Genomic DNA, 337,036 nt, shown 5'->3' with positions numbered 1-337,036 from the left:
GCATCCAGGACAGTGGCGAACCCGGCTTAGCCGGAGTAGTGGCCACTCTGTATGTCAACGGAGCGGCCTCGCTGACCACGACGACCAACGCCAGTGGCTTCTACAGCTTCACGGGCCTGACGCCGGGCAGCAGTCTGAGCTACGTGGTGGGCTTCAGCGCCCCGGTGGGCTACACGGCCACCCTGGCTAACGTAGGGGACGACACCAAGGACAGCGACGCCGATCCGATCACGGGCAAGACCCAGTCGGTGACGCTGGCCCCGGGGGAGAACAACCCCACGCTGGACGCGGGCTTCTACATTCCAAGTGCCTCGTTGGGTGACTTCGTCTTCGTGGACACCAACAAGAACGGGGTTCAGGACGCAGGCGAGCCGGGCATCCCGGGCGTGGTGGTGACACTGGTCAGCAATGGCACGGTGGTGGCTACCACGACGACCAATGCCTCGGGCGTTTACTCCTTCACGGGCTTGACGCCGGGCGTACCTTACTCGCTGAGCTTCACCACACCGGTGGGCTACACGGCCACGCTGGCTCAGCAAGGCGGTGACGACACGAAGGATTCGGACATTAACCCGATCACGGGGGTGACCCGGTCGGTGACATTGGCACCGGGCGAGAACAATCCCAATCTGGATGCTGGCTTCTTCCCAGCTTGCCCAACTAACTTTAGTTTGGTGGTGTCAAATGATGCGACGATCTGTAACGGAGATGCAATTAACCTGGTTGCATCGACTCCAGTACCAAAATCTAAAATTTGCTGGTACCTGACACCGTTCGATGGAACGGCCTTCGCTACAGTAGATAACGGAGTACCCGTGAGCGTCAATCCAACGACAACGACGGTTTATTACGTTGAAGTAACGACTGAAGACGGTTGCCGCAGTGCTCGCAAGCCGGTAGTTATAACGGTTACGACCGTTCCGACTCCAATTTGTCTGGGCAACATTAAGAACACCTGTCCGTCGACAACGGTTGATCTGACCAAGATTCAGATTGAAAACCGCGAGACTGGCCTTGTATACGAATGGTATACGAGCATGGATCGTTCGATTGCCACACGAGTGACAAACCTGACGGCCGTTGGCGCGGGTAAACTCTATTTGTTCGCAAAATCGGGCAACTGCTACAGCAACCCAACTGTATTAACGGTTGAAATTGTTGATTGCAACTGTCAGAACGTAGCTGGTGTTGACGTGGGTCCGGGTGTAGCAGTCTGCGCCGGAGATGTGATTCCGCTCAAAGCGATTCTGTCCGGTTCAGCAACAAGCGTAACCTGGGCATCGAATGGTACGGGTACATTTAGTAACCCATCCAGTCTGACCACAACGTATACGCCGTCCAAGGCTGATATGAAAACGGGTAACGTAATGCTTACGGCAACAACCAACGATCCGGACGGTCCGGGTGGTATTTGTCAGTCGGCAACCAGCTCGTTGATTGCTCAGATCAATAAACGGCCAAAGGAACCTGTTAATGTAGCTTGTGATGACACTATTGTTTGTCAGGGCAGCAGCACGAAACTGGTAGGCTTCGCTCCGGGCAGCAAAATCAACTGGTATGACCAGGATGGCAAGCTGATTGGTACGACCCAGAGCGGTAGCAAACTGGTGGTAACGCCAGCAAAAACAGGTTCTGTTGTTTACTATGCAGAAGCCTTTAACGAAACCGGTTGTGTGAGTGATCGCTCGTCGATAACGCTGACCGTTGGTAATTGTCTGGCTGATCTGGCTGTGGTGAAACAGGTAGTTACAGCTGGTCCCTACAGTGTAGGCCAGAAAATTACCTACTCGATCACAGTCAATAACAACGGGCCTGTCACGGCCAATAGTGTCAGCGTAAACGATGTACTGCCAGCCACGCTGTCGTTTGTTAGCTCGACACCTGCCGGTCAGTATAACGCTGGAACGGGAATCTGGACAATCGGTACGATGACGGCAAATTCAAACCGTAATCTGCTGATTGAGGCTACGATTAATGCGTCTGGTTCCATTAAGAACACGGCCATTGTTAATAGCCCAGACAACGATCCGAAGTATGCACAGAACGATACGTCTGCTGTAATTATCGATGTTATCCCTTGTAATGTCCAGCCTCCGCTACTGGTTTGTGCCATCACGGAGATATGTAAGGGAGGAACCACGACACTGACAGCTAAGGGCTGTGAAGGTGGCACCATCATATGGTCTAACAATAAGACCGGTGAGACCATGTTTGCATCGCCATTCGTCACCACTACGTATACAGCAAGTTGTGTAGTTGGTAAGTGTACGAGTGCTGCATCGAACCCAATCACGGTAACTGTTGTCGAGCCGAAAGTGCCAACCATTTTGGCAAGTGCTTCTACTGTTTGCCCAGGTACATCGGTAACGCTGACCGCATCGGGTTGTGAAGGGGGTACGATCGTATGGTCTGATAAAACAAAGACCGGCGCGTCTATTGTGGTTACACCTTATGGCAAGACAACTTACACCGCACAGTGCGTGATCGGTAGCTGCCCAAGTAACCCTGCAACGAAAACGATCGATATCACGACGGATATCCCAACGCCGACGATCATATGCAGCACATCAACGGTTTGCCCAGGTGAAACCGTAACGCTGACCGTTCAGAACTGCGTGGGTACGCCCTACTGGAGTAGTACGACAGCAATAACCGGCAGCATCATTGTTACGCCAACTGTTGGTAACAATAGCTACTCGGTATACTGCAAAACAGAAGGTGGTTGCGTGAGCAAATCGTCGCCTGTCTACACAATCAATGTGGTGGCGCCAGTTACCCCAACGGTAACGGCCAGCACGGACACAGTTTGTGTGAAAGGTGCGGTTATCCTGACGGCTGCCAATTGTAACGGAACGGTTAAATGGAATGTGAAAGACCAGACTGGTCCGAGCATCACCGTGTATCCGACCACGAATATCAGCTACTTCGCATGGTGCGAATCACGCACCTGCCAGAGTCAGCCATCGAATACGGTGGATATCACGGTTGTGACACCAACGGCTCCGATTATCTCTGTCAGCAGCACAACGCTGTGTAGCGGAAATAAACTGACGCTGACAGCAAAAGGATGCGCTGGTACAGTAACATGGTATGGCATCGACGGGTTGAGCAGAACGGGTGCAAGCGTTGATATCTACCCAACGGCTACGGCTACCTACTACGCTACCTGTAAGATTGGTAAGTCGTGTGAAAGCGAAGCGTCGAACAAGGTTCGCGTAACCGTGAGCACATCAACGGCTCCGGCTCCGGTTGTAACAGCATCATCTATGTCGATCTGTAGTGGTGGCATCGTGTCACTGACAGCTACGGGTTGCGAGGGTGGTACGGTTAAATGGTCTGATGGCCAGACGGGCCCTGTTGCTTCGATGGTCGTGACGCCAAACTACAATGAGTTCTACGCGCTTTGTACACCAGCCGCAGGCGCTGGTTGTGGCACTGGTAAATCGAATGTTATTAAAATCAATGTAACATCGGCACCGAAGCCAACGGTAATCTGTAGCACGGATACAATTTGTCCGGGCGAAACAGTGACACTGACCGTTCAGAACTGTGTTGGAACACCCCATTGGAGCAGCACGACGGCTACCACCGGTAGTATCGTTGTCGCCCCAACGCAGACGACCTCTTATTCGGTCTTCTGCACAGATGGAACCTGTTCCAGCGAAACGTCTAAGCAGTATACCATCACTGTAATACCGGTGGCTATGCCAACCGTTACGGCATCGGCTACGACTGTTGAGCAGGGTGGTACAGTAACACTGACGGCATCGGGTTGCAATGGAGAGGTTATCTGGTCGGCTAACGACATAAACGGAAACAACAAAGGCGCGGTGATCGTGGTGCGGCCAGAAGGCACGCAAACGTACTACGCTCAGTGTAAGTACCGTACCTGTCTGAGCGATCCATCGGTAACGATCACCATCAACCCAGGCGATTGCGCAGCTAAAGCCGGCACGCTGGTGGCTGTAAACGGAAACGTTTGTGGCACATCGAGCGCGACGGTAGCGATTAGCGCTACACCGAACGGTGGACTGGTTCAGCCGACGGGATATTCAGTTCTCTATGTACTGACAAAAGGAGCCGGCAAAGTTGTTCAGCAGACCAGCGCAACGCCACAGTTCATCGTATCGTCTGAGGCTGCTGAATACACCATTCACACATTGGTCTACAACGCCAATGCTGCTGATAAGAACTACGTTGATCTGTCGGTAGTGAAACTGGGTATTACAACGGCTACGGATGTACTGCAGCTGATTGGTAAAAAATGTGCTGCTCTCGACGTGGCGGGTGCTAAAGTGAAGGTGAGTGCTGTTGCACCGCCGGTACTGTCTGCCTCATCGTTCACGGTTTGCAGTGGCAACACTGTATCGCTGACAGCTACGGGTTGTGAAGGTGGCAAAGTGATCTGGTCGGATGGTTCAGAAGGGGCAACCTATTCGAAAGCGGTCTACAGTGATATGTGGCTAACGGCTACCTGTACCGTTGATGGTTGCACCAGTGCACCATCGGCTAGTGCACACATCACATTAGGCACACCGGCCATCCCGATCATCGTGAGCAACAAACCGGCTGTCTGTGTCAGCGAAACCGTATCGCTGACAGCTACGGGTTGTGAAGGTGGTTCTTATATCTGGTCGAACAACACGACGGGCAGCTTGCTGACCATCACGCCAACGACCGATGTAAGCTTCCGTGTACGATGCAAAGTAGGCGAATGCCTGGGTGACTGGTCAGCCTACACGACCATCAAAGTAGGCGCTCCGGCGGCTCCGACGATCTCGGTCGTTGGCGCAACGGGTAGCACAACAGCCTGCTTCGGTGCACCGATAACGCTGGTAGCTGAAGGTTGTGGACCGAATAGCTACGTGACCTGGTCGAACAATCAGGTTGGTCAGTCGATCACCGTATCACTGGCTGGCTCGGCGAACTTCACGGCACAGTGCTGCAACTCGAACCAGTGTAAGAGCGCACCGTCGAATTCAATCGCGGTGACTATACTGCCGAAAGTACCGCAGCCAACGGTGGTCGATAAGACAAATGCCTGTCCGTTCGTAACGGTGGATCTGGCTACCGCTGTAACCAGCAAGGCCGCAACTGCCGGTGGTGTGTTTGAATACTATACCGATGCGTCGCTGAGCAGTGGTTCGAAAGTGGCTAATCCAGCCGCTGTAGGTACCGGAACGTACTACGTTGTTGAGAAAACCACCAACGGCTGTGTAAGCCTGCCCGTTGCGATTCATGTGCAGATCAACACCTGTAATGATCCAATGCCTTGCGATACACAGAATCCGGCTACGGCTAATGCCGGTGTAGATGCCAGTGTTTGTGCCGCGAAGACCTATCAACTGAGTGGTGTCATGGGTGGTGCGGGTAAAACCGCCCACTGGACCACCAGTGGTAGTGGGTCGTTCGATAACTCGTTTGCACTAAACGCTGTCTATACCGCCAGTGCTGAGGATATACTGTCAGGGAAAGTAACCCTGACCCTGACAGTAAAAACCGCGAACCCAAACTGCCCGGTTGCTACCGATAATATGTTGCTGACAATTGACGGCATCAAGTCGATCCCGGTAGTAACGGTGGCGGGTGGAACGAAGCTTTGCTTTGGCGACTCAGTAACGCTGAAAGCACCCGCAGGTGCTGCAGCTTACAAATGGAGCAACAACGCAACCACACAAAACATCGTCGTCAAGGCGAGTGGTGTGTATAGCGTTCAGTTGTTCGACGCCAAAGGCTGTAGCTCCGTTAAATCAGAGGGTGTGGTCGTCAATGTTGCTGAGCCTGTGATGCCGCCCCTGGTATCTAACCTGCGCAACACCTGCCCATCTAAAATTGTCGACCTGACAAAAGCCTTGTCGTCGCCTAATGCAGGTAGCTCGTACATCTACCGGATTTGTGAGTGCACCACGTCGAACATCGTGATGCGTCCGGATTCGGTTTGCGAAGGCACCTACTGGATTGTTGAGCGGAATAACGCATCGGGTTGTTTAAGTGCACCGGCTAAAGTGGTTGTAAAAGTCTTCAACTGCGCTGCCGATACACTCAACACAGATGTTAGTATCGCTAAGCTAGCCAGCACGGCCTTTGTGAAGAATGGTGCACCGGTAACGTATACCATTACGGTAACGAACAACGGTACACATACGGCTAAGAATATCGACGTTCGTGATGTACTGCCGAAAGGCCTGGAGTTACTGCCAGTCTCGACACCCGCTTACAAAGTGTCGAATGGGGTTATCACCAAACGGATTGATAGTTTGAAAGTGGGCGAATCGCAGCAGATTGTTTTTGCCGCTCGTATAACGGTTAAAGGCAAGGAAGTGGTCAATAAAGCCGAGATCACCTATCTCGATAATAACGACACTAACCTGGCCAACAACACCTCAAGCGTAACCGTGAAAGACACATCGTCTCACAAGGCAAGTCTGATCGGTTTGGCAAAAGCAGTTCTGGGTCAACCTACAACGGTAGGCGACTCGCTCATCAAGGTTTCGTATAGCTTCGTAGCGACGAACTTTGGCGACGATACGCTGCGTAAGGTTCGGGTTGCTGATGATCTGGCAGCCGCCTTTGCTCCTAACACGGTACAGTCGGCCAAGGTGATGTTCACGGCAGGGTCTACGCTCAAAGCAGATCCAGCTTTCACGGGCGCTACTAGCTATGTGCAGTTAATTGATTCGACCAGCTACATTCTGCCTGGGGCTTCCCAGACGTTTAAACTGGACGTGGTTGTTAAACGCACAGCTGGCGATACGACCCAAACGTTCAAAAACACGGCGTATGCATCGGCTATGAATAGCCAGGCGGGCGTATGGGACCAGTCGGTAAATGGTGGCGATACGGATCCGGATAACGACGGTAATCCAACCAATAACGCAGGTTTCTCCAGCTTCACGCTGAAACCCGCTCAGCCTCAGGGCCCGGCTATAGGTTTGGCACTCGCAGTTGTTAAGGTTGTACCACTGCCAGATAGTTCATATAACGTCACCTACAAAGCGACGATCAAGAACTATGGCGATGTAGCCTTGACAGGAGTCGTTCTGACAGATAGCCTGCTGAAAACGTTCGCATCACCAACCTCTTACAGTGTTGTGGGTGCACCGGTTGTCGGGGCAGGCAGTACGTTGGTTGCCAACGCTGCCTTCAATGGCGGTTCAGATTCGAATATTCTGACAAGCGCCAGCCAACTGGCCGTGGGTGCTCAGGATACGGTGCTGATAACGGTGAACATCAAGCCGAATGGCAACAATGGTCCGTTCTACTCCAGCGCAACTGTGGTTGCTCAAACTCCTGATTTGAGCCAGGTCGTTAAAGACATCTCGAACAATGGATTTGATCCGGCACCAGCTGGTTCGTTATCCACGACGGTTCGCTTTGATCTGCCAACTGGCTTGATAGGTGTTTCGAAATACGTAGGTACGCCAACAATGGTCTCCGATGGTATCTATGATATCCCGTACACCATTACGGTGAGCAACCTGGGTAGCGTTCCGCTGAAGAAAGTACAGGTTGTCGATAATCTTTCGGAAACCTTCGGTCACGGTGCACTTATTGTTAGTAACCAGATTTCTGTTACCAGCACAGGTAGTGTAGCGATCAATCCGGCTTATACCGGACAAGGCCTGGTAACGAAAATGCTGATCGATTCGCTGAGTACGCTGGAAGTAGGCGCCAAGAGTAACCTGAGCTTCACGGTTCGGGTAGACGTAAGGAATGCCGATTCGCTGACATTCTTTAACATGGCTGATGCAACGGCACTGACGCCAACTGGCCAGTTGGTACAGGATATGTCGACGGCCGGTACAAACAACGACCCCGACAATGACCTCGATCCACGGAATAACAGTACGCCAACGCCAGTTGCGTTGAACGGTCAGTCGACAACATCGTTCATCGGTGTGGCCATGACTGTGCGCGATACAGTTCGTCAGTCGGATGGTAGCTTCAACGTCACGTATCAGGTTGTGGTGAAAGCCTACGGTCCGGATGCGCTGAATAATGTGAGTGTAAGTGACACCCTGTCGAAGGTCTTCAATAGCCAGACAGGTGCTACCTACTCCCTTGTGAAGGCGCCGTTCACGACCTCAACGGGCAGTGCCCTGAAGCTGAATCCGGACTTTAACGGTGGCTCTGATCCGCTATTGGTTCTGGGCGACAGCACCAGTGTACTGGCCGCCGGTAAGGCTGACACGATTCGATTCGTCATTAATGTGGCCTCAAACGGCAGCACAACGACGTTCCTGAATACGGCTTACGCCTACGCTAAATCGAAAACCGGTACGGTAAGCGATGTGTCGACGAGTGGTGTGAATCCTGACCTCAATGGTAACGGAAACCCAACTGACTCGAACGAACGCGAAGCGACTCCGTTAAATCTGCCACAAACATTCCTGACGATCTTCATTCCGGAAGGCTTCTCGCCAAACGGTGATGGTATCAATGATCTGTTCGTGATACGGGGAGTTGCAGGATTGACGGTTAGTCTCGAAGTTTACAACCGTTGGGGTCATCTGGTCTACACGAACGATGATTACAAAAACGATTGGGATGGTAAGCCAAACACCGGCATCGCGATTGCTTCGGATGCAAACGGCGTACCCGACGGAACGTACTACTATGTGATTAACACCAGCGACGGACGCAAGTTTGTACGATACATGACGATTAACCGATAATACCGATGTCAAACAAGTTTTCAATGAAACATTCGGCAATCGTGCTGCTACTGATCCTCGGGATCGGTAGCAGCCAGGTCCGGGCTCAGCAGGACAAGATGTTCTCGCAATACATGTTCAACATGATGGCTCTTAACCCGGCCTATGCCGGTAGTCGGGATGTGTTGAGCATGTCGGCCCTCTACCGGAACCAGTGGACCGGCCTACAGGGTGCTCCGCAAACAGCAACGTTTACGGCCGATATGCCGCTCAATAACGAGCGGGTAGGGGTTGGGTTGCAGCTTTATGGCGATAAGGTTGGCGTTATTCAGGAAACGGGAGCATTTGCTTCTTACGCCTTCCGCATCAAAGTAGGCGCTAAAAGTACATTAGCGTTGGGCCTTCAGGCTGGCGCTTCGAGCTATCAGGCAAACCTGACCGATGTGAAAACATCGCCCGATGGACAGGTGGACCCGGCTTTTGCCAGCAACATCTCGAAGATGCTTCCAAACTTTGGTACGGGTATCTATCTAAGCAATGATCGTACGTATCTGAGCATTTCGGTACCTCGCCTGATTAAAAACAAGTTGAGCGAGTACAACGTAGGCGATTATCGGTCGGTACAGGCGCGTCAGGCATATCTGGCCGCTGGGTTTGTGGTTGGTATCAGCCCGGTGGTTAAAATGAAGCCATCCTTCCTGGTAAAATACGCCGAAGGGGCTCCGCTGGGATTTGATGGAAATATCAATTTCTGGTTCGCTGATCGCATCGCCATTGGGGCCTCTATTCGCCGGAACCAGTTCTCAACCTGGTCGAAATACACGACGGATGCTGTGGTTGGTATGCTGGAAGTGCAGCTGACCGACCAGTTCCGCTTTGGCTATGCCTACGATCGCACCATGAGCAATTTGCAGAGTGTTGCACCCAGTTCGCACGAGATCATGATTCGCTATGAACTTGGTTTTGGTAAGAATCGTATTCTGACACCTCGTTATTTTTAACGAACAGGTAATCGGGTAAGAAACTAGTGAAGTAAGTCGATGAGCGTTCAGGTAAATCCACTATGTAATGGATAGCCTGCACGCTCATCGACTTACTTTACTAGTTTGCTTTTTTTACCCCTTTACTATTTTCCGGCTTCACAGGTACTTCGGCTCAGTATTTGCATAGCGAAAGGTATACCCTCAGGTTCAGCCGGGAGGGTATACCTTTTATTTTGTGATGCTTCCAATCTTTATACCGTATGATACGTATTTCTTCTGTACTAATGCTCACCTGGCTGACAGTCAGTCAGCTACTGGCGCAGTCTCTCACAAAAAAAGCCAATCATCAATTTGATCAATTAGCGTATGTAAATGCCATTGAGCTTTATGAGCAGGCACTTGCAAACCCTGCAACCCTTTCGGAGGAAGAACGACGTGAAGCACGGGCTAAACTTGGTTACAGCTATCAGCAAACACGCGATATGCAAAATGCAGAGCGTGTGTATCGTGACTTGATTACCAGTGGTCCCCTGCCAGCCGATTATGTCAAATCGTACTTGTTTTACGCACAGGCGCTGGCTAGCAATGGGAAATACCGGGAAGCTCAGGAAGCTTACGATAAATATGGTAGTGCCCAAACGAGTGATAAGCGAAGCACATCGTTCTCGACACTATATAGTGATGTCAACGCGCTTACCCGCAACGCAGGCAGCTACAAAGTTGAATTCCTAACCATGAACACCCGAAATGCTGAATTTAGCCCCACACTTTACAAGGATGGCATGGTGTACGTATCGGCCGGCAAGGGGGGCGATGGGATCAAGCGGGTATTTAAATGGAATAACACGCCCTTTCTGGACTTGTATTACCTGCCCGATTTAAAAACCGTCCGGGCGTCGAAGGCATCAAGCCTGGGGGGAAGTGCCGCGTCCACAAAGCGTATACAAACGCGGTTGATCCGTCCCCTCGGAAGTGACGATTACACGGCCCCGACGGCTAACGATACCCGTACGGTTGGTTTTTACGGTGGAACTAACATTAGTAAGGGGTATGAAGATCAGCCCATCAGTGAGTCAGATCGGTTTAGCCGGACACTCAATACGAAGTATCATGAAGGACCTGCGACCTTTACCAAAAATGGTGAGCGGGTTATTTTTACGCGGAACAACTTCAACGATGGTGAATACCGCAAAAGCACTGATGGTGTCAATAAACTCAAACTCTTTACCGCCACCCAGATCAGTGGTATCTGGAGCAAAGCCGAAGAGCTGCCTTTCAATAGTGATGAGTATTCAACGGGTCATCCATCGTTATCGAAGGATGATCAGCTGCTATATTTTGCCTCTGACCGCCCGGGTGGACTGGGTGGTACGGATATTTACGTGTCCCGATGGACAAATGGTAAATGGGGAGAGCCGGTGAATCTTGGCAAAGAGGTTAATTCCAAAGGCAATGAATTGTTCCCCTTTGCGGATGAAAAAGGAAACATCTATTTCTCATCAGATGGCCGGGCTGGATTGGGTGATCTCGATATATTTTATGCACAGCTCACAACCGACGGCCAGCAGGCGCGGGTGGTTCGAAACTTAGGCGAGCCTATTAACTCATCGAAAGATGATTTCGGTATCGTAACGGACGGCGATCGGAATGCGGGTTATTTCAGCAGTAACCGGAAGCATGGCGGAGCCGATGACGATTTGTATAAGTTCACCCGGGAAGGGTCTCTATACCCTTGTCGTGAGTTGACCGTAAGTGTAGTGGATGCCAATTCCAGAGAGCCACTGGCCAACACATCGGTAGCTATGGATAATCCAGCCAGTAATAAGCAAAAGGATTTAAAAACCGATGCTGAAGGACTGGTGCGTATTTGTCTGGATGTGGATAGTGACTTTAAATTCCTGGCCACTCGGGAAGGGTATATCGATAATAAAGTTGGTTTCTCCACGAAAGATTTGTCCGACGACCAGCCATCCCGCCTGGAAATTCTGCTTGACAAGCCAAAAGAAGTGAGTAAGGCCGTCTCTACCTTGCGGGGAAAGGTAACGACTCAAACTGGCAAATTGCCCATTGATGGAGTAAAAGTGGTATTGGTGAACGGGTGCGATGGCAGCACGCAGGAAACAACCACTGGTCCCGATGGCAGCTATGAATTTACTGTTCAGCCGGGTTGCGATTACGCACTCGAAGCCATGAAAGACAATATGGGTACGATTGGCGGGCGTATTGCAAAGGATGGTACCGGTACCACAGAGCTTACCATGTTTAAGAAAGGCGATGTCATTCAAATTGATAACATCTATTACGACCTCAACAAGTCAGTTATTCGTCCTGATGCCGCTGCCGAACTGGACAAGGTCGTTGCGTTATTAACGAAGTACCCATCCATGACGATCGAAATGCGGTCGCATACGGATAGCCGCGCAACGGCTGCTTACAACAAAACCTTATCGTCGAACCGGGCTAAATCAGCGGTGGCCTATCTGAAGTCGAAAGGGATTCCCACCAAGCGGTTGGTAGCCAGAGGATACGGCGAGAGCGCCTTGCTGAATAAATGTAAAGATGGCGTGAATTGCCCGGAAGAAGACCATCAGCAAAACCGCCGGACGGAGATCAAAATTCTGAAACTTGAGTAACAGGTTTTAGACTTCCGGCCCTCAGCATTTGGGGTAGACACCTCTCTTTTTGTCAATGCTGAAGCGGCTTATACCTTTGTTGTACGTAAACGCCAAATGTCCTGTACCTAAACAGGCTATTTGGCGTTTACTAGTTTAAATCCTCCGATTGTAAATGGTTTCACTTCTATAGCCCTTATGCGTTCTATTTACTCTTATTTCTTTATTGTCCTGCTGGTTAGTTTGGGTTTGCTTACGAGTCAACAGGCTCAGGCCCAAAAAGAAGTTCTCTACTCGCAATACCTGTTAAATCCGTTAAGTATCAATCCTGCCTATGCGGGCAGTCGGGAGTCTTTTCAGTTATCCGCCTTTCTTCGCCGGAAGTGGATCAGCGTTCGTTATGCGCCTATTACCCAGAGCGTTTCAGCCGACGGGGCCATTGCTAACGGAAAAATTGGGCTGGGGTTTCAGGCCTTAAACGACCGGATGGGCCTGTTTGCCACAACGGGTATTTATGGAAGTTTTGCCTACCGATTCAACTTGCCCGCACTGGCTAAATTATCGATCGGTTTTCAGGGTGGGGTTAACGTTTTGCCAATATATGATGTAACGACGGCTGCCAGTGTGAACCGGGCAGTGGCCAGCCTGGGGGTAGGTATCTACTACCAATCCGACCGCCTTTTTGCGGGCGTATCTGCCCCTGAACTTGGGGGACAGGTAACGGATGCAACCGGACGATATTTATACAGGAGTGTACGGCCGGTCATGTTTCAGGTTGGAGTGCCCCTGGAGTTAGACGAAACGACCGTACTAATTCCGTCGATTCTGGTCTCGAAAATAGCTGACCGACCTTTGGGTGTCGACGTAAACGTGAGGGCCTGGTTCAATGAAGAAGTTGGTTTGGGTCTTTCTTATCGGCAAAACAGCCCCGGCCTCATTCAAACCAACTACATACAGGCGTTTGTAGAGTATCAGTTAACCAAAAGCATTCGGCTGGGATATACCTTCAATTCCCAAACACCCGAGAGTCCCAATGCCATGCAGTATGATCAGAAAAGCGTTCATGAGATCATGCTTCGATTTTCGCCCAACGAGCTTAAATTTACCTATTAGATTATCCGTAGGTGCCTCCTTGAATGCACTACGAAAAATTTCAATATCTTAGCTCCTGCTAAACGTAACTAAGCACCCATTTGAAATCATACGACGAGATTTCCGAGGCTGGTTTGTTGCGCAATCTGTCGGTCAACAGTGCTATGCCCAATCAAGCCATTATTCAAAATCTATATATACCCAGTGACCTCGACCGCGAGTTTCCACTGGCACCGCATTATGTGCAAACGTTTGGTAGCTATCCAAATTACCTGCACTTTAATGACGATTTCAAGCCGTCTGCCCAGGAATTGCTCGATAGTCGTGGTTTTATACTGATCAACAACTCAACGCGGGTGAATGACGAGGGGTGGCATGTTATTGAGCGGATTTATCAACACGAGGATGGCATGATCCTGAAAGCCGAGTACGTAGGTGACCGGTTCTTTCGGCTCTATGGCTATTACCGCGATGAAGCATCGGCCAAAAAACTGATGGATGGCCTGCAGGAGCATAAATACGTTCATGAAGATAATCAGACGCATATCTACCTGATTCAGAGTGGGCTGGGGGGGTTGCATACCGAGCGTGTTGAGATCCTGCCGCCCGACATTGACCTTGCCCTGCATTACAATGACGACTTTCCTGCCGTGCATGAGCGGTTGGTCGACCTGTTGGGTCAGAACCGAAGCAAGGGGCTGATTTTGCTGCATGGCGAACCCGGAACCGGTAAGACGACCTACATAAAGCACCTCAGCTCGCTGGTCAAAAAGGACATGCTTATTTTGCCGCCTTACATGACTAACTACCTGACGTCTCCCGAGATCATTCCGTTCTTGCTCGATAATAAGGAGTCGGTACTTATTATTGAAGATGCCGAGCGGATTCTGCAATCGCGCGAAGCCGGTGGCGATACCAACAGTGTGTCGAACATCCTGAACCTAACGGATGGGCTCCTGGCCGACTGCATGCACATTCAGGTCATTGCTACGTTCAATGCCAGTAAACACTTGCTGGATAAGGCGCTGCTGCGCAAAGGGCGCCTGATGGTGGACTACGCCTTTGGTAAGCTGGCCCCCGCGAAAGCCAACAGTTTGCTCAATCATCTGGGTATGACCTACCGCACCGATCAGCCCATGACTCTGGCCGATATTTTTAACCTCGACGAACAAACCGTTTCCGGTGAGCGGCAGGAGGTAAAAATGGGGTTCTAAACCAGCTTGCTGACTTTTCTAAACCTTCCCAAAATGAAACTTCTTTCCTGTGTACTGTCCTGTATATTGGCTTTACAGGTTCTCCACGGTCATGCCGGACCTAAACCCAACCGAGCTGTGAAAACAACGGCCGATATTGAAAAAACAGTTTTTGGCCAATTTCCGGATGGCCGTCAGGCTGACCTGTTCACGCTTCGCAATGCGTCGGGCATGACCGTGAAGATCACCAATTACGGCGGCTATGTCGTTTCCTGTACGGCTCCTGATAAAACCGGCAACTATGAGGATATTGTACTGGGCATGCCCACCTTTGCCGATTATCTGAAAGGAACGCCCAGCCTGGGGCCCATTATTGGCCGGTTCGGGAATCGGATCGGCAAGGCTAAGTTCTCGCTCGATGGCAAAGAATATGTGTTGGCCGCCAACAACCGGGCCAATCACATACACGGCGGACGCGTCGGGTTCGATAAAAAACTGTGGACGGCCACCCCAATTGCCGGCAAGGAACCCGCTCTACGCCTGACCTACACCTCTGCCGATGGGGAGGAGGGGTATCCGGGAAACTTGTCGGTAGAGGTTGTTTATACGCTGCAAAAAGACAATGCCCTGCGCATTACGTATCAGGCAACAACCGATAAGCCCACCGTTCTCAACCTGACCAACCATACGTACTTCAACCTGTCGGGAATGAAACGGGATGTGTTGGGGTATGCGTTGATGATTAAGGCCAATTCCTATTTACCAACCGATGCGGGCCAGATTCCAACGGGCGAGATTGCTCCGGTTGCCGGAACTCCCTTTGATTTCAGAAAGCCAGCGGTTGTAGGAGACAGGATAAACGATACAACCAACGTCCAGATTCGGTACGGCTCAGGATATGACCATTGTTGGGTCCTGACTGGTGCTGCGAATAAATTGAAACTGGGGGCTACTGTTCACGACCCCGAAACGGGACGCTTTATGGAGATGTACACCACCGAACCCGGTGTTCAGATCTACACCGCTAACCACCTGAACGGCCTTAAAGGAAAAGAGGGGATAAGCTACAAACGTCGCTATGGACTTTGCCTGGAAACCCAGCATTTTCCGGATTCACCCAATAAACCCAATTTCCCGTCGACCGTGCTGCGTCCTGGTGAGACGTATAAGAGCACGACGGTGTATAAGTTTTCAGCGAAGTAGGTAGTGAGTAGTGGACAAATCAGGTCAGTTACTCGACGAAACTGATAATTTGTCCACTAGTCGATTAGATATTACCCCAATCGATTCGCCTTCCACTTACTTTTCTGCGTGCTCACCGTAGCCGCACCAGTACTCTTTGGCTTATTATTTTCTAATAAATAAGCCGCCAGTACAGCCGCCAGTACCTCTTCGGTGGGGTTGGTGGGGGGCGTCAGCTTAGCGGGGGTGAAGTATTTAGTCACAAAACCCGTATCGAAATTACCGGAGCGGAAGGCGTCGTGCTCCATCACAAACCGGCAGAAGGGGAGCGTCGTTTGAACGCCTGAAATCTGATATTCATCAATCGCGCGGATCATTTTCCCGATGGCCTCTTCGCGTGTGTCGCCATACGTGATGAGTTTGGCAATCATCGGGTCATAGTAGATCGGAATGGCCATGCCCTGCTCAAATCCGTCGTCGACCCGAACGCCGTTGCCTTGTGGCCGGACATACGTTTCCAGAGTGCCTACATCGGGCAGGAAGTTATTGGCCGGGTCTTCGGCATAAACCCGCACTTCCATCGCGTGGCCCTTAATGGTTAAGTCTTCCTGTTTAATAGCCAGCGGTTTTCCTTCGGCCACGTAAATCATCTGCCGCACCAGATCGACGCCCGTTATCTGTTCTGTAACCGGGTGTTCAACCTGAAGGCGGGTGTTCATCTCCAGAAAATAAAAGTCGAGGTTGTCGTTGACGATAAACTCAACCGTTCCTGCGCCATAATATCCGCATGCCCTGGCCACATCGACCGCAGCCCGGCCCATAGCGTCGCGAATCTCGGGCGTAAGAATAGACGAAGGAGCCTCTTCAACTACTTTCTGGTGCCGGCGCTGTACCGAGCATTCGCGCTCAAACAGGTGAATAATGTTGCCATGCTGATCGCCCAGGACCTGAATCTCGACGTGCCGGGGTGAAGTGACGTACTTCTCAATAAACACCGACCCATCGCCAAAGGCGGAAATTGCTTCACTCACGGCCCGATCCATCTGCTCGTCGAAGTCAGCTTCGTTCTCGACGACCCGCATGCCTTTGCCGCCCCCGCCCGCACTGGCTTTGATCAGAATCGGGTAGCCGATTTTGGCCGAGATGACCTTGGCTTCGGCCCGGTCGGTAATAGCGGAGGGGGTACCCGGCACCATAGGAATGTTGTAATGCGCAACAGCCGCCTTTGCCGCCAGCTTACTCCCCATAACTTCTATACTCTCGGGCGAGGGGCCAACGAAAATCAAACCGGCCTCCCGTACCATACGCGAAAAGCTGGCGTTTTCCGAAAGGAAACCGTACCCAGGGTGAATAGCGTCGACCTGAAGTCGCTTGCAGACCTCGATAATGACATCGGCCCGCAAATACGATTCGGATGAAGGAGCCGGGCCCACGCATACGGCTTCGTCGGCGTAACGAACGTGCAGGGCATTCCTGTCGGCTTCTGAGTAGATGGCTACGGTTTGAATACCCATCTCGCGGGCTGTCCGCATGATCCGTAAGGCGATCTCACCCCGGTTAGCGATAAGAAGTTTTTTAATCGTTGGCATAGAGGGTACAAACACAGGCCGGAGAGGGCGCTTGGTAACGGCATTTAAACGAATTGGGAAGGCTATTGCGTACGCTTCCGATTATCAAAAGCTAAAGTAAGGCATTTGGTACAAACCAGATATAAAATGAATTTTCCCGGCTCGCATTTGTCCTACCGAAAGTTAACCGTATTTTTGCATTTACTCTGTAAAAAACGAAGGGTTTACCCTGATAAACAATAGCAATAAGTGGATTTATTTGAGAAACTACGAAACAACTTAGGCCCTATCGGTTCGCCAGCACGGGAGTTCAATGGCCACCATTATTTCGCATTTCCTAAGCTTGAAGGTGAGCTTGGCCCACACATGCGTTTCCGGGGAAAAGAGGTTTTGAACTGGAGCTTAAACAATTACCTGGGCTTGGGCAATCATCCGGAGATTCGCAAAGCTGATGCTGACGCATCGGCACAGTGGGGATTGGCCTATCCAATGGGTGCCCGGATGATGTCTGGTAACAGTGATCTGCATGAGCAGTTTGAAAAGGAACTGGCCGAGTTTGTGGGTAAAGAAGATTCATTCCTGCTAAACTACGGGTACCAGGGTGTTATGTCGGCCATTGAAGCCGTCGTTGATCACCGCGACGTAATTGTTTACGATGCCGAGTGTCATGCCTGCCTGATCGACGGTATTCGCTTGCACAAGGCGAAAATGGGCGAATACTACAAGTTCAACCACAACGACATGGAAAGCTTGGAGAAGAACCTCCAGCGGGCTACCAAGAAAGCCGCCGAGAAAAACGGAAGCATTCTGGTTATTACCGAAGGCGTTTTTGGTATGTCGGGTAAAGTAGGCAGCCTCGACAAAATTGTTGCTCTGAAAGAGAAATACGAATTCCGTCTGCTGGTCGACGACGCCCACGGGTTCGGAACCATGGGTGCTACCGGCGCGGGCGTTGGTGAAATGCTCGGTTGTCAGGACGGTATCGACCTGTACTTTTCCACGTTTGCCAAGTCAATGGCCGCAATTGGCGCCTTTATTGCCGCCGACCACGACATTATCATGTACCTCAAATACAACATGCGGTCGCAGACCTACGCCAAGGCGTTGCCCATGCCGTATGTAGTCGGTGGTCTGAAGCGACTGGACATGATTCGGAACTCGTCGGAGTTCCGGGATAAGCTCTGGGAGAACGTTCGGGCCCTGCAGAACGGATTGAAAGAGCGAGGCTTCGACATTGGCGATACGCAGTCGCCGGTAACGCCGGTATTGCTGCAAAATCTGACGGGTGGTATCCCTGAAGTGACGGCCCTGATACGGGATCTTCGCGAAAACCGGGGTATCTTCTGCTCGATTGTTGTTTATCCGGTTGTGCCTAAGGAAATCGTTATGTTGCGAATCATTCCAACGGCGGCTCACACCCTCGAAGATGTGCAGATTACGCTCGAAGCGTTCTCGGCTGTAGCCGAAAAACTGGCAAATGGAGACTACCGGCAAAAAACGACCGAAATTGCCGCAGAAACGGTCGAAGTATCTGCTGAAGCAGCCGCTGAGTAGTGTTTTTGTAAAAAAGTTGCATTTTTTGGCTATTTTTTTGTCTTAGCTATTGCGCTGTATGTGAGAATGACTAAATTTCAGCCGAAAACCGCGTTTTTAGCGGAATTTGGGCATTTTTTAAACACTTTAACCCATACATATCGCTATGGCACGCTTCGATGAAGTAAAGAATTTGGTTATGTCGCTGGAAGGTGATTTCGAAAAGTTTTACGAAAAAAATAACCAGGCTGCCGGAACTCGCGTTCGCAAAGGAATGCAAGATTTGAAGACGTTGGCACAAGAGATTCGCTCAGAAGTTCAAAATACAAAGAACGGTGCCGCGTAAGTAACCGGTCAACAAGACCACAGAAAAAAGCTCCCTCGTTTGGCGAATGTCCAGGCGAGGGAGTTCTTTTATAAAGGCATTGGCTGTAGTGAACACGACCTACATGATCTTCTCTTTATGCATCAGCGTGGCCATTCCTTTGGTGGTTACCTTGCCCGTTTGAGCATCCCGGATTTCGCCCAGAATCTGAGCCGTATGTTTGGCGGCATCAATCGATTGAACCGTGAAGGTGGCTTCATAATCGGTATCGACAAACATGGGTCTCAGAAATTCCAGCGTTTGCCCCAGGTACACAGAGCCATACCCCGGAAATTCCGTGCCCAATACTTTCGTGAATACACTGGCCCCCAGCATGCCGTGAATGATCGGACGCTTAAATGGGGTCTGAGCTGCGAAGTCAGCGTCGAGGTGAAGCGGATTGTTATCGCCCGTAACGCGGGCAAAGTCAGCTACGTCGGCTTGCGAGAACCGAAACGAATAACGGTGTACGGCCTGAAGACCAAAGTCAGGAGTCATAATGAGGAATCAATAATGAGTTAAGAACAAATAGCGGGTAAAGTTCTGCACGTCTTTTTGAATTATTCTTAATTCGTCATTCTTAATTCATCATTCTTAATTTAGGATTCAACCGTACCTTCGTAATCACTTATGCTTAGAGAACTTTTTTCGCTTGATACGGCGACAGCAAAGCGCGTTTTTGGGTTGGATGTCATGCGGGCGGCTGCTATTCTCATCGTAGTCGATTCGCATGCCACGATCGCCCTGAAGGAATATTACGATGGTTCGTTCATTCATTACCTGCTACCCGACGGCGTGGAGCTGTTTTTTGTACTGAGTGGTTTTCTGATTGGCGGCATCCTGATTCGATCCTACGAGAAAAAAGAAACCTTCGACCGGCAGCTTTTGCTGAATTTCTGGACCCGGCGCTGGTTTCGCACCTTACCCAACTATTACCTTGTTTTGGGCGGCCTGATAGCGCTTTCGTTGCTGCAGGCGTGGTGGAATAACCTGCACCATAACTTGCCCCCAGCTGGTACACTGCTTACCTACTTTTTCTTCGTACAAAACTTTACCCGATACATCCCCGACTTCTTTCCCGAAACGTGGAGTCTGGCCATCGAAGAATGGTCGTACATATCACTGCCCCTGATCTTATGGTTGATGCACGCCCTGTTCTCGAACAAATGGCCTCGTCAGCGAATTGTATTGGCAACCATTCTCTTCATTATACTCGGTACGAACCTGTATCGGCTTATCTCGGCGATTCAGATTCCCATCTCGAAAGGTGAACTGGGCTACCGGGGCATTGTTATTGCGCGGCTCGACGCCATTTCATACGGCGTGCTGGCCGCATATGTGAAAAACTACTTTCCAGCATTCTGGCGAAACGATACGGTGCGTCGCCGATTGGGGATGCTTGGGTTGGCGCTCACATTGATAGCCGCGTTTACGTCGTCTATCTTTATTATCAAATATTATTACTACGTGGGTTTATTTCCGGCCTATACGTTTTACAAGCGCACGTTTTACTTTCCGGCTATCGGCATCAGCATGGCCCTGCTGATGCCTTATATGGATGGCTGGCGAACGGCTACAGGCCTTTGGGGGAAGTTTGGCCTGGCCCGCGCGATTACTCACATCAGCTTGATCTCGTATTCGATGTATTTACTCAATCTGACACCCATCATGGGGATACTTATTGAGAAGATACCAACCACCTCGCTGGCTGTTGGCTGGTATAAGGTCGGCCTGTTCTGGGTGCTGGTTCTTGGCCTGTCGACATTGCTGTTTAAATTCTTTGAGAAACCCGTTACCCAGCTCCGCGAGCGGCTATCCGCCAAAGAGCCGACGCAACTTATAGGCGAAAGAGTGAAAGAGTGAATGGCGCATGCGAAGTTGTTCGTCCCGGCACCACTCTTTCGCTCTTTCATTCTTTCGCTCTTTTACTAACTCGTGTGGTCACTGACAATTACCCAGCGGTTTTTGATCTTGCGCCAGAGTAAGGTGAAATGACCCTCGGCATTGCCAATTTCGGGGCGGGTGAGGTGAAACTTGCCAATAACATAGGCCACCGTTGGGGTTACCAGATCCAGTTGCAGGATATCGAATTTAAGGCTTCCCATCGACGCCCGGTCGGGGTAACGTTTTCTATAATTGGCGAGCGTTGCCTGATACCCATATGTAATGCCGACTTTACTCACAAACGTCAGCGAGTCAGACTCCCAGTAGCTAACCATAAAACGATCAATCCGACCGGCATTCCAGTCGTCGGTTTGCCGTTTCAGCGTCTCCAGAATAAGTCGGCGGTCGCGACTGGCCGCTAATTTTTGAGATAGGGGCTGGCTGAATGATGGAAGGGCCAACACACTGAATAACATGGCAACAACGAGTTGTTTCATGGAGAATATATTTTACAGAACAAAGGTATGGAGTCAATACGCTATGGATCGTTGGCGATTCCTCCGGGTTTTACGTTATTCGTTCCGTAATACTAACGAACAGATTTGATTGTTGAGTTATGAGACTACAGGATAAAGTTGCCATCATTACCGGTGCGGCCCGGGGTATTGGAAAGGCTGCCGCAGAATTGTTCTGCCGCGAAGGCGCTGCCGTCGTTATCTGGGATGTACTGCCCGATGGAGAAACCACTGCTCAGACACTCCGAAGTGAAGGTTTTCGCTGCGATTTTATGCATGTGAGTACGACGGATGTCGATGGGATCGAAACGGCGGCCAAAGCGGTGCATGACCGTTACGGGCATATCGATATTTTGATCAACAACGCAGGTATCACACGGGACAAAACCCTACTGAAAATGTCATTTGACGAATGGCAACAGGTTATCGATGTGAACCTGACGGGCGTTTTTAACTGCACGAAGGTCATTGCGCCCTATATGGTCGAGCAGAAGTACGGCCGCATTATCTGTACATCGTCCATCAATGGTGTTCACGGGGCCTTCGGGCAAACCAATTATGCCGCTGCCAAAGCGGGTATTATCGGCATGGTACGCTCATGGTCCAAAGAGCTTGGGCCCAAAGGGATCACGGCAAACGCAGTAGCGCCGGGTTTTATTCAGACAGCTATGACCGATGCCATGCCCGATGAGGTGCGCAATCAGGCTGTAGCAACCATACCGGTCCGGCGAATCGGTAAACCGGAAGATATCGCCAATGCTTATTTGTTTCTAGCTTCCAGCGAAGCCTCCTTTGTGAATGGGCACGTGCTGGCCGTGAATGGCGGGCAGGCGCTATAGTGTAGGGAATCGGATTTGGGTTTGCAACGGGCGCACCTGCGGCACCCCCAAATTCCATAAACTCGCTATCTTTACAAAACCATTTGGTGTAGCTTGTATATGAAGAAGATTCGTGAATTCTACGAAGAATACAAACCGTATATCTTTTCTGACGGTTGGTATTACATATTTATTGTCGTGTTTATTCTAATCCTGTTTATTTTCTTTTCCTGAGTGTCTAATCGGTCGGCCGTTCTGGCCATTATCAATCCATTATCGGGTACAACGTCGGTTGCGCAGAAAGCGCTGCTTCAGGATGCGTTTATGCGCCGTGCCGAAGCACTTGGCTTTGCGCCCGAAGCCGTGTTCACTACTCATCCCGGACACGCAACTGAACTGGCACAAGCGGCTGTCGATCGCGGTGTTAACCGGGTGTTGGCGATTGGAGGGGATGGTACCATTAATGAAACAGCCCAGGCACTGCGCCGATCGGCTACGGCGCTCGGCATTGTGCCTATAGGTTCCGGCAACGGGCTGGCCCGGCATCTGGGTATACCCTTAAACCCAATGAAAGCCATCGAGCGGGCGTTAAATGGCCGTCCGGTGGTGATCGACAGCGGTGAGATCAATGAGTATCCTTTCTTCTGCACGGCCGGATTAGGCTTTGAAGCCTACGTAGCCCATGCTTTCGCCCGACAGGCTGTGCGGGGACTTCCAACCTATATTCGTACCGCGTTTCGGGCGTTTTGGGCCTACAAGCCGCTGGAATACACGATCAATGGACAGGAGCGGACCTTATTTTCGTTAACGTTTGCCAACGCCGGGCAATTTGGTAATAATGCCTGGATGGCTCCCACAGCCAACATCGCCGACGGCCGACTGGAACAGTGCGAAATTCACCCTTTTCCGGCACAGGCGGCAGGTATGCTAACCTGGCGTTTGTTCAACAAGACACTCAACCAATCGCCCTACTGGCGCGGGCAGTCGCTTACCCAGGCGACGGTGCTGGCCGACGGCCCCTTGCTGATCCATGCCGACGGTGAGCCTTTGCAGTTGCCGGATGGCCGGGCTCATGTGCGCATATTGCCGGGGAGTTTACTGGTGCTATTATAAAATTGCGGAGGTCCAGCGTAATAGAAAGAGACAGATAAAGGCGGCTTTACACGCTTATTGGCCTGTTCTATTATTCATTACCGTAAAAGTGTCAGTGTCCCTTTGGTAGTTTGTTTTAGCTGCGCAACAAACTTGAATTTTAGCAAATAGGAATAAACCCCTACAGGGCAGTCTGCGTGTCTATATTTCCCATCCCATTTATTATCCGGATTGGTCGTTTGGTAAATAACTTCACCCCATCGGTTGAAGATCAACAACTCATATTCTTCCAATAAACAGCTTCTACTTTTTACCGGAGAAAATAGATCATTAATCGCATCATTATTAGGCGAAAAAGCTTTTGGCATATAAAACAGGCAAGCCGAAGACGTTAGCGTGTCGCACGACGTAATAGTAATTGTTTTTTCTATAGTGCGAATACCACAATTAAAATTTACACTTGCTTTTATGGTGAATTGACCCGGATTTGAAAATTGATGCGACGGAGATGCGTTCGTTGATGTATTGTCCGTTGAGGAAGAAGGATCACCAAAATCCCAGTTAACTGAATTGACTGATGACGAAGTGACCAGGGTGAATGGAATTCGGTTTTGCAAACAGCTGTCCTGAGCTGATATAATGCCATTACAGCACAAGCCAACAGAAATGCGCCGGCAAACGGTGGCGATAGAGGAGCCTGGCTCCTGAAACGAAACACAAACGTTATAAACACCGGTACTGCTAAACGTATGCGAGGGAAATGGAAAAGGGCTGGCACCGGTTATCGTTATTGTGTTTCTGGTGCCGCTTGCCGGGTCGCCAAAGTTCCACGAAAAGTAGGGTGAACTACTTGTGCCTTCCGCCTGGAGCGAAAGTGTCTGGCTGGTACAGGTATCGCCACTTATTTTTATGCCTCTGATCTGGGCATTTGCTAACGTACACAAGGCTAAAAGTAAAGTTGGTATAGCCAAAAGGGTATACATGTCTCTTTAAGTTTAGGGTGAGTAGGTTCGGTGGCTCGTAACGGCTTCTCCGTTGTATCGTTGGACCAGCCTATCTTATTTTCTCATAGTGTAAATTTTATCGTAAATCTCACGCAAACAAGGAGGGGAAAATAGTCGAAACCATTGGCTTCTCTTCCTGTGTTTTCTAATGCCCGCTAAGTTAGTTGGCAGGGTGTGCGTTTATTAGATTAGTCAATCGGTAACTGTCAATATTTCAGGCAGTAAGTGGAGTACTCATTAATTTTCAAGGCTAGTCTATTTTCCAGATAGCTATTGCTGCCTTTCAGTTCCTGAGCGATTTGTAGTGCCTGTTTCTGGTAGACCTTTATTTTTTCAATCGACCAATGGGCAGGTGGAGCCTGTAAATTGGTAATTCTATCGGCCAGTTTAACAGCCCATACTTCTTTGGGGAGCTTTTTGATTCGGGTCAGGCTGTCGGCCATTTGCTCAACTTCAGGGATGTCTTCGTTTTTGGTCAATGCCAGTACTGCCTGGGCCACTTCACTACCGAAAGTTTCCTTTAACTCCTCAAACGTAGTATTCGTGTCTTCCAGGGTATCATGCAGTAAGGCAACCTGAACGGCATATCTTAGGTCAAAGTCATTCGTTTCCCGAGCCGCCATTAGGATTTCCATAGCAACATTGCTCAGGTGTACGACATACGGCAGGTTTGTTCCGGGAATAGTCTGACTTGTTTCGCCATGCTTTCGGGCAGCAAACTTTATTGTTTCCTGGTAGATGGATTGGAGATCCATGTTTTTTTGTAGGCTTAGTTATGAGTTGGTTTTCAGTGCTTATTTTTTGTTATATACGTGAAATCCTTTGTGAAGTACAGGTTAGTGCTGGAATCTAAGGTACTTTATTCAGGTCACATTGGGAAGTGATTTGCCCTGAGTAGCCCTGCATGGCCGGTACACTACACACCTAATAAACGAAAGGATACAATTTCAGTCGGGTTTTTCGTTAACAAGCCCGATATTTGCCCCGCCAAAACCATTCTGACAACAGGTGCGGAATCGCCTGGCGTCACTCTCTCTGATGTCTCAAAAAGTAGTTCTCGCCTTTAGTGGAGGTCTTGATACCTCCTTCTGTGTTAAATATTTGTCCGAAGACCGGGGCATGGATGTGTACTCGGTGCTGGTCGACACGGGCGGCTTCTCGGATGCCGAACTCAAAGCCATTGAGGAGCGGGCCTATTCACTGGGTGTCAAGTCGCACGTGACGATCTCGAAAACGGATGATTACTACCAGCAATGCCTGAAGTTTCTGGTGTTCGGTAATGTGTTGAAAAACAATACGTACCCGCTATCCGTAAGTGCCGAGCGGATTTTCCAGGCCATTGCTGCCGCCGAATATGCTCGCGAAATCGGCGCTTCTGCCATTGCGCACGGCAGCACCGGTGCCGGTAACGATCAGGTACGTTTCGATATGGCGTTCCGGATTATTGCGCCCGATGCCGAAGTCATTACGCCTATTCGTGACCTGCGCCTGTCGCGGGAGGCCGAAATTGAATACTTGAAGGCAAAAGGTGTCGATCAGGAGTGGCATAAAGCAGCTTACTCGATCAACAAAGGGCTGTGGGGTACGTCAGTGGGTGGAAAAGAAACGCTGACCTCCGATCAGTTTCTGCCCGAATCAGCCTGGCCAACCCAGGTGACGAAGACGGAGCCCGAAACCATTACGCTTGTGTTTGAACACGGTGAGATACGAGAAGTTGCCGGTGAGAAATTCCCGAATTCAGTCGATGCGATTCGTAAGATCACCGAGCTGGCTGGGCCGTTCGGCATTGGCCGCGACATTCACGTGGGCGATACGATCATTGGGATCAAAGGCCGCGTGGGCTTTGAAGCCCCCGCTCCCCTGATTTTAATAAAAGCGCACCACACGCTGGAGAAGCATGTACTGGGTAAATGGCAGTTGTACTGGAAAGAGCAACTGGCCAACTGGTACGGCACCATGCTGCACGAAGGGCAGTTCATGGACCCCGTCATGCGCAACATCGAAACGTTCCTGGCCGATTCGCAGGCACATGTGACAGGTAAAGTGCATGTTATGCTGGCACCGTATCGGTTCCAGGTGCTGGGTATCGAGTCCGATCACGATCTGATGTCGTCCAAGTTTGGTTCGTATGGCGAAATGAACAATGCCTGGACCGGCGACGATGTGCGGGGCTTCTCCAAAGTAGCCTCCAACCAGGTGATGATCTACGAGAAAATCAACAATCAGTGATCGGTAAGCCGAGAAAATACTGTGCTCCCCGCCGTATGGCGTATCCATTACAACTGCTCGATGTAGTTGTTGATGCCTACGCAACGGGAAGCTATGCGCGTAGGCAGGAGCGTTTACCCAATACCGATCAAATTGCCATTCTGTTGATGACAGCGGGGCACCTGGGCGATGCACTGATTCTGTCGTATACATTGCCGCTGATCCGGCATCAATATCCCAATGCTCAGATCGATATTGTGGCCGGTAGCTGGTGCGACCCGATCTGGAAGGATAACCCGTACATACGACGGGTTATCCACCTTAATCATATCGGAACAAGCCGTCGGCCGTTGTCCAAATGGCAGAAATGGCAGGATTTCTGGCAAACTACGAAAGCGGCCATCAAAACGCTCAACGACACGGTATACGCGTATTCGGTCGATATTCGGTTCTCGGATTCGCCCATGCACTTTATCCTGCCATACATACAGGTAAAGCGTAAAATAGGGTATGGAACGCGGGGATTTGGCGGATTGCTGGACGATGAACTCTTTCTGCCGGATGAGGAGGTTCACAACTTTGACTTAATACTCAATCTGCTAAAGCCCATGGGAATTAAGGCTAATCTCCAAACGGTTGAGCCTTACTTCGTTCATCCTGCCGAGTTGCCTGACCAGTTATGGGCCAAACTAAATTGCCCGGTTCCTGCCGATAAGCCCATTCTGATCTGTCCCGAGTCGGGCGATCCCGTTCGGATGCTGCCTGTTGATTACTGGTGTCAGTTGGCAACGCAGTTGTTACAGACCAGCCCCAATCCATTGGTGTTTAGCGGACAAAAAGCATTCACGACGGCCCTCTATGAACGCGTTCTGGAACGTAATCCAACTGCCGCTGATCGATTGATACTGGCCGTGAATAAGTTGACACTTCAGGACATGGCCAGTTTGAGCGAACACGCCCAGGCTGCGTTTACGCTCGATTCGCTCCCTATGCATTTGTGCTGCCTGGGATGTCCGACCTTGTCCTTTCAAAAAAACGGCATGGGAATCCAGTTCTTTCCCATTGCCAGCAAGCCAACGCTGGTGATACACAACCATGCGTTAAGTCGCTCGTTAACACTCGACCGGCCCGGATTCGAAAGCGAATACGTAACGACTTTTGATGAACAGGTGCTGAATCGGGCTATGACCTGGTTTGGGGCGATCAGCGAACAGCGTCGGGTATCATCAGCTGAATAATGTTAATTAAGTGTCGTTTGAGTGAGCTGTATCACGTTAAACGAAAGCATCATTGAATCAATAACCGAACGCGGTCGTTAAAAAAACATGGAAAAAATAAACGTTGGCATCATTGGGGGAGCAGGGTACACAGGGGGCGAATTGCTGCGAATTTTAATTAATCACCCATTTGTGAACGTAGCGTTTACGCACAGTAAAAGCCAGGCAGGCAAACCTGTTTGGGCAACCCATACCGACTTGCTGGGCGACACAGACCTGACTTTCTCGGGAGAAGAAACAACGGAACTGGTAGCGCAGGAAGGGCTGGACGCTATTTTTCTATGTTCCGGTCATGGCGCATCGGCTACGTTTATGGACGAGCACGATGTGTCGGATGATGTCGCTGTCATTGACCTTAGCGCCGATTTTCGCGATGAGCATGACGATTTTGTATATGGTCTGCCGGAGCTCAACCGCGAGCGTATTCAGGAAGCCATGAGGATTGCCAACCCCGGTTGTTTTGCCAGCAGCATACAATTAGCGCTGTTGCCTCTCGCAAAAGCGGGGAAGCTATCCGACGATGTTCACGTGAGTGCCATAACGGGCAGCACCGGGGCCGGACAGGCACTTGTGCCCACAACCGGCTTTACGTGGCGGAACAACAACGTGTCGATCTACAAAGCCTTTACGCACCAGCACCTGGCCGAAATCCGACAGAGCCTGACCCAGCTTGACCCTGATTTCAGTCACGCCATCAACTTCGTGCCGTACCGGGGTGACTTCACCCGGGGTATTATGGCCAATGTGTACACACCATTCACCGGAACCCTCGACGAAGCGAAGCAACTATACCGGAGCTATTACGAAGGACACCCGTTCACACATGTCAGCGATACACCGGTGGATGTGAAACAGGTGGTTAATACCAACAAATGCCTGCTGCATCTGGAAGTGCACGATGGCCAGTTACTAATTACGAGTGTCATCGACAACCTGACTAAAGGAGCCTCCGGACATGCCGTTCAGAATATGAATCTGGTATTCGGCTTACCCGAAGACACCGGTCTCCGATTAAAAGCGGTAGCGTTTTAAGGAACGCGGCTGGAAAGCTGCCACAATGCCTGATCTTCTTGTAAAGTCCGTACAGCCAAAAAATGATTGAAACGGAGCGTCTGCTGCTTACGAAGTTTTCTGTTGAGGATGCCGGTTTTATTCTGGAGCTGCTCAACACGCCTGCCTGGCTGCAGTTCATTGGCGATCGGGGTGTGCGGACGCTTCAGGATGCCGAACAGTACATTGTTGATGGACCGCTAAAAAGTTACGAACGGATGGGATTCGGGTCGTATCTGGTTTCGTTAAAAGCGACCGGACAGGCCATTGGCATGTGTGGCTTGTTCCAACGCGAAACCCTGGATGCGCCTGATATTGGGTTTGCCTTTTTGCCCGGTCATACAGGATGGGGGTACGGTTACGAGTCGGCTTCGGCTTTAATGACATACGCACAGGAACAGTTTGGCATAACCCGTATCCTTGGCTTTACCAGTCCGGCCAACCAGTCGTCCATTCATCTGCTCGAAAAGCTTGGCCTGCGCTTCGAGAAAAAAATAATGTATAAAGATGATGGCGAGGAAAGTCTGTTATTCGGCACTCCGGCTGCCGTCGTATAGTTTTTTCTGTGCTTCCTGCCATAGTTTGAATGCCTTCCGGTACATCGTATGCCGGTCCAGATCGGGCTGGAATGTCTTGCCAAAGGCTACCCGTTCGGCGGCTTCATCCAGCGTTTTGACTACTCCGGTTGCCTTCATTGTCAGCAAAATGGCACCCATAGAGCCACTCTCATTGCTGGCATTGAGCCGAACCGGAATACCCGCCATATCGGCCAGCATTTGAACCCAGAGGTCTGACTGGGCAAAGCCGCCGTTGGCATGAATGACACGCGCGGGGCCCGTTTGATGTATGAGCAGCTCATTAATACTCAGCAGATTGAAGAGAACGCCTTCCAGCGCGGCCCGGACAAAATGCGCTCGTGTATGCTGCCAGTCGACATGCAGGTAGGCTCCCCGCGCCGAAGCATCCCATAGCGGTGCCCGTTCGCCCTGAAGGTAAGGGAGAAATAGAAGGCCATCCGAACCGGGCGTTATAGTGGCCGCATCGGCCAAAACGGCGTCTGTATCCTGCAGCGTTAGTTTTTCAGTGACCCACTCCAGTACATTGCCGCCGTTGTTGGTTGGTCCGCCAACCACATAATAGCCTTCGTCCAGAAAATAGCAGAACAGCCGTACTTCAGCATCGCGGAGGGGCTTGTGAACCGTTTGTCGAATGGCTCCACTGGTCCCAATGGTGAGTGTTGCTGTGCCGGACTTGATCGCGCCCGCGCCGAGATTGGCCAGGCACCCATCCGATGCGCCGATGACCAGCGAAACGCCGGCGGGTATCCCCAAACCAGCCGTTTCGGGACGGGGTTGGTAGGGACGTTGGTAAGTCGTTGAAACAGGTGTTGACAGCTGATCGGCTCGAACACCGGCAAAATTCAGCGCCAGTTCACTCCATTGCCGTTTGCTTTCGTTAAATAAGCCTGTAGCGGTGGCAATGGAATAATCGATCTCGAACTGGCCGGTTAACTTATACCACAAAAACTCTTTGATGGAGCCAAAGTGAGCGGTACGGCGTAGGGTTCGGGGATCGTTTTCGCGCAGCCAGGCTAGCTTGCAAAGCGGAATCATGGGATGGAGGGGCGTCCCCGTTTCGGCATAGATTGCCTTGCCCAGATCGGCTTGTGTACTGCGCAAGGTTTTCGCCTGTTCCTCCGCCCGGTTATCGGACCAGAGAATGGCGTTGCCAATCGTATTGCCTTGTGCATCTATTGGCAGCAGACTATGCATGGCGGTGCAGAAAGCCACGTGCGTAATAACATGACCGCCCTCAGTAAGCTCCCGGCTAATTTCGGCAATAACCTGAACAAAGGCGTTCCAGATCTCGGCCGGGTCCTGCTCGGCATAACCGGACTCAGGGTTGAGGGTCGTCAGTGGAGCGGAGGCATGGGCCAGAATCTGACTTAAATCCGCTGGCATAGCCAGTGCTTTTACATTCGTAGTACCGACATCAATGCCAACGAAACAATTCATAAACGAAGGGGAAGGGGTGTGACACAGAGATACACAGCGAGTAAAAGAAATTCACGGAGGTCTATTACAAATTCCCTGTGTATCCCTGTGTTGTCTCTGCGAATCTCTGTATCACAACCTTTTATAACTTATAAAACGACACGGCGTTACCGCCAAAGACCTTTGCCCGAACCTCTTCACCCCAGTTGCTTACGTAGTCTTCGACCAGCGTTTTGACCTGGGTGTAATCGGCGGCTACCAAACATACGGGCCAATCGGAGCCGAACAGGATACGATCAGGGCCAAAATTTTCGAAGATGACATCCATATACGGGAAGAAATCTTTTTTGCTCCAGTTTTGCCAGTCGCCTTCCGTCACCATGCCCGAGAGTTTGCACGACACATGGCTGCTTTTGGCAATCTCCGCCATAAAATTCGACCAGCGACTGATTTCTCCCTTCCTGATGTAAGGTTTGGCGAGATGGTCGATGACAAAGGACACTTCGGGTACCGATCGGACCAGCTGAAGCGCGGCTTTTAACTGCGTTGGGTAGATCAGAATATCGTAGGTCAGTCCAAAATCAGCTAACTGCCGAATGCCATCCATGACGGCTGGCCGCGCCAAAAAATCGTCTGGTTCCGCCTGGGCCACGTGCCGGTAGCCTTTTATTTGGCCGTACTGCGACAGTGATTGTAATTGGTTGGGCAACTGCTCCGACTGCAAATCAACCCAGCCGACTACCCCTTTCACAATGTCGTACGTTTGCGCCATGCGAACCAGAAACATTGTCTCGTCTTCGGTCTGCGACGCCTGAACCGCCACGCAGCCATCGATACCGTTTTGTGCCAGAACCGGCTCCAGATCAGCGGGGAGGAAATCACGCTGAATGATGGCCATATCATCCGTAATCCAGCTATCCCGAACCGGATCGAAGTGCCAAAAATGTTGGTGGGCGTCAACTGTCATAACCGGGATTTATTTGATTAGTCTGACCGACTGTGATCGTATTATTGGGCTTTCACTGAAAGTGGAAATCAGTGTCAGCTATTTAAATCATAAAATCCAGGTTTAAACAAATGCGACGGCTGTCTGTTTCTGTTCGCCGAGCCCCTCTATACCCAATTCAACCACATCGCCGGGTTTGAGGTACCAGGGGGGAGTCATACCCAGGCCAACACCAGCCGGTGTGCCGGTCGAGATGACATCGCCGGGCAGCAACGTCATGAACTGGCTGATGTAGCTAACCAGCGTTGGGACGTTGAAGATCATGTCGTCAGTATTGGAATCCTGCAACATCTTGCCGTTGATGCTGAGCCACAGGTGTAGGTTGTTGGGTTCGGCTACCTCATCCGTCGTTACCAGATACGGTCCCAGTGGCGCAAAGGTATCGGCGCTTTTGCCCTTTACCCATTGGCCACCCCGCTCCAGTTGCCAGGCTCGCTCGCTGTAGTCGTTATGCAGGGCATAACCGGCAATGTAATCCATGGCCTCATCCAGCTCAACGTAACTGGCACGTTTGCCAATGATAATAGCCAGTTCAACCTCCCAGTCGGTCTTTTCGGAACGTTTTGGGATAACGACGTTATCATTTGGACCGCAAAGCGCCGTTGTTGACTTAAAGAATAAAATAGGTTCGGCAGGTGTCGCTGCACCTGTTTCGGCTGCGTGTTTGGCATAGTTGAGACCCACACAAACAATTTTGGACGGCCGCTTTATACAGGGGCCAAAGCGTTCATCGGCCGATACCTCCGGGCAGTTTTGTGCATGAGCCGTGAGCCAGTGGGTAAGCCGTTCGGGGCCATTGCTGGCAAAAAAAGATTCGTCGTAATCTTCACCAAAGTGCGTTACGTCAATATGTTGACCGGTTGGTAGTACAACACCCGGATGTTCGTGGTCGGGCGAGCCGAAGCGGAATAGTTTCATGCAGGAGAGAGATTCTTTAAACGAAAAGCACAACAGGGTGCAAGTTTAACCATAATACCGTAAATGCAGGCCTGCCGGAATAAAATGAAGGTGGGCCCATTATTGGCTTTCGGTTTGATAACGGGTAAGAAACTATCCGGGTTTTATTATATGTGCTTAGTCCCCAACGAGTAATCTGCAGTATGACCGCTCTTGACGAAATTAGTCAGTCGACCAATCTTCGCGAATTGCTGGTTAAGCTCGAAAGCAATGAGTTTTTGCTCGAAACAATCAGCCTTTCCACCACCTGTTTTTGTTGTCGAAAGTTTATCTGACAGCACGCTCGACCGGGGCTATGGTATCAAAATGACCGATTATGTACTTCATGGGGTTCAGGAATATTGGATCGTTGACACAAAACATGAAAGTGTTGAACAATATCTTTTGGAAGGAAATGTATTCGTATTGGCACAGAAGCTAAAAGACGGCACTTTAGCCGCTGAGGTCATTCCGGGTTTTCGGATAGACGAAAAGGTTGGATTTGCCGAGTAGTCAGGCTGCTCTAAAGGACACAGGGAGGGGGATGAAAACACTATAGCGCTATCATCCCCCTCCCTGTGTCAACATTTATTAATTATTCAGCCGCACAAACCCGCCGTCAATCGGATAGTCGCAGCCGGTAACGAAACCGGCTTCGTCGGAGCACAGGTACAACGCTAGTGCACCAACTTCCTGAGGTTCGGCCATACGGCCGATGGGTTGCGTTTTGGATAACTTTTCGAACATTTCAGCTTCCTGTCCCGGATAGGTTTTGGCGATAAAACCATCAACGAAAGGGGTATGCACCCGGGCGGGTGATATGCAGTTACACCGTATTTTATCGGCTAGGTAGTCTTTTGCTACCGAAAGTGTCATGGTAAGCACGGCACCTTTACTCATGGAATAGGCAAACCGATCGGGTATGCCCACGGAGGCTGCTACAGAGGCCATGTTCAGGATTACTCCGCCCCCGTTCGCCTTAAAATGCGGAATAGTGGCGTACAGACAGTTGTAAACCCCTTTAATGTTGATACGGAAAATGCGGTCGAAGTCGGCTTCTTCGGTGGTGTCAGCTCTACCAATATGGGCGACACCGGCGTTGTTGACCAGAATATGAATGGGCGAAGTGGCCGCAATCTGGCCAACCAATTCAACCACCTGCGCCTGATTCGATACATCAATGGTATGGGCCTGTGCCTGCCCGCCATTCGCCACAATATCGTCGGCTACGCGTTGCGCCAGTTCGCCATTGATTTCAAGAATATGAACATGGGCACCGGCCTGCGCAAAGGTCTGCGAAATGGCCAGTCCAATTCCGCTGGCCCCACCCGTAATCAGGGCAGTTTTGTTTTTTAGTGAGAACATAAAGAGCGAAAGAGCGAAAGAATGAAAGAGCAAAAGTTTATACGCAGATTACAGCGCTCTTTCGCTCTTTCATTCTTTCACCAATTTAAAGTGAAACACCCCGTTTCCAGGGAATGAAATCGTCTTGACCCAATCGTTCGGCCTGGGTAATTACCTCGCCCGACGCCAGCCGGATGATGTATTCGAGCATGGCATGGGCATTCTGGTCGATGCTTTGTTCGCCATCGATGATGGGACCGCTATCGAAGTCGATCACATCGGGCATCCGGTTTTTGAGAACCGTATTGGTCGATACCTTCACGACCGGGCAAATCGGGTTGCCGGTGGGGGTTCCCAGCCCTGTTGTAAACACAATGACATTGGTCCCTGAACCAGCCATGCCGGTTGTGGCTTCGACATCGTTGCCGGGTGTACAAAGCAGGTTAAGACCGGGGGTAGTGGCTGGTTCTGCATAGTCCAGCACATCGGCTACGGGGGATGTGCCTCCCTTTTTAGCCGCCCCTGCCGATTTGATGGCATCGGTAATCAGGCCATCTTTAATGTTGCCGGGCGATGGGTTCATGTCGAATCCTGAACCGGCCGCTTCGGCTTGTGCTGAGTAATCGCCCATCAGAGTGATAAACTTCTGCGCTTTGTCGGTATCGTCGGTCCGGTTGATCAGCTCCTGTTCAACGCCGTTCAACTCGGGGAACTCGGCCAGCACCGTTTTGCCGCCCAGCGTGACGATAATGTCGGATAGCTGCCCAAGGGCGGGGTTGGCAGATATGCCCGAAAAGCCATCAGAACCGCCACATTTTAAGCCAACGGTCAAGGCGCTGAGCGGAGCCGGCTGTCGCTCAAGTTTGTTCACCTCAACCAGACCCAGAAATGTTTCTTTTACCGCCTGAGACATCAGCGCGTATTCGGTGCCGGCCTGTTGTTCGAACAACAAAAGGGGTTTGTTGAATTTTGGATTCTGCCGCTTGATCTCGGCCGAGATCATATCGACCTGTAGATGCTGGCAGCCCAGACTAAGGATGGTGGCACCGGCTACATTGGGATTGTTGATAAAACCTGCCAGCAGCGAGCACAGATAGCCCGAATCTTGCCGGGTGCCGCCACAACCCATCTCGTGCGTCAGAAACTTAATGCCATCAATGTTTTTGAAGGGCCGGTTGGCCGGATGGTGGCTGATCGTCTGGTTCTGCGACTCATCCACGAAGGGCTGCATTTTTTTTACTACATCCATTTCGCCCGCTTTATACAGACTCAGCAACTCGTGTACCTGAGCCCGGTAAGTTTCGGGTTGCGCATAGCCCAGTTCGCGTTCAAAAGCATCTTTCAGGATAAGCACATTGCGGTTCTCGCAAAAGACCAGCGGCACAACAACCCAGTAGTTGCGCGTACCCACGCTGCCATCGGCTCGATGGTAGCCCATGAATGTCCGATTCTGCCAACTCGACACATCGGGAGGTTGCCAGGCATAAGGCTGTTTCTTGTCGAGGCCGTACCGGTCGGCGTCATGTTTGAGGTTAAACGTCGTGATGGGCTCTCCCCGGCGAATGGGTTGCGTGGCTTTACCAACCAATACGCCGTACATGGTAATCGGATCGCCGGGCTGTCTGTCTTCGGTTACGAATTTATGTTTGGCCCCAACAGCATAGGGGAGATCGTAAACGGTGTTATCGAATTCGATTTGTTCTCCGGCAGCCAGATTGCGCAAGGCAACAATTACATTATCGGCAGGATGAACTTTTAGCACACGGGCAGGCATCTGAAAAACGGATTATTTAGTAGTAAAGAGACATAATGGACCGAAATATACCACCGATAGTAAAAACTTTAACCAACTCCATTGTGAATGTGACCGGTGGTGCTAAGTTTAGACTCTTAAATTCCCACCGCCTGATCATGGCTTCAACTTTACCTACTCCCAAAACCGGTTTCGTCGATGGTCGCCTTATGTCTATGGATGCCTATCGGGGATTTGTGATGATGCTAATGGCGGCCGAAATGTTGCAATTCGACCGAATGCACGAGGCTTTCCCGAACAGTGTAATCTGGGCTTTTCTGGCACATCATCAAAGCCACGTAGCCTGGGCCGGGTGCTCCCTGCACGACCTGATCCAGCCGTCATTTTCGTTTCTGGTAGGTGTTGCACTGCCCTATTCCATGGCTAGCCGGACGGCGCAGGGGCAGTCCTTTCGGATGCAGTTTGGCCACGCCCTGCGCCGGTCGCTGATACTGGTCTTACTGGGCATCTTTTTACGTTCAACCCATTCAAACCAGACGAATTTCACGTTTGAAGATACACTGACCCAAATTGGCCTCGGGTATCCATTTTTGTTTCTATTAGGCAAAGAGAAATCCCGAACCGTATGGGTGGCGCTTGGTGTCGTTCTGATTGGCTATTGGCTGGCCTTTGTGCTGTATCCGGCACCGGAAACGATGAATTTTGCTTACGGCGATGTTGGTGTGCCGCCCGAATGGCCGGAGCATTATACCGGACTAATGGCTCATTTCAATAAGAACAGTAACCTTGCCTGGGCGTTTGATACCTGGTTTCTCAATCTGTTTCCCCGCGAAAAACCATTCCTCTTCAATGGGGGAGGGTACGCTACGCTTAGCTTTATTCCAACGCTGGGCACTATGCTGCTGGGTTTGCAGGCCGGAAGGTGGCTACGGTCGGGCACAACAGCCCGCGTGCTGTTGAAGCGGTTTCTGCTGGTAGGAGCCATTTGCCTGTTAACGGGCGCTTTGTTGCAGGCTGTGGGTATTTGTCCGGTTGTCAAACGAATCTGGACACCCGCCTGGGTGTTGTTCAGTGGAGGCTGGTGTTATTGGTTCCTTGCGTTTTTCTACGGTATAATTGATGTATCGAGAAAGAAGGACTGGGCATTTCCGCTTGTCGTTGTGGGTATGAACTCTATCGCTATTTACTGCCTGGTTCATCTGATCGACCACTTCATTGTTACCGCCTTGTATACACATCTGGGAAATGGCATCTTCCTGATCCTGGGTCCGGTTTATGAAAAACTACTGGTTGGCCTTGTCACACTAGGCATCTTTTATCTGATACTTCGGTGGATGTACTTCCGGAAAATCTTTATTCGAATTTAATACATGCTCACGGCTAATATCCTGAATCTGTTCGATCAAACTATTTTTTATGGTACCCTCGTGGTGGAAAATGGGCGCATTGTCCAGATCGACCGATTAGGACCCGAGCGCACCGGAGAGCCTTATGTATTACCCGGTTTTGTTGACGCTCACGTTCACGTTGAAAGTTCGTTGCTCACCCCCCCGCAGTTCGCGCGGCTGGCTGTTGTGCATGGTACCGTAGCCACCGTATCGGACCCGCACGAAATTGGTAATGTGCTGGGCGTTGCCGGTGTGAACTATATGATTGAGGAGGCCCGTCGGGTGCCGTTTAAATTTATGTTCGGTGCGCCATCCTGCGTACCGGCAACGACCTTCGAGACGGCCGGGGCGACGATCAGCGCACAGGATGTCAGACAGTTACTGGCCATGAAAGAAATTGGCTATCTGGCCGAAGTCATGAATTTTCCGGGTGTATTGCATGAAGACCCCGACATGATGGCGAAAATTCGTTTAGCCAAAGCGTTCAATAAACCCATTGACGGTCATGCCCCCGGATTGACGGGTGACGACGCCCAGCAGTATATCGATGCGGGTATCAGTACTGATCATGAGTGTTTTACCTATGATGAAGGGCTGGATAAAGCCCGGCGCGGAATGAATATTCTGATTCGGGAAGGCAGTGCGGCCCGAAACTTCGAAGCGCTCATTCCGCTGTTAGCCGAATTTCCGCACCAGGTCATGTTCTGTTCCGACGATAAGCACCCCGATACGCTGGCCGTAGGGCACATTAATCAGTTGGCGGTACGGGCACTCAGAAAAGGACATTCACTCTGGAACGTATTACGGGCGGCCTGCCTGAATCCCGTTCTTCATTATAGACTACCGGTTGGCTTGTTGCGCGAAGGTGATCCCGCCGACTACATCATTGTATCGGATCTGGAAAATCTACGGGTGCAACAAACGGTTATTAATGGCGAAGTGGTCGCTCAGGATGGTCAATCGAACATTCCTGATTGGCGAAGTGAGCATGTCAATCAGTTTAGCTGTTCGCCCAAAAAGCCGGGAGACTTTGTTGTAAACGCTGATGGGCCGGAGGAAGATGGATACATTCGGGTCATTGAAGCCCTCGATGGGCAGCTTATTACGAATGAATTACAACTACCTCCAGCCAGTAAAGATGGGGAGCTGGTCGCTGATGTGGCGCGTGATGTGCTGAAACTGGTTGTTGTCAATCGGTACAAGGATGCCCCTCCGGCAGTGGCTTTCATAAAAAACTTCGGTCTGACACACGGGGCCATTGCCTCATCGGTAGGGCACGATTCGCATAATATAACGGCCGTTGGCTGCGATGATGAAAGTATCTGTGAGGCAGTCAATCTGGTTATTAATGCCAAAGGTGGCTTGTCTGCGGTGAGTGGAAAGCCGATGACAGCCGGTTCAGGGACGAAAGGTGGACAGGATATGGCCCCCGATCCGCTGCCTTTGCTTCTTCCCCTGCCGGTTGCGGGGCTGATGACCGATGAGGATGGTTATGACGTAGCTGCCCGGTATGCGGCTTTGGACCAGTTAGCCAAACAAAATTTGGGAAGTACCTTATCGGCCCCATTTATGACCTTATCGTTTATGGCATTACTGGTAATTCCTTCGTTGAAGCTAAGTGATCGGGGGTTGTTTGATGGTAAAAACTTCATATTTTCCCCTCTCCAAATAGTGAAATAGCTCCATTAAAAAATTTTATTTAATAACTATTTTAAATTCTATTTTTTATGGGTACGTTTACACTTCCCAAGGCTATTCCTAACCTTTACCCTCTCACTTATCTATGGCTCGCTCACGCTCCCAAACCGGCCCCGACGACGAAACCCTCTGGAATCAGTTTCGCGGTGGCGATGAAAATGCGTTTGCCCGATTGTATCAAAATTATGTTCAAACCCTCTACCACTACTGCGCTCACTTTGCCACCGATCGTGCGCTGATTAAAGATTGCATTCACGACCTGTTTGTCGAACTCTGGAAGCACCGGACCACTATCGGGCCAACGACATCTGTTCGTTTTTACCTGATGGCTTCTATTAAACGGAAATTAGTTCGTCATCTAACGGCAGAGCAGAAACTGGTTAGTCAGGACGATATGATCAATGGCCGACGGGTAGGTGATACATTGCCGGGGGCCGATCCATCGCATGAGAACCTGCTGATTGCACACGAAGAAGATTCGTACATGACCGATTGCTTGCATCAGGCGCTTGATAAACTTCCCCGTCGTCAGCGGGAAGCCGTTCATCTTCGGTACTTTCAGAACATGAGTAATGAAGAAATTTCGTCGCTCATGGATATTAACATTCAATCCGTTTACAATTTGATATTTGGAGCTATGAGTAACCTCAAGCGGTATGTAACGCTTGAAAATGTGTCGCTTTGACGCTGTCTGTTCCTAAACCTTCCTCCAACCCGGCAATTTTCATAAAGTTGCCGGGTTTTTGTTTGCGAAACGAGCTTACGGGCTCCCCAGCCATTACGTCCTGGTTGTAAAGACTCGGGCATTGGGGTAACTTCGTTTTATGAATACAGACTCAACACCCTTGCCTGAACGGGTTCGTCCCCGCATACTGAACGATGTAATCGGGCAGCGTAAGCTTATCGGTCCCGCTGGCGCTCTCCGACGGGCGGTGGATGCCGGACGCTTGCCATCCATGATTTTATGGGGCCCGCCGGGTGTGGGAAAAACGACACTGGCGCTGCTATTGGCGGAGGCTGTCAAGCGTCCATTCATTGCATTGAGTGCTATTAATTCGGGTGTAAAGGAAATTCGGGAAGTGCTGAGCCGACCCGGTAGCAGCTCCATGTTGGGCATGTTTTCGCCCGTGGTGTTTATCGACGAAATCCACCGGTTCAACAAAAGCCAGCAGGATGCTTTGCTGGGAGCTGTCGAAAAAGGGCAGATCACGCTTATCGGTGCTACAACCGAAAATCCATCTTTTGAAGTGAACAGCGCCTTGCTATCGCGTTGTCAGGTTTATATTCTCGAAGTTCTCAGCCGCGATGAACTGATTCAGGTTGTTGACCGGGCCATTGCACAGGATGCCTTTTTACAATCTAAAAAGATTACAGTTGAATCCTACGATGCACTGCTTCGGTTATCGGGGGGCGACGGTCGTAAACTGTTAAACCTGCTGGAACTGGTCGCATCCGCCCATGTATCGGCCGACCCACTGGTGATTACTGACGAGGGCGTAACCTCCGTTGCCCAGCAGAACATTGCCCGGTACGATAAGTCGGGCGAGCAGCACTACGATATTATTTCTGCTTTTATCAAATCGCTGCGGGGTTCCGATCCTAATGCGGCTTTGTACTGGATGGCCCGGATGATCGTTGCGGGTGAAGATCCGGTTTTCATTGCCCGTCGTATGCTGATTATGGCATCAGAAGATATTGGTAATGCCAATCCCACCGCCATGATCATGGCTTCAGAAGCCGTTCAGGCTATTCGGGCTATCGGTATGCCCGAGGGCCGGATTATCCTGTCGCAGGTGGCTGTATATCTGGCCACATCGCCCAAGAGCAATGCCAGTTATGTGGCTATAGACGATGCGCTTGCACTGGCTGAACAAACGGCCCATTTGCCCGTTCCGCTCCACCTTCGAAATGCACCGACCAAACTGATGAAGCAGATTGGTTATGGCAAGGACTATCAATATGCCCATAGCCAGGAAGGGAACTTTGCCTTACAGAATTTTTTACCCGACGATCTAAAAGGGCGTAAGCTTTACGAGCCCGGCCATAATGCTCGGGAAGCCGAGATTCGCCGGAGTTTACAGAAATGGTGGGGAGAGTGGTATGGGTACTGATTGTAGCGGCTTAAACTGCAGCGTATCGACCTAGAATTCTCTATTAACGGATTGCGGCTTGAGCGGCTGGCCCAATAGCTGTTGCCATTCGTTTTCGAGTTCCTGCATGGGCGCTGAAACGGAGTCTCCATCAAACGCATCGACGGGTAGCGCAGTACGTTTCTCGTCGTCGATTAATGCTGCCTGGATAATGTGATTTCCCTTGGCAAAAACAGCGTTCAATGCCTCGAATGCCGCTTCGATGGTGTTGAACCACCAAGCACATTCCCGAATGTTCGCTTGTTCGTCAACTGATGTAAAAGAGAGTAGCATATGGTAAAAGATACAAGTTACGGTATTCAAAAGTATGGGGTTTTGTTAGCCTGACTACTGACGCAGGTCATTTAACGACATGAGTAAAATCATCTTGTTAAGTGTATCCGGGTTTTATCTTACATCCACATCATGAATGAACTTCCGACTCCTCAATTCCTGACCGGCGACGGCGAGATGGCAGCCCTGATCCGACAGAGAGATTGGTCGGATACGGCTTTAGGGCCCATCGATAAGTGGCCACAGAGTTTACGAACCATCATCAGTACCTGCATCAACTCCCGCTTTCCTATTTTGATCTGGTGGGGGCCTGAGTTGACCATGATTTACAATGATGCCTACATACCGCTGATCGGGACCAAGCACCCCATCGCGTTCGGTAGTCGGGGAAAGGATATCTGGCTGGAGATCTGGGATATCATCGGCCCAATGCTCGACGGTGTGCTGATGCGGGGCGAATCAACCTGGTCAGAAAACCAATTATTAATCATAAACCGCCACGGTTTTCCGGAAGAGTGCTATTTTACCTTTGCCTACAGCCCCATTTATGTGGAATCAGGTGGTATTGGCGGCATCTTTACCGCCGTAAACGAAACCACAACGCTTATCCTGGCCGAACGTCAGCTACTGGCACACCGGGATCATATTGAGCAACTAAACGCCGAATTGGAACAGAAAGTAGCTGAGCGAACACAGGTGTTGCTTGAAACGCTCGAAGAACTGGAGAAATCTAAAGACGGACTGGCGCGGGCATTGGCAACCGAACGGGAATTAGGCGATCTGAAGTCGAGGTTTGTTTCGATGGCTTCCCATGAGTTTCGTACGCCACTGACGACCGTGCTTAGCTCAGCTTCTTTGCTGGAGCGATATACCGAAGGTGACCAGCAGGACAAACGGCAGCGACACATTAGCCGAATTCAGACGGCAGTCAATAACCTCAATAACATCCTTGAAGAGTTTTTGTCGGTGGGTAAGCTGGAGGAAGGAAAAATAAAAGCCCGTTCTTCCGAAGTAGACGTAAATCAGCTGGTAAGTCAGGTAGTAGCCGATATACGGGATGGTCTTAAGCCAACACAGCGAATAGTTACTCAGCTTATGTGTACGGCCCCGGTCTGGATTGATCCCTCTTTGTTGAGTAAGATCCTGGTCAACCTACTGTCAAATGCCTTGAAGTACTCCAGGCCAGATTCCGTTGTGACGATACAGGGTGTTTACATGACCGGACAGTTGATCCTGACTGTGGAAGACGAGGGGATCGGTATCTCAAAAGAAGATCAGATACATTTGTTTGAGCGGTTTTTTCGGGCCAGAAACGTAACAAATATTGCCGGTACGGGCCTGGGACTGCACATTGTTGGCCACTACGTAAAACTAATGGGAGGTGAGGTATCGTTGCGAAGCGAGTTGAATAAAGGAACGACCGTTACGCTGACCTTACCGTGTTAGCGTAACGGTCGTTTACAAAATTACCAGCGCACTTGGCCGTCGCCAACGACTATCCACTTTTCAGTTACGAGCTTTTCGAGCGCAAAGGGCCCCCGGGCGTGAAGTTTCTGAGTCGAGATACCAATCTCGGCTCCCAGACCAAAAACGCCACCGTCTGTAAAACGCGTTGAGGCATTGGCGTACACAGCAGCGGCATCGACTTCAAACAGGAAGCGGTCGATAAGTGCCTGATTTTTTGATAAAATGGCTTCTGAATGCCGCGATGAGTACAACTGAAGGTGCGACAGGGCTTCATCCAATCCCGAAACAACTTTTACGGCGCATTTATAGTCCAGAAATTCCCGGCCAAAATCGGCCTGCCGGGCATGTTGAAGATTCGTATAGCCTGCCTTTTCAAAAATAGAATAAGCAGCTTCATCCGCGAAAACCTCCACATTCCATGTAGCGAAATCGGCTGTTAACATTGGCAGAAATTGACCGGCTATGGTTTCATCGACCAGCACACAGTCGAGCGAGTTACAGACCGATGGGCGGGAGACCCGGGCGTTAACAACAATAGCTACTGCTTTGTCCAGATCGGCGCTTTCTTCAACGTACGTATGGCAAACCCCAGCGCCTGTCTCAATGGTGGGGACCAGCGAGTTTTTACGCACAAACTGAATCAACGACTCTGAGCCGCGTGGAATGATGATATCCACATAGCGCGTAGCGGTTAAGAGTTCATTGACCACGGCCCCCCGGGAGGCTGGCCCGTCGGTTGGAAGCAGGGTGACGGCGGCTTTGGGCACGTCAAACTCCGCCAGTACCCCCTGAATGAGACTAACCAGATAGCGGTTCGAGAAATCAGCTTCTTTTCCTCCTTTCAGTACACAAGCATTCCCCGACCGAAGGCAGACCGATGCCACATCGACGGTCACATTGGGTCGCGCTTCATAAATAACACCGACTACACCCAAGGGTACCGCAATTTTCTTAAGTTGAAGGCCCTGTTCTATGGTACGCTCCAGGATCACCTCCCCCCCCGGATCGGGCAGGACCGCCACCTGACGCAGGCTCGTTGATAAGTCGGCCACGCGGGTTTCGGTTAGTTTCAAGCGGTCATATTTCGGGTCGGAAGTAGGCATCCGGTCGAGATCTTTCTGATTCTCGGCCAGAATTTCTGTCGTGTGATCAGCCAGCACATCGGCTAACCGATTGAGCAGATCCGTTTTATGAGCAGAACTAAGCCGACGAACAACGGCAGCGGCTTGTTGAGTCGCCTGGAGGAGAGGTGTAATGGGTGTCATGATTACAAAAGTACGATATCATTTGCATTGGCCACCTCAACGTTTTGTTGATTAAGCTGTTGCGATAAGCTCTCTGAGGAAATTCGGGCCCTGGCTACGGCCACGGTCGTCTGATCTTCGGCAGTTATCTCGATCATTTCGCCGGTGGTAAATTCGCCGGTGATGGTTCGCACACCTACCGCCAGCAAGCTCCGCCGTTGCTTCAGCGCGCGAACGGCCCCCGCATCGATCTGTATTTGTCCAACAGCCAGGCTGCCACTGGCGAGCCACCGGTTGCGGGCTGAGAGGGCTGTGGCGTGTGGTATAAATTCGGTTCCGATCTCACGTTTCAATGCCCGGCTGATACTATCCGGTTCGCTCATCCCAAAGATGACGACCCGTATGCCCATGCGTGTGGCTAGTTTGGCAAAAGTTAATTTTGAGGCCATACCGCCTAAGCCCATTGATGATTTATCCGTTCGTACCACGCCAAAAACGCGTTCGTCGAAATCGGTTACCTGCCGGATTATCTGATTATTTGTGTCCAGCAGCCCCCCAACGGATGTGCAGAGCATAAGGGCTTCGGCCCCGAACCCAACGGCAATGAGCGTAGCCAGTTCATCATTGTCAGAAAATTTAAGTTCGCGATTGCTTACAACGTCATTTTCGTTGGCGATAGGAATTATATCGTTGGCCCATAGTTCTTCATACGTCTGTTTAAGTTGCAGGAACTGGTCGCGGTTGGCAAAGTGGTGGCGTTCGCACAGGCTTTGTGCTATGGAAATGCCGTAGATAGAAAAAAAACGGGAGTATTGGTTGAGCAGCAGTAAGTTGCCAACAGCGGCAGCAGCTTTCCGTTGAGTTATGTCGCCCCGATAGTCGTGGATTAATGATTTACCAGCGCCTACAGCGCCCGATGAAACCAGAACGATGCGATAGTGGGGATGCAACACGGCTACCTGGCGGGCAATATCCACCATGACGGGTTCATTTGGCTCACCATTCGGTTTTGTGATGGAAGCCGTGCCGAATTTAAGTACAAGAACGGGCTTAGTCATGCGGCAAAGATACGCACCAATGCCGCAACACGGTTCTATTTGCTTGCCTGACTAGTTCGCAAAACCATTGGTTCTACAAAGCGGGCCTTCTGGCGAATAGCGGCTTTGAGCTGCTTTAAGTAATCGGCTTTAGGGATTTCAATAGCGCCATACCGGCGAACGTTGTCGTTAATGAACTGAGTATCGAGCAGGGTGAACTGTTGCTGGCGGAGAATAAGGATCAGATGATGAAAAGCTACTTTAGACGCATTACTCACCCGATTGAACATCGATTCGCCAAAAAAAGCGGCTCCGAGGGCAACCCCGTACAACCCGCCAACAAGCCTGTTATCTATATACGTTTCAACGCTGTGCGCAAGCCCCATATGGTGCAATTCGGTGTAGGCATTAATAATCTCGTCCGAAATCCAGACACTGTCATCCTCCGACCTGGGAATTGAACAATTGTGCATTACTTCATTAAACGCGGTGTTGATCCGGATCTCGAACTGATTACGGTTAAGCACTGGTCGAAGTGATTTCGCCGGTTTATAGGTGTCAAGCGGAATAATAGCACGTGGGTCAGGCGCGTACCAATAGAGCGTACCGTCCGCATCGGCCATTGGAAAAATGCCGTTGATGTAGCCGTAAACCAGGTCGTCGGCGGTTAACTTCTCCATTAAAGATGTGAGTGTGTCATGAGCAAAGATAAAACATTACAGGTCTTTTTAATAGCGCAAAGAGGACAATACACCGCAGTCGACATTACACGGGAATCATAAGTAAGTTAGTATTGTAGCCCGGAAAAGAATAAAGCAGGATATACCGTTGACGCTGTGAATGAGTGGATATACCCGCTATAGAGAAACCCTGGCAGAAGACAGGCCTGCGTCCGATTGAGTGACTATAATGCCTTCATTCGTCCTATAAATTCAAATTTCGGTTGCTAACGTTTATTGACTGGTTATAAATGGTGTATTAATGAAATTAAACCAAACCCTTTCCCACCTGTCGAACGTTTATAGAAAAACGATGAATATGTTCACCATGAGAAAAACCCTTGCGTGCCTGCTGCTGGCGCTGCCGTTTTTGTTTAGCCAGTGTAGTGTTAATAATCAGCTTTCACAGGCAAAGACCCTGGGCAATTGCCGTTATACCATCGCATCGGCCGACAGTATCTACCTGGCGGGTATTGATGTTCGGCAGCTTCGGCAGCTGGAAGACATCAATCCGGCCCGTTTTCCACGCTTGGCGGCAGGCTTGCTTACTCGCAATGTTCCGCTGGATGCGCGGCTGAATATTGATATTACCAATCCAACCAATAAGGTTGCGGGTATTAACCAGTTGGAATACCGAATTCTGTTGGCAGGCCAGGAGCTGTTTAATGGGTTTCTGAATCAGCGCATCGAAGTGCAACCCGGCGGTGGCCGTACGCGTGTTCCGGTTCGGCTGAATACCAATGCCTACCAACTGCTTACGGATAGCAAAACGCGCGATGCCTTCACACAACTCGTGCAAAACCTGTCGGGTGCCAGTGGCACACAGCCTTCTAAATTAACGATCCGCATTAAACCAACGCTGGATTTGCTGGGCAAGCAAGTCAATTACCCCGGATATATTACGATCGATCAGGACGTAACGAACAAAATCCTGTTGGGAAATTAGGGGCTGATTAGCTCCTGCTCAAGATCGGCGGACTTTTGCCGCTTTTTACTCAGTAGCATTTCGATCGCCCCGGCTTTTTTAAGTCGGGGCGATTTGTTTGCCTCTTCAGGAAATGCAGTTTAATAAGTTGACTAACTAACGATCCAATGCGCTATTTTTTTCTATCCTGTTTAGTCGTAGGCTCAATACTGACCGGTAGGGGACAATCGAACCAGATTCAACTGTCGCACAATGAAGCCCAGAAGAAAGTGACGGTTACGGTAGATGGGAAACCGTTTACGGCTTATATCTATCCAGGGCCAGCGGTGCTGAAAAAACCGGTTCTTTATCCAATTCTCTCGGCGGGTGGTAATTTTATTACGCGTGGCTGGCCGCTAGACCCACGTCCGGGCGAGCGTATCGATCACCCGCACCATGTGGGTATGTGGTTCAACTACGGCGATGTAAACGGGCACGACTTCTGGAACAACTCCACCGAAGTGGGACCTGAGCACAAAGGGCCATTTGGCACCATTGTGCATACGGGTGTGAAATCCATGAAAAACGGGAAAGGACGGGCTGAACTCGTCGTTACCGCCGACTGGCTCGATAAAGATGGTAAGGTTATGCTTCAGGAAACGACGACTTTTCAGTTTGGCGCTGGTGCCGACAAGCGTATGATCGACCGCACATCAACCCTGAAGGCGATGGATAAAGAGGTGATCTTTAAAGATAATAAAGAAGGTATGATCGCGCTGCGGCTGGCCCGTCAGCTCGAACAGCCATCAACCAAACCTGAGGTGTTCACCGATGCTCAGGGAGTAGCTACCAAAGTGCCCGTGTTAGATAATGCCGGTGTGACCGGACTGTACCGCACGAGCGAAGGCGTGGAGGGCGACGCGGTGTGGGGCACACGGGCCGCCTGGACAAAGCTTACCGGAACAGTTGGCAACGAAGCGGTGTCAGTTGTCCTGATGGACGACCCCAAAAACGTGGGTTATCCAACCTACTGGCACGCCAGGGGATATGGCCTGTTTGCCGCCAACCCATTAGGACCATCTGTTTTTACAAATGGTAAATTACCCGCTATGAACTACACATTGCCCGCCGGGAAATCCGTTATGTTTCATTACCGGTTGCTGGTTCAATCCGGAAATGTAACAGATGTCGCGCTGAAGCAATTGATCAAGTAAAGGGGCCTAACTCATGAGTTGGTTTTGGCATGCTATTTGTCTGAGGGTCATTAAGTGTACGAAAATGCACTTCTCATATGACTCGAACATCGTTTTGTCACTTTATTTCGATTTTAATACTATTTGCTGTTTTCTTTTTGTTAGAGTTGAGCCCAGTAAGTGCCCAACTTCGTATGTCTGTGCCTCAAGCTGCTAAGAGAGGTGCATCACTTCGGCCAGGGGCTGAAATAGTACAAACAATTGAAAATGGGCAGATTAAAGTTGGCGTTAACACCAGTTATGGTGGAGCCATAACTTATCTGGCGTTCCTCGATAGTCGTGGTGGCAAAGTTAGTACCGCTAATATGGTTAACAATTTTGATCGCGGCCGTCAGGTACAAATTGCCCTATATAGTGGTCCCATTGATTATCCCGGTATTGTGGGGCTTGGTTGGAATCCAGTTCAGGCTGGCGACGTCTACGGAAATTCATCTGAGGTGGTTGCCATAGATAAGCAACCGAACCTGATTTATGTAAAAACGATTCCTAAACAGTGGGGATTGAGAAATGAACCGGGCGAAGCAACCATCGAACATTGGATTCACCTGGAAGGGAATGTGGTGAAAGTACACGCCAAAGCCGTAATGCTTCGTGCAGATAAAACGCAGTACGAAGCTCGCCAACAAGAGTTTCCCTGCGCGTATCTTAATGCTGATTACCATAATATGTGGCTTTATAGAGGAAGTGAGCCCTACACAAATGGGTCACTGGCTCTTGAACGGTTGCAGCCTCCCAACAAAGCATTATTTGGCGACGTCTTCCCTACTGAGCCATGGATGGCTTCCACCAACGATAAAGGTTACGGAGTAGGTATGTATGTACAGAATAATTACGAATGGAAAAGGGGGTATTTCGGGACCGAATTTTCTGGTGATGAGTTCAGCGATCCCACGTCGTACATTGCTGCAACAAATCGTGTCGTACTGGATCATAATATGACCTACGAATGGGATTATGAATTAATTCTGGGCCATCTGGATGAGATTCGTTCGTATATCTATACAAAGCCCCGATTGGCTGCCGGCCCCAACTATCGTTTCGATAATGATCGTAAGGGCTGGTATTTTCGGGCCGCACGGGATACCGGCTGGCCTATTCAGGGAAAGTTACACGTCGATCTGAACGACCCCAGCAATAATATGGGTATCTCGTCACCTTTTGTCTTCTGGAAAGGGAAAGATAATCCTAAAATGTACTTGCGGGCAGCGTTCAAAACCCAGAACGACAAGCTACGGTTAAAGTGGCGCCGAAGTGACGATCAGACAATATATGGTACGGGTGATCGATTCATGGATTTCCCCATTACTAACGATGGACAGTTTCATACTTACGAAATAGACCTCAGCAATAATACTAACTGGCTAAATTATACTATTGGGCAAATTGAATTTAGCACTATTCCCGATGGACCAGCTATAAATGGCTGGGCAGAGTTTGAGTGGCTGTCAACATCACCAAAGGGGCCAGCGGATAACCCGTCCGTTACACCACCGCCCGCTACAACATCTCCAATCGCCGATATCCCACCACCACCCGCTACACCACCACCGCCTGCTACACCACCACCGCCTGCTACACCACCACCGCCTGCTACACCACCACCTGCTACACCACCACCACCCGCTACACCGCCACCACCTGCTACACCACCGCCACCTGCTACACCACCGCCTGTTACAGCAGCACCACTCGTTGATACCCCACCGCTTGTGCAACAGTCTCCTTCAGATCCCTGCATCCCAGGTTGTGCTAAGATTGCTGTTAAACGAATAAAGTATGTAATGGGTAATCGAAAGCGGTGAACAGAAGCTAAAGAAAAAGCCGACGAAGAAATCAATCTTTATCGGCTTTTTCTATGTCAGATGTATAGCAAAATTAGTTCAAATGGACTAAGGCTGATCGATAGACACGGCCCTCTAAAGATTCCAGCCATGAGCGTAGTATGGTATTCTCGGTTGTGGCACGACCAAGTTCATTATCAATCTGCCGTAACAGGAAGAACAATTGGTGAACATGCATCCATTGTATATGCAACTGATTATCCTGGGGTATTGTCTGTTTTTGCTGCCGAGCCTCCTGCGTGAGTTGGCGTAAGCTCATTTTTAGATGATAACGTAAGGTAATGAGTCGACTGGCCATGGGGAGTTCAGTTTGACTACGCTCCATGTGCGAGATACTTTTGGCCAGTACATTATTTCGTTGCTGTAATTGATCGGATACGATCATCCAGGCATGTTCTGCCTGTAATGAATTATACGTTATAGTTTTCATATAGATTAGTACAATACGGTTTACTAGCAAATATAAACAGTTAACAATTTATTTGCTTGTCTATTTTGTTGATGAGGCAAATTTTTTTCTGCCTACTGGATAATTAACCAACTTTTTGGTAGGTAAGAAGTCGATTGAGCTAATAAACTGGAAGGTATATCGCGAAATTCAGACGGGAAATGAAAATCGAGCGGATCTAGTTTACCCGTTGTGGTTTGAAGTTTGGTGTTAAAACTCGAACTTCAAACCCTTGAACGTCACCTTTCCTCATGGATCCAATTTACCGCACGCTTATCGTTTGCACGAACCATACTGATTACCCAACGAAGCCCCATAAGACAGGGTTATGGTTAAGTGAAGCCACGCATTTCTACGATGAGTTGGCCGGCCGTAGTTTGCCTTACGATATTGCCAGTCCGAGCGGAGGGCCCATTCCCATTGACGAAAGAAGTATTGACCGGCGTGATACGATTAACGAGAAGTGGTATAACGATCCGACCTTTCGTAGTAAACTGGAGAATTCCGTGCGCCTTGACGATGTAGATCCGGCCAATTATCAGATAATTTACTTTACTGGCGGCCATGGAACGATGTGGGACTTTCCCGATAATCCGGCGCTACAAACCATCACGCAGCAGATTTATGAAAAAGGGGGCATGGTGGCGGCCGTCTGCCACGGGGTGAGCGCACTGCTTAATGTGACCCTGTCGGATGGGTCGTTATTGATCGATAACCGGCAGATAACGGGGTTCTCGAATATTGAGGAAAAACTTGTTCGGCTGGATGAGGAAGTACCGTTCCTGCTCGAAGATGTGCTTCGGCAGAAGAAGGCGATCTATAGCAAAAGCCTGATACCATTTATGCCGTATATCGAAGTAGATGAACGGCTGATAACCGGACAGAATCCACTTTCGGCCCGAAAAGTGGGCCGAAAGGTCTTGGAAGAAATGTATGAGAAATAGGCGTATCCGGCCCATGGGGCAGTTCTTATCAATATGCCGGATACGCCGGTCTATTAAACGACTGCTTCCGGAAAAACTTCCCGCAGCATTTTTAACTCCTGATCTTTCTCGGAAACGATAGGATTGCGGATGCCCCAGTCAATATTCAGATCGGGGTCGTTCCAGATTATGCCTGATTCCGCTCCTTTGTTATAAACGTTCGTGCATTTGTAGCAGAAAATACTGTCTTCCAGAGCCACAAATCCATGCGCGAATCCTTCTGGAATATAGGCCATGTTCGCCAGCTTAGCATCCAGCAGAAAGGTCTCGTGTTGCCCGAATGTTGGCGAATCCGGCCGTAGATCAACCGCAATATCAAGGACCTGTCCACTAATTACCCGTACCAATTTGCCTTGTGCAAATGGTGAATTCTGCATGTGTAATCCGCGGAGAACACCCTTTACCGAAAAAGACTGATTGTCCTGAACGAAATCCATGGGTAAACCCAGAGACACGAAAAGTGGCTTGTTATACGACTCAAAAAAAAGACCGCGCTCGTCTTCAAAAACGCGTGGGATTAATTCTATTAGGCCCTCAATGGCTGTTTGCCGAACTTGCATAATGCAGGTGTATTACGTACACGTAGTGACTGTTGCCAACAAATTTATGAAACTGGTACCATAAGTTGTACTTTTGGGCCTAATCATTTAGCGTAGAGCTTTGAGCTTGAGCATGACATATTCGGAATTAAGAGACCAGATTTTTCGGAAACAGTCGTATTTGTGTGTTGGGTTAGATACCGATATTCGTAAGCTTCCCCGGCATATACTGACTGAGCAGGACCCTGTTTTTGCTTTTAATAAAGCCATTATCGACGCAACGGCTGAGTTTGCCGTTTCTTACAAGCCAAATATCGCGTTCTACGAAGCGCAGGGGCCTCGAGGATGGGAGAGTCTACAAAAAACAATAGACTATATTCCCAAAAATTGCTTCACGATTGCCGATGCCAAACGGGGCGATATCGGCAATACTTCAGACCTCTACGCCCGGGCTTTCTTCGATCCGGCAGCGGCCGGTATGTCCTTCGATTCGGTTACGGTAGCGCCTTACATGGGTCGTGACTCCGTACTGCCTTTTCTGGCGTACGATGGCAAATGGGTTATTTTGCTTGCCTTAACGTCAAATCCGGGTAGTGCCGATTTCCAGCGTCTTCAACTACAGGACGGCCCTTTTGGAGATCAGGCACTCTTTGAAACAGTTATCGAAACGGCTAAGACATGGGCCGGGCCCGACAAGCTGATGTTTGTAGTAGGGGCAACGCAGACCGCTGAATTAGCACGGATTCGGGAACTGGCTCCTGATAATTTCCTGCTGGTACCGGGTGTGGGTGCGCAGGGTGGAAGCCTGGCTGATGTATCTCGTTTAGGACTGACAAAGGCGGGCGGTTTGCTGGTGAATGCCTCCAGAAGTATTCTCTATGCCTCAGATGGGCCTGATTTTGCCGACCGGGCGAGAGCTGAAGCGCAGGCATTACAGGTAGAAATGTCCCGCTATCTGGCTGAATTCAGTCGATAGTAGAATATAAAGTGATATCGGATAGTTTATAAGTGTCTATTTTGGTTGATTGTGTTTATATTGTATGCACAACAACTGAACGCTTGTTCGCTATTCTCCTGTGCCCGAAGCCTTCTTATATTTCATTTGGCAGTACCAGTACTTCTCGAAAGATAACCTGACAACCACCGATGGTCACGATGTGCAGGTACTTCATACAGGCTTTCGGAATTATGATGCCGGCCCTGACTTTACAAACGCCCGGTTACTAATTGATAACGTGGAATGGGTTGGGACGGTAGAAATGCATACGCGAACGTCAGACTGGCTCGCGCACAATCATCAGCAGGATCGGGCTTATGACAACGTCATTCTACATGTCGTCTGGCAAGATGATCGTCTGACCACGGGCAAGCGGGTAGACAGGCCTGACGGCAAGCCACTGCCTACGCTTGCATTGAGTCAACGGACCGACGTTAACTTGTTGAATCGCTATCGGGAGCTATCCGAATCGCCGAATCTCATTCCCTGTGCCGGGCAATTCAAATCAGTCTCACCCTTGCGGGTAACGTCCATGCTGGACAAAGCCATGATGCAACGACTGGAACGTAAAGCCGCACTTATACAGGATATTGTGCGGCAAACAAACGGCGATTGGGAGGAAACGGCTTACCGGGTGTTAGCCATCAACATGGGGTTCAAAATAAATGCTGACCCAATGGCACAACTGAGCCGGGCATTACCGTTGAAAGCCATGCTGAAGCACCGGGATGTGTTGGTTCAAGTCGAAGCGATGCTGTTTGGTACCGCTGGATTATTGGCCATTGATGAGGCTGATGAGTATGTATCGACACTACAGCGGGAGTACCGCTTTTTATCGGCGAAGTATGGCCTGTCCGAAAAAGAGTTAATGCCGCATGCCTGGAAGTGGGGACGTTTGCGACCGGCCAACTTTCCAACGCTCCGGTTAGCCCAACTGGCTCGTTTGTTGACGCAACATGCCAGTTTGTTTTCGCTCTTCGTTGGGACAACTGATGCCGAAAGGCTCGTTAAGTCATTACAAGTTATGCCGTCAGACTACTGGCAGTCGCACTATCGGTTTGGGAAGAGTAGTGATAAGGGCGCACCCGCGCTAGGGCAAACCTCCGCTGAGAATATTATTATCAACACAATTGTGCCTTTACTGGCAACGTATGCCCACCACCGGGGGCAGCCCGCTTACATCGACCGGGCAATCTCTCTGCTCGAACAGCTACCCCCAGAAAAAAACCGCCTGACCGATACCTGGGATACCCTTGGATTAGGCATCCGTACAGCGTTCGATTCGCAGGCGGCTATTGAACTCTACAACGAATTCTGCTCCGTAAAAAAATGCTTAAGTTGCCAGATCGGCGCAGCTCTTTTAAAATGATATAGGATATAGAGTGTATGATGTATTTGAGTGAAGAATAGCGATACATCATACATCCTATATCATACATCTAGTCGCTAACTAATTACCATATCGTTCTTGACCGCATCCCAGGTCACGCGCTTGCCGGTGTGCAGGGCTGTAGTAGCCATGATGTTGGCAACGGAGTGATTGAATCCAACGCGTGCGGGTGCGTTTGGCTCTTTACGGCTACGAACACAACCCATCCAGTTCAGCATGTGCAGCGACGTCATAGGATCGCCACCGGTATTGGCGGAGGTTTCCATTTTAGCGGCTTCACCCAGCGACATGGTTGGCAGCTGGTTTGCCTGCATGTTCATGTCTTTAGCATATTTGGCTTCCAGACCACCCTCGGGCGAAATCTTGTTCGTGTCGAGGTTGATCATACCGCCGTTCGAGAAGTAGTACTCTTTAACGCCACCCGCTTCGTTATTCATGCGAGAGGAGTACAACACCTGGAAACCTTTCGATTTGTCGTTATCCGGGCCGTAATCAAATACCGCTGTAAATGTATCGGCGTTTACACGGCCATCTTTCCAGCTATACACACCACCGTTGGCAACAACCGAACGGGGATGATCCAAACCACTGAACCAGTGTACGGTATCAATCTGGTGCGACATCCATTGCCCCGGAATACCCGATGAGTAGGGGTAAAATAACCGGAACTCCAGATACTTGCGTGGATCCCAGGCTGTTTTGGGGCGGTTGAGTTGGTAGCGATCCCAGTCGGTATCTTCCTTGCGGATTTCAGATACCAGCTTAGGCCGACGCCAGCGACCAGGCTGGTTAACGTTCCAGGTCATTTCGACCATCGTAATATCGCCGAACTTGCCCGACTTAATGAAATCATTGGCCGAGTGATAGTTGGGAGCCGACCGGCGTTGGGAGCCCACTTGTACAATGCGCTTGGAGCTTTCAACGGCCTTAACCGCCTTGCGGGCATCGTCGAGTGATTCGGCAAAGGGTTTTTCGCAATAGGCATCGCGGCCCGATTCAACAGCGGCAACGCAGTGCAGCGCATGTTGAAAATCAGCAGTACTGATGATAACCGCATCCACGTCTTTGCGGTCGAGGAGTTCGTCGTTGTTGCGCGCTTTGAAAAACGAACTGTCGTTCCAGCCTTTGCCTTTCAAATACTCTTCGGCTTCGTCACGACGGCGGTTCCAGATGTCCGATACGCCAACGAACGCGAAATTCTGTGCTTTGGCATGTTCCATGAACGCTGGAGCCAGCGACTGCCGGAAGCGATCGGAGAAACCAATAATACCCACCCGAACGCGGTCGTTCGAGCCGAGGATGCGGGCGTAGCTACCGGCCGAAAAACTCATGCCGAGGCCAGCCAAAGCTGATTTTTTTATAAACTCACGACGATTTTCCATAGAATGCAAGTTGTTTAAGAACCAATGAGATGTGCTGAAAGGTATTGCCTGGAGACTGGCTCCTTTTATAATGCTTTTATTTTCATATTCCGGTAGAACACCCGGTTGCCGTGGTCCTGCAGCAGGATATGGCCCTTGGCGGCTTCGCCAAAACGACCATGGGCATTGTATTCGGGCGCTTTGTATTTGCTCATGGCAACCAATTCCCGGAACTGTTCGCTGCCCCGTTCGTACTCAACAACTTTTTTGCCGTTGAGCCAGTGCTCTACATGTTTGCCTTTCGATAAAACACGTCCTGTATTCCATTCACCAATGGCGTTTGCTTTTTTACCGCTGGCTGGAATCAGGTCATACAGTGAACCCACCGTGCGGTTGCCATTACGACCCATTTTCGCATCGGGATGTTTGTCATCATCCAGTACCTGAAATTCCAGACCAAAGGCTGATCCTTTTGGCTTTGGCGATTCTTCAACCACAAAATATTTAAGACCACTGTTAGCGCCTTCTGTTAGTTTGAAGTCGAATGTCAGGTCAAAATCACTGTATTCGCCATCGGTAACGATATCGCCAAAACTCTGCGATTCAGACCCATCTGACTGCTGGATAGTCAATTGTCCATCCGTAATGCTCCAGCCTTTTTCCGGAAACTTGTCCTTATAAGCCCCACGCCAGCCATTGGTCGTTTTGCCGTCGAAGAGTAGTTTCCATCCGTCTTTTTTCTCCTGCGCTGTGAGTGTGTTGGGTGCTTGTGGTTTTTCGGCAGCTATCAGGCTGAGTGCCAAAAGGCCGAAGATGAACGTTTTTTTCATAAAGTTATCGTTGCAATTCAGTTGTATCAGTGTGTTTTGTAAGGCCACTTTTGAGCCACACCCTACTCAAAGCGGGAAATTTAACGTTTTTGTGATGTAATCTTTATTGATTTGCGCACATTGTGCGGCTGTCTTGTCTTTTTCGGGAACACCGTCCAGCTCAATGATGCCCCAGCCCTTAAACTTGATTTCGTCCAGTGCTTTGAATACCGCCGGAACGTCGACGTTACCCCGGCCCAGTTCCACAAACTTGTATGCTTTTGGATTGTCGGGCTTGTCGGGTAGGGGCGACATAGTATCTTTCAGGTGAAGCGCGTAAATGATGTCTTTGTACTGCTTTACGGCTTTCTCCGGTTGCCCGCCACCTTGTTTATAGTGAGCAATGTCAAGTTCCAGCTTTACGAATTTGGGGTTCATAGCCTGCACAATCACCTCCACTTCTTCGGGTGTTTCGCCCAGTTGGTTCATGTGATTGTGGTAAGTTGCCTGCACGCCCAGATCGGCGGTTTGCTTGCCAATCTCGTTCATGACGGTAGCCAGCCGTTTCAACTCCTCCGTAGTGGGAAGTCGGTCTTTGGGACGGGCTGAGTTAGTCAACTGAATCGCCGAGCCACCCAACGCCTTTACGAAGCTCGCATGGGCCACGTGCATGTCGATGGTGCTTTGCTCCTTAGCCGGGTCAATCTCGACGTTGCCGCTCGAAAACATGGCCAGCGCCAGATGATGCTGATCGAGCAGTGCTTTTAATTCGGATGGTTTGGCTTTATAAGGGCCAAAGGCATTTGCACGCAGTTGAATACCCCGGTAGCCTAATGCAGACAGGTCAGCGATGGCCTGGGCATCGTTACCGCCCCAGGTGATAGCCGAATAGGCAATTTTCAGGCCGGAAGGTTTAGCTGTACCAGCAAAAAGTCGGTTTGTACCCGCCAGTAAAGTAAGGGCCGAAACGCCAGCCGTTGTCAGAAATTGCCGTCGGTTTACCGTCTCCAGCATAGTTGTAAAGCTAAATTATCAGTACTTCTTGAGGGATTACTGATAGATTGTGAACTGAATCATTTTACGTAAAAACTGCCGAAATAAGCGTCCTGGCACTTATTTCTACTGAGAAGAGAGAGAATGAAAGAGCGAAAGAAAAGAAAACTGACTTAGGCAATTTCCGCTCTTTCGCTCTTTCATTCTTTCACTCAATTAGTTGTTAGAATCCTGGGTTCTGTGCGAATCCTGCGTTCTCCGTCCGGTCAATCTGCGTTTGCGGAATTGGACGCAGATTGTGCGTTTCCTTCACGTTAACCGCTCCGTCTGGGTTATACTTCTTTACGCGCTCTACCAGAATACCCCAACGTTTTAGATCCATCCAACGGGTTTGCTCACCAGCCATTTCGCGGGCACGCTCTTCGTAGATCGTTTCCATGGTCATGTCACCCGCCTGAAGTTCCATCGCAGCCTCTTTGCCCGGAAAGGCGGCCCGGCGACGAACGGCATTAATAGCCGCAGCGGCCTCAGTCGTTTTGCCTAGTTTTAACTGAGCTTCTGCTAAAATCAAATACGTCTCGGCCAGGCGGAACGCTAGATAATCGCGGCTGCCCTGTTCGTAGGTCAAGTCAGGACGGAGCGGGTCAAGGAATTTTTGCAGCGTTGGGAAGAGCGCTGCTGTGTAGGCGCTAGGTACCAAAACCTGATAAGGTTTGGCGGCCCGCTGTGCCATTGTCCATTCAACACCCGGAATGTAAATAGCCGTATCGCCCGCTTTTAAGGTCATTTTGGCCTTACTGTTGTCGAACGAAGTATTCAGGTTCGTGCCGGGGTTGTTGCTCAGCCAGGTATCCTTGAAGGTTTTCTTATAGCGGGAGTCATTGACCCGATCTTTGAAAACAGTTTCAAGCAGGTAGGTTGTTGGGCGAAGCCGTTTAAAGGGGCGGTCGTTGGCGATATCCCGTTTCATACCCGGCTGCACGTCGTACTGCATCCCGAAGTATAAGTGCAGCTTGTTACCATCACCATTGTTGGTGTTGGCCGTGTTCATGTTGGTCAGCGGGTCCGATGTGTACTGAACCGAGAAGATAACCTCATCATTGATTTCGCCACTTCCCTGGGCAAATACACTCGCAAAGTCAGGCAGAAGTTTAAAGCCATAGTTGGCAATGACACTCTGTGCCAGGGTGGCGGCTTTCGCATAATCATCAGACGCTTTAGCCGATGAGGTTGCTTTGGTCAAATAAACGCGTGCCAGCAGATGTTCGGCAGCGGCTTTGGTAGCCCGGCCGTAGTCGGCTGACCGCATCTTTGGATCCAGGTCAGGGATAGCGGCTTCCAGATCAGCCGTGATTTGCTTGTACACATCCGCTTCGGATGCCCGGCTGGTCACTTTCGTAGGCCCGAGGGTTTCTTTCAGTCGTAGATCGACACCGCCAAACTGCTGCACCAGAATAAAGTAGTAGTGGGCACGTAAAAACTTCATCTCAGCTACTCGCAGTTTTTTCACGGCATCCGATACGGTAGCGGCCGGAGCCCGCTCAATAACGGCGTTGCAGGTGTTGATGCCCCGATATAACTCTTCCCAAACCTGCTGGATGATATCGACGAAGCTATTCATCTGGGTGTCGTAGAAGTGAAACCCTTTATAGCTACCATCCGCACCGGCCTGGTAAATATCCGTACCGTATTCGGTCATGGTCAGGCCACGCTCCGATGCGTAGAAGTTACGCAGGGATGAATAAGCCGCTTTGCTGGCATCTTCAAACCCTTTAGGTGTATTGATGTAATCGTTCGGAATCGCCGAGATTACAGTTTCCTTCAGCACATCCTTACAGGCCTGCCCGCTAACGAGCAGAGCGGCAAGCGCCAGGATGCGGAATGATTTATGTGTGAAATTTGATTTCATCTTTTTTAATCTTGGGATATTTATAAACACAAGGCTTATGACTATGTGCTTAGAATTTAACGTTCAAACCAAAGGTCACTACGCGGGTAGCGGGTGTAACCCCGTTGCTTACTGTGCCATCGCTTGTTTCAGGGTCAACGCCGTTGTATTTCGACCGGTAGGACGAGAAGATGAACGGCTGCTGAATGCTGCTGAACAGGCGTAGCGACTGCATACGCAGTTTTGACGTAATGCTCGACGGGAAGGTGTAACCAAAGTTGATGTTACGAACTTTCACAAACGAACCGTCGAAATAGATAATGGCCGCGTTATAGACCGGGAATTCCTGGCTTGAGTTAGGCCGTGGGAACTCGTTCGTTGGGTTGTTGGGTGTCCAGTAATCTACTTTGATCTGCTCATAACGACCAGCTAACTGGTTGTTGTCGCGGTGGAATCCGCTCAGGATGGTCTGGCCAATACGGGCATAGATAAAGAAGTTCAGGTCGAATCCTTTGTAGCTGAATCGGTTGGTGATACCACCGCTCCAGGTTGGAATGTCAGAGCCTAGGTACACGCGGTCGTCAGCCGTGATTTTACCGTCATTATTCGTGTCCTGCACTTTGATCTGGCCAACGGCACTCTGGTAGGCTTTAGCGGCATCAGCTTCGCTGGTCTGCCAAATGCCTGCTTTTTTGTAATCGTACATAGCCGTCAGAGGCTTTCCGATGAAGCGTTTGTTACCCACGTCATCAACGGGTCCGTTGAACAGGGAGATGATGGCTTCCGAGTTTTTAGAGAACACAATGTCGGATGTCCATTTGAATCCACTTTTTGAATTCACGTTCACCGTCGATACGCTCACTTCTATCCCTTTGTTCTGAGTTTCGCCAATGTTCCGGGTTACCGAGTTAAAGCCAATGGAGGTTGGCAGAAGGTCAGATAGCAGCAAGTCGGTGGTGCGGGTGTTATACAATTCGATAGCGCCCGAAACCCGACCCCGCCAAAGGCTAAAGTCAACACCAACGTTTGTCGTGGTTGAAGTCTCCCAGCGCAAATCGGGGTTGCCGATTGTGTTTGGACGATAGCCATAAGCAGGCGTATTACCAAAGGCATATACCGTACGGTCCAGCAAACCCTGCGTCTGGTAAGGGGCTACCCCCTGGTTACCTACCGAACCACGGCTGGCCCGGATTTTCAGCAGGTCGATCCAGCTAGACCCCTTCATGAAGTCTTCGTTGCTGATGTTCCAGCCTAAGGCGATACCGGGGAAGTTACCGTATTTAGTGTTCACCCCGAATCGGCTCGATCCATCGCGACGTATGGTGGCTGTTACCAGGTATTTATCTTTGTAATCGTAGTTGATACGACCCATGTAGGAGTTGATGGTCCATTGAGACAATCCGCTACCTACTCCTAATACAGCACTGGCATTGCCTACGTTGTAGAATTGTTGCGATTCGGCTGGCACACCCTGAACAGAGATGTTATTTTGCTCAAAATTATCCCGCTGAATGGATTGCAGGGCGGTAAAACCGAAGTTATGGTCGCCAAATTTTTTGTTGTACGTTACTACGTTCTCCAGTGTATAGTTGAATCCGAATGCACTGGCCGTTTGCGCCTGTGGGTCACCACCTTTCCGGGCGTTCGTTTGAGCCCCGATAAAGCGACCAAATCGGTTAATGGTAAAGTCTGGTCCGAAGTTAACCCGGTATTTTAAGCCGTCAAGAATATTGACTTCGGCGTAAACGCTGTTGAAAATGCGGTATTTCTTTCTATTCTCCACCTGCGCGCCGGGGACAACTTCAGCGAGCGGGTTGGTGAGCAACGCATCGTTCGTAGGGGAGAAGATCAGGTTTCCGTTATCGTCGTATGGACGACCGAGCGGGTTTTGCTGAAGGGTAAAGTTATATGGGTTCAGCGTCTCGCCATTCCGTACGCTGTACATCATATAGGAAGCAATCCCCACTTTAAGCGCTTTGTTGATCTGGTGATCAATATTGGCACGCAGCGAGTAGCGGGTGAAATCCAGACCTGGCATGATCCCTTTGTCCTGGAAATAGCCGGCCGAAATGTAAAACTGTGTTTTTTCATTACCCCCCTGAACACCCAGTGAGTGGTTCTGCTGAACACCCTGTTTCAAAATCAACGATTGCCAATCCGTATTCCGGTTGGCCGCCAGACCGGCAGCAACGTTCGGGTCACCACCTAATACCGCCACTTTGGAGTCGGCATAGGCATCAGCTACGCCCGTTGGAACGGGATTGCCGTTGGCGTCTTTGTAGTTGCCCGTAGTCCGGTAAGCTTCCCGAACGAATTCGGCAAACTCAGAACCACTGAACAGCTTCACTTTATCCAAAGCATCGGTAAAACCGACGTAGTTATCGTAGCTGATGGTTGTCTTACCAACTGGGTTGCCCCGCTTGGTCGTAACCAGTACAACACCGTTGGCACCTCTGGCACCATAAATGGCCGTTGCAGTAGCATCTTTCAGAATTTCCATCGAGCCAACATCGTTCGGGTTGATGTCTTCATAACCGGCCGAGAGGGGAATTCCATCCACGACATAAAGTGGGTCGTTACCAGCGTTGAACGAACGACGTCCACGAATTCGAATAGTTGGTACGGACCCTGGCCGGCTACCCGACTGGGCCACGTCGACACCGGCTACCCGTCCCTGCATGGCCTGACCGATGTTGGTAATGGGCTGTTCCGTAATTTGCTTTGGCGTCACTGACGAAATAGCGCCCGTGGTCTGACTCTTCTTCTGGCTACCATAACCAATAACGACAACTTCGTTCAGTGCACGTGTATCCGTGCTCAGGGTGAGATTGACAGTTGATTTGTTGCCGACCGTTACTTCCTGACTAACGAAACCTACTGCGGAGAAAACCAGCACCGCCCGATTGTTGGGTACGCTGATACGATACTCTCCGTTTGCATCGGTGGACGTACCACGGGTTGTGCCTTTAACGGCTACGCTTACGCCTGGTAACCCGGTATTATCATCTCCAGAAAGTATTTTACCGCTAACGGTAAGTTCCTGCGTAGGGTTGTCTGTAAGGGGGCGATTGGTTGGTGGCGCGCTGAACGCCGGTTGGCCTACCAGCGTAAGGGCTGCCAGACCAAGCAAAGGAAGCCACGCTTTCCGTGGCGGTTGGGTAATTGTTGTCTGCATTTTCAATTAGATTAGATTGGCGAAAACGTTAGTAGTTAAGGTGAAAATTTTGACGAGCTGCTGGCTATCTCAATGGAGTCGCCGGGTTTCAGCAGTATGGGCGTCTGATGTTTAAAGTGCAGGTTTATCTGGCCTGAAGTTGAGGCTACGCTGGTGCCGTTTGGTCGTTGCCGAACCCGGAATATAGTGCCTAAGGCTTCAATCGTCAGGCCCGCCGTATGAACCCTGAACAGGCGCGCCGACGAGGTATCATTGCGGTGAGTGATCGAAAAATCGGCCTCTCCCTTTAACCAAACGGCTCTGGGCGTTTCATCGCTCCATCGGCGGGCGTAGCGGACGCTGCTGTTGGGGTAAAGTGTCATGGTCGAATTATCGGGTAAATGAATGTGACGCGTTTGATCGGCTCTTGTGCTAATGCTCCAGATCGACTGATTGGGTCCGTACTGCATCCATAAGGCCCAGCCAATCAGCGAAATGACACCAACCATTGCCAGTGCAGTTCTGATAAAATACCACCACCCAACAACGGCCCGAACATCGGGTTGAAGCGGGCGAACGTCCTCCATTGTTTGAAGCGATTCGCGGATGCGCCCCCATACACTCGAAATATCATCCGATGATAACCCGGGTAGACTACTGGCACTCGCCGTACGAATGAGCTCCCGGGCTGCTTCGACCGTTTCTTCCTGATATGGATGATTCAGTAGCCATAGGTGCCAATACGAGGCCACCTCTTCGTCATTAGGATACTTTACCCAACGCACGAACAGGTCATCGAGAGCGAACTCCTCAGCACTGTAGGCAGAATATGACTTATAGGACACGGTGTATAACTGTTTCGTGTAAGTCAAAGCGTTGGGAATGGGGGTTTCTACTTATTCGGTAAATAGGATGTACATTGACACAAAACGTGCATTGAGATTTATTTAAATTATGGATTTTTCAATGAAAAGATTTTGGTTTTCACTGCTGACTTATCAAAAATTCTATTGTAATCTTGTGAATAAAAGTAGATAAAAGGAAGAAAAAACCTAACTTTTTTTATGCAAGCGTTGCCGGGAACGTTCCCGAACTGTAAGTCTGGAAGATTAAATTGTAAGAAAAGGCGTTTTTAAAAGTAGGAGAAAGACTCTTCTTGATCAGGTCAACTAAGTGTGAAAGTATAAAAATTGTATTATTCTAATATTTCGGTTGTTGTGTCATGATGCTTTATAAGCAAATAGCAGATCAAAATAGAACACTTTGTATTCATTTTTGTGTACTCCTGCTTTATATCTACAGGCTTACTGGTATGTTATCGGGAGTTGATCCGTTGATTGGGCAACTGTCATAACTGGCATTTCAACTATTATGCTCGTTATCAGTTATAGTCTTACAGCATGAGAAAGACTATATACCAAACTCGACGGGTGACAATACAAGGTTTTTTTGTACTACTATGTACGGTCTTTCTATCGACCTGTCTGTCCACAGAAGGAATCGGCAGGCCAGTAGATCAACCGCAACATCAGCAGGCAGATACAAACCAGACAAAGACGCAGGCAACCCAACCCAAGTCATTAACTTTTACCGCTTCGACCGATCAACGCTTCTTTTTCTTTAAGGATACGCGTACGGAAGATAATCGCCGGGTACCCGTTAGTGTTTATGGGGTCCGAGCGGGCTTCTTGTTTCCGGCAACGCACGATAGACCAGCTCTGCAGGGCGGTCGATCCGCTAGTTTTAAAGCTGGAGCGGGCTTTTATTTCGTGAATCAACGTCTCGACCGGCCGGGGCTGTTGCTCAATACGTCGGAGTCAGTTACCCGTCATTTACGGATTGCTACCGTTTACTATGAGCGGTACCTGCTTCGTCGAAGGTCTTTTGAAGTTAGTATGCCAATTGAATTCGGCTATGGGCACTCCCGGTATGAAATCAACGATGATCAGGCCGATCGACACGAAATAGCCAGGGGAGTGTTTCTGCCGTTGGGGGTAGGGGTATCGGCAGCCTATCAGTTCCCGAATGTGCGCTGGCTTAGACCACTGCACTGGTTCGGGATCAATATCCTGACAGGCTACCGATTTATTCTTAAACGGGATGTTCCTGAAAGTCAAATAAATTATACAGGATTCTATATATCGGCAGGTCCGTCATTTTTCCTGGAGAACCTAACCGCTGATATAAAGCACTGGCGACAAAAAAGAAAAAGAAATCGATAATCGCCCGTTTGCTCAATTTATTTTGACATCGGGACGCTTTCCTCCCAGCGGATGCTTACGGCCTGCTCAATATCGGGGTGCAAACTAATGGCTACGGGGCAGGTATGGGCAATTTTTTCGAGGCTGGCCCGCTTGGCCTCGTCCGGTAATGTTTCTGCCTGAAGGGTCAAATCAACCTCGATCCGGGCAATGCGACGGGGCGGTTGACTGGTCATTATTTTTGTTACATCCAGATGACTACCTCTTAGCTCAATACCATCGCGCCGGGCAAAAATGGCCATGGTTGTGATAATGCAGGTCCCTAGTGCATTGGCAACCAGATCAGTAGGAGAAAACGCTTCTCCCCGACCCTGGTTGTCGGTAGGAGCATCGGTGTTGATGTGGGTACCCGACTGTAAGTGAACGCACTCGGTACGCAGTTCGCCCAGATAATCAATGTGAATCGTTGCCATAGTTAGCCAAGTGGTAAATCAAAAAGTTAGTAAGTTAGTAAGTTAGTAAGTTAGTAAGTTAGTAAGTCGGTAAGTCAGTAAGTCAGTAAGTCAGTAAGTCAGTAAGTCAGTAAGTCAGTAAGTCAGTAAGTGGCTGACGCGAGTAATATGTATGCGTCAGCCACTTACTGACTTACCGACTTACTAACTTACCAACTATAGTTATTAAACATATAAATTAATGCTGTAGTTACGCTAATACTTTGGGGCTATTTTGTGAAGGAGTGCAAAAAAGAGTATTTTTAGTTCAGGATTCTACGACAATGAAAACTATATACGCAATACTCGGGCTTGGACTAAGCACCTGGCTCTTATCGGCGCAGCTGGCTGTAGCTCAAAAGGCTGATGTTGAAGACGATAATTATTCCACGGTAACGACATACGGTATCACGACCAATACGAACTCGGGTATTGTTGGCGGCTTTGTCTTCAGACAGTCCAAACTGTTATCCGGGTCGCTGTTTGGTATGCCTCAGTATCGGTACCTTAGTGTCGAATTGGTCAATGTAAAGCACCCCAAAGAACTTCGTTCCTCCATCAATAACGTTGGGTCCGGCTATCTGGACGGGAAAGAAAATTATTTGTTCGTTCTTCGACCTTCCTACGGGCGTGAAATCAAGCTGTTTCAGCGTAGTTCCGACGAAGGTATAGCCATCAGTGGTATTCTGGCAGCTGGTCCATCGGTGGGTATTATCAAGCCCTATTATCTCGAAGTGTCGTATGGCAACCAGACGCGTACCGTACCGGCCTCTCAGGTGAACGGGTTCGCAACGGCCACGGGGGAGACGGTTACCGGAGCGGGGGGCTTTTTTCAGGGTATCGGCGAGTCGAAGCTGACGCTGGGGCTGAACGTGAAAGCCGCTTTAAGTTTCGAACTCAGTGCTTTTCGGAATAACACCACAGGGATTGAGGTTGGGTTTCTGGCCGAGGCTTTCCCCAATAAAATCGTCATTATTCCAAACACCAATCCGGGCGGCAACCGCGAAGCGGGTAATCGGAGCTTTTTTACATCCGGCTATATTACCTTGTTTTTTGGTAGTAAGAAATAATTGGAAGGCGAAAAGGGAGGAAGGAGGAAAGGGAGAAACAGTTTATATGCTTTCTCCCTTTCCTCCTTCCTCCCTTTTCTACTTTTACTGAACTTTACGACCCAAAAACGAATTTTGGTGGAAAGGAATGGAGAAATGATTGAACTACCCGTAATACCCTCCGAACAACAACGTAACCGGGCGGGCGTTGATGCAGCACCCCGACCGAAACGTCCGGATTGGCTTCGTGTCAAACTGCCCATCGGCCCCGAATATGCTAAAGTCCGTAAGCTGGTCGATGAACATAAACTTCATACCATTTGCGAGAGCGGTAATTGTCCTAATATGGGCGAGTGCTGGGGAGCCGGAACGGCCACATTTATGATTCTGGGCAATGTGTGTACCCGAAGCTGCACCTTTTGTGCCGTGGCAACCGGGCGCCCAAATGAATATGATACCGACGAGCCCCGGCGCGTAGCCGAGGCCATTGTCCTGATGAAGGTGAAGCATGCTGTGCTGACATCGGTCAACCGAGATGAACTGAAAGATCGGGGTGCTGAAATCTGGTACCAAACCGTTCGGCTCATTAAAGAGGCCTCGCCCGCAACAACCATTGAAACCTTGATTCCCGATACAAAAGGTAACTGGGAAGCTCTGGAGCGGATGATTTCGGCTGGACAGGAGGTTGTTTCGCACAACATGGAAACCGTCGAACGGCTCTATCGCCGTGTTCGGCCGCAGGCTCGCTATGAGCGTAGTCTGGAGCAGATTCGTCGGACAAAGGAGTATGGGCAACGGACAAAGTCGGGTATCATGCTCGGCTTGGGTGAAACGTACGATGAAGTGGCAAAAGCAATGGATGATTTAGCCGCCAATGGGCTCGACATTCTGACGCTGGGCCAGTATCTGCAACCCACCAAGATGCACCATGAAGTAATCGAGTGGATTCATCCGGAAACGTTTGCCAGATACCGTGAAGAAGGCCTGAAACGCGGCTTGAAATACGTGGAGTCAGGACCCCTGGTCCGGTCAAGCTACCACGCCGAGAAACACGTGAATGTTTAAGTTAATAAGTTAGTAAGCGGCTTCGCCTAAGTCGGTAAGTGGCTGACGCCAGCGTATTGCTCTCGCGCTGGCTACTTACTGACTTACCGACTTAGGCGAAACCGCTTACCGACTCATTTATAAAACAATTCCCCTTATTCGTTATTTAGAGAAGAGAGTCCGGGCCCAGGGTGCGGACTTTTTCTTTACTGCATGAAAAAATACGACTTCATCATTGCCGGAGGGGGTATGGCTGGTTTGAGCCTCGCCTATTACCTAAGCCAGTCTCCGCTGCGGGATCGCAGCATTTTAATTATTGATCGGGAAACAAAAAACAGCAATGACCGAACCTGGTGCTTCTGGGAACGAGACAAAGCGGTAGCTACCCTCAGGTCGCCAGCTACGAGCGCGTTTAAGTCCATACTTTTTCGAACCTGGGAAACGGTTAGTTTTCATGGGACCACCCATGCCGGTCTGCTGGATATGGGGCCGTATAACTACAAAATGCTGCGGGGTATAGATTTCTACGAGTTTATTCAGCGCGAACTGGCTAATTGTCCGTCAATTGAGCGAAAGCAGGCGACCATCAATCGAATTAAAGATACACCACAAGGAGGATTTGTTATTGCCGATGATGAACCGTACATCGCCGATTATGTATTTGACAGCACTTTTTCCTTAAAACTCGACCAATCCGAAAACCATAATCTGCTTCAACATTTCAAGGGGTGGTTCATTACTACCGAGAAACCGTGCTTCAATCCGCATGAACCCGAAATAATGGATTTTCGGATTCAGCAGCATGGCGATTGCCGGTTTGTGTATGTGCTGCCTTTCACAGAAAAATCGGCGCTGGTGGAGTTTACGCTCTTCAATGACAAACTACTCACTGAACCCGAATACGACCTCGAAATCCGAAACTATATTGACCGCTTTCTGGACGCCGGCGTCTACGAAATAACTGAAACCGAGTATGGCGTTATTCCCATGTCGGATGAAGCAACGCAGGAAAATCCGTCGGAGCATATTGTTCGGATCGGCACGTCTGGTGGGTACACAAAAGCCTCCACGGGTTATACGTTTCAGCGTACTCAACGCTATCTGCAAAGCCTTGTTGATAATTTGGTACAAACCGGCAAGCCCCATCGTCCTGTGAGCAGGCTGAAAAAACGGTTTAAGATCTATGATAGTATTTTTTTGAATGTATTGGAAAAGCACCGTCACCCGGCCGATGATATTTTCACCAGAGTCTACACGAAGAATCCAGGTCGCGTATTTACCTTCCTGGACGAAGAGACCCGCTTTCGCGACGAACTTCGGCTATTTGCTACGATGCCGTTCATGCCGTTTCTCAAGGCTTTTTTTGACGTAATGCGTCGAAAGATAATCGGCTGATCATCCGAATAGGGGCTTTGCAACTTGCCACCTTCTTAGAAACTCTTAGCTTTGCAGTTTCTAACCAAGTCACCCCAAGATAGAGCAATGCCTTATCTCTTCACTTCTGAGTCTGTTTCCGAGGGACACCCCGATAAAGTCGCTGACCAAATCTCCGATGCACTGATTGATAACTTTCTGGCGTTTGATCCGTCCAGCAAGGTAGCCTGCGAAACGCTCGTTACAACTGGTCAGGTTGTGCTGGCGGGAGAAATTAAGACGGACACGTATCTGGACGTTCAGAAAATCACGCGCGAAGTCATCCGTAAAATCGGATACACTAAGAGCGAATACATGTTTGAGGCTAACTCCTGTGGTATCTTCTCTGCACTGCATGATCAGTCGGCCGATATTAATCAGGGCGTTGATCGTAAAGTTGACAACGCCGATTTCGAGACACTGGCCAATGCACAGGGTGCTGGTGACCAGGGTATGATGTTCGGATACGCTACCAACGAAACGGACAACTTCATGCCCTTGCCGCTCGATCTGGCGCACGCCATTCTGCGCGAGATGTCCCAGATCCGCAATAATGAACTTGACCTGATGCCTTATCTTCGTCCCGATGCCAAGTCGCAGGTGACGATTGAGTACTCAGATGATGATCAGCCTATTCGTATCGATACAATTGTTGTGTCGACCCAGCACGACGATTTCGCTGACGACGCTACGATGCTGGCTAAAATTAAGGAAGACATTATCAACATCGTGATTCCCCGCGTGAAGGCCGCTCAAAAAGCCGAACTGCACGGGTTGTTCACCGATAACATTACCTATTACATTAACCCAACCGGTAAGTTCGTGATCGGTGGTCCGCACGGCGATACCGGTCTGACAGGCCGCAAAATCATTGTGGATACCTACGGGGGTAAAGGGGCTCACGGTGGTGGTGCTTTCTCGGGTAAAGATCCTTCCAAAGTAGACCGGTCAGCCGCTTACGCTACCCGTCATATTGCCAAGAATCTGGTAGCCGCCGGTCTTTGCGACCAGGTGCTGGTACAGGTATCGTATGCCATTGGCGTAGCCAAGCCCTGCGGCCTGTACGTAAACACGTACGGCACATCTAAAATAGATATGCACGACGGCGCCATTGCGGAGAAAGTGGCTGAGATCTTCGATATGCGTCCGTATGCCATTGAGCAACGCCTGAAACTCCGCAATCCGATTTATTCCGAAACCGCTGCTTATGGACACATGGGCCGTAAGAACGAGATCGTGAAGAAAACGTTTGGCTCAAACGGAAACATGATAGAGCTTGAAGTCGAACTGTTTACCTGGGAGAAACTGGATTTCGTTGATCAGGTGAAAGCGGCATTTAGCTTGTAAAATAACGTGAATAATGGGTTGATTAGCTTAAAATCTAGCTAATAGGCAGTTATCACCCACGTTATACAGCGATTAGATCAAAAAGATATAACCACAGAGGCACAAAGAACACAGAGGTTGATCAGGAAACTTTATTCCCTGATCAACCTCTGTGTTCTTTGTGCCTCTGTGGTGAAATCTTTTTGATCTAGCCTGGATTCTGATCTTCAGTTAAACGAATGCTAACCAGCATTTAGCCATTATTCACGTTAAAATATAGTGCGGACCGTCCGCGTTACTTCAATAACACAAAAGGCCACTCCAAATTGGAGTGGCCTTTTGTGTTATTGAAGTAAGTTAGTTTATAACTCATCGGCCTCGTAGACCTCGTCTTCTTCATCTACTGGCCTTTGTGCTTCCACAATGGCCGGACTGGAGATATCGTTTCGCTTTTGTTTGAACCGGACAAGTTTGTCTTTCAGGACATCCATCACCCGGTCGGTGGCACTCTCGAAACTTTTATCATGTTCTTTTACGAACAACTCTTTTCCGGGCAGCATTAGCCTAACCTCCACAATCTTCTCTTTGACCTTATTGGAGTCTGCCCCCTCTAATCGTAGAAACACCTCTCCACCGATAATACGGTCATGGAAAGTGTCTAACTTATCAAGTTTAGCCTGGATAAAATCTAACAGGCTTTGATCGGCCGTGAACTTAACGGCATGCATTTGTAGTCTCATTGTGTCGCTTTTAAGGTGAATTGATCAGAACATCAATGGATTGTCTAAGTTTGACGATTAAGTGCAGAATGTCAATAGCATCTATGAAAGATGCAACCCTGTTTCACGCTTAGCTATGTTACTAAAAGTTAACAGGCTGTAACACGCTGTCTTTATTGCTGAACGTGGAACTGTTAGATGCGTAAATTCTTTAAAAAATACAATTCCAATATTAATTTAACGTTACGCAGATTGGCTTGTTCGGTCGCAACGTGATCAGTGGTTTAGGAATGATACGCTGATTGTCCACGGTTTTACTGTCGAACTGGCGTACAAACAGGCCCAATAAGATCTGCATTTCCATCAGGGCAAACTGATTGCCAATGCACAAACGCGGTCCTCCGCCAAAAGGCAGATAGGCGTAGGTATGCAAATTCTCTTTCGGCCCTCCCGGGGCGAATCGATCGGGGTCAAAGCGGGTCGGTTCAGGCCAATTCACGGGGTCACGGTGCAACAGATACGGACAGACTAAGGCTGTATCGCCGGCCGGAATCGTATATGGCCCTATGTGGTCGTCGTTAATGGCCCGGCGGCTCATGATCCAGGCGGGTGGATAAAGGCGCAGTGATTCCTGTACGACCTGCATGGTATAGGTTAGCGCCCGAAACGCTTCGGGTGAGGGCGTCCGTGCATCGCCCAATATGGATCGACACTCCGCTTTGAGCCTGGCCAGTACGTCGGGGTGTTGGGTGAGCAGGTGAATGGTCCAGGCCATCGACACCGCCGTCGTTTCATGACCGGCCGAAAAAATGGTTACACACTCATCCCTCAGTTGCTGGTCCGACATTTGTTCCCCCGTTTCTTCGTCCACGGCACTCAGCAACATGCCCAGCAAATCATCTTTATCCTCGTGCTTCTGCCGTCTTTGCTCAATTAGTCCGTAAATGAAGGTGTCGACCTGCCTCTGAGCACGCTTTGATCGCTGATTATCAGGCGTCGGCCAGGAATACGGAAATCGAAACGGCGACAGCATTCGCTGGTTCACCAGATAATTCAGCGTATCCAGCGCCGTCGACAGGCCGTCGAGCTTCCCGGTTGTATCTGAGCCAAACAGGGTTTTGCAAACGATGCGCATTGTTACGTCCATAAACGCCTGCGACACGTTGACCGGCCCCTTTCCCGCATAGGTTTTCAGTTCATCGATCCAGTTGGCGGTTTCGGCGATCATGGTTTGGGTTAACGCGGCTAGTTTTTGCCGGTGAAACGCCGGTTGTGCCAGTCGACGCTGCCGACGCCAGAAGTCACCATCGCTGGTGAGCAGGCCATTGCCCAGAAAAATCTTCAGCACCTCGAACGCCGGTGACCGACCATAATTCCGGTGGTTCTCCTGCAAAACGTGCTTGGTGTCTTCGGGTTTCAGCATCAGGTACTGGTTTCTGTTACCAATGCGTAAGTGAACGATACGGTCGTTGTTCTGCTGGATCGTATGCAACGTACCGAGCGGATTACGAAGAAACGCCAACGTGTTACCGAGGAAAGGTAAGCCAGGATGCAGCGGAACGGGCTGAGTAGGAGCGACGGTTGTTTCCATGCAAAAAAGTCGGCCCGCGTCTAAATCGGGCCGACAATAAAGATACGACTGATGGAACACAATCGCTATGAATTCACGACCTCGCCACCGTTTACGTGAATCACCTGTCCGGTAAAATAGGACGCATCTTCGGAAGCCAGAAAGACATAGGCCGGGGCTAGTTCGGCAGGTTGGCCGGGACGTTCCATGGGTACGTCTTTCCCGAATTTCTCCACCTCTTCGAGCGTTTTGGTTGCCACGATCAGGGGTGTCCAGATCGGGCCGGGTGCTACGGCGTTCACACGAATGTTTTTCTCAACCAGATTTTGAGACAATGATCGGGTGAAGGCCGTAACGGCCCCTTTCGTCGACGCATAATCGATCAGGGCTTCGCTACCCCGGTAAGAGACTACCGATGTGGTGTTGATGATGCAGTCATAAGCATTCATGTGCGGCAACAGACTTTTGGTTAGCCGAAACATAGCCAGAATGTTGAGCTCGAAGGTTTCCCGCATCTGCTGATCGGATATGTCGACAAACTCCTTCTGCTCAACGTGGTTGGCCGCGTTGTTGACCAGGATGTTCACATGGCTGTATTGGCTGATGATCGCGTCGACGGCTTCCTGAATAAACGTAAGCTCTTTTAAGTCACCGGGAATGAGCAGACACTGGCGTCCTTCGGCTTCTACGAGCGACTTGGTTTTCTGGGCATCTTCCTCCTCCCGCGGATGGTACATGACGGCTAGGTCGGCTCCTTCCCGGGCAAAGTGAATGGCTACCGCACGACCAATACCCGAATCGCCACCCGTAATAACGGCGATTTTTTCTTTCAACTTATCCGACCCCTGATAATCATCCCGAATGTAAATCGGTTGGGGGTCCATCTTATATTCCAGGCCCGGTTGCTCGTTCTGATGCTGGGGCTTGGTGGTAATTTCCATTTCTTCCATAATGGGTTGAGTCTATGAATTGTCTTTCCTTCCGCGATCGTCATTTACTGACGTATCGACAGGCTGACTAAATCTACGCATTCACAATAGTTCCGCCGTTGGGGTGCATGACCTGACCGGTGATATACGACGCATCTTCCGAAGCCAGAAACACGTAGGCCGGGGCTACTTCGCTGGGCTGACCCGGGCGTTTCATGGGTACGTCCTGCCCAAACTGAGCTACCTCTTTGGCGCTGACCGATGCGGGATTAAGGGGTGTCCAAATGGGGCCGGGAGCCACGGCATTTACACGAATGCCTTTGGTGATAAGGTTGCTCGATAAGGCCCGTGTGAAGGTCATAATCGCCCCTTTGGTCGACGAGTACTCCAGCAGGTCAGCGCGGCCCTGATAGGCGGTAATGGAGGTTGTATTAATGATGCAGTCGCCCTTATGTAAATGAGGCACGGCCGCTTTCGACACTCGGAAAAACGAATAGATATTGGTTTCGTACGTCGCCAGCAAGTCGTCGTCGGTAGCTTCTTCGAGGGTCTTATGCTGCAACTGTAACCCAGCGTTATTGACCAGAATATTTAGCTTGCCGAGTTGCTGAACGGTCGTCTCGACAATATAGGTGCAATAGGCTGGTTGACGAATGTCGCCGGGGAGCAGCAGGCACTTACGGCCTTCGGCTTCCACCAGTTCTTTGGTTCGTTGCGCATCGATTTCTTCGCGCGGTGTGTAAGAAATGGCGACATCGGCTCCTTCCCGGGCGAAGTGAACGGCTACTGCCTGCCCGATACCACTATCGCCCCCCGTAATAAGGGCAACTTTGTCTTTCAATTTGTTGGCCCCTTTATACAGGTACCGAATCACCTTTGGCTGCGGATCGAGTTCAGCCTGAATACCGGGTTGAATGTCCTGATGCTGCGGGGGAATTTTTGCTTCCATAACGTTGATGTTGGGTTGTACTACTCTATTTAAGCCAAAAGTGACGGAGGTTGTTTTGATAAATCTATTGAAATGGTAGATTTTGTCCCCGCGAGAGGAATTCGTAATATAGTAGCGTAAAATACCCTTACCACCATGAACATTACCGGCGACGCCACGAAAGCAACTACCTACGACGCCATTGTGATCGGCTCCGGCATTAGCGGGGGCTGGGCGGCTAAAGAACTGTGCGAAAAAGGGTTGAAGACCCTGGTCCTGGAGCGTGGGCGTGATGTAAAGCACATTGTCGATTACCCAACGGCAACGCTCAATCCGTGGGAGTTTCCGCATCGGAACCGCATGCCCGAAGCGTTTGATAAAGAAAACCCGATAGCCACCAAATGCTACGCGCTGGACGAAGGCACGGAGCAGTTCTTCGTGAAAGATGCCGAACACCCGTATGTGCAGGAAAAACCGTTCGACTGGATTCGGGGATATCAGGTAGGCGGAAAGTCATTGATCTGGGCGCGGCAGACGCAGCGGTGGAGCAAATTCGATTTTGAAGCCAACGCCCGCGACGGGGCCGCCGTCGACTGGCCCATTCGCTACGAAGACATTGCGCCCTGGTATAGCCACGTTGAGAAATTCGTGGGCATCAGTGGCAACAAAGACGGGCTGGAAACGCTGCCCGATGGTGAGTTTTTGAAACCCTGGCAACTGAACTGCGTGGAGAAACATATTCAGAAGCGCGTTGCCGAAAGCTATAAAGACCGTCATGTCATTATTGGCCGGTGCGCTCACCTGACCGAGCCTAAACAAATTCACTACGATCAGGGGCGGGCGCAGTGCCAGGCGCGGCATCTGTGCTACCGGGGCTGTCCGTATGGCGGCTATTTCAGCAGCAACTCGTCGACGATTCCCTGGGCGGCCAAAACCGGTAAGCTGACGCTCAGACCCGATTCGGTCGTGCATTCGATCATCTACGATGACGTTAAAAAGAAAGCGACCGGCGTTCGGGTTATTGACACCCATACAAAGCAAATGACGGAGTATTATGCCCGTATTATTTTCGTCAACGCTGCCTGTCTGAATACAAATCTGGTTCTGCTCAACTCAACGTCCCGCCGTTTTCCAAACGGGTTGGGTAACGATAGTGGCGTTCTTGGTCGCTATGTCGCGTTTCATAATTACCGGGGTAATATCGTGGCCGATTATGAAGGGTTTGAAGACGGCTATTACTATGGCCGTCGGCCCACAACGGCCTTTATGCCCAACTTTAGAAATGTTCGGAAGCAGGAAACTGACTTTCAGCGGGGGTATATGGTGGCGTTTAGTGCCGCTCGGGGAAACTGGCAGCGGGGGGCTGGGCAGGACGGTTTCGGGGCCGATTTTAAAGATAAGCTAAGCGATCCGGGGGCCTGGCATGTATTTATGATGATGCAGGCCGAAACCGTTCCCCGCTACGAGAACCAGGTGCGGCTCAGTACCGACCGGAAAGACCCCTGGGGCATTCCGCAGCTCGTTACGAACATCGACTATACCGACAACGATTTGAAAGTCATGAAGGATTTCCTGGAGCAGGGGGCCGAAATGCTGGAGAAAGCGGGCTGTAAGCATATCAACCCATACGACGATCACCGCAATCCAGGCCTCGATATTCACGAAATGGGGGGCGTTCGTATGGGCCGGGACCCTAAAACATCGCTGCTCAACGCGCATAATCAGCTTCATAGCGTTAAAAACGTATTTGTGACTGATGGCGCGGCCATGACCTCTACCGGTACGCAGAACCCATCGATTACGTTCATGGCTTTAACGGCACGGGCCGCCAGCTTTGCCGTAGGAGAAATGAAGAAGGGAAATTTGTAATCCCCCTGGAAACGTCGTTGCCCGGAGGAATGCCTCCGAAACTCAATCGGATTTCAGACGAAGTATGTTGGGGGGTACGGTAAAAATTGACTGATTTGACTTTTATGATCGTGGTGGCATGTGTCGCTACAATAGACATAACTCCTAAGTAACCCTTACTACCGATGTATAAGAAACCCATTCTGTATGTAATCATTGCCCTTTGCGGTGTCGTAACCCTGACAGGACGAGCACAAAGTAAAGAACAGGCCTCAGTAGAAAACGCTGTTAAGCAATTGCGCCTGCTGATGATCGACCCCGATCAGGCTAAATTAGCATCGCTTGTAACGGATGAATTGAGTTACGGCCATTCGAATGGAAAGATCGAAGATAAAAAGGAGTTCATCGAAGCCCTCACCAGTGGGTCGTCGGATTTTAAAACCATCGATCTGACAGAGCAATCGGTTTCCATTGTTGAGAATACCGCTATGGTTCGGCATAAATTAATGGCCGAAACAGCCAATGACGGCAAACCGGGAACGGCGAAACTGTCGGTGTTGCTGGTTTGGGTAAAGCAGAAGGGAAACTGGAAACTGCTGGCCCGGCAAGCCGTTAAGATTTAAGGATTACTATATCAATCGCATTATAACTAAATAAGCCCATCAGAAGTCTGGTGGGCTTATTTGATGATAACCTATGATAATTGAAACGTAAATAAAGGAGAATAAGCCGGGTTAACTGTCCTGAACATACCTGCCTGGTTACTAGTTGGTTTTTACTAATTCGAATTTTTGGTTTTTTGCGTGAGTTGCAGCGAGCTATCGTTGATTTCGAAGGTCTTGTTCTTAAGTAGCTTGATCACCTCGGCACCTGCCAGGAGCGTTGGCCCATAGCCGTGGGCCGCATAAGGATTGATGGGTCGGTGATAATAAAACGCCGGGTCGAACCCCATGCCGGTACCCACACAAACGCCTTCAACCTGCCCCGTCGCGTTAACTTTTGTCGATACGGCGTTCCAGCCGAGTAGTGTGGCCGGCGCATAGGCCAGCGGGTCGAGCCAGCCCTGATTGATGGCATGGGCAAAAGCATATACATAAATGGCCGTTGCCGATGTTTCCAGGTACGAATCGTGCCGGTCGAGTAACTGGTGCCAGAAACCGGACCCCGATTGCTGGGCCGCCAACCCCTTCGCGTGGGCTCTTAAGAGTTCCAGCATGGCGGGCCGTCCGGGGTGGTTGGCGGGTAACACATCCAGTAATTCAACGGCAGTCAGAATGCCCCAGCCATTGGCCCGCGCCCAATGGAACTCCGGGTGTACCGACATGCCCTCTACCCACCCGTGCATATACAGCCCTTTCTGCTGATTGAACATCCGTTTGGAGAACTGCGTCACCTGCTTCACGGCTTCGTTGTAATATTTCTGGTCGCCGGTGAGTTTGCCCATTTGCGCCAAGGCGGGCACGCTCATGAACAGGTCGTCGAGCCATAGCGTATTGGGTTGGGGACGATTTCGGGCCAGGGTACCATCGGCTAACCGGTATTCTTTGGTCTGGATATAGTCGATATAATTGTCGATCATGGGCCGCATGTTCGCTTTCAGGCCACCCGCCCGGCTGGCTTTTATCATGGCCGCACACATGGCGCCAGCATCGTCGAGGGCATGAGGGGCCATCACCGACCGCATGGGTGTATTCGCTTTCGGGTCTGCTTTTACCTGATCGCGAAAATAAGGCACCTGCTCGGCAATAAACTGAAGCCGTTTGTTGGTGTAATCGGCATAACGGCCGTCGCCGGTGGCTTCGCTGGCCAGCAGCATACCCGCGTAGGTAACGCCCCACTCGTAGCTGATCAGGCGAAAGTCACCGGGTTTGAAAATAGCATTGGGGTTAAACGGGCTGCCGGGGGCTAGTTCTTTTTTGGTTTCTTTGTCGATTAGCTGCGTTGGCGTATTGGCTTCCAGGTAATTATAGACACGACGCAGTACGCTTGTTACTTCTTCAATTTTAGGCTGTCCATAAGGCACCGGATAATCGGGTTGCAGCAAGTGAAGCGGAGTGGTGGAGTCGTTGGCTTTTGGGGCACCGGGTTGAGCCTGCAGCAGGCTGGTTGTGAGTAGCCCGGCCAGTAGCAAGCCTGCCGGACGGTATAACGAACTGGATTGAGGAAAGGAAATCAACATTAGGCTGGTAGTGATAAACAGGTAGTGAGCAAAACGTAAATGGCGTAGCCAGGCGTTACGTGTAATTTGTCGGGCAAATATGCCTAAACTCCATTCGGTTTCTATCATGTACACTCCTGCAAAAAGTAGTTTTCAGTCTTTTAAGCTCAATTGCCCGGCCAATACGGCCTTCTGTAGTTGGTGTTGATTGATGTATCAGGCCATCGTGGAGCAGCGAAAACTGGGTTCAGCAAAACTTTAGCGGGGTACATCGGGTTGTTTTTGCATACGATTTGGTTCAGTTAATCAATTTCAGCAGTCGTTTTTATTTATGGCAGACAACACAAAAACCGCACTCATCACAGGCGGCTCGAAAGGTATTGGATACGGCATTGCCGAAGTACTTATACAGGATGGTATCAAAGTAGCCATCACAAGCCGGTCGTCGGTAGCGGCTGAATTAGCGGCTGCCAAACTCAACGAAATCAAGCCGGGGTATGCCCTCGGTATTGCCGCCGACGTGCGCGATCTGGCTTCTCAGCAGAAAGCCGTTGAGACCATTCTGGAACAATGGGGCCAGCTGGATTATGTGATCGCCAACGCGGGGGTGGGGCACTTTGCTTCCATACAGGAACTTACACTCGAGCAATGGCAGGAGACCATCGACATTAACCTGACCGGTGTGTTCTTTACTGCCAAAGCGACGATCGAGGCATTGAAAAAGACAGAAGGATACTTTATTTCCATTGCGAGTCTGGCGGGTACGAACTTCTTTGAGAAAGGAGCCGCCTACAATGCCAGCAAATTTGGTCTGGTTGGTTTCTCACAGGCCATCATGCTCGACCTGCGCAGTGAAGGTATTAAAGTAACGACCATTATGCCCGGCTCGGTAGCCACTTATTTCAACGACCACCAGCCGAGTGAGAAAGATGCCTGGAAAATCCAGCCGGAAGACATTGGTCAGATCGTTGCCGACCTGATCCACATGCCCGCCCGAACGCTCCCCAGCAAAATAGAAGTACGACCCACACGACCCGGTGGCAAGTAAAAGCGTGATTAATTTGGCCAGGTCAGTGGCTTATTGGTTGGTTTTAATCGCCAGTTCCAGGGCCGCAGCACTGGCTCAAACACCGCCTGAAACCGGGGCGATGCTGCCGTTGAGCATTACCATCCTGTATTTTGATCAAAGCAGCCCGGTGCTGCGACCGAGGGTAAAAACAACGCTTGACTCGTTGGCCGGGCTATTAAAAAATCAACCAGCGTTGACGGCAACCATAACGGGCTATACCGACGATATAGGCAAGCGTGACTTGAATCTGGCTCTCGCCAAAAACCGGGCTAAAGTTGTTGAGAGTTACCTGAAACAGCAGGGGGTACAAGCCGGGCAGCTCATAGCGAGTTGGGAAGGCCCCGATCCAAAAGCGTCGGGAAGCGATGCGAAGGTCACCCAAACCATTGGCAGGCGAGTTGTTGTTCAATTGTTGCCCCGCTGATGTAGACACACCAATCAACGAAAATATAAAGCCGATTAGGCCCCGACAGATGAGGGGGCTAATCGGCTTTACGATTGGTAGACAGTTAAACTCAGTTTGGAATCAGGCCGTGGGGGTCGATGACGAATTTCTTGGCCGCCCCTTTATCAAAATCCTGATAGCCTTTGGGGGCTTTGTCCAGACTAATGACTTCCACATTGACAGCTTTGGCAATCTGGACTTTATCATACAGAATCGCATTCATCAACTGACGGTGGTACTTCATAACGGGCGTTTGTCCGGTGAAAAAGGAGTGCGACTTGGCCCAGCCCAGCCCAATACGGATGCTCAGGCTGCCTTCCTGAGCGGCTTTGTCGGCGGCTCCCGGATCTCCCGTAACATACAGGCCCGGAATACCGATGGCACCACCGGCCCGGGTGATGGTCATGGCCGCATTCAGCACGGTGGCGGGCTGCTCGGCACTGGCACCTGCGCCATGCCCTCTGGCTTCAAACCCTACGCAGTCAACGGCCGAATCGACTTCAGGCACGCCAACGATTTGGGCAATCTGATCGGCCAGCGGGGTTTCGCTGCGCAGGTCGATGGTTTCGCAGCCAAAGCTTCTGGCCTGTTCCAGTCGCTCGGGTATCATGTCGCCCACAATGACCACGGCGGCTCCCAGCAGATGGCAGGATACGGCACAGGCAAGTCCCACCGGCCCGGCCCCCGCCACATATACAATAGAACCCGGCCCTACACCCGCCATGACAGCACCGTGATAGCCTGTTGGGAAAATATCGGAGAGCAGCGTCAGATCGCGGATTTTGGCCATTGCCTGATCCTTATCCGGAAATTTGAGCAGGTTGAAGTCGGCATAAGGCACCATGACGTACTCGGCCTGTCCGCCAACCCAACCTCCCATATCCACGTAGCCATAAGCCGCCCCGGCCCGCCCCGGATTGACATTCAGGCAAATACCTGTTTGACCGGCTTTACAGTTCCGGCAGCGACCGCAGGCAATGTTAAACGGCACCGACACCAGATCTCCCTCTTTAATAAACTCAACATCCCGCCCGGCTTCAATGACCAGACCGGTAATTTCGTGGCCCAGTACCAGACCCGCCGGGGCCGTTGTGCGTCCCCGTACCATGTGCTGGTCGCTGCCGCAGATGTTGGTCGAAACGATTTGCAGAATAACGCCGTGCTCGCATTTTCGGTCGCCGAGGGCTAGTTTCGGATACTCGATTTGCTGTACTTCTACCACACCAGGGCTGATGTAGGCAACACCATGATTTTGACACATAATGGTAACGGGTTTGAGAGTTGAGAATTATGAGTTTATAGGGTGAGGACCATGACAGGAAAATAGTTTATGTAAGAATAGAGACGTTAAGCACGACCGTCTTTTCTAGCTGAGGGCATCAACACCCGCCTGGGCAACCGTATGGTCGTTTTCGACGCTGCTGCCCGACACCCCAATCGCACCAATGATCGTTCCGTCGCTGCTTTTAATCGGAATTCCACCCGGAAAGGTGATCAAACCTCCGTTGGAATGCTCGATGTTATAGAGCGACCCGCCGGGCTGCGAGAGTTTACCTATTTCGCCGGTTGGCATGTCGAAATAACGGGCCGTTCGGGCTTTGATCTGGGCAATATCGAGCGAGCCGAGCCATGCACCATCCATCCGGACAAAAGCCACCAGGTTAGCCCCGGCATCAACTACGGCAATATTCATTAACGTGTTAATAGCAACAGCTTTGGCTTTGGCGGCCTGGATAGCCGCTTCGGCTTGTTCTAAGGAAATTCCCATGATGTTAGCTAATAAATGTGAATATAATGTGAAGAAAATGAATTTGTTAGGGATTGGATTTATTTATTCCCGGTCAAAAGTAGTCGGTCGATTATCCGGCACAGTTACACGATAATGCCAATAAGTGAAACGATAATCTTCTTCTATTGACTGGTTCGCAACACAAAAGAGGGGAAGTTGGCGTTTCAACTAGGAAACGTCCTTTATAAACCATGCCCGGTAAATACGCCCTCGAACCTATTAACCTGTCGGATACCACCAGCCTGACCTCACTGGTCGAAAATCGCCGGGTTTTTACGCTTAATCAGTGTGAGCTAAACATCTTCGAGACCTACAAACAGTGTTCCGACGTGGTGTTGTCGTACGATGGGATGGTCATTACCAGTATGCTGCGCGGGCGTAAGGTGATGTATCTTCCGCAGAACCCCGGCTTTAATTTTCTGCCCGGCGAAACGGTGATTTTGCCCGAAGGGGTATCGATGAAAGTTGATTTTCCCGAAGCGGATGCCAAACACCCGGTTCAGTGTGCCACCATTGCGCTGAACTGGGATGTAGTGCAGCAGACACTGGCGTTCCTGAATGAACATTATCCTCGTAAAGACGACAACATCGAATGGAGTCTGAACTTTAGTCAGTACCATTTCTACAACAACCGGGAGTTGGCCAACGTGATGAACCGGCTCATCAGCATCAGTATGGAAGACGATCCGGCCAAAGATGCGCTGGCCGATCTCACGCTAAAGTCGCTGCTGATTCGGGTGATCCAAACGCAGAATATGGCAACGATAGCAGATGGTTTGCCGGTCAATAACCGGTTCGAGTCGGTCGTTAGTTACATTCGCGAGCACCTGACCAAGAAGATCAGTGTCGATGTTTTGTGTGAGAAAGCATGCATGAGCAAATCCAGCTTTTTTCGCTCATTTAAGGAGGTATTTGGTCTGTCGCCGGTCGAGTTCATCATTCGGGAACGCATCAGTCTGTCCCGGCGGCTGCTGTCCGATCCCGCTCTGACGGTCTCGGAGGTAAGTGATCTGGTTGGCTTTAATAACCCGCACTATTTTTCCCGGCTCTTCAAATTACTGGAAGGCATGCCGCCCAAATTATACCGGCAGCAGAGGATGGAACCCATCGAATAAGGTGTAGTGTCCGGGACCAACCCGGACACTATCGGCCTGTTGATAAATCACTGATCCTTCAGGAGCTGCCACGCTTCTTCGTTGCCCTGCTGGATGGCGAGATCGAGTGCGGTCAGTCCTCGTATGTCCCGAATGGTGGTATCGGCCCCATAGTCGAGAACGAGTCTGACCAACTGGTTGCGACCGAACAGGGTGGCGAACATAAGGGCCGTACCGCCGTTTCCGTTTTGGATGTTCAGATCGGCTCCGTTGTCGATCAACAGGCGGGCAATTTCGGGATAGCCTTTAAAGCAAACGCCCATCAGGGCCGTATTACCGCTAACATCTTGCACATTGACATCGGCTTTAGCGTCGATCAGCGCTTGGGCTGCGTCGAGGTGGCCATCGTAGGCAGCCAGAATCAGGGGTGTAAACCCTTTTCCATTTTGTACATTCACGTCAAGGCCGCTCTCAATCAGTTGATTGATCAGGGCTGTATCGCCCCGCCGGGCAGCATCGAACAATAGATCTTCGGGTCGCTCAGAATAAAAAGACATAAATAAAGGCAGTTGAGTGAATCGGAATTTGGGTATCCCCTCGGGTAAACAACCGAAAGTAGCCTGTTTCGTTTAAAAAACACAGTCTGGTTTCGGCCATTTGTTCACTCCGTATTACCGGCCAGTCAGGTTGTCGAACGTACGTTGCTGTACTCAGCTACCCGGGCGTTAACCAAGTACCCAGCTGAGAGCCATTACCCCGGCCAAACCCGATACCGACACCAGCGTTTCCATCACCGACCAGGTTTTCAGGGTGTCGGCCATCGAGAGTTGAAAGTACTCCCGAAACAGCCAGAAACCGGTGTCATTGACGTGAGAGAACATCATGCTGCCGGCTCCGATGCTCAGCACCATCAAATTAGGCTCCACACCCGGGGCCGTGAGCATGGGGGTTACAAACCCGGCGGTCGTAATTCCCGACACCGTCGAAGAACCTACACACACCCGAATGAGAGCCGCCATGCCCCAGGCCAGCACATAGGGGTGCAACGTCGAATCGCGCATGAGGTCGGCAACGGCCTGATTCACGCCACCATCGGTCAATACCTGTTTCAACGCCCCGGCTCCACCGAAAATCAGGAAAAGCAACGCGACATCTTTAATGGATTCGCCCAGCATGGCCGTAACGGTCGACATTGACTTTCCCCGCCAGATACCCAGCGTAACGGAAGCCACCACAACCGCACAAAACATACTCAACACGGGTTCGCCAATAAACAGCAGGACCTGCTGGCCGACCGAATCAGCGGGAAGCATCGGGCTTACCAGCGTACTCATTCCGATGAGCAGAATCGGCAGCAGAACCGTCAGAAAACTGATGGCTGTCGAGGGCATCTGGTCGTCGGGTAGGTCGGGGGCTATGAAGGCAGGGTTTGGTAAAGTCGTATACCGTTTCACCGTCGAGCCAAACAGGGCTCCTGAAATGAGAATGGCCGGAATAGAAACAAGGATGCCATAGAAGAGCGTCAGGCCCATGTCGGCGTTGAACTGTTTGAGAATGGCCAGGGGGGCGGGGTGGGGCGGCAGGTACCCCTGCGTCACGGACAGCGATGCCAGCATGGGCAGGCCGATGTGGAGGGCAGGTAATTTATAGCGGTAAGCGACCGTAATGACCAGAGGGGCCAGCAGCATGAACCCAACGGAATAAAAAAGGGGAAGCCCAACAATGAAGCCCGTTACCAGAAAGGCCCAGCGTGCGTGTTTAGTGCCTACCAGCGCCATAATGCTCACGGCAATTCGTTGGGCGGCTCCGCTCTGCGCCACCAGCTTGCCTAACATGGCTCCCAGAGCGATGATGGCCGTAATAGAGCCAAGCGTACCGCCAATGCCTTTCTGAATGGCGTCTGAAACAGCCAGCGGTTTCAGCCCTAAACACAGTCCGACGCCCAGAGAAACGGCCAGAAACGCCAGAAAGGCGTGTAACCGGACAACTGAAATAAGAGCAATCAGGGCCAGAATGCCGAGGAAGGTAATCGTTAGGGGCATAACAGAATGTATGGGGTGACTAACTAAATGCGACAAACACGTAGCTCATTAATTTATCAATGTTGTTTCCCGCCATTTCTACTTTCCCGACTAAGGGCAAACCCGTCCGGACCCGCAAAAATAGTGCTGGTCTATCCGTCAGTTGACGTGGGTGTGCCCCGATACCCGTCCCGTAACGAAATGTGTCTGAAGGTAACTCGTTTATCGGAGTGTTTATGGAGGATTTAGACCTATAGATTTTAAGTAATACATGTTAAATAGTTGATAGTTAAATACTTACCGTTTGATAAAGAGCGTTGGTAATGTTGGTGACTATTGTATTATTTTACTTCTAACTAGAACTCGAAGCGGAAGTGTCAACGCTAACGATTGTTAGAAGTACGTCGTAGTGGTGGGAAATGGCTTTTGCGCGAGGCCAGAACAGGACCTAGACGGTCTGGGTATACGCACGAGAATTAATAGATTATCGAGAACGCACTTCTTAACGTAATCGCCCCCTGAAGCTATCCGGCCGGTAGCTGCATCCATGGAAAAACGGGTGGTTGGTCGATTCGTCTCTAAAGCAGCTGTTTCAGTTAGTCAGGTGGTATGTGTTCTGCCTAAGGGTGGGGAGTAGCGACTGCTCGGCCTCAAGGCCACTGTGTGCCTTTTATTAAGGTTTCTGATGGCAGTTTCGGCCTCGCAACTGCCATGCACCCGATTTCTACAAGATTTCGCTCTGTCTACACCGAACGTTCATACGTGTCCGTTCATGCATATCAATTTCCTGTTCCAATCCATTCCTCTGTTTTATCACAGTTAAAAAAACAAAAACCATGGCTAAGAAAGATGCAAATAATGGCTCTAATGGAGGTGTTCCTAATCGGGCCTCTTCATCCGTCGACGAAATACTGCTCGCGGCTCTCGAACGGGATGATAACAGTTTCGAGACGGGTCGATATCTGGTCACCTTTAAAGAGGGGGCTAATGAAGAAGGGTATCAGTCGTTACAAGCGCAGGGTATGCGCATTGCCGATGCCCGTGACTTCGACGACCAGGCCGTTGTGATGGAAAGCACGGCCGATGCCGACGCCGTTATCTTTCCCGAAATTGGTGTTGCGCTGGTCGGGGGCGATGCCGCGCAGGAACGCAGCATGGATGCTTTTGCTGAGGTAGCTACGGACAGTCCGGTTCTGTCAATCGATCCGGAATACTTTGTATTTGCGGATAGTATGTATTCCGAACTCCTGCAGACCAGACCTGCTCAGAACACATCGAGCGAATTTTTGCGGGGTTTTCTGCAAGCAACGGAGGCCATTGCCAAAGAGATGGGGGCTAACGGGAACACACTGGTAGACATTGAGGAGGAAATACAGGTACTTGGTGCCACCTGGGGGTTAAATGCCTGCCGGGTTCCTGCCAGCATCCGCAGTGGGGCGGGTATCCGGGTTGCTATACTCGACACCGGCTTTGACCTGGGCCATCCTGATTTTGTGGGGCGCCCGATCGTTAGTCAGACCTTTGTGGGGCAGCCTGTGCAGGATATTAACGGGCACGGCACCCATACGGCCGGCACGGCCTGCGGGCCAAAGTCACCCGCGGGCACAACACCCCGGTATGGTATTGGCCATCGCTCATCCATCTTTGTTGGAAAGGTGTTGTCCAACTCCGGCGGCAGTGTTGGAGCCAGTGTACTGGCGGGTATGAACTGGGCCATTGCCAACCGCTGTGCCGTCATTTCCATGTCGCTCGGTGGTCAGGGTGGCGTACAGCCTTCCTACACAGCCGCCGGCCAGGCCGCGTTGAATAACGGTTGCCTGATTATCGCAGCCGCCGGAAATGCCAGTTCGTCAACGGGATTTCCGGCTAATTCGCCAACCATTATGTCGGTAGCTTCCCTGGACCCTTCCTTAACACCATCTTCTTTTTCTAATTTTGGTAAAATAGAAATTGCGGGTCCTGGTCGGGATGTGTTCTCGTCGTGGCCACGTCCTACCCGCTACAGGACCATTAGTGGCACCAGTATGGCTACGCCACATGTGGCTGGCTGTGCAGCACTCTGGGCTGAAACATCGCCCAATATGCGCGGACTAACGCTATGGCGTAAGCTGCAGGCATCGGCCAGACGCCTGCCCCTGCCCACAACCCGCGTAGGGGCCGGACTCGTTCAGGCTCCTTAATCGAACGTTCGCTGAGCCTGATGGTCGATAGAAATACCGGCCATCAGGCTTACTGAAAAGCACATGCCATACTATCGATGGGTCGTTATTTTGTTCATATTGATGGTGTCAAAAGCCGACAACCAACCCGTGAACTATTCCAGAAAGATCATGTCTGAAACAAAACGATGGGTTATTACCCTGTCTGCCGACCGGCCGTTGGATGAGGTATCCGAGAAGGTTCGTCAGTCGGGCTTTGCCGTTGACTTGGTGCTGGACCAGGTTGGATGCATTACGGGCTCTGGCAGCGACGATGTGGTGCGTCGGGTAAGGAAAATTCCCGGTGTTGCGGATGTATCGCCCGATGTGGATATACAAATTCCGCCACCCGGCGCATCCATAACCTGGTAGGTTCGGTCAAGCCGGGCTGCCCGTTTATCGACTGGTCACTAACCAGTGGAGTAGGGGACTATTGTGTGTACAAAAAGTCAGACGTTCACATAAGCGCCAAATCTCATTCATTGTCAGTATGTTGGAGGGAGTGTGTCATGGCAACAAATGATCCTAAAAATGACTCTCCGAATGGCTCCTCAGCCAGTCGGGTTTCTTCGTCTGTCGACGAGTTGTTACTGGCGGCATTAGACCGTGGCGATGATCACTTTCAGACGGGGCGCTTTCTGGTTACCTTCCGGGAAGGAACCGGGAAGGAGGGCCTGTCGCTGTTGGGCTTAAAGTCGGATAGGCGGGTAGCCGATGCCAGAGATTTTAGCGGGCAGGCCGTTACACTCGATCAGGTAGGCGATGCCGACGCCGTGTTTTTTCCTGAACTAAACATCGCTCTGATTGGTGGACATGTACTTCAGGAACACCCTTTACCTGTAAATCGGCGCTTTGGCGTTAAGGACCCGATTGCCTCCATCGATCCGGAGTATTTTGTGTTTGCGGATGGTGGAACAAGTGGGCGCATCGTAGATAGCCGCTTTGTTGAGCTAGCTCCCGATACCACATTTGAAAGCCTGCCGGGCTTCGCGGACTCCCTGCAACGTATATCGGAAGACGACCTGCAGGAGTACATGCAGGCTACGGAGACAATTGCCCGGGACGTCCGGGGTAGTGGCAACGGTCATTCACATCTGGAAATTGACGAAGACACGGCGGTAGCCAGCGCAACCTGGGGACTAAAATCATGCCGGGTACTAACGAGTACGAGCCGTGGCGCAGGAGTGACAGTTGCTTTGCTGACAAATGGCTTCGATCTCGGCCATCCTGACTTTGCGGGTCGCCCTGTGACTGGTGAAACGTTTGTTGGTCAGCCGGTGCTGGATCTCAATGGGCATGGCACGCACATGGTCGGTACCGCCTGCGGCCCTCAGGCTCCCAACGATCCAACTCCGCGCTATGGGATTAGCTACGGCTCCTCCATCTTTGTTGGGAAAGTGCTGACGAACTCAATGGCAGGTACGGTAGCCAGTGTATTGACGGGCATAAACTGGGGTATTGCCAACCGCTGCCCCGTGATTTGTGCCCCTGTAGCCATGTCGGGTGGACCCTCGTCTGTGTTTACTACCGCTGGGCAGGCAGCTTTGAACAGGGGGTGTCTGATCATTGCCGGATCGGGCAGTTCAGGATCTGCGGTCGGCGCACCGGCCAACTCGCCCACCATACTATCGGTGGCGGCCCTCAACCCAAACTTACAGCCGACGTCTTTCTCCCCCGTCGGTAAAGTTGATATTGCCGCTCCGGGCCAGGACACCTTCTCTTCCTGGACACGCCCCCGTCGGTACAATACCATCAGTGGAATCGCTTCGGCTACCGCCCATGTGGCCGGTTGTGCGGCACTCTGGGCCGAAACATCGCCGACGCTGCGCGGTATGCAGCTATGGCGAAAATTACTGGACACGGCCCGCGGGTTGCCTTTTCCGCCTACCCGCGTTGGAGCCGGGCTCGTTCAGGCTCCGTAACGTCAGCTTAACGGTGTTGTTTCTGGGTAAGCGGGACTCGAATTCGACTTCCTGCCTTCATGAGGGCGGATTTTCCGGGTAAATCGGCTTGAAAACAGGGGGCTCCCTGTAACTTGCACGCTGTACCGGCGACATCCAGACACATGACGTTCCATCACCCAACGACAAGTCTTATTTTTTTGATTGGTCTGCTTCTTTCCGTAGGCAGTCAGGCTCAGAAAGCAACCGAAATTCGGCGGTTTCAGCTAGCTCAGGTTCAGCAGGGCGTGGCCGTTGACCAGACTCATTTTTACGTGATCAACAACCACTCCCTGACAAAGCATACCAAAAAAGAGGGTAAACAGGTTGCGGCCTGGCAGGATACCACCGGTCTGCTGAAACATATGAATAGCGGGGTTGTGATCGGGCAGAAACTCTATTGCACACACTCCAATTACCCCGATGTTCCCATGGCCAGTTCCATCGAAATCTTCGATACCCAAACGCTTCGGCATGTGGGAACGCACAGCTTCGGGTTATTTCCCGGCTCGGTAACCTGGGCAGATTTTCATCAAGGCTACTGGTGGGTAGCCTTTGCCAATTACTCCAACAAAGCCTCGGCCGAAGGGCGCGATAATCGCTGGACAACCCTGGTCAAATATACCTCAACCTGGCAGCAACTTGACGCCTGGGCGTTCCCGGCCCATGTGTTACAGGCCTTCGCCCCCTACAGCACCTCGGGCGGAACCTGGGGCCCCGACGGGCTTATCTACTGCACCGGTCATGACAAACCCGAATTATATGTCCTGAAACTACCCGAACGGGGACACACGCTGCAGTACGTAAAAACCATTCCAACCATTAGCGAAGGGCAGGCGTTTGCGATTGACCGCAGCGCGAAAGGTAAGCAGGTGCTGTACGGAATTACCCGGAATGATAATTACGTGATCGTTTCGGTTGTGGAGTGAAGGATGTCCTACACACAGAACTTTCATTTGGAAATGAATTCACCTCATGTTCGCTAAAAATGGATCGCGGATGAGACGGATCAAACGGATATTCACGGATCAAACCTATGGTCAGCCATTTGATCCGTCTCATCCGCGATCCTATCTCTGGCACTACACACTACCGCTTGGCCAACTCCACAATATCCTTTACTTCCAGAATGGATTTCTCATAACCAATCGCAGCAGCCTTAATCATGGCCAGGGCCAGTTCCTGCAAGGTGGAAAAACCAGCCGGGTAGATGGCCCGGCCAATGGGGTACAGCCAGTTAATGTACTTGTAATAGACCAGCGTGTTCTTCAGGCCGGGCGTAGGTTTCATGAACCCCGGCCGGAACATATAAGCTTTTTTGAACGGTAACCGCATGAGGGCATTCTCAGTCGCTCCCTTTACCCTTGCCCACATGCTGCTCCCTTTCTCGGTGCTGTCCGTCCCCGCGCCGGAAATATAACCGAAGGTCATGTCGGAATTGAGCCTGGACAAGGTCTGAGCGACATGTAGGGTTAGGTCATAGGTCAGGTGCCGATACTCATCTTCTTTCATCCCCACCGACGATACGCCGAGGCAGAAAAAACAGGCGTTATATCCGCTCAACTGCGACTCGATGGCCGACAGATCGAAGAAATCTTTATGAATAATCTCCCTAACCTTTGGATGTGACACGCCACTAGGTTTCCGGTTAATGAGCAGAACGGCTTCCACATCGGGATGCTGCAAACATTCGTGCATGACGCCTTCGCCAACCATGCCCGTGGCACCTGTTATTATGGCTCTGATTTTCATGTAATGAATTGGTTTTAGGTGAGGTTGCTCCCCTCATTCGGGATGATGAATAAATGTACGAAGCCGCTTGTCTTTCCCAATTCGAACGGACTTAAATAGGTTCAATGGCTGTAGTCTGACCTTTGGGGCAGTGATTGAATTCTTCACTGAATGTAAGTTGATTGGTTATTCGATTAAACGGCCAAATAAACTTTTATCCATTGGTTAAGTAAGTTTATATAAATTCGGCTATTCAATCGTATCCACTTCTCCGATTTCGATTTCAAGTGATCGGTACCAAAGAGTGCACCATACTTCGCGAAGACTACCAGTACTGACAACCTGAATTTCTATCAATGAACATCTCCCCACTGTATCTGTTAAAACGTATTTCATTTCTTGTAGGCTGTTGGTGCTGGCTAATGGGCGTGCCCGCTCTGGCTCAGCAAAAGACGATTCCCAAACCTGAAGAAACCCTCGGCTTTCCCGTCGGTGCTGATTTTAAGCTCGCTACTTACGAACAATCGCTGGCCTATTTTAAAAAGCTCGACGAAGCCAGCGACCTGATCAAACTGGTGCATGTAGGCGAAACCTCCGAAGGAAGACCCTGGTATTTCGCCCTGATCTCGTCTAAAAAGAACCTCGATAACATCGACAAATACCGGGCTATCGCCCAACGGCTGGCGCATCCGGCCGAGCTGACGGATGAGGACGCCAAAAAGCTGTCGCTGGAAGGGAAGCCGCTGGTGCATATCGACGGTGGCCTGCACGCATCCGAGGTGGCCGGGGCACAGCATACCATTTCCCTGGCCTACGATATGCTCAGCAAAGCCGACGACCCCAAAATGAAGAACATTCTGGATAATGTCATTCTGCTGCTGTGGCCGTCGCTCAATCCCGACGGGCAAACGATGATTGGCGACTGGTATAAGTCGAACGTCGGGACGCCTTACGAAGTAGCTCCACCGCCGTTCCTGTATCAGAAATACGTAGGGCACGACAACAACCGCGATGCCTATATGCTCAACATGATCGAGTCGCGGGTGGTGGCGCGGACCTGGCGCGAGTGGGAGCCGAATATCATCTTCGTACATCACCAGACCTCACCGTTTCCCACGCGTATCTGGCTACCGCCCTTTGCTGAGCCCATTGCATCGCAAACGCCCCCGATCATTGCCCGCGAGGTAAACATGATTGGTATGGCCATGGCCCAGGCGCTGGAAAGTAACGGACAGAAAGGCGCTACGCACATGGGAACGGGCTTCGACGCCTGGTATCCGGGCTATATCGACTACATGCCGGTGCTGCAGAATATCCCGGCGTTCTGGACCGAAACGGCTCTGTACAACTACGCGACACCTCACTTTTACACCGTTCGTGATTTCCCGAAAGACAAGAACGAGTTTCGGGTCGAGTCGTTGTATTCCAGTCCGTGGCCCGGTGGCTGGTGGCGCATCAGCGATGCGATGGCATATATGGAAACGGCTTCACTGGCAACCCTCGATTATGCCGCCAAATACAGTGATGTGCTGCTATACAACCGTTACCAGTCGGGACGGAATACCATTAAAAAATACGAACAGGAGCCGCCTTACGCCTATTTCATCCCGCAAAAGCAGCGCGACCCGGCTCGCCCCGCCGAATTACTCCGCCGTCTGGCCTTCCACGGCATTCGCATCGGCCATCTGACTAAGGACGTAGCGTTTGACGGACGAAACTACCCGAAAGGCACCTGGGTCATTCCGATGAATCAGGAGTATGGTGAGTTGACCAAACAACTGCTCGATGTACAGGCTTATCCTGACCTGCGTGAGTTTCCGGGTGGACCGCCGGAGCAGCCCTACGATGCCGCTGGCTGGACACTGCCTTTGCAGTTTGAACTCCATGTCATTCCGGCCGTAACACCGCTGCCCGCCGAGGTTAAGTCGGCTATTCAGATGGTGGCCGGAACGCCGAAAGACTGGAAAACGGATGATAAAAAAGATGCTTATCCGGCTGATTTCGTGACGGGCATTGGCTTCGACACCAACCCCGTTTCGGCAGGTATCAAAGCACCCGAAGGACGGCTGACAGGAACCGGAACGGTAGCCCTCGTCAATCCGGCCGAGAACAATGCGTTTAAAGTAATCAGCCGGGCGATGAAAGCCGGTGGGTTGGTGAAGTACAGCAAAGACGCTCAGAAATATGCCATCAGCGGGGTCGGGAAGGTCACTTTAGAGGGTTGGATAAAGGATTTGGGCCTTACGGCAGAGCTGACCGCCAACACCGCCGGAGCCACTGTAAAGCCCCGCATTGCCGTCTACAAGCCCTGGACGGCCAGCATGGATGAAGGCTGGACGCACTGGGTACTGGAGCAGTTTGAGGTGCCGTTCGTCAACATCACCAATACCGATGTGCTGGCCGGCGATTTGTCCGACCGTTTTGATGTTATCCTGATTGCCTCCGACCGGCCCCGAAACATAAAAGACGGCTTCGCAAAAGGCCTGGTTCCTCCGGCCTACGAAGGCGGTTTAGGTGAATTGGGCGCCAGTAATCTGAGCAACTTCGTGAGCCAGGGCGGCACGCTCGTTTGCCTGAATACCAGCAGTGACTACGCCATTGAGGCACTTCACCTGCCCGTAAAAAATGTGGTAGCGGGGGTGAACAGCAAAGATTTCTTTACGGGCGGTTCGCTGCTGGAAATAGAAACCGACGCTACGCACCCGGTTATGGCCGGTATGCCTGTTAAAGCGGCTGTTTTTGTGGAGGGAAGCCCCGTCTTTGCTACGTTGGATGGTTTCAAAGGGCAGGCACTGGCTACGTTCGCATCGAGTGGGTCGCCCTTGCGGTCGGGGTATTTGCTGGGTGAGAAGTACCTGCATGGGTATGCGGCCTCGCTGGATGTACAGCACGGAAAGGGTCATGTCATTCTGCACGGTTTCCGGCCGCAGTGGCGTGGTCAACCGTTGGGTACGTATCGGGTGTTGCTCAACTCGGTGCTGTATGGTGGTGAAGTGGCTAGAGGGAAATATGGCTCACCGGAGTTCTGGAAATCGCCGGTGGTGTTGCCGGTGAAGTGATGAAGATGCTAGCGCGGGAATTTACCCGTGCTTTTTCATATAGCAAGCATTCGCTTGCGTCAGTGAATACTGACTTCATAAACTGGCACGAGCCAATGCTCGCGCCAGCCCTACACTGTCTCCACAAATCGTTGAAATTTCTCCGATGTCTGCTTCGTCTGTTCTGCTGACTGAGTCAGTTGGCTTTGTAGTTCGGTTATGGCGGTAGCCAGCTGATTTTCGATGGTCAGTGCCGCTTCTCTGGCCTTGTTGATGCGGGCTTGTACCGACCAGTCTGTGAAAATATTGTCGAAGAAAATGTCTACAAACCGGGTGAGGTTGTCGTCAAAGGTCCAGTCGGGCAGGAAGGCTTGATTAATGTCTTTATACTCCCTGCGAAACTGCTGTAAACTATGGGCTACTCGCTGGGACTGATCCCGAACCTCATCCAGTTTTCTGTATTTAATCATCGACGAAATTGCAGAGCCTCCCAGCATATCCCAGGTACCCCAGGTATGGGCTTCGTTGAGTAATTGACCTAATTGCCTTACTTCCTGAAGCGCCTGTATGCCCGCATGTTTAGCCTCCGTCAACTCTTGGGCGTAGTGGTTGCTGTGAATGAGTTCGGTCAGGTGTTGCTGGTACTGCTCCCGTATGGCATCCGAGCTAGCAAGCAGCGCTTTCCGTTTATTCTCGATGAGTTGCTCGTATGTAGTATCAACGTTGCCGAAGTCGGGCAGTTGTTTTTTCTGCTGCTCAGCTTGTTGTTGCAAGGCGTTCACCGTAGCACAAACAGCATCGTATCGAAGTCGGGCCTGTTGGGCTTCCGCTTCCTCCTTACTGAGTTGCTGGGCTTTCTGGTTCAGAAGATCATGGTACAAACTGGCCCAGCTCAGCCGGTTCAGCCGGTCTACATCGGCTTGTTCGTCTCGCCATTGATCGAGCAGAGATGCCTGTTCGTGCTGACGCTTTTCAAGTTCAGTCTGAGTTTGCACCAACTGATTTTTTAAGATATCGCGTTCATTACGGCGCTGAATAGCATTCAGCAAAGCGTCTTGTTGAGCCGTTGTCCAGTTCATTTGTTTGATTGTAAAGGTTGGGTCAAATGAACGGTTCTTTAGCTGATCGCCCAATGATTACCGGATAAGAGGGCTTTGGCCTTGTTAATCGAACGAAAAAGCGGATAGGGAGGAAGACTATTTAAACGAGGATATGGAACCCGATCACTTTCCTTTCCTTAAGCCATCCAGCAAATATTCCAGCCCGTTCAGCCGGATTTCGTACATCGTTTGCAGCAGCATGCCCAGCTTGCCTGCCGGGAAGCCTTTCTGCACGAACCACTCCAGATAGGAAATGGGCAGGGACCGAATCAGATGTCCTTTGTACTTGCCGAAGGGCATCTGGTAATGAAGTAGTTCTCTTAAAATATCGCTGTTGCCTTGTGCAGGTTCGTCGCCCATGTCCTTTACCATAAAGATCAAAATAAGAAAAAAATAGTTGAATTGACTACATGATAAATCAGTTTGGATTGCCTTCGTACTGGTAACATGAAAAAACGCATAGGCTTATTGATATTGCCGTTCGTGGCACTGGCAGGCATCCTGATATCGGCCGGTGTTGCCAAAAAACAGCCTGTATCATTACGGTACCGGGCAGCTGGCAAGCCCAACATCATTGTCATCATGGCCGACGATATGGGCTATTCGGATCTGGGCTGCTACGGGGGCGAAATCCATACGCCCAATATCGACTATCTGGCCAATAACGGCATCCGTTACACACAGTTTTATAACACCTCGCGCTGCTGCCCAACGCGGGCGTCGCTGCTCACCGGACTGTATAACCACCAGGCGGGTATCGGTAAAATGACTGACGCCGAAGATGAACCGGGCTATCGTGGGCATATGACAGAGAATACCGTCACGCTGGCCGAGGTACTGAAATCAGCAGGTTACCAAACGGGTATGACCGGCAAATGGCATGTCTCAAACACCAATGTGCAAACGAACCCCCAGGAACAGTTGGACTGGCTGAACCACAAAAAAGACTATGGTGATTTTGCGCCCATCAGCCAGTATCCGACCAGCCGGGGTTTCGATAAATACTTCGGCAACATCTGAGGCGTGGTCGATTTCTTCGATCCGTTCAGCTTAGTGAGCGGCACCAAACCTGTTAAAGAAGTCCCCAAAAACTATTACCATACCGATGCTATCAGCGATACGACGGTGGCCTACATTAAGTCTTTCGCCAAAACGTCGTCGCCATTCTTTATCTACGTTGCCGAAACGGCTCCCCACTGGCCGCTGATGGCCCTGCCGGAGGACATTGCCAAGTATAAAGACACGTATAAATTGGGTTGGGATGCCATTCGAAAAGCCCGGTATCAGAAAATGGCGACGTTAGGGCTGATTGACTCCACGAAAACCAAACTGTCTCAACGCTGGCAGAATGACGTAACGTGGGAGGCCAACCCGGATAAGGAATGGGATGCGCGGGCGATGGCCGTTCATGCCGCCATGATCGACCGGATGGACCAGGGCATTGGCCGCATGATCAACGCCCTGCGGGAAACCGGTCAACTGGACAATACACTAATCCTGTTTTTGTCGGATAACGGCGCGAGTCCTGAAAACTGCGCTGCCTATGGCCCCGGCTTCGACCGGCCGAACGAAACCCGCGATGGCCGCAAAATCGTGTATGATTTGAAAAAGCAGATACTGCCGGGTGCCGAAACGTCGTATGCGTCCATTGGGCAGCGATGGGCCAATGTGGCCAATACGCCCTATGGATTCTGGAAGGCAGAGTCGTATGAAGGGGGAATCCGTACTCCGCTGGTGGCGTTCTGGCCAAGAGGCATCACGGCCAGAAAAGGGAGCTATAGTGCCCAGGTTGGTCATGTAATGGACTTTATGAAAACGTTTCTTGACCTCACCGGCGCTGTCTATCCAAAGACGTATAAAGGACATGCCATCACACCCACAACGGGAGTCAGCCTGGCTCCGTCTTTCGCCGGGAAGCCCTCCGTTGGTCATGAGCTGTTATTCAACGAGCATTTTGGTGCCCGCTACGCCCGGTCGGGCAATTGGAAACTGGTGTCATCGAGCCGCGACAGTACCTGGCGTTTGTTCAATCTGGCGATCGATAAATCCGAAATACAGGATGTGGCTGCCAAGTACCCCGAAAAAGTCCGGCAGCTTCAGGGGCTTTGGCACCATTGGGCGAGCACACATGCGGTGTTTCCAAAACCCGGCAAGAAGAATTAAACAACGGCCGATTCCAGCAATCGAATGTTACCCGCTGTGGCGTCCATTTCGGCGTCGATTCCCACCGGAACGGTAAATTTATCTTTGATGTGGCCGATCATCGCTCCCGAATAGGCGGGCTTGTTCAGGGGTATAATGTATTCGGTTAGCACATCGTCCAGCGTTAAAGAGCCGTAGCCGCTGCCGGGCCCGCAGTCGGTGCATTTGCCGAATACGAAACCGGAAATTTGATCTAATATGCCCGCCAGTTTCAGGTGGTTGAACATCCGGTCCATTCGGTAAACATCTTCGTGGGTATCTTCCAGAAACAGGATCGCGTTTTTCCAGTCGGGGAGGTACATTGACCCGATCAGATGGCTCAATACCGTGAGGTTGCCCCCCATCAATCGACCTCGGGCCAGTCCTGGTCGAAGTGTAGCCACCCGATCCTGCACCTGCGTCAGATTATCGCCTTTGTCGGTGGGGTTCTTCATGGTCAGGGTTTCGCCCTGAACCAGTAACCGCCTGAACCAGTCGACCGTATAGGCGTTGAATGTAGCTGAGGCAACCGGACCGTGAAATGTGACCAGACCCGTTTTGGCATAGATACCCAGCAATAGAGCCGTCACATCGCTGTAACCGATCAGGATTTTGGGATTGCGCTGAATCAGGCTGTAATCCAGCAAGGGCAACAGCCGCGCACAGCCCCAGCCACCATGAATGGCCATGACCGCCTTCACGCTCCGGTTTTCGAAAAGGGCATGCAGGTCGGAGGCCCGGTCGGCGTCGCGTCCGGCCAGATAACCGTAGCGGTCGTAGGCATGGGGGCCAACGATGGTTTTGAAGCCTAGTGCCTGAAGGGATTCCTCGGCAATCTGCACGGTTTCGCGGGTAAAGGCCGGAGCTGCCGGACAAAACAGCCCGATGGTATCGCCCGGTTTCAGTCGTTCGGGTTTGATTGCTGTAAGGGGCGGCAGGTTGCCTGTCAGCGATAGGAGCGGGGCCAGGGTGGTGGCTTGCAGGAAGGAACGGCGAGAAGACATGGAGAAGACGAATGAAATCGATGCAGAAAGATAACCGAAAACGGGGGAGTTGACAAGCAAATGCAGTAGCTTGCTCATCGTACAAACTTTTATGTAAACAAACCCAAATCAATCACAAACCAATCACCCTCTTCGAATGATGACTAAACTACCTGTTCGTTTTATGCTGGCCTTTTTGGCCTTGCTTGGGGCTTTTTCGGCAAGCCGGGCCACCGCTCCCATGATATCGATAACGCAGTTAACGGCCGATTGGCAACGTGCGAAGGACTACACAAAAGAGTATTTGGATGTGATGCCGGAAGATGGCGTGAACTACAAGCCAACTCCCGAAATTCGCAGCTTCGCCGAGCAGATGCTGCACCTCACGGCGGCTAACTATAATTTTGCCGCCATGGCTAGCGGAAAGCCCAACCCGATGCAGGGCAAGAAGCTGGAAGAGATGAGTGAACTGAAAACGAAAGCCGCTCTGACAAAAGCCGTTATGGATAGCTACGATTTCATGATCGATGCGGTGAAAGGCATGACAGATGCTCAACTGGCCGAGAACGTAAAGATGGGGCAGCGGGAAATGACAAAAGAAGTTGTGCTGGCCAAGGCGTTTGAGCACCAGACCCACCATCGGGGTCAGTGCACGATCTATATCCGTATGAAAGGTGTTAAGCCACCGAATGAGAAGTTGTTCTAACTCATTTTAAGTAAAAGGGGTCAGGGAGCAATGCCACGATTTGAACCGTGGCATTGCTCCCTGACTTGTGTCGAGCCGACCAAGACGGTCGGTATGACAGAACAGCGGCATATTTTCTCATTTTGACGGGAGATTGGCACTCACTTAAACATCGGGAAATGAACGGTAGTTAATGAAAGATGCCGGTTCAACAACATCATATTGTCAGGATGTTGGCCGCTTCCACCATTCATGAGAACATCTCTTCGCTACCATCATGCCATTGGTCTTGGCCTGCTTTTGCTGTTGGCCCAATGTCAGAAAATAAAACCCAAGGCTCCCCAAGCCGAAGGTTTCGATCCGCCCATTCCCGCTACGTTGTCTTACCTGGCGGGGGACATCACCTTTCAGCTTCGGGAGCTGGAAGAGAAAATCAATAAGGAACTTGACCCGGTACTGGTTGGCAGGCAAATAAAAGATGGAAAGACCCAGGGCATTATCTCGTTTCGGGTCAAACGCCTGGGTCCCGTGCACGTAGAGTATGTCGATCAGCAGATAAAGTTATCGGCTCCCCTGCAAATGTGGCTGACAAAGCCATTTAGCCGGGATACTACCCCCCCTAAGAAGCCTTTCTGTGCGCTGGCCGTTAATTTCAAAAGCCCTGTCAGCGTAACGCCCAACTGGCGATTGGGAAGCCGCACAACGTTTACAGATTACAAATGGATCGTTCAGCCTAAAATCGCGGGAATCCCTCTGACGAACATCGTTCAGACTATTCTCGACAAACACAAAACGGACATTGAAATGGCTATTGACTCGGCCGTTCATACGCAGTTGCGGCTCGACGAGATGGTAAAACCCATCTGGCGGGATCTGCAAAGTCCGCTGCTGATCAACAAAGAATATGGCCTCTGGCTGACGCCCATACCCATTAGTGTAGCCGCCGGAACGATCACGGGCGATGCCCGACAGATAACGACCCACGTTCGGATTGCCGTTAAAACCGAAACAGAACTCAAACCAACGAAGCCCGTTCATCGCCCGACACCCTTGCCTCTATTGCAGAAGCGGGATACAGTCTCGGAAACCTCCGACCTGCATCTGATGAGCTACATTCCGTATGCCGACATCAACCGTATGCTGGCCATTACGACCAATAACAAGAACAAAAAACTGGCGCTTGGCTCGCTGACCATTCACGAAGTATCGGTCTATGGCGGTCAGCATGCATTGATTGTAAAAGCCGATGTGAGTGGCCTTATGGATGGAACGGTCTACTTACGGGGCCGCCCTACGTTCGATACCCTGACCAATACACTGCACATCGATAACCTGGATTTCGATGCCGAAACCTGGAAAGTGCTGCCCAAAGGCAGTGATACCGTTTGGCATAAGGGACTGCGAAAGTTGCTGGAAAGCCTGCTGACCATTCACCTGGGCGACGATATTGCCAAACTGCCGCAGGCTATCGACAAAGCCTTTGAAAAAGGAAGTCCCGGCAAAAAGACCGATTTAGCCATCCAATCGTTTCGTTTCGTCCCGCAGAAAATAGCCATCCGACCTGATGGCATTCAGGCCTTGATTCACGTTAAGTCGAAGGTTGGTATTAAAATAGACCAGTTGTGACGCTGTAGGTACGGGTGACCCTTTTTCATGAGCGCATTTTATAAAGGAAGGGGGCGGGAAACCTGCGTGTGAAGTTTGTGTACTCAATCCGGGAGTTGTAGGGGGCTTTGTATTATTCTGTCAATGAATAGTGTTTACTTTAGGTTGATTTATAGCACTATTCATTATGACTATCCAGATCCTAAAACAAAGTACCCTGTCATTACACTGGCATAAGGCCTGGGCGGTCATTTGTATAGCCAGTATCACGCTGACGGCCTGCTTTGGGCAGGGCATAGAAAAAGACGCACATCCGGCGCACATCAAACTGGCGTTGAATGCGTATTCGTTTAACGATATGCTCACGGGCAATCGTCAGAAGGACAACAAGCCAACGCTGACGTTACCGGAGCTTCTCGACTGGTGTGCCACGCAGAATATTGACGCGGTTGATCTCACCGGCTACTATTTTCCCGGTTATCCGGCTGTGCCTACCGACGAATACATTTACGACCTTAAACGCAAAGCCTTCAAACTGGGTATCGACATTAGTGGTACCGGTATCCGAAACAACTTCGCGTCGCCCGACCCGGCAGTGCGGGCGGCCGATGTGAAACGGGCGAAGGAGTGGATCGTGGTAGCGTCAAAACTAGGTGCGCCCGTACTTCGATTGTTTGCCGGCGAAATTTCCAAAGGCTACGAAAACAAGTGGGATGAAGTGGCGGGCTGGATGATTGACTGCTACAAAGAATGTGCGGCTTATGGTGCCCAGCATGGCGTGATCATCGGCATTCAGAACCACGGCGACATGCTGCAAACGGCCGATCAATGCATTAAAGTGGTGAAAGCGGTCAACTCCAAATGGGCGGGTCTCATTCTCGATACCGGCAATTTTAAGGTAAAAGACCCTTATGTCGATATTGAAGCGGTGATTCCATACACGGTAAACTGGCAGGTGAAAGAGAGTGTATTCGGTATTGGCAGCGATATAAATACCGATGTGCCCCGATTAATGAAAATCCTGAAAAAAAGCGGATACCGGGGTTACCTGCCCATCGAAACGCTGTATGTGAAAAACAAGCCCTACGACCCGTACGTACTGGTGCCGGCTCTGTTGCGCGAGTTGAAAGTAGCGCAGGAGGCCGAGTTTAAGTAAGCTTCCCGCTGTAGCTGATAACTGGCGTTATAACAGGCCGAGTTCACTGAAAAGGTGAGTTATATCCGCATCGGTTCAATAGGAGAGCCAATTGGGGGGTAAATTGTGCGTGGAAATTTAAAATACATTCCTGGTTTTTTTAGTTATACACCATAACGCCTTCATCAAGGGCATACCCTATACTGGCTGGCAGGTGTCCACATGTCAGGAATTGATGATCGCGTTACGCTGTGTTTTGCTAAACGAATAGACCATGATACTTTTTGTCAGCCTTGTTGGGCTGGTTGCCGGCTGGTTACTCTGGCGGTATATGAATCAGAAAAAAGAAGAGGTGCAGCCGCTGCCCGTTACTTATCCGCAACTTTTGGCAGAACACGTGGGGTACTATCAGGCGCTGAGTGACGAGAAAAAAGAACTGTTTAACACCCGGGTTAGCCAATTTCTGGATAAGGTTGCCATCGAAGGCGTAGGAACTACTATTAATGATGTCGACAAAATACTGGTAGCCAGCAGTGCCATCATTCCTATTTTTGGCTTCGACGACTGGTACTACCCGCTCACCAACGTGCTGCTCTACGAGGACCGTTTCAATACCGACTATCAAACTACGGGCGACGATCGGAATATTCTGGGTATGGTGGGCGAGGGGGGAGCCCTGCAAAGCACGATGGTACTCTCTAAACCTGCTTTGTATGAAGGTTTTGCCAACGAGACCAGTAAGGCCAATACCGGAATTCATGAGTTTGTTCATCTCCTCGATAAAGTCGACGGCTCGACCGATGGATTACCCGTCTATCTGCTTCAGAAAGAGCATATCAGGCCCTGGCTGCAACTTATTCATAAAAGTATTCACGACATAAAAGCCAATCAATCGGATATCGACCCGTATGGCATCACCAACGAAGCAGAGTTCTTTGCCGTTGTGTCCGAATACTTTTTTAAACGCCCGGATTTGCTGGAGAGGAAACATCCGGAACTCTTTGCCCGGCTGGAAGAAATTTTCCGACAGAACCCACTGGAACCCGACAAGGTAATTAGCGGGAGTGCGGAATGACGGTCAGGGCGGTAACGACGGCTCTGTTCAGGATAATGCATGAAGCCATAGGCTAAGTTGGTATAGGTAAATTTGGGTATAGACCGGCTTATGACACCGTATCGTCCATTCATAGTTCATCCAATGAAACGCTTTATTCGCCGATTACCCGCCTTCATTCCGGACCTGTTTGTTATTGTTGTCACCCTGGCTATGGTCCCATTGGCCAAAGAACCAATGGGCATAGGTGCCAAAGCACCAAAAGACGCCGAAGTGCTTTTCGATGGGTCGAAGAAGATGCTCGACGAGAAATGGCAATATTGGGAAGGTCCGCGTCTGAAAGCTACCATGCCCATTAAATGGCAGATTGAAAAAGACCCGGCGGGCAGCGGTACGGTTATGAACACCAACGACCCGGCAGCTGCGGGTGGCCTTTACGGAGCCGCCGATATTGTGACCAAAGAAACTTTCCGCGACTTCCGGCTGCATGTGGAATTTTACGTGAGCAAGCCGGGGGGCAACAGCGGGGTGTATCTGCAAAACCGCTACGAGATCCAGATATTTGACGGCGATACAACTTCGCACGGCCTTGGCGCGGTGATCAATGAGTCGCCATCGCCCTACAAACTATATAATGGTATCGGGAAATGGAATGCCTATGATATTCAGTTCCGGGCGGCCCGCTTCGCCAACGGCAAACGCACCGAACCGGCTATGGTGACCATGTATCTGAATGGTAAAAAAGCGCACACCAACCAGAAAATAAGCCAGGTCTGGGGTGGCCCTAATTCCGGTATCGACGGGGGTAACGAAGGCGGCAAAGGTGTTACCGATACTCCCGGAGGCATCAAATTGCAGGCTGAAGGCCACGATGTTCTCTACCGCAACATCTGGATAAAGCCACTGGATATAAAACAGGCCAATACCGATTTCTGATGTAACGCAAGTTGCCACTTGCCGTACATCAAAAACGGCATCGACTCTCGCTACGGAGAGTCGATGCCGTTTTTTTTACAAACTACACGTTCATTCGTTCGAGTATCCTCCATACGTCAATTCCTCCCAACCGTATACACAAAACTGTATGGCGGCATTGATGAAATCCTGTAGGTTTGATGCAGCATTATTTTCCTTGTAGCCAGCTGACCGACAGCTATGTATGAGGAAGGCCTCACTGCATATACACACGAAAAATGGACAATCAGGTAGATGTAAAAGGAAAGGCCGGTCTGCTTTTCCTGGGGGTATTTGCCCTTGTCGGCATAGGCTTGTTAGGTGGGTCGTATTATAGCTGGCAGTATACCCAACGGATCATGAAAGCCGGTGTTGAGGCAAAAGGTGTGGTCATCGACACTCGCTACAGTCGGGATAAAAACGGGCGTACAACCTCCGCACAGGCCCCGGTGGTGCAGTTCGTAACCGCCGAAGGAAAGCCTGTCACGTATTATTCTCAGACCTACACCACCCCGGCCAGCTTTGATGTGGGTGAAACCGTAACCCTGTGGTACATGCCCGAAAAACCGCAGGAAGACGTAATCCTCGACGGCATGACAACCTGGATTCTGCCCGCCGTACTCGGGGGGATGGGTGTCATTTTCTCTCTTATCGGGTTGCCGGGTCTGATCCGGTCATTGTTCCGGTAGATGCTTCGTCCGGCGGCTAAAGCGTTATCCAGCGCAGATAATCATTGAATTGTGACTACCCTTGCGTATACTTACCCATACACTTATCTTTAGCCCCTTTCCCCGTGAAATACCTTTCTCTACTACTTGTTTGCGCGACTTGTCTGCTTTGGTCCTGCCGGTCAGCCCAAACGGATACCACCCCGCTAAAAAGCTACTTTACCTCGGATACGAGTGGTGTGGCTGATGGCGGAGTTCGTATCATTCCCATCAAAACACTCAACCGTACGTTTAACGTCTGGACGAAACGCTTTGGTAACAACCCCAAAATTAAACTGTTGCTGCTCAATGGCGGACCCGGTGCCACGCACGAGTACTTTGAGGTGATGGAGAGCTTCCTGCCTGCCGAAGGCATCGAGTTCATCTATTACGACCAATTGGGCACCGGCAACTCCGACAATCCGAAGGACACAACGTTCTGGAGTTTGCCCCGCTATGTAGAAGAAGTTGAGCAGGTACGGGCAGCCCTGAATCTGACTCCCGATAACTTCTACCTGCTGGGGCATTCCTGGGGGGGTATTCTGGCTATGCAGTATGCCCTCAAGTACGGCAAGAACCTGAAGGGGCTGGTGATCTCCAACATGATGTCGAGCTGCCCCGACTATGGTAAATATGCGGATAATGTGCTGGCGAAACAGATGGACCCCGCCGTGGTAAAAGAAGTCAACGACATCGAAGCCAAAGGCGCGTATACAAGTCCCCGGTATATGGAGTTGCTCATGCCCAATTTCTACGCCAAGCATATCTGCCGTATCCCCATCAACCAGTGGCCCGAACCCATGACCCGCGCTCTGGGCAAGACAAACCAGTCGCTGTACGTAACCATGCAGGGCCCCAGCGAGTTTGGGATTGCCGGTAACCTGACCAACTGGGATGTAAAAGCGGAGCTGCCGAAGATCACCGTGCCCACACTGACGATTGGCGCGCAATATGACACCATGGACCCCGAGCATATGAAGTGGATGGCCACGCAATTGCCCAATGGCAGCCATCTCCATTGCCCCAACGGCAGCCACATGGCCATGTACGACGATCAGAAAACGTATATGAACGGGTTGATCAAATTCATAAAGGGCGTTGATGCCGGGGAGAAGAAGGTGAGCCTGTAAGAAGTAAAAACAAGCCTCATTTTTCTTCTATCGGCATAAATAAACGTTTTATGAAGTATTCATCCGTACAGTATACCCACGCCCTTCGCTCGTTTTCACTCCTGTGCCTGTTGGGCGTATTGGTCACCCTACAGGGGTATAGTCAGAATGACCCGATGAAGACCGGGCGTGTAGAGCGAATAAAAGTACACGGCAAGGGTCTGGAGGGAAATCTGGCCGGTGATTCGCCGGACCGCGACGTGTCTGTATACCTGCCGCCCAGCTACGGAACCGACAAAAAGCGGCATTACCCGGTCATCTATTTTCTGCACGGCTTCACCGATAGCGACGATAAGTGGTATGGCCTCACCAAACACTGGATCAACCTGCCCGCTGTGGTTGACAAGACGCTGGCCGACGGTAAAACGAAGGAGTTCATCATTGTGACTCCCAATGCATACAATCGCTTTTTCGGCAGTATGTATTCCAACTCGGTGACGATTGGCAACTGGGAGGATTATGTGGCCAAAGAGCTGGTGGCTTACATCGACAAGCAGTACCGTACCATCCCGCAAGCGGCTAGTCGTGGATTGGCGGGGCATTCGATGGGAGGCTACGGCACGATTCGTATTGGCCAGAAACACCCCGAAATTTTCTCCAGTCTGTACCTGCTCAGTCCCTGCTGCATGATGCCCAACGTTCCGGGTGGACAGATGGTGACCCGTATGGAAGCCGTGAAAACACAGGACGATCTGGAGAAAGCTGACTTTGGCACGAAAGCCATGTTCGCATCGGCAGCTTCGTGGTCGCCAAACCCGACGAAGGCCCCTTTCTTTCTGGACCTGCCCACGCACGAGGGCCAGCCGCAACCCATGGTTACCGCCAAGTGGACGGCCAATGCACCCCTGGCCACCCTCGATCAGAATATCGGGAATATCAAACAACTTCACGCGCTGGCATTCGACGCAGGGTCAAAAGACGCCACGATAGCGGCTACCAACAAAGTGCTGGACGCTATGCTCACTACCTACAGCATCCCGCACACGTACGAAGAATACGACGGCGACCACATCAACCGCATTGGTGAGCGCATCGAGCAGAAAATGCTGCCTTTCTTCACGGCGAATTTGTCGTTTGAGGAGGTGAAAGGGGGAAAGAAGAAGTGATTGGTTAAAGCGAGTTGAAAATCCCTGGTGTCTTTCCGAAAGAAGGATCGCTACACGGCCATTCTTCACATTAATCACGAATGGCGTCTGTATGGCATGGAGTAACGCTCCGTAGTCTACAGACGCCATCTGTATAATAAAAGCCTGCACTAACCGACCCGGTGCTCCTGCTCATTGGCGTTTTGTGACCGCATCAACTGAATCAGAACAATCAGCAACGCGCCAAGCCCGATCGGGAACAGACCCGACAGACGCATGGATTCATCAAAGCCAATGGCATAGGTCAGGATTACGTACGACATGCCCCCGGCAACCAGCACATTAACCGCGTGTACCAGCATACTGGCAACAGGTATGCCAGCGCCACCCCGCGCAGCTATGAACGAATACATAGCCTGCACCGATTGTAAAACGGCGTACATCAGCGCCCAAAAGGCAACTGTTTGCGTGATGTTGGTCGCGTCACCCAGTGAATACACAAAAACGGCAATGCCAAAGGCCAAATCGCTCAGACCATACATAATGCCCCAGATATTGGTCTCGTCCGTCCCTTTATTTTTGACCGAAAAACGGAGCTGAAGGACCCCGGCGACAAGAAACAAGCCACCCAGAATGTGGCCCGACAGTGCCGTAAATGACGTGGCGAAGACAAGAATAAATACGCCGATGATCACGTAGATGAGCGCCTTGGTTAGTAAAAGGCCCCAGGGCGTTTCGGGATGTTGAGTTTTCATACCGTTGCGTTCATTTTTGCTGTTCATATCCAGCCTCAACGTCCGGTATTTTGGTTTGTTTGCTACATATCGAAAAAGTAAGGGTCTGTCAGATAAATCCGACAGACCCTTGTTTTTTTTGTATATTGATCTGGTAAAGCCTGTTGTTCAGGCCGTTAGAATCGGCTGTTCATCTGGGCGAAAATGGCGTCGATCTGTTCCCGGGAGGCCTTTCGGTTAGTTTCGGAGGTGCCGTAGCCGATTTCGAGTTCGCCTGCGGTAATACCGGCCATCATGGCGTCGGCAAAATCGCCCACCGGTACCCCAAAGGTATGCAGGCCCGTACCACCCAGATCTGTGTTGACCGCCGGAGGAACCAGCTCGATCACCTCAATGGATGTTTTGGATAATTGGTATCGCAACGACATCGTAAACGAATGCAGGGCTGCCTTGGTCGCGCTATAAACAGGGGCGAAAGCTCCCGGTACAAAGGCCAGGCCAGACGTAACGTTCATGATAGCCGCTTTGGGTTGCTGAAGCAGATGCGGGATAAACAGCGTCGACAAATGAATGGGCGCTTCCAGGTTAATGGCTAACTCGGACTGCGTGTCGTTCCAGTCTTCCTGGCTGTTCGCCAGTTGCATCCGGCGTTGAATACCCGCGTTGTTGATCAGCACATTGACCTGCGGGAAATTGCTGCGAACCCAGTCGAGCAAGGCCATCCGGTCGGAGGCCAGCCCCACGTCGCACTGGCGGATGTGGAGTTGCGGGTATTGCTGTTGGGCTTCCTGTAGTTTATCGGCCCGGCGTCCGCAGATGATGACCTGGCTTCCTGCCTGAAGAAACCGTTCGGCAAGGGCCCAGCCAATGCCGGAGGCTCCGCCCGTAATCAGGACCGTGTTTGTTGTTATATCCATAGAGTGAGTTAGTCTTGGCTAAAAGACCAGCAAAGGGCAAATTTGTTCCATGAAGGAGTAAGATTTCGGGCGGGCCGATTAAAAAGAACAGGTACCCGGATATGGATGGGCCGGGGGGCAATTGAAAAAGTGCAGGGATGTGTCGGCCTGCAAGCCAACAATCCCTGCACTTTCATAAAGAAACAGTATGTCAAAACGTAGAGCTAAAAGTATGCTTAATAGTATGACTAGTTTTTGTACCGGTATATCATCTAGACTGTAGATTTAATAGGAGGTCACTAAAAAAATAAGTGGTACGGTGTAAATTGGTTTAACGGCTCAGGCCAAATGGAAGAAACAGTACAGCCTGCAGCATGTAGCCTTCCGATCAAACTGGTTTATGTAAGTAAACGTGAATAATGGGTTGACCAGATCAATATTTAGCTCATACGCCGTTCTTGTTAGTATTGTATACCTAATTGATTAAACACAAATTAACCACAGAGGCACAAAGCGCACAGAGGTTAATGGGGGAAGAATGTATCCTGTCAACCTCTGTGCGCTTTGTGCCTCTGTGGTTAATTTGTGTTTAATTAAGCGTGAATGACGAACCTGATCTAACCTGCGTGCTGCCCCGTTATTCACGTTAAGTAATGAAGTTAACATGGTGTAATGGGGGTAAAGTTGACTAGTTTGACGATAAGTTATTGTCTTCTATCATTCGGTAGTAACGCATTTCTGCATAACGAAAAATAGCCTGACACAGGTAGTATCAGGCTATTTTGACTAAACGTGCGACGAAATTAATAACCGGGATTCTGCTTTAATTGCGGAGACACGTTCAGCACATTTTGACCAATGGGGAAGATGGCCGTGTGGTTATCCGCATCCGGCTGCTTATCCCACCAGGTGCCTGTATTGAATACGCCCCAGCGAATCATGTCAGTACGCCGACGGCCTTCAACTAAAAATTCGCGGCCCCATTCATCCAGCATCTCCTGATCGGTCAGCTGGCTGCCATCGGGCTTGTACAGGCTGGGTGAGCCGGCCGGGTAGTTCCGGGCCCGAACCGTATTGAGCAGCACTGCGGCTCCGGCTTTATCGCCCGCCCGGTATTTACACTCGGCCAGCGAGTAATAAATTTCAGCTAACCGGATTTCAGCGTAGGCCGATGAAATTTTATTGAGGTCGCTGCTCGGATAATAGGGGTACTTCACCGGAGTAATCCCTGAATTCTGGTCGGCATTGTTCATGTTTGAGGTCTTATCGGCAATCTTCGTACCGGGCTTGGCCGCCAGGAACATACCAACCTGATCGCGGAAAAACAGCGGATAAGGCCCTTTAGTCGAGCGAACCGTATCGACTTTCCCGTTTGAATTGATGTAAGGTAGATAACCCTGCAAAAACATACCTTCCCGCTTGCTGTTGCCCAGGTTTTTGTAGGTCTTCAGCCGAACATCATCCGGGTATTTCTGAAATTTTACAAACGGCTTACCCAGCGCGAAGCTGTACTCGGTGCTGTCGACATCCCGGCCCGGCTGCAGGGCATATTTAGGATTGGCCGTACCGAAATCCGTGAATCCGAAGTAGAAGGTAGCATTGACCGGCAGCATCCAGAAATACATGCCGCCATCGTACTGCCAGTGAGTCAGACCAAAGCTGCCCGGAAAGCCGAAGACCGTTTCGCCCGATGTTGGGTTGGTGTAGTCGAAAGGGGCGTCCCAGCGGGTTTCCAGCGCGTACTGGCCATATTTGCCCGCCAGAATATCAGTACATACGGTAGCGCAATCCGTAAAATGATCGGTACCGGTATACACTTTGGCGTTCAGATACAAGCGAGCCAGCAGGGCCGCGGCTCCACCCTGGGTCCAGCGGCCGATGGCATTGGCACCCAGACTTTGCCGGGTTGGCAGGCTGGGGATCGACTCTTTCAACTCCTGCTCGATGTAGCTGAAGGCTTCCTGCGGAGATACCTGCGGCCCCCCCTGCGATTCACCTTTCACCTTCTTCACCAGTACAATGTTGCGATAGAAGTCTAACAGGCGCAGGTTGAGCCAGGCCCGCAGGGTCCGGACCTCGGCAATCATATCGTCGAGTTCAGCCTGCGTCATGTTGAACCTGGTCGGGTCCGTAATACCCTGCAAATCTTCCAGGGTGTTGGTGGCCAGCGTAACCCCGCCATAGAGTGCGTTCCAGGCATCATTCGTATACCCGTCGTTGGGTGTCCAGGTGTGGTTATGCACCCGCTGGTACTGCCCGCCGTCGAACCAGTCGCCCTGCCGGTTTGGCGTCATCAGTTCGTCGGAGCTGTCTTCCTGAAGCATAAACGTCGACCCGCCCTGAATGGTCCAGTAGCTATGTTCGAAGGGGCGCAGAAAGTCGCGGATGACATCATCTTTCGTCTGGAGGAAGTTGCCGGACGTGATCCGGTCAGAAAGCACCTCATCTAAATTGGTACAGCCGCCGGTCAGAACGAGCACCATGGCGACGGATGCACTGCGTATGGTATTGAACAATTGAGATCGTTTCATAAGTTGACTGAGTAATTAAAAGGTGACCTGAAGGCCCAGCAGGAGTTGGGTCGTTGAGGGGAAGTAATTCAAGGTGTTGTTGACGCCCGGATACAAGCCATTGATCTGGACCAGATCCGGATCGCCCCCTGTGTATTTGGTGAAGGTCTTCAGATTTCGGGTTGTCGCATAGATACGGGCCGAGCGAAGAAATTTGCTGGTAATTGGCTGCGTATAGCTCAGCGTTACGTTATCTATTTTGACAAAACTACCCGACTCCAGGAAGTAGTCGGACAGGGAAGAATACGTTGCGGTACTCGTTAACTTTGAATATTTGCCGCCATCGTAGGCCGAGGTAAGCGTATTGATATTCTGCTGGGTAGCGGGCGTTCCTAAATAGAACGCATAGGTGTTGAAAATCTGGTATCCAAACGTACCCCGCAGAAAGACCGTCAGATCCCATTTGCGGTATTTAAAATTATTGGTCAGGCCACCCGTGAATGTCGGCAGTCCATTTCCTACAAACTGTCTGTCGTCGTTATTGGCTTTGTTGGCCTGAATAACATCGCCCTTCTTATTATAAACCAGCAAAGCCCCCGTTTCATCGACCCCCGCCGACCGGAGCATATAGAAGCTGCCGATCCGGGTGTTTTCCTGAAGGCGCTGGGCGTTACCGGGGCTACCCGGCGCGGGCATGCCTACCACGTCGATAAAGGTTTGTCCTTTGTAGGCGTCACTGGAAAAGGAAACGAATTTGTTGCTGTTGGTGGCCCCGGCGAAGGTTACGTTATAACTGAAATCCTTGTTGCTCACCACATTCGCGTTCAGCTGGATTTCCAGACCCGAGTTCTGCATGGACCCCACATTGGCAAAAGTCGACCCCTGCACGTTGGGTGGGTTAGGTACGGAATACGAGCCCAGCAAATCTTTGTTGGTACGCACGTAGTAGTTCAGGCTACCCGTCAAGCGGCTGTTCTTGAACAGATCGAAGTCGACACCCACGTTGAAGTTGATGGCTTTTTCCCAGCGCAGATCGTAGTTGGTGTTCTGGCTGGGGCCCCAAACCTGATACGATGTGTTGTTGTACAAATAATACCCGTAGCCGCCATAGGTATCCAGCGAAAGGTAGTTGCCGAAATCCTGATTGCCCGTCACGCCGTAATCGGCCCGGAGTTTCAGCTCGTTTAACCAGGACATGCCCTGAGCGAACTTCTCCTGCGTGATGCGCCAGCCCACCGAGGCCGCCGGGAAATTACCCCATTTGTTATCGTAGCCGAATTTAGACGAGCCTTCCCGGCGCAGACTGGCCGACAGGTAGTACTTCTGGTCGTAGTCGTAGTTGACGCGTCCGAAGAAAGCCGCCAGCTTGGAGTTGTTGCGGTAGGAGCCTACGTTGTTGATACCCTGCTGCAAGTTCCAGAGGCCCGTACCCAGGCTATTGTACGTCAGTACATCGGACGGGAAGTTTTCGTTGGCCGCGTTGAAGCCGGAAGACGTAAAATACTGGTAGGAATAGCCACCCAGCAACTTGACGGCGTGTTTCTGAACGTCGAGCGCATAATTGCCGGTCCACTCAAAGCTTTTCTGATCATTTTCGTCCAGCGACTGAGAAGCCGTGTTCCGTTTCGAGCCATTAACCACCGTTGTCAGGGTCGATGGCGTGAAATTCTCATTCCGGAACGAAGAGCTTACTTCTCCCAGGGTAACCAGTGTGGATAGATTCGGAAGGATGTTGAGTTTAAACGAACTGTTGATGTCCAGGTACTTCACTTCCTGCCCCGATACTACACGCTTAGCCCGTTCGACCGGATTATTCGCAAAAAAACCGCTGGTTATGTACGCATACTTCCCCGCATTGTCGTAAAGTGACTGGGTTGGGTTGAGCGTCAGCGCGTAATTAAAGCCACTGTAATCGGCTAGGCTGGTCTTTGTATACCGGGGAGCTGCCGTGAAGGTAATGGCATACAGGTTGTTGGCCGACGTATGGTTGATGTTTACCCGACCGCCGTACTCCTGCTTGGCCGACCGTAAATCTATACCGGTAGCATTGCGGTAATCGAGCGAGGTGAAGTAGTTCGTTTGCCCGTTCCCACCCGAAAACTGCAAGGTATGTTTTTGCGAAAAAGCCGGATTGCGGCTTACTGCTTTCATCCAGTCGGTATTGCCGCCCAGATCAACCCCGCGTTTATTGGCCAGAAACTCGTCTTTGGACAACAACTGTAGCTTGTTGGTAATAAAATCAAACGAACTGTAGCCGTCGTAGAAGATGCGGGATTCCGACGACCCTTTTTTGGTTGTGATGACAATAACCCCATTGCTGCCCCGCGTGCCGTAGATCGCCGACGCGGCCCCGCCCTTCAACACATCAATGGACTCGATCTCGTTCTGGTTGATGTTATCCAGGTTACCACCGGGTATGCCGTTGATTACAAACAAAGGCCCCAGTCCGGCGCTTCTCGACGACACCCCACGCAGCTGAATACTGGGCGTGGAGTTGGGATCACCGGCGGCTGTATTGGTTACGGAAAGCCCCGCCACTTTGCCCTGGATAGCCATTAACGGACTGTTGCTGCCAACGCGCAGCAGGTCGGATGAGGACAAGTGGGTCACGGCGCTGGTCACTTCCTTGCGGTTCAGGGAGCCATAGCCCACCACGACAACCTCATTGATGGATTTGACGTCGGGTTTCAACTGAACCGACAGTGTTGACTGGTTGGTAACGGCAACCTCCTGCGAGCTATACCCCACAAAACTAAAAACCAGCGTTTGCGCGCCATCGGGAATGGTCAGTCGATACGTTCCGGATGCGTCGGTTACCGCCCCCCGGGGCGAGCCTTTCACGACCACGCTGACGCCGGGCAGCCCTTCGCCTTTTTCGTCGGACACCACGCCGGTAATGATTCGTTCTGCGGGCGCATCTGCAGCTTCAACGGCTTCTCCCGCCTGAATGCTGATGGACTGCTCAGCCGTACGGGCCAGAATAATCTGTTCGCCGGAGATGCTGAAATTTACATTCAAGGGAATAAGCAGCTTCTCCAGAACCTCCTTTAACGTGCTGTTCTGCACGCGCATGGAGACAAGCTGTCTGGAGCGAACAATTTGCGGACTGTATGAGAATTTGACATTAGCCGCTTTCTCAATACTTTGTAAGACAGTCTTTATGTTCTGATCCCGGATAATGAGGCTTATTCGCCGGTCGAGCAGTTCCTGGGCTGAGACATCATTTGCCCACGAAACACCCATAAAAAGCACCGCGATCAGGAGTTGCAGGCCGGTAAGTTGCATCAACCTTAGTAAGGTATAATTTACGTTTTTCATGCTGTTGATTAATTGGATTGGGTAAACGAATTGGGTAAGGATTTTTCTTTTGTTATCTAAATCCATAGAATAAAAAGAATAATATCGGATGAGTAGACTCCTCCGACCGGAGTGGAAGCAATCTGGATCAATGCATACGTTGATGGGTTAGATAGGTTAACGAATGAGTGTAATTGCCGTCAGCGGACGTGGCTATTGGGACTGACAGTTTCCTCCATTGATAATGACCTGCCCGTCGATGATCTCATACGTGGCTCCAACCGTAGCGCAAACGATGGTCAGCTTTTGCTCAAACGATTCGTTGGTCATGGACGAGTTCAACTGGCAATTGGCCAGTGCCTCTTTGTTGTAGCGGATATCGATGCCGTAAGCTTCCTGCAACTCCTGTAATACCTGAGGAATGGGCGTATCATTGTATACGAACGGGGGGGCTTTCTTTTGGCGAGTCGGTGCGAGGACGAGGGTAGGGGATTCAACCAGCATTTTATCGAACTGGTCCGTTTCCCGATTGAAAACGACCTGCTGATTGGGCAGCAACATCACCCCTTTCTGCCGGACTGACGATGCGGACGTCGGCTCGTTGCGATAGACCGATACCTGACCGGATTGTACCTCAACCTGAACCCGGTTTTCTCCGGCAAAGGCGCGCACGGTGAATCGCGTGCCCAGCACTTTCGTAACTACTTCATTGGCATGAACCAGAAAGGGTTTTGCCCCATTTCTGGTTACGTTGAAGGCCGCTTTGCCGGATAAATAAACATTCCGGTTTTGCTGGCCGAAATGGGTCGGGTAGCTAATCCGGCTCTCGGGAGCGAGCGAAACGACCGACTGATCGGGCAACTGAATGGTTTGAACTTGCGGGCTGGTATTTATTTTTTCGGTAAACGTATCGGGCAGTGTGGCCAATTGCTGCTCGTAGAGGGATGGACGCTGTTGGGCTGACCACCAGAAACCAACACCCAGGGCCAGAAATACAGCCGCTGCAGCCGCCCACCGCATCCAGCCCAACGAATGGCCGGTGGTTTGCAACGGTGAGGTCTGGGCGTTCGTTTGCTGAATTCGAATCAGCAGTTGCCGGATGGTCTCTTCTGGTATTCGCGTTTGTGCATACGCCGTCAGGCCTAACCGAATGGCATCGACCACGTCGACTGCCTGCTGGTGCTCGTTTTGCCGGTGCGGATGTTGAGCGAGCCACCCATGCCAAAATTCAGTTGACCGGGGCGTAGGGTCAAGCTGATGATGGACGAACGCATCGTCTGTTAAAAAATCGGCCGCCGAAAAGTTCTCGTAAACGTTTTCCACTAACTACTGGATTTGTCAGTAGATGACGGATTGTGAAAAACGTACTCACTAAGTCCTAAAAAAAGATGGAAAAAGTTAAAAAAGTAAGCGCAATCCAGCCACGGAGCTTCTCTACGGCCCGGAAAACCAGATTTTTAGCTGATTGCTGATTGACATCCAGCACTTCGCCAATCTGATTATAATTCATGTTTTCGACAAAGCGCAATTTCAGGGCTTCCTGCTGGCGGGGTGGAAGCTGGTCGATGAGCCGCTGAAGTCGCTGCTGACGCGTACTGGCCGCTTCCAGTTCTTCACGTATTTCCAGCTCGTTGGGTTCCGTCCAGAGGGCATCATAATCCGTTTCGTCCAATGACTTATTATACCGCTCTTTCCGTTCGAGCTGGTGCATGATTCGATTTTTAAGCGCTCGGAGCAGATAGTGGCGGATGTTGTCGGGAATGGTTAACCGGTTGCGTTTTGCCCATAATTCCGTAAAAACGTCATGGACGCAGTCCAGCACAAAGGCTTCTGAAGCGGCCACCAGGCTCATACCATAGCGATACATAGCCCGAATATGAAGTTGGTATAATTGTGTGTAAGCCTCCTCATCTCCCAATTGGAAAGCGGCCCAAAGCTGCTGTTCGTTCACCTGACGTTCTTAAGCAATAAATTGGATTCTCCGTTCTGTCATTGGCAGTCGACTGGCCATCACGGCTATTAGAACAACGACAGAAACGGGAAAAATGTAATGGATGGAAGTCAAACGAAGGCGTATTCATGCTCAGCAGTCAGAAAAAATGGGCCATTCGTTTGCAGTTGAAACGAATGGCATGGGGTGTTTCTACTTTATTTGCAGTACAATAATTTTTAAAGTTTCTGCGGTCAGATAATTGAGCAGGCTGAACGTGGTTGCTCAAATGTGGAACGGAAAAGTAGCCCGACCAAAGCGGGGATTTATTGTATAATGCCTCGTTGGGAGTGTCTGAGAGCTTTTTTTGCGTTCACCTGCTTTGGAATCAATTGTCTTCAACACCTGTATTAGTCCAGCCATAACTCGCGGATCAGGGCAATGGTGTTAATTAACTCCTCAAGCGTTTGTGCTTTTGCTATGAAGGCTTTACTGCCCAGCTTATAGCTTTGTGCCCGATGCTCATCCACCTCCGAGCCACTTAACACAACGACCGGGATGTGACGCCAGTCTTGATCGAGGTTCAATAATTCTAAAATCCGATTTCCGGACAAAATGGGCATACTCCAATCCAGAATGATCAGATCGGGTAACTGTTTATCTAATTGGTGAGTCAATTGGAAAATCAAATCTGCCCCGTCGCTGAAATAACGCACATGGCAATCGGCATGAAATCGCGTAAAAATGCGTTTGATTAGATCCAGTTGGTGTTCATCATCGTCCACCACATAAACAAGCGGGTTTTTTGCTCTTAACATTTCTTTCTGTTGAGTCCCAGATATGTAACCTGTTATATACACTATTCGATTGGCAATATATCTATTGTTCATATATAAACAAATGAATAAATATGGCTATATTGTTTGGCGTAACCAAAAAAGCATCGAACAACCGCAATCCAAAAGGTTGTCTGTTTAGGTACGTTGCCCGCGTTTTTGCTGCCGACACCCAGCGACTGGATGCGTTCGCCAACCGATAGTTAATTCACCCGTTAGCCCTCACAGAGGAGGTCTTATTTTTCTGATAATCAGTTTGCTGGGTCTGGTTCTAATCTGTATTTCCCTGAGTCGTCGCAGTAATCACGAAATACATCAAACATCGCCATTCCTATACAAAGACCCACTGTTGCCGATGGGCATGCTGGTCAGCTGACTGCAGCGATTTATCGGAAACGACTGTTTAGTAAAATATACATACTGCCGGAAAGAAGCCGCACCCCGTTTCATGGTAGCGGCAATCGACCGTAGAACCGACTCGCTGTTTACGAAATTTGGGCATACTAAACTATTGGTCAGGGAGGCTGACCAACTACGGACGCTTGTCAAATAACGGGTCGTTTACAATCTGTTGGAAGGCAAACGGGCGACCGATGGCGAGGGTTTTCTCTGCACGAACCTACTCTTCGAAAGGGGCCGTGGTGCAGAGTAACTTAACATTTCCCCGGATATCCATTAGAAAACCGTGGATGTTGATCGTTGCATGCTTCGAATCTGGTTCTTCCAGCTCTTTTTTAGAGCTTGTGCCGAGGGTTTTCAAATACTGCTGCAGTCGGTCTGAAAGCTGTTGTGCATAGCGTTGGTGATCGGCAAACTCGTTTTCGTACCCATTTTCACGTTCTTCGTAATCGCCCAGGCCACTTTTCAAAAAGGCCTTGTAAGCACCACAATTCCGGTGCTCCAGAATGTAAATATCTTTGATGTTATGGAGTTGAATAGCCAGTTCAACGTGCTGCAGCAGACCATCTTCCCAACCTTTATATTTGTCGATCCTGAGCAAACCGTCGGCCTCGTCGGCCGAGCCTACCAGCGCCCCAATGGAAGCACCGGCCATAATATACTGGTCGTAGCGGTTAATCAGGTTCTCATGCTCCATGAAGTGAATGATGTTGTCCAGCAGCCGTAAATCCATACAACTGATCAGCAATACATTGTGCAGGGGGACTTTGTAGCCCGTCGGGTAGTTTTTTCTAAGCATGGTCAAGCCGTTCTGATGTAAAATTTAACAGTTACGTTGTTTTATATATAGGATAGCGTGGCAATTGGGTGCCTGAAAATAGCGGGTACTGGCAATTTCCAGTAAAACTAATGTACAGTAAATCAATACGCTACGGGTAGCTTTGTTTGCAAAGCCAGTTTGGACTTCCGAAACCCCACCGTTTATCCCTGAAAAATTCCGCAAAAACTTTGTGTCTTCGGGGCCGCTGTTCAACTGACTAACTTGCCGACCTCTTTTTTATGTGATCATACTGTTTATGAAGATTATTCACCTTCTCCTGCTGGTTTCGGCTACGCTCCTCACCCAGATTTCGGTTGCCAAACCGACCATACCACTCGTTTATGAAGTAAATCTCAACGACCGCGCCGACGACCAGTTTAAAGTGACGCTGCGCGTGAATGGGCTGACCGCCGAAAATGCGGTTTACCAGTTTGCCTCAACGGCTCCCGGTACCTATCAGGTGATGGACATCGGCCGGTATGTGCGGTCGTTCAAAGCGTTTGACGCAAAAGGCCGCGAACTGAAAACGCAGCAGACATCAACGAACCAGTGGACGCTGGATCAGCCGCAAAACGTGAGAACCATTCAATACAGCATTGCCGAAACATGGGATACACCTGTGGATGTACACAAGCCTTACAACATGTGCGGCACATCCATCGAGAAAGATCATGTGCTTATCAACGGGCAGGGTGTGTTTGGTTTTCCAACGGGAATGCAGGCGGCTCCCATTGACGTAAAACTTGCTTATCCGGCAGAGTGGTCGGTTGGCACGGCACTGGAAAAAAATGCGAAAGGGTACTTTACCGCTGCCAATTACGATCGCATCGTCGATTCCCCCATTTTACTGGGCCGCCTGACCAAAGCCAGCACGACGGTGGCCGGCGCACAAATCGACGTGTATACCTATTCCAAAAGCGACAAGATCAAGTCAGATCAGCTGCTCACGAACATGCAGTCGATGCTGAATGCGGCCGGGCAGTTTCTGAAGCAGTTGCCCGTAAAACGATATACGTTTCTGTATCACTTCGAAGACCAGGACTGGGGTGCGTGGGAACATTCCTACAGCTCTGAGTACGTGATTAAAGAGGAGGAGTTTTCGAAAAAACTGGCCGATAACATGACCTCCATTGCAGCGCATGAGTTTTTTCACGTGGTCACTCCGCTCAATATTCACAGCGAAATTATTCAGCAGTTCAACTTCGTTACGCCAACTCCTTCCGAGCATTTGTGGCTTTATGAAGGCGTGACCGAATGGGCGAGTGATGCTATGCAGTTACGAGGTCAGATTATGGACCTGCCCACCTACCTGAACGAGCAAAGTCAGAAAATTGCCTACGACAAGAGCGTTGACACCACCTATAGTTTGAGCAAATTGGGACTTACCTGTTATACCGATGAAGGGCAGCGGCAGTACGGTAATATTTATGCCCGGGGAGCGCTGGTGGCGGGTTTACTTGATATTCGCCTGCTCGAACTGTCGAACGGTCAGCGTGGATTGCGTAAAGTGATCAACGAACTGGCAACGACTTACGGACCTGATAAGGCCTTCCCCGAAAAAGAGTTCTTTGCTATTTTTACCGCAAAGACGTATCCTGAAATCGCTGACTTCTTCAACCGATACATAAAAGCCGCTGAGCCACTTCCGTTTGCCGAGTATTATGGCAAGCTGGGTATCACGTATATACCCGCCGTGCACACCGGTCAGAAAACGCCCACGCTCGGTATGCGCCCTGCCTTTTCTGACAATAAATTCTACCTGACCCGGCTGGATGATGCGCTTGTGAAGGCTGGTTTGCAGGAAAACGATCAGTGGCTTGCCTACAATGGGCAGCCGGTTACGATGGAAGCGGTCGGTAAGATCCAGACTGAATTGATGGCCCTGAAGCCTGGTGATACATACGAGGTTACCGTTCGTCGGAATGGGCAGGACATACCGGTGAAAACGCCGGTTCTTGAGAAGGAACTCGTCCTGAAGTACCAATTCCAGGTGGACCCCCAGGCAACACCTCAGCAGGTACAATTGCGGGAGGTCTGGCAACGAAATCTGTAAGCTGCACCCTATACGACAATTGCCTGCGCGTGCGTGCAGGCAATTGTCAATCGTTTTTTAACGGGCAGAGAATACCATTTTGAGCCGAAACGAATTACCTAAAACGGCTTCCTGATGGTTCAGGCCGATATGATATGGATCTGATACGATTGTGGTTAATAACCCGTTGGCACCCGATCAAATCGTTGAGACAGGTCGTATACGATTAATTCATGCATAAAGGCATGAGGTGAGCCAGGCGATGCTGCGTTGCATTGGTAAGGAACGCTTCTGCAGTGCGCAGCGTGTCCATAAGAAAAACAACAACTTCCTTTTCATAAGCCTCCAGTACAGCAGCAACCGTAAAGTTGTCAGCCTGAAACGTTAGCATGGCGCGATCGACAGGCAAACTTTTTCGTAAGGGCGATTTTAAAACGACAACAATCGTTTGAGTATCCTTGTATGGATAAGCGTCAGCCACAAACGAAAGCTTGTTAACGGCAATTATTTCGTTATCTAATTTGGACATGGTACGGTAGATATTAGATTTTCTGGGGTAAATATATTTAAACTATAATTAATAATAAGTTAGTAAATTGACTTATTCGACACCTGGTTATTATCTATGTTAAGAAAGTGTAAATATAGAGAATTTGTAGTTTTTTAAATAATTAAATTTTAGACATATTCTGAATATAAGGATGTAGAAGAGTAAAAACGGTAGCATGATGGGGCAAAATTACTTTGCCTTTTTATCCGGGCTGCAATGAGCATCAGCTCAGTAACTGTAGTAGGTCCGCTTTCGACAACGATTTTAAAACGGAGTTATCCGTCCGTACAAGGTTGTGGGCCAGTTCTTTTTTTGTCTCCTGAAGTTCCAGGATCTTCTCCTCAATTGTATTCGGGCAAATTAGCCGAACGGCAATAACATTTTTTTTCTGACCAATTCGGTAACTCCGGTCGATAGCCTGATTTTCGACGGCCGGATTCCACCAGGGATCAACCAGATAAACGTAATCGGCCTGGGTTAGATTAAGACCGGTGCCCCCGGCTTTTAAACTGATCAGGAATACCCTGACCGTATCGTTATCCTGAAAGTTATTGACACTGGCAGCCCGGTTGTTTGTTTGTCCGGTCAGGTATTCAAACCCGATCTGTCGGGTCTCCAGTTCTTTTTTAATCAGGTCGAGCATGGTTACGAACTGAGAGAACACCAGAATTTTATGGTTAGGTGCTTTGCTCTCGATCTGCTCCATCAGCACGTCAATCTTTGCCGACGAATCACCATAGAATTCGTCGTCGTTGAGCAGGACCGGCGCGTTGCAGATCTGGCGCAACTTTGTAAGGCCCTGCAACACATGCAGGCGGGCCCTGGGAATATCCCCTTCTTTGGTCGTCAGGAGGTAGTTGCGAAACTCCCGCTCATAGGCGTCATAGACCCTTCGCTGCTCCGGTCCCATATCGCAGTGGAGCACCATTTCTGTTTTGTCAGGAAGTTCGGTGGCTACCTGTCGTTTGGTCCGGCGCAGAATAAACGGGCTGATCTTTTTCTGTAATTCGCGGGCACGCTGAAAATCATCAAACTTGTCGATGGGCGTTGAATAGTGCGCCTTGAAGTGGTTGTAACTACCCAGCAAGCCCGGGCAGGCAAACGATAACTGCCCGTATACATCGAAGGTATGGTTTTCGATGGGGGTTCCGGTCAGCACAATGCGGTTGCGTGACTGAAGTAGCCGAGCCGCCTGGTACCGCTGCGATTCGGGATTTTTGATCGCCTGCGACTCATCCAGAAAAATGTAGTTGAAGGGATATTCTTTTAAAAACTGAATCTCGGATAACAGGGTGCCGTACGATGTGAGGATGACATCGTATTGATCGAAATCCTTCTTTTTCAGCCCTCGGTTAGCCCCGTAAAAAGTGTGCATCCTCAGGCTGGGGGCAAACTTCGCCACTTCGGCCTGCCAGTTGAACAGCAGCGATTTAGGCACAACGACCAGATTAACGCCCGCCCGCTTTTTTGTTCGCTGGAGCAGGATAAACGCAATGATCTGAACCGTTTTGCCAAGCCCCATATCATCCGCCAGGCATCCGCCAAAACCAAGGTCATCGAGGAAGTTGAGCCAATTGAGCCCCTCTTTCTGATAGTCGCGGAGGGTCGTTTGCAGTTCACCGGGTACGGCCACGGATTGGATGGACGTGAAGTCGCCAAACCCTTTCGCGAACAGGGCCAGCCGGTCTTTCACGTCGTTCATTAACTCCTCTTCCGCGTACAGTTCGCGGATGGTCGAAAAATTGACATTGGGCGTTCGGATACGCTCGCCAACGACCTCACCCGCCTGGAAATAGGCCGAAAAACGATCGAGCCACTCGCTGGGCAACACCCCCTGTGTGCCGTCATCCAGGGTAACGAACCGGCTTCGGTTCTTAATGGCTTTGTGCAAATGCTTCAGCGATACGGTCTGCTTTCCGTAGGAGATACCCAACTCGGTGTCGAACCAGTTGAGGCCGCTGCTGACCGTAACGGCTACTTTTGCCTTGTTCGGGTTGAGCCGGTTCTTTGTCAGTGTGTTGAAGCCGAGGATATTAATATTCTGGTTTCGCCACGCATCGAAGGCCTCTAAAAACCAGCCCTCATCCAGCACGTGTTTTTTATGCAGATAGAAAAAGGTCTGATTCGGCTGATCGTAGAAATCGGGGTGCTGGCGCATGACGGCCATGGTAAACTGAATTTCGGCCGCTTCGTCCCGAGCTACTGAAAACGGCTTTCCTTTTCGATCAACCGAATGAATTTGCCGTTTAGAGAGCACAGGCACTTCGGCACTCCCATATTTCATGACCGGCGTCAGGAGCACGTAGTTCTCCGAGTCGGACAGGTAGATGATGCATTCGCGCTCCTGATCGAATCCGCTTTCGGTCAGTTGGGCAGGGGTAGCCGGTTTCAGGTAAGCATAGTCGATAAAGATCTGATCTTCGAGTTCGGCCAGCACCGTTTGCTGAAAGGCATCGTATTTGGATTGATGGACTGCAATTTTACTCTTCTTTTTGGCGAAGAACTGAATGACGCGCCGGTAAGCCGGATTGTCGATTAAATACAGGGTGTCATCCAGCAAGATGAAATAGTCGTACCGAAGGGGTAATGTGTGTATCCCATGCGTTGTACCGTTAATGGTCATGACGCCCGACACTTCATAAAAACTGTCGATTTGCTGAACCGTTAACCGAAGGTCGGCCGTTAGGCGGGTCAGTCTGATCGGGACCAGCGAATGAGCTGTGATGTTCTCCGATACGCTTCCGGAATGGTAATAGAATGCCAGTTTTGACGGATTTTCGGTTACCAGCCGTAAGCTGGCCAAGTCGGTATCTTCGTTTTTTGCCCGGTGGTGATTCTGAAACTGGGCAATGGCTGAATAAAACTTCGCGTCCTTCAGGTTGTCCACTTTTGTTAACACCTCAAATGGCTGGAGGGCTGTCAATGGGTTTTTGGGTTTCCCGTTTCGGGCAGTAGCGGACTCGAAAAGCTCCAGGCAAAAATTATCGTAAAAGCGGTGTTTGGTAAAGACCACGATCCGTTTTTGGGTTGGGACAGATTCCGCAAACATCGGCGCCTGCCGGGCCGGTTTCGGTAATAAACTATCTCTCAGTAAAGTACTGTCGGACTGCGAAAACGGAATAAGTTCGGAACGCTTCGGACGGATGTGAATGGATTTGTTCTCGAAAGTCAACTGAAAAAAGTCGTCGAGCCGGGGTTCGTTTTCCAGGCCATACGCTTTAGCCACCGGTTTTATAACCTCATAGCGCAGCGCCTGGTCGAAAAAGACACGCAACTCCCGGCGCCAGAGCAGGCTTGCTAATACCTGCGCCTGATGGCTGCACAGTTGGTCTTTAGGCGTATCGCAGGAACAGGAAACGAGCAGGGCATCAGCTGTCTGCCGAACGGAAACAAACGGGAAATACGCTACCCGGGATGCACTGGTAAACAAACCCTGATCGACCTCTATCGTCTCCGGCAGAATACCCGCATAGTCATCTGTAGTTGGCAGAAAACCGCCACTATGTCGGGCTATAGCACTATCCGTCAGCGTAGGAATGGTGACTCCGTCCAGGCGATAGTCGCAGGACTCATGGTCAGGATTCCGGTTATCTGGTGGAAGTGGCATAATGAATAATGATTCCGGTTGTCTACAGGCAAATAACGAATATTAGCGGGGCCGTTAGTCGCTGCTTTTTACTTTTTTTCGCACAGAGTGTGTTGAAAAAGCACGGATTTGGATCGGTCAAAACAGCGCCCAGAGGGCTTGTTTTCGTTTTTCCTGCCAGTCACAACCGGGCTTCGGCCATTGGCTCGTCTATATCTGTTGATTTCGACTGGTTGCGAATGACTCGCTGACCAATCAAGAGCACTAGTAAGCCACCAACGATGCAGAACGTCATGACACCCACCATGGGCATAGCCGTGTTGTTGTGCAGCAGACTAACGCAGGCCGAAACGATTGAGCCGAACCCCATGCGGAAGCTGCCCATCAGGGCGGCTGCACTGCCCGCATGACGCGAAAAGGGAGCCAGCGACAGAGCCGATGCATTGGGGTTGGTGATACCCTGTCCGCCCAGAAACAGGAATAGCATCAAGATCAGGCCATATTGACCATACCAGCCTGCCCAGGTACCCAGCACAAGGAAAAGGCCCACAACGGTTTGATAAATGAGCGTCGTAAAAATGATCTGTTCGTTACTGAACCGCTTCAGCAGAAATCGATTTAACTGGGTTGGCGCGATCAGGGAGATCGCCAAAAACGCAAAGATCCAGCCGTATTCCTGCGCACTGACATGGTAAATGTTCATGAACACGTCGGATGAACCCGCCAGATACGCAAATGGGGCCGAGGTGGCAATACCGCCCACCAGCGCATAGGTCAGAAATTGAGGCTGCTTCAGGACAGTGTAAAAACTGCCCATGACGGCTTTTGGCCGCAGCGATAAGCTGGTGTCGGCCGGTTTTCCGTTTGGCAAAACAAAGTAAATCCCAATCAGCATCAGGATGGTGATGATCGCCAGAATAACGAAGATCGAATGCCAGCCGAAAGCCACCGTTGCATAGCCCCCAACGGTGGGCGCCACCATGGGTGAAACGGCTACGACCAGCGATAACAGCGAAAAGACCTGCGCAATCTGACTAACCGGAAACAGGTCCCGTACCAGCGCCTGAGCGGCTACCAGGCCTACACAGCCACCCAGTGCCTGAAAAAGGCGCATCAGGATTAGCATATCGATGGAGGCACTCAACGCACAGCCAACGGAAGCGATACCATATACAACCAAGCCGGCATAAAGCGGTAGTTTTCGGCCAAATCGATCCAGTAACGGGCCATACAACAGCTGCCCCACCGAGATACCGATCAAATAAGCCGTTAGGGAAAGTTGAACCTGCGAAATGGAGGTGTGGAGATCGCTGGCAATAGCCGGAAAACCCGGCAAGTACATGTCAATGGAAAACGGACTGATCGTAGAAAGAGCCCCTAAGATCAGGATAATAATAAAATGCTGTCGGCGAGTCATAAACTCCTGGAAGAGATACAGTATTGAATACGCGGCAGCGTACATGTTTGTTCCCGCTGGCGAGCCAGTTGTTAGGGTAGGTACGCATTCAGTGGCCGCCGGCATCAGTGGCTGCAATAGTTCATAGTATACTCTTGTTTTATTTTCTTTATAAGAAATATAATAACTTGTAGTTTATAATATGTTATTTTTGTGCTATATAATAAGGTAGATTACTACTATCAGGTGTCTATGAGATTGCGATTTGTATTGTTGGTTTTGATGGTTGTGCATATGGGCGGGTGCATCAAACTTCCAGCTCCTACACCGCCTGATTTATTGACCAATATAGTGGGTAATTATAAAGTAACAGCATTTACCATCATTAGTACGCTGCCTTTCCCCACCGCCGGAATCAGTAGTGGCAGCGCTGTAATTACTCGAAATGGCAGTGCGATGAACACCGTAAAAATGGCAGTTTCTTACGTGATCAATAACGCAGGGGTAGAAACTAAACTGGCTCAAACGAAAACGATCGAACTCCGGCAATCGGGCAGTTCCTTCGATTTATATGATGGTACGACTAAAATCGGCACGCTGACGGGTGCTGTCATTACCGTCAGTCAGTATTCATTCAGTGGCTTTGTGGTTGATTTTACGGCAACGAAATAGCCACAGGCTGCTTGTTCGCCTGACGTTATTTCGCTTTCCAGGTATTGTTGCGCTCATCAGCGTCCATGAAAATGCCGCCCTGAAGGCTGATCGATTCTACCTTCTTCTTCGTAGGAATCTTCACAACTGCCAAACGCTGGTTGGCCTGCCAGATGGCCGGTGTCTGGTGGACTGTCTGGGAGGTGCCGTCGGTGAATTTCACAACCACATCCATTGGGGCTACATACCCGCCAATGTTCTGAATGGTAACGGTCGACAGCGTTGGGGTTGTCACGACTTTCTGAATGGCAAAGTCGATGTAGTTCGTGCTGAAGAACCAGTTGTTCCAGAACCAGTTCAGGTCTTTACCCGATGCGTTGTTGAAGCTGTAGAACATATCCCAGGGCGTGGGGTGTTTTCCGTGCCAGCGGCTCATAAATTCGTGGAGGCTCTTTTTGAAGTCGGCATCCCCCAATAATTCTTTCAGCGCCAGATAGCCCAAGGCAGCTTTCCCGTATTCATTATTGCCCATCGCTGCTCCGCTCAGCACATTGGCCGGGGTGACAATGGGCAGATCCTGTTCTGCCGATGGGTCCTTTATCCAGCCCCGAACCCGGAACATCTGGAAGTTCTGCGTGGCCTGTTCGTTCCCTAAATCGGCCTGGCTAATCAGGTACTCAAAGGCCGTAACCCAGCCTTCGTCCATGAACCCGTACCGTGTTTCGTTTATGCCCATGTAGAACGGAAACCAGGTGTGGGCAATCTCATGCTCAGCCACGAACCGGGAAAAATTCAGGTCGTTGGTGCTGCCATCGTTCACCATCATGGGATATTCCATGTCGGCAAATCCCTGAATGATCGTTGTTTTAGGGTAGGGGTAGGGTATACCGGGAAGGTTGTTGGAGAACCAGTCGAGGGCGTGCCGACCAAAGCCAACCATTTGGTGGAAATCCTGGGCCGTGTCCAGAAAAGCCGCCTGGACACTGGATCGGCGATTGGTTTTCTTGTCGACCACCACGCTCGACGCATCCCACACATAGTGGTTACTGATACAAAGAGCCATATCAGGAACGTAACTGGCCTTCCATTTCCAGGAGTTGACCGGCTGCTGCGTCGTTACGTTTTTGGCCATTAATTCGTTGAGGGTAGCCACGTGAACAAGGGCATCCGTTTGCATGGATTCGCTCAGGCGTTTGGCGTAGGTGGGTTGCAGGACTTCGCTGGCATTCTGTAAATCGCCGGTAGCCCAAACGATGTAATCTTTTGGCACGTTGACCGTGAGGGTGTACTCGTTGAAATCGCTGTAAAACTCCTGCGCTTCGGTAAACGTGGTGCGATCCCAGCCGTAATAATCATCCATGACGGCGATGCGAGGGTAGAAATAAGCCAGAAAGAAAGTGGTTGAATCCAGCACCCCTTCGCGCCCGCTTTCGACAGATACATCGTAGTGCCATTGGAACGCAAGCTTAACAGAGTCTCGGGGCATTAATGGCTGGGTGAGCGCCATTTGTCGTTGGGTCGCGTTCCCGGCATCACGCCAGATTTTATCGTTCCGGCCTTCCGTGTATTTGTCAATGTGAATACCCGAGGTTAAATAATCGGCCGACGCTGGCGACTGCCGCACCGCGCCAGGCTGGTGGCTGTTTAGGAACAACTTGAAAACGAGGGCACGCAGGGTGTCCGGGCTATTGTTTATATAGGTGATCTCTTCGGTACCGCGGATGGTACGGCTGGGTGGCGTGGCTGTAATGGTGATGTTGTAGCGGGCGGTATTCTGCCAGTAGTTCTTTCCGGGTCTCCCATCCATCGATCGGGTACCTTTCTGGTAGGCCTGCTTCACGTTTCGTGGCATGTACAATCCCTGAGCTGTGGCAGTTTCAGCAAAAATGGTCAGGCAAAAAGCGAAAATGAATAGTTTCATGGGCATACGATGCTGGAAGAGGTAGTACCGATCGGCGAAATGTCCAGCCGCCCCGATCGGTATTACAGGGTTGCAAGCTACAAAAAAGGAGGCAACCCGAGTGGTTGTTGATGAGTCTGGTTGTCAAAAAGCTTACACGATCACCATGGATACGCGCCCAATCAATATCCTGTTGATCGTGTCAAAAACGCGTTTAAAGGAATATGAAATTAGACTATTCTTGTTTGTGTGCATTTGTTTGGTAGAAAAGCGTAATATTAAACTGTAAACTCACTGTAACACCAGCAAGCTTATTGTTTATTCTGCTAAATGAAAAAACGCCTACTTGGTATTTGCCTTCTTTATACGGTTCTGGTCACGGTGGTTTGTGGTCAGTCATTCAATGCCAAAACCATTCCGGAAGCCACGGTCACTGGCTTACACGAGGCCATGCAGGCCGGAAAACTGACGGCTGTTCAACTCGTACAATTGTACCTTGACCGAATTGACGCCTATGATAAACAGGGGCCTTATCTAAACGCCATCATCATGGTGAACCCCAAAGCCATGACCGAAGCCCGGCATCTGGATTCGCTCTACAAGGCCACTGGTAAACTGGTGGGGCCGCTGCACGGTATCCCGGTTATCGTAAAAGACAATTACGATACCTACGACATGCCCACAACCAACGGCACGCTGGCCATGAAAAAGTCGATTCCGCCTGATGATGCCTTTGTGGTACGGAAAATCAGGGAGGCTGGTGCCATCATTATCGCCAAATCGAATCTGGCAGAATTTGCCTTTTCGGGGCAGTTTTCGGTAAGTTCAATTTTACCCGGCTACTCCCGAAACCCCTACGACACCAAACGGACTACGGCCGGGTCGAGTGGAGGGACGGCCGCTGCGGTGGCGGCTAACTTCGGGGCGATTGGGTTGGGAACGGATACCGGAAGTTCCATTCGCGGACCGGCTTCGCACCAGAGTCTGGTGGGTTTTCGGCCAACACTGGGTCTCGTTAGCCGGGATGGAATAGCGCCGTTGTCGATGACCAACGATACCGGCGGACCAATTTGCCGAACGGTAGAAGATGCCGTTCGGGTGCTGGATGTCATTGCCGGATACGACAAAGCCGATACGGTGACCAGGCGAAGTATAGGTAAAATTCCGCAGACCTACCGCCAGTTTCTGGACAAGGATGGCTTGAAAGGAGCGCGAATTGGCGTTTTTCGGCAGATGGTCATGTCAAAGAATTCAGACCCTCAAGTGTATGCCCTGTTCAACAAAGCCCTTGATGAACTTCGGGCTGCGGGCGCTATCGTCGTTGATTCGGTTCGGGTGCCGGAACTGGATACGATCAATAAATCGTTCGATACGATTCCGCAGTTACGACGCGACTTTAATTTGTATCTGGCCAGTCTGGGGCCCAATGCACCCCATAAAACACTGGAGTCCATCGTTAAATCGCGGCAGTTTCATCCTTATCTGGAAAAGGGCTTGATGGATGCTATCGCCGATACGCTGGCCCCGGAAGCGCATAAAGGCTGGGGGAAAAATCTGGCGTTGCGGGAGCGGCTTCGGCGGTTATTGCTTCGGGCCATGGACTCCACGCAGGTCGATGTGCTGGTCTATCCTTCGTTCAGCTACCCACCACGGCTCATCGGTGACCTGAACACACCCTCGGGAACCAACAACAACGCTCTGTCGCCCCCGACGGGCTTTCCGGCTTTCTCGGTACCGATGGGTTTTACCTATGGCGTGCTGCCCGCCGGTTTGCAGTTCTTCGGCCGGCCGTTCAGTGAGCCAACGCTGATTAAACTGGCCTATGCCTATGAGCAAGCCACGCACCACCGCGTGCCTCCGGCGAGCACACCGCCCTTACCGAAAAAAAAGCATAGAGTATTGGTGCAGTAGAAGACTACCGAGTGTCAAAATGCCGAACCGTCCGGGTCGGGTGTGAACTATTCAGCACACCCGACCCGGACGGTTCGGCATTTTGACACTCGGTACGAGAGAATTAAATCCCCAATGGGCCGCCCAGGGTAACGTCTGAGTCAGGGCTGTGGGCCGCATGACGACCTTCGTGGTGGCTACCGGGGTGTTTTTCCTCTTCTTCTTTAGAGCGCTTGTTCACAAAGGATTCGGCCAGAATAGTTAACCGGCGGTCTTCTTCCTTTTCTTCTTCCAGCGTTTGAGCGAGCAATTCTGCCGACTGGCTAAAGTCAAGTGTACGGGCCAACGTCAGGAGTGATCCATAGGCCGCAATTTCATAGTGCTCAATCTTTTGGGCCGCAATAATCAAACCGGCATCGCGGGTCAGCGATCCCTTTTCGGTTTCGGAAATAACCCGCCGGGAATCGCTAATCAGGCCGTCGATGGCATCTGAAAGATGATTGTCCGTTTTGATGCCGATAATCCGGAAGATGTCCTCAAGCCGGTCTACCTGAAGGCGACTCTGCTCCTGGTGCGTTAGTAACGCATTCCGTACTTCGTTGGTTGTGCTGGCTTCGGCTTGATCACCCAGCGCATCAACGGCCCGCTTCTCCGCGTAATAAACGCTCTTCAATTCACTGATAAACAAGTCCCGTAATCCTTCGTCGGTATTCGAATCATTGCCACTAAAAAAACTTGCTATACGATCTGTCAGGTTTGCCATTCCAGTAACTAATTAAATGTAATCTGATTTTTTGGTGTACGATCACTCAATAACGTACCAGATGTTGATCATCAGGTAGTTGTCAATTAATTTGTGTGAATTTAGTAAGGCGTTTTACGGCATTTGCCGTAGATGTTTAACCCTGTTTAACCCCGTACACTATACTATAAACGGTTAGTTACCCGGCAATTGTTATGAGTTACCCTTAAATATATTTATACCGGCTCCAGTCAATACCCGGCCGCCTGTCCATCTTTGCGCATCTCGGTTGCGCCCCGATAAATTCGGTTCAAAATGTCCCACTGAATAGCCTGATAACCGCCAAAAAAATCGGTTGATGCCAGGCGGTGCCCACGTTTCTCCAGTTCGGCTCTAACGCTGGCAGAAATACCGCTTTCCAACGCCAGTTTACCGCCGTCGTTCATCAGGGTACCAATGGGTTCACTGCTTCCCGAATGGCTGAACCGGGCTGCATCCCCCGCTTCCTGTACATTCATGCCAAAGTCGATGATGTTGCACAGTATCTGCAAGTGACCCTGGGGCTGCATGGCACCCCCCATCACGCCAAAACTTAGAAAGGGTTCTCCGTTCTTCATGACAAAACCCGGAATGATCGTATTGAACGGCCGTTTGCCCGGTGCGTACACATTGGCATGGGCGGGTTCCAGATTAAAACTGGTGCCCCGGTTATGGAAAACAAACCCCAGACCATCGGGTACGAGGCCACTGCCAAACTCCAGCATGTTACTCTGGATGAGCGAAACCATGTTGCCCTGTTCATCAGCCACGGTCAAATAAACGGTGTCGCCCGCACGGAGGGTGGGGTCCCCCGCATCCAGATGGTCAGACGCTTTCGTTATATCAATTTGTTTGCGCCGGGTGGCGGCATAGTCTTTAGAGAGGAGGGCACTAACGGGTACGTTGGAAAACGCGGGGTCGGCATAGTATCTGGCGCGATCTTCGAAGGCTAACTTCTTGGCTTCGACCAGCAGATGCAGGTAATCGGCACTGTTATGGCCCAGGCTCTTCAGGTCGTAGCCTTCCAGGATGTTGAGCATCTGCAAAACGGCAATGCCCTGTCCATTGGGCGGTAACTCAAAAACATCGTAGCCGCGGTAGTTCACCGAAACCGGGTCGACCCAAGTGCTCTTGTGAGCGGCCAGATCGGCTTTGCGCAGGTATGAGCCAACCCGACGGGCATACCGGTCCATAGCATCGGCCAGACTGCCTTTATAGAAAACATCACGCCCCCCGGCCGCTATTTTCTCGTAGGTCGTAGCCAGGTCCGGGTTTTTGAACAGCTGCCCTTCTACGGGGGCTTTGCCGTCGGTCAGGAAGGTATGCCGGAAGTTGCCGAACGCCTGAATAATTGATTCGCTGGCCGCTAAACGAGCGGCTGCCACCTGCCACGAGTAGGCGATCACCTGCGGCACCGGTACCCCTTCTCGTGCATACCGAATGCTTGGTGCGAGCAGGGAGCGCATGGGCAATTTGCCAAAACGCTGGTGTAGGGTGAACCAGCCATCAACCGTACCCGGAACGGATACCGAAAGCGGTCCATAGAGTGGTATCTGCGTTCGGTTTCCTAATACATTACGTAATTCCTTATACGTCAGGCCCATGGGCGAGCGGCCACTGGCGTTGAGACCATACAGCTTACGGTCCTTCGCCGACCAGACTAGGGCAAACAAATCGCCCCCGATACCACCATTGTTTGGTTCAACTACGCCGAGCGCTGCATTGGCCGCAATGGCTGCGTCTACCGCCGTTCCTCCCTGTTTCAACATGTCCAGAGCAATCTGCGTCGCCAGTGGATGACTGGTTGCCACCAGGCCATGCCGAGCCAGAATCGGGCTTCGGGTGGCGAAGTTAGGGCCCGTGATCCGGTCGCCTTTCCCCGTTGGTTGCCCGTGAAGCGGTGAAGTGAGGAGCCACAGGAACCCTAAACAATAAGCAATGGCGGTTTTCATGCCGAAACAGGACGATTGTGAAAAGAAACGCTCATTAAACGCGTCTGTCAGCGTTGAGCAACCCGTAACAATTAAGATGGCCGACGGGCCATATCTACTTGTCTTGTGCGTTTCTCCTGCTTTTTCATCCCGGATGCAGGCGTAAAAAGGACATCGTTTTTGAGCGGGGATCTACTTATCGGGATGAACCGCCCCGAGACCCCTAAAAATAGTGCCGTCGGCCAGTTGGACGCAGGCACTTTTAACGATATTCCCTTTCATGGAAAATGTCCATTTCTGTTTCCCGGTGTCAGCATCCAGCGCATACATGCGATTACCACCGCCCAGGTATATGATGTTATTGACAATGGTAGGTGTCGTAATTCGGGTAGCGAACAAATTAACTTTCCATTTTAGTCCGCCATTCGTGCAGTCCAATGCATAAAACGTACCCTCTTCAGAGCTGGTATAAAGCAGGCCATTCGCAATAGTAGATGCCGAAGCAATAAAACTGTTGGGGGAGAATTGCCACCGCCTTGAGCCATCGGCCGGGGAGTAGGCAACTAACGAAGCAGGTCCATCATAGGGTACAAATAAGAGTTTACGATCTGTCGAAATACCCGCATGAATAGTATAGGCGTCGTGAATTTTCCAATTTAGTTTCCCTGTCGAGTCGTCGATGGCCAGAAGTGAGCCATTGGCATCACCGGCATACACGGTTCCGTCAATCCAGACAGGACTTGAGTAAAAGGGAAAGCCGGATTGGTAGCTCCATTTCTTTGAACCGGATTGACTATCAACGGCATAAAGCTGGCCGTCATTGGCCCCGAAATAGACGGTTCCACCACAAACCAGCGGGCAATTTTCATCGGCATTGGACAACGCAGCCCTGTATATTTGGTCGCCTGCCTGAAACGACCATTTTAAGGTGCCTGTGCCCATATCCAATGCGTAAAGCGTCGTGTAATTTTTGCCGCTATGATCCCAGAACGCTTTGTGGCTGGCAAGAGCATAAACAGTCTTATTAGCTATTCGTGCGGAGAAGATAAGACCGTCCGGAAGACGTTGCTTCCACTTTAAAGCACCGGTCTGTTCATCGAACGCATAAACGCCGGCCTCGGAGGAAGTGCCTACAATCACAAGTCCATCTGAGGCAATGGGAGCGGCCTCAATTCGGGTTTTGTCAAATGTATACTGCCATTTCAACCGCCCATGGTTAGCATCCAGCGCATATAATACGCCATTGTCCGAACTGATGAATACAGATTGCCTGGACTGGGCGGAGCTTAGAATGGTACTACTGATCAGACTAATTAATCCCAGAGATATCCGTAGAAGTGGTATAATACACATTGCCATTGACTAAAACTGATTTCAGTTAAGACAATCAAGTGTATTAATGTAACTAAAAATTATTATAATTCGACAAAATTATAGGTATATTATTATTTTAAATTCACTAAGTCTAATTTTGGAGGATACTCAAGGCTCATGAAGGATGGAGAATTATGAATAAGAGTTTGCCTGCCCATACATGGCACGGCTGAAAAATAGATTTTATCTCAGCCGTGCCACAAGTCGAAATGGATTTCCCTGGAAGATTTTATGCCGTAAAGCAGATTGATCGGGCTTTGTAAAGCAGTATTCAATCGCTTACATGTGATGGAGCAGGAAATAATGACTAGACCACTAGGCTTTTCTGAGCAAGTCCAGCAGCTTTCTGTCCAGTTTATACCCGTGCCAATCCTCGTAAGCCACATCAGCACGTCCCGAGTTTAAAATACCAAAATCGCCGATGAACTCCCAGAGAGCGAAGCCAATGCCGTTTGTCGATAAAATATCGAGGACATCGCCAAACCAGACCAGGAATACGTCGTGCGGGGTTTTGTTCCAGCTGCCACACTCCCCGCAATGGACACCAACGCCTTTGTTGACCAGCTCAATCCAGGGTTGATAGAAAGTTTCGAGCATGGCCCGACTCAGGTATTTGTCTCCCACCTGGCCCGGCCATTTGGGTTCCGGCAAGTGCTCGGGATCTTTGTTGGCCCAGGGAGCTTTGTAGTGTGAAATGATTCCAGGCGTATAGCCCCGGCAGCTTTGGGCAATGTTCAGATCGGCGATGGATGGAATAACCGACGAGCCCGTATCGTTGCCGTCGGCAATAATCAGGTGGTTTTTGTTTTCTTTCCAGATGGCTTCCGAAGCAGCCAGCGCTACTCTTCGGTACACCTCACCTGGAACCGAGCTGCGTTTTGAATGCTGGTCATTCATATCGGCCCGCATGCCGGGCTCGTTCAGCAGGTCGAAGCTGATTTTCTTCGATGATACAGTTTTATACCGTTTGGCCCACATATTCCAGTGGAAGCAGAAGGCATCGAGGGCGGCCTGGTCAGTCCAGAGGTTATACGGCTCATAAAATCCCGCGTTGACGCAATAGCCGGGTGCCCGGTGCAGGTTGAGACTGACGTGCAGATTGTGCTTGTGCGCCATGGCTACAAACCGGTCGATCCGATCGACGGCCTGTTGATCAATTTGGTACACCTCGTCGGGAGTGATGTTGCGGCTCCGGTCAAATTTTAGGTAATAGGGATAGGCCATGGGAAGCCGAACAAAGTCGAACCCCCAGTCCTGTATCCATTTGAGGTGGTCTTCCTGGGTAGCTTTCCGACTCTTTGAGGGGTCGGGAGAAAAGAAGTCAAGCAGGTTAAAGCCCTTCCATTTGGGCAATTTGTTTTTTGCTGCGGCAGTAGCGTTTGCCCTGGCTAAAATCTCGGGACCCGTCGTGCCAAGGGCTGCTGTCAGCAAACCCGTGTTCTGAATAAACGTTCTTCGTTGCATGCCGAAAAGAGCATGTCAAATCTTTAATCTACTGGTTAGCTATGATGGATAATACAGTAAAAGAAATGGGCTTTGTGCCTTATAGACGGTGTGACCGCTTGTACCCGTCGCTACTGAACTTAAGGCCGCTTTGTGGGCTAAAGGCCAGGTAGATCGTAAGGACTTTTAAAAAGAAAACCGATAACCATGAAAAAAACCATTTTCTCGTTGTGTCTGGCAACGACAATTGCTTTGTGTGTGACCGAAGGATTTGCGCAAAAGGGCAAGCCCTTGTACACCTTCCCCCTTGGTGTGGAGTCGTATACCTACCGTGCCAGTTTCCCCAAGAGTGTTATAGCTACGCTGGATACCATCAAGGCACTAGGCATCACCGATATGGAAGGTGGTGCTCCTAAAGGACTCACCGAAGCCGAATTCAAGAAATTATGTGACGAGCGCGGTATCAAGATCTCGGCAACGGGGTCTGGCTACGAGCAGATCGTGAAAGATCCCATGGATGCCGTTAATAAAGCCAAAGCACTGGGTGCATCCTTTGTGATGGTCGCCTGGATTCCTCACGAAAAGGGAAAGTTCAACCTCGAAAATGCCAAAAAAGCCGTTGAGGATTTCAACCGGGTGGGAAAAGTGCTGAAAGAAAATGGCATTACGTTCTGCTACCACAACCACGGTTATGAATTCCACCCTTATGAGGATGGGACCTTATACGACTACATCGTAAAAAATACGGACCCTAAATATGTTTCGTTCGAGATGGACATTTTGTGGACGCAGCATGGTGGTGCAGACCCCGTTGCGTTACTGAAAAAGTACGGTAGCCGCTACAAACTGATGCACCTGAAAGACCTCAAAAAAGGTGTGAAAGGCGATTTGACGGGCGGCACACCTCCCGAAAACGATGTGACTCTCGGCGATGGTCAGGTGAATATTCCTGAGATCATTCGCCTGGCGAAAAAAGCAGGCGTGAAGCACTATTACATCGAAGATGAAAGCAACAAGGAATATGAGCAAATGCCCAAGAGTATTGCCTATCTGAAAAGCCTGAGAGAGTAAATGTCAATATAGCACGATTAAAAACGGCAGCGGGTCATTCAGGCCCGCTGCCGTTTTTAGTTTAGCCGTACCCCCATTCGTATATCAAATCCCTCTGCCACATTCAATCTGGCTTTTAATCCTATCCCCACCAGATAGCGGTCCTGTATCGTAAACAGCAGTTGGTACCGCTGAAAAAACGGTCCTTCGGGAAGGGCCCCCGGTTGGATGCTGTTCCAGCCCAGGTGTGTGGTGAACGTGTACCGTCCAAGCCAAAGTTCGTAGCCGCCCAGTAAGCCCAACTGGCGATGGTTAGCCAGCTTGTTATCCCGTCGAAGCTGCTCACGGATGTAGCCATCATCCGTAAACTCTATGCCACCCGTGAAGGCGTGAAACCGGCTGACACGGTACCCCGCCGTAATCATCGATCCCCATACCCAGCCAGCCGTTTCCGGAAAACCAGTTGACGCCGGGAGTGTGCGTACCGAGCCGAACGCCATAAGGCGTGTGGTAAACCGACGGGATAAGCCAGGCTGAATCCACTGTTCCGGATCCGGAAAGCGAATTGGCTCTGGTGTATACAACAGGCCTAATCCAAGAGTAGGAAAATTCATGCCCCGGTTAGGCTGACGGATGCCGCCATTGGAGATATGATTGTACCCGGCCGTTGCCGAAAGCTGAATATGGTTGCTTAGTCGATAGTGGGCATTGACCGATAGAGCCAGAAGCCCGCTCAGTGGTGAACTGAAAAATGTGTTCGCCGGGTTGGATTCGGCATCATACACCCGTGTGAGGTAGCTCAGGCCAGCGGTTGCCCGTAGTGAAAAATAAAGTGGTTTCCGGTAGCGAATCAGTGGTTCGAAATAGCCCCCCATACCAACCGTTCGGCCCAGTTCATCGGGATTGTTGAACGATATATAATTAAAGTAAGCACCAATGCGGGCGAAACAGTTGCACCGCGCATAAGCAGCTCGGCTAAAGGCCGTTCGGCTGTAGGTAAATTCCATTCCCACGGGCCGGCTTTGTGAAATAGCCCTCAGATCAGGTGCGTGAGGGATAATAAAGCCCCCATTGATCTGGCTGCCTACATGGTGCCGGACGGAGTCGGCTGGTATCGAATGCAGGGCCACCAAAAGTTCGCTTATTAGGAGTACTAAAGGCTTCATACTGAAGGATGCATAAGAAATTCCTTAAAAATAAATAATCTTTTCGCGCAAGTTGGGTTACAATAAAAATTAGTAAAACTAGTTTATGTAAAAGTAAGACATTTATTATTGATAGTATTACTATCATTTTTAAAATTAAATCTTACATTTGACAAAAAAACCACCATTCACTATGTCTTATTCGATTCCTGTAACTGTTGCTTATGGCGACGGTATCGGCCCCGAAATTATGGAGGCAACCCTTCGTATTCTCGAAGCCGCGAAAGCCCCTCTGGCGTATGAAACTATACAGATTGGGGAAAAGGTCTATCAAAGTGGCCAATCGGCGGGTATACGGCCCGAAGCCTGGGAGTCGCTGCGCCGAACGAAGGTTTTTTTGAAAGCGCCCATTACGACCCCACAGGGGGGTGGTTTCAAAAGTTTGAACGTTACTACGCGTAAGATGCTTGGGCTGTATGCCAACGTTCGTCCGTGTATTTCCTACGCGCCTTACGTGGCCACCAAGCACCCAACGATGGATGTAGTAATTATACGGGAAAACGAAGAAGACCTATATGCGGGAATCGAACACCAGCAAACGCCGGAGGTAGTGCAGTGCCTGAAGCTCATTTCCCGGCCCGGTTGCGAGAAAATCGTTCGCTATGCCTTCAACTACGCTCGCCAGTATGGCCGCTCGAAAGTGACCTGCTTCACGAAAGACAACATCATGAAGCAAACCGATGGCCTGTTTCACCAGGTATTTGATGAGGTAGCCAAAGAATACCCGGAAATCGAAGCCGAACACTGGATTGTCGATATCGGGGCGGCCAAGCTGGCCGACACCCCCGAAGCGTTCGATGTCATCGTGATGCCTAATCTGTATGGTGATATTCTCTCGGATGTAGCTGCTCAGATTGCCGGTTCGGTTGGCCTGGCGGGTAGCAGCAACATTGGCGAAGAAGTGGCCATGTTCGAAGCGATTCATGGGTCGGCTCCCCGGCGCGCGGGTCAGAATCTGGCCAATCCATCGGGCTTGCTGCTCGGCGCTGTCATGATGTTGGTGCATCTGGGCGAGGGCGAAGTGGCCGCCCGTGTGCATAATGCCTGGCTCAAAACGCTGGAAGACGGCATTCATACCTACGATATTTATAAAGAATCGGTCAGTAAAGAGCGCGTAGGAACAAAGCAGTTTGCCGACGCCGTGATTGCTCGTATCGGTCAACTGCCTACCCTCCTGAAACCGGTTCACTACGAAAGTGTAAAGGCAAAGCCCGTAAAAGACCAGCTGACGGCCCGAAAACCTGTTGTATCGGAAACGGTAGGCGTCGATATTTTCCTCTACCATGAAAACCGGGATGCGGCCTTACTGGGAGAGTCGTTGACGCAGTACAGCGCCGGGCCATTACATTTATCCATGATCACCAACCGGGGCGTAAAAGTATGGCCCGACGGCTTTGCCGAAACGTTTTGCACGGACCACTGGCGTTGCCGGTTCAAGGCAGGCGATGCGCAGTCAATTCAGTATGAGGAGATTATTCAGCTTCAGGAAAAGCTCACCCAGGCCGGTTACCGTATTATCAAAACCGAGAACCTCTGCACATTCGACGGAAAACCAGCTTTCTCGGCTGGTCAGGGCGCTTAAGTCATCACTCTTTTTTCTCTAAAACCATGTCTGAGCCAATTCAATTTTCACTGATTAACGGGCGTTTCAGTCCGGAAGAGGTCGTTCCTATTTTGACGGGTATGACCAATGCGAAACTACAGCATCACAGCCGGAAAATTGCTCTGCACAAAACAGAGGAAGACATTAAAGCTTCGGAAAAACGCCAGAAGCAACTTGAGGCCGATTTGCGACGGGTACTGACTTTTCTACACGAAGCAGTTCAACGAGGCAGCCGGGTCGACATCGAAGGGATGATCTCTATCGTAGAGGTGCCGGTTGACGTTCAGAAGCCGCTTGACCAATAAGCAGCCGCGGATGTGCAATCAGGTAACGGGTTCACCAATCCATTAGCTGCCTGATGTCAACTCCATCGGTACTTGAGTACGGGGCGAGTACGAAAAAGGACTGTTCCTTTTCGAAAAGTGAACAGTCCTTTTATCAACAAACTGTTAAAAATAAAGTCAGCTGTCATGGATACCAATGACGTAAACATAGGGCCCGGCGAGCCTGCCGATTTGTATTTGGGTTTAGGTAACCTGGTTTATGCGCTGGCTAAAGTAGACGGCCGCATTCAATCCGAAGAAACGCAGCTCGCCCGGCAACTGCTTGGCGAACAACCGCACGGTGACCTGGCGTTGCATGCGTTTTTCCTGCTGGAAGATTGTAATGTGCCTGTTGAGGATGCCTATGCATTTGCCATGCGTCGGTTTGTCAATAACAAAAAGGTATTGACGGCTCCAACCAAAAAGCAGTTTGTCGATATTCTGGTGCGTATCGCCGATGCCTATGAGGAGACCTCTCGCAAGGAGCAGGAATTCATTAAGCGATTCCGGCGCGACATCCGTCGTTTATAAGTGATACATGAATGGGTCATTGAGTCAGGCCGGGCCGGTTCGCTGGGTATCATTCGTTAATACATGAAACCTTCTACTTTTTATTAGCCCGACGTATAACCGTATGCGGCAGGTCATATGTGAAGCAGTTCTCCCAGCCCTTAAAATCGTAATGCCACCATTCCCAGGGAAAAATGGCAAAGCCCACCTGCTCCATTGCCAACCGTAAAATGGTGCGGTGCGCCAGTGACGCGCTGTCCGATTGTGTGTAGGACTGGAACGCACGGGGCGATGTTTCGTCATAATCAGACGGCATCGATAGGCGTTTTCCGGTCTTGCGGTCGTAGAGCGACAGGTCGATGGCCATGCCCCGGTTATGACGGGACCCCTTATGGGGGTCGGCTACAAAGGTGGTGTCTTTAATAACTTCGTAGAAAATCTCCGTTACGGCATAGGGGCGGTACCCATCGAAAAAAATAAAGCCAAATCCCTGCTTCTTCAAATTTTCATTCGCCTGTTGAAGCGCCTGAGCCGCTGGTTTTCGCATGAAGACGTCGGCAGTGGGGTACAATTTCCGCTTCACCAGATTGTTAGTCGTGGCATACGTAACATCGAACTGAGCATCGGGGATAAGTGTGCGCATATCGACCAGCTCATTGTCCGGATCGGTCGCCACAATCTTCCGGTAAATCTGCACATCGTTCACCACCGGGAGGCCATACTTGCTTTTGGGCAGGTTGTAAGTGGTGGGCGTTGGCTGTGCCAGAGCGGACGGCAGCCAGCCAATCGAAAGAAAGACGAGTACAACTCGACGCAGGCGGGTAAACAGGGGCATAGTCGTTTTTACAGCTTAGATTTTCGCAATTGGTCACTCGAATTGCATCGTTGGTCAGCGACGGGGCGGCTGTTTCACCAGACCTTTGTGATGTACTTTTAGACAGACAATCACATGAAAACGCTCCTCAAATCAGAAGAACTCATTCAGTTCCTAGCCGCTATTTACCTGTTCTCCCGCCTGACGTTTGCCTGGTGGTGGTTTCCTGCCCTTATTCTCGCTCCCGACATCAGCATGATTGGCTACCTCATCAATCCGGCCATTGGCGCTGTTCTATATAACCTCGCTCACCACAAAGGATTGGGTATTGTCGTTGGCCTGCTGGGCCTGATGATGGGTAGCCAGTTGCTCATGCTTGCCGGTATCATTCTTTTTGCCCACTCCAGCATGGACCGTATGATGGGCTATGGCCTCAAATATTTCGACAGCTTCAAGCACACGAGCCTGGATTCTCTATAAAGGAACCGGCTTGTTCGATCAGCTAATCTTGATTACCCAAACGGGCTGCCCGGCCAATTGCTGACGCACCTTTTCGGGAATGGCAATTGTTACGCTGTCTTTGGTTTTCACCATCTTCAGCGACGCCGAGGCTCCCAGAATTGCGGCTTTGGCAGTTGGAGCGATAGAAAGCGTAGGCAGTGACACACTCGCCGGGAGCTGCTGCTCCGAGTCTGTCGGTAAGTACGACGCGTATACCGACTTGCCATTCGACGTAAACGCCCATTGACCCTGGCGGTAAGGAGCCAGTGGCTTGGTACCATAAATCGACTCTCCATTGACGGCTATCCACTTGCCGATTTCCTGAAGGCGCTGATACGCTTCTTCGTGCCATTCGCCATCGGGACCGGGGGCAATGTTGAGCAACAGGTTCCCGTTTTTCGCCACAATGTCGACCAGCGTCTGGACCAGCTTGCGAGTTGGTTTGAAGTTCTCTTTGGGAATGTATGACCAACTGGCACCCATGGTGATGCAGCTTTCCCACGGAATGGGCATGTAGTGGTCTGGAATGGACTGTTCGGGCGTTGCGTAATTCTCGAACTCACCCGCCACGGTACGGTCGACAACCAACAATCCCGGCTGATGTTGGCGGGCCATGCCAGCGATGCGGGCCATGTTAATGTCCTGACTGTAGGGAATGGTGCGCTGCCAGCTAATGGTGGAGTCGATGGTATTGGCCGGACGAACCCAGCCGCCGTCGAGCCACAGAATGTCTACTTTCCCGTAGCCGGTCATTAGCTCTTCGATCTGGTTGTAGGTGAAGTCGCTGAATTTCTTCCAGTGGTCGGGGTATTTTTTTGGGTCATAGCTTACGTTCCGGTCTTTGGGCGGAAAGTAGGTCCACCAGTAATCTTCCGTATGCCAGTCGGGCTTGGAGAAGTACGTGCCGACCATGAAGTTCTGATTCCGGAAAGCGCCGAGGATCTCTTTCGTCACGTTAGCGCGCGGGTTCGACGAAAAAGGCGTTTTGGTATCGGTGATCTTGTAGTCGGTCAGTTTGGTGTCGAACATGCAGAAACCGTCGTGGTGCTTGGTCGTGAAGATCACGTATTTCATACCCGCATCCTTAGCCGCATTGGCCCAGCGCTCGGGATTGAATTTAACGGGGTTAAAGGTTGTCTGGAGGTTCTCGTAAGCCTTTTTGTATTCATACCAGTTGGCGGCATAAGGGCCTTTACGCTCGCACCAGCCTTCATCTTCCGGGCAAAGTGACCACGATTCCACAATGCCCCACTTGCTGTAGGTGCCCCAGTGCATGAGCAGGCCAAATTTTATATCCTGCCAGTTTTGCAGTTTCTGTTTGACGAGCTCATCTTTTGGCCAGATGTATTTATCGTGATTTTGTTCTGAATGTTGCTGGGCCAGAACGGATAGCGGGAACAGCAGGCTCAGGGCAAGGTAGGTAAACTTTTTTCTCATGGTTGACTTCGTTTAGTGGGTTGGTTAGGCCCGCGCCTGCCGATAAGCACCCGGCGTCTGGCCTGTCCATTTTTTAAAGGAACGGAAAAATACGCTCGGTTCGGCAAATCCCAGCAGATATGCAATATCGGTGGTGCTGAGGTTAAGTTCGCGCAGGTGACCAATAGCCAGTTCTTTACGGGTTTCGTCCAGCAACCGTTGGTAGGTTGTGCCAGCTTCTTTCAAATGGAGTTGCAGCGTTCGAACACCTATCGCCAGCCGGTCGGCAATAGTGGTCAGTGCCGGTTCTTCTCCTTTCATCATCAGCACAATCTCCGACTTCACCCGATGGCTGAGGGAGGGTGTTTGAAGACGGTTGAGTATATCGTTGGCATGCTTCTCGAAGAACGGGAACAGGTTGGGGTTGGCGTTCAGAATAGGCGTATCGAGCAGCGCTGCGTCCAGCACCATAGCTGTTTCAGGTGCGTCGAATGTGAGTTTTGCCGGACCAAAAACCCGTTCATGCGCGCGGGTGTCGGCCGGACGAGGATAGGCGAAATGAATTTCCTGAGCGACAATCTTCTGCCCGGTTAAGGCACGAATGGCCGATAAATACACCGATAGTTCAGAGTTAAGGGTATGGTCGGCATAAAGAATATCCGGGCTGGTAATCCGCAGCGATAGAACGAACTGCCCACCTGACGAGCCATCTCTCCGAACAAGCCGGCCGCTGGTACTGACCCCTTCACAAGCAATATCCTGATACTGGCAAAGTTTCTCAAAGGCCTTACCCAGCGTTGGGCTGTGCATCATGACATAGGCCAGCACACCCAAAGCCATGGGATTGACCTGTTCACCAAGCTTCAGGGCCATGTCCGGTTCGTCGGTCACCCGAACGACTTCCTGCCAGAGGGCCTGTACCTGTCGGATCATAACCCGGCCGTCGGGATCACGAAGCTGATCGGGGTCAATTCCCACCGCACGGGCCAGCGCATCCGCATCGGCTCCCTGTTGCCGGGCGGCAAACAGAATCAGGTTGATGGCCCCAATGGAAAGGGTATCGTGTGTGTTAGCTTGCGTCATGTAGGAAAAATCCGTTCGTAGCGAATCGTCAATTCAGGAAATGTCCGGCTAGGAATATCGCCCGATTCGTAAATATCGACCAACGCATATTCGCCATTTTTCAGCACATATACGTGAACGAGGTTTTCCTTTGGCACAACAATCCAATACGCCTTCACGCCCGATTGCTCATACAGGTTGTATTTCTCGTTGAAATTTTTCTTGAGGGTACGGGGCGATGTGATTTCAATGACCCAGTCTGGTGTGCCCAGGCACCCACTATCATCGAGTTTGGTTGGATCGCATATGACACAAAGATCGGGCTGAACAACGGTATGCAACTGGTCGGGCTTACGCTCATTCCGAATCGGCAACCACACATCGAAGGGAGCTGTATAGATTTGACAACCCTGATCGCCAAAGAAGTGGCTAATGTCTACTCGTAAATGACTTACGGCCAGTTGGTGCGCTCGTCGGGGAGCAGGTGACATCGGGTACAACTTGCCTTTGATGAGGTCAACGCTTTCGTCAAACTGCCATTTCAGGTAATCAGCGTAGGTGTAGATGCCGTTAGGGTCAAGTTGTGAGATGTCGGTAATCATGCAGAATGCCGGGCGATTTCGTTACGCAAGTTCCTAAAATAGTCGGACGCCCGCAACAACCGGCTTCCGTACCAGGAAAACATTTCACCATCTACCAGCAACACCCGCGCCGATGGGCAAATTGTTTGCCACTCGGCCATGTGCTTGGCTTTGAACGGGTAAGGCTCCGAGGATAAAAAGATCAGATCAGGCTGCGCTTTTTGCAGATCGTCGGGCGTGACTTCGGGGTAGCGGGTTCGGTTGGCGAATGCATTGCGGAAACCGGCTACGGTCAGCATGGCGTCGATAAACGTGCCGGTGCCCGCTGCCATGTACGGCTTTTGCCAGATCAGGTAGGCCACGGTTGGCCGGGATGTCGCGTATGCAGGGGTAAGATCCCGCTCAATTTGCGCGGCCATCGCTTCCGCTTCCTGACGTTTACCAACCAGCGTTCCAACTTCCCGGATCATTTGCAGGGCATCGGGTAGGGTTGCCATGTCGGTCACATGGACCGGATAGTGCTGTTGCAGTTCTTCAATCTGCTCACGAGTGTTTTCTTCTTTGTTCGCGATAATCAGGTCGGGTTTCAGCGCCCTGATCTTGTCCAGCCTAAGGGTCTTCGTTCCGCCTATAAGTACCTTATTTTTGACCTTCTCGGCTGGGTGGATACAGAACTTGGTGATGCCGACAATTTCGTCGTTCAGGCCCAAATCGAAGAGCAGTTCGGTTTGTGATGGAACCAGGGAAATAATGCGTTTGGGGAGCATAGGGCTAACATTCGGCGGCTAAAAAAGGTAACTCAGCAGGTATTTAACAGCTTTTAACAAACTTTTGATGGGTAGTCGTAAAATTTGTGCAACGTTTACTGTCGGAATCCTTCATTTATTCATTTCGAGAGAAGATTACATTTGCCTGACAATACGCATTCACCGCTCTTTTACTGCTTATACCCGATGAAACAATACCTGCTTTCCCTTGCTGCAACCGGACTTTGCGTCACGACGCTTTATGGTCAGGCCCCTACATCCGGCAAAATTACCTACGAAGGTATGCGCCAGATTGACCGCTCCCAAATGCGAATGGTTATCAACGGCCAGGAAGTTCGCCCCGGAAGTCCGGGTGCGCCCGATGCGCCTGAGGGTATGCCCGAAGTGATGTCGTTTACTCAAAAACTGGTGTTTTCAGGCAACATGGCCAAGGAAGAACGCGACCGGGGGCAGGGTGGCATGATGATTCGTCGAATGGAAGTGGGTCCGGATGGGGCCGGTGCCGGGGCTGGCGGAGGTCGTCCGCGGAATGTTAACTTTACGCCCCCATTTGAGCAGCAGACGTTTCTAGACCTGGCCAACCGCCAGCGCATTGATGTGCTGACGGTGAGAAAAGACTCCACTACGAAAGAGGTGTACCGCTCCGAAAAACCTATGCCCACAGCCGCCGACTGGACAGCGGTGGATAAGACCAAGAAAATAGCGGGTTATGTCTGCCATAAAGCGACCGCTACCCGGCGGAAAGAAACCTTTACGGTCTGGTACACCACCGATCTGCCGTTTACCTACTCGCCCGTTGCCGACCTGACCCCGCCCAAAGGTGTGGTGCTGCAAATTGAGTCGGACAGTGAATCATTCAAAGCAACTGGCGTCTCGACGGAAACCATTGCTGAAGCCGCCGTACAGCCACCCAAAGAGGCCAAAAGTATCTCGTCAGAAGAAATGGAGCAGATACGCCGGAAGGGTATGGCCGATTTCCGTCAGCGGATGATGCAGAACATGCCCATGCGGAGCCAGAACTAAGGTTTCAATTGAAAATGTCTAATGAAAAACGTATAATGAATAGTGTCTAATGAAAAACTTACTGACTGTGAAGCAATTGATCCGACTTTCGTTATTCGTTGTTCATTGTACATTATTCATTGGCTTTAACTCCTTTGGGCAGTCGCCGGGCACCCTTCGCGGTCAGGTGGTCGACTCGCTCACCCGGAAGCCGTTACTCGAAGCGTCGGTTTCGTTGATGCTGGCCCGCGACTCCTCGCTGGTATCGTTTGGTATTACCGATGGCGAGGGCCGGTTTACGTTTCCCAAAATTGCCGAAGGTCAATACCGGGTGCTTGTTTCGTATGTAGGGTACCGTAGCCGCGCCAAACGGATTTCGGTGTCCGGGGCAAACCCCACGACCGATGTTGGAGCTATTGATCTGGTGGCTCAGTCGCAAACCCTTACGGAGGTATCCGTTCAGGGCGAGCGGGCGCCCATTGCCGTAAAAGGCGATACCCTGGAATTCAATGCCGGGTCGTTCAAAACGCGGCCCAATGCCCAGGTCGAAGATTTACTCAAAAAGTTGCCCGGTGTGGAGGTTGACCGGGACGGTAACGTAAAAGCGCAGGGTCAGGCCATCACCAAAGTGCTTGTCGATGGAAAACCTTTCTTCGGAAATGATCCGAAAATGGCAACGCGAAATCTCCCTGCCGACATTATCGACAAAGTGCAACTTTTCGATCAGGCATCGGAACAGTCGACCTTTTCGGGGGTAGATGATGGCGACCGGGAGAAAACGATCAACATTACGACCAAGAAAGATAAACGGAAAGGTTCATTTGGGCAGCAGACCATCGGTGCCGGACCAAAACCGGGTGACGACGCTCGCTATTCGGGCCGGGTGAGTTTAAACCGGTTTAACAATGGCCGACAGATTTCCGTATTGGGTATGGCCAACAACGTGAACCAGCAAGGTTTTACGGCTTCGGATTTAGGTCTCGGTAATAACTTCGGAGGAGCCGGGCAGGGGCAGGGGGGTGGCGGAGGCAGCAACGTGGTTCGTGGTGGCCCCGGTGGTGGCAGCGGCAACGGAGCCGGTCAGGTGGGCAGCAATGCCATTACCCAATCGTGGGCGGCCGGTATCAACTACCGCGACGGCTGGGGCAAAAAGATTGATGTAGTCAGTAGCTACAACGCCAGCAATACCAACACCCTCACGAACCAGCAAAGTCACCGGGAAAACGTGATTCCCAGTGGCACTGCCGGTACCGTGATCACGCGCCCGGATGCTGGCTTTATCCGCGACCAGACCAACGGTTCCGACAACACAAATACCAACCACCGGGTCAATTTACGGCTCGATTATCGAATCGACTCGATGACAACAATCCGGGTAATCCCGAATTTGTCGTGGCAAAATTCGACGTATAGCAACCAGAGCCAGGCTCGAACAATTACCAACGAAGGCGTGCTGGCCAATTCGAGCCTGATCAATTATAACTCAACCGGTAGTGGCTTCACCGGCAATAATTCACTTTTACTCTTCCGTAAATTCCAGAAAAAAGGCCGGAATTTTTCAGTGAACTGGAACATCGCTCTTAACGATCAGGACAATGAAGGGATCAATAAGTCGGTCAACCAGTTTAACGGATCGTCGACCAGCCTGACGTCGGGTGTTATTACAAAAGATACCCTAACGGGCATTACGACGCAGACCATCAATCAGCGTAACAATCAGCAAACGAATTCGATGACCAACACCATCAACGTTAGCTACACGGAGCCGCTGTCGATGCGTCAAACACTCGAATTTCACTACAACCTGTCGAATAATCACAACACGTCGAATCGGGCGGTGAATGATTTCAATAGCCTGACGAACCAGTATGATCAGCTGAATACGTTTCTGAGTAACAATTTTGTAAACGACTACATAACCAATCGGGGTGGATTGACATGGCAAACCCGTCGGTTGAAGTATACGTATGCGTTCGGGCTGGATGCGCAACAGGCCAGCCTCAACTCCGATAATTTAAGTCGGGAAACGACCCTGAGCCGCACGTTTTCGAACCTGCTGCCCAATGCGTTGCTGACGTACAATTTTGCCAAAAGTCGGCGGCTCCGGTTCAACTACCGAACGCGTATCAATGCGCCGTCGGTAAACCAGCTGCAGCCGGTGGCTAACAATACCAATCCGCTGAATATTCAATTAGGCAATTCCGATCTGCAACCGGAGTATAGCCACACCTTGTCCCTGAACTACAACCAGTTCGATGCCGCTACGTTTCGGAACATGTTCGTCTTTGTGAACGCCAGCCGAACGGATAACAAAATCGTGAACTCAACGGTCTTCGACCGATCGGGCGCGCAGACGACCAGGCCCGTAAACACCGATGGGTATTACACGGTGAATGGATCGCTGGTTTTTGGTCGACCGCTCAAAATAGGTACGCAGAAAACGAATCTGAACTTATCGACCAACCTGACCTTTAACCAGGGGCAAAGTTTTATCAACAACCAGTCGAACCAGGCGAAAAACTGGCTGATCGGGCAGGGCATTGGCGTGAGTTCAAATTTTACGGAGAAGCTGGATTTGAATTTATCCGGGAATATCAACTGGCAGTCGGCAAAGTACTCGCTGCAGCCCCAGCAGAACACCACTTTCCTGAATCAGACGGTTACGCTCGATGTCTACTATCAACTACCGCTGAAATTTACTTTCTCCACGAACGTCTACTTCAATCATTATGGCGGTAGTTCAGCTAACTTTAACCAGTCGTATACGCTTTGGAACGCCACGCTGGCCCGCCAGTTGTTCAAGCAAAATCAGGGGGAAATACGCTTCCAGGCATTCGATTTGCTGAATCAGAACCAGAGCATCGTTCGGAACGTGACCGATACCTACACGGAAGAAGTTCGGAGCCGGGTGCTGAACCGTTATTTTATGATCAGTTTCGTCTACAACCTACGCCGATTCAGTGCGGGTGTTACGGCGCCACGAGACCCGTTTCAGGAGCGGAACGGAGGTGGTCAGCGCGGGCAGGGGGGAGGCTTCCGCCGGAACGGGTAGATTTGTTTGCGTTGCGAGCGATAAAGTGGGTGGCCCTGTCCGTTGTACAGCAAAACCATTAACGGCCCTTATAGCCAGTACTTCTCCAATTTAATCGTTTGCCTATTTTGTCTGGGCCAAGCAATGGCTTGGCCTTTGACTTCGCCACTCGACGGCCAAGCCAGAGCTTGGCCCAGACAAAATCCATCTTGTTTGAGATACACATAAAAAAGGGAGTTAGCACAAAGACTAACTCCCTTTTTTATGTGTATTCGCTTTACTTTATATATCGGAAATCTTCATTTCCCTTCAACGCCAATAACGTTTCGTACATGAGCTTGATGACGTTCTGTACGTCATCCATGTGTACCGTTTCGACGGTGGTGTGCATGTATTTGAGTGGCAGGGAGATCAGGGCTGATGCAATGCCTTCTGTTGCGTAGGCAAACGCATCTGTGTCGGTGCCTGTCGAGCGGCTGACGGCCTGACGCTGGAAAGCAATGTTCTGTTGCTCCGCTACGCTAATCAGGAAATCGAGCACATTATTCTGCACCGCCGGACCGTAACATAACACCGGGCCATCGCCACATTTCAAATCACCCTGTTCTTTTTTATCGTACTTCGGCGACTGCGTATCGTGCGTCACGTCGGTACAGATGGCCAGATCGGGTTTCAGCCGACGGGCAATCATTTCGGCACCCCGCAGACCGATCTCTTCCTGAACGGCGTTGACGATGTACAGCGTAAACGGCAGTGTAACATTGTTTTCTTTCAGGAGTCGTGCCACTTCGGCGATCATGAAACCACCCATGCGGTTGTCGAGGGCACGCCCAACGTAGTAACGATTATTCAACTCCATCAGCCCATCTGTAAACGTGCAGACCGTGCCGACATGAATACCCATGTCCAGTACTTCCTGTTTGGTAGCCGCGCCCACGTCGATGAACAGGTCCGTTACTTTGGGGGCTGTGTCTTTTGCCAGATCACGAACGTGAATGGCGGGCCAGCCGAAAACACCTTCGACCACGCCTTTTTTCGTGTGCAGGTTAACCCGCATCGACGGGGCAATGACCGCATCGGAACCCCCGTTTCGGCGAACGAAAAGGTAGCCATCGTCGGAGATAAAATTGACAAACCACGAAATCTCGTCGGAGTGGGCTTCGATCACGACTTTGTAATCCTTGCCAGGCCCTATAACCCCAACGGCGGTGCCATAGGTATCGACAATGTACTCGTCGGTATAGGGTTTGAGGTAGTCCAGCCAAATCTGCTGCCCCGACGATTCGAAGCCGGTGGGTGAGGCATTGTTAAGGTACTGATAGAGGAAACTTTTACTGTTTTCGTTCATCTGGTTAGAAATCTATAGGGAAATGCCAGCCTGGCCGTATTCCAATTCTGCAAAGTAGTTCAACAAAAATTAAAACCCAATCCGCTCCCGTTTTTGCTCAACGCCCATCGAGCGCAGGACTTCCATGGCGATCCGGTCGTCGTATTTGCGCTTCCAGTAGTCGGCTTCGAGCCGGAGCTTGTCCAGTTCGAGCTGTTGCTTTTCCAGGGTCAGGCGGAGCGTTTCGAGTTCATGGCTCACCAGTTCCTCGGATTTGGATTCGACAACCTGCGCCGGAATAGCCTCATCGGATAGTAGGCTGATTGGCGATATTCCCAAAACGTTTGCAATTTGGGCCAGTCGGGAAAGGGTCAGGTCGGTTTTGCCGCGTTCAATATCGCCATAAGCCGTTGTGGACAGATTTAATAAATCAGCCATGTTTTCCTGCGATAAACCGCGCTGAAGACGCTGTAAACGTATTTTTTCGGCCGGACCACGATTGATGAGAGTGCTCATATCAAGTAACAACGATAAAATCTAAACCAGAACTGACAGGGTTTTTCGGTATGATAACGCAATTTTGTAACGAAACAATTCTCGAACTTACACCAAGCGTTCTTGGTTTTCAAATCAAGAAGTAAACCCAATTATGAATTACGAAAAAGAATTCCGCAATTTCGCCGTACATCACATGGGTCTGAATGGCCTGACTGTGGACGGTTACGTGAAACACACCGTTGAGAATAATTCGGTTGAGAACATGACCCGCTCGGTCATTGAAGAACGCCCGATGAATTTCCGTGAAGTCGACGTGTTCTCACGCCTTATGGCCGACCGGATTATCTTCATGGGTCTGCCCGTTGACGACAACATCGCCAATATCATTGTCGCCCAGATGCTCTTTCTGGAGTCGGCCGATCCGAAAAAAGATATCCTGATGTACCTCAATAGCCCAGGCGGCTCGGTGTATGCCGGTTTGGGAATTTATGATACCATGCAGTATGTACGTCCCGACGTAGCCACGGTTTGTACCAGCCTGGCCGCTTCGATGGGAGCTGTGCTGCTGGCAGGTGGCGCGGCTGGCAAACGCACGGCCCTACCACACGCTCGTGTCATGATTCACCAGCCATCGGGTGGTGCGCAGGGAACGTCGAAAGACATGCAGGTGACGATGAAAGAGATGCTTGAGCTGGAGAAGGATCTGTACCACATTCTGGCCAGCCACTCCGGTCGTACGTACGAAGAAATCGAAAAAGCATCGGATCGTGATAAATGGTTCCGGGCCGACGAAGCCAAAGAGTATGGCTTGATCGACGAAGTTTTGCGCCGGGAGAAATAAGATTATCAAGCGATTTTAAAGAAACAGGAAACGCGGGTGTTATTGACGTAGCACCCGCGTTTCCTGTTTCTGGAGACCCATGACGGACGACCTCCCTTTGCTAATTTTCTGAACGGTTAACCATCAACCAGGCAAAGTTGGTCGTTTGACCACCAATTAATAAATTTGTTAATATTGAACGGCTCAGGCTCAGCTAAGTCATTTTTTTGTCGAAATTAGCCTAACAAAGTCTTTTCGTATACTGTTAAAAGAAACCTGGATAACAGATAGCTCTATTTCTATTATCTGATAAACCCCAGCCCATCTACTCTGCAACCGTTCATGCCACAAATCAGTTGCTCGTTCTGTGGACGACGCAAAAACGAAGTAATGATGCTCCTGTCGGGCATCGACGCACACATCTGTAACTACTGCATCGAGCAGGGACATCAGGTTGTGCTGGAAGAAATGCGCCCCAAAAAGAGCGAACCCACGGAGTTAAATATCAACCTGATCAAGCCGATTGATATGAAGCGTCACCTCGACCAATACGTTGTTGGTCAGAATGAAGCCAAAAAATCCATCACCGTTGCGGTCTATAATCACTACAAGCGCCTGATGCAGCCAAAGACCAATGATGACGTGACGATTGAAAAATCGAACATTATTATGGTCGGCGAAACCGGAACCGGCAAAACGTATCTGGCGCGTTCCATCGCTAAAATTCTTGAAGTTCCCTTCTGCATTGCCGATGCTACCGTCATTACCGAAGCGGGTTATGTTGGTGAAGATGTCGAAACGATTTTAACCCGATTATTACAGGCCGCCGACTATAATGTGGAAGCCGCTGAACGAGGTATCGTTTATATTGACGAGATTGATAAAATTGCCCGTAAGTCGGATAATCCGAGCATCACCCGCGACGTGAGTGGCGAAGGTGTTCAGCAGGCACTCTTAAAATTGCTGGAAGGATCGGTGGTCAACGTGCCGCCCCAGGGAGGCCGCAAGCACCCCGACCAGCGTCTGATTGCGCTCAATACGGAGAACATACTGTTTATCTGTGGGGGGGCTTTCGATGGCATTGAGCGACACATTACCAAGCGCATCAATACGCGGCCCATCGGCTTCTCCGGCGACCGGCGTCTGAATGACACCTTCGAGCGCGGGCACCTGATGCGGTATATTTCGGCCCTCGATCTGAAATCATTCGGATTGATTCCTGAGCTGATTGGTCGACTGCCGGTACTGACCCACCTCGAACCACTCGATCGGGCGGCCCTGATGCAAATTCTGACCGAACCGAAAAACGCCATCACCAAACAGTACGACAAGCTGTTTAAAATGGAGGGTATCACCCTGCATTGGGACCCCAGCGCGTTGAACTACATTGTCGACCAGGCTCTACAATACGGACTGGGTGCCCGTGGCTTGCGTTCCATCTGCGAGTCGATCATTAAAGACGCTATGTTCGAGATGCCTTCGCAAACATCGGTCAAAGAATTAACCGTTAGTCTGGAATATGCCCGCGAGAAATTCGGAAAATCCAGTACTTATCAGATGCGGTCCGTGGCGTAACGAGTAACTCACATTTATTCACAAGAAAGCCCGTTTTCATCTCGAAGACGGGCTTTCTTTATGATTATCGATAAATTTATTTTCTGGTACGTATCATAATATCCTATCATACCTACAGATTAATAATTAAAAAAACTGGCATTAAACGCTATCGCCCGATACATCGGTAATCGTATCGAGGGCCACAATTCATGTAGTTAGTAGTCAGTAGTTTACTCTTTTTTCTTCGCCTTGTCTCAGCGCTGTATGCAGCAGATAAGAGGACTACTGGCTTTGGTGCTCTTCACTGCTTTACGTACAAAGCCTTTTTGTTTATCCACTCTTTATTTGGTAGATGGGTGGTATTTTCTGACTACAGCCAAATTATTTTAAACCCTGCGCCAACAAATGAATAGGGTTATGGTTCATGAGGGTGATAACTCAAACGTTAACACTTAAAACCATACACTATGAGTCGGTTCTCCAAACACATTTTGACCGCTTTATTGGGTGCAGCAGTTCTTTCTTCCTGCAGCCGTCCAGTGGCCTATTTTCAACCCAGTGCCCGCGAACATTTTGCGAAAACACCAGCTTCCACAACACCTACAATTTCTACAGAAAGCGTAGCTTTGTCAACCGAATCAATGGCTACGGTTACTGTGGCTACGCCTGTTGAGCAAGTGGCTCAAACGGCTAAAGCAATGGACCAAATGGAGGCTATGGTTCGCAATGATAGCAAACTGGGCGCTGATAAAACCGTTCAAAAGCGTCTGAACAAGATTCGCTCGTTAGTTGCTTCGACGTCGGCGAAGGCAGTTGCGTCGCCAACCGAGGTGAGTGCTCCTAAAAAAATGAATATGATGGAGCGGTTGATGCTGAAAAAAATGAACAAAAAAATCAGCAAGCAGCTCGCTCCCGCTAATCCGGAGCAGACGATGTCCAGCCGCGGTACACTAGCCGCAGGTGCCGTGTTGGTGATCATTGGTTTATTGTTGCTCATCCTGACATCGGGTACAGCCTCTACAATTGGTCTGGTGGCCGTTCTGGTGGGTGCCGTTATTTTGCTCATTGGTCTGCTGTAGTCTCCGTGAGAGCGAAAAACCCGATGTTGAGCCAGCGCTTTTCAAGCATGGATTATACCCGGCTTTTGGCCATTGGCTCTGATTCAGGTGATTTTTTTTAAATGTCTCAACAAATGATAAACCTTCAAGTTGTTGATGATGATATTTCAATCGTTCAAATTTTAAACCATATATTATGAATCAGTTGTCTAAACACCTTTTTACCGCTTTTCTTGGTGCAGCCATCCTTTCTTCCTGCAGCCGTCCGGTAGCTTATTTTCAACCCAGCGCCCGGGAAAGTTTCAAAACGGTTCAACCCCAAACCGTAGCGACCGCTACACCGGTTGAGTCGACACAACCCACCATCGAAGCTGAGGTGGCAACTCCGGCAGCAGCTGCCCCTGTTGAACAGCAACTTGCTCAGACAAAAGAGGCTGTTAACCAGGTAGAGGCTTATGTTCGTAACGACAGCAAGCTGGCGTCGAACAAAAAGCTGGCTAAACGTATGGTTCGTTTGAACGAGATGCTGGCAACAGCAAGCCCAAAGGCAGCCGTATCGGCAAATGCAGCTTCGACCAAGAAAATGTCATTTATGGAGCGGACCATGCTCAAGAAAATCGACAAGAAAATCAAAAACCATGTTGCTCCTGATCAAACCAATGCCATGAATTCGAATGTGCGGTTGGGCGTTATCATCGGCATCATCGGTTTATTGCTGTTGATTCTGGGTGGTGGTGGTGCATTAGGCATTATCGGGGCTGTTGGCCTTGTTGTAGGTCTGGTGCTCATTCTGCTGGGTGTTATCAACTCCTAACTAAGTTGAATCTGACATGAGCCAGCCACAACGGTCTGGTTCATCCTCGGCGTAGATGCTTTCCCCTGGATGGCATTTACGCCGATTTTGTTTTAGATCGATCTGCTCGCGAACAGATCACTATTATCGGGGCGGGTGATGGCGTCTCTTGCGTAGTGACTCTGCGGTTTACGAAACCAGAAAATTTTGGCAGCTGATCCGGCTTCCTTTTTGCGTTTTAACCCCTTTTTACGCTGATTATCCGTAAACTTGCACCTCATTTATAGGAGAATGCCGAATGCAATACCGGTATTCAATATGTTAGATCGTTACAAAAATGGCTGAGCTGTTTAACGTTTACCCGCTTTACGACATTGAACCCACGCGAGCGGAGGGAAGTTACATTTGGGGTGCCGATGGCACTCGTTATCTCGACCTTTACGGTGGTCATGCGGTCATTTCAGTTGGCCACACGCATCCCCGGTATGTGAAGGCCCTGACTGATCAGTTGAACAAAATTTCATTCTACTCCAATTCCGTCCGGATTCCGCAGCAGCAGGAGTTGGCTGATAAACTGGGGGCTCTGTCAGATCATCCTGACTATGCCCTGTTCCTGTGTAACTCCGGTGCCGAAGCCAATGAAAATGCGTTGAAGCTGGCGTCGTTTCATAACGGACGGACTCAGGTTGTTGCGTTTACCAAATCGTTTCATGGCCGTACTGCCGGTGCCGTTGCCGCTACGGACAATCTGTCGATCGTTGCTCCCGTAAACTACAATAAACACGTCTCATTTTTGCCGTTCAACGACGCTGAAGCGGCTCTGGCCGGTATTACTACCGAGACCTGTGCCGTTATTGTTGAAGGTATACAGGGAGTGGGTGGCATACAGGTAGCCACCGACGCTTTTCTACAGACCCTCCGAAAGCGTTGTGACGAAACCGGTGCGGTGCTGATTCTCGATGGTGTGCAGTGTGGTTATGGTAGATCGGGTAAGTTTTTTTCACACCAGTTCAGCGGCATCGAAGCGGACATTATCTCGATGGCGAAAGGTATGGGCAATGGCTTTCCCATTGGTGGTATCCTGATTTCGCCCAAGTTCAAAGCCAGCTATGGCTTGCTGGGCACAACCTTTGGCGGCAATCACCTGGCCTGTACAGCCGGCATTGCCGTACTCGACATCATGAAAGACGAAGGTCTGATGGAAAACGCTATCCGAATGGGGGATTACTTCATGGATGGTATTCGCCAGATTGGCGGTTATAAAGAGTTGCGTGGTCGGGGGCTAATGATTGGTATTGAATATGACTTTCCGGTCGATACGCTCCGCAAAACGCTGTTGTTCGATCATAAACAGTTTACGGGTGTGGCTGGTAAAACGATCATACGCCTGCTGCCCTCGCTGGCGATCGGCGTCGACGAAGCCGATCAGTTCCTGGAAGCATTGGCGGTTTGTTTAAACACAGAGCGAATGGAGGTTGTCACGGAGAACACAAAGAAATGATAAAACAGGAGGTCACCGATGGAATAATTGGATGTGCTATAAAAGTCCATCGTGGCTTGGGACCCGGTCTTTTAGAATCAGCTTACGAGGAATGCCTGGCATATGAGATGACAAAGGCCGGCATTTTGTTTGAACGACAGAAAGCCATGCCTATCATCTATGATGACCTAAAACTGGAAAGCGGTTATCGTGTAGATTTATTTGTGGAAGGCAGAGTCATCGTAGAGCTCAAAGCTGTTGACGCCTTAAATAATGTGCATTTTGCACAAGTCATGACATACCTTCGTCTGGCAAACTGCCGTTTTGGATTGCTAATTAACTTTAACGTATCGCTGCTAAAGGATGGAATTAAACGCGTTGTTAATGGATATTGACCTCCATTGTCTCCGTGTTAAGCTCCGTTTTCTCTGTGTTTAAACTACATGACCAATTTTATCTCCCTCGCCGACGTCAGCAATATTGACGCCCTGATACAGTCCGGCCTTGCTGCCAAAGCCAACCCCTTTGCCGATCAGCACCTGGGTAAAAACAAAACCATTGGCCTGATTTTCTTCAACTCCAGCCTACGTACCCGGTTGAGCACGCAGAAAGCCGCTCAAAACCTGGGTATGAATGTCATGATCATGAACGTCGGTCAGGATAGCTGGGGACTGGAAATGGAGGAAGGCGTTCTGATGAATGGCGACAAAGCCGAACACGTTCGGGAAGCGGCTGCCGTAATGGGCCGCTACTGCGACATGATCGGTATTCGTGCCTTTGCCGAGCTTAAAGACCGCGACAAAGATTATCGGGAGCAGGTGATGCATCAGTTCGCGACCTATGCCGGGGTGCCCATCGTGAACCTCGAATCGGCTACACGGCACCCGCTGCAATCGCTGGCCGACTGTATTACAATTGACGAAGCCAAACGCGTTGACCGGCCAAAGGTGGTACTAACCTGGTTGCCTCATTTCAAACCTCTCCCGCAGGCGGTGGCCAATTCATTCTGCGAATGGATGAACGCCCGCGCCAGTGCCGGGAAGATCGACTTTGTTGTGACGCACCCGCATGGCTACGAGTTAGCGCCTGAGTTTGTCGGGAATGCCCCGGTTATTTATGATCAGAGCGAAGCCTTTGCCGGTGCCGATTTTATCTACGGCAAAAACTGGTCGTCGTATACGCAATATGGTCAGGTGCTGACGCAGGACCCATCCTGGGCGGTCACGATGGACGACATGAACCTGACCAACAACGGTAAGTTTATGCATTGCCTGCCTGTTCGGCGTAACCTGAAAGTGTCCGACGCAGTGCTGGATAGCCCCCAGTCGCTGGTGGTTGAGCAAGCGGCTAACCGCGAGTGGTCGGCTCAGGCAGTGCTGAAAGAAATTCTGATAAATCTGAAGTAGATATAATTGCCATCGGCTGTGCCGCTAGCCAGGCACCAAACGCTGGTTGGTATACAAGAACAAATGGATAACCTCACTGTAGTGAAGATTGGCGGGAATGTGATTGATGATCCTGCAGCCTTGAAACGATTTCTGATGACGTTTGCCAGCCTGCCCGGTGCTAAACTACTGGTTCACGGCGGTGGCAAAGTAGCTACGCAGGTGGCCGAAAAGCTCGGTATACAAACCACCATGGTGGAAGGCCGTCGCATTACCGACCAGCCCATGCTCGACGTGGTGACGATGGTATATGGTGGGTTGGTCAACAAGCAGATTGTCGCTCAGCTGCAGGCGTTGGACGTCAATGCGATTGGCATGACCGGAGCCGATGCCGGTACCGTGCTTGCCAGGAAGCGTCCGGTCAAAGATATAGACTATGGCATGGTAGGGGACATTGAGGAGGTAGACTCTGGACAGATTCAGTTTTTCCTGCGGCAGAGCCTGACCCCCGTTTTCGCTCCCCTTACCTACACGGAATCAGGGGAGTTACTGAATACAAACGCCGATACCATGGCGTCGGCCATTGCCGTCGATATGGCGCATCATAATACAGTTACCTTAATTTACTGCTTTGAGAAAAAAGGCGTTCTTCGGGATCCTGATGATAATGACAGTGTGATCAACGAACTCACGCCCGACATTTACGCAGCGAACAAAGCCGCTGGCTCAATTAACAAAGGTATGATTCCTAAGCTGGATAACGCCTTTAGAGCCCTGGAGAGCGGTGTTGCCAAAGTTATCATCTGCCATGCTGACGAATTGGCCATGGCTGTAAAGCAGGGAGCTGGAACTACGTTAAAAAAGTAAAGCGGCCGGAAAGCCGCTTCAGAGTACTACATAAAAAGCGGCTTTCCGGCCGCTTTACTTTTTTATTTTTCTGCGAGTAAATGCACAACGCGTCGAATGCCCATGAAGCGATTGTGATAATAACTGGCGCTCAGGTAGTCGTAGCGAACGCCCCCGTTCCAGGCTGAGTGGATGAACTTGATCCGGTCGCCAATCACTTCCGTAATCAGGCCCACATGGCCGATTCGGTTGCCGCCGGAACTATGCCCTTTGAACAGGATCAGGTCGCCGGGTTGAGCTGACTCTTTCTCGACGGCTGCTCCTACATTGCCTTGGGCAGCGCTGGAGTGAGGCAGCGTAATACCAAATTTATTGAAGCAGAACCGGGTGAAACCCGAACAGTCGAAACCTTTTGTGGTGGTGCCACCCGATCGATAGCGAACAGCAAGGTGTGCCTTCGCGAAGTCGATCACATTATGAACAAGCGGAATCTGATCATAGAAGTTGCTTTCGTTCGATGTTACATTGGGTACATCAGCTACTTTGCTTGTTGCGGTGGGTACGGTTTGTGCTTGAACGATGCCAAACGAGACAGAACAAATTACTGCCAGGAGCATTTTTCTCATCATAGAATTGAGGTCAAATCCACGTTACGTATCATAAAAGTATCGAATTGACTGCTTTATACCTACCCGTTGAGGAATTTTTTCCACAAGCGTTCAGATTTTTCTTGTGCCAGATTCTCTAAATCATTGACCTTAAAGTAATTGACCGACGAAAAAAAAGGTAAATTTTTTTTGCGGTAGGTCAGTGGGTTGATCTCTATATCCTACTTATCCTATAAGAAAGCTGCCGGTTCTTCGTCAAGGGCAACTATACCCTTGACGAAGAACCGGCAGCTTATATAAACTTTAAAAAAATTAAAACCAGTTGGCTCCCACGATGCGGAAGGGCCAGGGAATGGAAGCCAGAATAAGGATCAGGCCCAGACCGTAGAAAATGCCGATCAACCGTTGCTTAGCTACCGCATCCGTAGCCCGTTTTGACCGCGAATATCCGATAGTGACCAGAATAATGGCAATCAGCATACCAGCGGTGTGTTCGACACTGTAAAAGCGGTATATCTTTTCGCTGAGGAGTGAAAAATTCACTTTAGGGCTCATAAAGAATAGAACCAGTCCCAGTAGCAGCTGCGTATGCACGGCAATAAGGGTGAACAGGTATAATTTACGATTACCGTCGGTGTAACCGCTACGTCCCTGCCATTTGCTAATGGCTGTGACTACCGCTGCCAGCAGCAGAACAAGGGCTACCCAGCGGAGTCCTGAGTGGGCGTGTACTAATCCAGGATACATAAGTTGGTTGTTTTATTGGTCAAATTTAGTTGATTGGCAAAGAAACAACCAAATCAGGACTTTTTAGGGAAGCGGTGCTACGGTTTTAAGCTATAGTCAATATAACGCGGTCAGCGCTTCGATTAAAATTCCTGATATGACCAACTTGCATCTCCAATCCGTTGTTGATTCGTTATGATTCTTTACAACACAACCTACAGCGTTACCGAAGATGTGTCATCGGACTGGCTGCGCTGGATGAAGCGATTTTATCTGCCGGCGGCTATGGCAACTGAATTGCCAGTGAGCCACAAGATCTTACGACTACTCACCGAACTGGAAAATGGTGGAGTTACGTATTCCGTCCAACTGGATTTCAACACCATGGCCGACTACGCGGCATTTCAGCAATATCATGCCAATACGTTGCGTGAACGCATCCAACATCGCTTCGGCAACCAGTTTATTTCATTCGATACCCTGCTGGAAGAAGCTTGATTTTTAGTGAAGCGTTAAGAATGAAGCGCGATGAATACTAACAGAATGAGCTAGTTCTGCCTGTTTATTATTCATCACGCTTCATTCTTAACGCTTCACCTCTACTCTCTTTTGGCGTTTCTTATCGACGGTGAGCAGGAAGGCAGGGAGCAGAATCAGATTGGACGCCATGCCCATCAGTAAGGTGATCGACACCAGAATGCCGAGAGCCACCGTTCCCTGAAATGTAGAGGCTGCAAAAATGGCAAAGCCCGCAAACAGAATCATGGCCGTATAGAACATACTGATACCTGTGTACCGGATTGTTTCAGAAACGGCTTTGTTCAGGCTCAACTTCTGGTTCCGTAACTCATCGCGGTATTTGGTGATGAAGTAGATCGTACCATCGGATGAGATACCAAAGGCGATACTGAAAATAAGGATAGTCGATGGTTTTAAGTGAATACCACAAAAACCCATAATGCCGGCTGTAACAATCAGTGGCACGACGCTGGGCAGAATGGCAATCAGACTTAACCGAACGTCGCGCAGGAGAATGATCAGGATGATCGAGACCAGTAAAACGGCCAGCACCGTGCTTTCTGCCAGATTTTTCAGGAGGTAGTCGTTGCCTCGGGTAAACACAACGCTGTTGCCTGTAATATTCACCTCATACTGTTCATCGGCAGCAACGCGTTGCCCGGTCGCCCGGTCGATATTAAAAATGGAATCGGCTTTGGGCTGGAGTTCATTCAGCAGCTGTGTGGTCCGAACCGTACCCACGTCGGGCATCTGGAAGCTGATGCGTGTATAGCGGAAGGTGCTGTCCAGATATGCTTTGAAAGCCAGGCCCCCGCCGGCGTTTTTAGCCCCTTTGAGTTGTGGCGCATAATTGGCCAACTGGTTTAATTCCAGCGCGCCCGGCAAGGCGAAGTACTTCGGGTCGCCCCCACGGTAGGATTGATAAAAGAACTTGACGGCTTCTACCAGCGATAGGGGCCGGGTAAATTCACTATACTTACTGAATTCGCGTTCGAGCAACTTGATCTTCGTCAGCGTCTGGGGTGTTAGCACCCGTCCGGGGCGTTTGGCGTCGATACTCACCTCAAACGGCATGACCCCTTTGAACCGGCTTTCAATGAACTTCAGATCGGTATAGATCGGATCATTTTTTGGCAAGTCATCCACCACATAGCCAATCGGGTCAATTTGTAAGGCTCCAACGACGGAGATAGCCGTTAGTATACCAATGAACGTATAAATAGCCGTTCGGCGGGTATGCACCAGGTTATCGACCCAGCTAAGAAAACCGCTCACCTGCCGACGTTCCAGATGGCCACGTTCTTTTACCGAAGGTGTAGCGAGGTAGCTAAAAATAATGGGGATCAGCATGAGCGACACCACGTAGGTTGTCATAATGCCCAGGGCCGCTACCAGACCAAACTGCACCAGCAGCGGGCTTCCGGTAAAGTAAAACACGAAAAAACCGATACTCGTCGTGATGTTGGCAAAGAAGGTCGTTTCACCAACTTTGGCTGCTGCCGTCATCAAGGCGTCGTGCTGGCTGCGGTTTTTATTGAGTTCCTCGTGGTAGCGGTTCAGCAGGAAAATCGCATTCGGAACGCCTATCACGATAATCAGGGGCGGAATCAGGCCCGTTAGTAACGTAATGTCGTAGCCCAGCAGAACGATGTAGCCGGTTGCCCAGATCACGCCCACGCCTACCACGGCCAGCGCTGCGAGCACAACGGTAAACGAACGAAAGAAGTAGAGTAGAATCAGCGCCGTCACCAGGAAAGCCAGCCCCATAAACAGAAACATCTCTTTACTGACTTTTGCGGTGAACTCGGTACGGATATACGGCATCCCCGACATGTGCACCGTGTTGGCGGTGCCATCCGAAGAAGCAGCGATAGAACTGGTGAGTGTATGGCGACGGCCAAATGAGTCGGCAACGGCTTCGACCCTCCGAACCAGTGTAATCCGGTTTTTGGTGTTCACTACTTTCTGATCGAAGGTAATGGCCATCAGGTGCGCCTTGCCCGTGCTGTCGGTCACCAACCCCCGATAAAAGGGCAGGGACGCAATTCGTGCCTGAAGACTGTCGAGACTAGCCTGCGTCGTGAGCGGTTTGGGAACGAGGGGCTTTATGCGGAACGTATGGGCCGAGTCATCGCGCATGATGTTGTACAGGTTGGCATTCGATACAACATCCTTGATCCCCTCGATATGCTTTATCTGCTGCCCCAGGGCATACCAGTCGTTAAAGAACCCAAGCTGGTACATACTGTCTGTTTCGATGGCGAGTACCATCACGCTGCCATCCTGCCCAAAGCGACTTTTAAAGGCCTCGTAGCGCTGGTAGTCGGGATCGGTAACCGGTAAGATTTTTGCCAGTTCATAGGACAGCTTTACTTTACTGGCCTCATACCCCATAAAGGCCGTGCCAAGCAGGACGGCCAATACTAATGCAATTCTGTTTTTTAAAATAAAGGCTGCAATACGATGCCAAATCATACTCGATTAACGCAAAATAAGGCCGCAAGGTACGCAAAAAGGGGAGCTATTGGGCGTATAAGCGGCTATTTGGCTGAACGCAGTCGAACAAATATTTTTTATGCCGGATACTTATGTAAGAGAGCGGTATTGGTTAAATTTTTGCTTGAAGGATAACACGAGTACCCTGAATGTGAGGTTTCTACAAGAAAAGGGGGCATTCTATCGCATTGGCGGGGCTGCTGATAAATAGACCTGTTTAGTTTACTATTACTATAGATCTTATGATCTCCGTCATTCATGTATGCCATTTACATTTCCGTCTTCAATCGATCAGGTAATTATTGGCTCTATCTGTTGATCAGTCTATTCGTCAGCACCCCATTGGCCGCAGTAGCGCAACTGCTTAACCCTGCTGTGTTTCAATGTGCTACCCAGAGTCTGCCGCCTGCTGCGCAAAAAGCTCTGGAAGCCGAAGCGGTGCGGGCACTTCGTTTAAAACAGGCTTCTGCCCCGGCTTTCAGTTCGTTAACGTACGTGCCCATACGACCACACATTATCCGTAAGTCAGATGGTACCGGGGGCTATACTCTGGCCAGCCTCAACAACGTAATGGCCCTCACCAACAAATATTATCTCCAGCATGGAAACGGCATTCAGTTCTATTTCTCCGGCACCACGCCAGACTACATAGACAATGATGCGTTATATGCTCAATACCGACAAGCGGTTGATGATGCCACCATCGCTCCCCGCGATGTGACCAACGCATTGAACCAGTACTATGTCAATCGGTTTGATAATGCCGGTTTGGGAGGGTATGCTCAATTTCCCGCCAATACGGTTGCTTCTACCCGTACGATCATCCTGAACGAAAATTCTGATAATGACATGGGGAATCGGTTAGTCCCGCATGAGTTGGGCCACACGTTCAACCTGTTACATACCCATGAATCCTATTACGGCTATGAACGGGTTACGCGTGGCGTTGGGGCAAATTGCACTACCGCGGGAGACCTGGTTTGCGATACACCTGCCGACCCATATGGCCGATTCTCAGGAGCAAACACCAGCTGTATCTCCGGATGCCCACCCACCTATACATGTACGTTTGTCGACGATCAGAACAATGTGTTTACGCCCTCACCCACCAATATCATGTCGTACTATTTTCCATGCGTTCATGATTTTACGGCCGGGCAGTATGATCGTATTCAGGGAGGTTTAGCCATACGTCAAAGCCACACCGCCTATACGTTAAATGCACACCCGACCACGATGACGGCCCCATCCAATGTGGTAGCCAGTAGGGTTGGCAATGGTATACGGATTAGCTGGCAGGATAATTCCAGGACCGAAATGGGCTATTTTATCGAGCGATCTACATCGCCCATATCGGACTTTACCCCCATTGGTGGCGTATCGCCTAACACGACGTCGTTTACCGACTGGTCATTTGCCGCTTACACCCGATACTATTATCGTGTTAAAGCCTCCAATTCAACGACGGGTAGTACCAGCACAACCGCTACAATCGTCACATCGAATTGTATTCCTGTCTATTCGAACGATGGTTGCCCAAATGCTTTAAACATAACCGGGGTAACGGTCAATGGCACTCCTTTGAGCCAGAATTCGGGTTGCTCGTCTGGTGGGTATTATACATCCTTTACCGCTGTCAGTGGGACCGTCACCGCTGGGCAATCGGCGACCTTTGCTGTTACCAAAGGCACATCATTCAACATGGGGGGGAGCGTCTGGGTCGATCTGAACAACAACGGTATTTTTGACACCAGTGAACGACTCTATGAGATGCCGACAGCAAACAAGGCCAATACGTTCTCGGGTAGTCTGACGATCCCTGCCGGCACCACAGCAACTACCGTTGCTATGCGCGTTGTTGCTGCATATAACACGATTCCTACCGACCCATGTGGGATTTATGCATACGGGGAGACCGAAGATTATTCCCTGTTCATCAGGCCTTGTGTGCTTCCTGTAGCTACCCTAAGTGGAACCACCACCCTGACGGCTGGTCAAACGGCTACGCTCACGACCGACTTAACGGGCAGTGCCCCTTTTTCGTTAACAGTGAACGCCGGTACTGACTCGACCTTTAGCTTTACGGACATTGTTGCTTCGCCGTTTAGTTTCTCGGTGGCCCCCACTGTCAGTACAACGTACACACTCGGTCAGGTAGCCAATGCCTGTGGCACGGGTTCGGTAAGTGGTGCTGCTGTCGTGACGGTCAAACCCTGCATAAATGTGTACACCCTTAAAGTGGGTGACTGGAACGATCCCTCCGTTTGGTCCTGCAACCGTATACCTGCTCAGGCTGATTCTGTTCGTGTAGACCATGTGGTAACGATTCCGGCCAGCTACATCGCCAGAGCGTTGCAGGTCAGGTATAGTGACAGTGGACAATTGAGGTTTATCTCAACGGCACGATTGCTATTGGGTCAATAAGCTCTTTTCGATAAAGTTTACTATTTGAAGATAGGCTTAAAATAAGGTATTTTAGGACAATAGATTGTTGTTGTCATATAATAGTGTTTAGAGGGCTTAAAATCAGGGTTTCACTTAAACAAAAGACCCTACAAGTCGATTATAGTTACAGACTTTATAGTAGGTAACTATTCTTTTATTCAACATTATGACAACTCATACGAATCGAACCGCCACAAATTACTCCAGGCAATCTGATCATTCAGAAACGGACGTATCGGTGTGGGGCCATAATCCAAAGAATGTGGCCTTCGTTGGTGATTACCTGCCTCGTCAATGCGGGATTGCCACGTTTACGTCTGACTTATACCTTTCCTATAATTCATTTATCTCTGACTCTCAGGCCTTGGTTGTGTCGGTAAACGATACGCCCGATGGCTATGACTACCCCTCGGAGGTTCGGTACGATTTTTATCAGCACGACCAGAGTGCCTACCGAAAAGCGGCCGAATTCCTGAATTCTAAAGACGTCGATGTTGTATGTCTGCAACACGAATACGGCATCTATGGCGGTCCGGCGGGAAATTATATACTCACGCTGCTTCGGAACCTGACGATGCCCATCGTGACCACCTTCCACACAATTCTCAAAGACCCGAACGAAGATCAGTTGCTGGTGCTGAAGAGTATCGCTGACTTGTCGTCGCGGGTGGTGTGCATGTCGGAGAAGGGGCGTGATTTTCTGATCAACATTTACGAAATACCGGAAGAGAAAATAGATCTTATTCCGCACGGTATCCCCGATATGCCTTTCGTTGACCCCCACTTTTTTAAGGATAAGTTCGGGATGGAAGGCAAGCAAACGCTCTTGACATTTGGGTTGCTTTCGCCCAACAAAGGCATTGAGAACGTAATCCGGGCCTTACCGCGCATTGTGGAGCAATACCCGAATGTAGTATATATGGTGCTTGGTGCAACGCACCCGCATTTATTAAAGCACGAGGGAGAAGCCTACCGCGACAGCCTGAAAAAGCTGGCCCGTGATTGTGGTGTTCGCGATAATGTTCGGTTCTACAATCAGTTTGTGGAGCTGGACGGTCTGCTGGAATACCTGGGTGCGGCTGATATATACATTACGCCTTACCTGAACCCAGCTCAAATCACCTCTGGTACGTTATCCTATGCCTTCGGTTGCGGAAAAGCCGTGGTGTCGACGCCGTACTGGCACGCCGAAGAACTCTTGGCCGATGGCCGGGGCGTACTGGTGCCTTTTGGTGATTCGGAAGCCATTGCTACAGAAATTATAGAGCTGCTCAGCGATGAGTCGAAACGGCATCAGATGCGCAAGAAAGCCTACATGGCAGGCCGCGAGATGATCTGGGAACGGACCATCCAGGCTTATGCCGATTCTTTCGCGCATGCCCGCCAGGAACGAATGAGTACGGTCAACAACCAGGCTGTCTACTCAGTAGGAGCCCATACCAGTGCTGTTTTCAAGTTACCTGTGCTCCGGCTCGACCATCTGTTCCGCCTGACCGACTCCACCGGTATTATTCAGCACGCGAGGCATCATTTGCCGTTCTACGACGAAGGCTATTGCACCGACGATAACGCACGTGCGCTGATCCTCGCGCTGACGCTTCAGAACGCAGGGCTGGGGGACCAGAAACTGGCGAAGGCCGCGGATAATTACTGCGCCTTCATCAACCATGCCTATACCGACGATCACCGCCGTTTTCGGAACTTTATGAGTTACGACCGTCGCTGGCTCGAAGAGTTTGGCTCCGATGACAGCACCGGTCGTACTATCTGGGCGCTGGGTACCTGTATTGGCCGGTCGTCAGACCGAAACACCGTTACCTGGGCCATGAGCCTGTTTGAAAAGGTGCTGCCAACCGTCGTGCAAATGTCATCACCCCGTTCGTGGGCGTTTGCACTGCTGGGAATTTATGAATACCAGAAAAAATTCAACGACGACCGGCTGGCTAAGAATATAGAACGTCAGTTGCTCGATAAATTAACATTCCGATACACGGAAACAGCTACCGAGGAATGGCCCTGGTTTGAAAATACCCTGTCGTACGACAACGCTGTGTTGGCGCATGTGCTTATTCGCTCCAGCGACAAGCATCTGGTCGATATAGGCCTTAATTCGTTGCGGTGGCTGGTTGGGTTGCAAACGGCGTCGCATGGTCATTTTCAGCCAATTGGCTCAAATGGATTTTACACAAAAGGGCAGCTTCGTGCGTATTTCGATCAGCAGCCGCTGGAAGCTCAAAGTACGGTATCAGCCTGTCTGGCTGCGTATTCCCTAACGGGCGATGAAGAGTGGCACCGCACCGCCATCCGGATATTCAAGTGGTTCAATGGGTTCAATGATCTGGGCTTGCCGCTCTATGATCAGCAAACTGGCGGTTGCCGGGATGGACTGCACATCGATCGGGTCAATCAAAATCAGGGCGCTGAGTCTACATTGTCGTATCTGCTGGCATTAGCTGAATTATATTCCATTCAAAAACAACGGCCTGATGCCAAGCCAGTTAATGTGGCAATGCCTGCAATGATGAATGGATAATACTAATAGAGGATAATAAGTGAGTGAATGGTCAAGTTGTAAAAGAGTAAGTGATTTGTGAAACAGTATGTATCATTTAGCGCTTTAGTAAATACCCTTTTCCAATTGATCATTCACTAATTTATTGATACCAATGAGTATTAAAGCCATTCGAACGGGCATTGTTCTCCAGCCAGATCCAACCCGCGTTCTCTTTCGTCCTTTCGATTTAGGCAGTACTACCCGAACTCTGAAAATTGTGGCCAGGGTAGGGAGTATGACCGATGAGGAAGCCGATCAGAAACTGGACGAAGTTATTCGAGAGTTTGGTGGCCGCCATTACAAACTCGAACGGTTTCTGCTTAACCGGTTCGAGCAGATCAAAGCGCATTTGCTCACCGATGAGCCGCTCACCAACGACCGTAAGTTGTTACTGGGTGCTTATTTCACCATGGAATACTCCCTCGAATCGGCCGCGTTGTTCAACCCGTCCATGATCTGGCACCCCGACCAGACAAACGTGCCACCCGGTTATAAACGCTTCATTCTGAGTTTACGAGCCACGGGCGAGGGACATGTGTCCTCTATCTCGTTCCGGATGGGGTACATCGACGAGGCCGGTAAAATTGTTTTGCGCCAGCCCTCCCGTTATGTTACCTCACCCGAAATTGTACCCAATCACCGATTCAACCGGGCGCAGTTTGAGCGCAAGCTCTACGAACTGCGGTTAGAGAACAGCATTCAGGAAAAGATGATGCTGGGACTGGGAGAAGAGTTTAGCCTGTCGGAGCTGGACGCGCAGATCAAGCGGGTGTTGGCGCAGTTTCGCTACAATGCCGAGTATGACACCATTGCGAGCGGTCTGTTAGCCTTGGCCAAATCGAACTACGAAATTCACTTCGAGGATGACCAGAGTCTGGACGAACGCTGCATTTTTCCGACTTCACCCAACGAAACCAATGGTATCGAAGATGCTCGTTTCGTGCAATTTACGGACGACGATGGCGAGATAACGTATTATGCTACTTACACGGCATACAATGGTCGGGTAACGTTTCCACAACTACTCGAAACCAAAGACTTCACCCATTTCAGCGTGAGTACACTTAATGGAGCCGAAGTTTCCAACAAAGGGATGGCTTTGTTTCCGCGTAAGATTGGCGGTAAATATGCCATGATCTCGCGGCAGGATGGGGAGAATATCTACCTGATGTATTCCGATGATCTGTATTTCTGGCAGACGAAAGAACTAATTCTTAAGCCAACCTATCACTGGGAGTATGTTCAGTTGGGTAACTGTGGATCGCCGATCGAAACCGAAGCGGGCTGGCTAGTGCTGAGTCATGGCGTTGGGCCCATGCGTAAATACGCCATTGGTGCCTTCCTGCTCGACCTCAATGACCCTTCCAAAGTCATTGGCCGCACCAGCGAACCCATCCTGAGCCCCGACGAAAACGAACGGGAAGGCTATGTGCCAAACGTTGTATACAGTTGTGGCGGCCTCATCAACAATGGCGAACTGATCATTCCTTACGCCATGGCCGACTACGCCAGCAGCTTCGCCACCGTCAACGTAGCCGAGCTTTTGGCCGAACTGACTGGGCAGGAAAAAGCAGAGCGAGCTGATACCGTATCTGCTTCTTGAATAACGTGAATAATGGGTTGGCTCGATCAAAATTTAGCTTATACATAGAGTCAGTAGATCTTTTTTAACCACAGAGGCACAAAGCGCACAGAGGTAATGGGGAAAGAAAGTGCCCTAATAAACCTCTGTGCGCTTTGTGCCTCTGTGGTTAAAAATTATTGCATTAGGCGTGCAAAAGGATTTGATTTAACCTAGATACAGCCGTTATTCACGTTGAATAAACCAGCAGGCAAGGACTACAAAAAAAGCCTTCTACAAACGTAGAAGGCTTTTTTTGTAGCTGTTAGTGAGTATTATTGGCGGGTAATCACTTCGTTAATGACTCGGTCACCACCCGCCCCTGGGTATTTGTAGTTCAGGGTGAACTTATGGGTTGCCGGATCGTATGTGTTGGTGCCGAATTGCGATGAGGTAGCTGGTGTAGCACCCTTCGGGATGATCGTCACTGTATTGTCGGCATTGACGCGCAGCCACATTAAGTAATTACTCCCACCCAGATCAGCATATTCTGTCTGTACGGTAGTGCCATCGATGGTAGACAGCGTTTTGTCTTTGTCGATTTTTCGGCTGGATGTAGCCGTTGGGTGTGTAAAGTACCCTACCGAGTGATAATCGCCATCGTACGGGTTCTTGATCTTCAGAATGATGATCTTCGTACCATAGTTGCTGCTCACGGCTACGTTGTTCGATGCACTCGTGATCTTCAGCGGCAGGGCATATTCTGCATCATTGTAGGCCGTTGGATCAGGTACTTTGTCGGCACCCGAGAAGAACGAGAGCGTAATAGGAGCCAGACGACTGCCTGCTTTCACCGTGGCCGTTAACGACGACGCCTGATACAAGGTAGCAGGCAACAGCGTATAGGTCGTACTGTTTGCCTTGTTATACGCATCCAGCGTTGCCTGATCGACCGCCAGCGAAACCGTTACATCCTGAGATGGTGGATTTGGCGAGGCAATGTTGACATCGAAACTGTAATTAGTCGGGGCCGTCTGAATCTGCAAGCCCTGGTTATCTTCGACGCCGTAAAAAGCCGACGATGGAATTTCGGCCACTGCGCCTACATTCTGGAAATCGGTAAAGTGTTCATCGTCGTTCAGGCAACTGCTCAGGCTAATGGCCACAGCGCCCAGAACGAAGCTATACAAAAGTTTTTTCATGTTCATGACTGGTTTTAGCGGTCATACACCAGTCGGTGTATGACCGTTTTTTATGATTATCGTACCCAGAAGATCTTGGAGGTAAATTGATTGATATCGCCTTGCTGCTTCACCACGCCACTGTTGTAGTTGTACTCGCTTTGTGGGTAAAAGAGCCGAACCGGAATCTGCTTAACCGACGTACTGGGGTCCTGCGAAATAGGCACGGCGGGTACGCCAAGCCGCCGATAGTCTGACCAGGACTCGAACGGCGACCAGCCATTGAGCGACGCCCATTTCTGGGTGATAATAGCCTGAATTTTATCCGGCGATGAATCCCAGCCAACGTTTGTCAGCGTCTGCGAATAATACGTTGCCGCATCAGCTGCCGTCAGACCCACATTGACGAATGATTCCGTAATGGCTTGCTGATACAGCGTTTTTGGTGCCCCCTCGATCCAGCCGCGTTGAGCCGCTTCGGCCTGTAAGAAAAAGGCTTCGTGCGAGGTTAGAATATAAGCAGGCTGGTTAACATTGTTGAGCAGACCGGGACCAATACCCGAGGTAAGGTTGTTGGCCAGCGGATTGATCGTGCCAAAAAACGTACCGTTGAAAGTAGTGCCATTTGGCCCACCAACGGGCTCATAATACCGGGCCAGCCGGGGGTCGTTAGTCGACTGGTAAAAGTTGATACCGTATTTGTTACCCCGGTTGATGTTGAAGGCCTCAATGGGCTGACCGTTCACCTGATAGCCGTAGGTACCGTAGAACGGACTCTGCTGCCCCGACGAGTTGGCGTAACCGGGGTTGACAGCCGCGTTTTCACCGCTTTTCAGGAAACCATATCCCGACGCTTTGATAGCGGCCAGCTGGGTCTGAATAAACGCCTGCCGGTCGGCTTTTTCGGACTGCCGTAGTAACATCCGAAGTTTGAGCGTATTGGCAAACCGACGCCATTTGTTGATGTCACCCTTGAACAGGATGTCGTTAGCCCCCGGATTGAGCACCGTTCCACCCTGTGCCGCCAGTTTGTCCGCATCGCTGAAGAGGGTCAGGCCCGCGTCGATCTGTTTGAAGAGGTCTTCATACACGGCCGTTGCATTGTCGTACGTAGGTTGCGACGACGCCAGCCCCTGTAGTGCCTGTGTGTATGGTATGTTTCCGTACGTATCTACCAAAATCTGAAAGTGCAGTGCCTTCATGATCTTCGCCATACCCTGCAGCAGAGGCTGCTTCAGAGTTGCCGTCTGCGTATCGATGTAGTCGTAGTTTTTCAGGATGACATAGCCATTATCCCAGATACCCGTTCCGAAACCAGAGGTGAACTGGTAGTTTTTGTCTGAGGTCGCAATCGAGTAGTTGCCGCTCCAGTTCCAGTAGCCCATCCATAAGTTCAGAAACGTAAAACTGGTCGAGAAATAGGACCCGGACGAACTCAGGGCTGACGGTAGCACCAGCACAGGCGTGGCTGTAGTTACCTGGTTGGGGTTATTATTGATGTCGAGGTAATTCTTCTGGCAGCCCGATGCAATGGTCATCGTCACCGCCAATACCCCGATCGTAAGTTTCTTAAGGTTCATGATTCTTGTTGATTAGCGTATAACTTAAAACCCAACGCTCAGCCGGAAACCGTACTGGCGGGTTGGAGGGGTCTGGTATTCGTTCGTAACGCCCTGGGCATTACTGTTATCCAGAGAGAACTCAGGGTCCGTAAACACGTTCGTTTTTGGGCGGAGCATCAGCAGGTTACGGCCGGTTAAGCCCAGCGTGACCGACCGGATGAATTTGATGTTCGTGAACAACTGAGTCGGGAAATTGTAGCTTAACGCCACTTCGCGCAGCTTCCAGAAAGCCGCACTCGTTACATAGCTCGACACCGCATTGTGGTAACCTGAGTTGGTCCAGAACTCCAGGTTGCCATCCCGCGTCGATATGCTTGAGTTGGGGGTAAAAGTGGAGGTACCATCAGGATTGGTTGACGCCACAACGGAGTTTGGATAAATGAAATTCTGCCGACCATTATATGTCGAGCGAATACCAGCACCCGTAAATTCCAGCGCGTTGCCTAACTGGTTATAGATCACGTTGCCACCCCGGTATTCGACAAGAGCGTTCAGGGTCAGTCCTTTAAACGCAAACGTGTTGTTGATGCCAAACCGGTATTTAGGCTGCGTGTTGCCCAGATACTTGATGTTAGCGTCCAGAATCGGATAGCCCGTTGAGGGATTGATAACCGGACGGCCAACAAACTGACCCGTTGGATCGTAGTAAGCGGCATTGGCGTCCGTGTTCTGTACGCGGGCAATGTCGGTTCCGTACAGAGCCGGATACGCATACCCAACTGCTGCGTAGACGTTAGCCGATGAAGCACCATTAGCCTGAGTAATACCAATTCGGTCCAGGCCCGGATAAACAGACGTTACGGTGTTGTTGAGATACGTAAAATTTGTGCTGATATTCCACGTAAAACCACCCGTATTCACAATTGGGCGCAGTGTCTTTAATTCCACTTCAACACCATTGTTGTGCATGGTTCCCGTATTGATCAGCGCTGTGGTATAGCCCGTAGCCCGCGATACCTGAATAGGCACCGTTTGATTGGTGGTTTCCGTCGTGTAATAGACGATATCGGCATTCACCCGGTCGAACAACCCAAATTCAACGCCCACCTCTTTGTTCGTCGTGAACTCTGGTTTTAGGTTAGGGTCATTCTGGCGCGTGCTTAACGAAAAGCCCGGCTGGCTGCCATAGGGGAAGCCGCTACCCGGATTAAACACATTCTGAAGCTGGTAGGGGCCTACGCTGATGTTACCTGCTTTGGCAATACCTCCGCGTATTTTCAGATACGTCAGGGCATTGCTTCCTTTCAGAGCCGGTATGGCTTCTGTCAGGATAACCGACGCGTTGACACCCGGATAGAAATAAGACCGGTTATTGGCGGCCAGCAGGGAGGTATTGTCATAACGACCGGTAGCGTTGATAAATGCGAAATTGCGGAACCCCAGTGTAAAGTCATAGAAGTAACCCAGCAGTCGGCTTTGTCTTGAGTTTTCGCTGGCAACAACATTCCCCAAGCGGTTGTCGATGTTGTAGGTACCGGGCACTACCAGCGACGTGGCGGCCGTTGATATGTACCGGTAGTTATCGACACGCGCCTGCTGACCCAGAATTAATTTAGGTGTAAAGTCGCCAAAAGTAGGGGCAATCGTGACCAGTAGGTCACCCGTCAAACGCGAGGTTGTGAGGCCGTAATCACTAACATTACCATTCACCTGTTTCACCGACGAGGCAATGTTGCCGGCGCCCCAGGGGTCTCCCAATGCATAGCTGCTGAACGATACGGCCGCCAGATGGGATTTGAACTGCGTGTTGGATACCTGGCCACTAACACGATACGTAACATTGAGCCAATCCGTAAAGCGGTATCCAATGTCAGCCGTACCCTGAATCGAATACTTGTTGGTAACGGCACGCGAGTTGTCGCCCGTCACCTGCCACCAGGGGTTTGGATAATAGGCGTTGAAGTAGCCGTTCACATCACCGTAAGGCGATGTAATGTCCTTGATTCGCGGGTCCGTAAGGGGCGCATGCGCCGGCTGGTTCAGCAAGTTCCAGTAAACGGGGCGTCCCTGACCAAAATCACCGTTCTCCTGGTTCGTGTTTTCGTAGGTAAACTGCATCTTGGCATTGGCCGTGAAGCGATCGACCGCCCGGCCACCGTTTACAGTGAAGTTGGTGCGGCTGTACTTGTCATTGGGAACGATACCTTTCTGGTCGACGCGCTGTACACTCAGGCCAAAATAATTCTGCGCATCACCCACCCGATACGCCAGATCGTGCTGTTGCGTAACGCCCGTGTTAAAAAACGCCCGTCGTGGATCTTTGCCTGTTGATGAATAAGGCACTTTCAGGGTGTCGAGACGAATAGAGCCGTCAGAGTTTAAAATCTGTACGCCATAGCCAAGGGGTTGCAGCAGACCGTTATAAGCCGGTCCAAACTGCTGGTTTTCGTAGGGGACATAAAGCCGCTGTCCATTGGCATCCAGAAAAGGAGCCCCTTCACCACCGTTAGACCCGTAAAGGCGCTGTAGATCAGGCATGTAAGATACCGTTTCCAACTGCGTGTTGTTGGTGTAGGAAATTTGCGGCTTGTTGTTGGTTGTACCCCGGCGGGTAGTGATCACCAAAACACCGTTAGCCGCGTCGGAGCCATACAAGGCCGCAGCGCTGGGCCCTTTCAGGACCGAACTGTTCTCAATGTCATTAGGGTTAATAGACGACAGAAAGCTGACATCGGTCAGGGCACCGTCCACAACCAGCAAAGCCTGGTTATTTCCCAGAAAGGAACGGTTACCCCGAATCGTGATCCGTGGATTTGAGCCGACCCCGTTGTTCACAGCGTTTATCTGTAAGCCAGCTACTTTACCCGTCAATCCATTGGCAATGTTAACGGGAGCGGCCTGGTTGATGAGCGTATTGCTAATCTTGGTTACTGATGTCCCGATTTCCCGTTCATTACGCCGGATACCAAAACCCGTTACAACGACCTCATTCAGTGTGGAGGCATCGGCTGCCAGCACAACGTTTACGCTGGTGCGGTTCCCCACGGCTATGTCCTGAGGTTTGAACCCGACAAAGGAGAATGTGAGCGTCGAATTCGGGGCCGCGCTGAGCTGGTAATTACCATTCGCATCGGTTGTTGTGCCACGGGTAGTGCCTTTAATAACGACACTCACACCCGGTAATCCTGAGCCGTCGTCTGATGATGTCACACGACCTGTAACTGACGCGTCCTGCGCCAGCAGGGGCAGACAGAACAGGAGCGAAAGCAGCCAGCTTCCAATTAAAACTTTTCTCATAAGAGTTGATGAAAAAATGTTGAAATAGTTGAGTTAAGAAAATAATACATCTCCATGGATTGGAATAAACAACATGCAATTTCCTTGAGAAATATGGAAATAACATAACCTGAAATATCATAGAATGAGGTTTTAATTTGCCTTTAATGTGAGGCAATAATTTAAGTATAATTTTTATTACTAGTAAAATATACTCAATCAATAAATGGTATAAATACTTAAGGAATTTTTCTGTTTTTAAAGAAGTAAATTATGACAAATAGGCCACAGTAATTATTTAAGCTGTATTGTTAGTAATTATGACTAGTTCACTGTAAGGAAAAATTTCATTTTTTACAGGAGCAAATGTTAAAAATGCTTACTATATTTTTTGGTTGCATTTCTTTATTTTCTATATGCGAATCAAGGAGTTAGGTTTTTATAAAACCTTTTATTTTTATAGATATAGGTATAATTGTCTGATTATCAATTGAATATGTAGCTATGTAGTCAAATATAATCAATCAATTACTATGATTTTTTGGTCAGTTGTAAAGTAAAATTAAAATATTGTTAATGAAATTTAATGACCCCATTTTTAATTTGTAGGAGATATTATATTGAAACGATATGGTAAAGAGTATTTATGGGAAATTTTATTTCGTAAGTGAGAGAAATTGTCGTTTAATCATCTATGTATTATTAAAAGTCAATTCATTTGTTTTAACAGATTTTTAATAATTTTGGGGAAGTGTGATTTAAATTTTCACTTCTTAACTTAACTAATGTTCTATGCGCAAATTTTTATTAACACAGTTTTTGCTGTGTTTTTTCGCACTTCCATTGCTGGCTCAGGACATAGCCGTTAGTGGAAAGGTTACATCGTCGGAAGATGGCTCAACGCTTCCGGGTGTTAACATTACTGTAAAAGGAACGTCTCGGGGTACGAGTACGAATGCCGAGGGAACGTTTCAACTCAATGCGCCAGCCAACTCAACGCTGGTATTCAGTTTTATAGGCTTCACAACACAGGAAATTGCTCTCGGCAATCGCACAAACATCTCGGTTACTTTAGTCCCCGATGCATCACAGTTACAGGAAGTTGTCGTTACCGCTTTAGGTATTCCACGGGATAAGAAAGCGCTTAACTATGCTGTTCAGGATCTGAGAGCCGATAAGCTGAACTTTGCCCGTGACCAGAACGTAGGTAATGCCCTGGCCGGCAAAATTGCCGGTGTTCAGGTACTGGGTCAGTCGGGAGCCAAGTTCGGTAACCCCAACATCCGGATTCGGGGCGTCAACTCCCTGTCGGGGGGTGATCCGCTCTACGTTGTGGATGGTACGCCAACCGACATCAGCCAGGTGAACATGGACGATGTGGAGAACCTGACCGTGTTGAAAGGCCCGTCAGCCACAGCCTTGTATGGTAACCGTGCCTCGGCGGGCGTTATCGTGATTACGACCAAACGTGCCAAAGCCGGTGAAACCCGTCTGGACATCAACCATAGTACAACGCTCGATATGGTGGCTTTGCTGCCCAAGTATCAGAACGAGTATGGTGGCGGCTACTCGCAGGAGTGGGAGACGTTCCAGTTTGACCCATCCATTCACCCGGCGGCCTGGTCGTCGTTCAATGGACAGAAAATTCTGGATTACTCAGCCGATGAAAGCTGGGGCCCCCGTATGGATGGCTCACCCCACCGCTCGGCGTTCTCCTGGCAGCAGGGCCCTGAGTTTGGCCAGCTAACGCCGTTTTCGCCCCAGCCCAACAACGTGCGCGATTTCTTCGAGAAGCCCATCAGCAACAACACGAACATTGCTTTCTCGCGCGGAACGGAGGCTTTTCAAAGCCGTATCTCGTATACCCACATTATCAACAACGGGATCATTCCGAACTCGTCGCAAAGCCGGGATTACATCAGTGCGAAAAACGCGATCAAGTTTGCCGATAAACTGACGGCAAACCTGAATATTAACTACACGTCCACGAACACGAAAAACCAGCCCGCCGACCGCTATGGCTCATCGGGAGGAACGACACCACAAAATAGTCCGCTGGGTATTTCGAACTCAACCCTGAACGGCTATAACCAGACGATCGGGATGTTCAATCAGTGGTTTCAGCGTCAGTTGCGGATGGAAGACCTGCGGAATTATAAAAACCCGGACGGTACCTTCCGCAGCTGGAACATTGGTGGCCCACTGGAAGCGGCTCCAAAGTACTGGGACAGCCCATACACCCAGGCGTATGAGAATACCAATACGAACCGGAGCGATAGGTTATTCGGCGACATTGGCCTGACCTATCAGTTTACGCCAGCCCTGAAAGCTTCGGCAACGGTACGCCGTGACCAGAATGCGTATTACCAGCAGGGACGGGTTGCCATCGGAACACTGAACGAAGGACAGAAAGGTGGCTTTTCGACCTTAACGTCCAACAGCCGCGAAAACAACTATGAGTTGCTGGTGAACTACAATGAGAACTTCAAGGACTTATCGGTAGTAGCTAACGCAGGGGGCAACATTCGTTACAACCGAATCGACGGACTGTTCCAGGCTACAGTAGGGGGCTTGTCGGCACCCGGGTTTTATAATATCGCGGCCTCCATTGACCGGCCGTTAGCCAACAACTATCTGTATGAGCGCCAGGTGAACAGCGTATTCGGAAACGTGAGTCTTGGTTTCCGCGACTTTGTGTTCGTAGAAGCATCGATCCGGAATGACTGGTCGTCAACGCTGCCTAAAGCAAACAATGCCTACCTGTATCCATCGGTATCGGCCGGGGTTATCCTGACCGAGCTGTTGCCCAAGAGCCAGGTATTGTCCTATGCTAAAGTGCGGGCTGGTTATGCACAGGTGGGTACCGACGTAGGTCCTTACCAAACGACGCTGGCGTATTCGTCTGGTCAGCCTTATGGTAACAATGCAACGGCCTTTTTGCCTGGTACATTGCCTAATGCGAGCTTAAAGCCCGGTCTGTCCTCTTCCTACGAAGGCGGTATCGACCTGAAGTTCCTCAACAACCGCATCGGTCTGGAATTTACGGGTTATCAGAATGACAACAAGAACCAGATCATTCCGCTTCCGGTAGCGCCAACCAGCGGATACACAAACGCGGTTGTCAACGCGGGTCTGATTCGTACGTCGGGTCTGGAACTGCACATTTACGCCAACCCAATCCGGTCGTCGTCGGGCTTCAACTGGGAGTTCGATATCAATGCTGACCGGAACCGCTCACAGGTGGTTGAACTGGCCAATGGATTGACCAACTACCAGATTGATGGACCTCAGTGGCGGACACTAACGCTGAACGCCCGCACAGGTACCGATGGCTCACCCCGCGATTGGGGAACGCTGGTCGGTCAGGGAATTCAGAAAGACGCCAATGGTCGTAATATGGTGTATAGCAGTGGTGCCAACGCCGGTCTGTACATTAAACAGGATAACGTTGAGCTGGGATCAGTACTCCCCAAGTTCAAAGGCGGCTGGTTGAACACCTTTAGCTACAAAAACGTGACCCTGCGCGTAAACACCGACTTCGTGGTGGGGGGTAAGTTCTTCTCGACCACTAAGATGTTCAATGCTTACTCGGGTCTGGCGGCTGAAACGGCCGGTTTGAACGAATTAGGCAAACCGCTACGCGATGACCCTGCTACGGGTGGTGGTGTGTTGCTGGACGGTGTAACCGAAGATGGCAAGCAGAATACGACCCGTGTCGATGCTCAGAATCTCTACGAGAACTGGTTGTTTGCCCTTAATGAGCGCTGGATCTACGACAAAACGTACGTGAAACTGCGTGAGGTTTCATTTGGCTACAACCTGCCCAAGCAAATGCTGGGCAAATGGCTCAAGTCGGCAAACATATCGCTGATTGCCCGTAACCCAGTCCTGATCTACAGTGCTATTGGCGGTGGTATCGACATCTCTGAGTCAGAAACGGTTTGGTACGAAGGCGGTCAGTTACCGCCGGTTCGCTCGTTCGGTGTAAATCTTAGATTAGGTCTCTAGGTTGACAGACACAAGGTATTATTTCTCCCTGAATTTCGTTTTTAGAGATAGGGATATGATGTTGTGCTATTGACCTCACAAACGATATACTAAACAATGAAAGGATACAAATATTTGCTTTTTACGGGCCTGTTGACCTCAACACTTGCCTGTAATGATTTTGGGGATATGAACGTAAACCCCAACAGTGCCCTGTTTCCCAATACGGCCAGTTTGATCACGGGTGCGGAGCGGACCGTGGGGACTATAAACTCGCAGGTTGGACCGGGCGGATTTAACATCGCCCCGGCATTATACGTGCAGCAATTCTCAGACGTAACGTATATCGAGGATTCGCGCTATAAGACCATTAACTTCAGCTATAACGGGTTGTATTCGGGGCCACTGGTGAACCTTCAGGCGATCATTGACCAGAACTCCAATGAATCGACGCGTGGACTGGCAGCTGCCTACGGCTCTAATGGCAACCAGATTGCTATTGCCCGAATTCTGAAGGCTTATGTGTTTCAGTATATTACCGACCGCTGGGGCGATGTGCCGTATTCACAGGCTTTAAAAGCAGATCAGAATTTCTCGCCCGCTTTTGATAAGCAGCAGGATATTTATAACGATCTGTTTAAAGAGTGGAAGGAAGCAGCCGCGCAGTTTGATGGCGGTAAAGCCGTGAGTGGCGATATTCTGTTGGGCAGTAATGCCGACCGGTGGAAAAAATTTGCCGCTTCCCTGCGGTTGATTGCTGCACTGCGGTTGTCGAAGGCAGACCCTGCTAAAGGGAAGGCTGAGTTTGCTGCCGCCCTGACCGATGGTGTACTAGCGTCAAATGCTGACAACGTGCAGTATAAGTATCTGGCGGATGCTAACAACGAGAATCCACTGTATACAAATTACGTCCGGTCGAACCGTAAAGACTTTGCCTTGAGCAATACGTTCGTCGATTACTTGAAGCAATTGAACGATCCACGTTTGCCCGTATATGCGGCCAGGAACCTGAAGGGTGAGTTTGTTGGGGCTCCATATGGCGTTTTTCCGGCTCCGGGTAAAGCGCAGGATTACTCGCTGGCGGGTGCTGCCATTAGTGCACAAACGGCCCCTGTCAACATTATGACGTATGCGCAGGTGTTATTTGCACAAGCTGAAGCTGTTAAGTTGGGCTGGATTACAGGTGATGCCAAAGCCTTGTATGAGTCGGCAGTTAAAGCATCCATGCAGCAGTGGTTAGGTACTGCGTATACCGATGCTGCTTTTGCCGCTTACATTGCTCAGCCGTCGGTTGCCTACACAGATGCCAAAGCGATTGAACTCATTGGTAACCAGCGTTGGATCGCCTTGTTCTTCCAGGGGACGGAAGCCTGGAACGAATGGCGCCGGACAGGTTTCCCAACGCTGAAGCCCGCTCCAACTACCTTAAACGGTGGTACCGATATTCCGCGCCGGTTGGCTTACCCAACGACAGAAACGACGTTGAACGCCAAGAACTATGCTGAGGTCGTGGGTCGTCAGGGGAAAGATGATCAGTATACCCGGGTTTGGTGGGATAAATAAGCTTTAACTTTTTTAGTAATTGCGTCAAAGGGAGTCGATTAAGTCGACTCCCTTTTTTTGTTGGTTAACCGCTGATAAACGGTCATCAGGTAGAAGTTGTAAGGACTGTTTCATTAGAGCACTGTGTCTAGTTGATACGAGCAACAAGTTGTTGTACTGTAGGTCAGTATCTCAGAACACCAGCATTTTCTTGAGTATTTTTCCCATATAAATGCCTAGAAAGGGATAAAGGTTATGCTGGTCATACTACTATAATGACGAGAAAAATACAATTATGCGATATATCATATCGATCAAGTCTCATTTTGCAATATTTATTCTATAGTAGTAATTCAGTAAGCTATAGCATTATCACCGTAATGGAGGCTAATGCGTCAAGATGCCAGTTTAAAAAAGAGTTTTTTATGGCCTGAATTGTATAATACCTATACTGCTTCAACATAACATTAATTAGATACTGATTGAGAATTTAGTATAAATAGTCTATCTGTCAGGAATAAAATAAATTATTCAAAATAATATTTTACAAGTATCTCATTAGTTAACATTTTATACTTACTACTATATTAAGATATAAACATCAGATTTAATAATTATTTAATAACTTTGCCAAGTTTTAATACTTAAGTATCACTTCTTAACTTGAACGATGTTCTATGCGTAAATTTCTACTAACACAGTTCATATTGTGTTTATTCGCTCTTCCCATGCTTGCCCAGAATCGGGTAGTCACAGGGAAAGTAACCTCATCCGAAGACGGCTCTGTATTACCAGGTGTAACCGTATTAATTAAGGGAACAAGCCAGGGTACGACGACCAATTCTGATGGTACTTTCCAGATCAGCGCAGCCAAAGGTGCTATCTTACAAGTAAGTTTTATTGGCTTTGCTACGGAAAGCATCAAGCTGGAAAACCAGACCTCCGTAAACGTAGCCATGAAGCCGGATGCATCGCAGCTTCAGGAAATTGTGGTGACGGCGCAGGGTATTCGGAAAAGCCAGCGCGAGATCGGTTATGCCATTTCTAAAGTAGAAACGGAAGATGTAACCGTAGGCCGGTCGCCACAACTGGCGCAGGCGTTGTCGGGTAAAGTAACCGGTCTGGCCGTTTACAACGTCAACAACAGTGTTGACCCCGCCGTGAAAGTGGTCCTGCGGGGCTATCGTTCATTAACCGGTAATAACGAAGCACTGATCGTTCTGGACGGTATGCAAACGACCTCCAGCGTTCTGGCCATCATCAACCCCAACGATATTGAGAGTGTATCCATCCTGAAAGGTGGTCAGGCCGCTACCTTGTACGGGTCGGCTGGTATTAACGGAGCGCTGATCATCACGACCAAGAAAGGGAAGCAGGGTAAGCTGAAGGTATCGTACTCGAACAGCACAAACTTCGAGCAAATCAGCTTCATGCCTCAGCTACAGGATAAATATGGCTCGGGGTCGCACTATTACCAGTCGTTCGGTACCGCTGGTTACAGCAACGATTACCTGACCCGCATGGCAGCCAACTGGCGTTCCTACGAAAACCAGCAGTATGGCGATCAGTTCGATGGGTCAATTCGTATGCAGGGTCGTACGACGGAAGATGGCGGTCAGTACTTATTACCTTACTCAGCTATCCCTAACGCCCGCCGGAAAGCGTTTGACACGGGTGTGTCGATGAACAACCAGGCTAGCTTCCAGGGGGGCGATGAAACCGGTACCTTCTACATGTCGGTTGAAAATCAGAAAATTGCCGGTATCGTTCCTAATGATAAGAGCGAGCGGACGGGTACACGCCTGTCGGCAACCCGCGATTACGGTAAACTGACAGCCGCTTTCAACGCTGGTTATACGCAGGCAGCTTATGACCGTACGTCCTCTGATTTTTACAATAACATATTGAACCAGCCAGCCAACCTGCCGTTGAGTGAGCTGCGCGATTGGCAAAACAACAAGTTTGCCAACCCAAACGGCTTCTATAACGACTACTATAACAACCCCTATTTCGAGGCTGACAACAACCGGATGAAATATAAAGATGCCAACCTGAACGGAAACCTGAGCCTGACCTTCAAGCCAACGACCTGGTTAATGGTAACCGAACGGATTGGTATCCTGAACAACTCACGGACGGGCAAAAACACCACCGGTAAGTTCCTGTATTCGGACTGGGCGAAGAGCAAAGCATTTATTCCGGCTCCTTTCTTCCGGGAAGATGACGGCACAGGTATCTACCGCGCCATCACCGATAACCTGGGTGCTGTACTCGATTACTCAAGCACGGAAAACGTGATCAACAACGAATTTCAAGTTCATTTGACTAAAGATTTCGGTCCGTTCTCGAACAAGTTGATCCTGGGTAACAGCGTCTACCAACGGACGACCAAGAACATCGCGATTGGCTCAAGCTCGATTGTCGTGCCAGATGTGTACAACGTATCAAACCGCCAGGGTGAATTGGTGGGTGGTGAAGCCACCACGCAGGAGCGCCGGTATGGGTACTATGCTGACTTTACCTCGAACTATAAGAACTTCCTGATTTTTAACGCCACATTCCGGTATGATGCAACGTCTCGTTTCTATAAGCAGGAACGCCCGACGAACACATACATGTATCCGTACTATGGGGCAGCGCTCTCGTTTATTGCGACCGATGCTTTCCCGAGTATTCGCAGCCAGTTCCTGAATTACGCCAAGATCCGGGTGAATGCCAATAAAAATGCCAACGACAACATCCCATTATACGGGTTGGATCTGGCGTATAACAATGGTGCTAACTTCCCCTACGGCAACACGGTTGGTCTGACGGTTGGTAACGTATTGCCGGATCCGAACCTGAAGCCTGAAACGGTTTATTCGACAGAAATTGGGGGTGAATTCCAGTTGCTGAACAACCGTATCAACATCGACGTGTCAGCGTATACGCAAAGTTCGAAAGGGCAGGTAATTACGGTTAAAGTGCCTAACTCGACAGGTTTCAGCAACTTGCTGATTAACGTAGGCGAAACCAAAAACTGGGGTTACGAGGGTGAGTTCAAATATTTGATCGCCCGAGGTAGTAAATTCTCATGGGATGCCAGCGTTCGGTACTCGTATAACGACAACAAAGTTGTTGACCTGTATCCTGGCATCAACGAGTTCCAGTATGGTGGTTTCTCGTACGCCAACACAAACGTTATTAAAGACCAGCGTTTCCCGATCCTGAAAACAGACGGCTATCAGTATGCACCCGACGGTTCGGGTCGTGTGCTGGTTAACGCCACAACAGGTTACCCGCTTCGTCAGACAACCTTGTCGCCACGAGGTGGTGTGTTGCCCCGGCATATTGCCGGTCTGGGTTCGAAAATCGAATATGGCAACTTCGGCTTTACGTTTAACTTCGAATACCGGGGTGGTAACGTCATGTTCAGTGATCTTGGCCGCCAGATGACCTTCACCGGAACCGGCAAATGGACGGAAGACCGCGCTCCCCACATTTTCCCGAACTCCGCTTACCTGGGACCGGATGGAACGACGGTTGTACCCAACACGACGGTCAACGTTCGTGAGGCTGAATATGGTTTGTGGGTTGATAACTACCGCCTGATCTCGGAGAACTTCGTTACGCCGGCCTGGTTCATCAAACTCAGAGATGTCAACCTGGCTTACCGCCTGCCACAAAATCTGCTGTCGAAGACGAAATTCATCTCGGCCGCCAGCATTTCATTATATGGCCGGAATGTGTTTACTGTGGTTGATAAGCTCAATTACTATACCGACCCTGAGTTTAGCTATCAGGGTAACCAGGCGCCAGGCAGTACAGGTACGCCAACGACGAACTCGGCAATCGGTATCGGTATCAACACGACTGGCCAAACCCCGCCAGTACGTCAGTACGGTGTAAACATCAATCTTACATTTTAGTAAACACTGAAATTGACTAGACATGAAATTTAAATCACTAATATTAGTAGCTTTTCTCACCCTGGTTGGTAGCGCTTGTAACAAGTCTTACCTGGACATTAATACCAACCCCAATACGTTGCCGACGGCATCGCCGAGCTTTGTCTTTACCAATGCGTTGAACACAACCACGGCAAACGTTATCAATGCGAACGAAACGGGTTCTTATTGGTCAGGTCAATGGACGCAGGGTAATGGGTACATTATCAGCACGACCATTTTTGCCTACAACTTTACCAATGGCGATTTCAACTATTGGGATGGGTATTATGACAACCTGCAAGATTATCAGTTCGTTATCAACAATGCAGATACCTATACCCAGAAGTACCTGAAAGGACCGGCCAAGGTGATGAAAGCCATGTTGGTTCAACAACTGGTTGATATGTATGGTAACGTGCCTTATTCGGAAGCGTTGAAAGGGGGGGCTGTATTAGCCCCAAAGTTCGACGATCAAAAGGCTGTATACGAATCGTTGATTACGCTATTGGACGAAGCGATTGTCGACCTGAAAGCCAATCCGTTTGCCAGTGCCTTCACGGGATCAGACATTGTTTTCAAAGGAAATACGACAAAGTGGGCTCAGTTTGCCAATTCGCTGAAAATGCGCATTCTGATTCGCCAGTCTAGGATTTCGGGACGTGACTCATATATCAAAACGGAGATCAATAAGATCGTTACCGAAGGCTCAGGCTTTATTACGGGTGAAGAAGTTGGTGTAGGTGGTCCTTCGTTCTATCTGGCTACCGCCGGAAAATTGAACCCGATTTATGAGCGTTGGGGCTATTCGGCAAACGGCGCGAAGCAGGCATTGAACAACTACCCTCGCCTGACCAAGTTTCTCTTCGATGGCCTGAAAGCATCGGGCGACACCCTGCGGTTGAAGCGTATCGCCTATGCCAATGGTGGTGAAAGTACGGGTACACCCGGTGTGAGCACTCAGAAAGAGGTTGTGGCCAATTACAACGGTACACCATTCGGCGCCAGCTCGGGTTACTTGCCAGCTAATACCAGCTCGCTGGGGCCCAGCCTTCTGGTGAAGGGAGAGTATAACCGGCCATTTATTCTGATGACAGCCGCTGAGGTTCAGTTCCTGCTGGCCGAAGCGAAACAACGGTATACGGATGTGACGCTGCCAAATACGGCACAGGCGTACTTCGAGACGGGTATCACCCAGTCATTCCGCGCTTTGGGCGCAGGTACGGCAGGTGCAGCCGCTTTTATAGGTAGCAAGGTCAATAACTACGATTGGGAAGCATCGACCGACAAACTGGCGGCTATCGCCACGCAGAAGTGGATTGCTCTGACGAACTTCAGCGGTCTGGAAGCCTGGACGGAATACCGTCGGACAAATCTGCCTGCTATTCCACAAAGTATGCAGGTGCCGGATAACAAGCGGCCCGTTCGTTTCTTCTATCCGAATACAGAAGCTGGTTCGAACGCAGCCAATGTGAGCGCTCAGGGCGCAATCGATGCCTTTGGCACCCGGTTGTTCTGGGATGTTGACTAAGCAGCAGTTGCTCTTTATAACTGAAGAAAGGAGATCACTGAAAAGTGGTCTCCTTTTTTGTAGGCCATATACGTATATGTTTTATGCACCCGTAACATCACAAAAAAGCGGGCTGACAGTGTCATCCCGCTTTCTGCATTACGCTTTATCCAACTATTAAAAATTCGGGTTTCTGGCAAGAGCTTTGCCTTATGGCAGGCTTACGAAAAGTGCTGAGCCCTTCCTTCGGTTAACCAGGTTAATAAGCAGGCCTGGGTGATAATAAAGCTCCTGGAAATAACTTCTGAATATAGACGTAAATAGCTATAGAAGGCGTTTGAACGGGAAGGTTGTATATTAAACGGTAGCTTTATTAATTTTTCGGTAGATGTTTTTTGTGTCATTTGTAGATTGATTTTGATTGGCGAATAGGCTGACCCAAACACTTCGAGGTGGATAAACTTTTTGTCAGAAAAGAAGTTAATCTATGAAATAAGCCGACTCAATGACATGAAAGACGAAAAAGATGTAGATCGTGATGATGCCCAGATAAACGGCCGTACAGAAGGTCCACTTGGTTCAGACGATGCCGATATAGATCGTCAAATGACGGATAATAAGAATACTTACGAACAGGAAAACTCCGCTAACGGGCTCGATAGTGAGCAGGTACGCGGTGGTCAGGATGGACGGAATATTCGAGGCATGGGTAGCACCGATATGGATAGTAAAAATGGCGTTCTTCGTATGGGTGACATTACCAACAGCACCATGGAGGTAACTGAAGAGGGGATGGATTCTGCCGTCGCCGACAGTGCTAAAACCAATACAGCTATGGTTGATGTAACCACCCAGGGTCCCGACGATTACGCATCTGCTGATCAGGTTCCGGTGCCAAATGCACAAGAGGAAGCCAAAAAGCAGGATGATACGCAGGAGTCGGACAGTGAGCAGGAAGAACGGGAGGACGATGTGGCCGAAACCGGCACGGATCTGAACAACCAGCCGACGTATTAATCGTGCATTACCCGTAAATTTATTAATACTCAACACTTAACTAACCAACGTTATGAGCGTAAGCAGCAATTCCCGCAAAGAAAGCACTGAGTCCTATGCCGCTCAGGGCATGCATAACACGATGGGTATTCTCCCCGAGTTAGCCCAGCTAAACGATAAGAATCTGGACAACGAGCTGCCATCCAGAGTAGCCGACAGCAACGATACCAATGTTCCGGAAGATGTACTGGACACCGAGGCTACGGCTGCCGAATCAGACAACGCGAAAGGCGCTTCCGTAGAGGATATTGAAGAGTCCAAACGGGCATCGTGGGGGCAACCGCCGGTATCGGATGATGATCTGGAAGCTAACAAAGACTGGAAGTCCAACACCAGTGAAGAAACAATTCCGGCCACACGTGCCAACGAACCCGATCGTACATTAGGTATTTCCTAATCTGTTCGAAACAACCAGTTATAAGTAAGCCGCTTTGTCAGGTCTCAACCGCCACGACGAAGCGGCTTTTTTTATGTAGGCGTTATAGGCATTTAGCTTGTCAAAGGTAAGTTCCATCTTGGTTTAGCACGCGTTTTATGGCGGGGGCGGGGAGTAGCGAGCCCGTCCGGACCTGCTCCTCAATAATGGCGAGCCGGTTACGCACACCCGGCTGATCATAAAAACGATTCTCAAGGGCCTGGCGTAATAATGTCCGAAACCAGGTTAGCTGCTGCTCTTGCCGCCGAAGCGATCGGAAACTGTTCTGAATCGTAAGGTGCTGGTGTTCCTGAATCGTTTTCCAGACATCTTCTATGCCCTCTCCCGTAATGGCTGAGCAGGTCAGTACGGGTGGAAACCAGTTGGAGCCGGTTGGTGGAAAAAGATGCAGCGCATTCTGATACTCGATGCGGGCGCGTTTGGCATGCACCTGATTGTCGCCATCGGCTTTGGTAATGGCTAGCGCGTCGGCCAGTTCCATAATGCCCCGTTTCATGCCCTGTAATTCATCACCGGCACCCGCCAGCATCAGCAACAGGAAAAAATCGACCATACCGTGTACGACTGTTTCGGACTGGCCTACCCCAACGGTCTCGACAAGGATGATATCAAAGCCGGCCGCTTCGCACAGCAGCATCGTTTCGCGTGTTCGGTGACCGACGCCCCCCAGTGAATCACCGGCGGGGGAGGGACGAATGTAGGCGCCGGGATTCATCGACAGCGATTCCATCCGTGTTTTGTCGCCTAGTAAACTGCCTCGGGAACGCTGGCTGGTTGGGTCAACCGTTAGCACCGCCAGGCGGTGACCAAGGCTGGTTAAATAGGTACCAAAGGCTTCGATAAATGTACTTTTCCCCACGCCCGGCACACCCGTAATGCCAATTCGCACTGACTGCCCGGAGCGGGGTAGAACAGCATCCAGCACTTCCTGAGCAATGGCCTGATCATCGGCGCGTCGGCTCTCCACCAGCGTAATCGCCTGGCTTAACACCAGTCGATCACCAGCAAGGATACCAGTAACGTAGTGAGAGGCAGGGAAGCGCTGGCGCATAGGGAAGATGTGAGTAGTAAGTGGTAAAGTTGTAAGTGGTAGAGTTGTGTCCTGTCTTTACTTTAAATCGTCGGGGGTAGTGATTTTGATGTTTTCGTACGCTCCGTCAATCAACGTAATGGGGTAACCTGCATACTCCATCACGCTCGCGCAATCCGTGAAAAACGGCTGTTCTTCTGTTGCGAAGGCTTTTCTGAACAAGGCCAGTTGAAAGGTTTGGGGCGTTTGCACCAAGCGATATAACGTTCGGTCAACAGCCTGGCTAACCCCATCCGACCCAATGACGCGCACCGAATCTTTGACGGGAACACAGGTTACGGCCGAACCGGTACGAGCCGCCGTCTCGAAACTGTTTCGAATGATGTCTGGGCTAATAAACGGTCGAACACCATCGTGTACCGCCACCAGCCCATCAATAGCCTCAATAGCGTTCAGGCCGTTGCGCACCGACTGGAACCGGCTGCTTCCACCGTCAACCAGGTGAATGTCGGGGTGAAAGCTGTGTTGTTCGCAGAGCTTCTCCCACATAGATCGTTCGCGGGCCGGTAAAACAAGAATAATCTGGAGAGCAGAGCTGACGCTGCCGGGAAGCTCCGGAGAGGACCCCGTCCATAAATTAACCGCCAGGAACTGCTCGATGGTATGTTGAAGAATGGGTTTGCCACGCAGGAGCAGAAATTGTTTCGGGATGTCGGACTTCATTCGGCTACCGCTGCCACCGGCAACGATGATCGCGAAATTAGTTGAGTCGGAGCCACCCGGCGGTCGATCAGGAATAGTCATAAAAAAAGGGGCACAAGGCCCCAAAAATACTAAATGACAATCGACTATTCAGGTCAGCGGATTAAATAATCAGCATCGCATCGCCGTAGCTGAAGAAGCGGTATTTTTCTTTGATGGCTACCTGATAGGCCTCTTTGATGAGTTCATGACCACCAAATGCACTCGTCATCATAATGAGAATCGACTCGGGCAAGTGCAGGCTCGTCAGCAGCGAATTAGCAATTTTAAAGTCGTAGGGCGGGAAAATAAATTTATCCGTCCAGCCTTCAACGGGCTTCAGCCGACTGTTTGCCGATACCGACGATTCAATGGCTTTAAGTGATGTTGTGCCAACCGCGCAAACCCGCCGACCGCCATCAAGAGCCGTGTTGACGATCTGAGCCGAATCTTCGGGAATCCGGTAGTTTTCGGAATCTGTTTTGTGTTTGGTCAAGTCTTCAACATCTACCTGGCGGAACGTGCCGAGGCCAACGTGCAGGGTGACGGGGGCAAAGTGAATGCCTTTGATTTCCATGCGCTTCATCATGGCACGGGTAAAGTGCAGACCGGCTGTTGGAGCGGCTACGGCACCAACGTGCTGGGCAAAAACCGTCTGATAAGCATCCCGGTCGGCTTCTTCAGCTTCCCGGTTCATTTCGCGTGGAATAGGTGTTTCACCTAGTTCATCGACCGCTTTCATGAATTCTTCGTGGTTACCATCGAATAAAAAGCGAATGGTCCGTCCGCGCGAAGTCGTGTTGTCGATTACCTCGGCAACCAGATCACTATCCCCAAAATATAGCTTGTTTCCAACCCGAATTTTACGGGCGGGGTCTACCAATACATCCCAGAGTTTCATCTCGCGGTTCAGTTCCCGCAAGAGGAAAACTTCAATTTTGGCACCTGTCTTCTCTTTATTGCCATACAGCCGGGCCGGGAATACTTTCGTATTATTGATCACCATCACATCGCCATCGCTGAAATAGCTCAGCATATCCGAAAACTGCTTGTGTTCAATAGTTTTGGCTTTTCGGTCCACGACCATCAGCCGCGATTCACCTCGCTCAACCGGGTATTTGGCGATAAGACTTTCGGGTAAATCAAATTTGAATTCGGATAACTTCATATATGTATTAGCACCAAAAAAGAACGGCGTGTTTTTTGTAAAGGCCGCAAATATAGTGAAAAACCCGGAAAAATTTACATGTTCCGGGTGATTTTTCTTGCAAATATCGTTGAAATGACTTATTGACCGGCAGCCATCGTGTCGATTGGCTTAACCGCGCCATCGGTATTGACGTGAGCACGGTCCGAAACGTCGAATTTAGCCATCAACTCGGGAGATACTTCGTTGGAGTAGGTTCCCTGTGCCGAAACGAAAACACCTTTCATGCCATTCGACGCGGTGATGGCATATAAAGTCATTTCATCGCCAGGGTCTGAAGTACCCTCAAAACGGTGAAACTCATCAACAATAAATTCCTCTCGCTTTAATTTGGTCTCGGTGCTTTTCTCTTCCAGGAAATCGTTTTTTGGGCCAAATTCGTGGGTATAGCCCCGGCTCCGAAGGTCTTCCATGGCTTCGGTTAAGGTGGTGAAATGAGTCATAATCGTAGAGTAATGTTAGATGTGTATAAAACTAGAAATGTGACCCTATAGTTTAACTATGATTGAATACGGTCCAGCCAATGCGTTCCCGGGCAGATATAAACACTTGGGGCGCAACAACGATTTAGTAATATAAATTAAACCTGTAGACTTAGTATTCAATGTTTCAGATTCGTTCAGCCATAGTCTTTCTTGTTTTAGCTGCCGGTATTTCAGCCTGTAATACAGACGATCCCGTTTTTAATGCGCCCACAATTCCCGAACGTATTGATTTCTCCGCGGCCCGGCAATACCCGGAAGGAATAACCTATTCACCTGCGCTCGGCCGGTTTTTGATCAGTTCCATTACGCAGGGGAAAATCGGGACAGTCAGTGAAAAAGGCCAATACTCGGATTTTATTATTAACGATGCCCAACTGATTAGCGGTATCGGGATGAAAATACGGGGAAACCAGCTTTATGTCTGTAATGGAGACCAGGGTGTTTCGGATAAAAGCACCCCACAAACGGCCCTGAAAACGGCAGGCTTGTTTATTTATGATCTGGCTACGGGGCAAAATCGGCGTCGGGTCGATCTGGCGGCTTTACTCCCTAACGTCAACCACTTTGCCAACGATATTGCTCTTGACGATAAGGGAAACGCTTACGTGACCGATTCTTTTGCGCCGGTCATCTACTTCGTGCCTGCCGATACAGCACAGCCGAGAATACTGGTGAATTCGGACCGATTTAGCGGGGCGCAGGGGTTCAACCTGAATGGTATTGTTTACCATCCTGATAACTACCTGATTGTTGTGAAGTCGAATGAAGGGAAACTATTTAAAGTCGATCTGACGGAGGCCCATACCATCACCGATATAACCGGTGTGACACTACCGAACGGCGACGGGATGGTGCTCTATAATAATGACTTATATGTTGTCAATAATCGAAACCGGGTTTCCCAACTGCGGAGTACGGATGGGTGGAAAACCGCGACTGTCGTTAAAACGGACACGACGGGGTACAACCAGGCAACAACGAATGTGGAGGTGAACGGAAAAATTTATTCGCTCAATGCTCGAATTAACGAGGTAGGCGCGGCCGTAATGGCCCAAAATCCTGCTCTTCTTCAGGCCAGTGAATACAGTATTCAGCAGTTTAAATAGTCGGTAAGCGGCTTCGCCTAAGTCGGTAAGTCGGTAAGTGGCTTCGCCTAAGTCAGTAAGTCAGTAAGCGGCTTCGCCTAAGTCGGTAAGTGGCTGGCGCAAGAGTGTTGCTTTGATGGGCCAGCCACTTACCAACTCAGGCGAAGCCGCTTACTGACTTACTGACTTACTGACTACTTAATCCGGCAGCACTTTGATCATGATGTCCTTGTAGTATACTTTGCTTTTGGGGTCGTGGCCTTGTAAGGCGACTGTGCCGCTGCTCAGCTTTTTCATTGACTTGCCTGTGCTGATGCTGTCTGGCTCGGTGTAGTCATTGATAATTTTATCATTGATTTTTATAACTACTTTTTTGCCCTGCACAATGATGTGTTCGGTGTACCATTCGTCATCTTTCACAAATACTTCTTTCACATCTTGAAGGCCATAAACGCTGCCCGTTTTCCGCCAGTCGGTATGGGTCTGGTTTACCTGAATCTCGTATCCCTTCGACGGCCACCCCGATGGTTGATAGGCAGTATGGATAAACATGCCCGAGTTGGATCCCGGCATTGTTTTAACCTTTGCCTTCCATTCGAAATTCTTGAAATTATGGTCGTTCACGGGGCCTTCATAAAACAAGTGGGCCCGTGGTCCGGCTACAACAATGGCACCATCCTGAACACTGAAAGTGCCCGGACTTTCTTCCGTGAGTTTCCATCCGTTCAGGGTTTTTCCATCGAAAATACTAACCCAACCTTTGGCGGTTGGTCGGCTGATGAAACTAAGGCACAAACCAAGCAGCACAAAGGCGGCCAGCAGGTGGGTTGAGGGAGTACGCATAAAGAGAAATTGTGAGTCAAGATGATGTTTCGTGTATAAAGCATCCTTACTTCAGAAACTAATGGTGCAGGCGGGAACGGAGCTTATTAATTACCGTTGCATTCACTTGAGAAAAGGTGCATGATTACGTTCTTATGATCACCTGTCAGGATGGGGCAAAAGTAGACCGCTTTAGGAATAGTATAATGTAAAATTAAGTAACTTGCTCGGCAATTTTGCCGGTCCTCATGCCCAACAACGTTACTGATCAAATTCTCGCTACGTCATTCGGGAGCTTTTCTTTAGCCCAACTTTTTGATACCCTGCCCGATAACGTGTTGTGGGTGCGTGCCGTGCATGGCTCTCTCAAAGAAGCCGTTCATGAAGCGCATACGGCAGTGGAAACCAATGCGAATCAAATCGTCGATTTTGTCGTTGAGTACGCTAATCCAAAAGCTCTAAAGACCTTGTCGAGTGCTTATCAACTGGGGTACGGCACATCTATAAGGCATGGCAGCCCGTTTTATTCGGCCCAGGCCGAGCAGACGTTTCAGCAACTTTGCCGGGTCATTGAGCAGAATACAGCGATTGATTTTGAGTATTTTGACCAGACACTCCGTCAATGGCTTTGGGTAACGTTTTCGAAAGCGGGTGAGGGTGTTTTAATGAGCTCGCGTTTCGTTGCTGCGCCGAATGAATCAGCCATTGAAGCTGAACGGCAGCGGGCACTCCTGAACGAGGTGTTGAATGCCTCCCCAGACGCGGTTATCGCTCTCAATATCATTTGCGATGACCGGGATACGATTATCGACTTTCGGCCCACTCATGCCAATTCAAGGTTGACACAGCTAGTTGGGCAGCCAATTGATGCATTGCTGAAAACTACCATCCTGACGCTTTGCCCGGATTGGCAAGTCAACGGACTGTTCGGTCATTGTCTCGCGGTTGTACAGACAGGTGATCCCTACCAGGGTGAATTAGTTTATACCATAGATGATCTGGATAACTGGTATAGCGTTTCGGCGATTAAGCTGGGTGAAGGCCTGCTCTTGACATTTACCGACCTTACCCAGGCGCGGCTGGCCGAGCAGGTCAGGGACGAAGCGACCACTAATTTGCAGGCTGTCATTGATATAGCACAAACCGGCATCTTCGTGCTCAGCCCTGTATATGATGAACAGGGGCAGCAACTTGATTTTCGGCTTAAGATCGTAAACCGAACGCTGGCTGCACTGGTTGGGCAAACACCCGATGTCCTGCAGGGAACACTCTTCTCCGACTGGTTTACCAGCTACCGCGACACACCGGTTTACAAGTATTATAAACAGGTGCTGGAAACGGGTGAAGAAACCTACTTCGACATTCATTATGCTGTTGATGGTATTGACGAGTGGTTTGGGGTGAAAGCCGTTCGATTTAAAGATGATGTGCTGGTTACGTTTACCAACCATACGGCACTCAAGCAGGCTCAGCAAACACTGGAGCAAACGGCAGAGGTTGCCGAACGGCAGGCCGAACTGCTCAACAGTGTACTCAATAGCTCCAATAGCGGTGTAATTGCCTTTGGTGCTATCCGTGACGAAGCCAATCGCATTATCGACTTTAATTTTTTGGTCGCTAATCGGAGTTCCCTGACCATGCTCGATAAGAAAATAGAAGAAATGGTGGGAAATAAGCTTCTGACCATTTTTCCGGGCAATGTAGAATCCGGTTTGTTCGACCTCTATGTAAAAACAACAGAAACGGGCGAGCCCGGCCGTACTGAAGTGTATTACAATCTTGATGGACTGGATTTCTGGCTGGATATATCGAGCGAAAAATTAGGGGATGGGTTTGTTGTAACTTTCACCGACATATCGGAGGTCAAACGGACAGCCGCAGCCGTTGAGCAATCTGCCGATCAGCTGCGGACGGTCATTGATTCGGCACAGGTGGCCATCTTCCTCATTAGTCCGGTGTATAATGAGGATGGCAAGCTGGTCGACTTCCGGTTTCGAACGGCCAACCAAATGATTGCCGGTTATGTGGATCAGGAACCCGACGCGCTAACGGGTGAACTGGTTAGCCGATGGTTTCCGGAGTATCTGACCAATGGGTTGTTTCAGCGATATGTTGCCATTTTTGACACCGGCCGAACGCAGCATTTCACCTTTCACCTCGAAACCGCCACGATTGACTCCTGGGAGAATTATACGGTTGTGAAAGTTGGTCATGATATACTGGTAACATTCTCCGACTACACCGAACTCAAGAAGCTCCAGCAACGCATCGAAGCATCGGCTACGGAGTTACAAACGGTTATTGACACCTGTCAGACGGGTATCTTCCTGTTCAGCCCCGAACGAGATCAGGCGGGTGAAGTCATTGATTTTCGATTTAGACTGGCCAATCGCCAACTGGCTTCTTACGTTGGTCAGGACCCGGAGGTGGTGGTGGGTGCTTTGGGCAGTACCTGGTTTCCTGATTACAAGGTCAATGGCCTGTTCGAGAAATATTACGAGACGTATAGAACCGGCAAGCCGCTGCGGTTTGATTTTCATTACAATGCAAGTGGAATAGATGCCTGGCTTGATATCATGACTACTAAGTCCGGTCACGATGTGCTGGTTACGTTTGGCGATTATACACCCCTTAAACAGCTGCAGCAGCAACTGGAAAACTCAGTTGTCGAATTAAGGCGGTCAAATAAAAACCTGGAGCAGTTCGCCTATGTAGCGAGTCATGATCTTCAGGAGCCACTCCGGAAAATTCAGGCTTTTGGTGATCTCATTCAGTCGCAGTTTGCACCGGTTATTGGTGATAGCGGGGCCGATATGATTACCCGTATGCAATCGGCAGCCGCCCGGATGCAGGTGCTCATAAAAGATGTGCTGGCTTACTCCCGAATTGCAACGAAACGGGAAAATGCTGGGCCGGTTGATCTGATTCGCGTGGTCAGCGAGGTATTAAGCGACATTGAAACCGCTATTCAGGATAAACAGGCAACGGTTATTGTCGATCCTTTGCCAACGGTTCGGGGCGATGAAGCTCAGTTGCGGCAGCTTTTTCAAAACCTGATCAGCAATGCTCTGAAGTTCACAAAGATCGGTAAAGCGGTTGATCCACCCGTCATACGTCTTACGGCCCGTCGGCTGCTCGGTCGGGAGTTGCCGGTCAACTTTCTCCTGAACAAAGACGATGATCGGCATTTTTATTTGATTGATGTTATTGATAACGGGATAGGATTCGAACCCCACCAGGCCGAACGGATCTTTCAGGTATTTCAGCGACTGAATGGCCGGAGCGAATACCAGGGTACTGGCATCGGACTGGCTATTGTTCAGAAGGTTATTGACAACCACCAGGGGCGTATTCTGGCCGAAGGCCGACCGGGGCAGGGGTCAACCTTCCGGATTCTATTACCGGCGTAAGTATACGACAAGGGAGGGGATTGGGGCATTTTTCGGCGCATTCGGGTACCGCTTAGGCGAAACTGGGTTACCTGTTCATCATTTGTGCCTGTCAATTCGTTACTTTTGGCATCTGATTAAATTGAAAGCCTTCATGCGTAATTTCATTTTGCTGGTTTTAGGGATAGCTGCTACGGCGTGTAAACTTAGCGTACCAAGCGTTTACGATGCTAACTTTGCTTCCGAACCTACGGTTGCCCCTGTAGCGCCCGGTCAGATAGATGAAGCGTCGGGAATCGTCGATAGCCGAAGCCAGCCCGGTAATGTCTGGATTGAGCAGGATAGCGGCAGTCCGGCCGAACTAGCGCTGTTGGGGCATGATGGTAACGTGAAAGGGAAAATAACGATCCCGACGATTGCCAACCGTGACTGGGAAGAACTCTCCATCGGTCCGGGTCCTCAGTCTGGCGTGAACTACATCTATATCGGCGAAATTGGCGATAACAACGCTCAGTATCCTACCGTTCAGATTTACCGACTCCCCGAACCAGCTTCCCTGCAGGCACCCATTACGCAGATCGACCGAATCAATTTCCGGTACCCGAACGGGCCACGCGATGCCGAGGCTATGTTTGTAGACCCCAAAACCAGAGACATTTTTGTGATCTCAAAGCGGGAGGATAAAGTGCATCTCTACGGGCTTGCGTATCCCCAGAATACGAGCGATCTCATTACAGCCAATGATTTCGGTGAACTGCCTTCGTTTGGTGGTGGCCTGGCCAACTACGTAACGGGAGCGGCCATCTCGCCGGATGGCAACGAAATTCTGGTCAGAACCTACACGGCCGTGTACTACTGGCGACGCGACGCGGGGCAGTCGATTCCTGATGCCCTTCAGTTCGGCACCCGTCGTACGCTGGTAACCCGGCTGGAGCCACAGGGAGAGGCCATCTGTTTCGATAAAGACGCCAAAGGCTTTTTTACGATCAGCGAGAAAGCCAATGCGGCATCCGTAAATCTGTATTACTACGCCAAAAAATAAGCGTACGTCAAAAAAGTATTGGCCACTAACGATGGAATTACTTTTCTTCGTCAGTTCTACTGTCTACCCTGACTATATTGCCGGATGGATTCATCAATTCTGATCATAGTCCTGAGCTTGTCGGTATTGATTTCGTATGCATTCGACCTGTTCAGCAGCCGTTTCAAAACACCCTCTGTTTTGCTGCTGCTGCTGTTGGGTATGCTGACCCGGCAGGGTACGCAATATGCCGATGTGCAGGTGCCTTATGTCAACGCCATTCTACCCACCCTGGGCACACTGGGCCTTATCTTGATTGTGCTGGAAGGTGGTCTCGATCTCGAACTGCATGCTGATCGGCTGAGTGTGCTTCGGCGAACGTTACTGGCTTCATTACTTTCCATTATGGGCGGCACCCTGCTCATGGCCGGCATGCTCTATCTGTTACTGAACGATTCGTTTTACCATTGTTTGATTGCTGCGCTGCCGTTTTCCATTATCAGCAGTACGGTAACCGTTCAGCGGGTCGATCAGCTATCGGCTAATCAGAAGGAATATGGTGTTTATGAGTCGGCCTTTGCCAGTATACTGGGGATCATGGCCTATAATTTCTTGCTGCTGAGTCGAGGATCTGTGCTCAGTGCAGTCTGGCTCTTTACCCGCGATACGCTCCTGATGGCCCTCATATCGCTGGGCTGCTGTTTCCTGCTCCTGTATCTGATTGGTAGAATAAACCACCGCATAAAATTTCTTCCGATCATCTCGGTGCTTTTTTTGGTCTATGCTATTGCTGAGATCAACCACCTGTCGTCGTTGTTACTCATTCTGATTTTTGGCCTGTTTCTGAACAATACCGAACTGTTTATTCGCGGTCGGCTGAGCCTGATTCTGAAGAACGATCTATTTGAGAAAGAACTTGACCAACTTAAAAATCTGACCGCTGAGGGCTCATTTGTCGTTCGGACATTCTTTTACCTGATACTGGGCTATGCGGTTGTTCCTGGCAATTTGCTGGATGCCGATGCACTCATTGTCAGTGCCTTGTTTATGATCGTAATTATTGGCTGGCGCTGGGTTACCCTCCGGTTAACCTATTGGGGAACGCCGGGGCCTCTGTTATGGATTGCGCCGAGGGGCCTTATCACTATTCTGCTCTATTTAAATATTCCGGAAGATCTGCGTTTGCAGGGTTTTCGGGAGGGTATCCCCATCTTACTCGTCACGCTGTCGTATGTGGTGGTGATGATGGGTATATTGGGGAGCCGGAAAATGGTGAGTGATGCATAACGGAAGATTTAGTCGTCTTTCGTTATGTATTTCCAGAAGGACCACCATGGGCGCGACTGCAGATAAGCCAGATTATCCTCATGGGCGAAGGCTTCGCGCTCAAAGCTGATGTTGCGGTAGGCCCGGTAATGCTGCCGGTACTGTATCCGGCGGATCAGGTATTCGAGGATATACCAGACATAAAATAACGCAACACCCAGTTCGGCCTGCTGGCGCAGATGGATGCGCTCGTGGTTCAATAGGGTAGGACCCGGGTCTGGGCGTCGCACCAGAATAAACGGGAACAGGGCCATCCCATCGGGACCAAGCGAAGCAACGTGGATGACGAACATAGAGGTGGGTCGGTTCACAATTCGCTAACAAAAACTACGGACAAAATAGCTCATCTTTTCACAAAAAGCATTCATTGACTGAATGCCCAGTTATTATGACATTGCTGCTTGCCGGTTTCTTTATTATAGGTTATTTGCTGATTACGCTCGAACACTCCATCAATATCAACAAAACGGCCACGGCACTCATTACGGGGGTGGTTTGCTGGGCGGCCTATGCGCTGCTGGCTGCGGATTCCGAAGTCGTGGGGCATCAGCTTGGAGAGCATCTGACCGATACGGCGGAAATTCTGTTCTTCCTGATGGGTGCCATGACGGTTGTCGAATTGATCGACGTTCATGATGGTTTTACGCTTATAACCGACCGCATTGCCAGCCGCAATATCCGAACGCTCCTCTGGATTGTATGCCTGCTCACGTTTTTTCTATCGGCCCTTTTAGATAACCTGACCACGGCAATCGTCATGGTGTCGGTGGCCCGAAAGCTGATACGTAACACCGAAGATCGCCACATTGTGGCGGGGATGATTATCGTAGCAGCCAATGCCGGCGGTGCCTGGTCGCCCATTGGCGATGTAACGACCACAATGCTCTGGATTGGCGGACAGATTACCACGGGTCATATAATCAGCTCCCTGCTGTTGCCCAGTCTGGTATCCCTGCTGGTTCCTTTAACGGTACTGACCCGTCTCTACAAGTCGAAAAATCAGGAGAAAATTAGCTCCGTACAATCGGGCGCCAGTCGACCCTACGTAACGCCCACGGCCCGGCGAGAACGACGAACTATGCTCTCTATTGGGTTGGGAGGTATGCTGTTCGTACCCATTTTTAAGACCGTTACCCACTTACCGCCCTATATGGGTATGATGCTGGTACTGGGGGTTATCTGGGTAGCTTCCGAAATACTGCACAGTGACAAAGACGAAGCGGACCGTAAGAAGTACACGGCGGCCTATGCGCTGAGCCGGATCGACACGTCCAGTATTTTGTTTTTTCTGGGTATTCTGCTGGCGGTTGGATCACTGGAAGCAACGGGAGTGTTACGCTCGCTGGCCGGATCGATATCCCAGGCGGTCGGTAATCTGGATCTGATCGTTATGCTGATTGGTGTCGTTTCGGCGGTGGTCGACAACGTCCCCATCGTAGCCGCGGCCATGGGTATGTATGACCTGCAAACCTATGCTTCGGATGACAAAATCTGGACGTTTCTGGCGTACTGCGCCGGTACGGGCGGTAGCATGCTGTTGATCGGATCAGCGGCCGGGGTAGCGGTGATGGGTATGGAGAAACTGGCCTTCGGCTGGTATCTGCGTAAGATCAGCTGGCTGGCTATGCTCGGATACCTATCGGGTGCGCTGGTCTTTCTGGCTGAATTTGCTTTAACAGCTTAAGCAACAAATGATCCTATACCCGTTATTGCTGTTTCACCGTAAATACGTATCTTTAACCATAAACATTCACTGAAAAATTATGAAAAAACTAGTTTTACTCGTAAGTCTGGTTATTGTGTGTTTCCAATCGGCTATGGCTCAGACAACCCCAACGGCTGATGAGGTAATAGACAAATACATTGCGGCTATTGGCGGTAAAGACGCGCTGATGAAAGTGACAGATATGACGACCAGCATGTCCAGCGATGGGCAGATGGGGGCAGTTCTGATCACGCGTCGGCAGAAATTGCCAAACCTGTTTTCGATGGTCATCAACGCCAACGGTATGGAAGTGATGAGACAAACCGGCGATGGCTCCAAAGTAGCGATGGGGGGTATGCAGGGAAGTCGCACGCTGGATGGCCCGGCAGCTAAGCAAATGACGGTCATGAATACGATGTTCCCCGAACTGCACTACACCGAAAACGGAGTAAAATCAAGTCTCGTCGGCATGGAGAAGGTAGACGGCAAAGACACCTATAAGCTGAGCCACACAACCGAGGATGGGGCTATGACCTGGACCGACAATTTCGATGTGGCTACAGGACTGAAAGTACAGTCTGTCACGACCAATAAGTCTCCTCAGGGTGTCATGACGAACACCAGCGTTTATACCGACTATAAAGATGTGAGCGGCATCAAATTTCCCATGACCATTCAGCAGCAAACCGGTCGTGGCCCAATGACAATGACGGTCGATAATGTGAAGATCAATAAAGGTATCAAAGACTCAGAGTTTACGGTGAAGTAGGTAGAGTCCGTAAGTTGGTAAGTTAGTAAGTCAGTAAGTGGCTTCGCCTAAGTCGGTAAGTCCGTAAATCGGTAAGTTAGTAAGTGGCTTCGCCTAAGTCGGTAAGTAAATAAAGGGTGCCGCGGTTTGAACTGTGGCACCCTTTTCTCTTTCGTCAACATGAGCTATGCGCCTGGCCAAAGAGCTAGTTGACCGGTGGTGCTACGGTTGAGCGGACGCGGGCGCCCAGACCCAGCCGCAGGCCAACATACCAACCTGATAATTGAATAGCGGGGTTATTGGTACTGATGTCGTGATTCTGGTCGAGCGGGGCGTTTCCTGAAAACCGGTAGCCCGCATCCAGACCAATGACGAATGAACGCTCTATCGTTGAGCAATCCAGTTGCCGCTGGCTGTAGGGAAATCGCAGGGTACCCGTTAACCCCGCGTCGATACCCCCGGTACTGGTTCGAAGCGTTGCTTTTTGCGTACTGCCCGGATTTGTCAATACCGTGTTTAGTGACGGCGCAGTACTGGTTATCGGGTCAACAGTCAAGTGAAAAGGCAGGGAGACAATACTTATCTGCGGTCCCAGCTGAAATTTGTTTGACCGGATAACCGAATAAGAACCACCGAACTTTACGTAATAAAAACCGGCTCTTGCCTTGTAAGCGCCGTTCGTTACACTCGACCCAAGCGATATGCCGATTTCCGAATGAAAGGCAAGGGGTTTGTTCGGTCGCGAGAACTGTGATGCTACACTTAAGACGGGCACTTGCGACGACAGACTCCCATAGCCTGCCTGTTGCAAGGCCTGATTCAAGTCAGCAAGCTTAACACCCTGCATACCAAATCGGTAGGTCGTAACCGCGTCGTAGTTGCTCCAGCGCGAAGCAGAACGTTGGGCAAGCGTGGGCGTTATCAACGCAGATAGTAGTATAATTTTCCAAAAGGAAGTTCGTGTTTTCATAAGAAGTAGAAGCGTTTACATTATAAATGTAATCGTCTGACTCTGTGATTATACCTCACTTGAAAATTTTAATTCCTTATTGTTCCGGAAGTGACCTTCAATAATTTTAAATCAAGGTTTTATCATGCGTAAGAAATCATTTTCCTTTGATAACGTCACATTGACGAGCATAAACTGGCTTCGGTTCTGCAGCATTTGTTTGCGCATAATAAGCTGACTAATGGTCGTCGTTTCTCCATTACTGAACCACCAGGCTGTGTAAAGCACCCGGCTTTTTTTGCGTAACTCGCCAATATAGGCCGGGTGACCATCCAGGGTGGTTTCCCGCACGCGTCGAAGTTCGTAGCCGCTCCCCCGCCAGCAGGCCGTTGGGTTATGGTCTGCGCTGAACCAGTCATATTGGGGCTTCAGGTAGATGAGAACGCCCGGTTTGGACAGTTGAACGAGCCCATTGGCCAATGGTTTACAGGGGCAGCCAGCACCGTAGGCAGACCAGCCCGTTGGCGTATTCCGGATAGTTCGACAGGGGTCAGCAGGTGGTTCAACGGGTCGCGATGCCATAATCATGACGCCAACGCCAACCAGGAAGAACCCCAGGCCCCAAACGGGTGCTTTATACCTTGCCCATGAATAGTAGGTGAAGGTGTTTGTTCGTTTGGGTAAAGCCCACCCAACAGAACTGACCAGCCGCTTTGACAATGTCCAGATGGGTAGCCAGGCGTATGCCGCCACACACACCAGCCCGATCCATTCGTGCGCCCAGGTATTGGGCATTGCTCCAAGGGCTACCAGCAGTATGATCCGGAAGAGATTACAGACAATTGTCAGCCCAAAGGCCACTGCCGCAAATGCGATAACCCAGCCGAAAGGAACCACCTTTTTTACCTGCCGCTCCTGCCAGATGAGGAAAAATAACCCAATCAGTAAGGACAACCCCGTTAATTGAAGGCCCATACACGCCGGGTCGACTGCCATCTCAACCCCGTTTCGGATCAGTACATTACCCTCTGTCTGTACATCGAGTCCCGCCAGACGGAGTAAACTACCGGCCCAGCTGCTCAGTTGAAGCCGGATGGGGAAGGTGAACAGAGCTGAAAAATAACGCAAACCCGGTGATAGGAGTAATAAGCCCAGCAAACGGCTTCGCCAGGGACCACTGCCCGGCTCACCGGGCCAACCGGCGTAGAGAAGCAGGGCAACGGCAAGCAGGGTAGTGGCATCAGGCGTAAACATGGTATTTTTTCCAAAGTAGCCAGCCAAGTACACAAAGCCCCATCGCTATCAAAGCCCACTCGTGGGGTTCCGGTACGGCTCCCTCTTCTTTTAAGGTGGCATTATCCAGACCTAGTTTGTCTTTTTTGATGTCAAATCGCTCGTAGTCTTTGGCCGTTTCCAGAACAATCAGACTCGATAGGGGCGAGACAACATTGGCCCGCTGGGCTTGCTGAATCAGGGAATCTGTCTGGTAGTTTTTGGTGAAATAGTGCCGCCCTATGCGCTGGAGCAGCTGGTTATACAGGAAGAGTCGGGCAAGGTGATCAGGGGCGGCCGACGTTTTTACGGTTTGGGCCGGGGTTTGTTGAATAGCAATACCTGCCTCGGGAAGGACAATACGCAGGGGCGAATCGGGCTGGCGAGGAAACTGCTTCGTTTTGTCGAGCAGGGTGATCAGGTCGCTGGTGGTGACCGAAAGCACATTCAATACCCGAAGTTCGGTCAGTGTTTTCAGGTAGTCAGGCAATGCATCGATCCCCGGCTTCGGGGCCAGACAAACTGTGCGGATCGGAACGGTTTGCCCGGACAGCATGTCAAAATTTTCCGCAAACCGACTTTTCCGCAAATCGGCTAAAATGGGCGAAACCGGCGTGCCTTTTGTAATGAGCAGGGCCGTAGCCGGGTTCTTGATCCGATACACGGGAAACAGGCTGAATTGCTGCTGCGAAAGGTGTTCAAAGGTGTCATCCAGATTTTGATCCGTCAACTGTTTGAGTCCATCCTCAAACACCCATACCCGGCTGTGTCCATGCTTCGTTACCGTCTGAAAAACGTTCGTGACCTGCTCTTTATCCCAGGAAGCATTGAGATCAAGATAGATATCTGTGGGTGTAAACGGCTCATTGACTGGCTTATAAGCCTCCAGTCGGTAAGCTTGCCCATCTAGAACGAAAGCCTCTGTCGATGCGGTAGGAGCCAGGAACGTTAGCTGCCAGTCGGGCTCATAATGACCCCGGTGGGTGAGCTGATTACCCGTCAGGTTGTCAAATAGCCACGGTGTTTCGACCGCGTTGGGTGTCGAGGCAAAGTCAATGTGGACCAGCTCATTGGCTGAATGGGCGTTCGGGCCGTCGAAGGAAGGGTTTTGGTAGATAAGCTGTTCTCCGGCGAGTTGCAAGGGCGAAGTAATACCAATCTTTACGCGCCTGTCATCGCCCGCCCGGCATGGAAACACGCGTACCGTGATGCGGTTACCTTCCTGCCAGTATACCACTGATGGGTCACGGGCGAAATTCCGGGATTCTACCCCAACAATGGTTCGGTAGGCGGTATCGGCTTTGGCAACGGTTGTCAGGCGGGCCGCTTCTTCGCGCCCATTGACCCAAAGTGACATGGACGACACAACCGAACCCGCCGGTAAGTGAAACGTTAGTAATGCTTCTTCGGTGGCGAAACGGGCCTGATTTCGGATGCGGATAGTTTTTTCAGTATAGCTCAATCGGAATTGCGGCCAGATACGCACCTGAGAAACAACGTCTTCAACGGTTAAATGACGCCCCGTCCAGAACTTCTCCTCGGCCCCGTGCCGATCTGCCAGCAGGACTTTCACCAGCGACAGTTGATCGGCTTCTGACAGCACATCCGCCGGAAACAGCTGAGACGCAATAACCACCAGCGGGTCGTGTTGCCGAACAGCATCAAGCGCCGTTAACCCACTGAGCCCTGTATTGGCACCATTAAAAAACCGCCCCTGGGCATACACCTGTTTATTGAGCAACAGCCGGTTCGTGATCCATCCCGGTTGCAGAAAGTTAAAGGCATTGGGTTGAGTTTTAAGTTGCTGGGCGATCAGTATCCAGTCGGGCAGATCGCTGGTTTTGCGGATGGTGGCGTCCTGTTTTGTTTGTTCGATCAGTTTCAGATCGCTGCGCCAGCCGTAGAGAAAGAGCCCTGCGATTAGTAAGGGAAGAATAAGTCCAACCCTGATGCCAAAGCGTAGGTGTTCTTCCTGCTGCGCATCCTGCCAGAGCCGTTTCCCAATCACAATGGCGAAGGTGATAGGCACAAAGGTATGCGCCGAAAGGCCCAGGGCAATGAGTAGTGGAACGCTGACGGGATATAGCTCAACCACATAGAGACTCAGGTAAGTAAATAGCCACCAGCCTATCGCCAGTACGGCATACAGCCATTGCTGGGCCCGAATAGAGAACGATTCTTTCCAGGTATACAAGACCATTGCGAAGCCGATACCGGTCAATGCCCAGCATAACCAGGCTGTAGATTGCTGAAAGACAGCCATATCCCGGTTCAAAGCATAGGCACTGATGAGCCAGAGCAACATGCCCGTCCATCGGGTAGGCCGTTTGCTGGCGTGGTAAGGATCCGAAAACTTAAAATAGCCACCTGTCCACAAAATGATCGAAAAGGTAACCGCCAAACCGTAGTGAAGCATAAAGACCATTGTGTTGTTGTTACCGCGGGCTGTCGGTTCACCCCAATGATCGTAAGCCACATATACTGCGCCCGAAAGAACCAGGAACAGGAGACTAAGGCCAAAAAATCCATCACTAAAGGGCGCAAGAAAGCGTGAAGAGAGGGTGGCCGTGAGGTCGTTCTCGACTTTCTGCGGATCTGCGACATCAGGTCGCTCGGAGAGTTTAATTGAATTGTCGATCATGAAAGTACTTTGTGTTGCAAAGTTAAAAGGGTGAATTTTATCCATAGTTTTACCAGCCTTGAATAACAAGGGAAGATAAAAACCAGTGGGGTAACTAATCGAAAGCGGGTTTGGGTACGGTTACAGGTTTTTGATAAACTCTTCCAGAGAGTTTAGATGGTCGGTAAACGCCTGTTGCCCGGCCATGGTGGCCGAGTAGGTTGTGTTTGGTTTTCGCCCAACAAACTGCTTTTGCACAGCTACGTAACCCGATTCTTCCAGGGCACGCAGGTGCGTGGCGAGATTGCCGTCGGTTAAGCCAAGCAGCTCTTTAAGCGCGTTAAAACTCATTAACTCATTGACCATCAATACCGACATGATGCTTAGCCGCGCTTTGCTTTCAAAGGCTTTGTTAAATTGAGCCAGCAGGTCGTTCTTCATGCAGTCGTACGTTCGTATTTGTAATACATGGCCAGTCCATACAGAATATGCAATACGCCAAAGCCAATGGACCAGGTTAGTAAATTATAGCCCGGCCAGAAGAGCGACAGCAACCCAAGCCCTATTTCGCAATAAGCGAGTGATTCTACATCACGAAACGTGTACTTGCTGCCATTATACAAGGCCAGACCGTAAAAGATAAGGGTTGTGGGGAATGCCAGCCAGATCAGATTTGCGTACAGCAAGGCCAGGCAAAATATACCCCCCGTGCCCAAAGGTACAGCCATCGCCCAAATTAGGCGTTGCGACGAGGTATTCCAAACCGTTTGGCCCTGCCGCCGGGCTTTTCGAACCGTAAAATAGGTACCTGCGAGAAGAGACAGCACCAGCACAACGACGGCAACTGTTATTAAAAACTGGACGGCAGCCTGATTACCCGTCTGCATGTAAGCCTCCAGAGGTTCGTAATGACGCCTGGAGAAAATACCTTTTTGCAGGCGCATGGAAACGACAAAAGCTCCTGCCAGCGCAATCACGCCCGCCGATACGCCGGATAGCCCGCTCAGGGACAGGAATTTGGAAGAACGTTCCATCAGGCTACGGATTTCCGTTAGCGTTTGCAGATGTTCGCGCGATTCGTGCATAAGGAATGTTGAATGAGAGAAGGTTGACTAACTGTGGCTGATGTTCGGGTAATAGGTCAATGCCTTATTGAATGGTCATGAAGATGTCCAGTAAATGGCTGCCCAGTATGATAAGGCCAACCAGTACGGCGATTATGGTTAAGATCAGCACGGCTCCGGACGAAAGGTCTTTGATGGCTTTTATTTGGGGGTGAATACCGGGCGAAATGAAATCACATATCTTTTCGATGGCTGTGTTGAACGCTTCAGCTGCCCAAACCAGTCCCACCTGCGTCAGGATAATGGCCCATTCGACAAGACTAAGCCCCAGTATGAACCCGGCTAAAATCACCACAATGGCGACAAGCAGATGGACTCGGGCATTATTCTCGTACCGAAACAAATCGACAATACCCTGCCCGGCAAAACGAAAGCTACGCAGTACCTTACGAATATCAATCATGGGGCAAATCTATCGCTAAAAGAGATGCACTTGCGAATCGCCCCGAGAACACGCCAGGCTTCAGCTTTGCTATCTGGGTTTTCACTAAACAGATGGGTTTGTGAATGAACGGGTATAAATGTCGTCTGTTTCATGCTCGACATACCAGTAAAAAGCCACGTACATCAGAAACAGGACCAATCCATAAGCAATGGTCAGTTTAAGGCTGAGATGATCGTGGTAGGCATGGGCAATGGCCCGTGTCAAGGCTGAGGGATTGGTCAGTACATCCCAACTGTTCCACCGCCCGACGCGACCCAAATAAATCCCGAAGCCAGATAAAATCTGACTGCCGAACAACAGGAGCCACGCAAGCCCTTTGCCCGTAAAAGGGCGGACCATTCGGTGAACAAGCAGTATCGAATACAAGCCAATTAGTAAACCGGTCAGGGCAAACACAAACAACGACATTGTATCGAACCAGAGTAAAGGCTGGCTGATGTGCTGAATGTGAAACAAATCGGTGATGATGTAAGGAGCGTTTGGTAAAAAGGCCAGCCAGGTGGCTAAACCACCCATGAGCAGCCACCGGTTGTTAAAGCCCGACTGCCGCAAGTCGCGAAGAACCAGCACAACACCCAATGGAAACCAGGCCAGAAACAGATTCCAGGTTAGCATGATAAAGAACCACCAGTTATTGGTCAGTAAGCCCCGGGTTATAACCAGACTGAGGCCAATGCCGGTTAGCAGTGCCAACGCCCGAATGCCTTTGCCGGGGTGGGTATCGTGGGGAGAGATCATACCCTGGTGATAGGGAGAGCCAATGAATGTGTCCATTTCTAAAGTACTTTGTAGTGCAAAGTAAGTGAATAAAAAGATTGCCTGTCAAGGAAACAGGCAATTATATTTTTAGCGGTTAACGGTGCCGTCGATAGGCGGTCGGAGTCGGTTGGGGTAAGGTCATCAATGCCATGATAAATAATATGTCAATCACGTTCCTGTCAGCTTATACTTCCGCTACAGATGACTGTGCTATCATCTGGCTACATCCCTGCCGTGGATTAAATTTCACACAATCAGCGATAAACATGGCAAGAATTGCCAGATAATATAGTGTTCATAATGAGAAGTTTAGATAGATTTAAGTCACACTTTTCTCATTTTGTTATATATGTTAATGCCGGGTGCATTATCATAACGTAATTGTTTTTTACTTCTATTTTTTAGAAACATCAAGTAGCTTATGGTAGCCTGGAATGCTGATACCGCCCATCATCTACTTGCTCGTTGCCTCTTCGGTTATACTCGGGCTGATCTAGCTAAAGCCTTGTCTTTTCGATCGGTTGATGAATTCGTTCGTAAGGAACTCCTGGCGGAGCGGCCGCTTCCTGCTGCTCCCAACGGTTGGGTAAATGAAACGCCTGTTGCCAATAATGGTGGTGTAGATGGTGCCCGATACACCGAGTTGACAACCTGGTGGTTGAAGCAAATGCTGACCGAAGGCACATCCATGCGGGAGAAAATGGTGCTGTTTTGGCACAACCATTTTGTGTCTGACCGGCAAAAAGTAAACTACCCGCAGCACATGTACCAGCAGAACGCGCTGTTTCGCACATATGCGTTCGGCGACTTTCGGCAGTTTACGAAAGAGGTGACAATCAACCCGGCTATGCTCATTTATCTGGATGGCCGGCAGAATAACAAAAATGCACCCAACGAAAATTATGGCCGCGAGTTGATGGAGCTTTTCACGCTCGGAATCGGCAATTATACAGAACAGGATATTAAACAGGCAGCGTTGTCGCTAACCGGTTGGTCGGTATCAGGACTGAAAGCTGTTTTCAATAAGGCTAACTTCGCCGACACCACAAAGACGTTTCTCGGCAAGACCGGCAATTTTACTTATTCGGATGTTGTCGATATTATCCTGACCAAAGACGCTGCTGCCGAGTTCATTTGCCGGAAATTGTATAAAGAGTTTGTCTATTATACTCCCAATGAGCCGTTTATCAAGCAAATGGCAGCTGTGTTCCGGACGGCCAATTACAGTGTTCAGGCCGTTTTACAGTACCTGTTGACCTCTGATGAATTTTTCAAGCCCGAGTATCGGGGAACGAAAATTAAAAGTCCGGTCGAACTGGCAGTAGGAACACTCAAATTTCTGGACATTACCAATCCTGACTTGGGTTACGTTGCCGATACATCACGAACGCTCCAGCAATATTTGTTCTACCCGCCCAATGTAGCGGGCTGGCCGGGTCAGCGAGACTGGATAAGTTCAAATACCTATCCTGCCCGCGGGGGCTACTCCGATTCGCTGATCAACGGACGAAAAAGCAATGGCCAGACGCTGTCGTTCAACGTGGTACCCCTCAATTACGCCCGTAGTTTCAAAAGCGCCGAAGATGCCCCGCTTTTTGTAAAAGATGTGATTGGCCTGATGCTGCCCGTGGCCCCTACCGCGGCTAAAGAAAAGCTCCTGCTCGATACCCTTCTGGATGGAACCATTGTGGCCAACTGGTCCACGAATACACCCATGGCTGACCTGCGTATCCAGAAATTTCTGAAAGCTCTCATGCGGTTACCCGAATACCAGCTTACCTGATTTTAAGGGTTGACGCCTATTCCCGCCAGTTAGTTAATCAATCTGTTCTACCAGCCTTTAATCAGTGAAGCCATGAAGCGCAAAGATTTTTTACGACAACTAAGCTTGCTAACGGGCGGGGTTGCTTTTGGCGTGCAGGGTATGCCTGTTCGAGCCTATGCGCATAGTCCGTTCCGGCTTGACATGGCTGGTACGAACGGGAATATTCTGGTGCTGGTTCAACTGCAGGGAGGTAATGATGGTCTGAATACGGTTGTTCCTTTTGAAAACAGTATCTACTATCAGAAACGACCCAATATTGCCATTCCAAAAGCGAAAGTGCTGCCACTCACCAGTCAGCTTGGCCTGAATCCGGCCATGGGTGCCTTTCGGGAGCTTTACGACAATGCTCAACTTTCAATTGTCGAAAACGTGGGCTATCAGTCACCCAACCGATCTCACTTTCGATCGACCGATATCTGGTTGTCGGGTTCCGATGCGGACGCTTATCAATACGATGGTTGGGTTGGCCGGTATTTGACACATAAATTTCCGGCTTATCCGGTCACACTGCCCGAACAACCGCTGGCCATTCAGTTAGGATCGGTTGAGTCTATGCTCCTGCAAAGTCAGGTGGGTTCTATGGGTACTGTGTTCGATAGTCCTGATGCGTTCTACCAACTGGTTAAAGGGAGTAATGCAGATCCGGTATCTGCTTCGGAAAGCCTGGCCGGTGACGAACTTAAGTTTTTACAGCAGATTGCTACCCAGTCGATGCAGTATTCGGCCATCATCAAGAAAAAAGCAGATGCGGGGAGAAATGCCCTCACCTATCCGAACACGAGCCTTGGTAAACAGCTGGCTATTGTGGCTGATCTTATTGCCGGAGGGCTCACAACTCCCGTTTACTTAACGACCATCGGTGGATTTGACACGCATGCTAACCAGGTCGTCACCAGCGACGCAACAACCGGGCAGCATGCCAGCCTGCTCAAAATAGTTGCCGATGCCGTGGCGACGTTTACCAAAGACTTACAGAAGCAAAATCTGGCCAACCGCGTTACGGTGATGACCTTTTCGGAATTTGGCCGGCGGGTGAATCAGAATGGAACGACAGGAACGGATCATGGTACGGCGGCTCCACTTTTTGTGGTTGGTAATCCGGTGCGGGGCGGCATTGTGGGCTCGGCCCCCGACCTGAATGACCTCGATAGTAACGGCGATATAAAATTTAAGCATGATTTCCGGCAGGTGTATGCCAGCGTTCTCCGCGACCATCTCGGTGTCGATAACACAACGACCCAATCCATTCTGGGCCGACAGTTCGAGACGCTCCCCATTTTCCGGCAGGCCCCACCGCTGGAGGCTACCCAGGCTATGTTCGCCCTCGGGCAAAATACCCCTAATCCATTTGTTGACAGCACAGAAATCCAGTTTACCCTAAAGCAGGCCAGCAACGTTCGCCTAGTGATGTATACCCTGATGGGTCGCGAAGTGATGGTGTTGCGCGATGGGCGATTCGAAGCGGGCAACTACAACCTGTCGGTCAGCGGGACAGGTCTTGCAGCAGGTCATTATCTCTACAGTTTACAGACCGATAGTGGACAGCAGGTAAAGCGGATGGTCAGGGTGTAGACGCTCTTTTTTGTTATCTTTACTGGAAAACGAAAAGAGCAGGGGTAGCCGTCGAAAACCCGGCAGAATACCGTTCGCTCCAAACCTGTAAGCGGCTAAAAAGTGCACTTTTGCGCTGTCGATTTCGCTCGTAGGTTTTATACAAATGAAGCAATTTCAAGAATTAACCCCCCGTCGTCAGGAACAGCTGATGGCGTTTGATCGTCTCCTGACCATCATGGACGAGTTGCGCGAACAGTGCCCCTGGGATCGCAAACAAACTCTCGAAAGCCTTCGACACCTGACCATCGAAGAAACCTACGAACTCTCCGACGCAATCCTGGAAAAGGATCTACCCGAGATTCGCAAAGAGTTGGGTGATATTCAGCTGCATCTGGTTTTTTACGCCAAAATCGCATCGGAGGACCCTGGCTCGCCCGACCGGTTCGACATGGCTGATGTGTTGAATGGCGTTTGTGACAAACTGATAAGCCGCCATCCGCATATTTATCCGGATGCCAGTGGGAGCAAGGTCGTTGCCGATACGGAAGATCAGGTAAAAGCCAATTGGGAACAGCTCAAGCTTAAAGAAGGGAACAAGTCGGTGCTGGGTGGCGTACCTGGTTCATTACCTGCGCTGGTGAAAGCGATGCGGATTCAGGAAAAAGCACGCGGTGCCGGATTTGACTGGGATGAAAAAGAACAGGTTTGGCAGAAAGTGGAAGAAGAGATGCAGGAATTTAAAGCCGAATTCAACGCTGATTCTGACGTAATGATTGATCAGGAACGGGCCGAAGGAGAGTTTGGTGATCTACTGTTCTCGCTCGTTAACTACGCCCGTTTTATCGACCTCAACCCCGAGACAGCCCTCGAACGCACGAATAAAAAATTCATCAAACGTTTTCAATACATTGAACAACAAGCCCGCGCCAACGGGAAAACCCTTAGCGAGATGACGCTGGCCGAAATGGACATATACTGGAACGAAGCTAAGAAAGATGTATGATATAGGATGTATTTGCGTACATATTGCATCATGTGATATAATATGCATTCTATATTATAAATCATACATTATACACTAACTCATGCGTATTGCTTTTTTGACCGACATGCACATAGGTGCAGATGGTGAACTCGTACAGGGCGTCGACGTCCGGCAAAATTTCCTGAAGGCCCTCGATGCTGTAGCGGAATTAAAACCCAATTGCCTGGTGCTCGGCGGGGATTTATGCAATACGAAGAGTGACCCGGCCATTTATACCTGGATCAGGAAACAGATTGATCAGCTCCCGTTTCCGAACTACGTTATTGCCGGAAATCACGATGACCCGGTTATTATGGCAGAGGTATTTAATAAGCGCCACAACCTGGTCAGTGGAGAATTGTATTATGCGCTGCCATTAGAAGGTCGTCCGGCTCTGTTTTTGGATTCCTCGAAAGGTGCATTTTCGGACACCCAATGGGAATGGTTACGCGAGTATATGGTGGCCCTCCGCGATAATAATGTCGTTATCTTCATGCACCACCCGCCCCTGCCAGCCGATGTGCCGTTTATGGATCGGAAATTCGCGTTCCGGCAAAGCGACGAATTCCTGGACCTTATTCGCGATTTGCCGTGCCATGTAACGGTCGTTTGCGGTCATTACCACGTCGAGAAAACAGTTCAGCGAGGAAACTTGCTGGTGTTGTTGACGCCGTCTACCTTCTACCAACTGAAACAGGATACTCCCGAATTTGCAATAGACAATTATCAGATCGGCGTTCGGGAGGTCAACCTAACGACCCATGGAACCAACAGCACGGTAGTTTATCTGGATTCCGCTAATTGATTTCAACGGCTTGGTAGTCAGTGCTTTGAGTGAAATCTACTTGATGGGTAAGGTTTTTTTACTGTACTACAGCCGTAGTTGTACTTATCTGAATATCCGTCTTTTTACAAACGCTGAATCCGTACTTCTTCGCTAAAAAGAGCCATTGTGCAAGCCGACTTTTGATGAAGTTTTCACCTTTAATCAACTTCTCAAATGGAAGCACCTAAAGTGAGCAAAGGCAGTGAATTTCACGTTCTGCTGAGTGGTCTGAAACTGTCTGCCGAGATGGAAAAAAAGATAGAAGCGGGTATTCAGACGGTTGTTGCATCAGCGTTGGCGGGCTACCCGAATCCTGATGACCCGGATGGAAATGATGGCCCCGTTGGTGGTGGCAATGGCCCCAGGCCAGGGGGGAGTCTGGGCGTGCACGTCGTGATTCCATCCCTCCGCTGGAAAGGGTACTGGATCAAGACATTATCCAGGGATCTGGCAATCAGACCCGCCGAACTGGAGGCTCAGCAAAAACAGTTGCAGAAGGGCATTCAGGTAGGTTAGCAACGGTCATGGTAAGTTCCACCACAACACTCTGCCCCAGTGCGCGCTCCGAAGAAGGGGCGTTGCTGCTGGGGGCAGTCGGCCCCGACCAGGCTGTGCGGTTCCTGGCCGAGCCGGAGCCAATGACTGCCGAACTAACCAAAGCCATCAGTGCTGTTGATCAGCCCGAGCAGCATTTTCGTTTTGCCAATCGGTGCGTTAAGTCAGGTTGCAGTCAGTGGCAGTCCGGGCGGTGTGGCGTCATTGACCTAGTCATGTCGGTTAACCAGCACCTGACAGAGCCAGCGGCATTACCCCGTTGTGCCATACGGCCGCAATGCCGCTGGTACAAACAGACAGGTGCTTCGGCCTGTACCGTATGCCCGTTTATTATCACCGACTCGGAGTGATCCAGGATGTGTAAGTTGAGATGTAAGATGTATGATATATGATGTATTTGGTTAGATCATATATCATACATCTTATATCTTAACTTACCGTGATGAATAGTTCGGGGCTTCTTTCTGAATCGAAATATCGTGCGGATGGCTCTCCCGGACACCGGCGGATGTAATCTTGACAAACTTGGCCTGTTGCAACGTCGGAATGTCGATCGCGCCACAATAGCCCATACCGGCTTTCAGTCCGCCAACCATCTGATAAACGATCTCAGATAATTTGCCTTTGATAGGTACACGGCCAACGATACCCTCAGGTACCAGTTTCTTGATGTCATCTTCTGCATCCTGGAAGTAGCGATCTTTGGACCCTTCTTCCATGGCTTCCACAGAACCCATACCCCGATACGTTTTGAACCGGCGGCCTTCATACAGGACCACTTCGCCCGGTGCTTCTTCCGTACCGGCCAGTAATGAACCGATCATAACCGTACTGGCTCCACCGGCGAGGGCTTTGGTAACATCGCCCGAGAAACGAATACCACCATCGGCAATAATTGGAACACCACTTCCCTGTAAGGCTTTAGCGGCTTCGTAAACAGCCGTTAACTGCGGCATACCAATACCGGCAATGATGCGCGTAGTACAGATACTGCCGGGCCCAACACCTACTTTTACGGCATCAGCACCCGCGTCCGCCAGCGCCTTGGCACCTTCGCCCGTGGCTACGTTACCCGCTATGACCTGTAGCTTAGGAAACTGCTGTTTGATGTTCCGAACAGCATCCAGAACGCCTTTGGAGTGGCCATGGGCTGTATCAACGCTAATGACATCAACCCCAGCTTTTACAAGGGCCTCAATTCGGCGGGTCAAATCGGGGGTAACACCAACGGCTGCCCCCACCCGTAACCGACCCAGTTCGTCTTTACAGGCGTTGGGGTGGCTCTTTTTCTTCAGGATGTCTTTGTAAGTGATCAACCCTACCAGATGATAGTCGTTGTTGACGATGGGCAATTTTTCAATCCGATACTGTTGCAAAATGCTCTCGGCTTCTTCGAGAGTTAACCCTTCGCGGGCCGTAATGAGGTTTTCGCGGGTCATAATGCCCGTAACCGGCTGTGAAATGTCGTTCTGAAAACGCAGATCGCGGTTGGTTAAAATGCCAACCAGTTTGTTGTTCTCATCGACAACCGGGATACCGCCGATTTTAAACTCACGCATGATCTTGAGCGCGTCGGCGAGAGTAGCCGTTTCGAGAAGCGTGATCGGGTCAATGATCATCCCGCTTTCCGAGCGTTTTACTTTTCGAACCTGGTCAGCCTGAGCGTCGATGCTCATGTTTTTGTGGATAATACCGATACCACCTTCCTGCGCCATCGCAATAGCCAATGCCGATTCCGTGACGGTGTCCATAGCCGCCGAAATAAGTGGAATGTTAAGCCGGATGTTGCGGGTGAGTTGGGTAACGGTTTGCGTATCGCGTGGGAGTACCTCCGAATAGGCAGGCAGGAGCAGTACGTCGTCGTAGGTGAGAGCCTCGTAAAGAAACTTACTGGTATCTAAGCTCATAGCAAATAGACAGGTGATGTTATTTGCCGGACAAAATTATGGAAAAAATCTGAACCGACCAGCATTAACTACAGGATTAATGCCGATTTCGTGTTTTGTGGGTGTTTTTCCCGGAACTGTACTATTTCAGGGCTGTGCCATGCGTTCAAACCAGAGCACAGCCCCTATAAAAAGTGAATCAATCTTAGTCTAATTTGATTCGAACGGTTTTGCCGTTCTCACTCACGCTAAACCCACAGTCGCTAAATTTAGGTGCTGACATTTTAGGCCGGAAGTTATTACTGAATCCGTAGGGCTCTTTCGGAATACCAAACATGCGGGTATCCATTTTACCATTTCCATTTTCGTCATGGTAGACGGCAATGGCATACTCCCCCGGCTCAACGGAAAAAGTGGTTTGAACCCGTTCGTGTGTGGCATCTATCTTCTTTCCCTCCAGTGGTTTCCCTTCAGGAAAATCTTTTCCGGGCTTAAACAAGGCAACATAGACCGCTCCGTGCATAACACGAACGTTGTGTACCTCAATTGTTAAACTGGTTTTTGTCGGTGATTCCGACGGTGTAAAACTGGATAAAAGCAGATTGAAAAGAGAAAGCAAATACAGCATACATAGAGTGTTTTTGTAAAAACGGATTTATCTTGCAATTATGATAGCCCAATCGTCCCCCCCGTCAAAACGCTGGATCACTAAACCTTTCCCCAACTCGGCGGAACAGCAGGGGGCTATTGAAGCATTAACCAATTCGCTCGGTGTTAGTCCTTTTCTAGCGGCTCTGCTGGTACAGCGGGGCGTACAAACCTACGAAGAAGCGCGGAGCTTCTTCCGGCCAGAGATTGGCCATTTGCATAATCCCTTCGAGATGAAGGATATGGATCGGGCCATTACGCGCCTGCAAATGGCCATGCTGCCCGAACGACAGGAGAAAATTCTGATCTATGGCGACTACGATGTAGACGGAACAACATCCGTGGCACTCGTTTATAGTTTTCTGAAAAACTATCATGCGGCCATCGACTTTTATATTCCGGACCGCTATAAAGAAGGCTACGGTATCTCGCTGCAGGGCATACAATGGGCGGCCGAAAATGGCTTTACGCTGATCATTGCGCTCGACTGTGGCATAAAATCGGTTGAGCGTATAGCCGAAGCCAAAGCCCTCGGTGTTGATTTTATCATTTGCGATCACCACCGCCCCGGCGATACGCTTCCCGATGCGGCTGCTGTCCTTGACCCAAAACGAGACGATTGTTTGTATCCTTACAAAGAGTTGAGCGGTTGTGGCGTTGGCTTCAAATTGATGCACGCCTTCTGCCTGCATAAGGATATATCGTTGGAGCAGCTGTACCCCTTACTCGATCTGGTTGCGGTCAGCATTGCTTCCGACATTGTGCCGGTTACGGGCGAGAACCGGGTGCTGGCATACTATGGTCTCCGGCAAATCAATACCTCACCCCGTACCGGGTTAAAAGCATTGATGAAGATTGCCGGGTTTACAAGGGAACTCGACATTACGAACCTGGTATTTGGTCTGGGGCCGCGCATCAATGCTGCCGGCAGGATTCAGCATGCCAAAGCCGCCGTTCAACTTCTCCTGGCAGAATCGGAAGCGGAAGCCGATGAGTTTGCCATGGCCATTAATAAACACAACAATAGCCGCCGTGAATTCGACAGTAGCATGACAGAGCAGGCGCTCAACATGATCCGGGAAAACGAAGCCCTGATGCATGCGAAGAGTACCGTGCTGTACGATGCCACCTGGCATAAAGGGGTCATTGGTATTGTGGCCTCGCGCTGCATTGAACATTTTCATCGGCCAACCATTATCCTGACACAGTCGAACGATAAAGCGGCCGGGTCTGCACGGTCAGTGCCGGGTTTCGATGTCTACGAAGCCATTGAAGAGTGCGCCGACCTGCTGGAACAGTTTGGTGGTCACACCTTTGCGGCTGGCATGACCATGTCGGTCAAAAATATCGACGCCTTTCGCGTAAAGTTTGAAGAGGTCGTTGCCCGAACGATCAAAGAGGAGCATTTGACACCGCTGGTCGATATCGATTTACCACTTGACTTTAGTGAGATCAGTGAAAAACTATACCGTATTGTGAGGCAGATGGGCCCGTTTGGGCCGCATAATGTGCAACCTACCTTCATGACCGAAGATGTGTATCTGGTGAGTGAGCCCATCATCATGAAGGAGAAACACCTCAAACTCAATGTGCGGCAAGGGGGTATGGCCTCTGGCCGATCGGGACAAACATTTACGGCCGTCGGCTTTGGATTTGCTCACCTGGCCGACCAGCTTCGCCATGGTAAACCGTTCTCGATCTGTTATCAGATTGAACAGAACCATTACAACGGAAATACCACCCTGCAGTTGATGCTCAAAGATGTGAAGGTGTAATGAAGTACCAAACAGCCTCTGGCTGTTTGAGATGTAAGAAAACAGCCAGAGGCTGTTTGGTACTTCGCACAGTTTATCCATAAATTTTGTTAATAAACCGACGTTCCGACCTGCTGTTCTGAAAAACAGTTGGCAGTAGGCCGGAATACCGCGAACTTTGCGGCCGTCGCTAACAGCTCGGTCAGTTCCCTGCTGACCGTTTGAGGGTAACGCATTAGTATGATTCTACGAACAGAAAACCTGGTAAAAAAATACGGGTCCAGACTAGTTAACAATAACGTATCGTATCAGGTCGAAACGGGCGAAATCGTTGGCCTTTTGGGACCAAACGGAGCCGGGAAAACGACTTCTTTTTACATGGCCGTTGGTCTGGTGAAACCAAACAGTGGCAAGGTATTTATCGACGATACAGACGTAACCGATTTGCCCATGTACAAACGGGCGCGGCTTGGCCTGGGCTATCTGGCGCAGGAAGCGTCAGTTTTTCGGGATCTGTCAGTCGAGGAAAATGTGCTGGCCGTGCTGGAAATGAGTAATTTACCTAAAGCACAGCAAAAGCAAAAAGTAGAAGAACTGCTGGAAGAGTTTAGTCTGACGCACGTGCGCAAGAGCAAAGGTAAGGTACTCTCCGGGGGTGAACGCCGACGTACCGAGATTGCGCGTGCTCTGGCCGTTGATCCGAAATTTATTCTACTGGATGAACCCTTCGCCGGTGTCGACCCAATTGCCGTTGAAGATATTCAGAGCATTGTAGCCAAACTGAAGCACCGCAATATCGGTATCCTGATCACCGACCACAACGTAAACGAAACGCTGTCGATCACCGACCGAGCTTATTTACTGTTTGAGGGTAAAATTCTGAAACAGGGCACGGCCGAGGAGTTAGCCAACGACGAACAGGTACGTCGCGTGTACCTTGGGCAGCATTTTGAGTTGAAACGGAAGGTGTAACAATACGTACCTACGGGCTTTAGCCCGTGTTTTTGATATATAAATCATACGAGAAATACGGGCTTAAGCCCGTAGGTACGTCATCCTCACCCCAACACTTCCCGCAACACCGGCAGTGACTTAACCTCGCCCAACGAATCAATGTGAATGTGGTAGTAGGTGACCAGCGCATCGGCCAGTTCATTGCGGGCTGAGCGACTTAGTTTTATGGGCGTGCCAAAGGGCAGGCGAAGCATAATATTGAGAGCGGTGTCCATTTCCTCATCGGGTAGAAAAGGATAGGCGTTTTCGCGAAGTTGATTTTCCAGTTCACGGGCGTTTTCCGGTCCAAAACCCAGAAAGAACGAAAGCTTGAGCAGGAAAGTAAGGTGAAAGTTTTCGTAGTTCGCCTTGGCTTCTTCCAGAAACAGCACCGCATCGACCAGAAACCGAAACAGGATCGGGCTGCCCGCTTCTTCTTTCAGGACCTTATTCAGCATCTCCGTCACGAACATAGCAATGGTCGATTTGCCCACCTCAAACGGCAGACTCTGAAAGGGATAGCTCGTTTTAACTTCCGAGAGCCGGGTCAGATCGCGGTCGGGTTTAAAATAAACCACCATATCCAGCAAGGTCAAAGGCTGAAAAAGAGCAATCCGGTTATTTTTGCTTTTGGCCGTTCGTACACTGTTAACAATGTAGCTTTGCAGGCCGAATTCCTCGGTATATACGCGGGCAATAATGGAGGTTTCGCGGTAACGAATGTAGCTCAGGGCAATACCCCGTGTTTTTTGCAGCATCTCAAATTCACAGTAAACTATCTAATATAACACCTTTTACTGACAAATCGGTCTGTTTGTTGGCCAAATCCTGCTTAGTTCGTCGTCTATGAAACTTTACAAAACCCGTACCGGTATCGTCGTTGAATCGCAACAACAATTTTATTCCATTCCCGTCGATAATTGGGATGAATTGATCAACCGGGATGATCTACACGAATTTTTAAATACCCTGACTGCGGTGGCCGAGCCGTCGGACGAAAACCGGGCGGCTACGACATCCGGGCTGCTGGCCCCCATTGGTCGGCAGGAAGTTTGGGCATCAGGCGTTACTTACCTGAGAAGCCGTGATGCACGGATGGAAGAATCCAAAAAATCGGGTGGTGATAATTTCTATGACCGCGTGTACGATGCCGAACGCCCTGAACTCTTCTTCAAGTCAACCCCCGAGCGGGTGGTCAATCCCGGCGATAATGTCCGGATCCGGGCTGACTCGACCTGGAACGTACCCGAACCGGAGCTGACGCTCTTCATCACTTCGTCGGGTAAGATTGTGGCTTATACCTGCGGCAATGATATGAGTTCGCGGAGTATTGAAGGTGAGAATCCGCTCTATTTACCTCAGGCCAAAAGTTACGATGGTGCCGCGGCCCTTGGTCCATGCCTCTACGTGCCCGAAGCCCCTATTTCGCCCGACACGCAGATCAGACTGGAAATTATTCGAGATGAGCAGGCTGCATTTACCAACAGCATTGCCATCAATCAGATGAAGCGGCAGCATACGGAGTTAGTCTCGTTCCTCTACCGCGAATGCTCCTTCGCCTATGGTTGCTTCCTGATGACCGGCACTGGCATTGTCCCCCCCGATACGTTTACGCTTCGTTCGGGCGATGTGGTCAGAATAACGATCGATGAGATTGGCACGTTGGAAAACGTAGTGGCGTAAGATTAGCTTTTACCGCAAAGACGCAAGGGGTATTGCAAAGCGCGCTAAGTTTTTCTTTGCGTTCTTCGCGATACCCCTTGCGTCTTTGCGTTTAAGAAATTACTCGGATTCCTTTTTGTACCACGGCTACTTTTTCCCGTAAAGCTTCCAGCGAATCGTCCATGACGGTTACGTGGCCCATCTTACGGAAGGGTTTGGTAATGGCTTTCCCGTAAAAGAAGGGGAACACCCCCGGCATGGCCAGCAGCGTTTCGAGCCCTTCGTAAACCGCAGGTCCGGTATGGCCATCTTCGCCCAGTAGATTTACCATGGCGGCTGGCTGATAAGCGGATGTATCGCCCAGGGGGTAGTTCAGAATCGCCCGCCAGTGCTGTTCAAACTGCGAGGTCACGTTGGCACGCATAGTATGGTGACCGCTGTTGTGCGGGCGGGGGGCTACTTCATTAATCAGCACATTGCCCTGTTTATCCAAAAAAAGCTCAACCGCTAACAGACCAACAATACCAAACGCTTCGGTAGTGCGCCGGGCAATGTCCTGCGCCTGCTGGTTGATGGCGTCCGGAATCTCGGCTGGCGCAAACAAATACTCGACCAGATTCAGCTCGGGATGAAAAACCATCTCGACCGTTGGAAATGTCTGCATCTCACCCCGCTCATTCCGGGCTACGATAACGGCCAACTCCTTCTCGAAGTCAACCGCTTTTTCGAGCACACCCGGAGCGTCGAAAGCTTTCCCGACATCGGCAACGGTCGCAATCCGCTGCACTCCACGGCCATCGTATCCATCGCGGCCAAGCTTATGAAACGCTGGTAAAAAATCAGGGTTGTGAATTTCCAGCAACGCCACATCGGCCCGGTTTTCTGTCAGGATAAAATCGGCTGTGGGGAGGTTATGATCGCGGTAAAACTGTTTCTGAAGCCGTTTGTCCTGAATAATACGGATAACCGACGGCTGAGGGAACACTTTTTTGCCCTCGCGTTCGAGTGCCTCGAGGGCTTCGACATTAACCCGTTCTATTTCAATGGTCAACACGTCAACCGCCTGGCCAAACTGATAAACGGTATCATAGTCGGTCAGGGAGCCTTGCGTAAACTGGGTGCAAAGATGGCGACAGGGTGCTTCGGCATCGGCATCGAGTATATGAACGCGGAGGTTCCAGTCAATGGACGCTTGTAACAGCATCAGGCCAAGCTGACCTCCGCCGAGAATACCAATTGTAGGAATCAAAACAGTGAAAGAATGAAAGAGTGAAAGAGCGAAATCGTGCACAAAGTTACCGTTTCGCTCTTTCGCTCTTTCACTGTTTCGCTCTTTTTAATTTCTCCGCGTAATATCCGACCCGCCCGATTTACTGCTGGACAGCACTTTGGCTGAGCCGGAGTAATAAATATCCGACCCGCCGGAAGCTTTCATGGTCAGCTCTTTGCTGGCATTGACATACACGTCGGAGCCGCCGGATGAGTTGGCATTGCAGATTTGAACGGTCAGTCGGCGGGCATCAAGGTCGGAGCCCCCCGAACCACTGGCGTTGAGTGTCCGGGCTGATCCCTGTAAAATCGCATCGGCCCCGCCCGAGGCCGACACGTTCAGTTCGTTGGCCTTGAGGTCTAGTTTCACGTCGGAGCCGCCGGAGGCTTCCAGGTTCAGGTCATCAAACGTCAGTGTGCCCTGACCAAACACATCGGAGCCGCCCCCGGCCTGAAGGTTGTTGAGCTGCTTGAAGGTCAGATAGGCTTTGACGGAGTTACTCTTGCCAATGTTCCAGCCTAGTCCCTTTCTGTCGATGTACAGTTCCAGAACACCATTTTTAACGCGCGAAACTACCTGATCTTCGTCAAGACCTTTTACCTCAAGGGTTAATCTTTCTGAATTACCCTGAGCCAAGTAGAGGTCGATACCGCTGGATACACTTACGCCCGTAAAGCCGGAAACCGTCCGGTCTTTTTTCCAGTCGATGTTGGGGATAGTCAAGCCCGTTGTGAGAAGGAAAACGAGTAAAGCGATTGCTTTCATTGTGAGGATGGTTTTAGATTTATAACAGGATGAGTAAAAAAGGAAATTCGTTGCATGGATAACCGAAAAAGGTGTCCGTTTTCAACGGTATCTTTGTCCGTATGCGGACGATGTTAGTGGTAATCTGTGAGCAAGTTCTTGCTAATGAAAGACTTGTAATTCTGGCACGGCGCTTGACCAGTAAGCGGAAAGAACTTGACCCAAAAGTAATTACCGCCTAAAAAATTAAGTGTCATTCATAGCGAATGATATTAATATACATAAGAACCTTTTCAAAGTAACCGATTATGATTCAACTTAACAACGTTTCCAAGTACTACCCAGCGGGCTTTGGCCGGGTGTATGTGTTGCGAAACATTTCGCTCGATATTGCTAAAGGAGAGTTTGTGTCTATTATGGGGCCTTCGGGCTCCGGGAAGTCCACGTTGCTGCATATTCTGGGATTGCTGGAAGAACCTTCGGAAGGCGAATATCTGCTGGATGATCACCCGGTACAGAAACTGTCCGAAAAAAGGCGTACGGAACTGCACCGGACACAGATCGGCTTTGTGTTTCAGGCTTATCATCTGATCGATGAACTGACGGTGTATGAAAACATTGAAACGCCCCTGCTTTACAAAGGCCTGGGTGGTTCGGAGCGCAAAAGCCGCGTGGCCGAACTGCTCGACCGGTTCAACATCGTTGCCCGCAAAGACTTGTTTCCGGCCCAGTTATCGGGAGGTCAGCAGCAGCTGGTAGGTATTGCCAGAGCACTGGCGGCTTATCCGTCGGTTATTTTTGCCGATGAGCCAACCGGCAACCTGCATTCCGACCAGGCCCGTGACATCATGGAGATTTTCCGGGAGCTGAATCAGAAAGACGGCGTGACCATTGTGCAGGTAACTCACTCGGAAACGAACGCCGAATATGGTTCCCGCATCATACGCCTAAAAGATGGCTGGCTGGAGCCCTCAGCGGTGAAGGTGGCTGAATAATAAGGCAAGCTGTTGCTTTACTTTCACTGAAGGATATATGACGCTTTGGTCTACCTGATTCAGCCATTGAATACCCATCACATTAGCGCAGAAAACGGCTTCGGCTTTCAGGAGAACATCGGGTTTGTAGAGACCTTCCTTAATAGTTATGCCATGGTTTAAGGCCAGTCGTAGTAATTGCTGCCGGACAATGCCGTTGATGCATCCCGTTTGAAGGGAAGGGGTAAACAGTGTCTGGTTGATGTACCAGAACAGACTAGAGGCCAGGCACTCGGCCAGGTGCCCGTGGGTATCGAGCAGTATGACATCGTCTAAGTTGTGCTGGTTTTTATAGATACCGGCCAGCACATAAGGGAGGGCGTTGAGGGTCTTGAACGCCGAAACAGGGGAGGGCGACAGACGAAAATCATCGTAAACGGCTGTCCGCGCTTTGTCGGTTATTGAAAATGAATGGCCCGGCCGTACCGTGATCAGCATATGTGCCTGGTTAGTGGCAGGCGTATATAAGCCACCGGATTGACGCCAGACCTGAAGCTTGATGCGGGTGGATTGGTCAGTCAGTTCATTAGCTTCCAGAAGATGTAAAATAACCTCTTCCAGAGTCTCGGTTATGAAGTCATCCGGAAAGGCTAATTGCATGGCTGACATACCCGCCGAAAGCCGGGAGAAGTGGTCATGCCAGAACCAGATTCGGTTCGATTCGTATCGAATCGTCTCAAAAAGGCCGTCGCCATACTGAAAGGCACGGTCGTTTTCTGATAGGCGAAAATCGCTTTCAGGAAGTATATCCGAATTATAAACCAGAAACATGCTTAGTTTGCGCCGTTTATCCCAAAACGATAGCCGCGCCGAAGGTAAGTTTGTAACATTGAACCATCAAATAGAATGTGTATGCAAGTGGCGTGGAAACAGATAGGAGTTGTAGCAGCTCTGGTATTAACGACGAATGTGTCGGCAACATACGCACAGAGTGCTGTTTCGGCCGTATCGCCCGGAAGTGGTCAAACAGCCGCGACCAGACTAAATTTACAGCAGTGTATCGAAATTGCTCAACAAAATAATATTCAGATACGACAGGGGCGTTTGACAATCGCAAATAGCGATCTGCAATTGCGGCAATCCCGATTAAATCAATTACCAACCGCCGTATTTCAGGGCAATCAGTCCATAAATGGCGGCCGTAGTATCAACCCGCAATCCAACGAATTCGTCCAGCAAACCATTAACTCCAGCAGCTTCCAGCTAAATACATCGGCTACGCTCTACAATGGTGGTGTGCTTCGAAGTACGATCAAGCAAAACGAAGTAGCCCTTCAGGCAGGTCAGCAGGAGTTGACAGCTACTCAGAATAATGTCTCGCTGACCGTAGCCCAGAACTACCTGAACGTATTGACCGGTACTGAGCAACTGGCCGTTGCCCAACGCCAGGCTGATGTAACACGGGCGCAACTGGAGCGGACGCAGCGTTTGGTCACTGCCGGATCAGCGCCAGAGGGGAACCTGTATGAACTGCGGGCAACACTGGCCAGCAATGAAGTAGATATTGTTACGGCGCAAAATACCCTCGATCTGGCTAAGGTCGCGCTGTTGCAAGCCATGAACGTGCCTATTAATCAGGATTTCGATGTTGAACAGATTAGTGTGCCTGACCCGGGGTTAGATCCTTACACGGCAACCGTACAACAACTGTATGATGTTGCCTCCACAAATCTGCCGGAAGTAAAAGGGGCTGACCTGCGTGTGAAAAGTGCTACCTTGGGCGTGCAGGTAGCTAAAGGAGGCTTATATCCAACCTTGTCGCTGAATGGAAATTTGAGCACAATTTATTCCAGTGCCGCCAGTACAGCGGTACCGAATGGTCAATCTACCCCGCAAACAATTGGGTTTATCACAGACCCCGTAACCGGCACTCAAATTCCAATCACTACATCCGTGCCGGGGTATGACAGAAGCGGGATTTCATACGGTAATCAATTAAGTAATAACTTTAGCCAGTCGGTTTCATTATTTCTACGCGTACCCATTTTTCAGGGTAATTTGTCGCGTAACCGAATTACAACGGCCAAAATTCAGCAGCAAAATGCCGAATTGACCGCACTGAATACCCGCCTGACGTTGCGCCAGCAGATTGAAACGGCCTATACCCAGGTGAGAGCCGGAGCCAATCGCTACCGGGCTACGCAGGCGCAGGTGGCTTCGTTGGAACGAGCCTTTCAGATGGCCGAAAGCCGTTTGAATGCCGGTGCCATTAACGCTACGGATTATAGCATAGCCAAAACGAACCTTGACCGTGCTCGGGCAAGTCTGGTACAGGCCAAGTACGATTATGTGTTTCGGATCAAAATTTTAGATTATTATCAGAATAAACCGCTTAGTTTTAATTAAGTTAGTGAATTAGTGAATGGGTGAACAACCAGGATAAACTCATTCATTTACTCGTTCACTAATTCCCTAATCATGAAGAAGAAGTCAAGTCGAATTTGGTGGATTTTGGGTGGACTGCTTGTCCTGCTCGTAGGAGGATTAGTTGCCGCGAAACAGGCGGGTATGTTGGGCAAGCCGAAATCAACGGAAGTGGATTTCGCGTCGGTCAAACGGCTCGATATTACCGAACGCGTGAGTGCATCGGGGCGTGTTCAGCCCCAGGTAGAAGTAAAAATAAGCCCCGACGTGTCAGGGGAAATTATCGGTCTGTACGTCAACGAAGGTGATCCCGTAAAAGCTGGTCAGCTTCTTTGCCGCATTCGGCCTGATAACTACGAGTCATTACTGGCGCGGGCGCGGGCGGCCGTCAATCAGAGTCGGGCTCAGTTAGAGCAATCGAAAGCATCGGTGGCTCAGTCGAACGCACGATTGATACGAGCCAAAGCGGACTATGAGCGTAATCGCAAACTCTTTGCCGATAAAGTTGTATCGGCAGCTGATCTGGAAACCAGTGAAGCTAACTTCAATGTCGCCAAGCAGGAGGTAGAAGCCGCTAATGCTAATGTCAGAGCGGCTCAATTCAATATCCAGAGTGCCGAAGCCAGCCTACGTGATGCCAATGAGAATCTGCGTAAAACAACCATCTATTGCCCCGTAAATGGCACGGTATCCAAACTGAACATCGAGTTAGGTGAGCGCGTAGTGGGTACTTCGCAGATGGCCGGTACGGAAATCATGCGGATTGCGAACCTGCAAAACATGGAAGTACGGGTCAATGTGAACGAAAATGACATTGTGCGCGTCAACCTGGGCGACACGGCCGATATTGAAGTTGACTCTTATACGACTAGCGGACGGAAATTTAAAGGCGTTGTCTATGAGATTGCCAACACTGCCAACGGTCTAACCAGTTCGTCGGGCGCGGCTGCTTCGATATCGTCTGACGCCGTTACGGAGTTTGAGATAAAAATTAAGATTCTTAACAACTCATACGCCGACTTACTGGCCGAAAAAGACAAAAAAGGGTACCCCTTCAAGCCCGGTATGACGGCATCCGTCGAGATCATCACCGACCGGAAAGCGGGCGTATTGGCCGTGCCGATTGCCGCTGTAACTACCCGCGCTGCCGATTCCAGTGCCATCGACACGGCAGAAGTCAAAGACAGATCGAGTGGTACGGTTGATGAGAAACCAGCCGATGTCGTCGAGAAGAAAGATAAGCCCAAAGAGATCGTTTTCGTAAACGTAGGGGGCAAGGCCGTTCAGCGGGAAGTGAAAACGGGCATTAGCGACTTCGAAAATATAGAAATTCTATCGGGCCTAAAACCCGGCGAGGAGATCATTTCGGGCCCATTCATCGCCGTCTCGAAGAAGCTCAAGAACGGGGAACTGGTCATCAAGCGCGACCCGAACAAGAATAAAAAGAAGGAGGAAGAGAAGAGCGAGTAGCCGTGTACTCAAACCTATAAGGTTTCAAAAACCTTATAGATTTGGGGATTGGTTCATTGACCGAACTCCCAATCCTCACCAGGGGGAAGAGTACAAATCTGTTTGTGAAAGGCGATGAAGGGTTCAATGCCACCAAACCAGTCCAGCACCGTATTTCGCTCTAAACGAGTTGGTTTATTACTGGTGATAGAATGGAGTGATGAATAAGCCCACTCGCTGGCGTTGCGACAAAAACCATGATGTACGGGATTTCGATGAACATATGCCAGCAATGTTGTAAAGTAATCTTCAGACTCAATGGGCTTTCGCCGAAGGAAATCAAGAAATAGAGCCCCTTTCCTATTAAAACGACGGTTGAATGACTTCGCATAACTGTTACAGAAATTGCTGAACTGCTGCATCACAAATGACGAGTAATCCAGTGGCATTATTGTTTTTGGGCGTTGCTTGGCAAGGTAATTATGATACTGTAATAATTCATTCTCCTCTCTAATCTGTACGACCAAGTGAAAATGATTCGGCATCAGGCAATACGCGTATGTTCGGGCTATTGGGAAAATATAGTGCCCGTACCGTTCAAGAAAATATAGATAATTTGTTGCTTGCCGAAACAAATTTTCATCACCAACAGCATGATTGAAAATATGGTAGTATTGGCCGGGGAGCAAAGGTTCGTTGTACATTGGTACGATAGATAAACCTGCGATGTTTGTTTACCATTAGACTCAGTAGAAATCAAATCGTCTCAACATAGAGCTAAATAAACCTATAAGGTTTTTGAAACCTTATAGGTTTGGGGAAACATCCAAATACTCCTTCGTCAGCCGCTCCATTTCGTCGGCGAAGCCCCAGCCAAAATCGGCCGTTTGGTGGCGAATGCACTGACAACGGGTCGAAAAGTGCTCTTTTAGTAGTATTTATTTATCAGCTTGAGCGCGTCTTCGTACGCTTTTTAGGGCCAAGAATAGAAGGCTTCGTTAATGTCGCCGTAGGTCGTAGTGAACGCCACGGCTTGTTTTACCGGAATAGTAACGCAGTTGTTTGGGATCGCCCAACTCTATCTTAAAGAACGGTCAAACGTCCTTAAACCGCTTTCCCAGTTTCAGCACCTCCTCTACTAGTTTGTCGTGGGAGAAGTGGGCATGGTGGGAGCCTCAGACCTTTGCTTTTCCCATTTCTTTAATCATCCGATACGACATCGCCCCCAACACGACGAGGACCAATCCTAACGCAAGCCAGATAATCCGGCTATCCGCGAAAACAGATGACGGCGCTTCATCAGTTGTGCGGACTGAATTGACGACTCCCACCTGAAGAATTGGGGAATTAGCCGATAAGGCAGCATTGAAGGCTGTTTGGTCATAACTCGGTGCCATCGAGTTCTCCGCTGAGAAACGAAGCTGGTAGTTTGTATGAGCCGTCAGGTTTGCCAATAGATAGGTGGTTAGTTGATACCCCCGAACACGACTGATGGGTAATGGCTTATTATCGTCGTTGGTAATGATCAAATAAAGATCGTTCGCCTTTAGGCCGGGCAGATCAACTATTGTGCTGTCTGGTGAACTAAGTTCCAGCGAGCGTATCGGTTCAAACCACGTATCTATGCGTCCACGTTTTCGTTTGCGTGTGCGTAACTGACTGATGGTAGCGCGACGTCGGTATGGCGTAGGGGCGTTTATGAAAATGGTCAGGCGGTCCAGTCGGGCATCGTCTGGTTGAGTTAAACGGATATAGGTATTTCTGTCATTACTGTCGCGCTGTGAGATCGACAGGTTGGAAATCGACGTGTACCTGCCCACCGATGCTTTGGATGTAAAATAGCCGACCCGGAGAATGTTCAGGGGTGTGTTCAATGAGTCGTTTATGTCGAGCCGGTAGTATTCGTAGTCACTCAATGGGAAATTGATGGTCTGGCTGTCGGTTGTTTTTAGGTTATCCTGTGAAGGTTTCAGCCATATATCGTCGTCGATGGCATACCAGTTCTGAGCATCGGCGCTGCCGCTGAGTTTGGCTTTCCGGGCTGCATTGGTGTTCTTACTGAGTATAGTCAGTGAGCGAATTGGAGCCTTAACCCGGTTTCGGATCACCAGCGTTGTAGATACGTTTGGTTTAGAAACCCTGGTAACGATCTCGTAATCGGCAAAGGACACCGAACGGCCGGGTGTTTCCCGAATGAGCTTGTAGGGTATTTCCTGCTGGTGATCGTCATACAGACGAATGTCGGTCAGGCTTGGGTTCAGTCGGCCCAACACCGCCGGTGGAAGCAGAATCCGGTAAAACCCCGACTGTTGAGCGTGATCAATAGCAGCCTTGTACTGAAATGACTGGGCCTGGCCAACTCGCGTGGATAGTAAGCCCACTATCGTCAAAAAAGTGAATAAACGCATGAATCAGGCGATAGGTGTGGTTTCGTCATTCAGAAGTATCAGCCGTTTGATGCGCTGATACATAAACGAAATGATAAGCAACAGCGCACCGAGCGAAATGAACGCGGCAATACGTCCCCCTTCCGAAATACCCCGGAGGTCGTAGAAAAATAATTTGAACAGTGTCAGGGCAAACAGGCTCAGCGACATAATTCGGAATTGCCGGTTTCGACGACTTAGACCCACATACATGAATATAAAGGCACAAATACCCCACAGGATGGGAAGTCCTACTTTGTTCGTTTGTTCGAAGACGGCGTAGTACCGATCAGCTACGGCTTGCTTTTGCCAGGGCAATGTGGGCAGGCTGTCACCCGCAAAACTAAAGTAAGCGACATGGGTAAATAGCTCCGAACTAGCCGTGTAAACCAAGACAAAGCCAAGAAACCACGGCCATATCTTATGGGCAAGCGGGGGGACTGGCTCCAGAAATGGTTTAACTTTTGGCAGTAAAACCAACAAGCCAATCAGAAAGAACAGGCTCAGGTAGTGGACCGGAAAGCCAATTTTGCTGAGTTCGTTCCCTTGAAAATAACTACTCAGCAAATTAGGAACAGCCGGTGCGAACATCAGCACATAAAAAAACAGGATGATCAGGCAGGCGATGGTAGCCTGTAGCATCCACGAACGTACCGCATAACGTCGGGTGATAAACAGGGCAACAGCACCTAAAAAAAGATGGTATGTGCCGAGGAAAATGGTTCGATTAGGGCCAAAGCCATACGCAAGGCTAGCCTGATAATCCAGTTCCAAAAGACCACCAAAGTAAATGACAAGAACGGTTAAATACCCAATGAGCTGTTGGTAAGCCGCCACGCTCAACGGACCTATCCAGAACTGAAAGGGCGTTGGCTGACTGCGTAGCAGCCGATTGGTTAAGACTAAACTGACAATAGCGACCAAACTGGTTATAAAGGCTTTGTTAAGAAGGATGGGTAAAGCGAGTGGGGCAGGCACCGAGGTATTGAAATACAGTTGTGCCCAGTCCATGGTTAAACTGATTAGCATGAGCCCCATGACGAGCACTGCCGCACTAGCAAGTAGGGTTAACCCGGATCGCTGGGCCAGCCACAAGAGCAAAACGGCCTCCAGCGCCCAGAACATGGTGATAAAGTTGCCATCCAGTTGTACCGGAACGGTCAGACTAACGAACGTAATGACCAACCCGATCAGTAAATAGATTAAGGTTCGGTCGACAGATTGGCGTCGATAAAGCAACGTGGCGATGCCAAAATTCATGCCGGCGATGGCTGCCGTAAACAACCCCTGGTAGGCTCCTTTATCCACATTGGCCAGGATAGCCATACCCGCTGCGTAATAAAAAGCGGTATTACTTAGCAGCAGACTGATTTCAATAGCCGAGAATTTAGCCTGATTTTTAAGATTATAGATCAGGTTCATCACCATAAATACAACGTAAAATGAGGTAGCAAAAAGCAGGGCGCCGGTATAAGGCGCCTGTTTAACTCCGACTACCTCCGAACTTAACCAGCCGCCAAACAATAGGACGGTGAAGCCATATGCCACCCAGTGCACGATGTTCCACTTTTTGAAATAGGCCAGTACCAGCATACCGCCATCCAAAATAAGTATGTAGCTAAACAGAACAATATAGTTGCCCTGCCCGGTACTGACCATTAATGGTGTTGCGAAACCCCCAATGAGTGACATAACTGCCAACGCAGAACGGTTATACGCAATGGCCAGCAGAACCGAAAAACCCGTGATGATGACCATTACTATGAAGGCCACTGTCTGGCTAAAAATCTTGTAATCAGAAAAAGCAATGGCAATGGTGAAGTAAAGAACGGAAAGGCCACCCGCCACCAACACCGAACTAAAGGCATTGAATGTATTCCGAAGACGGTGCGCTAAGCCAATTAGGAGGCCACCCGCCAGAATACCGATCATGACCCGGCCAATTTCGTTGATCCACTGCTGGTCGATGGCAAATTTGACAAAGTAGCCGATACCCGCCACCAGAATAGCGATACCGATTTTGTTGATGAGATTTTCACCGATAAACTTCTCCAGGTCGGGATTCTCCAGGAGGAACCGCTGGATAAAAGAAGGTTTTGGCGGCTCTGGCACTACCGCTTGTGGAGCCGCCTGCGTCATCATAACCAGTTCGGGTTCCGGGGTTATGTCAACGGGGACAACGGTTTCAGGTATAAGCTCAGCAACAGAAGTGGGGATCTCTTCGGGAATAACAATTGCTGGCGACTCAGCTGGTGGCGTTATAGGCGCTTGCACGATAGGCGCCAATACCTCTTTCGAATTGAATTCTTCCCTAAAGGCAAGCAGCTCAGTGCGTAGCTGATTGATAACGGTGTGCTGTACGCCAATAGCGTCTCGTATGGCACCAAAACGGTTGTTGGCAATAATGGCCAGGATGAGTAAAATGACCAGTAAGAAAATCTCCATGGCGGGTATAAGTGTCAGGTAGTCAGAAGGGTTATCGAGGAGTAAGCGCTAAATATGCAAAAAAAGAATACCATTGGAGGAAAACACTTTTTGAGAGGTAAGACAACTTAGCATTCGGTAAGTACCAGTGATAGGGAAGTCTTCTAAACTTGTCATACATCGGCTTTCTTCCTTACTTTACCCCATGAAAGTAACTCAACCCATTCGACTCACCATGGTAGGTGGAGGCAGTTGGGCCACCGCTCTCGTTAAGATTCTCTCCGAAAATAACGTCAGTGTTAAATGGTGGCTTCGCAAAACGTCTGACGCCGATCATATTAAAAAATTTGGACACAACCCAAGCTACCTGAGCGACGTACAGATCAATACCCGAAAGGTGAAGGTCTGTACCAAAATTCGGGATTCATTCAAAGACAGCGATTACATTATTCTGGCCGTTCCGGCGGCTTTTGTCAGTGACGCGCTAACGGGACTCAAATCAGCACATTTTGAAGGAAAAACGGTGGTGTCGGCCATCAAGGGCATGATTCCGGGGGCTAATCAGTTAGTGACCGACTGGGTAAGCGAGCAGTATGGGGTTCCCGTAGATCGGATGTCGGTCATTGCCGGGCCGTGTCATGCTGAGGAAGTAGCTCTTGAAAAACACTCCTATTTGACCATTGCTTCCCAAAACGCTTTGTGTGCGCAGGAAGTGGCTTCCCTGCTCCGGTGTCGTTTCGTGCAGACAACGGCCGTCGATGATATTTATGGGATCGAGTACAGTGCCGTGATGAAAAACATTATCGCGCTGGCCAGTGGCATTACCCGTGGCCTGGGGTATGGCGACAATTTTCAGGCAGTGCTGGTGTCAAACGCCATGCAGGAGATCAAACGATTTGTCGATGCCGTATATCCCAAACATCGGGATTTAAGCGGGTCGGCTTACCTGGGTGATTTATTGGTAACGGCTTATTCACCCTTCAGCCGCAACCGAACATTTGGTACGCTCATTGGCCGGGGCTACACCATTCAGTCGGCACAGGCCGAAATGAACATGATTGCCGAGGGATACTATGCTGTGAAAAGTATCTATGAGATCAATCGGAAGTATGCCGTGAATATGCCGATCACCAACGCGGTGTATAATATTCTGTACGAAAAAGCCGCCCCTACGGGTGAAATGAATCTGCTGAAGGAATTGTTGATGTAATATCGATAGGGTGTAAAAAATAAAAGCCCTCTGACGAATCAGGGGGCTTTCAAACGTTTATAGCGGTGTCGGTAAGATGTACCGGCAGTTGTGCCTTAGCAAATATTACTTCGCGCTATCAGCAGACATCGTCGAAGCAGAATCCGTAGCCATCGTCGAGTCCGTAGCCATCGTCGAAGCGGAATCCGCCGTCGTGGTTGTGGTCGTTTCGGTGGTTTCGGTCTTCTTCGAGCTGCAAGACGTAGCCAGGGCGATCATAGCCATGAAAAAGAAGGCGGATTTCGTGATTGCTTTCATATTTTTGGGGATGTTTTTGTTTAGTGATTAATAATTAATGTCACTGTTAATACGGTATAGAGAGAAAGGTAACCCAACTTTTTTTTATTTTTTTTTGGGTTACGTCTTAGCCGTTTCTGTATTAAGTAATGACTCAACTCAATGAAGGAAAGTAGGTCGCCCATATTGACTGATGAAGAGTTGCTGATGGGTTTGGCCAATGGCTCCGACGACGCATTGACGCAATTATATCGTCGGTACTTCCCAATGGTGCTTCACTTTGTGACCAGCAATAGCGGTAATGAAGACGATGCCAAGGATATTTATCAGGAAGCCCTGATTGTCTTATATGAGAAAGTAAGGACTGGCTCGCTGGAACTTCACTGTCAGCTGAAAACCTACCTCTATTCGGTTGGTCGACGGTTGTGGCTGAAGCAGTTAGCACACAAAGGCCGTTACATGGTGCGCGATGTAGAACGGCCCGTTACCGACGAATTCGTTGCCGGGCAACTGGACGAAGATGTAACCGACCACGAAGAGCGAGACCGTCAGTTTACTTTAATGGCCGACTCGCTCGATCGACTTGGCGAACCCTGCCGCACCCTGCTGGACGATTTTTATATCCAGCATTTGAGCATGCAGGACATCACCGAAAAGTTTGGCTATACCAACGCCGACAATGCCAAAACGCAGAAGTACAAGTGCCTGATGCGGTTGAAGCGGCTGTTCTTTTCGGAATATAAATCATAGTGCCAACTCTCCAGAGTTGGTTTTGTCGTCAAGTATCCACCGACGCTGGAGAGTCGGTATTACTAAAATGGAAACGAACGAAGAACGAGATATCGAAAATGCCCTTCGGGCTTATGGCGAACGAATCCGGTTCAAAGAGCGGTTAGCCGCTGTTGAGGCACGTACCGATATGGACGTTATGCGTCAGCATGCCGAGGCATACCGCTTGGCCCCAACGGGTCAGATTCGGTCGCTCTGGCAAATGTACCGGACTACGCTGGCCGTAGCTGCATCGGCCGCGATCATCACCACGTTCGGCTCTATTTTTCTGTATCGGTCCTACCAGCAGAGCCACCAGCAAGAGCAGCAATATCGTCAGCTAAGCAAGGAAATTCAGGCTGTTAAATCGTCGCAGCGTCAGTTGCTGAATGACTACAATGGTCGGGGGAGGGGTTTAAGCGCCAATCCGGCACAGGTAGCCGGCTCGGGCTTTCTGCTCACGGGCGATGGCTATATGGTTACCAACAACCACATTGTACGCGAAGCTGATTCCGTATACGTCCAGAGTGCTAAAGGGGAAGTGTATAAAGCGCGTGTCGTTTATACCGATAAGGCGCACGATTTAGCCTTTCTGCAATTGTGCGATGATAATGCTTTCAGGACTATGCCGTCCGTTCCATATGGTTTCGAATCCCGTCCCTCCGATTTAGGCGAACGAGTCTATACACTGGGTTATCCCCGCGAAGAAATCGTTTATGGCGAAGGGTATCTCAGTTCCGGTACAGGCTTTCGGGGTGATTCGACCGCTTATCAGGTGGCCATTGGCGTGAACCCCGGAAACTCAGGTGGGCCGCTGCTGGATGAAAAAGGGAATGTTATTGGTATTATTAGCGGTAAGCAGACGACCTCTGAGGGCGTTAGTTTTGCGGTGAAAACAAATTACATTCTCGAAGCACTCAATAATATTCCAACCGATTCGCTCAAAGGGCAGCCACTCCGCCTGAATAAACGAAATACGCTGGCACACCTGCCCCGCAAACAGCAGATCAAGCGCATGCAGGATTACGTGTATCAGGTAAAAGTGTTTAAGCACAAAGATTAGCTGGCCAGGATCCGTTTTCGTCAGATGGCGGGTATAAAACCAATGAAGGAATAAACATTTCAGTAGGTTGTCGAGTTATTTCGTGCAGAAATCAACTCAACAATTATGAAAAAGATAATGATGCTGGCGACTGCTTTGCTTTTCTCCGTCGCCCTTGTATCTGCTCAGGATACGAAACAAAATGCCAAAGAAACAGCCCATCAGGCTAAAGAAACAACGAAGGCCGCTGGCCGGAAAGTAGGCCGCGAAGCCGATAAGGCGGGGGATAAAATCTCGACTGCCGCTAAAAATACAAAAGAAGACGTTAAAGACGGAACCAATAAAGCCCTCAACAAAGCAGATCGCAAAATGAAGAAGGCTGAACGGAAAATGGACAATTCGAAGTAAGTACCTGTCCAGTGAATAAAAGCGGTGTCACTTTCATCAGGAAGTGACACCGCTTTTTGTTGAGGGCTGGCGAACTTGAATAGCAGCTTACGGCGTTCTTTCGCTAAATTGCTCACTTTATCGTGTATTGTACCTGTTTATGAATTCGTCTGTTTCGGTGCTTTTATTTGGAATCACCCGCGACTTAACCGGTCAGTCGGCCGTATCTGTCCCACTCACGGAAGGAGCCAGCGTAGGTGATTTGCTCAGCCAGTTGCACGCATCCTACCCGGCCCTGGCGGGCATTCGTTCCTTGTTGGTTGCTGTGAATGGCGAATATGCCGAACCCGAGCAGTTGCTCACTCACCGCGATGAAATTGCCCTTATCCCACCGGTGAGCGGAGGTTAACTTTTGCCTATATCCTATGATTGCCCTTACTTCAGATCCTATTGACGTTTCTGCCGCTCTCCAGTTCCTCCAGTCGGAACAGGCTGGTGCAATTGATTTTTTTCTTGGCGTTGTTCGGGATAACACCCAGGAGCGCTCCGTCGACCGGCTCGAATACGAAGCCTATGACCGCATGGCCATCAGCGAAATGCAGAAAATAGCGGATGATGCTCAACAGCAGTGGCCTATTCTTCGCTACACAATCATCCACCGCAAGGGGACTCTGCAAATTGGTGATATTGCCGTATTGATTGGCGTATCTACGCCCCACCGGGCTGCCGCCTTTGAAGCCTGTCGTTACATCATTGACACCATCAAACAAACGGTACCCATCTGGAAAAAAGAAGTCTTCACGGATGGAGAGTCCTGGGTGAATGCCCATCCTTGAGGGCAGTATCAGAAGATAGCATTAGGAGTGAGGATGGCTGACGCGAAAGATAATGCTGGCGTCAGCCCTCCTCACTCCTAATACTATCTTCTGATACTACCTGATGAGATATGTCCCCACAATAGGATAGTGGTCTGAGTACTTGAGGTAATTAATCGTTTCGAAGTTCAGGACGGGTATTTTCGGATCATGAAACTGATGATCAATTCGGATGAAACCGGGCAGGCGATTGTAGGTAAACCCGAACCCGCGTCCTGCCTCTTCGAAGCTATTGGGCAAGGTTCGGCGCATGCGTTCGTACACAACACTATACGGTGTATCGTTATGGTCGCCGGTTACGATAACGGGGTGGGGGCTTTCCCGAATGTACTTTTGAACCTTTATCACCTCTTCCCGACGATCGATGAAACCGGAATGCAACGCGCTTAATACACCACGCGTTTCCCGCTGTACACCTTTCATTTCCTTCTGTTTCAGTACTTTTCCTACCCTAATGCCCATCGAATGTAGGTGTACATTGATGATACGCACTGTATCATTCCCTATTTTAATATCCGCCCACACGAGTCCATTGGGACCACCAAAGGCTTCCCGGTTTGATTGAAGTATGGGGTAACTGGAAAAAATAGCCACACCCACGTCACCATCCGACACCAGCGCCATCTTGGGAAATAAAAGCGCTGAATAGGGGTAACCTGCCTTATGAAATCGCTCAACAACATTATAACCGGGAACCGCGGTTGAATTGTAGAACTCCTGAAAACATTTGATTGGTGCGTCGTAGCGGAGCACATAATTCTCCAATCGGCGCACCTTTGGGGAGCTGTGGTATAAGGCCCAGGGTTCAGTCAGATTAAACGATTGAACGTTATAACTAAACACTTTTACGGGCGTCCCCTGGCCTTTAGGAGCGATGGGGGTGTTCCACACAAAGGTGCGGGAGCCAAACAAAATAAGGCCTACTATCAGAACAATGCCGGATAACCAGCTTCGCCACGGCCTGGCTACGAGCCATAAACAAACAACAATGAAGTTGAAGACCCAGGCTACCGGTAAGGTGATCATGACCATGCTGGCCGACCAATGCTCAATCGATAAACTGTATAGTAGCCAATAAACCAGACAGGTGTACAAAGCCAGCAACAAATTAATCGACCACAGCAAAGACCGAAAAAAATAGGCGATGAACTGTCCAACTCGCATTCTAAGCGCCATATCGTCGTTGTTGACTGGGACTAGTGTGTTTGTGGAACCCAAAAATAAGGCATAATGATTGGAAAGCCTTCTGTCGAACCCAATTGGACGCTTGCGACTCAAGTAGAAACGTATTATCTTTGTGGAACAAAAACCATATGGCATTGATCAAAAAAGGGAGTCGCACTCCCTTTTTTGTTAGCCTTACCTTATGGACGACAAAGCGAGAATTACCGAACTACTACAGCCATACCTGAATAACGGGGAGTTTTATATCGTTGATATTCAGGTAGCTGGCCGGCAAGGTGGCCGATTGAAGGTCACTATTTTACTGGATAGCGATGCAGGTATCAAGATCGATGACTGCGCTGACATCAGCCGTAGGCTGGGTGGGCAAATGGATGAGATGAATTTTTTTGGAGATTCGCCGTTTACGCTCGAGATTTCATCACCCGGTGTCGATTATCCATTGACATCGCCGAGGCAGTTTGTCCGGAACGTGGGACGTCAGTTAACCGTGACGCTGGTGGATGGAAAGCTCCGCAAAGGCTGGCTGGAATCTGTAGCCGACGATCATATCGTGCTGGATATAGAGGCCGAAAAGCAATCGAAGAGTAAAAAGAAAAAGGAAGCTGATTTGTCTGTTGAGGTCCCACCTGTTGGCCCGACATCGATTTTATTCGAACAGATTAAGAAAGCACAGGTAGAAGTATCATTTAAATAAGTTATTGGCGGTTAGCGAATAGAAAGTCACTGCTGCGGTTGTCAATACATAACGAACGCTCACCCGTCAACTAACCACTATCACTCTTGACGAACACTAAAATGACCAGTGGACTATTAATCGAATCGTTTGCTGATTTTGCCCGGTCAAAAAATATTGACCGGCCGACCATGATCACTATTCTGGAAGATGTCTTCCGAACAATGATTCGAAAGAAATACGGTACAGATGAGAACTTCGATGTGATCATTAACGCCGAAAGTGGCGATTTGGAAATGTGGCGGACACGCGAAATTGTGGACGACAACTCGGAGGATATCTGGGATTATGACAAAATACCCCTCGCCGAAGCCCGTAAAATTCAGGATGACTTTGAAGTGGGTGAGCAGGTTGCTGAAGAAGTAAAACTGGATGATTTCGGCCGTCGGGTCGTACAAACAGCTCGGCAGACGCTCATTCAGAAGATAAAGGACATGGAGAAAGAACTCCTTTATCAAAAATATAAAGATCAGGTGGGTGATTTGGTGGGTGCTGAAGTCTATCAGTTGCTCAAACACGAAATCATTCTGGTTGACAGTGAGAATAACGAACTGAGTTTACCCCGTACCGAGCAGATCCCGAAGGATCGGTATCGCAAAGGCGAAGCGGTGAAAGCCGTAATCAGCCGGGTCGATATGTTGAACGGTACACCCAAAATCATACTGTCGCGTACGTCGCCGGTTTTCCTGGAGCGTCTTTTTGAAATTGAAGTGCCGGAGATTTACGATGGCTTGATTTCAATTCGTAAAATTGTTCGGGAGCCGGGCGAGCGGGCAAAAGTTGCCGTTGAATCGTACGACGACCGGATCGATCCCGTTGGTGCCTGCGTGGGCATGAAAGGGTCACGAATACATGGTATCGTTCGGGAACTGGGCAACGAGAACATCGACGTTATCAACTACACCGAAAACCTGGAACTGCTTATCAGCCGGGCGCTTAGCCCTGCCAAGATCAGCTCGATGCAGATAGATCGGGAGACCAAACGGGTATCCGTGTTTCTGAAACCCGATCAGGTATCGCTCGCGATTGGTAAAGGGGGACAGAACATTAAGCTGGCCGGTCGGTTAGTCGACATGGAAATCGACGTATTCCGGGATAATGAAGGCCAGGAAGACGATGAAGACGTTGATCTGATGGAATTCTCTGATGAGATTGACGAGTGGATGATCCAGGAACTCCGAAAAGTGGGTCTCGATACCGCCAAGAGTGTACTGGCTCTGAATAAAGAAGAACTTGTTCGTCGAACGGACCTTGAAGAAGATACCGTCGAAGAAATCCTGAATATCCTCAAGCAGGAATTTGAATAAGATAGTTCATGAAGAGAGGGCACTTGTCTGATAAAAGTTAAGAATAAAGATCGAATTAGTAGTCTTCATGCTTAACTTTTCACTCTTCATTATCTGAATGAGGGATTTTTATTGCTGGAACTGGTGTTCATACCATACCAACAACTATTAAATTTGCCGAATATAAACCGAAGTATGGCAGAAGAAAAGTCAATGCGCCTGAGCCAAGTGGCAAAAATTCTCAACAAAGGACTATCCTCTGTTGCGAGTAGTCTGTCTGCCAAAGGGTTTAAGGTTGAAATTAATCCTAACACCAAAATCAACACAGAACAGTTGGAGGTGTTAGCGAAGGAGTATAAATCTACGGAACTCCTGAACGGAACTCGCCGGGCTGAACCGCCGGTTATAGCCGCCGAGCCACCGCGTCGTCAGGAGGAGGATGTCGTTTTGTACCGTCGTGATGATGCGAGACGTCCAATTGTCGAAAACAAACTAGAGTCAGCTCCAGCTGATCTACCTAAACCGGCTCTCGTTGAGTCGAAATCAGCTCCAGAAACCGCTCAGACCGGTTTGCCAGGCCTGAAAGTATTGGGTAAAATTGATTTGAACGCAAAACCTGCGTATTCACAACCAGCTCCGCAAGCGAAAGCGCCGGTAGCAGAGGATGTGAAGCCAACTGTTGTGGCACCTCCCGTTGCACCGCCGTCTGCTCCAGTAGCACCGCCGGTGGCCGTGGCACCGCCTGCACCAGTGGCTCCTCAGCCCGCTGCTGCACCAGCGCCGGCTCCTTCAGCACCGGCAGCGGTTGTCGAAGCGCCCAAACCAGCGCCAGCGTCGGTTGTTGAAGCCAAACCAGCGCCAGCCCCACCTGTAACAGCACCCGTTGCCGTCGAAGCACCGGTAACGCCAGTTGCAAAGGTAGACGCAGCGCCGAAAGAGGCTCCTAAGCCCGTTGTTGCTGAATCGCAGCCAGTGGCACCTGCTCCTCCAAAAGCAGTTGTCGAGCCGACTGTAGCTCCATCAGCTCCAGCTCAGCAGGAAACGCCTAAAGCACCGGTACAGGAACGGCCACGAGAAAATCGTCCGGCTAATAATCGTCTGGACAACCAGCCTAGACCAGATAATCAGCCAAAGGCAGAGGCACAAGCAGCGAAACCGGTATCAGCCGATGAGCCGGATGCAGCTACGGAGACTATACGTGCGGCTGGTAGCCATCAGTTGGGCGGTCTTAAAATTCTTGGTAAAATCGAGTTGCCTGTCAATAACCCGCGTCAGGGTGGTGGGGGCAACAACAATGCCGATAAGAAAGGAAAACGCAAACGCATTCGCGGTGGCCGCGAAGGGGGCAGCAACCCGAATCAGCCAAATCAGGGCGGTGGACAACCACAGGGACAAGGTGGTAACCGGCCGCCACGTGAAGGTGATCGGGGTCCGGTAAACCGCACGCAGGGCGATCGTCCACAGGGCGACCGCGCTCCCGCAACGGGTCAGCGCGATGCCGCTCCACGCGACGGTAACCGTTCACAAGGGCAAGGTCAGGGCGATCGTACGGCAGCACCTGCTAACCGTACGGGCGGCACGGGCCAGAACCAGGGAGGCAACAATAATGCGAACCGAACGGGTCAGGCCAACACGAATACAAATGCCAATGCCAACAACCGTTCAGGTGGTGGAAACAATGCCAATCGGGGTGGAACCGGTAATGCTAACCGCGGTGGAACAGGCAACAATGCCAACCGTGGCGGTGGTGGTCGTCGGGAAGCACCAACCCAGGCAGATGTTCAGAAGGCAATCCAGCAAACGAACGCCCGGATGCGTGGTAACACGCCAAACCGTGGTGCCGACCGTCGACGTGATCGCCGAAGCCAGCGCGAGGATGATCGTCGTTTGATGAACGAACAGGAGGAACTGGAAGCAAAAATCCTGAAAGTTACCGAGTTCGTATCAGCCAACGACCTGGCCTCACTGATGGACGTGTCGATTAACGAGGTTATCTCGGTTTGTTTGAACCTGGGTATGTTCGTATCGATCAACCAGCGGTTGGACGCCGAAGCGATTACAGTTATTGCCGATGAATTTGGCTACGATGTTCAGTTCATCTCGGCTGAAGATGAAACGGAAGCCAGTATCGACATCGAAGCTGATGTGCCCGAAGACTTACAGCCACGTGCGCCGATTGTGACCATTATGGGTCACGTTGACCATGGTAAAACGTCGTTACTTGACTACATCCGCCGTGCTAAAGTGGCGGCTGGTGAAGCAGGGGGTATCACCCAGCACATTGGTGCGTATAGTGTGAAACACAGCGATGACCGGATGATAACATTCCTGGATACACCGGGTCACGAAGCCTTTACGGCCATGCGTGCACGGGGTGCCAAAGTAACGGACGTCGTTATTATTGTCATTGCTGCGGATGACAGTATCATGCCTCAAACGCGTGAAGCCATCAACCACGCTCAGGTCGCCGGAGTACCCATCGTGTTTGCTTTCTCGAAAGTAGATAAGCCGGGTGCCGATTCTGAAAAGATTCGGACGGAACTTGCCGCTATGAATATGCTCGTCGAAGAATGGGGTGGTAAATACCAGGCACAGGAAATTTCGTCGAAATCAGGTATGGGTGTTGACGATCTGCTCGAAAAAGTTCTGCTTGAAGCTGAACTGCTCGAACTGAAAGCTAACCCCAAGCGCCGGGCATTAGGTACGGTGATTGAAGCTTCGCTCGACAAAGGTCGTGGCTATGTATCGACCGTACTGGTTGAAAACGGTACGCTGCATCAGGGTGACATCATGCTGGTGGGAGCGCATTACGGCCGCATCCGGGCTATGACAAATGACCGGGGCGAGCGAATCAAAGAAGCAGGACCATCAACACCAGTACAGATTTTAGGTCTGCCCGGTGCGCCACAGGCTGGTGATAAGTTCAACGTGATGGAAACGGATCGTGAGGCCCGCGAAATTGCGAACAAACGGGAGCAACTGCTGCGTGAGCAGACGCTGCGTACCCGCAAGCACATCACCCTCGAAGAGATCGGTCGCCGGAAAGCAATCGGTACGTTCAAAGAGCTGAATGTGATTGTGAAAGGTGACGTGGACGGTTCGGTAGAAGCCTTGTCGGATTCGCTCCTGCAACTTTCTACGGGCGAGGTTCAGGTGAACATCATTCACAAAGCCGTTGGTCAGATCTCCGAATCGGACGTTCTGCTGGCGTCGGCTTCTGATGCGGTTATCGTTGGTTTCCAGGTACGTCCTTCGGCAAGTGCCCGGAAGCTGGCCGAACAGGAACAAATTGAAATCCGTCTTTACTCCATCATCTACGATGCGATCAACGAAGTGAAAGATGCTATGGAAGGCCTGTTAGCGCCGACCGTAGAAGAAGTTATCGTTGGTAATATTGAAGTACGTGATGTGTTCAAGATAAGCAAGATTGGTACGGTAGCTGGTTGCTACGTAACCGAAGGCAATATCAAACGGAACAATAAAATCCGGATCATTCGTGATTTCATTGTCATTCACACTGGCGAAATCAGTGCGCTGAAACGCTTTAAAGAAGATGTTAGTGAAGTGAAGTTTGGCTACGAATGTGGCTTAAGCATCAAAAACTTCAACGATATTGAAGTGGGTGACGTCATTGAAAGCTTCGAATTGAAAGAAGTGAAACGGACACTTTAATCCGAACCGCTCCGGCGGCCCGGCAAGATTTATTTGGTTCTTCTGACAGACTGTGATTTTGTTTTCAGAGTAATCAGAAAAATCAACGAAATCCCGGTTCAGACATGAGCCCCGATAGGTTTTCCTATCGGGGCTTTTTTGTACCTTTTCCATCTGATCTTGATCCTATGAAAATTCTGGCGATTAGTGATTTGCACGGGCGAAGCGTTTGGCAAGAGGCAAATCTGGATGCATATGACCAGGTGGTTTTTCTTGGCGACTATACAGATAGCTACGTATTTGATGACGACACCATTTATTCGAATTTGAACACCGTTATTCAGCGTAAAATGGAGGCTCCCGATAAGTTTGTATTGTTAATCGGGAATCACGACGCACAGTACCTGCACTATCCCCTCTACCGTTGCTCGGGCTTTCGCCAGTGGTCACAACTCGAATTAAGCTCGTTGCTGATCAAGCACAAAGACCTGTTTCAGATAGCTCATCAGCAGAAGAACTTCCTGTTTACGCATGCAGGGGTGACGAACAAATGGCTGGCTCATTTTCTGGCAAAAACACATAATGACACATTTACTGGTATGGCTGAGTATGATCTGGCCGGATTATTGAATGAAGCTCATGGTCAGTCGGCAAAATATCGAAATCTGTTGTTCGAAATTGGGCCCAAACGGGGCGGCTACGATGCGTTTGGCGGGCCTGTCTGGGCAGATCGCTCCGAAACCCGCGTCGACTATTTAACTGGTTTTCATCAGGTGGTTGGTCATACACCGGTCGCTGATTTTAATAAAAGTGGCAACGAGGTAAGCTCCATAACCTATACCGATGTGTTACAAACGAAAATGGCGTTTTATGAAGTGATAATCCCTGATTAACTTAGGGACTGAAGAAACGAAAGGCCTATAGCCGGTCGTTAATAAGGAAATCCTGTTTGCCGAAATACCCTGAATGAATTTTCTCTATCCTTCCTTTCTGTTTGGTCTGCTGGCGGTATCGGTTCCGATAGCCATTCACCTGTTTAATTTTCGGCGAACCCGGCGGGTCTTTTTCACGAATGTCGCCCTGTTGCGCACGGTCCAAACCGAAACCAAGTCGTTTCGTCGGCTCAAGCATTGGCTGATACTGGCTTGCCGTTGTTTGTTTCTGGCGTTTCTGGCCCTGGCATTCGCCCAGCCATTTATTCCCAGCAAAAATAAACTGGGACTATCGAGGCAGGGCGTTACGAGTTTGTATGTTGATAATTCGTTTAGTATGCAGAACGAACGCAATACCAAACGGTACCTCGACATTGCCATTAGTAAGCTCGATGAACTGCTGACGCTGTTTCGCAATGCCACTTCGCTTCAACTATTGACGAATGATTTTTCGTCGGCCGAACAGCAGGCGGGTACGGCCGAGTCGGTGCGTGATCGGGTAACATCCATCCGGTTTGCCCATACACCCCGTGCCCTCGAAACCGTCTATCGTCGGCAGCGGAATTTACTGAGTTCCTTGAATCCTGGTGGTCGAAACCAGTTGTTCTGGTTTTCTGACTTTCAGAAAAGTACAGCGGGGGATTTATCGAAGCTTGCTATCGACACAACCGATCGGCTATTCATTGTGCCTCTCGACGCCCAATCTACCAAGAATGTATACGTCGATTCGGTATGGCTTACCACGCCCTTCATTCGTGAAATGCAGAATAACAGCCTGAACGTGAAGCTGAACAACGCAGGCCGTGAAAATGTCAAGAACCTTCCAATAAAGCTGTATTTAGACGATGCACAAACCTCGACGGCGTCAGCGACCATTGCCCCGGACGGTTCGGCAACGGTAGCGCTTAATTTTAACGTGACCTCGAAAGGATACCATCGGGGCCGGATTGTGTTTGAAGATTATCCCATAACGTTCGATAATCAGTACTTCTTTGTTATTGAGGCCTCACCGGCTGTTCGGGTACTGCATTTGTATGAACAGAAAGCATCTTCTGAAGGCCAGAAAGCCGATTATGTGGATGCCGTTTATGCCAACGACAGTCTGTTCGTCCGTCGTAGTTTTAACGTACAAAATTTCGACGTTGGCCAGTTGAAGGAAGCGGATCTGGTGGTGCTGGAAGGCGTTACGGATGTTAATGGCACCCTTCGTACGGAGTTGGAACGCTTTGTTCGGCAGGGGGGAAGCCTGACTATTATTCCGCCAACGAATCCCAACAGTAGTTCGTTCGGCCCTTTTCTGCTGGCCTTAGGGCTCGGAAATGTGCAAACTGTAATCACACCCGGAACGAACCCATCGCCCTTGCCCGTTGCCGACCCTGATCGTCGGAACCCCTTCTTCCGCGATGTATTTCAGCAAAGTTATCAGTCAGAACCCCTGAACATGCCAACAGCCGCACCCGTCTGGCGATGGAGTGCCGGTGAACGCTTGTTGAGTTTGCGTGATGGAAGTCCGTTATTGACGCAATCGAAAGTGATTGGCAGCACGGCGCAGGGTACGGTTTATTTGCTGGCTAATCCGCTGGGGTCGGCTTATGGAAATTTGGCAGAGCATGCCTTGTTTGTCCCCATCATGTATAAGATGGCCGCTTTAAGTGTTCGGCAGCAACGGACAGCTTACTCGTTTGATGATAATCTGGTTACTATTCCCGTAAGCAATCCGTCCGAGAAAGCTGTGTATAAACTAAAACACGATAAGCTGGAAATTATTCCGGTGCAACGCATTGTTGGTAATCAGCTGCAGCTCGAAATGCCGAAAAGTAACGAGTTAGCAGCTGGTCAGGAAGTAGAAGCGGGCTATTATGAGCTTCGGCTTAACGATAAAACAGAGCGTTTGCTGGCCCTCAATCACGGTAATCAGGAATCGTCCATGAATTTCTATTCTGCCGATGAACTGCGTAAAATCTTCGCCAACCAACCGAACGTCGAAGTATTCGATAGTATTCAGGACGGTGATTTTGTGCAGGTACTGGAGCAGGAAAATCTGGGTAAAAGCCTCTGGAAATACTTTCTGTTAGCTGCCCTCGGGTTCATGCTGCTCGAAGTTGTGCTTGTTCGTTTTATGAAAGGGTAAGCCAGTGCTTGTTATTTACCAAAGAAATAAGTCAAGCTTAAACGCGCAAAAAAGGGCGTTCCGGGCGTGAAATGAATTTCTTCAACGGGGGCGGCTTCGCTTTTCAACCGGCTCTCGGTATCGAACTGGGTTTCCTTCCAGCGGGTGTTCAAGAGGTTCTGTATCGATAGGCCTAATGCGTAATGGGGGCGGGCGTAATTAACCTGCAAGTCGGTCACGAAGTACCCTTTTGCTACAATGGAATTGTCATCATTGGCGGGCCTATTAGCCAGGTACCGGTAGCGCAACGAACCGCTAAAGCCCGAATTCGTTCGTAACGAAAGTCCGCCTGTTGAGGTAAAAACCGGAGCCAGGGGAAGGTAATTTTGGCCGGCTTCAGCATCAATAGCGCGGGGGCGGGCGGTATTCAGATCGATATCGGCAAAAAGCTGTTTGGTCAGTTGGTAACGCGCCGATAGATCGATACCCATCCGGCGCGATCGACCGCTAGGCTCCACGACGCCTTCATCGCCTACATAAACGAACTCCTGCTGCAACCACAAATACCAGGTAGCCGCATTGATGATCAGCTTCGGAAATGGCTTAATAATCATGCCCAGATCTGAACCGTAAGCTGCTGGTAAAATCTGGCGACCCTGTTGCGCTATAACCACTCGGGTGTCGTTGGAGTGAAACCCTTTGCCTGTATTCAGATAAAGCTGCAAGCTGGGATTCGCTGTATAATACAGATTGAGTTTAGGCGACACAACACCTTCCTGAGCGTGTGCCTTGGTGCTTGGGGTCGTTAGTAAGCTGGTATAGCGATTGTGAAAATAGTCGAACCGGACACCTGCTACGGCTGTAAGCCGTTCCGAAAACTGAATGGATTCATCGACATAAACGGCTGCATTAAGCTCGTTTATATTACCAAATTGTTTCTGTTCCAGCGTTTCAGCCCGATTCTTTGTGTGCGAAAGCTCTGTATGGTGCGTTACATCCTGTCGATATTGCACACCGGCAGTCGTGGTGAACCGGGTGGTGCCTATATAATCTGTATGGGCATAACTACCATTGTAGCCAAACAGATTTCGATGTTCTTTCTGCCGTATCTGGTCACCGTTCAGGGTGTCTTCCTTAAAAAAAGTAAAGTTGGAATACAGCTCGAAATTGTAATTGCTATAGAAAAACTGGTTTTTAATAAGGTGATTGCGGGGCGTTACCGTGGCAAACTGAACATTCGCATTCGTCCGGCTGGTTTCACCTCCTTCCGATGGGTCTATTGAGCCAAAAAAGCCAATCAGGCCCGAATCTACGGCCCGGTCGGGGATCTGGCCTGAATGATTCCATTTGCTCCAGAAGGTTGATCCGGTGACGGTCAGGTAGGTATTCGGGAAAATGTGACCGTGGTATTTTCCCATCACGTTGACCCGTTTAAAATGCTGCGGGTTTTCAAAATAGGCGTTAGTGTACGAATACTCTGAAGCCAGGTAAGCCGACTGATTCGTAGACTTGCCTTTTTTGGACGCCGGACTGTTCCCCAGTAGGTCCAGCCCGGCAACGGCGCGATAGGTATCATACTGGCCCGTTTCCAGCTTAACGAACGAATGATCGAGGGCCGTTCGGGTACGAAAGTCCACCCAGCCTGCTGTAGTAAAATTACCTTTATCTGTCTGATAAGGCCCTTTCTTAAAGTCGGCTCCTTCAACTAATTCGGGTATAACAAAATGTAAGTCGGCATAACCCTGACCGTGTGCATGCGATACCATGTTGACCGGCATACCGTCTACCGTCAGGCGAATGTCGGTGCCGTGGTCAAGGTCGAAGCCCCGCAGAAATATCTGTTCGGCTTTCCCACCCCCGGCATGTTGGCCAATGAACAGGCCGGGCACTAATCTGAGAATTTCCTGTGAGTTGGTAATCGACCGGAGTTTTATATCCAGACTGCTAATCAGCTGCTGATCGTGTGGGCGTTGGCCGGACACCTGGATTTGCTGTAGCTGAATAGGGGCGCTCACAAGAACGACTTTAACAAATACGGTCTGATCATCAGGCAGGTTTATATCCAGCGTCTGCGGTTGAAAGCCAACGTGCGAAAACTCTATCTTATAAGGTGCCTCCACCAGATTATCGAACCGAAACTGGCCCATTTCATTCGTCCATGTAGCTTTGCCTAAGCCTGTCAGTTGCACCGTAACGCCACGTAATGGTTGATTCGTTGCCTGATCGTATACCGTTCCGGTCAGGTTACCCAGATGGGCAAAAACCGGTAAGGTTATGAAAACAAGTACGGTTATGTAAATCAGTTGTCTCATACAAAAAGGCCCTCAAAGTATTACCAAGGGTAAAAGCCAGCCCACGCTCAGGTGATAAATTTAGTGAGGGCTTCAGGGCCGGAAAAATTATTTTTGTTTTAAAAAACCCTTTATCCGTTTAGTGAGGGTATTTTTTCACTTTATTTTGAAAAAATAGTGATAATTGATGTGAGGTAATAGAGTACAAACTTGTCTACCTTAAGTACTACCCGATTAACGGAAGTTTGTATGCAGCTATTACCGTTGCCTTTTATTCAGTCCAGAACCGAGGGCCCAATGTTGTCTCCGGACAATCAGCAGTCCGAGCCTTCCGTGAACATAACAGATGATGAATTGATACTTCGTCAGTTGTTTAGTGAGAATGCCATGAACGGTTGCGCTCTGTTATTCCGGCGTTACTATACAAATCTGGTTAATCACGCCGTTCGGTTTGTTTACTCGAAAGAAGTGGCCGAAGATATTGTAGCTGAAGTGTTTACAGTTTTCTGGCAGGACCGCACGTTTGAGCAAATCACCACCTCTTACCGGGCCTATCTCTACAAGGCCGTAAGGCACCGGGCCTATAACTACCTGCGCTGGGAACTGCGGGAGTCTGATTCTTTGGAACTGGTCGATAAACAGTCTATTCCGGCATCTCTCCAGCCTGACCAGGTGCTTCATTATAGTGAACTGCACCAGAAAATCGAGTCGATTATTCAAAACCTTCCTCCCCAATGTCAGCGTGCTTTTTTACTAAGCCGCATCGAAGGCAAGAAGTACACGGAGATAGCGCAGGATATGAAAATCACCAACAGCGCTGTCGAGAAATTACTCATCCGGGCCATTGGTAAGCTTCGGCAGGATTTAAAAGCAGACTGGTTTATCACGCTGATTTTATTGATCGGTACCGATTCCCTCTGCGTGCTGGGGTGAGGTAATGAGTACTCAACTTGTCTTGTAGGCAAATAAAGAATTAGCTATGAAGCCGTCGCTCACAAAACGTATAATCTTTGATTTTTTTGACGGGAAAGCCACGGCTATCCAGCGAAAATATATCGAAGCCTGGATAGCTGATGAAGTTAATCAGGAACTCTATTACCAATTCCTGGATGAGTGGGAAAGCCAGCGGCCCCAGTTTGCGGTCGATTCTGAAAAAGCTTTCGATGCCTTCCAGCAGATCCTGCAGGAAACTCAGCCTCGCCCTCCGCAACCTGTAATGGTCAAAAGTAACGCGGCTTTCTGGACAAACAGTCGGCTGGGATGGCGTATAGCCGCTTCGTTGCTGGTGGTGAGTTTGCTGGGCGCTTATCTGTTCCGGGTTCAGATTCAATTCAAAACCTACCAGACGGCTTACGGACAAACGGCAGTCTACAAACTATCGGATGGGACAACCGTAACACTCAATGCCAACTCCCAGCTGCGGGTGCCCCGGTTTGGATTTGGCAGCGATACTCGAGAGGTGTTTCTGGAAGGAGAGGGGGAATTCAACGTGACCCATATGGAAAACAACCAGCGGTTCGTCGTGCGTACCGCCGATAAGTTTCAGGTGGAAGTGCTGGGTACTGAATTTGTTGTGTATGCCCGCAAACGGGGAAAACGGGTGTTCCTGACCAAAGGTAAAGTAAAACTCGAACTTGCTCAGGGGCAGCAGGTATACATGAAGCCGGGCAACGTGGTCACGGTGGCCAACTCGGGCCAGTACCAGCTGCGGAAGGTAGCCCCCGCCCGCCCGTTTGTCGCCTGGAAAGAACACTGGTTTTATTTCGACAATACACCTGTGTCCGAAATTGCTATTCAGATTCAGGAGCGGTTCGGTGTCAGTGTTGTAGTACCTGAAACAGAACTTGCTCAACGACGGATTGCCGGCAATTTCAAAGCCGAAAAAGCCGACGACCTGCTGGAAATATTAGCTGAGCTTCTCAAGCTTAGCGTTGTCAAAACTCGCCACCATATCGAATTACGAACTATTAAACAAACCTAGTGCCAATGCCACGTATACGTCTACCTAAAATAAGTCTTGTCCTGCTTGGTTTGCTTTGTCAGCAACTCGCCACGGCACAGGCTGTCGTTTTTGCCCGTCAACAGCGGAAAGTAAACCACTTTTTGCAGACACCTCCCGCCGAGAGCCAAAAGCTCAAGGAAATTCTCACCGATTTAAGCCGGCAGTATCAGGTCAGTATTTTGTTTGAAGAAGCTACCGTGAAAGGTATTTCTGTGCCCCCTGATTTTCGGATGGGGACCGGAAAGCTTGAAAAGCAACTGCAATTGCTGCTTAAACCGTACGGACTGACCGCCCAGAAGATGAGTGGCCAAGCCTATTACGTGATCAAAACCCCGGTAAAGGAAAGTGCGACCTCGGTCAGAATGATCCAGTCCGAAAATGGAATGGTACCTGCTATTGACAACAGTGTATCGTCACTCCAACCCCTGTCGCCAACGTTGACCGAAAAAGCAACTGCTGACATTCGGGTGAATGGTCGGGTAACCAGCGAAAAAGGTGAAGGTCTGCCGGGTGTCAACGTTGTTATTAAAGGCGCCATTCGCGGAACCAATACTGACGCCGACGGACGCTTTCAACTGAACGTACCCGATGCCAATACGACGTTGGTGTTCAGCTTTGTAGGCTATGCTACGCAGGAAGCGCTGGTTGGTAATCGGACAACCCTCAACATTCAGCTACAGCCCGACAATAAATCCCTGAACGAAGTGGTAGTGGTGGGTTACGGTACGCAGTCGCGGAAAAACCTGACCAGCGCCGTGAGCACCATCAAACCCGAAGAATTGAACCGGGGAGCCATCAGCGATGTGGGGCAGTTGTTGCAGGGTAAAGTGCCGGGCCTGAACATATCGGCCAATGGTGACCCGAATGCCCCGGCCGCTGTAATTTTGCGTGGTGCCTCTACCATTAACAGTTCACAAGGTCCATTTTACGTTATTGACGGGGTGCCGGGGGCCGATATTTCGATCATTGCTCCCGACGATATTGCCTCGATCGACGTCCTGAAAGATGCGGCTGCCACGGCTATTTATGGTAACCGGGCGGCCAACGGCGTTATCATGGTGACGACGAAACGCGGCAAGAAAGGTCAGATGCAGATCACGTACAGCGGCTATGCCGGTATTGAAAAAGTATCGAGTAAGCTGAACATGATGGATGCTACCCAGCTGCGGGCGTTTCTGACCGCCAACGGACAATCGTTCTCTCCAAGAGATGACTTCAACGCCAATACCGATTGGCAGGCAGCCGTTCAGCGCAGTACTGCTGTTTCGCACAACCACAATATCTCCATCAGCGGAGGTACCGAACACAGTACGTACAGCGCCAGTATCAACTACCTCGACAAGCAGGGGATTTTGCAGAGCAGTTCGCTGAATCGGGTAATTGCCCGTCTGGCTGTTGAGCAAATGGCTTTTAACGACAAACTGAAGTTCGGCCTGAACGTGACCAACTCCAGCAGCAACGCCAATAATACGCCCCTGCGTAACAACGTTCTGAACCAGATGGTGAATCACCTCCCGGTTTCGCCAGTAACCAATCCGGACGGCAGCTATTTTGAGAACTTTCAGAATACGGGCTACTTCAACCCGGTGGCAATGATCAATTACGCCAAGGACAACACGAAATATAACAACCTGGTCGGTTCCCTGTTTGCGCAGGTGAAGCTGCCGTTTGGCCTCTCGTACGATCTCAACCTGTCCTACCAGAGCAATACGTCGCTACACGGAGAGTCATACGCCAGTTATTACACCCAGTACAACAGCGCCAACTTCTATAATTACCCCGACCCGCCCCTCGTACACAGCCTGCTCAATTTCGGCACGAACGGGTCGGCGCTGCGGAACACTTACCAGACCACCCGCAAGGTGCTGGAAACGTTTTTCACCTGGAACAAAGAACTTGGCGATCACGCTATTAACGCTGTCTTAGGGTATTCGTGGCAGGGCAATATTTCGGGCGATGGTTTCCAGACGTCGACAACCAACTTCCCGGTCGATAACATTGGCTACAATAACTTTGCGCTGAGTAACCCCTATGCCGTTTCGTCGTACCGGATCAATTTTGGCCCCGACGGTATCTACCAGGAAACCCGACTGATCTCTGATTTTGCCCGGTTGAACTACAATTACAAAAACAAATATCTGGTGCAGGGCTCGATCCGGCGCGACGGTAGCTCGGTATTCGGTAAAAATAACCAGTGGGGTTATTTTCCGGCAGCGGGTGTTGCGTGGCGTATCGACCAGGAGTCATTCATGCAAAATCAAAACCTGTTCAGCGACCTGAAATTCCGGGCCAGCTACGGGGTGACGGGTAACTCGTCGGGCTTCAATGCCTATACGGCGCAGTTTATTTCGGGTAGCCTGGGTACGTATTATTACAACGGTATCCAGACAGCCGCCTATGGTCCAACGCAAGCCGCCAACCCTGATTTGCGCTGGGAAAAAACGGCGACGGCAAACATCGGTATTGACTTCACTGTGCTGAAGGGTAAACTAAGCGGTACCGTTGAAGTGTACAATAAAGAAACCACTGGCATGATCTATGCCTACCGGGTCAATCCAGTGCTGGTACCCGCCGGTAGTATTATTGCCAACGGAGGCAGCATGAGCAACAAAGGTATTGAGGTTAGCCTGAACGCAACGCCTGTGCAAACGGGTAAATTCAGCTGGACAACCGGCCTGAACCTGGCGCATAACAGCAACATGATCAATAGCCTAACGAATCCGCTGTTTGTGGGGGGTGACTCCGTCAGGACTACGCAGCCAGAAGGAGCCGGACAAACGGGCAGCACCCTGCAAATTCTGAAAGCAGGCAGGCCCCTGGGTCAGTTCTTCTCACTTGAATATGCCGGTAAGAACGACAAAGGTGTTTCACAATACGTGAGCCGCAACGGTTCCCTAACCACAACCCCGGTCATTGGTACGGATTACAAATACCTGGGCAGCCCTCAGCCTAAGTTGCTGGTGGGCTGGACAAACACCCTGCGATACGGCAACGTCGATCTGAACGTATTCTTCCGGGGCGTTTTTGGCAACAAAATTTTCAACGCCACCCGCGCCGATCTGTTCCGCCCAAGTACGGCTCAGTTTACCAACATTCTGGTCGATGCCGCCGACGAAAAAGCAACCGACGTCAATTCGTTTAAATACTCAAGCCGCTACATTGAAGATGGCAGCTACGTTCGACTCGACAATGCCACGCTGGGCTATACCCTCAAAAATCTGGGCCAGTATATCCGCAACGTGCGCATCTACACATCGGTCAACAATGCCTTTGTGATCACGGGTTACAAAGGCATTGACCCTGAAATCAATCAGGGTGGATTGGCTCCGGGTATCGAAGCCTATAATTTTTACCCCAAAACCCGTACATTCCTTCTGGGTGTAAACGTGTCATTTTAACTTATTAGCCAGGAAAACTAATGAAAAAGCATATATCCTTCGGCGCGTTGCTCGTACTCATAACGTACCTGTTTTCGGCCTGTCACGATGTTAATGTACCCATTACAACCTCATTAACGCCCGATATTTTTCCGCAGAATACGTCGCAGTTCATTCAGGCATCGGGACCACCTTATGCCGCCCTGCGCGGTAACTTCTCGCTCGATTACTGGTTCATGCAATCGTTGAGCAGCGATGAGGCCATTCTGCCCGCCCGGGGCGGCAACTGGTATGACAACCAGGGTTATCGGATGCTCCATTACCACGACTGGACCAAAGATCACGGGACGACAAACAGTACCTGGAACTGGCTCTCGCTGGTCATTGGTACCACCAACCAGGCCATGTCGATTCTGAATACGACCATACCGGCCTCTACGCCCGGCAAAGCCATGAATCTGGCTGAGCTGAGAATGGTCCGCGCCCTGTCGTATTTTATGATGATGGATCTATACGGTAACGTGCCCATCGACACGACCTACGGCGACTTTGCGCCACGCCCGAACACGCCCAGAGCGCAGGTATTTTCGTTTATTGAGCGGGAGGTAAGAACGGCTCTGCCTAATCTGAGCCGGGCGTCGGGTCAGGCGATTTATGGACGGGCCAACAAATTCACGGGTTTTGCTTTGCTGGCCAAAATGTACCTGAACTCGGAGTATTACACCGGCACAAAGCGGTACAACGAAGCCATTGTTGCCTGCGACAGCGTGATCAATTCGGGCCTCTATGCCATTGAGCCCCGGTCGACATACCTGCAAATGTTCTACCCAAATAACGGTCCGCAAATGAAGGAGTTTATTTTCGCGATTCCTTATGACCCGGCTGCCGGTGGGTTGCCCGGTACGAACAGTAACATGTACCATGCCCGGTATGACGTACCACGTTCACATACCAAGCGATTTAGTCTGCCATTTACACCGAGTGCGCCAAGAAGCACGCTGCCTGAGTTTTATGCCCACTTTAAGGATCCGAACGATATTCGGAATAACCAATGGCTCACCGGGCTCCAGTTTCTGGCCGATGGCGTGACGCCCCTGACGGTGACGACCACCAAAAAAGGGTATGATCAGTTTTATACGGGCTCTGATGGGGCGGCACCCTACACGTACCAGGTGAACCTGACACCCGAGGTTACACTCCGCCAGGATGTAGCCACGTACGATTGCGGCAACGACGAAATTGCCTGGAACATGGGCTACCGGAACATCAAGTTCTTTCCCGATGCTTCATCGACCTCGCGTAACCAGAACAACGACGTCCCCTTGTTCCGATATTCTGATATCATCCTGATGAAAGCCGAAGCCATTCTGCGTGGCGGATCGCCGACAGGCGGACAAACGGCACTCTCATTGGTAAACCAGTTGCGGTCAAACCGGACAACATCCCCCGCTTTAACGAATGTGACACTTGAGGATATTTATAGTGAGCGGAGCCGCGAATTTACCTGGGAGACCTGGCACCGGAACGACATGATCCGGTTTGGTAAGTTTGAAGGCAAATGGGGCTTCAAAACGGATGCCGACGTAAACAAGCGTATTTTTCCAATTCCAACGGGCGCGTTTACGGTAAATCCATCGCTGGTACAAAATCCAGGGTATTAAGGTAATCCTAACTTATGTAATACCGACCGTCCCGGTCGGGCGAGCCTGACTAACTAGCTGCTGGTCAGGGCTGCCCGACCGGGACGGTCGGTATTACGAACTCAATCAAAAATGAAAGACATCACAAGAAAGACCTTCCTTCACCAACTGACCGGCTTAGGGGCTGCTGTTGCTTTGTCCCCGCTCATTGCCTGGAAAGGCGATGAACAGGTGGAGGAAGAGTTTTATCAGAAAGTAGTTCAGGCGAACACGAAGGAAGTTGGCAGATTACTTCAGATGTTCGCGTCGGACATTACCGAGCTTCGGCGCCGGCTGGGCTTTGATCTGGCGAATCTGGCGGCTGCCTTTAATGAACCCAGTTCGCCATATTACCGAAAGCCGGAATTGATTCCGGTCATGGAGAAGGTCATTCGATTTCTGGTAACAAAGCAGCAGGATGATGGTACCCTTGATCTCGGCAATCTGTCTTCACCACCCGATACCGCCTTTATACTGGAACCGCTTTGCACAGCGGCAACCATCCTGAAAATGACTGATCTGCCTTCACTTTCAGTAGTAAAGACGCAACTCAAACAATTCATTCTAAAAGCGGGTGAAGCTCTTCGAACCGGGGGCATTCACACGCCGAATCACCGCTGGGTAGTGTCGGCGGCACTGGCGAAGATAAATGAGCTGTTCCCGAATCCCGGTTATGTTCGGCGGATTGACGAGTGGCTTTCAGAAGGGGTTTTTATGGATAAAGAGGGCCATTACCTCGAACGGAGCATGATCTATTCGGAGGTGATAGACCGCTGTCTGATTACAATGGCACATCTTCTCAAACGCCCCAAACTGTTGGAGTCCGTTCGCCGGAATCTGCAAATGACCTACTTTTATCTGGAACCCAACGGCGATCTGGTCACCAATGATTCACGACGGCAGGATCAGTTCATGACGGTCAATTGCCTGCCCTATTACCACGATTATCGTTTTATGGCCATTCAGGATGCCAATCCGGAGTTTGCGGCTATTGCCCGGTACATTGAAACGGTAAAGGGCTTTGACGAACGGATCAGCAATGACCTGCTGGCCTACTTTCTGGAAACGCCCCTGTACAAACAACCGCTACCGACGCCAAAGGCACCGCCGATAAATTTTGAGAAGTTTTTCCGGGAAACGAATCTGGTCAGAATTCGGCAGCAAGATACCACCACGACGATCTTCGGCGGAACGGACTTCCCGTTTATCGTTGCCTCGGGGCGGTCGACCAGTCCTAACTTCTTTGCTTATCGGAAAGGAGAGGCCATTCTGAACTACATGCGGCTGTCAACCAGCTTTTTTAATACCGGATATTTCCATAGTCAGGGCATCACGTATGCCCAGGGCGAGTATGTGTTACATCAGAAAATCGAAGCGCCTTACTACCAGCCCTTGCCCGACAAGTACAAACTCGCATCGGGCAACTATAAGCATTCGCCCAGCACCGACGGGCGTTTCTGGAATAAAATGGATTTTGAACACCGGCCCCAGAGCAATATCAGAACGATTGAGACCCGTATTGGCATTCGGAAGGAGAACGGAGGTAATGAACTTCGGTTTTCGGTAAAAGGAGCGGCTGGTGTACTGGTTACGATCGAACTTTGCTTTAAAGCGGGTGGCGACGTAAGTGGGTTGAAAAAGATAGAGGGCACGGCCGATAGCTATTCGATCGAGGGCGAATCAGGGCAGTACACCTACGGAAAAGACACCATCCGGTTCGGGCCGGGCGTATTTACGCATAAGAAAATCAGTGGCCTTGAGGGAGAGGTTTATTCATCACATTTCGGTAGCCTGAAAACGGAAGGCGTTCATGTGTACCTGACAGCCGTTACGCCTTTTGAGCATACGTTTCGAATTAGCTAAAAAGATTTTTAACCACAGAGACACGGAGAGCACAGAGGGTTCAACGGGCGACTTCTGCCCCTATAAATCCTCTGTGCTTTCCGTGTCTCTGTGGTCAAAAATCTTTTGAATCGGTACTAACTGGGTTATCAGTTTAAATGTAAACCTCAAGGCAGCAACTTCCTGATCTGAGCGTCCAACTCGGCGGCTTTGGTCTGTGCTTCGGCAAGGGGTAGTCCCACGTTCATACCGGGGCGTTTGTGGCCGGTGGCGGTTAGCCAGGCATCTTTCATCAGGCTTTGCCGGGTAGCCACGAGTTTGATAACCTGACCGGAATTAGGAACCATAGCTACCGAAGCGGCCAGGTCCGGGGCGCTGGCTACGGCTTTTTCGCCCAAGCCCAACAGAATACTTTTCGCCATGATCCAGTGGCCTGCGTCGCCGGGATGAACGCCGTCATTGGCCAAAGCAAAACCATTTACGGCAAAGGTCGCATCGACTTTTCGATGAGCTTCTAGGTATTCTTTCATGGGATAATGCAAGTCGATGATCGACCACTTTGCCACCGATTTCTGGCTTAGTAACCAGTCGGAATAGCGGTCGAGGACGGCCGCGTAGCCTTTGCTGGTACCCCGCTGTTCGTCGTAAATGGGCGGTGTCAGGTGAACGATGGGCACGCCCAGTTTAACGACTTCGCTGTGGAGCCAGTTGATCCCATCCCTGAACTTCTGAAACCGGCTTTCGTCCAGTGGTAAATAGATGCCGTCATTCATGCCGTAGCAGGCAAACACGAAGTCTGGTTTGGTGAGTTTAAGGACGCGCTCCAGGCGTTCGTGCAGGTCGGGGCGGGGAAATTTTCCGTCGGCATGCCCTTCTTCCGACAACCCGGAAACCGTTTCGCTGGGGAGGCCAACGTTAATGAACTCAATAGGCTGGTTGGGGTAATGCAGGCGAAAGTAAGCGTCGATAGCCGTAACATAAGTACCCGTATAGGTAATGCTGTTGCCCAGAAACAGGACTCGATGCACGTGGGGCGGAAAAGGTGTTTGGGCCTGGCAAACCTGACTCCATGGCATCAGGATAAAGAGATAGGCAATGAGAAACAGTCCGGCAGCTTTCCCGTCACAAGCGGTTCGTTTTTTCATGGGTGGGTTTTTCTGAATAGAGAGTTTTCGCTCCATATTTTACCTATTTCTTGGAGAAGAAGCTCATTTGTCGAAGAATAGTGAGCCCGGGTGGCTAGCCATTACCGGTTACAAAAAACGTGAAAATTACGGTAAGCGTCGTGATAATGGATTGGTATTGAATCGGTTATATTTGAAGTATCCTTTTTTTACTATCAAGCACACACGACCATGCATAAGACTTCCTTCAAAAATGAACTTGTCATCAATGGTACCCAGCGAAGAGATGGAGCCAACAATGTAAAGAAAGACGTTCGTAAAATTCAATCGTGGCTCACTCTCTTTAGTATGTCGAATCCGGGTGCTGCCACCGCCACCGGCATTGATGGTGATTTTGGGAAGGCAACGGAACAGGCTGTCAAAAACTTTCAAAAAGCGAAAGGAGCAGAACCCACCGGAGTCGTAGATCAGCAAACCTTCGATCTGCTGGCATTACCCCTTCAAAATGCCTTTACAGCAAACGCTACAGGCCCTGACCTGCGGGAACTGATTGTCAATACTGCCAGAAACCACGTTTCAAACCATCCGTTAGAATTAGTCATCGATAAAGAGTCAAACTCAGGGCCATGGGTAAGGGCATACATGGATGGTAACGAAGGAGCCGAGTGGTTATGGTGCATGGGATTTGTACAGACGATCCTCGATCAGGCCGCTTCTTTACAGGGAAAGAGTTTTAAAAAACTCATGCCGTCCACCTTTAGTTGCGATGTGGTGGGTACGTTGGGTTTACAAAACGGAAACCTTTTCCGACATACGCACATTCGAAACAACCCGTCCTTAATAAAACCAGGTGACATCTTTCTACTACAAAAGGCCCCGTTTGACTGGATGCACACCGGTATCGTAGTGGCCGTGGAGGACGACATTATTGAAACTATAGAAGGCAACACCAATGATGGCGGGTCCAGCAACGGAAACGCCGTTTTGCACCGGATGAGAAACTTCAGAAAATCGAAGATTGACGTATTCTCAATTGAGAGTTTAGTGTAATCTGTTCATTGGCGTCAGAGTTACAGGGCCTAATAAACCAGAGGGCACAGCGTCCCAGCGTGTGGCGTCAAAAGGTTTATATTGGATGTCGACGATGTTGATGTCATAAAACTTTTTCCAACCCGGATGCTGCCGGTCATAAAGGCGCATGTAGTTGGCCGATAGATTGGTTACGTCGATCTCCAGCCGGTTGTCGCGTGGTTTGAGTTGATTGGCCGGAATGTTCAGCCGAAACGGGATGCACCAGGCCGTTCCCAGCGGCTGGCCGTTCAGGCGTACTTCCGCAACCTCACGCACATCGCCGAGGTCAAGTGTATAGGTGGAGGCTGTCACGCCGTCGGGTAAATCAAATGTGGTGGTGTAGCGAGCCGTACCGGAGAAATAGCTGGCCGAATCTGACAGCGTAGTCCAGGAAACAAGGGTGGGCAGGATAGCCGATTGGACGTTTGCCGGTTTCTGCTGAGTCGAGAATGCCTTGACAAATTGCAGATGCCAGGGATTTTTCAGGATGATGCCTTGTGTCACTGACGCCATCCGTTGCTGACTCGCTTCGTCGGTATAGGGAACTGCTCCGGAATGAACATCGAGAAAACACGATTGCCCGGGTTCCAGCTGTAAATACACCTCTGCTTTTCCATTCTTCCCTTTGCGGATGGGCAGTAATGCGCGCTGGTTTGACAAGGGATCATATCGGCTTACGCGCCCCGTTGCCGAGAGAGTAATCCAGTTCTGGCGAAAGCGATTGCCGAGGTTCGTGATAAAATACTGCGTGGTATCGCTGGCCGGGCCTCTCCGCTTCCGAATAAAGGAAAGCCCATCGGCTGCCCAGCTTTCCACCCGAATTCCCAGACGGTTCATCGTTTCGAAGACCGATACGCTAACCGATACATTCGGTAGTTTTTGAAGTGTTTTGCCTAACTGCTGTACGGCCAGCGTTCGGGACTCATGGGTATGGAAACCAGCCGCCTGTTCAGGCAATTGTCCGTCAAAAATGACTCGAACGCCCTGCTGCGCCAGTTTGGTCAACTGGCGTAGGGAGGCTTCGGGAATATAGGTCGTGTGAGGAACCAGAATCACCTGATAGGTAGCTCCGCCGGCGCTGCGAACGCCTTTTTTTGTGGCAGTCAGGCTGGTGAGCAGGGCGTCAGACACGTAATCAAATGAATAGCCTTGTGCGCCCAGTCGCTCACATAGCTTGCCGAAAGGCTGCAGGAGCAGCCAGCGCTCCACATGGTGAACCTCCAATTGGTGAATCCCCCCCGCCGATTTTGCCGGGGTTGTCCACAAGTCATGGATTGGAAAATACACCAGCACATCATTGTCGGGCTTGCTGCTTTGCAGCCGGGCCTGAGCGCGCTCAATGTATTGGTTCAGGAGGGGCAGATGGGGCCAGAAGTGGGAGGTGGGACCGTAGTTGATCGAGGCATAGAACAGCCAACCGGGCGAATCCACCCGGGGCCAGCCTTCCGATGGGGGTGAATAGGGAATGCCGTGGTAAAAAATATGGTTGATCCCCGATGCCAGCAACTCATCGACCTGCGGCTTAATTTGAGACAGAGATACCTGAAAATGGTTGGCCAGCCAGGTACCGGTTTCGGAACTGACCAGCGGTTTCCCCAACAAATGAGCCGCCGATGACGCAAACTTCATCGCCAGCGGGTTCGGCGTGCCAAACCGGTCGACTTCATAATTGGCATCGACGCGGAGGCCGGGAATGGGAAACCGGCTGGAACCGAACGACTCCGTTTCGGGAATGTCGGCCGCTGCGTAGAGGTCGATTAGATTTCCCGGCGAACCGTGCGCCTGATTTCGGGTTCGGTAGCCCGCCTTATGCGCCCAGTTAGACCAGGGCTTCGCAAACCCATCGAGCAGTAATTCGGACAGCGTCTGGTGGTAATCCTGATGCACCAGAATACTGGTCGGCGATTGTGTGGTGTCGAGCAGGGCGGCTACCTGGGTGTTGAGGTCGTAGCCACGTCGGGCTTTAAATTCAGCCAGGAAATTGTCGGTCCAGTTGGCTCCGTATACTTCGTAAGAGTCATTATAAACAGCCCGGGGCTTCATAGGCGACAGATTCAGCGTCGAGTCGAACCGGCGCAGATACTGATCGAGGGCCTGTTTGCTAAAGTAGTCGATAACCAGTCCCTGACTGCCCGGTGCGGGTCGCTTCACCTGCTGGTTGGTCAGCGTAGTCGTCAGTTTGCCGTTTTCCAAGCCCCATTTTTTAGCGGCCATGGCCGTCGATACTCCGGGTCCGCCAAACGGCCAGCCTGTGCCGATAGTCAGGTCGACACCGAGGCCCAGCCGCTTCCCTTCGCGGACGGTATGTGAAAAAACGGACAGCCAACGGTCGCTCAGGTACGGGATAAACTGTTTTTCGAAGCCTTTGACGCCGTAAATGGGAATGATATGAACGCCACCCAGACCGGCCTTTGAAAACTGTTCCAGCAGGTCGGTAATATCGGCTTCATTGACGGCATTGCCCATCCACCACCAGTATGTCCAGGGGCGGGCCGTTTTTCCCTGGGCTGAAGTGCGCTGGGTTGGCTGACTGGTGGTTCTGGAGGTCGACTGGGCAAAGGTTGGTGCAGACAAACAAAGCCACACCAGTAAGCCGATAAGAAAGGACGATTTCATGAAGTTTAGGGTCAGATGCTGAAAGCGAGCGGGTCTTTAGTCAACAGGAACGTTAACGAAAGACCCGCAAGGAACAGTTCATACTGGTAACCGCCGTACTGTACCCACCTATTTCGGAGTATTTTTTACTTCGAACAGCACCCGCTGGTTACCGGCCTGACCGTTTGGATCGAGACCATTTACTTCGGCCACATAGGTGCCCGGCTGATCGGAGGTATAGAATTGCACCCGGCCTTTGCCCTGTGCGTCGGTTTTCAGGGCTGGGTTCCAGTAGAGTAAAGTCCGGGCATCGGGTAAGCGGCTGCTGAGTTGTTTGGCCGTCTCGTAGCGGGGTGAATAAAACTCCCGTTGTAGTTGGAGTCCATCGTACGACAGAGTTACGGCCGCCGGGTTGATGGGAAAGCCAGCCAGATCGCCTTTGTACGATATAAAGCTGATAAGCCCCGGAAACATGGCCGGACCGATGAAATAGTGGTTCGTGATCACGTCGATCTGCTTAATCTTCAGCGGGCTGAATTCAATGACTTTGTCCATGTCGAAGATCGGTACGCCATCCATCAGCACCAGCGACGGGTCTTCGAACAGGGCTCGGTAAGGGGCATTCGGTACGTAGAGCCGGAAATGGCCCTGTTTTTTACGGGGCATAACACCCAGGACGTACTCGCGCAGCACCTCTTCCATGCGTGGGAAACGGGTGTAGACATCGAGTAAATACGACTCGCCGGGCTTGCCATAAAACGCGCTGCTGTCAACGGGCGGATATTGATACCGAATGGCCTGATCGCCCAGATACGTTGTCTGTACCTGCATGGACACACTCCGGTTCAGCAGTTGATCTGCCTGCGATTCGGCAACGGCCGGCTCGGGCAGGCGAGTGCTGGTGGATGAGCCTGCGAAGGGGTTGACAACCGTAAGTTTCAAGAGACTATCCTGTGGATTGGTTTGAAAAATAATGTTTCGGCCCCCGTAAAAATCCTGCATCTCGAAGCGAACCCGCCCTTCGGCGTCACTGCGCGAGACATACAGCCGGAGCGGTCTGCCCGGCGAGGACAGATAGGTCATAACACCTGGGACGGGCGCACCGGAAACGGGGTCGGTTACGGTGCCCTGGATCAGCATTCCGTTATGTTCCGGGATAAAGGGTTTTGTGGCTGGGCTGCTTAACACCTCTTCCCATTTGAACCGGCGCCAGCCGTGCGTGAGCATGAGGTTGTCGGTAGCTTCCTTAACTTCGGCCGTTTCCGGCTGCAGGTAATAGTCCGGCGATTCGATTTGCCCCTGCAAGTCGGAAGTCATCCAGAGGTAACTCAGAATATTGTTCGATCCACCATTTGCCAGCGAATCGAGCCGATAGACTGAAACGGATAAATTAGCCTGACTTGCTGTCGAGGCAGACGCCTGTACCTTCGTATCCAGCGTGACTTTGGTGCGGGGGGCATACTGGTTCTGGTCAGGTTTCAGATCAATGGTGAGCGGGTTCGCTGGTCGTTTGAAATACAGGCGTTCGCAAACGGGTTTCCGGTCGGCGTTGAAAATTGTCAGGTGGGAGATGCCTTCGCCCAATGTCTTTTTGTCGACCAGAAAGGTAGTTTCGCGCTGGAGAGGGCGGAGTTCGGCGGCCTTGATTTCGTTGCGGGTATGGGCAAAGAGGTAGACCGGCCCGGTCCTATCCAGATTGGTGTTCACCGTTACCCTGAGCTGGTTGTCAGCGCTTTCTTCGAGCCGCATGGTATAGCCCTGGGCATAAATGGTTGGGAGAGGACGAGTAACCAGGTGCCCTTTTTCGTCGGTTACTGTGACCCGGTAGCTGGTGTTAGCTGCGGGGGTAAATGAGAATCGGCCCATGCCGTATTTATGCGAAGCAAAGCGGGCCAGTGTGTCATTTTGACTGGTCAGCAGCCAGCCCCGCACCGGGACACCCCGCCCGGCCGCATCTACGACTTTAAACGCCACCTTACCAGGAAGACCCTGCACCAAATTGCCGCCTTCAGGAAAAAGCTGAACATCGTAATCGGGTGTTGGTTTCAGCAACGGAAGCCCCAGCGGCTTAAAGGGATTGACAAGGGTGAGGGTTTTTTCAAAGAAAAAGGCAGGGCTGAAATTCTTCATCCAACTGGTGTAGGCCCGCATCAGATAGGTACCCGAATTTAGCGATGCGGGCAGAAAAAGAGTGCCGTTGCCGCCCTCTGACGACAGCGCTACTTTGGTTTGCAATACGGATTTATTGTCTTTGTCTAACAGCTCCAGATAAGTTATCCTGCTGACATCGAGTGGTTTGTGCTGGGTGCCGTCGACATAATAGACCTTGAACCACATGGTTTCGCCCGTGACGTAAAAAGTCTGGTCGGTATGGACAAACAGTTTTTCCTGTAAGGCCTGCCGACGGTAAGCGTCAAAGGACTGCACCAGCGCAGACGCCGAAGGGGGTGCTTGGCCAAAGGTTGGTAACTGGCTCAGCAGGAGAAGGCTACAGACTATATAGTGGCGAATAGCGGGCATAGTGAAGGGCGTTCGGCGGGACATGGTTACCGCCAGAAGTCAGGTCGTTTTAAAATACCGCCCCCAAGGCGGCAATCCACACAGAATTCGGACGTCGTCAGGTAGCTTCCCCGATCGAACATGTTAATGATCGATGGCTTGTCTTTAATAATGTCGGACAGGCTTAGGGTATCAACCGGACAGTTTGAGTAAGGTGTCGCTGTGATGAAGTCAGGAATTTGCGAATGCGTAATGAAGATTCGTTTTGTTTCAACTGAACCAACCCGAAAGAAGCCCAGAACCAATTCACTGGTATTGGTGGTGCAACGGATGTTTCCCGTGATCTGCGAAGGTTGAGGATCGAAAATAGAGCCGATGTTCTGCGTTATCCTGGCCAGCTGATCGTAATAGTCGAAACCCGACTGACTCAGCGCGAACTGTCTGACCAGCATACTGTACTTCACCCCGAGCTTCATGGAACTACCTTCAATGAATGTCAACGGAAACTGACTTACCACATCTTTGCTGAGCCGGGTGGTCGAGGTGGTCATAATATTGGTCGAGCTGTTACTCCGCCAGCACTGGTTGATAGGGACCTCCCGGTTGACGATCTGGTTATTCTTCAACTCATAGACCGAATAATAAGGCGTGAAGTACTCCCAGGTTTCGTCAAATTCCCAGCGGTAATAGCGGGTGTTGTTGTTGGGGTCGTGGGTATTGACACTAAGCTGCACGCCATTGTTCTCAACGCGCCAGCTGACACTATCGATTGGGGGTGTCTTAATAACCGGCACATAGTCTGAATAGTAGTCAACGCCTTTCGTTTTGACATGCAGCCGGTAGTTTTCGCCGGGCACCGGTGTCACTCCCGAGAGCGTATACGTACCGCCGGTTCCTTCAACAAGGGTGTAAACCGCTTTATTCTGGCTCTCGATCGTCACAGCCGCTTTTGTCTCGGCGGTAGGGGCTTTGGTATCGGTCAATGCCTGCGTGCGCGACAGCTGGATCGTAGATGTCGTGCCGGGTGCGCTGTTGAAAAAGCCATTAACCACCAGGTAACTCCCCGGCGACGTAATTTCGGGGGGGCGGTAGGGGTCAACGCACCCGCCAACAACCAGGATCAGTAACCAGGAAAATATATGTCTCGACGTGTTCTTCATAGTAGAGTTAGGGCGGAGATGCACGGAGGTACACCGAGCTTATATACTTTTCGTTGTGCATCTCTGTGGCCCATCATTTCTTAAAATCTGAAATTATACGTAATCGATGGAATCGGGTTGCCAAAGATGGAGAGCTGATAGCCGTTGATCCGGCCATTCTCCGATTTGAAATAGACCGAGTAAGCGTTATGCCGACCTAGTAAATTGTAAATTGAGATCGTCCACGAGCTGTGTGCCAGCTTCTTCACTTTGTGGTTTCCTTCAATGTTCATGGCAAAGTCGGCCCGGTAATAATCCGGTATCCGGTACTGGTTGCGCTCTGAATACAGCAGCCGGGCGGCATTGTCGAGGATGTATTTCCCAACCGGCAATGTAATCGGCCGCCCCGTGCTGTAGGTAAAATTCAATGACAGGCTGAACCGACGGTTGATCTTGTAATTGCTGATCATAGTGAAATCATGCGGCTTGTCGTAGCTGCTTGGGTAGAAATTTCCCTGATTGATGGTCTCGCTGTTGCCGGGGCTGCTGGTACGCAGCAGCGTTCGGGCGTAGGTGTAGCTGAGCCAGCCATTGAGCTTGCCCGTCATTTTCTTCACCAGAAATTCAACACCATAAGCTTTTCCTTCGGCCTGCACCACGTCGGTTTCAATATGGTGATTCAGAATCAGGGAGGCACCACTCCTGTAATCGAGCATATTCTGCATCGTTTTGTAATACCCCTCCACCGACAGTTCGATGGTGTTGTTCCGGTTGTTTTTGTAGATACCCACGGCATACTGATCGCCCACCTGCGGTTTGATGTTCGGGTCGCTGAGTTTCCAGATGTCGGTCGGCGATATAACCGTTGTATTTGACAGCATTTGTATGTACTGCCGCGTACGGTTGAAACTCGCCTTGATCGACGCCGTATTGGAGAGACCATATCGGATGGCTACCCGATATTCTGGCCCGCTATAGGTCGATATCGCTTTATTTGTCCCATAAGCGAGCGTGTCAATAATGGTATTCAGCGTTTTAGGGGAGCCCGGCGCGTATTGAAATACCGAACCCGGCCCCAGGTAGGAGTATAACGAGTACCGCAATCCGCCACTGATTGACAATTTGGGGCTAATATCGAATCGATCACCTATGTAGACCGCGCTTTCCAGCCCCTGTTCGGTGGGCACCACATCGGGCAGAATCAGCGATTCGCTGCCCTGGGGACCGAACGTGCCCGGAGATATTTTGTAATGCGTGCTGCTGATGCCAAAATCTACCGCGTGCTGGTTGGTGGGGTAGTAGTTGAAGTCGGCTTTGAGCTGCGACTGCTTAATGAAAAAGGCCAGCTGATAGGCATTGACCGGATTCTTCTCGCTCGAAACGTCGTATTTATACCCGCTGTAACTGCCGGTAAAGACGCTGTACAGTTTGTTGGTGATAATATGTTTCCACTTCAGCGTCGCGGTCTGATTCTGGTACCGATAGGAGGTATCGCTGTTGAGCTTGAACTGGTCGCGGCTCAGGTAACCCGTTAGGTAGATCGTGTTCTTCTCGTTGAAATCATGGGTGATGTGCAGGTTCAGGTCGTAGAACCGGGCCTGACTTTTCTGAAACGAAGCATTCTGCAACTGCTTTAACAGCCAGTCGGAGTAAGACGACCGAACGCCCGCAATAAACGACGTTTTGTCTTTCAGGATCGGGCCTTCCAGCGTCAGACGGCCGGTGAGCAGGCCAATACCTCCCGAGCCGACAAATTTCTTCTTATTGCCGTCGCGCGTCTGCACATCCAGCACCGACGACAATCGACCCCCAAATCGGGATGGAATGGCACTTTTGTACAATTCAGCGCTCTTGATCATGTCGGGGTTGAAGGCCGAGAAAAAACCAAACAGGTGCGACGAGTTGTAAATCGTAGCGTCGTTATACAGAATCAGGTTCTGGTCGGTAGCTCCCCCGCGCACATTGAGGCCGGTGGAGCTTTCGCCTACCGTCTTTACACCCGGTAAGGTCTGGATAACCCGTAATAGATCGGCTTCGCCCAGGGCTGTGGGCACTTGTTTAATACTTTTTATGTCTACCCGCTCCTGACCCATCTGTAGTCCGGAAATATTCTTGTCCTTCTCGGCTTCGATCACCACTTCTTTCAGCGCAATAACGTCGTCTTCCATCTCTATGTCGAATTTCCCATCGGCATAGAGAATAATCCGGCGACGGGTATCTTTCAACCCAATGCTGCGCAGTTTCAGGTCGTGTCGCCCACGGGGAAGCGTGATGGAGTAATAGCCAAACTGGTCGGAAATGGTACCCACGCGGGGGTTATCCAGGTAAACGGCGGCTCCCACAATAGGCTCGCCGGAGGAGACATTCCGTACATAGCCCGAAATTGTTGACCGCCCCGGCCGGATGGGCGTTGTGCGCTTGCCAATTTCGTAGACCTTCGTTTCCGGCTCAATTCGTTTGGTCTGACTTTCGGTCAGATATGAATTCAGCGTCGAATCGTTGCGGGATTCGGAGCGGCCCCGGATAAAAAAGCCGATGGGTAACTCCGTACGAATGGGACGACTTGAGGTGATGTAAACCCGCTGCTGGTTATCAATGGCAAATGCGTATTTAGTGCCATTGAACAACTGCTGAAGCACCAGCCGGAGGGGCTGTTTGTCCACGCGCAAATCGACGGTAATACTGTCGGCATCAGATGAGTTATAAAAAAAGCGGTAAGGTGTCTGGGCTTCTATCCGCTGAACGAACTGCTCAAAGCGAAGCGATGAGAAGTCACCACTGATGGGCCTGTCGGCCGGGGTTTGTGCCGAGGCAGATCGCACGAGGAAAAAGAATCCCAGAAACAGAAAACAAACGCGGTACAGTTGGGCCATCATCACTTGGTTAATTCGTCATAGCGTTGCGTTACCCGCTTTACCGCTTCTTCGCGCTGGTTATCATTAAATTTTAACTCATTCGAACGAATGAATTTTCGCAGGGTTTTTGCCTGTTCAGGAAATAAGTTCAGCATTGAACGCTTACTTTTTATTTCATGATAGACACCACTTTTCAGGATATAGAAGCGGTCTTTTGGTACATATTCGGCCTGATACGAACCACTTGAAATATCTTCGTGTACCGTTTTCTGACGGTGTGACAGCGCTTTGGTGGGACCATTATAAAGGATCTCGTAAAAGTCGGTGGTTAAGCCGGTGGCACTGTCTCCCACAATTCGTGAGAACCGGTGGTCTCCCAGCGTGAAATCGGAAATATATTCATTTCGTACCCGGAGCCGATAGCCACCTCCCGGCGGCTTAATGGACAACTCACTTCGGACTATATCGTACAGCATTTCGACATGCTGGTAACGTACACCGTTATAGTGAATAGTACCCGCCTGCATGTTGTCGCTGATGTAATAGGGATGAACCTTTATGCGGGGGTCATGAGCAATGTATTCATTCCCCACGTAGATGTGCGCCTGTTCGTTTAGGGTTCGCTCATAAGCCGCAATGGCCTCACGGCTGGCCATGGGAATAAAAGCGCTGTCGGGCAGTGCCGATTGCCCAAAGCCGGGCGTTATGAAGCACAGGAGAAGGAGTAAAACGATAGGAGTAGGCATACTGGATAGATCGTCATGAACCCCGGCGGTTGATGGCTGCTTAAAAGTAGCGTAAACCTGTCATATATTGAAATATGTATTGCTCTATTAGAAATGTCGCCAAACCTATCCAGTCGTTTGATAGGAAGTCCACCAACTTAATGTACGAATGTTGTTCAAGACAGGACGATGCAACTTTTGTCGAGTTATTCGGCCTATAGTGAAGAAGTCTGGTGCCCGGATGGTAGAGAAATAATTAAATGCCTGGCTACGATAGCTACTAATATATTTGGCAGATAGAGGAAAAAATTATAACTATCCTTATATTTGCTTAGGTCTAAGTGCTATTTGTGGCTGAATAAATGGGCGTAAAGATAAATAATTTACACATATGTTTATTTGTTAGTATAAGGTATCAGCCAAGTTTTATAGATTTGTCTACTTGAAGTGCGTACACAGACTTGCTGTTAAGTGGGCTGTTTTGCTGGTTTATGATAGCTGCACACATAGTATTAGCAGAACAAGTACCATTGTGTGTGAATCCTGGTGAGACTGGCCAATTTTTGGATAGACCGTATAGCCTCAATTGATTTCGTATTTGTCAAAAAGAACCCTGTAAGTGGCTATGAATCGGACGAACTCGCCCTCAGCTAAGTTAGTACAGAACGTCATGATGGCATCACCAAACGGGGTGATGGTGCTTCAGGCTATTCGCAGCGCAGACGGCAGGCTTGTTGACTTATACATGACGTTGATTAATGGGGTTGCTGAACAAGAGCTGGATTGTCCGGCTGTTGAAGTACTAGGGCAGTCATTTTCGCTGTTTTTCCCGCATCTGGCCGAAAAAACTCTGCTGGAACGATACCGTCAGGTTTTAGATACCGGTAAATCCACTCAGTTCGACATTCAGTTCTTCCGTTCGGGTAGGTCAAAGCCTATTTGGTGGGATGTGTCTGTGGTCCAAATGGAAAAAAGTCTGTTGATAACCTATACCGACATTACTGAGTCAAAGACAGACGTCGACACTGAGCCGCTTGCGGATATTCTACAACTCGCTTTTGATGAATCCCCTTACGGTGTATCGGTTTTTGAGGCCCTTCAGGATGAACAGGGCCGGGTCAACGATTTTAAACTGGTCATGATCAACAAAGCCGGAATGGTCATGAGTGGGTTTCTCCACAATGGGCTTTTAGGGCGGACGATTTGGGAAATGTATCCCTCAACCGGTATAAACGGCTTGTTTGGTCAATATGTAAAAGTTTACGAAACGAGCCAGCCTATTTCTACCGAGCATTACTATCCGGAATACGATACGTGGCGCGATGTGAAGATCATGCGGGTAGATGAGGGTATTATGGTTACCTACAACGATATTACACGCTTAAAAAAAGCGGAGGCCAGAAACCGACATTACGATCATCTTTTAGCGGATGTATTGGAAAGCTATCCAGCAGCCATGGCAATCGTTGTCCCCGTCCGAACGGAAAAAGGAGCCAGTCATCGCATTGCTGATTTTCAGGTACTGAATGCCAACTCCGCCCTGGCAAACCTGTTGGGACGGTCTATTTCTCAAGTGGTTGGCCAGTCGATTACTCAGGTCTTTCAACATGCCAATTCGGTGGAGTTATTATGTCATTGTATGGCGGCAATGCTTGAGACTCAAAAACAGGCATTTATTATGCAGTTGAATGATACCGACGATTCAGCCCGGTATCAGGTTTCGGTAACTCCCAGCGGTGATCATCTTATTTTATCCGTTGATGTGATAGACTGATTGATGAATAGCTTTACCGGAAAAATACGGAACCGGCTTTGCTGATTGGGATTGTTTTAACAGTAGTAAGGGTTGATAAACCAGCACCTGCCTGGCTCATCAACCCTTTGCGATAACTCGATTAGTTGTGTTAGAGCTTAGCCGCTAAAAAGGCAGCTACTTCCGCCAGTCGGGTGGCGTACCCCCACTCATTATCGTACCAGGCCGCCACAGACAGTAATTCCCCCTGCTTGGCCGTCAGCGGTAAGTCTACAATCGACGAGTGCGGATCGGCTACAATTCGGGAAGAGGCCCATTCGCCGGCAAGTACATCCAAAACCCCCTTCAGAGGACCTTCAGCGGCTGCTTTAGTAAAGGCTTCATTCACTTCTTCAACCGTGCAGTCCTTCTCGGTAATCAGGTTCAGCTCGGCAATGCTGCCAGTCCGGGTTGGCACGCGGTATGCTTTCCCTGTAATTTTCAGGTCTTTCCAGATGAACTGCAACGCCCGTGCTGCGCCGGAGGAGGAGGGGATAATGTTCTCTGCCGCTGCCCACGAATCCCGCCGGTCTTTCATGGGCTGATCGGTTAACGACTGCGTGTTCGTGTAGGCGTGTACTGTTGAAAATAGTCCGTATTTAATGCCGAAGTTCTCCAGAACAACTTTCACAACGGCGGCCAGTGCATTGGTTGTACAACTGGCCATGCTAATGATTTTGTGCGTTTCCGGGTTGAAATCATCCAGATTGATGCCTTTCAACAGGACGGCATCACAGTCATCGAGGGTTTTGGGTGGAGCGCTGACGAGCACGTGTTTAGCCCCCCGATCCAGGTGGGCCTGGGCACCCGCTCGGGTGGTGGAGCGGCCCGTACAATCAACAACCAGGTCTACGCCCAGAGCCCCCCAATCCGGAACTTCTTTGGACGAGTTCAGATACGGGATGTCGCGCCCGCCAATGGTAAATTGATCTTCTTTTGCCGAAACGGGCTCGTGCCAGCGACCGTAGTTTGTATCGACGTCAAACAAAGCTGCGAGAGTCGTGGCCTCTTTAATGTCTGAAATAGATACGGGTTCAAAGAGATTGTTGCGTAACCCAATACGAAGAAACTGCCGCCCGATGCGACCAAACCCATACATTGCAATACGTCCCATAGTAATCAGTTGATGGCTGGTTTCTCCTGAAACAACCAGAAGGACATAGGGTTTTCAGAAGCCCTGCTAAATTTTGTATTTAACTATGAATGCGCTCAGCTAAATAAAATTTTTGTCCAGACGAAACAATACGCCCTCTAATGGATTATATATAAAACATATGTGAAATTATACCTTTGATGTGCCTGTGCGGCAATCCCACCCGGGCAGCCATGGGGAATGAAACGGGCTCCGTGCTGTACAATACTTACAATTTTGTTAGCGAACGGCCCAAAAAAATTTAACGGGTCAACACCAATTGACTGACAATTTCACAAAGGTAAAGGGCCTATAAAAAAGATAAGGTTCCCCGATCTATTGCGGAGAACCTTATACTGACTATTCCTAAACCCTTAACCTTTTCTACATGAAAAACTAACTTTTACTCTTTTCTGTTCCAAACACCGAATAAATCGGTAATTGTTTTATCTTACTGAACGTCAGTGGCTTCCGTAATGGGCTGATTGGCATTCCAAAGGAAATTAATCATCCGTACTGTGTGATCCGCCTGGTTCATCCAGTTACTGGCGTTTGCACCTTTGTGCTTGGCCAGGGTATTTGCTAACTGAGTGGCTGCTTCGTTGAACTTAGCGCGATCGGCGGGACTGATAGACAGCACAGCCGAGGGGCTTTGGTTATACAACGATACTACACTCATAAAGTTTTGCCAATTGGTAGTCTGCGCAAACTTGGCAACGTTTTGTCCGATAAAAGCAGCGAACTGCGTTTGCGAACCATTGACAAGCATAGCACTTGCCGGCTTGGTGGCTGCCGGGCTATCATCAGTGTTGGTGGTGGTAGCCGCGTCTGCCTGAGTGATCACTAATCCTAATCCAAGTACCAGTGATGCAAAGATAACACGCGATTTCATTGATTTGTTCTATTTTGTTTTCAATCAGATAACGCACAAATGTCTATAGAAAGTTTGAATGTACAAACCCTCTTTATGTCCTGTCCGGAATTTTGTTCCGAATTTTATGCGGTTAACTTTGTATTTTAAACAAATAGTCAATTATAAGTCGCTATAGTCAAAATAATATTTTGTTAATTTAGTTAGTTGCTAGTTGATTATACTATTCCGGAAAAGTGCAATTTTCTTTAAATAGTTATATCATTGGTTGTAATTATTCATGGCTGTCTGTATGCCCATAGTACAAAAAGCAAGGACAGCCTCCCCGGTACGATCTAAATAATCGGGAAGTTGAATCAATTCATCCTCCGGAAACTGGCCTAAAACGAAATCAACCTGTCGGCCTTTCGAGAAATTATTGCCAATGCCCATCCGCAATCGGGCGTATTCCTGGGTGTTAAGTGACTCATCGATACTGCGTAAGCCGTTGTGTCCGCCCGGTGATCCTTTGGGTTTCAACCGCAGTTTTCCAAAGGGCAGATCTTTGTCGTCGGTGATGATCAATACATTTTCAATCGGAATATTTTCCTGCTTCATGTAATACAAAACCGCTTTGCCACTCAAGTTCATGTAGGTGGTGGGTTTTATGAAGAATAACTGCTTTCCCTTGTACTGCCATTTGGCCGTGTAGGCCAGGCGGGTCATGGTAAATGAGAAGCCATGCTGGGCGGCCAGTCGGTCGAGTGCCATGAAGCCGGCATTATGACGGGTGAGTGCGTATTCAGGGCCAATGTTGCCCAGGCCAACGATAAGAAATTTCATAAAGATCAATATAATAAAGCAACCGGCTGGCGGTAGGTCATTGGGGTGCCATCCGGAAACAAACAGTCGAGCTGGCAGGCGTACATACCGGCTGGTGCCGTTTTTCCGTTGATTTGACCATCCCAGAGCGGTTCTCCGCTTGACAGGGCAAAATTAGCACGATTATACAGGACTGCACCCCATCGATCAAAAACAGTGAACGAGGTAATTGTCAGGGAGGCAAAACCGAAGTAAACGGTAAGGGCATCGTTCATCCGGTCCTGATTCGGCGAAAAAGCCGTCGGTAAAAAAAGCCGGTTCGCACAATCCTGCAGGACATTTACCGGCTGAGTAACCATACAGTTCTTATCATCCCGCAACGTCAATGTATAGGTTCCCGCTTTCAGCCCTGAAAATAAACTGCTTCGTTGAAACGACTGTCCATCGATCGAATAATCGGCAGCTGCTGTCGATGCCGATACACCGAGTTGAATCGCGCCGTTCTGTTCACCACAGGCTGAAGGTGTCGTTTGAATGGTGCCAATCTGTGGACCGGTGCTTCCGGCTATCGTAACCGATTGGCTGATTGTACAATTGGTGCTGTCTCTGGCTGTAAGGGTATAGGTACCCGCCTGCAAGTCGGTAAACTGGGAACTCGCCCGAAATGTCTGGTTGTCTATGCTGTACTGCATGGGCTTACGGCCACCCGAAATAAGCATGGTTACCTGGCCGTTTGGTAATCCGCATGATGTTGGTACGATAGCTGTGCTGAGTACCTCCATAGGTATAAAGGGTGGAAGCACGACCGCCCGGTTTACGTCGCAGCCGTTGGCATCCCGTACCCGGATGGTGTAGGCGCCACCGGCCAGTTTTGTGAAAACCGGGTCAGACTGAAACGTAAGGCCGTAGTCGATCGAGTAGGTGAGGGGGGCCTTGCCGCCAGCTGCCACCACGCTTACTTCTCCATTGGCCGTAGCACATTTGGGGGGCGTGGTTTGCATACCGGTAATAGTAGGGGGCGCGTCGTTCGTAATGGTTACGGACTGGTTGGCGCTACAGCCATTGCTATCGGTAGCGGTGATGGTGTAGGACGCCGGTTTAAGGCTCGTGAATAGCGGGCTCGACTGAGTAGCTCCCCCGTTCAGGCCATAACTCCACCCGGTTGCGCCCGTAGCGATGACTTCAATGGATCCATTGGCTTTATCACAGCCCGTGTTGGCCGCTACTGCTTTAAAAACAGGTTCGGTTATCGTTATGGTAATAGGAACCGCCGGACTTTCGTTCTGGTAGAGTGTTTGGGTAATGTAAAAAGTGGTTGTCTGAGAGATTTTAGGGCTGTAGGTATTGCCCGTTGCCAGTAAGTTGGTTTTAGTCGCAGAGGAGTACCATTTAATGTTTTTGCCCGTTACGACCAGATTAACGGGGCTGCCTTTGCAATACGCGGCCCCGGATTTAAGAACGATCCGGTACAACTCTACCTTCCCCCCCGACGCGCTGGTGCAGGTGGTGCCGTTTGCAATATTTTCGTACGTACCGATAAGGCTCTCATCAGCGGGATTATAGGTAAGAGTGCCGCGCCAGAAACAAACACTGGCCACAACCGTGCTGCCATTCTTGTCCGCTTCGTTGAATTGAACGGTCGAGCCATTAACTTGCCCCGAAATATAAGCAACTCCGCTAAAGGGTACATTGGGGTTGGCCGTTTGTGCTGTTCCCCCTAATGTGCTGCCCGCTTGCGTTAGGTTCATGATGTAATTATAAACCGCCTGATTCGGATTGGTAGGGTAGGTGACCCCCAGCCACGTACCCGCTATGTTCTGCGCAGGGCTGCACGTAGCACCCAGCATGGCCAATAAGAATAAGCAAGTAAAAGTCCGAATCCCCATACCCGACGAGCTTCATATGCGTCTACTAAAGATACAAAGAAACTTATGCTGGTAACACTACTATATTTATACCCGCTACAGAACGGTATCTGACCGACTGACCGTTATTTTTACCCTATGAATCAACAACGCCTAATTTTATCCAGTCCGTTGCTGGAAATTGTTGTGAGCCGACTGGCACAGCAGCTCATTGAGAATTATCAGGATTTTGCGGATACCGTCATTCTGGGTATGCAGCCAAGAGGCATTCACTTTGCTGACCGTGTGGCCCGTGAACTGAATCGCGCGCTCGGTCATGATGTGCCGCTGGGTTATTTAGATGCTACGTTTTATCGGGATGATTTCCGTCGAAGAGATACCCCACTACGGCCCAACACGACGCATGTGCCCTTTATTATTGAAAATAAACGGGTCATTCTGGTTGATGATGTGCTGGCAACGGGCCGGATGGTACGCGCGGCCCTCGACGCCATGACGGCCTTCGGACGCCCTCGTAAGGTGGAATTGCTGGTGCTCATCGACCGGCGCTACAACCGCGATCTGCCCATCAAACCGGATTATACCGGAAAGCGTGTCAATACCCTTGAATCACAACAGGTACTCGTTGAGTGGACCGAACAGGGCGCCGACGAGGATCGTATCTGGCTGGTTGGGTAGCGCACTTGATAGATACATAAGTTAACTAAAGGAAAAAGGGAGCCGGTAAACCGGCTCCCTTTTTCTATGAAAACACCTTTAATGGTTTAGGCATGTATTTCCAGCGGTGCTGGTTTCTCCTTGTCTTCCGGGGTCGAATTCACATCTTCGGGCTGTACGTCTTTCCGTCGCGACATGTAGGTGTAAATAACCGGAACTACATACAGGGTCAGAATAAGCGAGAACATCAGCCCACCTACGATTACGATACCGAGTGGAACCCGGCTTTTCGAGGCCGAGCCCAGCGCCAGTGCCAGTGGCAGCGCACCAAAGGCAGCTACCAGCGTAGTCATCAGGATAGGACGAAGGCGAAGCGCTGCTGATTCGGCGGCCGCTTCAAATTTGTTCTTGCCGAGGAGTCGCTGTTCATTGGCGAATTCCACAATCAGAATTCCGTTCTTCGTAACCAGTCCAACCAGCATAATGATACCAATCTGGCTGAAAATATTCAGCGTCTGGTTAAACATCCAGAGCGAGAACACCGCACCGGCAAGGGCCAGGGGAACGGTAATCATGATAATGAGCGGATCGATAAACGAATCGAACTGAGCGGCCAATACCAGATATACCAAAATGAGCGCCAAGCCGAAGGCAAACAGCGTGTTGGAAGAGCTTTCGGCATAATCGCGTGAAGGTCCTGAAAGAGCCGTCTGGAAACTTTCATCCAGCGTACGGGCAGCAATGGCCCTCATGGCCTCTACGCCATCACCAACGGTTTTTCCGGGAGCCAGGCCCGCCGATACCGTTGCCGATTTGAAGCGGTTGTAGTGATACACCTGTGGCGGGCTACTCACTTCCTGGAACTTAACCAGGTTATCCAATTGAATAAGCTGACCTTGGTTGGAGCGAACATAGAAGGAGGCTAGATCGACGGGCGTATCGCGGTCGGCCCGGTCAACCTGACCAATGACCTGATACTGCTTGCCATTCATCAGGAAGTAAGCCAGACGCCGGTTACTCAGTGCAAGCTGTAAGGTTTGAGCCACATCCTGCACCGAAATACCGAGGTTCGTCGCTTTCTCGCGGTCGATACTGATGTTAAGCTCGGGCTTGTTGAATTTAAGGTCGACGTCGGAGTTCTGGAACGTCGGGTCTTTAGCCACTTCGTCCAGGAAGGTTGGCAGCTTTTCGCGGAGTTTCTCGAAGTTCAGGTTCTGAATAACGAACTGCACGGGCAGGCCACCACCCCGACCCACCTGAATGGTCTGGTCCTGGGTAGCAAACATCCGGGCTTCGTTAAACTTCTTGAGGTTTTTGTTTACGTAGTCGACAATTTCCTGCTGCGACCGTTTCCGTTCGCCAGACTCAACCAGGTTGAGCATCACAAACGAAGAGTTTACGGCACCCGCACCGGAAAAACCAGGAGCTACCACACTAAAAGCGAGCTTGGTTTCCGGAATAGAATCGAGAACAAAGTTCATGACCCGATCCGTAACGGAAGCCTGTGCTTCATAGCTGGTGCCCTCGGGTGATGTAATCGAAAGGCGTGTCCGGCCGCGATCTTCGAGCGGGGCCAACTCAGATTTGAGCAACGATCCCAGTCCAAAAATTAAGAGCAGGCAGGCACCAATCATGACAAAGGCCCAGCCTCGCTTGCCCATAAAAGTGCCCAGTGAGGAGCGATAGGAGTTATCCAGCCACTCAAAAAACGGCTCCGTTTTGCGGTAAAACCAGGACCGACCGTGGTTTTTGCTGGTCAGTTTTACACTAAGGACAGGCGTCAGCGTCAGGGAAACGAAAGCCGAAATTAACACGGCACCCGCTACCACAATTCCGAATTCGCGGAAAAGACGACCCACAAACCCTTCCAGGAAAATAATGGGCAGGAATACGATGGCCAGCGTAATACTGGTCGCAATGACGGCGAAGAAAATCTCGTTCGAGCCTTCCCGTGCCGCCTGCTTCGTTTCCATACCCTGCTCGATCTTTTTGAAGATATTCTCCGTAACTACGATACCATCATCCACCACAAGACCAGTCGCCAGTACGATACCCAGTAAGGTCAATACATTGATACTGAAGTCGGCAACGTACATGATAAAGAACGCCCCGATCAGCGATACCGGGATGTCGATCAGCGGACGGAAGGCGATCAGCCAGTCACGGAAGAAGAAATAGATGACCAGCACCACCAGCACAAAGGAGATAAGCAGTGTTTCGCCTACTTCCTCAATGGCCCGCCGGATGAACGTACTGCGGTCGACACCAATACTGACGATAATATCGTCGGGTAAGTCTTTTTTAAGCTGGTCGAAACGCTTATAAAACTCATCGGCAATGCTTACGTAATTGGCGCCTGGCTGCGGAATCAGGGCCAGAATGACACCTACCGCACCGTTTTGCTTGGAGATGGTCTCTTCATTCTCGGCTCCAATCGTAGCATAGCCAACATCCTTGAATCGGACGATCTGATTGCTGGTCTGCCGTAAGATCAGGTTATTGAAATCCTCTTCAGTTGTTAGACGGCCGACGGCTTTCACGGTTAACTCAGTGCTGTTACCATACACTTTACCGCTGGGAAGCTCTACGTTCTGAGCGTTGAGGGCCGCCTGAATATCCTGCGAGGTCAACCGGTAAGCCGACAATTTGATGGGGTCGATCCACAAACGCATGGCCTGACGTTTCAGACCATAGATATTCGCCTGACTGACGCCCGGAATGGTTTGGAGCCGCTCCTGGAGTACGTTCTCGGCATAATCCGACAGTTGGGTCGGGTTCCGCGTGGTACTCTGCACGGTCATGAAAATGATCGGGTCGGAGTTGGCGTCGGCTTTTGTTACAACGGGCGGTGCATCAATGTCCTGCGGTAACTGCCGCTGGGCCTGGGCTACCTTATCGCGTACGTCGTTGGCTGCCTGCTCGAGGTCAGCATCCAGGTTAAATTCAACCGTGATGGTACTGGCCCCCAGGGCACTGTTGGACGAGATGGTTCGAATCCCCTCGATGCTGTTTAGCGACTTCTCGATAGGTTCAGTAATCTGCGACTCAATAATGTCGGGGTTGGCACCGGTGTAGTTGGTTCGCACCGAAATAACCGGCGGGTCAATGGCCGGGTATTCACGAACACCCAGAAAGGTGAAACCGATAACTCCGAATAGCACGATGACGATGGACATCACCATAGCAAATACCGGTCGGTTGAGACTAAGCTCGGGTAGACTCATGGGTAGTTGAGTTTAATTTGTTTCGGGTTTCGGAATCCGGTATAAGGTATTCAGGTCGCGTACCGGCCGAATACCTTATACCAATTACTACTTTATTGAAGAGCAACTTTAGGTCCATTACCTGTACCGGGTAGTGTGATCACTTTGTTTACCTTTACGGGGGCATCGGGTTTCAAAAACAATAGACCCGTTGTCGCTACGGTATCTCCTTTCTGCAGGCCAGATAAAATCTGTATGGCTCCCGCTGTGCGCAGACCCGTTTTTACATCTTTAAACTGGGCTTTTCCGTCCTTTACCACAATGACCTGATTGGTTCGGGTTTGTGGGATAACGGCCTGGGTTGGCACCACCAGACTCTGATCATTCTGTATCGTTAACGTTACGCGGGCAAAGGTGCCGGGTCGGAAGCGGGGTTGTCCTTTTTCGGTGCCGGTGTTGTTAACGCGTGCCCGAATGCGAAGGTTACGGGTCTGCTCTTCGACACCCGGTTCAATGGCATACACAACGCCCTGACTGGCCTGACCGCTTCCATCTACCATAAACGAAATTTGACTGCCGCTGTGTACGGCCGGGCCATATTTTTCGGGTATGGAGAAGTCAAGCTTCAGGGATGAAATCTGTTGCAGACGTGCAATCAGGGTATTCGGTGAAACCACTGCCCCGGCGCTGACGTTGCGAAGGCCGATGACACCAGAAAAAGGAGCTCGAATCTCCGTCCGTTGCAGATTGGCTTTCACCAGTTCAATATCAGCCAGTGACGACCGCAAGTTGGTTGTCACAATGTCATATTCCTGCTGGCTGATACCTCCGCGTGCCAGCAACTGCTTATTTCGTTCTTCCGTACGGCGGGCATTATCGGCCTGGGCCTGAAGCTTTTCAAGCTGTGCGCGAAGGTCGGCATCGAAGAGTTTGACGAGGAGCGCACCCTTGGCTACCGGACGGCCCTCCTGGATATTAAGCTGGGTAATACGGGCTGATATTTCGGGATAAATATCGACTTGCTCATTGGGTAGAAGTGAGCCGCTGGAGACAACATCTTCCTGTAATCGTTGGGAAATGACAACATAGCCATTCACATTTACAGGGCCACCCCCGCCGGGACCACCCGGTCCGCCTTTGCCACCACCCGGTCCGCCCTTAGCGTCGGGTCCGCCTTTGCCGCCACCACCGCCGGCCGATGCACCCGGAGCGGGATGTAAAATCTTATTGTACACAATTATCCCGCCGAGTACCGCAACGACGAGAACGATAGCAATCCATCTTTTCACAGGAAAATTATTTGCAGAAAGGGTCTATGTTTTTAACGACCGAATGATCGTATTTGTTCTTATACTGCAAAGCTATCACGGTTAACGACTATATCAATCGTCAGTTGGCTGAATATGAACGTATTTTGTCGAAAATGTTCAGGCGTAAACGTAGAGGATAACTATATTTTTATGCGTATAAATGCTTACTAATAACCAAACGTTAAGTAGATTTTATGTCCGTAAATGTAGTGTTAGTTCGTGATTATGAACAGAATGGCTGGTGGAACGTGTAATCTCTAAACGTCTACCGTTGAATAGGTATTTCAGGAAGTACTTAGCGAGTTGATTTGATTAAAGAAATTTATTCGACATGCACGACCTATTTACGAGTCCAGTACCATGAGGAGCTCGCTGATCATCATGGCAGTGGCCCCCCAGACACGATAACCCTGTATCTGATAAAAGGGCGCATCGACCATAACGCCCCGAACCTCAATCTGGCTGTCGCCCACAATGGTTTCGTCCAGTAGGGTTTCCAGACTTACTTCCACCACCGCTTCCACTTCGCGAGGGTCGGGGTAAAAATCGGGACGGTACGGCAGCATGCCCACCACGGGCTGTACGTAGAAGTTGCTGGGTGGAATATATAACTCGGTCAGCAAGCCCAGTACTTTCACATCCGATACCCGTATGCCGACTTCCTCCTGCGCTTCCCGCAGGGCCGTTCGGGTCAGGTTTTCGTCAATGCGCTCCATTCGCCCGCCTGGAAAGGCCATCTGACCGGCGTGCACACCATCATACTGGGGCCTTAGGATGAGGGGCAGGAAAATTGACTCTTTATAGGGGTAAAAACAAACCAGCACGGCACTCCGACGCGTCCGTTCGTTGGGTTTGATGCCAAGCCGATACCGGGCTGTCGACGCCATTTTTTGATGAGCGGCTTCGCCGGGCAGCGGCTTCTGCAACCGTTGACGGAGGTGTTCAGAAAACGTATGGAAGCTGGTGTCGATCATGGATATAAAATTCCCGTTTTCAAGTTCAAGGTTCCCGGAGAGCGGAGGAAAGAAGGTAACTTCCAACTTGAGCCCTCAAACTACAAACCTTTTTTGTATAACGTAACTAATTCTTCAGCACATCGTTCGCCGTCCATGGCAGCCGATACAATACCGCCCGCATAGCCCGCCCCTTCGCCACAGGGGAACAGTCGGCTAACTTGCTCATGCTCACACGTTTCCCTGTTGCGAGGAATGCGGACGGGAGACGACGTTCTGCTTTCAACGCCAATGACCTGTCCCTCATTGCTTAAGTAACCACGCATTTTTCGGCCAAAATCACGAAGTCCCTGTCGAAGGGGTTGTGCAATATGGTCGGGAAGCACCTCCGTCATATCGACCGAAGTCAGACCGGGCTGGTAGGAGGTGGGGAGCAACTGGTTCGATACGTGCCCATCCACAAAATCGGCGATGCGTTGTGCGGGTGCTGTTTGCCGGCCGTCGCCCATTTTGCAGGCCCATCGTTCGAGGTCCTGTTGCAGAGCGAGTCCGGCCAGTGGCCCTTCATCTGCGTAGGGAAGCAGGTCTTCGTCGGCAATGGCTACCACAAGGCCTGAATTGGCAAACTGCGAATCCCGGCGCGATGGCGACATACCATTTACGACCAGCTCGCCCGGAGCCGTGGCCGCCGGAACAATAAAACCACCCGGACACATGCAGAACGAAAATACCCCCCGTTCCACGCCTTTGAAGCGGGTCTGGGCCACTAAACTATACGAAGCTGCCGGTAAATAATCGCCACGGCTGGGCCGGTGATACTGAAACTGATCGATCAAACTTTGCTGGTGTTCGATGCGAACGCCCATGGCAAAAGGTTTGGCTTCGATACGAACGTGTCGCTGCTGAAGCAGATAGAAGATGTCGCGCGCTGAGTGGCCCGTTGCCAGAATAACGCCAATGCCCAACACCGATTCACCATTGGCGAGCACAACCCCTTTCAGTTCGGTCGGATTCGCAGGACTTCCGCCCAGAATCAGGTCGGTAACTTTGGTGTCAAACCGAACCTCCCCCCCGGCTCGCAGAATGCTCTCGCGCAGGTCGGTCACTACGTTCGGTAGTTTGTTGGTGCCAATGTGCGGGTGAGCATCGACCAGAATCTGCTCGGTAGCGCCGTGAGCTACGAAAATCTCCAGAATACGTCGGACGTCACCCCGTTTAGTTGAGCGGGTGTACAGTTTCCCATCCGAGTAAGTACCGGCACCGCCCTCCCCAAAGCAATAGTTCGATTCGGGGTTAACCACATGGTCTTTGTTGATAGCGGCCAGATCGCGTCGGCGGGCGCGCACGTCGCTGCCGCGTTCGATCACAATGGGTTTAACGCCCAACTCGATCAGACGAAGGGCTGCAAAAAGCCCGGCGGGTCCGGCGCCAACCACAATAGCCTGCGGTGCCCGGCTCACGTCGGCCTGGGGTTTCTGGTACTGGATGAGCGGGGGCGGGGTTTCACCGGCAAACACATCGGCGTCTACTTTTACCCGAACCTGCCGATTGCGGGCATCAATAGACTGCCTGCGTTTACGCACCACCACATCGGCGGTGTTTGGCAGCGAAAGATGATCTAAAGCCTGCTCCCGAAAAGCAGTCTCGTCCAGAGCCAGTTCGGGGGGTAGGTTAAGTGAAATCTGGTGAATCATTGTCAGAAAGACCGCTTCGGTGCGTCGGCACGGCAAGTCGGTAAATAATTGACTATACCTGTATGAAGGCAAAATCATACAGGCTGGTGCAATCTACTAACAGGTAGATTTTAGTTTGGGTTCTTTTCGCCTTATTTCAATCGGATTTGCCCGGCTGACGGAATTTACTCAGTTTTGTTTAGCAATTTGCCGGTTTATAAACGGGTAGAAACCAGCTATACTGGTCTATTCAGACGTACAAACAAGAACAAAGAACAATGAAGTTTAGCCTTCTGGGTTGCCTCCTTATTTTGGGTCATAGTGCACTGGCGCAGTCGTCGCCTTCCTCATCTGCTCGCCCAATGCCCTGGTCGCAGCGTATGGCAGCGACCATCATGACCAACAATGCCGATTCCATAGCCTATGTAAAAGAAGGTAAAGATGCCCGTTGGGAGTATGAAATGGGCGTTATCCTGGAAGCCATCGAACAGGTCTGGTACCGCACCGCCGACGACCGTTATTTTCAGTATATCCAGAAAAATATGGATCGGTATGTCAATGCCAACGGCGACATCCGAACCTATAAAATGGACGATTACAATATTGACTTTGTAACCCCCGGCCGGGCGCTGCTAACGCTGGCTCAGCAGTCGTTGCCCGGTAGCGAAAAATACCGCAAAGCCGCTGAGACACTCCGGCAGCAGCTGGTCCAGCAACCCCGCACCAACGAAGGCGGGTTCTGGCACAAGAAACGCTACCCATATCAGATGTGGCTCGATGGGCTCTACATGGCCGAGCCCTTCTATGCCGAATATACCCGCGTGTATGGACCAACTGCCGGCACGAACAGGAACAATGGGTTTGACGACATTGCCAACCAGTTTGTGTGGATGGAGAACCACGCCCGTGATGCCAAAACCGGTCTGCTCCATCATGGCTGGGACGAAAGCCGGGAGCAAAAGTGGGCCAATAAGCAAACGGGTAAATCACCTAATTTCTGGAGTCGGGCCATGGGCTGGTACGCTATGGCCCTGGTCGATGTGCTGGATCACTTTCCGCAGTCGCACCCCCGCCGGGCCGAACTGGTGGCTATTCTCCAGCGCACCATGCCTGCCATTGTGAAGTATCAGGACCCCAAATCGGGTTGCTGGTATCAAGTGACCGACCGAATCGGCGATAAAGGAAACTACCTTGAAGCGTCCGGCACCGGTATGTTTGTGTATGCCATTGCCAAAGGGGTACGCATGGGCTACCTACCGGCTTCTATGCTGGCTGCTGCCCGGAAAGGCTACGAGGGTATGTTGAAAAACTTTATCTCGACGGATGAGAAAGGTCAGATTCACCTGGAAAAAACGGTGCTTGTCAGTGGGTTGGGCGGCACTCCCTACCGGGATGGCAGTTATGAATATTACCTGAGTGAGCCGCTGCGGCAGGATGATCTGAAAGGCGTTGGCCCGTTTATCATGGCTAGTGTCGAGATGGAAATAGCCGCGGAGAACGCAACTGCCAAAAATAAAACCGTTGCCGTTGATAATTACTTTAACCATGAGTTTCGCAAGGGCGTAACGGGTGAGCAGGAACCGTTCCATTACACCTGGGAGGATCGAATGCACTCAGGATTCTTCTGGTGGGGAACCATCTTCCGGAATCTGGGAGCTAAAACGGCTACTATAACCGGGCCGCCAACGGCCGCTTCACTGAAGGGTGTCGATGTATATATTATCGTTGACCCCGATACCCAAAAAGAAACGGCCAAGCCAAACTACGTGAGTGAAACGGATATTTCTGCCATTGCAAACTGGGTGCAGGCGGGTGGTACGCTGGTGCTGATGGCCAATGATACCTCCAATTGCGAACACGTACAGTTCAACAAACTGGCCGCTCACTTCGGTATGCAGTTTCTGCCCAAAAACCGGAACATGGTGCAGGGAACCCAGTGGGATCAGGGAACGATTAGCATACACGCTACGGATCGCACGATCTTCCCCAATACCCGAACCGTATATATTAAAGAACTGGCCCCGCTGGCCGTAACCCCTCCGGCAAAAGCTGCCGTAACCGATTCGGGCGATATCATTATGGGCGTTGCCAGGGTTGGTAAGGGCCGCGTTTTCGCCGTGGGTGACCCCTGGTTATACAACGAGTACGTAGACGGTCGCCGGATACCCGCCAAATTTCAGAACTTCCAGGCCGCCAAAGACCTGGCTACCTGGTTAGTAAATAATCGGTAAGTCAGTAAGCGGCTTCGCCTAAGTCGATAAGTCGGTAAGCGGCTTCGCCTAAGTCGGTAAGTCAGTAAGTTAGTAAGTTAGTAAGCGGCTTCGCCTAAGTCAGTAAGTCAGTAAGTGGCTGACGCGACTGTTGCTTGCTCGCGTCAGCCACTTACTGACTTACCGACTTATTGACTTAGGGGAAGCCGCTTACCGACTGACCTACAACATGCGTGCCTTTAGCTGCTTTACGGCGTAGTTGGCGGCTCGGGCGGTGAGGGCCATGTAGGTGAGCGAGGGATTTTGGGTGCTGGTGGAGGTCATGCAGGCCCCGTCGGTCACGAAAACGTTTTTGCAGAGATGCAGTTGATTCCACTTGTTGAGTAACGACGTTTTGGGGTCGTGGCCCATTCGTACGCCCCCCATTTCATGGTTTTCGCTGCCGGGCAATCGTCCGGTGTCCTGTGTGCGGATGTTTTTGAATCCGGCTTTGGTGTACATTTCCGTGAATTGCTCAAAGAAGTCCTTCAGAATCTTCTCATCGTTGGCATCATAGCCTACAGATATGCGCAGTTGCGGAAGGCCCCACTTGTCTTTCAGAACCGGATCGAGCCGAACGGTGCTTTCGGCTTTCGGAATGGTTTCGGCCATCATGGCGGAGCCGACCTGCCATTCGCCCAATCGGGTACTTAGCAGTTCCTGTTTAAGGGCAGCCCCAAGGCCTTCCTGGTTTTGAATCGTTGCCCGTGATGAGTAGAACGTTGCCGCGTACCCACGCAGGAAGTCGGTTTCCTGTTTATATACATTCCTGAACCGGGGAATGTAGCTGCTGTTGGGCCGTCGGCCGTCGGTGGTGAAGGTGTCAAAGCCTTCGTAGGAAGCCGATATACGTCCCCGGTAACTATGAAAAGCCATGTGCGTGCCCAGCAGCCCGCTGTCGTTACCCAGTCCGTTTGGAAACCGGTTCGACGTTGAGTGCAGCAAAATAAGGTTGGTGTGCAGGGCCGATGCATTCAGGAAAATAAGGCGGGCGTAGTATTCGGTCAGCGTATTCGTCTGGGTATCAAGGACGCGTACACCCGTTGCTTTTCGGCGGGCATCGTCGTAAATGATGGAATGCACAATGGAGTTGGGCTGCAGCGTGAGTTTCCCCGTTTTCATGGCCCAGGGTAGGGTAGACGCATTGCTGCTGTAATAGCCGCCATACGGACAACCCCGCTCACAGAGCGTTCGGTGCTGGCACTGGGCGCGGCCCTGTTGAAAATGAATAGGCCTGGGTTGGGTCAAATGGGCGGCCCGCCCCATAATGACATGGCGGTCGGGGTAGTGCGCAGCGACCTGTTTCTTAAAATAGGATTCCACACAAGACATTTCGTGCGGAGGCAAAAACTCGCCATCGGGCAAAGTGGCAAGCCCATCTTTGTTTCCTGTAATGCCCGCAAATTTCTCCACATGGCTGTACCAGGGCGCTATATCCGCGTAGCGAATGGGCCAGTCAACAGCAAACCCATCGCGGGCCGGTCCAGTGAAATCGAAATCGCTCCATCGTTGCGTTTGTCGCCCCCAGAGTAGCGAGCGCCCTCCCACCTGATAGCCGTGCATCCAGTCGAACGGTTTATCCTGTACGTACGGCTGGTCGCTGTCTTTGGCGAAAAAGTGCTGGGTATCTTCCCGAAAAGCGTAATTCCGGCTGGCAATGGAATACTCCTGCTGAACAGCGCGGGATACCTGCCCCCGGTGTTCCATCTCCCAGGGATTCAGATTAGCCGTGGGGTAGTCGGTCACGTGTTTTACATCCCGTCCCCGTTCCAGCACCAGCGTTTGAAGGCCGTGCTCCGTCAGTTCTTTGGCGGCCCAGCCACCACTCATACCGGAGCCTACGACAATGGCGTCGAAGGTGCGTGCTTTCAGACTGTCTATTGTAAGATTGGCCATGTAGACTAAAGTGTCTGATGAGCCATTTTTAACTATTAATGCTTAACCGGTACTCACGAAGTACCCACGGGTTTCAACCCGTGTTACTTGCTATAACACGGGTTAAAACCCGTGGGTACGTTTAATCCAATATGGTATCCAGTCCCAATTCTGTCATCATATCGTTCGTAAATACCTGCATACAGTCTTTTCGTTGCATGAGTTTATTCCGGGCGGCTATCCACCGGTCCACGCGGTCATCGGAATACATCAAACGTAAACGTTCTTTGGACAGGCTGAGGATCTTGCCCCAGTGAAATGTAAATGGAATCGACTCGGTTTCCAGTTTATCCCAGAAAGCTTCACAAAAATCAATGGTGTGTTTCGAGAAAATACCGTCTAATTCAACAACACAGGTAACGGGGAATTTAGTGAATCCCAGGGTGGCATCCGTTCCCTTTACGTATCGAAAGGCAATGACGCCCGTAAATGGGCCATTGGTTTCGTTGAGTGCTACGAGCATGTCCTTGACCAGAACGGCATTGGCCAGATCCACACCAACGGCAGCGCTAAGGACCTTGCCATGAACGTCGGTGTTCGAGAAGATTTCCCCGTGCGTGCCCATCACATGACTGTAGGGTTTATACTGGGTATTCGTGAGCGCATTGACCAGCGTCGGCACCAGAGCGGGTATCGCTTCGGTAATGGCTCCGATAAACGTAGGCGCATCGTCGCCGGGGCCAATGTCGCCGAGTGTGGTGGCTGGTGGTGTATATGTATCCGTGTAGGGCCGCTTGTATAGGGTGGTCACATAAGCGCCCTTGTCCAGATCATATAAATTCAACACTGTCTGAAAATGATAAGGCCGTTCATCGCCGTTCGGTAGAGAAGAGCCCTTGAAGTCGAGCGTGGTCATGAGCGTTAGCAGGGCGTCGTCGATCAGCATCCGTTCCCGGTGACTTTCATACAGAAAAAGCGGGACTGTTTCGATCATGACCCCGTGAATAAATCCGAAACTCCCGAAGTTAACCAGGGCCGCATTGAACAGCTCATCGTCGCGGACCGGCTCGGCATGGATACGCCTGAGAAAGGAAGCTGACGCCACCGGGTATGATTTTTTTTCGAGCCAGACGTGCCGGGTGGGGCTAACAATCAGGTGGAGACCCACCACAAAGTTCGAGATAGACCCAATGTCGAACGCCGAGCCGTGTGTACCGGTCGATAACGCCCCGGCAATGGTTTGGCCGTTGCTGGCCCCCGACGTCATGAGCGACCGGTTTCGTTTGCGAAGGCGGTCGCTGAGTTCCTGAACCGACACCCCGCACTGGCAAAACAACAGATCATCGGCTGTTTTCTGGTAATTTTTATGAACGCTGGCCGACGTTATTTTAATGGTTAGGTTCAGTAGTTTGGTGTTTAGTAAAATGCCGTCGGTCGCTGTAATTTTGGTGAATGACCATTCGCCCCCAATGGCGCGGAGGTGCCGTTTCTTTTGAATCGCTTCGGCAATGATTTTTTGAATGCCCCCTGTTGTCGCGTTATAATCATCGACCACATTGCCGGAATCGTCATTGGCCAGGTCATACAGATTTTCGATCGGCTGATCGAACGTTTCGTGGCGGGGCGACCAGGTGCGCTGGTTAGTAGGATGAATAATCATAAGGTGCGGTATTTTTTTTCGTATGATCTATAGTTCACCTTCGCGCGGACACGGTTTGGGACATTTCCACTCCACCCGAACAGGGCTCCAGATGCCCAGCGTAGCTACTGTAATGAGCGAGTAGCCGAAATTGGTCGTCATGCGCACCTCGTCGAGGCTCTTCAGATTCAGGGAATCACAGTTCGTCGCGATCACATTCTTTTGAACCAATCCCCAGAAAAACGAATGAGCCGTTTTTTTCTGGTAACCTGTGGACGGGTCAAATCTGGAGGTTGTGATCCGGTAATGATAACAGCTCTGGGTAAGAAAGAGGAGGGCTACCAGCGTGAACTGATGAACCCACAAACGCTTTTTTGATATCATGGCCAGCGTGTTTAAGGAAATGAACAACTGAGGTGCAACTGATCGTTGGGCTACGTGTCGAAGGCAGTGTCCCGATCAGCGGTGAAGCCCATATATAGTGTTTCTGCCGCTTTTTAGTAACAATGATTGAGGGAAGGGTAGGGCGTAGTTAGTAAGCGGTAAAAAATAGGTGTATCTTACTTATTGATAGTCAGATGCGTAAAGTGGTCATCTGGTGGCGGGGGAAAAACCATTGGTTACCCCATTCTTAAAAAATCAAAAGTTTGGTAACAAGGCCTACCTTTTTGAGTTAACACCCTATGCAAGCCCCTTCCCTAACTCCATCCCGAAATAAGGTCGATTCATTTGAGTCGCCCGATTTTTACTGTCTCGACGATCTACTCACGGCCGAACACAAGTTGGTGCGATCGGCTGTGCGCAATTTTGTGAAACGCGAGATTACGCCCATTGCTGAGGAGTATGCCCAGCGGGGTGAGTTTCCCCGCCATATCGTGCCAAAATTTGGTCAGATCGGTGTGTTTGGTGCCACCATTCCAACCGAATATGGTGGGGGTGGACTCGATCAGATCTCTTACGGTCTCATGACCCAGGAAATTGAACGGGGGGATTCGGGGATGCGATCCTGCGTATCGGTTCAGAACTCGCTGGTCATGTATCCGATCTGGGCGTTTGGCTCCGAGACGCAGCGGCAGAAATACCTGCCCCGGCTGGCAACGGGCGAAATGCTGGGTTGTTTTGGCCTCACGGAACCCAATCACGGCTCGGACCCCGGTGGTATGGAAACCAACTTCATCGAACGAAGCGATTATTTTCTGCTCAATGGCTCGAAGCTCTGGATCACGAATGCCAATATTGCCGACATCGCCATTGTATGGGCCAGAAATGACCAGGGTAAAGTACGCGGTCTGATTGTCGAGCGTGGTATGGAAGGTTTTACTACGGCCGAGATCAGCAACAAATGGTCATTGCGGGCCAGCACCACCGGCGAAATGGTCTTTCAGGATGTGCAGGTGCCGAAAGAAAATATCCTGCCCGAAGCTTTCGGGCTGAAAAGTGCGCTGAAGTGTCTGGAACAGGCTCGTTACGGTATAAGCTGGGGGGCATTAGGTGCTGCTATGGAATGCTACGAAGTGGCCCGGCGCTACGCTCTCGAACGGATTCAATTTGGCAAACCCATCGCCAGTTTTCAGTTGGTACAGAAAAAACTGGCCGAGATGCTGACCGATATCACACAGGGGCAATTGCTTTGCTGGCGACTTGGCGTACTTAAAAATGAAGACAGAGCGACTGTGGCCCAGATTTCAATGGCAAAGCGAAACAATGTAGAAATGGCTCTGCGGGTAGCCCGTGAAGCGCGCCAGATTCTGGGTGCTATGGGTATATCCGGCGAATATCCGATCATGCGCCATCTCATGAACCTTGAATCAGTCAGTACGTATGAAGGTACTCACGATATTCAGTTGCTGATTTTAGGCGCGGAGATAACGGGTATTCCGGCGTTCAAATAGATAGTGAATTGGTGGACTGGGTGAATGGTTTGCGGCTCAACGGATAAACCATTCATTCACTCATCCTTTATCAGTGTTCGGCGTGTTTAACAACGCCCTTGCTGGTCAGGTATAGATTCAACCGTCTGGCCTCTTTCTTCACCCGAAAAATATACGCTTTCACCAAACTGCCAGATTCCATCAACCGACGGTCTCCCGTCCATACACGGGCATGATGGTTACCAACCCGTTGCAGGGCTCCCTTCTGTGCCAGGCAATAGGCCATCCAGCCGTCTTCCGAGCGCCCTGTAACCTTTCGGTCAAGATCATGGCGAAAACCGCCCACTGCCAGGCCATCTTTCCTGCGAAAGGCAAAATTAAATCCCATCACGTCGACAAACTCTCTGTTTTTACGTTTGATCTTCTTGAACGATTCAGATGTCAGCTCGTGCAGGCCCAGCGAAAAGCGAGCTGTGTTCTGGCTGGGAATAAAGGAATAGACACCGTATGAACATGAAACTTCCGGCCGCAGTAACGGCTTAACAAGTGCATCCACCCAATTAGGGGGATAAATACTGTCGGCATCGGCACACAGGATAAACTGACCTCTTGCTTTTTCGAGTCCAGCCTGTCGGGCAAAACTGATGCCTTGGTCTGCCACGAATACCGATTTTACCCCACATAGATCAAGAAGTTCCTGTGTTCGATCGGTTGAATTATTATTCGCCACAATTAACTCTGTACGAAAGGAGGTTTTAATAGCCGCTATGGAGGAGAGCGTTTGCAGAATGTTTTTCTCTTCGTTATAGGCAGGAATGACGATCGATACTTCCGGGTTGGGCGTCGCAAACCGTTGTAAACCAGATTTGAGCGATCGTATAACCTCTTCGCTGACGGGCACCCCTGACCCGAACGTCTGGGTATGCTGCTGTACCCACTTGGGTATCGTAAACAGTCTCATACGTAATTTAATAACCAATTAGGTAGATCGTATAAAGTTAGATAAGCTATAGTATGTCTTAAGTAGTAAAGTACCGTAGCAATATTAATAAAAAAATACGTATTAGTTGTCATAATTATTAAAAGGACTACTATTTGTTATTAAATTTTATATTTTTACAATACAATTCGTTGTGTTATTTATGATGTTACTTATTTCTGTTTTATAGTTCTGCGTTGTATTATTAACTCTAATTAAATATACATTACTGTTATATGTACTTTTTTATATATAACAGTAAATAGAGTTTAGATTTAAAAACGAACTTCTTGATAAATAGTGGCTAAATCGCGCTACACACCATTTTTCATCAGTGATAACGACCACAGGACAGCTTACGGACTGGGTTCACTAAGGATATGTTAAAAGAACAGGATATTATTTGTGTAGGATTGCTCAATTGGGAAAACGATTATACAAAGTCGACGATGGAGCTGTTGACTGAACTGGCTGGCAACAACCGGGTACTTTTTATCAATTATGCCTGTACATATAAGGATATCTGGCAACACTTACGTAAAAAGAAAAACATACCGCTGGCGCGAGTAATAGGCTCTGCTGACCGTCTGGTTCGCCATCAGCTTTCGGAAGGCCGCGAAGTGTACGTCCTGATTCCTCCGCCTATGCTCCCTATAAATCAGCTCAATCCCGGCTGGCTTTATTCGGCTTTGTTAAAATGGAATACGAATCGAATCAGGAAGAGTATACGGAAAGCGATGCAACGATTGGGTATAGAGTCACCCATTGTCATGAATGCACTGCACCCAACGGTGGGGAACGGGTTGGTGAATAAGCTGTCGGAGAAAGCGCTGGTTTACTACTGTTACGATGCTATTGAAGCCGAAAGCTGGAGTCGGCAACATGGCCAAACGGCCGAATTGGCTTTACTTAAGCGGGTAGATGCCGTCGTTACAACGTCCAAAGGGCTTTATGCCAGCAAGCGTCAGATACAGCCCAGCTGTTATCTGGTAGAAAATGGGGTTAATATCAATCTGTTCAAGCAAGCCAATGTCTTTAGGGGGGATCGTCAGTCAAAAACAATTGGGTATATAGGCTCTATTGATAATCGGCTCGACATTGATTTGCTGGAGCGTTGCTTTCAGCATTTTCCGGATGTACGCTTTTTATTTGTGGGTCGGGTACCGGATCCGGCCATTTCCCAGCGACTAAGCCGCTATGCCAACGTACTACAGGCGGGGTCTCAACCGCCATCCAGCATACCGAAATTTGTCAAGCAAATGGACGCTGGTTTAATACCATTTTGCCTTAATGAACAAACCCGCGCTATTTATCCCCTGAAGATAAATGAATATCTGGCGGCTGGTCTGCCCGTTGTGAGTACCCACTTCACGGATCTTCGGGCGTTTGAACCGCTGGTCTCGGTATGCGATACGGCCGATGGGTTCATTGACGCTATTGAAATTGCTTTACAGGAAACCGATGCCACCCTGCCGATGCAGCGCCTGGCTATGGCAGAGGGGAATTCTTGGGAAAACAGAGGAAAGCAGTTTGCTACTGTACTGGAACAGGTACTTGACCAGAAGTATACACACGCTCCCAACACCGCCGTTCCGGATTGTATTGTTTAATAACCCGTGCCGGGTTACCGGCAACAACGGAGTAAGCCGATACGTCTTTGGTAACTACGCTGCCCGCAGCTACAATGGAATGCCTCCCCACCCGGACGCCCGCGGTTATGACCACATTGGAGCCAATCCAGGATTCATCATCAATCACGATGGGCAGGGCCTTTACGGGCTGCTGCCGTATGGGTATATCTATGTTCTCATAGCCGTGATTCAAACCCGAAATGACCACATGCTGGGCAATAATTACCTGATTGCCGATGCTGACGGGGCCAATGACGATGCTGCCGATACCCACCCGCGAATGAGCACCAACGCTTACATCCCCAACACCATTGTTGATAACGCAGTAATCTTCTATGGTGGAGTGCTGCCCCAGCGTGAACTGACGAAAAGGTAAAACATCCAGTCGGGCTGAAGCGCAAATGCGGGCACCAACTCCCTTTTTATGGACAAATGGGTTCACAAACCAGCTTACCCACCGACGTGGACGGGCCTGCCCCTGTGGGATAAGGGCATAATGAAGCCAGTGCTTTACCCGATTGTTGCTTTTAATTAACTCCGAAATACGCATACTGATATAATAGGATAAGTTGAACGTCGCGAACCGCAAAATGTATACGCTGATGCCTGTATTGATTGGTAAAATAAGTAGGCTAATTGCTGTTATGAATTATTTATAATTTACATTTTATAAAATAAGTAAAGTAAATATAGGTATATTTGTTTTATAGTTAAAAAAATAGTTCCAATATAAATAATAAAGGACATAGCTACTTTATGATCGTTGAGGGTAAACCCGCATAAACCTCATGGCTTCATACTATGCTATACCCTACTAATCAGATTGTACTCCAGAGTAGTAAGTACCTCTTATAACTATGTATCCCATGATTATCATTAAGCTGCTGGCGGCCATCGTCTTCGGTTACACCGCTTTTGTTACGCTCTATCTATCCTTTTTCGCCATTGCGGGGCGGCTGCGGAAAATTAAAGCAATGGTCCGAACGAGTCCGGATCCAACCCGGCGCGTGGCTGTTCTGATACCATCCTACAAGGAGGATGCGGTTATTCTGGAATCAGCCCGGCATGGATTGCTGCAGCAGTACCCGGCGTCATTGTATGACATTATCGTTATTGCCGACTCCCTTCAAGCTGATACCATTGAGACGCTGCGAACACTGCCCATTAAGGTAATTGAGGTAGTATTCGACAAATCGACCAAGGCAAAAGCGCTTAATGTAGCCCTGCAGCAATTACCCGATACGTATGATGTAGCCGTTATTCTGGATGCCGATAATCTGATGGCGCCCGATTTTCTGATGCAGGTCGATACGGCTTTTCAGCAGGGTTGGCGCATTTTGCAGGGCCACCGGGTGGCTAAAAATACGGATAGCAGCGTGGCTGTTCTGGACGCAATCAGTGAAGAAATAAACAACCATATTTTTCGGCAGGGGCACCGCTCCGTTGGCCTTTCGGCTGCGTTGATTGGCTCAGGAATGGCTTTGGAGTATTCGTTGCTCAAAGAAATAATGCCCGCCGTACAAGCGGTAGGTGGGTTTGATAAAGAGCTGGAGATGCGCATGCTCAGTCAGCGGATGTCATTTGGGTATCTCCCGACTGCCTTTGTATATGATGAGAAAGTATCCAGCGAAGCTGTTTTCGAACGGCAGCGTACCCGTTGGATAGCGGCTCAGTACAAATACTTCCGATTGAATTTCGTGCCGGGTCTCAAGGCGTTGTTCTCGGGTAATATAGACTACGCCGACAAAGTGTTTCAGACGATGCTCCCCCCGCGTATTTTACTCCTGGGCGGCCTGGTGATGGGACTGGTGGCAAGTGGTCTCTCTGGTAATCGATTGTTTATGATCGTGACAGGAAGCCAGTTCCTGCTTTTATTATTTACCTTCTATATATCAACCCCTTCGGCGCTCATCAAAAAAATTGGTCCGGCAGAATTGTTAAAACTTCCCATTCTCTTTACCAGTTTCATTCGCTCAATCCTCAAAATGAAAACAGCGAAGAACCAGTTTCTGCATACCCCTCATGCGAGTAAGTCGGTAAGTCAGTAAGTGGCTTCGCCTAAGTCGGTAAGTGGCTTCGCCTAAGTCAGTAAGCGGCTTCGCCTAAGTTAGTAAGTCGGTAAGTCAGTAAGTCAGTAAGTCGGTAAGAGGCTGACGCATGAAAGCAGTACTCATGCGTCAGCCTCTTACCGACTTACTGACTTAGGCGAAGCCACTTACCGACTTACCGACTTAGGCGAAGCCGCTTACTGACTTACCAAATTCACCTCATCGGCGCGTTTGGCTTTTTCCCATACGCCAGATGTGTTGCCTCGTCGGAAGCGCAGGAAGCCCAAAATGGCGCAGACGTTCATGAAGGTGAAATAGAAAGGGACAAATAAGGCTTTTACCCGAATGTGTTTGTGTTCAAGCCGATAGCCTGCATAAGCCGCTCCGTAAAAAAGACACTGACAAACGAATAACAGTACCCAGCTGGTATACAGGGGATTACTGGTGGTAGATGGATCGGGAATAACCAGGGCCAGATTGGCCAGCCAGATCAAGGGGAGACAAAAAGGCGTGACCGCCCACCGTAAAACCCTATGCGATACATACTGGAAGGTTAACCAGCCATACCGGACAATATTCAGCAGGTAAAGCAAGCGCATAATTGACTGAAAGCCTCCTGCTGCAATTCTGATCTTCCGTTTCTTTTCTTCCTCAATAGAAAACGAAGGGCGTTCCAGAGCATAAGCATCCGGCTCGTATTCGACGCGGTACCCGTTTCCGGCAATCCGTAAAGAAATAATGAAATCGTCGAGCAGCGTATCCGGTTCAACGGTTTCGTAGAGGTTTGTGCGTACGGCGAACAATTCACCGGCCGCGCCAACAACAGTATGTAATTGGGCATCCTTTCGCTTTAGAAACGACTCATATTTCCAGTATAAGCCTTCGCCCGACCCGGCTGCGGATTCACTCTCAAGTACGTCAATTCGTTTTTCGCCGGCAACGGCACCAACGGACTCATTCTTGAAATGGCGCACGAGGTTGCGAATGGCCCGACGGTTAAGCTGCGTGTTGGCATCACTAAAAATAACAATCGGCGTTGTGACATGCGTCATGGCTCTGTTCATGGCCGCTACTTTGCCGGCGCGCTGCTCGCCACCCAGCACAGAAATCTGGCTGTCGCCACTGGCGCGCAGGGATTCCAGCCAGGCTGTCGAGCCATCCGTCGAGCCCTCCGTGACAAAAAGAAACTGGAGTTTATCGGCCGGATAGTCTAACGCACGGGAGTTTTTAAGTTTGGCGGGCAGACAGCCCATTTCGTTGTAGGCCGCCATGACCAGCGTAACCATGGGCGTGTAGGAGTCATCATCAACCGCGGGGCGGTATGGACTAAAATAGCTGCGAAGTTTAACCAGCGCAGTTAGTAGAATTCCGTATCCCAGATACGTATAACCCACTATGCCTAAGCATACAAGAAGAAAGAGCTGCATCATCGTTTAGACAAGTGAATACGCTGGCGTCACATTCAATTCATCACTAGGCGCGTAGGTTTTGTAAATAGCCTGCAACTGCCTGGCCGTCCGAATCCAGGAGAAGTTCGTGACTTGCTCTCTACCGCGCTCAACCAGCATTTGCCGGAGCAGGGGTTTCGCGACAATCTGTTGCATGGCCCTGGCAATGGCATCAGGCTGGTGCGGGTCGACCAGCAAAGCCGCGCCACCCGCTACCTCGGGCATGGCCGTGAGGGTGCTGGTGATAACGGGAGTACCACAGGCCATAGCTTCCAGAATAGGCAGGCCAAAGCCTTCACTGATTGATGGAAAGAGGAAAATTTCGGCCATGGTATACAGAGCAGGCAGGTCTTCATCGGCAATGTAGCCGATAAACTGACACCGTTGCTGGACAAAGGCGTACTCCATGGGAGTCAGCAACTGTTTCAGGAAGGGCGGAAATTTCCCGCTGATGACCAGTCGGATTTCGGTGTCGATCTGGGCATACCTGACAAAAGCCTGCAACACGTTTTTTATGTTCTTTCGAGGGTCAGCGCTACCCAGAAAAAAGAAATATCGTTGGGGTAAGTGATGTTTTGTCCGAACACTTTTCAGTAACGTTGTGGTAACGGGGCTCTCGAACCGGCTACTCAGACCATTATACAGCACCTCGATCCGGGCCCGGGGAATCTTCAACTCGCTCTTGATCTGGTGAGCGGCATACTTCGAGATCGTCAAAATGTCCCGGCAATTTTTAACCACCTGCCGAACCAGCAGGGCACGGTATCGATTCCCTAACCGCTGATAGGCAGTAGCCGTATTGACTTTGAATACCTGCCGCAGAAACAGCACGTCGTGCAGGGTCAGCATCAGCGGTACATTTACCCTGAGGGGGGCGGTGTTGGCCGTGCAGTGCAGCACATCAAGCTTATAGGCCCGGATGGCGCGTGGCAACGCTATCTGCTCCCAGTGGACATAGTTCATTCCCGGTACTTTCACCAGGGTAAAATTGCCGCTCAGTGTCAGGCAGGCTTCGTCTTCATCCGGACGAACAAATATGAAATAGTCATTTTTCTGATCGATCTGCTGAAGCGCCCGTATGAGTTCCAGGGCGACAATGTCCATTCCATGTTTATGAGGGCGCAGCAAGCGCTGCGCTTCGATTCCAATTCTCATACAATTGATTTTAACGACGACAAACGGGGGTTCATTAAGTGGCTCGGGAGGGGGGCAGCGTCTGGCTTCTCGACCGCATGACGCAGGTTCCAGCTGATGCCCTTCAGAAAGGCTTTCAGAAAAGCCAGCTGACCTTTCAGGCTGTAGGTTAGTACCGCTTTTGGTAAGGCGAGCCCGGCATAATAGAAGAAGAAGAAGAAGAGAGATAGACCGTAGACATTACGGCGCATGAACAGGATCCGATTGCGGGTCTGGAAATACACCTTCATCGGATTTCCTTTGCCAACCGTCATCGACTCTTTATGGAAAACAAGCGCCGAGGGCTGGTAATAAATGGAATAACCGGCCTGCTTAATACGGCAGCACCAGTCGAGTTCTTCGTAGTACAGGAAATAGAGCTCGGGCAGTAACCCAGCCTGCTCTATCACGTCCCGTTTGACCATCATGGCGGCCCCATGGGCAAAATTCGTTAAACCCGGTTTGTCGAATTGCCCTTTGTCTACCTGATGGCTGCCAATGGCCCATGCCTGTCCTGTATACTCGTTTAAGGGGGTATACCCGGCATACTGGATCACCTGAGGGGCCTGATGATAGCGTATTTTCGGACAGGTGACGCCAAGGGTCGGATCGGCAGCAAAGGGCTCCAGCAAACGCTCGATCAGATCAGGCGTCACTTCGGTGTCATTGTTGAGCAGCAGGATGTAGTCGCCCTTGGCCTGCCGAATGCCTACATTGTTACCTCCGGCAAAACCCAGATTTGTCGTATTGACGATAACCCGCACGTGACTAAAATTACGCTCTTCAATGATCGAAGTGGGGTCTTCGGCTGAGTTATTATCGACAACGATAACTTCAATGGCTGGGTATGACAGCCGTTGAATAGACGCCAGTAAAGCACAGGTTACCGCAGCCTGATTATAATTGAGCGTAATCAGGGAGACAAGCGGGAAAGCCTTCATACATTTTCCTTTTGAAAAACGGCTTTTACAGTCCGGATCAAAATGATCAGATCCGTTTTAAAGGAGTATGTTCTTGCGTAGAGGGCATCCAGTTGAATCCGCTCCTGATCCGAAACGCCCGCTTTTCCCCGCTTGGTAACCTGCCAAAGGCCCGTTAATCCGGCCGGGGCGGCAAACCGACGTGCATAGGCGGTTGTGGTGAGCTTCTCGGCTTCGTAGGGCGGCAACGGCCGGTTACCAACAAACGACATGTCACCTTTCAAAATGTTGATCAGCTGGGGTAATTCATCGATGCTGCTGTTGCGAAGGAACTTGCCCAGCCGGGTAACACGGGGGTCTTCCTTGAATTTCATGAACATGGCTTTGGCTTTCCGGGTACGCTGAACCTGTATCTCACAAACCTGCATGTTGTCCTGGAACAGAGGGCGCTGGCACGAGGTGTTGGCCAACCGGCAAGTCTCGCAGAGTTCATCAGGAGCCTGTTCCGGCAACGCTGATTTGTACATATTCTGAGAGGCCATGCCCGAAATCAACTTATCAGCTCCGGTGCGCATGGTCCGAAATTTATACATATCGAAAAGCTTGTAGCCCATTCCAATACGCCTTGATTTATAAAATATAGGCCCTTTGGAATCCAGCCGGATCAACACCGACACGACGATCATCAGGGGGGAAATCGCCAGCAGGAGGCCAAACGAAACGATTATGTCGAACAGGCGTTTGCCAACCGGAATCTTTTGCTTTCTGGCGTTGTCCAGCTCCTGCCCGATTTCATTGTATTTTTTCCGGCGAATAAGGTAAGCTAAGCGGTTTCGAAGAGATGCTTCATAAAAACTGAGTGGAAAAATATCAATGATGGGTTTGCCCTCGGCCTGCACGTTCATGTCGGTGTTGGCACCGGCACTAAGTATCATGGTGGAAGCTTTATATTCGTTTAGGGCCGAACTTACGGTGTTCAGAAACTTAAGACCTCCCAGTTCATCGTTAATGACCACCAGGTCAATCTCGTTGCCCTTCTGTAAGAAGCTGATGGCTTCTGACCGGCTGGCGACGGTTTTTATGGATACTATCTGCGAAAATGCCTGCACGAATTCAGCTACTCTGTGAGGGTCATTTTCGACATAAAGGACGTGATAAACACTCTCTTGGGTGATGGATTCCGTGAGCATACGAGGACAGAAGGAATGACTAACGAAGCGGACTTAAACGCGATGAATCAAAATTCGACCGAAAGTTTTGGCGTTCAGTCGTTCGGCGCAGAATAGCCTTGATTTTTGCCTTGACTTCCAGTGGGTTAAAGGGCTTTACAATAAAATCATCGGCTCCCTGTTCAATACAACTTACTTTCAGTGAGCTGTCTTCCATACTGGACAACACGATAAGGGGCACATTTCTATAGATAGAGCTATTTCTGATCAGGGCAATCAACTCCTGGCCATCCAGCTGGGGCATGCGTAAATCGGTTAGGATAATGTCCGGCAAATTTCCTTTCTCCAGCCATGCCATCGCTTCTATACCGTTTGTACAGGAACTTATATCAAACTCAGCGCTCATCGTGAGTTGAATGATCTTTCGTATATAGACGTCATCATCTATATGTAGTAAATGATATCGATTTTCCATTAAAAATATATTATGACTATGATTGGGTATTTACTTCAAATATTGTAAACTATTAGTTTAATAAAAATACGAAAAGTAAATTAAGTATGTATTTTTTGATTTTCCTAATGTACTGTTACAAATTCTGTTTTAATTAGTCGCTATTGACATTACTAGTACCGATAATTCCTTTGTGACTGTCCAAGTTTACTAAATCGCTCAATTTAAATTTGTATTTTATATATTAAATAGTAAAAAATATATATAAAAACATATCATCAAGTAAAGTTTTTTTTCAATTGATAGCTGGGTGATAACTTTGTAAATATAATTAAATGTTATTAAAAATTAATTATTGTCTATACAAAGTTACTGATTATTGTTTATGTGAAAATACAAATAAGCGCATTGAGACGATTTAACGGCCAAGAATATAGAGGGAGAGGGACGTTGACAGAATTCTTTTGCCTGGTGGAATATGTGAATACGAACATTTAGAAGGCGGTTGATTGGCTACTACAAACAATAGATTTTAAATGATAAAATATCGTTATACAGTATTGTTTATATGATAACTACTAGTTAATTTTGTTTAAATATAATTAACTAGTAGTTGGATTTGTCAATAAGCTTCCTGTTGATATTTAGCGCAGCAATCTATAGTGTTTATACAAGAGAGAAACGATAGGAGATGGTCTGGAAAATCTATAAAGTAATAGCGTTCGTATATTTTCAATGTGCCCTGATTGCCTGCTGTAGCCAGGATGCTCTATGGCAACTCGACGAGCAGACAGATACGATTGATCGGCTGATACGCATTATTGGACGAATCCGGGAGTATTCTAATCTACATCCGAATTACATAAAAGACACCTACGGAGATATGGAAGCTTACCTGCAAAAGCATATTTCCAGACAGGACTGGGCTCTTTTAAATCAACTACAGATTATAACGCCGGTGCAGGCAGCATCTCACCACCAACCCGTATTAGAAATAGCTTAACCCATAAATGAGAATCGTTAATGGGTAGTCAAGCAAATGACTGATTAGTTATCTGGGCGTGTTTTATCGCCTATCTGTAACTTGACTAAGCTGTTATTTGCCTGACCACCTATTCACTAACGCGTAATTGCCCATTCAACGAAGCTTATTTCAGGCTTTGTAGAGTGGGCAGTTTGCATTAGGCTCCAGCCGCTTATTTTCGCCAGTCGAACTGCACGGTACACCCCGCTCCGGGTGCGGTATGTACCCGAAGGGTACCACCCTGTTCATCGACAAGCATCTTCAGGATATTGAGACCTACACCCGTACTGCTTTCGCGGGGTGAATGACCGGCGGGCTGAAACAGCTGGAAGAGTTGTTGTTGCTGTTGATCGGTCATGCCGGGACCGTTATCACGAACGAAGAATTCAATGAAGTTTCCTTTGTCAGTGTAGCCAACCTCAATCTGCCCCTGTGCCTTATCATTGTACTTAATGGCGTTGCTCAGCAGGTTCTGAAAGACCTGCTGCAACTTTATCTTTTTGGTAGTCAGCACGGGCATAGGATCGGCAATGCTGATCTGAATATGTTTGGGAGGAAAAAGCAGTTGGACAGTCTGGGAGAGAAGCTGACCCACATAGACCTGCTCCGACGCCTGTTGATCGATACTCTGTCGCGAGTAGGCCAGAATGGTACTGATCATGGTAGACAGGTGGTAGCCCGCTTCTTTAAGATCGGTTAGATACCCGGCCAGTTCGGTCTGTTCAACCGGACGACTATCGTTTGTGTACTCAACTAAATGAAGAAGTGTGATCAGACCCGTTAAGGGCGATTTGAGATCATGAGCCACCATATAGACGAATTTTTCCAGCTGCTTGTTAATGGCCGACAAGTCATTGGCCGATTTCTTTAGCGCCTGCTGGTAAACCCATAACTGTTCAAAAACACTCACTTTCGCTTTTGTCACACGGCTATCCAGCGGTTTGGATAAATAATCGACCGCGCCCTCTTCAAATCCTTTTAGTACATACTGCTCTTCCTTGCTGATAGCCGTTACAAATATGATGGAGATGTCGCGGGTCTTGGGGTTGGTTTTCAGAAATTTAGCCACTTCAAAGCCATCCATATCCGGCATTTGTACATCGAGCATGATGAGTCCGATCTGGTCATTTTTCAGGGCAAACTTCAGGGCCTCATTGCCCGATGTTGCCTTGATGAATTGCCGTTGCCCATTGTCCAGAAGTTCTTCCAGCACAATCAGATTTTCTTCCCGATCGTCGACAAGCAGGATGGTAAAAGGAGGGGTGTTTTTGGTAGAAGTTAGTGTCATATAACGCCGTTGATAGGTTGCGGTAGGTGTTGGAGAGGGATTTTAAGAATTATATAACTATGATATTCAGTAGCTTATGATTATTATTTCTACCGTGTTCGCCTGAATATCTTACTTTCCATATGAACCGGCTCAAACTCGTTGCGTGCCTCCGTAAACAGGAGTGATTCTTTAGTGCCGATGGCTAGGAATCCGAGCGGGGAAAGGCTTTCATGAAAAAGCCTGATGACGTGGTTTTGCAGATCTTTGTTGAAATAGATTAGCACATTACGGCAACAAACCAGTTGAAATTCATTGAAAACTCTGTCGGTCACCAGGTTATGCTGGGCAAACAGTATGGAGTCCCGAAGGGATTTATGCATCTCTATATGGTCACCCTGAAGAGTATAATAGGCCGAAAGTTCATGGGTACCACCGGCTTCTTTATAGCTGAGGGAATACTCGGCCATGTGCTGTATAGGTATTAACCCCTTACGGGCTTTCTCGAGGTTGGCCGGGTTGAGATCGGTGGCATAGATGCGGCAGCGATCCAGTAAATTGGCTTCTTTCAGCATGATCGCCATCGAATAGACTTCTTCGCCCGTTGAGCAGCCCGCGTGCCAGATCTTGATGATCGGGTAGGAAGCCAGTAAGGGGAATACCTTTTCGCGCAGATGGCGATAAAAAGGAGGGTCACGGAACATTTCCGTTACGTTGACCATAATGGTTTGTAAAAACCAGGCAAAAAAGGCGGTATCATTAGCTAATCGAAAACGAAGCGCGCAGGCAGTTTGAAGGTTAACCATACCCATGCAGCGAATGATCCGACGTTTCAGGGACGTCTGTGCATAATTTGTAAAGTCATAGCCGTGGACCAGCCGGATGAGCGTAAGAATCTCTTCCAGTTCGACCGTACTCAGTTCGCAATCCGGGGTCATCATCAGGCGGGCATCCAAACGTTCATGGTTGTCAATAACTGGTTTATATCCAGCGGCTTGGTAATGTAATCGGACGCGCCTGCCTCCAGACATTTTTCCCGATCGCCGGGCATGGCTTTGGCCGTAAGGGCAATAATGGGCAGGTTTGCATACTGTGTATTCAATCGGATTTGGCGGGTAGCTTCGTAGCCATCCATAACGGGCATCATGATATCCATCAGGACCAGATTTACCGATGGGTGCTGATGGAGCGTGTCAATGGCTTCCTGCCCATCGCTGGCCGTAATGACGGTCAGGTTGTGTTCTTCCAGTAAAGTGCTGATGGAGAAAACATTCCGCATGTCATCATCAACAAGCAGCACCGTTTTGCCCGGCCAGTTCGACACTATAGGGGCCGGGGTAGAGCCGGGCAGGGGTAATGGCTGAACAGGGGTTTCATGCTGCACTTTATAGAGAAACAGTTCCAGCTGGTCCATCAGCCGATCTTTTGCCTGAACGGAGTCGTGGACAACGGTATCGGATAACTTCTTCAACTGAAGTTCATCAAGGGATGACAGATCTTTATCCAGATAAATAATGACCGGAATCTGGCTGGCCGACATGGCTGTCTGCAGTTGCCGTAATTTTTGAATACCCTGCTCTACATCCTTACCAATGTCGACAATAACGCAGTCATAGGCTTTATCATGTACTTTTTGAAGGGCGTCGTCGTTCAGCACCGCGTAATCGCAGCTGATGCCGAAATGACGTTCGTCGATCAATTTTGTCAGGGAATTGTCGGGTAGATAATCGCCGGAGAGGACGAGGATATTTTTAATCTGTTCCGTAAGGCGATTACTGATTCGGGTGAAGGCATCCTCCAGATCCTGTTTGGTCAGGGGTTTTTGAATATAGGCCAATGCACCAGGCAAAACAAGCTGCTGCTCATCGCTCGCCGAAACGACGTGAACAGGGATCGAACTAAGGTTTTTGTCGTCTTTGAGCAATTTTAGAACACTAATACCGTCAAGAACAGGGAGCTGGAGATCCAGAATTATGGCCGATGGCGTATAGCGCCGGGCATATGCCAGACCTTCGTCGCCTTGAAGGGCCACCACTGTTTTATAGCCTTTGGTACGGGCAAAATCCCGGACAATACTGGCAAAACGTGCATCGTCCTCAATAATCAGCATGATCCTGTCGCCCTTTTGAATCGTATCCCGATCGTCGGGGACGGTGATTTGATGAACGGGAGGCTGGCGTTTTTCCGGAGACTTTTTTGAAGCAGGGGATACCGTATGGACCACCTCTGGCTGATGAGCCTCTGACGATAACAGCGGCAACCACATGGTAAACGTGCTTCCTTTCCCTTCTTCGCTCCGGAGGGTAATTTCGCCACCCAGCCGCTTGATGAGCTCGCGGCTGATAGAAAGCCCCAGACCCGTGCCGCCATATTTGCGACTGGTGGATCCATCGACCTGTTGAAAAGCTTCGAAAATCAGCTGCTGCTTATCGGCTGGAATACCAATGCCCGTATCCGAAACAGAAATGGCCAGCAGTGATCGCTCCTGCCGCAGTTCGTGGCGGGTGATGGTCGGGAAACTGGTTTCAATGGACAGGGAGAGGGTTATCTGCCCGTCGCGCGGGGTGAATTTAAAGGCGTTAGAGAGTAAATTTTTCAGGATCTGCTCCACACGGAGTCGATCGGATACGAACTCGGCTGGTACTGATGCGTGCAGGTCCGTAACGAGCCGTATCTTCTTTTCCTCCGCCACTACCGTAAACAGCTGGGTAAGATCCCGCAAGACCGCTTTCACCGAAACGGGTTCCTTCAGAACTGTGATGTGCCCTGCTTCAATTTTGGCTAAATCCAGGATGTCGTTTATCAACGTCAGCAGGTCATTGCCCGACTTATGAATGATGGTAGCATACTCGATCTGCTTGGCCGTTAAGTTGTCGGGTTTGTTATCGGCCAGTAGTTTCGCCAGAATAAGCACGCTGTTGAGGGGTGTACGTAACTCGTGCGACATGTTGGCCAGAAAGGCCGATTTGTACTGGCTGGTCACTTCCAGTTCTCTGGCTTTCAGGGCCAGCGACTGGCGGGCAATTTCGACGGCTTCGTTTTTCTCAACCAGTTCGGCGTTAATTTGTCGAAGCTCCTCCTGCTGCACGCGTAGCTCTTCTTCTGACGACTGCAGGTCTTCGGCCTGCCGCATCAGCGATTCGTTGGACTGCCGCAGTTCTTCCTGCTGTTCGGCAACCAGTTCATTTTGCTGTTGAACCTGTTGAAGTAAATCACGAACCTGCTCGTGGGTCTGTGCTGAATTTATGGCCCTGGCCAGCGGCTCCATCAGTTGTTTGAGCAGGGCTATGGCAGGCGTTTCCAGCGTTCGAAAAGAAGCCAGCTCCAGCACACCGACCAGCTCTTTATGGTTCCGATGGCGCAGAGGTACCAGCACCAGTTCACCCGGCTGAGCTTCTCCGCTTCCCGATTTCAGTTTCCAGTAGTTCGTTGGGACTTCGTTGACAGTTTGTATGTTTATGCCCTTCGCGGCTTGTCCAACAAGACCCTCACCAAAGGCAAACGAAGTGGTGATTTCGGACGTCAACCCAATGGCGGCTACCAGGTCAAGGCAACTTTTTTTCGGCTCATAGAGGTAAACGGCACCGGCGGGCAGGTCCAGATGATCCGTTAAGGTTGCCAGTATATTTTGGGCCATTTCCTGAGGACTTCCCTGTGCCTGCAGGCTATGACTAACCGCTGAAAGACCCGAAAGCAGCCAGTTCTTCTCTTCGCTTTCCTGGTTGTAGGTTTGCACAGTGGCCAGGTTGGTCTTTAGTTCGCGCTCGGCTCGTCGGCGTTTGCGGAACTCTTCAAAAATGACCAGAATCAGAATCGCAATATTGACAACCGCCACCAGAACGGCTACCCACATGGCACATTCCTCAAGGTAGTCCGTATCGGCCTCGGATTGCTGCCGGGCCAGTAATTCCTGCCTGACCGTTTGCCTGATCTGAGTTAATTCCTGTTCGATCGTTTCCAGCCTGGCTGCATCGCCAGCCAGATAGGCCGCTGTGGCTTTATCGACTCGGCGAAGCCGATTTAGTTGATTGGGGTCTGCTCTGAGTAAATCATTTAAATCACTCAACAGCCTGTCGATGGTATGCAGCGTTAACGAGTTTCTTTGTGGTTGTAATGTAAGGGAGGGATTGCCAGCTGGCTGTGTATTTACCTTCATCAGAGCCAGTTGCAGACTGGCTACCTGTTCGGTTATCCGTTCGGCTCTTGTCGATAATGTCAACAAGGTATCGTGCCGACGGAAGGCACTGAAATAAAGCAGGATGATGACGGGTACTGTCAGAAAAGCCAGTGCAGCGCCCAGATAAATCCGCCCGGTTAACGATTTTATCATTTACTATATCTTATAAAATTTATACTATAAATATGCGAATAATTAAATATGGGAACAAATATAATTATTAAATATGCGTCATATAACTTTTGGTAAATAATTAATGCCTCATTTTTTGTGAGGCATTCAACAGAGCGGGCGGCTAGTTTTCCTGGCGTTAACTAGCTGGCAAACCAGGCATTATCGGTGTGAGGTATTGCTGTAGGTAGTCAGGAATGTAATGATAGGAGTGATGACGGACTGCGGATGGGTTATCAACGTGAAGTGATCACCTGGTACAATGACCGCTGATTGATCCGGAAAGCGAATAATAGAATCTTTTCTGGCGTGAATACGCAGTTCCGGCTCAACCGTTATGACTGCGTCGACGGGGTTCATTATCACGCTTAACTGGTTGACGATATATTCTCTGGGGCTGTTAATCAAGTTTTGAAATACCCGCCCGAAGATTTCTGCCGATGGCTTTCCGCGGTAGCTTATCCACAAAAGAAGTTGTTTTGTAAAGCTATTGAGATACCAGCCTTTTCTAACCAGCCAGTAGGCGTGCTCTGGGTTTTTAAATCGGGCAACAACTTTTTTAGGATCAGTCCAGGAAGCAATCTGCACCACGGGGCAGTCGATCAGGTGTTTTATGGAATAGGCTACCCAACCGCCCATGGAATGTCCAATCAGAATATCCTCGCGGGTTATGGTATGCCGGTCAATTAGTCGTTGGGCATAGGTCATAACAGTAAGGGCTGGGTCAGGTTCGCTGCCGAGTATATCCAGGTTATGAATAAAGAGTTTCTCGCCCGGCAGTTCTGGCGTAATCCGATTGAAGATCTCGGCGTCTTCCCCAAAACCCGGTATAAAAATAAGGCGCATAAGGAGTTGTTCAGTTTCCGGGTTAAGTAACCACCTGATAGTCCGAAAGGGAAAAGTTTCTGGTAATTTTTCGGAAATGAGTATTTAGCCGGGGATACAGGGTCGTGTTTTTACCGGCTTCATTCATGTACCAGCTTTGGCAACCCGATGCCCACACGGTTCCGGTAAATTGTTCTTGAAGGCGTTGGTTATAGGTGTGTTGAATGGATTGTTTTACATCCAGATACCCCGATTCGCCCAGTTGCTCAATCTGATCGATGTATTGCATGATATAATTCATTTGCGATTCCATCATGTGAATCACCGAGTTGTGTCCTAATCCCGTATTCGGTCCCAACAGAAAAGCCAGGTTCGGGAAGCTGGCTGTTGTAACGCCCTTGTAGGCCTCGCCACCGGTTTTTTGCCATACATCCATGAGTTGCCGGCCGTTCTTTCCAATAAACTGGGTATAAAAGTTTAAGTCGGCCACCTTGAAGCCCGTGCCTAAAATAACCGTATCTACAACGTACTCCCGACCATCCGCAGCTCGAATACCCGTTGGCGTAAACGTATCGATGGCCTCGGTAACCAGATGGACATTCGGGCGGTTGAAAGTTGGGTAAAAATCATCTGATTTCAGAATACGCTTGCATCCGATGGTGTAGGCAGGGGTCAGCCTTTTTCTGACTTCGGGGTCGTGTACCTCGTCGGCCAGCTTCTTCAGCGAGATACGTTTCATGACAGTATTGAGCCATTGGGAACCTGTAAACCCCATACCGATCAACTCATTGAGCCAGAAAATGGATTCGCGCTGAGCTTTCATCAAGAGCGGGAAACGCCTGAAAAGCTGACGGGCCGCTTCCGATAAGGGTCGATTCAGCCGATGGCTTATCCAGGCTGGCGTGCGTTGAAAAACGGTTAGCGACTTCACTTGTGGGGCAATGGCCGGTACGAGCTGAATGGCACTGGCTCCGGTGCCAATGACGGCTACGTTTTTGCCGCTCAGGTCATACGTCGTGTCCCATTCGGCCGAATGGAAAATAGCTCCCTGAAAGGTAGACATACCGGAAAACGCCGGTATGTTGGGTCGGTTCAACGGGCCCAATGCAGCCAGTAAAACTTTCACGGTCGTTGTATTGCCCCGCGCATCGGTGAGTTGCCAGTAACCGCTTTCCGGCACAAACTGCGCTTTTACAATATCGGTATTGAATCGAATGTGGCTGCGGAGGTTATTTCGTTCTACTACCGATTTTATATAAGCTAGAATTTCCGATTGGCTGGCGTATAAACTATCCCAGTCGGGATTGGGCTCATCTGCAAAGGAATAGAGGGGCGAAGCCACATCGCAGGCACAACCGGGGTATACATTATCCCGCCAGGTTCCGCCTATTTCGGCAGCCCGCTCAAAAATAACAAATGATTCTTTCTGCTGCTTTTTCAGGCGCAAGGCGGCTACAAGTCCGGCAAAACCTGCGCCAATAATACCAACCTGAACGTCCGGCTTCATGTCGTATGCTGGTTTAAACAGGGCGTAAGTTAATGCAATCGGGTAATTGGCCCGACAGCTTATAAGGTTGTATTCACGGATTTCAGAAAGTCGATCAGGCCGGGTATGTCGAGAACATAATGGACGGTTGTGTTCAGGATGGCCTGCTGGGGCATGAAGCCAACCAGGGCGGTTTCTGGCTGCTGAGCGACCAGTAATCCCCCCGCTTTTTGTATCGCCTTCAACCCAAGGGTGCCATCGGCATTGGCACCCGACAGCAGAATGCCGATCAGGGCCGACCCGTACACATCGGCCGCCGATTCGAAGGTGACATCGATGGAAGGGCGGCTGTAGTTCACTTTCTCGGAGTCGTCCAGCGAGAAACTCTTGTCCTGTTCAATGAGCAGGTGGTAATCGGCAGGGGCCAGATAAATGGTGCCTGCCCGTATAGGGTCCTTATCATCGACTTCCTGAAACGGGCTATCCGTTTTTGTGGATAGCAGGTTGGCTAATGTCGAGTCAGACGTGTTTTTTCGGTGTAAAACGATAATCAGCGCAAACGGCAGCGGACCCGGCAGGGCTGGCAACAGGCTGAGAAGTACTTCAATACTACCGGTTGAACCACCAATGACAATAGCCTCATAGGGGTGGGTTAACCTATCTTCTGCCATATTTTTTCGCCGTTCAATTGCCTGAACATCGTATTTAATGTTGAGAATTTAAGTGTTTCCTTGGCTCCCAGTGCCAGGTAACCAAGAGGACCGAGGCTTTCGTTGAAAAGCGTCAGTACCCGCTGTTGAAGCGCTTTGTCGAAATAGATCAGCACATTCCGGCACATGATGAGATCAAACTCGTTAAAGGATCGGTCGGACACCAGATTGTGCGTCGAAAAAACCATTTTCTCGGCCAGATCGCTCCTGAACTTAACGTGTCCGTACTGCGCCGTGTAGTAGGAGGAAAAGTCGTTTTTTCCCCCCGACAGGATATAGTTTTCGGAATACTGTTTCATGGGTCCCAGGGCAAAAATACCTTTACGGGCGGTTTCCAGCACTTCAGGGTTTAAATCGGTGGCGTAGAGTAACGATTTATGAAGCAGGTTGGCTTCCTTCAACAGGATTGCCATCGAGAAAACTTCTTCGCCGGTCGAGCAGCCTGCGTGCCAGATCCGGATAAAAGGTTTCGTGGCCAGTGTGCGAAGCACCTCGGTTCGAAGCGCTTTATAGAACAGCGGGTCGCGAAACATCTCGGTTACATTGACGGTCAACTCTTCGACAAACCGCTTGAGATAATCGGCATCGGAGCGAATTCTGTACCGCAGCTCGGCAAAGCTCGGAAACTTGTCGAGCGACCACAATCGGTTAATCCGGCGTTTCAACGAGGCCCGGGAGTAATGGGTAAAGTCATAGCCGTATATGTCGAGCAGGTCGTTCAGTAATAGATCTACCTCGTTTTCCTCAATCATGGCGATCATCAAATCTGCGACAGAAGCAGCAACAGCCTGTCCACATCTATTGGTTTGGAAATATAGTCTGTTGCTCCGGCCCGAAGGCACTTCTCCCGGTCGCCCACCATGGCCTGCGCCGTAACCGCCAGAATGGGCGTGTCTTTTCGCGCATCCAGGTTTTTGATGCGCGGGATAGCCTCATAGCCATCCATATCGGGCATCATCATATCTATCAGTATAACATCCACAACGGCATTTGTTTGCAGGAGTTCGATGGCTTCCTGGGCACCGCTGCAAGCTATGCAGTCGAATGACTTGGCTTTCAGGGTGGCTTTCAGTGCAAAAATATTGCGAGGGTCGTCGTCGATGATTAAGACCGTTTTTTTAGTCATTTTGTTGTGGTTTTTGCCACAGAGATGCACGCAGGATCACAGAGAGAAACTGAATTTCTTTGTGTATACAGTGAAAAAGAAAATCGCTGTGTATCCCCGTGATCCTGCGTGCATCTCTGTGGCTAAGCCCTGTCGTACAACCAGACACGCAGTAGGGAAATGAGCTGGTCAATGTCGACGGGTTTGGTGATGTAATCGGATGCCCCGGCCTGAATGCACTTTTCGCGGTCGCCGGTCATGGCTTTGGCGGTTACGGCAATAACGGGCAGGTTTTTCCACTGGTAATGTTCCCGAATCTTCCGGGCGGTTTCGTAGCCGTCCATCTGGGGCATCATCATGTCCAGCAACACGACATCGACGCCCGGGTTTTCGTCCAGTTTCTGCAGCGCTTCTTTGCCATCCAGGGCGGCTATGACTGTCATGTTGTACTGCTCCAGTGCTTTCGAGAGGGAGAAAATGTTCCGTACGTCGTCATCAGCAACCAGTACGGTTTTGTTGTTCAGTACCTGACTAAGTCCGCCCAGTTTTTTTGACATCGTGCTTTTGCCAACGGCCTGTTTGTTTTCTTCCACCAGATGCAGAAACAGCGAAACTTCGTCGATCATGCGCTGGTAGGAGTGGGCCGTCTTGACGATGATGGAGTCAGCATATTTCTTGATCTTTAACTCCTCCGACATCGATAGGCTTTTGCCCGTGAAAATGATGATCGGCAGGTGTTCCAGACCTGGGTTTTTCTTGGCTTCTTCCAGGGTTTCATATGCATTGGTGTCGGGGATGCCCATATCCAGAATAACGCAATCCACTTCTTTACGCTTCAGAGCGTCGACCCCTTCGGATATATTACTTTTAAGCTCTGAGGTGATGTTGAATGTCTCCAGAAAATAGGCCAGCGCCTTGGCATGTTTGGGGTTGTCTTCAATGATAAGGACTTTCTTGGCGTTGCGATTCAGGACGTATTCGATCTTCTTGAACACTTCCTGAAGCTGCTCGAAGGCCACCGGCTTATCGACGAAATCGATAGCTCCTTTCAGCAGGCTTTCGTTTTTCATCTTGTGCGACGACATAATGTGCACTGGAATAGGCCGGGTTTGCGGGTTGGCCTTCAGCGCATCCATCACCTGCCAGCCGCTCATGATCGGTAATTGAATATCCAGCAAGATACCCAGCGGCTTGTAGATAGTAGCCAGTTTCAGCCCCTCATCACCCTGAACGGCCACAATGCCTTTGTACCCCTTTTTTCGCGCATAATCCAACAGGGATTTGGCAAAGTTCGTGTCATCCTCTATAATGAGAATGGTCTTGTCATGTTCCGATATGCTGTTTCGGTCGTCGGGGATAGCTTCCGGAATGGTCGTGCTGATGTACTTATCGGCCGGTTCTTTGCCCGGCGATGGCGCTGCCGGAGCAGGCCGGAACGGAAACGTGTCCGGCGTTTTGTCGGTCCGAGCGAAAATCGCTTCTCCGTTAAGTGGCTGTCCATTGGTTTTTTCCTCAACGTCGGGTTGAACAGAGCCGCTGACTGGAATCTGGACCGTAAATTCCGACCCCTCATTGACCCGGCTCGTCAGCGTGATTTCTCCACCCAGCAATTTGGCCAGTTCCCGGCTGATGGAAAGGCCCAGCCCTGTGCCGCCGTATTTCCGTTTAGTCGATCCATCGGCCTGCTGGAACGCTTCGAAGACAAGCGGCTGCTTTTCGGGCGCAATACCAATGCCGGTATCTTTAACGGAAAAACATAGTAAATCTCCCGACCGCGCCGAACTTCGTTTGATGGTCAGGGCAACGCTGCCGTTGGCCGTGAATTTCAGGGCATTCGACAGTAAGTTCTTAAGAATCTGACCGAGTCTCATCTTATCCGTTTCGATCGTGGCGGGCACATCAGACGACACCATAATGCTGAAATTCAGTCCCTTCTCCTTGGCCAGCAGCCCAAAGAGCGACTGGAGTTCGTCGGTTATTTCAGAAAGAGCTACCGGCTGGTAGTCGAGTTTCATCTGTCCGGCTTCGATCTTCGAGAGGTCGAGGATTTCGTCAATCAAGCCGAGCAACCCATTCCCCGACGATTGGATCACTTTAGCGTACTCGACCTGGTCGCTGGATAGGGTGGCATCGTGGTTTTCGGCCAGCAACCGGCTCAGCAGCAGAATCGAATTGAGGGGCGTTCGAAGCTCATGCGACATGTTGGCCAGAAACTCCGATTTGTAGCGGGTGGTCAACTCCAGCTCATCGGCCTTTTTCTGAATCTCGTTATTTTTCTCTTCCAGCAACAGGCCGCGCTCTTCCAGTTCGGTATTCGTTTGCTGAAGCTCTTCCTGCTGAACCCGCAATTCTTCTTCAGAGGCCTGTAATTTCTGCGCCTGCATTTCGAGTTCGGCATTCAGGTTTTCCATTTCGGTATGCTGCGCCTGTAGCTCCTCGGCCTGGGCCTGCGTTTCTTCCAGGAAGTTCTGCACCTTAATGTAGTCGAAGGCTGCGTTGATACCAATGGCTACGGCCTCCTGATTCTGTTCCAGGAAGTCGATTTCGAGGGCCGTAGGTTTTCGCAGGAGTCCTAACTCAATGACACCCAGACAAACATTGCCGTACATAAGAGGCATAATCAGCAGCGCCATTGGTGCTGTATGGCCGAGGGAGGAGGTTACCTGGTTATAATGAGCGGGAATATCCTGAACAACAAGCATCTTTTTCTGGCTAAGTGCCTGTCCGATCAGGCCTTCGCCAACGCGAACAGCCGCGGGTGCCTGCTGGGCAGCGTAACTACCGGCCAGTTTGTAGCTTATGTCATGGTCGAGCAGATAAACCGTTCCTAACGGTGCATTCAGGTACTCGGCCAGAGCCGTAATCAGGCCCGTTGCCAGTCTGGTCAGCTCTTTCTCGCCCCGGATGGCATCGCTCAGTTGAACGGAGCCGGTCTGTAACCAGTTTCGGGCGGTTAAGTCCGAAAATGTTTTTTCGAGTGATTCTGCCATCTGGTTCAGAGCCATAGAAATGCGCCCCAGATCATCGTCTTCTGTATCCTGGTTGCGCACAGTGTAATCGCCTGACGCAATTTCCTGGGTTACATCCTCCATCTGCGAAATACGTCGGGCTGTTTCGATGTATTTCGCTTCGGCTATTTTCTGTTCTTCCATCCGATCGTCCAGATCTTTCTTGATACGAACGTAGGTAAAAGCCGTGATCAGCATGGAAATGATAGCGGCAATGATGAGCAGGAAGGGCGTGAAATTAATATAGAGCTGCTGTTGCTGAATGCGCGATTGAAGCTGGTTATTCTCCTCCCGTTTAATCTGATTGATAACGGCCCGCAGGTCATCCATCACCTGCTTGCCGCGAACCATCTCCTGATGCCGGGCCGTCGTATCCCGTACAAAGCCCTGTTTGCGGGTAGTTAAATTAATAATTCGCTGCATCTGGGCAAATTTGGCTTCGTACAGGGCTTTTACCTGCGCCAGATTTTTCTGCTGGTCCGGGTTGTCGGCCGTCAGGGTATTAAGCTGGTCGATGCTTGCCTTCACCTTGGCCCGACTACCGGTGTAGGGTTGTAGAAAAAGGGGATCGAGCGTGATCAGGAAACCACGCTGTCCGGTTTCCGCGTCTTTCATGGCGGAAATAATATTTTCCGATTCGATCAGGATCTGATTTGTATGATTGACCAGTTGCGAATTGCTGATCAATTTCTGAATACTGTAAAACGATGCCGTCAGGCTGATCAGCAGCAGCAGCGTGGAGAGCGAAAAGACAAGTTGAAGTTGCCTGATAACTGAATTTGTTGTAGGCGTTTGTGGCATAAGTGAGTCGGTAGAGGCAGCTTATAATGCTTAGTAAACAGACAGGTCACTCGTTTGCTGAATGGGCAAAACGAGGATAAAACGGGCCCCTTCGTTGACTTGGCTTTGGGCAGAGATGAGGCCGTTATGTTTATCAATATTCTTCTTGGCAATGGCCAGCCCAATGCCCGTACCCTCGTAGGCCGTTCGGTTGTGTAGCCGCTGAAAAATAATGAAAATGCGATTCAGGAATTTTTCGTCGAATCCAATCCCATTATCACGTACCGTTATTCGGTAAAAATTGCCGGTTGGAGACGGGCTGCCGTCAATAGCTTTGGTGCTTATCCGTTCGGCCCAAATATGGATGCGGGGTGGCTGATCGGGTTTGGCAAACTTAAGCGCATTGCTGAGCAGATTCTGAAACACCTGTCGGATTCGGGTCGGTATGGTATCGATCGGTAATAAGGGATCTATAGTAATAACCGCCTGTTTCTGGCTGATCAGCTCATCAAAATCGGTCAATAGTTCGTCTAATAAGCTATTCAGGTCGGTAAATTGAAACGCTTCCGGGACCGACAACTGCGAGTAGGCCAGCAGGTCTTTGATCAACCCGGCCATACGCGCCGAGGATTGAATCGATCGATCCAGGTAAGAAGCAGCTTCCGGGTTTTCTTTCAGAAATTTCTCTTTAATTGTGTCATTCAACAGCTGGATCTTACGAAGCGGTTCCTTCAGATCGTGCGACACAACCCAGGTAAATTGCTGTAATTCATGGTTGGTACGTTCCAACTCTGCATTTTTTATCAACAGTTCATTGGTCCTTAGTTCCACTTGCTGCTCCAGTAACTCGGCGGCTAGTTTCTGAGGGTGTATGTCGGTGAAGGTGCCAATCCAGCGGCTCAGGGTATTCTGCTGTTTGATGGGAATAACGCGGAGCAGGTGGTACCGGAAATCACCCGTGCGTACTTCCTGCAGACGGACTTCCCGGGTAAATTCCAAACCATTGGTCAACGAATTTGTCCAGTCTATTAAAGCTTCATCATCGGGATGCACCGCCGGAAATTTTGTCGAGTCGGCAGCATAGCGGAACCAATGTTCATTGACGTATTCGATGCGGCCATCCGGTGCTGTCGTAAACGCAATCTGGGGCAGGGAGGATAGAACGATCTGCAAATCCTGCATGCGCTCGGTTAACGCTTCCTGAGCCCGTTTTCGTACCTCTACTTCTTTCCGTAACGAATCCTGAACGGTTCGTAATTCCTGCTGCTGTTCGTAGAGTTTCTGGAGCGTTTTGACCTTTAAAACCAGTATGTCAGGGTCAACGGGTTTCGTCAGGTAGTCGATTCCGCCGGAGGTATACCCCTGCGTAATGAATCGTTTCTCGGTGTTAACGGCCGACAAAAATATAATGGATGTATCGCGAGTCTTACTGAATCCGGCAATGGCATTGGCCACTTCAAAGCCATCCATGCCGGGCATCTGTACATCAAGAATGATAACCGAATAATCCGTTTTAAGCACTTTTTTTAAAGCCTCTTCGCCCGATTCGGCCGTATCGACCGAAAATCGGTGCAATTCGAGAATCTTTTTTAACGGAAGAATATTCTCAGGTCTATCATCAACAAGCAGAATCATGGAGGGAATTTAATAAGTCATTGACATAGAACGCATAAATTACTTTTTTGCGTTTAAAAATATTATCCGGATGAATCATCTGGGAATCATACGGTGAAGATAGAGTCTCATTTTATGTGTTTCCAAATCTGGCTTCTCCTGATAATAGGTAATTATCCTATGGCATTTAACACCGCTGGCTTTGTATTGTTACTGAAGACGTATAGCCCGTAGGGGACTTGTAGCGTCTGAAAGTTTATCAGAACGATTATCCTATAGGTGGTTTTTAAGATAAACTTTCTGCATATGGTTAATATAGAACGACTCTTCTATCAATGTATTCCTTTTCTGGAATGTATGTGTGTATGTATGTTTATTATATTAAAATACCTTTAACACATTGTATTGATAATTCTTAAATTGTATATTTGCTTGTTGATTCGTACATATTTATTCAGTGTAATGGCTGTTTTTACGACAGTATGAGCTTTTTACACTGATTACCTTTTTTATCTTACGTTTTGGCCACCCAATAATGCGGGGCAGTACCTGTGTTTTGTGGTTGGATAGTACTCTTTTCGCTTACCTACTCAACAAAAATTTACTGGTTAATGGAGGTGCCAATAATCTGGCCGCCCCGGTATTTATATGGCTATTACGGCTGTTTGGGCTTGTTGTTAAATATGAAAACTAATTTATACAGATATATCTTTATTTTAGCTCAAATAGTTGATAATAAACGGGTTAGTTATACGAATAAAATAGCATTGTTCGAGTTAGCATGAAGAAGCTTCTACAAGCATGGTTTAATACATCCATACAGGGGGTAGCCTTTGTTGAGCCCATTCATGACCATCAGGGAGATATAATTGATTTCCGGTATCAATTGGTCAATTCGGCGTTTGCCCGTTTTGCCCGTCTCTCAGAGGAAGAATTACGAGACCCATTGATAAATAAGAATTGCTCGCCAACCTACGAAAGCGACTTTTTTCAGCTTATGGTGGCTGTTTGGCAAACAGGTGAAACGCATCAGTTCCTCAAACAGTACGAGCATGATGGGGAAGAGACATGGCACGATGTGACGCTGGTCCGCATGGATGATCAGTTGATGATCAACGTCCATGATGTTAGTGAACAGCAAAAGTCGGAGCGTATGCTAAAGCGACGGCTGGCCCTGGAATCGACCATCTCGGCCATTTCGAGTCGGTTCGTTAACGTAACGGATGCGGATGCCGATCCCTGTATTGTTCACGCGCTCGGGCAAATCAGCGGCCATATTGGTGCCGAACGGGCCTCTGTTTTTCTGTTTTCCGGCGAATGTCCTGGCGGACATTGCATACACGAATGGTGTGATACAGGAGTTCCTTCCCGAAAAGAAACGGTGGGGGTTAGACCCGGTAACTGTTTTGACTGGACACGCTCGAAGCTGGAAAGTGGACAGATCATTCAACTGCAAGTCGATAAACTTTCTTCAGAAGCACTTGAAGAGAAGGCTTTTCTTGAATGTATTGCGGCTAACTCGATGATTGCAGTGCCCCTGATCCAGGAGGGAAAAACGCAGGGTTTTATCGGTTTTTATGCGATCAATAAAGCCCAGAACTGGGATAAGAATGATATCTCGCTGCTGGAGACTTTTACCATTCTGACGGCAAATCTGCTCTATCGCCTTCAGCAGGAAACGGCCATCAGACGAGCCAATGATCGGCTGGAGGGTTTACATGCCATTGATCAGGCCTTGCTGAGCTACCGGTTGGCTGACCAGTCGCCACTTTTGATTGCCATGAGGTATATGCATTTCATGGTGCCCTGCGACCGGATAACCGTATTTCAACTTCAGGAAGCCACCAGCCAGGCCGTTGTCAAATGCCGGATCGTTGCCGGGCAGATAGAGGTTTACTCCGGTCTGGACGTATCGTCCCAGCATTTTTATGACAAATTTGATAGACGCCAAACGGAAAATCAGCTCATTTACCGGCCGAATCTGGATGAAGAAGATTCCCATGAGCCTGCCGTGTTAGCATTGTATGAACTGGGCATTCGTTCGCTGGTTGTTATTCCGCTGTTCAGCCGGAAAGAACTAATCGGTGCGTTTACACTGGCATCTGTAACCCCTTATTTTTTTTCTGAGGAACACATTGGGATTGCTCAGGAGTTAGCCAGTCCGCTGGCTATTGTGCTGTATCAGCAACAACTGGATGATCAGATCAATGCTTATACGCAGCAACTGGAACAGCGGGTGCAAGAACGCACCCGTGAAATCAGGCAGCTGTCAACCCTGCATCAGGCTATATTGAAACATGCCGGTCATGCCATTGTATCAACCGATATGTACGGTGTCATTCAGACGGCCAATCAGGCGTCTGAAAGCCTGCTCGGATATGGGGTTGACGAACTCATTGGCCTGATGGCGTATCAAACTTTAGGGCCACCCGAAAATCCGGTTCCCTATATTACGCATCAGGTTCCCGGCGATTTACCTCCTTCAGCGGGTGTTATTGGGGAGAGTCTTATGACCCAGGGCTATTTTTATGGTGAGTGTGTAGTTTGTGATAAATATGGTCGGGAGATTCCTATTCTGATGACGGTCAGTTCGTTATATGACGATGACAACACCCTGATCGGTTATGTTAGCATCTCTACTGATATATCAGCGCTCAAAACAGCTGAAGCGGAGCTAAAACAGATAAACCAAAAGCTGAATGCTGTTTTTGAAGGAGCCATTGACCTGCACTGCATTACCGACCTGAAGGGTAATTTTCAAAACGTTAACCGAGCCTGGGAAGTAACGCTGGGCTACTCGGCCGCAGAACTTGACGGCCTTTCGTTTAATGACGTATTGCGGGACAACGAACGCCTGTTGTCGCGTCAGGAGTTTCAGGCACTGAACAATAATGAATCCATCCACAGTCAGGTGGATCAGTTTCGAAAGAAAGATGGTACCACCTGTACCCTGGAGTGGAATGCCGTGCGGATTGATGACAATATCTATGCGTCGGCCCGCGATATTACCGAACGGCAGCAGACAGAAGTGCAGCTTCGAATGCTGAACCAACGGCTTCAAGTTGCTACCCAGGCCGCCAAACAGGGTATCTGGGAGTTTGACGTCAAGCAGAATCGGTTAACCTGGGATGACCGTTTGTGGGAGCTTCATGGCAGGACGCCCGTTCTTACTGACTGGAATTTTGAACAGTTTTTAACGATTGTTCATCCAGACGATCTGAACGTCTTTATGAAGGCGAGCACTCAGCCCGATGCCGACGATAGACTAACCAACGTGGCCCGTATTATCCGGCCGGATGGGGCAATTCGGTACATGGAGACCAGTGGGCTCATCATTCGGGATGAAGCCGGTAAACCCCTGAAAATGATTGGCGTTGTCTGGGACATAACGGAACGTAAGCTGGCCGAAGATGCCCTGCGGGAAAGTGAACAGCGGTTCCGGGAGATTGCCGAAAACGTTGATGAGATTTTCTGGATTCATTCGGCCCAGCCTTTTCATCTGTTGTACCTGAATCCAGCTTACGAACGGGTCTGGAAAAATGGGTTTGCTCAGTTGCACCAGAATCCCTATGCGTTTATAGACACCATACATCGGGAAGACCAGCCCGCGGTCTGGCAACTTCTTGAGCAATATAAACGCGGCACCGAAGGAGAATTATACTTTCGGCAGCAGGAGCCGGGCGGTGTTGTCCGCTGGCTATTTGTTCGGACGTTTATGATCCGGAATGCAATAGGGGAGCTTATTCGTCACATTGGAATCATTAACGATGTAACCAGCCAGAAAGAGAAGGAGTTAGTCCTGCAAGAAACGTTACAGCGCGAACAGCAGCTGAATCAACTTAAATCGCAATTCGTTTCGACGGCCTCACATGAATTCCGTACCCCACTGGCTACGATTCAGTCAAGCGTCGATTTGATTCGACTTTATCTGGATCTACCCTCCCAAAGCGCCCGACAATCGATTCAGAAACACCTGGGTGTCGTTGAAAAAGAGATTGACCAATTCAGTGTTTTGTTAAGCGACATCTTAATGATTGGGACAATTGAATCGGGAAAGGTGAGTTTCAACCCCAAATGGGTTGATATTGTCTCTGTTTGTGAGTCAATTATATCTACTCACTTTAGTCATCGGGAAGACAAACGCTGTGTTCGCCTGGTGGTGAAAGGTACCCCTTGTCCGGTTTACCTGGATACTAAACTGATCAGTCATGTAATTGTCAATCTGCTCTCCAATGCCTTTAAATTTTCCTCTCAGGACCCTGCTTTGCACTTGAGCTTCAAGGAGACAAGCCTCGTTTTGCAGGTTATCGATAAGGGCATTGGCATACCGGCTACAGAGTTAGCGACGCTATTTCAGGCGTTTTTCAGAGCTAGTAACACGGCAGGTATTCCCGGCACAGGATTGGGGTTGGTTATTGCCCGGCAGTTTGTTGAACTCCACGGTGGTCAGCTCACCATCGATAGTGAAGAGCGAAGCGGTACAACCTGCACCGTAAGAATTCCAATTGAAGAGACCAATGACCTGTCCGAACCGTTGAACGATACCAATTATAACACCTAGTCAAATCAATCATTTATAATCAATACAATAGAGATGTCCACTCAAATCTTAGTTGTTGAAGACGATACCCAGATTCGGGAAAACATAACAGAAATGCTAACGCTACATGGGTTCCAGGTAGAAACAGCGGTTAATGGCAGGGAGGGTATCAGTCAGGCATTATTACACCCCCCCGACCTGATTCTTTGTGATATCATGATGCCGGAAGTAGATGGTTATCAAGTACTGGACGTTGTGCGGAACAACCGGCTAATTGCCAATATTCCCTTTATCTTTTTAACTGCCAAAACAGAGCCTGCCGATATGCGCCGGGGTATGGTACAGGGCGCTGATGATTATTTGACGAAACCCTTTACCCTGAATAACCTGCTGCATACGATTGAAAGCCGGTTGCAGCGGGAGGCTTTGCGTAAGTCGGAGTTGAAGGCGCAGCTGGAAGGATACAGGCATAACCTGGCTTCCGTAGCGGTTCATGAGTATAATACTGCCCTCACCGGTATCATCGGTTTTTCGTCTATGTTGATCGATCAGCATCAGCAATTTGATGGCGAAGAAACAATATCGATGATGAAAATGATCAAGGCCTGCGGCTTACGGCTAAAACGGTCATTGGATAACATTCAGCTGATGGATACCTTGCAGCAGACCAGCCCGGCGGATCCCGGTTATGTTCATTACTCAAGCGGCAATGCATGGATTACCGTGCCGATGCTTGAGGGTTATGTACTGGACATTGAGCAGCGGCAGGATCGACATATGGTTTGCCACTTTGATATAGAAAGTGCTCAGGTTGCCATCGCTGAAGCTAATCTGCAAACCTGTTTAATCGAACTGATCGACAATGCCTTCAAGTTTTCGAACCCTGGAGCGAGCATTTTCATGAAAGGAGAGCTGATTGATTCGGGCTATCAGATCGCTATTACAAACCACGGACAGGTTTTCAGGGAGGAGGATAGAGCAAATATTGCCCCCTATAAACAGTTTGACCGTATTCAGTATGAGCAACAGGGCTTTGGACTGGGATTGGCCATCGTCAAAAGGCTCGTTGAGCTGAACAATGGTCGCTTATCGATTAATAGCCCTTCACCTGGGGTAACAACCGTGGCGCTTTGGTTACCAGTCTGGAGTTCCCAATAAATTAAAATAAACAGGCCACCTCTGTACGTCGATGCGGGGGGTATTTGATTGATAGCCGATTCAGGACTGTATGTTTAGTTACGGCCTTTGCCGATAACACAGACAACGGGCTGAGTCAGGAGTAAGGAATGTACTGTTGTGTATCAGGTCGAATGATTGATGTCCTTTCACATCAATACATTTTCAATAAACGCCAATTGTTAAGTTAATGCGTAAGTCTAATCAACCGGGTAAGTTTATTCATGAAAGCAGCGATGGCTTTGTTGAATCTAATTTACGGATCGACGATCTTCCCGATTTACCCATTGGCGTACTTGTCTGTCAACCGATCTGGTCAGAAACCGGCCATATTATCAATGTAACAATTACCTATTGTAACGCCTTTGCCTCTTCACTTATCGGCATTCCCCGATCCCGAAAGAGCCTTCTTTCGAGTTACGAGAGTCCTTATCTGAAGCGATTATACAAGCAGGTCTGTACGGTAATGGAAACGGGGACATCCCTAACCATTGAATCGTATGAGAAGGACATAGGAGGCTGGCTGGAGAGCTCTATTGCCCGCAAGAAGGATAGTTGTCTGGTTTACATACAAAATAACAAGACAGAAAAGTATAAGGACAACCTGCAGCGCAGACTCGATCTGGAATCAATTATTTCAAAAATGTCGAGTCGTGTGCTGGCCATTTCCTCTCAGGGGCTGAATGCGTTCATCCATGAATCGTTGGCTCAGGTCGGGTCATACAACAAAGCAGACCGAGCCTATATATTCGATTATTCACTGGACAAGAAGGAAATGAACTGCACCCATGAATGGTGTGCAGAAGGTATTCCATCACAACTGGATGTTCTCCAGAAAGAACCTACCCGCTTTTTCCCCTGGTGGCATCAAAAAATGATGAACCAGGAAACGATCCGGTTAATATCCCTCGACGATTTGCCCAATGATGCCGTAAACGAAAGGGAAAGTCTTGAAGAGCAAGGCGTTAAATCGTTATTGGTGGTGCCGCTGGTATTCGATAATAACCTGGTCGGATTCGTTGGCTTCGACGCGGTCCGGGAGCCACGCCAGTGGGATGAAAATGATGCCGATTTATTGAAGACGTTCTCGTCGCTGGTGGTAACGGCAACGAACAGGGTAACACGTGAACAAATGCTCGAGCGGGTTAATAAGCGCCTGACGGGTCTGAATCGAATCAGTCATGCTTTACTCACAAGTCGGTTGCGTGAGGAGCATCCGGATCTGACGGCGTTGAAACATATCTATGATATGATTCCCTGCGAAGTGGGTATTGTCTTTCGCATCGATAGTACCGGTCAGGTGGCCCGTACCGAAAGCCTGATGCGACGCGGCAGGCTGGAAAAATGGTCGGAGGTCTCACTCGCTGTCAAGTACCTTTCTCATACAGTGTTATCCCGTGGTAAGGAGATGCTGATAAACCGGTTGAAAGCCAATACGCGAGGGTTTCCTGACGACTTTAATCCATATGCATGGGGTCATCGATCGATGCTGGCCGTACCCCTGTTTGCCAATCAGCAATACGTGGGCTTGTTGGTTCTGTTAGATAAGGTACCTGATTTTTTTACGAAGGAGCATGTGCTGATTGCCCGGGAAGTGGCCGGGCAGTTGTCTATTTTGCTGGTGCAGGAGGAGGCCAGTCAGCAGCTGGCTACACAGGCCAGAGAACTGAACGAAAGTAACCAGCTATTACAGGCTATTATTGATACAAGTCCAACTGGGTTAGCCCTTCTGGAACCCGTCTATAAGGACAACGAAATCGTTGACTTTAGGTACAAACTGAATAACCCGACCAGTGCCACCATTACCGGATTAGAGCGGAACGCGATGCCTGGGCAGCCGCTGCTCACGCTATTCCCGCATTTGTACCAAAACGGGCTGTTCAGGAAAATGGTCTCGGTCGCGCTTACCGGTGTATCAGAACACGTGCAAATACTGGATGAGCTTCCCTATAGAAAATTCTGGGGTGATTTTTCGCTTGTTCGGGTGGGTGATAATATTCTGTTTACGGTAAATGATATTACACCGTTGAAACTGGTGGAGGAGCAGCTTCGGCAAACTAATTCGGAGCTTGAAAAGCGGGTGGCCGAGCGCACATCCGAAATTCAACAGCTATCGGCCCTTCAGCGGGCTATTCTGAAATACGCTGGTCTTGCCATTGCAGCAACAAATACCGATGGCATCATCCAATTGGTGAATCCGGCCCTGGAAGCAATTACGGGCTATAGGGCCGATGAGTTGGTTGGTCAGCATACCCCCGGTGTGTTAAGGGACCCGGCGTTTCATTTGCCACAAATTGATGAATTAGTACCTGCCCTGGGCGAAAGCACGGCTGTGGGCGAAGGTATTATTACCACCTATATAAAAAAGCATAACTTCTTACGGCGGGAAAATATGCTGCTCACGAAGGAGGGGCGGCAGATTCCGGTTATCTCAACCGTAAGCGGGTTGTATGATGAGCAGGAAAAACTGATCGGATTTGTCGATATAGCCATGGACATCTCCTACCTGAAAACGATTGAACAGGAATTAAAACAGGCCAATCAGCGGAGTCAGTTTGCCACCAAAGCCGGAAAGCTGGGTGTTTGGGAGTGGAATTTACTGACCAATGAACTTATACTCGACGAGAATTTCTTCAGATTGTTTGGTCTGCCTGTCGATACCCCCATTTACCGAATTGACGATTTGGCGCAGATTGTTCACCCCGATGATCTTGCCTATTTTAATGCCCACGTGGCTGAAATTATTGAAGGTCAAAAACCATTCGATGTTGAGTTTCGGGTTATTCTGCCTACTACAAAGACCATTCATTACATTAAGGCCGATGGGTTAATTCTGCAGGACGAGAGTGGTCAAAATAGCCAGATCGTTGGCGTTGTTCGTAACCGAACGGCTAAGCGCCAGTCAGAGCATGCGTTGCGTGAGAGTGAAAAACGGTATCGATTTCTGGTTGATCACCTAAAAGAGGTGGTGTTTCAGACAGATTCAAATGGGTTGTGGATCTATTTGAATCCGGCCTGGGAACAGATTACGGGTTTCTCGATCAATGGTTCCCTTGGCAAGTATTTCCTGGACTTTATTGTGCCGGAAGACCGTTCCGACATGCTGAAGTTATTTGGGAAAATTACGCCAACCCAAAAAATGCAGATCAACCATGTGGTTCGGTATAGCCATAAAGAGGGCGGATACAGGTGGATAGATATGTTTGCCCAGGTCATGCTTAACGATTACAACGAAGTGACGGGTATAACCGGTACGCTGACTGATATTACAGAACGTAAAAATGCCGAGGAAGCCATTATTGAGAGTGAGCAGCGGTTTCGGGATATAGCCGAAAACGTCGATGAGATTTTCTGGATTCGGGATCTTAACGAACCCAGGTTTATCTACATGAATTCGGCTTATGAAAAGTTTACGGGGCAGGTAGCTAGTGATCTGTATAAAAACCCCCTTCTGTTCCTAAATTTCGTTGTTGAGAAAGACCGGGCCAAAGTGATGGACTTTTTTGTGCATAGCAGGAATAACACTGCTTTTGAATTCAGCGCGTGGCACCAGGATGGAACTCTCCGGCATATGAGCGTTCAGGTATTTACCGTAAGAGATGAACTTGGCGAGTTGAAACGCCGAATAGGGGTAGCTACCGATATTACCGCAGCCATCGAAAAGGAACAGATACTTGAAGAATCCTTAAGCAGGGAGCGAATGCTGAACACCCTTAAATCGCAGTTTATTTCAACCGCTTCACACGAATTCAGAACGCCATTAGCCGCCATTAATTCGAGTGTGGAATTAGTGAAGCACTATGTCAATATGAACACAGCGGCAACGACTGCGCTGATCAATCAGCATATTGATAAAATCGGTAAAAAGATATTTCTACTGAATGACTTAATATCAGATACACTAACGATCAGCAAGATTGATGAGGGGAAAATTGATGTGGCCATAGAGCCCGCCAGCCTGACGGATCTGTGTGAAGAAACCGTTAAATTTTATTTTAGTGATCGGGAAGATCGGAGAATGGTCGAGATGGCGGTGATTGGTCAGGCGGTAGCGGTAAATGTTGACAGAAAATTGATGGAGCATATTCTGATGAATCTTTTGTCGAATGCGTTCAAGTTCTCAACCAAAAATCCTGCGTTGACCATTCGTTTTGGTCAAAACGAAGCCACTGTTACCATAACCGATAAAGGTATCGGCATACCCGAAAAAGATATTCCCGGTTTGTTTAGCAAATTTTTCAGGGCAAGTAATGCCACATCTTTCCAGGGCACGGGCCTGGGGCTGGCGATCTGTCAGGAATACATACTCCTGCAGAAAGGGCGCATCGATATTGAAAGTACAGTCGGTGTTGGTACCAGCTTCAGAGTGACGCTGCCATTCGCTGAGACAACATGATCTTGCCAGGGTAGACCGATAGCTAAGCGCCCGACATAAAATCGTTAACATTCGCCCCCTTCGGAATTATCCGGCGGCATAATCGTTAAGGAGATAGGTACTTTATTGATACTGGTTAAGGTTCGGTCAACCCTGGCTGTTGCCTTCCCTCTACAACATCCGTTTCTGTCTATGCAACTATTGTACTCTTACCTGCGCCACTATTGGGGGCTGCTTATTCTGGCCTTGTTTCTTGCCGCCATCAACCAGGTCTTCTCCTTACTCGACCCCTACATCTTTCGAAAAATTATTGACCAGTATGTAGTTAAGCCGGGCGGTGGCCTGGTCGATATCAACTTCTGGAAGTTCCTCGGCGACGGAGCCGGCATCCTGATTTTACAGGCACTGGGTGTGGCCATGGTGAGTCGCATTGCCAAGAACTTTCAGGATTATTACGTCAATGTCATTACCCAGCGCCTGGGAGCCAAACTATACACCGATGGGCTTCGGCACTCGCTGGAACTGCCCTATCAGGTCTTTGAAGATCAGCGGTCGGGCGAAACGCTGGGCAAACTACAAAAGGTTCGGGCCGATGTTGAGAAGCTGATCCAGTCGTTTGTCAACGTGCTGTTTACTTCGGTGGTCGGCATAATTTTCGTGATGTGGTACGCTACAACGGTCTATTGGCCCATTGCACCCGCTTACTTTCTCACGATTCCCTTGCTGGGTTTTGTGAGTTCACTTCTGAGCAAAAAGATCAAAGTCGTTCAAAAGACCATCGTAGCCGAAACAACAGCGCTGGCGGGTTCCACCACCGAGAGCTTACGCAACATCGAACTGGTGAAAAGTCTCGGGCTGGCCCAGCAGGAAACCGAACGCCTGAACGCCACTACGGATAAAATACTACGGCTGGAACTCAAAAAGGTGAAGTACATTCGCTCGCTGTCCTTTATTCAGGGCACGTTTGTGAACCTGCTGCGCAACGCCATTATGCTGCTCATGCTGTTTCTGGTGGTGCAGGGGCGCATTACGGTAGGGGAGTTCTTCTCGCTCTTCATTTACTCGTTTGCCATCTTCGGTCCGTTGCAGGAACTGGGTAATATCATTAACGTATATCGGGAAACGGAAGCATCGCTGGCCAACTTCCAGCAAATTCTCGACACCCCCCGCGATGTGAAGCCACTGCATCCGCAGGCCATCAACAAGATCAATACGTTTGCCTTTGAAGGGGTGCGTTTCAAGCACCTGTCTGCCGACTTACCTGCCCTCGACGGTATTTCGTTCACGGCCAAACTGGGCGAAACCATTGCCTTTGTCGGGCCGTCGGGTTCGGGCAAAACAACCCTGGTCAAATTACTGGTTGGCCTGTATCAGCCGTTGGCGGGTCGGATATTATACAATAACATTCCCGGCTCAGACATCAACCTCGATGAGCTGCGCGAGCAGATCGGCTTCGTCACGCAGGACACGCAGCTTTTTGCCGGCACCATTCGCGAAAATCTTCGCTTTGTCGCACCCCAGGCCACCGACGAAGAGTGTTTAACAGCCCTGCATCAGGCCGCAGCCGATACGCTACTGAACCGCGCTCCGCAGGGACTCGACACGGTGATTGGTGAAGGGGGCGTAAAGGTTTCCGGCGGGGAAAAGCAGCGACTGAGCATTGCCCGCGCTCTTCTGCGCAAACCCACGCTGCTCGTATTCGACGAAGCGACCTCGGCGCTGGATTCTCTGACAGAGGAGGAAATTGGTAAAACAGTACGCCAGCTATCGGGCTCCCGGCAGCACATTACCATCTTAATTGCCCACCGCCTGAGCACGATTCTACACGCCGACCGGATCTTCGTTCTGGAGCGCGGACACGTTGCCGAGCAGGGTGCCCACGCGGAATTACTGGAACAAAAAGGGCTGTACTACGCCATGTGGCGGCAGCAAATCGGTGAGCGGAAGGAAATTTCAGTGCCCGCACAGAAGCCAATGGCTATGAATTGAGAAAAATGAATACCCGCGCTGGCGCAAGGTTCTGGCCTTGCGCCAGCGCGGCCAATTAAGTTCGCCTAGGCTAGAATTCCTTTCACCAATTTTCCTTCTACATCCGTCAACCGGAAGCGTCGCCCCTGAAATTCATAGATGAGCTTTTCGTGGTCGACGCCCAGTAGGTGGAGCAGCGTGGCCTGGAAATCATGCACGTGTACCGGATTATGAGCTACATTGTAGCCGAACTCGTCGGTTTCGCCGTAGGTAATGCCGGGTTTTACGCCCCCTCCCGCCATCCACATCGTGAAGCAGCGCGGGTGATGGTCGCGACCGTAATTGTCTTTGGTCAGTTTTCCCTGCGAGTAGTTGGTTCGGCCGAACTCGCCCCCCCAAACGACAACCGTATCATCCAGCAAACCGCGTTGCTTGAGGTCCTGTACCAGTGCCGCCGATGCCTGATCGGTGGCTTTGCACTGCTGCGTTATGCCCGCCGGAAGCCCCCCGTGCTGATCCCAGCCCTGATGATAGAGCTGCACAAACTTAACATCACGTTCCAGCAACCGTCGCGCCATCAGGCAATTTGCAGCGAAAGTACCGGGATTTCGGGATTCAGGGCCGTACAGATCAAAAACCCAGTCCGGCTCCTTGGAGAGGTCGTTTACGTCCGGTACCGACGTTTGCATTCGGAAGGCCATCTCATACTGAGCAATGTGGTTAGCTACCTCGGGGTCGCCGTAAATCTCTTCCTGCACCTGATTCAGGTCTTTCAAGGCATCGAGCATATACCGCCGGTCGGCTGTTGTGTAGCCTCCGGGGTTGTTGAGGTAAAGCACGGGGTCGGCTCCCGACCGGAACTGCACGCCCTGATGCCGGGAGGGTAAAAAACCGTTGCCCCACAAACGGGCATAGAGAGGTTGATCCTTGGGTGCATCTTTCGATACCAGAACGATGAAGGCGGGCAGGTTTTCGTTGGCGCTGCCTAGTCCGTAACTCACCCAGGCACCAATGCTGGGTCGTCCGGCCAGTTGATTGCCGGTCTGGAAAAATGTCAGCGCCGGGTCGTGGTTGATCTGCTCCGTATACATCGACTTGATGAAACACAGGTCGTCGGCTACTTTGGCCGTGTAGGGCAGCAGTTCACTGAGCCAGGCCCCACTTTTACCATGCTGGGCAAATTGATAAGGTGGACTCACCAGCGGGAGAGCCGATTGCTGGGCGCTCATGCTCGTTAACCGCTGCCCTTTTCGTACCGACTCCGGCAGGTCTTTCCCATGCATTTGTTTAAGGTAGGGCTTATAATCGAATAGCTCCAGTTGGGAGGGACCACCGCTCTGGCACAGATACACGACCCGTTTGGCCTTCGGCGGGCGATTCGGGACGGTTAATGTCTCCTGTGCGTTCGGCGTGGAGAACAGGTTCTGTGGTAACAACGCTCCCAATGCCACGGAGCCTAAGCTCAGTGAGGCTTTGGTCAGAAAAGACCGTCGGTTAAACGTATCAGCCAGATGTTGCGCTAGTTTCTCACTCATTGTTTAGCTTGTAATGCCGAGCGTCGGCCCGGCGACCGTCCCGGTCGGGAGTGTATGATGTTTAACGGCTCATTTCCCGACCGGACGGTCGGCGCTACTTAATGCTTAGTAACGAAGGCTTCGGAATTCATGACGGTACTGGCAACAACGGCACCGGCGGCCAGCATGGGTTTATTCAGTTTGTCATCGGGTTTATGCTCGCCAGCTTGCAGCCAGCCCTTCATTTTGTCCGGACTCTGGGTGAATTTTTGCTGTTCATGTTTATAAAGCCGGGTCAGTATGGCCAGTTCTTTTGCGGTTGGTTTACGGCTGGCGAGTAGTCTGAAAACCTGTGTTAGCTGATCGGGCAGCGTTTTGTATTCCGTAAAGGCGCGTTCGGCAACGACTTCGGCGGCTTCTACAAACTGCGGGTCGTTGAGGAGAATCAGCGCTTGCAGGGGCGTACTGGTCTTTTGCCGCTGAACAACACAATAACTGCGCGAGGGAGCATCGAAGGTATTCATGGACGGTGGCGGATTGGTCCGGCGCCAGAAGGTGTACAGACTGCGCCGGTATAAGCTTTCGCCTTTGTCCTGCTCATAAGTCGTATTGTTGACCGCCCACAGGCCTTCGGGCTGGTAGGGCTTCACGCTGGGACCGCCCATCTTTTTCGAGAGAAGTCCACTGGCCGCCAGAGCGTTATCCCGAATCATTTCGGCCGACAGTCGTGAGATAGGCCCACGAGCCAGCCATACATTCTCCGGGTCTTTGGCTAACGCTTCGCGCGTAACGCGGGACGACTGGCGATACGTGGCCGACATCACAATCAGCTTTTGCATCCCTTTCATATTCCAGCGATCCGTCGGACTGCCGTTTCCTTCCCGAAACCGAATGGCCAGCCAGTCGAGCAGTTCGGGATGGGTAGGCAGGCCGCCCTGATTCCCGAAGTTGTTAGCTGATTTCTGAAGGCCAGTCCCGAAATAGGTCTGCCAGTAGCGGTTAACCACCACACGGGCCGTCAGGGGGTTCGCCGGGTCCAGTAACCATTTGGCCAGACCCAGCCGATTACGGGGCAGCTCGGGCGAGAAGGGCAAAACACTTGCCGGTACATCGGGACGAACTTGTGTCCCGTGGGCGTCATATACCCCGCGTTTGAGAATGAAGGTGGGCCGGGGCGTTTTCATATCCTCCATCACCATGATCTCCGGAATGGGCTCGACGATACTGTTCCGTTCGGCCCGTAGTTTTTGCAGGGCTGCCAGTTGCTGCTGGTAGGCTACTGACTGATGGCTGAAGTAATACTGCTTCATCGGGTCGCCTTTCAGGGGCGTCACCTGCGCCACCGATTGCGCCAGTGCCTGCACTTCGGGCGCGGAAAGCGTTCGATTATACACAACCAGTTCATCGACGAGGCCTTTCTTGAAGCCTGGCCCCCGCATATCGGCCCCAACCATGAGGCCGGTCTGTTTTCCGTTGAACAGAATGTCTTTATAGAGATTGTCTTTTTCGGTAAGGAGAGCTGCTTCCTGCCCATCCACATATAACCGCAGGCCGTTTGCCTTGCTCGACCCGTCGTAGGTCATGGTTAAATGAACCCATTTTTCCTTAGGTAATGCCTGTCGACTGATGCGGACAATGCTGTTGTAGGGCCATGTGTGCGCCATCAGGACTTCCGCTTTGTCGTCGCGGAGATTCAGGAAATACCCCCGGAAATTATACAGAATATCGCCATTGCCTTTGTGTACCAGAGCCGCTTTCGACACATCTTTCGGAATGTTGACCCAAACGCCAATTGAAAACGGCTGCGAACGGTTAAAGACACCCGCTTGTCCCAGCGTCAGAATATCGTCGCCATTGGATTGAAAGGCGTTTCCTGACTTACCCGGAACGACAACCGGATCGAGCACCTTGCCGCTGTCTTTGGCACTCACCTCATTGACAAACCGACCCTTCACCAGCTTGTCGAAGGTAAAGTGGGCCTGTATTCCTTTTTTAGCGTCAAAGGGTACCGTATTCGTTCGAGCCTGCCATTGGTTGAAGGCTCCCTGTTCAGCCGCTATTGTTTGTTTCAACCCCTGTTCGGCGGCTTTTATCTTGGTGTCGAGAAAGGCCAGCAGGCTATCCTGTTTGGGCTGGGTTAGCAGCATGGTAGGCACCGGCATGGCATCATCCCAGGATATTTGCCCGGCTTCGTCCACGTTGTTGAAGAAGGCGAAGAGGCTGTAATAATCCTTCTGCGAAATGGGGTCAAATTTATGGTCGTGACAGCGGGCGCACTCCACCGTGAGCCCCATTAGTGCCGTTCCGAGGGTGTTGGTACGGTCGGCCACGTATTCAACCCGGAACTCTTCGTTGATAATGCCGCCCTCCATATTCTGGGAATGGTTCCGGTTGAAGGCCGTTGCCAGCCGCTGTTCAGGAGTGGGGTTAGGCAGGAGGTCGCCCGCCAGTTGCCAGGTGATAAACTGGCTGAAGGGGCGGTTCCGGTTAAAGGATTGAATGACCCAGTCGCGCCAGGGCCACATGGGGCGGTATCGGTCCACGGTATAGCCGTGTGTATCGGCGTACCGGGATACATCCAGCCAGTCGACCGCCATCTTCTCGCCATAATGTTTCGAGTTCAGCAACCGATTCACCACCTTTTCGTAGGCATTGGGCGATGTATCGGCCAGAAATGCGTCTGTTTCGGCCAGCGTAGGAGGGAGGCCGGTCAGGTCGAGGGTTACCCGGCGCAGGAGGGTTTCCTTATCGGCTTCGGGTGATGGCTTCAGCCCTTTCTCTTCCAGTTTGTTCAGGATGAAATAATCAATTGGGTTTTTGGGCCATTTCGTGTCTGTTACGGTTGGTAACGCTGACGGTTGCGGGTTAATGAGTGCCCAGTGAGGTTTATATTCAGCGCCCTGTTCGATCCACTTAACAAGAACGGCTTTTTCGTAGGTGGTCAACACCCGGTTCGACGCTTTTGGCGGCATCATGTCGTGTTCGTCGGTCGTCACGATGCGGTGGTAGACTTCACTGTTGGCCAGATCGCCGGGAACGATGGCGTGTTTCCCTTTGGCCTTTTTCAGCGCGGCCATGGCTCCTTCGGGCGTGGCTAGTTCAAGCCCTGCTTTCTGGCTGTTTTTATCCGGTCCGTGGCAGAAGAAACATTTATCCGAAAGAATCGGCTTAACGTGCAGATTGTAATCAATGGTTTCGGGCAGCTTATCGTCCAGTTGCGCAATCTCAGCTGGTTTATCGACCCCACAACTTTGCAGGAATAGGACCAGGCTGAAATAGCCAATGCCGGTAAGACGTCGAATGCGTTGATATATCACCCTGGGCATTTCCATTTTAACAGGTTAATTACACGTTCCTACCAAATATACCTACTTTAAAAATTTGCTCAAATTATCTTTTGTAACCAGTTGAAAGGGCACAAGTGTTTCTTTGTCAAACGGTTGTCCTTTTGCGGCCTTGATGGCCGTTTCAATGGCTTTGGACCCCTGCTGCTCGGCGTTCTGAAAAACGGTAGCGTCCAAAGAGCCTTTTTTAACCGCCTGAAGCGCGTCGGGAATGGCGTCGATACTCACCACAATGACCTTGTCTTTCATCCCCGCATCGGTCAGGGCTTTTACGGCTCCCAGGCCCATTTCGTCGTTATGGGCAAAAACGGCGTTGATCTGCGGACCAAACGACTGAATCCAGTTCTCCATGAGTGCCATTGCTTTGGCCCGGTCCCACTCGCCGGTTTGGTTGGCAATGAGTTTGATGTTGGGGTATTGCTTCAGCACTTCCTTTGCCCCCTGCTCCCGCTTTATCTGCGCGGCCTGACCCATGTAGCCATGCATCATCACCACGTTTCCTTTACCGCCCAGTTTCTCAGCAATGTATTTCATGGCAATTCGGGCCGATTCGACATCATCGGAACCGACAAAGGCCGACGGTTTGGTACTTGTTTCGGAATTGACGTTGATGATCGGAATCTTTGCCGCCAATGCTTTTGCCACGGCCGGAGAGCTGGCTTCCACCTCGCACGGGTTCATGATGATGGCATCGACTTTTTGGGCAATAAAGCTCTCGACCTGTTCGACCTGTTTCAACGCCGACCGTTCCGCATCGACCGTAATAAACTCAATCCCGGCTTCCTCCGCTTTCTTGCTCATTTCGTCGTGAACATTCACGATAAATTCGTTCTGCATGCTGAGCATAGTAGCCCCTACAACGAGTTTTTTGCCGCCGTCATCCGTCGTTTTTTCTGTTGAGGTGGATTGACTACAGCTTGTCAGCAGAACAGTAAGGGAAAGGGTAGCGGTGATAAAAGGTATCGAAAGACGTTTCATGTTGGTTTTTAAGTTGTACCAAACAGCCAGAGGCTGTCTGAGGTGAAGGCAAGGCAAACAGCCAGTGGCTGTCTGGTACATAAATTATCCCTTAGTCGATTGATTCATACTGTCCAGCACCACGGCGCCAATGATGATGGCCCCCATCACGACCTGCTGGTAATACGAGGTGACGTTCATCAGGTCCAGTCCGTTGCTGATGACGCCAATGAGC

At 50.2% G+C, this 337,036-nt stretch carries 254 protein-coding genes and 1 pseudogene (1 of these 255 running past the window's edge); 126 read left to right on the top strand and 129 right to left on the bottom strand.

The window, feature by feature from the left end; all coding sequences use genetic code 11:
- From ACYVK4_RS31365 to ACYVK4_RS31340, 6 genes are all read left to right on the top strand, one after another.
- Positions 1-8,675: SdrD B-like domain-containing protein (locus ACYVK4_RS31365; protein ID WP_461131540.1), on the top strand; the 8,675-nt coding region annotated here is incomplete at its 5' end.
- 5 nt (positions 8,676-8,680) lie between these two features.
- Positions 8,681-9,655 (top strand): PorP/SprF family type IX secretion system membrane protein, encoded by a 975-nt coding sequence (locus tag ACYVK4_RS31360; protein WP_461131539.1) that lies wholly within the window; start codon positions 8,681-8,683, stop codon positions 9,653-9,655.
- A 242-nt stretch (positions 9,656-9,897) separates the two neighbouring features.
- Positions 9,898-12,270: an OmpA family protein gene (locus tag ACYVK4_RS31355; protein WP_461131538.1), complete on the top strand. Its 2,373-nt coding sequence runs from the start codon at positions 9,898-9,900 to the stop codon at positions 12,268-12,270.
- Positions 12,271-12,447: 177 nt separating this feature from the next.
- Positions 12,448-13,362, top strand: coding sequence for a PorP/SprF family type IX secretion system membrane protein (locus ACYVK4_RS31350; RefSeq protein ID WP_461131537.1), 915 nt, complete (start codon positions 12,448-12,450; stop codon positions 13,360-13,362).
- Positions 13,363-13,505: 143 nt separating this feature from the next.
- Positions 13,506-14,555, top strand: a complete 1,050-nt coding sequence (locus ACYVK4_RS31345; protein WP_461131552.1) for an AAA family ATPase — start codon at positions 13,506-13,508, stop codon at positions 14,553-14,555.
- A 33-nt stretch (positions 14,556-14,588) separates the two neighbouring features.
- Entirely contained in the window at positions 14,589-15,737 is a 1,149-nt protein-coding gene (locus ACYVK4_RS31340; protein ID WP_461131536.1) for an aldose epimerase family protein, read from the top strand.
- Positions 15,738-15,808: 71 nt separating this feature from the next.
- On the opposite strand, the gene accC is transcribed toward ACYVK4_RS31340, so the two are convergent.
- Positions 15,809-17,305, bottom strand: coding sequence for an acetyl-CoA carboxylase biotin carboxylase subunit (accC, locus tag ACYVK4_RS31335; RefSeq protein WP_461131535.1), 1,497 nt, complete (start codon positions 17,303-17,305; stop codon positions 15,809-15,811).
- A 228-nt stretch (positions 17,306-17,533) separates the two neighbouring features.
- Between accC and ACYVK4_RS31330 the strand changes: the two genes are divergently transcribed.
- Together ACYVK4_RS31330 and ACYVK4_RS31325 are read left to right on the top strand one after the other, a co-directional pair.
- Positions 17,534-18,838: an aminotransferase class I/II-fold pyridoxal phosphate-dependent enzyme gene (locus tag ACYVK4_RS31330; protein WP_461131534.1), complete on the top strand. Its 1,305-nt coding sequence runs from the start codon at positions 17,534-17,536 to the stop codon at positions 18,836-18,838.
- Between the two features lie 145 nt (positions 18,839-18,983).
- Complete coding sequence (locus tag ACYVK4_RS31325; RefSeq protein ID WP_142774691.1) at positions 18,984-19,163, top strand: histone H1; 180 nt, start codon at positions 18,984-18,986, stop codon at positions 19,161-19,163.
- Between the two features lie 99 nt (positions 19,164-19,262).
- Here ACYVK4_RS31325 and ACYVK4_RS31320 read toward each other — a convergent pair whose 3' ends face one another.
- Entirely contained in the window at positions 19,263-19,679 is a 417-nt protein-coding gene (locus tag ACYVK4_RS31320) for a MaoC family dehydratase (protein ID WP_461131533.1), read from the bottom strand.
- A 132-nt stretch (positions 19,680-19,811) separates the two neighbouring features.
- On the opposite strand from ACYVK4_RS31320, the gene ACYVK4_RS31315 reads away from it, so the two are divergent.
- A complete protein-coding gene (locus ACYVK4_RS31315) occupies positions 19,812-21,044 on the top strand; it encodes an acyltransferase family protein (RefSeq protein WP_461131532.1) in 1,233 nt (410 codons plus the stop codon).
- Between the two features lie 65 nt (positions 21,045-21,109).
- On the opposite strand, the gene ACYVK4_RS31310 is transcribed toward ACYVK4_RS31315, so the two are convergent.
- Positions 21,110-21,562: a YybH family protein gene (locus ACYVK4_RS31310; RefSeq protein WP_461131531.1), complete on the bottom strand. Its 453-nt coding sequence runs from the start codon at positions 21,560-21,562 to the stop codon at positions 21,110-21,112.
- A 119-nt stretch (positions 21,563-21,681) separates the two neighbouring features.
- Between ACYVK4_RS31310 and fabG the strand changes: the two genes are divergently transcribed.
- A complete protein-coding gene (gene fabG, locus ACYVK4_RS31305; protein ID WP_461131530.1) occupies positions 21,682-22,419 on the top strand; it encodes a 3-oxoacyl-ACP reductase FabG in 738 nt (245 codons plus the stop codon).
- A gap of 213 nt (positions 22,420-22,632) precedes the next feature.
- Positions 22,633-23,511, top strand: coding sequence for a diacylglycerol/lipid kinase family protein (locus ACYVK4_RS31300; RefSeq protein ID WP_461131529.1), 879 nt, complete (start codon positions 22,633-22,635; stop codon positions 23,509-23,511).
- Between the two features lie 77 nt (positions 23,512-23,588).
- Here ACYVK4_RS31300 and ACYVK4_RS31295 read toward each other — a convergent pair whose 3' ends face one another.
- Entirely contained in the window at positions 23,589-24,473 is an 885-nt protein-coding gene (locus ACYVK4_RS31295) for a gliding motility-associated C-terminal domain-containing protein (protein ID WP_461131528.1), read from the bottom strand.
- Between the two features lie 227 nt (positions 24,474-24,700).
- Complete coding sequence (locus tag ACYVK4_RS31290) at positions 24,701-25,249, bottom strand: HD domain-containing protein (RefSeq protein ID WP_461131527.1); 549 nt, start codon at positions 25,247-25,249, stop codon at positions 24,701-24,703.
- A gap of 283 nt (positions 25,250-25,532) precedes the next feature.
- On the opposite strand from ACYVK4_RS31290, the gene argG reads away from it, so the two are divergent.
- From argG to ACYVK4_RS31270, 4 genes are all read left to right on the top strand, one after another.
- Positions 25,533-26,723, top strand: coding sequence for an argininosuccinate synthase (gene argG, locus ACYVK4_RS31285; RefSeq protein ID WP_461131526.1), 1,191 nt, complete (start codon positions 25,533-25,535; stop codon positions 26,721-26,723).
- 35 nt (positions 26,724-26,758) lie between these two features.
- Positions 26,759-27,940 carry a glycosyltransferase family 9 protein gene (locus ACYVK4_RS31280; protein ID WP_461131525.1) on the top strand — a complete coding sequence of 394 codons (1,182 nt, stop codon included), beginning with the start codon at positions 26,759-26,761 and terminating at the stop codon, positions 27,938-27,940.
- 87 nt (positions 27,941-28,027) lie between these two features.
- On the top strand, positions 28,028-29,011 hold the full coding sequence (argC, locus tag ACYVK4_RS31275; protein ID WP_461131524.1) for an N-acetyl-gamma-glutamyl-phosphate reductase: 984 nt from the start codon (positions 28,028-28,030) through the stop codon (positions 29,009-29,011).
- 62 nt (positions 29,012-29,073) lie between these two features.
- Positions 29,074-29,586: a GNAT family N-acetyltransferase gene (locus ACYVK4_RS31270; RefSeq protein WP_461131523.1), complete on the top strand. Its 513-nt coding sequence runs from the start codon at positions 29,074-29,076 to the stop codon at positions 29,584-29,586.
- Here ACYVK4_RS31270 and ACYVK4_RS31265 read toward each other — a convergent pair.
- The 3 genes from ACYVK4_RS31265 to ACYVK4_RS31255 form a co-directional block, all read right to left on the bottom strand.
- Positions 29,557-31,044, bottom strand: coding sequence for a gluconokinase (locus tag ACYVK4_RS31265; RefSeq protein WP_461131522.1), 1,488 nt, complete (start codon positions 31,042-31,044; stop codon positions 29,557-29,559). The genes ACYVK4_RS31270 and ACYVK4_RS31265 overlap by 30 nt on opposite strands.
- Positions 31,045-31,165: 121 nt before the next feature.
- Complete coding sequence (locus ACYVK4_RS31260) at positions 31,166-31,990, bottom strand: amidohydrolase family protein (RefSeq protein ID WP_461131521.1); 825 nt, start codon at positions 31,988-31,990, stop codon at positions 31,166-31,168.
- Positions 31,991-32,092: 102 nt separating this feature from the next.
- Positions 32,093-32,947: a fumarylacetoacetate hydrolase family protein gene (locus ACYVK4_RS31255; protein WP_461131520.1), complete on the bottom strand. Its 855-nt coding sequence runs from the start codon at positions 32,945-32,947 to the stop codon at positions 32,093-32,095.
- A 249-nt stretch (positions 32,948-33,196) separates the two neighbouring features.
- Here ACYVK4_RS31255 and ACYVK4_RS31250 point away from each other — a divergent pair, with 249 nt between their 5' ends.
- Positions 33,197-33,478, top strand: a complete 282-nt coding sequence (locus ACYVK4_RS31250) for a Uma2 family endonuclease (protein WP_461131519.1) — start codon at positions 33,197-33,199, stop codon at positions 33,476-33,478.
- A 78-nt stretch (positions 33,479-33,556) separates the two neighbouring features.
- Here ACYVK4_RS31250 and ACYVK4_RS31245 read toward each other — a convergent pair whose 3' ends face one another.
- Positions 33,557-34,330, bottom strand: coding sequence for an SDR family NAD(P)-dependent oxidoreductase (locus ACYVK4_RS31245; RefSeq protein WP_461131518.1), 774 nt, complete (start codon positions 34,328-34,330; stop codon positions 33,557-33,559).
- A gap of 85 nt (positions 34,331-34,415) precedes the next feature.
- Entirely contained in the window at positions 34,416-36,083 is a 1,668-nt protein-coding gene (locus ACYVK4_RS31240; protein WP_461131517.1) for a UxaA family hydrolase, read from the bottom strand.
- 194 nt (positions 36,084-36,277) lie between these two features.
- Between ACYVK4_RS31240 and ACYVK4_RS31235 the strand changes: the two genes are divergently transcribed.
- From ACYVK4_RS31235 to ACYVK4_RS31220, 4 genes are all read left to right on the top strand, one after another.
- Complete coding sequence (locus tag ACYVK4_RS31235) at positions 36,278-37,429, top strand: acyltransferase family protein (protein WP_461131551.1); 1,152 nt, start codon at positions 36,278-36,280, stop codon at positions 37,427-37,429.
- A gap of 3 nt (positions 37,430-37,432) precedes the next feature.
- Positions 37,433-39,130, top strand: coding sequence for an adenine deaminase (gene ade, locus ACYVK4_RS31230; protein WP_461131516.1), 1,698 nt, complete (start codon positions 37,433-37,435; stop codon positions 39,128-39,130).
- Positions 39,131-39,233: 103 nt separating this feature from the next.
- A complete protein-coding gene (locus tag ACYVK4_RS31225) occupies positions 39,234-39,833 on the top strand; it encodes an RNA polymerase sigma factor (protein WP_461131515.1) in 600 nt (199 codons plus the stop codon).
- Positions 39,834-39,972: 139 nt separating this feature from the next.
- Positions 39,973-41,259 (top strand): replication-associated recombination protein A, encoded by a 1,287-nt coding sequence (locus tag ACYVK4_RS31220; protein WP_461131514.1) that lies wholly within the window; start codon positions 39,973-39,975, stop codon positions 41,257-41,259.
- Between the two features lie 30 nt (positions 41,260-41,289).
- On the opposite strand, the gene ACYVK4_RS31215 is transcribed toward ACYVK4_RS31220, so the two are convergent.
- Positions 41,290-41,571 carry a hypothetical protein gene (locus ACYVK4_RS31215; RefSeq protein WP_461131513.1) on the bottom strand — a complete coding sequence of 94 codons (282 nt, stop codon included), beginning with the start codon at positions 41,569-41,571 and terminating at the stop codon, positions 41,290-41,292.
- 132 nt (positions 41,572-41,703) lie between these two features.
- Here ACYVK4_RS31215 and ACYVK4_RS31210 point away from each other — a divergent pair, with 132 nt between their 5' ends.
- Positions 41,704-43,017, top strand: coding sequence for a sensor histidine kinase (locus ACYVK4_RS31210; protein WP_461131512.1), 1,314 nt, complete (start codon positions 41,704-41,706; stop codon positions 43,015-43,017).
- A 20-nt stretch (positions 43,018-43,037) separates the two neighbouring features.
- Here ACYVK4_RS31210 and ACYVK4_RS31205 read toward each other — a convergent pair whose 3' ends face one another.
- The 3 genes from ACYVK4_RS31205 to aat are packed head-to-tail and all read right to left on the bottom strand — an operon-like array spanning position 43,038 to position 45,999.
- Positions 43,038-44,303, bottom strand: a complete 1,266-nt coding sequence (locus tag ACYVK4_RS31205; RefSeq protein WP_461131511.1) for a glutamate-5-semialdehyde dehydrogenase — start codon at positions 44,301-44,303, stop codon at positions 43,038-43,040.
- A gap of 2 nt (positions 44,304-44,305) precedes the next feature.
- On the bottom strand, positions 44,306-45,340 hold the full coding sequence (proB, locus tag ACYVK4_RS31200; protein ID WP_461131510.1) for a glutamate 5-kinase: 1,035 nt from the start codon (positions 45,338-45,340) through the stop codon (positions 44,306-44,308).
- A 35-nt stretch (positions 45,341-45,375) separates the two neighbouring features.
- Positions 45,376-45,999, bottom strand: coding sequence for a leucyl/phenylalanyl-tRNA--protein transferase (gene aat, locus ACYVK4_RS31195; protein WP_461131509.1), 624 nt, complete (start codon positions 45,997-45,999; stop codon positions 45,376-45,378).
- A gap of 367 nt (positions 46,000-46,366) precedes the next feature.
- Between aat and ACYVK4_RS31190 the strand changes: the two genes are divergently transcribed.
- The 3 genes from ACYVK4_RS31190 to ACYVK4_RS31180 all read left to right on the top strand — a co-directional run bounded on the left by ACYVK4_RS31190 (position 46,367) and on the right by ACYVK4_RS31180 (position 49,997).
- Positions 46,367-46,984, top strand: a complete 618-nt coding sequence (locus ACYVK4_RS31190; RefSeq protein WP_461131508.1) for a hypothetical protein — start codon at positions 46,367-46,369, stop codon at positions 46,982-46,984.
- A 146-nt stretch (positions 46,985-47,130) separates the two neighbouring features.
- Positions 47,131-48,156 carry a DUF6807 domain-containing protein gene (locus ACYVK4_RS31185; protein ID WP_461131507.1) on the top strand — a complete coding sequence of 342 codons (1,026 nt, stop codon included), beginning with the start codon at positions 47,131-47,133 and terminating at the stop codon, positions 48,154-48,156.
- A gap of 77 nt (positions 48,157-48,233) precedes the next feature.
- Positions 48,234-49,997, top strand: a complete 1,764-nt coding sequence (locus ACYVK4_RS31180) for a hypothetical protein (RefSeq protein ID WP_461131506.1) — start codon at positions 48,234-48,236, stop codon at positions 49,995-49,997.
- A 73-nt stretch (positions 49,998-50,070) separates the two neighbouring features.
- On the opposite strand, the gene ACYVK4_RS31175 is transcribed toward ACYVK4_RS31180, so the two are convergent.
- On the bottom strand, positions 50,071-50,466 hold the full coding sequence (locus ACYVK4_RS31175) for a hypothetical protein (protein ID WP_461131505.1): 396 nt from the start codon (positions 50,464-50,466) through the stop codon (positions 50,071-50,073).
- A 269-nt stretch (positions 50,467-50,735) separates the two neighbouring features.
- Here ACYVK4_RS31175 and ACYVK4_RS31170 point away from each other — a divergent pair, with 269 nt between their 5' ends.
- Positions 50,736-51,428 (top strand): type 1 glutamine amidotransferase domain-containing protein, encoded by a 693-nt coding sequence (locus ACYVK4_RS31170; protein WP_461131504.1) that lies wholly within the window; start codon positions 50,736-50,738, stop codon positions 51,426-51,428.
- Between the two features lie 53 nt (positions 51,429-51,481).
- Here the strand turns inward: ACYVK4_RS31170 and rfbC are convergent, their stop codons facing one another.
- Entirely contained in the window at positions 51,482-52,027 is a 546-nt protein-coding gene (gene rfbC, locus ACYVK4_RS31165) for a dTDP-4-dehydrorhamnose 3,5-epimerase (protein ID WP_461131503.1), read from the bottom strand.
- A gap of 112 nt (positions 52,028-52,139) precedes the next feature.
- On the opposite strand from rfbC, the gene pyrF reads away from it, so the two are divergent.
- Both pyrF and ACYVK4_RS31155 read left to right on the top strand, forming a co-directional pair.
- Positions 52,140-52,982 carry an orotidine-5'-phosphate decarboxylase gene (gene pyrF, locus ACYVK4_RS31160; RefSeq protein ID WP_461131502.1) on the top strand — a complete coding sequence of 281 codons (843 nt, stop codon included), beginning with the start codon at positions 52,140-52,142 and terminating at the stop codon, positions 52,980-52,982.
- Positions 52,983-53,082: 100 nt separating this feature from the next.
- Positions 53,083-54,372, top strand: coding sequence for a DUF2851 family protein (locus tag ACYVK4_RS31155; protein WP_461131501.1), 1,290 nt, complete (start codon positions 53,083-53,085; stop codon positions 54,370-54,372).
- 77 nt (positions 54,373-54,449) lie between these two features.
- Here ACYVK4_RS31155 and ACYVK4_RS31150 read toward each other — a convergent pair whose 3' ends face one another.
- From ACYVK4_RS31150 to ACYVK4_RS31125, 6 genes are all read right to left on the bottom strand, one after another.
- Complete coding sequence (locus tag ACYVK4_RS31150) at positions 54,450-55,775, bottom strand: Gfo/Idh/MocA family protein (RefSeq protein WP_461131500.1); 1,326 nt, start codon at positions 55,773-55,775, stop codon at positions 54,450-54,452.
- A gap of 65 nt (positions 55,776-55,840) precedes the next feature.
- Positions 55,841-56,584: a 3-keto-disaccharide hydrolase gene (locus ACYVK4_RS31145; protein ID WP_461131499.1), complete on the bottom strand. Its 744-nt coding sequence runs from the start codon at positions 56,582-56,584 to the stop codon at positions 55,841-55,843.
- A 66-nt stretch (positions 56,585-56,650) separates the two neighbouring features.
- Positions 56,651-57,577 (bottom strand): sugar phosphate isomerase/epimerase family protein, encoded by a 927-nt coding sequence (locus ACYVK4_RS31140; protein WP_461131498.1) that lies wholly within the window; start codon positions 57,575-57,577, stop codon positions 56,651-56,653.
- A 202-nt stretch (positions 57,578-57,779) separates the two neighbouring features.
- Positions 57,780-59,465: a RagB/SusD family nutrient uptake outer membrane protein gene (locus ACYVK4_RS31135; RefSeq protein WP_461131497.1), complete on the bottom strand. Its 1,686-nt coding sequence runs from the start codon at positions 59,463-59,465 to the stop codon at positions 57,780-57,782.
- Positions 59,466-59,514: 49 nt separating this feature from the next.
- Positions 59,515-62,619: a SusC/RagA family TonB-linked outer membrane protein gene (locus ACYVK4_RS31130; protein WP_461131496.1), complete on the bottom strand. Its 3,105-nt coding sequence runs from the start codon at positions 62,617-62,619 to the stop codon at positions 59,515-59,517.
- A 35-nt stretch (positions 62,620-62,654) separates the two neighbouring features.
- Entirely contained in the window at positions 62,655-63,443 is a 789-nt protein-coding gene (locus ACYVK4_RS31125; protein WP_461131495.1) for a FecR family protein, read from the bottom strand.
- A gap of 555 nt (positions 63,444-63,998) precedes the next feature.
- Here ACYVK4_RS31125 and ACYVK4_RS31120 point away from each other — a divergent pair.
- Positions 63,999-64,820: a hypothetical protein gene (locus ACYVK4_RS31120; RefSeq protein ID WP_461131494.1), complete on the top strand. Its 822-nt coding sequence runs from the start codon at positions 63,999-64,001 to the stop codon at positions 64,818-64,820.
- Between the two features lie 17 nt (positions 64,821-64,837).
- Here the strand turns inward: ACYVK4_RS31120 and ACYVK4_RS31115 are convergent, their stop codons facing one another.
- The gene (locus ACYVK4_RS31115) at positions 64,838-65,272 is read right to left on the bottom strand and encodes an OsmC family protein (RefSeq protein WP_461131493.1); all 435 of its coding nucleotides are present in this window, start codon (positions 65,270-65,272) and stop codon (positions 64,838-64,840) included.
- A 302-nt stretch (positions 65,273-65,574) separates the two neighbouring features.
- On the opposite strand from ACYVK4_RS31115, the gene ACYVK4_RS31110 reads away from it, so the two are divergent.
- From ACYVK4_RS31110 to metK, 4 genes are all read left to right on the top strand, one after another.
- Positions 65,575-66,360 (top strand): hypothetical protein, encoded by a 786-nt coding sequence (locus ACYVK4_RS31110; protein ID WP_461131492.1) that lies wholly within the window; start codon positions 65,575-65,577, stop codon positions 66,358-66,360.
- Between the two features lie 135 nt (positions 66,361-66,495).
- On the top strand, positions 66,496-67,404 hold the full coding sequence (lipA, locus tag ACYVK4_RS31105; protein WP_461131491.1) for a lipoyl synthase: 909 nt from the start codon (positions 66,496-66,498) through the stop codon (positions 67,402-67,404).
- A gap of 192 nt (positions 67,405-67,596) precedes the next feature.
- Complete coding sequence (locus ACYVK4_RS31100; protein ID WP_461131490.1) at positions 67,597-68,778, top strand: lycopene cyclase family protein; 1,182 nt, start codon at positions 67,597-67,599, stop codon at positions 68,776-68,778.
- A gap of 87 nt (positions 68,779-68,865) precedes the next feature.
- Positions 68,866-70,143: a methionine adenosyltransferase gene (gene metK, locus ACYVK4_RS31095; RefSeq protein ID WP_461131489.1), complete on the top strand. Its 1,278-nt coding sequence runs from the start codon at positions 68,866-68,868 to the stop codon at positions 70,141-70,143.
- Between the two features lie 341 nt (positions 70,144-70,484).
- Here the strand turns inward: metK and ACYVK4_RS31090 are convergent, their stop codons facing one another.
- From ACYVK4_RS31090 to ACYVK4_RS31075, 4 genes are all read right to left on the bottom strand, one after another.
- On the bottom strand, positions 70,485-70,862 hold the full coding sequence (locus tag ACYVK4_RS31090) for an HPF/RaiA family ribosome-associated protein (protein WP_461131488.1): 378 nt from the start codon (positions 70,860-70,862) through the stop codon (positions 70,485-70,487).
- Between the two features lie 211 nt (positions 70,863-71,073).
- Positions 71,074-72,432, bottom strand: coding sequence for a cytochrome P450 (locus ACYVK4_RS31085; protein WP_461131487.1), 1,359 nt, complete (start codon positions 72,430-72,432; stop codon positions 71,074-71,076).
- Positions 72,433-72,497: 65 nt separating this feature from the next.
- Positions 72,498-73,361, bottom strand: a complete 864-nt coding sequence (locus tag ACYVK4_RS31080; protein ID WP_461131486.1) for an SDR family oxidoreductase — start codon at positions 73,359-73,361, stop codon at positions 72,498-72,500.
- A 73-nt stretch (positions 73,362-73,434) separates the two neighbouring features.
- Positions 73,435-74,289, bottom strand: coding sequence for an SDR family oxidoreductase (locus ACYVK4_RS31075; protein ID WP_461131485.1), 855 nt, complete (start codon positions 74,287-74,289; stop codon positions 73,435-73,437).
- A gap of 135 nt (positions 74,290-74,424) precedes the next feature.
- Here ACYVK4_RS31075 and ACYVK4_RS31070 point away from each other — a divergent pair, with 135 nt between their 5' ends.
- Both ACYVK4_RS31070 and ACYVK4_RS31065 read left to right on the top strand, forming a co-directional pair.
- Positions 74,425-76,137, top strand: a complete 1,713-nt coding sequence (locus ACYVK4_RS31070) for a GMC oxidoreductase (RefSeq protein WP_461131484.1) — start codon at positions 74,425-74,427, stop codon at positions 76,135-76,137.
- A 164-nt stretch (positions 76,138-76,301) separates the two neighbouring features.
- Entirely contained in the window at positions 76,302-76,739 is a 438-nt protein-coding gene (locus tag ACYVK4_RS31065; RefSeq protein ID WP_461131483.1) for a nuclear transport factor 2 family protein, read from the top strand.
- 155 nt (positions 76,740-76,894) lie between these two features.
- Here ACYVK4_RS31065 and ACYVK4_RS31060 read toward each other — a convergent pair whose 3' ends face one another.
- Positions 76,895-78,295 (bottom strand): glycoside hydrolase family 88/105 protein, encoded by a 1,401-nt coding sequence (locus tag ACYVK4_RS31060; protein ID WP_461131482.1) that lies wholly within the window; start codon positions 78,293-78,295, stop codon positions 76,895-76,897.
- Between the two features lie 310 nt (positions 78,296-78,605).
- On the opposite strand from ACYVK4_RS31060, the gene ACYVK4_RS31055 reads away from it, so the two are divergent.
- Entirely contained in the window at positions 78,606-79,322 is a 717-nt protein-coding gene (locus ACYVK4_RS31055; RefSeq protein WP_461131481.1) for an SDR family oxidoreductase, read from the top strand.
- A 25-nt stretch (positions 79,323-79,347) separates the two neighbouring features.
- Positions 79,348-79,767, top strand: coding sequence for an OmpA family protein (locus ACYVK4_RS31050; RefSeq protein WP_461131480.1), 420 nt, complete (start codon positions 79,348-79,350; stop codon positions 79,765-79,767).
- Between the two features lie 91 nt (positions 79,768-79,858).
- On the opposite strand, the gene fdhA is transcribed toward ACYVK4_RS31050, so the two are convergent.
- Both fdhA and ACYVK4_RS31040 read right to left on the bottom strand, forming a co-directional pair.
- The gene (fdhA, locus tag ACYVK4_RS31045) at positions 79,859-81,049 is read right to left on the bottom strand and encodes a formaldehyde dehydrogenase, glutathione-independent (RefSeq protein ID WP_461131479.1); all 1,191 of its coding nucleotides are present in this window, start codon (positions 81,047-81,049) and stop codon (positions 79,859-79,861) included.
- Between the two features lie 105 nt (positions 81,050-81,154).
- On the bottom strand, positions 81,155-81,556 hold the full coding sequence (locus tag ACYVK4_RS31040; protein WP_461131478.1) for a GlcG/HbpS family heme-binding protein: 402 nt from the start codon (positions 81,554-81,556) through the stop codon (positions 81,155-81,157).
- 212 nt (positions 81,557-81,768) lie between these two features.
- On the opposite strand from ACYVK4_RS31040, the gene ACYVK4_RS31035 reads away from it, so the two are divergent.
- Positions 81,769-82,692 carry an AraC family transcriptional regulator gene (locus ACYVK4_RS31035; RefSeq protein WP_461131477.1) on the top strand — a complete coding sequence of 308 codons (924 nt, stop codon included), beginning with the start codon at positions 81,769-81,771 and terminating at the stop codon, positions 82,690-82,692.
- 47 nt (positions 82,693-82,739) lie between these two features.
- On the opposite strand, the gene ACYVK4_RS31030 is transcribed toward ACYVK4_RS31035, so the two are convergent.
- Both ACYVK4_RS31030 and ACYVK4_RS31025 read right to left on the bottom strand, forming a co-directional pair.
- Positions 82,740-83,228: an ankyrin repeat domain-containing protein gene (locus ACYVK4_RS31030; RefSeq protein ID WP_461131476.1), complete on the bottom strand. Its 489-nt coding sequence runs from the start codon at positions 83,226-83,228 to the stop codon at positions 82,740-82,742.
- Between the two features lie 168 nt (positions 83,229-83,396).
- Positions 83,397-84,713 carry a gluconate:H+ symporter gene (locus ACYVK4_RS31025; protein ID WP_461131475.1) on the bottom strand — a complete coding sequence of 439 codons (1,317 nt, stop codon included), beginning with the start codon at positions 84,711-84,713 and terminating at the stop codon, positions 83,397-83,399.
- An 815-nt stretch (positions 84,714-85,528) separates the two neighbouring features.
- Here ACYVK4_RS31025 and ACYVK4_RS31020 point away from each other — a divergent pair.
- From ACYVK4_RS31020 to ACYVK4_RS31005, 4 genes are all read left to right on the top strand, one after another.
- Positions 85,529-86,872 carry a S8 family serine peptidase gene (locus tag ACYVK4_RS31020; RefSeq protein ID WP_461131474.1) on the top strand — a complete coding sequence of 448 codons (1,344 nt, stop codon included), beginning with the start codon at positions 85,529-85,531 and terminating at the stop codon, positions 86,870-86,872.
- A gap of 63 nt (positions 86,873-86,935) precedes the next feature.
- Positions 86,936-87,262, top strand: a complete 327-nt coding sequence (locus ACYVK4_RS31015; protein WP_461131473.1) for a hypothetical protein — start codon at positions 86,936-86,938, stop codon at positions 87,260-87,262.
- 137 nt (positions 87,263-87,399) lie between these two features.
- Positions 87,400-88,812, top strand: coding sequence for a S8 family serine peptidase (locus ACYVK4_RS31010; protein WP_461131472.1), 1,413 nt, complete (start codon positions 87,400-87,402; stop codon positions 88,810-88,812).
- Positions 88,813-88,955: 143 nt separating this feature from the next.
- Positions 88,956-89,759 carry a hypothetical protein gene (locus ACYVK4_RS31005; RefSeq protein WP_461131471.1) on the top strand — a complete coding sequence of 268 codons (804 nt, stop codon included), beginning with the start codon at positions 88,956-88,958 and terminating at the stop codon, positions 89,757-89,759.
- Between the two features lie 160 nt (positions 89,760-89,919).
- On the opposite strand, the gene ACYVK4_RS31000 is transcribed toward ACYVK4_RS31005, so the two are convergent.
- A complete protein-coding gene (locus tag ACYVK4_RS31000) occupies positions 89,920-90,582 on the bottom strand; it encodes an NAD-dependent epimerase/dehydratase family protein (protein ID WP_461131470.1) in 663 nt (220 codons plus the stop codon).
- A 335-nt stretch (positions 90,583-90,917) separates the two neighbouring features.
- On the opposite strand from ACYVK4_RS31000, the gene ACYVK4_RS30995 reads away from it, so the two are divergent.
- Positions 90,918-93,620, top strand: a complete 2,703-nt coding sequence (locus ACYVK4_RS30995; protein WP_461131469.1) for a M14 family metallopeptidase — start codon at positions 90,918-90,920, stop codon at positions 93,618-93,620.
- A gap of 110 nt (positions 93,621-93,730) precedes the next feature.
- On the opposite strand, the gene ACYVK4_RS30990 is transcribed toward ACYVK4_RS30995, so the two are convergent.
- The gene (locus tag ACYVK4_RS30990; protein WP_461131468.1) at positions 93,731-94,678 is read right to left on the bottom strand and encodes a hypothetical protein; all 948 of its coding nucleotides are present in this window, start codon (positions 94,676-94,678) and stop codon (positions 93,731-93,733) included.
- 144 nt (positions 94,679-94,822) lie between these two features.
- The gene (locus ACYVK4_RS30985) at positions 94,823-95,071 is read right to left on the bottom strand and encodes a DUF3820 family protein (protein WP_461131467.1); all 249 of its coding nucleotides are present in this window, start codon (positions 95,069-95,071) and stop codon (positions 94,823-94,825) included.
- A 75-nt stretch (positions 95,072-95,146) separates the two neighbouring features.
- Here ACYVK4_RS30985 and ACYVK4_RS30980 point away from each other — a divergent pair.
- Positions 95,147-96,862 (top strand): annotated as a pseudogene (locus ACYVK4_RS30980) (arylsulfatase).
- On the opposite strand, the gene ACYVK4_RS30975 reads toward ACYVK4_RS30980, so the two are convergent.
- Positions 96,859-97,884, bottom strand: a complete 1,026-nt coding sequence (locus ACYVK4_RS30975; protein ID WP_461131466.1) for a S66 peptidase family protein — start codon at positions 97,882-97,884, stop codon at positions 96,859-96,861. The pseudogene ACYVK4_RS30980 and the gene ACYVK4_RS30975 overlap by 4 nt on opposite strands.
- 139 nt (positions 97,885-98,023) lie before the next feature.
- Between ACYVK4_RS30975 and ACYVK4_RS30970 the strand changes: the two genes are divergently transcribed.
- From ACYVK4_RS30970 to ACYVK4_RS30935, 8 genes are all read left to right on the top strand, one after another.
- A complete protein-coding gene (locus ACYVK4_RS30970) occupies positions 98,024-98,569 on the top strand; it encodes a DinB family protein (RefSeq protein WP_461131550.1) in 546 nt (181 codons plus the stop codon).
- A gap of 231 nt (positions 98,570-98,800) precedes the next feature.
- Positions 98,801-100,174, top strand: coding sequence for a DUF4403 family protein (locus ACYVK4_RS30965; RefSeq protein ID WP_461131465.1), 1,374 nt, complete (start codon positions 98,801-98,803; stop codon positions 100,172-100,174).
- A gap of 166 nt (positions 100,175-100,340) precedes the next feature.
- Positions 100,341-101,309: a sugar phosphate isomerase/epimerase family protein gene (locus tag ACYVK4_RS30960; protein ID WP_461131464.1), complete on the top strand. Its 969-nt coding sequence runs from the start codon at positions 100,341-100,343 to the stop codon at positions 101,307-101,309.
- A 253-nt stretch (positions 101,310-101,562) separates the two neighbouring features.
- A complete protein-coding gene (locus ACYVK4_RS30955; protein ID WP_461131463.1) occupies positions 101,563-102,363 on the top strand; it encodes a M90 family metallopeptidase in 801 nt (266 codons plus the stop codon).
- Between the two features lie 123 nt (positions 102,364-102,486).
- Entirely contained in the window at positions 102,487-103,278 is a 792-nt protein-coding gene (locus ACYVK4_RS30950; RefSeq protein WP_461131462.1) for a 3-keto-disaccharide hydrolase, read from the top strand.
- A 257-nt stretch (positions 103,279-103,535) separates the two neighbouring features.
- Entirely contained in the window at positions 103,536-103,985 is a 450-nt protein-coding gene (locus ACYVK4_RS30945) for a DUF3592 domain-containing protein (protein WP_461131461.1), read from the top strand.
- A 104-nt stretch (positions 103,986-104,089) separates the two neighbouring features.
- Positions 104,090-105,133, top strand: a complete 1,044-nt coding sequence (locus ACYVK4_RS30940; protein ID WP_461131460.1) for a proline iminopeptidase-family hydrolase — start codon at positions 104,090-104,092, stop codon at positions 105,131-105,133.
- Between the two features lie 50 nt (positions 105,134-105,183).
- Entirely contained in the window at positions 105,184-106,278 is a 1,095-nt protein-coding gene (locus ACYVK4_RS30935; protein ID WP_461131459.1) for an alpha/beta hydrolase, read from the top strand.
- 149 nt (positions 106,279-106,427) lie between these two features.
- Here ACYVK4_RS30935 and ACYVK4_RS30930 read toward each other — a convergent pair whose 3' ends face one another.
- From ACYVK4_RS30930 to ACYVK4_RS30900, 7 genes are all read right to left on the bottom strand, one after another.
- The gene (locus tag ACYVK4_RS30930; RefSeq protein ID WP_461131458.1) at positions 106,428-107,012 is read right to left on the bottom strand and encodes a DUF308 domain-containing protein; all 585 of its coding nucleotides are present in this window, start codon (positions 107,010-107,012) and stop codon (positions 106,428-106,430) included.
- Between the two features lie 155 nt (positions 107,013-107,167).
- Positions 107,168-107,908: an SDR family oxidoreductase gene (locus tag ACYVK4_RS30925; RefSeq protein ID WP_461131457.1), complete on the bottom strand. Its 741-nt coding sequence runs from the start codon at positions 107,906-107,908 to the stop codon at positions 107,168-107,170.
- A gap of 782 nt (positions 107,909-108,690) precedes the next feature.
- Positions 108,691-110,418: a RagB/SusD family nutrient uptake outer membrane protein gene (locus ACYVK4_RS30920; RefSeq protein ID WP_461131456.1), complete on the bottom strand. Its 1,728-nt coding sequence runs from the start codon at positions 110,416-110,418 to the stop codon at positions 108,691-108,693.
- 15 nt (positions 110,419-110,433) lie between these two features.
- Positions 110,434-113,715: a SusC/RagA family TonB-linked outer membrane protein gene (locus ACYVK4_RS30915; protein ID WP_461131455.1), complete on the bottom strand. Its 3,282-nt coding sequence runs from the start codon at positions 113,713-113,715 to the stop codon at positions 110,434-110,436.
- Between the two features lie 192 nt (positions 113,716-113,907).
- Positions 113,908-115,017: a FecR family protein gene (locus ACYVK4_RS30910; protein WP_461131454.1), complete on the bottom strand. Its 1,110-nt coding sequence runs from the start codon at positions 115,015-115,017 to the stop codon at positions 113,908-113,910.
- Positions 115,018-115,072: 55 nt separating this feature from the next.
- Positions 115,073-115,645 carry an RNA polymerase sigma factor gene (locus ACYVK4_RS30905; protein ID WP_461131453.1) on the bottom strand — a complete coding sequence of 191 codons (573 nt, stop codon included), beginning with the start codon at positions 115,643-115,645 and terminating at the stop codon, positions 115,073-115,075.
- A gap of 389 nt (positions 115,646-116,034) precedes the next feature.
- Entirely contained in the window at positions 116,035-116,514 is a 480-nt protein-coding gene (locus ACYVK4_RS30900) for a response regulator (protein WP_461131452.1), read from the bottom strand.
- Between the two features lie 20 nt (positions 116,515-116,534).
- On the opposite strand from ACYVK4_RS30900, the gene ACYVK4_RS30895 reads away from it, so the two are divergent.
- Entirely contained in the window at positions 116,535-116,663 is a 129-nt protein-coding gene (locus ACYVK4_RS30895) for a hypothetical protein (RefSeq protein WP_461131451.1), read from the top strand.
- 416 nt (positions 116,664-117,079) lie between these two features.
- Here ACYVK4_RS30895 and ACYVK4_RS30890 read toward each other — a convergent pair whose 3' ends face one another.
- Positions 117,080-117,658, bottom strand: a complete 579-nt coding sequence (locus ACYVK4_RS30890; protein WP_461131450.1) for a hypothetical protein — start codon at positions 117,656-117,658, stop codon at positions 117,080-117,082.
- Between the two features lie 277 nt (positions 117,659-117,935).
- Here ACYVK4_RS30890 and ACYVK4_RS30885 point away from each other — a divergent pair, with 277 nt between their 5' ends.
- Positions 117,936-119,732, top strand: a complete 1,797-nt coding sequence (locus ACYVK4_RS30885; protein ID WP_461131449.1) for a M61 family metallopeptidase — start codon at positions 117,936-117,938, stop codon at positions 119,730-119,732.
- Positions 119,733-119,937: 205 nt separating this feature from the next.
- Here the strand turns inward: ACYVK4_RS30885 and ACYVK4_RS30880 are convergent, their stop codons facing one another.
- The 3 genes from ACYVK4_RS30880 to ACYVK4_RS30870 form a co-directional block, all read right to left on the bottom strand.
- On the bottom strand, positions 119,938-120,240 hold the full coding sequence (locus ACYVK4_RS30880; protein ID WP_461131448.1) for a hypothetical protein: 303 nt from the start codon (positions 120,238-120,240) through the stop codon (positions 119,938-119,940).
- Between the two features lie 244 nt (positions 120,241-120,484).
- Positions 120,485-123,868 carry a DEAD/DEAH box helicase gene (locus tag ACYVK4_RS30875; protein ID WP_461131447.1) on the bottom strand — a complete coding sequence of 1,128 codons (3,384 nt, stop codon included), beginning with the start codon at positions 123,866-123,868 and terminating at the stop codon, positions 120,485-120,487.
- Between the two features lie 160 nt (positions 123,869-124,028).
- A complete protein-coding gene (locus tag ACYVK4_RS30870) occupies positions 124,029-125,264 on the bottom strand; it encodes a Bcr/CflA family multidrug efflux MFS transporter (RefSeq protein ID WP_461131549.1) in 1,236 nt (411 codons plus the stop codon).
- A 231-nt stretch (positions 125,265-125,495) separates the two neighbouring features.
- On the opposite strand from ACYVK4_RS30870, the gene ACYVK4_RS30865 reads away from it, so the two are divergent.
- Positions 125,496-125,915, top strand: coding sequence for a hypothetical protein (locus ACYVK4_RS30865; RefSeq protein WP_461131446.1), 420 nt, complete (start codon positions 125,496-125,498; stop codon positions 125,913-125,915).
- Positions 125,916-125,940: 25 nt separating this feature from the next.
- Here the strand turns inward: ACYVK4_RS30865 and ACYVK4_RS30860 are convergent, their stop codons facing one another.
- A complete protein-coding gene (locus tag ACYVK4_RS30860; RefSeq protein ID WP_461131445.1) occupies positions 125,941-127,815 on the bottom strand; it encodes a M1 family metallopeptidase in 1,875 nt (624 codons plus the stop codon).
- A gap of 309 nt (positions 127,816-128,124) precedes the next feature.
- Between ACYVK4_RS30860 and ACYVK4_RS30855 the strand changes: the two genes are divergently transcribed.
- Positions 128,125-129,705, top strand: a complete 1,581-nt coding sequence (locus tag ACYVK4_RS30855) for an amidase family protein (RefSeq protein ID WP_461131444.1) — start codon at positions 128,125-128,127, stop codon at positions 129,703-129,705.
- A gap of 103 nt (positions 129,706-129,808) precedes the next feature.
- Here the strand turns inward: ACYVK4_RS30855 and ACYVK4_RS30850 are convergent, their stop codons facing one another.
- From ACYVK4_RS30850 to ACYVK4_RS30835, 4 genes are all read right to left on the bottom strand, one after another.
- Positions 129,809-130,447 (bottom strand): YciE/YciF ferroxidase family protein, encoded by a 639-nt coding sequence (locus ACYVK4_RS30850; RefSeq protein WP_461131443.1) that lies wholly within the window; start codon positions 130,445-130,447, stop codon positions 129,809-129,811.
- 230 nt (positions 130,448-130,677) lie between these two features.
- A complete protein-coding gene (ggt, locus tag ACYVK4_RS30845) occupies positions 130,678-132,417 on the bottom strand; it encodes a gamma-glutamyltransferase (protein WP_461131442.1) in 1,740 nt (579 codons plus the stop codon).
- Positions 132,418-132,588: 171 nt separating this feature from the next.
- On the bottom strand, positions 132,589-133,755 hold the full coding sequence (locus ACYVK4_RS30840; protein ID WP_461131441.1) for a PQQ-binding-like beta-propeller repeat protein: 1,167 nt from the start codon (positions 133,753-133,755) through the stop codon (positions 132,589-132,591).
- Positions 133,756-134,085: 330 nt separating this feature from the next.
- Positions 134,086-135,234, bottom strand: coding sequence for a glycoside hydrolase family 5 protein (locus ACYVK4_RS30835; protein ID WP_461131440.1), 1,149 nt, complete (start codon positions 135,232-135,234; stop codon positions 134,086-134,088).
- A 186-nt stretch (positions 135,235-135,420) separates the two neighbouring features.
- Here ACYVK4_RS30835 and ACYVK4_RS30830 point away from each other — a divergent pair, with 186 nt between their 5' ends.
- A complete protein-coding gene (locus tag ACYVK4_RS30830) occupies positions 135,421-136,284 on the top strand; it encodes a sugar phosphate isomerase/epimerase family protein (RefSeq protein ID WP_461131439.1) in 864 nt (287 codons plus the stop codon).
- A 56-nt stretch (positions 136,285-136,340) separates the two neighbouring features.
- On the opposite strand, the gene ACYVK4_RS30825 is transcribed toward ACYVK4_RS30830, so the two are convergent.
- Positions 136,341-137,429, bottom strand: coding sequence for an acyloxyacyl hydrolase (locus ACYVK4_RS30825; RefSeq protein ID WP_461131438.1), 1,089 nt, complete (start codon positions 137,427-137,429; stop codon positions 136,341-136,343).
- A gap of 172 nt (positions 137,430-137,601) precedes the next feature.
- On the opposite strand from ACYVK4_RS30825, the gene ACYVK4_RS30820 reads away from it, so the two are divergent.
- From ACYVK4_RS30820 to ACYVK4_RS30810, 3 genes are all read left to right on the top strand, one after another.
- Positions 137,602-139,050, top strand: a complete 1,449-nt coding sequence (locus tag ACYVK4_RS30820; protein ID WP_461131437.1) for an NADP-dependent isocitrate dehydrogenase — start codon at positions 137,602-137,604, stop codon at positions 139,048-139,050.
- Positions 139,051-139,076: 26 nt separating this feature from the next.
- Positions 139,077-139,376 (top strand): hypothetical protein, encoded by a 300-nt coding sequence (locus ACYVK4_RS30815; protein WP_461131436.1) that lies wholly within the window; start codon positions 139,077-139,079, stop codon positions 139,374-139,376.
- Positions 139,377-139,541: 165 nt separating this feature from the next.
- Positions 139,542-139,925, top strand: coding sequence for a tellurite resistance TerB family protein (locus ACYVK4_RS30810; protein WP_461131435.1), 384 nt, complete (start codon positions 139,542-139,544; stop codon positions 139,923-139,925).
- Between the two features lie 73 nt (positions 139,926-139,998).
- Here the strand turns inward: ACYVK4_RS30810 and ACYVK4_RS30805 are convergent, their stop codons facing one another.
- Positions 139,999-140,739: a M15 family metallopeptidase gene (locus ACYVK4_RS30805; protein ID WP_461131434.1), complete on the bottom strand. Its 741-nt coding sequence runs from the start codon at positions 140,737-140,739 to the stop codon at positions 139,999-140,001.
- A 114-nt stretch (positions 140,740-140,853) separates the two neighbouring features.
- Between ACYVK4_RS30805 and ACYVK4_RS30800 the strand changes: the two genes are divergently transcribed.
- On the top strand, positions 140,854-141,198 hold the full coding sequence (locus tag ACYVK4_RS30800) for a DUF4260 domain-containing protein (RefSeq protein ID WP_461131433.1): 345 nt from the start codon (positions 140,854-140,856) through the stop codon (positions 141,196-141,198).
- Positions 141,199-141,216: 18 nt separating this feature from the next.
- Here the strand turns inward: ACYVK4_RS30800 and ACYVK4_RS30795 are convergent, their stop codons facing one another.
- The 4 genes from ACYVK4_RS30795 to ACYVK4_RS30780 are packed head-to-tail and all read right to left on the bottom strand — an operon-like array spanning position 141,217 to position 145,045.
- Positions 141,217-142,656, bottom strand: coding sequence for an alpha-L-fucosidase (locus ACYVK4_RS30795; RefSeq protein WP_461131432.1), 1,440 nt, complete (start codon positions 142,654-142,656; stop codon positions 141,217-141,219).
- Between the two features lie 24 nt (positions 142,657-142,680).
- Entirely contained in the window at positions 142,681-143,718 is a 1,038-nt protein-coding gene (locus ACYVK4_RS30790; RefSeq protein WP_461131431.1) for an AraC family transcriptional regulator, read from the bottom strand.
- Positions 143,715-144,299, bottom strand: coding sequence for a Uma2 family endonuclease (locus ACYVK4_RS30785; RefSeq protein WP_461131430.1), 585 nt, complete (start codon positions 144,297-144,299; stop codon positions 143,715-143,717). The genes ACYVK4_RS30790 and ACYVK4_RS30785 overlap by 4 nt, the downstream gene beginning before the upstream one ends.
- On the bottom strand, positions 144,296-145,045 hold the full coding sequence (locus ACYVK4_RS30780) for a helical backbone metal receptor (RefSeq protein ID WP_461131429.1): 750 nt from the start codon (positions 145,043-145,045) through the stop codon (positions 144,296-144,298). The genes ACYVK4_RS30785 and ACYVK4_RS30780 overlap by 4 nt, the downstream gene beginning before the upstream one ends.
- Positions 145,046-145,231: 186 nt before the next feature.
- Here ACYVK4_RS30780 and ACYVK4_RS30775 point away from each other — a divergent pair, with 186 nt between their 5' ends.
- Both ACYVK4_RS30775 and ACYVK4_RS30770 read left to right on the top strand, forming a co-directional pair.
- A complete protein-coding gene (locus ACYVK4_RS30775; protein ID WP_461131428.1) occupies positions 145,232-146,068 on the top strand; it encodes a GLPGLI family protein in 837 nt (278 codons plus the stop codon).
- Positions 146,069-146,117: 49 nt separating this feature from the next.
- Entirely contained in the window at positions 146,118-149,099 is a 2,982-nt protein-coding gene (locus tag ACYVK4_RS30770; RefSeq protein WP_461131427.1) for an outer membrane beta-barrel protein, read from the top strand.
- A 256-nt stretch (positions 149,100-149,355) separates the two neighbouring features.
- Here the strand turns inward: ACYVK4_RS30770 and ACYVK4_RS30765 are convergent, their stop codons facing one another.
- On the bottom strand, positions 149,356-150,426 hold the full coding sequence (locus tag ACYVK4_RS30765) for a M42 family metallopeptidase (RefSeq protein ID WP_461131426.1): 1,071 nt from the start codon (positions 150,424-150,426) through the stop codon (positions 149,356-149,358).
- Between the two features lie 69 nt (positions 150,427-150,495).
- A complete protein-coding gene (locus ACYVK4_RS30760) occupies positions 150,496-150,921 on the bottom strand; it encodes a helix-turn-helix domain-containing protein (protein ID WP_461131425.1) in 426 nt (141 codons plus the stop codon).
- A 133-nt stretch (positions 150,922-151,054) separates the two neighbouring features.
- On the opposite strand from ACYVK4_RS30760, the gene ACYVK4_RS30755 reads away from it, so the two are divergent.
- The 8 genes from ACYVK4_RS30755 to argB all read left to right on the top strand — a co-directional run bounded on the left by ACYVK4_RS30755 (position 151,055) and on the right by argB (position 158,863).
- Positions 151,055-151,744 carry a ClpP family protease gene (locus tag ACYVK4_RS30755; protein WP_461131424.1) on the top strand — a complete coding sequence of 230 codons (690 nt, stop codon included), beginning with the start codon at positions 151,055-151,057 and terminating at the stop codon, positions 151,742-151,744.
- Positions 151,745-152,065: 321 nt separating this feature from the next.
- Entirely contained in the window at positions 152,066-153,298 is a 1,233-nt protein-coding gene (clpX, locus tag ACYVK4_RS30750; RefSeq protein ID WP_461131423.1) for an ATP-dependent Clp protease ATP-binding subunit ClpX, read from the top strand.
- A gap of 449 nt (positions 153,299-153,747) precedes the next feature.
- Positions 153,748-154,359, top strand: coding sequence for a hypothetical protein (locus ACYVK4_RS30745; RefSeq protein ID WP_461131422.1), 612 nt, complete (start codon positions 153,748-153,750; stop codon positions 154,357-154,359).
- 175 nt (positions 154,360-154,534) lie between these two features.
- Positions 154,535-155,152: a hypothetical protein gene (locus ACYVK4_RS30740; RefSeq protein ID WP_461131421.1), complete on the top strand. Its 618-nt coding sequence runs from the start codon at positions 154,535-154,537 to the stop codon at positions 155,150-155,152.
- Positions 155,153-155,468: 316 nt separating this feature from the next.
- Positions 155,469-156,632, top strand: coding sequence for an aspartate aminotransferase family protein (locus ACYVK4_RS30735; protein WP_461131420.1), 1,164 nt, complete (start codon positions 155,469-155,471; stop codon positions 156,630-156,632).
- Positions 156,629-157,006 carry a GxxExxY protein gene (locus ACYVK4_RS30730; protein WP_461131419.1) on the top strand — a complete coding sequence of 126 codons (378 nt, stop codon included), beginning with the start codon at positions 156,629-156,631 and terminating at the stop codon, positions 157,004-157,006. The genes ACYVK4_RS30735 and ACYVK4_RS30730 overlap by 4 nt, the downstream gene beginning before the upstream one ends.
- A gap of 48 nt (positions 157,007-157,054) precedes the next feature.
- Positions 157,055-158,017 carry an N-acetylornithine carbamoyltransferase gene (locus ACYVK4_RS30725; protein ID WP_461131418.1) on the top strand — a complete coding sequence of 321 codons (963 nt, stop codon included), beginning with the start codon at positions 157,055-157,057 and terminating at the stop codon, positions 158,015-158,017.
- 63 nt (positions 158,018-158,080) lie between these two features.
- Positions 158,081-158,863: an acetylglutamate kinase gene (gene argB / locus ACYVK4_RS30720; protein WP_461131417.1), complete on the top strand. Its 783-nt coding sequence runs from the start codon at positions 158,081-158,083 to the stop codon at positions 158,861-158,863.
- Between the two features lie 62 nt (positions 158,864-158,925).
- Here the strand turns inward: argB and ACYVK4_RS30715 are convergent, their stop codons facing one another.
- Positions 158,926-159,471: a C40 family peptidase gene (locus tag ACYVK4_RS30715; protein ID WP_461131416.1), complete on the bottom strand. Its 546-nt coding sequence runs from the start codon at positions 159,469-159,471 to the stop codon at positions 158,926-158,928.
- Between the two features lie 291 nt (positions 159,472-159,762).
- Positions 159,763-160,197: a cytochrome B gene (locus ACYVK4_RS30710; protein WP_461131415.1), complete on the bottom strand. Its 435-nt coding sequence runs from the start codon at positions 160,195-160,197 to the stop codon at positions 159,763-159,765.
- 174 nt (positions 160,198-160,371) lie between these two features.
- Between ACYVK4_RS30710 and ACYVK4_RS30705 the strand changes: the two genes are divergently transcribed.
- Entirely contained in the window at positions 160,372-160,674 is a 303-nt protein-coding gene (locus tag ACYVK4_RS30705) for a DUF4286 family protein (RefSeq protein ID WP_461131414.1), read from the top strand.
- A gap of 87 nt (positions 160,675-160,761) precedes the next feature.
- On the opposite strand, the gene ACYVK4_RS30700 is transcribed toward ACYVK4_RS30705, so the two are convergent.
- Entirely contained in the window at positions 160,762-163,170 is a 2,409-nt protein-coding gene (locus ACYVK4_RS30700) for an efflux RND transporter permease subunit (protein ID WP_461131413.1), read from the bottom strand.
- 279 nt (positions 163,171-163,449) lie between these two features.
- Between ACYVK4_RS30700 and ACYVK4_RS30695 the strand changes: the two genes are divergently transcribed.
- From ACYVK4_RS30695 to ACYVK4_RS30685, 3 genes are all read left to right on the top strand, one after another.
- Positions 163,450-165,615: a GEVED domain-containing protein gene (locus tag ACYVK4_RS30695; RefSeq protein WP_461131412.1), complete on the top strand. Its 2,166-nt coding sequence runs from the start codon at positions 163,450-163,452 to the stop codon at positions 165,613-165,615.
- Between the two features lie 187 nt (positions 165,616-165,802).
- Complete coding sequence (locus ACYVK4_RS30690; RefSeq protein WP_461131411.1) at positions 165,803-168,169, top strand: glycosyltransferase family 4 protein; 2,367 nt, start codon at positions 165,803-165,805, stop codon at positions 168,167-168,169.
- A 133-nt stretch (positions 168,170-168,302) separates the two neighbouring features.
- On the top strand, positions 168,303-169,793 hold the full coding sequence (locus ACYVK4_RS30685; protein ID WP_461131410.1) for a glycoside hydrolase family 130 protein: 1,491 nt from the start codon (positions 168,303-168,305) through the stop codon (positions 169,791-169,793).
- A gap of 293 nt (positions 169,794-170,086) precedes the next feature.
- Here ACYVK4_RS30685 and ACYVK4_RS30680 read toward each other — a convergent pair whose 3' ends face one another.
- The 3 genes from ACYVK4_RS30680 to ACYVK4_RS30670 are packed head-to-tail and all read right to left on the bottom strand — an operon-like array spanning position 170,087 to position 175,791.
- Positions 170,087-170,953, bottom strand: a complete 867-nt coding sequence (locus ACYVK4_RS30680) for a BT_3987 domain-containing protein (RefSeq protein ID WP_461131409.1) — start codon at positions 170,951-170,953, stop codon at positions 170,087-170,089.
- 56 nt (positions 170,954-171,009) lie between these two features.
- Complete coding sequence (locus ACYVK4_RS30675; RefSeq protein ID WP_461131408.1) at positions 171,010-172,512, bottom strand: SusD/RagB family nutrient-binding outer membrane lipoprotein; 1,503 nt, start codon at positions 172,510-172,512, stop codon at positions 171,010-171,012.
- 24 nt (positions 172,513-172,536) lie between these two features.
- Positions 172,537-175,791: a SusC/RagA family TonB-linked outer membrane protein gene (locus ACYVK4_RS30670; RefSeq protein ID WP_461131407.1), complete on the bottom strand. Its 3,255-nt coding sequence runs from the start codon at positions 175,789-175,791 to the stop codon at positions 172,537-172,539.
- Between the two features lie 771 nt (positions 175,792-176,562).
- Between ACYVK4_RS30670 and ACYVK4_RS30665 the strand changes: the two genes are divergently transcribed.
- The 6 genes from ACYVK4_RS30665 (at position 176,563) to ACYVK4_RS30640 (ending at position 188,188) form a co-directional block, all read left to right on the top strand.
- A complete protein-coding gene (locus ACYVK4_RS30665) occupies positions 176,563-179,778 on the top strand; it encodes a SusC/RagA family TonB-linked outer membrane protein (protein ID WP_461131406.1) in 3,216 nt (1,071 codons plus the stop codon).
- A 96-nt stretch (positions 179,779-179,874) separates the two neighbouring features.
- A complete protein-coding gene (locus tag ACYVK4_RS30660) occupies positions 179,875-181,320 on the top strand; it encodes a SusD/RagB family nutrient-binding outer membrane lipoprotein (protein WP_461131405.1) in 1,446 nt (481 codons plus the stop codon).
- A 707-nt stretch (positions 181,321-182,027) separates the two neighbouring features.
- Complete coding sequence (locus tag ACYVK4_RS30655; protein ID WP_461131404.1) at positions 182,028-185,207, top strand: SusC/RagA family TonB-linked outer membrane protein; 3,180 nt, start codon at positions 182,028-182,030, stop codon at positions 185,205-185,207.
- A 22-nt stretch (positions 185,208-185,229) separates the two neighbouring features.
- Positions 185,230-186,756, top strand: a complete 1,527-nt coding sequence (locus ACYVK4_RS30650) for a SusD/RagB family nutrient-binding outer membrane lipoprotein (RefSeq protein WP_461131403.1) — start codon at positions 185,230-185,232, stop codon at positions 186,754-186,756.
- Positions 186,757-187,245: 489 nt separating this feature from the next.
- Entirely contained in the window at positions 187,246-187,752 is a 507-nt protein-coding gene (locus ACYVK4_RS30645) for a hypothetical protein (RefSeq protein WP_461131402.1), read from the top strand.
- A gap of 52 nt (positions 187,753-187,804) precedes the next feature.
- Positions 187,805-188,188 carry a hypothetical protein gene (locus ACYVK4_RS30640; protein WP_461131401.1) on the top strand — a complete coding sequence of 128 codons (384 nt, stop codon included), beginning with the start codon at positions 187,805-187,807 and terminating at the stop codon, positions 188,186-188,188.
- Positions 188,189-188,288: 100 nt separating this feature from the next.
- Here ACYVK4_RS30640 and meaB read toward each other — a convergent pair whose 3' ends face one another.
- The 4 genes from meaB to ACYVK4_RS30620 all read right to left on the bottom strand — a co-directional run bounded on the left by meaB (position 188,289) and on the right by ACYVK4_RS30620 (position 191,648).
- Positions 188,289-189,278 carry a methylmalonyl Co-A mutase-associated GTPase MeaB gene (gene meaB, locus ACYVK4_RS30635; protein WP_461131400.1) on the bottom strand — a complete coding sequence of 330 codons (990 nt, stop codon included), beginning with the start codon at positions 189,276-189,278 and terminating at the stop codon, positions 188,289-188,291.
- Positions 189,279-189,335: 57 nt separating this feature from the next.
- On the bottom strand, positions 189,336-190,061 hold the full coding sequence (locus ACYVK4_RS30630; RefSeq protein WP_461131399.1) for a 2-C-methyl-D-erythritol 4-phosphate cytidylyltransferase: 726 nt from the start codon (positions 190,059-190,061) through the stop codon (positions 189,336-189,338).
- A 61-nt stretch (positions 190,062-190,122) separates the two neighbouring features.
- Complete coding sequence (queA, locus tag ACYVK4_RS30625; protein WP_461131398.1) at positions 190,123-191,166, bottom strand: tRNA preQ1(34) S-adenosylmethionine ribosyltransferase-isomerase QueA; 1,044 nt, start codon at positions 191,164-191,166, stop codon at positions 190,123-190,125.
- A gap of 119 nt (positions 191,167-191,285) precedes the next feature.
- Positions 191,286-191,648 carry a hypothetical protein gene (locus ACYVK4_RS30620; RefSeq protein WP_461131397.1) on the bottom strand — a complete coding sequence of 121 codons (363 nt, stop codon included), beginning with the start codon at positions 191,646-191,648 and terminating at the stop codon, positions 191,286-191,288.
- A 161-nt stretch (positions 191,649-191,809) separates the two neighbouring features.
- Between ACYVK4_RS30620 and ACYVK4_RS30615 the strand changes: the two genes are divergently transcribed.
- Positions 191,810-192,796 carry a gluconolaconase gene (locus tag ACYVK4_RS30615; protein WP_461131396.1) on the top strand — a complete coding sequence of 329 codons (987 nt, stop codon included), beginning with the start codon at positions 191,810-191,812 and terminating at the stop codon, positions 192,794-192,796.
- Positions 192,797-192,973: 177 nt separating this feature from the next.
- Here the strand turns inward: ACYVK4_RS30615 and ACYVK4_RS30610 are convergent, their stop codons facing one another.
- Positions 192,974-193,618, bottom strand: coding sequence for a 3-keto-disaccharide hydrolase (locus ACYVK4_RS30610; RefSeq protein WP_461131395.1), 645 nt, complete (start codon positions 193,616-193,618; stop codon positions 192,974-192,976).
- Between the two features lie 227 nt (positions 193,619-193,845).
- Between ACYVK4_RS30610 and ACYVK4_RS30605 the strand changes: the two genes are divergently transcribed.
- The 3 genes from ACYVK4_RS30605 (at position 193,846) to ACYVK4_RS30595 (ending at position 199,294) form a co-directional block, all read left to right on the top strand.
- Complete coding sequence (locus ACYVK4_RS30605) at positions 193,846-197,007, top strand: PAS domain-containing sensor histidine kinase (RefSeq protein ID WP_461131394.1); 3,162 nt, start codon at positions 193,846-193,848, stop codon at positions 197,005-197,007.
- A 133-nt stretch (positions 197,008-197,140) separates the two neighbouring features.
- Positions 197,141-198,028: a PE-PGRS family protein gene (locus ACYVK4_RS30600; protein ID WP_461131393.1), complete on the top strand. Its 888-nt coding sequence runs from the start codon at positions 197,141-197,143 to the stop codon at positions 198,026-198,028.
- A gap of 84 nt (positions 198,029-198,112) precedes the next feature.
- Positions 198,113-199,294: a sodium:proton exchanger gene (locus tag ACYVK4_RS30595; protein WP_461131392.1), complete on the top strand. Its 1,182-nt coding sequence runs from the start codon at positions 198,113-198,115 to the stop codon at positions 199,292-199,294.
- Between the two features lie 8 nt (positions 199,295-199,302).
- Here the strand turns inward: ACYVK4_RS30595 and ACYVK4_RS30590 are convergent, their stop codons facing one another.
- Complete coding sequence (locus ACYVK4_RS30590; RefSeq protein ID WP_461131391.1) at positions 199,303-199,626, bottom strand: hypothetical protein; 324 nt, start codon at positions 199,624-199,626, stop codon at positions 199,303-199,305.
- Positions 199,627-199,721: 95 nt separating this feature from the next.
- Here ACYVK4_RS30590 and nhaD point away from each other — a divergent pair, with 95 nt between their 5' ends.
- Together nhaD and ACYVK4_RS30580 are read left to right on the top strand one after the other, a co-directional pair.
- Positions 199,722-201,017: a sodium:proton antiporter NhaD gene (nhaD, locus tag ACYVK4_RS30585; RefSeq protein ID WP_461131390.1), complete on the top strand. Its 1,296-nt coding sequence runs from the start codon at positions 199,722-199,724 to the stop codon at positions 201,015-201,017.
- 79 nt (positions 201,018-201,096) lie between these two features.
- Positions 201,097-201,807, top strand: a complete 711-nt coding sequence (locus ACYVK4_RS30580; protein ID WP_461131389.1) for a LolA-like protein — start codon at positions 201,097-201,099, stop codon at positions 201,805-201,807.
- A 184-nt stretch (positions 201,808-201,991) separates the two neighbouring features.
- On the opposite strand, the gene ACYVK4_RS30575 is transcribed toward ACYVK4_RS30580, so the two are convergent.
- The 7 genes from ACYVK4_RS30575 to ACYVK4_RS30545 form a co-directional block, all read right to left on the bottom strand.
- Positions 201,992-202,756 (bottom strand): hypothetical protein, encoded by a 765-nt coding sequence (locus ACYVK4_RS30575; protein WP_461131388.1) that lies wholly within the window; start codon positions 202,754-202,756, stop codon positions 201,992-201,994.
- A 111-nt stretch (positions 202,757-202,867) separates the two neighbouring features.
- Positions 202,868-203,989, bottom strand: a complete 1,122-nt coding sequence (gene xrtN, locus ACYVK4_RS30570; protein ID WP_461131387.1) for an exosortase N — start codon at positions 203,987-203,989, stop codon at positions 202,868-202,870.
- A complete protein-coding gene (locus ACYVK4_RS30565) occupies positions 203,976-206,648 on the bottom strand; it encodes an XrtN system VIT domain-containing protein (RefSeq protein ID WP_461131386.1) in 2,673 nt (890 codons plus the stop codon). Before ACYVK4_RS30565 ends, xrtN begins: the two co-directional genes overlap by 14 nt.
- A gap of 120 nt (positions 206,649-206,768) precedes the next feature.
- Positions 206,769-207,068, bottom strand: coding sequence for a winged helix-turn-helix domain-containing protein (locus tag ACYVK4_RS30560; RefSeq protein WP_461131385.1), 300 nt, complete (start codon positions 207,066-207,068; stop codon positions 206,769-206,771).
- On the bottom strand, positions 207,065-207,712 hold the full coding sequence (locus tag ACYVK4_RS30555) for a hypothetical protein (protein ID WP_461131384.1): 648 nt from the start codon (positions 207,710-207,712) through the stop codon (positions 207,065-207,067). The genes ACYVK4_RS30560 and ACYVK4_RS30555 overlap by 4 nt, the downstream gene beginning before the upstream one ends.
- Positions 207,713-207,776: 64 nt before the next feature.
- A complete protein-coding gene (locus tag ACYVK4_RS30550; protein WP_461131383.1) occupies positions 207,777-208,154 on the bottom strand; it encodes a diacylglycerol kinase family protein in 378 nt (125 codons plus the stop codon).
- An 84-nt stretch (positions 208,155-208,238) separates the two neighbouring features.
- Complete coding sequence (locus ACYVK4_RS30545; protein ID WP_461131382.1) at positions 208,239-208,970, bottom strand: DUF1361 domain-containing protein; 732 nt, start codon at positions 208,968-208,970, stop codon at positions 208,239-208,241.
- A gap of 406 nt (positions 208,971-209,376) precedes the next feature.
- On the opposite strand from ACYVK4_RS30545, the gene ACYVK4_RS30540 reads away from it, so the two are divergent.
- From ACYVK4_RS30540 to ACYVK4_RS30515, 6 genes are all read left to right on the top strand, one after another.
- Positions 209,377-210,738: a DUF1800 domain-containing protein gene (locus ACYVK4_RS30540; RefSeq protein WP_461131381.1), complete on the top strand. Its 1,362-nt coding sequence runs from the start codon at positions 209,377-209,379 to the stop codon at positions 210,736-210,738.
- Between the two features lie 72 nt (positions 210,739-210,810).
- Positions 210,811-212,352: a DUF1501 domain-containing protein gene (locus ACYVK4_RS30535; RefSeq protein WP_461131380.1), complete on the top strand. Its 1,542-nt coding sequence runs from the start codon at positions 210,811-210,813 to the stop codon at positions 212,350-212,352.
- 145 nt (positions 212,353-212,497) lie between these two features.
- A complete protein-coding gene (mazG, locus tag ACYVK4_RS30530) occupies positions 212,498-213,337 on the top strand; it encodes a nucleoside triphosphate pyrophosphohydrolase (RefSeq protein WP_461131379.1) in 840 nt (279 codons plus the stop codon).
- Between the two features lie 82 nt (positions 213,338-213,419).
- Entirely contained in the window at positions 213,420-214,163 is a 744-nt protein-coding gene (locus ACYVK4_RS30525) for a metallophosphoesterase (protein ID WP_461131378.1), read from the top strand.
- A 195-nt stretch (positions 214,164-214,358) separates the two neighbouring features.
- Positions 214,359-214,700 (top strand): hypothetical protein, encoded by a 342-nt coding sequence (locus ACYVK4_RS30520; protein ID WP_461131377.1) that lies wholly within the window; start codon positions 214,359-214,361, stop codon positions 214,698-214,700.
- A gap of 8 nt (positions 214,701-214,708) precedes the next feature.
- Positions 214,709-215,089 (top strand): hypothetical protein, encoded by a 381-nt coding sequence (locus ACYVK4_RS30515; protein WP_461131376.1) that lies wholly within the window; start codon positions 214,709-214,711, stop codon positions 215,087-215,089.
- Between the two features lie 84 nt (positions 215,090-215,173).
- Here the strand turns inward: ACYVK4_RS30515 and guaB are convergent, their stop codons facing one another.
- Together guaB and ACYVK4_RS30505 are read right to left on the bottom strand one after the other, a co-directional pair.
- The gene (gene guaB, locus ACYVK4_RS30510) at positions 215,174-216,646 is read right to left on the bottom strand and encodes an IMP dehydrogenase (protein ID WP_461131375.1); all 1,473 of its coding nucleotides are present in this window, start codon (positions 216,644-216,646) and stop codon (positions 215,174-215,176) included.
- Positions 216,647-216,830: 184 nt separating this feature from the next.
- Positions 216,831-217,253 (bottom strand): DUF2141 domain-containing protein, encoded by a 423-nt coding sequence (locus ACYVK4_RS30505; protein ID WP_461131374.1) that lies wholly within the window; start codon positions 217,251-217,253, stop codon positions 216,831-216,833.
- Positions 217,254-217,293: 40 nt separating this feature from the next.
- Between ACYVK4_RS30505 and recJ the strand changes: the two genes are divergently transcribed.
- A complete protein-coding gene (gene recJ / locus ACYVK4_RS30500; protein WP_461131373.1) occupies positions 217,294-219,048 on the top strand; it encodes a single-stranded-DNA-specific exonuclease RecJ in 1,755 nt (584 codons plus the stop codon).
- Between the two features lie 219 nt (positions 219,049-219,267).
- Positions 219,268-219,999 (top strand): LPS export ABC transporter ATP-binding protein, encoded by a 732-nt coding sequence (lptB, locus tag ACYVK4_RS30495; protein WP_461131372.1) that lies wholly within the window; start codon positions 219,268-219,270, stop codon positions 219,997-219,999.
- 86 nt (positions 220,000-220,085) lie between these two features.
- Here lptB and recO read toward each other — a convergent pair whose 3' ends face one another.
- Positions 220,086-220,778, bottom strand: coding sequence for a DNA repair protein RecO (gene recO / locus ACYVK4_RS30490; protein WP_461131371.1), 693 nt, complete (start codon positions 220,776-220,778; stop codon positions 220,086-220,088).
- Positions 220,779-220,866: 88 nt separating this feature from the next.
- Here recO and ACYVK4_RS30485 point away from each other — a divergent pair, with 88 nt between their 5' ends.
- Positions 220,867-221,703, top strand: a complete 837-nt coding sequence (locus ACYVK4_RS30485; protein ID WP_461131370.1) for a fumarylacetoacetate hydrolase family protein — start codon at positions 220,867-220,869, stop codon at positions 221,701-221,703.
- A gap of 91 nt (positions 221,704-221,794) precedes the next feature.
- On the opposite strand, the gene ACYVK4_RS30480 is transcribed toward ACYVK4_RS30485, so the two are convergent.
- Both ACYVK4_RS30480 and ACYVK4_RS30475 read right to left on the bottom strand, forming a co-directional pair.
- The gene (locus tag ACYVK4_RS30480; RefSeq protein WP_461131369.1) at positions 221,795-222,931 is read right to left on the bottom strand and encodes a 5-(carboxyamino)imidazole ribonucleotide synthase; all 1,137 of its coding nucleotides are present in this window, start codon (positions 222,929-222,931) and stop codon (positions 221,795-221,797) included.
- An 87-nt stretch (positions 222,932-223,018) separates the two neighbouring features.
- Positions 223,019-223,717, bottom strand: coding sequence for a head GIN domain-containing protein (locus tag ACYVK4_RS30475; RefSeq protein ID WP_461131368.1), 699 nt, complete (start codon positions 223,715-223,717; stop codon positions 223,019-223,021).
- Between the two features lie 287 nt (positions 223,718-224,004).
- Between ACYVK4_RS30475 and ACYVK4_RS30470 the strand changes: the two genes are divergently transcribed.
- Positions 224,005-224,691 (top strand): ABC transporter ATP-binding protein, encoded by a 687-nt coding sequence (locus tag ACYVK4_RS30470; RefSeq protein WP_461131367.1) that lies wholly within the window; start codon positions 224,005-224,007, stop codon positions 224,689-224,691.
- On the opposite strand, the gene ACYVK4_RS30465 is transcribed toward ACYVK4_RS30470, so the two are convergent.
- Positions 224,668-225,501 carry an aminotransferase class IV gene (locus tag ACYVK4_RS30465; protein ID WP_461131366.1) on the bottom strand — a complete coding sequence of 278 codons (834 nt, stop codon included), beginning with the start codon at positions 225,499-225,501 and terminating at the stop codon, positions 224,668-224,670. The two genes, ACYVK4_RS30470 and ACYVK4_RS30465, sit on opposite strands and share 24 nt — an antisense overlap.
- Positions 225,502-225,576: 75 nt before the next feature.
- On the opposite strand from ACYVK4_RS30465, the gene ACYVK4_RS30460 reads away from it, so the two are divergent.
- Both ACYVK4_RS30460 and ACYVK4_RS30455 read left to right on the top strand, forming a co-directional pair.
- Positions 225,577-227,076, top strand: a complete 1,500-nt coding sequence (locus tag ACYVK4_RS30460; RefSeq protein ID WP_461131365.1) for a TolC family protein — start codon at positions 225,577-225,579, stop codon at positions 227,074-227,076.
- Positions 227,077-227,148: 72 nt separating this feature from the next.
- Positions 227,149-228,564 (top strand): efflux RND transporter periplasmic adaptor subunit, encoded by a 1,416-nt coding sequence (locus ACYVK4_RS30455; protein WP_461131364.1) that lies wholly within the window; start codon positions 227,149-227,151, stop codon positions 228,562-228,564.
- A gap of 53 nt (positions 228,565-228,617) precedes the next feature.
- Here the strand turns inward: ACYVK4_RS30455 and ACYVK4_RS30450 are convergent, their stop codons facing one another.
- From ACYVK4_RS30450 to ACYVK4_RS30440, 3 genes are all read right to left on the bottom strand, one after another.
- Positions 228,618-229,247, bottom strand: coding sequence for a transposase (locus ACYVK4_RS30450; protein WP_461131363.1), 630 nt, complete (start codon positions 229,245-229,247; stop codon positions 228,618-228,620).
- Positions 229,248-229,718: 471 nt separating this feature from the next.
- Positions 229,719-230,951, bottom strand: coding sequence for a hypothetical protein (locus ACYVK4_RS30445; protein ID WP_461131362.1), 1,233 nt, complete (start codon positions 230,949-230,951; stop codon positions 229,719-229,721).
- A gap of 3 nt (positions 230,952-230,954) precedes the next feature.
- A complete protein-coding gene (locus ACYVK4_RS30440) occupies positions 230,955-233,414 on the bottom strand; it encodes a DUF2339 domain-containing protein (RefSeq protein ID WP_461131361.1) in 2,460 nt (819 codons plus the stop codon).
- Between the two features lie 184 nt (positions 233,415-233,598).
- Here ACYVK4_RS30440 and ACYVK4_RS30435 point away from each other — a divergent pair, with 184 nt between their 5' ends.
- Positions 233,599-234,603 (top strand): NAD(P)H-dependent glycerol-3-phosphate dehydrogenase, encoded by a 1,005-nt coding sequence (locus ACYVK4_RS30435; protein ID WP_461131360.1) that lies wholly within the window; start codon positions 233,599-233,601, stop codon positions 234,601-234,603.
- A gap of 105 nt (positions 234,604-234,708) precedes the next feature.
- Here the strand turns inward: ACYVK4_RS30435 and ACYVK4_RS30430 are convergent, their stop codons facing one another.
- The gene (locus ACYVK4_RS30430) at positions 234,709-234,900 is read right to left on the bottom strand and encodes a hypothetical protein (RefSeq protein WP_461131359.1); all 192 of its coding nucleotides are present in this window, start codon (positions 234,898-234,900) and stop codon (positions 234,709-234,711) included.
- A gap of 141 nt (positions 234,901-235,041) precedes the next feature.
- Between ACYVK4_RS30430 and ACYVK4_RS30425 the strand changes: the two genes are divergently transcribed.
- From ACYVK4_RS30425 to ACYVK4_RS30405, 5 genes are all read left to right on the top strand, one after another.
- Positions 235,042-235,629 carry an RNA polymerase sigma factor gene (locus ACYVK4_RS30425; protein WP_461131358.1) on the top strand — a complete coding sequence of 196 codons (588 nt, stop codon included), beginning with the start codon at positions 235,042-235,044 and terminating at the stop codon, positions 235,627-235,629.
- A 67-nt stretch (positions 235,630-235,696) separates the two neighbouring features.
- A complete protein-coding gene (locus ACYVK4_RS30420) occupies positions 235,697-236,710 on the top strand; it encodes a S1C family serine protease (RefSeq protein WP_461131357.1) in 1,014 nt (337 codons plus the stop codon).
- A 105-nt stretch (positions 236,711-236,815) separates the two neighbouring features.
- Positions 236,816-237,097, top strand: coding sequence for a hypothetical protein (locus ACYVK4_RS30415; protein ID WP_461131356.1), 282 nt, complete (start codon positions 236,816-236,818; stop codon positions 237,095-237,097).
- Between the two features lie 139 nt (positions 237,098-237,236).
- Positions 237,237-237,485 carry a MoaD/ThiS family protein gene (locus ACYVK4_RS30410; protein ID WP_461131355.1) on the top strand — a complete coding sequence of 83 codons (249 nt, stop codon included), beginning with the start codon at positions 237,237-237,239 and terminating at the stop codon, positions 237,483-237,485.
- Positions 237,486-237,501: 16 nt separating this feature from the next.
- Positions 237,502-237,912, top strand: coding sequence for a molybdenum cofactor biosynthesis protein MoaE (locus tag ACYVK4_RS30405; RefSeq protein ID WP_461131354.1), 411 nt, complete (start codon positions 237,502-237,504; stop codon positions 237,910-237,912).
- Positions 237,913-238,008: 96 nt separating this feature from the next.
- Here the strand turns inward: ACYVK4_RS30405 and ACYVK4_RS30400 are convergent, their stop codons facing one another.
- Positions 238,009-239,127: an endonuclease/exonuclease/phosphatase family protein gene (locus ACYVK4_RS30400; protein ID WP_461131353.1), complete on the bottom strand. Its 1,119-nt coding sequence runs from the start codon at positions 239,125-239,127 to the stop codon at positions 238,009-238,011.
- 190 nt (positions 239,128-239,317) lie between these two features.
- On the opposite strand from ACYVK4_RS30400, the gene ACYVK4_RS30395 reads away from it, so the two are divergent.
- From ACYVK4_RS30395 to ACYVK4_RS30375, 5 genes are all read left to right on the top strand, one after another.
- Entirely contained in the window at positions 239,318-239,830 is a 513-nt protein-coding gene (locus ACYVK4_RS30395; protein WP_461131352.1) for a ribosome maturation factor RimP, read from the top strand.
- Positions 239,831-239,931: 101 nt separating this feature from the next.
- Positions 239,932-241,176 (top strand): transcription termination factor NusA, encoded by a 1,245-nt coding sequence (gene nusA, locus ACYVK4_RS30390; protein ID WP_461131548.1) that lies wholly within the window; start codon positions 239,932-239,934, stop codon positions 241,174-241,176.
- Positions 241,177-241,350: 174 nt separating this feature from the next.
- A complete protein-coding gene (infB, locus tag ACYVK4_RS30385; protein ID WP_461131351.1) occupies positions 241,351-244,827 on the top strand; it encodes a translation initiation factor IF-2 in 3,477 nt (1,158 codons plus the stop codon).
- A 167-nt stretch (positions 244,828-244,994) separates the two neighbouring features.
- Positions 244,995-245,699 (top strand): metallophosphoesterase family protein, encoded by a 705-nt coding sequence (locus ACYVK4_RS30380; protein ID WP_461131350.1) that lies wholly within the window; start codon positions 244,995-244,997, stop codon positions 245,697-245,699.
- A 73-nt stretch (positions 245,700-245,772) separates the two neighbouring features.
- Complete coding sequence (locus tag ACYVK4_RS30375) at positions 245,773-247,869, top strand: BatA domain-containing protein (RefSeq protein ID WP_461131349.1); 2,097 nt, start codon at positions 245,773-245,775, stop codon at positions 247,867-247,869.
- Positions 247,870-247,880: 11 nt separating this feature from the next.
- Here ACYVK4_RS30375 and ACYVK4_RS30370 read toward each other — a convergent pair whose 3' ends face one another.
- Positions 247,881-250,160 (bottom strand): TonB-dependent receptor, encoded by a 2,280-nt coding sequence (locus tag ACYVK4_RS30370; protein WP_461131348.1) that lies wholly within the window; start codon positions 250,158-250,160, stop codon positions 247,881-247,883.
- Between the two features lie 228 nt (positions 250,161-250,388).
- Here ACYVK4_RS30370 and ACYVK4_RS30365 point away from each other — a divergent pair, with 228 nt between their 5' ends.
- The 5 genes from ACYVK4_RS30365 to ACYVK4_RS30345 all read left to right on the top strand — a co-directional run bounded on the left by ACYVK4_RS30365 (position 250,389) and on the right by ACYVK4_RS30345 (position 259,060).
- Positions 250,389-251,072, top strand: coding sequence for an RNA polymerase sigma-70 factor (locus ACYVK4_RS30365; protein WP_461131347.1), 684 nt, complete (start codon positions 250,389-250,391; stop codon positions 251,070-251,072).
- Positions 251,073-251,118: 46 nt separating this feature from the next.
- Complete coding sequence (locus ACYVK4_RS30360; protein ID WP_461131346.1) at positions 251,119-252,120, top strand: FecR family protein; 1,002 nt, start codon at positions 251,119-251,121, stop codon at positions 252,118-252,120.
- Between the two features lie 5 nt (positions 252,121-252,125).
- Positions 252,126-255,539, top strand: a complete 3,414-nt coding sequence (locus tag ACYVK4_RS30355; protein WP_461131345.1) for a SusC/RagA family TonB-linked outer membrane protein — start codon at positions 252,126-252,128, stop codon at positions 255,537-255,539.
- Between the two features lie 20 nt (positions 255,540-255,559).
- A complete protein-coding gene (locus tag ACYVK4_RS30350) occupies positions 255,560-257,179 on the top strand; it encodes a RagB/SusD family nutrient uptake outer membrane protein (RefSeq protein WP_461131344.1) in 1,620 nt (539 codons plus the stop codon).
- 111 nt (positions 257,180-257,290) lie between these two features.
- Positions 257,291-259,060, top strand: a complete 1,770-nt coding sequence (locus tag ACYVK4_RS30345; protein ID WP_461131343.1) for a hypothetical protein — start codon at positions 257,291-257,293, stop codon at positions 259,058-259,060.
- 146 nt (positions 259,061-259,206) lie between these two features.
- On the opposite strand, the gene ACYVK4_RS30340 is transcribed toward ACYVK4_RS30345, so the two are convergent.
- On the bottom strand, positions 259,207-260,184 hold the full coding sequence (locus ACYVK4_RS30340; protein WP_461131342.1) for an SGNH/GDSL hydrolase family protein: 978 nt from the start codon (positions 260,182-260,184) through the stop codon (positions 259,207-259,209).
- A 210-nt stretch (positions 260,185-260,394) separates the two neighbouring features.
- On the opposite strand from ACYVK4_RS30340, the gene ACYVK4_RS30335 reads away from it, so the two are divergent.
- A complete protein-coding gene (locus ACYVK4_RS30335) occupies positions 260,395-261,213 on the top strand; it encodes a peptidoglycan-binding protein (RefSeq protein ID WP_461131341.1) in 819 nt (272 codons plus the stop codon).
- Here the strand turns inward: ACYVK4_RS30335 and ACYVK4_RS30330 are convergent.
- From ACYVK4_RS30330 to ACYVK4_RS30310, 5 genes are all read right to left on the bottom strand, one after another.
- The gene (locus tag ACYVK4_RS30330) at positions 261,205-263,850 is read right to left on the bottom strand and encodes a glycosyl hydrolase (RefSeq protein WP_461131340.1); all 2,646 of its coding nucleotides are present in this window, start codon (positions 263,848-263,850) and stop codon (positions 261,205-261,207) included. The genes ACYVK4_RS30335 and ACYVK4_RS30330 overlap by 9 nt on opposite strands.
- Before the next feature lie 108 nt (positions 263,851-263,958).
- Positions 263,959-266,373: a carboxypeptidase-like regulatory domain-containing protein gene (locus ACYVK4_RS30325; RefSeq protein WP_461131339.1), complete on the bottom strand. Its 2,415-nt coding sequence runs from the start codon at positions 266,371-266,373 to the stop codon at positions 263,959-263,961.
- Between the two features lie 2 nt (positions 266,374-266,375).
- On the bottom strand, positions 266,376-267,488 hold the full coding sequence (locus ACYVK4_RS30320) for a DUF4249 domain-containing protein (protein ID WP_461131338.1): 1,113 nt from the start codon (positions 267,486-267,488) through the stop codon (positions 266,376-266,378).
- An 80-nt stretch (positions 267,489-267,568) separates the two neighbouring features.
- Positions 267,569-270,340 carry a TonB-dependent receptor gene (locus ACYVK4_RS30315; protein ID WP_461131337.1) on the bottom strand — a complete coding sequence of 924 codons (2,772 nt, stop codon included), beginning with the start codon at positions 270,338-270,340 and terminating at the stop codon, positions 267,569-267,571.
- A 2-nt stretch (positions 270,341-270,342) separates the two neighbouring features.
- Positions 270,343-271,068, bottom strand: a complete 726-nt coding sequence (locus tag ACYVK4_RS30310) for a hypothetical protein (protein ID WP_461131336.1) — start codon at positions 271,066-271,068, stop codon at positions 270,343-270,345.
- 604 nt (positions 271,069-271,672) lie between these two features.
- Between ACYVK4_RS30310 and ACYVK4_RS30305 the strand changes: the two genes are divergently transcribed.
- Positions 271,673-272,821, top strand: a complete 1,149-nt coding sequence (locus tag ACYVK4_RS30305; RefSeq protein ID WP_461131335.1) for a PAS domain-containing protein — start codon at positions 271,673-271,675, stop codon at positions 272,819-272,821.
- 130 nt (positions 272,822-272,951) lie between these two features.
- Here ACYVK4_RS30305 and ACYVK4_RS30300 read toward each other — a convergent pair whose 3' ends face one another.
- The 4 genes from ACYVK4_RS30300 to ACYVK4_RS30285 all read right to left on the bottom strand — a co-directional run bounded on the left by ACYVK4_RS30300 (position 272,952) and on the right by ACYVK4_RS30285 (position 277,490).
- Positions 272,952-273,953: a type I glyceraldehyde-3-phosphate dehydrogenase gene (locus tag ACYVK4_RS30300; RefSeq protein WP_461131334.1), complete on the bottom strand. Its 1,002-nt coding sequence runs from the start codon at positions 273,951-273,953 to the stop codon at positions 272,952-272,954.
- Between the two features lie 469 nt (positions 273,954-274,422).
- Entirely contained in the window at positions 274,423-274,863 is a 441-nt protein-coding gene (locus ACYVK4_RS30295) for a hypothetical protein (RefSeq protein ID WP_461131333.1), read from the bottom strand.
- 240 nt (positions 274,864-275,103) lie between these two features.
- A complete protein-coding gene (gene pth / locus ACYVK4_RS30290) occupies positions 275,104-275,664 on the bottom strand; it encodes an aminoacyl-tRNA hydrolase (RefSeq protein WP_461131332.1) in 561 nt (186 codons plus the stop codon).
- Positions 275,665-275,669: 5 nt separating this feature from the next.
- A complete protein-coding gene (locus tag ACYVK4_RS30285; RefSeq protein WP_461131331.1) occupies positions 275,670-277,490 on the bottom strand; it encodes a T9SS type B sorting domain-containing protein in 1,821 nt (606 codons plus the stop codon).
- 156 nt (positions 277,491-277,646) lie between these two features.
- Here ACYVK4_RS30285 and pyrR point away from each other — a divergent pair, with 156 nt between their 5' ends.
- Positions 277,647-278,186, top strand: a complete 540-nt coding sequence (gene pyrR / locus ACYVK4_RS30280) for a bifunctional pyr operon transcriptional regulator/uracil phosphoribosyltransferase PyrR (protein ID WP_461131330.1) — start codon at positions 277,647-277,649, stop codon at positions 278,184-278,186.
- A gap of 86 nt (positions 278,187-278,272) precedes the next feature.
- On the opposite strand, the gene ACYVK4_RS30275 is transcribed toward pyrR, so the two are convergent.
- The 4 genes from ACYVK4_RS30275 to ACYVK4_RS30260 form a co-directional block, all read right to left on the bottom strand.
- Positions 278,273-281,389 carry an efflux RND transporter permease subunit gene (locus tag ACYVK4_RS30275; RefSeq protein WP_461131329.1) on the bottom strand — a complete coding sequence of 1,039 codons (3,117 nt, stop codon included), beginning with the start codon at positions 281,387-281,389 and terminating at the stop codon, positions 278,273-278,275.
- Positions 281,390-281,481: 92 nt separating this feature from the next.
- A complete protein-coding gene (locus ACYVK4_RS30270) occupies positions 281,482-282,657 on the bottom strand; it encodes an efflux RND transporter periplasmic adaptor subunit (RefSeq protein WP_461131328.1) in 1,176 nt (391 codons plus the stop codon).
- Between the two features lie 365 nt (positions 282,658-283,022).
- Positions 283,023-283,652 carry an NUDIX hydrolase gene (locus tag ACYVK4_RS30265; protein WP_461131327.1) on the bottom strand — a complete coding sequence of 210 codons (630 nt, stop codon included), beginning with the start codon at positions 283,650-283,652 and terminating at the stop codon, positions 283,023-283,025.
- Positions 283,653-283,732: 80 nt separating this feature from the next.
- Positions 283,733-285,325, bottom strand: a complete 1,593-nt coding sequence (locus tag ACYVK4_RS30260) for an NAD(P)/FAD-dependent oxidoreductase (protein ID WP_461131547.1) — start codon at positions 285,323-285,325, stop codon at positions 283,733-283,735.
- A 257-nt stretch (positions 285,326-285,582) separates the two neighbouring features.
- On the opposite strand from ACYVK4_RS30260, the gene ACYVK4_RS30255 reads away from it, so the two are divergent.
- Positions 285,583-287,535, top strand: a complete 1,953-nt coding sequence (locus ACYVK4_RS30255; protein ID WP_461131326.1) for a glycoside hydrolase family 88 protein — start codon at positions 285,583-285,585, stop codon at positions 287,533-287,535.
- A gap of 201 nt (positions 287,536-287,736) precedes the next feature.
- Here ACYVK4_RS30255 and ACYVK4_RS30250 read toward each other — a convergent pair whose 3' ends face one another.
- The 3 genes from ACYVK4_RS30250 to ACYVK4_RS30240 all read right to left on the bottom strand — a co-directional run bounded on the left by ACYVK4_RS30250 (position 287,737) and on the right by ACYVK4_RS30240 (position 291,451).
- Entirely contained in the window at positions 287,737-289,449 is a 1,713-nt protein-coding gene (locus ACYVK4_RS30250; protein WP_461131325.1) for a GMC oxidoreductase, read from the bottom strand.
- Positions 289,450-289,570: 121 nt separating this feature from the next.
- A complete protein-coding gene (locus tag ACYVK4_RS30245) occupies positions 289,571-291,088 on the bottom strand; it encodes an FAD-binding protein (RefSeq protein ID WP_461131324.1) in 1,518 nt (505 codons plus the stop codon).
- Between the two features lie 27 nt (positions 291,089-291,115).
- The gene (locus ACYVK4_RS30240; RefSeq protein ID WP_461131323.1) at positions 291,116-291,451 is read right to left on the bottom strand and encodes a Bor/Iss family lipoprotein; all 336 of its coding nucleotides are present in this window, start codon (positions 291,449-291,451) and stop codon (positions 291,116-291,118) included.
- A gap of 299 nt (positions 291,452-291,750) precedes the next feature.
- On the opposite strand from ACYVK4_RS30240, the gene ACYVK4_RS30235 reads away from it, so the two are divergent.
- The gene (locus ACYVK4_RS30235) at positions 291,751-292,959 is read left to right on the top strand and encodes an acyl-CoA dehydrogenase family protein (protein ID WP_461131322.1); all 1,209 of its coding nucleotides are present in this window, start codon (positions 291,751-291,753) and stop codon (positions 292,957-292,959) included.
- Between the two features lie 70 nt (positions 292,960-293,029).
- On the opposite strand, the gene ACYVK4_RS30230 is transcribed toward ACYVK4_RS30235, so the two are convergent.
- The gene (locus tag ACYVK4_RS30230) at positions 293,030-293,899 is read right to left on the bottom strand and encodes a glycosyltransferase family 2 protein (protein WP_461131321.1); all 870 of its coding nucleotides are present in this window, start codon (positions 293,897-293,899) and stop codon (positions 293,030-293,032) included.
- Positions 293,900-294,297: 398 nt separating this feature from the next.
- On the opposite strand from ACYVK4_RS30230, the gene ACYVK4_RS30225 reads away from it, so the two are divergent.
- Positions 294,298-295,527, top strand: coding sequence for a glycosyltransferase (locus ACYVK4_RS30225; protein WP_461131320.1), 1,230 nt, complete (start codon positions 294,298-294,300; stop codon positions 295,525-295,527).
- Here ACYVK4_RS30225 and ACYVK4_RS30220 read toward each other — a convergent pair.
- Positions 295,451-296,098, bottom strand: coding sequence for an acyltransferase (locus ACYVK4_RS30220; protein ID WP_461131319.1), 648 nt, complete (start codon positions 296,096-296,098; stop codon positions 295,451-295,453). The two genes, ACYVK4_RS30225 and ACYVK4_RS30220, sit on opposite strands and share 77 nt — an antisense overlap.
- A gap of 316 nt (positions 296,099-296,414) precedes the next feature.
- Here ACYVK4_RS30220 and ACYVK4_RS30215 point away from each other — a divergent pair, with 316 nt between their 5' ends.
- The gene (locus ACYVK4_RS30215; protein ID WP_461131318.1) at positions 296,415-297,596 is read left to right on the top strand and encodes a glycosyltransferase family 2 protein; all 1,182 of its coding nucleotides are present in this window, start codon (positions 296,415-296,417) and stop codon (positions 297,594-297,596) included.
- Positions 297,597-297,793: 197 nt separating this feature from the next.
- Here ACYVK4_RS30215 and ACYVK4_RS30210 read toward each other — a convergent pair whose 3' ends face one another.
- The 5 genes from ACYVK4_RS30210 to ACYVK4_RS30190 are packed head-to-tail and all read right to left on the bottom strand — an operon-like array spanning position 297,794 to position 302,781.
- Positions 297,794-299,023, bottom strand: a complete 1,230-nt coding sequence (locus ACYVK4_RS30210; protein ID WP_461131546.1) for a glycosyltransferase family 2 protein — start codon at positions 299,021-299,023, stop codon at positions 297,794-297,796.
- A gap of 6 nt (positions 299,024-299,029) precedes the next feature.
- A complete protein-coding gene (locus tag ACYVK4_RS30205; protein ID WP_461131317.1) occupies positions 299,030-300,199 on the bottom strand; it encodes a glycosyltransferase family 4 protein in 1,170 nt (389 codons plus the stop codon).
- The gene (locus tag ACYVK4_RS30200) at positions 300,196-301,158 is read right to left on the bottom strand and encodes a glycosyltransferase family 2 protein (protein ID WP_461131316.1); all 963 of its coding nucleotides are present in this window, start codon (positions 301,156-301,158) and stop codon (positions 300,196-300,198) included. Before ACYVK4_RS30200 ends, ACYVK4_RS30205 begins: the two co-directional genes overlap by 4 nt.
- Positions 301,155-302,327 carry a sugar transferase gene (locus tag ACYVK4_RS30195; RefSeq protein ID WP_461131315.1) on the bottom strand — a complete coding sequence of 391 codons (1,173 nt, stop codon included), beginning with the start codon at positions 302,325-302,327 and terminating at the stop codon, positions 301,155-301,157. The genes ACYVK4_RS30200 and ACYVK4_RS30195 overlap by 4 nt, the downstream gene beginning before the upstream one ends.
- A gap of 19 nt (positions 302,328-302,346) precedes the next feature.
- Complete coding sequence (locus tag ACYVK4_RS30190) at positions 302,347-302,781, bottom strand: response regulator transcription factor (protein WP_461131314.1); 435 nt, start codon at positions 302,779-302,781, stop codon at positions 302,347-302,349.
- Positions 302,782-303,451: 670 nt separating this feature from the next.
- On the opposite strand from ACYVK4_RS30190, the gene ACYVK4_RS30185 reads away from it, so the two are divergent.
- Complete coding sequence (locus ACYVK4_RS30185; protein ID WP_461131313.1) at positions 303,452-303,763, top strand: hypothetical protein; 312 nt, start codon at positions 303,452-303,454, stop codon at positions 303,761-303,763.
- Between the two features lie 193 nt (positions 303,764-303,956).
- On the opposite strand, the gene ACYVK4_RS30180 is transcribed toward ACYVK4_RS30185, so the two are convergent.
- The 10 genes from ACYVK4_RS30180 to ACYVK4_RS30135 all read right to left on the bottom strand — a co-directional run bounded on the left by ACYVK4_RS30180 (position 303,957) and on the right by ACYVK4_RS30135 (position 318,948).
- Positions 303,957-305,072, bottom strand: a complete 1,116-nt coding sequence (locus ACYVK4_RS30180; RefSeq protein ID WP_461131312.1) for a sensor histidine kinase — start codon at positions 305,070-305,072, stop codon at positions 303,957-303,959.
- 89 nt (positions 305,073-305,161) lie between these two features.
- The gene (locus tag ACYVK4_RS30175; RefSeq protein WP_461131311.1) at positions 305,162-306,007 is read right to left on the bottom strand and encodes a CheR family methyltransferase; all 846 of its coding nucleotides are present in this window, start codon (positions 306,005-306,007) and stop codon (positions 305,162-305,164) included.
- Entirely contained in the window at positions 305,992-309,381 is a 3,390-nt protein-coding gene (locus ACYVK4_RS30170; RefSeq protein WP_461131310.1) for a GAF domain-containing hybrid sensor histidine kinase/response regulator, read from the bottom strand. The genes ACYVK4_RS30175 and ACYVK4_RS30170 overlap by 16 nt, the downstream gene beginning before the upstream one ends.
- Positions 309,382-309,561: 180 nt before the next feature.
- Complete coding sequence (locus ACYVK4_RS30165) at positions 309,562-310,245, bottom strand: alpha/beta fold hydrolase (protein ID WP_461131309.1); 684 nt, start codon at positions 310,243-310,245, stop codon at positions 309,562-309,564.
- A gap of 22 nt (positions 310,246-310,267) precedes the next feature.
- Positions 310,268-311,731, bottom strand: coding sequence for a flavin-containing monooxygenase (locus ACYVK4_RS30160; protein WP_461131308.1), 1,464 nt, complete (start codon positions 311,729-311,731; stop codon positions 310,268-310,270).
- 59 nt (positions 311,732-311,790) lie between these two features.
- Positions 311,791-312,381, bottom strand: coding sequence for a chemotaxis protein CheB (locus tag ACYVK4_RS30155; protein WP_461131307.1), 591 nt, complete (start codon positions 312,379-312,381; stop codon positions 311,791-311,793).
- A complete protein-coding gene (locus ACYVK4_RS30150; RefSeq protein ID WP_461131306.1) occupies positions 312,363-313,172 on the bottom strand; it encodes a CheR family methyltransferase in 810 nt (269 codons plus the stop codon). Before ACYVK4_RS30150 ends, ACYVK4_RS30155 begins: the two co-directional genes overlap by 19 nt.
- An 8-nt stretch (positions 313,173-313,180) precedes the next feature.
- Positions 313,181-313,546: a response regulator gene (locus ACYVK4_RS30145; RefSeq protein WP_461131305.1), complete on the bottom strand. Its 366-nt coding sequence runs from the start codon at positions 313,544-313,546 to the stop codon at positions 313,181-313,183.
- Positions 313,547-313,668: 122 nt separating this feature from the next.
- Complete coding sequence (locus tag ACYVK4_RS30140) at positions 313,669-317,334, bottom strand: response regulator (protein WP_461131304.1); 3,666 nt, start codon at positions 317,332-317,334, stop codon at positions 313,669-313,671.
- A 30-nt stretch (positions 317,335-317,364) separates the two neighbouring features.
- Positions 317,365-318,948 carry a response regulator gene (locus ACYVK4_RS30135; RefSeq protein ID WP_461131303.1) on the bottom strand — a complete coding sequence of 528 codons (1,584 nt, stop codon included), beginning with the start codon at positions 318,946-318,948 and terminating at the stop codon, positions 317,365-317,367.
- A gap of 760 nt (positions 318,949-319,708) precedes the next feature.
- On the opposite strand from ACYVK4_RS30135, the gene ACYVK4_RS30130 reads away from it, so the two are divergent.
- The 4 genes from ACYVK4_RS30130 to ACYVK4_RS30115 all read left to right on the top strand — a co-directional run bounded on the left by ACYVK4_RS30130 (position 319,709) and on the right by ACYVK4_RS30115 (position 331,007).
- Positions 319,709-323,488: a PAS domain S-box protein gene (locus ACYVK4_RS30130; RefSeq protein WP_461131302.1), complete on the top strand. Its 3,780-nt coding sequence runs from the start codon at positions 319,709-319,711 to the stop codon at positions 323,486-323,488.
- A gap of 33 nt (positions 323,489-323,521) precedes the next feature.
- A complete protein-coding gene (locus ACYVK4_RS30125; protein WP_461131301.1) occupies positions 323,522-324,625 on the top strand; it encodes a hybrid sensor histidine kinase/response regulator in 1,104 nt (367 codons plus the stop codon).
- Positions 324,626-324,833: 208 nt separating this feature from the next.
- Positions 324,834-329,039 (top strand): sensor histidine kinase, encoded by a 4,206-nt coding sequence (locus ACYVK4_RS30120; RefSeq protein ID WP_461131300.1) that lies wholly within the window; start codon positions 324,834-324,836, stop codon positions 329,037-329,039.
- A gap of 171 nt (positions 329,040-329,210) precedes the next feature.
- A complete protein-coding gene (locus ACYVK4_RS30115; RefSeq protein WP_461131299.1) occupies positions 329,211-331,007 on the top strand; it encodes an ABC transporter ATP-binding protein in 1,797 nt (598 codons plus the stop codon).
- A 65-nt stretch (positions 331,008-331,072) separates the two neighbouring features.
- Here the strand turns inward: ACYVK4_RS30115 and ACYVK4_RS30110 are convergent, their stop codons facing one another.
- From ACYVK4_RS30110 to ACYVK4_RS30095, 4 genes are all read right to left on the bottom strand, one after another.
- The gene (locus ACYVK4_RS30110) at positions 331,073-332,521 is read right to left on the bottom strand and encodes a DUF1501 domain-containing protein (RefSeq protein ID WP_461131298.1); all 1,449 of its coding nucleotides are present in this window, start codon (positions 332,519-332,521) and stop codon (positions 331,073-331,075) included.
- Between the two features lie 98 nt (positions 332,522-332,619).
- The gene (locus ACYVK4_RS30105; RefSeq protein ID WP_461131545.1) at positions 332,620-335,826 is read right to left on the bottom strand and encodes a DUF1553 domain-containing protein; all 3,207 of its coding nucleotides are present in this window, start codon (positions 335,824-335,826) and stop codon (positions 332,620-332,622) included.
- A gap of 42 nt (positions 335,827-335,868) precedes the next feature.
- On the bottom strand, positions 335,869-336,822 hold the full coding sequence (locus tag ACYVK4_RS30100) for a sugar ABC transporter substrate-binding protein (protein WP_461131297.1): 954 nt from the start codon (positions 336,820-336,822) through the stop codon (positions 335,869-335,871).
- 84 nt (positions 336,823-336,906) lie between these two features.
- A protein-coding gene (locus ACYVK4_RS30095; RefSeq protein ID WP_461131296.1) for an ABC transporter permease crosses the window boundary here: on the bottom strand, positions 336,907-337,036 show its end. It continues 857 nt past the right edge of the window; only the last 130 of its 987 coding nucleotides appear in the window; the start codon falls outside the window, past its right edge; it ends in the stop codon at positions 336,907-336,909.

This window comes from Spirosoma aerophilum, assembly GCF_054782495.1.
Note: the sequence above shows the minus strand (reverse complement) of the source record. Positions and strands in the feature narration are given on the sequence as shown.

What these genes read in the sequence shown, in the direction of transcription:
- ACYVK4_RS30330 (WP_461131340.1), bottom strand. Translation starts at nt 263,850, where the DNA reads ATGAAATCGTCCTTTCTTATCGGCTTACTGGTGTGGCTTTGTTTGTCT.
- ACYVK4_RS30695 (WP_461131412.1), top strand. Translation starts at nt 163,450, where the DNA reads ATGTATGCCATTTACATTTCCGTCTTCAATCGATCAGGTAATTATTGG.
- ACYVK4_RS30790 (WP_461131431.1), bottom strand. Translation starts at nt 143,718, where the DNA reads ATGACGCAAGCTAACACACACGATACCCTTTCCATTGGGGCCATCAAC.
- ACYVK4_RS30840 (WP_461131441.1), bottom strand. Translation starts at nt 133,755, where the DNA reads ATGGCAATGTGTATTATACCACTTCTACGGATATCTCTGGGATTAATT.
- rfbC (WP_461131503.1), bottom strand. Translation starts at nt 52,027, where the DNA reads ATGCAAGTTCGGCAAACAGCCATTGAGGGCCTAATAGAATTAATCCCA.
- ACYVK4_RS30115 (WP_461131299.1), top strand. Translation starts at nt 329,211, where the DNA reads ATGCAACTATTGTACTCTTACCTGCGCCACTATTGGGGGCTGCTTATT.
- ACYVK4_RS30350 (WP_461131344.1), top strand. Translation starts at nt 255,560, where the DNA reads ATGAAAAAGCATATATCCTTCGGCGCGTTGCTCGTACTCATAACGTAC.
- ACYVK4_RS30895 (WP_461131451.1), top strand. Translation starts at nt 116,535, where the DNA reads ATGGCTATATTGTTTGGCGTAACCAAAAAAGCATCGAACAACCGCAAT.
- ACYVK4_RS31075 (WP_461131485.1), bottom strand. Translation starts at nt 74,289, where the DNA reads ATGGAAGCAAAAATTCCCCCGCAGCATCAGGACATTCAACCCGGTATT.
- argC (WP_461131524.1), top strand. Translation starts at nt 28,028, where the DNA reads ATGGAAAAAATAAACGTTGGCATCATTGGGGGAGCAGGGTACACAGGG.
- ACYVK4_RS30195 (WP_461131315.1), bottom strand. Translation starts at nt 302,327, where the DNA reads ATGCTCACGGAATCCATCACCCAAGAGAGTGTTTATCACGTCCTTTAT.
- ACYVK4_RS30640 (WP_461131401.1), top strand. Translation starts at nt 187,805, where the DNA reads ATGAGCGTAAGCAGCAATTCCCGCAAAGAAAGCACTGAGTCCTATGCC.
- ACYVK4_RS30675 (WP_461131408.1), bottom strand. Translation starts at nt 172,512, where the DNA reads ATGAACCTTAAGAAACTTACGATCGGGGTATTGGCGGTGACGATGACC.
- ACYVK4_RS31100 (WP_461131490.1), top strand. Translation starts at nt 67,597, where the DNA reads ATGAAAAAATACGACTTCATCATTGCCGGAGGGGGTATGGCTGGTTTG.
- ACYVK4_RS30475 (WP_461131368.1), bottom strand. Translation starts at nt 223,717, where the DNA reads ATGAAAGCAATCGCTTTACTCGTTTTCCTTCTCACAACGGGCTTGACT.
- ACYVK4_RS31340 (WP_461131536.1), top strand. Translation starts at nt 14,589, where the DNA reads ATGAAACTTCTTTCCTGTGTACTGTCCTGTATATTGGCTTTACAGGTT.
- ACYVK4_RS30325 (WP_461131339.1), bottom strand. Translation starts at nt 266,373, where the DNA reads ATGTCCCGCCGAACGCCCTTCACTATGCCCGCTATTCGCCACTATATA.
- ACYVK4_RS30335 (WP_461131341.1), top strand. Translation starts at nt 260,395, where the DNA reads ATGCATAAGACTTCCTTCAAAAATGAACTTGTCATCAATGGTACCCAG.
- ACYVK4_RS30870 (WP_461131549.1), bottom strand. Translation starts at nt 125,264, where the DNA reads ATGACTCGCCGACAGCATTTTATTATTATCCTGATCTTAGGGGCTCTT.
- ACYVK4_RS30315 (WP_461131337.1), bottom strand. Translation starts at nt 270,340, where the DNA reads ATGGCCCAACTGTACCGCGTTTGTTTTCTGTTTCTGGGATTCTTTTTC.
- ACYVK4_RS30355 (WP_461131345.1), top strand. Translation starts at nt 252,126, where the DNA reads ATGCCACGTATACGTCTACCTAAAATAAGTCTTGTCCTGCTTGGTTTG.
- pyrF (WP_461131502.1), top strand. Translation starts at nt 52,140, where the DNA reads ATGACATATTCGGAATTAAGAGACCAGATTTTTCGGAAACAGTCGTAT.
- ACYVK4_RS30525 (WP_461131378.1), top strand. Translation starts at nt 213,420, where the DNA reads ATGCGTATTGCTTTTTTGACCGACATGCACATAGGTGCAGATGGTGAA.
- ACYVK4_RS31205 (WP_461131511.1), bottom strand. Translation starts at nt 44,303, where the DNA reads ATGACACCCATTACACCTCTCCTCCAGGCGACTCAACAAGCCGCTGCC.
- fabG (WP_461131530.1), top strand. Translation starts at nt 21,682, where the DNA reads ATGAGACTACAGGATAAAGTTGCCATCATTACCGGTGCGGCCCGGGGT.
- ACYVK4_RS30215 (WP_461131318.1), top strand. Translation starts at nt 296,415, where the DNA reads ATGATTATCATTAAGCTGCTGGCGGCCATCGTCTTCGGTTACACCGCT.
- ACYVK4_RS30405 (WP_461131354.1), top strand. Translation starts at nt 237,502, where the DNA reads ATGATTGCCCTTACTTCAGATCCTATTGACGTTTCTGCCGCTCTCCAG.
- ACYVK4_RS31320 (WP_461131533.1), bottom strand. Translation starts at nt 19,679, where the DNA reads ATGACTCCTGACTTTGGTCTTCAGGCCGTACACCGTTATTCGTTTCGG.
- ACYVK4_RS30565 (WP_461131386.1), bottom strand. Translation starts at nt 206,648, where the DNA reads ATGATCGACAATTCAATTAAACTCTCCGAGCGACCTGATGTCGCAGAT.
- ACYVK4_RS31255 (WP_461131520.1), bottom strand. Translation starts at nt 32,947, where the DNA reads ATGAAACTATTCCGCTTCGGCTCGCCCGACCACGAACATCCGGGTGTT.
- ACYVK4_RS30110 (WP_461131298.1), bottom strand. Translation starts at nt 332,521, where the DNA reads ATGAGTGAGAAACTAGCGCAACATCTGGCTGATACGTTTAACCGACGG.
- ACYVK4_RS30410 (WP_461131355.1), top strand. Translation starts at nt 237,237, where the DNA reads ATGAATTCGTCTGTTTCGGTGCTTTTATTTGGAATCACCCGCGACTTA.
- nusA (WP_461131548.1), top strand. Translation starts at nt 239,932, where the DNA reads ATGACCAGTGGACTATTAATCGAATCGTTTGCTGATTTTGCCCGGTCA.
- ACYVK4_RS30935 (WP_461131459.1), top strand. Translation starts at nt 105,184, where the DNA reads ATGAAGTATTCATCCGTACAGTATACCCACGCCCTTCGCTCGTTTTCA.
- guaB (WP_461131375.1), bottom strand. Translation starts at nt 216,646, where the DNA reads ATGAGCTTAGATACCAGTAAGTTTCTTTACGAGGCTCTCACCTACGAC.
- ACYVK4_RS31170 (WP_461131504.1), top strand. Translation starts at nt 50,736, where the DNA reads ATGGATCCAATTTACCGCACGCTTATCGTTTGCACGAACCATACTGAT.
- ACYVK4_RS30240 (WP_461131323.1), bottom strand. Translation starts at nt 291,451, where the DNA reads ATGATATCAAAAAAGCGTTTGTGGGTTCATCAGTTCACGCTGGTAGCC.
- ACYVK4_RS30205 (WP_461131317.1), bottom strand. Translation starts at nt 300,199, where the DNA reads ATGAGAATTGGAATCGAAGCGCAGCGCTTGCTGCGCCCTCATAAACAT.
- ACYVK4_RS30285 (WP_461131331.1), bottom strand. Translation starts at nt 277,490, where the DNA reads ATGCTGGGTGCTACGTGCAGCCCTGCGCAGAACATAGCGGGTACGTGG.
- ACYVK4_RS30455 (WP_461131364.1), top strand. Translation starts at nt 227,149, where the DNA reads ATGAAGAAGAAGTCAAGTCGAATTTGGTGGATTTTGGGTGGACTGCTT.
- ACYVK4_RS31040 (WP_461131478.1), bottom strand. Translation starts at nt 81,556, where the DNA reads ATGGGAATTTCCTTAGAACAAGCCGAAGCGGCTATCCAGGCCGCCAAA.
- ACYVK4_RS30605 (WP_461131394.1), top strand. Translation starts at nt 193,846, where the DNA reads ATGCCCAACAACGTTACTGATCAAATTCTCGCTACGTCATTCGGGAGC.
- ACYVK4_RS30150 (WP_461131306.1), bottom strand. Translation starts at nt 313,172, where the DNA reads ATGATTGAGGAAAACGAGGTAGATCTATTACTGAACGACCTGCTCGAC.
- recJ (WP_461131373.1), top strand. Translation starts at nt 217,294, where the DNA reads ATGATAGCCCAATCGTCCCCCCCGTCAAAACGCTGGATCACTAAACCT.
- ACYVK4_RS30615 (WP_461131396.1), top strand. Translation starts at nt 191,810, where the DNA reads ATGTTTCAGATTCGTTCAGCCATAGTCTTTCTTGTTTTAGCTGCCGGT.
- ACYVK4_RS30430 (WP_461131359.1), bottom strand. Translation starts at nt 234,900, where the DNA reads ATGAAAGCAATCACGAAATCCGCCTTCTTTTTCATGGCTATGATCGCC.
- ACYVK4_RS30160 (WP_461131308.1), bottom strand. Translation starts at nt 311,731, where the DNA reads ATGAAGCCGGACGTTCAGGTTGGTATTATTGGCGCAGGTTTTGCCGGA.
- ACYVK4_RS30370 (WP_461131348.1), bottom strand. Translation starts at nt 250,160, where the DNA reads ATGAGACAACTGATTTACATAACCGTACTTGTTTTCATAACCTTACCG.
- ACYVK4_RS30360 (WP_461131346.1), top strand. Translation starts at nt 251,119, where the DNA reads ATGAAGCCGTCGCTCACAAAACGTATAATCTTTGATTTTTTTGACGGG.
- ACYVK4_RS30540 (WP_461131381.1), top strand. Translation starts at nt 209,377, where the DNA reads ATGGTAGCCTGGAATGCTGATACCGCCCATCATCTACTTGCTCGTTGC.
- ACYVK4_RS30745 (WP_461131422.1), top strand. Translation starts at nt 153,748, where the DNA reads ATGAGTCGGTTCTCCAAACACATTTTGACCGCTTTATTGGGTGCAGCA.
- ACYVK4_RS31345 (WP_461131552.1), top strand. Translation starts at nt 13,506, where the DNA reads ATGCCCAATCAAGCCATTATTCAAAATCTATATATACCCAGTGACCTC.
- pth (WP_461131332.1), bottom strand. Translation starts at nt 275,664, where the DNA reads ATGAAATTTCTTATCGTTGGCCTGGGCAACATTGGCCCTGAATACGCA.
- ACYVK4_RS30340 (WP_461131342.1), bottom strand. Translation starts at nt 260,184, where the DNA reads ATGAAAAAACGAACCGCTTGTGACGGGAAAGCTGCCGGACTGTTTCTC.
- queA (WP_461131398.1), bottom strand. Translation starts at nt 191,166, where the DNA reads ATGAAGTTATCCGAATTCAAATTTGATTTACCCGAAAGTCTTATCGCC.
- ACYVK4_RS30400 (WP_461131353.1), bottom strand. Translation starts at nt 239,127, where the DNA reads ATGGCGCTTAGAATGCGAGTTGGACAGTTCATCGCCTATTTTTTTCGG.
- ACYVK4_RS30275 (WP_461131329.1), bottom strand. Translation starts at nt 281,389, where the DNA reads ATGAGTCTACCCGAGCTTAGTCTCAACCGACCGGTATTTGCTATGGTG.
- ACYVK4_RS30145 (WP_461131305.1), bottom strand. Translation starts at nt 313,546, where the DNA reads ATGACTAAAAAAACGGTCTTAATCATCGACGACGACCCTCGCAATATT.
- ACYVK4_RS31270 (WP_461131523.1), top strand. Translation starts at nt 29,074, where the DNA reads ATGATTGAAACGGAGCGTCTGCTGCTTACGAAGTTTTCTGTTGAGGAT.
- ACYVK4_RS31360 (WP_461131539.1), top strand. Translation starts at nt 8,681, where the DNA reads ATGTCAAACAAGTTTTCAATGAAACATTCGGCAATCGTGCTGCTACTG.
- ACYVK4_RS30985 (WP_461131467.1), bottom strand. Translation starts at nt 95,071, where the DNA reads ATGGTAAAGGACATGGGCGACGAACCTGCACAAGGCAACAGCGATATT.
- ACYVK4_RS30100 (WP_461131297.1), bottom strand. Translation starts at nt 336,822, where the DNA reads ATGAAACGTCTTTCGATACCTTTTATCACCGCTACCCTTTCCCTTACT.
- ACYVK4_RS31245 (WP_461131518.1), bottom strand. Translation starts at nt 34,330, where the DNA reads ATGTTCTCACTAAAAAACAAAACTGCCCTGATTACGGGTGGGGCCAGC.
- ACYVK4_RS31295 (WP_461131528.1), bottom strand. Translation starts at nt 24,473, where the DNA reads ATGTATACCCTTTTGGCTATACCAACTTTACTTTTAGCCTTGTGTACG.
- nhaD (WP_461131390.1), top strand. Translation starts at nt 199,722, where the DNA reads ATGACATTGCTGCTTGCCGGTTTCTTTATTATAGGTTATTTGCTGATT.
- ACYVK4_RS30995 (WP_461131469.1), top strand. Translation starts at nt 90,918, where the DNA reads ATGAACATCTCCCCACTGTATCTGTTAAAACGTATTTCATTTCTTGTA.
- ACYVK4_RS31220 (WP_461131514.1), top strand. Translation starts at nt 39,973, where the DNA reads ATGAATACAGACTCAACACCCTTGCCTGAACGGGTTCGTCCCCGCATA.
- ACYVK4_RS31260 (WP_461131521.1), bottom strand. Translation starts at nt 31,990, where the DNA reads ATGACAGTTGACGCCCACCAACATTTTTGGCACTTCGATCCGGTTCGG.
- ACYVK4_RS30835 (WP_461131440.1), bottom strand. Translation starts at nt 135,234, where the DNA reads ATGCAACGAAGAACGTTTATTCAGAACACGGGTTTGCTGACAGCAGCC.
- ACYVK4_RS30970 (WP_461131550.1), top strand. Translation starts at nt 98,024, where the DNA reads ATGACTAAACTACCTGTTCGTTTTATGCTGGCCTTTTTGGCCTTGCTT.
- ACYVK4_RS30260 (WP_461131547.1), bottom strand. Translation starts at nt 285,325, where the DNA reads ATGATTCACCAGATTTCACTTAACCTACCCCCCGAACTGGCTCTGGAC.
- metK (WP_461131489.1), top strand. Translation starts at nt 68,866, where the DNA reads ATGCCTTATCTCTTCACTTCTGAGTCTGTTTCCGAGGGACACCCCGAT.
- aat (WP_461131509.1), bottom strand. Translation starts at nt 45,999, where the DNA reads ATGGAGAAGTTAACCGCCGACGACCTGGTTTACGGCTACATCAACGGC.
- ACYVK4_RS30810 (WP_461131435.1), top strand. Translation starts at nt 139,542, where the DNA reads ATGGATACCAATGACGTAAACATAGGGCCCGGCGAGCCTGCCGATTTG.
- ACYVK4_RS30170 (WP_461131310.1), bottom strand. Translation starts at nt 309,381, where the DNA reads ATGATAAAATCGTTAACCGGGCGGATTTATCTGGGCGCTGCACTGGCT.
- ACYVK4_RS31225 (WP_461131515.1), top strand. Translation starts at nt 39,234, where the DNA reads ATGGCTCGCTCACGCTCCCAAACCGGCCCCGACGACGAAACCCTCTGG.
- ACYVK4_RS31080 (WP_461131486.1), bottom strand. Translation starts at nt 73,361, where the DNA reads ATGGAAGAAATGGAAATTACCACCAAGCCCCAGCATCAGAACGAGCAA.
- ACYVK4_RS30855 (WP_461131444.1), top strand. Translation starts at nt 128,125, where the DNA reads ATGAAAAAACGCCTACTTGGTATTTGCCTTCTTTATACGGTTCTGGTC.
- ACYVK4_RS30965 (WP_461131465.1), top strand. Translation starts at nt 98,801, where the DNA reads ATGAGAACATCTCTTCGCTACCATCATGCCATTGGTCTTGGCCTGCTT.
- ACYVK4_RS30125 (WP_461131301.1), top strand. Translation starts at nt 323,522, where the DNA reads ATGTCCACTCAAATCTTAGTTGTTGAAGACGATACCCAGATTCGGGAA.
- ACYVK4_RS31180 (WP_461131506.1), top strand. Translation starts at nt 48,234, where the DNA reads ATGACTCGAACATCGTTTTGTCACTTTATTTCGATTTTAATACTATTT.
- ACYVK4_RS30230 (WP_461131321.1), bottom strand. Translation starts at nt 293,899, where the DNA reads ATGAGACTGTTTACGATACCCAAGTGGGTACAGCAGCATACCCAGACG.
- ACYVK4_RS30185 (WP_461131313.1), top strand. Translation starts at nt 303,452, where the DNA reads ATGGTCTGGAAAATCTATAAAGTAATAGCGTTCGTATATTTTCAATGT.
- ACYVK4_RS30860 (WP_461131445.1), bottom strand. Translation starts at nt 127,815, where the DNA reads ATGAAACTATTCATTTTCGCTTTTTGCCTGACCATTTTTGCTGAAACT.
- clpX (WP_461131423.1), top strand. Translation starts at nt 152,066, where the DNA reads ATGCCACAAATCAGTTGCTCGTTCTGTGGACGACGCAAAAACGAAGTA.
- ACYVK4_RS30380 (WP_461131350.1), top strand. Translation starts at nt 244,995, where the DNA reads ATGAAAATTCTGGCGATTAGTGATTTGCACGGGCGAAGCGTTTGGCAA.
- ACYVK4_RS30955 (WP_461131463.1), top strand. Translation starts at nt 101,563, where the DNA reads ATGATACTTTTTGTCAGCCTTGTTGGGCTGGTTGCCGGCTGGTTACTC.
- ACYVK4_RS30710 (WP_461131415.1), bottom strand. Translation starts at nt 160,197, where the DNA reads ATGTATCCTGGATTAGTACACGCCCACTCAGGACTCCGCTGGGTAGCC.
- ACYVK4_RS30645 (WP_461131402.1), top strand. Translation starts at nt 187,246, where the DNA reads ATGAAAGACGAAAAAGATGTAGATCGTGATGATGCCCAGATAAACGGC.
- ACYVK4_RS30770 (WP_461131427.1), top strand. Translation starts at nt 146,118, where the DNA reads ATGAAAAACTTACTGACTGTGAAGCAATTGATCCGACTTTCGTTATTC.
- ACYVK4_RS30130 (WP_461131302.1), top strand. Translation starts at nt 319,709, where the DNA reads ATGAAGAAGCTTCTACAAGCATGGTTTAATACATCCATACAGGGGGTA.
- ACYVK4_RS30440 (WP_461131361.1), bottom strand. Translation starts at nt 233,414, where the DNA reads ATGGAGATTTTCTTACTGGTCATTTTACTCATCCTGGCCATTATTGCC.
- ACYVK4_RS30830 (WP_461131439.1), top strand. Translation starts at nt 135,421, where the DNA reads ATGAAAAAAACCATTTTCTCGTTGTGTCTGGCAACGACAATTGCTTTG.
- ACYVK4_RS30975 (WP_461131466.1), bottom strand. Translation starts at nt 97,884, where the DNA reads ATGTCTTCTCGCCGTTCCTTCCTGCAAGCCACCACCCTGGCCCCGCTC.
- ACYVK4_RS30135 (WP_461131303.1), bottom strand. Translation starts at nt 318,948, where the DNA reads ATGATTCTGCTTGTTGATGATAGACCTGAGAATATTCTTCCGTTAAAA.
- ACYVK4_RS31085 (WP_461131487.1), bottom strand. Translation starts at nt 72,432, where the DNA reads ATGGAAACAACCGTCGCTCCTACTCAGCCCGTTCCGCTGCATCCTGGC.
- ACYVK4_RS30450 (WP_461131363.1), bottom strand. Translation starts at nt 229,247, where the DNA reads ATGTACAACGAACCTTTGCTCCCCGGCCAATACTACCATATTTTCAAT.
- mazG (WP_461131379.1), top strand. Translation starts at nt 212,498, where the DNA reads ATGAAGCAATTTCAAGAATTAACCCCCCGTCGTCAGGAACAGCTGATG.
- ACYVK4_RS31315 (WP_461131532.1), top strand. Translation starts at nt 19,812, where the DNA reads ATGCTTAGAGAACTTTTTTCGCTTGATACGGCGACAGCAAAGCGCGTT.
- ACYVK4_RS31000 (WP_461131470.1), bottom strand. Translation starts at nt 90,582, where the DNA reads ATGAAAATCAGAGCCATAATAACAGGTGCCACGGGCATGGTTGGCGAA.
- ACYVK4_RS31215 (WP_461131513.1), bottom strand. Translation starts at nt 41,571, where the DNA reads ATGCTACTCTCTTTTACATCAGTTGACGAACAAGCGAACATTCGGGAA.
- ACYVK4_RS30420 (WP_461131357.1), top strand. Translation starts at nt 235,697, where the DNA reads ATGGAAACGAACGAAGAACGAGATATCGAAAATGCCCTTCGGGCTTAT.
- ACYVK4_RS30550 (WP_461131383.1), bottom strand. Translation starts at nt 208,154, where the DNA reads ATGATTGATATTCGTAAGGTACTGCGTAGCTTTCGTTTTGCCGGGCAG.
- ACYVK4_RS31290 (WP_461131527.1), bottom strand. Translation starts at nt 25,249, where the DNA reads ATGGATCTCCAATCCATCTACCAGGAAACAATAAAGTTTGCTGCCCGA.
- ACYVK4_RS30375 (WP_461131349.1), top strand. Translation starts at nt 245,773, where the DNA reads ATGAATTTTCTCTATCCTTCCTTTCTGTTTGGTCTGCTGGCGGTATCG.
- argB (WP_461131417.1), top strand. Translation starts at nt 158,081, where the DNA reads ATGGATAACCTCACTGTAGTGAAGATTGGCGGGAATGTGATTGATGAT.
- ACYVK4_RS31240 (WP_461131517.1), bottom strand. Translation starts at nt 36,083, where the DNA reads ATGCCTGCCCGTGTGCTAAAAGTTCATCCTGCCGATAATGTAATTGTT.
- ACYVK4_RS30310 (WP_461131336.1), bottom strand. Translation starts at nt 271,068, where the DNA reads ATGCCTACTCCTATCGTTTTACTCCTTCTCCTGTGCTTCATAACGCCC.
- ACYVK4_RS30105 (WP_461131545.1), bottom strand. Translation starts at nt 335,826, where the DNA reads ATGCCCAGGGTGATATATCAACGCATTCGACGTCTTACCGGCATTGGC.
- ACYVK4_RS30815 (WP_461131436.1), top strand. Translation starts at nt 139,077, where the DNA reads ATGTCTGAGCCAATTCAATTTTCACTGATTAACGGGCGTTTCAGTCCG.
- ACYVK4_RS30795 (WP_461131432.1), bottom strand. Translation starts at nt 142,656, where the DNA reads ATGAGAAAAAAGTTTACCTACCTTGCCCTGAGCCTGCTGTTCCCGCTA.
- ACYVK4_RS30730 (WP_461131419.1), top strand. Translation starts at nt 156,629, where the DNA reads ATGATAAAACAGGAGGTCACCGATGGAATAATTGGATGTGCTATAAAA.
- meaB (WP_461131400.1), bottom strand. Translation starts at nt 189,278, where the DNA reads ATGCGCCAGCGCTTCCCTGCCTCTCACTACGTTACTGGTATCCTTGCT.
- proB (WP_461131510.1), bottom strand. Translation starts at nt 45,340, where the DNA reads ATGACTAAGCCCGTTCTTGTACTTAAATTCGGCACGGCTTCCATCACA.
- ACYVK4_RS31235 (WP_461131551.1), top strand. Translation starts at nt 36,278, where the DNA reads ATGGATGCCTATCGGGGATTTGTGATGATGCTAATGGCGGCCGAAATG.
- ACYVK4_RS30670 (WP_461131407.1), bottom strand. Translation starts at nt 175,791, where the DNA reads ATGAGAAAAGTTTTAATTGGAAGCTGGCTGCTTTCGCTCCTGTTCTGT.
- ACYVK4_RS30865 (WP_461131446.1), top strand. Translation starts at nt 125,496, where the DNA reads ATGAGATTGCGATTTGTATTGTTGGTTTTGATGGTTGTGCATATGGGC.
- ACYVK4_RS31025 (WP_461131475.1), bottom strand. Translation starts at nt 84,713, where the DNA reads ATGCCCCTAACGATTACCTTCCTCGGCATTCTGGCCCTGATTGCTCTT.
- ACYVK4_RS31060 (WP_461131482.1), bottom strand. Translation starts at nt 78,295, where the DNA reads ATGTTGATTTCCTTTCCTCAATCCAGTTCGTTATACCGTCCGGCAGGC.
- ACYVK4_RS30470 (WP_461131367.1), top strand. Translation starts at nt 224,005, where the DNA reads ATGATTCAACTTAACAACGTTTCCAAGTACTACCCAGCGGGCTTTGGC.
- ACYVK4_RS30120 (WP_461131300.1), top strand. Translation starts at nt 324,834, where the DNA reads ATGCGTAAGTCTAATCAACCGGGTAAGTTTATTCATGAAAGCAGCGAT.
- ACYVK4_RS30885 (WP_461131449.1), top strand. Translation starts at nt 117,936, where the DNA reads ATGAAGATTATTCACCTTCTCCTGCTGGTTTCGGCTACGCTCCTCACC.
- ACYVK4_RS31070 (WP_461131484.1), top strand. Translation starts at nt 74,425, where the DNA reads ATGAACATTACCGGCGACGCCACGAAAGCAACTACCTACGACGCCATT.
- ACYVK4_RS30660 (WP_461131405.1), top strand. Translation starts at nt 179,875, where the DNA reads ATGAAAGGATACAAATATTTGCTTTTTACGGGCCTGTTGACCTCAACA.
- ACYVK4_RS30735 (WP_461131420.1), top strand. Translation starts at nt 155,469, where the DNA reads ATGGCTGAGCTGTTTAACGTTTACCCGCTTTACGACATTGAACCCACG.
- ACYVK4_RS31030 (WP_461131476.1), bottom strand. Translation starts at nt 83,228, where the DNA reads ATGTCTTTTTATTCTGAGCGACCCGAAGATCTATTGTTCGATGCTGCC.
- ACYVK4_RS30990 (WP_461131468.1), bottom strand. Translation starts at nt 94,678, where the DNA reads ATGAACTGGACAACGGCTCAACAAGACGCTTTGCTGAATGCTATTCAG.
- ACYVK4_RS30235 (WP_461131322.1), top strand. Translation starts at nt 291,751, where the DNA reads ATGCAAGCCCCTTCCCTAACTCCATCCCGAAATAAGGTCGATTCATTT.
- ACYVK4_RS30920 (WP_461131456.1), bottom strand. Translation starts at nt 110,418, where the DNA reads ATGAAACGATCTCAATTGTTCAATACCATACGCAGTGCATCCGTCGCC.
- ACYVK4_RS30140 (WP_461131304.1), bottom strand. Translation starts at nt 317,334, where the DNA reads ATGCCACAAACGCCTACAACAAATTCAGTTATCAGGCAACTTCAACTT.
- ACYVK4_RS31185 (WP_461131507.1), top strand. Translation starts at nt 47,131, where the DNA reads ATGCGCTATTTTTTTCTATCCTGTTTAGTCGTAGGCTCAATACTGACC.
- ACYVK4_RS30950 (WP_461131462.1), top strand. Translation starts at nt 102,487, where the DNA reads ATGAAACGCTTTATTCGCCGATTACCCGCCTTCATTCCGGACCTGTTT.
- ACYVK4_RS31090 (WP_461131488.1), bottom strand. Translation starts at nt 70,862, where the DNA reads ATGAGACTACAAATGCATGCCGTTAAGTTCACGGCCGATCAAAGCCTG.
- ACYVK4_RS30630 (WP_461131399.1), bottom strand. Translation starts at nt 190,061, where the DNA reads ATGACTATTCCTGATCGACCGCCGGGTGGCTCCGACTCAACTAATTTC.
- ACYVK4_RS31175 (WP_461131505.1), bottom strand. Translation starts at nt 50,466, where the DNA reads ATGAAAACTATAACGTATAATTCATTACAGGCAGAACATGCCTGGATG.
- ACYVK4_RS30245 (WP_461131324.1), bottom strand. Translation starts at nt 291,088, where the DNA reads ATGATTATTCATCCTACTAACCAGCGCACCTGGTCGCCCCGCCACGAA.
- ACYVK4_RS31210 (WP_461131512.1), top strand. Translation starts at nt 41,704, where the DNA reads ATGAATGAACTTCCGACTCCTCAATTCCTGACCGGCGACGGCGAGATG.
- ACYVK4_RS31135 (WP_461131497.1), bottom strand. Translation starts at nt 59,465, where the DNA reads ATGAAATCAAATTTCACACATAAATCATTCCGCATCCTGGCGCTTGCC.
- ACYVK4_RS30415 (WP_461131356.1), top strand. Translation starts at nt 236,816, where the DNA reads ATGAAAAAGATAATGATGCTGGCGACTGCTTTGCTTTTCTCCGTCGCC.
- ACYVK4_RS30220 (WP_461131319.1), bottom strand. Translation starts at nt 296,098, where the DNA reads ATGCGTATTTCGGAGTTAATTAAAAGCAACAATCGGGTAAAGCACTGG.
- ACYVK4_RS30250 (WP_461131325.1), bottom strand. Translation starts at nt 289,449, where the DNA reads ATGGCCAATCTTACAATAGACAGTCTGAAAGCACGCACCTTCGACGCC.
- ACYVK4_RS31015 (WP_461131473.1), top strand. Translation starts at nt 86,936, where the DNA reads ATGCCATACTATCGATGGGTCGTTATTTTGTTCATATTGATGGTGTCA.
- ACYVK4_RS30600 (WP_461131393.1), top strand. Translation starts at nt 197,141, where the DNA reads ATGCGTAATTTCATTTTGCTGGTTTTAGGGATAGCTGCTACGGCGTGT.
- ACYVK4_RS30610 (WP_461131395.1), bottom strand. Translation starts at nt 193,618, where the DNA reads ATGCGTACTCCCTCAACCCACCTGCTGGCCGCCTTTGTGCTGCTTGGT.
- ACYVK4_RS30320 (WP_461131338.1), bottom strand. Translation starts at nt 267,488, where the DNA reads ATGAAGAACACGTCGAGACATATATTTTCCTGGTTACTGATCCTGGTT.
- ACYVK4_RS30155 (WP_461131307.1), bottom strand. Translation starts at nt 312,381, where the DNA reads ATGGCAGAAGATAGGTTAACCCACCCCTATGAGGCTATTGTCATTGGT.
- ACYVK4_RS31005 (WP_461131471.1), top strand. Translation starts at nt 88,956, where the DNA reads ATGACGTTCCATCACCCAACGACAAGTCTTATTTTTTTGATTGGTCTG.
- ACYVK4_RS30685 (WP_461131410.1), top strand. Translation starts at nt 168,303, where the DNA reads ATGAGTATTAAAGCCATTCGAACGGGCATTGTTCTCCAGCCAGATCCA.
- ggt (WP_461131442.1), bottom strand. Translation starts at nt 132,417, where the DNA reads ATGAAAACCGCCATTGCTTATTGTTTAGGGTTCCTGTGGCTCCTCACT.
- ACYVK4_RS30850 (WP_461131443.1), bottom strand. Translation starts at nt 130,447, where the DNA reads ATGGCAAACCTGACAGATCGTATAGCAAGTTTTTTTAGTGGCAATGAT.
- ACYVK4_RS31310 (WP_461131531.1), bottom strand. Translation starts at nt 21,562, where the DNA reads ATGAAACAACTCGTTGTTGCCATGTTATTCAGTGTGTTGGCCCTTCCA.
- ACYVK4_RS30825 (WP_461131438.1), bottom strand. Translation starts at nt 137,429, where the DNA reads ATGAAGCCTTTAGTACTCCTAATAAGCGAACTTTTGGTGGCCCTGCAT.
- ACYVK4_RS30690 (WP_461131411.1), top strand. Translation starts at nt 165,803, where the DNA reads ATGACAACTCATACGAATCGAACCGCCACAAATTACTCCAGGCAATCT.
- ACYVK4_RS30665 (WP_461131406.1), top strand. Translation starts at nt 176,563, where the DNA reads ATGCGCAAATTTTTATTAACACAGTTTTTGCTGTGTTTTTTCGCACTT.
- ACYVK4_RS30800 (WP_461131433.1), top strand. Translation starts at nt 140,854, where the DNA reads ATGAAAACGCTCCTCAAATCAGAAGAACTCATTCAGTTCCTAGCCGCT.
- ACYVK4_RS30460 (WP_461131365.1), top strand. Translation starts at nt 225,577, where the DNA reads ATGTGTATGCAAGTGGCGTGGAAACAGATAGGAGTTGTAGCAGCTCTG.
- ACYVK4_RS30765 (WP_461131426.1), bottom strand. Translation starts at nt 150,426, where the DNA reads ATGAACGAAAACAGTAAAAGTTTCCTCTATCAGTACCTTAACAATGCC.
- fdhA (WP_461131479.1), bottom strand. Translation starts at nt 81,049, where the DNA reads ATGTGTCAAAATCATGGTGTTGCCTACATCAGCCCTGGTGTGGTAGAA.
- argG (WP_461131526.1), top strand. Translation starts at nt 25,533, where the DNA reads ATGTCTCAAAAAGTAGTTCTCGCCTTTAGTGGAGGTCTTGATACCTCC.
- ACYVK4_RS30485 (WP_461131370.1), top strand. Translation starts at nt 220,867, where the DNA reads ATGAAACTTTACAAAACCCGTACCGGTATCGTCGTTGAATCGCAACAA.
- ACYVK4_RS30960 (WP_461131464.1), top strand. Translation starts at nt 100,341, where the DNA reads ATGACTATCCAGATCCTAAAACAAAGTACCCTGTCATTACACTGGCAT.
- ACYVK4_RS30715 (WP_461131416.1), bottom strand. Translation starts at nt 159,471, where the DNA reads ATGATGAGAAAAATGCTCCTGGCAGTAATTTGTTCTGTCTCGTTTGGC.
- ACYVK4_RS30595 (WP_461131392.1), top strand. Translation starts at nt 198,113, where the DNA reads ATGGATTCATCAATTCTGATCATAGTCCTGAGCTTGTCGGTATTGATT.
- ACYVK4_RS30655 (WP_461131404.1), top strand. Translation starts at nt 182,028, where the DNA reads ATGCTTGCCCAGAATCGGGTAGTCACAGGGAAAGTAACCTCATCCGAA.
- ACYVK4_RS30915 (WP_461131455.1), bottom strand. Translation starts at nt 113,715, where the DNA reads ATGAAAAACGTAAATTATACCTTACTAAGGTTGATGCAACTTACCGGC.
- ACYVK4_RS30225 (WP_461131320.1), top strand. Translation starts at nt 294,298, where the DNA reads ATGTTAAAAGAACAGGATATTATTTGTGTAGGATTGCTCAATTGGGAA.
- ACYVK4_RS30465 (WP_461131366.1), bottom strand. Translation starts at nt 225,501, where the DNA reads ATGTTTCTGGTTTATAATTCGGATATACTTCCTGAAAGCGATTTTCGC.
- ACYVK4_RS30705 (WP_461131414.1), top strand. Translation starts at nt 160,372, where the DNA reads ATGATTCTTTACAACACAACCTACAGCGTTACCGAAGATGTGTCATCG.
- ACYVK4_RS30395 (WP_461131352.1), top strand. Translation starts at nt 239,318, where the DNA reads ATGGACGACAAAGCGAGAATTACCGAACTACTACAGCCATACCTGAAT.
- accC (WP_461131535.1), bottom strand. Translation starts at nt 17,305, where the DNA reads ATGCCAACGATTAAAAAACTTCTTATCGCTAACCGGGGTGAGATCGCC.
- ACYVK4_RS30515 (WP_461131376.1), top strand. Translation starts at nt 214,709, where the DNA reads ATGGTAAGTTCCACCACAACACTCTGCCCCAGTGCGCGCTCCGAAGAA.
- ACYVK4_RS30575 (WP_461131388.1), bottom strand. Translation starts at nt 202,756, where the DNA reads ATGAAAACACGAACTTCCTTTTGGAAAATTATACTACTATCTGCGTTG.
- ACYVK4_RS30520 (WP_461131377.1), top strand. Translation starts at nt 214,359, where the DNA reads ATGGAAGCACCTAAAGTGAGCAAAGGCAGTGAATTTCACGTTCTGCTG.
- ACYVK4_RS31115 (WP_461131493.1), bottom strand. Translation starts at nt 65,272, where the DNA reads ATGGCAACGATTCACATTGATTATCTGGGCGAACTGCGTACCGAGTGC.
- ACYVK4_RS30255 (WP_461131326.1), top strand. Translation starts at nt 285,583, where the DNA reads ATGAAGTTTAGCCTTCTGGGTTGCCTCCTTATTTTGGGTCATAGTGCA.
- recO (WP_461131371.1), bottom strand. Translation starts at nt 220,778, where the DNA reads ATGCTGCAAAAAACACGGGGTATTGCCCTGAGCTACATTCGTTACCGC.
- ACYVK4_RS31150 (WP_461131500.1), bottom strand. Translation starts at nt 55,775, where the DNA reads ATGGAAAATCGTCGTGAGTTTATAAAAAAATCAGCTTTGGCTGGCCTC.
- ACYVK4_RS30740 (WP_461131421.1), top strand. Translation starts at nt 154,535, where the DNA reads ATGAATCAGTTGTCTAAACACCTTTTTACCGCTTTTCTTGGTGCAGCC.
- pyrR (WP_461131330.1), top strand. Translation starts at nt 277,647, where the DNA reads ATGAATCAACAACGCCTAATTTTATCCAGTCCGTTGCTGGAAATTGTT.
- ACYVK4_RS30700 (WP_461131413.1), bottom strand. Translation starts at nt 163,170, where the DNA reads ATGATTTGGCATCGTATTGCAGCCTTTATTTTAAAAAACAGAATTGCA.
- ACYVK4_RS30545 (WP_461131382.1), bottom strand. Translation starts at nt 208,970, where the DNA reads ATGGACACATTCATTGGCTCTCCCTATCACCAGGGTATGATCTCTCCC.
- ACYVK4_RS31035 (WP_461131477.1), top strand. Translation starts at nt 81,769, where the DNA reads ATGCCCGGTAAATACGCCCTCGAACCTATTAACCTGTCGGATACCACC.
- ACYVK4_RS31130 (WP_461131496.1), bottom strand. Translation starts at nt 62,619, where the DNA reads ATGCAGACAACAATTACCCAACCGCCACGGAAAGCGTGGCTTCCTTTG.
- ACYVK4_RS30650 (WP_461131403.1), top strand. Translation starts at nt 185,230, where the DNA reads ATGAAATTTAAATCACTAATATTAGTAGCTTTTCTCACCCTGGTTGGT.
- ade (WP_461131516.1), top strand. Translation starts at nt 37,433, where the DNA reads ATGCTCACGGCTAATATCCTGAATCTGTTCGATCAAACTATTTTTTAT.
- ACYVK4_RS31120 (WP_461131494.1), top strand. Translation starts at nt 63,999, where the DNA reads ATGAGAAAGACTATATACCAAACTCGACGGGTGACAATACAAGGTTTT.
- ACYVK4_RS30820 (WP_461131437.1), top strand. Translation starts at nt 137,602, where the DNA reads ATGTCTTATTCGATTCCTGTAACTGTTGCTTATGGCGACGGTATCGGC.
- ACYVK4_RS31325 (WP_142774691.1), top strand. Translation starts at nt 18,984, where the DNA reads ATGGCACGCTTCGATGAAGTAAAGAATTTGGTTATGTCGCTGGAAGGT.
- ACYVK4_RS30945 (WP_461131461.1), top strand. Translation starts at nt 103,536, where the DNA reads ATGGACAATCAGGTAGATGTAAAAGGAAAGGCCGGTCTGCTTTTCCTG.
- ACYVK4_RS30200 (WP_461131316.1), bottom strand. Translation starts at nt 301,158, where the DNA reads ATGAAGGCTTTCCCGCTTGTCTCCCTGATTACGCTCAATTATAATCAG.
- ACYVK4_RS30760 (WP_461131425.1), bottom strand. Translation starts at nt 150,921, where the DNA reads ATGAGCACTCTCATCAATCGTGGTCCGGCCGAAAAAATACGTTTACAG.
- infB (WP_461131351.1), top strand. Translation starts at nt 241,351, where the DNA reads ATGGCAGAAGAAAAGTCAATGCGCCTGAGCCAAGTGGCAAAAATTCTC.
- ACYVK4_RS30210 (WP_461131546.1), bottom strand. Translation starts at nt 299,023, where the DNA reads ATGCAGCTCTTTCTTCTTGTATGCTTAGGCATAGTGGGTTATACGTAT.
- ACYVK4_RS30165 (WP_461131309.1), bottom strand. Translation starts at nt 310,245, where the DNA reads ATGCGCCTTATTTTTATACCGGGTTTTGGGGAAGACGCCGAGATCTTC.
- ACYVK4_RS30725 (WP_461131418.1), top strand. Translation starts at nt 157,055, where the DNA reads ATGACCAATTTTATCTCCCTCGCCGACGTCAGCAATATTGACGCCCTG.
- ACYVK4_RS30555 (WP_461131384.1), bottom strand. Translation starts at nt 207,712, where the DNA reads ATGCACGAATCGCGCGAACATCTGCAAACGCTAACGGAAATCCGTAGC.
- ACYVK4_RS31190 (WP_461131508.1), top strand. Translation starts at nt 46,367, where the DNA reads ATGAGAAAAACCCTTGCGTGCCTGCTGCTGGCGCTGCCGTTTTTGTTT.
- ACYVK4_RS30180 (WP_461131312.1), bottom strand. Translation starts at nt 305,072, where the DNA reads ATGACACTAACTTCTACCAAAAACACCCCTCCTTTTACCATCCTGCTT.
- ACYVK4_RS30755 (WP_461131424.1), top strand. Translation starts at nt 151,055, where the DNA reads ATGAATTACGAAAAAGAATTCCGCAATTTCGCCGTACATCACATGGGT.
- ACYVK4_RS31065 (WP_461131483.1), top strand. Translation starts at nt 76,302, where the DNA reads ATGTATAAGAAACCCATTCTGTATGTAATCATTGCCCTTTGCGGTGTC.
- ACYVK4_RS30560 (WP_461131385.1), bottom strand. Translation starts at nt 207,068, where the DNA reads ATGAAGAACGACCTGCTGGCTCAATTTAACAAAGCCTTTGAAAGCAAA.
- ACYVK4_RS31250 (WP_461131519.1), top strand. Translation starts at nt 33,197, where the DNA reads ATGAGTTTTTGCTCGAAACAATCAGCCTTTCCACCACCTGTTTTTGTT.
- ACYVK4_RS30535 (WP_461131380.1), top strand. Translation starts at nt 210,811, where the DNA reads ATGAAGCGCAAAGATTTTTTACGACAACTAAGCTTGCTAACGGGCGGG.
- ACYVK4_RS30620 (WP_461131397.1), bottom strand. Translation starts at nt 191,648, where the DNA reads ATGACTCATTTCACCACCTTAACCGAAGCCATGGAAGACCTTCGGAGC.
- ACYVK4_RS30880 (WP_461131448.1), bottom strand. Translation starts at nt 120,240, where the DNA reads ATGTCCAAATTAGATAACGAAATAATTGCCGTTAACAAGCTTTCGTTT.
- ACYVK4_RS30780 (WP_461131429.1), bottom strand. Translation starts at nt 145,045, where the DNA reads ATGCTCCCCAAACGCATTATTTCCCTGGTTCCATCACAAACCGAACTG.
- ACYVK4_RS31110 (WP_461131492.1), top strand. Translation starts at nt 65,575, where the DNA reads ATGAAAACTATATACGCAATACTCGGGCTTGGACTAAGCACCTGGCTC.
- ACYVK4_RS30345 (WP_461131343.1), top strand. Translation starts at nt 257,291, where the DNA reads ATGAAAGACATCACAAGAAAGACCTTCCTTCACCAACTGACCGGCTTA.
- ACYVK4_RS30805 (WP_461131434.1), bottom strand. Translation starts at nt 140,739, where the DNA reads ATGCCCCTGTTTACCCGCCTGCGTCGAGTTGTACTCGTCTTTCTTTCG.
- ACYVK4_RS30775 (WP_461131428.1), top strand. Translation starts at nt 145,232, where the DNA reads ATGAAACAATACCTGCTTTCCCTTGCTGCAACCGGACTTTGCGTCACG.
- ACYVK4_RS31145 (WP_461131499.1), bottom strand. Translation starts at nt 56,584, where the DNA reads ATGAAAAAAACGTTCATCTTCGGCCTTTTGGCACTCAGCCTGATAGCT.
- ACYVK4_RS30680 (WP_461131409.1), bottom strand. Translation starts at nt 170,953, where the DNA reads ATGAAAAAACTTTTGTATAGCTTCGTTCTGGGCGCTGTGGCCATTAGC.
- ACYVK4_RS31010 (WP_461131472.1), top strand. Translation starts at nt 87,400, where the DNA reads ATGGCAACAAATGATCCTAAAAATGACTCTCCGAATGGCTCCTCAGCC.
- lipA (WP_461131491.1), top strand. Translation starts at nt 66,496, where the DNA reads ATGATTGAACTACCCGTAATACCCTCCGAACAACAACGTAACCGGGCG.
- ACYVK4_RS31140 (WP_461131498.1), bottom strand. Translation starts at nt 57,577, where the DNA reads ATGCTGGAGACGGTAAACCGACGGCAATTTCTGACAACGGCTGGCGTT.
- ACYVK4_RS30265 (WP_461131327.1), bottom strand. Translation starts at nt 283,652, where the DNA reads ATGATCGACACCAGCTTCCATACGTTTTCTGAACACCTCCGTCAACGG.
- ACYVK4_RS30785 (WP_461131430.1), bottom strand. Translation starts at nt 144,299, where the DNA reads ATGATTACCGACATCTCACAACTTGACCCTAACGGCATCTACACCTAC.
- ACYVK4_RS31020 (WP_461131474.1), top strand. Translation starts at nt 85,529, where the DNA reads ATGGCTAAGAAAGATGCAAATAATGGCTCTAATGGAGGTGTTCCTAAT.
- ACYVK4_RS30900 (WP_461131452.1), bottom strand. Translation starts at nt 116,514, where the DNA reads ATGAACAATAGATATATTGCCAATCGAATAGTGTATATAACAGGTTAC.
- ACYVK4_RS30365 (WP_461131347.1), top strand. Translation starts at nt 250,389, where the DNA reads ATGCAGCTATTACCGTTGCCTTTTATTCAGTCCAGAACCGAGGGCCCA.
- xrtN (WP_461131387.1), bottom strand. Translation starts at nt 203,989, where the DNA reads ATGTTTACGCCTGATGCCACTACCCTGCTTGCCGTTGCCCTGCTTCTC.
- ACYVK4_RS30425 (WP_461131358.1), top strand. Translation starts at nt 235,042, where the DNA reads ATGAAGGAAAGTAGGTCGCCCATATTGACTGATGAAGAGTTGCTGATG.
- ACYVK4_RS31280 (WP_461131525.1), top strand. Translation starts at nt 26,759, where the DNA reads ATGGCGTATCCATTACAACTGCTCGATGTAGTTGTTGATGCCTACGCA.
- ACYVK4_RS30925 (WP_461131457.1), bottom strand. Translation starts at nt 107,908, where the DNA reads ATGGATATAACAACAAACACGGTCCTGATTACGGGCGGAGCCTCCGGC.
- ACYVK4_RS30930 (WP_461131458.1), bottom strand. Translation starts at nt 107,012, where the DNA reads ATGAAAACTCAACATCCCGAAACGCCCTGGGGCCTTTTACTAACCAAG.
- ACYVK4_RS30890 (WP_461131450.1), bottom strand. Translation starts at nt 117,658, where the DNA reads ATGCTTAGAAAAAACTACCCGACGGGCTACAAAGTCCCCCTGCACAAT.
- ACYVK4_RS30190 (WP_461131314.1), bottom strand. Translation starts at nt 302,781, where the DNA reads ATGGAAAATCGATATCATTTACTACATATAGATGATGACGTCTATATA.
- ACYVK4_RS31350 (WP_461131537.1), top strand. Translation starts at nt 12,448, where the DNA reads ATGCGTTCTATTTACTCTTATTTCTTTATTGTCCTGCTGGTTAGTTTG.
- ACYVK4_RS30590 (WP_461131391.1), bottom strand. Translation starts at nt 199,626, where the DNA reads ATGTTCGTCATCCACGTTGCTTCGCTTGGTCCCGATGGGATGGCCCTG.
- ACYVK4_RS31265 (WP_461131522.1), bottom strand. Translation starts at nt 31,044, where the DNA reads ATGAATTGTTTCGTTGGCATTGATGTCGGTACTACGAATGTAAAAGCA.
- ACYVK4_RS31355 (WP_461131538.1), top strand. Translation starts at nt 9,898, where the DNA reads ATGATACGTATTTCTTCTGTACTAATGCTCACCTGGCTGACAGTCAGT.
- ACYVK4_RS30875 (WP_461131447.1), bottom strand. Translation starts at nt 123,868, where the DNA reads ATGCCACTTCCACCAGATAACCGGAATCCTGACCATGAGTCCTGCGAC.
- ACYVK4_RS30305 (WP_461131335.1), top strand. Translation starts at nt 271,673, where the DNA reads ATGAATCGGACGAACTCGCCCTCAGCTAAGTTAGTACAGAACGTCATG.
- ACYVK4_RS30505 (WP_461131374.1), bottom strand. Translation starts at nt 217,253, where the DNA reads ATGCTGTATTTGCTTTCTCTTTTCAATCTGCTTTTATCCAGTTTTACA.
- lptB (WP_461131372.1), top strand. Translation starts at nt 219,268, where the DNA reads ATGATTCTACGAACAGAAAACCTGGTAAAAAAATACGGGTCCAGACTA.
- ACYVK4_RS30295 (WP_461131333.1), bottom strand. Translation starts at nt 274,863, where the DNA reads ATGAAATCGCGTGTTATCTTTGCATCACTGGTACTTGGATTAGGATTA.
- ACYVK4_RS31055 (WP_461131481.1), top strand. Translation starts at nt 78,606, where the DNA reads ATGGCAGACAACACAAAAACCGCACTCATCACAGGCGGCTCGAAAGGT.
- ACYVK4_RS30435 (WP_461131360.1), top strand. Translation starts at nt 233,599, where the DNA reads ATGAAAGTAACTCAACCCATTCGACTCACCATGGTAGGTGGAGGCAGT.
- ACYVK4_RS30445 (WP_461131362.1), bottom strand. Translation starts at nt 230,951, where the DNA reads ATGCGTTTATTCACTTTTTTGACGATAGTGGGCTTACTATCCACGCGA.
- ACYVK4_RS30300 (WP_461131334.1), bottom strand. Translation starts at nt 273,953, where the DNA reads ATGGGACGTATTGCAATGTATGGGTTTGGTCGCATCGGGCGGCAGTTT.
- ACYVK4_RS30580 (WP_461131389.1), top strand. Translation starts at nt 201,097, where the DNA reads ATGAAAAAACTAGTTTTACTCGTAAGTCTGGTTATTGTGTGTTTCCAA.